Below are 444,867 nucleotides of genomic sequence, written 5' to 3' on the forward strand. Positions count from 1 at the left end.
GGATTCGGGGAGGATCGGATGCAGCGCATGTCAGCGACATCGAAAGGGGCGGCCCGGGTCACGATCAATGACCTGGCGGACGCCTTGGGGCTGGCCAAGGGGACGGTGAGCCGCGCGCTGAACGGCTATCCGGATATTGCCGAGACAACGCGCGCGCGTGTTACCCGCACGGCTGAGCGCATGGGCTATCGCCCGCTGGCGCAGGCGCAGGCGATCCGCACCGGCCGCGCCCGGTCGCTGGGGCTGGTGCTGAACACGGGAAGCCGCGACGCGCACAAACCCTTCTTGCTGGATTTCCTGGACGGGATCAGCCGCGCCGCGTCGGAGGAAAGCTGGACGTTGAGCGTGGCGATTGCCGAGGGCGTGGACGAGGAATTGTCCACCATGGCGCGCCTGATTGAGGAACGGAAGGTCGACGGATTCATCTTGCCGCGTGCGATGTGGGAGGATGCGCGCGCCGATTTGTGCCGGGATCGCGGTGTGCCGTTCATCTTGTTCGGACGCACCCGGAACGAGGCGGGCTGCGCGTGGTTCGATGTGTTGGGGGAGGACGCGATCCATGCCGCCGTGACCCGGCTGGCGGGGTTCGGACATCGGCGGATCGGGTTCATCAACGGCTCGCTCCGGTACACCTACGCCCATCTGCGCCTGGCCGCGTTCCACGGTGCGATGGCGGAGGCGGGACTGGAAGCCGACCCGGCCCTGATGGCGGGCGAGGTGCTGAGCGTAGCGGAGGGCGAGGCTGCCGGTCGCGCGGTCCTGTCCGGTGACGCGCCACCGACGGCGATCGTCTGCGCCACGGATCTGGCGGCCATCGGGCTCTACCGTGCGGCGGAGGCGGTGGGACGGCGGATCGGGCACGATCTGGCGGTGATTTCCTATGACGGGCTGCCCGAGGCGGCCAACATGATGCCGCCATTGACCACCTATTCCGTCGACACCCGCGCGGCGGGCCAACGCCTGGCGCGGATGTTGATCGCGCGCGTTCGCGGAACCGACCCGCAGCATCTGCGCGAGCTGACGCCTGCCCGCCTGATCGAGCGGGCGTCCGACAGATTACCGGAAGACCCGTCCAAGGCGGCGCCGATGCCGCCTGCGGATGGGCGACGAGACTGACAAAACCAAAGGGAGGACTGACATGAACATCATCAGCAAAACGGGGCGCGTGGCGCTTCTGGCGGCTGTGTCCGGGCTGGCGCTGGCCAGTGCGGCGGCGGCGCAGGACAGCATTCGCTTCTGGACCACGGAGGAGCAGCCGGAGCGGCTGGCCCTGCAAGAGGCGATGGCCGCCGATTTCACGGCCGAATCCGGCATCGAGGTCGAGGTGATCCCGGTCACGGAAAGCGATCTTGGAACTCGGGCCACCGCGGCCTTTGCCGCGGGCGACCTGCCCGACGTGATCTATCACCCGCTGCAATACGCGTTGCCTTGGGTGGAGGCAGGCATTCTTGACCCCGACGCCGCGACCGATGTTATCGAGGCGCTTGATCCCGAGACCTTTTCGCAAGGCGCGCTCAGCATGGCGGCTTTCGAGGGGGGGTATGCGAGCGTGCCGGTCGACGGCTGGACCGGGCTTGTGATCTACCGCGCCGATCTGTTCGAAGAGGCCGGGCTTGAGCCGCCGACGACGTTCGCCAATGTCGTTGCCGCGATCGAGGCCCTGCATAACCCGCCGGAACTGTTCGGCTTCGTGCCGCATATCAAGATCGACGAGCCGTCGATGTCACAGATGATCGAGTCGATCATGCTGGCCAATGGCGTATCGCCCGTTGGCGAGGATGGCTTACAGCCCCTAGACGTTGGCCCGACGATAGAGGTGCTGGAATTCTACGCCGCGCTGGCCGAGGCCGCACCGGACGGGGAATTGTTCTGGCAGCAGTCGCGGGAGCTTTACTTTGCGGGTCGTGCGGCAATGATCATGTGGTCACCGTTCATTCTCGATGAGCTGGCTGGTCTGCGCGACAGTGCGCCGCCCATGATAAACGACGATCCGACCAGTCGGGCGCTGGCCGATGCTACCGGCATCGTGACAAACTTCGCAGGGCCCTCGAACCCCGAAGGCGCGGCGTGGGCCGATATCCGCTACTTCGGCATTACCGCCGATGCCGATACCGATGCGGCAATGGAATTCGTCGAGTATTCCATGTCCGACGGATACACCCAGACGCTCGCCATTGCGCCCGAGGGCAAGTTCCCGGTCCGCCGCGGCACCGCCGACAACCCCACGGAGTTCGTGGAGGCCTGGGCGGCGCTCGATGTGGGCGTTGACCGTCGCGCGCCGCTTGGCGACCTCTATGAGCAGAGCATGATCGACGAGATCGTGGCCGGCCTTGATGTCGCGCAGCGCTGGGGTGTGGAGGAAGGCCAACTGGCGCTTGCCTCTCGCATCATTAACAGCCAGATCCTGAACCGTCTGGTGCGCGAGTATATCGACGGTGTCCGCGGCGGAGAGGAAACCGTCGCGCTCATGAACGAGGAACTGGCTCGTATTGAGTGATGCGTCGCGGCCGGGGGCGTCCAGGCGGCGGCCCCGGCCTTTGCACTTCGGTTTTTTGGAGATGCCGAAATGAGCACCGCTGTCCCGCCCAAAGGCACGGGGCCGCTGGCCAAGCGCGAGGCGCGCTTGGCATGGGGCCTGCTTCTACCAACGATCATGGCAGTGACGGTTGTTGTTATGCTGCCGCTTCTGGCCGTCCTCTGGATTAGCGTCAAACCTGTTGAATTGGGCGATTTGCGAGCTGCGGCGCCGGTGGTGAGGGAGGATTTGCGTGACGCGGACGAGGCGACGCCCTTCATTCGTTACCGTATCCGCAATTCCAGCCAGGATAGCGCTGTCACCAATGTTCGACTGAGCGATACGCTGCCGATCGGTGTGACGGTTACGCGACTGCCCGAAATCTGTGCGTTGGAAGCAGCGGCGCTGACCTGCATCATCGGCGATCTGGCCGGTGGCGACAGGCTGACGTTAGAGCTGCCGGTGACGCTAGCGGGCGAGCTGAGCACACTTGAGTATGCGATCGAGGACGACACCCCGGTCTCGATCACCGGATCGAGTCAAAACGTGCTGACCAGCGGGGAGTTCACGCTGGAAAACTACGTTGCCGTTTTCGACGAGCGAGAATTCGGTGCGGTGCTTTGGGCGACGATGTTTTACACGGTGGTGGGCACGATTGGCGCGCTCGTGATCGGACTGTTTGCGGCGCTGTTGCTCAACAAGAGCTTTCGCGGCAAGGGCGTACTGCGCGGTCTCTACCTCTTTCCCTACGTGGCGCCGGTGATCGCGGTGGCATATTCGTGGGTGATCTTGTTCGATCCATTCTCAGGGTCGATCAACGCGCTCTTGATCCAGATGGGCGTGACCGACACGGCGATCAATTTCTTCGGCGAACGCCCCTTGGCGCTCATCATGGTGACGGTGTTCGAAATCTGGCGCTATTTCCCCCTGAGCTTCCTGTTCATCCTCGCGCGGATGCAGTCGATTGATACGGACATGTACGAGGCGGCGGATGTGGATGGGGCGACGCCGTTTCAGAAGTTCCGCTATCTCAGCCTGCCGATGTTGATGGGGATCCTGTCGGTCCTGTTCCTGCTGCGCTTCATTTGGACCTTCAACAAGTTCGACGACATCTTCTTGCTGACGGGCGGCAATGCGGGCACCCGGACCCTGACGGTCAATGTCTACGAGCAGGCCTTTGCGCTGTCCAATATCGGGGCCGGCGCGGCGGTGGCCGTGGTGATTCTGTGCTGCCTGCTGGCGTTTTCCTGGGCGTTCTTCCGGTTCATGAGCAAGGAGGAGGGGCTGTGAGCGGTCCGGCGAAAGCGGCAATCGCTCCGGTAGAGCGGTCGAACGGAGAACGGGCGGAGTCCCGGATCACGTCGTTCCCCAGGTGCGGCCCGTTGGTGGACATCGCCGTCCGAAGCGGGGGCCAGCCCCCGCACCCCCGGGATATTTTCGGCAGATGGAAGACAGGGGAGGTGCGCGCATGATCCGGCGGGGATATGTGACGGGCCCGATCTTGGGCGTGCTCTGGGCCTTCGTGGTGGCGACCACGGTCGCGGTGGTGTTGAGCTTTTCGACGGGGGAGGCGTTTCGCCCCGGCCTGATCGGCGGCGTCATCCTGGGGGCCGGCATGGGCGCGGCGGCGTTCCACGTCCGCTCGGGCCTCCTCCTCTCGGGCGGGGGGGCGGTGCTGGCCCTTCTGCTCAGCTATACCGCGATCAGCCCGGTACACGTCGGCCCGACGCTTGGGATCGGGGCGCATTTGGTGATGGCGGCTTTCTTCGGCCTTGCGATGGGCCTGTCGCTGTCGGTGATCCTGCGCGGCGCACCGGCAGGCGCCATGACGCGGCACGAATGGGAGGAGGCGGTGATCCGGTTCCTGACCGGCTTCGGCTTCGTCTTCTTCACGGCGGCGGTCTTCATCCCGTTCTACGTCATGGTGATGACGTCGATGAAGACCCAGGGCGAACTGATCGCGAACCCGCTGGATTTTTCCATCGATTTGGGCCGGGGCTGGGACCTGTTCCGCAGCTACCGCGAATTGTTCAACGATTTCAACTTCGGCCGCTACATGTGGACGAGTTTCTACGTCTCGGTCATCACGGTCCTCGTGACGCTGTTGTTCAGCGTGCCCGGGGCCTACGCGGTGGCGCGGCTGCGCTTCAAGGGGGCGCGCGCGCTGAGCCGGTCGATCCTTCTGATCTACATGGTGCCGATGATCGTGCTGGCGCTGCCGATCTATATCGCCTTTTCCATGACGGGCCTGCGCAACACGATCATCGGCCTTGTGATGATCTACCCGGTCACGACGATCCCCGTGGCGCTTTACATGTTGCAGGGCTATTTCCGGGGCTTGCCTGCAGAGGTCGAAGAAGCGGGCCTGATGGATGGGCTGAACCGCTTGCAGGTGATCTGGAAGATCACGCTGCCGCTGTCGCTGCCCGCGATGGTGTCGGTCAGCCTCTACGTCTTCATGATCGCGTGGAACGAGTTCCTGCTGGCCTTCATGCTGCTGGATGATCCGTCGATCTTCACGCTGACGCGGGGGATCGCCTCGCTCAACTCCTCGGAAATCCCGCGCCAGCACCTGATGGCGGGGGCGGTGATCGCGACGGTACCGGTGATGGTCCTGTTCCTGGGGCTGGAGAAGTTCATGACCAAGGGCCTGACGGCGGGAAGTGTGAAGGGATGAAAGACATGGCCGACCTCGACACCGGACCGCTTGATGAAGAGGCCCGCCGTATCCTGCGCCTGAACGACAAGGGCGGGTACACGGTGCCGACCGCAGGGCTCTACCCCTACCAGTGGAATTGGGATAGCGCCTTTGCGGCCATCGGGTTCGCCACCTTCGACGTGGACCGCGCCTGGAGCGAGCTGGAGACGCTGTTTGCCGGGCAATGGGACAACGGGATGGTGCCCCATATCCTGTTTCATGTGGTTGACGAGGGGTATTTTCCGGGGCCGGAGGTGTGGGGCACGCAAGATGCGGTGGGGCGCGGGGAGCAGATCGTGCCGTCATCGGGGATCAGCCAGCCGCCCGTGGCCGCGTCACTGGCGTGGGAGGTGTACCGGACGGACCCGATCCAGGGCGAGGCACGGCTGCGCGCGCTGTTCCCTAGATTGCTGGCCTTTCACCGCTGGATCATGGGCGCGCGCGCGGAGAGCGGCGCGGTCTGCATCACCCATCCGTGGGAGGCGGGGCGGGACAATGCACCGGATTGGGACGAGGCGATGGCGGGCATCGATCCGGTGGGCGTGGCACCCTACACAAGGCGCGACACCGGCCATGTGGACGCCAAGATGCGGCCCACCCAGGCCGATTACGACCGCTATATCTGGCTGGTGCAGTTCGGGCGCGCGCGGGGGTGGGACGACGGACAGATCGCGGCGGAAAGCCCGTTTCGCGTGGCGGATCCGACGATGACCTTCACCTGCCTGCGGGCCCTGCGCGATCTGGGCCGCGCGGCGGACGTGCTGGAGGAAGACCGTGCGGAGATCGACGGATGGATCGCAACGCTGGAGGACGGCGCGCGCATCCTGTGGAACCCCGACACGCAAAGCTTCGAGGGGCGAAATCTGCGCACCGGCAATTTCGCGGGGTCGGTCAGCAATGCGGGGTTCCTGTGCTGGTGGGCTGGCATCCGCTCCGATGAGGCGCGCGAGACGCTTGACGCTGTGCTGGACCGCGCGCGTTACGCGCTGCCGAGCTATGACCCGGCGGGGCCGCATTTCGACCATCTGCGCTATTGGCGGGGGCCGGTCTGGGCGATCATGAACTACATGGTGGCGCGTGGCATGGCGGAGGCCGGACTGGCGGCGCAGGCCGAACGTATCCGGCGCGACACCGCGCGGCTGATCGCGGAGCGGGGCTTCGCGGAATACTTCTCCCCGCACGACGGCACGCCTGCGGGCGGGGGAACATTCACGTGGACGGCGGCGGTCTGGCTGGCCTGGGCCAGCCCCTCGGCCGGGGAGGGACGCTGAGATGGGTGAGATCGAGCTGAGGGCGGTCGAGAAATGGTATGGCGATGTCCAGGTCATCAAGGGCATCGACTTGGTCGTGGAGGACGGCGAGTTCGTGATTTTCGTGGGGCCTTCGGGCTGCGGAAAATCCACGCTTCTGCGGATGATCGCGGGGCTGGAGGAGACATCGCGGGGGCAGGTCATCATCGACGGACGCGACGCCACGGCTGAGCCGCCCTCCAAGCGCGGATTGGCGATGGTGTTCCAGAGCTACGCGCTCTACCCGCATATGTCGGTGGCGGAGAATATGGGATTTTCGCTCAAGACGGCCGGGGCATCGAAGGCGGAGCAGGACGAGAAGGTGGCGGAAGCGGCCCGCGCCCTGCGCCTCGAGGACTATCTTGGGCGTCGGCCAAAGGACCTGTCGGGCGGGCAGCGACAGCGGGTGGCCATCGGGCGATCCATCGTGCGCGACCCGACGGCGTTTTTGTTCGACGAGCCGCTCTCAAACCTCGACGCCGCGTTGCGGGTGGAAATGCGCTACGAGATCGCGAAACTGCACCAACAGCTGAAATCGTCGATGGTCTACGTGACCCATGACCAGGTGGAGGCGATGACGCTGGCCGACCGGATCGTGGTTCTGTCCGCGGGATTGATCGAGCAGGTCGGCACGCCGAAGGCGCTTTACGATACGCCCGACAACCTGTTCGTGGCGCAATTCATCGGCTCGCCGAAGATGAACGTGATCGACCTGCCCTGTGCGGATCTGCGTCTGTCGGGCGAGCCGGCGGGCGCGGCCCATCTGGGCATCCGGCCCGAGGCCATTTCAATCGGCGATGCGGGGGCAGGCGACGTGGATGGTGTGGTCGATGTGGCGGAATATCTGGGGGCGGATATCTTCCTGATCGTCGATTGCGGGGCGGCGGGCAAGCTGACCGTGCGGATCGACGGGGAAAGCACGCTGCGCCCGGGGGATAGGGTCGGGCTGCACTTCACCCCGGACAAACGCCACTTTTTCGACGCAAGCGGCCACGCCCTGCGTTAGCGCGCGCCGCATCGCGGCATTTTGCAATCGTATGCAGATTTTCCTTGAAGCCGGTTTCGTGCCGCGTATCCTTGCGCCGACGCAGGTGGAGGGATGATTACATGGCAGAGTATCTGAAACGCGGCAAACCCGCCGACGAACGCGCGGAAGACGACGCCAAGGTGCGCGGCATCGTCGAAGGTATCCTTGGCGATATCGAGGCGCGTGGCGATGCAGCGGTCAAGGAGTTGTCCGCGAAATTCGATGGCTACGAGCCGCAGGCCTTCCGCCTGAGCGCGTCCGAGATCGAGGCGGCGATGCAGAAGGTCACGACGCGCGAGATGGACGATATCCGCTTCGCCCAGACCCAGATCCGCCGATTTGCCGAAGCGCAGCGCGCCTCCATGACCGATATCGAGGTGGAAACGATGCCCGGCGTGATCCTGGGTCACAAGAATATCCCGGTGAATTCCGTGGGCTGCTATGTTCCGGGTGGCAAGTTCCCGATGGTCGCCTCCGCCCATATGTCGGTGCTGACGGCGAAGGTGGCGGGCGTGAAGCGCGTCGTCGCCTCCGCCCCGCCGGTGAAGGGCGCGCCGCATCCCGCGATCGTGGCGGCGATGCATGAGGGCGGCGCGGACGAGATCCTCGTTCTTGGCGGGGTGCAGGCGGTGGGCGCGATGGCGATCGGCACCGAAAGCATCAAGCCGGTCGATATGCTGGTCGGTCCCGGCAATGCCTTTGTCGCGGAGGCCAAGCGGCAATTGTTCGGGCGCGTGGGGATCGACCTTTTCGCAGGGCCGACGGAGACCTGCGTAATCGCCGATGAAACGGTGGATGCGGAAATGTGTGCCACCGACCTGCTGGGGCAGGCGGAACACGGCTATAACTCGCCCGCCGTTCTCATCACCAATTCCCGCAAATTGGCCGAGGCGACGATGGCGGAGATTGACCGCATCCTCGAGATCCTGCCCACGGCAGAGACCGCGCGGGTGTCCTGGGAGGAATACGGCGAGATCATCCTTTGCGAGTCCTACGAGGAGATGCTGGAGGTCAGCGAAGACATCGCGTCGGAGCATATCCAGGTGATGACGGACCGGGACGATTGGTTCCTTGAGAACATGACCAATTACGGCGCGCTGTTCCTGGGGCCGCGCACCAACGTGGCCAATGGCGACAAGGTGATCGGCACGAACCACACGCTGCCCACGAAAAAGGCCGGGCGCTATACCGGCGGGCTGTGGGTCGGCAAGTTCATCAAGACCCATTCCTATCAGCGGGTCGTGACCGATGAGGCGGCGACGCTGGTGGGCGAATACGGCTCTCGCCTGTGCATGTTGGAGGGGTTTGTGGGTCACGCGGAGCAGTGCAATGTCCGCGTCCGGCGGTATGGCGGGATCAATGTGCCCTACGGTGAGGGCGCGCCCTATAGGGACGCGGCGGAGTAGGGTCGGAGGGGGCTTTGCCCCGCCTGTGCGGGACGCCCCGCGACGCAATTGGAAAGCAGCTATGAGCGAAGAGCGTCAAGCCAAGGATCTGGTCGCGCCGTTCCGGGCCAACGGGCGCCTGGACGGGCTGGCGTCCGCCGCCTGCGCGGTGCATCTCGCCCATCCATTCGAGACCCTGGATGTCGCGGGCTATCACGGTGTGTTGGACGATCTGGGAGAGGCGTTTCCGGATCTTGAGCGGCGCGTGACGATCGAGATGGCCGGGCGCGATGACCACGGGCAGCTTTGGGTCGGGCAATGCGGGTATTATTGCGGGCTGTTCGCCGCCCCGTTCCTGGATATTTCGCCGACGCGCCGGATGGCGGTGATGCGGTTCCACGATTTTCTTCGCATCGAAGAGGGCGCGGTGGTGGAGATGCAGGCTTTGTGGGACCTGCCGGAAGTGATGATGCAAGCCGGTGTCTGGCCATTGTCACCGTCCTTGGGGCGGGAGTTTCACGTGCCGGGGCCTGCCACCCAGGACGGGTTGCGGATCGAAGGGGATGGGTCGGCGGCGTTGCGGGTGGTTGGCGATATGCTGGGAGGCCTCGGCAACGACCCGAACGGGACGCCGCGCGATGTGATGGCGCGCTTCTGGCACGAGGGCTGTTCTTGGTACGGCCCGTCGGGGATCGGGACGGCGCGCGGCATTGACGGGTTCCGGATGCATCACCAGGCGCCGTTCCTGGGCGCGATGCCGGACCGGCGCGCCCATGTGGCGGCGGGGCATTTCTTTGGCGAGGGCGATTACGTGGGCTTCACCGCATGGCCCGGCATGGCCTGTACGCTGAGCGGTGGCACCTGGCTGGGTCTGCCCGGCGCGGGCCAGAAGATTGAGATGCGGAGCCTTGATTTCTGGCGCGTGGCCGAAGGGCGCATCGCGGAGAATTGGGTGCTGGTGGACCTGCTGCACGTCTACGCGCAACTGGGTGTCGACGTGTTGGCGCGGATGCAGGAGGTCGCGCGTTGATGACCGGGCGTTACACATTTTCGTTGTGCTCACAGGTCTATCCACAGATTTCGCGCGGATACTTTTCATATTCGCACATCCTCAATCGAGAGGCCCTGACATGACCTTGCCCCGAACGCCGACCTTCTCGCTTAACGGCAAGCGCGCTTTCGTGCCCGGGGGATCGCGCGGGATCGGGCTTGGGTGCGCCATGGCGCTGGCAGAAGCAGGCGCCCATGTCACGGTCGCGGCCCGCTCCGCCGATCAGGTCGAAGAGGCGGCGGAACAGATGCGCGGCACGGGATATGCCGCCGACGGCATCGCGCTCGACGTCACGGATTTGCCCGCAATGGAGGCGGCGATCGACGCGATCGGGCCGCTTGATATCCTGTGCAACTCTGCGGGTCTCGCGCGGCATTCCCCGGCGCTCGACACTACGCCCGAGGATTACGATGCGGTCTTCGCGATCAACGTGCGCGCGGCCTATTTCATGGCCCAATACTCGGCACGGGGAATGGCGCGGGGCGGGTCCATCATCCAGATTTCCAGCCAGATGGGTCATGTGGGTGGCATCGACCGGGCCGTCTATTGCGCCACGAAACACGCGGTGGAGGGGATGACGAAATCCATGGCGATCGAATGGGGCCCGAAGAGGATCCGCGTCAACACGATCTGCCCGACCTTCGTACGCACACCCCTCACCGCGGCCACCTTTGCCAATCCCGACAAGCGGGCGTGGATCGAAAGCAAGATCAAGCTGCCCCGCGTGGCGGAGGTGGAGGATCTGATGGGCGCGGTCCTTTTCCTGGCCTCCGACGCCAGTGCGATGGTGACGGGCACGTCGATCCTGGTCGACGGCGGCTGGACAGCGGGGTAGGGAACGATATGCCCGACCGCAAGATCACATCCATCGACGTGGCGCGCGCCGCCGGGGTCAGTCAATCGGCGGTCAGCCGGGTCTTCACGCCGGGTGCCAGTGTGTCCCAGAAGATGGCGGACCGGGTGCGGAAGGCAGCCGACGACCTTGGCTATCGCCCCAATGTTCTGGCGCGGTCGCTGATTACAGGACGCAGCCGGATCATCGGGCTGGTCGTGGCCTATCTCGACAATCCGTTCTATCCCGACGCGCTCGAAAAGCTGAGCGCCGCCTTGCAGGCGCGGGGCTATCACATCCTCGTCTTTCTGGCGGGCAACAGTGACGAGGACGTTGAAAGCGTCATCGACGATCTGCTGGATTACCAGGTGGACGGGATCATCACCGCCTCGATCAACCTGTCGGGCGAGCTGACGGACAGGTGTCGAGCGGCGAACATTCCGGTGATGTTGTTCAACCGGGGGATCACGGGATCGGGGCTGTCTGCCGTGACCTCGGCCAACCGGGTGGGCGGCGCGAAAGTGGCGGAGTTCCTGATGGCGGGCGACCACGCGCGCATCGCCCATATTTCAGGCTGGATGGGCGCATCGACCGGGCGCGACCGGCGAAACGGCTTTGTCGATGCCCTGCACGTGGCCGGCCGCACGCTCCACGCCGAAGCCGATGCCCGCTTCCGCCGGGAAAAGGCCGCCGACGCCGCGCGGACGATGATGCTGTCCCCCGATCCGCCCGATGCGATCTTTGTCGGCAACGACCATATGGCCTTGGGCGTGATCGACATGCTGCGTTACGAGATGGGCCTGGATGTGCCCGGAGATGTCAGCGTCGTGGGCTACGATGATGTGCCGATGGCGGCATGGAAATCCTATTCCCTGACCACCCTGCGCCAGCCGGTCAATCGCATGGTCGAGGCGACCGTCGACACGCTTCTCAACGAAATCGAGCAGGGCCGACCGCCCGGCACCATCACGGAGATCGAAGGCCACCTGGTCATCCGATCCTCCGCCAAGACACCCGAAGGACAGGTCCCATGAGAGGGTTTTCCAACAAGTTCCGCGACTTCCCCGACTATATCATCGGCATCACGAAAGAAATCTGGGAAGACCGGCGCATCGCGACGCTGCACGAGTATTACGCGCCCGATATCGTGGTGCGCTCTCCGGCGTCCGTTGTTGTCGGGAACGAGACAGTGATCGGTGCGACCATGGCGACGTTGGCGGAATTCCCCGACCGGGTGCTTTTGGGGGAGGACGTGATCTGGTCCGGCACGCCGGAGGAGGGGATGCTGTCGAGCCATCGCATCATCTCTCAGGCGACCCATGCGGGCGACGGGGTTTATGGCGCGGCGACGGGCAAGGCGCTGGAATACCGCATCCTCGCCGATTGCCACGCCAAGGATAACACGATCGACGATGAATGGCTGATCCGCGACCAGGGTGCGATCGTGCGGCAGATGGGCTGGAGCCCGCGTGACTACGCCGCCGACTTGATCGAGCGGGAGGGGGGGCCGAAAGCATGCGTGAAGCCGCTGACCCCCAAGACGGACAAGCCCGGACCCTACAAGGGACACGGCAATGACAACCAATGGGGCGTGATGCTTGCCGACACGCTCAACCGCATCATGGGCGCGGATATGGCGGCGATCCCGGAGGTCTATGACCGCGCCTGCCACCTGGAATATCCGGGCCACGTCACCGCCCACGGGCCGGCAGCGGCGGACAAGTTCTGGATGGGCCTGCGCGCCGCGTTCCCCAATGCGACATTCGAGATCGCCCACCAGATCGGGCGGGACGACGCGAACATGGCGCCGCGTGCCGCCGTGAGGTGGAGCCTTTGGGGCAAGCACGAGGGCTGGGGCGCGTTCGGCAAACCGACCGGCGCGGAGGTCTATGTACTTGGGATCACACATGCCGAATTCGGCCAGCATGGCGGGGCGTCGCCGCAATTGCGCCGGGAATACACGCTGTTCGACGAGACGGCGGTATGGAAACAGATCCTTTTGTCGGGGGGCTGATGGACAGCTACGCCGACCATATGTTCACGCAAGACGTGCGGGCCGAGCAGGACAGGGTCGGCATGGGCGACCGCTACGCGAAGACCTACGCCAATCGCCTGCGCGGCCCGCTTGACGAAGATGCAAGGGCATTCATCGAGACGCGGGACAGCTTCTACATGGCGTCGGTCGGGGCAACGGGCTGGCCCTACGTGCAGCATCGCGGCGGCCCGGCGGGGTTCCTGAAAGTGCTCGGGCCGGAACGGATCGGGTTCGGGGATTACCTCGGCAACAAGCAGTTCATTTCGCGCGGCAATACGCGCGGGGATGACCGCGTGTCGCTGATCTTGATGGATTACCCGCGCAAGGCCCGGCTGAAGCTGATCGGCCATGCGACGTTCACGGATGCCGATGACGACGGGGAACTGGCGGCGCGCCTTGCCACGGAGGGCGCAGTTCCGGCGGAGCGGCTGGTGACGATCGACGTGGTGGCGATGGATTGGAATTGTCCGAAATACATCACGCCCCGCCTGACGGAGGCGGAAATCAACACCGCGCTCGCACCGCGAATGCAGAAACTGACTGACCACATCACGGCCCTTGAGGCGCGGCTGACGGCGCTTGACCCGGATTGGCGTGAGGCATGAGGGCGTCGGGCGCAATACTCGCGCTGGTCCTTGCGGCTGCACCGGCCCACGCGGATCCGATCGACGCGGTGATGGAGACGCTTTGGCAGACCCATGGGGGTGAGCTTGCCGGGCGAAGCTACAGCCCAATGACGACGTCACGGCCCGGCCTATGGCATTGCGATGGATGCCCGAGCTCGGAGCGGGTGCATATCGACACCTACGATTACGCCTACAATTACGACACCACCGACCGGGCGCAGGTGTATCGAATGATTTCAGGGGCTTGCGGGATGACGGGTTGCGAGACGCATATGATCACGCTGGCGGATTTGCCCGCCCTGCGCCAATCTGGCATGGCGCGGCGCGGGGGTGGGCATGACGCGCGGATCTCCCTGATCCTCGACGACCGCTTGATCATATGGGAGGTTGAGGGCCACGCCTCTGCGACAATGGTGGACACTGTGATGAACGAGTTGATTGCCGAGACCCTGCCCCTGTTCCTGGCGGCGCGATGAGACTCCTTGCCGCGATCTTGGCCATTTTTGCCGCCGCCCCTGCGGCGGGGGAGGGGTTTGTCGTCACCGATCTGACAGCTTTGTCGGTTGCGCCCATTGCCCTTGATGGCGGGACCTTCGAGGTTCAGCCGGTCGCCCGCAATCGGATGATCGTGGCGTGTACCGATTGCACCGAGTTGATGGTCATCGACGTGGTTCTGGGCCGACAGGATGACGGAACCGAAGACAGGTTGCGGTCGGGCGAGACCTCCATCGACGATATCCGCGCGCTGTGCCAAGCCAACACGCCGTCCTGCGCCCTAGAGGGGATCACGCTTGGCCGTGCCATCGGTTGGGTCACGGAATACGAAGCCGGGGTGACGGGCAGCACGACGGTGCTCTTTCTGGACGGCGATCTGCTTACGATCCGATCCATTGCCGGGGACATCCCGACCGCCCGCGAAAATGGCGATGCCGTGACTGCCGCCCTTGCCCCCATGATCATAGGCGCGGAGTGACCCGCGCGCCTGCCCAACCTGCCATGCCCAAATACAATCCCGGAGAGAGACCTTGACCATTCGCACCACCCATGTCGGCAGCCTTCCCCGGACCCAGGAGGTCGTGGATTTCATCTTTGCCCGGGAAAAGGAGCAGCCCTTCGATCAGGCCGAATTCGACGCCGCCATGACAAGGGCGGTCGATGAGACCGTGGCCAAGCAGGTCGCGGCCGGCGTGGAGATCGTGAGCGACGGGGAGACCTCCAAAATCTCCTACGCGACCTATGTGAAGGACCGCTATACCGGCTTTTCCGGCGATAGCCCTCGAAATGCGCCCGCGGACCTGAAGCAGTTCCCGTCCTTTCTGAAGCGGCTGGCCGATGATGGCGGCACGCCCACCTATGCGCGCCCGATGTGCACGGGCGAGGTGCGGTCCAAAGGACAGGGCGAATTGCAGAAGGATATCGACAACCTCAAGGCGGCCATGGCCAAGCACGGCGCGGAAGAAGGGTTCATGAACGCGGCCTCGCCCGGCGTTATCTCCCTGTTTTTACAGAACGATTTCTACCCTTCGCGGGAGGCGTATTTGGCGGCCCTTGCCGACGCGATGGCGGAGGAATACCGCACCATCGTCGATGCGGGCCTGCTGCTGCAACTGGATTGTCCCGACCTTGCCCTGTCACGCCACATGCTGTTTGCGGATCTGAGCGACGCTGAGTTCGTCAAGATTGCGGCGTCGCATGTGGAGGCGCTGAACCATGCGCTGTCGGGCATCGACCCGGCGCGGGTGCGGGTCCATATCTGCTGGGGCAATTACGAGGGGCCGCATATCTGCGACGTGCCGATGGATACGGTCTTTTCCACCTTCATGTCGGTGAATGCGAACCAGTTGCTGTTCGAGACGTCGAACCCCCGCCACGCCCATGAATGGACCACCTTCCGCGACCGCGCGGCGGAGATTCCGGACGACAAGATCCTTGTACCCGGCGTGGTCGATACAACGACGAATTTCGTGGAACATCCGGAGCTGGTGGCCGAGCGGATCGCGAAATTCGCGGGCATCGTCGGGTCGGACCGGGTGATTGCAGGCTCCGATTGCGGGTTCGGCACCTTCGCGGGCTTCGGCGCGGTCGATCCGGAAATTGCCTATGCCAAGCTGGGTGCGTTGGTCGAAGGGGCGCGGCTGGCCAATGCACGGGGATGAGCCGCTTGTCCTGATCCCCGGCCTGATGTGTGACGGGCGGCTCTTCGGGCCACAGATCACGGCATTCGGGCGGGGTAGGGCGGTGCATCTGGCCAATATCACGCGCGCCGACACGGTGCCCGATCTGGCCGCGCAGGTACTGGCCGAGGCGCCCGCGCGATTTGCCTTGGCGGGCCTGTCCATGGGCGGCATCGTGGCGATGGAGATCATGGCCCAAGCGCCCGACCGCGTGACACGGCTGGCGCTGTTCGACACAAATCCCAAGGCGGAGGCCCCCGAGATTGCCGCCGCGCGGGAGCCGCAGATCGCTGCCGTGCGGGCCGGGCGCTTGGTGGAGGTGATGCGCGACGAGATGAAGCCGAATTACCTTGCCCCCGGCCCGCGTCGGGCGGAGGTGCTGGACCTCGTCCTCGACATGGCGAAGCGGCTGGGGCCGGAGGTTTTCATCCGCCAATCCCGTGCGCTACAGACACGGCCCGATCAGCAGGATGCCTTGCGCAAGGTCACGGTGCCGAGCCTGATCCTGACGGGAGAGGATGATGCACTCTGCCCGCTGCATCGACACGAATTGATGGCCGATCTGATCCCCGCATCACGCCTGATCGTCGTGCCGAAGGCGGGGCATCTGCCGACGTTGGAGCAGCCGGACGCGGTGATTGATGCGATGGCGGATTGGTTGGCCAGATAAAGCCGGACGTATCGGCGGAGGGAAATTGTGCAAACGTGCACGTGATTTTACCCACAAGAGCCTGTGAGTAGATGGAGATTATGAAAACCTATCCGCGCCCGGCGCCCTTTGGCAGGACCTCTGCCGTCGCGACGGCCTGCCCGCTTTTCACATCGAAGAACGGAGTCTGCTTCCAACGCCCGCTCATCAAGGCCCCGGCGGACCGGCCCAGAAGGGCGAGGACCGCGCGCGGGACGCCGGTGCTTTTCTCACCGCCGCCCGTTTGCGGCACGTTCACCCGCGCGCGGGTCGGGCCCAGACGCTCCGGCTCTGCCACGCGGGCGTCTACGACGGCCACAAACGGAAACTTGGCGGTCTTGCCGGTGATGCCGATCTGACTGTCGCAGCAGCTTGCATACCAACGGTAGGATCCCCGCGGGCTGAGTTGCGCGAGCGCCAGATGCTCCGCGCCCGCGTCGATCGTGAACAGGTCCGGGACCGTCTGGAAGATACCGACGCCCGTCAATCGGGTCGTGTCAGATTGACCGAAATGACGCTGCGCGCGAACACAACTGTCGCAATGGCAGATCACATGGGTGCCGCCTTTCGCGCCGACGGTCAGCCGCCCGTGCATCGCACCGCAGCGGCAGGACCAGGCGATCTCGGCCATTTATTGGGCTGCGACGTCGGACGCCAGATCCACGACCGGCGCCTTGGGCGCATCGCAGTTGGCGTCGATGAAATCGAGGACCAGAGGGCGGATATTGTTGCGCCAACTCTTGCCCGCGAAAATCCCGTAATGGCCGGCTTCCGGCTCCAGATAGGAAGCCTTCTTGTGATCCGGCAGCCCGGTGCACAAGTCGAGCGCGGCCACGCATTGGCCGGGGGCCGAGATGTCGTCCTTCCCGCCTTCGACCGTCTTCACCGCGACCGTGGTGATCTTGCCCAGGTCGACCTGCTTGCCGTCCACCACGAAGACATTGCGCGCGATTTCGCGGTTCTTGAAGATCCGTTCCACCGTCGAGAGGTAGAATTCGGCGGTCATGTCCATCACGGCGAGGTATTCGTCGTAGAACACGTTGTGCTTGTCGTGATCCGCGCTTTCGCCCTTGGACGCGCGCACGATCTGGTCGGCGAAGGCCTTGGCGTGCTTTTCCGCGTTCATCGCCATGAAGGAGCTGAGCTGTTGCAGGCCCGGATAGACCATGCGGCCCGCCCCGGCATATTTGAAGCCGACCCGCTGGATCACGAACTTCTCCAACTGGCCCATCGTCACGCGGCGGCCGAAATCGGTCACGTCCGTGGCGGCGGCATCCGGGTCGATCGGCCCGCCGATCAGGGTCAGCGTGCGGGGCTGTGCCTTCGGGTCCTCCTCCGCCAGGTAGGCGGTGGCGGCGAGCGCGAGCGGCGCGGGCTGACAGACCGCGATCACATGGGTATCGGGCCCCATCTCTCGCATGAAATCAACGAGGTAGTGGGTGTAATCTTCAATGTCGAACTTGCCCATACTGACCGGAATGTCGCGTGCATTGTGCCAATCGGTGATGTAGACGTCGCAATCGGCCAGAAGCGACAGCACCGTCTTGCGCAGAAGCGTCGCGTAGTGGCCGGACATCGGCGCGACCAGCAGAACCTTGCGTCCCGTCGGGGCGCGGCCCTGCACGTTGAAGCGGATCAGGTCGCCGAAGGGGCGGGTCATGACCGGGTCGATGGTGATCAGGTGATCGCGTCCGTCCGCACCGGGGATCGAATTGATGCCCCAGTCGGGCTTCGCGGCCATGCGCGCGAAGCTGCGCTCGGTCACTTCGCCCCATGCGGCGGTCATCTGGATGAGGGGATTCGCGACCAGTCCCAGCGCCGGATACGAGCACATGGCGCGCGCCGAGGCGCCCATCCATTGATTCGTCACACGCATGGATTCCATCAGGTCGTAGGTGAGCATATACCGCATAAACGTCTCCAAGCGCCGAGACCGGGGTGACCCGGATCATTTCGTCGCGTGGACCCCCTCACCTTGGTCCCGCTACTATGCAGATGCAGCATCGCGAACGGGAAATCAAGGTGGCACAGGATAAGTCGACGACAAGTGACGTGGAGGCCGCAGACGCCGCGACCCCGGAATCGCTGGAACGGTTGAACGCGAACCTCGCCAAGGTCGAGGAGCTGTCAAAGCGCCTCGTCGCCGCGATGGGGCAGCGGCATCCCGCGGATGCGGGCCTCGCCGGGCCTGGCCAGGATCTCTACATGAAGGCGAGCGCGGCCTATTGGGCCGATCTGGTCACAAATCCCGGCAAATTGCTGGAACAGCAGGCCCAGTATTGGGGCCAGGCCATGACCCATTTCATGGAGATGCAGGATGCCGTCGCAAAGGGGCATCTGCCGGTGCTCAACGACGATGAATTGCCCGCCGACAAACGGTTTTCCAATCCGCTGTGGAAGACGCATCCCTATTTCAACTTCGTCCGCCACCAATACGCCATGGGGTCGGAGGCGATCCGCAAGGCGGTCGCGGACCTCGAAGGCTTGGAGGAAAAAGATCGCCAGAGGGTCGATTTCTTCGCCAACCAAGTGATCGAGCTGTTTTCGCCCACGAATTACTTCGCCACCAATCCCGACGCGCTGGAACGCGCGGTGGAGACGGAGGGGGCAAGCCTGGTCCAGGGCCTCGAAAACCTTGTCCGCGACATGGAAACCCACGGTGGGGAGATCTTGCCCACCCTCGCCGATCCCGATGCGTTCGAGGTTGGCGGGAATATCGCGACCACGCCGGGAAAGGTCGTCTTCCGCACGCGGCTGATGGAGCTGATCCAATACGCCCCGACGACCGAGACGGTTCACAAGACCCCGCTGATCATTTTTCCGCCGTGGATCAACAAGTTCTACATCCTCGACCTCAAACCGCAGAACAGCCTTATCAAGTGGATCGTCGATCAGGGCTACACGCTGTTCATCGTGTCGTGGAAGAACCCCGACGAGAGCTATGCCGATGTCGGGATCGAGGATTACATCGAGGACGGCTACCTTGCCGCGATCGAAGAGGTGAAGGACATCGCCGGCGAGAAGCAGGTGAACGCGGTCGGCTATTGCATCGCGGGCACGACGCTCAACATGACGCTGGCCTTGTTAAAAAAGCGCGGCGACAAATCGGTGAAATCCGCGACCTTCTTCACGACGCTCACCGATTTCTCCGAGCAAGGTGAATTCACGCCGTTCCTCCAAGATGATTTCGTGGACGCGATCGAACGGCAGGTGGATCAGGACGGCGTGCTGAACTCAAACTTCATGTCGCGCACCTTCTCCTTCCTGCGCTCGAAGGACTTGATTTATGGGCCGGCCGTGAAGTCCTACATGATGGGAGAGGCGCCGCCGGCCTTCGATCTGCTCTACTGGAACGGGGACAGTACGAACCTGCCCGGCAAGATGGCCAAGCAGTATCTGCGCGGCCTGTGCCAGGGCAACGCGCTGGCCGAGTGCGGTTACGAGTTGATGGGGGAGACGCTGTCGCTCAAGGATGTGACCGTGCCGGTCTGCGCCGTGGCGTGCGAGACGGACCATATCGCCGCCTGGAAGGACAGCTTTCGGGGCGTGACCAAGATGGGCGCGCGGTCCAAGACCTTCATCTTGTCGGAATCGGGCCACATCGCGGGGATCGTGAACCCGCCGTCGAAGAAGAAATACGGCCACTACACCAATGATACGGTGAAGGGGGAAGCCGATGATTGGTTGAAGGCCGCCGATTACAACGAGGGATCGTGGTGGCCCCTATGGGAGCGGTGGCTGAAAGCCCGCTCCGGCGCGAATGTTGCAGCGCGGCATCCGGGCGAAAATGGGCGCGGCATTCTGGCAGATGCGCCCGGAACTTACGTGAAGGAAGGCCAAAGCCGCTGATTTTTAACGGTTCTGCAGTCTGGCAAAATTTATGCTGCAGTGCAGAATAATTCTTGACATTCTGCACTGCAGCATGCATATATCTTCCATCAACACACCGCCCCTGACACGGGTAACCTACTGGAGATTACCATGGCCAAAGCCGCACAGACCCCCGACTTCACCAAATACATGACCGAGATGATGGGTTCCTTCCCGATCGACATGTCCTCCTACTCCGACGCCTTCAAATCGCAGGCCGCCGTTGCCGAGAAGATGTCCAAAGTCGCTCTCGATGCCGCCGAGAAATCCACCGAGATCTCCTCGAAGTGGACGAAAGACACCATCGCGAAGATGGGTGATGTCGCAGCCGTCAAGGACGAGCCCGCCGACTACACCAAATCCATGACCGACTTCGCCTCCGCTCAGGCCGAAATGGTTGCCGAGAACATGGCCGCCTTCGCCGAAGTCGCGAAGAAGGTCCAGATGGAAACCGTCGAGCTGATGATGGCCGCGGGCAAGGAAGCTTCCGAAGAAGCAACCGCCGCTGTCAAGAAAGCAACGGCCGAAGTGACGACCGCCGCCAAGAAAGCGACCGCAGCCAAGTAAGGCGCGGTCCCCGGTTTCGGGGATGAACGACCAATGACCGGGGCGGGGCCCTCCCCTCCGTACCCGGTCTGACAAGAAGGCGGACCTGACACGCTCGGGTTCGCCTTTTTTCATTTGGGCGGGCGGGGCTTGTGGTGCGGCGTGTGCCAAGGCCGTGGGCCGATCCTTCTACAAGATCGCACGCAAAACGCCGGTTGCCTTTCTGCGCAAGCAGCGTAGGCTCCGATAAATGCTGCACTGCAACGTGTGACGGCCGGGAGGGCGCCGAGATGACCAAGAACACAGACCCGTCAGAGCCGCTTCTGATCAAACGCTATGCGTCGCGCAGGCTCTATAATACGGAGACCTCCGATTACGTGACGCTCGAGGACATCGCGGGCTTCATCCGGGCGGGGCGCGAGGTGAAGATCGTGGATCTGAAATCCGGCGACGACCTGACGCGGCAATACCTCCTGCAAATCGTGGCCGAACATGAAAGCCGCGGGGAATCGGTTCTGCCGATCGCAGTGCTGACTGATTTGGTGCGCAGCTATACCGGCGCCGCCCAGTCGGTCGTCCCCGATTTCCTCGCCGCCAGTTTCGAGATGTTGCAGGAAGGGCAGTCCAAGATCATGGACAACATGGCCGCGATCAGCCCGATGGCCTCCATGCCCGGCTTCGACGCCATGCGCGCGCAGCAAGAGGCGTTCTTCAAGGCGATGACCGGGGGTATGGGGACCTGGAAAGAGCCCGAGGGGGCCGACGACACCCCGACCGCGGCAGAGGATGCGCCGGAGCAGGATTTGGAGGCGATCAAGCGGCAACTTGCTGAATTGCAAACCAAACTATCCAAGATGTAGCCTGCTGCCATGCGTTTGATCCTGCCTCTGGCTCTTGTCACCTTACTGCCATCGTGTGCCATTCTCGGCCCCCTTTTCGGGATCGGGGAGCGCGCGGAGGATGCCAGCCCATACCAAGCGGCGATGGCCGATTTCTCGCTATGTGAAACCGCGCCGGATCCCGCCGCTCGACAGGCCGCCGCCGCTCGGCTGGCCCAAGCAGCGGCGCTGATGCAGGCTGACACGCAGCCCACGAACCCCGATCACTTCTATGAAATGGATCGCGTCACGGCCGCCGATGCGCGATGCCAGTCGGTTCTGCCCGGAAACTGACTCACATCAAGCGCCTCGGAAACAGTTCGGACCGGACCCGCCGCGCAGAATATCCGTCAGGCGAGATCCGCGAACACCTGGCGCAGGGCCGCGTCCAGCTTCTCGAACATCTCGTCCATCTGGCCATCGGTCAGCGTGAAGGGCGGGCAAAGGACCACCGATTGCCCCAGAGGACGGCAGATCAATCCGTGGTCGGTGCAGGTATTGGCGATCCGCTCACTGACGCTCAACTCCGCCTCGAACGGCACTTTCCCCTCGCGCACGGCTTCAAGCGCCCACATGTAGCCGATGCCGCGCAACTCTCCGATATTCGGGTGCGAGGCGATTTCCGTAAGGCCCGCTTCCATCCGCCCTGTTCCCGCGCGGACCCTGTCCAGAAGCCCCTCCTCTAGAACCACGTCGATGGCCTTGAGCGCCACGGCGCAGCCAACCGGGTGGCCGGACGCGGTAAAGCCGTGGGGGAATTCCTCGATCGGGTCGATGGCGGCCTGCAGGCGGTCCGTCATCTCCGGGCCGAGCATCACCGCACCCATGGGGAAGTAACCCGCCGTCAGGGCCTTGGAGGAGATGATGGCGTCTGGAATGAAGTCATAGGTCTCGCAGCCCCAGACATTGCCGGTGCGTCCGAAGCCGCAAATCACTTCGTCCGAGATCAGGGGGATGTCGTGCCGCTTGAGCACGGCCTGCATGGCCTGGAAATAGCCCGAGGGCGGTGGGATCACCCCGCCCGCGCCAAGAACCGGTTCCGCGAAGAAGCCCGCGATGGTGTCCGCGCCTTCGCGGGCGATCACGTCCTCCAATTCCTGCGCCAGACGAGCGGTAAAGTCCGCGTCGCTCTCGCCATCACGCCCTTCGCGCCAGTAATGGGGGCAGGTGAGATGGATGAACCCGTCCAGCGGAAGGCCAAAGACCTCATTGTAGGGCTTGGCGGTCATCGACGCCGAGATCGCCGTGACCCCGTGATAGGCATTGCCCCGCGTCAGGATCTTGCGCTTTTGCGGCGTGCCCTCGGCCCGACCCATGAACCACAGCATCTTGACCATGGTGTCGTTCGCCTCGGACCCCGAATTGGTGTAAAACACCTTGCCGCGGTTCCAGGGCGAGACGTCGATCAGACGCTCCGACAGGGCGACGGTCTGGTCCGACATACGCCCGAAAAAAGCGTGGTAGCCGGGGAAGCGGTCGTATTGCGCCTTCGCAGCCTCCGCGAGGCCCGGATGATCGAACCCTGCCACCATGTTCCAGAGCCCCGAATTGCTGTCTAGGTACTTCTTGCCGTTGGTGTCGAAGATGTAGGGGCCTTCGCCGTGGGTCACGACGACCGTGCCCCTTTCGCGGACGGACGGCAGGTCGGTGAAACCGTAAAGCGAATATTCCTCGGCCCGGGCTTCCCAGGAATTCGGTGCGTGGGTGTTCATTGGCGCGGCCTCCCTTTGCGGTCACGCTACGCCTGCCTCGCACGCCCCTCAATAGGCGATCGGTGTGCGGTGTTCCGGGCGTGCGATCCAGTCGAAATACCGCGCGCGCAGGTCGTTGGCGACGGGGCCCGCCGCGCCGTTGGAGAAGGTGCGATCATCCACGCGCGCGACCGGGATCACCCCGCCGCCGGAGGAGCTGAGGAACACTTCATCGGCCTCCAGAAATTCAGCGAGCGGCAGGGGCCGCGCCTCAACCTGCAACCCGGTCTCCGCCGCCATCTCCAGCACCGTGCGCCGCGTGATGCCGTGCAGGACGCCGTGATCGGGTGTCACGATCCGGTCGCCGAAGACCGCGAAGGCGTTAAATCCCGGTCCTTCGGTGACATGGCCTTCGTGGTCGAGCAGCAAAACGGTTTCGAAGCCATTATCCTTGGCCTCGAACAAGCCACCGGTGAAGTCACCCCAATGGTAATTCTTGACCGTCGGATCGATGCTGTCGGAGGGGATGCGGCGGATATGCTTGGCGATCCAGACGGAGGTGCCCCGCGCCGCCGCATCGGGCTTCACGATATGCACGTAAGGCACGCACCAGGCGTAGAAATGGTTGGCACAGTCGCGCGGATCGCGGCTTCCGGGGACGGGGTTGCGGCCCCGCGCGGCGACCATGGCGACATAGGCGTCGCGCAATCCGCTGGCGGCGACCATGTCGGCCAGGGCGGTCTTCACGTCCTCCGCGTCCCGGTCGATGTCCATCCGCAAGGCCCTGACGGAGGCCATGAACCGCGCCACGTAATCGTCCAGGCGGAAGAAAGCGCCCTGCCAGACGGGGACGACGTCATAGGCGATGTCGGAATGGGTCACGCCCCAATCGGTGACGGGTATCGCGGCGTCCGACACCGGACCGATATGCCCCGCCATCCAGGCCGCGCCGTGGCTCAAATCTGTCATGGCGATCAGAGTGCCGGGGCCCGCACGCGGACGCAATCGGTGTTTCGCACCCTCACGCCGCCAGCGTACCGCCCTTCACATCTTCTGCCGCCGCCAGAAGCGCGTCGATGATATAGTCGAGGTCGGGTTGCGTCAGGCGCGCGGGCAGGCGCACGTCGCACGCGCGCATCAGCATTGCGCGCGTGCGGGGCAGGTCGGGCAGGTCGCCGGGAATGAATTGCCAGTTCCAAAACGCCCGCGCATTGTCCGTCGACAGCCCGAAGACCTGCACTTTCACGCCGCGCGCCGCGGCTGCGTCAGCAAACGCTCGCGCCTCAGCGTCACTCTCGAACCCTTCAAGGTTGAACTGGATCGAATCCGGCGCCCGATCCTCCGGGCCCAACGGGTCCGGCACGTTTAGCCAAGCCGAGCCGTTCAGGGCGGCGGCGACGTAATCGTGGTTCGCTCGCCCGTCCCGCACCCGGCGGGCTACTTCGGGCAATTGCGGGCGGATCACGGCGGCGCTCAGGTTCTGCATCCGCAGATTGTAAAGCGGCAGCTTGTTCTGCCAGCGCGCCACGGCGGCGTGCAAATCGCCATCGTCGGAATGCTTCTTCCACGTATGTTCATAAGCACCCGACATGATGATCGCGCGGGCTACCAGATCGGCATCGTCGGTCACGAGAATTCCGCCCTCGCCTGCGTTCACCAGCTTGTAGGACTGGAAACTGAAGCAGCCGACGCGCCCGATGGTTCCGATATTCCGCCCGTTCCACGTGGTTCCAAGCGAATGGGCCGCATCCTCGATCACCGGAACACCGGCGGCGTCGCACAGCTCCATGATGACATCCATGTCGGAGGTATGGCCGCGCATATGGCTGATGATGACGGCATCGACGCCTGGCAGCTTGGCGCGGAAATCATCGGTGTCGATGCGGTAATTCTCTCCCACTTCGCACAACACCGGCTGCATGCCCGCATGGACGATGGAGGAGGGGACGGCGGCGAAGGTGAAGGCGGGGATCATCACACGCGCGCCCTTGGGCAGGCCCAGAGCCTCCAGCGACAGGAACAGCGCGGCGGAGCAGCTGGAGACGGCCAGCGCGTATGTCGTGCCCAGAAGGTCCGCGAACTCACGCTCCAGCAAGGCCACCGGCGCATTTTCCGGTGCCGTGTAGCGGAACAGGTCGCCTGACATCAGCAGGCGGTCGATCTCGGCGCGGGCGGCCTCAGGGATCGGTTCGGCGTCATAGACGTTCGGGGCGAGAACTTGATCCAGTGACATACATTCACCTTTTTGAAATATCAGTTTTCGAGATGCTTATATGTGCGTTGTCGCGTGCAAGGGAAGCCGCAAGACCGCGATCCGTCGTTTTGAACGGATTTTTGCTCAGAAACCGATGCGATCGCGCAACGCGAACCACATCATCGCCAACGCCAATATGGGTGCGCGAAGGGCCGTTCCCCCGGGGAAAGCCGGGACATCCAAGGCCTCGAACGTGGCCAAACCCTCGTCCTGTCCCAACACGGCTTCGGCCATGACACGACCCGCTATGCCCGACAGCGCCACGCCCTGCCCGGAAAAACCCGCGCCTGACAGGATATTCGGGCCCACGCGGGCGATATGGGGCAGGCGCGTGGGCGTGATACCAAGCGATCCGCCCCAGACATAGTCGATGCCCACGCCCTTGAGCTGGGGAAACAGACCCTCCATCCGGGCGACAAGTGCGGTCTGGATGTCGGACGGAAAACCGAGCGAATAACTCTCCCGCCCGCCGAAAAGGAACCGTTTTTCAGGGTCGAACCGGTAGTAATTCACCACGAACTTGCTGTCGGCCACCGCAATATCGTCGGCCAGTACCTCGTGCCAGCGATCGGGCAGTGGTTCGGTGGCCGCGATGAAGGAATTGATCGGCATCACCCGGCGGTTCACCTCCGGCACGATATTGGGAAGGTATCCGTTGCCCGCAACGATCACGTGGCCCGCATCGACCTTGCCGCGCGGCGTGCGCAGGGTCACGCGCGGACCTTCGGTAATGTCGGTGACTTCCGTCGTCTCATGGATCACGGCACCCGCGCGTTCCGCCGCGCGGGCAAGGGCCATCGCGTAGGCCAAGGGCTGTACATGCCCGCCACTGGGATCGACGGAGCCGCCGATATAGGAGGGCGATTTCACCAATTCGCCGAACCGGGCTTGGTCCAGCACGTCGATCTCCAAACCGTAATGCCGGTGCATGTGGTCGGCCTCCAGCCGCGCTTCGGCCAGATCGAGCTTGTCGTATTCGCCGTGGGCGATGCCCGGCTTGTAGTGGGTCTCGGGGATTGTCGCGCAAAATGCGCGCAGCTGTGCCTTCGCCGCCTCCGACAGGTCCCAAAGGGCGCGGGCGCGACCCTCTCCCAGATGCTCCTCCAGCCAGCGCTGGCCCTTGTTGAAGCCCGAATGAACCTGCCCGCCATTGCGACCCGACGCGCCGAAGCCCGCGCGATGGGCGTCGAGCACGACCACGTCACGCCCCGTCTCCGCCAGGGTTTTCGCGGCCCAAAGCCCCGTGAAGCCCGCGCCGATCACGGCCACGTCCACCTTCAGGGATCCGGTCAGGCTCGGCCGGTCCGAGGCAGCCACCCCAGCCGCGTAAACGGACGGTGCGTGCTGGCCAGGCCGGTCGTTTCGATAGAGCGCACTCATGGGAAGGGCCGTTGTTCAGGGGGCAGGTCGCGCAGCAGGACAGGACCGACGCAGAGCACACGCGCCGCCCCGTCGCTGCCGTCGGGCAATGTGCGCCCGGACGCGCAGCCGATGGCGGGATTGGCGGATGCGAGGGCGCGCATACCTCGTGTATTGGCATCGGTGTCCCATAGCCAGACGGCCAGCGCCACGCCACCGGCGGCGATCAGGGTGGTTTCGACCCAACAGGTGCGTGTTCCGGGATCGTGCCTAGACATTCAGCAGCAGATGCTCCCGTTCCCAAGGGCTGATGACATGGAGGAAGGCGCTGTATTCCAGTTGTTTGACCGCCGTATAGACGCGGCAAAAGTCCTCTCCCAATACCTGTTGGACGCCGAGATTGGATTCCAGCAATCCCAGCGCATCGCCAAGGCCGCGCGGCACCCCGGATTCGGCGGCATAGGCATCGCCAGTGAATTCGTCGGACGGGTCCTTGCCCTCGATCAAGCCCAGATAACCGCAGGCAAGGCTCGCCGCGATGCCGAGATACGGGTTGCAATCCATACCCGGCAGGCGGTTTTCGACCCGCCGCGCATCGGCCCCCGAGACCGGCACACGCAGCCCCGTGGTGCGGTTGTCACGCCCCCATTCCAGGTTGATGGGTGCGGCGAAATCCGGGACATAGCGGCGATAGGAGTTCACGTAAGGCGCAAGCAGCGCGATGACGGCCGGCAGATTGCGCTGCATCCCGCCGATGAAATGCAGGAATTCGGGCGACTCCGCGCCGTCGGGGGCGGAGAAGATGTTCTGGCCCGTCTGCGTCTCCGTCACGGAATGGTGGATATGCATGGCCGATCCGGGCTCTCCTGCGATGGGCTTGGCCATGAAGGTCGCGTACATGCCGTGTTTCAGCGCCGCCTCGCGGATCATACGTTTGAAAAAGAACATCTCGTCGGCGAGCCGTACAGGATCGCCGTGGCGAAGGTTCAGCTCGATCTGGCCCGCGCCGCCTTCTTGCAGGATGCCGTCGATCTCCAACCCCATGGTTTCCGCGAAATCGTAGATGTCGTCGATGACTTGTCCGTATTCATCCACGGCGGACATGGAATAGGCCTGCCGCGCGGCGGCGCGTCGGCCGGAGCGGCCCATCGGCGGCTCGATCTCGCGGGCCGGGTCGGTATTGGGCGCGACGAGGTAGAACTCCATCTCGGGTGCCACGATGGGCGACCATCCCCGTGCGGCATAAAGGTCGACCACGCGCTTAAGCACGTTGCGCGGTGCAAAGGGCACCGGATCGCCTTGCTGATCGTCGATATTATGGATCACCTGAAGCGTCCAATCGGCGGTCCAGGGCGCGGGAATGGCCGTGTCCCAATCCGGCGTCAGGATCATGTCGGGCTCGGTGAAGCCGTCGCCCACATCATCCGCCCAATCGCCGGTGATGGTCTGGAAGAAGATCGAGTTGGGCAGGTAGAAGTGGCTTTGGCGGGCAAATTTCGTCCCCGGCATCGCCTTGCCGCGCGCCACCCCGGCAAGGTCGGACACGATGCATTCGACCTCGTCCAGCACCCGGCCCTCAAGGTATGTCTGCGCGATCTCGGGCAGCTTTTCCATCATGGTTTCACACGCGGTGCCGTGGCATCCGCCCCTTCCAGCACATCGGCCAGCCAATCGGCGATGAAGCGGTTGTCATTGGGTTGGCCGAGCCCCGTTTTGGCCCGCTCGGTTATCTCGGGCGGCAGCGCCTTGCCGCGCGTCTCGATCAGCGTCTCAACCACGGAATCGCTGAATTCGGGGTGCGGCTGCACCGTCAGGATATGCGGGCCGATGGCCATGATCGCGTTGGCGCAAAAGTCCGAGGAGGCGTGGATCGTGGCCCCGTCGGGCAGCTCCGTCACCTGGTCCTGGTGCCAGGCATTCAGCGCAAGCTCCGTGTCGCCCAATCGGTAGGCCGTATGGCCCGCCGACCAACCGCCGTCGAACTTGACAACCTTGCCGCCAAGCGCTTGGGCGATGATCTGGTGGCCGAAGCACGACCCCACCATGGGTTTGCCACTGTCCCGGATCGCGCGGATCAGGTCCTCCAGCGGCGGGATGAAGGGGTGATCCTCATAGGCGCCGTGCCTGGATCCGGTCACGAGCCACGCATCGGCGGCGTCCGGGCCATCGGGAAACTCCATATCGACCACCGACCACAGCGTCTGGGTAAAACCGCGATGGGCAAAGAGATCATGGAACAGGCGCGCGTAGGGGCCGTCTTTGGCCGCGACCTCGTCGGGAACGTGGCCGCATTGCAGGATGCCGAGATGCATGGGTGGCTCGTGATGATTAGGGCTGCCGGGAAGGTATGGGGTGTGATGGGGGGCGGCAAGAGACGTTCGCCAACTGAAGGGTGATCGCTGGCCCGCGGGTGAGCGATCCGACGTGCATGTGGGGCACTTTATGGTTGCCAGATCAGCGCACAGAACGGGCGAAGCACCTGGATCAGCCAGATCGCTGACCCGGGGGGCGGGCCAGCGATTGCCCGGCGGCCTGCGGCCTTGATTCCGGGCCATCCCGCCGGGTCGGCGATGGACTGGCTTTCACACAGTATCCAGGTAAAGTTCCTGCTGCTCCTCGGCGCTCAATTCGGCCATGTAGCGCATTTCCTGCCGCTTCGTGGCGAGGAAGTTGGCGCGCAATTCTTCGGGGAAGATCCGCGCGATCGCCTCGCTCTTGTCGAAGGCCTCAATCGCATCGGCCCAGGTGATCGGCAGTTGCGGCAGATCCGCCCCGTAGGCGCTGCCCTTAACCGGGGCGGGTGGGGCCTCCGCCCGTTCTATGCCATCAAGCGCGGCCCCCAGAACGGCGGCCAGGAAGAGGTAAGGATTGATGTCGCCGCCTGCCACGCGATGCTCGATCCGCCGCGCCGCGGGGGCGCCTGCGGGCACGCGCAGGGCGGTTGTCCGGTTCTCGTACGCCCAGGCGGCGGCGGTCGGCGCATGGGCGCCGGGGACATAGCGGTCATAGCTGCTGGCATGGGGCGCGAAGACGAGCATGGAGCCGGGCATCGCCGCCAGGCATCCGGCAATCGCATGGTGCAGCGCGTCGGACCCCTCCGCCCCGCCATTGTCGAAGATGTTGCGCCCCTCCGCATCCAGCACGGAGAAATGGGTGTGCAACCCGTTGCCCGCGTAATCAGGGTAGGGCTTGGCCATGAAACTCGCCGCGAAGCCGTACGATCGCGCCAGCCCGCGCGTCAGCAACTTGAAGAGCCACGCATCGTCCGCCGCCTTCATCGCGTCGGGCTGGTGATCCATGTTGATCTCGAACTGGCCGGGGCCCGCCTCGGAAATCATTGTGTCGGCGGGAATGTCCATCGCCTCGCATGCATCGTAAAGCGCGGTCAGGAACCCGTCGAACGCATCAAGCTGCCGCAGCGCGAGGATTTCCGCCTGCTGCCTGCGAATACCGGATCGGGGCGAGGGCGGCACGCGCAACTCCTTTCCCCTATCGTCGATAATGTAGAATTCCAGCTCCGTCGCGACCACGGGCGTCAGCCCGCGCGCCCGGTAGCGGTCGACCACACGGGCCAGCGCGTGACGCGGATCGCCGTCGAACGGGGTGCCGTCTTCGTGGAACATCCAGATCGGCAGGAGCGCCGTCGGTGTTTCCAGCCACGGGACGGGCACGAAGCCCCGCTCGGTCGGTTTCAGGATGCCGTCCGGATCGCCCGCCTCGAACACCAGGGGGCTGTCGTCGATATCCTCCCCCCAGATGTCGAGGTTCAGGACGGAATAGGGAAACCGTGTACCGTCGGTGATCGCTTTGCCTGCGGAGCGGCGGGCAATCCGCTTGCCGCGCGCCTGTCCGTTGAGGTCGGCGGCCACCATGCGGATGGACTTGATCTGCGGGTTTTCGAGAAGAAAGTCACTCATCGGATCAGGTTCGGCCGCAAGCGCAATTTCCGCCGCCGGTCCTTGGGCAAGTGACGGTTCAGGCGGCGGTTGATCGCACCGAACAGCGTGATGATCAGAAGGGTCAGGACCACGAAATAGGCACCCACAATGGGATAAGGGATGAAGGGGTTGAACGTCCGCTCTGCGAAATAGGATGCGTAATAAAGGGCATCCCCGCGTTGCTGGAAGGCCGGGAAGGAGCTGAAGAAAACCAGCGCCGTCGCGTGGAACAGGAAGATCGCCTCGTTCGTATAGGCGGGCCAGGCCAGGCGCATCGTAGTGGGGAAGGTGATCCGCCGGAACTTCTTCCAACCGCTGAGGCCAAAGGCATCCGCCGCCTCCAGATCGCCGCGCGGCACGGCGCGCAATGCGCCATAGAAGATCTCGGCAGCGTAGGCGGACGTGTTGAGGAAGAGCACGATGAGCGCGCCGAGCCAGGCGCGGGCAAACCAGCGCGTCTCCGCCTCGATCGCGATACCGAACAGCTCGAACTCGAAGCCGAGACGCGGGATCATCACGAAGGCCTCGTAAGCCATGAAGAACTGGATGAAGAGCGGTGAGCCCCGGAACAGGAAGATGAACCATTCCGCGGGCTTGCGCGCCCAGGGTGAGGCGGCGGCCTTGGCGCAGGCGAGTGCCACCGCGAAGACAAACCCGAGGGACAGGGCCACCAGCCCGAAATAGACGTTCCAGATCATGCCGGAGCCGATCAGGACCACCTGTTCACAAATCCCGATCTCGCCGCGCGGCAGGAGCCGTTCGCCGATCCCGATGGAGCGCAGGGCATAGGCGTTGATCGCCTCCAGACAGGTCATGGTGCGGCCCCCACGGCGCTGGCCTGTCCGCGCGACAGGCGGCGGGTCAGGCGGCCAAGAACAATCTCCGAGACGCGGGTGAAGCCGAGGTAGAAGATCAGCAGGGCAAGGAAATACCAAAAGCGCCAATCGGGATGCGGGTAAGCGAAGCGCGAATTTCGCGACCCGCCAATTTCGCGGGCCCAATAGACGATGTCCTCGATGCCCAATAGGAACAGAAGCGGCGTGGCCTTGATCAGGATCATCCAGATATTCGAAAGCCCGGGCAGGGCGTAGATCCACATCTGCGGCACCAGCACGCGCCAGAAGGTCTGCCGGCGGGTCATGCCATAGGCCTCGGCCGTTTCCAATTGCCCGCGCGGGACAGCGTTCATCGCGCCGTAAAGGACGTTGCCGCAAAACGCGCCGAATACGATGGCGTAGGTGAAGATCGCGAGCGCGAAATTATAGGTCTCGTGTATCCATTGGGGCGCATTGCCCTGGGGCGTGCGGGCGGCATCGCAGACGAGGAAATTCGCGCCCTGCCGGATCGGCTCATCCCAGTCGGGGCAGGTGATGAGATGGCGGATATATTCGATGCCCTGGTCCAGCACGAGCACGAAGAACAGAAAGAACACGATGTCCGGGATGCCACGCACCATGGATGTGTACCCTTTGCCCAGAAGGCGCAGGGGAAAGAGGCGCGAGCGGGATGCGGTGGCGGCCCCGAAGCCCATCGCCAGCGACAAGGGTGCGGTGATTGCCAGAAGGGCGAAGACCACAAGGAAGCTCTGATAGAACAGCATATGGACGCCGTTCGTCAGGTAGCAGGAGAACCATTGGAAGGTCTCTAGCGTCGAAGGGTCTTCGCAGAAGCTGAACATGCGGGTCCGGGGCAGCGGAGGGTTTGGGTATTTATGGAGGAAAGGGGCGCGGGCGATAGCCCTAAAATGCGGGTGGCGGGTTCTGTCCGTGGTGGAAGACCGCGTGCTGCGTGGGGTCGGTTGCACGCTTGCAACCGGGGGTTAAGCATCGGAAGCTAAACGGAAAAAGAATTCTTGTTAGGGATTTCTTAAGACATTGAACCTGTTGGGGCCTGCGCTTTGCGCCGTAAAGGAGACCAAAGGAGAAGCAGCCCAAGGGCGAGCGCTGCAAGGGGCGGAAGCAGGGCGATCCAGACGACAAGATGAACGCGCGCCGTGGCGGCACGCCAGGGTCGGGTGGCGGTGTGATGTGCCGCAACGGCCTCCGTGTAAGGGCCGGGCTGGCAGAGGAGCGTCTCGGGATGGGGAAAATCGAGGCCGGTATTGAACGCGTGCAGGTGCATCTCCCGCTGCCATGCGGACAAGGCGCGCGCGTAGTCCTCCGCCGTTGCGAATGCCGGGCGCCGGGGGGCTTCGGGGATGACAGGACGCTCCGGCCTATCGCCCAGAACGTTTTGGCGGAAGGTGTCGATGGTTGCGATTTCACAGGTCGCTGTAGGGTTGGCCAGGAAGCCCGAAAGCTGCGGGCGCGGGTCAGAGGCCAGCAGTCTGACATCTTCCAACGTGGGCCGGATCGGGGACGTAGCCCAGACAAGTCCGATCCAGACCAGGCTGGCGAGGCCCCAAACGCTCCAGAGCGTTCCCCGAAACCGACCAACTGACCGGAATAGCCTGGTCCGGCCGAGCCGCCTGAGACCGGGCAGAAGAAGGGGGATCGAAAGGAGTAGCGGCGGGACAAGCGCGATTGAAAGGGTCGTCAGCAGGTCAAAGCGCGCGCGTTCGATCAGGGATCGTTCTTCGACATAGGCGGAGATCACGGCCTGGCGGGTTTCCGGTGCGGCCAACACGATGTCGTTGCCATCTGGCAAAGGCAAAAGCGCAACAGCCAGATTGGGCAGGATCGGCGCCACCGTGCTGGACGCGAGCAGGATGAGCGTCACCCAGATCGCGGCCATAATCGCCCAAATCCAGAAGAAAATCTGAAATGTCATTTGTGCCAACGTCGCCATTGGCGCGGGATACATCGGCCATGCGGTAAAAACTTGGCGCTGCGAGGTGCGGATCGAGACGCGCGGATGCGTCCGAGAGGGGTTGCGCCCTGACGGAGTGACTTCCGGCGCGGCATGCCCGATCCGACATGTGCCGATGCGACCAGATCTCCCATATCGCCGTGGCGCGCGCGCAACCGCAGGCACGCTGTTTGACACATGCACCGATCGGGCATCCAATGGGCGCAAATCGGGGAGGGAAGCTTTGAAAACGGGTCTTTCTGACGTCTTGGGCGTGGAGAAGCCGATCCTGTCCGCCCCCATGGCGGGCGCGGCGGGTCCTGATCTTGTCGCGGCCGTTTGCAATGCCGGCGGCTATGGTGTGATCCCGCTTTGGGGCAGATCGAAAGATTACGTAAGCGACGGTATTGATGAGCTTCGCGCGCGGACGGACCGGAACTTTGCCGTCAATCTGAACCTGTCCTTTCCGTATGAAGACCAGTTGGACATGTGCATCGCCAAAAGCGTGCATGGGGTGTCGCTGTTCTGGGGAATGGAGCCGTCGACCATCGCGCGGGCCAAGGCAGCGGGCCTGATCGTTCTGGTCAGTGTCGGGACAGCGAGTGAGGCTGAAATCGCCGCAGATGCCGGTGCCGACGCGATCGTCGCCCAGGGATGGGAGGCCGGGGGTCATGTCTGGGGCCAAGTATCGACCATGGCGCTTGTCCCGGCGGTCGTGGATGCGGTCGACGTTCCCGTCGTTGCCGCGGGGGGCATTGCCGACGGTCGCGGGATGGCCGCGGCCATGATGCTGGGTGCCTCGGGTGTCTGGATCGGCACGCGCCTGTTGGCCAGTTCGGAGGCGACGATCCACGACACGTATCGCCAAAGCATCCTCAACGCGACCGAGGCCGATACGCAATGGGCCCACGATCTCTATGATGTCGGATGGCCGGACGCACCCCACCGCGCGTTGTCCAATTCGACATCGCGGGCTTGGCTTGACGCAGGGTGTTCCGGGCCTGGCAACAGGCCGGGGGAAGGGGAGCGGATCGGGCAGCGGCCCAACGGCGATCCCGTCCTTCGCTACCAGAGCTACACGCCGATGCCCGGCACAAGTGGCGACGTGGCAGCGATGTCGCTTTGGTCAGGCCAAGGCGTGTCGCTGGTGCGCGAGGTCATGCCGGCGGCGGATATCGTCGATGAGATCTATGAAGGTGCGAAGACCTGCCTGCGGAACGGGGCCACGGCCCTCTGAAATGCTCCGTGCGCCGTGGCGCGCGATCCGGGAGGTGGAACCTTTGCGCGATTGCCCATTCCCGGGCCTAAACGAAAAGCGCGGGCCAGCTGGTGCCGCCCGCGCTTCTGTTTCCGTGACGGATCAGACCCTTACCAGGTCTGGGTGTCCTCGCCGAACCACTCGATCAGGAGCGCATTGAGCGAGCCGTCTTCCTTCATGGAGGTGATCGCCGCGTCGAAGGCTTCGATCAGCTCATCGCCCTCGCGCAGGCCCATGCCGACACCGCCGCCCAAGGGGACCGGGTCGAGGATGATCGACATGTCGGCATCCTCATCGGCGATCTGGGTCAGGAAGTCGTTGTCGGCGAAGACGGCATCGGCCTCACCGTTGCGCACGGCGGCGACGGTCTCATCCGGCGTTGCGAATTCGATCAGCGTCACGCCTTCCTGCTCCGCCAGGTAGCCGGCCTGGATCGTGCCGGTCTGGGCCGCGACGACCGCGCCGTCGAGCGACAGGTCGGGGTCCATGCCCATGAAGAGCGAGGGGGTGGGCGGGATATAGGCTTGGGTGAAGTCGATCACCTCGTCGCGTTCATCGGTGATGCTCATGCCCGCGATGATGGTGTCGTAATTGCCGGAGGTCAGGTTGGGGATGATCGAATCCCACTCGTTCGTGACCCATTCGCAGGTCAGCTCGGCTCGGGCGCACAGCTCATCGCCCAGCGCGCGTTCCAGCCCGTCGACTTCGCCGTCATCGTTGATGAAGTTGTAGGGAGGGTAGGCGCCCTCGGTGCCCATGCGCACCACGGAATGGGCGTCGGCGAAGGCCATGCCGGCCGTGAGGGCCAGCGCGGTTGTGGTCAGGATGATCTTTTTCATCGGGTTCTCCATGTTGACACCCCCCGCTGTTTTGTCGGTGGCGGGGGTGTGGTGATGGCATTGATTGATAGTGGAAATGGAGGGGAGGGCAAGATGCCGTGTCACCGGACGGTGGCGGTGGCGGGGCGGCGCAGCAGGACGAGGCCCGCGCCCACGATCAGCGCGCCACCGATCACGATGGCGGGGCCGGGCAAATCACCGAACCACAGGAAGCCGACGAGGACGCTGCCCAGAAGCTCCACATAGACCAGCGGGGCGAGGGTGGAGGCCTCCGTCAGGCGCGCGGCGAGGATCGTCAGCATGTGGACGATGACAGACAGCGCGCCGATGGCCGCGATCATGGGCCAGAGGGTCGCAGGGACGGGGGTGGCGGTGAACACGGCTTGGGGCGTCAGAAGAAGCGCGCCGAGGGTGCATTGGAAGGCCAACGTCTGGAACGGGTCGGTTCGCGCGGCGGCACGGCGGGTGGCGATCAGGTAGCACGCGAAGAGCGCGCCGGAACCCAGCGCCAGCAGCATGTCGAGCGAAATGTCGCTGCCCGGGCGCAGGATGACCAGGGTGCCTGCCAATCCCAGCACCAGGCTGAGGCCCTTGGCGCGGGTCATCGGCTCCCCGAAAAACGCGACGGACAGGAACACGGCGATGACGGGGCCCACGAGATAGCCGGTGATCGCGGTGGCCAGCGGCAGGCGCGCGATGGCCACGAAGTAGAGCGTCATGGCCGCGACAAGAAACATTGTACGCAGGGTGTGCGCCGCCAGGTCCTCGCGCGGGAAAACGTGGCGCGGCCCGAGGCGCAAAGCGGCAAGCGGCACGACGATGCAGGCCGCGACGGCGTAACGCGCCCAGGAGATGAAGAGCGGTGACAGGCTGTCGGACAGCGCCTTGGCGATGCCATCGGCCAGCGGCACGGTCAGCATGGCCACGACCATCAGGACGATGCCGCGCAGGTGCTGGCCGTCCTGGGCGTCGGTCATGTCAGGCGGTTTCGGAATGGCTGAGGAATTGGCGCAGGCGTTCGGAGGTCGCGTTGTTGCCAAACAGAGCGGCAGGCGGGCCCTGCTCCTCCACCAGACCCTGATGCAGAAACACGACATGGGAGGACAGGTCGCGGGCCATACGCATGTCGTGGGTGACGAGGATCATGGTGCGCCCCTCTTCGGCGAGGGACCGGATCACGCGGATGACCTCCTGCTCCAGCTCAGGGTCGAGGGCAGAGGTCGGCTCATCGAAGAGAAGCGCGCGGGGCTCCATGCAGAGCGCGCGTGCGATCGCGGCGCGTTGCTGTTGCCCGCCGCTGAGCTCTGACGGCCAGGCGTCGCATTTCGCCCCGATCCCCACCTTGTCCAGAAGGGTGCGGGCGCGGTCCTCGACCTCGGCCCGGTCCTTACCCAGAACGGTGACGGGCGCTTCCATGACGTTTTGCAGGATCGTCAGGTGGGACCAGAGGTTGAAGCTCTGAAACACCGTGGAGAGGTTGGTGCGGATGCGGCGAACCTGCGCGGCGTCGGCGGGGCGGCGGGCGTGGCCGGTGCCTTTCCACTTGACCGGCTCCCCTTCGAACAGGATCTCGCCCTGCTGGCTGTCCTCCAGAAGGTTGGCGCAACGCAGAAGCGTGGATTTGCCGGAGCCCGAGGACCCGATGAGGGAGACGACATCACCTGCCCGGGCCGCCAAATCAACCCCCTTGAGCACGTCCAGTGCGCCAAAGCTCTTGTGCAGGCCCCTTATGTCGATGACGGGGGGTTGGTTGCTGTCCACCGCGCGTTTCCCTGATCGTTTCAGACCTTGTGCCCGGAATGGCCTAGGCAGGCAATGGGCAAGCGGGCTGGGGCGGGATCGGCAAGTCGGTATACGCGGCCTCGGGCAGGGGCACGATGGCGCGCAGCATGAGCGTGTCGCGCGCGTCCTCGGGCAGGGCGGAGAGCGCGTCTTGCAGGGCGGCCCGATAGGGGGCGGGGTCCACTTTCCCGGCGGTAATGAAGCTGATGCCCGGGCTGGGATCGGTATCCGCAACGATCCGCAGGCCTGCGGTAAGGGCGGGGTCCCAGCGGTCCATCAGGGCATAGCTTTGCGCGTCGATAGATGCGAAATCCGCCCGATCCTCCGCCACGGCCCGCGCGCTGGCGCGGTGTGCGCCGGTGACGTGGAAGGAAGATGGCGAGAGGTTGAGGCGCTCGAATGACATCCACGGGGAGGCCCATCCCGAATGGCTGTCGAAACCGTTGAGCGCGAAGCGGGCACCGTCGAAATCATCGAGGGTCGGGCGGGGATCGCCCGCACGCGCGACGATGTGGGAGAGATATTGCCCCGGCCCCGCACCGGGCAGCCCGAAATCCGCCGCCCCGATGAGTGTGACCGTGTCGCGGAACCGAGCGCGGTAGGGCAGGTTGCAGATCTGGCCCAGGACAAGGTCGTCCCGGCCCCAGCATTCGACGACGGGTGCGTCGTGGGAAAGCCTGTCCGGGGCCGAAATGCCACGCGCGCGCAGGCCTTGCGCGGTGAGGTTCCAGAAGATGTCCAGCGCGCCCCGCGTCTCCGGGCGCAGGTACATCGGAAGGCTTGCGATCATGCCCGCTCGACCCGCTGCCGGGCGAGGTTGCTGTCGCGGTCATTCACGCCGAGCATCGGGGCCACGAGGCGGAGAAGGGCGTCTTCCTCCTCGTCCCGCGTGCCGTCGGCCAGCACGATGGCCCACATCGCCTCGATCACGCCAACGCGGTCGTCATAGGGGACGGCATCCTTGATGGCGCGCGTGAAGCGGACGGTATCGGGCGCCTCGGCCTCCAACGCCTCGGCTTCCTGGCGCAGGGCGGCCGTTTCGAGATCGGACATCGCGTAGCGGTGCTTGAGGATGTGTTCGATGTTTTCGGCCTCGACCCGGGCATAATCCCCGTCGGAGCGGGCGATGCGCACGAGCAGGGCCGCCAGCGCAAGGCGGGCATCGTCGAAGGGGAGGGCTTCGGGTTCGGGGGCCGTGAGGCGCTTGAGAAGGTCGACAAACATGGGATGGATATATGGCGCGCTTGCCGGGATGGAAAGGCCGGTGGGAGACGCTCGTTCGCGTCTTTTGCCTTGCAAAAGATCGCGGACATCGCCCCTCCCGCCGTCCCGTATGTTTCAGGCCCTAGACAGCACGACCCCGCCCGCGACCATCGCGATGGCCATGATGCGGCTGAGGTCGATGGGCCGCGCCTCCATTCCGAAGGCACCACGGGCGTCGAGGATGATGGCGGCCAGGAGCTGGCCCAGGATCATCGCGCCGAACATCGTCACGACGCCCAGGCGCGGGACCGACCAGATCGCGGCCCAGACCCAGATCGCGCCCAGCACACCGCCCATCAGCGCCCACCACGGCACGTTCGAGAGTGCGGCGATGGAGGAGGCGGCGGTACCCTTGTACCAGGCCAAGGCGGCGAGGACGAGGAAGCCCACGGCGAAGGAAATGGCGGCGGCGGCGGTCGGATCGCCCATTTCGCGGGCAAGGACCGCGTTGATCGGGGCTTGCATGGCGAGTGCGGCACCGACCGCCACGACGAGCGCCACGGCGAAACCGAGCGAAAGGCCCATGGGAAATCTCCTTAATCAATGGGGAGAGTATGGGCCTCGGCCGGTGGCGGCGCGAGTGGGGGAAGCCTTACTTCCTGGGGGCGCTGCCCCCGTCGCCCGAGGGCGACTCCCCCGGGATATTTTCGGCACATGGAAGATCAGGGTCAGGGAATGCGGATCTGGCCTTGGGCGATTTTGACCGCCCGACCCGCGACACGGATCGCGGTCAGCGCGCCATCGCGTGTGTCGATGGTCAGGCGCAGGGCGGAGGGGCGGCCCATTTCGACGCCCTGGTTGAGGTGGATCGTGGTGGTGCCCGCATCCGGTAAGTGACCGGTGGCATTGAGCTGTCCGGCGAAAAGGGCGGTTGCGGAGCCGGTGGCGGGATCTTCCATGATGCCCGCGGGCGGGTCGAACATGCGGGCCTGAATGCTGTCGGAGCCGGTGCGGACATACGCGTAGAGCCCGCCGGTGCCGCCGGCGGCTTCGGACATCCGGGTGAAGGCGGGCTCCCGGGGCCAGGCGCGGGCGAGACGGTCGAGGTCGGCCAGCTCGGCATAGACGAAGGAGGGGCCGCCCTCGAAATGGCCGACGGGCGTGGCGGCGAGGTCGGACGCGGTCAGGCCCATGGCGGCGGCGACCGTGGCGCGGTCAGGGGCCGGGCGCGGTGTCGGCAGCTTGGGGGCGGTGAATTCGGCAAGGCCGTCCGAGATGGTCACGGGGACAAGGCCCGCGACTTCCTCAAGGGTCACATCGGGCGCGCCGTTCGCCAAGTGCAGCGCGCAGCCGATGGTGGGATGGCCCGCGAAGGGGATCTCGGCGGTGGGGAAGAAGATACGGACCTTGGCGGTGTGGGCGGGGTCGCCGGGGGTCTGGACGAATATGGTCTCGGACAGATTGAACTGCCGCGCGATGGTCTGCATCTGCGCGGTCGTGAGGCCGTCCGCGCGTTCGACGATGGCGAGCGGATTGCCAGTGAACGGCGTGTCGGTGAAGACGTCGTAGATGTGGAAATCGAGCATGGGACCCTCCGGTTTGCGTATGAGGGTGCGGCCCTTGGCGCGGGAGCGCAAGGGGGCGGGGCATGACGATGCGTGATAGGTGGCGTCAAGGGGGCTGATGCGCACAGTCGGAAGTATGGGGCGCTTGCAGTTCCGGGGTCGCACGTTCGGGTTGCGACGGAAGTTGGGTTGCAGCCGGTCTACGCGTTTCGCGTCACCGTAAACGCCTCATCATTGAACCACAGGCCGCCGTATTTGTGCAGGATGTCGGCGGTGATGTCGAAATGGCGGGTGGAGCCTTGGACCTCTTCCAGAAGCTGGTCGTCGATTTGGGCCACGTAGGTTGCGGCGTTCCATGCGGCGGAGAGGGTGGAGGTGCCGATGGAGGGTCCGACCTCCTCGGGCAGGGTGTGCATGCGGTAGGAAAGAAGCGCGTCGCCGCCGGAGGGGATGGTGAGGTCGTAGTGTGCGGTTTCGGGGCCGAGTTCGTCCTTCAGCGCGGCGATCAGGTCGTAGCGGTTGACCGGGAAGAGGTCGATGTCGGGCCAGATGGCGTTGACGATCTCCTCCGCCGGGTCGCCGCCCGCGCTCTGTACGGTGAGCATCCGGCCACCGGGGGCCAGCGCGCGGGCGAGGGGGGCGAGGATGGACCTGGCCTTGAGCGGGGCAGGCGTGCGGGCACGCCAGGGTTGGGAGGCGAGGATCAGGTCGTAGTTCGCCGCGGTCGCGCCTTCGCGGGGGATGACATTGTCCAACAGAAACGCATGATCGGCGCGGTAGACGACCAGAACGGTGGGCGTGACGTAAAGTGGGTTGCCGGTTTTTGGGGAGGATTTGACCTGCCAGTTCTTGACAAGGAACGGGTCGAGATCGCGGAGTTGTTCCTGGAACCCGATGGAGGACTGACCGTCGAGGGCCACGAATTTCCACGTCACATCCGCGGGCGTGTTGGGTGTGAGCCAGGGAGCCTCGGCATAGAAAAGGTTTGTCATGGCAACGATCGCGGCGGGGTGTTCGACCAGACGGTCGGGCAGTTTTTCGAGGCTCAGCCGGATATCCTCTAGGCTGATTTCCTTGCCGACCATGTATTGCGGGATCGTGGGAAAGCGCTGATGCAGCGCCCGCATCGTGTTGGCCAGAACGGTGCCGTCGCCCATCCCCGCATCGAACACGCGCAGGGCGGGAGGACGCGGCGTGATCTGCGCGATCTCTTCCATGACACGCTCGGAAATGCGCCATTTTTCGTTCGTGGTGTTCACGAAGGTGAGGTATTTCAGGCGGTTGTCGAAGAAGCGGAACGGTTTGTCAGCCATGCGGGCCATTGAGCCCGCATGGGATGGGCGCGTCAATCGGGGCTGTCGGGATTGTGAACGTCGTAAGAGGCTTCGAGTTCATGGCGCAGGAAGTCGCCGAACTTGAGCGGCTCAAATTTTGGCCGACCGACGAGGGGTGCGATGGTGGTTGAAACATGCGGGTCGAAGAAGAAGGGTACGGAGTAGCGCTCCCGCCCGGACGTGTTGATGACGCGGTGCGGCGTGGAGATCAGGCGCCCGTTTGACAGGCGGTGCAACATGTCGCCGACATTGACGATGAAGGCGTCTTCGCGGGGCGGGGCATCGACCCAATCGCCCGATGGCGTCTGCACTTGAAGCCCGCCCACGTCATCCTGCGCCAAAAGGGTGAGGCAACCGAAATCCTTGTGGGGGGCGGAGCCGAAGAGATCCTCGGGCGCCTGAGGCGATTGCGGCGGGTAGTGCAGCAGGCGAAGCCAAATGGTGGGCGTGTCGAAGGCGGAAAGGAAGGTCTGATCCGCGTCGATGCTTTGAAGGGCAAGCGACATGAGCCGACGGCCTAGACCGGTCATGGCCTGCGCATAGGTCTCGCAGGTTGCACGGAAGCCGTGAAGGTCGGGCCATTTGTTTGGACCGGAGAGGTAGATCGCCGGATCGTGGACGGCGTCTTCGCGCATCATCATGAAGGATGCGGATTGATTGGGCTTGGTGACTTCGGCCAGGTCTGACGTCACATCGGTCGACGTGTTGATCGCGATGTAGCCGCGATGGGTATGGTCGATGGTGAGGGCTTGCTTGGCGGCATCGGGCAGGGCGTGAAATCGCTTTGACGCCTCGAAGATGGCAGCGCGCAAATCGGGGTCGATGCCGTGGCCGATGATGTAGGCGAAGCCGGTCTCGCCATAGGCCTTGGCGAAGGCAGTGGCGAGGGCGGTCGTGTCGTCGCCGTTGATGAGCGGCGCGATGTCGAGAACGGGGATCTCGTTGAAATCCGTCATGGGAGGTCTCCGGGTTTGAATTCTGGGAAGGGCTGGAGCAAAGGCTCCGGCTATCCCGCAAACCGTTTGCGGCGGTGGGCGCTGTGACGCTCCAACACGACGAGGTGGAGAAATTCCTGCGACAAGGCCATGGTGGGAATAGGGATGATCGGATGGCGGCAAGTCAAGCGGGGGCTTTGACTCAGACGCCTTCCGGCGTTAAATGAACAAGTGTTCAATTCTTGACGTGAGGCGTGGCGATGTTTCTGGGTTCGATGAATTTTGATCTGGGCGAGGATGTCGCCGCACTTCGCGACATGGTGCATTCCTGGGCGCAGGAGCGGGTCAAGCCGCTGGCCGCGAAGACGGACCGCGACAATGCATTCCCCAACGAGCTGTGGTCCGAGATGGGGGAGCTGGGGCTTCTGGGCATCACGGTGGACGAGGATTATGGCGGGGCGGGCATGGGGTATCTTGCCCACACGGTCGCGGTCGAGGAAATCTCCCGAGTATCAGCGTCGATCGGCCTTAGCTACGGGGCGCATTCCAACCTCTGCGTGAACCAGATCAAGCTGAACGGGACGCCGGAACAGAAGGCGAAATACCTGCCGAGCCTGGTCTCCGGCAACCATGTGGGCGCGCTTGCAATGAGCGAGGCCGGGGCGGGATCGGACGTGGTGTCCATGTCGCTCCGCGCCGAAAAACGCAACGATCGCTATGTGCTGAACGGGACGAAGTACTGGATCACCAACGGTCCGGATGCGGACACGCTGGTGGTTTATGCAAAGACCGACCCTGCGGCGGGCAGCAAGGGGATCACCGCCTTTCTTATAGAAAAAGAGATGGTGGGTTTTTCGACCTCCCCCCATTTCGACAAGATGGGGATGCGCGGCTCGAACACCGCCGAGCTGATCTTTGAAGATGTGGAAGTGCCGTTCGAGAACGTGTTGGGCGAAGAGGGGCGCGGGGTGGCCGTTTTGATGTCGGGCCTCGATTACGAGCGTGTGGTGCTGAGCGGTGTGAATATCGGGATCATGGCCGGGTGCCTGGACGAGGTGATGCCGTACCTTAAGGAGCGGAAGCAGTTCGGGCGGCCCATCGGAGACTTCCAGCTGATGCAGGGCAAGATCGCGGACATGTATGCCTCGATGAACTCGGCGCGGGCCTATGCCTACGAGGTCGCCAAGGCGTGTGATCGAGGGCAGGTGACGCGGCAGGATGCGGCGGCCTGTGTGCTCTATGCCTCCGAGGAGGGGATGAAGGTGGCGCACCAGGCCGTGCAGGCGATGGGGGGCGCTGGGTTCATGAACGATTCCGCGGTCAGCCGTATGTTCCGGGATGCGAAACTGATGGAGATCGGCGCAGGGACGTCCGAGATCCGGCGCATGCTGGTGGGCCGCGAATTGATGGGGATGATGTGAAGACCGAGATGGCTGGACGCGACGCGGCACTTGCCGCGCGATGCCGACGTCCCGGGCGTTCTTCGGCCAGGGTGAAGAGAGCGGCGGCTGATGTGGCCCACCATCCGCGTGCGGCGTTGCAGCGGTGCTTGATGACGGCCATGCGCGAATGGTCCGGGATTGCAAACGGGTGCAGGGCCTTGGGATGGGAGGCGACCACATGGCTCCACGATACTGCTGCGCCGTGGTGGGTGAGCGCGCGGGGCAGCGCACGACACGCGCAGGCACCTTTGGACGTGGCGGATCGGGAGGGCGCGCGATCCATCGGCACGGGGAAATAGCGAGATGATGCGCCAGATCGCCCTGCCGCTTGCCGGGTTGCTTGCCGTTGCGGGTGCCTTGGGCCTGTTCCTTGGCCTGCGGTCGGCACCACCGAGCGAGACGGAAGTCATCGACGCCCAGGCGGCGGCTTATGTCGCGGAGACCGGCGGCGACCTGACCGATTGCTATGGGGTGCCTGCCGGTGTCGAGAATGTGTGGCTGATCGTGATTTGCGAGCGCGAAGGGTCGGAGGCGTGGTATCAGGCGGTGGACCGGGCAGGTGTTCCGGTCGACGATGAGGTGATCTTCGGGGAGGACGAGACATGAGTGATTTCAGCGATCTGAAAGCGGTCTATTTCAACACATCGCTCAAGCGGCAATCGGCGGAGAGCCACACCCAGTTGCTGCTGAATGCCAGCGCGGGCATCCTTGAAAAGAATGGCGTCACCGTCACCCATATCCACATGCTCGACCACCAGATCCCGCCGGGCGTCTACCCGGACATGAAGGAGCATGGCTGGGCCGCCGATGACTGGCCGCAGATCTGGGAGATCGTGCTGGAGGCCGACATCATCGTCGTGGGCACGCCCCTGTGGCTGGGCGAGGAATCGAGCCTCTGCCGCGTGCTGATCGAGCGGCTTTATGGCATGTCCGGAGAGCTGAACGACAAGGGGCAGAGCATTTACTACGGCAAGGTCGGCGGCTGCGTGGTCACGGGCAATGAAGACGGGGTGAAGCACGCGGCAATGACCATCGGCTACGCGCTGAGCCATCTGGGCGTGACGATCCCGCCCCAGGCCGATTGCGGCTGGATCGGGGAGGCCGGGCCGGGACCGTCCTATGGCGACGATGACGGGGAGGGCGGCAAGATCGGGTTCGGCAACGATTTCACCCAGCGCAACACGACCATCATGTCGTGGAACCTCATGCACATGGCGCGGCTGCTGAAAGAGGCGGGCGGATTGCCGAACGAGGGTAATGACCGGCGCGCCTGGAAGGCGGGGTGCCGGTTCGATTACGAAAATCCGGAGTACCGGGCGTGAGATTGGTCACGTCCCTTGTCATCGGCGTTGCGGCGGCCCCGAGTGGTCACGCGGGCGCGCAAGGGATGGAGACGTGTGTGAACGGAGCGATGGAAGCCTTTGAAGTGCGGCTGAGCGCGGCATTGAACGCCCAGGCGGCGCCGAATTTCGACCTGGTGCGCGGCCGCGAGGTCGGCGATTGCGGCGGCATCGCGCTGCTGCAATGCGGGGCGGAGGAGGCCTGTCGGTCCGAGGCCGCGGACGAGATGCGGGCGCAGGCGGCACGGTTCGCGGCGGTTCCCGTTCCGGCGGATGTGAGCGGGCGCTTCCCGCCATGGTCCGACGGGCTTTATCCCCAGCTCTGGACGCGGGTAACGGAGGGCTGCGATGGGTGCGCGCCCGATGCCATGCTGGAACATCTGGGTGATGCGGCAAGCCTGTGGCAGGTCGCCCGCGTCGTCGGCGTCGTGGAGGCGGGCGCATGGCGGTGAGGCTTCTTGCGCTCGTGCTGACGCTGCTGGCGGGTCCACTCGCGGCGCAGGATTGGGCCGACGGCGCGCCTTCGACGCCACGGTTTGGGCAATGTCTGCCGGAGCAGATGGAGGCTTTCGAGACGCGATTGATGGGCCTGCCGGGCTATGGCGTGACGGTTCCGCTGGATGCGCTCAATGTGCATTGGGTGCAGCATTGCGGATATCTGGCGATGGGGATCTGCCAGGATTCGAACAATTCCCTGATCTGTCAACGCCGGTTGCGCGATGCGTTCGCGGCGCGGGCCGCGGATATGCGCGGCCATCTACCGGACCCGGAAGAGGTCGCTGGGCTGGCGCTGTCGCCGCTTTATGGCCGGGTCTGGGCGTTGGCCCACGGGACGAATGCGGGCGACGATTGCGCGGGCTGGGATTACCGCCGGATGCTGTGGTGCCGGTCGTTCCAGGAGGCGCTGGCGTTCGAGAATGCGGTGTGGGCCTGGCAGGTTGCGCGGCTGATGGGAGTAGCTGGCCCGTTGGATTGGGAGGCGCTGAGTGATCTCGACATCCGTGATGAGGGGTAAGGTGGTGGCCACAAGTTGCGCCGTCGCCCTGGCATTGATGCCGTGGGCCGCATTTGCGCAGGCGCAGGGCGAGGCGTCCGGCGCGGTCGCAGCGGCGGAGGCGTGCCTTGAGCTTGGCGATGCCGCCTTCGAGCAGAGCCTCACCGACACGCTCGACCCGAGCGACGTTGAGGCGCTGGAGCAGGTCTATTCCACCGCAACGTTCGAGTGCTTGGGTCTTGCGATGGCGATCTGCGAGCGCGAGGTCGACGGCGCGGCGTGCCTTGTCGACCTGGCGGATTGGATGCGCGGGGCGCGCGCTGACATCGTGGCACAGGTGCCGGACGCTCTGGAAAACGAAGACGCCGCGCAGGTGGCGGCCTATGGGGAGGCGCAGGCGCGGGCCGCATCCCCCGCCGATGAGGCCGACTGCGCGCATATGGGCGAAGAGGACCGGGCGCGGTATTGCGCCGTCGTGTCTGAAGGTATGGCGCTGGAAGATGCCTATGCAGTGTGGCGCATGGCGCGCCGCGACGGGGCTGTGCCGTTGGAAGGCCACGGGCCGATTGATCTGGAGTTGATCCGATGAGATTGAAATCATCCTTCCTTGCAGGCTCAGACGAGGCCCGCGCCAATCGAGAGGCGCATCTGGAAGCGCTGCGCGTCGTGCGCGAGGCGGCGGAGATGGCGGCGGCGGGGGGCGGCGCGCGCTCCCGGGAGCGCCACGTCAGCCGGGGCAAGATGCTGCCGCGGGAGCGGGTGGCCAATTTGCTCGATCCGGGCTCTCCGTTTCTGGAGGTCGGCGCAACGGCCGGGCACGGGATGTACGAGGGCGCGGCGCCGTGCGGCGGTGTCGTGGCCGGAGTGGGCCGTGTGCATGGGCGCGAGGTGATGGTCGTGTGCAACGACGCGACGGTGAAAGGCGGCACGTACTACCCAATCACCGTGAAGAAGCATTTGCGGGCGCAGGAGATCGCCGAGGAATGTGGACTACCCTGTGTATACCTTGTGGATAGCGGCGGGGCGAACCTGCCCAACCAGGATGAGGTGTTCCCGGATCGCGATCATTTCGGGCGGATCTTCTACAATCAGGCGCGGATGAGCGCGAAGGGAATTGCGCAGATTGCCGTCGTGATGGGCTCGTGCACGGCGGGGGGTGCCTATGTGCCCGCGATGAGCGACGTGACGATCATCGTCAAGGAGCAGGGCACGATTTTCCTGGCCGGCCCGCCGCTGGTGAAGGCGGCGACGGGGGAGGTCGTGACCTCCGAGGATCTGGGCGGCGGGGATGTGCATACGCGGCTCAGCGGCGTGGCGGATTACCTGGCGGAGGACGATGCCCATGCGTTGGCCCTGGCGCGGCGGGCCGTGGGGTCCTTGGACGGGTTCGGGGAAGACTACGGCGTGACGCTTGGCGGGCGGCCCCCGGCCTATGATCCCGAGGAGTTGCTTGGCGTGGTGCCAGCGGCCCTGACCACCCCCTACGACATCCGCGAGGTGATCGCGCGCGTGGTCGATGATAGCTATTTCGACGAGTTCAAGGCGCGGTTTGGCGAGACGATCGTTTGCGGCTTCGCCGAGGTGTTGGGATTGCCCGTGGGGATCGTCGCCAACAACGGCGTGCTGTTTTCCGAGGCCGCACAGAAGGCGGCGCATTTCGTGGAATTATGCTCTCAGCGGAAGATCCCGCTGGTCTTCCTGCAAAACATCACGGGCTTCATGGTCGGGCGGAAATACGAGAATGAGGGCATCGCAAGGCATGGGGCCAAGATGGTCACGGCTGTGGCGACGACCGCCGTTCCCAAGGTGACGATGCTGGTGGGCGGCTCCTTCGGGGCGGGCAATTACGGGATGGCGGGGCGGGCGTATTCCCCGCGCTTCCTGTGGTCCTGGCCGAACAGCCGGATATCGGTGATGGGCGGCGCGCAGGCGGCGGGCGTCCTGGCGACGGTGAAGCGGGCCGCGATGGAGAAGGCGGGGGAGGATTGGTCGGCGGAAGCCGAGGCGGCGTTCAAGCAGCCGACGATTGATATGTTCGAGGAACAATCGCACCCGCTCTACGCGTCCGCGCGGCTTTGGGATGACGGGGTGGTGGACCCGCGAAAATCCCGCGAGGTTCTGGGATTGAGTTTGGCGGCGGCGTTGAACGCACCGATCGAGGAGACGCGCTTTGGCCTGTTCAGGATGTAGCCTCAAGCCCGGGTCCCGGGTGGAGACAGGCGAGGGGCCAGCCCCTCGCGCTCCCCGGGATATTTCCGGCACATGGAAGAGGGGCGTGCGATGATGGAGGATTTGCAGAGCCGGTATCCGGGTGCCGCGACCTATGTGTTCGGGGACAGCGCGCGGTTGTCGGCGGAGTTGCTGGCACTGGTGCGCTCAGGTGCCAAGCGCGCGACCTGCTGCGCGGTGGCGGACGTGACGGCGGGGCGCGAGGCCCTGCCCGGGATCGGGCGTCATGACATCGCCACGACATTCGACGGACGGCCGGCGCTGGTGACGCGGACGGTGGAGCTGCGGTTGGTGCGGTTTTGCGACATGCGCGAGGAGATGGCGTTGGCCGAAGGCGAGGACGAGACATTGGCCGGGTGGCGAGAGGGGCACGAGCGGTACTACCGGCGCGCGGGGATTTTCGACCCGGAAATGGAGCTGATCTGGGAGCGGTTCGACGTGGTCGAGGATCTGGGGGCGGTGGATGATGCCGGGTAGGGTTTCGCTGGCGCTGCGCCTGTATTTCTGTCTTCCGGGTGCGCTCGGCGCCCTGGCGTTGTGGATGGAGCCGGTTGGCGCGCAGGTCGCCGGGGCCACGTCGATCGCGGCAGCCTTGCTGGTTCTGATCGGGCGCGTGGGGAAGTGGGCGGGGTTCTTGGTGATCTGGTTTTTTTGGATTGCCGGCGGCCTCCTCGTCGCGGTGACCTTCCCATTATGGCCGGTCATGATCGGCTGCACGCTTCTGGTCTGGACCGCGTGTTTCGCGGCCACGCGCATCGGGCGGACGTGGGGGGCGGGCCGCGCCGCGCGGCTGGCCGCTAGGGGCCGAGGCATTCGGGAATGCGAATGGGTGTTCACCGGGGCGGATTACGTGGCGGGGCATCCGTTGAACCGCCTGTCCTTCGGGCTTTGGGCCAGCGCTGCGGCTTTTGCACTTGCAACGGCCCTTGTGATCTTCGACCTGGCACTGGGTCTGGCCGCGCCGTGGGAATGGGCGCTTGCTGCCGTCTTTGCGCTGCCGATCTGGCCGATCCTGGCTCGGCAACCCGTGGCCTATCCGATGGTCTTCGGCGCCGGCCTTGCGGCTGTCGTGACCTTGAGCCCGGTCCTGATGGCGCTGATGCTGCCGGTTTGCTTCTATTGGGCGGACGGCGTGCGCCCCAACCTGATCTACCGCCACCGTTTCGAGCGGCTTTTGCCGGGGGGAGCCCGCGATGTTTAAGAAAATCCTGATTGCGAACCGGGGTGAGATCGCGTGTCGCGTCATCGACACGGCCCGCACGATGGGCGTGCGCACGCTGGCCGTCTATTCCGACGCCGACGCGCATGCGCGGCATGTGGCACTGGCAGATGACGCGGTACGGATCGGGGGGCCGAAGCCCGCCGACAGCTACCTGCGCGGCGATGCGATCATCGCGCTGGCGCGCGAGAAGGGCGCGGAGGCGATCCACCCGGGCTATGGCTTCCTGAGCGAGAACCCGGATTTCGTCGAAGCCGTGGAGGCGGCGGGATTGGTCTTCATCGGGCCGGGGGCCGATGCGATCCGCGCCATGGGGCTGAAGGATGCGGCAAAGGCGTTGATGGAGGAGGCGGGCGTACCCGTCGTGCCGGGCTATCACGGTGCGTCCCAGGAGCGGCTGGCCGAACGCGCCGCGGAGATCGGCTATCCGGTGCTGATCAAGGCGGTCGCGGGCGGCGGCGGCAAGGGAATGCGCCGCGTGGACCGGGCGGAGGATTTCGCCGACGCGCTTGACAGCGCGCGGGGGGAGGCGGCGACCGCGTTCGGTAACGACGCGGTTCTGATCGAGAAATTCGTGGCCACACCGCGCCATATCGAGGTGCAGGTGTTCGGTGACGGGGAAAAGGCGGTGCATCTGTTCGAGCGCGATTGCTCGCTTCAGCGGCGTCACCAGAAGGTGATCGAGGAGGCGCCCGCACCCGGCATGACCGAGGAGATGCGGGAGGCGATGGGCAGCGCCGCCGTGCGCGCGGCGGAGGCCATCGGCTACAAGGGCGCGGGCACGGTGGAGTTCATCGTCGACGCCTCCGACGGGCTGCGCGCGGACCGGTTCTATTTCATGGAGATGAACACCCGGTTGCAGGTGGAGCATCCGGTGACGGAGGCCATTACCGGCGTCGATCTGGTGGAATGGCAGTTGCGGGTGGCGGCGGGTGAGCCGTTGCCGATGCGACAGGGCGATCTTGCTATCAACGGCCATGCCTTCGAGGCGCGGCTTTACGCCGAGGATGTGCCGAAAGGGTTTCTGCCCGCGACCGGCAGGCTGGCGCATCTGCAATTTCCCGGCGGCGCACGGGCCGATACCGGTGTGCGGCCCGGAGACGAGATCAGCCCGTGGTACGACCCCATGATCGCCAAGTTGATCGTCCATGGGGCCACGCGGGAGATCGCGTTGGGACGCCTTGAACAGGCTTTGTCGGAGACGCAGGTCGCCGGGACTGTCACGAACCTCGCCTTTCTGCGGGCGCTGGCGCGCCACGATGGGTTCGGGCGAGGTGAGGTCGATACAGGCCTGATCGACCGCGATATCGAGGCGCTGTCAGCGCAGCCCGAGCCGTGTTCCCGGTGCCGGTCCATCGCGGCGATCGGCGCGATGGGTCTGGACGGTGGACCGGTGCAGGGCTTCACGTTGTGGGACCCGATGGTGCAGCAGGTCGCGCTGGCCCGCGGGGAGGATGTGGAGCTTTTGAAGGTTGCCGTGACCGGGCCGGGACGCGCCCTGGTGACACGGAACGACGGCGGCGAACACGAAGTGTCGTTCGGGCCGGATGGCTGGGCCGTGGACGGCGCGCCGGTCCCGGCGGACGTGGTGCGCCACGAAGCGGGTCTCTCGGTCTTCTGGGGCAACAATTACCACTTCACGCTGCCCGACCCGCTGGACGTGGCGGGCAGCGCGGGCGCCGCAGCGGGCCGGATCGAGGCGCCCATGCCGGGGCTGGTGAAGGCGGTCTTCGTGGCGGCGGGCGCGCAGGTGCAAACCGGCGACCGGCTGGCGATCCTGGAGGCGATGAAGATGGAACACGTGCTCAAGGCGGGACGGGACGGCGTGGTCGCGGAGGTGCTGACGCAGGCGGGTGCCCAGGTCGACGCGGGCGCGCCGCTGATCGTGCTGGAGGAGGAGGGATGAGTGACGTCGTTCGGTTGCACCATGTCCCCTGGGGCCGATCGTTCCGGGTGCTGTGGCTGTTGCAGGAGATGGGGATCACCCCGGAATTGGAACTCTACGAGATCGGCACGCGGAAGATGCAGGAGCCCGGGCTCAAAGACCGCTCACCCGCCGGCCGCATTCCGGCGCTGGAGATCGACGGGCGCACGATCTTCGAGAGTTCGGCCATCTTGCAATATCTATGCGAGACGCGACGGGAGTTCGGGTTCGGGCGGGAGCCTGGGCAAACGGACCGCGTGGCTTACCTGGAGGCGCTGGGATTTGCGGAGACCATGGCCTCCCTGATCGAGCAGCTGAACCTCAACCACCTGTTCCTGCGGCCTCCGGCCAAGCCCTCGCCCGCCGTTGTGAAGCTGAACACCCTGCGCCTGAAAGGGACGTTGGCGGGGCTGGAGGGGATGATCGCGGGGGAGTACCTGCTTCCATCAGGTTTCTCGGCGGCAGATACGATGCTGGGCTTCAACCTTTTCGCCGCGCCGTTCTACATGGATATGGAGCCGTTTGCCGAATTGCGGGCCTATTGGGCGCGGTTGCAGGCGCGGCCGGCCTTCCAAGCGGCGGCTGAGATCGAAGGGCCGCAGACCTTCTACGCGAAAGACTTCTACCCTGTGCCAGAGGCAGAGTGAGGATGCCTTCGGCGAGGATATTTGGGGCACATGGAAGGGGGGCCGCGCGCCATGGGTGATCGGGTCGAGATTTTCGAGGTGGGCCCGCGCGACGGCTTGCAGAACGAGGCGCGTCGGATCCCCACGGCGGAGAAGATCGCGCTGGTGGATCTGTTGTCCCAGGCCGGGTTCCGACGGATCGAAGTTGCGTCCTTCGTCAGCCCCAAATGGGTGCCGCAGATGGCCGATGGGGCCGAGGTGTTGGCCGGGATCACGCGGGCGGAGGGCGTGTCCTATGCCGCGCTGACGCCGAATATGCGCGGATACCAGCGGGCTGTGGCCGCGCGCGCCGACGAGATCGCGATCTTCGCAAGCGCCTCGGAAGGGTTTTCCAAGGCCAATCTCAACGCGACGATTGCAGAGAGCCTGGCGCGGTTCGCGGATGTGGCAGCCGCCGCGCAGGCCGACGGGATGCGGATGCGGGGCTATGTTTCCTGCGTGACGAATTGTCCGTTCGATGGACCCACGGCACCGGAGGATGTGGCGCGCGTGGTGGGGGCGTTGCGGGAGATGGGGGCCTATGAGGTCTCGTTGGGCGATACGATTGGGCAGGGGCGGCCCGAGCGGGTCGATGCGATGCTGGAGCGTGTATTGGAGGAGTTGCCGGCGGAGCGGTTGGCCGGACATTTCCACGATACGGCCGGGCGGGCGCTTGCCAATGTCGACGCGGCGCTGGCACGCGGATTGCGGGTGTTCGATGCAGCGGTGGGTGGTCTTGGCGGCTGCCCCTATGCGCCAGGGGCGGCAGGGAATGTTGCGACCGAGGCGCTGGACGCGCATCTGGCCGCACGCGGGTATGTGACCGGGTTGAACCGGGCGGTGGTCGCGAAGGCGGGCCGGATGGCGCAGGACATGCGGGGAGGATGAGCATGGGTGAGACGATCAGGATTACGGTCGACGAACGGGGCGTCGCGACGCTGTGCCTTGATCGGGTCGAGCGGCACAATGCGATGAATGCCCAAATGATCGCGGAACTGACGCAGGCCGCCGAGCGCCTGGGCCGCGACCCGGCGGTGCGGATTGTCGTGCTGACGGGAGAGGGTGCGAGTTTCTGTGCCGGCGGCGACCTTGGCTGGATGAAGGCGCAGATGGAGGCCGACGGCCCGACCCGCGCTAGAGAGGCCCGAGCGCTGGCGGAGATGCTGGGGGCGCTGGACCGTCTGCCCAAGCCGTTGATCGGACGGGTACAAGGGCAAGCCTTTGGCGGTGGCGTCGGCCTGATGAGCGTGTGTGACGTGGCCGTGGGTGTGGACAGCGCGAAATTCGGCCTGACGGAGGTGCGGTTGGGCCTGATCCCGGCGACGATCGGGCCCTATGTGGTGGCGCGGATGGGAGCCGCGCGGGCACGCCGGGTGTTCTTCTCGGGCCGCCGGTTCGATGCGGCGGAGGCGGTTTCGCTTGGCCTTCTGGCGCGCGCGGTTCCCGAGGCCGAGTTGGATGCGGCGATGGAGGCGGAGGTTGCGCCCTACCTGTCTGCCGCGCCCGGTGCGGTGGCCGAGGGCAAGGCGCTTGTCGCGTCGTTAGGCGGCGCGGTGGGCGAGCAGGACGTGGCCATGACCATCGACGCGCTGGTGCGCCGATGGGAAACGCCCGAGGCCGAGGAGGGGATCGCGGCCTTCTTCGACAAGCGCAAGCCGGGGTGGGTGGACGCCTGACCCGGTAATTGTCTGACATTTATCGCTAGACAGACGCCACCTCCTTCCGCAATCCTGCGCCCCGATATCGGCCCAATCCCAGAGGCCGGACTCGGGAGGATCATCATGGCCATATTCCAGAGCCGCCACGGCACCGTGGAAGTGCCCGCGATTTCAGTGACCCAGAAGCTGTTCGAGGGCTTCGAGGGCCGGCTGGATGACGTGGCCATGATCGACGGGCCCACCGGGCGGGAGGTCACGGCGGGCGCGATGATCGAACAGATCAAGCGTCTGGCCGGCGGGCTGACGGAACGCGGCGTCCTGCCGGGCGGAACCGTGGCGCTTCTGGCGCCGAACCTGCCGGAATATCCCGTTGTCTTCCATGGGGTCGCCTTGGGCGGCGGCACCGTGACGACCATCAATCCCACCTACACCGCGCCCGAGATCCAGCATCAATTGAACGATGCGGGGGCCACGATGCTGGTCACCATTTCGATGTTCGAGGAGGTGGCGCGCAAAGCCATGGCTGGCACCGGATGCACGGAACTGGTCGTGCTGGATGGCGGCGGGGACGGGGCCCTATCGCTGTCGGACGTGATGGGGGCGGAGTTGCCTGCGCAAGCCCCGGTCGACGTGGAAAACGACGTTGTTGTCCTGCCCTATTCCAGCGGCACGACGGGGCGTCCCAAGGGGGTGATGCTGACCCATCGCAACCTTGTGGCCAACGTGACGCAATCCGCGGCGGTTGCCGGGATCACGCCGGGCGACAAGGCGATCGCCTTCCTTCCGTTCTTCCACATCTACGGCATGACCGTGCTGATGAACCTGTTTCTGAACCAGCGTGCGCAGATCATCACGATGCCGCGCTTCGATCTGGAAATGTACCTCAAACTGATCCAGGAGCATCGCGCGACGCGGCTTTACATCGTGCCGCCCGTGGCCCTGGCGCTGGCCAAGCATCCGCTGGTGGAGGAGTATGACGTATCCTCCGTGAAGCAGATTTTCTCGGGCGCTGCGCCACTTGGCGCGGAGATCGAGGCGGCTGTGGGCGCACGGTTCGGTGCCTCCTCGGTCCAGGGATACGGGATGACGGAACTCAGCCCGATCAGCCACATGACGGCGGGCGACAATATCCGCCACGGCTCGAGCGGGCAGGCGGTCCCGTCGACCGAATGCCGGATCGTGGATCCCGAGACGCTGGAAGATCTTCCGGCGGGCATGGAAGGGGAATTGTGGATCCGCGGCCCGCAAGTGATGAAGGGTTACCTCGGCAACCCCGATGCCACGGCGGAGACGATGGCCGATGGCGGATGGCTGCGCACCGGCGATCTGGCGGAGATCGACGAGGACGGCTTCATGTTCATCCGGGACCGTCTAAAGGAATTGATAAAATACAAAGGGTTCCAAGTCGCACCGGCGGAGGTGGAAGCCGCACTTTGCGCGCTCGACGGGGTCAGCGACGCCGCCGTGATCGGGCGTAGCAACGCGGAGGCGGGCGAAGTTCCCGTGGCCTTCGTCGTGACCGCCCCGGGCGTGGACGAGGCCGCGCTGCGCGCCCATTGCGAAGGGTGCCTTGCGAGCTACAAACGGCCCGAGGAATACCGGTTCGTGGACAGCGTGCCGAAGAGCGCGAGTGGCAAGATCCTGCGTCGGGAATTGCGGGACGCGCTTTAGCCGTGTGACAGGAAAACTCGGCGCTTTCGTCCACGAAAGCGCCGATTTGGCTAGCGTTGCAGGCTGATGACATCAGAATTCGAGCTTCCCGGACACGGAGAAGCTCATCTGATCGGACTGCGAGTCGTAGCTAATTGACGCCGAGAATTCGCGCCCGTCCGTAGTGCCGTCTTCGACCGCGGTTGCAAGCTCGGCAGAGAACTTGCCCGAAGATGCGAGGTCGAAGCCAAGATCGAACCCACCGAACGTCGCATTACCGCTGAGCGCGATGCCGAATTGATCAGTAAGGACATCGTAGTCGGATTGGACATTAAGATCGCCGAAATCCCCCCAATCGACCGCATAGCTGGCGGAGATCGTGGCATGCGCCTCATCGCCGTCCGAGTAGCTCAGCGTCGTGCGAAATGTTTCAATCTCGAAATCGACCAGGGCCGCGGCGGCCTCTTCGGTTGTGGAGAATTCGTAGGTCAGGCTATCCGCCAAAACCAGTTGAGGGACCACGGCAAGGATGGCTGCGAGTGCTGAAGTGTAAAGTGCTTTTTTCATGACGAGCTCCTATTTTCTAATCATCTTCGCACCGGTTCCGATGCGTCGATGAGGAGTGACCTAGGGGCATCCGATCTGGCATTTCAGTTCCGAAAATTTGCAAAAAAACCAAAAGAAAGTTGGAAATTTCCGATTCCTTCCCGATACTTCCGAAATCTTCTGGAGTGCATGAAGGGGGTGCGGAAGACGTGGGGGAAAACGTGTCACCGGAGGAGCGCAAACGAATAGGCCAGCGCTGCCGAGAACGCCTTTATGACAACGCCGTGCGCAACGCTGAGGCGGCCCGGAACGGAGAGACAGCACGCCAGATCGCCACGGTCGATGAGCTGTGCCATCAATCCGGTCTGTCCAAGAATACGATCTACAAACTGCATTCCGGCGAGTTTTCCGTGCGCACGCTACGCTTGGTCGAAGGGTTGATCGGACCGGTGTCGGGCGAAGCGTCTTCGCAAAACGGCAGTGGAGCTGACGTGGCCAAGGGCGTGACGGCATCCACGCAGGTCCTCTCCGGTGGATACTCGCTATCCGATATTTCAAGGTATTTGGGGGTGTTCCTCACGGTTCGGCAAGGCACGACCGTGCGGGAAAACCTACTAACGACGATCATGCGCGTGCGCTGGGATGCGGATCGAAGCATCGCGCGATTCTATGAAGACATCCGCTACACCTCATCAAACGGGAAAGCGCAGGATTACAGCCAGTCCGGAACGCTGCATATGAGCCAGGGGATCGGAACGATACACTTTTTGACGTCGTTCCAAGGGGCCATAAGGCTGATGACGACCACACCGATGCAACCTATGGCACCTGTGATGTACGGCGCGATCCTAACCCAAGTGCCCATGGCCGGACATCACGTCCCCACGTCGTCCGTCGTCCACCTGCGCCGAATCTTCGAAGACCCGAATTCAACACCCAAGTCCATGACCGGGGTGGTTCGGCCCGGTTCCCCGCGCTTCAAGGAGCTGAGCAGCGATCTTGGGGATGCGCGGGAGGCGATCCTTGCCCGATGACGGGTGGCCCCGTGCCGCGCGCTTCGCCGCACCACCTGCCGTTGACCCCTTCGCGAGTGCGGCGTAAACCGCAGGGCGATACACTCCGCTTGAGGCGACCATGACCGAGCTTCTGACCGAATATGCGCCGATCCTGATCTTTCTGGGCCTTGCCATCGGCCTGGGCCTCGCCCTGATGCTCGCGGCGGTGGTTCTGGCGGTGTCAAACCCGGACCCCGAGAAGGTCAGCGCCTATGAATGCGGGTTCAATGCCTTCGACGACGCGCGGATGAAGTTCGACGTGCGTTTCTACCTCGTGGCGATCCTGTTCATCATTTTCGATCTGGAAATTGCCTTCCTTTTCCCCTGGGCCGTGGCCTTTCCGGGGCTGAGCGATCTGGCGTTCTGGTCGATGATGGTCTTCCTTGGCGTGCTGACCATCGGCTTCGCCTATGAGTGGAAGAAGGGCGCGCTGGAATGGGAGTGAGCCGTGGCGGCAATCGCACGACGTAGGGATCTTGGCCTGGCGAGCGTCTTCGCCCTTGGTCTGATGTCCACGCTGGCGGTCGCCCAGAACGCGAGCCCCCCCGTTGACGACGGCACCCGAACACCCGGCCAGATCGGCCCGGAAAATCGCGTCCAGCTCAGTATGTTCGAACCCGAGGGTGCAGAGAGGTTTCCGGGATGGGAGGATGTGGCCGATGCGGTCGTGCGCGTGTCGTGCAATGGCGGCAGTACCGGCGGCGGTGTCCTGATCGGCGCGGGCGACTTGATGATCACGGCGGGCCATGTCTTCTTCAACGAGGACGGGAGCCAGAGCACCGACCGGACGAATTGCGTGGCGATCCATCCCCGTGGCGACGTGGTGACGATCCGGGACGACACGATCAAGTCCGGCGGTTTTGCTGTGCCCGCGGCCCTCGGCACCCATTTCTCCGTCGGCGTGACGGCGGTGGATTGGGCGATCGTGGAACTCAGCCGCGCGCCCCATCGCGCGGCCCCTTTGCCGCTTGCGGGTCGCGATGAGTTGATCCTTTACCAGGGGCAGCCGGTGCTCAACATCTCCGGCCCCCATGACAATTTCGAGGTTTCGGGCTTCCTGGCGCAGGTTTGTACCTATTTCGGCACGCCGCCCACGGCGTCGGCGCTGGATGAGAACAACCGGATCTACGGGCGCCCCGCCGCACCGGGCGACGAGTTGCGTGTGGCGCGGTACGATTGCGACCTTGGGCTTGGCGGCTCCGGCTCTCCGATCATCGGGTGGTACCAGGGCGAACCCTATGTCTGGGGCATCCTGACCGACAGCCTGCGCGGTCAGGACAGGTGCGAGCGGGTCCAGCGGACCTCGTGCTATTCCGCGGGGCCGTTGGTGACGGCGATGGACATGGTGCCGCGATAGGCCGTGCAACATCGGGGCGACGGGTCGGGGTGCGACAGAACACCCGTCCTCAAAACACGGCCTCACGTTGACCCCGGGCGCTGCCACCCGTATCTCCGATACCGAACGACACAAGGGTGAGCCACGATGGGTGTAGCAACGACCCCCAACCACGCCGGTGCCGACCGAGAGGTCGCCACGCAGACGCTGAATCGGGAGCTTCAGGACAAGGGCTTCCTCGTCACCTCGTCGGAGGACATCATCAACTGGGCGCGCACCGGCTCGCTGCATTGGATGACGTTTGGCCTGGCGTGTTGCGCGGTCGAGATGATGCACACCTCCATGCCCCGCTATGATGCCGAGCGTTTCGGGATCGCACCCCGCGCCTCCCCCCGGCAATCGGACGTCATGATCGTGGCGGGCACGCTGACCAACAAGATGGCGCCGGCGCTGCGCAAGGTCTATGACCAGATGCCCGAGCCGCGCTACGTGATTTCCATGGGGTCGTGTGCCAATGGCGGCGGATACTACCACTACAGTTATTCCGTCGTGCGCGGCTGCGACCGGATCGTGCCTGTTGACATTTACGTGCCCGGCTGCCCGCCCACGGCGGAGGCGCTGCTATACGGTATCTTGCAATTGCAGCGGAAGATCCGCCGCACGGGGACGATCACGCGATAGGGGATGACCATGACCGCAGCCTTGCAAGAACTGGCCGATTACCTGTCCGAAAAGCGGGCCGATGACGTGCTGTCGACCGATATCAACTCGGTCGGGGAGCTGAGCGTCGACGTGGCCCCCGGTGGCATTGGCAGCTTCGTGGAGTTTCTCAAGACCGACAGGACCTGCCGGTTCTCCACACTTATCGACATCACGGCGGTCGATTACCCCACGCGGGACCGGCGCTTTGATGTCGTCTATCATTTCCTGAGCATGTACCAGAACCACCGTGTCCGCGTGAAAGCGGCGATCCGGGAGGATGACACGGTTCCGTCGATCACCGGCGTCCATGCCGCCGCCGGTTGGTACGAGCGCGAAATCTACGACATGTTCGGCATCCTTTTCACCGGCCACAATGATTTGCGCCGCATCCTCACGGATTACGGTTTTCGCGGGCATCCCCTGCGCAAGGATTTCCCGACCACGGGTTATACCGAGGTCCGCTATGACGAGGAACTCAAGCGCGTGGTCTATGAGCCGGTGAAGCTGGTTCAGGAATACCGCCAGTTCGATTTCATGTCGCCGTGGGAGGGCGCGGAATACATCCTGCCGGGTGACGAGAAGGCCGATGGGGACGCCGCAAAATGAGCGACGCCTACGCGCAAGTGATGCAGGTCGTGCACGCCTACGGTGAGGCGGTCTACTATGCGCGGGCGGATGTGTTCGAAGATATGTGCCATGACCGCTTCCAGATGACGCTGGTGGAGCCCGAGGGTAGCACGTTTTGGGATAAGGCCGCGTATTTGGACCGCGTGCGCGGACGTAGCGCGTTTGACGGCGCTGCGTCGTATGGAATTACGAGCGTTGATGTGGCGGGCGACGAGATAGCGCGCGCGCATCTGTGGGTGGATGTGCCGCCCCTGCGCTATGAGGATCACTTGGGGTTCGTGAAAGAAGGTGGGTCGTGGAAACTGCTCACCAAAGTTTTCCGTACCGCGGCCCATTTGGACGTGCAGGAGTAAGAGATCATGATGGACGGTGACATCCGCACGAACACCTATGACGACGGATCGACCGATTTCGAGACGGGCGAACAGCAAATCCGCAACTTCAACCTGAACTTCGGACCCCAGCATCCGGCGGCCCACGGTGTGTTGCGTCTGGTGCTGGAGTTGGACGGCGAGATTTGCGAGCGCTGCGATCCGCATATCGGCCTGCTCCATCGCGGCACCGAAAAGCTGATGGAGAGCCGCACCTATCTCCAGAACCTGCCCTATTTCGACCGCCTGGATTACGTGGGCACGATGAACCAGGAACATGCCTGGTGCCTGGCGATCGAACGGTTGACGAAGACAGAAGTGCCGCGCCGCGCGCAGCTGATCCGCGTGCTTTATTGTGAGATCGGGCGCATCCTGAACCACCTGCTGAACGTGACGACGCAGGCGCTGGACGTGGGTGCGCTGACCCCGCCGCTTTGGGGGTTCGAGGAGCGTGAGAAGCTGATGATCTTCTACGAGCGGGCCTCGGGCGCGCGGCTCCACGCCGCCTATTTCCGGCCCGGCGGTGTGCATCAGGACCTGCCGCCGGAGCTGATCGAGGATATCGACGCCTGGGCCGACAATTTCCCCAAGGCGCTTGATGACATCGACACGCTCTTGACGGAAAACCGCATCTTCAAGCAGCGGAATGCTGACATTGGGATCGTGACCGAAGAAGACATCCAGAATTGGGCGTTCTCGGGCGTGATGGTGCGTGGCTCGGGTTTCGCCTGGGACTTGCGGCGCGCGCAGCCCTATGAATGCTACGACGAATTCGACTTCCAGATCCCTGTGGGCAAGAACGGTGATTGCTACGACCGCTACCTCTGCCGAATGGCGGAGATGCGCGAGAGCCAGAAGATCATCAAGCAGGCCTGCGAGAAGCTGCGCAATGAACCCGGAGAGGTCATGGCGCGGGGCAAGATGACGCCACCCACGCGCGGCGACATGAAGACCTCGATGGAAGCGTTGATCCACCACTTCAAGCTCTACACCGAAGGCTTCCACGTGCCGGAGGGCGAGATTTACGCTGCCGTCGAAGCGCCCAAGGGTGAATTCGGGGTCTACCTGGTGGCGGACGGCACCAACAAACCCTACCGCGCCAAACTGCGCGCGCCGGGTTTCCCGCATCTGCAGGCGATGGATTACCTTTGCAAGGGCCACCAACTGGCGGATGTTTCGGCGATCCTGGGGTCGCTCGATATCGTGTTTGGGGAAGTGGATCGCTGACAGGCGCAAAAGCGTCCGGTCGGGAAAGCCTGCCGTTTGGCAGGCTTTTTCAGTGTGCTAGGGCTGAGGGAACCAAGTTGAAGGAACCGTTCATGCGCCTCACCTCGCTTCTTCCCGCCATCGCGCCGCTTGTCGTCGCGTCCATGGCCCATGCCCAGGCCCCCACACCCGAGGACCATCCCGGCTATCCGCTGGCCCAGGCCATCGCGGCGGAAGGGTGTGTGTTGCACCAGGATGACGTGAACGCGGTGATGGAGGGGATCGGCGTGGACAGCGCGATGTTTCCTCAGATGGCGGTGCCGTTGATGCAGACCGGGTTCTTGCGACCCTCTGGCAACGGCACGCTGACGCTGGTAAATTGGGGTGTCTGCGCCGATTTGCCTGCCGGGAATTCGGGTGCGGAAGACGCGCCCGAGGGTGACGCAGACGACAACGGCACGTCCGATACGGACGGGTAACCTACGGAATCCCTCCGTTGTGAACGGGCGGTGCAGACGTCACGTTGGTCTCACGAACCTGTGAGAAGACTGACACGATTGGACGCCCCGCCTAGCCCCCATGTTCCCCTGACCGACAAGGGCGTAACGCGGCCCGGCTTACCCGATCTCCCCCTGTCACGTCTTTGATCGGGCCGGTATCCAGCCGGCCCGGCGGCCAAGCCCGCCTGCCATTGCGACCCGCGTGCCTCCCCTCGGCGCGGATCGCTCCGCATCAGCCCGGCGGAAGAAGGGGTCCGGCCCGGGCGGGGGCGTCTTTCCTGAGCGATCAGGAAAGGCGCCCTACTTGTTTGCCATGCGTGTGGACTTGCCCCTTCCGGGATGCCACCGTTCCGAGGGTGGAGGTCTGCCCATGCCGAACCCGCCCCGATCTGCACCCGTCCGGATTGCCGCATTGCTGTGCGCACTTGCCCTTTGGCCGGGCGCGGGGCTTTCCCAATCCACCACCCCGCTTCTGGACCGCGTACAGGATCTTTCGGAGGAGGAGATCGCCACCATTACCCAGCGCGCGTTCGAGCGGGTCGGCTGCGCCATTCCGGCAGAGCTCGTCTCCGTCTTCGACATCTTCTTGGTGGATCAGGTCCTGACCGCCCTGGGGGAACCTGTCGGGCCGGACGTGGCGCGACAGGGCTACTTCGCCTTGCGCCTGCGCAGTTCCACGATCCACCATGCGGACGCGCGCGCGGTTCTGGCCGCGGCGCGGGCTGTCGATGGGGACGTGGCCGCCGCAATGCGGGCGGGACGCCTGACGTTGCGCCAGGGCCTGTTCCGGGTGGCGGACTGCGAACCGGCCGGCTCCGTCTTCGTGCTTGCGCCTTACGCGGCGCAATAATCGCGGCCCCGCCCCCTGCGCCATAGCGCGCATGGACATCCCCGCCGGATTGCGCGAAACGAAAGCAACGAAAGATCGACCGCCAGGGACAATTCCATGCTGCGACGCCTGCACCCCGAGCAACCAGACAGCTTTGCCTTCACACCCGCCAACCAGGCATGGGCCGAAGCGCAGATCACCAAGTACCCAGAGGGTCGGCAGGCCAGCGCGATCATCCCGCTGCTGTGGCGCGCGCAGGAGCAGGAGGGTTGGCTGACCCGGCCCGCCATCGAAGGTGTGGCCGACATGCTTGGCTTGGCGCATATTCGCGCGCTGGAAGTGGCGACGTTCTATTTCATGTTCCAGCTTCAGCCCGTGGGCTCGGTCGCCCATATCCAGATCTGCGGCACCACATCGTGCATGATCTGCGGGGCCGAGGACCTTGTGGCCGTGTGCAAGGAGAAGATCGCGGCCAAGCCGCATCAGCTTTCCGAAGACGGCAAATTCAGCTGGGAAGAGGTCGAGTGCCTGGGCGCATGCGCCAACGCCCCGATGGCGCAGATCGGCAAGGATTACTACGAGGACCTGACGACCGAGCGGTTGGGGGAACTGATCGACGCGATGGCGCGCGGCGACGTTCCGGTGCCCGGTCCGCAAAACGGGCGCTACGCGTCCGAGCCTGCATCGGGGCTGACCTCGCTGAAAGACCACGAAGCGGGGCGGGATGACCTGAATATCTCCGCCCGGCTGGCCGTTGATATCGGCGACACGATCAAGCGGATCGACGGAACGGAAGTGCCGTTGCTCGCGCCCTGGGGTCGGCAATCGGGCGATGGCGTCCCGCAAGAGCCCGCGCGCCCGGCGCCCGCCAACCGCGCCAAGGGAAGGCCCGCCGACAAGACCGGAACCACCAAGGAAGAGGCCCCGGCCATGTCGAAGGCCAAGCCGGTCTCCAAACGCGATCCGGAAGTCAGCTCAGCGGTCGAAGCGCCCGAGGCTGCACCAGCGACCGCAGTTGACGAATCCGAGCCCGAGCTTCTGTCCGGGCCCCGCGAAGGCCGGGAAGCCGATGATCTGAAACGCATTTCCGGCGTCGGCCCGAAACTCGAAGGCGTTCTGAACGATCTGGGTTTCTACCATTTCGACCAGATTGCGGAATGGGGCCCGGGGGAGGTCGCGTGGGTCGATGCGCGCCTGAAATTCAAGGGCCGGATCGAACGGGACAATTGGATCGAGCAGGCCAAAACCTTCGCTGCCGAGGGCTGATCCAGCCCATTGATCGGCTAATCTCGCGTCCTCCGGTCGCAACGGCCTGCGTCATTTTGTCAACTCCGTACAAGACACCGGCGTTTTCCTGCGCTAAGACTCTTTGCGAACGGACAGTTACAAGAGACTTGGGGGTCAAATCATGAAAAAATCCGGTGGGCTGGAATGCCTTGCATGGACGTGGGGCATCGCCGCGTTGGCGGGCGTGTTCGTCGCGGCGGCGTTGTGGGTGCTTGGCGGATGGAGCTTCATGCAAGGGGCGTTCATGGGCATCCTTGCGCTGCTGGTCCTTGGCGCGGTGCTGACGATTTCCATGTGCCGGGAACCGGCGCGGCCCGCAAATGCAAGGGACGCATACGGGACCGGCAACGCGGCATCGGCCAGCGGGACATCCGCGCGTGCGACCGCCGCACCGGTGGCGGCAGCGGCCCCAGCGGCGGCGGCGGCACCCGTGCCAGCACCGCCTGCGGACCCGGCGCCTGAGCCCATCGCCGCCGCACCCGATCCTGCCCTGACGGCGGACCCGGCCCCCGAGCCGACGCCCGCACCGGAACCGACGCCAGAACCCGCGGCAGAAGACACTGGTCCCGGCACACGGCCCGAGGCGCTGGATGGCCCCCGCGGTGGACAGGCCGATGACCTGAAGCGGATCAAGGGTGTCGGCCCCAAGATGGAAGTGCTTTGCAACGAATTGGGCTTCTACCATTTCGACCAGATCGCCTCGTGGACCGACGAGGAAGTTGCGTGGGTCGACCAGAACCTCAAGGGGTTCAAGGGCCGCGTGTCCCGCGACAATTGGGTTGAGCAGGCGCGCCTACTGGCCGCAGGCGGCGAGACCGAGTTTTCCAAGAAAGTCGACGACGGGGATGTATATTGATCCCCGGATAGGAATTTCGGAGGTCGAAAGATGCATCTTCTCAACGACATCTGGCTGCGCGGGCAGGCCGCGCAGCAATCCACGCTGCAACTGACAGCCTACGGCACCGCATTTGCCGGAACGACAGCGTTGCAGGCGATGAGCCTTGGATTGCGAGCGCCGCAGGCCTTCTGGTCCGCCATGGGCCGCGCCAGCGGGGCGAAAGCACCCGACGCGGATGCCTGAGGCCGCGTGTCGCGACGTCCGATGAGCGAACGCAAACCCATATCCGACCGAGACCGCCGCCTTGTGCGCCAGATCCGTATCGCCGCGTTGGTGATGGCGGTCACGATGATCGTGTGGATGGGGCTGCAATACCTAGGCGGCGTCTATGAATGGCCGGTGCGGTTCGCGTTCCTCTTCGACCTTGCGGCGTTTGTGGCACTGGTCTGGGCGCTCGTGGTGACGTATTGGGTGTGGAAAGAGCGAAAGCGAAGCTAGGTGCGCCACGGACCGCGCGCCCGAGTGACCAAGGATCAAGAGCCATGTTGCAGGACAAAGACCGGATCTTCACCAATATCTACGGGATGCATGACCGGACGCTGGCCGGTGCAAAAGCGCGGGGCCATTGGGACGGCACCAAGGACCTGATCGGTCTGGGCCGCGACAAGATCATCGAGATCATGAAGGCAAGCGGCTTGCGCGGGCGCGGTGGTGCCGGGTTCCCGACGGGTCTGAAGTGGTCGTTCATGCCCAAGGAAAGCGACGGTCGCCCGGCCTATCTGGTGGTGAATGCCGACGAATCCGAGCCCGGGACCTGCAAGGATCGGGAGATCATGCGCAATGATCCCCACACGCTGATCGAAGGCTGCCTGATCGCGAGCTTCGCGATGAATGCGAACGCCTGTTACATCTATATCCGCGGCGAATACATCCGCGAGCGGGAGGCGTTGCAGGCCGCGATTGACGAGGCCTATGAAGACGGCCTTCTGGGCAAGAACGCCGCGAAATCGGGCTGGGATTTCGACCTCTATCTGGCCCATGGCGCTGGCGCCTACATCTGCGGCGAGGAAACCGCCCTTCTGGAAAGCCTCGAAGGCAAAAAAGGCATGCCGCGCATGAAGCCGCCGTTCCCGGCGGGCGCGGGCCTCTATGGCTGCCCCACCACGGTCAATAACGTCGAATCGATTGCCGTCGTGCCCACGATCTTGCGCCGGGGCGCGGAATGGTTCGCGGGCTTCGGCCGCCAGAACAATGCGGGCACGAAGCTGTTCGCGATCTCGGGCCACGTGAACAATCCGTGCGTCGTGGAAGAAGCGATGAGCATCTCGTTCGAAGAGCTGATCGAGACCCATTGCGGCGGCATCCGGGGCGGGTGGGATAACCTCAAGGCCGTGATCCCGGGCGGCTCCTCCGTGCCGTGTGTGCGAGGCGAGCACATGAAGGACGCGATCATGGATTTCGATTATCTCCGCGGGGAGCTGGGCTCTGGCCTTGGCACCGCGGCAGTGATCGTGATGGATCAGTCGACCGACATCATCAAGGCGATCTGGCGGCTGGCATATTTCTACAAGCACGAAAGCTGCGGCCAGTGCACGCCGTGTCGCGAAGGTACTGGCTGGATGATGCGAGTGATGGAGCGACTGGTGCGTGGAGAGGCACAGGTCGAAGAGATCGACATGCTTTTCGACGTGACCAAGCAGGTGGAGGGTCATACGATCTGCGCTCTCGGCGACGCAGCGGCGTGGCCGATTCAGGGCCTGATCAAGAATTTCCGCGACGAAATCGAGGATCGCATCAAGGTGCGCCGCGACGGAACGGTGCAGGTCGCGGCGGAGTGATGCGCGCGCTGGCCGTTTTCGCCGGGCTGGTGACGCTGACCGGTTGCGTGGCGCAATCCACGGGAGTGCAGGCGCAGTTCGAGGCCTTCGCCGCCGATGCCTCCACTGCCGAGATCATGGACGATATTTGCCCGCAATACCGGATGCGGCAATCACTTGAAGCATTGACCGACGGATTCATTCAGCAGATGCGAGACGCCGGGTATTCCGACACGGAAATCGTGCAGGCCATCGAAGCGACGCCTGAAAGCCGGGTGGTTGACCGCGTGATCGCCCGCATGGGCGCCGAAGGTGTGACACCCGGCGACGCAGCGGCGCTGTGCGCCTACGCGGAGCGGGAAGTCGCGGCCAATAGCGGCATCGGGCGCCTTTTGCGCTAGGTCGTCTTTTGCCACGGGTCGCTTGGCCTGCTAGGCTTCGCGAGAGGAGAAGTTCTGGTATGTGCCATGGTTCCATTGACCCCAAGATCCTGATGCGCGACGCGGAGGCGCGGTTCCGCAAAGGCGTTGTGGCCCGACCCGCGACGGAGCCTTCGGGATCAATGCCGCCCGAATTGATGGGCGGATGGCGGGGCGTCTGGGCCCGGACCGTGACCCGTCTAACTCAGCGTATTGCCACAGCGGACTAGGCCGATCACTTTGGCGTGCTGACTTTCTTGAGGAGTTCCTGCTCCTTCTCCGGCATTCCCTTGGAGACGTCCTCACGGGTTTTCTTCGATTTCTCCTCGCCCACGCCGTCCTTTTCGATGAAATTCTCCGTCACGTCGTCGGCCTTTGTCGTCACACCTTTGGGTTGCGTCTTGTCGTCGGACATTGTCCTCTCCTCCTTGGATTACGTGGGATCAACCGCGCCGATGGCGCTCCGGTTCCCCGTGGCGATGCTGACGGAGGGCGCGAATGCACCTGGCAGAATTGAACGTGGGGCGGCTGATCGCGCCCACCGATGACCCGCGCGTGGCGGAGTTCATGGATAACCTCGACCGCATCAACGGTCTGGGAAAACGGATGCCGGGCTTCGTGTGGATGATGGAAGGCTCGGGCGAGCCGGGGACGGGGAATACCGACGCGAAGATCGGCGGCGACCCACTGCACGTGGCCAACCTGACCGTCTGGGAAGATGCCGAAAGCCTGGAGCGGTTCGTTTGGGGCACAGTGCACAAGCAATTCTATGAACGCCGCACGGATTGGTTCGAAGTGCTGGGGGAGCAGCATTTCGTGATGTGGTGGGTGGAGCCGGGGCACAAACCTTCGCTGGAGGACGCGCTGGCGCGGCTCGACCACCTCAAGGCCCATGGCGACAGCGATCATGCGTTCGGCTGGTCTTGGCTGCGAGAGGCACGGATGTGGAAACGCCACGGCTGCGCACCCGCCGCGGGCTGAGCCTGTGACCTGAGGGACTCACCCCCGCGCCGCCCGTCATCCAGCCATCTTGCTGGATTCGGACGTTTTTCTTATTCTTTGCGCAAAATGACCGCACGGGCGATATGCACCGACGCGGCGTCTTGAGGGCAAAGGGGCAGCGCAATGATCCGCGTTTACTGGTATTCTCTGGCGATAATCTATCTGACTTTCGCCATCGTCGGGGCGATCCTCGGCTATGGGCAATGGGGAGTTGGGGGCGGCATCCTGTGCGCCGTCGTGGGGGGTATGGTGGCCTCCGGCGTGGCGATCATCCTCAACACGCCCGAGCGGATGGAGGCGGCGATCTATATCGTGCTGGCGCTGTTGTTCATGACGCTTCTGGTTTGGCTGATCGTCACCTTCTGGGGCGTGCGGATCTGATGCGGGCCGCGCTGGCGATCCCGCTGGTGCTGGCGGCATGCGTCACGCCGCAGGTCTATGTCACGGAAATCGGCCCGCTTCAGGTGGTGGTCGAGGATGACCTCGTCATCGCCAATACCGCGACCCTGCCGGACGGATCGGTGATCGAGCCCTTCCCGCAATTCGGGGGCCTGGCCGTGCGCACGCTCAACGGTCGCCCCGTCCCGTTCGAGGGGCGCGATGCCGCGTTCGAGGCAATGGCGGCCTATTGCGCCGATTCCATCGTGATGGGCGCACCCCTTTGGTTCGGTTGGCGCGCCGTGGGCGACGAACAGCTTTGGACGGCGGCAGGCTGCGAAGAAGTGCAAGACGACCTGTCCGCGTTCTCCGGGGCGGAATAGTGCCGAAACCGGCGATAACCGTTTCGTGACATTGAATAACCCGGTGGCTTTGCCCCATCTCCAGTCTCGGGAAACGGCAGACCTATCAAGGGATAAGGACAAAAATGATCACCCCCTTCCGTATCGTGGCCGCCGCCGGCGTAATGCTGGTCACTGGCCTTTTCACGACCATCGGCCATGCGCAGGACGCACAGTGGCAACCCCTGCGCGATGATCCGGAAATTCATTCCGGCCTGACCGTCATCTCGGTCGGCCGTCACATCCAGAACCAGTGCGAGGATATCAGCCCGCGCCTGGTGCGGGCCTGGGCCTTTGCCGAAGGTCTGGTGGGCCGTGCGCAGGACCTGGGGTTCACCCGCGCCCAAGTGGACGCCTTCATCGCCGACCGGACGGAGCAGGACCGTTATCGCGCGATCATGCGGCAATGGTTTGCGCAGCAGGGTGCGGATGCCGATGACGCCGCATCGGTGTGCCGTGTGGGGCGCGACGAAATTACCGCAGGCTCTCAGATTGGCAGATTGCTCCGGGCCGGGTAGAAGACGGTCCAGACATGCCGCTGCAACGCAGCGCGGGCAGAGGGAAAAGGACCGGTCCCCATGAGCGATTTGCGCAAGATCATCATCGACGGAAACGAGATCGAGGTTGATCCAGCCATGACCCTGATCCAGGCCTGTGAGCAGGCCGGGATCGAAATTCCCCGGTTCTGTTACCACGAGCGTCTGTCCATCGCTGGCAATTGCCGGATGTGCCTGGTCGAGGTGGTGGGTGGTCCGCCCAAACCCGCCGCGTCCTGCGCGATGCAGGTCAAGGATTTGCGCCCGGGGCCCGAAGGTCAGCCGCCCGTGGTGAAGACCAATTCGCCGATGGTGAAGAAGGCGCGCGAAGGTGTGATGGAGTTCCTCCTGATCAATCACCCGCTCGATTGTCCGATCTGCGACCAGGGCGGCGAATGCGACCTGCAGGATCAGGCGATGGCCTACGGGGTCGATTTCAGTCGCTTCCGCGAACCCAAGCGTGCCGTGGACAACATGGATCTCGGCCCGCTTGTGGGCACCGCGATGACGCGCTGCATCTCCTGCACCCGATGCGTGCGGTTCATCACCGAAGTGGCCGGCATGCCGGAGCTTGGGCAGACCGGGCGCGGCGAGGATGCGGAGATCACGTCCTACCTTGGCCAGACGCTCGATTCGGAGATGCAGGGAAATATCGTGGATCTCTGCCCGGTCGGTGCCCTGACCTCCAAGCCCTACAGCTTTACGGCACGCCCGTGGGAGCTGACCAAGACCGAAAGCATCGACGTGATGGATGCGCTCGGCTCCAACATCCGCGTGGACACCAAGGGCCGCGAAGTGATGCGCATTCTGCCGCGAAACCATGACGGCGTGAACGAGGAATGGTTGAGCGACAAGTCCCGCTACGTCTGGGACGGGCTGCGCCGCCAGCGGCTCGACAAGCCTTATATCCGCGAGAACGGCAAGCTGCGCCCGGCCAGCTGGGGCGAGGCGATGGGCCTGGCCGCCGAGAAGATCAAGGCCGCGACCAAGCTGGCCGGTCTGGTGGGCGATCTGGCCCCGGCCGAGGCGGCCTTTGCGCTGAAGGCTCTGGTCGAGGGGCAGGGCGGTGTCGTGGAATGCCGCACCGATGGCGCGAAACTGCCCGCGGGCAATCGCGCGGCCTATGTCGGCACGGCGGCGATCGAGGATATTGACGACGCGGATTACATCATGCTGATCGGCACCAACCCGCGCGCGGAAGCGCCGGTCCTGAACGCGCGTATCCGCAAGGCTTGGGCGCGCGGGGCCAATGTTGCCCTGATCGGTCAGGCCGTTGATCTGACTTATGAATATGTCCACATGGGTACCGATCGCGCGGCCCTTAAGAAGCTGGTCGAGCACGAGTTCGGCGAGGTGAAAGAGAAGAATTCCATCGTCATCATCGGGCAGGCTGCGTTGCTGGGTGAAGATGGGGAGGCTGCGCTGGCCCATGCACAGGCCGCCGCGGCCGCGATGAATTCGAAGCTTCTGGTGTTGCATACGGCCGCCGGCCGGGTGGGCGCGATGGACGTCGGTGCGACGAACCCCGATGCCATGGCCGCCGTTCAGGACGCCGACGTGATCTACAATCTTGGCGCCGATGAGGTGGAAATCGCAGACGGGGCCTTCGTGATCTACCAAGGCTCGCACGGGGATCGCGGCGCGCACCGGGCCGATGTGATCCTGCCCGCTGCGGCCTACACCGAAGAACAGGGGCTGTTCGTGAACACCGAGGGCCGCCCGCAGCTGGCGATGCGCGCCAGCTTCCCTCCGGGCGACGCGCGGGAGAATTGGGCGATCCTGCGCGCGTTGTCCGCTCAGATGGGGGCGACGTTGCCCTTCGACACGATCGCGGCCTTGCGAAAGCAGATGGTGGACGTGGCCCCGCATCTGGCCATGATCGACGAGGTGGCGGAGAACGAGGGCGATGCCCTTGAGATGGGCACGCTCGGATCAGGCGAGTTCGGGTCCGCGATTGCCGATCACTACCTCACCAACCCGATCACGCGGGCCTCCAGCCTGATGGCGGAACTGTCTGCCGGGGCGAAGGCGCGCGGCGAAGACCGGATTGCGGCGGAATAACGGAGTGAGGGTCGGCCCTTCCCTGGCATGCACGGCCCTTGCGCTGTCCTGCGCCTGCACACCCACGGAAGGCCCAACCTTGGACCAGGCGCCGCCCGCCACCTATGACGGGGTGGAGACGCGGCTTCTGGACGACGATCTGGTGAATTTCAGGGCACAAATGACTGGTGTGGCCACCCGCGCCGACCTTGACGCCTATACCCGATGCGTGGCGGCGCAATACACGCTGATCCGGGGGTATCCATTTGCGCGACATGTGCGCACAAGTATCACCGAAGAGGGTGGCGTTTGGGTCGCAGATGCGGTTTACACCATCTCGCCGGAACTCCCGCGCGGGTTGCAGACGCTCGAAGCCGAGGTGGTTGTGGCAGATTGCGCAGAGCAAGGGATCCCGACGGTCTGATAGACAGGCGCAGACGGCCCCGAGCTAAGGGACAAACGACCGATGGACTTCTTATCCACCACCCCCGGCATGATCCTGATCATCCTGGCGCAGTGCCTGTTGATTGTCGTGCCCCTGCTCGTGGCGCTCGCCTTCCTGATGTACGCGGATCGCAAGATCTGGGCGTCGGTGATGATGCGGCGTGGCCCGAACGTTGTGGGTGTCTTCGGCTTGCTGCAAAGCTTTGCGGATTTCATCAAGTACATCGTCAAGGAAATCGTTATCCCCGCTGGTGCGGACCGGCCGGTCTTCCTGCTGGCCCCGATGGTCAGCCTCGTGATGGCATTGGTCGCGTGGGCGGTCATTCCGTTCAACGAAGGCTGGGTCCTGTCGGACATCAACGTTGCAGTCCTGTTCGTCTTCGCCGTCTCCTCGCTGGAAGTATACGGCGTGATCATGGGGGGGTGGGCCTCCAACTCCAAATATCCGTTTCTCGGATCGCTCCGCTCCGCCGCGCAGATGATTTCCTACGAGGTGTCCATCGGGCTCATCATCATCGGTGTCATCATCACCACAGGGTCGATGAATTTCGGCGCCATCGTTGAGGCGCAGGACGGCGATTACGGCCTGTTCAACTGGTACTGGCTGCCGCATCTGCCGATGCTCTTCTTGTTCTTCGTCTCTGCTTTGGCCGAAACCAACCGTCCGCCCTTCGACTTGCCTGAGGCGGAATCGGAACTCGTGGCCGGCTACCAGGTGGAATATTCCTCCACCCCGTTCCTTTTGTTCATGATCGGAGAGCTTGTCGCCGTCGTCTTGATGTGCGCGCTCATCACGCTGTTGTTCTTCGGCGGCTGGCTGTCGCCGATCCCCGGCCTGCCCGACGGCATCTTCTGGATGATCCTGAAGATGGGCCTCGTGTTCTTCTGCTTCTCGATGGTGAAGGCCATCGTGCCGCGCTACCGCTACGACCAGTTGATGCGTCTGGGGTGGAAAGTGTTCCTGCCGTTCTCGCTCTTCTGGGTGGTGTTCGTGGCCTTCATGGCGAAGTTCGAGCTGTTCGGCGGGGTCTATGCCCGTTGGGCGATTGGAGGATAGCGAATGACCCAGATCGACTATACCCGCGCGGCGAAATACTTCCTGTTCGTCGATTTTTTCAAAGCCTTCGGGCTCGGGCTGAAATACATGTTCTCGCCCAAGGTCACGGTGAACTACCCGCATGAAAAGGGCCCGCTGTCGCCGCGGTTCCGGGGTGAACACGCGCTTCGCCGCTATCCCAATGGGGAAGAACGCTGCATTGCGTGCAAGCTGTGCGAAGCGGTCTGCCCCGCGCAGGCCATCACCATTGATGCCGAGCCGCGCGAAGACGGCTCCCGCCGGACCACGCGCTATGACATCGACATGACGAAGTGCATCTATTGCGGCTTCTGTCAGGAGGCCTGTCCGGTCGACGCCATCGTCGAAGGCCCGAATTTCGAATTCGCCACCGAGACCCGCGAAGAGCTGTTTTACGACAAGGCGAAGCTGCTGGATAACGGCGAACGCTGGGAAGCGGCGATTGCCAAGAACCTTGAACTGGACGCGCCCTACCGATGAGTGACACGCCGCAAAACCCGTTCGAGGCCATGTTCAAGCAGGCCCAGGAAATGTCCCAGGAATGGGTCAAGTCGGTGAACCCGGCCATGGCGTCCTTCGCGCCCGGCATGGCGGCGGACAAGATGTGGCCGACCGTGCCGGCCGAGATGCTCGAAGCCTTCATGGGCAAGCAATTTAATCCCGGCGGCCTCGATGCGAAAACGCGGCTTCTGCTGACGCTTCTGGGCCTGACGATCCAGGGCGCGCTTGCGGAGGCGCAGATTCGCCTGACAGTGCGTCACGCGATGGAAGCGGGCGCGACAAGCCAGGAGGTGGCCGAAACCATCGGTCTTGCCGCCCTGTTCGGCGGTGTGCCTGCCATGACCAAGGCGATGGAACTGGCGCAAGAGGCGATCCAGGGGGACGAGGCATGACGATAGCTGATTTCACCTTCTATCTGTTCGCGCTGTCGGTCATCACCGGCGGACTCTTCACGGTCGTGTCCAAGAACCCGGTCCATTCGGTTTTGTGGCTGATCCTCGCCTTCCTCAGCGCAGCTGGCCTGTTCGTGCTGCTTGGGGCGGAATTCGTGGCGATGCTGCTTATCATCGTCTACGTGGGCGCGGTCGCGGTTCTGTTCTTGTTCGTGGTGATGATGCTGGACGTAGATTTCGCCGAGTTGAAGGCGGAAATGGCGCGATACGTGCCGCTCGGTGGGCTGATCGGGGTCGTGCTGCTGATGCAGTTGTCGCTGGCCTTCGGGGCCTGGACCTTTTCCGAAGGGATTGACGCGCGCCTTGGCAATCCGACGCCCCCCTTGGACGAGGCCCACAACACGCAGGCCCTGGGGCAGATCATCTATGACCAATATTTCCTTGTGTTCCAGCTGTCGGGGCTTGTGCTTCTGGTGGCGATGATCGGGGCCATCGTTTTGACGCTGCGCCACCGCGTGGACGTCAAACGCCAGAGCCCCGTCGCCCAGATGATGCGCGACCCGGCGACCGCGATGGAACTGAAGGACGTGAAACCGGGGCAGGGGCTTTAGGCCGCCGCTTCGCAAGAACGACAAATCGCGGGAAGCCGCGGAGGGACAGACATGACTATAGGTCTCGAACATTACCTGACGGTGGCCGCCGCGCTGTTCGTCATCGGGATTTTCGGCATCTTCCTGAACCGGAAGAATGTGATCATCATCCTGATGTCGCTGGAATTGGTGCTCCTGTCGGTGAACATCAACATGGTCGCGTTCTCGTCCTACCTGGGCGATCTGACGGGGCAGGTCTTCACGCTGTTCATCCTGACGGTCGCCGCGGCCGAGGCCGCGATCGGCCTTGCCATCCTGGTCTGTTTCTTCCGCAATCGCGGCACGGTCGACGTGGAAGCCGTCGACAACCTGAGGGGCTAGGCGCATGGAACAAATCCTTCTTTTCGCCCCCCTTGTCGGCGCACTGATCTGCGGGTTCTCCTGGCGGTTGATCGGGGAGACCGGGGCCTGTGTCGTGGCCACGCTGATGCTGGCGCTGTCATGCCTATTGTCGTGGGTCGTGTTCCTGACCTTCGACCCAAGCGCGCACGATAACGGCTATTATACCGAGAGCCTGTTCACCTGGATCGAAAGCGGCACGCTATTCACCGATTGGGCAATCCGTGTGGACCGCCTGACCGCGATCATGCTGATCGTGATCACGACCGTGTCCGCGCTCGTCCATCTGTATTCGTTCGGCTACATGGCCCATGACGAGAACTTCAAGGAGGGCGAGAGCTATCGCCCCCGGTTCTTCGCCTACCTCAGCTTTTTCACCTTCACGATGTTGATGCTGGTCACGGCGGACAACCTGTTGCAGCTGTTCTTCGGCTGGGAAGGGGTGGGCGTCGCGTCCTATCTGCTGATCGGGTTCTACTTCCGCAAACCGTCCGCGGGTGCTGCGGCGATGAAGGCGTTCATCGTGAACCGGGTCGGCGATTTCGGCTTCCTGCTTGGCATTTTTGCGATTTTCTGGATGACGGACTCGATTCAGTTCGACGTGATCCTCGCGGCCGGGGCGGACCTGGCCGAGATGTCGATCACGTTCCTGGGGATGGAGTTGGATGCGGCGGAAACCATCGCATTCCTGCTGTTCATCGGCGCGATGGGCAAGTCGGCGCAGTTGTTCCTGCACACATGGCTGCCCGACGCGATGGAAGGCCCGACGCCGGTGTCGGCCCTGATCCATGCCGCAACCATGGTCACGGCGGGCGTGTTCCTGGTCTGCCGCATGTCGCCGGTCATCGAATACGCGCCCATGGCGGGCAATTTCATAATCATCGTGGGGGCTGTCACCGCGTTTTTCGCAGCCACGGTCGGCCTTGTGCAGAACGACATCAAGCGCGTGATCGCCTATTCGACCTGCTCGCAGCTTGGCTACATGTTCGTGGCCGCCGGCGTCGGTGCCTATCCCGTCGCGATGTTCCACCTGTTCACCCACGCCTTCTTCAAGGCGATGCTGTTCCTCGGCGCGGGGTCCGTCATCCACGGAATGCACCACGAGCAGGACATGCGGAATTACGGCGGACTGCGGAAGAAGCTGCCCTACACGTTCTGGGCGATGATGATCGGAACATTGGCGATCACCGGCGTGGGCGTTCCCGTGGCGCTGTTCACCCTAGGGGGGATACCGCTTGGCTTTGCCGGGTTCCTGTCCAAGGACGCGGTGATCGAAAGCGCGTTCGCCTTCGGTCCGGGCTTGGGGGAATTTGCCTTCTGGTCGCTGGTGATCGCGGCGTGCTTCACCAGTTTCTATTCCTGGCGGCTGATGTTCCTGACCTTCTTCGGGGAGCCGCGTGGCGACAAACACACCCATGACCACGCCCATGAATCGCCCAAAACGATGCTGGCGCCGCTCGGCGTTCTCGCCCTTGGTGCGGTCCTGTCCGGCATGGTCTGGTACAACTCATTCTTCGGACACACGGACGATGTCGGTCGCTTCTTCGGCGTGCCCTATGCCGAGGCCGCGCATCACGGTGACGAAGCGCATGGGGACGAGACGCACGGGGACGAGGCGCAGGTTGTCGATGACGGCCATGGCGACGATGAAGCCCATGCCGCGGAAAGCGCGGAGGGACATGGCGAGGCGGGCGGTTACGGCGAGGAGCACCATTACAGCCTTGTCGGAGAACCTGGCGAGGGCGCGGTTCACGCAGCCCCTGATAACGATATCCTGAACGAGGCCCACGCGGTGTCTTATTGGGTGAAGACTGCGCCGTTCTTCGCGATGCTGATCGGGCTTGCCATGGCCTATCTGTTCTACATCGTGAACCCGTCCCTTCCGGGGCGTCTGGCCGCGCAGCAACGCCCACTCTACAACTTCCTGCTGAACAAGTGGTATTTCGACGAAGCCTACGAATTCCTCTTCGTTCGGCCCGCGCGGTGGCTGGGACGCTTCCTTTGGAAGGGCGGCGACGGAGCCGTGATCGACGGGGGTATCAACGGGTTGGCCATGGGGATCATCCCGTTCTTCACCCGCCAACTGAACCGGGTGCAATCCGGCTACATCTTCCATTACGCGTTCGCGATGGTGCTGGGGATCGTGATCCTCATCACCTGGGTAACGTTGAGCGCGGGGTAAGGCATCATGGACAACCTGATTTCCATCGTCACCTTCCTGCCCGCCGTGGCCGCGATCACCATGGCCGTGTTCCTGCGCGGCGATGACGAGGCCGCGCAACTGAACGCGAAACGGCTGGCAATGGCCGCAACCGGCTTCACCTTCCTGATCTCGCTGTTCCTGTTGGTGCAGTTCGATGCCGCGAATACCGGTTTCCAGCTGGTCGAGGAATCCGAGTGGCTCTTCGGCCTGCAATACCGTGTGGGCGTTGACGGCATCTCGATCCTGTTCGTGATGCTGACGACCTTCCTGATGCCCATCACGATCGCGTCCTGCTGGGGTGTGACGCACCGCGTGAAGGAATACATGATCGCGATGCTGGTGCTGGAGACGCTGATGATCGGCGTGTTCGTGGCGCTTGATCTGGTCCTGTTCTACCTGTTCTTCGAGGCCGGCCTGATCCCGATGTTCCTGATCATCGGCATCTGGGGCGGCAAGGATCGGATCTACGCGAGCTTCAAGTTCTTCCTCTACACCTTCCTCGGCTCCGTCCTGATGCTGGTGGCGATGGTCGCGATGTACGTGGATGCGGGCACGACATGCATGGGCGGCTGTGGCGAGGGCGTTCGGTCGCTGATGGACCACAACTTTGCCACTGACACAGTGAGCGTTCTGGGTTTCACCATCGTGGGCGGGATGCAGACGCTTTTGTTCCTCGCCTTCTTCGCCAGCTTCGCGGTGAAGATGCCGATGTGGCCGGTCCATACCTGGCTGCCGGACGCCCACGTGCAGGCCCCCACGGCAGGCTCCGTGATCCTGGCGGCGGTTCTGCTGAAGATGGGGGGCTACGGCTTCCTGCGCTTCAGCCTGCCGATGTTCCCGGTCGCCTCCGACCTTTTGGCGCCGCTGGTGTTGTGGATGAGCGTAATTGCCATTGTCTACACGTCCTTCGTGGCCATTGTGCAGGAGGATATGAAGAAGCTGATCGCCTATTCTTCGGTCGCGCATATGGGCTTCGTGACGATGGGCATATTCGCCGCGAACCAGAACGGCGTGGACGGGGCGATTTTCCAGATGATCAGCCACGGCTTCATCTCAGGCGCGCTCTTCCTGTGCGTCGGCGTGATCTATGACCGGATGCATACCCGCGACATCGACGCCTATGGCGGCCTTGTGGTGCGCATGCCCGCCTACGCGCTGATCTTCATGCTGTTCACCATGGCCAATGTGGGCCTGCCGGGAACGTCCGGGTTCGTGGGGGAATTCCTCACGCTCATCGGGGTCTTCCAGGTCAACACCTGGATCGGCGTCTTCGCCGCGACCGGCGTGATCCTGTCGGCCTGCTATGCCCTGTGGCTCTACCGCCGGGTCGTCTTCGGCGACCTGATCAAGGAAAGCCTCAAGACCATCTCCGACATCACCCCGCGCGAGCGCGCGATTTTCGCGCCGCTGGTCCTCATGACGATCCTGTTGGGCGTCTATCCCAGCCTCGTCACCGATGTGATCGGCCCGTCGGTCGCCGATCTTGTTGAAAATTACGACATGGCCGTGGCGGCGTTTGAACCGCACACCCACGTCGCCGAAAACCACTGAAGGACGCCCACGATGATTGGTGCTGATCTGTCCATCATGACCCCGGAAATCGTCCTGGCGCTGTTCGCCATGGCGGGCCTGATGGGGGCGGTCTACACGACCAAGGACGGCCTTGCCCCCGCGCTCACATGGGCGACTGCGATCCTGTTCGTGATCATGGCCTTCTATATCGGCGTCACGGGGAACGGCGCGCGCGAAGCGTTCGGTGGTATGTTCGTTGACGACGCGTTCAGCCGCTTTGCCAAGATCACGATCCTGCTGTCGGCCGCTGCGATTCTGATTATCAGCCAAGATTACATGTCCAAGACGGACCTTCTGCGCTTCGAATTCCCGATGCTGATCGTTCTGGCCGTGGTCGGCATGATGGTGATGGTCTCCGCCGGGGACCTTCTGGCGCTCTATATGGGGTTGGAGCTTCAGTCGCTCGCTCTCTATGTCGTGGCATCCCTGCGGCGCGACAGCGTGCGGTCCACGGAGGCCGGGTTGAAGTACTTCGTGCTCGGCGCCTTGTCCTCCGGCCTTTTGCTCTACGGCACATCGCTGACCTACGGCTTCGCGGGCACCACCCAATTCGCGGGCATCATCGAGGCCGCGGACGGAGAGCTGACGCTTGGCCTTCTGTTCGGCCTTGTCTTCATCCTTGCGGGCATGGCCTTCAAGGTCTCCGCCGCGCCGTTCCACATGTGGACACCGGATGTCTACGAAGGCTCCCCCACACCGGTCACGGCACTGTTCGCGACGGCACCGAAGGTTGCGGCGATGGCGCTGTTCGCGCGCGTGGTCCACGATGCCTTCGGGGGCGTGGTGGGCGATTGGCAGCAGATCGTCGCCTTCCTTGCCGTGTTCTCCATGTTCCTCGGTGCGATTGCCGCCATCGGGCAGACCGACCTGAAGCGCCTGATGGCCTATTCCTCGATTTCTCACATGGGGTTCGCCCTGATGGGTCTTGCCGCCGGCACGGCGCTGGGGGTCGAGGCGATGCTGATCTACATGGCGATCTACGTGGCGATGAATATCGGCACCTTCGCCTTCATCCTGACGATGGAACGGGACGGGCGACATGTAACCGACATCTCCTCGCTCAGCGCATTCGCGTCGAAGGAACCGACGAAAGCTATCGCGATCCTGATCCTGATGTTCAGCCTCGCCGGTGTGCCGCCGCTTCTTGGGTTTTTCGGCAAATACGCCGTCCTTCTGGCAGCGGTGGATGCGGGCCTTGTGTGGCTTGCGGTTGCGGGCGTCATCGCCTCGGTGATCGGTGCGTTCTACTACATCCGGATCGTCTACCTGATGTATTTCGGCGAACCGGGTGAAGGCCTCGATGGCCGCATGGGCGTGGTCCAATATGTCGGGCTTCTGGCGATGGCGGCGATCATCGTCCTGGGCGCGCTGCCGTGGATCAACCTCTTCGGGATCGAGGGATCGGCGGAGATTGCCGCCGCGATGCTGACCCGCTGATATGGCGACCTGGCCCGAAGGCGTGGGCCGCCGCATCCTGGCAGAGACCGATAGCACCATGGCGGAAGCCGCGCGGGTCGCACCCGGCCTTGCAGGCCCCGAATGGATCCTCGCGCTGCATCAGAGTGCCGCGAAGGGCAGGCGGGGCCGGGCCTGGGCCAACCCAAAGGGCAATTTCGCGGCATCGCTTGTGTTCCGCCCCACCGGTCCCGTGGAGCAGGTGGCCCTGCGCTCTTTCGCGGCCGCCACGGCCTTGCGCGCGGCGCTGGTGGAGCTTGGCGTGCCCGGGACGGCCCTGTCCTTGAAATGGCCCAATGACGTTCTCCTGAACGGCTGCAAGCTTGCCGGGATCCTACTCGAAAGCCTCGGCGATGGGCGGGGCGGGGTCAGCCACCTGATTGTCGGGATCGGCGTGAACCTGGCCTCCGCGCCTACGCCCGCGCAGGTGGAGGCTCACGCCGTCCGGCCCGTCGCGCTGGCCGATATCGGCGTGCAGGCTTCACCCGAGGCCCTTCTCGATGCCCTAGCTCCGGCCTTCGCCACGCGCGAGGCGAGCCTTTCCACCTACGGGTTCGGCCCCATCCGCAGGGAATGGCTGTCACACGCCGCGCGTTTGGGGGAGGTGATAACCGCCCGCCTGCCGAATGAGGAGGTTACGGGGACCTTCGCGGAGGTGGACGAGAGCGGAAACCTCATTCTCGACACGCCCAAGGGTCGTCGCGCCATCGCGGCGGCGGAGATATTTTTCTGACGGATGCAGCGTCCGACATGGCGGAATGGGTTGAGTGCGCCCAAAGAAATAGGGGCTACCGTCCGCGCGCGCCATAAAGCAACAATGGCAAAACGACACGACCGGGGGACGACCGAATGCTTCTATGCATTGATTGCGGCAACACCAACACCGTTTTTTCAATCTGGGACGGGGAGGCTTGGCTGTGCACCCTGCGCACGTCCACCCACCATTCCCGTACGGCGGATGCCTATTTCACCTGGTTTTCCACGCTCCTGAACCACTACAAGATCGACCCGCAGATCGACGATGTCATCATCTCCTCCACCGTGCCGCGCGTCGTGTTCAACCTGCGCGTCTTTTGTGACCGGTTCTTCAACCTCCGTCCGCTGGTGGTCGGCAAGCCCGATTGCCTGTTGCCCCACGACCCACGTGTGGATTTCGGCACCGGTGTAGGTCCCGACCGCCTGGCCAATGCGGCGGGTGCCTACGATCGGCACGGTGGCGATTGCGTCGTGGTGGATTTCGGCACGGCCACGAATTTCGACGTGGTGGCCGATGACGGGGCCTATGTCGGCGGCGTCATTGCGCCGGGCGTGAACCTGTCATTGGAAGCCTTGGCACTCGGGGCAGCCGCGCTGCCCCATGTCGACATCACCCAACCCGACAAGGTGATCGGAACCAACACGGTCGCCTGCATCCAATCCGGAGTTTTCTGGGGCTATGTCGGCCTGATCGAGGGGATCACCTCCCGGATCAAGGCGGAATACGGCAAGCCGATGAAGGTAATCGGCACCGGCGGCCTCGCCCCCTTGTTTGCGCAGGGTGAGGTGTTATTTGACACCGTCGAAGATGACCTGACGATGTATGGCCTGACCGTCATTCATAAATATAACAAGGACAACAATCCCCCATGAGTGATCGAAATCGCCTTATCTACCTCCCCGTCGGCGGCGCGGGAGAGATCGGGATGAACTGCTATGTCTACGGCTATGGGCCGGAAGGGCAGGAGCGGTTCATCATTGCCGATATCGGCGTGGCCTTCCCGGATATGGATGGCCAGCCCGGTGTGGACCTGATCCTGCCAGACGTGACCTGGTTGGAGGAGCGTCGCGACCGGATCGACGGGATCTTCATTACCCACGCCCACGAGGATCACGTGGGGGCCGTCGGCCACCTTTGGGGCCGTCTGCGCGCGCCGGTCTATTGCCGTCGCTTCACCGCGATCCACGCGATGCGGAAATTGCAGGAAGCAGGCCACGACAGCGAACAGGTGAATGTCGTCAAGGCTTACCCGGACGTCGTCGAAGTCGGCCCCTTCCGCGTGCAATTCGCACCCGTCAGCCACTCCATCCCTGAAGCCTCCGCCTTGGTGATCGAAACCGATGCGGGACGGGTGATCCATTCCGGCGATTTCAAGATCGACCGCAACCCGATGGTCGGTGAAGCCTTTGATGAGGCGATGTGGGCCGAGATCGGAGAGGCCGGCGTCCTGGCCTATATCTGCGATTCTACGAATGTCTTCAGCCGCAATCCCGGACGGTCGGAAAGCCAGCTGCCCGAGCAGATCACCGAATTGGTGAAAAACGCGCGCGGCATGATGGTGGCGACCACCTTCGCGTCCAATATCGCGCGGGTCAAAACCCTCGCTGATGCGGGCGTGGCGGCGGGCCGGTCCGTCTGCCTTATGGGCCGCGCCATGCAGCGGATGGTGAAGGCGGGCGAAGAAGCCGGCGTGCTGCATGATTTCCCCGCCACGCTCAGCCCCGAAGATGCGCTGGATGTCCCACGCGAGAACCTGATGCTGATCGTAACCGGGTCGCAAGGCGAGCGCCGCGCGGCCTCGGCCAATCTGAGCCGGGGCAAGTTCCTGGGCCACGAACTCAAGGAAGGGGATACGTTCCTTTTCTCCTCCAAGACGATCCCCGGAAACGAAGTGCCCGTCGCCCACATCCAGAACGCGCTGGCCGAGATCGGGGTGGAGATTTTCGACGATGAATCCGGGTTCTACCATGTCTCGGGTCACGCCAACCGGCCGGATCTGGAGGTTATGCACGATGTGCTGGAACCGCAAATCCTGATCCCCTGCCACGGCGAATTCCGCCATCTGCGCGAACATGCACGGCTGGCGATTTCCAAGGGGATGGCGGGCATCGTCGCACCCAACGGCGCGGTGGTGGAGCTGTCGGGCAACGCGCCGGGCGTCGTGGAGCACGTGGAAACGGGGCGCACGTATCTCGACGGCGATGCCTTCGTCGGCCAGTTCGACGGCGTGATCCGCGAGCGGATGAAAATGGCGCTGAACGGGATGGTGGTCGTGGCGCTGATCATCGACGAAAGCGATGAGGTTCTGGAGGATGCGTGGGTCGCCTTGAAAGGTCTCCCCGAAACCGGATCATCCGGCGCGCCCTTGCAGGAGCTGATCGAGGATGATCTGGCAAGCCTGCTGCCCCGGCTCGACGCAAAGGTCGTCGAGGACGATGAAAAGCTGGAAGAGGCCGTGAAGCGGGTCGCGCGCAAAGTCTGCGCGCAAGAGATCGGGAAGAAGCCGGAAGTGACATTGCTCGTTAGCCGCCTGATGGCCGACTGAAGCCTTGATCTGAAACAGAAAACGCCGCGCGGGCTGATCGGCTCGCGCGGCGTTTTCGTGTCGTCGGGGCGATGTTTACTCCGCGTCCGGCGTTTCGGTGGGCGGCTCCGCCTCGGCGGCGGGCACGTCGTCTTCCACCTTCTTCTTGCGGGTCCGACGGCGCTTGGGCTTTTCCTCGGCTTCCGGCTCGGGCGTGGCCTCTGATGCGGCCTCTGATGTTCCGTCGTTTGCCGCTGGAGCCTCATTCACCTTCTTGCGACGGCGGCGTTTCGGCTTTTCCTCTGGTGGAGGCGCGTCACTCTCTACCTGTACGTCATGCGCGGTCGTGTCCGTGGTGTCCGCTTCCGGTTCCACTTTCTTGCGGCTGCGGCGGCGCTTGGGCTTTTCGGGGGCGGCATCGGCCTCGGACGTTTCCGCCGGGAGTTCGTCCGCCGGGGCCTCATCTTCGCTCAGGTCGATCTCGCGTGCGGGCCCGCCGCGGCGTTCGTCAAAGCTCATGGAGATGAAGTCGGGCGTGAACTCGCCCATGCCAACGATCCTTGGCCCGCGATCCCGGTCGCGTCCACGGCCACGTCCGCCGCGTTCGTTCCGGTCGTTGCGCTCACCCCGTTCCCGCCGTTCGCGGCGCTGCTGTTGCTGCGGCTCAGGCTGTTCGTCCGCTTTCTCGGCGGGCGCAGGTGCGGCCTCTGCCTGCGGCGCGGGTGCTTCGTCGGCGTTGCGATTGCGGCGTCCACGGCTGCGGCGTGGCTTATCCTCGTCCGCCGGCTTGTCGTCATCGCGGCGGCGGCGCGTGTCTTGCACTTCGATCGGCGCATCGGCGCGGGGGATCGGTTGCTTGATCAGCGCCTCGATCGCTGAGAGATATTTTTCGTCCGACGGCACGCAAAGCGTGATCGCCACGCCGGTCTTGCCCGCACGCCCGGTGCGCCCGATCCGATGAACGTAGTCCTCCGCGTGGCTTGGCACGTCGTAATTGATTACATGGGACACGTTGGGAATGTCGAGCCCGCGCGCCGCCACGTCGGAGGCAACGAGGAAGGTGATGGACCCGTCGCGGAATCCGTCCAGCGTGCGCATCCGGTGCGACTGATCCAGGTCGCCGTGGATCGGCTCCGCGTTGAGCCCGTGTTTCTTCATGGATTTCGCGACGATATCCACATCGACCTTGCGGTTGCAGAAGATGATCGCGTTTGTGAACGCATCGCCTTCCGCCTCGATCGCGGCGCGGAGCATATCGCGTTTTTGTTTGGCGGCGGCGTCCCGGCGGGTCGGCTTGAACTCGATCAGGCGTTGCTCGATCGTGTCGGACGTCGTCGACTGACGCGCCACCTCGATCTTGGCCGGGTTCGACAGGAAGGTGTTCGTGATCCGCTCGATCTCGGGCGCCATGGTGGCGGAGAAAAAGAGCGTCTGACGGGTGAACGGCACAAGGCCGAAGATTCGCTCGATATCGGGGATGAACCCCATGTCGAGCATCCGGTCGGCCTCATCCACAACCATGACTTTCACGTCGTTCAGGATCAGCTTGCCGCGTTCGAAATGATCCAGCAGGCGTCCCGGCGTCGCGATCAGGACGTCGACGCCCTTGTCGATCAGCGTTTCCTGCTCCTTGAAGGACACACCACCGATCAGCAACGCCTTGGTCAGCTTCACGTATTTGGCGTAGATGTCGAAGTTCTCCGCCACCTGCGCGGCCAGTTCACGGGTCGGGCAGAGTACGAGGCTGCGCGGCATCCGCGCGCGGGCGCGGCCCCGGGCCAGCTGCGTAATCATGGGCAGGGTGAAGCTTGCCGTCTTCCCGGTGCCGGTCTGGGCGATACCCAGCACATCGCGGCCTTCCAGCGCGGGGGGAATCGCCCCTTCCTGAATGGGCGTGGGGCTTTCATAGCCCGCTTCGTCGATGGCCTTCTGGACCTTGGGATTCAGATTGAGTTCGGAAAAAGTCGTCATATGCGTCCAATCGGGCCGGGTCATGATGATCCCGGCAGGTGTGATGGAGCGCAGATGTACCAGCGCGCTCCGCGTGGATGGCATGCGCGGACCGCAGGCCTGCGGCGGACATAGGGCATTCCCGGGATGGCGTCAAACAGGGGCCTTAGTTTGCAGGTGCTTCGCGATATTCCGGCAACGCAAGGAACAGGCTGGCAGGAACGGAGATGTCGATGGGCTCAGCGCTGCCGATCAGGCGCGCGCGCAGCCCGTGTTGGCGGACTTGTGCGAACATCGCATCGCTGAGCAAGATGATGCCCAATGCGCGGTCGCGGCAATGGCCGTGGGTGCAACCATCCAACCTGCGCGACGTGCTGCGGAACGGCAATTCGATGCCGTTCGACCAAGCCTCCCGCATGTGCAGTCGGTGGACCCCGTCAGTGCGCGCGCCGATCACAAGGGCGCGCACACGCGCCCCGTCGCGGGTCGTGTCGATGACGTGGCCCATCAGCACATGGTGGGGGTGATCGGAGATCGGGATCTGCGCCGTGAACGATCCGTTTAGCCCGGTCTGGTCCGCCACAAGCGTTCCGGGTTGCGGCGCACAGGCTACAACGAACGTAAGGAGAAGGAGGGCGAGCCGGATCATACCCCGTCCTACCGCGGATATGGTTAACGGATGCCTAAGGTCGGGCGGTCGGATGCAGCACGGCGCGGTAGCCCGCGCGCAGAACGGCAATGAGGGACGGCGGCGTGAGAAGCGACGCCGTCCCCGAGTGCCGGGGAAGCGGCGGCCCGTAACCACTTGGTGCGAAAGGCAGGATTTGATCCTCCCGCACCAGCATGGGCACGCCGTCCCACAGAATGAACGCACCGTCAGGCAAGTCGTCGAGATGCATGGCATGGAGGCGTTTGTCGCGTCCATCCAGCCGCTCCGCATGGAGGATGCGATCCATCTCCGCCGCTTTCGCACCGCCCGACAGGGCCTTGAACCGATTGTATTCCGCGCGCCTGCAATAGGCACAGGGCCGGTGGCCCGCGGCCATCGCCACGGCCTCATCCAAAAAGAACAGCTCCGTCCATGTGCGCGGTTGCGCGATCGAGCGGCGGCGCCCCCGAAACTCCAGCGCGCACGTGATCCACGCCTTCGCCGCCCATTGCCGGTTCGACATTTGGCCGTCGCGATCAACGAGGATGCCACGGTTGCCGGTAAACGTGCCGCGCGCGGGGTGGGCGACGATGCGCCCGTCGGGCATGACGCGATTTCGGTGCGGCATGGAAACAATCCCGGCTTGGTCCAGAAATTATCCCAATTTCTGACAGGTTTCATCGAACAATCGGCGCGATTGATGGCGATTGTATCCCGATAAACATAACGAGCAGAAGGACGTAACGAGTGACACAGCGATTAAGCGACTTGGGCGGGCACGCCTACAACTTCGCGCAATTCCCGCGCAGCTTCGACGAAATCCCGACCTACCTGGCCAATCTTGATCCGATGACAGCGGGCCTGATCCTGTTGGCCAGCGCCTCGGCCTTCCTGGTCTGGGCCGGTTCGGACCGCGAACGCCGCGCGCGTCGTGCCCGTGCACGCTCCGGCCACAAAGTCACGCTGCCACCCCGGCAGACATGGGGCCAGAAGACGCGCTAGACGACGGGAAGGGCGGCTACAAAGCCGCCCTTCGCCAAGGCGAACGGGCCCCGGATCAGATCATCAATTCCTTGGTCGCCGACAGCGTGATGTCCGGATAATCCCGTTCCACCCTGTCGATGTCCCATTGCAGGCGCGTCAGGTAGACGGGATCGCCGTCGTTGTCGGTTGCGATATGCTGCTTGTTGGCGGCGGCGAACGCCTCCACCGCGTCCTTGGGGCCGTGGACCCAGCGGGCGGAGGTGAACTGCGACGCCTCGAACCGGACCGGCAGGCCGTATTCCAGCTCGATCCGGCTGGCGAGAACCTCGAATTGCAGCGCGCCCACGACGCCCACGATGAAGCCGGAGCCGAAGGTGGGTTTGAAGACCTTGGCCGCCCCTTCTTCGGCGAATTGCATCAGCGCCTTGTCCAGGTGCTTGGCCTTAAGCGGATCACCCGCGCGGCAGGTTTGCAGGAGCTCCGGGGCGAAGGACGGAATGCCGGTAAAGCGCAGCGCCTCGCCTTCCGTCAGGGCGTCACCGATGCGCAATTGCCCGTGGTTCGGGATACCGATGATGTCGCCCGCCCACGCCTCCTCCGCTAATTCGCGGTCGCTTGCCAGGAACATGACGGGGTTGCTGATCGCCATCGGCTTCTTGGACCGCACGTGCGTCAGCTTCATGCCGCGATTGAAATGGCCCGAAACCATGCGCACGAACGCCACGCGGTCGCGGTGTTTCGGGTCCATGTTGGCTTGCACCTTGAAGACGAACCCGGAGACTTTCGCCTCCTCCGGTGCGACTTCGCGGGGTTCGGCGTTCTGCACCTGCGGCTCCGGCCCGTACTGGGCGATGCCGTCCATCAATTCCTTTACCCCGAAGGAGTTGATGGCAGAGCCGAACCAGATCGGCGTCAGCGTGCCTTGAAGGAACGCGGCGCGGTCGAAGGCGGGCAGGAGTTCCCGCGCCATCTCGATCTCTTCGCGGAGTTTTTCCAGCATCTCCGCCGGGATGTGATCGGCCAGCGCCGGGTCGTCCAACCCGTCCAGCTTCACCGATTCCGCGACCTTGTTCCGGTCGGCCCGGTCCATCAGTTCCAAGCGGTCGTGGATCAGATCGTAGCACCCCAGGAATTCGCGCCCGACGCCGATGGGCCACGACGCCGGGGTCACGTCAATCGCCAGGTTTTCCTGGATCTCGTCGATTATCTCGAATGTGTCGCGGCTTTCGCGGTCCATCTTGTTGCAGAATGTCAGGATCGGCAGGTCGCGCAGGCGGCAGACCTCGAAGAGCTTCTGGGTCTGGCTTTCCACGCCCTTCGCGCCGTCGATCACCATGATCGCGGCATCCACGGCGGTCAGTGTCCGATACGTGTCTTCGGAGAAATCCGAGTGGCCTGGCGTGTCGACAAGGTTGAAGCGGTAATTCTCCTCCGGTCGTTGAAAATCGAACGACATGGCGGAGGCGGAGACGGAGATGCCGCGGTCCTTCTCCATCTGCATGAAGTCCGAGCGTGTGCGCCGCGCCTCTCCCTTGGCGCGGACCTGACCCGCCATCTGGATGGCACCGCCGTAAAGCAGGAATTTCTCCGTCAGCGTCGTCTTGCCTGCATCGGGATGCGAGATGATCGCGAAGGTGCGGCGACGGGCGATTTCCGGGGGCAGGGTGGGGCGATTGTCCAACATGTCGCGCGGTATAGAAGGCGCGCGGGTGCGGGACAATCGCCTTTCGTGGCTCAGTTACAGCCAAGCACGTAGCCGTTGGCGCCAAGCGGCGGGCCGGGCTCCGTCGGATCGGTGTTGATCGACCAATGCAGCGAACTGCCGGGCGGGCAGATCGACTGGTTGGCGATCCCATGGGTCACGGGACCCGTGCCGGGGCGGCGAAGATCGGCCTGGGGGCTGGCGACCTCGGCCGCCTGAACGGCGGGCAGAAGCAGCCCGGCGGTCGGTGCCCGCGTCTGGGCGGAGGCGAGAGTGGGAGCAAGCACGGCAAGCGCGCAGAGGGTCAGTTTCATGTAGTGGGTCATCGATTTGGTCCTTTCGGTGTTGCGATGAACCCGTTTCCCGCGCCCATCATCGCAACCGCGTCGGGATCTGCGTATGGTGGAATTCCGGCCTTTTCGGCAAGCATCCGCCGATCCCGCGCCGAGGGCCGTCACGACCACCGCGCTTTGCTATCATCGCCGCGACATTGCTCATGCGCCCATGGAGGATCCGCCATGCCCCGCCTTGCCCTGACCGCCGCCACGGCGCTTGCTCTGCTCTGCCTTCCCGCGACCGCGCAGGACGATGCCTTCGACCCCGATGCGGGCCTTGATGCGTTGGTGGCCGAGGCTGATTACTGGCGTTGCCTGGAATTGGTGAACCCCGGTGGCATCGCGCCGAGCAGGTCCGGCGGACAAGATGCGCGGGACGATGCACCGGTGCTAAGGCGGCTGATCCTCGCACTCGATTCCTCCGGTTCCATGGCGTCCGCGGCGGGAAACCGCACCCGCATGGACGTCGCGCGGGAGGAGGCGCTGGCCGCCCTTTCCCAAGCCCCGGACGGGGTGGAAGTGGGCCTGATCGCCTTCGGCCACCGCGGCAATAACGATGAGGCGGGCCGGCAGGAAAGCTGCGCGGGGGTGGACGTGCTCTACCCGCCCGGCGTGGTCGACCCGCCGGTCCTTGCCGCCGCTGTTGAACAGGCGCGCGCGACCGGGTGGACGCCGCTGGCAAGCGCGATCGAGATGGCAGGCAACCAGTTCCAACCCACGCAGATCGAGGGTGAGCAAGTGGTCTGGATCATTTCCGACGGGGAGGAGACCTGCGGCGGCGATCCCGTCGCGGCGGCCCGCGCCCTCCACGAAAGCGAGCTGCGCGTGGTGATCAACATCATCGGCTACGCGCTTCCCGCCGCCGAACGCGCCGCTCTTGAAGCAGTGGCGGAGGCCGGGGGCGGTATCTTCATCGGGACCGACCCCGGCACAGGTGACGGGTCCGGTGCTCTGTCCGAGATCCTCGCGGAACAGATGGATCGGCTTGGCGAAGTGGTCGACGTCTCCACATCCGCCATATCGGCGCAGATGTCGAACCTCGTGCAGGCAAACAATGCCACCACCGCGATCCGCACCTGTCTGACCAACCGCATCGTGGAGGAGCGCGCGCGGATGAGCGATCTGCTCGTCGAGGCGCGATTGGGGGATGGCGTGCCCGGTTACACCGTCGCGCAGTTGGAGGCGATGCGCACGCGGCTGGAGGCTCGTATCACCGCCGCCCGAACCATGACGGAAAGCGCGATCACACGCTTCCGGCGCGAAACCGACGACGCGAACGCCGTCATCAGCGACGTGCGCGAAACCTTTATCGAGACGCTGGACTGAAGGGCCGCAAGACGCGCACTTGGCACCACCTGTCAGCAGGGGCCAGGGTTTTCGGGTGACAGACCGCAACACCGTCGGCATGATGAGAACATTAGCGGAACACACAAAGGGAGAAGACAAAAATGGATATCAAGGAAATTGCGAAGGCGTTGGCCGATGGTTGCCGCGCCGGTGCCGCCAAGGTCCGGGAAAACCTCGACAAGCTCTACGCCGATGACGCGGTCTCGGTCGAGGCCGCCGATATGGGCGGGCAGGGCCGGGAGACGGTCGGCAAGTCAGGCATCCACGGCAAGCATGATTGGTGGGAAAGCTCGATGGAGGAACATGCGACCGACGTGGTGGGGCCATTCTATCACGGCGAAGACCAGTTCAGCCTGCTGTTCGACGTCGATGTCACGGACAAGGACAGTGGCAAGCGGATGCAGATGAAGGAAATCGGCGTCTACCACGTGAAGGACGGCAAGATCACGCGGGAGGAGTTTCACTACGCGGTCGATTGACCTGCGCGGCGGCGGTGTGCGGCAAGCACTGGTGAGATGACGCCCGCCTATTCCTTGCCCATGCCGCGCGACGCGCGCGACAGCCGTTCCACCATATCGTCGGGGCGGTCATCGTCCACTTCCAGCGCCGCGGCTTGGGCGGCGGCGGCGGATGAGCCCTTTACGGCCAGATCCTCGGGCAGAAGCGCACGGTTCTGGCCGGTGACGAGGAGGGATTCGACTGCAATCCCCTCGGCATAGATGATCTCGTGCCCGTCAAAGACAATCTGGTAGCTGTCCACGTGGCCGCCTTCTTCGCGCAGGACGGTGGTGCCGTTGATCAGGAGTTCCGCCTTGACCATGACCTCCGCCCGTCCCGCCCCCAGCTCGTCCCGGCGCTGCCAGATGAACAGGCGGTGCTGCGGGGACAGGCGCAGGTCACGGGACGTGTTGAGCGTGCCCTCGGTGATGCGCACGGGGGCGGCGGCCCCTGTGGCGCGGCGTGTCTGGAACCCGATCCATCGGATCGGCTGGGGACCGTGATCGCGGGTCAGGACCACGTCTCCGACGCTCAGATGCTCCACCGGACATTGTGCGCCGTTGGCCATCGTCAGGTGTGTTCCGGCCAGGAAACTGACGGATGCGATGTCGGCGAAGCGGTCCGGCGCGCTGGCGGTCTCGGACCCGACAAGCTCGTATTCCGTGTCGTCCTTGAGGGGTGACAGAGGCAGGATGTGCAGATGCGGCCCGTCCGCCGTGTGCCGTGTCAGCAAAAGCAGTTCGACGACCTCACCCGACGGGCCCATCAGCATGTGGCACGCGGAAATCGCCAGATCCTCCCCCGATTTTCCGACGGTGGAGCCATCGGCAACGCAGGGCGTACCATCGTCCCCGGCATCCGAAATCGACAACTTCTCCAGCCCGTGCTTGCCCGAAAGGCGGTAGATGTCGCCGGGCAATGCGTCATCCCCCAACCCGATCCCGTCGCCCGCATTGGCCCCGGCGATCACGCGCAGGGCCTCGGCCGGGTAGGTCTGGAAGCGCAGAAGGGGCGGGTGAGTGCTCATGCAGTGATCCTGTCGCGGGGCGGCGTGGAACGGTTAGACAAGCGCAGGCGCGCCCGGTCAAGGCTGGTGGGGGCGGGGGGCGACTGCTAAGCCTGCGGACAAGACAATGATTTCACGACGGGAGGGTCATCACGATGGATCTTGGGATTAAGGGGCGCACGGCGCTGGTTTGCGCGTCATCCAAGGGGCTCGGGCGCGGATGTGCCGAGCAATTGGCGGCGGCGGGCGTCGATCTGGTGCTCAACGCGCGCGGGGCCGAGGCGTTGGAGGAAACGGCGGAGGCGATCCGTGCAGAGCACGGGGTAAACGTCACGGCCATCGCCGCCGACATCGCGTCCGACGAAGGGCGGTCCAAGGTGCTGGACGCGGCCGGGGATCTGGACATCCTCGTGACCAATGCGGGAGGTCCGCCGCCGGGCATGTGGTCCGATTGGGGGCGGGAGGATTTCATTGCCGCGCTGGATGCCAACATGCTGTCGCCGATTGCCCTGATGACGGCGCTGATGCCCAAGATGATCGACCGCGGCTGGGGCCGGGTGGTCAACATCACTTCTCAGTCGGTCAAGGCACCGATCCCCCAACTGGGGCTGTCGAACGCGGCGCGGACTGGCCTGACGGGATACGTGGCGGGCACCGCACGCCAGGTCGCGCCGTTCGGGGTGAATGTGAACAACCTTCTGCCGGGCATCCACGCGACGGATCGGGCGATCCAGCTGGATGGCGGTGTGTCCCAGAAGGAAGGCATCTCCATCGACGAGGCCAAGGCACGGCGGGAGCAGACGATCCCCGCGCGGCGCTACGGGACGCGCCAGGAATTCGGCGCCATGTGCGCCTTCCTGTGTTCGGAGCATGCGGGCTTCATCGTGGGGCAGAACATCCTGTGCGACGGGGGCGCGACGGTTGCGACCATTTGAGCGTGGTTGCACGGTTGCAACCGGGGGTTAAGTATCTGGCGGGAGATGATTTTCCGATTTTTCTTAACCGAATTTTAACCAGCAGATCCTGCGAAGGACGCCTATGGCAGAGCGCTTCTCGTTGAAAGACCATTTGTTCAATGCGGAGACCATTGAGCAGTTGGCAGGGGAGTACGCGGTCCTGCCCGGCTTCGATGCGGCCGCATTTTCGGCTGCGGTGCTGAACGGTTTTCCCGAGCGTGAGCTGTTGCAGCGACTGGACTGGATCGCAGACTGTCTGGAGCCTTATCTGGCAAGCGACTTCCCGACCATGGCCGACCAGATGGAATTGGCGATGCCCGCGCGGCTGGATCCGGCCCGGCGGGACGACGATTTCGGCCAGTTCATCCATGCGGTTCCGGGCATTCTGGCCGTGCGCCACGGCCTTGAGGATCACCGGGACCGCGCGCTGGACCTGCTGGAACAGGCCACGCAGCGGTTCAGCATGGAATTCTACATCCGTCCCTTCATCAATCGTTGGCCGGAGGAGACGTTGGCGCGCCTGTCGCATTGGGCCGATCACGAAAACTACCACGTGCGTCGGCTGGTCAGCGAGGGCACGCGCCCCCGCCTGCCCTGGGCAAAGAACATCGACATCGCGCCCTTGGTGCCTCTGCCGCTGCTCGACCGGCTCCATGCCGACCCGACGCGGTTCGTCACCCGGTCCGTGGCCAATCACCTCAATGACATCAGCCGCGTGGACCCGGACACGGTGCTGGAGACCCTGGCGGGGTGGCGCAGCGCGGGGCGGCAGGACGCGAAGGAGCTGGATTGGATGACCAACCACGCCCTGCGCACCCTGATAAAGCAGGGGGAACCGCGGGCGATGGCGATGCTTGGCTTCGCCGCGGATGCGGAGGTGCGGGTGGACAGGCTGACGATCATTCCCGGCGCGCCGAAGATCGGGGACAAGGTGGCAGTGGAGATCGTGCTGTCGGCCCCCGACGACACGCCGGTTCTGGTAGATTACGCGATCCGGTTCACTCGCCCGTCGGGGGCCGTCAGCGACAAGGTCTTCAAGGTCAAGCAGGGGACGGTCAGGTCGGACAGGCCGCTGCAGCTGAAGAAAACCCAAGTGTTCAAGGGCGATGCGACGACCTATGCGCTGGTTCCGGGGCCGCATCGCCTGTCGCTGATGGTCAATGGCGTGGTGCGCGCGACGCTCGACTTCGATCTTGGCCCAACGGCGTGAACCTGTTACCTCCCTAATCCGATTGAAACGATCAGGTACGCCCCTTGTCCGCCGCGCCCCCCCGCCTTCAGCTTGACCATGTCTGCTGCCATTTCGATGGGCGGGAGGTGTTGTGCGGTGTCGACCTGACGGTGCGCGCGGGGGAAGTCCTGTGCCTTCTGGGCCCCTCGGGTTGTGGCAAATCCACGACCCTGCGCCTGATTGCGGGGATCGAGCGGCGCAGCCGGGGCGTGATCCGTGCCGATGGCGAGGTTCTGTCGGATGACGGTATCCATGTCGCCCCCGAGGCGCGGGGAATCGGCCTGATTTTCCAGGATTTCGCCTTGTTTCCGCATCTGAGCGTTGCGCAGAACATCGGGTTCGGCCTGCGCGGATCGAAGGCGGAGGTTGCGGCACGGGTGAACGAATTGCTCGACCGGGTGGATTTGAAGGGCTACGGCGACACGCCGCCGCACATGCTGTCGGGTGGGGAGCAACAGCGTGTCGCGCTGGCCCGTGCGCTGGCGCCGCGTCCTCGGATCATGCTGATGGACGAGCCGTTTTCCGGCCTCGACAACCGGCTGCGCGACGGCATCCGCGATGAAACGCTGGCGCTTTTGAAGGAGGAGGGCACCGCGGTCGTCCTTGTCACGCACGAGCCGGAAGAGGCGATGCGCATGGCCGACCAGATCGCCCTGATGCGCGATGGCGGGGTGGTGCAGGTCGGCGCGCCCTACAACATCTACCACGCGCCATGTGACAAGGATGCGGCAGCGTTTTTCAGTGATGTCAATGTGATACGAGGCGAAGTTCACGGCGCGTTGACGGAAACCGCATTCGGCCAGTTCCTTGCGCCCGGCGTGCCGGACGGAACACCGGTCGACATCGTGTTCCGCCCCCAGCACGTCAAGATCGACTTCGACCGGGGCGGGCGCGGCCCGAACCCGACCCCCATCGACGGTGTTCCCGCGCGCGGCGTGGTCAAACGCGCGCGTTTCATGGGCCACGAGAGCCTGGTGGAGTTCCAGATGGATTTTGACGGCGGCACGTTGAAGGCCACGGTGCCTGCCGTGTTTCTGCCCGAACCGGGCACGCCCCTGTGGCTGACGATCCGTCGGGATCGCTGTTTTGTGTTCGCAAACGCCGCCTGAACCGATTGTTTTGCGTTTTTGGGCTTTGATCCGGGCGTCCAAGACCATACCTATGCATCTGGAATGAATGAACGGGGCCGCGCACGTCCAGACGCGCGGCACACCGGAGGGAGAACAACATGCTCAACAATATCGGACCAGCCGGTCTTATCCTGATCGCGGTCGTCGTCCTTGTGCTGTTTGGCCGGGGCAAGATCGCGGGCCTTATGGGGGAAGTCGGCAAAGGCATCACGGCCTTCAAGAATGGCGTCAAGCAGCCCGATGGCGAGATCGAGGATGGCACGGCCGCCGACGTGGCTGATGCGCGCGATGTCACGCCGGAAGAGCGGACCGAGCGCGACAACGCCTGAGCCCACGGATAACGACGGCAAGGGGCGTTCGGCGTATGCCTGATATCGGCTGGATGGAACTGATGGTGATCGGGATCGTGGCGTTGATCGTCGTCGGTCCCAAAGACCTGCCGAAACTGTTCCAGAAGCTGGGGCAGATGACGGGCCGGGTGCGGGCGATGGCCAAGGATTTCTCCAACGCGATGAACGACGCCGCGAACGAGACGGGCATGAGCGATCTGAACCGCGATCTGCGCGCGGCGGGCAAGTTCACCAACCCCAAGGCCATGGCCAAGGATATGATGGGCGATGTGTTGGACGACATCGACCCAACGAAGTTCGAGGAAGGGTCCGAGACCCGCATCATCGCCGAGAAGAAAGCAGTCTCCCAGGCCGAGGCGCGCGCCCGTGCCGCGGAGATGCGCGCCGCGCGGGCTGCCCGAGATGCGGAGGCCGCGGAGATCAGCGGTGAGCCCGAAGAGACCCCGGCATCCGCCGATCCCGGACCCGCCGCCGTGGAAGCGCCCGCGCCGGCCCCGGAGCCCGCATCCGGAGAGCCAGCCCCCGAACGCCAGGCGGAGCGGTCATGACCCAGGCCGACAGCCAGACCGATGCCCTGCCCGAAGAGGATGGGCTGGAGGACAGCGCCGCGCCGCTCGTGGAACACCTCGCGGAATTGCGCACGCGCCTGATCCGGTCGGTCCTGGCCTTCATCATCTGCATGATCGCGATGTTCACGGTGGCCGAGCCGATCCTGAACTTCATTTCGCAACCGCTGGCCAATGTGTTGCGAGACCGGGGCGAGGATGCGCGGCTGATCTTCACCGCCCCGCAGGAGAAGTTTTTCGTCCTGATCCGGATCTCCATCATCATGGGTTTCGCGCTCGCCTTCCCGGTGATCGCGCATCAATTGTGGCGCTTCGTGGCGCCCGGTCTCTACAAGTCCGAGAAGAACGCGATCCTGCCGTTTCTCGTCGCCTCGCCCGTCCTGTTCCTGATCGGCGCATCTTTTGCCCATTACGTGGTGACGCCGCTGGCGATGAACTTCTTCATCGGGTTCTCCGACGCGATCCCGGCCCTGGCCAACCTGATCGCGGGCGATGGCACGTTCGAGAACCCGAATTCTGATGCGGAGTTGCAGACGGTGTTCCTGGGTTCGGTCAAGGAATCCCTCGACCTGGCGTTGAAATTCATCTTCGCCTTTGGCCTGTGCTTCCAGTTGCCCGTCCTTCTGACCCTGATGGGCAAGGCCGGGCTGGTGACGGCGCGGGGGCTGGGGGATGTGCGGAAATGGGCCGTGGTCGGCATCCTGACGCTGGCCGCCCTGGTCACGCCGCCCGATGTCATCACGCAAGTCATCCTTTTCACCGTGGTCTATGGCCTGTACGAGATTTCCATCCAGCTGGTCCGCATGGTGGAGGCGCAGCGCAACCGCCGCCTGCGCGCCGAAGGCATCCTCGACGAAGGTGAGGAGCTGTAGGGCGTGGACAAGCGCGCTGCACAAGACCCCCTGATCCGCATTGCCGAGGCGCTGGAACGCCTGCGCCCGCCGCCTGCGCCCGCACCCGATTGGTCGGCGGCGGAGGCGTTCGTCTGGAACACCGATCCCGACCATCTGGAGCCGATCGCGCAGGTGAACCGCGTGCCGCTCGACCTGCTGCGCGGGATCGACCGGGCGCGGGACACGTTGATGGCCAATACGCTGCAATTCGCCCGGGGCCTGCCCGCGAACAACGCGCTGCTTTGGGGCGCGCGGGGGATGGGGAAATCCTCGCTCGTCAAGGCGGTCCACGGGGCCGTGTCCGACGAGGTGAGCGGCCTGAAACTTGTGGAGATCCAGCGCGAAGACTTGCCGAGCATCGGTCGGCTGCTGGCCCATCTGCGCGCCACCGACACGCGCGTGATCCTGTTCTGCGATGACCTCTCGTTTTCCCACGATGACACCCATTACAAGTCGCTCAAGGCGGTGCTGGATGGGGGCGTTTCGGGCCGACCGGACAACGTGATCCTATATGCCACCTCGAACCGCCGCCACCTGATGCCGCGCGACATGATCGAGAATGAGCGCGGATCGGCGATCAACCCATCGGAGGCCGTGGAAGAAAAGGTCTCCCTCTCGGACCGGTTCGGGCTATGGCTCGGGTTCCACGCCTGTGATCAGGACGCTTACCTGGCGATGATCCGGGGCTATTGCGATGCCTACGGAGTGGAGATCGGCGCCGAAGAATTGCGGGCGGAGGCCGTGGAATGGCAGGCCACACGCGGCTCCCGGTCGGGCCGGGTGGCATGGCAATTCTTCACCGATCTGGCCGGGCGCAGGGGCGTGTCGATCACGTCCTGAGCCGGCGCGTCAACGTGTGGCAGCCCGGATCGCGGCGCGCATCTGCGCTGTTTCTTCATCCTCGTCCAACGGCTCGGACATCGTCGCCACATCTGCGTCCCGTTCCGGCTCCGGGGCGGAGGCTTGCGGCTCCTGCAATGTTGGCTCCGCTTCCGTTGCGGGTTCCTCTGGTGCTTGGTCTGGTTCCGCCTTCTGAGGCGCGGTTTCCGTGCGGGACGGCATCGGCACGACGTCGGCACCTTCGGCGGCGGCCGCCGCAGCGGCGGCAAGAACGGCGGGAACGTCCTCGGGGGCCTGTTGCGGCTGTACCCGGGCGGCGGCACGCACGGCACCGGGGCGGCGGGGGGTCACGTCGGGCGCGGGCGGGCTGTTGCGGCGCATCTCCTCTGCGGCCTCCATCACCTTCAATGCGCGGCGGTCCATCATGCGGTGCCAGGCGGCGGGGATCATCGCGATCATTGCCATCACGGGCATGGAATAGGGCAGAACCGGCACGGTGGCTTGGGAATCCAACCGCTCATAGGGGCGGTCGGGATGCATGTGATGTTCCGAATGGGCGGGCGCGTTCATCATCAGATAGCTCGAAAATCCGCGCGGTGCATTCCAGCTGTGGTGCGGGGCCACCGGTTCCAGACGCCCGTTGGGCAGGATCAGCCGCTGCAACCCGTAATGCTGCACGTAATCCGACATCAGGATTTGCAAGCCCGTCAGCGCACCAAGGGCAATCAGCACCAGCGCGCCGCCAATCCCGGCGACAATGATGCTGAGGATCAGGGACACGACAGCCCCCCCGACCCAGACCCAGTAGGGGTTGGTGATATGGGTGTAGGGGCGATCCTTCCGCTCCAGCTTCTCCATCTCGGCGGCCAGCCCGGCCTCGAACGAGCCGCGCCAGGCGCGGGGCAGGTAATCCCAGAAGCTCTCGCCGGGAAGGGGGGTGTTCGGATCTTCCTCTGTCCCCACATTGCGGTGGTGAACCAGCCGGTGGGCGGAGACGTGATGCCCGAACCCGACGGAGGTATAGACAGCCGCCCCCAGCCAGCGCATCGCGACGGGGCGGCGGTGGATCAGCTCATGGGCGTTGGGATGGCTGACCTGCCCGAAAAACGATGCGGTGGCAAAGAGGTAGGCCACGGCCTGCCAGAAGCTGAGCGCGCCGGAGGTCAGGCCCTTGAGCGCGGCGACCAGCACCAGGACGTGGCCCACGGCGAGTGCGATGGACAGGACGTCGGACCATGGCAGCGTCTCCTCCTCCACCGGGGGGGTCGTGGGCCGGTCGAGCAACCGGTCTGCCACAGCGGCGATCACGGTCAGCCAGGCCAGTGCAATATAGGCAAAGCCACCCCACGCCGTGCCCGCCAGGATCAGCAGGAACATCGGAACGATCGTCACGATGGCATAGCGGGCGATGACGGGTATCGGCATCCGGGTCTGGTCCTTCACTCATGGCGCGGTCGCTGCGCGAATACATGGGCATTCTGGCGAAAGAATGGCGCGCCGCGCCCCTCTTTCCAAGGGCCCGTGCAGGGTTTAGGTGGGGTGAAGGCTAGCTGAGGGAAGATCGCCCATGTCCTTTTTCCGGAAATTGAAGGATCGGATGTTCAAATCGTCGTCCAAGCTGGACGAGGGATTGGATGCGATCATCGAAGAGGGCGCGGTGGAGGAGGCGTCGGACGATCAGGGGCTCTTGACGCCGGAGCTGGAGGCCGAGGCGGTTGCCGAGCCCGAGCGGGAGGTGATGGCGGAACCAGAACCGGTTGCGGTCCGCGCCCCTGCCGAGGAAGTCCTTCCTGAGCCTGAGCCTGAGCCTGAGCCTGAGCCTGAGCCTGAGCCTGAGGTTGTTGCGGCACCGGCGCCTGAACCGGCCCCTGCGCCCGAGCCGACGCCCGCCCCCGAACCGGCCCCCGCCCCGACCCCAGCCAAACCCGGCCTGCTTGGCCGCCTGATGGGCCGCACGGCAGAGCCGCGCCGGGCGCTGGATGATGACATGCTGGAGCAGTTGGAGGAACTTCTGATCACCTCCGACATGGGCGTCGACATCGCGCTGCGCGTCACCGCCAACATGGCCGAGGGGCGCTATGGCAAGCTGATGTCCGCCAGTGAAATCAAGAGCTTGCTGGCAGAAGAAATTACCCGCGTGATGGAACCCGTGGCCCGCCCGCTGCCGATTTACCCCAAGACACCGCAAGTGGTTCTGGTCGTGGGCGTCAACGGGTCGGGCAAGACGACCACCATCGGCAAACTCGCCAGCCAGTTCCGCGCGGCGGGCAAGAAAGTGGTGATCGCGGCGGGCGACACGTTCCGTGCGGCGGCGGTCGAACAGCTTCAGGTCTGGGGCGACCGGGCCGGTGTGCCGGTCCTGACCGCGCCCGAAGGCTCGGACCCCGCCGCGCTCGCCTATGACGCCATGGTCCGGTCCGAGGCCGATGGCGCGGACCTTCTGATGATCGACACGGCGGGCCGCTTGCAGAACCGCGCCGATTTGATGGAGGAGCTGGCCAAGATCGTCCGCGTGATCCGCAAAAAAGACCCCGACGCGCCGCACAACACGCTTCTGGTCCTCGACGCGACCACGGGCCAGAACGCGCTGAGCCAGGTGGAGCTGTTCGGCAAGATGGCCGATGTCTCGGGCCTTGTGATGACCAAGTTGGATGGCACGGCGAAGGGTGGCGTGCTCGTGGCCCTGGCCGACAAGTTCGGCCTGCCCATTCACGCGATCGGCGTCGGAGAGCAGATTGACGATCTGCAACCTTTCGACCCTGAAGATTTTGCCGATGCCCTGGTTGGAGTTGATCGTTCATGACCCCTATCCACAGCCCCTGTGGATAACGACGCGCGATGAGCGAATGGATCCAGAGCATCGAAGGCACGGCCCAGGGCGCGCAGGTGGCCCTTGCGCTCGCCCTGCTGGCGGCCTTCCTCCACGCCGTCTTCGGCGCCTTGCAAAAGGGCCGCCATGACCCGCTTCTGGCGCGCGGTGCCATCGACATCGTCTATTGCGTGATCGCCGCCCCCTTCGCGTTTTTTGTCGTCCCTTGGCCCGAGCCGCATATGTGGCCGATCTTCATCGGGGTCTTCCTGATTCACGTCCCTTACAAATGGGCGGTCCTCAGTGCGTTCCGGCGCGGCGCATATACCGTCGTCTACCCCGTGATGCGTGGCACCGGGCCGCTATTCACCATCTTCGGCGCGTGGCTGTTGTTCGGGGAGACGTTCAACGCCGTGCAGTGGATCGGGGTCGCAGTCCTCCTGGCGGGGCTTTACGGCCTGGCCGCCTACAACATGGCGAAGATCACGGTGGCGCGCGACACGCTGATCCCGGCCCTTGGCTTCGCGGTTCTCACGGGCCTTTTCGTCGCGCTCTATACCACGTTCGACGCCTACGGCATCCGCGCCACCGCCGATCCCTTCACGTTCTTGGCCTGGTTCTTTTTCATCGACGGCCTTCTCTTCCCCCTCCTCGCCCTGCGCTTCTATCTGCGGATGGGGGCAAGGCCGCCCCTTGGACCATTGGCGCTCCGTGGTCTGGCGGGCGGCCTGATCGCGCCGTTTTCCTTCGGATCGGTCATGCTCGCCACGCGCCTCGACCAGGTGGGGGAGGCGGCGGTGCTGCGCGAAACCTCCACCGTCTTCGCCGCGCTGATCGGGTGGCTCTTCCTCAAGGAAAGCGTCGGCCCGGTGCGCACGGCCCTTATGGGCTTGATCGCGGCGGGTGCGGTGATAGTTGAGGCAGGCGGATAGGAGGGCAGATGGCCGACGAACGAGAGATCAATCCCTGGCTGAAAAACGCCCTCGAACTCGGGCCGCCGATCCTGTTCTTCATCGCCTATCTGAGGCTGGAGGATACCAGCATCACCGTGGGCGGCACCGCCTATGACGGGTTCATCATCGCCACCGCCGTCTTCGTCCCGATCCTGCTCGCCTCCACCGCGATCTTGTGGAAGCTGACCGGAAAGATCTCTCGCATCCAGATATTTACCGCGATCCTTGTGGTGTTCTTCGGCGCGCTGACGGTGTGGTTCAACAATGACGCCTTCTTCAAGATGAAGACGACCATCGTCTACGCCTTCTTCGCCGCGATGCTGGGGATCGGACTGATGCGGGGCAAGAGCGGACTGAAATACCTGATGGGGGATCGCCTGCCCATGGCCGACGAGGGCTGGATGATCATGACGAAACGCCTCGCGCTTGCCTTCGTGGCCATGGCGATCGCGAATGAGGTGATCTGGCGCACGCAATCGGACCGCTTCTGGGTCACGTTCGAGACGTTCGTTTTGCCCGCGTTCCTGTTCGTGGTCTTCATGTCGCAAGCGCCCGTGATCGAGCGCTTCAGCCTCGACGAGGGGGACGAGGACGGGCCGGGGGCTTAGCGCCACCGGGCTTGCCGTCCGCCGCTTTTCCACAACCTTTCGTGCCGAACGGGCGCTTCTTGCGCGTGGGCTTGGCCTTCGCCGTTGCGTGGCCCTCCGTCGCGGCCTCCAGCCCCAATTGATCGCGCAGCACGCGCGGGCGAACCTCTTCCACCTCGCCCGCCTTCAACTGGCCAAGCCGGAACGGCCCGTAGGAAATCCGCAAAAGCCGGTTCACGTCGAACCCGATCTCCGCCATGGCGCGCCGGATCTCTCGGTTCTTGCCCTCGCGCAGGCCCACGGTGATCCAGGCATTCGCACCCTGCTGGCGGTCCAGCACCACCTCCATCGGCTGAAACCGCTCCCCCTCGGCCACGATGCCGCGGCGCAGGGGGGCGAAATCCGTGTCCTTGGGGGCGCCCTTGATCCGCACGCGGTACTTGCGCAGCCACCCGGTCGAGGGCAGTTCCAACTTGCGTTTCAACCCGCCATCGTTGGTCAGCAGAAGCAGGCCTTCGGAATTGATGTCGAGCCGCCCGACGCTCATCACCCTTGGCAATTCGGCGGGCAGGGAGGCGAAGACCGTGTCGCGCCCCTTTTCGTCGGACGTGGTCGTCACCAGCCCGCTGGGCTTGTGATACAGCCACAGACGCGGGCGCTGGATTTCGGGGAGGGGGGCATCGTCGACCTCGATCGCGTCCGCGTCGGTCACGTTCAGGGCGGGGCTGTCGATGCGTTTGCCGTTCACCTTGACGCGGCCCGCTTCGATCATGCGCTCCGCCTCCCGGCGCGAGGCGACGCCCGCCCGGCTCAATCGTTTCGCAATGCGTTCACCGTCGACCATGCCCCCTCGCTACAAGTTTGACAGCGCGGGGGAAAGCGGCTTTGACAGGCGCCATGGCCCAATTCACCAGCTTCATGGACATCGCGATGGAGGAGGCGCGTGCGGCTGCCGCGCGCGGAGAAGTGCCGGTGGGCGCGGTGATCACGCGCAATGGCCAAGTTCTGGCGCGGGCGGGCAATCGGATGCGCGAATGCCACGACCCCACCGCCCATGCGGAGATGCTGGCGATCCGCGCCGCCTGCGCCGTCTTGGGCACCGGGCGGCTGATCGGCTGCGATCTGTGGGTGACGCTGGAGCCGTGCCCCGCCTGTGCGGGCGCCATCGCGGCGGCGCGTCTTGATCGCCTCTACTACGCCGCCGCTGATCCAAAATCGGGCGGCGTGGCCCAGGGCCCGCGCGTCTTCGACCACCCCCAAGCCCATCACCGCCCCGAAATATATGCTGGGCTCATGGAAGCCGAGGCCGCCGCCCTTCTCAAGGATTTCTTCGCCGCCCGTCGCGATTGAGCCTGTCTTCCATGTGCCGAAAATATCCTGGGGGAGTCCGCAAGGACGGGGGCAAAGCCCCCCGCGCGCATGGCGCGCCACGAAAGAAATAATTGTGCGCGGAGGGCCTGTAAGCCGGATTTTGTCCCCCGGCGGGTTTCCCCGCCGGATGGATGACCATTCCTCTCGGCGGGCCGTTGCCGGACCGCTCTAGCTGCCAACCCGGACCGCGGGGTGAAGCGCCCCATGATGCGGTCCCTATTCGGCATTGCTCCCCGGTGGGGCTTGCCATGCGAGCCCTGTTGCCAGGGCCCCGGTGGGCTTTACCCCACCGTTTCACCATTACCCAGCGTCCCGCAAGCGGGGCGCGAAGGCTGTCTGTTTTCTGTGGCGCTGTCCGTCGGATCGCTCCGCCCGGGCGTTACCCGGCACCATCACTTCAGGGAGTCCGGACTTTCCTCTGGGGCGATTTTCCCACGTTCGCGGGACAACGCCCCGAACCCGACAATTGGGTTCTGATCGCTGTGCGATCAGGTTCCAATGAAAGGGTCCGGTGATCCCGCGACCCAAGGAAATGCGCCCCAGCGGCCATCCAGCCCTCCGCGCAGATCCGCACCTACGCGCCCTTCGTCGTCCGTTCAACCCCGTACCGCCGCGCCAGATCCGCCATCAACGCGCAATCCTCTCCATCGAGCGGCCCCGTTGCCCAGGGCCGAAACCGCATCCGCACCACCTCCAGCAGCAGGTCGTCGTCCATCGCGCCATAGCCGAAGGCGGTTGCGTCGCGGCGGAACGCGGCCTTGTCCGCCTCCGCCCCCCTGGCATCCGACCACACGGCAAGCCCCTGCCGCGCCAGGCGCTTCCAGTCGAACCGCCGCCCGGGGTCGATCTTGCGGCCCGGGGCCATGTCGGAATGGGCGATCACGCCGTGGGGCGGGATGTGCCAATCCTCCAGAAGTTTGCCCAGAAGCGGCTCCAGCGCCGCCATCAGTGGCTCTGAGAAGGGGGAGCGCCCGTCATTGTCCAACTCGATCCCGATGGAGCGGGAATTGACGTCGCCGCGCCCGCGCCATTGGCCCTTGCCCGCGTGCCAGGCGCGCATCTGGGGGGCGACCAGCTCCAACACGTCTCCGTCCCGACCGATCAGGTAATGTGCCGACACCTCGCGCGCCGGATCGCACAGCGCGCGGGCGGCGGCGGCGCAATCGGCCATGGCGGTGTAGTGCAGGACGACCAATTCGGGGCGCAGGCCATCGCGCCGCTCCCCGAAATTGGGACTCTTCATGGGAATTTACCCGTCGATCGCGGGCAGGGTTTCGAAGCTTTCCGCCGGGGCGGCGGCCTCTGCGCGGAGGGCGCTGGGATCGAAGCCGCACACGAAACCGTCGCCATCGGGGTCCATGCCGTTGGGATCACGTTCGGGCCCGCCATCGGCCAGGAACCGGTCCTGCGCCTGATCCCGGCTGGGGAATTGCGCGCACAGATCCTGCCCGTCGCGGCGGAACGGATTGCGCCGCCATTGCTGCTGCCCGGGCAGATGGGTCGTGCGCAGGGCGAAGGCCGCCACGCGGGGGATCAGAGGCGGCGGCAACACGTCGGAGGCCTGCTGCGGCTGGACATTGTCGAAGACGCCACCGGTCTGTCCGGCGGCCTCGGCCTCCGCAATCGCGCCTTCTGCGATGCCCGCGATATTGTTGGGATCGAGGAAGGTCACGTCGCCCGTGGCCCCCGCCTCCACCGGCAGGCCATTGGCACCGACGGCACCGGGGGCCGCGCCCGCGCCGGGCAGGGTGGTGGACGAAATCTCTCCGTTCAGGGCGATGCGGCGCGAATCGATCCCCAGCCGGTCCAGCTCCTGCTGTTGCGGGTTCACGTCATTGGGGACCGGCCCGCAGGCCGTCACGCCCAGAAGGACGAGTAACAAAATACGCGGGTAAGCCATTACAAAGTCTCGATTTTCCTGCCTGAGGCGCAGATTACCACCATTTACCGGGTTTTTCCACAAATCCCGCCGCCTGTTCCAAGGCGTAGGCGGTGTTCAGCAACTCGCCTTCCTCCCACGGCTTGCCGATCAGTTGTAGACCGAGGGGCAGTCCGTTGCGGTCCAGCCCGGTCGGCACGGCAATTCCGGGCAGGCCGGCGAGGTTCACGGTCACGGTGAAGACGTCGTTGAGGTACATCTCCACCGGATCGCTGACCTCCTTGCCCAACTCGAAGGCCGCAGACGGGGTGGCGGGGGTCAGGATCGCGTCGATGCCATCGTTGAACACCGTCTCGAAATCCCGTGCGATCAGCGCGCGCACGCGGCGGGCGCGGTTGTAATAGGCGTCGTAGAAACCGGCGCTCAGCACGTAGGTGCCGATCATCACGCGGCGCTGCACTTCGGCCCCGAACCCTTCGGCGCGGGTCTTTTCGTACATCTCCGTGATGCCATCGCCGGGCGCCATCTTGGCGCGGTAGCCGAAGCGCACACCGTCGTACCGCGCGAGGTTGGACGAGGCTTCGGCGGGCGCGATGACGTAATAGGCGGGAAGCGCGTATTTCGTGTGGGGCAGGGTGATATCCCGGATCTCCGCGCCCGCATCTTTCAGCATCGCGGTGCCGTCGGCCCACAGCGTCTCAATCTCGGCGGGCATCCCGTCCATGCGGTATTCGCGGGGAATGCCGATGACCTTGCCACGAATGTCGCCAGTCAGCATCGCCTCGAAATCCGGGACGGCGAGATCGGCGGAGGTCGAATCCTTCGCGTCATGGCCCATCATCGCGCGGCCCATGATGGCGGCGTCCCGCACCGTTTTCGTCATCGGTCCGGCTTGATCGAGTGACGAGGCAAAGGCCACGATCCCCCAACGGGAGCAGCGCCCGTAGGTGGGTTTGAGCCCCACGGTGCCGGTGAAGGCGGCGGGCTGGCGGATTGAGCCGCCGGTGTCCGTGCCGGTGGCGGCCATGCACAGATCGGCCGCCACGGCGGTGGCCGAGCCGCCGGAGGAGCCGCCGGGCGTCAGGCCCGCATCGGAGTTGCCCGCGCGCCACGGGTTGACCGCGTTGCCGTAGACGGAGGTCTCGTTCGACGAGCCCATGGCGAATTCGTCCATGTTCAGCTTGCCCAACATCACCGCGCCCGCGTCGCGCAGCTTGCCGGAGACGGTGGATTCGTATTGCGGTGTAAAGCCGTCGAGGATTCTCGAGGCTGCTTGCGAGGCCACACCTTCGGTGCAGAAGAGGTCCTTTATGCCCACCGGGATGCCGCATATATCGGGCGCGTCCCCGCCCTTGATCCGCGCATCGGCGGCGCCGGCGCGTTCGATCGCGATTTCGGGCGTCTTGTGGACGAAGGCCCCCAGCGCGTCGGCACGGTCGATGGCATCGAGGCAGGCCTGCGTCAGCTCGGCCGAGGTCACGTCCCCCTTGCGCAGCGCGTCGCGTGCTTCGGCAATCGTGAGTTTGTTCAATTCGTTCATTTCAAAACACCTCTGGGCTCCGCCCGTTCATTGCTGAAACCGATCCACAGGATCGATTTCCGGGCGCGCCTCACTCCACCACTTTCGGAACTGCGAAGAAGCCTTCGCGCGCGTCGGGCGCATTGGCCAGGACCTTGGCCACCTGGTTGCCGTCCGTCACTACATCCTCGCGCCGGGGCAGGCGCATGGGCGTAACGGAGGTCATCGGCTCCACATTGTCCACGTTCACTTCCTCAAGCTGTTCGATAAACCCGAGGATCGCGTTGAATTCGTGGGCGAGGGCCGGAAGCGCGGTTTCTTCGACCTTGATCCGGGCCAGTTTCGCGACCTTGGCGGCGGTTGCGGTATCGATGGACATGGGTGGTTCATCCTTAAACAGAACGGGCCGGGTTTAGCCGCGTGGGGCAGGGGCTTCAAGCATGGTTGCGCGGCAGGGGCGGGCGGTTAGGCTGGTCGGGTGCGGAAACAGGGAGATGCGCGATGAAATACACCTGGTTGGGCCATGCGAGTGTGCGGTTGGAGATCGGCGGGGAGGTGTTGCTGATCGACCCGTGGTTGCAAGGCAACCCGGCCTTTCCCGACGCGCGGCGGGACGAGGCCCTGGACGGGGCGACGGCGATCGTGCTGACCCACGGGCATTTCGACCATGCCAAGGAGGTGCCCGATCTGGCCAGGGACCTCGGCGTTCCTGTCTACGCGATCGTCGATCTGGCGCAAATGTGGGAAAAGCAGCATGGATTGAATGTCGTGGGCTTCAACAAGGGCGGCACGGTCCGGATCGGCGATGTCGCCGTGACCATGGTGGCCGCCAGCCATTCCTCGGCGATTTTCGGGGAAGATGGCGGGACGATCTATGCGGGCGATCCGGTGGGCTACATGATCGAGGGCGAGGGGCGGACGATCTATGTCTCCGGCGACACGGACGTGATGGCCGATATGGGCGTGTTGCAGGATCTGCACGAGCCGGAGATCGGGATCCTGTGCGCGGGTGGGCATTTCACCATGGATATGAAGCGAGCGGCCTACGCGGCGTCCAGATTGTTCCGGTTCCGGACGGTGATCCCGGTCCATTACAGGACCTTCCCGCTGCTGGAGCAATCGGCGGAGCCCCTAAGGGCGGCGCTGCCGGATGTGCGGGTGCTTGATCCGGAGGTGATGGAGGCGGTGGAGCTGTAGGGCCGGGGCCGGGCGAACGGCCCACCCGCCCGCCCCCGTCCGCCCGGCCCCGCTCACCTGGCCCCGTCGCGCACTTTTGTGGGCTAGGCACCTGTGGCAGGTCTGGGAGCCTTCGGCGGGGATATTTTCGGCACATGGAAGACGGGGCGCCGCGCGGGGGGAGAGGGCCGCGCGGCGCCGGGGGGGCGGCGCAGTGGAGGATCAGAGCGGGCGGATCATCTCCACCGCCGGAAACCCGATACCGGGGCGCAGCATCACCTCGATCTCGCCGCGCCGCTGGAAGCCCATCGCGGCGTAGAACGGCTCTGCCGTGCGGGTGGATTGGCACATCATCCAGCGCACGCCGGAATTGCGCGCGGCGGCAAAGCTGCGTTGCAGGATCTTGCGCGCGAGCCCGCGCCGGGTGGCCCCGGGATGGGTGACGACGTGGCGGATATGGCCCACGTCACGCGGGCCCACGCCCCCCTGCGGCGCGCCGTGGGTCCAGCCGCCGGCGGCCAGGGCCGCACCGTCCCCGTCGAGCGCCACGTAATAGGAGCCGCAACGCAGCAATTCCGCGCGCGCGCGGGTGATCAGCGGCAGGCAGGTGACAAGGACCGACGGCGGGTAATCGGGTTTCAACAGAACCGGGTAGCTTGCGCCCAGAAGCGCGTCGATCGCGGGCAGATCCGCGCTGTTCGTCGTCCGTATCACGATATCTTCCACCATGGCTCTATCCTCCGTCTTCGCCATGTGTCGCCCGCCCGAAGGATGCCGGTTGGGCAAAGAAAAAGGCCGCGTCGATTGCTCGGCGCGGCCCTTCTGTCGGTCTTTGGATCGGCGATCTTACTTGATCTTGCCTTCCTTGTATTCGACATGCTTGCGCGCCACGGGATCGTACTTTCGTACGACCATCTTCTCGGTCATCGTGCGCGCGTTTTTCTTGGTCACGTAGAAATGACCCGTGCCTGCGGACGAGTTGAGGCGGATCTTGATGGTGGTCGGCTTCGCCATGGGTCAGGCTCCTGTTCGGGTCGGGGCGGGCGGCTTGGGCCGCGCTCGCGCAAATTCGGGTAGAGACGCGCCTTTTACCGGGCGAGGGCGGGGAGTCAACACCTCAAATGCCGCCCGGAAGCGTCGCCGCCACCGCGCCAAGCGCCCCCATGATGACGAGCACCCATAACAGGTCCATCCGGCGCCAGATCAGGAGCGCGCCCGCGATCAGCGACAGGGCGATTGCGGGCAGCGAGAGGGTTGCAGGATCGGGCCACCACAGGCCCCAATCCGTCCGCGTCACCACCGCGAACCACACGTGCAGCGCGAACCAGAGCGACAGGTTCGCGATCACGCCGACCACGGCCGCCGTGATCCCCTGCAACGCCCCGGTCAGGCGCGGGCGGGACGCGATCCATTCCACGTAGGGCGCGCCCGCGAAGATCCACAGGAAGCACGGCACGAACGTCACCCATAACGTCACGAGGGCCGCGAGGGCCCCCATGCCCCAGCCACCCGCCTGCGCGCCGGCCATGAAACCCACGAATTGCGTGACGAGGATCAGGGGCCCCGGTGTCGTCTCGGCCAATCCCAGGGCGTCCATCATCTGGCCGGTGGTCAGCCAGCCGAAGCCCACCACGACTTCCTGCACCATGTAGGCCAGCACCGCATAGGCTCCGCCGAAGGTGACCACGGCGAGCGTGGAGAAGAAGGTGGCCACATCGGCCAGCACACCGGGCGCAAAGAAGCGCAGGGCGAGTAGCGGCAGGAGCCAGATCGCGGCCCAGATCGCCACCGTTCGTGCGGTGCGGGATGCCGACACGGCGACGGGCGGGGCGGGCGCGACCTCGCCTTGCAAGAACAGCGCGCCGATGGCGGCGGCAGCGAGCACGATGAGGGGGAAGGGCACCTGGAAGACGAAGATCGCCACGAAAGCCGCGCAAGCCAGCGCAATCGCCAATCCGCCCCGAAGCGCCTTGCGGGACACCTTTATCAACGCCTGGATGACGATGATGATGACGGTCGCCTTGATGCCGAGGAACACGGCCGCCACCAAGGGAAGGGTGCCGTAGGCGGCGTAGAGGCTGGCGAGCAGCAGGATCACCGCAGCGCCGGGAAGCACGAAAAGCAGCCCCGCCAGAAGCCCGCCCGTAATACCCTGCATCCGCCATCCGGCATAGGTGGCCAGCTGCATCGCCTCCGGTCCTGGAAGCAACATGCAGAAGCTGAGCGCGTTGAGGAATTGCCGCTCGCTCAGCCACGGTCGCGCCTCCACCAATTCGCGGTGCATCAGGGCGATCTGCGCCGCGGGCCCGCCGAAGGACAGAAGGCCGATACGCCCGAAGACGCGGAACATCTGGGAGAGGGTCGGTTGCGTCATGATTGCGCCCCGTGCAGCGCGGTCGGGGTGGGAGCGTCGGGCATTGTGCGCAACCGCCCGCGATAGGCGGCGTCGAGGCAGGGGAAGGCCGCGCTTGGCCGATCGCCCGCGCCGACGAGTTGAGCGGCAAACAGGGGATTGGTGCCGACCTCTTCCAGAAAGTCCGCCAGGCCGGGCATGGCGGGCGCATCACGCGCCGTGGCGATGCAGGCGTCGAAGCGCGCGGCGACGCCATCCAGATCGGCCCGCGGAACCTGCAATAGCTCGGCACCCGGCGCGGTGAAGCGGATCGCGGCCCAACACGACGCGACCTCCGCCGCGGTTGCGTCCAGTGGCAGGGCATAGATCGTGGGCGGTGTGCGCGTGGATACGGGCAAGCCCGCCCCGACCCACTCGACCTGTCCGCCCCGCAAGCGCCGGGCCGCGATACCGTGATTGGACAGGCGTGCCGTGACCCCGGCAGAGAGTTTCAGCCCCTTGTGGCAGATCACGATGGCGCCCTTGCCCTGGGCCAGCACCACTTGCGCATGGGCATCGGTGTGGGGGACAGGGATTGCCGTGGGCAGGCGGCCCGCAATCTCCTCCACGTCTTCGGGCAGGCGAACATCCATGAGGATCGGCGCGTCCGGCCGGGTCAGGGCGAGGATCAGGTCAATCGGCGTGCACGTAGGGAAATCAGGGGACATGGCGCAGGTCCTTTCAGGCATCCATAGCTTCGCAAGATCGGAGCTTGGGCATCTGCCTGAAGGGGAGCCGGTTCCCCTGATCCGGACCATGCCGGAGCGTCGGGGGCGACGCAACGAAAAAGGGCCGGGAAGTGTCCCGGCCCTTCGTGGATCGTTTTAGATCACGTCAGCTTATTCGCGGTTGCCCAGGAAGCTGAGGATGATCAGGAACATGTTGATGAACGACATGTAGAGGTTCAGCGCGCCCATGATCGCGGACTTCGCCAGCCACTCCGTATCGCCGTACTGGGCGTGGTCGATGTAGTCCTGCTTGATCGTCTGCGTGTGGTAGGCGGTCAGACCCGCGAAAACCAGCAGAAGCAGGGCCGAAATCGCCAGATCGAAGCCCGGGATCACGATGCCGAAGAAGGCGGACATCACGAGCGAGCCGATCATCAGCACGATGCCACCGATCAAGCCCATAAACAGGAAAGCACCCCAGCCCGAGATGTCTTTCTTCGTGACATAGCCGAACAGGCTAAGTCCCGCGAAGGCGATCGACGTGACCAGGAAGGCCTGCACGATCGACGCGCCGGTGAACACGGCGAAAATATAGCTGATCGACATCCCCATCACGGCGGAGAAGGCGTAGAAGAACAGCTGTGCCGCGGCCGAGGAGGCGCGGGTGATGATCGCGCCGAACGCGAAGATCATGCCCAGCGGCGCGAACATCACGATCCAGCCAAGGATCGTGGGTTGCAGCGTCACGGGGTCGTTGAGCAGCGACAGGAGCGCGGGGTTGGACCCGAACGCCCATGCGGCGGCGAAGGTGATCAACAGGCCGATGGACATCGTGCCGTAGACCTTGTTCATGTGTGCGCGCAGGCCTGCGTCGATCTCCGCCGCGGAGGTCGCGATGCCTTGCGAACGCATCGTCTGATATTCAGCCATAGGTTCCTCCAGAAAAACCAGTTGAGCCCCGACGGGGCGTCTCATGGGTGAATATCGGTGAGGTCGGGGCATATTTCAAGCAATCGGTCCCTAACGTTTCCGCTGGGACCGATAGTTTTTTCCTATTGATCGCCTGCCGGATCGCCCTTGCGACGCGAGGGATCGGATCAGAGGCGCCATGTGTGCGGCACATCCCAGATCGGGCGGCCCACCTCGCGGTGAACCTCCGCGTCGCTCAGGCCGATGTCGCGACGCATGTGCGGGGGCAGGCGGTCCAGGTGTTGACGCTGACGCCACACACGGAAGAGGCGCGCAACGGCGGCGACCGAAACCGTCGGTGCGGTCCGGGCTTTGGGCGGCGCGGCGCGCCGGGTCAGGGGCATATGCGCCATGGCGTTTCCTTTCGATTTTGTGACGAAGTGTCGATTTTGTATTCCGATAGGTGATATGTAGACGCGCGGGTCGCATTTTGATAACGAATGTTATTGAAGTTTCTCATCACGGGATTTGATGCATGCCCCGCAACCTGGACCTCACCGCGCTGCGCGCCTTCGTGACCGTTGTCGATGCCGGTGGCGTGACGAAAGCGTCCGGCTTCCTGAACCTCACGCAATCAGCCGTCTCCATGCAGCTCAAGCGGCTGGAGGAGGCGCTTGATGTCGCGCTGTTCGACCGGGCGACGCGGAAGCTGAACCTCACCGGCGCGGGGGAGCAGATGCTGGGCTATGCGCGCCGGATGCTGGAATTGAACGACGAGGTGCTGGGCCGCCTGACTTCCAAGGAATACGAAGGCGTGATCACCCTCGGCGTGCCCCATGATGTCGTCTACCCGGCGATCCCGGAAGTCCTGCAACGGTTCAACACGGCCTATCCGAGGATGCGGGTGCAGCTTCTGTCGATGGGGACCATCAACCTCAAGGCCGCGTTCGAGCGGGGAGAGGTCGACGTGATCCTGACCACCGAGGAAGACGTGGATCGGGGTGGTGAGACGCTTCTGGAGCGGCCGATGGTCTGGGTCGGCGCACAAGATGGACAGATGTGGAAACAGCGGCCCCTGCGCCTGGCGCTGGAGGATGCCTGCATCTTCCGTGGTCCCGCACTATCGGCCCTCGATGCCGCGGGCATTTCCTGGGAGATCGCCGTGGAGGCGGATTCGATCCGCACGGTGGAGGCGTCGGTCAGCGCCGATCTGGCGGTCCATGCCGTGATCGAAGGCACGGAATCACCCTATACGCAGATGATCGCCCACAATGGCGCGTTGCCGTCCCTGCCGCGCATTCGCATCAACATGTACCGGTCCGACCTGTCCCGGGCGGAGCCGGTGGATGCGCTGACTGACCTTATTCGGCAAGCGTATCGCGCGATGTAGGCCCATCACGCGGTGCCGCGCATCACATCGTCACGACAACCTTGCCCGACACCTTGCGGGCGCGCAGAAGCTCCAACGCCTCCGTCGTCTGGTCCAGCGGACGGGTCGCGCCGATATGGGGTGACAGCTTGCCGTCCGCATACATCGCCATGAGGTCCGACAGGCTGCGCGCCAGTCGTTCCGGCGCCCATTTCATATAGCCACCCCAATAGAAGCCGATCGCGTCGATATTCTTGACGAGCAGGTGATTGGCCGGGATTTGCGGCACGTCCCCGCTGGCGAACCCGATCACGATGATGCGTCCGCCGGGATTGGTGGCGCGCATCGCGGCCTTGAAGCCGTCTCCACCCACGGCATCGTAAACCACATCCGCACCGCCAAGCGCCTTCACCTCCGCCCTTATATCCGCGGTGTCGCTGTCAAGCAGGTGGGTCGCGCCCGCGGCCTTCGCGACGGCCAGTTTCTCGGCCCCGCGGGCCACGGCGATCACCTCCGCCCCCATGGCCGCGCCCAGTTCCACTGCCGTCAGCCCGACACCGCCCGCGGCCCCAAGGACCAGCAGACGTTCGCCCTTGGCCAGCCGCGCCCGGTCCGTCAGCGCCAGATGCGACGTGCCATAGGCCACGATGAAGCCCGCCGCCTCCTCGAACGGCATGGAGGGGGGGATTTCCACGCAGCGGGCCGCGTCGAAGCATCCCGCTTCCGCCAATCCACCCGACCCTTCGAACACGGCGACGCGGGTGCCGATGGCCGGTGACGTGACGCCGTCCCCCAACGCCTCCACCACACCCGCGATTTCCATGCCAAGCGTGAAGGGCAGGGCGGGCGTGTCCTGATAGGTGCCGTTGATGATCAGAAGATCACCGAAATTCAGACCACAGGCCTTGATGCGGATCAGGACCTGACCGGGTCCGGGGCGGGGCTCCGCAATATCTTGCACCTTCGGCTCGGTTCCATGATCGCTCACCACATATGCCCGCATGTTCGGCGCCCTCGAAGCTGTTTCGGTCCGGCGTTGTCCTAGCTTGCCCGCGCCGCCCGCGCCAGAGGATGAAAAAAACTGCACAACCTGCCATTGAACGTCTATGGTAGCGATCTACTCTTCCGATACGCCTGATCCGAGGCGGGACGTCAGACACCCCGCTCAGGCTACCGACCACGAACATACGACCGCCACGCACCGTTTGGGGAGAGCACGCGTGACACATCATGTGGACGTCCATGTCGGAAAGAGAATTCGCCATCGTCGCTGGATGGTGGGCATGACCCAGCAGCAACTGGCCGAGAAGGTCGGGATCAAGTTCCAGCAGATCCAGAAATATGAGACCGGGATGAACCGCGTCTCCGCCTCCCGGCTTTGGGATATCGGCTCGGCCCTGTCGGTGCCGGTCAGCTATTTCTTCGAAGGGGTGGAGCAGACGGAGGAAGCCTCCGACGTCAGTGCCGGGCTGGATACCGCCGATGACGCCGCGCTGCCGGGGGATCTGCTTGCCGATCGGGAGGCGCTGGAGCTTGTGCGGTCCTACTACGCCATTCCGGAAAACCAGCGCCGTCGCCTGTTCGATCTGGCCCGCGTGCTGTCGGACACCGCCGCGGCCTGATCCGGACCTCGACGCCCGCGCCCGCTTGACCGGGGCGCGGCCCCATGCCACGCCAAAGCCGCACGGCTGCGCCCGTGCCGGTGATCCTTTCCAAAGGCGGCTGGCCGATGTCCGACCCGATTTCCCCAGAGCTTCAGCGTGAGTTGATGGATGTGGCCCATGCCATGGCCGACGCAGCCCGCGCAGCGATCTTGCCGCATTTCCGTGGGCGCGGCCTTGGCACGACCTCCAAGGAAACGGACCACTACGATCCGGTGACGATTGCGGACCGCGCGGCGGAGGCCGCGATGCGCGTCGTTCTGGCACGGCGCCGCCCTGACGATGCCATCCTGGGGGAGGAGGAGGGCGCCAGCCCCGGGACATCCGGCCTGACCTGGGTGCTGGACCCGATTGACGGCACGCGGGGCTTCGTCTCCGGCACACCGACCTGGGGCGTGTTGATTTCCCTGAACGGCGCGGATGGGCCGCAATATGGTATCATCGACCAACCCTATATCGGGGAGCGGTTCGAGGGCGGTTTTGGCCGCGCCCGCGTGGTCGGCCCCATGGGGGAGGCACCCTTGGCCGTCGCCCCGTCCGCGAGCCTCGCCGAGGCGACGCTCTTCACCACGTTTCCGGAGGTCGGCACGCCAAACGACCGCGCCGGGTTTGAGGCGGTGCGCGATGCTGTCCAACTGACCCGCTATGGCTGCGATTGCTACGCTTACGCGCTTCTGGCAGCGGGGCAGGTGGATCTGGTGATCGAGGCGGGGCTGAACGCCTATGACATCGCCGCCCCCATCGCGGTGATCGAGGCGGCGGGCGGTATCGTGACCGATTGGGATGGCGGCCCGGTCCATGACGGCGGGCGGGCGATTGCGGCCGCGTCCGAGCCGCTTCACGCCGCCGCCCTGGCGCTGGTGCAGGGGGCGACCCATGGCTGATCTCGTTTTGCGCAATGTCACGCTCTGCCTGAGCATGGACGACGTGATGGCGGAGCATTCGGACGTCGATATCCTGTTGAAGGACGGGCAGATCGCGCAGATCGCGCGGGGGATCGAGACGGAGGCGGAGGCGCTGGATTGCATCGGTTGCCTGGTCACGCCGGGCCTTGTGAATACGCATCATCACCTGTTCCAGACCCTGACACGCGCCGTGCCGGGGGCGCAGGATGCGGCGCTTTTCGGGTGGCTGCAAACGCTCTACCCGATCTGGCAGCGATTCACGCCCGACCACATGCACACATCTGCCGTGGTGGGCCTGGCGGAATTGGCGCTTTCGGGCTGCACGACCTCGTCCGATCACCTCTACCTCTACCCCAACGGCGCGCGGCTGGACGACACGATCGCGGCGGCGGCGGAGGTGGGGTTGCGGTTTCACCCCACGCGCGGGGCGATGTCCATCGGCGTGTCGCAAGGCGGCCTGCCCCCCGACGACCTGGTGGAGGCGGAGGAGGCGATCCTCGACGATTGCATCCGCGTGATCGACGCGTTCCACGATCCTGCCCCCGACTCCATGTGCCGGGTCGGTGTGGCCCCGTGTTCACCCTTTTCCGTCAGCCGGGAGCTGATGCGCGACGCGGCGCTGCTGGCGCGCGACAAGGGCGTGATGCTGCACACGCACCTGGCGGAGAATGATGAGGACATCGCCTATTCCCTTGAACAATTCGGCTGTCGCCCCGGCCAATATGCCGACGATCTGGGCTGGATCGGCGACGATGTCTGGCACGCCCATTGCGTGAAGCTCGACGGGGCGGAGATCGACCTTTTCGCCCGCAGCGGCACGGGCGTGGCCCATTGCCCCTGTTCCAATTGCCGCCTCGCGTCCGGGATCGCGCCGGTCCGTGCGATGCGGGATGCGGGCGTGAAGGTGGGGCTTGGCGTCGACGGTTCCGCCTCCAACGATGCGGGATCGCTGATCGACGAGGCGCGCCATACGCTCTTGTTGCAGCGCGTAGCCTCCGGCCCGTCCGCGATGTCCGCGCGGGAGGCGCTGCGGATCGCTACGCGCGGCGGGGCGGAGGTTCTGGGCCGTGGCGCGGAGATCGGGCAGATCGCGCCGGGCTTCCGTGCCGATCTGGCGATCTGGGACATGTCGGGGGTGGAGGCGGCGGGGTCCTGGGACATGGCGGCCCTGCTTCTAGCCGGGCCGCGCCGCGTGCGGGACCTGTTTGTCGAGGGTCGCCGCGTGGTGCGCGACGGGGCTTTGAAGTCCACCGACCTTGCCCCGCATATCGACCAGCAACGTCGGCTTGCGCAAGAGCTTGCCGCGACGCCCTGATTGTGAATTTCGAACGGGTTTGGCCGCCAAACGTCGCGCACACACGGTTCGCGTTACACATCCGCGCCAACCGTCAGGACTATCCCCAAACTTATCCACAGGCCGCATAGCACGACGTATTGCGTCCTTGCCCAATGAAGCGCCCTCAGGCATCCTTGACGCAATCGAGCTCAAAACAAGGGATCCGTTGCAATGATGATCCGACTGGCGGCGGCCTTTGCCGTCCTACTTCTTGGCCTGTCCGCCTGCACGCCCACCGGGAACAGCGTCACCACGAATGCCACCGGGGCGGGGACATCGCGCCTCAGCTTCGGGACCTCCGTTGATATCGCCAATGTCGGTGCCCGTGTCTCGACCCTCCGGGCACAGAACGGGGTCGTGCGTCCTGTCGGCCATTCCGCGGCGCTTCAGGCGGTGGCCCAGGCCCACGCCGACACGATGGCGCGGACGGGCGAGTTCAGCCATTCGGGCGCGAACGGCTCCACCCTCGCCACGCGGATGCGCGCTTCCGGCTACACGGCCTGCTTCGCGGCGGAAAACATCGCCCACGGCCAGACCAACATCGCGCAGGTCTTTCAGGATTGGATGAGTTCCGACGGCCATCGCCGCAACATCCTGTCGCCGCAGGCCACCCAATTCGGCTTTGCGCGCAACGGGACCTATTCCGTCCTGGTTCTCGGGCGCAGTTGCTGAGCGATCGCGTGTGATTGGCTGATCGCAATGCCCGCCAGGATCAGCGCTAGCGCGTAGAATAGCTGGGGCGGAAGGCGTTCATCCATCAGCGTCACGCCGAAGAACACGGCCCAGATCGGGATCATGTAGCTGGTCAGTGACATGAACAGCGACCCCGCCGTCGTAATCACCCGTATCCGCAGGATCGCCGCTAATCCGGTGGGGAAGATCGCGGTGTAAAGCAGCGCCCACCCCGCCCAGGGGCGCGTCACGGCGGGCGGGCCGTCCAGCACGTAGGCCAAGGGCACCAGGGCCACGCTTGCCGTGAACAGGATGCCGGTCGCAAAGGCCACCGGCGGGATCGTGGGCGCGCGCCGTGTCATCACCGACCCCGCGCCGTAACACAGCGCCATGGCAATACAGGCCAGCCGTCCCAGAAGGGTGCCTTCCCCGAACGCACCCGGACCGACCAGCAATAGAAGGCCGACGAAGCCAAGGCCGACCCCGATCACCTGCCGCCGTCCAATCCCTTCCTCGGGGGAGAAGATCGCGACCATCGGCAACACCAGCAGCGGGATCGCGCCCATCGCCACACCCGCGAAGGCCGACGGCACCTGCGACAGCCCCCATGACAGCAGCACAAGCGGCAGTGCCAGGGAGCCGAGGCCGATCACCGACACGAACGCCCAGGCGCGCAATCCCAGGATCTTGTCCAAACCCTGTCCCATCGCGAAGCTGAGCGGCACGAGGATCAGGGCCGCCAGCGCCACGCGCCCAGCGGCGACCCACCATTGGCCTATTCCCGTCAACGCGGTTGCGGTGCCCATGAAAACGGTGCCCCAGATCAGCCCAAGCAGCGTGATGAGGAACCAGTTCAGAAGGCCAGGTGCAGCGGGGGACGCTTTCATTGAAAGCTCGACGCGATGGCGATGAAACACGCGACGATCACGGCCAGCACGACCCATTTCCACCACGCATCTTCCGTGTGCGGTGGTGCCGCCTCGCGTGGCTCGATCGGGCGCGCGGGGCGGTCCGGCCCGAAACGCCAGATGGTCGAACGGGGCGTGAACCCGGCGCGCGCGAACAGGTCCGCCGATGGCGCGCCGTCCCAGACCTGCGCGGTCAGGTCATGCCAATCCCGCGCCTCGGCCTCCGCCTTGGCCGTCTCCAGAAGTTCCATCGCGATGCCCTTGCCGCGCCAATCCTCGTGGACCCAGATATCGTTGACGGAGCCCTTGTGGTACGCCTCCGCGTCCCGGCGCAGGTGCCAACTGAGCAGGACATAGCCCACGATCTGCCCTTCGGCATCGGCGACAAACAGGTTTTCCGATTGATTCACGGGCTGTCCCTTCGCATCGCGGAAGGCAAGCACGTGGTCACGCGCCATCAACATCTCCCACCCGTTTTCGGGGAAGGCGTGGGGCTGGCGGGCACGATGGGCGTCCCATGTCTTCTGGCTGGCCGCGATGATCGTGGCGCGGTCGCCTTCTTCCGCCGGTCGGATGGTGATCCTCATCGTGCAGACATGGCGCGCGGGATCGCGGCGGTCAACCAAACCCGCATCCCGCGCGCGGGCCGTACACTATTCAATCGCGCAATAGATCTCGGTTCGCAGGTCTTCGGGTGTCGTCTCCGCCGGATCGTCGACATAGATTTCCCAGACCGGCATCGTCCCCTTGATCCCCTCGGCCCCCATGTAATCCCAGAGCGCCCTATGGGTCTGGTTCAGGTTGTCATAGGGCCCGACATGGACCGCGTGCATCGCGTCCCCCGCGGGCAGGGTTTCGGCCTTGATCGCCCCGCTGGCCTTGGCCGCATCCTCGGGTGAGACCATGACCGCGCCGCGGAACCGCAGCAGTTTCGGATCCATCACGGTATAGACCGCCATCGGCATCGACAGGGGCGTCAGGCTCGCCTGTCCGACAAAGCCGAAAACCTCCGCAAAGGCCGATCCCATCGCGTCCGCGATCTCCGGGCCGAAGGGGCATTCCCGGTCCACATAGATGTAGGATTGCTCCGGCAGAATCTTGCGATGGACGTCCATATCACGCACCTCCTCCGGCACCAGGATACAGCAAATCGGGGGCGTTTCACAGATTCGCCGGAACCGGCGGGCGGGGATCGGGGTTGCCCTGTCAGACCCTGATCAATCGGAGATGCACAATGGAAACCTGGTATTTTCTCGCAGGCCTGTTCCTGTTCACCATGTTCGCCTTCCTCGTCTGGGCGGGCATCAGCAAGAAACGGACGGAGGATCGGTTGGATAATCCCAACGCGCCGAAATCGTCCCTTGCCAAGGACGGGCCCGGCCCGAACCCCGTAACGGCACCGCGCCACGATCACGCCTGATCGACCCTTTCGGCGTCCGCAACGTGGCTTTGCGATCGGCCCCATGATGTGACGCGCCCAGCTCTGCACCGGCGCTCCATCCAGCCCCACCCGGCATACACACGACGTGCGTGATGCGAAGCGGAGGATGCATGATCGCCCGGCAAAAGGACCGCGCCGCCGCGTACCCCTACACCAGAACGCAAATCGGCCCGGACGGATCGTCCGGGCCGATTTGACGTTTCTTGGGGCGTTGGGCGCCGCTGGTTAGCGGCGGCAGCCCGACGCTGCCGCATCCAGCCGTTCAGGCCGGCGCGGTACGGATGCAACGCCCCCGATGGCACATCAGTTCTTGGCCTTGTCGACCATCTTGCCTTCGGAGATCCACGGCATCATGGCGCGCAGCTTTTCGCCCACTTCTTCGATCTGGTGGGCATCATTCAGGCGGCGGGTGCCCTTGAAGTAGGGCTGACCGGCGGCGTTTTCCTGCATGAAGTCCCGCACGAATGCGCCGGTCTGGATGTCGCGCAGAACCGCCTTCATCTTCGCCTTGGTCTCATCGTAGGGCAGGATGCGCGGGCCTGAGACATATTCACCGTACTCGGCCGTGTTGGAGATCGAGTAGTTCATGTTCGCGATGCCGCCCTCGTAGATCAGGTCCACGATCAGCTTCACCTCGTGCAGGCACTCGAAATAGGCCATCTCGGGGGCGTAGCCTGCCTCGACCAGCGTCTCGAAGCCCATGCGGATCAGCTCGACAAGGCCACCGCAAAGGACGGCCTGCTCCCCGAACAGGTCGGTCTCGCATTCCTCGCGGAAGTTCGTCTCGATGATGCCGGACCGCCCGCCACCGATCGCGGAGCAGTAAGACAGCCCGATTTCCAGCGCGCGGCCCGAGGCGTCATTGTCGACCGCCACAAGGCACGGCACGCCGCCGCCCTTGGTATATTCGCCGCGCACCGTGTGGCCGGGGCCCTTGGGGGCCATCATGATCACATCGACGCCGGGCTTGGGTTCGATCAGGCCGAAATGGACGTTCAGGCCGTGGGCAAAGGCGATCGCCGCCCCGTCGCGCAGGTTGTCGTGGACGTATTTCTTGTAGGTCTGCGCCTGCAATTCATCGGGCATGGTGAACATGATCAGGTCGGCCCAGGCGGCGGCCTCGGCGATTTCCATGACCTTCAGGCCCTCGCCCTCCGCCTTCGCCTTCGAAGCGGAGCCGTCGCGCAGCGCCACGACGACGTTCTTCGCACCGGAATCGCGCAGGTTCAACGCATGGGCGTGGCCCTGGCTGCCATAGCCCAGAATGGCGACCTTCATGTCCTTGATCAGGTTCACATCGCAATCGCGATCGTAGTAAACGCGCATGTCTCTCTCCTATTGGAATAAGTGCTGGCGCTGCTTTTGCCGGAAGATGCGCGCGATTTCGCCGTTTGCCGTAGCCTGCATTCTGCAATAAAAGAAAAATTCATGCGCTCTATATCCATTTAAGAGAAAACCATGCTTGACGATATCGACCGGCGGCTGCTCCGCCATCTGCAAGCGGACCCGGCGCAGCCCACGGGCCAACTGGCCGAGGCCGCGCGCGTTCCGCTGGCCACCGCCTACAAGCGGCTGGAGAGGCTGCACGCCACCGGCATCCTGCGCGGTCAACACGCGGTGATCGACTGGCAGGCGCTCGGTTATGCGGTGGAGGTGTCGCTGCGCATCACGCTCGACAAGACCAACCCGCGCGCCTTCGATGAATTCCTCGCCGCCGCCCGTGACGTGCCGGACGTGATCGAGATCCAGACCTTTCTGGGCCGCGTCGATGCACGCCTCAAGATCATCGCCCGCGATCTGCCCGCCTATCAGCAAATCTACCGCGACCGGGTGCTGACCCTGCCCCATATCGCCGATATCGAGGCGCTGATGCAGGTGGCCACGATCAAGAATACGCAAAGTCTGCCATTATGATCCCTGATCCGACCGACCTCGCCATCCTGCGCCATCTGTCCCGCGACGCCACGCTCAAGGCGTCCGAGGTTGGCCGCCGCGTCGGGCTCAGCCAACCGGCGGCGTGGCGACGCATCCAGCGCCTGACGGATGCCGGGATCCTCGCCGGGCGCAGGCTCGACCTTGACGCGGCGGCCCTCGGCTTCGGCGTCACGGTCTTTCTCGGCGTGAAATTGTCCACCAAATCGCGGACCAATCTTGAGGATTTCGAACGCGCGATCACCGCCATTCCGGAAGTGCAGACCGTCGAACACGTTCTCGGCCTTTACGATTATCGCCTGCGTGTCACCGCGCGCGATCTGGCCGATTTCGAGCGGGTCCTGCGCCGCCGCATCATGACCCTGCCGAGCGTCGGCAATGTGGAGGCCAACGTGCTTTTGTCCGAGGAACAGCGCCCCGGCCCCCTCTAGCACGGGGTTTACCCCACCGCGCGGCACCCGTATCCAATTCCAAACGGAGGATGCGCCCATGAAAGCCCTACTCGATAATGTCGATCCCGATGGTCTGCTGGAATATTCCGTCGTCTTCACTGACCGCTCGCTGAATTCCATGTCGGTCGCCTTTCAGGGCGTGATGAATGACATCTCCGCCATGCTGAAACAGGTCTACAACGCCGATGCAGTCGCGCTGGTCCCCGGCGGCGGCACCTTCGGGATGGAAGCGGTGGCCCGACAATTCGCCCAGGGCCAAGACGTGCTGGTTGTGCGCAACGGCTGGTTCTCTTTCCGCTGGTCGCAGATCCTCGACGCCGGTGGCTTCGCGGGGGACGTGACGGTGATGAAGGCGCGCCCCGCGGGCAACGCGGCCCAGTCCCCCTACGCGCCCGCACCGATCGAAGAGGTCACGGAGCGCATCCTAAGGGACAAGCCCGGCATCGTCTTCGCCCCCCATGTGGAAACATCTGCCGGCATCATCCTGCCCGACGCCTATATCAAGGCGCTCGCGGACGCGGCCCATGAGGTTGGTGCCCTGATGGTGCTTGATTGCATCGCGTCGGGCTGCGCCTGGGTCGATATGAAGGCCACCGGCGTCGATATCCTGATCTCCGCCCCGCAAAAGGGCTGGTCGGCGCAACCCTGCGCGGGTCTCGTGATGATGTCCGACCGCGCCGTGGCGCGCATGGCGGAGACGGAGTCCAACAGCTTCGCAACCAACCTCAAGACATGGCACAATATCATGCTGGCCTATGAGAATGGCGGCCACGCCTACCACGCGACCATGCCCACCGACGCCCTGCGCGTGTTCCGCGACACGATGGTGGAGACGCGCGATTACGGCTTCGACAGGCTGAAAGAGGCGCAATGGGCGTTGGGGGACGGCGTGCGCGCGATGCTTAAGGAAAAGGGCATCCAATCGGTCGCCGCCGATGGGTTCGGCGCGCCCGGCGTCGTGGTCAGCTACACACAGGATCCCGATATCAAATCCGGCGCAAAATTCGCGGCCCATGGCATGCAGATCGCCGCAGGTGTGCCGCTGCAGGTGGATGAGCCCGCGGATTTCATGACCTTCCGCCTCGGCCTCTTCGGGCTCGACAAGCTCTACGATACCGATGCCGCACTCGCCCGCCTGAAAACCGCGCTGGACCAGGTCTTCCCCGACCGCTGAGTGCTCCCGCGCGCCTGCTGTCTTTGCTTCACAAATACCTCGGGGGGTATGGGGGGCTGGCCCCCCATGGGCCGCGCTCACATCCGAGCGACGCCAGAGGCGGTTCAGCCCCGCGCCCCAAGACCCGCGCGCATCAGCGTTTTGCGCACCGGCGAGACGGTATAGAGTGCGTTGAGCGCGCGCAGGCGCAGATCCCGCAACCCCTGACTTTCGGCCATGGACGCCCGGTTGAGCGCATCGACCCCCGCCACCCGCGCCATGATTTCTGTGTGGCGCGTGCGGTGGTAGCGGGCAAGCCCGTCCGCCGCGCCCGGATCGTCGCGGTTCTGTTCCGCCACATCCAGCAAGGCCGCAATGTCACCCAGGCTCATGTTCAGCCCCTGCGCGCCGATGGGCGGGACCACATGGGCCGCCTCCGCCACCAGGGCCACGCGCTCGCTTTCCATCCGCTCCGCGATCTGGCTGATGATCGGCCAGATCGTCCGGCGGGAGGCGAGCTTCAATGGCCCGTAAAGCCCGGCGGAGCGCTCCGTCATCTCCGCTTCGAACGCGGCCTCTGGCAGATCGGCCAGCCGCGCCGCCTCCGGCCCTCGCTCCATCCATACCACGGCGGAACAGGGGTGGCCGTCCCGGTCGGGAAGGGGGACCAGGGTGAACGGACCGCCGCTGCGGTGAGTCTCGGTGGAGATATTGTCGTGGGGCCGTGCATGAGTCACGGCGAAGGCCAGCGCCTTCTGGCCGTAGCGTGTCGTGCGCGCCCTGATCCCCGCCGCCGCACGGACCGGGGAATTGCGGCCATCGGCCCCCACGACCAGTTTCGCGCGCAGCCTTGTGCCGTCGCTCAACGTCACAAGCGCCTCCCGCTGCCGGGTCAGGAGGTGTGCGGTGCCGGTGCCGGGGCGGAAATCGGCATGGGGCAGGCTCTCCAGATGCGTCACCATTTCCCGGCGCAGCAGCCAGTTGGGCAGGTTCCACCCGAATGGCTGGTCCGAGATGTCGGCGGCGTCGAAATCGTGGATCGCACGCGCCTCCGGCTCCGCCCCACCCGCATCGACGATCCGCATGACCTGAAGCGGCGTGGCGTGGGGCGCGAAGCGGTCCCACAGGCCGATCCGGTCAAGGAAATCGCGGGCCGGTTGCAAGAACGCGGTGGTGCGCAGATCCGCGCCCGCCTCGTCGCGGCCCGTCACCGGCGGCGCCGGATCGGCGCAGACCACCCGGAAGCCCGCCTGCGCAAAGGCGATCGTTGCGGCCAGGCCCGCCACGCCCCCGCCGGAGACGAAGATGTCGATGTCGTCAAACTGCGCCATGGGTCAGACATATGGCGCGGGCGGGGCTTGGGAAAGCGACCTTCTGTCTCAATCCGACAACCGCCCGAGGAAGGCACTCAGATCGCCGGTATGGTGGTGGATATGGTCGGCGGCGACGGGATCGGGGGCCACGTGGATCGTGGTCAGCCCCATCGCGTGGGGGACAGCAAGGTTGCGCGCCTCATCCTCGAACATCGCGGCGCGGGTGGGGGTCAGGCCATCCTGCGCGAACACCGCCTCGAACGCGGCGCGGGCGGGTTTGGGGTGAAAGCGTGCATGTTCCACTCCGTAGATCGCATCGAACAGCCCGCCAAGCCCCCGCGCCTCGGCCACCGCCGCGGCGTAGGGCGCGGTGCCGTTGGTATAGATGATCTTGCGCCCCGGAAGGCCCGCAATGCGGCGCGCTAGGGCGGGGTCCGGCGACAGGACGGAAAAGTCGATGTCGTGGACGTCGAGCAGATAGGGCTCCGGATCCAGATCGTGATGGGTCATCAAGCCGGCCAGCGTGGTCCCGTGTTCGGTGTAGTAATGGTCGCGTAGGTGGTCGGCCTCCGCCTCCGACACGCCAAGGGCCGCCATGACATAAGCCGTCATCCGCGCGTTGACCTGCGGGAAGAGCGCCATCGAGGGCGGATAGAGCGTGTTGTCGAGGTCGAAGACCCAGGTTTCGATGTCTGTCAGTTGCGCCATGTCGCGGGAGTATTGTGCGCGCGGCACAGGTGCAAGTGGACTGGACAGGGCAAGGGGGCTTGCCTAGCGTGCAAAGCCTTGAGCAACGGGACAAAAGCGCGATGACGGATGCCGGCCACAAAGACGCCTACGGGATGATCCTCGAAGCCATCGACGGGGGCATCTACCGGCCCGGATCGCGGCTGGTGGAGAGTGAACTGGCCGACCGGTTCGGGGTCAGCCGCACCCCGATCCGCGAGGCGTTGCAGCGGTTGGAGACCCAAAGCCTGCTGACGCGCGACGGCCGCTCGCTGATCGTGGCCTCGCTGGACCATGCCCAGATGGCGGAGCTTTACGCCGTCCGGCAGGAGCTGGAGGGGCTGGCCGCGCGCCTTGCCGCCAAACATGCCGCGGAGGAGGAGGTCGCCGTCCTGCGTGACATGGTCGAACAGGACCGCGGGCTTCTGGGCGATCCGGAGGCGCTGGCGCGCGCCAATCGCCGCTTCCACCACCAGATCCACCTGGCGTCGCACAACCGCTATCTCGTGCAGCAACTGGACCTCGTCTATCGCTCCATGGCGCTGATGGCGCGCACCTCGCTGGCCGCTGCGGGCCGGGGGGAGGATGCGCTGGCCGAACACGGCGCCATCGTCGACGCGATTGCGGAGCGGGACGGGGACCGGGCGGCGGACGCGCTCAAGGCGCATTTGTCGACGGCGTTCAAGGTGCGCCTGAAGGAAGAGGCTCAGCGCGGCTGAGACGGCGCGCCGACCACGCGCAATCGCGGCATCGGGCGCGGGCGGGCGGTCTCTTCGCTGGACGCGCCGAATTTGCCATGGGCGGTCTTGGCCCAGAAGAACGGCCGCGCGATCAGTTCCACCAGGGCGATCCACGCGGCGACGGAGCCGAAGATATAGTAGGGCTCGACCAGAGGGGCGATGCGGCGCAGGTGACGCAAATGGGCCGCGCGGCAGGCATGGACGGAAATCGCGATCGACACGATCAGCCCCCCCAGCATCAGCGCCGCCAGAAATCCGTAGCCCCCCGGCGGCAGGGCCGCGTCAAGCGGATGCCAGAGGCCGAATGCCTTGACGAGGAAGCTCCACAACAGGGGCGCGGTCAGGAAGCCAAGAACCGCGCCGAAGACCTGCACCTGTAGGCCAAGGAACCGCCACCAGCCCAGATCGCGCAACAGGCGTCGGGGCTGGCGCATCGCGGACCCCCAGGTGATGAGGTATCCCTTCAGCCAGCGCGAGCGTTGCCGGATCCACGGCAGAAGGGCGGCATTCGCCTCCTCATAGGTGGTGGTGTCGACGATCTGCGTCTTGTAGCCGGCCCGCGCCAGCCGCAGGCCCAATTCCGCATCCTCGGTCACGTTATGGGCATCCCACGCGCCCACCTCTTCCAGCACCGGGCGGCGCAGAAAGACGGTGGTGCCGCCCAGGGGCACGACGAGGCCCATCCGCTGCACACCGGGCAGAAGCACGCGGAACCATGCGGCATATTCGATCGTGAACATCCGGCTCAGCCAATTGTGGCGCGCGTTGTAATAATCGAGCCGCCCTTGCAGGCAGGCGACATCGGGGGGGACTTCGGCGAAGCGTTCCACGACGCAGGTGATCTGGTCGGGTTCGGGGCGATCCTCCGCGTCGTATATCCCCACGATTTCACCACGCGCGAAATTCAGCGCGTAGTTCAGGGCGCGTGGCTTCGTCTGCGGACCACCGGGCGGGACGGGGATCGCGCGCATCCACGGCGGCAGATGGCCCACGCGCAGCGCCTCCTGCGTCAAGGGATCGCTCTCCTCAACCGCAAGGATGATGTCGAGCCGTTCGGGCGGGTAGTCGATTTTCCGAAGCCGTTCCACCAGCGCGCCCGCCACTTCCGGCTCCCGGAAAAGCGGGACAAGGATGGAGACGGTGGGCAGATGCAGGTAGCGACTGTCGGCGGCATCGGATTGCGGCGCATCCCCGTGGCGCAGGGATTGGGCGAACGCCGCGCATTTCAACGCGCCGTTTGCGGCGAAGACCGCGATGGCGAGGCCGAAGACGATAACGCTCAAGATAACGGGCGCGACGAGGGCCAGCGCGATGCCGAACAGAAGAAACGCCAGCACCAGCCGACCCATCGCGTCTGCGCGCCAGGACCGGCAGGAATCGCGCACCGGGGCGCGGCCTTCGGCGGCGCGCGCCATGTCGTCACCGTAGACAAGGCGCTGCGCGGCCCGGATCTGCGCTTGGGACGCAAGGACGGTGACGATGCGGACGCCCGCGGGCAGGATCGCGGTCAGGTCCGGCACGCAATCGGGTCGGCTGGTGGCCACCACAAGGGCGCTGCCGGTGCGCCGCCATATGACCGCTTCGGCCGCCAGCGCCGCGCGGGGGGGCAACAGGGCCGCCGCCTCCCGCTCCGGCGGGGCGCTGGACAGATCGGCAATGCCACATCCGTAGATCTCCGTCAGGGCCGAAAGCAACTCCGCCTCCGTCAGGACGGCGCGGGCCATGAGCACCTGGCCGAGCGACAGGGACGTGCCGCGCATGGCCGTGAGCGCGGCGTCCATGTCGGGGTCCGACACGATGCCACGCAGCAGGAGCGCATCGGCAAGGCGCGTCGCCTCCGCCTCCGTCAGGTTTGGTTGAGAGCCGGGCGGCGTATCATCCGCCAGCCCACGCGCTTTGCCCACGGCGCGCTGCAACACGCGCCGTGCCCTCGCCTGTTCCGGTGAGGGGGAGGGGGTGGGGGACGTGTCGCCGTCCAAGCCTGACCGACCTTTGCCTTAGCGGCTTAGGTGAATACGGGCCTAACGTCCGCCAGCAGGGTTAATTTTTCGTAAACGGTTGCGCCATCGCCCGAATGCGGGCCGGGCGGCGTTGATCAGGCCGGGGCCTTGGCGTGGTCCTGCACCGCCGTGGCGAAGCGTTCGAAAAGGTAGAAGCTGTCCTGCGGTCCCGGCGACGCCTCGGGGTGGTATTGGACCGAGAAGATCGGCTTGCCCTCCACCGCGATCCCGCAATTGGACCCGTCGAAAAGGCTCACATGGGTCTCCGCCACGCCGTCGGGCAGGGTCTGGCTGTCGACCGTGAAGCCGTGGTTCATCGACGTGATCTCCACCTTGCCGGTCGTCAGGTCCTTGACGGGGTGGTTCGCGCCGTGGTGGCCGTGGTTCATCTTGACCGTTTTCGCCCCGAGCGCCAGCGCCAGCATCTGGTGGCCCAGGCAAATGCCGAAGGTGGGCAGGCCCGCCTCCAGCACACCCTTGATTGTGGGCACCGCATAGACGCCCGTGGCCGCCGGATCGCCGGGGCCGTTGGACAGGAACACGCCGTCGGGCGAATGCGCCAGGACCTCCTCCGCCGACGCGGTTGCGGGCATCACCGTCACGTCCATGCCGGCGCTGGCCAGACACCGCAGGATGTTGCGCTTGGCGCCGTAATCCAGCGCCACGACCTTGGGCGCGGGGCCTTCGCGTTTCGTATAGCCCTCGGGCCACGCCCACCGCATCTCGTCCCAGCGATAGGACTGCGCGCAGGTGACGTCCTTCGCCAGATCCACGCCCTCCAGCCCGGTAAAGTCTCGGGCGGCGGCGACCAGCGCCTCGATATCGAAATTGCCGTCGGGATCGTGCGCCAAGGCCACATGGGGCGCGCCCTGTTGCCGGATCGCGCGGGTCAGCCGCCGCGTGTCCACGCCGCCGATGCCGATCCGGCCCGTCCGTTCCAGCCAATCGACCAGATGCGATTGCGCGCGCCAATTCGACGGCTCCGTCACGTCCCATTTCACCACCATCGCCTCGGCCACGGGATCGGCGGTCTCGTCATCCTCGGGATTGGTGCCGGTGTTCCCGATATGGGGGAAGGTGAAGGTCACGATCTGGCCCGCATAGGATGGGTCGGTCATGATTTCCTGGTAGCCCGTCATGGCGGTGTTGAAACACAGCTCCGCCACGCGGATGCCCGTGGCCCCGAACCCGCGCCCGTAGAAGAGTGTGCCATCGGCAAGGACAAGGCAGGCGGTCGGGTGATCTGGCATGGGGGACGCTCCGATATGTGGCAGGCGGGCAAACTTTCGGTGGTCTAAGGGCCGGGGCGAGGCGGGTCAAGGCGCATGGGTTGTGCAAAGGGCCGCACGCTCCTATCTAGGCGCCTTCGATACCCCCGACAGAGCGGAGATCCCCCATGGGCTTGAGAGCGAAGATCACCGAAGGCATCAAGACGGCAATGCGCGAAAAGGACACCGTGCGCCTGTCGACGCTGCGCCTGATCAACGCGGCCGTGAAGGACCAGGACATCGCCGCGCGTGCCAAGGGCAACGCCGACGGCGTGGACGATGGCGAAGTGCTGGCCATCCTTGCCAAGATGGTCAAGCAGCGCCAGGAAAGCGCGCGCGCCTATGAAGAAGGCGGACGGCTGGAATTGGCCGAGCAGGAGCAGGCGGAAATCGTCGTGATCGAGGATTACCTGCCGCGCCAATTGTCGGACGAGGAGGTGGGCCGCGCCGTGGATGCCGCCATCGTCAAGACGGGCGCATCGAGCATCCGCGACATGGGCCGCGTGATGGGTGAGCTGAAGTCTCAATATGCGGGCCAGATGGATTTCGGTCGCGTCGGCCCGATGGTGAAGGACCGCCTTGGATAGGCGACGCCGCCATGTGACATCAAAAGGGGCGCAGCCGGGGAAGGGTGCGCCCCTTTTTCATGCCGTACGCCGGGATCAGCGTGTCGGGCCGCGCGTCACCTCGGGCTGGCACAACTGGAACGGGCCGCAAAACGTGCCGGGTTCGGGGAAGGTCGTGCTGGGGAAGCTCACGCTTTGCGCGGCCAGGGGGGCGCTGAGGGCAGTGGCCGCGATGGCGGCGAGGATCAGGGAACGCATCTGCTTGTCCAATCATCATTCGTTGCGGTGATTGGAACGTGGCGATGGAGCCCCCCGGGCGCGCGCCGGATTTGAAAATCAGTGCAGGTTCGCGGGGATCGGCGCGCGATTTTCGGAATCGGCGCGGGCCGCGGGATGGCTCAGCGCGTCGCGCCGGAACTCCGTCGGGCTTTGACCCGTCGCGGCCCGGAACGCGCGGTTGAACGGACCCAGCGAGGCGAAGCCGACGTCATAGGCAATCTCGAGGATCGTGGTGCCTTCGCCTTCGGGATCGGCAAGTTGGGCCTTGGCGGCGGCGATGCGGTGGGAATTGATGAAGCTGGAAAAGTTGCGATGTCCCAGCCCACCATTGATCGCCCGGCGCAGGCGGTGTTCGGGCACGTTGAGCTGGGCGGCGAGCCCGCCGATCGTCAGCCCCTCCTGCCGCCACGCGCCTGCGGCCATGGCGGCCCGGATGCGCGTGATCAACGCCGTGTCGGGGCCGGCGGAAGACGGCTCGGGCGCGGGCGACGTGTCCGATTGGCCCGGCCAACGGTCGATGGCGGGGTTTAGGATCCAGATCGCGAAGGCCAGGGTTACGGCCAGAACGCCGGTCGATTGCATCAGGGCGAAGGCCAATCCCTCGCTGTCCATCAACCCCAGCGCCTGCACCCCGGTCAGCGTCGCGCCAAGCCCCGCAATGGCCGCCGCAAAGCCCGGCCGCGCCCGGCAGCGGCACTCCACCAGGTCGTCGCGGGAGGACCAGAGCGCCAGGCCAAACAGGCCCGCGTAAAGCAGCGCCGCGCTGGCCGCGCAAAGGACCGCCGCTACGCTGTCGGGATTGAGGTGATGCACCAGCAAGAGGCCGGAGACGAGGGAGGAGGCCACAAGCCAGGGCCAGCGGCGGAAGGGCGGATCGACGAAGATCGTCACGATCAGCCATGTGACCGCGTTGGGAACGAGGCTCGACAGCAGGATCAGGTTGGTGGCGATCAGCGGCGGGAACGCCAGGGGCGTCGCGCTTGTCAGCAGCAACATCGCGGATTTGGACAGGGCGACTGCAAGGATCGAAATCCGCCCCTCCCATCCGATAGGCGCGCGCAGCAGGAGGCCCGCCAGCAAGGCAAGCACACCGATCGCCGCGCTACGCAGGGCGAGATCCAGAAGCTCCATCACCACGCTCCTTCGCGCTGTGGGTCCGTTTCGGGACAGACTACAGGAAAGGAGCGGAAGGGGCGCACCGATTTCTCGAAACTGGGCCGATTTGCGAAAATCGGCGGGGATTTGTCCGTTAAGGAAGGCGGCGCCGCCGGAAGCGGACCGGCTCGGGACGGCCCCCCGCGTCAGGGAAGCCATGGACAGAATGCGCATCAGGTGTCCGACCCCAGTCGCACCCTGTAAAGGCGTCGGCGAGGTCCGAACGCTCAAGATCCGGTGTCAGGCCGGGCGTCACCCCGGACCCGTTTGGTCGACCGGGCATATTTGTCCGCTGGCGGAGTGAAGATCGGGTTAACGGATCGCGGAAAACTGGCGCGATTGTCGAAAGGGTGATCCGGCGATGGCGCGCCTATGTCGGGTGGGGTGCCGCGCCGAGGGACCGTTCAAGGATGTCCTTCAGCTCCACCCGTTCCAGCGGCGTCAGGAAGGCGCCAAGCTCCACCTCCCGCGCGCCGCCCTTGAGAGTCAGGTAATTCGGCACCGGACCGCCGCGTGCGTGGAGCGTGGCGCGGACCCAATAGGGGTTTGCCTCCCAATCCAGGGTGGGTTTGCGCGGCGCATGGCGTTCGACCCGGATCAGGTCATCCCAAACCAGCACATCCTCGTAGAGTTCCTTGTCGCGCCAGGATCGTTTCAGGGCCGTCCAGATGCCCCAGACGGCCGCGACGAGGAATGGCAGGAGCGCCCAGAACACGGACGTGCCGAGGATCGAGAACAGCGGAACGGAGATCAGCGCCGCCGTGACGCCGATGAACCACACGAACCCCTCGGGCGTGAGGGATTTATAGGGCGTCAGGCGCAGCGACAGGCGCGGCGCGCCGCGGGATGGCGATGTGTCAGCGGGTGTGGCGGTCGTGATCGGCATGGGATCTATTCTGCTGCGTTCCACACGCGGGGCAAGTGGCAAGCGGTCGCGGTCGGCTATCGGCTGCGCCGCGGCTGGATCAGCGCCCGGACGGTCAGGACAAGCAGGATGAAGAGGGCCGCCGTCGCCAGGGCTGCACCCGTGGCGGAGATGGCGTTCCACCACTCGACCGCGTCCGCGTAATCGCCATAGCGGCGCGGCATGCCGCTGCGGGGTGTGAACACCTGTGGGGCGATCATGAAGGCCGTGCCGAGGCCGAATACGCAGATTGCGACGGCGCCCCAAACGGCCACGCGCCGTGTGGACCGGCGCAGCACCAGGACATAGGCGGCCCCGATCAAAACGACAAGAAGCGTCAGAAGGCCTAGGTAGTGGACGTGGGCCACCACGTAATAGGTGTCGTGGTAGGTGCCATCTGCTCCGGGCTGGCTCAGCGTGATACGCTGCGGGGGCCGGAATCGAAAATAGGCGCCCCCGAGCAGGGCGCCTATCGTTGTCAGAATAAGCCAGTCGTTCCAGCGCATGGCGCGCGTCAGTGACCCGGCTGCTTGTCCCACATCTCCCGCGTCGGAAGCTCCTCGAAGGTGTGCTCCGGCGGTGGGTTGGGCAGGGTCCATTCCAGCGTGTCGGCATGTTCCCCCCAATAGGCGGGCTCGGTCACGCGGCGACCTGCCGCGAGCGTGTAGAACACGATGCCGATGAAGAAGATGAACGAGGCGAAGGAGATGAACGCACCGATCGAGCTGACGTAGTTCCAAAGCGCATAAGCCTCGGGGTAGTCGATATAGCGGCGCGGCATGCCCTGACGGCCCAGGAAGTGCTGCGGGAAGAACGTCAGGTTCGCCCCGATGAAGAACACCCAGAAATGCACCTGACCGGCCCATTCGGGATATTGCCGCCCGGACATCTTGGCCAGCCAGTAGTAGACGGCTGCGAAGATACCGAAGACGGCCCCAAGGCTCATCACATAGTGGAAATGCGCCACGACGTAGTAGGTGTCGTGATAGGCGCGATCCACACCGGCCTGGCTGAGGATGATCCCCGTCGTCCCGCCGAGCGTGAAGAGGAAGATGAAGCCGAGCGCGAACATCATCGGTGTCTTGAAGCTGATCGAGCCCATCCACATCGTCGCGATCCACGAGAAGATCTTGATGCCTGTGGGCACCGCGATCACCATGGTGGCCACCATGAAGTAGGCCTGCTGCGTCAGGGTCATGCCCACCGTGTACATGTGGTGCGCCCAGACGACGAAGCCGAGGCCCCCGATCGCCACCAGCGCGTAGACCATCGGCAGGTAGCCGAAGATGGGCTTCTTGGAGAAGGTGGAGATCACGTGGGAGATCACGCCAAACGCGGGCAGGATCACGATGTAGACCTCGGGGTGGCCGAAGAACCAGAAGATATGCTGGAACAGGATCGGGTCCCCGCCGCCCGCGGGATCGAAGAAGGTCGTCCCGAAGTTCCGGTCGGTCAGAAGCATGGTGATAGCGCCTGCCAGAACCGGCAGGGACAGGAGCAGCAGCCATGCGGTCACGAAGACGGACCAGGCAAACAGCGGCACCTTGTGCAGGGTCATGCCCGGCGCACGCATGTTCAGGAAGGTGGTGATGAAGTTGATCGAGCCGAGGATCGACGACGCACCCGAGACGTGGACGGCGAAGATCGCGAAGTCCACCGCGCGGCTGGTTTCAACACCCTGGGCCGAGATCGGCGGATAGAACGTCCAGCCCGGACCCGCGCCGCCGTCGATGAAGACGGAGCAGAAGGCCAGGCCCGTACCGGCCACATACATCCAGTAGCTGAGGTTGTTGAGCCGCGGGAACGCCATGTCCGGCGCGCCAATCATCAGCGGCATGAAGTAGTTGCCGAAGCCACCGAAAAGGGCGGGGATGACGACGAAGAACATCATCAACACGCCGTGGCCGGTGATGTAGACGTTCCACGTATGGCCGTCCGGATTGCCGTCCAGCTGGTCCATCGTCCCCAACAAAGCCTGGGCTTCGACGGGGTTAGCGGTGGCGATCATCGCCTCGAACTGGGCCACCAGATCGGCGCGCAGGCCGCCTTCGATCACGACGGTCGGCTCACCCTCGATGGTCTGCGCACCCGCAAGAAGCGTACTTTCCAATGATCCAAGCTGGTCGGCGAAGGCGTTCGTGCCCCCGCCCGCGGCGGCCAAAGCCTCCCCCAATCGGGCGAAGACGCCCTGAATGCCATCGGGCGACGCGTCGAAGGGGATGTACATGTATTGCACACCCGGCTCCATCAGCTCCATCCGCATGTAGACGGTGAAGGCCACCGACACGAGGCCCACGAGGCCCGCGGTGAACAGGTACAGAATACCGATGTCTTTGTGGTTGGTGGACATGAACCAGCGGGTGAAGAACCCGCGGTCGTCCTTGTGGTCGTGCCCTGTAAGGGTGGCGTCAGCCATGGCCGTCTCCTGTTCGCGTCTTGGATGCGCGTATTTTGCACGCCCAACCCCGTCCGGGGCCGGATAGTTTTCGAGTCTGAGCTTCGGTTTAGTGCGCGCCGAGGGATGGATCAACGCGACAAGCCGCGCGGCTGCGCGAAATGGGTGGGTAATATTGGCGCAGGGCCGCAGACGCGCCGGGCCGTCGCGCATTATCGTGCAGACCGCGCAAGGTCAGCTGCCGAAAACCTCCGCAAAACTGCGTTTGAGCGCAAGGTCGGCATCATGCATCGTCACCGGCAGGCCCAGATCGACAAGCGACGTGACACCATGGTCCGCGATCCCGCAGGGTACGATGCCGTCGAAATGGCTCAGATCCGGCTCCACGTTGAGGGAGATGCCGTGGAAGCTGACCCATTTGCGGATGCGCACACCGATGGCGGCGATCTTGTCTTCGCGCTGGCTTCCGTCGGGCAGGGGGGGCTTTTCGGGCCGCGTGACCCAGACGCCGACGCGCCCGTCGCGGATTTCGCCTTTGACGTTGAACTCCGCCAGGGCGGCGATCACCCAGGCTTCAAGCTGTTCCACGTAGCGCCGGATGTCACGGCTGCGTGTGTTGAGGTCGAGCATTACGTAGGCCACGCGCTGTCCCGGCCCGTGATAGGTGTATTGCCCACCGCGCCGGGTGTCGTAGACGGGGAACCGATCCGGGTCCTTCAAGTCCTCGCGCTTGGCCGATGTGCCAGCGGTATAGAGGGGGGGATGTTCCAGCAGCCACACGGCCTCCCCCGCGTCGCCGCGCGCGATGGCGTCGGCGCGCGCCTCCATCTCCGCCACCGCGACATCGTAGGGGACGGGCGCGTCCGAGGTGATCCATTCGACCATCCGCTACCGGGGCAATAGCCCCGCCTCCTTCACCGCCTGGATGTGGGAGCGGCTGACCGGAATGTCAGCCCCGTCCTCCATGCGCAGTTGCGCCCCGTCGCCCTTGCGCGCGGCGCTGGCCACCCCACCCAGCGCGATCCAATGGGAGCGGTGGACACGCAGACCGGCCACCGGCGCGGCCTCCCGCATGGCGTCGGAGAGGCGGATCAGAACCAGCTCTTCGCCCTTGGTGGTGCGGATGCGGGTGTAGTGATCCTCCGCTGAAAGGCTCAGCAGCGTACCGCGCTTGTCCAGCGGCAGGCGGTCCAGGATCGGGGGCGCGGCCTCCCCATCATCTTGCTCCTGTCCGCCTTGCGTGTTCAGGACCTGGAAAATGACCGTCACGATCAGCGCGATGGCGAGGAACTGAACCAACAGACCAGGCCAATCGGACAGGTTCGGGACGTAACCGAAACTCACGTAATTGAGCGCCGTGATGACCGGCACGATGCCGATCCCGGTGGCCAGGCCATTCACCGCGACGCGCTGCAGCACGCGCCAGTGCGCGGGCAGGTGCGGGGTCAGCCATTCGTCGATGAGGAGCCCCACCGAAAACGTGCCTGCCACCATCACCAGCCAATAGGCGAAGCGCGGGGCGAGGGTCAGACGCTCGCCTGTGGAAAACGGCCCGAGGATCGCCAGAAGCGCGGCGATTGCCCCGATGATCACGAGGGTCACGGGGTCCGAAAACCGGGTCCGCCATTCACGAAGCGCGGATTGCGATGGGCTGTCGTTCACGAAGCGCACCCTGTGACTGGCGAAACGGGGATGGAGCCTGCGCGGCCCCGCGATCAAGTCCTAGCGCAGGACAAACCACTTGCCAAACCGAGACCGGAGAGATCGCCGATGACCCTTGCAACGCCAACAGATGCGCCCGCCCACGTTAATCCGCATGTGGCGGTGGCGATGCGGGGCATCTTGCTGTGTGTCGGGGTGATCCTTTGCCAGGGCCGTGATCGGATCACCCGGGTCGGTGGCCGTCTATCGGATAGCTCCCTGAGACTGTTGTCGGTCATGCCGGTGCAGCGCAGAGGCGGGGTGCCCACATGATGGACCCGTCCCCGATCCTGACCGCGCCGGTCATCCTTAAGGTGCATCTGGTGGCCGCCGTTGCGGGCATCTTGCTGGGGCCGCTCGCGATCTACCGGACCCGTCGCGATGTCATTCACCGTATCGTGGGCCGCACATGGGTCTGCGCGATGGCCGTTTTGGCGTTGACCGGGCTGCTGATCCCGGCCTCCGTTCTGCCTATCGCGGGACCGTTCGGGCCGATCCACCTCTTCTCTCTCTGGACGCTCCTGACGCTTTGGCGGGGTGTGACGGCCATTCGGCGCGGCGACGTGGTGGCCCATAGTGCGGAGATGCGGTCGCTTTACCTGCAAGGCATCTGCATTGCGGGCCTTCTGACGATCCTGCCGGGGCGGACGCTGAACGCGGTTTTCTTCGCGGACGCACCATGGCTTGGCGCGGGGATCGCGTTGGGGATCGGGATGCTCGCCGCGACGCGTATCTTGCTGCAAACGAAGGGATTTCGCCAAAGGTAGGGGATTCCTGTCTGCGAAATGGGCGAATCATCTGATAGTGTCGCCATTAGAGAGAATTGCCCCTTCTTGTCTGCGGAGACTTTTTTGATGTTTAGCAAGTATTTGACCACCTCATCCCTTCTCGCGGCCATGGCGTTCACGCCGATGTTTGCCGCCCCCTCGCACGCCCAGGATGCCCGCGACGTGATCGGCGGCCTGCTTCTGGGCGGTGCGATCGTCGCCGGTATTGCGGCCGGTAGCCAGACCACGACGACGACGATCATACAGCCCAACGATCCCCGTCACCCGCAATACGATCCGAACTATGGCGCGCGCCCCGCGCCGCCGCCGCAAACCGGACCCGCGCCGTCCACCCCGCCGCGCCAGGTGGTGACGCGTCCCGCCATCCCCGCGACCGAAGCGGGCCGCCAGGTGCAGACCGCGCTGAACTACTTCGGTTTCAATGCTGGGTTCGTCGATGGCCAGGTCGGCCCCGCCACCCGCGCCGCCGTGGAACGGTACCAGGCCGCGCTTGGCTTCCCGGTCAATGGCAATTCCTTCCCCGAGCCCCAGGCCCAGTACCTGATCGGTGCCTACCTCTGGGCGCAGAACGGTGGCGCTGGCCAGACCGGCCTGAACGGTGCGCCGCTTCTGGTGGCCTATCGCGGCGTGCTGGACGGCACGACGCCGCCCACGCAAGGCTATGCCGGTCAACCCGGCGGCGGCAGCAACACCACCGTTATCGTGAATCCCGCCACGACCACCGTCGTGCCCGGCAATGGCGCCCCGGTTCAGACCGTTGCAGCACCCGCCGCCGGTGGCACGGTTCCGAACCTCTTCGCCGGTGCCTCCGCCTCGCCGGTCCTGTCGCAGCGCTGCGATGCGGTCGCGCTTCAGGGTCAGGCCAATGGCGGCATGATGACGCTTGGCAACCTGTCCAACCCCGGCTTTGCCCTGTCCGAGCAGTTCTGCACGGCCCGCGCCAGCGCCGTGAACCAGGGCCATGACCTGACGGAGGCGATCACCTCGCTCTCCTATGCCGAGATCCAGACCCAGTGCGATGGTTTCTCCACCGCCGTGGCGACGCAGACCGCGCTGATCGGGGCGGTGACGCCGGATCAGGCTTTGGCCTCGGCCCAGGGCTTCGCCTATTCGACCGGAATTCCCCAGGCCGAGCTGGCCGGCACCGCCCGCGTCTGCCTTGGTGTCGGCTACGGCGATGACAACATGGACATGGCGATGGGCGCGGCCCTGATCCTCGTCGCCGCCGGGGAGCCCGCTTACGGGGAGCTTCTGGGCCACCACCTGCGCGAAGGCTTCGGCGTCGCGCAGGACGATTACCGCGCCCATGCGTGGTACGAGTTGAGCCTGGCCGCCGTCACCAACGGGGCGCCCGCCGTCTTCTCGCCCTCCGATGCCGGGCGTCTGCCGCTGATCCAGCAGGCCGTGGCCATGACCCTGGGCGGTCAGCCCGTGCCGGTGCCCGCCGCCGCGAATGTGATCCCGGTCTTCCCGCAGGTCGCGCCCGTGCAACAGCGCATCCAGACGCCGCGCCCGGCGCCCGTCTCCGCGTCCGGCGAGGTGGAGATCATGTCCGAGCCCGAGATCGTCGTGGCCCCGACCGCGATCCTGCCGACCTTCGAGGTGACGCAGTAAGCCACCCGGCCAGATCGGCCTGAGACTTTACGCGGCGGGTCCTCCGGGGCCCGCCGTTTTCGTTTGTCGCACCGGCACGCATTTTTTGCGCCCGCCCCCTGTCTTCCCCCTTCACAACGCTGATTTCAACGGCTAGAGACCGCCCCACTACCTGATCACGGCGCTCGTGGCGGAATTGGTAGACGCGCAGCGTTGAGGTCGCTGTGGGGTAACACCCGTGCGAGTTCGAGTCTCGCCGAGCGCACCACTTCTTGTTTGGCCTACCGCCCTTCGGGCTATTTGAGGCCGTGGTGCTGGTTCCAGGTTCGTCTTCTCACCCGTACCAACCTGCCCCTTTCGGCGGAAAGGTCAGGGAACCGATCGGAGCATTGGCAGGCGACAGCGATCTCAAAGAAACCGCGAGCGGTTTGGCATCCATGCCACGCTCAGGGTTCGTTTCCGCCGTCGTCCACCAGTTCGAACGCATCAGGCAAATTGTCCGGCCGCTCCGCCGCTTTCAGGACAGAGACGTGGACATGGGCGCCGTCGGGGATCGTGCGGGGTTCGCAGCGCGGCAGGATCCAGCCGCGCAGGTCGCGTCGGCGGGACAGGCGCGGTTTGCGGCGCGGCAGGTATTCCAACAAGTGCCAGGCCCAGTTCATGGACGGGTTGGGCGCGGCCAACGGGTCCGGTTTCGACCGCGCGCTTTCGGTGCCTTCTCCGAAGACGAGGTTTCGGACCAGCGCTTGATCGAAGTCCAGCCCCAGGGCCCGCGTTTCCCGGATCATCCAGTCCAGGGGGATTTTGGCGAGACCCGATTTCATTTCCTCCGATCCGCCGCCCACATCGGCGTGATAGCCGTTGAACCAGACCTCCTTGGCGTCCTGTGGCGGGGCCGGTTCCTCCGCCGGGCGCTGCTGGCGGAAGGTTTGGCCCGCGGGCCAGAGTTGCGGGACGAACATCGTGCGCCGCTCCACGATGGCAACCGCATGGCGCACGGCCTCGACCGACGGATTGTCTTCCGTGAAGGCATGTTTGCGCAGACGCGGAATTCCCGCGCGCCCGCTTTCGATCACGGACGACACCGTGTCGAACAGCCCGAGGCAGCGGATCGGCGGTTGGTCGGGCTGGATGATCCGGCAATGCAGCCCCAACTCCGCGAAACTGTCGGCGTCGCCGTCCGGATCGACCCGCTTGTAGGCGCGATAGACGTAATCAAGCAGGTTCAGGTTGCGCCGCTCCAGCAGCCCGAAGGCGTGCAGGAAACCCGCAAGCACCCGCGCGGAATAGGCGCCGCGTGAAAACCCGAAGATGAAAATCTGGTCGTGAGTGCCATCGTCATAGGTTTCGTAATTGTCGACGATGAAGCGATAGGCTTCCTTCACATTGGCATCGAGGCCCCAGCCGGTGATCATCCCCCAGATCTCCCGCCCCTTGCGGATGAATTGCGACCAGGCCTGCTCTGCGCCGAATGTGCCGACGCCGGGGTCGTAGTAAACAAGCTGCGTGTCAGATTTCACCAATGTTCCGTAAAGGCGCAGGATGTTGGTCCGGTCAGCCTTGATCTCGTTCGACGTTCCGTCAAGCAGGAGGACGATTTTCTTCGGCACGGGCGCGATCCCTCAAATACGGATCGGGTGCGCGCCGGAAAAAACGGCGGGCGCGGCACCCTGTGACCGTCACGATACGGAATTTCGGGCAGCCGTGCGACGAATTTCCGGCGCGCGTCTGCTTTGCCCGCCCCTTCACCGCAAACGGCTATGGCATGCGGGTGCGATTGGAGTCATTGGTGGGGCGATCCGCCCCGAACGCCGCAGGAAAGACGCCCCATGAGTGATGAAATCAACGCCCGCCACGCCGAGAAGATGAAGAAGATCAAGGCCGCGCGCGACAAGCTGATGCAGACCAAGACCGAGGAAAAGGGCCTTATCATCGTCCATACCGGGCCGGGAAAGGGCAAGTCGTCCTCCGGCTTCGGGATGATCATGCGCTGCATCGCCCACGGGATGCCATGCGCCGTGGTGCAGTTCATCAAGGGCAATTGGGAGACCGGGGAGAAGACGTTCCTGCGCGAGAGATTTGCCGAAGAATGCCGGTTTTTCGTGTCGGGCGAGGGCTTCACTTGGGAGACCCAGGATCGGGAACGCGATATCGCGGCAGCGCAGAACGGCTGGAAGATCGCGAAGGAGCAGATCCTCGACCCCGAGATCCGGTTCGTCCTGCTTGATGAGATCAACATCGCGCTGCGCTACGATTACCTCGATATCGACGAGGTCGTTGATTTCCTTCTGACGCAAAAGCCGGACATGACCCATGTGGTCCTGACGGGCCGAAACGCGAAGCCGGAATTGATCGAAGCCGCGGATCTGGTGACGGAGATGGCGCTGGTCAAGCATCCGTTCCGCGACGGGATCAAGGCGCAATTGGGTGTGGAGTTTTGACCCATGGCGGTCCGGACCTGATCGTCTGGGATTTCGACGGGGTGCTGAACCGCAACCTCGTCGACGGGCGCTTTGTCTGGGCCGACGATCTGGAGGCTGACCTGGGCCTCAGCCGGAGCAGTCTGGACGCCTACATTTTCCGTTCTGGCCGCATCCGCACCGTGATCGTGGGTGAGGAACGGCTTGTCGATGTCGCCGCGGAATGGCTCGCCACACAGGACACCGACATATCCGCCGACGCTTTCCTATCCTATTGGTTCGCGAAAGATGCCCACCCGGATGCGGAGGTCGTGCGGTATCTAAGGTCTCACCCCGCCCGTCACGTCATCGGGACCAACAATCCGGCCTGCCGCGCCCGATTTATCGAAGCCGACATGGGCTTCGCGTCGCTGGTCGAACACGTTTTCGCGTCGGGCCGTATGGGCGTGGCCAAACCCGATGCCGCCTATTTCAAGTCGATCACCGATTGGTCAGGTGTCCCCGCCGCGCGCACGCTTCTTGTCGATGACAGCGCCCTCAATTGCGAGGCCGCCCGCGCCCTCGGGTGGCAGGCATTTCATTTCACCGACGCGACCCGGCACCTCCTGCCTCAGGTGCTGACGTGAGCTGCGCGCTGATGATCCAGGGCACCGGCTCCAACGTGGGCAAGTCGATGCTCGTGGCGGGGCTCTGCCGCGCGGCGGTGAAGCGTGGGCTGTCCGTGGCGCCTTTCAAGCCCCAGAACATGTCCAACAATGCCGCCGTGACCGAGGATGGCGGAGAGATCGGGCGCGCGCAGGCGTTGCAGGCCCGCGCCTGCGGGCTGCGCCCCCACACGGATATGAACCCGGTCCTGCTGAAGCCCGAAACCGATATGGGCGCGCAGGTCGTCGTCCACGGCAAGCGCCTGACCACCGCCAAGGCGCGGGAATACGCCATGTTAAAGCCCACTCTGATGGGCGCGGTGGTGGAAAGTTTCGACCGCCTGCGCGCGGCCCATGACTTGGTGATCGTGGAAGGCGCGGGCAGCCCGGCGGAGGTCAATCTGCGCCAGGGCGACATCGCCAATATGGGCTTTGCGGAGGCGACCGGCGTGCCGGTAATCCTTTGCGGTGACGTCGACCGGGGCGGCGTGATTGCGCAAATCGTGGGCACGCAGGCGGTGCTGCCCAAGGCGGATGCGGACCGGATCGCGGGGTTCCTGATCAACAAGTTCCGGGGTGATCCGACGCTGTTTGATGACGGCTATCGGATGATCGAGGATCACACGGGCTGGCGCGGATACGGCGTGGCGCCCTGGTTCGCCGATGCATGGAAGCTGCCTGCGGAGGATGCCGCAGATCTCGGCTCCGGGTCGCGGGGGGACGGGTTCCACATCGCCTGCCTGCGGCTCAGCCGGATCGCGAATTTCGATGATCTCGACCCACTGGCGCAGGAACCAGGCGTGCGATTGTCGATGGTGGGGGCGGGGCAGGTGATCCCTGCAGATGCAGACCTCGTTATTATCCCCGGCTCCAAATCCACAAGGGGCGATCTGGCGTTCCTGCGGGCGCAGGGCTGGGATGTCGATCTGGTGGCCCATGTCAGACGCGGCGGGCATGTGCTGGGCATTTGCGGCGGGTATCAGATGCTGGGCCGCGTGGTGGCCGACCCCGACGGGATCGAGGGGCCGGAGGGGGAGGCGGAGGGGCTAGGCCTTCTGGATGTGCGCACCGTTATGGGCGGGGACAAGCACCTGACGGAGGTGCAGGGCACCCATCTGCCAAGTGGTGCGCCGCTTGCGGGATATGAGATCCATATCGGGCAGACGGACGGCCCGGACCGCGCGCGCCCCTTCGCGATGGTCGACAATCAGCCCGAAGGCGCAACCTCCGCTGATGGGCGGATCACCGGCAGTTACCTCCACGGGATGTTCACCGATGACGGGTTTCGCAAGGCGTGGCTGGAGCAATTCGGCATCGCGGCCTCGGGCGCATCCTATGACGCGGGGGTGGACGACACGCTCGACGCGCTTGCCACCCATCTCGAGACGCATTTGGACGTGGACGGGCTATTGGCCACCGCGCGCTAGGGCCTTTGTCGCTTGACAAGGTCCGCCCGCTCAGCACACTCCCCCGAACGCTGGTGCCTGCCCGATTGCAGGTGAAAAGGGAATGCATCAACCGGAGAGACCCGGCCAAATGCAGCCGCCCCCGCGACCGTGACCGGAGAGGTTCCTCAATCGCCACTGGCCATCGCGCCGGGAAGGCCGGGGGACCGGGTGGAGCGCCAAGCCCCACACATCCGCAAGCCGGGAGACCTGCCCGCGTGACGTGAATGAAACCGGACGGGGTGTTCCGGTGACGGGACCCAAGTGTGCTTGCCCCGCCCTGCCGCCCCTGCCGAACCGGAACTGGATGTGCCGCGTGGATGCCGCGTTGAAACCTGTCGAATTGCTGGTCTGCACCAAGTGCAACCGCGCCGATGCCGTGGGTGATGTGTCGCTCAGCCATGGCACGCAACTCTACGAAGCGCTGGCCGCCGACCCGCCGGATGGTGTGAAAGTCACGCCCATCGACTGCCTGTCCAATTGCAAGCGCAGCTGTTCCATCGTTTTGCGCGGCGAAGGGCGGTGGACCTATGTCTACGGCAACCTCCACGAGGGCGATCACCCCGACATCATCCGCGACGGTGCCCAGAAATACGCCGCAACGCACGATGGCCTCGTGACATGGCGCGAGCGTCCCGAACATTTCCGCAAAAACTGCATGGCCCGCATTCCGCCAATGGAGATCCCAGAATGACCAACCTCGAAAAGCTGCCCGTCACCGTGATTACCGGCTTCCTCGGCTCCGGCAAGACGACGCTGATCAGCCACCTGATGCAGAACCCCGGCGGCAAGAGGCTGGCCGTGGTGGTCAACGAATTCGGCGATGTGGGCGTGGACGGGGAGATCCTGAAAGGCTGCGCCATCCCCGATTGCCCGGCGGAGAATATCATGGAACTGGCGAATGGCTGCATCTGCTGCACCGTGGCCGACGATTTCATCCCGACGATCGAGGCGTTGATGGCGCTGGAGCCGCGTCCCGATCACATCTTGATCGAGACGTCGGGCCTGGCGCTTCCCAAACCGCTGCTCAAGGCATTCGACTGGCCCGATATCCGCTCCAAGATCACCGTGGACGGTGTGATTGCGCTCGCCGATGCGGAGGCCGTGGCGGCAGGGCGGTTCGCGCCTGACGTGGCGCGCGTCGATGCGCAACGGCTGGCCGATGAGAGCATCGATCACGAGACGCCCCTGTCGGAAGTGTTCGAGGATCAGATCAGCTGCGCCGACATCATTCTGCTGACCAAACCCGACCTTGCGGGCGCCGAGGGTGTGGCGAAGGCGAAAGAGATTATCGCGGCAGAGGCCCCGCGCCCGCTGCCCGTGGTCGAAGTGGCAGAGGGCGTCGTCGATGTGCGCGTGATCCTTGGGCTGGAAGCGGCGGCGGAGGACGATATGGACGCCCGCCCGTCCCACCACGATGGCCATGACGACCACGAACACGACGATTTCGAGAGCATCGTCGTCAACATCCCCGAACTGGACGATCCCGCAGATCTGGTCGCCCGGATCGAGCGGTTGGCCAATGAACGCAACATCCTGCGGGTGAAGGGCTATGCCTCCGTCACCGGAAAGCCGATGCGCCTGTTGGTGCAGGCGGTGGGCGCGCGGGTGCGGCACCAATACGACCAGCCTTGGGGCGACCGCCCACGCCAGGGACGACTGGTGGTGATCGCGGAACATGACGACGTGGACGCGGCGGCGATCCGTGCCGTGCTTGCACCGGAACTTGCCGCGGCGGAGTGACCAGTGGCAGGGCGGGCGTTCATGGCCGATACGGTCGCGTTGGTGAGCTTCTTCACCGTGACCGGTATCCTCAATGAACGGTTCATCGTTGGAATGGATTGGGGGGAGGTTGCGACCTCTCGCCTGATCGGCGCGCCGTTGATGGTACTCACCGCAAGGCCCTACGGCGTGTGGCGGGATCTCGTACTGGGGCGCTTTTCAAACGGGACACCATTGTCAGACACGATCTGGGACACGCTTGCTCTTCTGTCATTCCAGGTGCCGATTTACGTTGCGATCATATTCGCGGGTGGGGCGTGGGGGGCGGAGTTGCTGGCAGGCGCAGCCGGGGCGGCGGTGATTATGCTGGTGCTTGGACGCCCATATGGATTGTGGTTGGGTCAGGTCAGGGTGTGGTTTGGCCTGCCACGATCAGGCGGAATGACACCAATGTCACCGAGGGCCTGATCCATGCACGTCATCTTCCGCGAAAGTCACGGTCTAGACGATACTGAAACGCCGCAGGATCTGGCGCAGACGCCGGCCGATCTTGTGGTGTTGTCGCTGTCGGATTCCGACCTCGGGGCTTTTGCGGCGGGGTGGCACAGGGCGAACGGCGCGCTGCCGTCCTTGCGGTTGGCCAATATCGTGGGCCTCAAACATCCGCTGTCGGTCGATACCTATGTGGAACAGACGCTTCAGGGCGCTAAGGGCATCCTGATCCGCCTGATCGGCGGTGTGCCCTATTGGCCCTATGGCTTGCAGCAGATCGAGGCTCTGGCACGCGCGAAGGGGATCGCGCTGGCCGTGCTGCCCGCCGATGGACGCGAAGATCAGCGGCTCGACGAGATGTCCACACTTCCAGTCTCGACCCTTCGCCGGTTGCAACATCTGTGCGATGCGGGCGGGGCGGTCGCGGCGCAGGCGGCGCTGCAGCAGATGGCGCTCGCCTCGGGCCTCTATGCCGGGCCGGTTGCGGGGGCCAAGGGCCTGCCGCAGGTGGGCGGCTGGACGCCGGAGGACGGGGTATGCTGCCCGGTTCTGGCCGGATCGGGGGAGAAACCACTGATCCTCGTGACCTTCTATCGCTCGTTTCTCGTCGCCGCCGACCTCGCCCCGATTTCCGCCCTGTTCGATGCACTCCGCGCACAGGGGTTCGAGGTAATGGGCCTCTTCGCGCCGTCCCTGAAAGCACCCGGTGCGGCGGAATGGATGACACGGCAGGTCGCGCATCTGGCGCCTGCTTCCATCGTCAACGCCACCTCCTTCTCCGGCAAGGGCAGCGCGGGGGTTTCGCCTTTGGATGCAGGTGACGTGCCGGTGTTCCAGGTGGCTTTGGCCACCTCCACACGCGAGGCTTGGGCAGAGGCGGAGCGGGGCCTGTCGCCCGCCGATCTGGCCATGCATGTGGTCCTGCCGGAGGTCGACGGGCGCATTTTCGCGGGGGTCGCGTCGTTCAAGGAGCCGCAGCCGCGCGACGACGATCTGCAATTCGCGCGCTTCGTGCATAGGGCGGAACGGGACCGGGTGGCGGCCGTCGCCCGCCGGGTCGCCGCGTGGCACAGGCTGGGGACCTCCGCGCCCAAGGAAAAACGGCTGGCCTTGGTTCTATCGACCTATCCGGGGCAGGACTGGAACCTTGCCCACGCGGTGGGTCTGGATGCCATCGCCTCGGCGGATGCGATCTTGAGCGATCTGGCGGAGACCGGGCATGACGCAACGGGTACGGTTACAGGGGAAGATTTGCAGGGCGCGCGGCTGGTCTGGCCGATGGCGGCATACAAATCCGCGCTCAGCCGCTTGCCGCGAGAGATGAAGGACGCGCTTGCCGCCGCGTGGGGCAAGGCGGAGGACGACGCGGACGCGACGGAGGAGGGGATTGCCCTGCCGATCCTGAAGCGCGGATCGACCTGGGTCGCGCTCCAGCCCGAACGGGGCAGTCCCCAACTGCGGGACGACGAGTATCACGATCTGGCCCGCGTCCCGCGCCACGGCTACGTCGCCTTCTACCTCTGGATGCAGGAAAACGCCGACGCCCTGATCCATATCGGCGCGCACGGAACGCTGGAATGGCTGCCGGGCAAAGCGGTGGCCCTGTCGGGAACGTGCTGGCCTGACGTACTGACCGGCGATCTGCCTGTCATTTACCCCTTCATCGTGAACGACCCCGGCGAGGCCGCGCAGGCCAAGCGGCGGATCGGGGCGGTGACGCTTGGCCATGTCCCGCCGCCGATGAAAGCGTCTCACACGCCGCTGCGATTGGTGCGTCTGGAGGCGCTGCTGGACGAGTTTTCCAACGCCGATGGCCTTGACCCCAAACGCCGCGACCGATTGCAGGACGACATTCGGGCGGAGGCGCAGAGCCTTGGGGTGGAGCAGGATCTGGGCCTCGACACTGCCGCATGTTCGGCTGAGGCGATCACCCGCATCGACCGGTTTGTCTGCGACGTGAAGGACAGCCAGTTCGGCGACGGCCTGCATATCTGGGGACGGCCCGAGATCGGGCAGGACGCCTTTGACAGCGTGCCGTCGGCCACCTCCGAACGGCAGGCGCTGCTGGACGCCCTGAATGGCAAGCGTATCGCCGCTGGCCCCTCCGGCTCCCCCTATCGCGGGCGGATGGACGTGTTGCCGACGGGGCGGAACCTTTTCACCACCGACCCGCGCAGCGTGCCGTCGCGGGCCGCTTTCGCGCAAGGTCAAGTATTGGCCGCCGAATTGGTGCGCCGTCATTTGCAGGATGAGGGCGATTATCCCAAGGGCCTGATCGTCGACCTCTGGGGATCGGCCACGATGCGCACGGCGGGCGAAGAATTCGCCATGGCTTTGGCCCTTCTGGGGGTGCGGCCGGTTTGGGACGAAGGCTCCGAACGGGTGTCGGGAACCGAAGTACTGCCGATTGCCGAGCTGGATCACCCGCGCATCGACGTGACCCTGCGGGTTTCGGGCCTGTTCCGGGATGTCTTCCCGACGCTGTCGGCCCTGTTTGGCCAAGCGATCCGCGCGCTGGCGGCAAGGGATGAGGCGCCCGATTGGAACCCCTATGTGGGCCGCGACGACCTGGCCCGCGTCTATGGCCCCGCGCCGGGCAGCTTCGGGCTCGGCATGGGGGCGATGTTGGGCGACTATTCCGACGCCGCGCGCCATGCGGCCGGCGAGGCGTGGCTGAATGCCAGCGCCTGGGCCGTTGACGGGGAGGCGATCACGAAGGACGAGGCCGGCATCCGCGCCCGCGTCGCCGGGGCGGACAGCTTCGTCCACCTTCAGGACCTGCCGGAAACCGATCTGCTTCTGGCATCGGACTACGCGACGCACGAGGCCGGGTTCGCCGCCGCGCAAAAGGTCGTGGGGGGGCGGGCCACGCTCTATCACCTCGACAATACCGACCCCATCAAGCCGCAGGCGCGTGGATTGAGGGAGGAGATCGCCCGCGTCGTGCAGGCCCGCGCCGCCAATCCCGACTGGATCGCCGGGATGCGCCGCCACGGGTTTCGCGGCGGGGCGGAGATTGCGGCGACGCTCGAACACATGGCGGCCTTCGCGCATCTCGCCGGTGTCGTGGCCCCGCATCTGTTCGACGCCTACCACGCGGCGACCTTGGGCGACGCGGACGTGACGGCCTTTCTTGCGGCGGAGAACCCGCAGGCGCTTGACGCGATGCGCGCACGGTTCGCGGCGCTCTATGAGGCGGGCCTCTGGAACACCCGGCGAAATTCCGTGCTGGCGGATTTGCAGGTCGCGGAATGAGCGCGCCCCGCATCAAGGGGTGGTGTCCGGGTGCGTACCGCCCGATGGAATCGGGCGACGGGTTGGTGGTCCGCGTGCGGCCCTTCGCGGGGGAAATGCGTGCCGATCAGGTGCTGGGTCTGTGTGATCTGGCGGAGCGCTATGGCTCCGGCATGATCGACGTGACGCGCCGGGCGAATGTGCAGGTGCGCGGCGTGGCGGAGGCCGACCACCGGGCGCTGCTGGACGGTCTTGCGGGCCTTGACCTGCTGGACGACGATCCGGCGATGGAGATGCGCCGCAACATCCTCGTCACGCCGTTTCGCGCGCCGGGTGATCTGTCTTGCCGGCTTGTCGAGGCATTGACGGAGGCCCTGCCTCGCCTGCCGGAACTGCCCGCGAAGGTGGGATACGGCGTCGATACTGGTGCGGCGCGGGTTCTGGCAGACGATGCGGCGGATATCCGGTTTGAGCGCGGCGCGGAGGGCGGTCTGATCCTGCGCCTCGACGGTAAGGACCGGGGATGGGCCATTGCGGAGGACCGGGCGTCGGAGGCGTTGATCGAGGTCGTCCGTTGGTTCGCGGATCGCATCACGCCGGATGCGCGGCGCATGGCGCGGGTCGTGGCATTGCATACGCCGCCTGCGGACTGGACGGCGACGGAGCCCGCCCCGAAAGCCGCGCCTGCGCAGCCCGGAATGGGCGATCACGGAACGCTGCTTGGCGTCCCGCTCGGGCGATGTCACGCCGTGGATTTGCGGGGGCTGATGGAGGGGAGCGGCGCGACAGGCCTGCGCGTCACGCCGTGGCGGATGCTGCTGCTTGTCACCCGAACAATGCCCGACCATCCCGCTTTCCTCAGCCGCGCCGACGATCCTCTTCTCCGCGTCGATGCCTGCCCCGGCGCGCCCTATTGCCCGTCGGCCAGCGTGGAAACCCGCGCCTTGGCCCGCGCACTTGCGCCGGATGCGCCCGGCACGCTCCACATTTCGGGCTGTTCGAAGGGCTGCGCGCGGCCCGCGCCCGCCGACGTCGCGCTTGTGGGGCGAAACGGCGCGTTCGACCTTGTTCGCAAGGGATGCGCGTGGGATGAACCGCTGATCCGGGGTCTCGCCCCGACTGAGACGAAAGCGCGGCTCCGAACGATATGACCTATACCTACGAGACCGATGGCGCGGCCATCTACAAGCAGAGCTTCGCCACGATAAGGGCAGAGGCCGACTTGGCCCGATTCGACGCCGATGAGGAACAAGTGGCCGTGCGCATGATCCATGCCGCCGGCATGGTCGGGCTGGAGCGGCATGTCCACTTCTCCCCCGGTTTCGTGCCCGCCGCGCGCGGTGCGCTGGAGGCCGGCGCGCCGATCCTGTGCGATGCCCATATGGTCAGCGAGGGCGTGACGCGGTTCCGCCTGCCCGCGCAAAACGAGGTGATCTGCACCTTGCGCGCCGACGGCGTGCCGGAGATGGCGAAGAAGATGGGCACGACGCGGTCCGCGGCGGCGCTGGAATTGTGGCGCCCGCATCTGGATGGCGCGCTGGTGGCCATCGGCAATGCACCCACGGCGCTATTTCATCTGCTCAACATGCTGGAAGATCCGAATTGCCCGCGCCCCGCCGCGATCATCGGCTGCCCCGTGGGGTTCGTCGGGGCCGTGGAATCGAAAGACGCGCTCTGGGCCGACCAACCCGTGCCAAGCGTCATCGTGCAGGGCCGTCTGGGCGGCAGCGCGATCACGGTCGCTGCAATCAACGCCATCGCGAGCCGCGCGGAATGAGCGTCGGCACCGTCTACGGCGTCGGCCTCGGCCCCGGCGATCCGGAGCTGATGAGCGTGAAGGCCGACCGGCTGGTGCGCGGCGCAAGGCACGTCGCCTTCTTTCGCAAGGCCGGGCGCTATGGTCAGGCACGGCGATTGGTGGACGGGATGTTGCACGCGGAGGCGGCGGAAGTGGCGATGGAATATCCCGTCACCACGGAAATCCCGCTCAGCGACCCGCGTTACAACGAAATCCTGTCGGGCTTCTACGAAGACAGCACGGCGCGGGTGTTGGAATGCGCGCGGGCGGGGGAGGACGTGGTAGTGCTCTGCGAGGGCGATCCGTTCTTCTATGGCTCCTTCATGCATCTATACACGCGGCTCAAGGACGTGGTGCCGGTGGAGGTTGTGCCGGGGATCACCGGCATGTCGGCGGCGTGGACGGCCACGGGCGCGCCGATCACTTGGGGCGATGACGTCCTGAGCGTGCTGACCGGCACCCATACCGAAGAAGAGCTGACGCGGCAGATGGGCTGCGCCGACGCGCTGGTGGTGATGAAACTGGGCCGGACGCTGGACAAGGTGCGCCGGGCGCTGAAGGCGGCGGGCAAGTACAAGCAGGCGTGGCTGATCGAGAATGCCGCCATGCCGGAGCAATCGGTGATGCGCTTGGCCGAAGCCGAGGGCCGGGTCGCGCCCTACTTCTCCATCGTCGTGGTCCACGGGCAGGGACGCCGACCATGAGCGGGCGGGTCGTCATCGCGGGTCTGGGGCCGGGGGCGGAGGCGCTTGTCACGCCCGAGGTCACAGCGGCGCTAGCCGAGGCCACGGATATCGTAGGCTACATTCCCTACGTCGCGCGGGTCCCGGACCGGGCGGGGCTGATCAAACATGCCTCCGACAACCGCGTGGAGCTGGACCGCGCGCAGGACGCTTTGCGCATGGCGTCGGATGGCAAGCGCGTCGTCGTCGTCTCCTCCGGCGATCCGGGGGTCTTCGCGATGGCGTCCGCCGTCTTCGAAGCGGTGGAGGGCGGGCTGCGCGAGTGGCGGGATTTGCAGATCGACGTGTTGCCGGGGATCACGGCGATGCTGGCCGCCTCTGCCCGGGTCGGCGCGCCCCTGGGTCACGATTTCTGCGCCATCAACCTCAGCGACAATCTCAAGCCCTGGGTTCTTATAGAAAAACGTCTGCGACTGGCGGCGGAGGCGGATTTCGCCATGGGTTTCTACAATCCCCGCTCCAAGGCGCGGCCCGAAGGCTTCGCGCGGGTGTTGGAGGTCTTGCGGGAGGCGTGCGGCGATGACCGGCCGATGATTTTCGCGCGCGCGGTCTCCACCCCCGACGAGGCGATCCGGGTGGTGCCGCTGACGCAAGCCACGCCCGAGATGGCCGATATGCGCACCATGGTCCTGATCGGGTCGTCGCGCACCCGGATCATCGACCGCGACGGCGCGCCGTTCGTTTACACGCCGCGCTCGGTGCCGGGATGAGAGAGCCAGTCCATCACCTCGGCCACGTCGAAGGCCTCTCGCCGGTCGGGAAGGGCGGGTCGGTCGATCATGACGACCGGAAGGCCAAGCGCGCGGGCGGCGGCGATCTTGGCGTAAGCGCCGGTCCCGCCGGAATTCTTGGACACGACCAGGTCGATCTCGTGCGCCTCCATCAATTCGCGGTCACTGTCTTCGCGGAACGGTCCACGATCCACGATGACGTCGTGGCGGGGGAAGGGCGGCGGCGTTTTCGGCGGATCGACAAGGCGCAGAAGGTAGTGATGCTGCGGATTGGGTGCGAAATCATCCAGATGCATCCGGCCCACGGCAAGCAAGACATTGCAGGCGGGGCGGTCGAGCGCCGCCACGGCAGCGGCGATATCCGGCACATGGCGCCAGTTGTCCCCGTCTTGCGCCGCCCACGGCGCGCGGGTCAACGCGATCAGGGGCGTGTCGGTCAGCAGCGCGGCCTCCACCGCATTCCGGCTCATCTGGCTGGCGAAAGGGTGGGTGGCGTCGATCAGATGCGTGATCTTCTTGGCTTTCAGGTAGTCCGCAAGGCCCTGCACCCCGCCGAAGCCGCCGACCCGCTGGGGCAGGGGCTGCCGCACCGGGCGGTCCACGCGGCCCGCGAAGGATACCGTGCCGGTCAGGCCCGTGTCGGCGAGAGCACGGCAAAGCGCCGTCGCCTCGGTCGTGCCGCCCAGGATCAGGAGGTTCGGTGTGATGGCTGACGCTCCGTGGGTGACGATCATCGGGTTGGGCGAAGATGGACTGGATGGCCTGCCGCCCGCAAGCCGGGAGGCGCTGACGCAGGCGGAGGTCGTGATGGGCCCGCCCCGGCACCTGGTGTTGGTGGGTGAAGTCACGGCGGAGGTGATCGAATGGCCGGTGCCGTTTGCCGACGGGATCGCGACATTGATTGGATTGCGCGGGCGACAGGTTGCGGTCCTGGCCTCCGGCGATCCGTTCTGGTTCGGCGCGGGCCGCGCGATTGCCCGCGCGCTGGAGCCGGGGGAGTGGCGGGCCTTGCCCGGCGCGTCGACGTTTTCGCTGGTGGCGAGCTATCTGGGTTGGCCATTGGAAGACACGATCTGCCTTGGGCTACACGCGGCCCCGCTGTCCCGCTTGCGTCGATACCTCGCCCCCGGCGCGCGCGCGATTGTTTTGCTGCGGGACGGGGCGGCCGCGGCGGCGCTGGCGGATTATCTCAACGAGGTGGGGTTCGGCGACAGCACCCTGCATGTCTGCGCGGCGATGGGCGGGCCGCGAGAGGACGTGACGCGCGTTTCGGTGGCGCAGGCGCGAAGTGGCGCGTTCGATCATCCGGTTTGCGTGGCGCTGGATTGCGCGGGCAACGGACCGGCCTTGCCGCGCGCGTCAGGGCTGCCCGATGATCTGTTCGAGAGTGACGGCGTGATGACCAAACGCGCGGTCCGGGCGCTGACCCTGTCGGCGCTGGCCCCGAGCCCGGGGGAGCATCTGTGGGACCTCGGCGCTGGATCGGGGACTGTCGCGGTGGAATGGAATCTGGCGCATCCGACCTGTCGCGCGACCTGTGTGGAAGTGCGGGCGGACCGCGTGGCCTTGATCCGGGCGAATGCGGCGGCGTTCGGGCTCGATCTGGCGGTGGTTGAGGAGGACTTGGCCGATGCGCTGGATGGGCTCGACCGCCCGGACGCGGTCTTTGTCGGCGGCGGATTGGATAGGGCGTTGCTGGATGACCTGAAGGCGCGGCTTGCTGCGGGCACACGGCTTGTGGCCAATGCGGTCACGTTGGAGAGTGAGGCCCTTCTGGCCGAAGCACAGGCGGAATTGGGCGGGGATCTGGTACGGATCGAGATGGCCAACATGATCCCCATGGGATCGAAACGCGGATGGAAGGCGTCGTATCCGGTGGTGCAATGGAGTGTGGTCCTATGATCGTGGCGGGGTTCGGGTTCAACGGGCAGGCGCGGTTGGACAGCCTGCTGGAGGTGATGGCACTGGCCGGTCCGACGCCCGAACGTGTGGCCACGCTGGAGCCCAAGGCGGAGAGCGCGGTGTTTACGACCTTCGCCGCGGCGATCGGACGACCATCGGTTGCGATCCCGGCTGCCGAAGCTCAGGCGCAAGTGACGCTGACCCAATCCGACGCCGCGCGCTCGGCCCATGGCACGGGATCAGTGGCGGAGGCCTGCGCGCTGGCCGCGGCGGGGCCGGGGGCACGGCTGCTGGGTCCACGCGTGATCTCCGGTGACAGAACCGCCACCTGCGCCTTGGCGGAGGGTGGGACGAGATGAGCGTGCATTTCATCGGGGCGGGGCCGGGTGCGCCGGACCTGTTGACCTTGCGGGGCCGCGACCTGATCGCGTCCTGCCCCGTGTGCCTTTATGCCGGGTCGCTGGTGCCCGAGGCGATCCTGTCCCATTGCCCGGAGGGGGCGGAGATCGTGAACACCGCGCCGCTCGATCTGGACGCGATCATCGACCGGATGGCAGCGGCCCACGCGGGCGGCAAGGACGTGGCGCGGCTGCATTCCGGCGATTTGTCGGTCTGGTCCGCCATGGGGGAGCAGATCCGCCGCCTGCGCGCATTGGGTATCCCCTACACCGTCACCCCCGGTGTGCCGTCCTTCGCCGCCGCCGCCGCGACCCTCGGAGCGGAACTGACTCTGCCCGGCGTGGCGCAGTCGGTTGTGCTGACCCGGACGCCGGGGCGCGCGTCGTCGATGCCGGAACGCGAGACGCTGGCCAATTTCGCTGCCACCGGCGCGACGCTGGCCATCCACCTGTCGATCCAGAACGTGGAGGCCGTCGTGGCGGACCTGCGCCCGGCCTATGGCGGGGATTGTCCGGTCTGCATCGTCTACCGCGCGTCGTGGCCCGACGAGCGGATCTTTCGCGCGACGCTCGACACATTGGCCGAGGCGTTGCCGCCGGAGATTGCGCGGACGGCCCTGATCCTTGTGGGACCGGCCTTGGCGGCGGAGGGCTTCGCGGAAAGCTGCCTTTATTCAACGGATTACGACCGACGCTACCGGCCCCAGACGGCAGAAAGCCCGTGGTCGGAATGGAGGCATGGCGATGATTGAGACCCGTGGGCTGATGATCTCCGCGCCCGCATCGGGGACGGGAAAGACGACGGTGATGCTGGGGCTGCTCCGCGCGCTGTCGGACGAAGGCCTGCGCGTGCAGCCGTTCAAATCGGGGCCGGATTACATCGACCCGGCCTTCCATTTCGCCGCCGCGCGCCGGGCATCCTACAATTTCGACACATGGGCGATGGGGGCGGACATGCTGTCGGGGATCGCGCACAAGGCCGAGGGCGCGGATATCTGCGTGGCCGAAGGTTCCATGGGGCTGTTCGACGGGGTGGCGACGCTGGGACAGGTGGGCTTCGGCAGTTCGGCCGAAACCGCGAAGAAGATGGGTTGGCCGGTGATCCTCGTGATCGACGTGGGCGGGCAGGCGCAATCGGCGGCGGCCACCGCGATGGGGTTCCGCGACTATGACCCGGAGGTGCCGTTTGCGGGCGTGATCTTGAACCGTGTCGCCAGCCCGCGCCACGAACGCCTGACCCGCCTTGGCATGGACCGGGCAGGCATACGCGTTCTGGGGGCTTTGCCCCGGCGTGGTGACCTGACCCTGCCTGAGCGTCATCTGGGCCTGATCCAGGCGGTGGAACATCCCGATTTGGAAGCCGCCGTGGCGGGCTATGCCGCGTTCCTGCGCGATCATGTGGATCTGGATGTGATCCGCGCGGCGGCGGCGGGCGGCGTGATGGAGGGGGCGAAAGGTTTACCCAAGCCACCGGCGCAACGGATCGCGCTGGCCCGGGACGCCGCGTTTTCCTTCACCTATCCGCATCTGCTGGACGGCTGGCGCGCGGCGGGGGCGGAGATCGTGCCGTTTTCTCCCCTGGCCGATGAAGCCCCCGATGCGGCGGCGGACCTGGTGTGGCTGCCGGGCGGCTACCCTGAACTGCACGCGGGGCGCTTGGCCGCTGCTGAGACCTTCCGCAAGGGTCTGCGCAAACACGCACAGACCCGGCCCGTCCATGGCGAATGCGGCGGGTACATGGCGCTGGGGGAGGCGTTGATCGACAAGGAGGGGACGCGGCACGCGATGGCGGGGCTACTGGGCCTTGTGACGAGCTACGAGAAACGGAAATTTCACCTCGGGTATCGTCGGGCCATCTTGCAGGACGCGATGCCGGGCCATGGGGCGGGCGCGGCCCTGCGTGGGCATGAGTTTCACTATTCCACGATCCTCGATGAACCCGACGCGCCCCTGGCGCAGGTCTTTGACGCGGACGGCAATTCGGTGCCCGAGACAGGATCGCGCAAGGGCAATGTCACCGGCACGTTCTTTCACCTGATAACGGCGGAGGCACCATGAGCGGGTTTGTCAGTTTCGTCGGCTCCGGCCCGGGCGATCCGGAGCTTCTGACGCTGAAGGCGGTGGATCGCCTGAAGCGCGCCGATGCGGTTCTGTTCGACGACCTGTCCTCCGGTCCCATCCTGTCCCATGCGCGCAGCGGGGCGGACTTGGTCGGCGTCGGCAAAAGGGCCGGGCGTCCCTCTCCCCAACAGCGCCATGTCAGCCGGTTGCTGGTGGATTACGCGCGCCAGGGTGGCCGCGTGGTGCGCCTGAAATCCGGCGATAGCGGATTGTTCGGACGGCTGGAGGAGGAATTGGTGGCGTTGCGGGAGGCGGGCATCCCCTACGAGATCATTCCCGGCGTTCCAAGCGCCATCGCGGCGGCGGCGGCGGCGGGCATCCCGCTCACCCGGCGGCTGACCGCGCGGCGGGTGCAATTTGTGACCGGACACGATGCCTCGGGTGAATTGCCAAGCGACATTTCGCTGGACGCACTGGCCGATCCCACGGCGTCCACCGTCGTCTTCATGGGCAAGCGCACGTTCCCGAAACTGGCCGCCGCGTTGATGGAGCGGGGCCTTCCGGGCGACACGCCCGCGCTGCTCGCCGAGGGGGTCAGCACGCCGGAACAGGCGCTGCTCCGCACCGATGTGGCGGGGCTTGTCGAACGGCTGGGGGCAGAGATCGGCTCCGCCCCGGCGTTGATCCTTTACGGCCCCTTGGCGGAGTCCGATGGATGAAAGATCTGTGGCTGATCGGGATCGGCACGGGCAGCCCCGGCCACGTGACATTGGAAGCGCAGGCGGCGCTGCGCGACGCGGCCCTCATCCTTTTGCCGCGCAAGGGGTCGGGGAAAGACGACCTTGCGGAGGTCCGGCACCGGATCATTGCGGCGGCTGGATCGACGGCCCGGATCGTGGACTTCGACTATCCCGTGCGCGACCCGGCCCTGCCTTACGTGGAGCGCGTGGAGAAATGGCATGACGAGATCGCCACGCGGTGGAGCGCGGCAATTGACGGTGACGGCCCGGTCGCGCTTCTGGTCTGGGGCGATCCATCGCTCTACGACAGCACGCTGCGCATCGCCGCGCGCCTGTCGCCCAGGCCGCGGATCAAGGTCTTTCCCGGCATCACGGCGTTGCAGGCCCTGACCGCGGCCCACGCGATCCCGTTCAATACCTTGGCGGGTGCGGTTACGGTCACGACCGGGCGGCGCTTGCGGGACCAAGGCTGGCCCGAAGGGGCGGAGAGCGTGGTGGTGATGCTCGACGGGGAATGCAGTTTCCAGACCCTGCGTCGGGACGATCTGCTGATTTGGTGGGGCGCGTTTCTGGGGATGGAGGAGCAGGTGCTTGACCACGGCCCGTTGGCCGAGGCGGGACCACGCATCATCGAGACGCGGCAGGCGGCGCGGGAGGCGCATGGCTGGATCATGGATACTTATCTGTTGCGCCCCGAGGGCCTGACATGAGCGCGGCGATCCTTCGGCTGTGTTCCACTTGCGCGCCGGACGCGGCGGCGGAAACGCGGCGCTCCCTTGCAACCGCGTTGCGGGTGGAGGGGCTGGATGCGGCGGTCGTGGCGCAGGCCTGCATGAATGCCTGTTCGGAACCCGTCAGCTTGTCGATACAGGGGCCGGGCCGGGCGACGTATTTCTTCAGCGGCGTAGACCCGTTGGCGGATCGTCAGGACATCGTCGCCACGGTGCGCGCCTATCTGCACAGCCCCGACGGCTGGATCGAGGATGCGCGGCCCTGCGGGCGGTTGCGCCATTGCCTGAAGGGGCGGGTGCCCGCGCTCAATCCGGGATCGTGACGCTGGCCGACAGGGCGGCGTCGCCCACGGCAAGGGTTCGGTGATCGTTCGCGTTCAGCGTCACCTCCACCACGTCACCCGATGCCAGATCGCCCAGATGCACCCAAGGCCCGTAGAACCGTCCGAGCTTGACGCCATTGACGTAAACGTGGGCGTGGCCTTCGCCGGGGACATGGCCAAGGCTCACGTTTTCCGGGGAAAAGGTGAAATTGTCTGTTGTGATCCGCAGGTTCCACCCGCCGCCTGGATCGGCGACCAATTCCACGGCCAGTGTGGGTGCGTCCGCGGCGTCGTCCAGGACCAGAAGCGTGTCGTGGTCGTGCCCCGACACATCCCCATCAGGCAGGACAGAGGTGCAGACATCCTCGGGGTTGATGCCTTCGGGCAGGGACATGCCGTGGGACACGTGTCCGCCCGCGTGGTGGGCGGGGTCGGAATGATCGTGGCCTTCCAGCGCGATGCCGTTGGCCGCCGCAATCGTGAAGCCGATGCCGCCACCAAAGACCAAGCCGATGACCAAGAGAGGTAATCCGGTTTTCATCTGTATCGCCCCTGAAAGCAAAGGCCGGGCGCGTAAAGCGCCCGGCAGAAGGCGTTCGGGTCAGGCCGATTGCGCCTGCGCGCTGTCTTCGGCCAACCGGGTCCAGAAATACCCCGCAAGACCGCCCAAGATCATCCAGGCCGCCATGCCGACGCCGAAAGCGCGCGCCGCGAACAGGGCCCCGATCTCCGTCGGGACAGGGCCGGTGAAGATCTCAGGCTCCGGCGCGCCGATGACGTGCGGTGCAAGAAGCAGGGCAATGGCCAAGCCATGGAAGAGCCAGCTTTTCCCGAAGGCCAGAAGCCACAGGGCAATCCCGGTTGCGCCCACGGTAGCGAACCACCAGATCTGCCGGGCGCCGACATCGGCAGCGGCCACACCGGGAACTTCCGGCGCGAGCGAGAAGCCGGGCGCGAAGTGGAAGGCGACAAATCCCGCAATTCCCCAGATCAGGCCGGTGCGCGCCGTGATCGATGCGCCCTGTGCCTCGGCCACCGACATCAATGCGACCATGATCAGTGCGTATCCGGTATAGATCAGCATGGAGAAGATGACGCTGAGAATATCGCGGACAGGATCGAAACCGCCCAGGTCCTGAACCGCCGATACGGTCGAGGATGCGCCGAAATGGACCAGCTCTCCGCTTTCATACAATTCGGCATGAAGCAGAACGGGCTGCACGAAATACAGCTGCAACAGGGCGGCAATCAGCCCTGCGGCGGCCCCAGCGAACAACGCGCTGGTCAATAATCTTGTGAACATTGGCTTAGTGGCAGGGGAAGCCGGTGGCGTGACGCACGTCATGGGCGGCGTCATGCAAGGTGGCGGCCTGAACATGGCCGGTCACGACCATCAAGGTCAGGCCCATCAATGCCACGGCAAAGGCGGCCCCGATCCGAACACCGGTCTTGGGGGCTGAATGTGTCGTCGTCGTCATATCACGTCGCTCCGTTTTTTGCCGTCACACCCGACGGCGATTGCACATACATCTGGCAGGTCTCCTGGCTTGCGGGTCGTCTCTCAGGCTTGCCTTCCCAGATCGCTCCAGTGGCGTCGTCAGCCTTGATCACCGCTTACAGTTGCGGGGGCAGCCACAGAATTGGAGCGTCTCGTCTGCTCCGCACTGCATTCCCTGTCTCCTCCGGGGTGCGCGTGTCACCCAAGAACCAAATGTAAGGTATCCATGACAGAGGGACGCGCGGGGTGTCAATGGAATGCGACGGATGCCGCCGTGCATTCAACGGTTTTCCCGGCGAGGTCCCGGGCCGGTGTCGGCGACGGCAAGGCAGGTGTCGCAAATGCCCGGCGGACCGGGCGAGACAGGATGCGCCCGCATCAGACCGGTGGGTTCCCCGGGAATGCGGGCGAGGAGGGGGGATCGGCCTGCATCTCGGCATCGTCGGGGGAGGCTTTGGCCATCCGCCCCGCATACCACTTCGCCCCCGGCAGGGCCGTAACCCCGTGAAGCAAGGCCGAAATCCAGACGGCGTTGATGGCGATATGGAGCACGTCTTCGGCGATGTCGTGGTCCAGTTGATCCACCACGAGCAGCGCGAACAGGGCCGTGGCCAGCCCGCGTGGCCCGAACCAGCCAAAGAAGACGCGCGTGGCGGGCGCCGCGTCGGTGCCGAGAAGCGAGATCCAGATCGCGAGCGGGCGGACCAAAAGGAGGCTTCCCAGGATCAGCGCAAGATTTGCCCAGCTCAGGTGCGCCAGCGCGTCCGGCATCAGCACCGCGCCCAGAAGGAAGAAGGCGGTCCAGGAGAGAAGCTGCCCCTCGCTCTCCGTGAATTCGTAGACGAAGGCGCATTGGCCGCGCACCACCGCGCCGAAGCCAAGGCCCGCAGCGAAAGCGGAAATGAACCCGTTGCCGCCGACCTGAGTCGCGGCAAGGTAGGCGGTCGCGGCCAGTGCAAGCGCGCCGATCCCCTCGAACACGGCGGCAGTTGCGGCGGTGCGCTTGGCCCAGAGCAGGACCTTGCCGCCGACCCACCCCACGGCGAACCCCACCAAGGGGCCAAGAACGATCTGCCCAAGCGCGAAAAGCGCCCACCCGGTGGCGGGCGCATCAGCGGCGGGCGCGGCGACGGCGGCCATCATCAAAACAAGTGGCAGGGCCAACCCGTCATTGAGCCCGCTTTCCACGGTCAGCGCGCGGCGGGGGCGTTCGGGGATGTCGGGATTGGTCACGACGGCCTGACCCAGGGCGGCGTCGGTCGGCACGAGGATGGCGGCCACCAGCGCCACGACGGCAAGGGGCCATCCGGGCAGCAGGATCAGGCCAAGCGCCGTTCCCAGAAGAAAGCCCAGGGGCAATCCGATGGCCAGCATCCGCACCGGCCAGACCCGGCGGCGGAGAAGCGCGCGTTGGTCGATTTGCGCCGCGTCGAGGAACAGGAGCACAATCAGTGCAACCTCCGCCACGATATGAAGTGCGGCCTCCGATCCCGCTTCGGGGACCATGCCGAGTTGCGCCACCAAAAGGCCGAAGCCTAGAAAAACCATGGGCGCGGTCAGGATGGTGCGCGACAGACGGTTCGCGACCATGCAGAACGCCATCAGAAACATCGCGATGATGAGGTAGCCCATGGATGTCCCCTTCCCTTTGCCGGAGACTAGGGCGGTGACGGGCCGGAAGGACAGTCAATTCCGCATGATCGGGGCGTCTGCCGCCCGCTCCCTCGCCCCGGTAGCGCAGATGATTATGGGCAAGGGCCGGGCGCGCTGCGATAGTGGGGCGGATGCGTCGGAAGGCCCGGTATGACACGGTTGAACCTCGAACAGATCAGAACCTTCCTTGCCGTGGTTCGCCAAGGCGGTGTGCGCAAGGCGTCCGTGGCGTTGAACCTGACCCAACCGGCCGTGACCACGCGCATCCGAAATCTGGAGCAGACGCTGGGATGTGACCTGTTCGACCGCGGCCCGGGCGGCATGACGCTGACCAAGCGGGGCGAGATGTTGCTGGAATACGCCGCCCAGTTCGAGCAGCTTTCACAGCTTGTCGCCAAGGATGTCATCGACCCCAGCGGCATCGACGGGCGGCTGCGCCTGGGCGTGTCGGAGACGGTGGCGCAATGCTGGTTGCCCGACCTCATATCGGAGTTGCACAAGCTTTATCCCCGGCTCCAGATCGAGTTCAATGTCGATATCTCCTCCAACCTGCGGGAGGGCCTGATGGGGCGGGAAATCGACCTGGCTGTCCTGTTGGGCCCGATCTCGGACTATTCCATCGACAACGTGGACCTGCCGGGATTCGATCTGGCGTGGTACGTGGCTGCCGATGCGCCGGTGCACAAGGACGGCACCGGGTATTTCGACCAGCCCGTGCTGACCTATGCCCGCAACACGCGGCCCTATCGCGAATTGAAGGAGCAGCTTTTTGCCCGCGTCGGTCCGGGCGTTCAGCTGTTCCCATGCTCCTCCCTCTCGGCCTGTTTCCGGCTGGTGGCGGCGCGCCTTGGGGTGGCGGCCTTGCCGCGGGCACTGGGGGCGGCCCATGTGGCGACGGGAGACATACGGGAATTCGATCCCGGCTGGCGCCCCGCGCCGCTGCGCTTCACCGCGTCCTACCTTGGCGACCCGGGCTCGCATCTGGTTGAAACGGCGGCGCAGACCGCCCGGAAGGTGGCCGAGCAATACATGGGTGATAGAAATGTGTAATCATATGAGGCAGATTTTTTCGATTTGATCTTATAGCCGTGGCGCGCCAGCCTGACGCCGAACCGGGGGATCGGCGTGAGCGACGTATTCGACAGATTGAAACAGGCCGACCTGGCCCATGTCCGCGCGGCGATCCGGACAGGCGGCTACCGCTCCCACACGGCGGGGCTGGGCCGGGGGTTCCTTCAAACCAATATCGTGATCCTGCCGGAGAGCCACGCGCTCGACTTCATGCGGTTTTGCCAGAGGAATCCGAAGCCCTGTCCCCTCGTCGGCGTGTCGGAGACGGGCGATCCGATGCTGCCGACCCTGGGGCGCGACATCGACATCCGAACCGATGTACCGGCCTACAACATTTATCGCGACGGCAGGCTGGAGGGCGCCGCCACGGACCTCAACGACCTCTGGCGCGACGATCTGGTGACGTTTGCCCTGGGGTGTTCGTTCACGTTCGAGCATGCCCTTCAGCGGGCGGGCATTCCGCTGTGGCATGTGGATAATGATACGACCGTGCCGATGTACCGGTCCAACCGGCACTGCGTCGCGGCGGGGGCATTCCGCTCCCCCATGGTGGTGTCGATGCGCGCCATGGATGCGGACAAGGTGGAGACGGCCATCGAGGTCTCGCGCCATTTCCCGCTGGCCCATGGATCGCCCGTCCACGCGGGCGACCCGGCGGAGATCGGGATCACCGACATCACCCGCCCCGATTGGGGCGATCCGGCCCCGGTGGGCGACGGGCAGGTGCCGGTCTTCTGGGCCTGTGGCGTGACCCCGCAAGCGGCGATCGAGGCCGCAGCCCCGCCGATCTGCATTACCCACAAACCCGGTCACATGCTCATCACCGACGTGCCGGAGGATGCGGAGATCCCCATTCTGCGCCACGACAATCCATAAGACTCAACAAGGAGAACACCCATGAAACGCACGATTGCCCTTCTTGCCGCGACCACCGCTTTAGCCGGTCCCGCATTGGCCGAGGATCTTTCGGTCGTCGGAAGCTGGTCCAGCCTGCCGCTGCACAATGAATATGAGGCGCCGTATTGGACCGAGACGCTGCCCGAAGCCTCGGGCGGGGACATCAATGTATCCCTGACCACCCATAACCAGATGAATCTCGGTGTGGGGGATGTGTTCCGCCTGCTGGGTGACGGCGTCTACGATGTGGCGATGACGGTGGCCGATTACGCGGTTGCCGATGCGCCGGAGCTGGAAGGCCTTGACGTGCCCCTGGTGGCCCTGACGGCGGATGAGGCGCTGGCGATGGTCGATGCGGCGCGCCCGATGGTGGCCGATATCTATGCCGACCGCTTCAACTCCCACGTGTTGGCCATCGCGCCCTATCCACCGCAAGTCGTCTTCTGCAATGCCGAGGTCACGAGCCTTGCCGATCTGGAAGGTCTGCAAATCCGCGCCTCTGGCCGGATGACGGCGCAGTTCCTTGAGGCGCTGGGGGCGGAAGGCGTGAACGTGTCCTTCGGCGAGGTGCCGGGCGCGTTGCAGAACGGCGTCGTCGATTGTGCCGTGACGGGCGCAGGTTCCGGCTATTCGGCGGGGTGGTGGGAAGTGTCCACGCACCTGCTGCCGATCCCCTTGGGCGGCTGGGACAGTGTTGTGACGGCAATGAACCTGGATCGGTGGAATTCCCTGTCGGCGGAAACCCAGGAGCTCATCACCTCCACCATCGCGTCGGAATTCGAAGCCAGCGCCTGGGCCAGTGCGCAGGACGCGCTTGTCAACGACATTGCGTGCCTCACCGGCAATGGCGACTGCCCGGCGGGAGAGGCGCGGGACATGGTGCTGGTCGAGGTTTCCGATGCCGATTTCGAGCGGGCCCGCGCGGTTCTGGTCGAGACGGTCCTGCCGGAATGGGCGGAGCGTGCGGGCGATGAATGGGCCGCGCGCTGGAACGACAGTGTCGGTGCCACGGTCGGCGTGACCATCCCGCTCGACTGATCCGCATACCCTCAGGAGGTCCCCATCCATGGCCGAGACGATGTTGAATATGTTGAAACAGGTGAACAAGGCCGTGGCCGGGTTGGTGGGCCTTGGCCTGCTGCTCTGCGCGGCATTTGTCCTGATCGACATCGTGCTGCGGCAGATGGGGGCCTCCTTCGGGGGAACGGATGAAATCAGCGGCTATGCCATGGCCATCGCCACGTCCTGGGGCATGGGATATGCGCTCATGGAACTGGGCCACGTGCGCATCGACCTGATCCGCAACCGCACTGGACAGGTGGGCCGGTCGCTGTTCGATCTCTTCTCCATGGCGGTTCTGTCGGGCACCGTGACGCTGATCGCGGTGAAATGCTGGCCCGTGCTGGAACGGTCGCTGAACAACGCCTCGCGCGCCAACACGCCGTTGGAAACGCCGCTGGCCTGGGTGCAGGTGCCGTGGATGGTGGGCTGGGTCTGGTTCGCGATCGTCGCCTGGCTGACCTTCGTTGCGGCGGCATTGTTGGTTCTCAAGGGCAATCACGGGGCCGTGCAGGACGCGATCGGCATCCGTGCGGAAGCGGAGGCGTTGGAATGATCTCCTCCACCACGATGGGCCTTCTGGTCTTGCTTGCGCTGTCCATCCCCGTCGGCATCGTGCTGTTCCTTCTGGGCTTCGGTATCGACGCCTTCTTCAGCCCCTTTCCCCTGATCCGCGGGCTTGGCAACCTTGTTTGGTCCACGTCGAACAACGCGACGCTGATCGCGATCCCGTTCTTCGTGCTCCTGGGGGAGGTCCTGGTGCGCTCCGGCGTTGCGGCGCGCACCTATGCGGCCCTGGACCGTTGGGTCAGTTGGCTTCCCGGCGGGTTGGTTCACGCCAACGTGGCGACGGCCACTATGTTTTCCGCCACCTCCGGATCCTCAGTGGCCACGGCGGCCACGGTTGCGACGGTCGCCATGCCGCAGGCGGAGCGGCTGGGATATGACCCCAAGCTCTTTTCCGGGGCGATCGCGGCGGGCGGCACGCTGGGTATCATGATCCCGCCGTCGATCAACCTGATCGTCTATGGTTTCCTGACGCAATCCTCGATCCCGAAGCTGTTCCTTGCCGGGTTGCTGCCGGGCCTTGGCCTGGCGCTGGGGTTCATGGTGATCGTCGCCATCATCTGCTTGCTGCGCCCCGATCTGGGCGGTGAGCGGCGGATGTTCCCATTCGTCCAGATGATGCGCGCGCTTCTGGCGCTTGTGCCGATCATCTTGCTTTTCACCGTTATCATCGGGTCCATCTACAAGGGATGGGCCACGCCGACGGAGGCCGCATCGGTCGGCGTCTTCGGCGCGCTTCTGATAGGGGCGGTCTTCGGGACGATGAACCTGAGCGTGCTGCATGAAAGCCTTCTGGGTACGATCAAGATCACGTCGATGATCATGCTTGTCGTCATTGGCGCATCGTTCCTGAATTTCACGCTCGCCTCCGCCAATCTGGGTGGTGCGCTGGAAGGATTGCTGGACAGCATGAACCTGACGCCCTTCGGCCTGATCCTCGTCGTCGTCGGCATCTATATCGTGCTGGGGTTCTTCATCGAGACATTGTCGCTGATGGTGGTGACGATCCCGATCATCGTGCCGTTGGTCGTGGCACAGGGATATGACCCGATCTGGTTCGGCATCCTGATGATCGTCCTGATCGAGATGGCGTTGATTACGCCGCCGGTGGGTCTGAACCTCTACGTCGTGCAGGGCGCGCGCAAAACGGGGCGCATGGGCGACGTGATGCTGGGGGTGATTCCCTTCGTGCTGGTCATGCTTGGCATGGTCGCGCTGCTGATCGCATTCCCGCAGATTGCGCTCTACTTGCCCGAAACGATCGACTAGACCGAAGCCGATGCAAGATGGCCGACATACGTACCCCCGCATCCGCAATGTGGGCGTGGATGGATTGCTGGTGAGCTTCGCGGACGCCCTGTCCGAACCTGCCAACCGCGCGGCACTGGCGTTTCGGCAGGCGCTGGAGCGCGAGGGTTGGGACGGCGTGGAGGAGACCTCGACATCGCTTGTGTCCACCTATGTGCGCTTCGATCCGCTGGCGGTTGATTTCGCCGATCTGCGCGCGCGGGTGGAAGCGGTGTTGGGCGACAGGGATTGGACCGACGCGGAGTTGCCGGAGGGGCGCAAGCTGTGGCGGATTCCGACGGTTTACGAAGGCGATTATGCGCCACAGCTTGAGGAAGCCGCCGCGATGGCGGGCCTCAGCCCCGAGGCCGCATTGGCGGAGATCTCCACCACACGGGTCCGGGTGCAGACCATTGGTTTCGCGCCGGGCCAACCCTATCTCGGCCCGTTGCCCGAGGCCTGGGACATTCCGCGCCAGACCGAGTTGACGAAGCAGGTTCCCGTCGGGGCGGTAACGGTTGCGATCCGGCAAATCGTCCTGTTCTCCGTCTCCGCTCCGACGGGATGGCGGCAGGTGGGCCAGACGGCCTTCCAGCTGTTCCGCAAAGATGACGACGCGCCCTTCGTTCCGCGACCCGGCGATGAGGTTCTGTTCGATCCGGTTGGGGCCGATGCGTTCGACAACCTGCGCGCCAGCGGCCCGGATGGCGGCGCGACATGGACCAGATTGCCATGAGCGCGCTGATCGTCCACAAGGCCGGGCCGGGTGTGACCGTGCAGGATTTGGGCCGCCCCGGTTTCCTTGCATTCGGCCTGTCGCGGGGCGGAGCGGCGGACCGGTTGGCCATGGCGGAGGGCCCGGCGCTTTTGGGCCAGGCGCCCGACCTGGCGGCGATTGAGATGGCGGGCATGGGCGCCACGTTCGAGGCGACGGGGGACATCCGCATCGCCCTGACCGGGGCAAAGATGCGTGCCACGCTGGACGGGGAGGCGTTGGCCTGGAATGCCAGCCACCTTGTCGCTGCCGGAGCGCAGCTTGCCATCGGCGTGGCGACCTCGGGCGTCTACGGCTATCTTCATGTGGGTGGCGGCGTCGCGACGGAGCGTGAATTGGCGAGCCGCGCGGCGCACGCCAATGCGGGCCTTGGCGTGCAGGTTGTGGCGGGGGCGGAGATCCCCTTGGGCGACGATCGTGCGGGCGAAGTCGGGCTGGTCCTGAGCCCGGAGGATCGGTTCCATGGCGGCACGATCCGCGTGGTGCCGTCCCTGCAAACGGATGTGTTCGCGCGTGATCTGGACCGGTTCCAGGCCATGACATTCCGACGCGATGCGCGGGGCAACCGGATGGGCGTGCGCTGTGTCCCCGTCGGGGAGGGGTTTTTCAGCGAGGCGGGCCTGTCGATCCTGTCCGAAGTGATAACGCCGGGGGATATTCAGGTGACGGGCGACGGCACACCGTTCGTGCTGCTGGCCGATTGCCAGACCACCGGGGGCTATCCGCGCATCGGGTCGGTCCTTCCCTGCGACCTGCCGCGTGTGGCGCAGGCCGCGCCGGGGGCGGAGTTGCGGTTCAAGCTCATCACGCTGGACGAAGCCGTCGCGGCCGAGCGCAAAGCGGCGGAGGCGCGCGCGGGGTTGCGCCGGGGATGCCAGCCCTTGGTGCGCGATGTGGCTGCGATCCACGATCTTCTGGGCTATCAGTTGATCAGCGGTGTCACCGCGGGATGGGATGAGGAGGACTAGGATGCAGGCGCAGGTCGATCTGAATGCGGATATGGGCGAGGGGTTCGGCCCGTGGCCGATGGGCGCGGACGCGGCGCTGCTGAACGTCATCTCCTCGGCCAATATCGCTTGCGGTTTTCACGCCAGCGATCCCGACGTCATGGCGACGACGATGGAACGTGCCGTGGCGGGAGAGGTGGGGATCGGGGCGCATCCGGGTCTGCCGGACCTGCAGGGGTTCGGGCGGCGGCGGATGGAGATCAGCCATTCGAGTGCCACGAACCTCGTGCGCTACCAACTGGGCGCGGCGCAGGCCATGGCCGCGGCCGCGGGGGGCGCAGTGCGGCACCTGAAGCTGCACGGGGCGCTTGCCAATATGGCGGCGGAGGATGAGGCGCTCGCGACCGCCTGCTATGAGGGCGCGCTGTCGGTGAACCCGGACATCATCGTGATGGTGCTGGCAGGCACCCGGCAGGAAGCGGCCGCGCGCAAGCTTGGGTGCCGCGTGGCGTCCGAAATCTTCGCCGACCGCGCCTATAATGACGATTGCACGCTGGTGGATCGGCGATTGCCCGGCGCGGTCCTGCACGATGCCGATGTGGTGGCGGCGCGCATCCTTGCGATGCTGGAGGCCGGTGCGATCATCGCGGAAACCGGGGCGCGCATCCCCACGCGGATCGACACGATCTGCTTGCACGGCGACACGCAAGGGGCGGTCGATCTGGCCGTGGCGCTGCGTGCGGGGCTGGAAGATGCGGGCGTGGAGATCGCGCAATTCGAAGGCTCGCCGCTTTAGTCCCTCGCGCCGAAATTCGTGGGCGGCGGGCCGTCTCGCGCCTCAATCCGCGTCGTTGATCTGCAACTGGTAGAGGCGCGCATAGGCACCGGAACGGGCCAAAAGCTCCGCATGGGTGCCTTCTTCCACCGCTCGCCCGGCTTCCATGACGATGATCTTGTCGGCGTTGCGAATGGTCGAAAGCCTGTGGGCGATCACAAGCGTCGTGCGCCCCTGAGCCAGGCGATCCAGGGCCGCCCCGACCAGTTTCTCGGATTTTGCATCCAATGCCGATGTCGGCTCATCCAGCAATAGGATCGGCGCGGATTTCAGCATCGCACGGGCGATGGCGACGCGCTGGCGCTGTCCACCCGAAAGACCGGACCCGCGTGGCCCGACGGCGGTATCAAGGCCCATCGGCAAGGCTTGCGCGAAATCGAGGACGGAGGCGTCGCGCGCCGCCGCCTGCAGCGCATCGTCGTCCGCGCCTTGATCACCCATCCGGATATTGGCAGTGATCGTGTCGTCGAAGAGCGCGGTTTCCTGCCCGACCACGGCGATCGTGTCGCGCAATTGCGCCATGTCGATCTCCTCCACCCGGTGGGGGCCGATGCGGACCGCGCCCGATTGCGCCTCCACCAGCCGGGTCAGGACGGCGAAAACGGTGGTTTTGCCCGCACCCGATGCGCCCACAAGCGCGGTGGTCTTGCCCGCCGCCGCCGTGAAGCTGAGCCCGCGCAAAACCGGCGCGTCACCGTAGGAGAAGGTGACATCGTCAAAGGTGATGTCACCGCCCGCCATCGGTTTGGGCGCGGTGGGTGGCAGGATCGTGGGCCGCGTCTCGAATATCGCGTAGATCCGTTCAAGCGACGCACGCGCGGCCTGCACTTGCCCCGCGATGGAAGACAGGCGGCGCAGCGGCTCGAACAGCAGGCCGAGCGCGGTGAAGAAGGACATGAATTCGCCCAGTGTCTTTTCTTCGTCGATGATGTCCTGCCCGCCCACGTAAAGCACGGCGACAAAGCCGAAGGCCGCGATCAGGTCGATCATCGCGGGGTTGGAGGCGTTGCCGATCTCGGTCTGCATGGACGGCCGGAGGAAGGCCCGAACCTCATCGGCGAAGCGCCGCGTCTCGAATGGCTCCAGCCGGTTCAGTTTGATGGTCTGGATGCCGTGAAACATCTCATCAAGCCGCATGGAGAGGCGCGCGGCAGCTTCCCGCGCGCGGATCGCGACGCGGCGAATGAAACTCTGCACCAAGAGAAGCGGCAGGACGAGGACCGGGATCCCCACAAGCGCCACTAGCGTCCAGCGCCAATCGGTGTAGAGCATCACACCCAGAAGCGAGAGCAATGTGATGGAGTCGCGCCCCAGCGACATCAGAACGCTGGATGCAATGCCCTGAAGAGCGGCCGTGTCGCCCCGCACCCGCTCAATCAGGGCACCGGGCGCATTGTCCTGGAAAAAGGCCAGATCCAGCGACAGAAGGTGTCGGACCATCCGGTTTTGCAGGGCCGTGACAACCCGCAGGCCGACCCCGATCACGAGAACGCGCTGGAAAAAGCCCGCGGAGGCGCGGAGCGCAAACAATCCGCCGACGGCCAGCGCCACCCATGTCACCCCGTCCATGGAGGAGGAGGTGAAGAGCTGATCGAAGAGCGGCTGTACCAGCCACGCAAACGCCCCGATTGCGCCGCCTTCGATCGTCATGAGCACGATTGCCAGTACGAGAACCGGCCAGAACCGCTTGATATGCTCCGACCACAGGCGACGGAACAGGCCGGTGGCGTTGGTGCCGGAGGGAAGCGCGCTCATCCGGGGGGACCCAAATCGGCAGCGGGGCGGTAAGGGTGCACGGGCGGCGTCCTTGGTGGGGGTCATTGACCTGAACGGAAGGGTTACGCGAAGAATTTGGAACGTTCAAGATTTGGGCGGACGGCATCGAATCGTCGCTTTGGGGCGAAATATCGCCGCGAAACACCGGTTCAGACAGGGAATCATGATTTCATTCGGCCCAAACCGGGGCAAATGGTTGAAACCCAACACAATGCGCCTGTAGTCTTTGCGCATATCAGACGCGGGCGGCGCCTATCGGGCGGATGACACCAGCGCAAGACAACAGGGGAGTGAGGTTTGACCTCAGACGCAAGCAGCGCATTCGTTGCCTTCGATCGCGTGCAAAAAAGCTACGACGGGGAAACACTCGTCGTGAAAGACCTCAACCTCCATATCGGACGAGGCGAGTTTCTGACCATGCTGGGGCCTTCGGGGTCCGGCAAGACCACATGCCTGATGATGCTGGCGGGGTTCGAGACGGCGACCCACGGCGACATCACGCTGGACGGCAAGCCGATCAACAACATCCCGCCCCACAAGCGCGGCATCGGGATGGTTTTTCAGAACTACGCGCTGTTTCCGCATATGACGGTGGGCGAGAACCTGTCGTTCCCGCTGGAGGTGCGGGGCATGGCCAAGTCCGAGCGCGAGGGCAAAATCAAGCGCGCGCTGGACATGGTTCAGATGGGTGATTTCATCAACCGACGCCCGGCGCAGCTTTCGGGCGGTCAGCAGCAGCGCATCGCGTTGAGCCGCGCCCTGGTCTTTGAGCCGGAGCTTGTGCTGATGGACGAGCCGCTTGGCGCGTTGGACAAACAGCTGCGCGAGACGTTGCAGTTCGAGATCACGAACCTTGCCCACGAGCTTGGCATCACCACCGTCTACGTGACCCACGACCAGACGGAAGCGTTGACCATGTCCGACCGCGTCGCCGTTTTCGATGACGGCCGCATTCAGCAATTGGCGCCGCCGGACGAGCTGTACGAAGAGCCGCAGAACAGCTTCGTGGCCCAATTCATCGGTGAAAACAACACGTTGCAAGGTACGGTATCGAAGATGAACGGGAATATGTGCGAGGTGACGCTTGCCGACGGGTCGGTCATCGACGCTTTGCCGGTGAATGTCAGCCAGGTCGGTGAGAAGACGCAGGTATCCATCCGCCCCGAACGGGTGGAGATGGACCCGACGCGCCTGACCGAAGGGGCGCACACGCTCAAGGCCGAAGTCCTCGAATTCGTCTATATGGGCGATATCTACCGGACCCGCTTGCGGGTCGCGGGGATCGACGATTTCATCATCAAGACACGGAATGCCCCCGATCAGCGCAGGCTGAAACCGGGGGAGAGCATCGAGATCGGCTGGCGTCCGCAGGATTGCCGCGCGCTCGACGCATAATGCCTTTGTCCCCGGTCGGGGACGGGGGCCAAAAAACACGGGACACTCAAAGTTCAACCAAGGAGAGACCACATGAAACTCAAGAGCCTTATGCTCCTGACCACCGGCGCGGCCTTCGCCGCAACGGGTGCCGTCGCCGACGGCCACATGGCCAATTCCATGACCCTCGTGTCGTGGGGCGGTGCCTACCAGACCAGCCAACAGCGTGCCTATTCCGAGCCCTACGCGGAAATGCATGAAGGTCTGGAAATCATCTGGGACGAAAGCTCCGCCGAAGCGGTGGCGCGCCTGCGTGCCATGAACGAGGCCGGCAACATCACCTGGGATTTGGTCGACGTCGTGGCCGCGGACGCCATCCGCCTGTGCGACGAAGGTCTGGCGATGGAAATCGACCATGACGAGATGCTGGCACCCGCACCCGATGGTACGCCCGCGTCCGAGGATTTCGGCGACCTGATCGTGTCGGACTGCTTCATTCCGCAGATCGTCTATTCCACCACCGTCGGTTATCGCACGGATGTGGAAGCGTGGAACGGCAACACGCCGGAAGATATCTGCGCGATCTTCGATCTGGAAAACTTCCCCGGTCAGCGTTCGCTTGAGCGCCGCCCGATCGGCAACCTGGAATGGGCGCTGATCTGTGACGGTGTGGCCCAGGAAGATGTCTATGACGTGCTGGAAACCGAAGAAGGTATCGCGCAGGCCTTTGCCATGCTCGACACAATCCAGGACCAGACGGTCTGGTGGAATGCCGGTGCGGACACGCCGCAGCTTCTGGCCGATGGCGAGATCGTGATGGGCTCCACCTATAACGGTCGCCTGTTCAGCCTGATCGAGGAGCAGGACCAGCCGGTCGCGATGCTCTGGGACGCGCAGGTCTTCGACCTTGACGGCTGGATCATCCCCGAAGGCCTGCCGGAAGATCGCTTGGCCCGCGTGATGGATTTCGTGCGCTTCGCCACGGACACGCAGCGTCTGGCAGATCAGGCGCTCTACATCTCCTACGGTCCGGCGCGCGCAAGCTCCGCACCGCTGGTGGGTCAGCACGCGGATCTGGGTATCGACATGGCACCGCACATGCCGACCGATCCCGCTAACTCCGAGCGGACGTTCCTGTTCAACTACGAATGGTGGGCGGATTACCGTGACGACATGGATGCACGCTTCCAGGCGTGGCTGGCGCAATAATCCGAGCGTCTGACGAACATGACCGGGGCGGGCCTGTCCTGCCCCGGATCACCCATTTGACGACGGCGAGGTCCCCATGCCCAAAGGCTACATCATCGGCCATATCACGGTGAACGATCTCGAGGCGTACAAGGAGTATGTCGAGAAGGATACGCCGATCCTGCTGTCCCATGGCGCGGTTCCCATCGTGCGCGGCGGCAAGGCCGAAGTGCTGGAGGGGGAGACTTTTCAACGCCACGTCGTGTTCGAATTCGAAAGCTACGAGGCTGCGTTGGCCGCCTACAACGACCCCGAATACCAGGAGGTCGCCGAGATCCGCCGCCGCACCGCGGACAGCGTCATCTTGGTGGTGGAGGGTGTGGAATGAGCACCGCCACCGGCCCCGACCAATTTACCGGCCCGACCCCCGACAACGCGCTGCGCAACGCCGAGCGTGCGAATGGCGGCCCGGTCCTGGCCGCCGACGGCTCCCCCCTCAAGCGCAGCCTTGCCCGCGCGCTGAGGGCACAGAAATTGCGGGCGCTGATGCTGATCGCGCCGCTGTTGCTGTTCATCGTGATCACCTTCATCGCGCCCATCGTGGACATGCTGTTCCGGTCGGTGGAAAACCAGATCGTCAGCGAGACCCTTCCGCGCACGGTCGTGGCGCTGGAGGATTGGGATGCAAGCGACGTCCCGTCCGAGGATGTGTTCGCAGCCTTGGCCTATGATTTCATGGAAGCGGCCGAGCGGCGCAACCACACGCGCCTGGGCAGCCGCCTGAATTACGAGACGACCGGTATCTCCTCCCTGTTCCGCCAATCGGGCCGCGGCGTGGACGATATCGGTGAGGATTACGCCGATCAGTTCCACGACCTGAACCCGGCCTGGGAAGAAGCGTCGACATGGGCCGCCCTGATGGGCGCGCCAGATTGGGTGGAGGTGCAATCGGGCGACGATGTGGACGGCGCAGGCCGCCTGTTCCGCCTGAGCGTTGCCGCTGAGGAATCCTTCCCCGAAGCCTCCGACGCCTACAGGTCCTTCGCGCGCACCGTGCAGCAGGAGGACAACGACAACCCCGTGGCCGAAGAGCCGTGGAATACCGTCTACCTTGCCCTCTATCGCGACCTGAGCACGGGCAATGGCACAAGCTACGACGGCCCCATGGCAGACCTGATCGCGGAGGCCATTCCGGCGGTCGCCGAGTTCGAGGGCATGACCCCGCGCGAAGCCTTCGCAGATATCGACGAAGATTGGGAAAGCCTGGAAATCTGGGGCACGATCGAAGCGTTCTCGGACCCTTACACCGCCGGTTATTTCCTGTCGGCGATCGACATGCAATTGACGCCCGAGGGTGTGGAACAGCAGCCGGAGGAGCAGCGGATCTATCTGCTGCTGTTCATGCGCACGATCCTGATGTCAGGGGCGATCACGCTGATGTGCGTGCTTCTGGGCTACCCGATCTCGTACCTTCTGTCGAACCTGCCGACGCGGACATCGAACCTTCTGCTGATCCTCGTGCTGCTGCCGTTCTGGACGTCGCTTCTGGTGCGGACGAGCGCGTGGAAGGTGCTGCTGCAACAGCAAGGGGTCATCAACGACATCCTCGTTTGGATCGGGATCGTGGCCGACGATGCGCGACTGGCGCTGATCAACAACCAGTTGGGTACGATCATCTCGATGACGCATATCCTGTTGCCGTTCATGATCCTGCCGATGTTCTCCGTCATGAAGACGATCCCGCCAAGCTACGTCCGCGCCGCGAAGAGCCTGGGTGCCACGAATTTTACCGCCTTCCGGCGCGTGTATTTCCCGCAAAGCATTCCGGGGATCGGGGCGGGGTGCATCCTCGTCTTCATCCTCGCCATCGGCTACTACATCACGCCCGAGATCGTGGGCGGCCGGACGGGGACGTTCATCTCCAACAGGATCGCGTACCACATCAGCCAAAGCCTCAACTGGGGTCTGGCAGCCGCGCTCGGCTCCATCCTTCTGGCGCTGGTGATGGTGCTTTACTGGCTCTACGACCGGATCGTGGGCATCGACAACGTTAAGCTGGGATAGACAACATCATGGCGGCAAAGATCGAAACCAAGGAAAACGGCCCTCTGATCGTAAGCGGTGCGCCGGACCTGCGCGCCCATGACGGCAGTGCGATCGAGGGCAAACCGCGCATGGCGCTGTGCCGGTGCGGACAATCTTCGACCAAGCCATTTTGTGACGGGACCCACAACGAGATCGGCTGGTCAGAGACGCCCGACAAGGCGCCGTCGCGCGCCAAGCCGATCAGCTACGAGGCCGAGGTGGAGGAGGTTCCCGTCACCGTGACCTATTCCAAGGCGCTCTGCTCCCACGCGGCCAATTGCGTGAAAATGGGGGAAGGGGCCTTCGATCCGGAGCGGAAGCCTTGGGTGAAGCCCGAAGAGACGACCATTGCCAATCTGCGTGCCATCATCGACGCCTGTCCGTCCGGCGCGCTGCAACTTGCCGTCGGCGCGGGCGCGCCGAGCCATGGCAACCCGAGCGCCGATCAAATGGCAATCACCGTGGCCAAGGACGGACCTTACTACGTGGAGAACGTGGCCTTCGCTGGCGGCGCCTTCGTCGCGGACTCCGATGGCTCGACCCAGAAATACGCACTTTGCCGCTGCGGCCTGTCCTCAACACGGCCCTTTTGCGACGGCTCGCATTACGATGCGGGCTGGACCGACGGCGACTGACAAACAGGAAGACGCGATCCCATGGACACCAAACTGCCCCCCTATGCCACGTTCGGCCAGCGCCTGTGGTTCTACGGCTTCCGGGTGATCTGCGGGCTGATTTTCTTCTTCCTGATCGCGCCGATCATCATCATCATTCCGCTTAGCTTCAATGCGGAGGATTTTTTCACCTTCACGCCCGGCATGCTCGCGCTCGACCCTGAGGCCTATTCCCTGCACCATTACCAGGATTTCTTCGGGGAAGACGGCTATCCCTGGCGCGGCCTTCTGATTGGTCTGGCGGTGGGGGCCGCATTGAGCGTTGTGCTGAAGCTCTGGAAGGGGAACCTGAACCTCTTTCCCGTCCTAATCGGCGCCATTCTGGGCCTCATCATCGGCAAACTGACGGGCTTGGAAGGGGAGGAGTGGATGACGCCGCTTCGCAACTCGCTGATGATCGCGCCAGTCGCCACGCTTCTTTCGGTCGGTTTCGGAACGCTGGCCGCCATCGGGCTCAGCCAGACCCATGTGCCGTTCAAGGGCGCCATCATGGCGATCCTGATCTCCCCGATGATCGTGCCGCTGATCATTTCCGCTGCCGGGATGTATTTCTTCTATAGCCGCATCGGGTTGCAGGGGACGTATTGGGGCGTTGTGCTGGCCCATGCGGCCCTGGGCATCCCGTTTGTCATCATCACCGTCACAGCCACGCTTGTGGGCTTCGACCGCTCCCTGACCCGCGCGGCGGCGAATTTGGGGGCGAACCCGGTCACGACCTTCTTCCGCATCCAGATGCCGCTGATCCTGCCTGGCGTGATCTCGGGCGGATTGTTCGCTTTCATCACGTCGTTCGACGAGGTTGTCGTGGTGATCTTCGTGGGCTCCGCCGGGCAGCAGACATTGCCGTGGCAGATGTTCACCGGCCTGCGCGAACAGATCAGCCCGGTGATCCTGGCGGCGGCCACGATCCTTGTGGCGATTTCCATCGTGCTCTTGACGGTGGTGGAGCTGCTCCGGCGTCGATCGGAGCGGTTGCGGGGCATGACCCCAAGCTGACTGCCAACGCCTGATCGGAGTCAAAGCGCCACAGTTTTGCCATAATCCTTGCCAGATTGCGGCGAAATTGCCGTATAAGCATGGCAAAAATAATCGCAGCTACAGGCCGGCCCGTTGCCCTATTCGATTTTCATGCTGCCCGAAGGGCTGATCACCGTGACCGGCACCAATGGCGGCAACGGCCTGGACGGGCTTTCCCAGGGCAGCGGTGTCCACCTTGCCCCGTCCGGCGGCAATCCCGGCGCGACGATCACGCTCAACGACAATGCGTGGCAAGAAATCGAGATCGACGACAATGACGCCAATTTTCAGGATAGCGACACCAGCCAGCGCCTTGTGAACACCGAGACATTCGGCGGAGAGACATTTCCTGCCAATTCCATCGCAGAGGCGGAATACGGCATCACGGTCGAGGATCCGGACGGCAACGTCTATCAACTGGTTGCCTTCAACATCCGCCAATCGGGCGACACCAATTCCTACGGCGATGTGGAGGGGCTGGCCTTCATCGGGCCGACGGGGGGCTTTCCGCCCATCGGGGTGCCGCTAACCGTCACCTCCGCCCAAGAAGGGCCAAGTTACGACGCCAGCACCTATGCCGACCCGATCTGCTTCGCGGCGGGAACGCGGATCGCCACGCCGTCGGGCGCGGTCGCGATCGAGGACCTGAGCGAGGGCGACCTCGTACTCACCCGGGAGGGCGGGGCGGAACCGGTGCGCTGGATCGGCAAGAAGACCTTTGCCGCGCAGGGCCGGTTTGCGCCGGTGGAATTCGCGCCCGGGGCCATCGGCAATACCAGAACCTTGCGCGTGTCGCGCCAGCACAGATTGCGTCTGAGCGATTGGCGGGCGGAATTGCTGTTCGGTGAACCGGTTGTCTGGGTGCCGGCCACCTATTTCCTTGGACAGGATAATGTGCGGATCGCGGAAGGCGGGACGGTCACGTATTTCCACCTTCTGCTTGATAACCATCGCACGTTGCTGGCCGACGGGGTGGAAGCCGAAAGCCTGCATCCCGGCGATCTCGCCCTGTGCGCGATTCCAAGGGAGGCTACGGCCGAATTGATGGAGATGTTCCCGGAACTGGAGCATCTGCAGGACCGGTCGACGGCTTATCCCGCGCTGCGTTCGGTGGAGGCGCGCGCGATCCTTGCGGCCTGAGGGCGCTACGGCAAGACGAGAAGCCAGAACGACGCGGCCAGCACAGTCAGGGCGGTACCGATCAGCACCGTGGAGGCGACGACGCGCCGTGCGACGCCGTACATGTCCGCGAAGATGTAGGCGTTGATCCCCGGCGCCATCGCGGCGGTCACGACCGCCGATCGCATCTGCCCGGTCGACAGGCCCGCAAAGTTGCCGATGGACCAGGTGATCGCGGGATGCACGATCAGCGACAGCAGGCAGAGCATGGCGATGGTGCCCGCGTCCCCCTCGGGTTTGTATCGGTAAAGCACGCCGCCCAAGCCGAAGAGGGCCGCGGGCAGGGCGGCGCGGATCATCATGTCGAGCGCATCTTGCGCCACGTCGGGGATCGGCAGGCCGGTCAGGTTGACGATGAACCCAAGCCCGATCCCGATCATCAGCGCGTTGCGGAACATCGCGTTGGCGACGGTCTGGACCAGTTGGAGACCCTGCGCCTCGGCCCGGACAATCTCCATCGCGGTGATGCCGATCAGGTAGCAATAGGCGGCATTGAAGGCGATGATCGTATAATTCGGCGCAAGCGCATCCGTCCCGAAGGCCCGCTCGGTCACGGGAAGGCCCAGAAGCACGGAATTGGCGAAGAGCGTGGCAAAGCCGATGGCGATGCAGTCGGGCCAGGGCCGCGCGAACAGAAGCCGTGCGGCGAAAACGGCGATGCCGAAACAGACCGTGGCACCGCCGTAATAGGCCACAAGCAGCCAGATATTCAGCTCCGCCGACAGATCGAGCGTTGCTATGGCGGTGAACAGAAGGCAGGGGATCGCGAATTTCTGGGTGAAGACCATCAACCCATCCACCGCGCTGTCTTTGAACAGCCCGCGCCACACGGCAAGATATCCCGCGCCGACCACCAAGAAGACGGGCAGGACGATGGCCAGAAGATCGACCATTCAGACCTCGATTGTCAGGGTCAGCCCGTCGTAGGCGGGACGGACGTGATCCGGCGTTTCCGCGGCCACGGTCGCGTAGTCCAGATCGTTGTGCATGTTGGTCAGCACGGCGCGGCGGGGTTTGGCCCGTTCGATCCAGGCCAGCGAATTGTCCAGATGCGAGTGGCTGGGATGGGGCGCGCGGCGCAGCGCGTCGAGAATCCAGATGTCGAGCCCCTCGAACATCGGCCATGCCGCCTCCGGAATATCGGAGACGTCGGGCAGGTAGGCCACGTCCCCGATCCGGAACCCCAGCGCGTCGATCGTGCCGTGGGTCACTTCCACGGGGGTGAAGGTGACCGGACCGCCCGCACCGTCGATCGTGACGTCCCCGGTGATGGAGTGGATGTCGAGGATCGGCGGATAGGCGGAACCGGGGGGTTGCACGAAGGCATAACCGAAGCGGTTCAGCAGGTCGTTCGTCGTAGGCCCATCGGCATAGACCGGAAGGCGCTTGCGGATGTTGAAGACCACCATGCGCAAATCGTCGAGCCCGTGGACGTGGTCGGCATGGGCGTGGGTGTAGAGCACCGCATCCAGCTTGCCCACGCCCGCATCCAGCAATTGCGCCCGCAGGTCGGGGGAGGTGTCGATCAGCACAGCGGTTGTGCCATCGGGCCCGTCGCGTTCGACCAGCAGGGAGCAGCGCCGCCGCGTGTTCTTGGGATTGTCCGGGTCGCATGCGCCCCAAAGCCCGCCCAGACGCGGCACGCCACCGGACGACCCGCAGCCAAGGATGGTGAACCGCATCTCAGCCATGTTGCGCCGCCTTCCAGAACAGGCGGTCGAAATTGGCGGAAGTGCGGGCCGCGAACTCCTCGTAACTCAGCCCGTAGATGTCCGCGCCCACCCGCGCGGTATGGGCGGTGAAGGCAGGCTCGTTTCGTTTGCCGCGATGGGGCGGCGGGGCGAGGTAGGGGCTGTCGGTTTCCACAAGCACGCGGTCCACGGGCGCGGCGGCAAAGATGTCGCGCAAGGCTTGCGATTTCGGGAACGCGGCGATGCCCGACATGGATAGGTAGAAGCCCAGGTCAAGCGCCGCCTCCGCCAATGCCGCGCCGGAGCTGAAGCAATGCATCACGCAGGAATAGGCCCCTGCGCGATGTTCCTCGGACAGAATGCGCGCCATGTCGTCATCCGCATCGCGGGCATGGATGATCAAGGGCAGCGAGGTTTGCCGCGCAGCCTCGATATGCACCCGCAGGCTTTCCTGCTGCACATCCTTGCTGTCGGCGGTGTAGTGGTAGTCGAGCCCCGTCTCGCCGATACCGACGAATTTGGGATGCTCGGCCAGTGCGATGAGGTCTTCCACACGGGCCATCGGCTCGTCCGCTGCGGACATCGGGTGTGTCCCGCCGGCCCAGAAGACGGGCGCGTGCGCCTCTGCGATGGCCCGAACATTTGGCGCGTTCCTCAGCTTCGTGCAGATCGTCACCATGCGCGTTACCCCGGCGTCACAGGCGCGGGTCACGACGCCCGGCAAATCCTCGGCCAGGCTGTCGAAATCCAGATGGCAATGGCTGTCGACGATGGGCGCTTGGGTCATGGGCCTCTCAGGCGGAAAGCCGGGCCGCCATGCGGTCCAGGTCGAGGAACATATCAAACACAAGGGCAGCAGGGTCAAGGTTGACCGCCTTGCCCCGCCGGGCCCGCGCGGTGAGGGAGGCGGCCAGGTCCGCCCAGGCCCGCCCGTGGCGTGGAGAAGGGGCAAGCCGCGCGAGGGTTTGCGCCTCTCCGGTTGCGATCTCGGTCGGGGGCGCACCCGTGGCTCCGTTACGCGCCGCCCGCGCAAGCGCCGTGTCCAGTAGCGTGAGGGTCAGATCAAAGCGCCCCTCATTGGCCTTGCCCGCCGTCGCCTCCGCCAGTTTGAGCGCGAGGGGGCGGTCCATCGCGGGCAATGTGCCGAGAAGGCGGATGATGTCGCCGTAAAGCTGTGGCCCGCCCTGTTCCGCGAGCGCAATCGCCGCCCCGACCGAGCCCTGGGCGAGTGTCGCCAGCGCGGCCCCTTCGGGTGGCTCGGCGCCTGCCTGCATCAGGGCGGCGGCGAGGTCGGCATCGCCCAATGGATTGAACCGGAGCGTCCGGCAGCGCGACCGGATCGTGGGTAGCAGGCCCGACGGGCGGTGGGAAATCAGGAAGAGGACGGCGCCTTCGGGTGGCTCTTCCAACTCCTTGAGGAGCGCATTAGCGGCGGACGGATTCATCTCATCCGCGCTGTCCACGATCACGACGCGACGATGGTCGCCCGCGGACATCTGGAAGAAACCTTTTAGCCCACGCACCTCATCGACCGTCAATTGTGTCTTGAGGCGCTTGTTGTCGTGGTCCCAGGGGCGCCGAAGGAGGAACAGGCCGGGTTCGGACAGGGCTGCCATGCGGCGCGCCACGGGATGATCGGGCGCGACATCCATGGAGGTCGGCGCGGGCGGTGCGCCGAACATGTCATCGTCGGAGGGCGGAGGCGTTGCCAGAAGAAACCGCGCCGCGCGCCAGGCGAACGTGGCCTTGCCGATGCCCTTGGGTCCCGTCAGCAGCCAACCGTGGGGCAACCGGCCCGATGTGGCGTTGGCCAGGAACTCGGCCTCCTGCGCGCCATGACCGAACAGCGTCGCCGTATCACGCGGATGCGGGGCGCCGTCCAGCCGGTCGGATTCGGGTAGGGCGTCGTCAGACATGGTCCGGGTCTAGCATGGGTACCGGGCAGGGGGCAGGGGTCAGGACAGACGGGCCCGCACGATATCGACGATCCGGGTTGCCACGGAGTCCGGGTCAGCATTGGCATCAATAAGCACGCAGCGATCCGCGTATTCTTCTGCCAGAGCCTGGAACCCCGCACGCAATTTCTGTTGGAAGGGCAGTCCGAAATCCTCGAACCGATCCTCCCCGCTTTGGCGCGCCAGGCCACGGGCCAGCGCCACGTCCGGGTCCATGTCGAGGATCAGGGTCAGGTCCGGTTCCACCCCGATGGCATCGTCGTGGATCTGATCGACCAGCCCGCGCAGATCTCCCCGTGTCGCGCCCTGATAGACACGGGTGGAATCCGCGAAGCGGTCGGTGATGACATCCTGACCCCGCGCGAGGGCCGGGCGGATGGTCCGTTCCAGATGGTCGCGGCGCGCGGCAGTGAAAAGGAGGATTTCCGTCTCCGGGCTCCAGCGGTCGGGATCGCCTTCGACCAGTAAACGGCGGATGTCCTCGGCCCCCGGTGCGCCGCCGGGCTCCCGCGTCAGAACCGGGTCACGCCCGTCTGCGCGCAAGGCCTCCGCAAGGCGGCGGGCCTGGGTGGATTTGCCCGAACCGTCGATGCCTTCAAGGCTGATGAAAAGGCCCTGTGCCTTGCCCATGGAATGTCGCCGTTTCCGTCATTCGTACTGCGCCGCAGGCTTGGCACGGCCCCACGGGCAAGACAAGCCGAACCGGGCAGGGGTCAGTAGGCCGGTGCATCCTCGGCCACATCGGGGCCGCCGGTCACCATGCCAAGCACTTCGGACCACGCCGTGCCGATGCGCACCATCGGGCCACCGCGATCAATGTCCGTGGTAGCGACGAGGGGGACGCGCGCGTCCCAACCGGTTACACCTTGTACCACGTGCAACTCGCCCACCACGTCCCCAGCGCTGACGGGGGCCGAGAGGGGCGTGGTAAAGGTCAGGCTCGCCTCAATCTCCGGGTCGAGCAGTGCGGGCACGAGCATCTCGATCCCTTCTGCCGGGGCAAGGCCAACGCTGTCCTCCGCGCCAAGGAAAACGGGTGCGCGGGCCAGCTCGACCCCCTCGGCCACCAGATCGCGCATCACGAATTGCCGGAACGCCCATGTCACCAGCCGCTCCGCCTCCGCCGCGCGGGCCTCGGCCGAGGGCAGGCCGGTGATGACGAAGGTCACGCGCCGATCCCCCTGCTGTGCGGAGCCGGTCAAGCCATACCCCGCCTCCTGCGTATGGCCGGTCTTGAGACCATCGGCCCCGATCCCAAGACCCAGAAGCGGGTTGCGGTTGAAGCGGTTGGCGGGCGAGCGATCTTCGTAGTCGAATTCCGTTTCCTGAAAGTACCCGTAATATTCCGGGAATTCCTCGATCAGGCGGACGGCCAGAATACCAAGGTCGCGCATCGACATGCGGTGCCCCTCCGCCGGCCAGCCAGAGGCATTGGCGAAGGTGGAATTCATCATGCCCAATTGCCGGGCGCGTTGGGTCATCAACTCGGCAAAGCCTTCCTCCGTCCCATCGGGGCTGAGCGCCTCCCCAAGGGCCACGGAGGCATCGTTGCCCGACACGATCACGACACCGCGGATCAACTCTTCCACCGTGGGGCGATCTTGGGTGTTGAGGAACATGGTGGAGCCGCCGAAGCTCATCGCGTGGGCCGAAACGGGCACGCGCGTCTCCAATGTCAATCGGCCCTCGCGCAAAGCCTCGAACGCCATCAGAAGCGTCATCAGCTTCGACATGGAGGCGGGCGGCAATGGCTCATCGGCGTTGAGCGCCAACAGAACCTGACCGGACGCATGGTCGTAGACATATGCCGCCGTGGCTTGGGTGTCGTAACCTTGCGCGCGGGCGGTGAGGGGGGCGAAAACGAAAACCGCCGCGATCAGGGTCGCGGCGGTTCTGGTCAGAATGAAATGTATCATGGCGTCCTAGCGACTTACGAAAAAGGCATCATCGAAGCCAAGCTCGCGGACGTTTTCCAGGATCGCCGTGCGGGTCTCCTCGGTATCGGCAGGACCCACAACGACGCGCCAGAACTGGCGACCGTTCGTTGACTGATCATAGATTGTCGGCTCAAGTCCGACGCTGCGCAAGGCCTGCCCAGTATTGGTGGCGTTTTCTTGCACAGAGAAGATGCCGATCTGGACATAAGCCTGGTCGAGGGCGCTTGCAGGCGTACGCGCGGCGGTGGGCTGCGGGGCCGGTTCGGCCGCGTCGATGGCGGCCGCCGCTGCACTTGCGATATCCTCTGCCCCATCCAGCGGTGCGGAGGTGATTTCCCCCGGCAGGGCAGAGGCGGCAATGGCTTCGCCCGGCGCGGTCGCATCGGGGGCGGCATCGGCGTTCTCGGCCACTTCCTCGCGGCGAAGCGCCGTGACGTTCAGCATCGTCGGATCACCTGCCAGCGCACCGAGGGCGGCGGCGGCATCGGACGAGATCTGGAGGTCGGGACCGGGATTCTCCCGCTCTCGTCGGAACAGCGCGCCAATCACGAAGCGACCGTTTTCGTCGTTGCGAATGATGACCCGCTCTGGATCGGTGACATCGGGATGCGCGACCCAGACGCCACCCAGCGACGGACGACCGTCCCACAAGCCCTCGGCCGTCACCTCAAAGATTTCCGGCGCTTCCACGTCACGCTCTACCAGGCGCGTGGCCCCGATGGGGGCCGGGCCATCGGCGTCGGCGTTGCGGGAGCCGAAATTGAATTCGCCTTCCTCCATACAGGCCGCCAAAGCGAGCACGGGCACGAGGATAAGGCCAAGACGGAGTCGGGACTTCAGGAGAAATGGGGTCATCACTGCTCTTCTCTGCACTCTGGTCCCACGCATTTCGCGCGCAGGTTTTTTTTGTGTTCCCGGTCGTTGCCGGATCGCGCCGCGGAAGCTCCGGACGCACCTGTATTGCCCGCACGGTACAACACTGATTCGTTTCTGAAAAGAGACCTGTTGAAAGAAGCGTTTCGGGGCGGGTTTCAGAATCACACTTCAAAGGCTATCGCGAAGCAGCCCCGCGCCCGGAGGAGTGGCAGAGTGGTCGAATGCACCGGTCTTGAAAACCGGCGTGCGTGAAAGCGTACCGTGGGTTCGAATCCCACCTCCTCCGCCATTTTTTTCGCTGTTGTTCCTCTTATATCAGTAGCTTGGGTGTAGATGTCTGTACCGACATCTCCGAAACTGCATAACATTCTGCATAACAAGCGCGATTGCATTTGGGGCGTGTTGGCAATGCGGCCCTGCTCCTCCTTCCAAGACACACGCCACCAAATCGTATTGCATCGGTACCGGTTCGATCGGCACGTGCATTCACGGCTGCGACTGAAGGAGCGAACTCACCAATCCGGAGAATACGCGGATGTTCTACGACTTGGCCCTGACGCCGGAGGCGCAAAAGATCGGGGCGGCGAACAACTCCTTCAAGATCCCCTCGAACGTCAATGCAGCGACCCCGGAGGCCGCGCCACATTTGGCGGATATCACGCTGATCGACTACGATTTCGCGCTCTATCGTTCCTTGGAAGAACGGACGCGCCTTCTGGAACGGTGGGGCGCCGATATCGGATCACTCGAGCCGTAAGGTCGCATGATCACAAAGCTAACATCTGACCGAGCATGGGCTGCCTGGCTCGGTCTGCTTGCGCTCTCACCCGTGGCGTTTCCCTGGAACAAATGCGAGCCGATTTGGGAGGGGCCAGCGGCCTCCGTGCTGTCGGAGGCGGTGGCTAGACGTGGATGGCCTTGGCCACTGATCGTGACGGTTGGTACACTGGCAGCGGCGGCTTCACCCGGAAATGGCAGCGATCCGATAGCGCTTTGTGGCTGACGCTCGGGGCGATGATCGTGATGATCGTGGCGCGGTGATCATCCAGGGCATTGCGTGTGCGCGAAAACTGGGACGACGCAAGGAATTGCGGGGCAGGGGCCAAGTGCCGGAACCGGAGGAATAGGGAACGGCAATGACCGGGACGGCAATCGAATTTGTGGACGTTCTGAAGCGCTGCGGCGAGGCCAGGGCGGTGGACCGGATCAACGTCTCCATCAAGAAGGGAGAGCTGGTGACCTTCCTCGGCTGCTCGGGCTGGAGGCACGCCTGCCGTCTGAGCTATTGGGCGGCCAGCAACAGCGGGTCGCCTTAGCCCGCGCCATCGTGCAGCAACCCGATGGTCTCCTATCCGATGAGCCGCTGTCGAATGACGACGCCAAACCCGCGGCAAGGTGAGGGCGAGTCCCGGGACCTGCAATAGAGCTTCGGCCTCACCGCCATCTACGCTACCCACGATCGGGAGGAAGCGTTGGCCGTGTCCGACCGCATCGTCGTGATGAAGATGGGCCAGATCCCCCAAATCGGTGCGCCGACGGAACTCTACGAAGAACTTTCCTCGGGTTCGTGGCCGACTTCATCGGTGATGCCGGCCTGATCGAGGGGCGCATTGAGGATGGCCACTTCATTGCCGCTCACCTCGACCTGCCGGTGGCCGCACCCGACGGCGCAAGCGCCGCCACGATCCGGCCCGAGCGGATCACGCTGGACCCTGGCGGGGTGGCCACGATTAGCTGAGCCAGCTACCTTTGGTCGCGAACGGAATATGTGGTGCAGGACGGAAACCTCGAATTCCATGTCTCCCGCCCGATCCACGAGGGGCGCCACGGTGCGGGCGATAATGTCACGCTCAAAATCGACCCGGCAGACCTCATTCTTGTGAACAGGAACATGCAATGACCGACCCCATCGACGCGCGCGCGGCGCTTGCCTTGGACCTTGCACGGCGCGCGGGGCAATTGGCGCTCGACTATTTTCGTAACCGCGACACGCTGGAGGTCGAGACTAAGAATGGCGAGCTGGACCTCGTTTCCATCGCCGACCGCGCAGTGGAGGACATGATCCGCGCGGAGATTTCCGATTATTTCCCTGATGACGCCATTTTGGGCGAAGAAGGCGGAGCTGAGGCCGGGGAGTCGGGCCTGACCTGGGTCATCGACCCGATCGACGGCACCGTGCCGTTTCTCATGGGTCTGCCCCATTGGTGCGTCGTCATCACCTTGATCGGCGGCGACGAAACACTTCTTGGCGTCATCGACGTACCCATTCCCGGAGAGCAGTTCGTTGCCCGCGCGGGCCGGGGGTTCACCATTAACGGCACAACCTTTCGGATGGATGCAGACCGCCGGATTGATCAATCTCTCGTGGCCATAGGCGCTTCGGATCGGACGAACCCAGATCCGTCGGCCGCCATCATCCTCGGCCTCATGCAGGCGGGCGGTATGTTCTATCGCAACGGATCGGGTGCCAACATGCTGGCCTGCGTCGCCGCCGGACGGCTGGGAGGATACGTCGAGGACGCGATGAATCCCTGGGACAGCCTGGCCGGATTGCTGATGATCCGGGAGGCGGGCGGCGTGACCCATCCCTATCCGGCCAGCGCCAAGCTCGGCCTTTGCATGGGCGCGTCCCCCGCCGTCTGGGACCCGTTGCGGGAGATTGTTGCCGGGGCGGGCATGCTGTCTTGACCAACAGGTGCAGCGAAGGTTGCGGCGTCCCTCCCTGAAATGCGTTGTATTCAGAGGAGGTTTGGAGACACCGAGATCACGCAGCTGGGGTTTGATTGAACCGCGTCGCTGGCTTGCCGGCCCGACAAGCCCTCAATCCTGTGGCCGGGCGGGTCGACGATTTGGCTTTGAACGATCGGGCGGTCTAATTTCGGCCCTTACGGTTTCATTCCCCGATCCAGCGGAAAGATCGGTCGCGGCACGTTTTGGTAAGGCAGCAGGTCATAACGCGTGGTGCAAAGCGCGCCGGTATCGCAGACGATGATCCGTCCGGCGATGGGCGCGAAGGCGGCGCGGAAATGCTGCATGGATTTCAGCGCGACAACGGATTTCGCGACGGGGTCGATGCCGAAGGCTCGGAATTGCTGGAGGTCGAGCATCTGGTGCGCGATGGAGACGATCAGAACGTCGACCCCCGCCACTCGCAGCACGGCCGTGGGCCCGAAACTGCGTTCCTGTCCGCCGAGGATCGGGCCGTCGCCGACGACACGGCCTTCGCCGCGCCACATTACCCTGCCCGTCACCTGCAATGGCCCGCCACCGAATTCCGGCGCGGTCTTGCCGCCGATGGCGAGGGAAACGCTCTCTCCCACGGGTACGTCTTGCAGCGTTTTCGCAGCGTCCGCGTCGATAAGCGGCCCGAAACACCCCTCAGCGACATGCGCCGCCAACAACGCCTCCAATAGCGCGGGCGCGTCGCCATAGGCGCCCGACCCGGGATTGTCGGCATAATCGGCGATGACGAGTGGGCCGCCGCCGGGGTGCCACGTACGCGCGATTTCGGCGGCCTCGGTCGGGGTCAGATAGTGGTTGAGGACCTCGTTGCGGCGATCCCACATGTCATCGGCCAATTCATCGGCCATGGCCGCCAGTGGCGCATCCTCCCCCTCACCCGTAATCAGGACGGTCGGTCCGACCTCCGCGATATCAGCGCAGGGAAACGCCCCGTTGATGCTGATCGCGTAGACACCTTTGCGGGCCTCGAAGGCACGGGCCATGGCCTGGCGGTCGATCATCGGGCCGATATCGGTGCGCCCGCCGTTTGCCTCCTCCAGCATGGGCCGATGGGCGCGGTGCGTGTGCGGATTGATGTCTCCGGCCATCGTGCGATGTAGCAACTCCGCGGTGCGCCGTCCGGTGGCTCGGACATCCACGTGGGGATAGGTGGTGAAGGAGACGAGGATCTGGGCCAGGTCACACATCGCATCCGTGACATTGGCGTGGGGGTCGAGGGTTGCGGCCACGGGCAGGTCGGGGCCAATGATTGCGCGCAGGCGGCGCAGGATCTCGCCCTCTCCATCGTCATGGTCTTCGGTGACCATCGCGCCGTGGAGGATCAAGAAGACCCCGTCCCAGCCGCCTTGCGCGGCGGCATCCAGCAGTGGGGCCAGCAACGTCTCGAAAGCCTCCCGCGTCACACGTCCACCCGGTCCGGCGGCGGCGCTGATCACATGGGTGACGGCCCAGTCATGGTCGCGGGCCACGTCCAGCAGGCCAGCCAATTCGGTGTTCTTGTCCCCCTTCGCGCCAATCGCCGCAGGGCCGTCCAGCAAATAGCGGTCGCGGAAGGCCTGGAGGTCAGTGGGCCGTATGTTGAACGTGTTGGTTTCGTGGGAGATTTCGGCGGAGAGTATCTTGAACCCCAAGTCCTTGTCCTTCCTGGTCAGATCGGGTGATGACAGGCGACGGCGTGGCCTGTCTCGGTCGACAGGGCGGGCGTCTCGATTCGGCACAGGGCGCTGGCATTGGGGCAGCGATCCGCGAAGGCGCACCCGGGGGGCAGATCGAAGGGGCTTGGCACTTCGCCTTCCAGCGGCGCGATCAGGCGGCGCTTTTTCGGGTCGGGCTCGAACGTACTCTCCATGAGGGTTCTTGTATAAGGATGTCGTGCCGGGGCAGCGGTGTCGGGCAGGGCCTCCACCACGCGACCCAGATACATCACGAGGATTTCGTCGCAGAAATACTTCACGAGGCTCAGGTCGTGGGAAATGAATAGATAGGTCAGTCCAAGATCGGTCCGCAGGTCTTCCAGCAGCCCAATGATCTGCGCTTGGACCGATACGTCGAGGGATGCGGTCGGTTCATCCAGCACCAGCAGCGACGGGCGCAGGGCAAGCGTTCGCGCGATGCCCACACGCTGTTTCTGCCCCCCGGAAATCTGGTGTGGATAGCTGGCGGCCAGGCCGGGGTTGAGGCCAACCATCTCCAGCAGCTCCGCCACTTCGTCGGCCATTTTCCTGTTTGGCTTCACATTCTGGACCTCGAACGGCTCCGACACGGCGCGGGTCAGGGTGTAGCGGGGGTCGATGGCGGAGTAGGGGTCCTGAAACACCATCTGCATCCGCGCGCGAAGCTTGCGCATCTGGGCGGGTGACTTGGCGAGCAGGTCATCGCCGTCGAAATTCACCGCGCCGCCCGAGGGTTCGATCAGACGCAGGATCAAGCGGGCGAGGGTGGACTTGCCGCACCCGCTTTCACCGACGACGCCGATCACCCGACCCTCCGGCAGGTCGAAGGATACGCCGTTGACCGCATGCATCGACCGTGCCTTGCGGAAGGGGCCGCCTGCGGACGTGAATTGCTTGGACAAGTCGCGGACCTCAAGCAGGTTGGGCATCGGCAACCTCCGCGAAATGGCAAGCGGCGGCGCTGTCGCCCTCAACGGAGAAATCCGGCGGGTCGGTGGCGCAAATCGCCTCCGCCTTTGGACATCGCGGATGGAATGGGCAACCGCTGGGGTAATTCACGACCGTGGGCACGGTGCCTTCGATGCCGGTCAGCCGTGTGGCTTCGTCCAACCCGCGCGGGATACAGGCGATCAATGCTTGGGTATAGGGGTGCCGCGGGCGATCGAAAATCGCCTCGACCGGACCATGTTCCACGGCGCGACCGGCATACATCACCACGACCTTGTCACAGGTCTGGGCCACGACGCTCATGTCATGGGTGATGAGGACAAGCGCCAGATCACGCTCCTTCACCAGATCATCGAGCAGGCGGATGATCTGGGCCTGAACGGTCACATCCAGCGCCGTGGTCGGCTCATCGGCGATCAGCACGTCGGGGTCGGCGGCCAGCGCCATGGCGATGACGATCCGTTGCTTCATGCCGCCCGACATCTGGTGCGGGTAGCGTTCGCAGATCAGCGCGGGTTCCGGAATGCGCAGGGTGCCGAGGATTTCTTCGGTGCGGTCCCGCGCGGCCTTATCGGACAGCCCCAGATGCAGCTTGGCCACGTCATCCACCTGCGGGCCGATCTTTTGCAGCGGGTCGAGCGAGGTCATCGGGTTTTGGGTAATCAACCCGATCCGACCGCCCCGCAGCTTGCGATAGGCGCGCTCCGGCAGCTTGGTCAGGTCCTGCCCGTCGAATTCGACCGTCCCGCCGGTGATGCGTCCGCCGCTCAGTGGCAGAAGGCCCATAACGCTCATCGCGGTGAGGGATTTACCCGATCCGCTTTCGCCCACGATCCCGATGGTTTCGCCTTTGCCGACAGTAAAGCTGACGCCCGAAAGGGGCTGAACTGCCCCGAAGGCCACACCTAGATCGCGCACGCTGAGCATGCTCATGCCCCCCTTAGCCGGTCGCGGATATCGAGCGCGCGGATCAACTCATCCCCGAAGAGGTTCACGGCGATCACGGTGACGGCGACGGCGACACCGGGGAAGATGATGACCCAGGGGCTAAGGAAAAGCTGTGCCGTGCCCGAGGACATCATCGCGCCCCAGGAGGGCGTGGGCGGCTGCGCGCCGAGGCCGAAGAAGCCGAGCGTCGCCTCCAACACGATGCCGTCGCCTATAGCCAGCATGCCGACCACGATCACCGGCGCGATGGCGTTGGGCATCAGGTGCTTCAGCAGGATATGGGACGGCTTCGCGCCGAGGTTTATCGTGGCTTCGATGAACGTCTCCCGCTTCAGGCGCACGATCTGGGCGCGGGTCAGGCGGGTGAACTGTGCCAGGTAGGCGATGGCGATGGCGAAGGTGGTCGAGGTCAGGCCGGGGCCGATGATGGCCACGAAGATCAGCGCGATCAGGATATCCGGGAAGGACCAGGTGAGATCGACCACTGTCATCACGGCGCGCTCGAAAAATCCGCCGAAATAGCCCGCCGCCGCGCCAAGGGTCATGCCCGCGGCCATGGAGATGGCGATAGCCGTGGCGCTGACCGAGAGCGACGTACGCGCGCCATGAATCACGCGGCTCAGCACGTCGCGTCCGAATTCGTCGGTCCCCAGAAGATGTGGCCAGCCCGGGGCGGCATTGGCGTTCATCAGGTTCTGCGCCGCGTAATCGAAGGGCGCGATCCAAGGCGCGAAGATCGCAACCAGCACCAGCAGGATCAGGAAGCCGCCGGCCACCATCCCCACGCCCGAGGCAAAGGCGCGCCCCACGCTCATCCGCGCGAAAGCATCGAGTGACCGGACGGCCATTTGGGAAACGTTCATGCTTTTCTCTCACGAATTCGGGGGTCCATGGAAGCTTGGGCCACGTCGCCGATTAGCGTTCCAAGCATGACGGCCAATGCCAGCATCAGCAGGCAGGCCTGCACCACCGGGTAATCGCGCTGGCCCAAGGCGCGGATCAGAAGCGAGCCAAGCCCGGGGCGGCCAAAGACAAATTCCACCGTGACGGCCCCGCCTAGGATCCAGCCGATGCGCAGGGCCAGGATCGTGACGACGGGCAGCAACGCATGGGGCATCAGGTGGCGGAACAGGATCGTGCGGGAAGAGAGGCCCTTGGCATGGAGCAGCGTCACGAAATCCTCCCGCTGCGCGTCCAGAAGCGCGACCCGCGTCACCCGAGCGACAAGCGCCACGCCGCCAAAACCGATGGTCAGCACCGGCAGCACCAGCGATTTCCACCCGCCCGCACCAGAGACCGGGAACCAGCCCAGATTGACGGAAAACAGCAATATCAGCAGAAGCGCGAGCCAGAAGCCCGGTACGGTGGAGCCAAGCAGGATGAAGCCGCGCATGAACCGATCCAGTACCGGATGGCGAACGATGGCGGAAATCGTTCCAAGCGCCATGCCGACCGTGGAGGAGAAGAGGAAGGCCAGCCCGCCGAGCGTCAGGCTGTAGGGCAGGTTCTGCGCCACCAGATCGGCAACCGGGCGGCGCAGCACGATGGCCTGCCCGAACTCACCTTGGAACATGTTCCCGATCCAGACGAAGTATTGAACGATCAGGTTCCGGTCGAGGCCGTAGCGGGCAATCAACTCGGCCCGATCCTCCTCGGATGATCCCACCCGCAGCAGGTTGTCGATGGGATCACCCGGCAGCAGGTAGACGATCATGAAGATCACCACCGAGATCGAGAATGACACCGGGATCAGCATCAGCAAACGTTGGAACGTGTATCTGAGGATCATCCCGGTGCCTCCTTTCCTTGGCGCTCAGGGCCCTATTCGACGATCTGGATGTCCATGAACGATTGCCCGCGGAAGCGGGAGCCGCGCACCGGATCGGGCACGCTGATGGCTTCTGCGTTGAACGCGATGTTCTGGGTCGGCTGGTAGATCGGCACGAAGAGGTGCTGGCTCAGGACATACTCGTGATACGCGGTGAAATTCGCAATCCGCTCTGCCGCCGTGGCGCTTTCGGTCATGGCGACATCGTTCAGGCGCTGGCCTTCTTCGTCCTCCCACATCGACACGTTCGGGTAGCCGAGGCGATTGCCGCTGAAGAACCAGTCGAGGATGTCGGAATTGTTCCAATCATAGGCCCGAACGGCGAGTTGGTGGGCGTTGCGGCGATATTCGTCGCGGATCGTGGAGCTGTCGAAGACGGTGATCGTCGCCTCCATTCCGATCTCGGCCAGTTGCGCCTGCACGACCTGCGTGAGGCGCGTGAACTCCGTGCTGTTGGCGGTGAACAGGTCGACCGACAAGCGCTCACCGTCTTTCACACGCACACCGTCGTCGCCCATCGTCCAACCCGCCTCTTCCAGCAGCTCTCCCGCGCGGGCGGGGTCATACATGACATTCAGGGACGGATCGACATCGGCCTCGGGCAGGGAGGAGATCAGGAAGTTTCGCGCGGGTGCGCCGACACCGCCATAGACAGCGGCCACGATGGAATCCTGGTCGATCGCCATTCCGGTGGCCTGCCGCACGAGAATGTCGTCGAAAGGCGGCGCGGTCACGTTGATCGGCATGTAGCTGATCCCGGTGCCGGGCATCTGAATGACCTGGATATTCGCCTCGGCCTCCAAGATCGCCAGGAAATCCGTCGGCACGCCCAGAAGCAGGTCGATGCCGCCGGTGCGCAATTCCAGAAACGCGGTGGATTGATCCGGTATCTCGCGGAAAGTGAAGGTCTCGATATGGCCGGGGCCGGTGTTTTCCGACAGGTCCGAGCCCCAGGTATAATCCTCATTCCGCACAAGGACGGTTTCCAGCCCGATCTCGAAGCTTTGTAATTCGTAGGGGCCGGTCCCGATGGCAGCGGTCACGCCGAAATCGTCACCCAACTCGGCATAGGCCGTGGGGGAGGGGATGCCCATGAACGCGCTGGCGAGGTTGTAGAGCAGGTTCGGCTCCGGCCGGTCCATGTTGAACCGAACGGTCAGATCGTCGATCACGTCGACTGAGCCGATGGCTTCGACCAGGTATTCGTTTTCCGTGCCGGCATAGCTCGCGATCCAGGTCTGGACGGCCTCGGCGTTGAAGGGCGTGTCATCATGGAACGTGACGCCGTCGAGCAGGGTGAAGGTCCAAGCCATGCCGTCAGGCGTTTCCTCCCACGCGGTGGCAAGGTGGGGATGGTAGGATTGGTCGGCGTCCTGTTCCACCAACCGGTCATAGATCAGCGATGTGGCGGTGTTCAGGTTGCTTGCGGCGACGGGGTTGTAGGCGGTCGCGCCAAGCTCGCTTGCGGAAAACGCGATCGTCACGTTCTGCGCCATGGCGTTGGAGGAGAATAGCAAACCGGCTGCTACGATAGCCGATCCTGTAAGAAGCTGGGTCTTGGTCGAATATCGCATGGCAGATTTCCCTGTTATGTTTTTTGGCAGTCTTAGGTGGTGCGGCGGCCCTCCGCGCGCGAAACGGCCGCGTCGCCGACATGGCCGGTGAAGCGTCCGTAGAGTTGGGCAAATGTGTTCATCCGCGCCTCGACCTCAGGGCCGAGTTCCAGAAACACGCCGTTGACCAGCAGATTGGCGAGGCTCGCCATCTGGGCGGTCGATTCCCAGAACAGGTTGACCGCCGTGGGTACGACGAACATCTCGTCAGATACGGCATGACCCCAATCGCAATAGGGGTCGGTGATGAGTGTGACGGGGATGCCAGCGGCCTTGGCGTCTTCGGCCAGCATCTGGGCGTGGCGGGAATAGCGGCGCGCCTCGAAGATCACGAGTGCGGCGTCATCGCCATCCATCGCCAGAAGCTCAGCGAAGTTGCCGCTTCCCGAATCCATCAGGTGCACGTCGTCGCGCAGGTACTGCAACTGATTGACGAAAATCTGTGCCATGCCGCGTTCGGTCTGGAACCCGGCGGCGAAGACTTTCCTGGCCGTGGCCAGCCGCGCAACGGTGCGTTGAAAGTCAGGGCTATGGGCGGCCTCGTAAACGGCCACGAGCGCAGCCATTTCCAGCTCCAGCCCGCGTGACAGCTGATCTTCGCCCGCCTTCGTCCGTTCCCGCAGGTCGCGCAACCGGTCGCCGATCAGCCACGGCTGATCGCCCATGTCATTCTTGAGGTTCTTCTTGAGGTCCTTGAACCCGTCATAGCCGATGGACCGGCAAAAACGGCCCACGGTCGGTTCGCTGACCGCGACCTTGGTTGCGAGGCTGGCCGCCGTCTCGAACGGGAGGCTGGCCATATCCGACAGCATGTAATTCGCAATCGCGCGGTCCGCCTTGGAGGCGGTTTGCAAAGCCTCATTCAGGCGATCGCGCAAGGGTTTGGACATGAAAGTTTCCCGGTCAGTTGGCACGAGTAGGAAAGAAAACTTTCAGAAAGTCAACAGAATTCATTTTTCTTGCAAATCGGCAGGGATAAGCGCCTTGTAGCGGTCCGGCCGACCCACGGGATGGCATCGCGAGAAAGGGACTCGATCGGCATGATCCATGATTTTCTCGTGATCGGAGGGGGGATTTCCGGGGCGTCGGCGGCCTACGAGCTTGCCGCTGCGGCCTCCGTTCTGGTGTTGGAGGCCGAGTCCTCCCCGGGCTATCACAGCACCGGTCGATCGGCCGCGCTTTTCACGCGGAATTACGGCGGCCCGGTCGTGCGGAAGATCAATGCTGCAAGCGCGCCCTTCTTCGCGTCGCCGCCCGATGGTTTTTGCGAGACCCCGCTCCTGACGCCGCGCGGCGCATTGACCGTCGCAGACGCGGAGAGCCTGGATCACCTACCTGCCATTCTGGCCCTCTCAGAACCGGGCGAAGACGTGATCGAGATCACGCCGGAGGCCGCGCTGGACCTGGCACCCTATCTGCGGCCCGACCGGATCGCCGGCGCGGTTTTTGAGGCAAACGTGGCTGATATCGACGTGGCGGGCCTCCACCAGGGCTATCTCAAGGGCATCCGGCAGCGTGGTGGGACCATCGTGACCGCTGCCGCCGCTCTTGGCCTCGTTCACAATGCCGGCGTTTGGGAGGTCCGAACAAGAGAGCAGACTTTCCGCGCCAGGACGATCGTGAACGCCGCGGGGGCTTGGGCCGACGAAATCGGCACCCTGGCCGGAGCGCAAGGGATCGGCCTGGTGCCGATGCGCCGCACGGGCATCATCATCGACGCGCCCGACGGGCTCGACCTTGCCGCCAGCCCGGCCGTCGATTTCGTGGCGTCTGGCGCCTATATCAAACCCGATGCGGGCAAGTTGATGGCATCGCCCGGAGACGCAACGCCGACGATCGCGCAGGACGTGCGCCCGGAGGAGCTCGACATCGCGCAGCTCGCCCATTGGATCGAAACCGAAACGCTGATCCCGGTGCGCCGGATCTCGCATTCCTGGGCCGGGTTGCGAAGTTTCGTGGCCGACGAAGCCCCGGTCGTGGGGTTCGACAGCCGGGTCCCGGATTTCTTTTGGCTCGCGGCCCAGGGCGGTTACGGGATCATGATGGCGCCCGCGCTTGCCCGGCTTGCCGCCGGGATTTTACTGGGGCGGGGGGGCGATGGCGCCGATTTCGACAGCGACGCGATTTCGCCGGGTCGGTTGCGGGCCTAGCGGAATCCTTTCGCCGTCGATTGGAACATCCATTACCCGTCCCACTTCCGTTTCGCTCTTCGCATCACCCCGTTCCGATGTCGCCGTCCGCGCACTCACAAACTCAGGACGCTGCGGGTGAATGCCGTTCTGTATGCGGCGTGCGATAGCCGTCCGTCAGCGCGTTGATGGATTGAACGATTGAATGCCGATCAAGACGGAAGTGCTCGTAGAGGTCGGTGATCGACCCGGTCTGGCCGAAATGTTCTACCCCATGGGGGATCGTCTTGTGGCCCGCAACGGCCCCGAGCCATGACAGGGTCGCCGGGTGCCCGTCGATGACGGTGACGATACTGCAGGAATTTGGCAGGTTGTCCAAAAGCGTCTCCACGTGGCTTCGGGCTTTCGTGTTGCCCCGGGCGCGCGCCCGCTGCGCCGCGGTCCAACCAGCGTTGAGCCGGTCCGCCGATGTCACCGCCAATACGCCCACGTCGCGGCGATGCTCACCGATCATCCCCGCCGCGGCGATCGCCTCAGGTGCGACGGCACCCTGATAGGCAAGAACGACCGAACAATTCGGCCCCGGCGCGCGCAGCCAATACGCGCCGTCGATGGCCCCTTGGCGGAACGCGTCATCGACCCGCTTTCCGGGCTGCTCGATGGGATTTGTCGTCAACCTCAGATAGACGGAGCCGCCCGTCTCATCGCGCAACCAGGTGCGCTCGTCCGGGTCGCCTTCACCGTCGCGCTGCATGTAGTCGAACGCCCATTCCATGATAACGGCCAACTCGTCCACAAAGGCGGGCTCAAACGCCGCGAGGCCGTCTTGGGACATGCCGATCAAGGGTGACCCGATGGATTGATGCGCGCCACCTTCGGGCGCGAGTGTCACACCGGACGGCGTTCCCACGATCATGAAGCGGGCATCCTGATAGCAGGCATAGTTCATTGCGTCCAAGCCGCGCGCGACGAACGGGTCGTAGACGGTGCCGATGGGGATCAGGCGTTTGCCGAACAATGAATGGGACAGGCCCGCCGCTCCCAGCAGGAGAAACAGGTTCATCTCCGCGATACCGAGTTCGATGTGCTGACCATCGGGGGCGAATTCCCATTTCGCGGTCGACGGTATGTTGTGGTCCCTGAATGTGTCGGCCTGTGCGGTGCGGGCAAACAACTTGCGCCGGTTGACCCACGGGCCGAGGTTCGTGGTTCCCGTCACGTCGGGTGAGGTCGTAACGATGCGGCTGGCCAACTCGCTGTCGCCCTTGGATAGCGCGTCCAGGATTTTGCCGAACCCCATCTGGGTCGAGATTTCGCGATCACCCGCGATCTCGATCGCCGGGACGTCCATGACCTTGTCAGACAGCCTTCGTGTCCCCTTGGCGAAGAACGGCACCCGCTCAAGGAACGCCTCGAATCCATCCACATCCTCGACCGTGGCGAGAGCGTCCCATTCCTGACCTTGCTTCACGCCCATATGGGCCTGCCATTCGGCCATCTGCGCCTTGGTCATCAGGCCGCCGTGATTGTCCTTGTGCCCGGCAATCGGGGTGCCCCATCCCTTGATCGTATATGCTAGAAAGCAGACGGGCCGATCGTGGTCGATGGATGCAAAAATGTCCGCCATCGTGTGAACGCAATTCCCGCCGAGGTTTTCCATCAGGTGTGCAAGTTCGCTGTCCGACCGGCGCTCTAGAAGCGATGTGACATCCCCCTGATCCCCCAAATCGTCCATCAGCCGTGAACGCCAAACGGCCCCTCCCATATAGGTCAGTGCGGAATAAAGCTGGTTGGGGCAGCCGTCGATCCATTCGCGCAGCTTGTCGCCGCCGGGCTCGGAAAAGGCGGCGCGCTGCAACTGGCCGTACTTCACGCGGACCACGTCCCAGCCGAACGCTTCGAAAATCTTCTCCACCCGCGCGAAAAGACCTTCGCGCACGATCCCATCGAGGGATTGGCGATTGTAGTCGATGATCCACCACGTGTTGCGCAGATCGTTCTTCCAGCCCTCCTGAAGGCATTCGTAGATGTTGCCCTCGTCCAGTTCCGCATCGCCGATAAGCGAAACCATCCGACCTAGAGGGATGTCGTTGCCCCAGCTTTTGGCCTGCACGTAATCCTGCGTGATGGACGCAAAAGACGTGATCGCAACGCCAAGCCCGACTGATCCGGTAGAGAAGTCCACATCATCCACGTCCTTGGTGCGCGACGGATAGCTCTGCACGCCGCTGAAGCCGCGGAAATTCTCCATCTTCTCGCGCGTCATGTTGCCCATGAGGTACTGCATTGCGTGAAAGACCGGGGATGCGTGGGGCTTGACCGCAACCCGGTCCTCCGGCCGGAGCACCGAGAAGTAGAGCGCCGTCATGATGGAGACCATGGACGCGGACGACGCCTGGTGTCCGCCGACCTTGATCCCGTCTTGTTTCGGCCGGATGTGATTGGCGTTGTGGATCATCCAGTGGGACAGCCACAGAAGGCGTTGTTCCACGGTCTTGAGGTGATCGGGGGAGCGCGTCATGGAAGTCACTTGCTTTGCATCCTAGGCTGCGGATCGGATCGGGTGGCGCGGCAGGGCCTGGGCCAGATCGTCTAGCACGTCGTCGATCCCTTCAAGACCAATCGACAGCCGCACAAGCCCTTCGCTGATCCCGTGCGCCGCACGCTCTTCCGCCGTGTAGGTCGAGTGGGTCATGCTGGCCGGATGCTGCACGAGGGTTTCCGCATCGCCCAAGGACACCGCCCGCGTGATAAGCTTCAGCCGGTTCATGGTCTCGATCCCGGCCTCCAGGCCACCTTTCAACTCGAACGCGATCATGCCGCCAAACTGCGCCATCTGTCGTTTGGCGAGGTGGTGTTGCGCAAAGCTGCCAAGACCGGGGTAGTGGACATCTGCCACCGCCTCGTTTCGCGCCAGCATTTCCGCGACGCTCATCGCGCTGGCGCAATGTCGGTCCATCCGCAATTCGAGGGTCTTCAGACCGCGCAGGATCAACATGGCATTGAACGGGGCCATGACGGCGCCCGTCATGTCCTTCATGCCGACATGCCGGATTTCGCTGACCAGATCTTCTGACCCGACCAGAAGGCCCGCCACGACATCCCCGTGCCCGCCCAAATACTTGGTTGCCGAATGCACGACGATGTCCGCGCCATGTTCGATCGGCTTGGTCAGGTACGGCGTGGCATAGGTGTTATCCACCACGACCAAAGCGCCATTGGCATGGGCGATGTTCGACACCGCGCGAATGTCGACCAGCCGCATGTTCGGATTGGCTGGCGTCTCGAAATAGACCAGCTTGGTTTTCCGGCTAATGGCGGCTTCAAGGTTTTCGGCGCGCGTCAGGTCGATATGGGTCAATTCGATACCGAATTTTGCCAACCCGTGCTGCATGAAGGAAAACGTGCATCCATATAGCGTCTTGTCGAGGATTACCTCATCGCCGGGCGACAGGAGTGTCCACATCGCAGCGGAAATGGCGCCCATCCCCGACGCAAGCGCAAGGCCAGCCTCGGCCCCTTCCAGCGCCGCGATGCGCCGTTCAAGCAGGGCCGTCGTTGGATTGGAAATGCGCGAATAGATGTGTCCCGCCCGCGCACCCTCGAACATCTCGCCGCCCGCTTCCGCAGTCTCGAATGCGAATGTCGATGTCAGGTGCAAGGGCGGTGTCAGCGCGCCCTCGTGGTCCATCGGATCATAGCCGTGGTGAATTGCGACAGTGGAAAAACTTTCGGGGCGGTTCCGCATATCAAACTCCTTGCTCTGTTGCGGCATGGTATGTCGTGACTGCGCATGAAAGATTGCCAAATGTGGCAAGAGAACATATGAAATTGGCATATTCTGCCAAGGGATGCGGAAATGGACGCAAAAGACCGCCAAATCATCCGTGCCCTTCAGCGCAATGGCCGGATGACGAATCAGGATCTTGCCGCAACGGTCAATTTGTCGCCGTCGCCATGTTTGCGCCGCCTCAAGCTGCTTGAACAAAGCGGGGCGATCGTCGGCTACAGCGCGAGCATCGACGCCGCAGCCTACGGTCTTCCGGTCACGGTCTTTGTCAGCATCACTCTGACCGGACATACGGAGGCCGTGGTCAAACAGTTCGAGCAAGAGATCCGGCGCGTCGATCAGGTTCTGGAATGTTTCGTGATGACCGGCACATCGGATTACCTGTTGCGCGTCGTCGTGAAAGATCTGTCGGACTACGAAACCTTCGTCCGCAAGCGGCTGCACCCGATCGGCGGCATCGGCTCTATCGACAGCAGGTTTGTCTACGGTGTGGTAAAGAAAACGAACGTGTTTCCCGTGGTTGAGTGAGGCCGTCCCCCTGATGAGTGCCGAGCCTTCAACCCTGAATGTCTGGCCTATCCTCCCTTCCGGCGGGCAATCACCCGACGGGCGTCGATCAGATGCCGTCACCTCACGTCTCAGTGTTGGCAATCGCCGGCATTCGTGACCTCGTGTCGCTTGCGCTTTCAATGGTCTAGGAAAGCAGGCCACGAGGCATACACGACTGCGGTTTGCGCGATCCAACTCGGCCCTCCCGTTGCAGGATTGCCGATCTTGAGCGCCTGCGCACGTGTTGTGCTTTGAAAACCGACGCGGATCGTATCTGATTGCCTATTGATGCGATTGGCGCCCGGTGACCGGATGATGACACGATGAAAGATACCCGATCCGTTCCGACCCTTCAGGACGTGGCCGATCTTGCCCGGGTCTCCACGGCGACGGTATCGCGGTGCCTGAATTTTCCGGGCCAGGTGTCCGACAAGACGCGGCAAAGGGTCGACCGGGCGGTGGAGGCCTTGGGTTACACGCCGAATTTCGGGGCGCGCGCGATGGCCGCGCAGCGCACCAAGACAATCGGCGCCATCATCCCCACGATGGAGAATTCCGTCTTCGCGCGCGGCATCCAGGCCGTGCAGGAGGAGCTTGACGCCAACGGCTACACGCTTCTGGTCGCCAGCTCGTCCTATCGGCCGGATCTGGAGGAGCGGCAGATCAGATCGCTGGTTGCGCGCGGCGCGGATGCGCTGCTTCTCATCGGGCATGAACGGGACCCCGCGATCTTCAAATATCTGGAAGCCCGCAATATCCCCACGCTGGTGACGTGGGCGTTCGACCCGTCCCACGCGCGGCCCTCGGTCGGGTTCGACAATCGCCGCGCTATGGAAACGCTCACCCAAGAGGTCTTGCGCCTCGGCCACCGGCGGCTGGCCATGATCTCCGTCGATGCGATGTCCAACGACCGGGTCGCGGCGCGCGAACAGGGCGTGCGCGATGCGATGCGCGCGGCCGGGCTGGACGAGACCGATCTGGTCATCGTCGGCTCCCGCTACAGTATCGAGGAGGGGGGGCACGGATTTTCGGCGCTGATGGGGCGGACGCCACGGCCCACCATCGTCCTTTGTGCCAACGACGTCCTCGCCGTGGGGGCAATGCGGAGGGCACGGGAAATGGGCCTATGCGTCCCGCAAGACGTCTCCATCGTCGGGTTCGATGACATCGACCTGGCGCAGGTGACGTATCCGGAGCTGACCACCGTCCATGTCCCGCATCGGGAGATGGGCCGCCAAGCCGCGCGCGCCCTGATCGACCATCTGGAGCATGGACACGCGATCGTCGGGCGAGAATTGGCGGCGGAGCTTCGTCTGCGCGGCTCCCTCGGCCCGCCACCCCAGGGTCAGAGTTGAAGGCTCAGTCCAACTTGAAGCCTTGCGCGCGGATATAGGCGCCGAAATCCGCACGCTCGGGGCGGCTATATTGCCGGGCCTTGTCCTCGGACCAGCCGTAATTCTGACTCTCTCCGTAAGCGCCCACAAACCTTTGCGTGCCGTAGGGCTGCGTGGCGGCCCGATCCGCATCATACGCGCGGATCGCCCCCGTCACATCGCCTTCGTCGAAGCGATCAACGTGGCAGGTGACGCGAAGCGGCAGGCGTTTGGCGACCTGCGGCGCGTCGGCGGGGTAGCCGATGGCAAGTCCCGCGAAGGGGAAGACGTGGGCGGGCAGGTGCAGCAGGTCCGACACGGCCCGCGCCTCATTGCGCACGGCACTGATTGGGCAACATCCGAGGCCCACCGCCTCCGCCGCCGCGACAAACGCGCCCAGTGCGATCGCCGCGTCCGTTGCCGCGTTCACCAGCGCGTCGAGATGATCGTTCGCAAAGGGAAGGCCATGCATCTCGTGGATGTGGCGCTGCCTGCGATTGTTCCCGCAAAACACCGCAAGCGTCGGCGCGTCCGCGACCCAGGCCTGACCGGACACCAATTCCGCCAATTGCCGCCGGATCGCCTCATCCCGCACCAAGATGATGTCGCGCTGTTGCAGATCACTTTTCGTGGGCGCGCAGAGGGCGGTCACGCAGAGCACCTTAAGCAGATCCATCTCTACCGCACGCGCCTGAAACGACCGGCAGGACCCACGGCTCGCCACCGCCCGCAATGCGTCCGTCCGCGCGGTCCAGTCCCCGACATCCGGGGCGTCGGAAAAGCGTGCGTTCAAGAGGTCTTGCAGGCTGGGTTTCTCGGGCTGGGTCATCGCATCCTGTCCACGGAAATTGTAAGCATTGCTTTCGGTTCGCTTTAGAATTTGTCGTCTGAATGAAGTTCCGCTGTCGATTGAACTGTGGCATGTTCCGTGCAGCCAGGGGAAGACTCGAGCGGACATGACCACAGACACCTTGAAAGTGACCATCGAACGGGGGCCGGGCATCGCGCGGCGCGATTTCGAGGTTCCGGCCTATGACAACCAGACGGTCCTGGACGTGGTCAGCTGGGTGCAGCAGAACTCTGATCCGACGCTGAGTTACCGCTTCGCCTGCCGGGTGGGCATGTGCGGATCATGCGCGATGATGGTCAACGGCGTGCCGCGCTGGACGTGCCGAACGCACATCTCCAAGGTACTGGACGGGGACGAGGTGACGATCGCGCCGCTCAGAAACCTGCCCGTTATCAAGGATCTGGCCGTCGACATGGATCCGTTCTTCGACAAATGGGTCGCGGCGGAAGGGGTGCATCACGGCGGCCTGACGCGCGAGGATCCAATCGCACCCGTGGATGCGGAGAGTGGCGCGCGGGTGGAAGCGAATGCCGGGATCGAATGCATCAATTGCTCGGTCTGCTACGCCGCGTGTGACACGGTGGCGGGCAATGCCGATTACCTTGGCCCTGCGGCATTGCAGCGAGCCTGGACGCTGCTCAACGATGCCAAGGACGAGGGGCGCGTGGCCATTCTGGACGCGGTCAGCGGATCGGGCGGGTGCCACAATTGCCATTCCATGGGATCGTGCACGGCCTATTGCCCGAATGATCTGGACCCGATGTCGGCCATCGCGGGGCTGAAACGCGAGACGGCGCGCAATTTCTTTCGGAGGGGGCGCTGATGCTGGGAATGCGGCTCTACATGGCGCAGCGCATCACGGCGCTCTTGATGGGGCCTTTCGTGCTCGGACACATCGCGGTGATGATTTATGCGATCCAGGGCGGGCTGAGCGCGGCGGAGATCTTGGGGCGCACGCAGGGATCGTTCCTGTGGTTCGCGTTTTACGGCCTTTTCGTGGTGGCGGTGTCCATCCACGGCGCCATCGGGTTACGGGTCATCGCCCATGAATGGGCGGGCGTGAAGGGCGCGGCGCTTGAGGCGCTGATGTGGATCATAGGCGCAGGATTGTTCGCGATGGGAGCACGGGCCGTCTGGGCCGTGACCTTCGCATGAAGGCGGTGGCGCGCGCGCATCCGCTGTGGGTGGCCTATATCGTTCACCGGCTCTCGGGCCTGGCGCTGGCGCTGTTCCTGCCCATGCATTTCTGGGTGCTGGCGATGGCGGTGAGCGACCCGGGGCGGCTTGACGGGTTCTTGGCGTTGACCGAGGCCGGGATCGTCAAGGTGGCGGAGTTCGGGCTGGTGTTCCTTTTGGCGGTTCACATGTTCGGCGGGCTGCGATTGCTGGCGTTGGAATGGTTGCCGTGGCGGCCCGCGCAGAAGACGCTGGCGGCGGGCGCGGCGGCGGTTTCGTTCCTGATCGCGGGCGCGTTTTTGGTACAGGCGGTATGAATGATGGTTGAGATCGAACGCCACGACACGGATATCCTGATCCTTGGTACCGGGGGCGCGGGCCTGTTCGCAGCCCTCCACGCGCAGCAGACGGCCCCCGAAGGCACGAAAATCACCATCGCCGTGAAAGGCTTGATCGGCAAGTGCGGCTGCACGCGGATGGTGCAGGGCGGCTATAATGTCGCTTTGGGCGGCGGCGACACGGTCGAGCGGCATTTCATGGACACGATCAACGGCGGCAAGTGGCTGCCCAATCAGAACATGGCGTGGCGGTTGTGCGAACAGGCCGTGGTGCGCATCCGAGAGCTGGAGAATGAGGTTGGGTGCTTCTTCGACCGCAACCCCGACGGCACGCTGCACCAGAAGGCCTTCGCCGGCCAGACGGCGGACCGGACCGTGCACAAGGGCGACCTGACGGGCATCGAGATCATCAACCGGTTGATGGAAAAGGTGCTGGCGAGCGGGGTTGAGAAGCTGCAGGAACACCGTGCGATCGGCCTGATCCCGACGAAAGATGGCAGCGCGCTTGCCGGTGTTCTGATGATCGACATGCGGACAGGCGGCTTCCGCTTCGTGCGGGCGAAAACGGTGCTGATGGCGACGGGCGGCGGCCCGACCATGTACAAGTACCACACGCCGTCCGGCGACAAGACGATGGACGGCCTCGCCATGGCCCTGCGCGCCGGTCTGAAACTGCGCGATATGGAGATGGTACAGTTTCATCCCACCGGCCTTCTGGCGGGCGATCACACGCGGATGACCGGCACCGTGCTGGAAGAAGGCCTGCGCGGCGCGGGCGGACAGCTTATCAACCACGCGGGCCAGCGGTTCATGTTCGACCATGACGGCAAGGGCGAGCGAGCGACACGCGACGTGGTCAGCCGCGGGATCTACGCCGAGATGCGCAAGAACAACAATCCGGAGCAGGAGGGTGTCTTCATCTCGATGTCCCACCTTGGGCCGGAATGGGTGGCGCAGAAATTCAAAGGCATGGTCAAACGCTGCGCCGATAGCGGCTTCGACCTAGCGGCGGGCAAGGTGGAGGTCGTGCCGACCGCGCATTACTTCATGGGCGGTGTGGTCGTCGACGTGGATACGAGGACCGAGATGGAAGGGCTTTACGTCGCTGGCGAAGATGCCGGCGGCGCCCATGGGTCGAACCGTTTGGGCGGCAACGGCGTGGCAAACTCGACCGTGTATGGCGGCATCGCCGGAGACACGATGGGCCGCGACGTGACAGCGATGTCGCTGCGCGCGCCCGATGAAGAGGTGCTGGCCGCCGAAGTGGCGCGCGCCGTCTATCCGCTCACGAGAAAGCCTGATCTGGTCCTCCCCCTGCGCAAGCAATTGCAGGAGGTGATGTGGGACGAGGTCGGCGTGATGCGCACGGCGGCCGGGATGAAGCGTGGGCTGACGGGGATCGCCACGGTCTCGGACGCGCTGATGGATGTGGGCGTGGAAGGCAGCAATCTGGCATTCAACCTCACATGGCACGATTGGCTGAACTTGCGCTCCCTTTGCGATATCTCCGAAGTGATCACGAAGGCCGGGCTGGCGCGTGAGAATTCACGCGGCGCCCACTTCCGGGAAGATTTCCCCGAGCCGGGCGCGATGGAAGACAGCGAATTCACTGTTGCGCGCATGGACGGTGCCGACGTCACCGTCACGCGACAGCCCGTTCAATTCACAATCGTTCGACCCGGCGAGACGATCTTGCCGGAGGGCGAACCAGAAACATTGGTGGCTGCACAATGATACCGATCCAACTTATTCAAAAAACGGCCGAGACCCTGATGGACAAGGCCGCCATAGAGATCCCGCAGGATTATCTCGATGGTCTCAAAAAGGCCGCAGAGACGGAGGATGGCGATCTGTCCTCCTTCGTGCTCAAGGCGATGCTCGACAATTACGAAGCCGCCAAGGAAGACCGCCGCGCGATGTGCGGCGATACCGGCGTGCCGCGCTGGTTCGTGAAGATGGGCAACGAGGCGCGGGTCGAGGGCGGGATGGTCGCGCTGGAGGCCGCGTTGCGTCGGGCCACTGCGAATGCCACCAACGGTGTCCCGCTGAGGCCCAACCGCGTGCATCCGCTCTGGCGGACAGACCATAACAACAATGTCGGCATTGGTGCGCCCGAGATTGAATATGGCTTTGAGCCGGAGGGGGAGTGGATCGACCTGATCACTGTCCACAAGGGCGGGCTTTTCGGGACCGATTACCGGATGCTCTTCCCCTCTGACGGCGTGCAGGGGATCAAGCGCTTCTACCTCGACAGCCTGATGGCCTTTGGCAAGCGCGGCCTGGCTTGCCAGCCCGCCATCATCGGGATCGGGTTGGGCGGGTCGAAGGACATTTGCATGACCCTTGGCAAGCGCGCCTCGGTCCTGCGCACGGTCGGCAGCCGGAACAGCGATCCCCGCATTGCCGAGATGGAGGATGAGTTCAAGGAATTGGGCAATTCCATCGGTATGGGAGCGATGGGATTTGTCGGCAAAAACATGGTGATAGATTGCAATATCGAGGTCGGGTATTGCCACACTGGCGGCATGCCGATGAGCGTCCACGCTTTCTGCCTGTCCTCCCGCCGGGCGGTTGCGCGCATCCACGCCAATGGGCGGGTGGAGCACCGAACGGACCCCGATTGGTTCACCGATTACCAGCGGCGTGAAACGGTGGAATGGGAACCGGCTTTGGAGGCAGCGGAATGAGCGGGCCGCGCGAAATTATCCTGTCCACGACGCCCACGGACGAGGATATCGCCAAGCTGCGGCTCGGCGATGTCGTCTACCTCAGCGGTCTGATGTATACGGCGCGGGAAGGCGTCTACATGCGCGCGCTGCAGGATCGGGCGAATATCCCGATGGAACTGCCCACGCAATCGGCGGCGAATTTCCACTGTTCTCCCGCCGCGCGGATCAACGCCGACGGCTCCTTCGACATGGGAGCGGTGACGGCCACGGCCTCCTTCCGCTTTGCCAAGTGGTTGCCTGAATGGATGGCCAAGACCGGCGCGAAACTGATCGTCGGCAAGGGCGGCATGACGTCCAAAGATTACAAGGAATACTTCGTGCCCAACGGCGCGGTTTACCTGTCGACGGTGGGTTACGGAACCGGTGCGCTTCTGGGGCGCGGGGTGGAGAATGTGGAAGCCGTCCATTGGAACGAGGAACTGGGCCTCGCCCAGGCCATGTGGGTCATAAAATGCAACAAGATGGGGCCGTTCATCGTCGCCTCCGACCTCAACGGCGACTGCCTGTTCGAGCGAGAGAATGCCAAGATCGCGGAGAACGTCGCGCGGGTCTACGAGGGCACGAAGCCGGCGGTCCTGAAACGCTACGGCGAAAGCGATGACCGCACGGATGAGGTGATCTGAGCGCGAGTGCCGAAACCCTATCCGGCTGACCGTCACATCAATTCGCTCACCCCCACGCCGATCCCCATGGCCAAGGTCAACAGGATCAGGACCCACCGAAACGCGGTGTCGGTCAACCTTCGGAAGACGGCGATGCCGATCTGCGCGGCGATCAGGCCGGTGGGGATGGTGATCAGCAGCGCGGGCCCCGCAGTTGCGAACGCGCCGCGCAGGAACAGCAGCGTCACGGTCGTGGACAGCATGACGATGTTGAACGGTTGCAGGACCGCCCGCGTCTCGAACTTGGTCCAGGGCCGTAGCGACATCCACATCGACGGCACCGCCCCGGACATGCCCGCCGCTCCCCCCAGAACACCGCCAATACCGCCGATCGCGCAATCAATGACCGGAGTTGGCCGGGCAAAGGCAGGCAGGGACCGGCGAACCGCGAAATAACCGCCGTAAAGGATCAGGAACCCAGCGACGCCAAGGCGCAGAACGCTGGCATCCAGCCCGTTGAGAAGCCACACCCCGATGGGCACCCCGACCAGCCCCGGCAGCACGAACCGCATCAGGCGCCGCGGTTGCGCCAATATCGCCCGGCGCACCACCCAGACGCCCTGAAGCCCGGCTATGACCGACATCAGCGCCACGATTGCCACCGCCGTCACCGGATCCAGAACCACCAGGTAGAATCCCAGCGCGAACAACGCCGTACCGGTTCCGGACAGCCCGTTGATGAACCCGCCCGCCGCTGCCCCAAGCAGGAGGAACACGATCATTTCCGCGCTCATTGCATGACATCCCCCGCATCCGAACGGGCCGCATGAATGACATGGCGCAACGCCGCGATGACCTCATCGACAGCGCGGGTTTTGACCTGATCGGCCCGGTGGACCAGCCCCATGATCCGCACCGGCGCGTCCGGGCCAAGCGGCAGGCGCTTGACCGCGATCCGGTCGGTGGGGGGCACGACCAGCCGCGGTACGATAGACACGCCGAGATTGGCGCGCACCATGCTCTCGATCGCTTCCGGACTGTCGAGTTCCATGGTCTCAGCCACGCGCAGGCGCTTTGACAGGATCCAGTTGTCGATCAGGGTGCCGAGGACGGCATTGCGGTTGAACCGGATATAGGGCCGTGTGCGGAGGAGTTCGATCGCGTCCATCTCTCCTTCCTCGATTGCGGCGATCAGCTCCAAAGGCTCTCGGGCCAGTTCATGGAAGGTGAGGCCCACGGGCAATTGATGCGGTTGGGTGATGATCGCGGCGTCCAGATTGCCGCGTTCCAACTCCGCCAACAATGGCCCGGTCAAGCCGGGCTGGATATGCAGGCCGATCTTCGGAAACTTGTCCTTGAGGATCGCCATCGCCTGCGGCGTCAGCCCCGTCAGCGTGGTGCCAAGCGTGCCGAGCCGGATAGTTCCCGAAAGCCCGCCATCCTCCATCACGGACGGCACCAGATTGTCGTAATCGGCAATCAGGTGTCGGGCCTTCGTGACGATCTGTCGGGCCACCGGCGTCAGTTCGGGCGTTCGGCCGCCGCGATCAAACAGGGATACGCCCAGATCAGCCTCCAATGCCTGCATCTGTTGGCTGACAGCGGCGTGGGTCACGTGAACGACATCCGCTGCCGCGCTGAACGTCTTTGTGTCGGCAATGGCGACAAGGGTGCGCAATCGGCGGATGGTCATGGAAGGCGGGCGTCGATGTAAGAGACGATTTCAGAAGCGAGTGCGTCAACTGTCGAGCAATCAAGCGCTGCTTACAATTCAATTGTGCCGGGTAGGTGGGTTAACGATGTTAATGCATTGCCGAGGATGCGCCATTCCAACGTTGCGCGGGCCGGACAGGGCTGGCATCACGGGTCACATGCGCCTGATCGACCCCAAGCACCCCTTCTTCCAACCGGCCTGGCGTCGGTATCTGCTTGTGGCGGCCCCATTTGCCTGGGCCTTCGTCGAACTCAGCTTCGACAACACGATCTGGGCCTACCTGTTTGCCGGGATCGGCGGCTTCCTCGGTTGGACCCTGATCGTCGCCTGGCCGAAGGACGGGGCGGAGTGACCTAATCCTCCAGCGCCACCGGCATTCCGGTCTCACGCGAACGGCTCGCCGCGTCAGCAAGGATTTGCGCGCGCAGCCCGTCTTCGATGCCGGGAACAGCCGTGTCTTTACCGTTAAGCATGTCGATAAACGCTTTCATTTCAGCGGCATAAGCTGCTTCGTAGCGTTCCAGGAAGAAATGCATCGTGGGCGCGCGGCGGAACCCCGCCTCGGTCGCGACTTCAACGGAGGTCTCAAGAATATTCTCCGCCCGCAACATGCCCTTGACGCCGTGGACCTCGATCCGTTGATCGTAGCCATAGGCCGCGCGGCGAGAATTGGTGATCGTGCAGATGCGCCCCGATGCGGTCGTCAACGTCACCGCGGCTGTATCGACATCGCCGGCCTTCCCGATTTCCGGATCGACAAGGCAGGACCCCACGGCGCTGAGATGGCTGAACTCCTCCCCCATCAAGAAGCGCGCCATGTCGAAATCATGGATCATCATGTCCCGGAAAATCCCGCCCGAACTTTCGATGTAGGAGATCGGCGGCGGCGCAGGATCGCGGGAGGTGATCTGGATCAGCTCGATCGCGCCGATCTCTCCGTCCCGCAGCCGGGCCTGCAAAGCGGCGAAATTCGGGTCGAAGCGCCGGTTGAACGCGGTGAAAAAGGCAACGCCCGATTTTCTGATATCCTCGACCAGCGTGCGGATGTTCCCGACGGACATATCCACAGGTTTTTCGCAGAAGATCGCTTTAGAACCCTCTGACGCCAAACGGATTTGATCGAAATGCGTGTCGGTCGGTGTGCCGATGATTACGGCATCGACATCCTTTGCCGACAGGATATCTTCGGTCGATCTGACCTCCGCGCCGGTTGCGGAGGCAAGCGCATGCGCCGCGTCCGCTACTGCGTCCGCGACCGCCACGATCCGCGCGCCGTCCATGGCTCGAAGTGTCCGGGCATGGACCTGCCCGATGCGGCCGCAGCCAAGAAGTCCGATGCGGATCATGTCACCCTCCCCGAAGCGCCAGTGGACCGGATCGCGGCGCGCGCTGCGGCGACCGTCGGATCGTGGGTGTCGCGCAGGATGTGGACGCGGTCGAACCGGTCAGGATCTGCGTTCACCGACATCCGTAGCGCCGCCCCGAACGCCATGCGCAGCTCCGTCCCGATGTTGAACTTGCAGATGCCCGAGGATGTCGCCAGCGACAGGCGTTGCGCCGTCGGCACACCGGACCCGCCGTGGATCACCAACGGCACGTCCGTCACGGCCTCGATCGCGCGGATGCGCGGCTCGTCCAATCCGCCTTCGTGATCCTGCTGCAGGTGCACGTTGCCGACGGATATCGCCATGGCATCCACCCCCGTTTCCCGGGCGAAAAACGCCGCCTCCTCGGGGTCCGTGCCCGCGCTCGCTTCGCCGCCGGAATAGCCGACAAACCCGATCTCTCCCTCGCAGGAGATACCGGCGGAATGGGCCAGGGACACGACGGCCTTCGTCTCTTTCACGTTTTCGTCCAACGGCTTGCGCGACCCGTCGAACATGAGCGACGTGAACCCGGCGGCCAACGCCGCCTCGCAATCCTCGAGCGTATATCCATGGTCGAGATGCGCCACGACAGGAACGGACGCCCCTTCGGCCAGGTACCGGAACATCGCGCCAAGGATCGGCAAGGGCGTGTGGTCCCGGCAAGACGGACCTGCCTGCAAGATCACCGGCGCGCGTTCCAATTCCGCCGCGGCCACGAATGCGCGCATGTCCTCCCAGCCAAGGCAGACAAGGCCCGGCACAGCATAACCGTCGCGCCGCGCGGGCTGCAGGACCTCTGCAAGGGTGGCCAGCGTCATTTGAACTTCGCCACCATGTCCATGATCCCCGGGATCGTGTGCAATTGCTCCGCATGGGTGGGCTGAAAGTATTGTTTAAGGCTCCGTTGGCTCAATCCGCCGAGGATCGTGAAATAGTACATTTCATACCCCGGCAGGACACAGCAGGGATGATAGCCCTTGTCGATCAGGACCGTTGATCCGTTCATGATATGGTATGCGTCCCCCGGCTCGTTATCGGCTCGCTGCAGCATCTGAAGCCCCGACCCGTAGTCCGGCTTGAACCGGAAATTGTAACATTCGTCGTGGCGTGTTTCCTCGGGCAGGCGGTCCGTATCATGCTTGTGGGACGGGAACCCGGACCAGCCACCGGCGCCCACGGTGAACAGCTCCGACACAAGCAAACGACCCACGCGATCATGGTGGCCTGCGCCAAGTATGTGCTTGATCTTCCGATGGGTTTTCGTATCATCACTGCCATATTGCACGAGGTCAAGGTCCGTCGAACGGACCGCGAAAGCCGTCAATGTCTCGGCAAACCGCGCCCCTGCGATGAAGGTCTCGGTATCCGTCAGCGCGGTGATCCTCGCACCGGTGTCGGTGGGCACGTAGACGCCCTCCGGCTCCCCGTCCCAGACATCTGCGCCGCGGTCCCCGATATCGGTGAATGTCTCGCCTCCTGTCTCAACCGTCACGGTGCCGGTGGCGGGAACGACGCAGGTCTCGTACCCTTTCAGACGATATTCAAAATGTTCCCCGGCTTTCAGTTTTACGATATTGAAGTAGGTGAGCGGCACATGCGCGTCGTCGATATCGACGATCGCCTTATTCTTGTTGTCGAAGGGGGGGATATGCATCGAATTCGTCCTCTCAGGCCACGGTCGGGCCGGGATGGCCATCCAGGAAATCGCGTAACTCGGCGCGTGTGGGCATCGCGGGCGCGCAACCGACGCGGGCGACCACCATCGCCGCGGCGGCGGATCCCTGCAGGACCGCGTCGCGTATGTCCAAGCCATCGGCCAGGCCCGAGACGAAGCCGCCCATGAAACTGTCGCCGGCGCCTGTGGGTTTCAGGGCGTCGGTGCGGTAGATGCCGGTGCGAAACTCGCCGTCCGGCGTGATCGTGACGGCCCCGTCCTCCCCCATCTTGTAGACGGCGATCTTTGCCCCCTGGGCCACTAATTCACGTGCCTTATCAAGACCTTGATCGTAGTCGCCCGCCATGAAGCCGAATTCCACGTCATTGCCGACGATGATATCGCACATCGAACCCGCGCGGGAATAGACCTCCGCTGCCTCCTGTGCAGACGGCCAGGTATAGGGCCGGTAGTCGATGTCGAAGATCAGCGGAAGTCCCGCTGCTTTCGCCCATTCGAATCCCGCAAACGCCGCCGTCCGGGACGGCTCCGCCGCGAACACCGTCCCCGTTGTGATGAGCGCGTCGAACGCCCCGTAATCGACGGCGGTGACGTCCTCTTCCGTCATCGCGAAATCCGCTGCACCGTTGCGGTAAATGACGGATTGATGGTCCTCGACTCTTGTCTCCACCAGCGCCAGGGAGTTCCGGGCATCACCGCCCTCCGCATGTACATGGGTCCGGTCGATGCCGTAATGGTCCAGCTGGTTGCAGGCGAAGCGCCCGATCGCATCGTCCGCCACGCGCGTGACGAGGGCGGCGGACCCGCCAAGCTTCGTGATCGCCACGCCGATATTGGCCGATGACCCGCCGAGGCAGGCGAAGAAATTCACCGCTTCCTCCGTACGTGTGCCGGGCGGGTCGGGGTAAAGGTCCATGCCCGCGCGTCCGATGATGACGAAGCGATTTCCGGCAAGTTGCATCACACACCCTGCCTTTGCTTGGTACGGTCCGCTTCAATCTCCGCGTGTTTGGCGCGAACATCGGGATTGTCGGACACTTCGGGCGTCCCGACCTCCCACCAGGTGTGGCCTTGCGTCGTCCAGCCGTCATAGGGATCGACCTTCATGACGATGACGCAGGTCTTGTCCGCCGCCTTCGCGCGCTTGAACGCCTCACCCAGTTCTGCCGGATTGGCGACCGTCACGGCATCCGCGCCCATGGCCCGCGCGTGGGCCTCGAAATCGACGGCGAAGGCATCGGGCACCGTGGGGCAGTCGGCGATGAGGTTGTTGAAACTCTCGTTCCCGGTGTTGTTCTGGAGCTTGTTGATGACCGCGAAGCCGCCATTGTCCAGCACCAGAACGATCATCTTCTTCTGGGTCAGAACACTTGAGTAGATGTCGGAATTCATCAACAGATAGCTTCCGTCACCGCAGAAAACCACGGTATCCGCTGTGGGTTCGCGTTCGGATTGTGCAATGCGCGCACCCCATCCGCCGGCGATCTCATAACCCATGCAGGAAAATCCGAACTCCACATCGACCGTGCCGGTATCCAATGTGCGCCAATTCGCGGTTACTTCCGCCGGAAGCCCGCCCGCTGCGGCCACGACCCGGTCCCGTTTGTCGCAAAGCGCGTTTACCACGCCGATGGCCTGGGCGTAGGAATTCGGTCGATTGCCATGGGCCACGTTGTCCGCGACGTATTCGCGCCACGTTGAGCGTTCCGCCTTTGCCCTGTCGGTCCAGTCCGTCGGGCTCTCGTACCCATCCAAAACCGCGCCAAGCGCCTCAAGCCCCAGGCGCGCATCCCCCACGACCGGAAGGGACAGGTGTTTCGCGGCGTCGTGGCGGCCCACATTCAGGCCGATGAATTTCGCGTCCTTGGCGAAAGCGGTCCAAGACCCGGTGGTGAAATCCTGCAACCGTGTCCCCACCGCGAGGATCACGTCCGCCTCTTCCGCGATCGCGTTGGCGGAATCAGAGCCGGTCACACCAATCGGCCCGATATTGAGAACGTTTTCATCGAGCAGGTTGGCCCGTCCGGCAATCGTTTCGACCACGGGGATCTGGTGCGCCTCCGCGAAATCAGTCAGCGTGGCCACCGCCCCGGAATATTGCACCCCGCCGCCCGCAATGATCATCGGGCGCTTGGCCTGTCGCAACAGGGCCGCAGCGTAGGCGACTTCCGCCGCATCTGGCGGCTGACGGCGAATGCGATGGACACGCCGGTCGAAAAACGACGCGGGATAATCATGTGCGCACCCCTGCACATCCTGTGGCAGGCCAAGAAACGCGGGCCCGCAATCGGCGGGGTCAAGCAGGGTGGCCAAGGCGGCAGGCAATGACTGGATGATCTGTGCGGGATGCGTGATCCGGTCCCAATAGCGCGTGACCGCCCGGAACGCATCATTGACGCCAAGCGTCGGATTTCCGAAGTGCTCCAGTTGTTGCAGCACCGGATCGGGCAGACGGGTCAGAAACGTATCCCCGCACAGCATCAGCATCGGCAGGCGATTGGCATGGGCAAGCGCGGAGGCCGTCAGAAGGTTTGCGGTGCCAGGCCCGGCAGATGCGGTGCAGAACATGAACCGACGCCGCAGGTGATATTTGGCATAGGCCGCCGCGGCAAACCCCATGCTCTGTTCGTTCTGGCCCCGGTAAAGCGGCATCTCATCCTGCACCGGATATAGCGCCTCCCCCAGGCAGGGGACGTTCCCATGGCCGAAAATGCCGAAGCCGCCGCCACAAACCCGTGTCTCGACCCCATCAATCTCGATATATTGATTCATCAGGAACCGGACGATGGCCTGCGCCACGGTCAGCCGGAAGGTTCCGTCCGTTGAGGTCATGGGATCTCTCCGTTGGTGAGCTTCGGGTTGGCCCCGAACGATTGCATATTGCGCGTGTCCGAGTCTCAGGATACGAGTTTTGCAACCGGTTGCAACAGGCATCGTCGGGAGGGGGGATCGCATGGCGCGCATCGGCATTGGCTTGATCGGCGGCGGTTATATGGGCAAGGCCCATGCGGTGGCCATGGCGGCGGTCGGCGCGGTGTTCGACACCGGCCTGCGCCCGCAGCTGGAAATGGTCGCGGCGTCCAATGCAGCCTCCGCGTCGCGGTACCGCGACGCCTACGGATTCGCGCGATCCAGCGGCGATTGGCGCGACGTGGTGGCCGACCCGGGCGTGGACGCGGTCGTCATCGCCTCGCCCCAGGCTACCCACCGTCAGATCGCCGAAGCGGCGTTTGCCGCCGGAAAGCCCGTCTTTTGCGAAAAACCGCTCGGCGCTTCACTGGATGACGCGAAGGCGATGGCGCAGGCGGCGGAGGCGAGCGGCCTGCCCAACATGATCGGTTTCAACTATGTTCGCACGCCCGCCACGCAATTCGTGCGCAAGCTGCTGCAGGACGGCGCGATCGGCGATGTCACGTGGTTCCGGGGGGAGCACACGGAGGATTTCCTCGCCGACCCGGACTTGCCCGCGAACTGGCGCACCAGCGGGCGGGCGAACGGCTGCATGGGGGACCTGTCGCCGCACATGATAAACTGCGCGCTGGCGCTGATGGGGCCGATTGCGGAACTCTCGGCCCGGATCGAGACGATCCATCCAATGCGCGGCGGCGTGGAGGTCGACAACGACGACCACGCCCAGATGATGGTGCGATTTGCGCAAGGTGCCATGGGACACCTCTATTTCAGCCGCGCGGCGACCGGGCGCAAGATGGGCTATGCCTATGAAATCCATGGCACAAAAGGCGCGATCCGGTTCGACCAGGAGGATCAGAACGCCGTGCACATCTACCGGGCCGAGGGGACGGAGGCGACGCGCGGGTTCACGCGAATCCTGACCGGACCGGAGCATCCCGACTACCTCGCCTTCTGCCAGGGACCGGGGCATGGGACCGGTTATCAGGACCAGATCATTATCGAGGCGCGCGATTTCCTGCGCGCCATCGAAACTGGCACCCCCGTCTGGCCCACCTTCCGCGACGGGCTGGAGGTGGCGGCGATCATCGACACGGCCTTCACCTCTGCTGAACGCGGCAGCTGGCTTCCTATCCCTCAGACCTGAAAGGGAAAATAATGACCATTCGTATCGGCAACGCGCCGTGTTCCTGGGGCGTCGAATTCGCGGACGATCCGCGCAATCCGCCGTGGCGCAGCGTCCTGAAGGAATGTGCGGAGGCGGGGTACACGGGGATTGAATTGGGGCCGGTGGGCTTCATGCCGGAAGATCCGGTCGTTCTGGCCGAGGCGCTGTCGGAACATGATCTGGAGCTGATCGGTGGCGTCGTCTTTCGCCCGTTTCACGATCCGGCAGCGTGGGACGATGTGCTGGACGGGGCGGTGCGGACCTGCAAGGCTCTGACGGCACACGGCGCGCAACACCTTGTTTTGATTGACTCAATCTCGCCGCGCCGTGCGCCGACGGCGGGTCGGGCAAGTGCGGCGGAGCAGATGGATGCCGACGAGTGGGCCGCGTATCGCGATCGGATCGCCCGAATTGCACGCCTGGGGTCCGAGGAATACGGCCTCACTGTCGGCATCCATGCGCACGCTGCTGGATTCATGGACTTTGAACCGGAGCTGGACAGACTTCTAAATGAAATCCCTGAAGAAACGCTTAAGATATGTTTCGATACCGGCCATCATTCCTATGCGGGGTTCGATCCGGTCGCGTTCATGGCGCGGAACATCGGCCGAATTTCCTACATGCATTTCAAGGACATCGACCCGATGGTGAAGGCCGACGTCATCGCGAAGGGCACCGGGTTCTATGATGCGTGCGGGCAGGGCATTTTCTGCAACCTGGGGCAGGGCGATGTGCAGTTTCCGGCGGTGCGAAAGGTGCTTCTGGACGCCGGATTCGAGGGCTGGTGCACGGTGGAGCAGGATTGCGATCCGACGCTGGATGTGCGGCCGATGGATGATGCAGTGGCCAACCGCAAATACCTGGAATCCATTGGGTTTTGACGATCCCCGGGCGAAAGCTCGGTCTTTGGGAGGTGCGTGATGGCACGGTTGAATTGGGGCATGATCGGCGGCGGGGAGGGCTCTCAAATCGGGCCTGCGCATCGTTTGGGGGCGCAGGCGGACGGCAATTTTCTGTTATCTGCCGGGGCCTTGGACCATGATGCCGAGAAGGGTCGGGCCTATGCGCAGCGTCTTGGGGTAGCCGAGGATCGGGCTTATGGCGACTGGCGGGAGATGCTGGCGGGGGAGGCGGCCCGCGATGATCGCGTCGACCTGGTGACGGTGGCTACCCCCAACTCCACCCATTTCGAGATCACGAAGGCGTTTTTGGAGAATGGTTTCAACGTCTTGTGCGAGAAACCGATGACGATGAGCGTCGAGGAGGGGGAGGAAATCGTAAAGATCGCGGAGGCGTCCGGGGCGATCTGCGCGGTCAATTATTGCTACTCCGCCTACCCGATGGTGCGGGAGATGAAGCACCTTGTAGCCTCTGATTTCATTGGAAAAATCCGACTTGTCGTAACCTCGTTCTCCCACGGGCACCATGGCGATGCGGCGGATGCGGACAATCCGCGGGTGCGCTGGCGCTATGATCCGGCGATGGCGGGGGTGTCGGGCCAATTTGCCGATTGCGGAATTCACGCGCTGCACATGGCCAGCTTCATCGTGGGCGACGAGGTGCGGGAGCTGTCGGCGGACTTCGCCAGCACCATTCCGAGCCGCACTTTGGAAGACGACGCGATGGTCAATTTCCGCATGGAAAACGGCACGGTCGGGCGGCTTTGGACAAGCTCCGTCGCGGTTGGTCGTCAGCACGGCTTCGACATCCAAGTCTTTGGAGAGACTGGAGGATTCCGGTGGGCGAGCGAGCAGCCGAACCAGGTATTCTACACGCCCGTGGGCGGCAGGACGCAGATCATGGAGAAGGGCGAGGGCGGCCTGTCGGAGGAGGCGCAGCGCCTGTCCCGCGTGGCGATTGCGCACCCGGAAGGCTTCCCCCTGGCAGTGGCGAATATCTATGTCGATTTGGCCGCCGCGATCCGGGGGGAGGCGCACGGGGCCTATCCCACGGCGGAGGATGGGTTGCGGTCGATGGCGGCGGTTTACGGGGCGGTGGCATCGGCGAAACAGCGCGGCGCCTGGGTCGATGCGCGCCCCCCGATGTTGCGAAAATAGGGATATAGGGCCGGTATATCTGCGGTATATTTCCGGTATATACGCGAGAATATCACCCCAAGGGGCGCAGCGTCCCACGCTCGATCACCTTGCAGGGGAAGAGGCGGGTTTCGGGATGGCGAGTCGGATCCTCCACCGTGCCGATGACCAGGTCGATGGAGGCCCCGATGATCTGGGCCACGGGCTGACGTATGGTGGTGAGGTTGATATTCTGCCAGCCCGCCATCTGCATGTCGTTCAACCCGATGATCCCGATGTCGCGGGGGCAGTTCAGCCCGGCCTCCTGCACGGCGGACAGTGCGCCGACCGACAGCACGTCATCCCCGCAGAAATACGCCTGCGCCGGGTCGGCCATCAGGCGCTTGGTCATCTCCACCCGGCCGGCATCGAAGGAATAGGCCGAGGCGTAGCTGACGGAGACCTCGATCTCCGGGTGTTCGTGGAGCGCGCCGAGAAACCCGAGCGCCCGGTCCTGGGTCGAGGTCGCGCCCTCGGGACCGCCAAGGAAGGCCACGCGTCTGTAGCCGCGCGCGATCAGCGTCTCACCCGCCATCCGGCCACAGGCGACGTTGTCGATGCCCACCACATGGACCTGCGGGGCGGTGGTGTAGCGCCCGAAGGAATGGACCACGGGGATGCCCGCATCGCGATACGCCTCCGCGAAGGAGGGCGGCAGGGTGGAGGAGGCGATGATGGCACCGTCCACGGAATATTGCCGCATCATGCGGACGGAATGGACCGGGTCGGTTTCATCGGAGAGGTTGACGAGAAGCGGGCGCAGGCCGCGATCCTGAAGCCCGCGCGTGAAGCGGTCGAAGACTTCGAGGAACAGGGGGTTGTGGAAGTTGTTGGAGATCAGGCCGATCAGCTTGGTGCGGCCCGTGGTGAGCGAGGAGGCGAGTGCGTTGGGCGAGTAGCCGAGCGCATCGGCGGCCTTTTCCACCTTCGCGCGGGTTTTGGCGGAGACCGAGGCGCCATCGGTGAACGTGCGCGACACCGCCGAGGTGGAGACCCCGGCGCGTTCGGCAACATCCTTCAGCGTGACCGCCATCTTTCGCCCTCGATTTCACGTGCCCCGTCGGCGTAACAGCCCGCCCCGGTGACGTAAATCATCCGATTACCCAGAGGGTTTTGCAACCGGTTGCAATGAATCGGAATCACCGCTACGCTTTCTGGCAAGGTGGACCGGCCGCGCCGTGATCCACCAACAGACCTTTTGGGAGGACATCATGAAATCATTCTTGAAAACGGTTGCTGCCGCGGCACTGGTCGCGGCCACGCCGTTCATGGCCGCAGCCGACGGCCATCTGGGTGGCGAACGCTACATCCTTGTCAGCCACGCCCCCGACAGCGACAGCTGGTGGAACACGATCCGCAACGCCCTGACCCTGGCGGGCGAGCAGATGGGCGTGGAAGTGGAATACCGCAATCCGCCCACGGGCGACATCGCCGACATGGCGCGCATCATCGAGCAGGCGGCAGCCTCCGGCCCCGACGGGATCATCACGACGCTGGCCGACCCGACCGTTCTGGGCGACAGCATCCGCGCGGCGGTCGATGCGGGCATCGACGTCATCATCATGAATTCCGGCACGCCGGAGCAGGCCCGCGAAGTGGGTGCGCTGATGTATGTGGGCCAGCCGGAATACGACGCGGGCTTTGCCGCCGGTCAACGCGCGGCAGGGGATGGTGTGACCAGCTTCCTGTGCGTGAACCACGTGATCTCCAACCCCGTCGTGGCAGAGCGGTGCCAGGGCTTCGCGGATGGTCTGGGCGTGGAACTGGGCGAGTCGATGATCGACGCGGGCCAAGACCCGCAGGAGATCCAGAACCGGGTCATGGCCTATCTGAACGCCAACCCCGACACCGACGGTATCCTGACCCTCGGGCCGACCTCCGCCGATCCCACGATCCTCGCGCTTGAAGAGCTTGGGTTGGCCGGGGACATCTATTTCGGCACGTTCGACCTGGGTGAGAACATCGTCGCCGGTATCCGCGACGGCGTGATCGAGTGGGGCATCGACCAGCAGCCCTTCCTGCAGGCCTATCTGCCGGTGGTCGTGCTGACGAATTATCACCGTTACGGCGTTCTGCCGGGCAACAACATCAACTCCGGTCCCGGTTTCATCACCGCTGACGGTCTGGAGCTGGTCGAGGCGCTGGCCGGCGAATACCGCTGAGGCCTGACGGCGTGAACGATCGGGGCAGGCAGCGGTGACGGTGCCTGCCCCTTTTGACGAGAGACAGTGACGGCGGCGCGCGCGCGCAGCCGGACAGGTGGCGGGGGAGACACGCAGATGAGCGACAGTGACACGGGGAATGCGGCCCAAGCGGGCGGGCCGGAGGATGAACGCATCAAGGAGATCGGAGGCCTGCGCCAATGGCTGATCCGGCCGGAGTTGGGCGGGATCGTCGGCACCATTGCGGTCTTCGTCTTCTTCGGCATCCTGGCGGGCGACAGCGGCATGTTCAACGCGCAGGGCATCATGAACTGGTCCCTGATCTCGGCCCAGTTCATGATTATCGCGGTGGGGGCCTGCATGCTGATGGTGGCGGGCGAATTCGACCTCTCGGTCGGTTCCATGATCGGGTTCGCGGGCATTTCCATTGCCATGTTCGGCGTGGTCTGGGGCCTGCCGATGTGGCTTGCCATCCTTGTCACCTTCGCGATCTGCATCGCGATCGGCGCGATCAACGGCTTCATCGTGGTGCGCACGGGCCTGCCCAGTTTCATCGTGACGCTGGCCTTCCTGTTCATCTTGCGCGGCTTCACCATCTTCATCCCCCAGACGGTCGAGAACCGGACTATCATCGGCGGGATCGAGGAGGCGGCGGAGGGCGATTGGCTGGCCGCCCTCTTCGCCTCCGACATCATGGGGTGGCTGTTCGTGTGGCTGGCCGATATCGGACTTGTGGACACGTTCCAGCGCGGCACGCGGGAAGGGCAGCCGGTGGTCGACGGCATCCCGATGCTGATCGTCTGGGCGATCGTGCTGGTCATTGTCGGCCATACGATCCTGACCCGCACGCGGTTCGGCAACTGGATCTTCGCAGCGGGCGGTGACGCGCAGGCCGCGCGTTATGTGGGGGTGCCGGTGGATCGGGTGAAGATCACAATGTTCATGACCACGGCGTTCTGTGCGACGGTCTTTGCCTGTTGCCAAGTCTTCGAATTCGGCTCTGCCGCCGCGGATCGGGGGATCCTGAAGGAGTTCGAGGCGATCATCGCGGTGGTGATCGGTGGCGCGCTTCTGACGGGGGGCTACGGCTCCGTCATGGGGGCGGCGTTGGGGGCGCTTATTTTCGGGGTCGTCCAGCAGGGCTTGTTCTTCGCGGATGTGGAATCGAGCCTGTTCCGCGTGTTCCTTGGCGTGATCCTGCTGCTGGCGGTGATCCTGAACACCTATATCCGCCGCATCATCACGGGGGAGCGTTGATCATGGCCGATCCGATTGTCCATATGGAGAATATCACCAAGCATTTCGGCCCGGTGATCGCGCTGAACGGCGTGTCGTTCGATGTGAAGGCGGGGGAGTGCCATTGCCTTCTGGGCGATAACGGCGCCGGGAAATCGACCTTCATCAAGACCATGTCGGGGGTGCACAAGCCCACCTCCGGCACGATCATGTTCGAGGGGCGGGAGATGAATTTCAACTCCCCCCGCGACGCGATGGAGGCGGGGATCGCGACGGTTTACCAAGACCTTGCCATGATCCCGCTGATGTCGGTGACGCGGAACTTCTGGATGGGGCGAGAGCCGAAGAAGGGGTTCTTCATCGACTTCGACAAGGCCAATTCCACGACCATGGCCGAGATGAAGAAGATGGGGATCAACTTGCGCTCCCCCGATCAGGCGGTGGGTACGCTGTCGGGGGGCGAGCGGCAGACGGTGGCCATTGCGCGGGCGGTCTATTTCGGGGCGAAGGTCCTGATCCTCGATGAGCCGACCAGCGCCCTGGGTGTGCGCCAGACCTCCAACGTGTTGGCCACGGTGGACCGGGTGCGCAAATCGGGCATCGGGGTGGTGTTCATCACCCACAACGTGCGCCATGCCATGGCGGTGGGCGACAGATTCACGGTGCTCAACCGCGGCAAGACGCTGGGCACCGCGGCGCGCGGCGAGATCACGCCGGAGGAGTTGCAGGACCTGATGGCCGGGGGGCAGGAGATGGCGGAGCTTGAAGGCTCCCTCGGCGGGACGGTCTGAACATGGCGATGGCCGGGGGCTGGTTCGGGCAAGACCTGGATGTGGCGGCGTTCCGCACGCTGATCGGCCAGAGCCTCGACCCCGCAAGCGTGCCGATGGCCGCCCGGATCGAGGGGAATGTGCCGGTCTATGATGTCAGCGCGGGGGCCGCCGATGGCGGTATCCTGAACACCTATGACAAATGGGCGTTGATGCGGGAATGGATGTGGGTCCTGCGCTCGGGGCCGGGGGCGCTGAAGATCGAGAATGCCTATCGCGACACCGGCGTGATCGACGCGGCGACGGAGGTGTTCGAGCGGATCATCGCAGAGGAGGCCGAGGCGGGCGCGGGCGGCGGCGATCATTTCGCCAAGGCAGGCACGAATGCCCGGATCTGGAACGCGCTGGAAAAGCTGTGCCGGGCCGATCCCGAAATCTTCGCCCGCTACCACGGCTGCGCCGCGATTGATGCGGTGTCGGAGGCGTGGGTCGGCCCATGGTACCAGATGACGGCGCAGGTCAATGTGGTGCGCCCCGGCGGCCGCGCGCAGGAGGCGCATCGGGATTATCATCTGGGGTTTATGGATCCCGTCCATGCCGGGGAATTTCCGCCCCATATCCACGAATTGTCCCCCATGCTGACCTTGCAGGGCGGCGTGGCCCATTGCGACGTGCCACTGGAGGCGGGGCCCACGAAGCTGCTGCCGTTTTCGCAAGGCTTCGGACCGGGCTACATGGCGTTCCACCGGCCCGACTTCGCGGAGATGTTCGAAGCGGCCCATGTGCAGCTTCCCCTGTCCAAGGGCGATCTGATCTTCTTCAACCCCGCCATGTTCCATGCCGCGGGCGAAAACCGGACGGGCGACGTGCAGCGGATGGTGAACCTGTTCCAGGTATCGTCGTGCATGGGCCGCGCGATGGAGGCGGTGGACCGGGACGCGATGTGCCGGTTGCTGTACCCGGTCGTGCAGCGGATGCTGGTGGACCTGCAATTCGGGCCGGGAGAGATGGAAGCCGCGATCAACGCGGCGGCGGAGGGCTATGCCTTTCCGACGCATCTGGATACCGATCCGCCCATTGGCGGGCGCGCCCCGGAAAGCATGTTGTTCCTGTTCCGCCGCGCGTTGGAACAGGCCATGTCGGCGGAGCAATTCGGGGCAGAGCTGGACAGGTTGAAGGAAAGGCGGGCGGGATGACGTTGCTGGTGAAACCGAGTGGCACGTCCGGCCGCGTCCACGCGATCACGCCCGAGACGGCCGGCTGGGGATTTGTGGGCTTCGACCTTTGGCATCTGGCACCGGGGGAGGTGGCGGATGGCGGCGTGGCGGGGCGCGAGGTGATCCTTGTGCTGGTCGAGGGCCGCGCGGTTGTCGATGGTCTGGGCGAGATGGGGGAGCGGATGAGCGTCTGGGAGAAGACGCCGCCCGCCTGCGCGTATATGCCGGGGGCCTGGCGGGTGGAGGCGGTGACGGATTGCGTGCTGGCCGTGTGTTCCGCGCCCGGCTCCGGCGATCGGCCCGCACAGGAATTGGGGCCGGAGGGGATCGAGATGGTGGACCGGGGCGAGGGGACGAACCTGCGCCACATCCACAACATCGCCATGGAGGATCGGGATGTGGCCGACAGCCTGCTGGTGACGGAGGTGTTCACGCCCGCCGGTCACTGGAGCAGCTACGCGCCGCATCGCCATGACGAGGATGATTTTCCGAACATCACCTATCTGGAAGAGACCTATTATCACCGGCTGAACCCGGCCAAGGGGTTCGGCGTGCAGAGAGTCTTTACCGAGGACGGATCGCTGGACGAAACCATGGCGGTGTCCGATGGCGACGTGGTGCTGGTGCCGCGCGGGCATCATCCCTGCGGCACGCCCTACGGGGTGGAGATGTATTATCTCAACGTCATGGCCGGGCCGCTGCGCAAATGGCGCTTCGCGGCGCACCCCGATTTCGCGCATCTGATGTGAGTCCCTCCAGGCGGGGCTGACGAACGGGCCCCTTTGTCATAGCCTCGGGGCCGGGGGACATGCCATGGCGGATCGGATCACGGGGCGGTGCAAATGCGGGCAGGTGACGTATGAGGGCACGCGGCTCGACGCGGCGAGCTTTCGATGCCATTGCCGCGATTGTCAGCAACTGACTGGCACGGGACATGCGGACATGCTGCCCCTGTCGCTGGAAGGCTTCTCGGTCAGCGATGCGTGCAAGATCTTCGAGATGGAAGGCGGCTCCGGCCAGCCGACCTATAGCGGCTTCTGCCCGGAATGCGGGGCGCAGATCCTGCGGCGGAGCGCGCGGATGTCGGACCGGGTCTATGTGCATGCGGGATCGCTGGATGATCCGAGCGCTTATGCGCCGGACCGCTCGATCTATGACGGCGCGGCGCAGCCCTGGGACACGGGGTCGATCATCGATAGGTCGTAGCGCGCCCGGTTTGGACAGGCCCGGCGATCATGGTATGATCCGCCCATGCCCACGATCGCTCAACCCGTTATCGCCTTGCCCGTGCCGGACGTGCCGGAGGCGCAGGCCTGGTATCGCGACCATCTGGGGTTCGAGATCCGATGGTATCACGAGGGCGGCCGCATCGGTGGCGTCGCCCATGGCGAGGCGGCGATATTCCTGCGGGAAAGCAAGGGCAAGATCCAGCCCAACATCCTGTGGATCTTCTGCGCGGATGTGGACGCGGTGCATGCGGACCTGACGGCGCGCGGCGCGCCGATCACAGGGCCCGTGGGGGACACGCCGTGGGATTTGCGGGAGTTTACCGTAACGGACCCCCAGGGTCACGAGCTGAATTTCTTCCACGATATCTGAGCGATGCGATCGAATGGCGGGCTCGGCAGGGGGGCTGTCTGCCCCCCGCTGCCTGCGGCAGCCCCCCCGAGGATATTTTTGGCACATGGAAGAGGAACGATCGGCTCAGCCGTTCTGAGCCGCCTCCAGGGCGGCGCGCAGGATGTCCCGGTCGCCGACATGGTTGGCGAGGATCAGGATGAGCCGCGCGTTCAGCGCGTCGGATTGATCCTTGGTCAGGCCTTGATGCGTAGCGAGCAACTCATCGTAGAAGCCGTCGGGATCGGGGATGTTGGGATCGGTGTTGAGAATCATGGCTGGCTCGTGGCTTTGGCAAGGGCGGCTTGGATCGCGGCGGCATCGGCGGAGGGCCAGCGCGCCGCGACGTGCTGGTCGGGCCGGATGAGGTAGAGCGCGCGGGGCGCGTCGCCCAGGTAACGCGCGCGGAGGGCATCGGTCAGGTCCGCACCGCTCAGGGTAAGCGTGCCGAAGGGCAGCGCGGTGGCGATGTCGGGCGCATCCATATCGAGCGCGAGAAGCGTGAAGCGCCCCGGCAGGCGGTCGAGCAGGTAGCCTTCCACGAGCGGCGCGTCGGGGCAGGGCGCGCCTGGGCGGGTGCGCGCGGGGCCGTCCGGCAATCCGTCAGGCGTGTTGAGCGGCAGGTCATCATAGGTGCAGGGCACGGAGAGGCGGCCGGAATTGACCATGGGTCGCGCGAAGGGATGGTCGCGCGCGAGCGTCAGCACCGCGTTGCGGAAGATCTTCGACATCTCGGATTTCGGCGTCAGGAAGTCCGTGGCGCGGGTGGAGTTCAGGATGTTTTCGTCCGCCCCGTGGGCGCGCTCGGCGTCGTAGGTGTCGAGCAGGGTGTCGGGGGCGAGGCCTTTGAGGACCAGATCCAGTTTCCACGCGAGGTTGTCGGCGTCCTGAATGCCGGAATTCGCCCCCCGCGCGCCGAAGGGAGAGACCTGGTGCGCGGCGTCGCCGGCGAACATCACGCGGCCATGGCGGAAGTGGTCCATCCGGCGGCATTGGAACGTGTAGATGGAGGTCCAGACCAGCTCGTATTCCGTGCCGTCGGGCAGGAATTCGTCGATGCGGTGACGGATTTTCGCAGGGTCGAGTTCCGCTTCGCGGTCGATGTCCCAGCCAAGCTGGAAGTCGATGCGCCAGACATCGTCGGGCTGCTTGTGCAGGAGCGCCGATTGCGGGGCTTCGGCCAGCGGCGGCTCGAACCAGAACCAGCGTTCGGTGGGGAAATCGGCTGTCATGCGGACATCGGCGATGAGGAAGTTATCCTCGAAGACGCGGCCATCGAAGCTCAACCCCATCATCTGCCGCGTGGGCGAGCGGGCCCCGTCGCACGCGATGACGTAATCGGCGGTCAGTTGATAGGGACCGTCCGGCGTGTCGATGTCGAGCGTGACGTGATTGCCCGACTGGGTCAGGCCGGTCACGACATTGCGGCCCCGGATCTCGATCGGTTGACCGGCCGCCTCCGCCCGGCGGAGCGCGTCGATCAGGAACTTCTCGAAATAGGGTTGCTGGAGGTTGATGAAGGCGGGATTCTTGTGGCCGTCTTCGGGCAGGAGGTTGAAATTGAAGACCTCCTGCGGGCCATGGAACACCCGGCCCACGTTCCACACGACCCCCTTGTCGACCATGTCGCGACCCGCGCCGAGGCGGTCGGCGATTTCCAGCGTGCGTTTGGCGAAGCAGATCGCGCGGGAACCCTGGCCCACGCCGTCGTGGTCATCAAGGATCAGGGCAGGCGTGCCTTTCTGCGCCAGGTCGAGGCCGGTCGCCACGCCAATGGGGCCGCCGCCGATGATTACGACCGGGTGGTGGCCGGCGCGCGCGGTGACGGGGTCATAGGGGTAGAGTTCGTGGGCGAGGGCATAGGTTGCGCCGACCATGTCAGGACCTCCGACAATGTTGCGAATGGGAACCGGGGCCGGGATATGCGCGTTTCCCGGAAGAAGACGCAACCGACCCAACGAGGTATTCGATGTCTGATGCAACCTTTGATGCGCGCTCCGGCGCGCCCGAGCCGGTGGACCCGGTCGTCGCCCGCGCGGAGGCGACGGACGATGACGCGCAAGGATCAGCCGACCGTCCCAACCTGAACTGGAAATGGATGCTGTTCGCCGGGATCGTGTACCTGATCGGCGGCTTCGTGGCCTTCCTGAACCCGTTCGTCGCGTCGCTCGTGGCCAATGGCCTGTTCGCGGCCGCGTTCCTGGTCGGCGGTGCCATCGCGATGTGGCTGGCGTTCAAGAACGAGGACGGGACCACGGGCGGGCGGCTTCTGGGGGGCCTTGGCGGATTGCTTGCCGTGATCTTCGCCGTGGCGTTGTGGGCCAATCCGCTGGCGGGGCTGCTGTCGCTGACGCTGACTGTTGCGGCATTCCTGCTTGTGATGGGCGTCGTGCGGATCTGGATCGGCGTGCGGATGCGGGAGCGTGAAGGCTGGGGCTGGATCGTGGCGTCGGGCGTGCTGACGGCCGTCCTGGGCGTGATGATCTTCGCGACCCTGCCCGCATCCTCCCTCACCATCCTGGGGTTGTTCCTGGGCGTGGAGCTGACATTCGCCGGGGTCGCCCATGTGGCGACGGCCTGGGCTGCGCGCAAGGGCGAAACCGCCTGAGCCGCGCGGCGAACGACCGGATTGTGGGGCGTGGGCCGGAGGGGGCCTGCGCCCTCTTTCCGTTTGGCGGGGTCGCCGGGGCGGTGGGTTGCGGAGGTCGTAGGGGCTGGTGCGTAGATGGGGAGACAGGGGACCGGCCGCGATCTTGCAGGCGACGGCAGCGGGGTGGCCGGATGGTGGCTGTGACACGTCGTTGCGGCGGCGCGAAGGTGGGTTCGCAGGGGGTGGGCGAAGATTGCGAAGATCATGTTTCGGCTCCTTGACCAGGCCCAGCTATTGCTCAGCGGATGGTACCGGTTGACCTCTGCCATCAGAGGAGACGTCGCAGATTGCGTTGTCGCTGCCGTCGCTGATTGGAAAATGGCAAAGGGCCTTGTTTAACTGCATCAATGTGATTGAAACACCTCCGGCCACCAGCATAGCGAACATGCTTTTCGTCCTGCGCAGTCTGAGGATGGACAGGCGCGGTTGTTCAATGGCCCCGCCACCCCCTGCGAAACCCGGCTGTTCGTTGGACCGCCGAATGCGCCAGTCCCAATACAGCCAAGACCCACCCGTCACGAATACCGCGGCGGTGCTGACGTAGAATATCAGGGTCATTGCGGTCACGGGCCCTATCCCTGCAACGCCTCCCACATCTCGATATCGCGTTCCGCTGTCCAGATGCGGGGGTGGTCGAGGCCGCGCGCCTCGTCATAGGCGCGGGCGACGTTGAAGGGCAGGCAATGCTCGTAGATCGCGTAATCGCTGAATTTCGGGTCGCATTCGGCGCGCACGGCGTCCCAGGCCTCCTTCAGCGAGCCGTTTCGGGCCGCGACCCGGGCGGCGGGTGCGTAGGTGCTGTCAACGAAATCGCGGGTGGAGGCGATGGCGCGGGCAACCGCGTCCTCACCGATCAGCGCGGCCCCGCGACCGGGCGCGATGGCGTCGGGCTGGAAGGCCGCGATATTGTCGAGCGTGTCACCCCAATCGGCGAAGTGACCATCGCCGCAATAGCAGGCGGAGTGATCCTCCACGATGTCGCCGGTAAACAGCACATTTGCATCGGGGACGTGGATGACCGCGTCGCCTCCGGTATGGGCGCGGCCCACATGGCCGATGTCGACGCGGCGGTTGCCGAGATAGACGCTCATCGCGTCCGAGAAGGTGGTGGTGGGCCAGGTGAGGCCGGGGATGCTTTCATGCCCCTCGAAGAGGCGCGGGAAACGCTGGAATTCGCTGTCCCAATCCTCTTGGCCCCTCTCCACCACCATGGCGCGCGCGGTGTCGGACATGATGATCTGGTCCGCGCCATAGGCCGACGCACCGAGGACGCGGACGGCGTGGTAATGGGTCAGCACCAGGTGGCTGATCGGCTTGTCGGTGACGGTGCGCACGCAGTCGATCACCTTCTGGGCAAGGCGGGGCGTGGCCTGCGCCTCCACGATCATCACGCTGTCGTCGCCGATGATGACGCCGGAATTGGGATCGCCCTCGGCGGTGAAGGCATAGAGCCCGTCGCCGATTTCATCGAAGGTGATTGTCTTTTCGGTCATGTCGCCTTGGGAGGCGAAGGCTTTGGCCATGTGGTGTCACTTTCGTGGGTTGGCGCGGGCAAGGCGCGCGGGTCTTTGTTGGTATCTCCGGAACCGGGACGCGGTCAGGGGGCAAGTGGATCGTCGGAGGCGGGCAGCACCGTGCCGGTGCAGGGGCCGAAGCCGATCCGGTAGCCGTCGCCTTGCGCCGCACCGTGCAGCGCCAACGTGTCGCCATCCTCGATGAACGAGCGGGGGCCGGAGGCGGTCTCCAGCGGCTCCTTCCCGCCCCATGACAGTTCCAGCAGCGACCCACGCTGGTGTTTTTCGGGGCCGGAGATGGTGCCGGAGCCGAGCAGATCGCCCGCGCGCATCGGGCAACCGGCGCTGGTGTGGTGGGTCAGTTGCTGAGCGGCGGAATAGTAAAGCTCGTTGGCGTTGGTCTCGGCAATCGTCTCTCCGTTCAGGGTGACGCTGAGCGCGATGTCGTGGTTCATGGGCGACGTGTCGGCCAGGTGCGGAAGAAGCGGCGTTTCGCGGGGCGGTGTGGGGATACGGAAGGGCGCGAGTGCCGCGGCGGTGACGATCCAGGGGCTGATGGTCGTGGCGGTGGCCTTGGCCTGGAACGGACCCAGAGGCTGGTATTCCCAAGCCTGGATGTCGCGGGCGGACCAGTCGTTCAGAAGGACGTATCCGAAGATATGCTCGAACGCGCGATCGACGCTCAGCGGGCCGTCGGAGGGCAGGCCCACGATGGCACCCAGTTCCAGTTCGATATCGAAGCGCGCGGACGGGGCCCACCGGGGCGCATCGTCATTGGGGGCCTTCAACTGCCCCCAGGGCCTGCGGATATCGGTGCCGGAGACGACGACGGAGGAGGCGCGGCCATTGTAGCCGATGGGGATGTGCAGCCAGTTGGGCGGCAGCGCATTCTCCGCGCCCCGGAACATGGTGCCGACATTGGTGGCGTGGTGACGGCCCGCGTAGAAATCGGTGTATTCGGCCACACGGAACGGCATGTGCAGGGTGGCTTGCGCCATTGGCACGGAGAAGGTTGTGATGAGGTCCTGCACGTCATCGCTCGCCCCCTCGGCAAGGATCGCGGTGAGTGCCAGGCGATAGGCCTCCCACACGGCGGGGCCCAGTTCCATGAAATCGTTCCAGTAGGGCGCGTCCAGCACGTCGGCGTCGGGGTCCGGGCGCAGGTGGCCTGCTGCCTCCAGCCCCGTGGCGTCCACGATCCGGTCCCCGATGGCCACGCCGCAGCGCAGGTCCCCGTCATCCACCGAGAAGACGCCATAGGGCAGGTTGTTGAGGGGAAACTCCGTCTCGGGCGCGTTGGCGGAGGGGAGCCAGCTTTTGATCAGGTCGGACATGTATGGCTTTCGTGTATTGGCGCGGCGGATCGGCGCGCCGGAGGGCGTTTTGTGGGCAAGGGCGGGGATCAGGGCGGCGGGGCCGCATCGGGTTGGCGTTCGGGCGCGGCGGCGGCGATGGCCGGGTTTGCGAGGCAGGCAGACTCCACCCGGGCGATCTTGGGGAACGGCGCGAGGTCGAGGCCCCAGCGATGCGCATTGTAGGCCTGCGCGGTGATGCAAAGGTCCGGCAGCGTGGGCGCGTCGCCAAAGGAAAACGGCGCGGGCGTGTCGGGCAGAAGCGCCTCCGTCGCGGTGAAGCCTTCGGCCATCCAGTGCTGCATCCACGCCTTCGCGTCGTCGGGGGAGGCGTTGAAACGGGCCTTGAGCTGACCGATCACGCGCAGATTGTTGACCGGATGGATATCGGTGGCCACCGAGAGCGCCACGGCAAGCTGGCCCGCCCGCGTGGTGGTGTCGCCCGACAGCATCGGCGGCTCGGGGAAGGTCGCGTCGAGATAGTCGATGATGGCGAGGCTTTGGGTCAGGATCGTGCCATCGTCGAGACGCAGGGCCGGGACACCGCCGCCGGGATTGAGGGCGAGGTAATCGGGCGTCGTCTGATCGCCCGCCACCAGATCGACCGCGCGCGTCTCGTAAGGGACGCCCTTGAGATTCAGCGCCGCGCGGACGCGGTAGGAGGTGGTGGAGCGCCAGTAGGAATAGAGGATCATCGGACGTCCAGGACCGTTTCGAACCCGCCGAAGATCATGCGTTTTCCGTCGATCAGATCGGTCTGCATCATCGCGTCCATCTCGGGGTCTGACCAGACGGCCTGGTGCGCGGCGTCGCTTGTGGCCTTGTCGGGAAATTCCATCCAGGAGAACACGATCGCCTCGTCCTGCGCCGCTTCGACCGCGCGGGGAAAGGAAGTGCGCGCGCCGTGGTCGATCCCTTCGCCCCACGCCTCCACGCAGCGGGTTGCGCCGTGCTTGCGGTACAGGTCGATCATGCGCTGCGCCATCGCCACATACTCCGCCTTGCGGGCGGATTTCACGGGGATCACGAAGCCGTCGATATGGGGCATTGGCATCCTCCCGAATGCGATCAGTCTTGTGTCGTTCTGCGCCGACCCGCGCGGCGCGCAACGGCGATGATGACGAGCGGCGCGGCACTTGTCACGGCAATCACGCAGGCGATGATGAGCCAGGCGGTTGTCGTCATTTCTTGCCCGGCGTGCCGTCGAACTTCTTCTCCAGCGTGGTCCAGCAGTCAATGTAGTCGTCCTGCAGCGGTGCCTCCCGCGCGGCGAAGGTGGTCAGGTGCTGGGGGAAGCGGGTCTCGAACATGAAGGACATCGTGTTGTCCAGCTTCTCCGCCTTCAGATCGGCGTTCGACGCGCCCTCGAAGGCCTGTTTGTCCGGGCCGTGGGGCAGCATCATGTTGTGCAGGCTCATGCCCCCGGGGACGAAGCCCTTGGGCTTGGCATCGTACTGGCCATAGATGTTGCCCATCAGCTCGGACATGATGTTCTTGTGATACCAGGGCGGGCGGAACGTATCCTCGGCCACCATCCAGCGTTCGCGGAACAGCACGAAGTCGATATTGGCGGTGCCGGGCTGGCCCGAGGGTGCGGTGAGCACGGTGAAGATCGACGGATCGGGATGGTCGAACAGGATTGCGCCGACCGGGCAATAGGTTTTCAAATCATACTTGTAGGGCGCGTAATTGCCGTGCCAGGCCACGACATCGAGCGGGCTTTGGTTGATCTTGGTCTCGTGGAATTGGCCGCACCATTTGATGGTGACGGTGGAGGGCACTTCGCGATCCTCGTAGGCCGCAACGGGGGCCTTGAAGTCGCGCGGATTGGCCATGCAGTTCGCTCCGATGGGACCGCGGCCCGGAAGCTCGAACTTCTGGCCGTAATTCTCGCACACGAAGCCGCGGGCGGGGCCGTCGAGCAGCTCGACCCGGTAAAGCAGGCCGCGCGGCAGGATCGCGATTTCCTGGGGCTCCAGGTCGATGATGCCAAGTTCCGTGCAGAAGCGCAGGCGGCCTTCCTGCGGCACCACCAGAAGCTCGCTGTCGGCGGAGAAAAAGTATTCATCCACCATGCTTTGCGTCACGAGGTAGATGTGTGACGCCATGCCGACCTGGGTGTTCACATCCCCCGCCGTGGTCATCGTGCGCATGCCCGTGAGCCACGTCAGCGGCGTGTCGGAATGGGGCACGGGATCCCAGCGGTATTGCCCAAGCGACGTGACATCCGGGTCCACATCGGGGGCGGAGCGCCAATGGGGCAGGTCGATTCTCGTGTAGCGGTGGGAATGCTTGACCGATGGCCGGATGCGGTAACACCACGTCCGTTCGGGGCGCACATCGGTGAAGGCGGTCCCCGACAGCTGTTCGCCGTAGAGGCCGTAGTTCACCTTCTGGGGCGAATTCATCCCCTGCGGCAGTGCGCCGGGCAGCGCCTCCGTCTCGAAATCATTGCCGAAGCCGGGCATGTAGCCCTCGTGCGGGCCGGGATGGCTGGGGGCCTGGATCATCGGGCGGGGGGTGGCTTGTTCGTTCATCATGGATCTCCCGTGCTTGGTATGGGAGATAACAGTTACCTTTGTAACTAACAAGAAGAGAGATGGGCGATTGAGGCGGTTTCAGGTGCCGCCCGGACGTGCGTGTAACGTGTGCTTCGGTCCGGGCGGGTCATGACCCTCCGGTTACGCATATCCGGTTCGCCTCACCCAAGGCGATCTACTTCCGGTTGGCGTTGTCAGGCGCGTGGGGAAGGCGTTCGCTCCACTTGCGGAGCTGATCGAGAAATCCGAGGGCGGTTCTTCCAAAATCCGTGATGTCGTATGTGACCGAGAGGGGCTTCGTGTCGGCGACCACGCGGCTCAGCAACCCCTCCGCCTCAAGCTGGCGAAGCCTCGCCGTGATCATCTTATTGCTGGCCCCCTCGATCATGCGCGCGAGATCATTGAACCGCACCGGTCCGTCCTTGAGATGCCAAAGGATCGACCCGGTCCATTTGCCACCGATGATCCTCATCCCGCGTTCAATCGCACACGGCGTGGCGCAAGCGTTGTCGACGGTCTTGCGACCGCCTTCATGTTCTTTGATGCGGGCGTCCATGCGGCGTTCGATCTCTGCAAGCTAGGTTACAAAAAGTACACTAGTTGATTTTCTTCCCCGGATAATCAGCTTTGGTCAAGTCCCGTGACACATGCATCCTGATCGGAGAACCTTGATGACCCAAGCTGCCATTCAACTGTTCACTGCCGCGACGATGAACGGCTACAAGCCGGTCATCTTCCTGGAAGAGGCGGGCGTGCCATACGATCTTGTTGCGGTGGATTTCTCTAAGCAGGAACAGAAAACACCCGACTACCTGCGCATGAACCCTAACGGAAAAATCCCGACCATTTTCGACCGAGATGAGGATCGCGCTATCTTCGAAAGTGGCGCCATCCTTTGGCACCTGGCCGAGAAGTACGGGACGTTTCTACCAAAGGACCCCCTGAAGCGGTCGGAGGTCATGCAGTGGATGTTCTTTCAGGTGGGTCATGTCGGCCCGATGATGGGGCAGGCCATGTACTTCCAGCATATCGCGGCGCCGAACGGACACGAGGAGCCCTTTTCAATAAAGCGCTACGTGGACGAATCCCGCAGGTTGCTTGAGGTCCTGGACACACATCTAAATGGTCGCGACTGGCTGGCGGCGGGGGACTACACGATTGCGGACATGATGACCTATCCATGGGCACGGGCCTATGTCTGGGCGCGCACGAGTGTCGAGGGATTGCCGCATCTGCAGGCGTGGTTCGACAGGATTGATGCCCGACCCGCCGTTCAGAGAGCGTTGACCATTCCCAAGGCCAACCCGCAATTCTGGGATGCGACCGCGGATGCGAGTGCCTTTGCGAAGGAGAATGCCGCACGGTTTGCCGGCGATGTGAAATCCTGACGGCCACGGACATCGCCCCGCGCTGCCACTGAGGCATCCCTTGAAGAGGGCTCTACGCGGACGTGACGCAAACTCAGGTTGCGGCACTCACCGCTTGCCGTAGTAAAGCCCCACCACATGCTCGGCCTCGGCGAAGAACAGCCAGCGGGCGATGGCGACGCCGATCAGGTGGCTGAGGATCGCGATGGCGGCGGTGACGTGGTTGACCAGCGCGACCATCAACAGGATCGGGATGATAAAGGCGAACACGAAGGCGAGGATGCGCAGGTTCATGGCGTGTTTGCGGCCCACGACATGGACGAATTCGCGCAAGAGGTAATTGGTGCCCGTGTGCGGCGGCTCGAACGCCTTGACGCGGCCGATGGCGCCGAGGCCCGTGGCGGTTTCCATGTCGGTGCCGGATTTCTCGAACGCGCCGTCGCCGATGATCCAGGTGGCGATCGTGATCGCGGCGGCGATCAGCAGAAGGAAGATCGCGGCGAAGGCCTGACCCGCCAGCAGCGCGCCACCGGCGAGCGACAGGGCGAGGAACTTCACCGGTGTCAGTGGCGTGTGCCAGCGCGGGACGGTCTTCATCTGGGTGTAGATCATCGAGGTGGTGAAGACGGTGGCGAGGCTGAGGAGCGCGCCGAGATAGCCGAGCGGTTGCCAGGCCGCGTTGAAGAAGACGAGGCCCGCGCCGTAAAGTGCCATGGTCAGAAGGGCGGCGACCGCGCAGATGCCTTCGCGGGAGAGCCACGAGGTTTTCCACTGCGTGAAGGCCTTGAGCGCGCGTTCGGGATGGCCGAGGTGGAACGTCGACGAGATCAGGCCGCCCACGGCCAGCACATAGCCGATCAAGAAGAACCAGAAAGCAACCCAGCCGGAGACCTCCGGCAGGCCGAGGCCGAGAAAGGTCAGGAGGCCGAAGCCAAGGCCCGAGAGGGTTGTGAAGATGATGACGGAGGGGGCGGGATGCATCTCAGTTCGCTCCCTTGGCGGGCAATTTGTCGAGCGCGCGGTCGAGCCAGCCGATGAAGCCGCCGGGACTCTCGGCCACCGGCTCCAGGTAGGGGGCGAGGACGTCGAATTCCGGCAGGTCGTCCTTGGGGCGGGGGGGAAGGTATTTGTTGACGGGCTTCGTGCCCTGTTCGGGCATCAGGTCGATGCCGCCGCGTTCTTTGACAAGAATGCTGACGTCGCTGTCCGGATCACCCAGATCGCCGAAATGGCGGGCACCGGCGGGGCAGGTGCGCACGCAGGACGGGGTGCGGTCGATCTCGGGCAGGTTTTCGTTGTAAATGCGGTCGACGCAAAGCGTGCATTTCTTCATCACGCCCTCATCGGCGTCCAGCTCCCGCGCGCCGTAGGGGCAGGCCCAGGCGCAAAGGCCGCAGCCGATGCAGTCGGTCTCGTTCACCAGAACGATGCCGTCTTCGACGCGCTTGTAGGAGGCGCCGGTGGGGCAGACGGTAACGCAGGGCGCGTCCTCGCAATGCAGGCAGGATTTCGGGAAATGGATCGTCTGCGCCGCCGGGTGCGGTTTGGCGGAGGTGGCGAGCGGCTGCACCTCGTAGCTGTGGACGCGATTGAGGAAGGTGCCGGTGGGATTGGCACCGTAGGGGTCCTGATCTGAGAGCGGCGCGCCGTAATTCTCGGTGTTCCAGCCTTTGCACGAGATCACGCAGGCATGGCAGCCGACGCAGGTGTCGAGGTCGATGACGAGGCCAAGTTTCTTCTGGGTGGAGGGGGGAAGCTGGGTCATGGGTCAGGCCTGGCTGAGAGGGCGGGAGCGAGGGGCCAGCCCCTCGCGCTCCCCGAGGTATTTTTGAAGCAAAGAGGGGCGGTGCGGGTCATGACAAGGCCTCCAAACCGGCTGCGCCGAAAATGTAGGCTACGTCGCCCTCGACCTGGAACGATATGAAATCCAGATCGCCGATGAGTGTTGCAGTGTTGGATCGCAGAATACAAATGCCTTGCCGCATGGGCCATTGCGCCATGATTTCCTGTGGCCAATCGTTAGCATCGGCCACCTCGCGCACGGCCAAAGCTGCGGTGCGCGGGACATTTGGCGCGAGGTCCACGTCGAAGGCCCAACTGCAGGTTTCGGATCTGAGATCGTAGATGGCGATCAATTCGACGACAAAGGTGAAGGTGCTTCCATCTAAAGCGAGGTGTGTGACCGTCCCGTCCGTTTCAAACGCCGAAAGATCAAAGCGACCGATGTCATGACGCTCACGGAAGCGCACATATTCGGCGTAACTCTCATCCTGTGCCGCATCAAAAGCGGTTTGGAAGTGGCGGAGTCCGTCTGCATTGGCAGGGACAGTCAACAGAAACGCCAGCGATAGGATTAGGCGCCTCATCCGCCGACCTTCCAGGCGAGGTCTTTGGGGCCTTTGCCCACGGGCGATTTGATGGGCGGGTAGGCGGGTTGGCTTTCCGCCGGTGCCGGGGCCTTCTCAACGCGGACCTTGAGGTCGAACCATGCGGCCTGTCCCGTGATCGGGTCCGAATTCGTCCAGCGGTGGCCGTCGCCTTTGGGCGGCAGAAGCTCGTGGATCAGGTGGTTGAGGAGGAAACCCTTCGTGGCCTCGGGCGCGTTTTCATCGAGCGCCCACGCCCCCTTGCGCTTGCCGATGGCGTTCCACGTCCAGACGGTGGCTTCATTCAGCGCGGCCATCTCCATGACCGGCACGGTGATCGTGCCGTGTGGGGAGGTGACCTTGGCCCAGTCGCCGTCCGCGAGCCCATGTTCGCGCATGAGCTTGGTGGGCATGTAGAGCGGGTTGTGGCCGTGGAGCTGGCGCAGCCAGGCGTTTTGCGTGCCCCAGGAGTGGTACATCGCCATGGGGCGTTGGGTCAGCGCGGTGATGGGGTAATCGTCCACCTTGTTGGCAGGGGCGGGGTCGGACCAGAAGGGCAGCGGGTCCATGTTCACGCGGACCTGTTCGCGCAGGTGTTCGGGCGGCTGGATGTCGCCATGGCCCTCAGCCGCGCGGCGGAATTTCTGCATCGGCTCCACGTAGAGCGTGAAGAGATAGGGTTGCGGCGTGTCGTAGAGGCCCATTTCGACGGCCCAGTCCTGGTAGGCATTGTTCCAGGGCTTCATGTAATTCGCGCCCTCGGGGATGTGGCTGACGAAGAAGCCGCCGTTTTCGATGTAGCGGTCAAGCTGATCGGGGTTCGCCTCGCCGCGCCCGTGCTGGTCGCCGTCCTCCCCACGCCATCCGGCCAGCGGGCCGATGCCGGGTCGGCGGATGTGGTTGGTGATGTAATCGCCGTAATCGGCGTATTTCTGGGAGCCGTCCTCGTTCACGAAACCGGGCAGGCCGAGGCGTGCGCCGAGATCGCAGAGGGCGGATTGGAAGCCCTTCACGTCACGGTCAGGCTCGATCACCGGCCAGCGGATCGCGTCGGCGGCGGCGTCGGCCTCGCAAATCGGGCGGTCGAGCAGCGAGATGCAATCGTGGCGTTCGAGGTAGGTGGTGTCGGGCAGGATCAGGTCGGCATAGGCGACCATCTCGGAGCTATAGGCATCGGAATAGATGATGTGGGGGATGACGTAGTCGCCGTTTTCATCCTTGTCGGTGAGCATCTGCATCACACCGCCGGAATTCATGGACGAATTCCACGACATGTTCGCCATGTACATGAAAAGCGTGTCGATCTTGTAGGGATCGCCCGCGTGCGCGTTGGAGATGACCATGTGCATCAGGCCATGGGCGGACATCGGGTTTTCCCAGGTATAGGCCTTGTCGATGCGGGCGGGGGTGCCGTCTTCTTTCAGGGCCAGATCCTCGGGGTCGTGGACGAAGCCAAGATGAGGGCCGTCGAGCGGTTGGCCGGGTGTGACCTTGCAATGGGGCTTGGGGTGGATTTTGGAGGGTTTGGGGTAGGGCGGCTTGAAGCGGAAGCCGCCGGGGGCCTCCACGGTGCCGAGGATGATCTGCAGGACGTGGAGCGCACGGCAGGTCTGGAAGCCGTTGGCATGGGCCGAGATGCCGCGCATGGCATGCATGGAGACGGGGCGCGCGGTCATCGAATTGTGGGTCTCGCCGCGGAAATCGGTCCACTCGATCGGGAGTTCGAAACTTTCCTCGAACGCCACGCGGGCCAGTTCGGCGGCGATGGCGCGGATCCTGTCGGCGGGGATGCCGCAGCGTTCGGCCACGGCCTCGGGCGCGTAGTCGTCGCTGAGGTAGCGATCGGCCATGTGATGGAGGACAGGCTTGTGGCCGTCCTTGTGAACCGCTGACAGATCGGGCTGCACGCCTTTCTTGTCGAAGGCGGTGGGCTTGCCCGTCTTGCGGTCGATGACCAGTTCCTTGCCGTCCTTGTCGCGCAGCAGCAGGCCGGTGTCCTTGTCGACGAGCACCGGCGCGTTGGTCCAGCGGGCGAGGTAGTCGAGGTCGATCTTGCCGGCCTTCATCAGGCAGTGGACCATCGACAAGATGAACAGGCCGTCGGTGCCGGGCGTGATGCCGACCCATTCGTCGGCCACGGCGTTGTAGCCGGACCGGATCGGGTTGACGCCAATGACCTTTGCGCCCCGCGCCTTTATCTTGCCGAGGCCCATCTTGATCGGGTTGCTGTCGTGATCCTCCGCCACTCCGAACAGCATGAAGAGCTTTGTGTGGTCCCAATCGGGCTGGCCGAATTCCCAGAACGCGCCGCCCATCGTGTAGATGCCGGCGGCGGCCATGTTGACGGAGCAGAAGCCGCCATGGGCCGCGTAATTCGGCGTGCCGAAATTCTGCGCCCAGAAGCTCGTGAAGCTTTGCGATTGGTCGCGGCCGGTGAAGAAGGCGAGTTTGGAGGGGTCTTCCTCCCGGATCGGGCGCAGCCAGCCTTCGGCGATCTGGTAGGCTTCTTCCCAAGAGATCTCTTCGAATTCACCGGAGCCGCGCGGGCCGACCCGCTTCAGGGGCGCGCGCAGGCGGGAGGGCGCGTTGACCTGCATGATCCCCGCGCTGCCCTTGGCGCAGAGCACGCCCTGATTGACGGGATGGTCGCGATTGCCCTCGATATAGGCGACTTTGCCCTCCTTCATATGCACGTTGATCCCGCAGCGGCAGGCGCACATGTAGCAGGTCGTCTTGCGTATCTCGTCCGAGACCTTGGGCGACAGGTCCAGTGTCGGTTGCGCCATGTGCTTGTCCCTCCCGAGATGTGGTACAGGTGGAGTTATTCTCGCACCGCACCACAACGCCATATGACCAAAACGCGCGGGTGTTAGGGCCAAGTTGAGCGCGATTTTGAGACTTCCGGTCTCAAATGGCAAGGGCGGGAGGGCACGCGCCCATGGCCTCGCGTTGACATGGCCGGGTTTTCTGGAAAGCCTGCGGCAACGCAAGGGGAGGGTCCGCCGATGATGAGCCAGGAGATGAACGACCAGATCACGCGGGTCGGGCCGGGGGCGCCTGCGGGCAAGGTCCTGCGCCACTATTGGCAACCCGCCGCGCTGTCCGATGAGTTGATCGGCGCGCGACCCGTGGTGCCGGTCAAGTTGATGGGGGAGGATCTTGTCCTCTTCCGTGACGAGGGCGGCACGCTTGGCCTGATCGGACGGCATTGCCCCCATCGGGGCGCCGACCTTGCCTATGGGCGGCTCGAGGATAACGGGCTGCGCTGCCCGTTCCACGGTTGGCATTTCGATTGCACCGGCCAATGTGTCGAACAACCCGGCGAGCCTGAGGGCAGCCGGATGCACGAGCAGATCAAGGCGGTCAGTTATCCCGTTCAGGAGAAGAACGGGATCATCTGGGCCTATATGGGGGAAGGCAATCCGCCGCCGTTCGCCGATTTCGACTGTTTCCGTGCGCCCGATACCCACGTCTTCGCTTTCAAGGGCCTGTGGGAATGCAACTGGCTGCAAGCGATGGAGGTCGGCATCGACCCGGCCCATGCGAGCTTCCTGCACCGGTTCTTGCAGGATGAGGACCCGGCGGACAGTTACGGCAAACAGTTCCGCGATAAGGCCGGGAACACCGAATTCCCGATGACGAAACTGCTGCGCGAGTACCCGCGTCCCGAGATCAGCGTGGATGAGACGGAGTACGGGCTGAAGCTGACCGCTTTGCGCCATCTCGATGATGGCCGCACCCATGTGCGGGTGACGAACCAGATTTTTCCGCAAGCCATCTGCATCCCGATGAGCCGGGAGATGACGATCACCCAGTGGCACGTGCCGGTCGATGACGAGACCTGTTACTGGTACTCGATGTTCACCAGCTTCAACGCGCCCGTGGACAAGGTGAAGATGCGTGAGCAGCGGTTGGCAGAGCATCGGCTGCCGGATTACGCGCCCCTGAAGAACGCGCGGAACAATTACGGCTATGATGCCGAGGAACAGGGGAAGATGACCTATACCGGCATGGGGCTGGACATCAACGTCCATGACCAATGGGCGGTGGAAAGCATGGGGCGGATACAGGACCGCCGGTTCGAGCATCTGGGCAAGACGGATGTGGGCATCATCAAGTATCGGCGGATGCTGCGCGCCGCAATCGCTGCGGTCGAGGCGGGCGATGCCGCAGGCCTAAAGATGCAGAACGGCGGGACGTCTGGCATTAAGGGGCCGCTTTCGAACGACGCCATCGCGCCCGATGACGATTGGAAGGCGGCCTCCGTTCAGGCGGATCTTGAGCGTCGGGGCCAATGCCCGTGGGATGCAAGCGTTTGACGACAGAAGATATTCTTCGGCAGGTGGAGAAGGACGGGATCGAGACGATCCGCGTGGTCTTCACCGATCCCCATGGGGTGTTGCGGGGCAAGACGGTTACGGCTTCGGCTCTGCCGGGCGTGCTGCGCGATGGGCTGCGGGTGCCGTCGACACTGCTGTTGAAAGACCTGTCGCATCGCACGGCGTTTCCGGTTTGGGCGGGCGAGGGCGCGCCGATGCAGGGGGCGTCGGATGTGATGCTTTGGCCTGATCCGGCGACATTTCGAAGGCTCCCTTGGTCGCCGCATTCGGCTTTGATCCATTGTGATGTGTCCACCATGTTAGGTGTGCCCGTCGCATTCTCGTCGCGCGAAGTTCTGCGCCGCGCTGAAGGGGCGCTCGTAGACGTTGGAGGCATGTCGCCTGAGGCAATGCGATCCGTACCTCGCGACGGCAAGGCGCACCTGAATTGGGGCGCAACGCCGAAGGTGGGCGTAGAAATCGAGTTTCAGGTCTTCCGCGTACTCGACCCGAGCCTCTCGCCCGACCAATCCAAGATGCCCGGCCAACCGCCGCAGGTGGAGAATACGACGCAAGGCTACCAGTATCTGACCGAGACGCGATACGCGGAAGTGGAGCCGATGCTCGACCGCCTGCGCCGCGCTGCGGAGGAGATGGGGATCGACGTGCGGTCGGTCGAGGTGGAGATGGGGCCGTCGCAGTACGAGGTGACGTTTGCGCCAGGGTCGCCGATGGACGTGGCGGAGCAGGCGGTGAATTTCCGCATGCTTGCCAAGGAATTGAGCCATCGACACGGGATGCTGGCCAGCTTCATGCCGAAACCCGCGCTGCCCAATGCAGTGGCGAACGGGTGGCACATCCACCAGAGCATCGGAGGGTTCAAACCCGAATCCGCCCGCGCGATGCATTGGATTGCAGGCCTGCTGGAACACGCACCAGCATGTGCGCTTCTGACCAATCCGACGGTGAACAGCTACAAGCGCTTCACACCTTACCAGCTTGCCCCGACCCGTATCGGATGGGCGCGGGACAATCGCGGGGCGATGGTGCGCGCTTTGCTGGATGACACGCCCGCCAGCCGCGTGGAAAACCGTCTGCCGGACAGCGCGGCGAACCCCTATTTCGCTTTGGCGGCCCAGTTGATCTCGGGGCGCGCGGGCTTGAAGGCGGCACAGGCCCCGCCGCCTGAAATGACCGATCCTTATGGCGGCGATGCGCCTGTCTTGCCGGCGAGCCTGGGGGCGGCGATCGAGGCGTTCGCAGCCTCCGACACGCTGCGCGACGCGCTGACGCCGGAGGTGCACGATTGGCTCGTCACGCTCAAGCGCCACGAATGGAACCGCTACCTTGCCCATATCTCGGATTGGGAACAGGCGGAGTATTTCACCGCGCTTTGATATACTCGTATCCGATATCAGCTTAGAAAATCCGCGCTTGCGGTTATACCAGACGCGGTCATGCTGAGACTGCACAGCAAAAGGGAGACGCCCCATGGGCCGGTTGAGCGCATTCAACTTCAAGGGCTGGATCGACGACCACCGCCATCTTCTCAAACCGCCCGTCGGCAACAAGATGGTGTTCGAGGAGGCCGATTTGATGGTCACGGTCGTGGGCGGGCCGAACAAGCGGACGGATTACCATGACGACCCGGTGGAGGAGTTCTTCTACCAGTTGGAAGGCGACATGGTCCTGAAGCTCTACGATCAGGGCGAGTTCTACGATGTGCCGATCAGGGAAGGAGAGGTGTTCCTTCTGCCGCCCCATGTCCGCCATTCGCCCCAGCGCCCGATGGAAGGGTCCGTCGGCTTGGTGATCGAACCGAAGCGGCCCGAGGGCGCGGTGGATGCGATCGAATGGTATTGCTTCAATTGCGGGTCGCTGGTGCACCGCTCGGAGATGCATCTCAAAAGCATCGTGGACGACCTGCCGCCGGTCTATGCGGCCTTCTACGGCGACGAGGCGGCGCGGACCTGCGGCAAGTGCGGGGAGGTGCATCCCGGCAAGGAGCCGCCCGAAGGTTGGGTGACGCTCTGATCGCAAAGGTTTGCGCGGGCGCGCAAAATCCGGCTAGGCTTTGCCGGAACCAATGAAAACCAGCCCGGGCCATCAAAGAAGCCGCGGGCGGATAGGGAGATCAACATGAAGACTTTCAATACAGTGCTGGCGTCGGCCGCCATGGCCGTGACCGGGATCGCGGGGGCCGCGCAGGCCGAGGAGTTCCGCCTGGGCCTGATTACACCGCCACCCCATGTCTGGACGCTGGCCGCCGAGGAATTCGGCGCGGCGCTGGAGGAGGCATCGGGCGGGGAGCATACCGTCACGGTCTTCCCGGCGCGGCAATTGGGCAACGAGGCCGACATGTTGCAACAGCTTCAGTCCGGCGCGCTCGACATGGCGTTCATGACGGTGGCCGAAGTCTCGAACCGCGCACCCGATTTCGGGACGTTCTACCAGCCGTTCCTGGCCGACGACATGGCGCATGCCGCGCGCATCCTGCGCTCGGAGGAGGCGCGGGCGATGCTGGATCAATTGCCCGGGAGCTTGGGTGTTGTGGGCGTCGGCTATGGCAGCGCAGGCATGCGCCACATCTTGACGAACGGCGATGTCACCGATGCCGCCGGGCTGTCGGGCCAGAAGATCCGTATCACGCCGTTCGAGGCGAACCTTGATTTCTACAACGCCATCGGGGCCGCGCCGACGCCCATGCCACTGCCTGCCGTGTTCGACGCGCTGGCCAACGGGCAGGTCGACGGGATCGACATGGACGCTGAACTGATCGTGCTGCTGCGCTATCACGAACATGCCGACACGATGATCGAGACCAACCACATGATGTTCCCGATGGTGGGCCTTGTCTCCGCCCGGGTCTGGGCGGGGTTGAGCGAGGAAGATCGCGCGATGATCTCGGAACTGATGGCCGCGGCGGTCGATAGCTGCCTTCAGACCTATGTGGAGCGCGATGCCGGTTGGCTGGAGGAGATCCGGGGCACCGACGTGACCTATATCGAGGGCGACCGGGCGTTTTTCGGTGACGCTGTGGAAGCCTGGGAAGCGATCTGGGAAGAGCGTGCGCCCGAGGCGCTGGAGACGATCCGCGGCGTGGCCGAAGCGACGCGTGAGTAAGGCTCAGGCCCGGGTGGCACGCTTGCGACCCGGGCTAACACCCTGATGCTACTCAAAATTTCAAATCTGTGGGCGCGGGTCGAGCTGGCCGCCGCCGCCGTTCTGGCGGTTGGCGTCACGCTGCTGATCTTGCTGAATGTCGTGACGCGCACGGCGGGTGCACCGATCTATTGGGTGGATGAGGCGGCGATCTACACGATGGTCTGGATGACCTTTCTGGGGGCGTCCGCCGCGATCCAGATGCGGCAACAGGTGGCGATCACGATCCTGACCGACGCGTTGCCGGAAGGCGCGCGGCGCGTGGCGGGCAAGCTGGTCGATGTGGCGGTTTTCGTCTTTGCCTGCGCGATGGTCTGGTTCTGCTGGCGCTGGTTCAATCCCTGGGCGCTGGCGAAGGCGGGTTGGGACCTGATGGCGTTCCAGGGGTCCACTTTCAACTTCATTTATGCGGAGCCGACGAGCACATTGGGCGTGCCGAAATGGGTGATCTGGCTGGTGATGCCCCTGTTTTCGGCGGGCGTCTTTCTGCATGCATTGGCGCATCTGGTGAGTTTCTCGCCGCCCGAGACCCGTGGGCCGGAGGTCGCGACGTGAGATACGGTCCCCGGTCACACGGCGCGGAATCAAGGCGAAGCCGCCGCGCATTGCTGGACCGTCCCCCGGTCCGGCGATTTGGCTGGCCTTGGCACTTCGTTTGTTTTGGGGAAAGGCTTGGCAACCATAAAGTGCCTGAGCTCAGTCGTTTGATCGCCGCATCACGGCCCGCCGATGCACGGCTTCCGCTATGACTCCAGCCCTGTTCTTCGCCAAGCTCCTGCTCGCCGTGCCGGTCGCCATCACGCTCGCCCTCACCGCGATGTGGTATATTTGGGAGAGTGACAACACGATCCTCTACGACAGCTTCGCGCAGCGGATGTTTTCGGGGATCGAGGCCTATGGCTTGCTGGCAATTCCGCTTTTCATGCTGACCGGCGAGTTGATGAACGAAGGCGGCATGACCCGCCGACTTATCAACGCGGCGCGCGTTTTCGTGGGCGGATTTCGCGGCGGCCTTGCCTATATCAACCTTCTGGCGAACATGTTCATGGCGGCCATCGTAGGGTCCGCCGCCGCGCAGATCGCGGTAATGTCGCGCGCCATGGTCCCCGCGATGGAGGACGAAGGCTATGACCGGGGCTTCGCCGCCGCCACGACCGCCGCCGGCGGGTTGCTGGCCCCCGTCATCCCGCCCTCGATGCTGTTCGTCATTTACGGCGTTCTCGCGCAGATCCCCATCGGCGACATGTTCCTGGCGGGCATCATTCCGGGGCTGATCCTGTCGGTCTGTTTCGCAATCGTGATCGCGCTGATCGGGTTGAAGCAGCAATTCCCGAAGGGGGAGTGGCTGTCGTCGGAGGCCGCGCGGAAGGCATTGCTGTACGCGCTGCCCGCGATGCTGATCCCGGCGGCGATCATCGGGGGGATCATTGGCGGGGTTGCCACGCCGACGGAGTCCGCCGCCGTCGCGTCCGTTGTCGCGTTCCTGCTGGGATGGCTGCTGTACCGGGAATTGAAGCCCGAAAAGCTGTTCGAGATGTTCAAGCGCACGGCGCTCAACGCCTCTCTCATCATCTTCATGATCGCCGCCGCCAATGTCTTCGGCTGGGTCATCATTTACGAGGCGCTGCCGCAGCGGCTGGCGGAATTCATCACGACAATCACGGCCAATCCGTTCGTGTTCCTGCTGATCGTCAATATCGTGCTGCTGTTCGTGGGCATGTTGATCGACGGGATCGCGGCGATCATCCTCGTGACGCCGATCCTGCTGCCCATCGCGATCGAAAGCTACGGGATCAGCCCCTATCAATTCGGCGTCGTGATCTCGCTCAACCTCGTTCTGGGCCTTCTGACGCCGCCCGTGGGTGTGGGCCTCTATATCGCCAGCGCGATGAGCGAGACGCCGACGGGACGTATCCTGAGGGCGCTGTGGCCGTTCCTGCTGGCGGTGGCGGCGGTGCTGATCCTGCTCAGCTACGTGCCGGAATTGTCGACCGTCCTGATCCGATAGGTGCGCGTCATGCCGCGGCCTCGTCCACCAGCGCCTGAAGAAAAACCTTTGCCGCCGGGGACAGCTGATCCGCGCCACGATGGGTTGCGCCGATGGGGCCGGAGCCGAAGGGCAATTCGAAATCCAGCGGCACCAGCATCGCCGTGCCGATGTCCAGCAAGACGCCCTGACGCGGGGCCAGCCCGATCAGCTTGCCTTGGCCCAGAAGGGCGCGGTTCGTCAGGTAGTTGACGCTCTCGACGATGACGGGGGGCTGGTATTGATCGTGCTCCACAAATGCCTCGTCGATCTGGCGGCGGAGCGTGGTCTCCGAAGGCGGGAGAATCCAGCCGAAGGGTCGCAGGTCATCGAAGCTGAGCCCGGCGCGTTGGGCCAAGGGGTGGGCGCGTCCGACCAGAAGGTGAATTTTCTCCTCCCCCAAGGCGAGTTGGTGCAGGTCGCGGCGGTGTCGATGGGTGGGCAGGCGGCCCACGACCATGTCGATCTCTCCGGTGCGCAGGCGCGGCATGAGGATCTCGTTCGTGCCCTCCACCACCTTGATCGTCACGTTCGGACGCTCCGCCAGGACACGCCCGATGGCGTGGGGGACAAGGCGCGCGGACCCGGCGACAAGCGTGCCGATCACCACACGCCCGGTGGCGCCGTCGGTGAGGTCCTTCATCTCCTGCGCCGCATTGCCCAATTGCGCGAAGATCAGCTGCGCATGGCGGATCAGCGCCCGTCCATGGGCCGTGGGAATCGCCCCGCGATTGGTGCGATCGAAAAGGCGGACATCGAAATCGGCCTCCACATCCTTGATCATCTTGGTGGCGGCGGGTTGCGAGATGTTGAGCTCCTGCGCCGCGTGAAGGATCGCCCGGTGCTTGCCCACCGCGATCAGCAGGCGAAGCTGGGTGAGTTTCAGGCGGTTGACGGCCCGGTCGAGGGATACGGGGCGCGCCATCAGGGCTTGGCCGTTGCGCTCTCAGACATATGCGAACGTTAAGCTCAAAGCCGATTGATATCCAGATCAATTATACCAACGGCGTCTTTTGCTATTTTATCTCACCCCGCCGAAATGGTTGTCTGCACGGCGGAGGGCGAGGGACAGTGACATGATCGGGCAATCCCATCCGGACCGACGCGCGGCGGCGCGCTTGCGTGGTGCGGGGTGTTTCGTGGCGGATGTGGCGCTCGACGCGCCGCTTCACCTCGCGTTCCTGCGCGCGCCGGTCGGTGCCGGTCAATTGGCCACGCTCGACATCGCCGGGGCGCTGGAGGTTCCGGGCGTGGTCGCGATCCATACCGGGGACGATGTGGCCCATCTGGGTAAGCTGAGCGTCAATCCCGTGCTGCCGATCCTGCGTGAGGCGCCCTACCCGATCCTCGCCCGTGGCCGCGTCCTGCATCTGGGGCAGCCGATTGCGGCCGTCCTGGCCGAAACCGCCCATGCCGCCCAGGACGGGGTGGAGGCGTTGTGGCCGGACATCGCCGAGGACGGTGAGGCCGAAGATGCCACGGTGGCGGAGCGGACCTGGCGTACCGGCGATTGCGTGGCGGAATTCGACCGCGCGGACCACGTGGTGGAGGTGCATGTTCAGCATCCCCGCCTCGCACCGTCCCCGATGGAGCCGCGGGCCATCGCGGTTGCGTGGGGGGAGGAGGGGCTGACGATCTGGCACTCCACCCAGACCCCGCATCGCAGCCGGTCGGAACTGGCGCGGATCATCGGGCTCGACCCCGCGCGCTTGCGGGTGATCGCGCCCGATGTGGGCGGTGCGTTCGGGATGAAAGCCTCGCTCTATCCCGAGGAGGTCTTTGCGGTCTGGGCGGCCTTGCACCATCGCCAAGCGGTGCGGTGGTGCGCCAACCGGGGGGAGGATTTACTATCGGCCACCCACGGGCGCGGCATCCGGTCTATCGGTCGGCTGGCGGTCGACAAGAACGGCATGTTCCTGGCGTTGCAGGCCGAAATTCGTGCTCCGGTCGGGCCGTGGTTGCCGAATTCCGCGCTTGTGCCGGGTTGGAACGCGGCGCGTATTCTGCCCGGCGGCTACGACGTCCCGACGCTCGACATAAGCGTTGACGTTCGCCCGGACGGCCACGGCCCGGTCGGCATCTACCGCGGGGCCGGACGCCCGGAGGCTGCGTGCCTGATGGAGCGGTTGGCGGACGCGGCGGCGCGGAAAGTGGGCCTCGACCCGCTGACGATCCGGCGGCGCAACGTCCACGCGTCCGGCGCGCTGCCCTTGCGGAACGCCACGGGGAATTATCTCGATAGCGGCGATTACCCCGCCGCCCTTGAGGCCGCGTCGGAGGCGGCGGATTACCCCGCGTTGCAGGTGCGCCGGGCAGAGGCGCGGGCGGACGGAAAGCTGTCGGGCCTCGGCCTGGCCTTCTACCTGGAGCCGTCGGGCGAGGGGTTCGAGACGGCGCGCGTCACGTGGCGGGCCGACGGTAGCGTGGAGGTGGCCAGTGGTTCGTCCAGCCAGGGCCACGGACGCGAAACCGCGTATGCCCAGATCGCGGCGGAGGTGCTGGACCTGCCATTGGATGGCATCACGGTGCGGCAGGGGGATACCGAAACCTGCCCTGCTGGGATCGGAGCCGTCGCGTCCCGCGGCACGGCCATCGGCGGCAGCGCCGTGTTCACCGCCTGTGAACGACTGCGGGCGCGGCGGCTCAAGGGTGAAACGCTGCCATTGCGCGAGGATGCCCATTACGAGAACGCGGGGCAGGCCTGGGGTTACGGCGTTTATGTCGTCGCGGTCGAGGTCGACCGGGAGACCGGGGCGGTCGAGATCACCCATGCCACCTGCGTCGACGATGCCGGGCGGCTCGTGAACCCGGCCTTTGCCGAGGGGCAGATCCGGGGCGGCTTCGCGCAGGGATTGGGCGAGGCGTTGATGGAAGAGGTCGTGTTCGATGCCGACGGCCAGTTGCTGACCGGTTCCCTCATGGATTACGCCCTGCCGCGCGCGACGGATATGCCGGATGTGGCAATCCACAGCAGCGAACATCCCACGGCGCTGAATGCCCTTGGGGCCAAAGGCGTGGGGGAGGCCGGGACGATCGGCGCGCCCGTGGCGATCCTCAACGCGGTCCTTGATGCGCTGTCGCCCCTGGGCGTGCGGGATCTGGACATGCCGCTGACACCTTGCAAGATCTGGTCCGCCATCGCGGCGGCGGAAAGGGAGACCCCATGAACTACAATCGCCTGGACGCCAAGGATTACGCGCGGGAGCATTTTCGCGGGATCTGGGCCGCCTGCTTGAATCCGTGGCGCACGGACGGCGCCTTCGACGAGGCCGGGTTCCGGTCCAACATCCGGCACTGGATCGACGATCTGTCGATTGCCGGGTTCTTCATCGCGGGCAAGCAGGGGGAATTCTTCTCCATGTCGCTGGAGGAGCGGAAGCGGAATATCGAGGTCGCGGTGGAGGAATGTGACGGGCGTGCGGGCACCATCTTCTCCGCGTCCGATCAGAATTTCGAAACGGTCGTGGAACTGGCGCAACACGCGCAGGATTGCGGGGCGGATTACGTGGTGGTTCACGCGCCGGTTCTGCACTTCGTGACGGATCAGGACGAGGTTCTGTTCAACTATTACAAGGCGATCTGCGAGCGGGTGGATATCGGCATCGCGATGTGGAGCCACCCCGACAGCGGCTACCTGATGTCCCCGCAACTTTGCGCGCGGATCGCGGAATTGCCCAATATCGTGGCGATCAAGTATTCCGTGCCGCGCCCCCTCTACGCCGAACTGACCCGGCTAGCAGGCGACAAGATCCACGTCTCCACCGCGTCCGAGGCTGAATGGCTGGACAATATCGAGGAGTTGGGGTGGATGCTCTACCTCTGCTCTTCCCCGCCGTACCAGATCCAGACCACGGCCGATCAACGGATGAACGATTATACGAAGCTGGCCTTCGAGGGGCGTTTCGACGAGGCGCGGCTGATCCGTGACAGCCTGAATCCGGTGCGCGAGGCGTTCAAACGCACCAAACCCGCGGACAAGCCGCAGGCCCACGGGAAATACTGGCAGGAGTTGCTTGGACAGGTCGGCGGGCCGGTTCGCGCGCCGATGCTGAACCTGACAGATGCGGAGAAGGCCGCGACCCGCGAGGCGTTCGAGGGCTGTGGCCTGAAGGTTTAGGCCATCAACCTGTCGCGGTTTCGGCAGAAGCTTGGCGGTGCGTCCAGCTGCGTCGCCGTCTCTTGCAGCTTCGCGCATCCGTCCGGGTTGCTGCATCCGCGGCACGCCATGACCATGGACCGGAATTGCCGGTAATTGTCCGGTGCCGTCAGGTCGAAGCCGGTCCGCTCGGCCATGCCCGCAACTAGTTCGGCGGCGTTGGTGATGCTGTTCTTGGCCATGGGATCTGCCCCTTTGGGTTCAGTGGATGGGGCGATGTTTGCCGATGGTCGGCGGGGCAACCTTGATCCAGATCAAGGAACGCGGCCTAGATCGGAAGATTTTCCCGCAGGATCAGGCTGAGCCGGGGCGGGAAGGGCGTATGGGGCAGATCGCGGGCCCGGGCGACGAGGATCGCCAGCGCCTCCCGCGCCTCGGCCCGCGCGTCCTGGTCGATCACGGCGTCGAGTGTCCCGCTGAGCAGCAGCGCGCGGTTGCTGTCCGTCACCTCATGGGCGGCGAAGACGATGTTGGCCTGCCGATCGGTCTGTTCCAGCGCCTCGGCGATGCCGGTGGTGCCGCCGCCCGCGTTGTAGATCGCCAGGAGGTCGGGGTGGTCGCGCAGAAGGGCGAGGGTCTGTTCGCGCGCGCGGTCCCGGTCCTCCCGGTTCTCGCGCAGGTCGAGGAGGGTGAGGCCGGGGTAATCCTGTGCGAGGATCTGGCGCAGCCCCATCTCCCGCTCCTGATGGCCGCGATAGGCGAGGGTGCCTGCGAAAAAGGCCACTTTTCCGGTGGGAGCGCCGCCAAGGAACCGTCCGATGACCTGACCCGCAAGGCGCCCGGCACGCTCGTTGTCGACCCCGACATAGGCCAGGCGTTCGGTCCCGGTCAGGTCGGTCGCGAGGGTCACGACGGGGATGCCGCGGTCGGTCAGCCGGGTGATGGCGTCGGCGACGCGCGGATGGTTGAACGCCACGACAATGACCCCGTCCACGTCGCGGATGCGCGTCAGGATACGCGCCTGATCCTGCGGGTCGAGGCCGGGGTGTTCGTGGAGCGTCAGGGTAACGTTCTGCTGCCCCTTGGCCTGGTTTCCGAGCGCGTGGGCGAGGTCGCGGATGAACCGGTTCGTCCCCGCCGGAAGGATCGCCGCAAGGTGAACGGGGCGGGGCGGCGTCGCCTCCTCCTCCTGCGGAAGGTAGCCGATGCGCCGCGCGGCGGCGTGGACGAGGGCACGGGTGCGCGGGGAGACGCCGTCGCGGTTGTTGAGCACGCGGTCGACCGTGGCGGTGGAGACACCGGCGGCTTCGGCGAGGTCGGGGAGGGTGGGGCGCATGGAGTATCCGTGACAGATGATGTGAAATGATGTGTTTCACGGGTGGCCAGTGATGTCAATTTTCTCTAGGTCTTGGCCTCATTCGTTGTTTGGCGGGCGTCGGATACATCATAAATCATCGAAAATGCATTGACTCTCGTCACGCGCCTCGCCACGCTTTCAGTGCGGTATTCTGGAGCGACATGGGGGGAGCATGGACGGCGGAGCGCGCGATTATTCCCTGACCGGGCCGGACGGCGCGCGGGCTGTTGAAATCGGGCTCGCCTCGGCTGAGTGGTATCACACCGATGTGCCGCGCAAGACCATGAAAGGGCTGATGAAACGCACCGACGGGCCGGCGACCCGGGACACGTTGATATGGTTGATGCTTTTGATCCTGTCCGCAGCTGGCGGCATCGCGCTTTGGGGCAGTTGGTGGGCCGTGCCGTTTTTCGCGGTCTACGGCGTGCTTTACGGATCGGCGTGTGACAGCCGGTGGCACGAATGCGGCCACGGGACCGCGTTCAAGACCCAGTGGAAGAATGATTGGGTCTACGTGCTGGCCAGTTTCATGGTGCTGCGCAATCCAACCGCGTGGCGGTGGAGCCATGCGCGTCACCACACCGACACGATCATCGTCGGTCGCGACCCCGAGATCGCGTTCATGCGTCCACCCGATATCGCGCGCAAGGCGCTGGCCTTCATCGGCATTCCGGACGTGTTCGTCCATTTCGGCATCCTGCTCCGGCAGGCCGTGTCCGGCCCCAACGCGGAGGAGGCCGATTACATCCCCACGTCGGAAGTGCCGAAGGTGAAGTTCTGGGCGCGCCTCTTCGTGGCCATCCACCTCGCTGCAGGGTTAACGGCGCTGATGACCTGGTCGATCCTGCCCCTGATGCTGATCGGCGGGCCGCGCATTTACGGGGCGTGGCACATGGTGATGGTCGGTCTGTTGCAGCACGGCGGGCTGGCGGAGGATGTGCTCGATCACCGTTTGAATTCACGCACCGTCCACATGAATCCGGTCAGCCGGTGGCTCTATTGGAACATGAATTACCACGTGGAACACCACATGTTCCCGATGGTCCCGTACCACGCGCTGCCCAAGCTGCATGAGGTCATCAAGGACGATCTGCCACCCGCGAACCCGTCCATCCCCCATGCGTATAAGGAAATGATCGCCGCCGTCCTGCGCCAGCGGACGGAGCCGAATTACTGCGCGCCGCGAAGCCTTCCCGAGGGGGCGAAACCGTTCCGCGCTGGGTTTCACGACCGAACTGCATTGCCGGAGGCAGGATAAGATGAGTGACTGGATTGATGTGTGCGCCGCCGATGAGGTCGAGGAGGAGGATGTGATCCGGTTCGACCATGGCGGGCGCACCTTCGCCGTCTACAGGGACGAGGATGGCGCCGCGTTCTGCACCGATGGGCTATGCACCCACGAACAGGTGCATCTGGCCGAAGGCCTTGTTCTTGAAGATGAAATCGAGTGCCCGAAACATAACGGACGGTTCAATTACAAGACCGGCGCGGCGCTGCGAACCCCGGCCTGCGTGGCGCTTGCGACCTATCCCGCGCGGATCGAAGGCGGTCGCATCCAGGTGCAGATTTGAGCGACCTGACCGGCAAGGTGATCCTCGTCACCGGGGCCGCGCAAGGGATCGGCGCAGCCGCCGCGCTGGCATGCGAACGGGCCGGGGCGCAGGTGATCCGGACCGACAGGACGCCGGGCGCGGACATCGTGGCGGATCTGAGCGACGCCGATGCCCCGGAGGATTTGATCGCGCAAGCTGTGGCGCGGGCCGGGCGGCTGGACGGGTTGGTCAATGCCGCCGGTCTGACCACACGGGCATCTTTCACCGATGCCGATGTGGCGCGGTTCGACGAATTGATCGCGGTGAACCTGCGCGCGCCGTTCTTCCTCATGTCCGGTCTGATCCGCCATTTGTTGGGGCGGGGCGCGGGCGGCGCGATCGTGAACATCCAATCCATGAACGCCCATTGCGGCATCGCGGAGCTTGCGGTTTACGCGGCCACGAAGGGGGGTCTCCAGACCCTGACCAAGAATGCGGCGCAGCATCACATGGCCGACAGGATCAGGGTTAACGGCATTAACCTTGGCTGGGTGGCCACGGAATCCGAACGCGCGCTGCGGGACGCGGAGAACGGCGAAGGCTGGATTGAGGCACAGGCCGCGCAGCAGCCATTGGGCCGCTTAGTCAGCGCCGAGGAATGCGCGGCGCAGGTCGTCTGGATGCTGTCGGATGCATCCGTGCCGATGTCGGGGTGTTGCATGGACCTGGAGCAATGGGTCGCGGGAGCCGCGCCGTGATGGCCCTATCCCGGCGGCGCGGTGGAGCCGCGAATGACAAGCTCCACCGGCAAAAGCTCTTCCCTTGCGGGGGCTTGCGCGCCACGCAGCCGGTCGAGAAGGCGGTTGGCCGCCGTCTGACCCAGGCGCACCCGATCTTGCCGGATCGTGGTCAGCGCGGGCACGTAGCTGCGCGCCATGTCGATGTCATCGAACCCCACGACGGAGATGTCGTCGGGCACGCGCAAACCTCCGGCGGTGAGCCCGGCGATGAGCCCGAAAGCAACCATATCGGCGGCGCAGAACACCGCACTCGGCCGATCCGCCATGGCAAGGATGCGGCTGGCGGCCTCGTGCCCCGATTGCAGGGAGAAGTCGCCGCGAATGATCCAGTCCGACCGCGCGGGAAGGCGAAGGCGCGCGCGTTCTTCGACCATGCCCTGCCTGCGCACGGCGGTCAGCACGTTGCCCTCGGGTCCTGTCACATGGGCGATCTTGCGATGCCCAAGCTCCGCAAGGTGCCGGATCGCGAGGCGCGCGCCTTCCTTGTTGTCGGATTGGATCGAGGGGAAACTTTGCCCCTCAACCCATTCACAGGCAAAGACAATCTTGCTGTCGAGGCCTTGGGCACGGCACTGGTCGAGCGCGCGGGCCGACAGGCCGCCGTCCAGGGAGATCACGCCATCGACGCGCCCTTGCGTGAAGTTGCCCGCAAGCTCCCCCTCCGACAGGGGGCTGTTTTCGGTGTCGGCGATCAGCACGGCATAGTCGCTGCCCGCGAAACCGTCCGAGATGCCGCGCAGGATCGCGGAATAGAACGGTTTTCCAAGGTTCGGGACGAGGACAAGAACCGCGCCCGCCCGCTTCATGCGCAGGTTCCGGGCGGCCTGGTTCACCCTGTATCCGGTCGCCGCGATCGCCTCCATCACCTGCGCGCGGGTGCCGTCGGACAAGAGGCCCGGATTGGACAGGGCCCGGCTGACCGTCGCGGTCGAGACGTTGGCCGCGCGGGCCACGTCCTGAATCGTTGCACTTTTGGGGGGCATGCGGCCTCCACCCTCGACGTGAATTATCGGCTTGACTCGAATCCGATCACGGTTCGAGTATGTAATCGATTTCAGTTTCCGGCCAGCGCAAATTTCCCGCGGCTGAAAACGATTACAGAGGGGGACTTAGGTGGGGCGCTTGAACGGGTCAGGATGCATCGGATGAGCGGCGCGCCACGGTTCAACGGTGCCGACGTACTGGTCGTGGGGGCCAGCCGTGGGGGGATCGGCGCGGCCATCGCGCGGGCATTCCAAGATGCGGGCGCGCGCGTGCGGATCACGGGGTTGGAGGACGCGCCCCTGGCCGACGACGCAGCGCGCTTCGACTACGTGCAGCTGGACGTCACCGACACCGACGCGGTCGCGGCTTTCGCAAAACCGGTTAACCGCCTTGACGTCTTGGTGAATTGCGCCGCCCTGACCCGCCGGGGGGAGGAGATGGATCCCGACTTCTTCGCCCATGTCGTGAACGTGAACCTGATCGGGTCGTTACGCTGCGCCGATGCCCTGAAGGATGCGTTGCGGGGCGGATCGGTGATCAACATCGCGTCGATGTACGCGCGGTTCGGATCGCCGAGAAACCCGGCCTATGGTGCGTCCAAGGCCGGGGTGGAGCAAATGACGAAATCCCTCGCGATTGCCTGGGCCGAGCGCGACATCCGGGTCAACGCCATCGCGCCGGGATTCATCGTGACGGAACAATCGGCCCGCGCGCGCCAGGACCCCGCATTCACCAAAGCCATCGAGGATCGAACGCCCATGGGGCGCTGGGGGCAGCCGGAGGATATCGTGGGCCCGGCCCTGTTCCTTGCCAGCGACGACGCGCGGTTCATCACCGGGGCAACGATCCCGGTCGACGGGGGATATTCTGTTGTTTGAGAGGGGCTTATGAGCGGTTTTTCATCCTTGAATGCCGCTGTGATCGGCACCGGTTTCATCGGCACCGTCCATGTTCAGGCCCTTCGTCGGCTGGGCGTTCAGGTGCGCGGTGTGCTCGGGTCGTCGGCGGAGCGGGGCGCGGCCCGCGCGGCGGAGATCGGCGTGCCGAAAGCCTACCGCGACCTCGATGATCTGCTTGGCGACGGCGATGTCGACGTGGTCCATGTCACGTCCCCGAACCACGCCCATTATGCCCAAGTGAAGGCCATCTTGAAGGCCGGCAAGCACGTGATTTGCGAAAAGCCGCTCGCGATGACCAGCGCCGAGAGTGCCGAGATGGTGGAGATCGCCAAGGCGTCGGGCAAGGTGGCGGCGGTGTGCTACAACATCCGCTTCTATCCGCTCAACCAGCAAGCGCATGGAATGGTTAAGGACGGTCATCTTGGGGACATCCGCTTCGTGACCGGGCACTACCATCAGGATTGGCTTGCCAAGGACGACGATTGGAACTGGCGGCTGGTGGCGGAAGAGGGCGGTGCGCTGCGGTCGGTGGGCGATATCGGCACGCATTGGGTCGATCTGACGAGCTTCGTAGCCGGGCTGAAAGCGGACGCGGTGATGGCGGAACTGGCGACGTTCATCCCCGAACGGAAACGTCCAACCGGACCGGTCGAGACATTCGGGCGCGCGTCGGGCGCAGCGGAAACCGTTGAAATCACCACCGACGACGCGGCGATGATCATGGTCCGTTATCCCGGCGGCGCACGCGGTGTGATGAGCACGAGCCAAGTCAATATGGGCCGGAAAAACTCACTGCAATGGGACATCGCGGGGCAGACGGCCAGCGCGGCCTGGGACAGTGAGACGCCGGATCACCTGTTTGTCGGGCATCGTGACCGACCCAACGAGATCCTGATGCGCGACTTCACCTTGATGAACGAGACCGGAACCCGCGCCGCGACGTTGCCACCGGGCCACGTCGAAGGCTTCGCGGACAGTTTTTTCAACTTTTTCAGGGCAGTATACACGGACGTTCACAGCGGCGCACGGCAGGACGACAGTACGTGGGCAACGTTTGAGGATGGCCATTACGAGATGCTGTTTTGCGACGCCGTGATCCTGTCGGCGCGCGAAGGTCGCTGGGTAAGTTTGGACGAGATCGGGGGATCGGCATGAAACTTGGACTTTTGACGGCGCCGTTCGAGGACAGCGCGCTGATGGATGTGGCGGCATGGGCCGGGTCGAACGGATTTTCGGCATTCGAAGTTGCGTGCTGGCCTGACAGCGGCGGAGAGAAGCGTCGCTACGCGGGGACGTCGCACATCAACGTCGACGGGCTGAGCGCGGGTGCAGGCCAAGATATCATCGGGGGCCTTCGGGAACACGGGATCGAGGTCAGCGGTCTTGGTTATTACCCAAACCCGCTGCACGCCGATGCGAGCCACCGGGAGGAGGTGATCGGCCACCTGATGAAGGTCATCACCGCCGCCAGCACGATGGGGGTTAACGTCGTTAACACATTCGTGGGCGGGGACCGTAGCCTCAACGTCGATGAGAACTGGGCTCGCGCGGTTGAAATCTTCAATCCCATCGTCGCCCATGCACAGGCGTCCGGCGTGCGGTTTTGCTTCGAAAATTGCCCGATGATCTTCAGCTACGACGAATGGCCGGGCGGTCATAATATCGCCTACAGCCCAAAGATCTGGCGGCGCATTTTCGAGCAATGGGGCGACGCGGTCGGCATGAATTTCGACCCCAGCCACCTGATCTGGCAATTCATCGACCAGACGCGGTTCATCAAGGAATTCGGGCCCCACATGGCCCATGTCCACGCCAAGGACGTGATGGTGGACCGCGACGGGCTCTACGAGAACGGGGTCATGTCGACGGGCATGGGCTGGCAGGTGCCGCGCCTGTGCGGATTGGGCGATGTGGATTGGTCGGATTTCTTCAGCGGTCTTTATCGGGCCGGATATGACGGGCCCATCATCATCGAACACGAGGATCGCCTGTTTGAGGGCACCGACGAAAAGATCAAGCGCGGCTTCCTTTTGGCCCGCGATGTCTTGCAACCATACATCAAGTAGAGGGTGCCAAGCCCCTGAAACTAAATACCAAATCCCATGGGAGGAAAGACTATGAAAAGACTTCTGACAAGTGCCGCCGTGATGGCCATGCTGGCCCCCGGCGCCGTGTTCGCGGACGGGCATTCGCCCTATACGATCGGCGTGTCGAACACGGTTCAGGGCAACGGGTGGCGTGAGCAGATGATCTGCGCCATGCGCGCGCAGGCGGCCGCCGAAGAGGACGTGGCCGAATTGATCGTGGCGCACCGCAACACCGATGCCGCCGGTCAGCTGGAAGACCTCAATAACCTGATCGAGGCGGGCGTGGACGCGATCGTACTGAACCCCGCGAACCCCGACGCGCTGAACTCCGCGCTCGACGCGGCTATCGAGGCGGGCATCGTCGTCGTCGCCGTGGATGCCGGTGTGACGGCGGAAGGGGCCTATATTCTGTCCAACAACCAGGAAGAATATGCCTATCTCGGTGCGCGCTGGCTGTTCGAACAGCTCGGCGGTGAAGGTGACGTCGTCTACATGCGCGGGATCGCGGGTGTGTCCGCCGATACGGACCGCGACAACGGGTTCCAGCGCGCCCTGGCGGAGTACCCGAACATTAACGTCGTTCACGAAGTCTTCACCGGCTGGCAGCAGGACCAGGGCAAGCAGCAGATGTTCGATTTCCTTGCCACGGGCATTCCGTTTGACGGTGTCTGGACGAGCGGAATCGACAACGTGATCGTGGATGCTTTCGTGGAATCCGGCGCGCCGCTGGTGCCGATCGTGGGTGCGGACAATGCGGGCTTCGTGCAGTACCTGGCCGAAACCGAAGGCTTGCAGGGCGCCGCCGTGACCAACCCCGGCTCCGTCGGCGGGGCGGGCATCGCGCTGGCCGTGGACATCCTGAACGGCGGAGCGCCGGAGGAGACGACGGTCCTGGTCGATCCGGTCCTTTGGGAGAACACCACCGCAGAGGGGCAAGAGATCATCGCAGGCGCGTTGAACCCGAACCTCGATCCGGAATGGCCCGTCTCCGTCTCCATCCCCGGATGGACGGATTACTCCATGGAGGAAATCATCGCCTGCGAAGGCTGATGTAACCCCTCCGCCCCCTGCGTGCTTGCGGGGGGCGGATACCAACGCTCTCACAAAACACCAGAGGCACAATGGCCGAGAATACGGGGCAGAGCCTCCTTGATGCGAGTGGCATCGCCAAGAGCTTCGGGGCCGTCCGGGCGTTGAGCGATGCGAGCCTGCATGTCGCGCGCGGCGAGGTCGTGGCCCTGATGGGGGCCAACGGGGCGGGCAAGTCGACGTTTGTGAAGATCATCACCGGCGCGCTCAAGCCCGACCAGGGGGAGGTGCTGATCCGCGGGCAGCGCGCCTTTGTGGGCAGTCCCGCGCAGGCCCGGCGCTCGGGCCTTGTCCCGGTCTATCAGGAACCCTCGCTGATCCCTGATCTGGACGTGTCCGACAACCTGCGCCTGGGTGACACGCCGGTGGAGTCATTTCTTAACTGGGTTAACGAATTGGGGATCGAGGGGCTGCGACTGGATCACATGATCGCCGATCTGCCACTTGCGACGCTGCGCATCCTCGATCTGGCGCGTGCGCTGGCCGCGGAACCCAATGTCCTGTTGCTCGATGAGATGACGGCGGCGCTTCCCACCGACCTGGTGGAGCGGGTGCTGAAGGTCGTGCGCGGGCAGGCCGATGAGGGGCGGGGCGTGATCTATATCTCGCACCGTTTCACGGAAATATCCGAGCTTTGCGACAGCGCCACCGTGCTGCGCGACGGGCGAACGGTCGGCGACGTGAGGATCGAGCCGGGCGTGGAGGAGCGTGTGGTGGAAATGATGCTGGGCGCGAAGCTGGACCTCGGGGACCGCGCGGCGACGGTGCAGGCCGCCACCCAAGGTACGCCCCGACTGCGCGTGCGCCAGATGGCGGTCGCACCCAAGGTCACGGACGTCACCTTCGATCTGTACCGGGGCGAGGTCCTTGGCGTCGTGGCGCTGGAGGGGCAGGGGCAGGACGAGGTGTTCGACGTGCTGGCCGGCTTTTGCAAGGCCAGCGGCGGCACGGTCGAGGTTGATGGCAAGCGGATCAACTTCGCCCATCCCGCCGATGCAATTGTCGCGGGCCTGACGCTTGTACCGGGCGACCGGGCCGAGGCGCTTTTGCGCGAACGCTCGGTACGGGAAAACATCGCGTTGCCGTTTTCGGCGCGGGTGCGGGATTGGGGGCCGCTCAAGGGCAAGCGGGAAGCCGCGCGCGTCGATCACGCGATCGAAAAGTTGCAGATCGACACGCGCGCCCAGGGCGAAGTGCAGCGCCTGTCGGGCGGCAACCAGCAGAAGGTCACGATTGGCCGCTGGCTCGCCCACGGGGTCGAAACCCTGCTTCTGTTTGATCCGACCCGCGGCATCGACGTCCGCACCAAGCGGCAGATCTACCCGTTGGTCCGCGAATTGGCGGAGCAGGGGGCGGCGATCCTGTTCTACACCTCGGAACTGGAGGAGGTGCGCTTGGCCTGCGACCGGGCCGTGGTGATCTTCAATGGCCGCGTGGTGGATGTGATCGACGCCGCCGATGCCGATGAACAGACGCTGATGCGCGCGGCCTACGGGCTGACCGAGAAGAAAGTCGCATCATGAACGCGGTGCGCAAGAATGCCTGGGTGCTGGGGTTGCTGGTGCTTTTGGTCGTGCTGCTGGGCGTCACCAAGCTGATCCAGCCGAGTTTCGGCGCGACCGGCCTTGAAAGCCTCGCCCGCGCGGCGCTGCCCTTCGCGTTCGCCACGGCGGGCATGGCGATCGTGGTGATCGTGGGCGGCATCGACCTCAGCATCGCGTCGATCATGGCGGTGTGCGGCGTGACGGCGGCGGTATTGATGCAAAGCATGGGCGCGGTACCGGCGGTAGTGATCACGCTGGCGCTTGGTGGAGTGATGGGGGCGATCAATGGCGGGCTGATCGTGGTGACGAAAGTGCCCGACATCGTGGTGACGCTGGCGATGCTGTTCGTGTGGGAGGGCGTGGCGCTCCTGATCCTCGAAAGTCCAGGCGGAACGGTGGCACCGGGCCTGCGCAGCCTGATCAACGGTTCGCTTGTTCCCTTCGTCCCGAACGCCCTTCTTGTGATCGTGATCGCCATTGCGATCGTCTGGGTGCCCGTGCGCCGCTCGAAACTGGGCCTGTCGATCTATGCCGTCGGCTCGGATGAGCTGGCCGCCTTCCGCTCCGGTGTCTCGGTCGGTTGGACCAAGGTGGCGGCATACGCCTTAGCGGGGGTTCTGGCGGGTATGGGTGGCCTCAGCCTCATCATGCTGACCGGGATCGGAGAGCCGGTGCCGGGCCCCTACCTCTTGGCCTCAGTCGCGGCGGTTGTCCTCGGCGGCGTGGTCCTCGGTGGCGGGCGCGGGGGCCTGCTTGGCCCGATCATCGCGGTCTTCATCCTGCGCATCATCCGCACCATTCTGACGCTCGCTAACGTGGACCCGAATGTAACCACCATCGTGGAGGGCGTCGTGATGGTCGCCGTGGTGATGCTGGGCGCGGTTCTGACCTACAGGGGGACCCGAACATGAGCGAGACGCGCATCCACGCGGAAGCCGCCGAGGAACGCGGCCTCGTCCGCTTTGGCCGGTTCCTGCGCGACAACCCGGTGATCCCGCTGATCTTCTTCCTGATCCTTCTGATCGTGGCACATTTCTACGTCGTCATGCCACTCAGAACCGGCAGGACGGGCGTGTTGTCCGCCTTCTGGGTCAACAACCTGATCAAGTTCGCGATACCGCTCGCGATGCTGGCGGCGTGCCAGGTCCTGACGATGCTGACGGCGGGCATCGACCTGTCGGCGGGGATCGTTGCGACGATTGCGGCCTTCGTCTGCGCAACGCTCGCACCGCTTATCGGCGTTCCGGGGGCGGTGGCCGTCGCGATGCTTTGCGGCCTGGCGGTGGGGTTGCTGAACGGCTTCGGCGTGGGCGTGGTGCGGGTGCACCCGCTGATCATGACGCTTGGCACAGGCCTGATCGCGACGGGTTGCTTGCAGGTCTACCAACGTTTCGTGATCTCGACCGGAACGCTGGTCCCGGATTTCCTTGTCTGGCTTGGCACGGGCCGTACGGCGGGGTTGCCCAACGGCCTGTTCCTGTTCGTGCCGTTCGCCCTTTTCGTGTTGTGGCTGATGCGCTTCACCGGGTTCGGCCGACTTCTCTTCGCGCTCGGCTCGAACGAGAATGCGGCGAAGCTGAGCGGGGTGAAAAGCTGGCAGGTGTTCCTGGCGCTCTATGCCTTGTCTGGGCTGATCGCGTCCCTGGCCGGTCTGCTCTACCTTGGCATGATCCGGACGCCGTCCCTGCAACTGGCCAATCCGCTTCTCCTGCCGTCCGTTGCCGCGGCGGTGATTGGCGGTACGTCGATCTTCGGCGGGCGCGGCAGCTTCGCGGGGGCCATCGTGGGCGCGCTGATCCTACGGGTCATCGATACGATGCTGACGTTGTTGCAGATGCCGGAAGGCGCGCGGATCGCGCTCTTCGGCTTGATAATCTTGCTGGTGACGGCGCTTTATGTGCGGATCACGGGGAGTAGATGACATGACCTATCGCGTTGTCGGGATCAGCTTCGATCACATGCATATGGGCGACCTTCTGCGGATGGTGGACGCGCATCCGGAGGCACAGATCGCGGGCCTGTTCGACCCGGACCGGGCAAAGATGCAAGGTGCCATCGACACCTTCAAGGTGCCCGATGACCGGGTGTTCACCGATTTCGACGCCTGCATGGAGGCGGGTCCCTACGATCTTGCCATCCTGTGCTGTGCCACGGCGGACCACGCGGACATGACCGAACGCCTCGCCCCCCACGGCGTCCATATCCATGTCGAAAAACCTTTTGCCGCAAGCGCCGACGATGCGCGGCGGATGATGCGGGCGATGGAGGGGACGGGGAAGATCATGGCGATCAACTGGCCACTGGCTTGGGTCGAGTCGCACCTGACCGCCAAGCGCCTGATTGATGAGGGGATGATCGGGGAATTGCGCGAGGTGCATTTCTACGACGGCAATCGCGGTCCGCTCTACCACCTCGCCGACAAGGTGGAGGTCAGCCCGGAGGAGGTGGAGCGCCAGAAGCCGGACAGCTGGTGGTACAAGCGAGCCTCGGGCGGGGGCAGCTTGCTTGACTACATGGGCTACGGTGCGACGCTTGGGACGTGGTACATGGGCGGCGAAGCTCCGCTGGAAGTCACCTGCACCGTGGATGAAACGCCGGGGATCGAGGTCGATCAACACGCCATCGCCGTGGTGCGCTACGCCAAGGGCCTGAGCAAGATGGAGACGCGCTGGGGCACCTTCACCGATCCCTGGACGACACAACCACAACCGACCTGCGGGTTCGTCATCGTGGGAAGCGACGGCACCATCGCCAGCCCGGATTACGCGCAATCCGTCACCGTGCAGACCCGCGCCCGGCCGGAGCGGCACGAGATCGCCGTTGATCCCTTGCCCGAGGGGCGCGGAAATCCGATCGAGTATATCCTTGGCTGTATCGCAGACGGGCGCGCGCCGGAAGGCCCGCTGGACCCTGCACTTTGCCTGATCGCGCAGCGGATCGTGGACACCGCAGCCCTATCGGCGCGCGAGAAACGCACGATGGAGCTTCTGCCATGACCGAAGACGCAACCAGGGACGCGGGCGACAGTGACACCTACGCCCTCAAGGCCGCCGATCTGCCCCGGATCGCGGCACCTGACGTGGCCTATCGCCCGCCGATGCCGAAGACGTACCGGCCCCGGATCGGGGTGATCGGGACGGGCGGCATCTCGGGCTCTCACCTCGATGCCTATCGCAAGGCCGGGTGGGAGGTCGGCGCGCTGTGGAATCGCACGCGCGCCAAGGCCGAGCAGAAGGCCGCGGAATACTGCCCCGACGCGCGGGTGGAGGAGGAGTGGCAAGCCATCTTGTCGAACCCGGATATCGACGTGGTCGATGTGACGTTGCACCCCGAACACCGGGTGGAGATCATGGCCGCGGCCATCGACGCCGGAAAGCACGTGCTGAGCCAGAAGCCCTTCGTCACCGACCTTGATGTCGGGATCAAGCTGGTGGAGAAGGCGCAGGACAAGGGGGTGAAACTTGCCGTGAACCAGAACGCACGCTGGGCGCCCTATTTCGCCTATATGCGCGAGGCGGCGAAGGCGGGGCATATCGGCGATATTCTCAGCGTTCATCTGGCGATCCACTGGACCCACGGTTGGACGGCCGGCACCCCTTTCGATGAGATCGAGGATCTGATCCTTTACGATTTCGGGGTGCATTGGTTCGACTTCGTGAATTCCCTGCTCGGCGACCGGGTTGAGGCCGTATTCGCAAACGCAACCCACGCGGCGGGGCAGGCCAACAAGGTGCCGCTGCTGGCGCAGGCCATGGTCCGGGTGGACGGGGGGCAGGCCTCGCTCGTTTTCGACGGCGGCATTCCGCACGGGCCGCGCGACACGACCTTCGTGGGCGGGACGGCGGGCAGCCTGGTCTCCGACGGTCCCGACCTGAGCCAGCAGCGTGTGACCCTGACGACGCCCGAGGGCATCGCGACGCCGGAGCTGGAGGGGCAATGGTTCAATGACGGGTTCGCCGGAACGATGGGTGAATTGCTCTGCGCGATCGAGGAGGATCGGGAGCCGTCCAATGGCGCGGCGGAAAACCTGCGCTCTCTTGCCATGGCCTTCGCGGCCGTCCGCTCCCGCATCCTGGGCCGCGAGGTCGAGATCGGGGAGGCGCGGCGGCTGGAAAGCTGAAGGCACGCCGATGGGGAGGGCGATGCAGTGAAAGTTCTTATCGTGGGTCTGGGCAATATGGGCCGCAGCCATGCACTCGCGCACCATGCCGCGGACGGGGTCGAGATCGTGGGCCTCGTCAACCGATCACCCGTCGACTTGCCGGACGCGCTCGCGGAATATCCCCAGCTTCGGTCCTTTGAGGAGGGGATGGCGCTTGCCCCGGATCTGGTCGTGATCGCCACCTACTCCGACAGCCACGCCGACCTGGCCGTGGCAGCGTTGGAGGCGGGCGCCCATGTCTTTGTCGAGAAACCCCTTGCGACGAACGTGGCTGATGCGACGCGCGTGGTGGATTGTGCCAGGCGCACCGGGCGGAAACTCTGCGTCGGGTATATTCTGCGCCATCACCCAAGCTGGCAGCGCCTGATCGCGGAGGCGCGCGCACTGGGCGGGCCTTATGTCTTCCGCATGAACCTCAACCAGCAATCGACCGGCGCGGAATGGGCCACACACAAGGCGCTGATGGAGACGACGTCCCCCATCGTGGATTGCGGGGTTCATTACGTCGATGTCTGGTGCCAGATCACCGATGCGCGCCCCGTCGCGGTCCACGGGATGGGGGTACGCCTGTCCGAGGAGGTGGCGGAGGACATGTACAATTACGGGCAGTTCCAGGTGATCTTCGACGACGGCTCCGCCGGGTGGTACGAGGCCGGGTGGGGGCCGATGATGAGCGAGACCGCGTTCTTCGTGAAGGACGTGGTGAGCCGGAACGGGTCGGTGTCGATTACCGATGCGGACATAGGCGACCGAGGCGACAGCGCAGATATCGACGGACATACGAAAGTGGGCGGTTTGCTGGTGCATCGACCGGACGGCGACCGGTTGATCGCGCTCGACGATGAGCCGGGGCACCAGGAATTGTGCGACGCAGAGCAGGCTTTCATGCGCCGTGCGATTTTGGAGGATCTGGACCTGACGCGGCACATGGACGATGCCGTGCGGTCCCTGGCGATCTGCCTGGCCGCCGATGAAAGCGTGCGGACCGGGCGGCGCGTGGATTTGTGAGGGGCCGGTGGGCCCGCCCACCCACCCCTTTTGGGGGGCCAGCCCCCCGTCCTTGCGGACTCCCCCCCGAGGTATTTTTGAAGCAAAGAGGGGCGGGGGGGCGTGAGGATCCTGCCCTCACGGCGCGGCGGCGGTCACTTCGATTTCGACCAGGAATTCGGGCCGCGTGAAGCCCGACACGATGACGAGGGTGGAGGCGGGGAGGCGGTCAACCGTCGCAAGCCATGCATCGCGGGCTTCCATGTAGCCTGCCATATGGGCGCGATCGGTGACGAAGGCGTTGATGCGGATCACATCGCCCGGACCCATCCCGGCCTCGGCCAGGATGGCGGCACAATTGGCAAAGCACAGCTGCGCCTGCGCTTTCGCGCCCTCCGGAACCGTTCCGTCCGCTGCCAAGGGCAATTGCCCGGATGTGACCGCCAACCGGTATCCGGCAGGCACTTCGACGCCGTGGGCATAGCGCGCGAAGGGCGCGGCGATGGAGGGGGGAGAGAGAACGCGCATGGGGCAGGCCTTTTCGGGGTCGCGCCATTGAACCCCACACGGGCGGATGGCGCAAATCTTGCCTTGGAATGCGCCTGTAACCTGCTACGGTTTTGAGCAGGGCGCGCGAATGTCGCCTAAGAAACAGGCAGGGACCTGGCTGCACAGGACGGCGCCTGCCATCGGCTTGAAGCCGAAGACGCGGACCCGTTCAGTCGGTTCTGCGATGGCGAAACAGGGGGTTTTGATGACCAAACGACTTTCCACGAGCGCGGGCCTGATGGCCGCGACGATTCTGGCCGCCGGACCGGCGCTGGCCGATGGCCATTTGACATCCGTCTCCTTCGGGACGAACTGGGTGGCGCAGGCCGAACATGGCGGCTTCTACCAATCGGTCGCCGACGGCACCTATGCCGAATGCGGGCTGGACGTGACGATCGTTCCGGGTGGACCGCAGGTGAACAACCAGGCGCTGCTGCTGGCGGGTCGGATCGACTTCTACATGGGCGGGACGCTCGACGTGCTGTTCGGCGTGGCGGAGGGGCTGCCGCTCGTCAACGTCATGGCCTCGTTCCAGAAGGACCCGCAGGTGATCCTGACCCATCCGGGCCGCGTCTCCTCCTTCGCGGAGCTGACGGACCTGACGATGATCGTGCAGGACGGCGCGCCGTATTACGAGTGGATGAAATCGGCCTATGGGTTCACCGATGACCAGCGCCAGACCTACACGTTCAACTCCGCCCCGTTCCTGGTGAACGAGGATGCGGCGCAGCAGGGATATCTGTCCTCCGAGCCCTTCGCGATCGAGCGGGAGACCGGGTGGGCCCCCGACGTCTACCTGATCGCGGATGCCGGGTTCGGAGCCTATTCCACGACGGTCCAGACCCTTGCGGACACGATCGAGGAGCGGCCAGACGTGGTGGAATGCTTCGTCAACGGATCAATCCTCGGTTGGGCCAATTACATGTATGGCGACCGGGCGGCGGCCAATGAGCTGATCATGGCGGACAATCCCGACATGACCCAGGAGGCCATCGACTTCGCCGTGGCCGCGATGCTGGATAACGGCATCGTCGATTCCGGTGATACGACGGAGCTGGGCATCGGTGCGATGACCGATGAGCGGATGGCGGACTTCTACGCCACGATGGTCGAAGCGGGTGTGGTGCCGGAAGGCCTCGATATCTCGGGCGCCTATACGACCCAATTCGTCAATCAGGGCCTCGGCAACGATATTCGTCCCTGAGGACCGTACCTGACCCCGACCGCGCGCGGCATCCATCGCGCGCGGCATCCCCCTGAAACGCCCCCGGACCTTGTCCCCGCCCGTGACCGCGCCAGCCCCCATCGCCGACACACCAGAGACGATCCTGCGCATGACGGAGGTCGACAAGACCTTCACGGGCAATGTCGTGGCGCTGCGCCAGATGTCGATGGAGGTGCACCAGGGGGATTTCATTTCCTTGCTTGGCCCATCGGGCTGCGGGAAATCGACGGCGCTGCGTCTGATCGCCGGCCTGATGCGCCCGACCACGGGGCTGATCAATTGGGTGGGGGACACGGATGGCGAGGATCTCGGCGTCGTCTTCCAGGAACCGACCCTGATGCCCTGGGCGACGGTGGAAAAGAACGTCTGGCTGCCGTTCCGCCTGCGTGGCAAATCCTTCACGTCTTGCCGGGACCAGATTTACGAGGCGTTGGAGCTGGTGGGCCTGAAAGGGTTCGAGAAACGCTACCCGAGGGAGCTGTCGGGCGGTATGAAGATGCGCGTGTCCATCGCCCGGGCACTGGTGACCAATCCACGGCTGATCCTGATGGATGAGCCCTTCGCCGCGTTGGATGAGATCACGCGCCAGAAGTTGAACGACGATCTGCTGTCGCTCAAGGCCAAGACCAACGCGACGGTGATTTTCGTCACCCATTCGGTGTTCGAGAGCGTGTTCCTGTCCAACCGCATCCTTGTCATGGCCGCGCGCCCCGGTCGGGTCGTGACGGAATTGCAGGTCCCCGAAGGCTATCCCCGCGGCGCGGATTGGCGCAATTCGCACGCCTATGTCGACATGGCGCAAAAGACATCCGAGGCGTTGCAGGCGACCCTGCACCCGGAAAGTGAGGCGGTTTGACATGGCAGTGATCGACGGACCCCGCACCGGCCAATCCCCCGCCGCGCCCCTCATCGACCCCGAGGAGGAGCGGATCGCGCGCCGCCAGCGGAACGAGGCGATTGCGCGTTGGGTCATTCCCTTCGTCGTCATGGCGCTTGCGATCTTCATCTGGCACCGGGTGGTGACGGTCAACGAGATCCCCCATTACGTGCTGCCCGGCCCGGGATTGGTGCTGGAGACGCTCTGGACCGACCGAGAGATCCTGTTCTCCGCGCTGCTGGTCACGCTCAAGATCACGGCTTTGGCGCTTCTGGTGGCGGTGATCGGGGGCGTCGGCCTTGCCATCCTCTTCGCGCAATCGAAATTCGCGGAAATGTCGTTTTCGCCGTTCGCGGTGATCTTACAGGTCACGCCCATCGTCTCCATCGCGCCGCTGATCTTCATCTATATCGAGAACCGTCTGGTGGGCCTTCTGCTCTGTGCCTGGATCGTGGCGTTCTTCCCGGTGCTGGCAAACACGACGCTGGGGCTGAAATCGGCGGATCACAATCTGCGGGACCTCTTCAGCATCTATCGCGCAAGCCGGTGGCAAAGGTTGATCCACCTGCAACTGCCCTCCGCGTTGCCGTATTTCCTGGGCGGTCTGAAAATCGCCGGGGGCCTGGCGCTGATCGGGGCGGTGGTGGCGGAATATGTCGCGGGCTCGGGCGGGATGGCCTCGGGCCTTGCCTTCCGCATTCTTGAGGCCGGGTATCGCCTGAACATCCCGCGCATGTTCGCGGCCCTCATCCTGATCGCGGCGACCGGGGTGGTGATCTATGCCGCGACGTCCCTGACGGCCCATCTGGCTTTGCGCAAATGGCACGAATCTGCCTTGAAACGGGAGTAGGATTTGGACTTCAAGGCTCTGCCCACTGGCGATGTGCGACTTGAGAATGTGACGATACCGGGCTGCCTTGTGGGACAGTCGGGGCTGGTGAAAACGGACCTATCCGTGGTGGGCGGCAAGCTCGCGGCATCGGGCGGACAGGCCGTCGATATGGGTGGCGCGATGGTTTTTCCCTGCTTCGTCGACATGCACACCCATCTGGACAAGGGCCATATCTGGCCCCGCTCCCCCAATCCCGATGGCACGTTCGACGGCGCGCTGGAAACGGTGCGCGACGACAAACCCGGCAAATGGGACGCGCGCGATCTGCCGCCCCGGATGACGTTCAGCCTGCGCTGCGCTTATGCCCATGGCACCCGCGCGATCCGCACCCATCTCGATTATTTCGGGGAGACGGATGACGCGCGGATCAGTTGGGATGTCTTCGCGGAATTGCGCGACGCATGGGCGGGACGGATCGCGCTCCAGGCGTCGGTTCTGACCGGCATCGACATGGCGCAGGACGTCGGCGCGGTTGCGGTCTGCGCCGATTTGGTGGCCGCCCATGACGGGGTGCTCGGGGCCGTGACCTATCCCGAACCGGACCTGCGCGATTGGTTGAAGACCTATTTCGCGGCGGCGATGGACCGGGGCATGGACCTTGATTTCCACGTGGATGAGACGATGGACCCGAGCGTCAATACGCTTCGCGACATCGCGGAGATCGCGCTGGAGATGGGGTTTGAGGGCAAGATCACCGTGGGGCATCTCTGTTCGCTATCGGTGATGGAAGACGCCGTCGCGGACGCGACCATGGACCTTGTGGCGCGCGCGGGCCTGCATGTCGTCAGCCTGCCGATGTGCAACCTCTACCTTCAGGATCGCCATGGCGGGTGCACCCCGCGCGGGCGGGGCATCACGCTGGTCCATGAGATGAAGGCGCGTGGTATCAACGTCTCCTTCGCCTCCGACAACACGCGTGATCCGTTCTACGCCTACGGCGACATGGACATGGTGGAGGTGATGCGGGAAGCCACGCGGATCGGCCATCTGGACCATTCTGCCGACGACTGGACCCATGCGTTTCTGGGCAACCCGGCGCAGGCTTGCGGGTTTGAAGCGCCCGCGCTCAGCCCCGGCGCGCCCGCTGATCTGGTGATTTGCCGCGCGCGCGAATGGACGGAGCTTTTCGCGCGCCCGCAATCCGACCGGATCGTGATGCGGGATGGCAAGGCCATCGACCGCTCCTTGCCCGATTACGCCGAACTCGACTTTCTGATGGAGGCTCCATGAATATCCAGGCCGCAATCGACACGCTTGAAGCCAAGGGGATCGAGGTCGATCTCAACCCCGCATCCGTCAAATCCAAGTCGCGCGATTTCTTCTGGTACTCGCCGGTCCTCAAGGACCGGCTGGACCACGTGACCGCCGATTTCGTTGCTACCCCCAAGGATGAGGGGGAGGTCATCACGATCCTCGCCACCTGTTTCGCCCACGATGTCCCTGTCACGACGCGGGGCACCGGCACCGGCAATTACGGGCAGGCCATGCCACTTGCGGGCGGCTGTGTCCTGCACCTGCACAAGATGGATGCGGTCAAGGACATCCAGCCCGGGCGCGTGGTGGTGGAGCCGGGATGCCTGTTGAAGGATTTGGACGCGGCAGCCAATGAGACCGGCCAGGAAATCCGCATGTTTTCCAGCACATGGGCCACGGCGACGATCGGCGGGTTCATCGCCGGCGGCTCCGGTGGCGTCGGGTCGGTCCATTGGGGCGCGCTGCGCGACGTGGGCAACATCATCCGCCTGCGCGTCGTCACGATGGAGGAAAGCCCCCGCGTGATGGAGATCACGGGCGAGGATCTGCACCGCGTCTCCCATGCCTATGGCACCAATGGGATCATAACGGAAATCGAGATCCCGCTGGCCCCGGCCTACGACTGGGTGGGCCTGTTCGTAGCCTTCGACACGTTTGACGAGGCGCTGCACTATTCCTATGACCTTGCGTCCTGTGACGGCCTGCTCCTCAAGCTCGTCACCGCATTCGAGAATCCAATCGCCAAGGCCTATTTCCAGCGCGTCGCCCCCCATGTGGAGGAGAGCGATGCCCTCGTCGCCCTGATGGTCGCCCCCCATTCCATGCCGGGGTGGGAGACGTTTACGAACGCCTACAACGCGCGGGTGATCTATCGCTCCGACGACAACGATTGGCCCAAGACGCCGGGCCATGTGTTCGAATACGGCTGGAACCACACGACCCTCCGGGCGCTCAAGGTCGACCCGTCGATCACCTATCTGCAGATCGCCTATGGCACCGACGATCCGGTGGCCCTCGCGTTGAAGATGCGCGACAAGCTCAGCCCGGAATGCCTGCAACATATCGAGGTGATGCGGATGGGCGGCAAGGTGTCCATGGCTGGTCTGACCCTCGTGAAATTCTCCACCGAAGCGCGCCTGGACGAGATCGTGGCGGCCCACGAGGCGGAAGGCGCGATGAATTTCAACCCCCACCGCTACACGTTGGAGGAAGGCGGGCGGCAGGCAGTCGATGAACGCCAGCTCGAGTTCAAGCGAGAGGCCGACCCCAAGGGCCTTCTCAATCCCGGCAAGATGATCGGATGGCACGACCCCGATTGGGGATACGACAAGATGTACGCCTGGACCGGCCTGCAACCGAAAGCGGCGGCGGAGTGACAGACCTGTACGCGGTCACGGTCCCGGTACTGCGTCACTACCTCGGGCGATTGCGCGCATTGGTGCAGGGGCAGGCCGACGGGGTGCTTGACCGCAAGCTGGCGGCGGGCGGGTTCTCAGGGTCGGAACACTTCCAATGCGCGATCGGATTTTCCCTGCGCGCCACGCTGCCCGTGCTGGGGCAGGAGGTGGTGGATTTGCCCGATGGCGCCCTGACCGGCGCGGCGCTCAGTGAGCAGGCAAAGATGGCGGATGGCGTGCTTGCGGGCATCGACCCCGCCACGTTCAGCGCGCGCAGCAGTGTGACGATCCGGCACGAAGCGGGGCAACATTGGATCACGCAAGACGCGGTCGATTACGTCACGCGCTTCGCCTTGCCGAACTTCTTCTTCCACCTCAGCCTTGGCTACGCGACGTTGCGCATGGCCGGTGCGCCCGTGGGCAAGGCGGATTTCGATGGCCTTCACCGTTACGCGGCGGGGTTTGAATTCTGATGCCGCGCGCCTTGGTCATTTACGCCCACCCGGTGCCGGAAAGCTTCAACGCGGCGATCCATGGCACGGTGACAGCAACCCTGCGTGCGCAGGGATGGGAGGTGGATGATTGCGACCTCTACGCCGAAAAATTCGACCCCGTCCTGTCGATGGAAGAGCGGCGTAATTACCACGACACGTCCATCAACACCGCGCCGGTGCAGGGCTACGTGGACCGGGTCCGCGCCGCCGATGCGCTCGTGTTCTGCTTCCCGGTGTGGAATTTCGGCTTCCCCGCGATCCTCAAGGGCTGGTTCGACCGGGTGCTTCTGCCCGGCGTCCTTTTCACCATTGAGGACGGAAAACTGAACATGTGCCTCGACAACATCCGCAAAGTTGCGGCAGTTACGACATATGGAGCGACGCCGATGCGGGCCTTCCTGGCTGGGGACCCGCCGCGAAAGCTCATCAAACGGGTGGTCCTGGGGTCCATCAGACCGGCAAAAGTCCGGTACATCGCCCAGTATGACATGAACAACATCACGCCTGACGGGCGTGACGTGTTCCTGTCCCGTGTGAGAAAGGAAATGGAGGCATTCTGAAATGCGCGCGCTGGTCGTCTATTGTCACCCCAAGGAAGGCTCCTTCGCATCCGCCGTCCGCGATACCGTCATGGACAGGTTGAACGCGGCGGGGGCGGAAACGCGCCTGCGCGACCTCTACGCCGAAGGCTTCCAGCCGGTGCTGAGCAATGGCGAATGGTCCGATTACCTGGATGCGCCCGCGAACCGCGCGCCGGTGGAAAGCCATGTCAGCGACCTGGAATGGTGTGACACGCTGATCTTCGTCTATCCGACATGGTGGTACGGCCTGCCAGCGATGCTGAAGGGCTGGCTCGACCGCGTGCTGCTGCCCGATGTCGCCTTCCTCATGCCCAAGGCGGAGGGGGAGACGATCCGCCCCGGCCTCCATCATATCGAACGCATGGGGGTGTTCACGACCTGCGGGGCCAGTTGGTGGCTGACCCGGATCGTCGGCGCACCGGGCAAACGGACGCTCCTGCGCGGGGTCGGCTTCCTGATCAAGCCCCGCGCGCGGAAGATCTTCGCCGCCACCTACCTGATGGACAGTGCCACGGACGCGCAGTTGCAGTCGCATTTGCGGAACGTCGCGGCCAAGACCGACAAGCTGATCGGCGGCACGCGGACGGCCCCCGCGATGGCGCAGGCCGCCGCCCAATGAGCCGCTATTGGATCGACTATCCCGCCACGGATCTGCGCATCGACCCGGACCGCACCATCGCGATCCTGCCCACCGCGGCAGTGGAACAGCACGGCCCCCATCTGCCCGTGGGTGTCGACACGATGATCAACCAGGGTCTGTGCGATTTGCTGGTCGAACGATGCCCGCAGGACCTCGACATTCGCCTCCTGCCGATCCAGGCGGTGGGGAAATCCAACGAGCACCTTTGGGCGCCCGGCACCCTGACCCTGACCGCGGACACGGCGCTCCGGGCCTGGGTGGAAATCGGGCTGTCGGTGGCCCGCGCGGGTGTGCGCAAGATGCTGATCGTCAATTCCCATGGCGGCAACATGGACCTCAATTCCATCATCGCGCGCGAATTGCGGGTGCGGGCGGGCATGTTCTGCGTCCGCATGGGATGGGGGGCGACGGGTATGCCCGAGGGCGTCTATTCCGAACAGGAACTGGCGCAGGGCATCCATGGCGGCGACAATGAGACGTCGCTGATGCTGCATTTCCGGCCCGATACTGTCGACATGTCCAAGGCACAGGACTTCCGCTGGACCCACCAGCAGGGAGAAATACCGCCCGTGGGGCCCATAGCGCACGGCTGGATCGCGTCGGACGTGAACCCGGACGGCGTCGCCGGGGAGGCGCACCTGGCCAATGCCGAGAAGGGCCGCATCACGGCGGAACATTACGTGGCGGGTGCCATCGACGTGTTGCAGAAGATCGCGGCGCAAAAGCTCGACCGGTTCGATCCGGTGGATCAGCCTTACTGACGGCCCGCCAGCCAGCTGGTCATGTAGGTCGCCTGCGCGGCCTCCACCCATAGCTCCGCTGTTTCCCCGCGCCGGGTCAACAGGCAGACCAACCCGGCGAAAAGCACGGCAGCGGAGGGGGAGCCTGCCTCCAGATCCGCGCTCGTCCCCTCCGCCAAGGCCGCAGCCACGCCCGGTCCGCTGAGGTCGAAGCGTGCGTAAAGCCCCGTGGCCGGGCTGATCGCGTAGCCGTCCCGCCACTCCGCCCCTGCCTCGCACCCGACCAACATCACGCGGTCGCGGGCGATGCGGATCGCGGCTCGCTCAGGTCGGTCCTGATCGAGCCCTACAAAGGGCGCGCCGGCGCAGAGCGCGGCAATGGCCGCCTCAAGATCCCCGGATACGAGGCAGGCTTGCTCCGGCGCGGCGCGTTCCGCGACAAGGCCCGCCGCTTCGATCCGCTGACCCACCGCCAGCGGGCGGTTCGTCCAGTCCCGTTCCCGCATCACAGGCGCTCCCCTTCCGGATCGAAGGCGCAGGGCGCGGTCACGGTGGCGGTTTGCACGATGCCATCCTGAAACACCCCAACGCTCTGCCCGATCCGCGCCGCGCCGCCCTCCAGAAGCGCCAAGGCGATGGGCCGCCCAAGCGCCGGGCTGTCATGGCTCGACGTCACGAACCCAAGCGACCGTCGCGGCCCTTCCAGCGGCACCAGATGCGCGCCCACCGGCAGGGCCTCACCGTCGACGCGCAAGCCCACCAATTGCCTGCGATCGGGCGCATTCGCGGCCTCCGTCCGCAGCGAGGCGCGGCCAAGGTAATCATCCTCGCGCCGGTCTCTCGGCCCGCCCCAGCCCAGATCCTGGGGCATCGTCAATCCGTCCGTGTCCTTGCCGACAAGGATGTATCCCTTCTCGGCCCGCAGGATCATCACCGCCTCCAACCCGATCCAGTGCCCGTTCAGCTTGGTGCGCGCCGATTCTAGACGGGCATGGAGCGCGGGGCCTTTGGGCAGGGGAACCGACAGCTCAAAGGACCGATCCCCGGTGAAGCTGATCCGCGCGATGCGCAGGGGAAAACCGTCCAGCGTCACCTCCTCCAGGCCCATATGGGGAATGTCGGTCGCGATCCCCGCCGCCCGCAGCAGGTCCTGCGCGCGGGGGCCGGTCACGGTCAAGGTGGTGTAGGCCTGCGTAACGTCATGGATCGCCACTTGCGACGGGTCGAACCGATCCTGTCGCGGGTCTTCGAGGATGAAGCGCACCGCATCCACATGGGCGGAGGAGGCGGAGACGATGAACCGGTCCTCCGCCGGGCGAAGCACGACGCCGTCATCGAACACGATCCCGCTTTCCTGTAGAAGAAAGGCATACCGTGCGCGCCCCGGTTCAAGGGTCGACAGGCGATTGTAGAAGGCGAAATCCAGAAGCGCGGGCGCGCCGGGGCCGATCACCTCCAATTTGCCGAGGGGGGAGGCATCGTAGATCGCCACGTTGTCGCGTGCGGCCTGGGCCTCCGACAGGGCGGCGTCACGCTCCTCTTCCCCGTATGCTGATGGACGCAGCCAGCCGCCATATTCGCGGAACTGCGCGCCCGCCGTGCGGTGCAACTCCTCCAACGCCAGACGTTTGGGCGGGTTGAACAAATCGCCCCGACGACGCCCGCCAAGCACGGTCAGGGCCAGGGGCTGCACGGGTGGTCGGAAGGTCGTGGTCCCGGTCTCGGGGATCGTGCGATCCGTCGCGTCAGCCATCGCCGCAAGCCCCGTGAAATTCGCGGTGCGCCCCTGATCGGTCGCCATGCCGAGTGTTGTGTACCGTTTCAGGTGCTCGACGGAGGTGAACCCTTCCCGCGCGGCCAACTTCACGTCCTTGAGCGTCACGTCGTTTTGCAGATCGATCCAGATGCGACCCCTCTGCTCCGGGTAGGGACGGACGGGGTGCCAATGCCAATCGGTTGTGTCAGCGGAGGTCACACCGGCCTCAACCAAGGCCGCCCCAAGGCCGAACGCGCCATTCGCGGCGCCCACGACCTCCATGTGCGACGTGCCGGCGCGTGGCACCAACGCATCCTTGCCCGCGTCCCAATCCAGTTTCCCGCCGGCCTGGCAATGCAGATGCACGGACGGCGTCCAGCCGCCGGAAACCAAGAGCGTATCGGCGCTGTGGAAGGCGTCGTTCAGGGTAACACCGAACAGCTCCCGCCGCCCCTGCACCGATTGCAGGCGCTGGTTCGTCAAGTGCCGCACCCCCGTTGGGGCATCGGGCGTCTCGGCCCGGCGGTCGGCCAAGGTCACGACCGCGCCCGCTTGCGCCAGTGCGGCGGCGGTGGCGTAGCCCGAGTCCGCGCCTGTCGCCAGCACGATGCGCCGCCCCGCCACGGCCCCGTAGAGTGTCAGGTAATAATGCGCCGCCTCCGCCGACATCACGCCGGGCCGATCATTGCCAGCGGGCCAGAGCGGGCGTTCGACCGCACCGGTGGCCAAGATCGTGCGCCCAGGACGGATTTGCCAATGCAGGTGAGCCTCCGCCTGATGCGCCGCGATCAACCCGTGATCGAACGCCCCCCACGCCGTCGTGCCGGTCAGGATCTTGCCTCCCGATGCAAGAACCCTGGCCCGCGTGTCCTCAACGAAATCCCACCACAGCGCGCCGTCGATCACACCGCCGCGCCACCGTAACGCCCCGCCCAGATGCGCGGATTGCTCGATTAGCCAGACCTCCTCTCCGGCGTCCACGGCCTTGCGCGCCGCCACCAGCCCCGCAACGCCCGCGCCGATGATGAGCGTCCCGCACGTGGCGTGGCGCGTCTGCACCTCTGCGGGCGGCGTCGTGTTCGGATCAAGCCGCCCCAGCCCGGCCATGGCGCGAATGCGCGGCTCATAGAGATGCCAACCACCCGCCATGAAGGTCTTGTAGTAGAAGCCCGCTGGGATCACCTGATGCAACAGGTCCAGCCAACGATGCCGGTCCCGCTCCGCCGTGGGGGTCGCGTTCACGGCGCGGGCCAGCAAACCGTGCTCCAGGGGCGTGAGGGTAGCGCGGGCGTTGGGCTCCGTCACGCCGTCGCGGACCACGTCGAACAGCGCATTCGGCTCCTCCGCCCCGAACCCGTAAAGGCCCCTTGGCCGGTGATACTTGAAACTGCGCGCGATGGTACGCGGGCCGGACGCGAGCAGGGCGGAGGCGAGCGTATCCCCCGCAAACCCGTCGATGGGCGTCCAGTCCACCTTGGCGCGGCGGGGTTCTGAACGGTCGATCTCCGTCCCCAATGTCGGATGCCGCCAGCCGCTCATCCCAGATCCTCCGCGCCCAGGATCTCACGGGTCTGCGTATCGCGGGTCATCAGGAAATAGGTGCCGCAGGTGACGTGCAGCCACATCTCCCGCGCGGGGCCTTTCGGGGCGTCCACATCGTAGAGGTAGGCCGCCCAGTCCGCGTCGGACGGCGCGCCATCGGGGCGGGGATGCCCGGCCTCCACCGCGAAGTGAAACTCCGTCTCCGCGCGCGGACCGCAGAAAGGGCAGGGGAAGCGTTGCATGTCCTCTCCCTCCTAATGCGCGATGCCGGACCCTGCGGCCTCGTCGATCAGGCGGCCGGTGCGAAACCGGTCCAGATCGAAGGGGCGCGAGATCGCGTGGTGATCGCCCGTCGCCAGCATATGGGCCAGAAGCGTGCCGCCCGCCGGGATCGCCTTGAATCCGCCCGTCCCCCAGCCGCAATTCAGGAACACTCCCTCCGGCCCTGCGGGCCCCAGAATGGGAGAGCTGTCGGGGACCACATCCACGACCCCGCCCCATTGCCGCAATAATTTCAGCTGCCCGAAGCTCGGAAACATCTCTAGCACCCCGCTCAGCACCTGTTCCTGCGCCGGAAGATTGCCCTTCTGCCCGTGGGTCGGCACCCGGTCGAGGCCGCCGCCGATCACAAGCTCCCCCTTGTCCGACTGGCTCAGATAGGTGCCGGTTCCAAGGTAAAGCAGAACGGTGTCGAGGATCGGCTTCACCGGCTCCGACACGAAGGCCTGCAGCGCATAGGTGTGGATCGGCAGGCGCACCCCGACCTTGGCCGCCAGACCCGGCGTGGCCCCCGCGGCGGCAAGACCAAGGCGGTTGGTGCGGATGGGCCCGAGATTGGTCTCCACCCCCGTCACGCGGCCCGCCTCCACCACGATGTCTTGCACGTCGCAGCCCTCGATGATGTCGACGCCCATCCGTGATGCCGCGCGCGCGTAGCCCCACGCGACTGCATCGTGACGCGCCACGCCCGCGCGCCCCTGCCATATGCCACCCATCAGCCGATACCGCGCGTCCGCAGCCTGGTTGGCCAGCGGCACCCGCGCCGCCGCCTCCTCCGCATCCATCAGGCGGCCATCGACACCGTTGAGCTGCATGGCATTCGCGATGCGGTTGCAGATCTCCATCTGCGCGGGCGTGTGGGCCGCGATCAACATGCCGCGCTGGCTGAGCATGACGTTGTAATTCAACTCCCGGCTCAGCCCTTCGTAAAGCCGCAGCGCCAGATCGTAGAGCGCGACACTTTCGGGGTAGAAGTAATTCGACCGGATCACGGTCGTGTTCCGCCCCGTATTCCCGCCGCCGATCCAGCCCTTTTCCAGCACCGCGACGCGGGACAGCCCGTGGGTCTTCGCCAGATAATAGGCCGTCGCCAGACCATGCCCGCCGCCGCCCACGATCACCGCGTCATAGGCCGCCTTGGGCCGGGCCTTCGCCCAGGCCTCGGGCCAATGGCGATGGCCGCGCAACGCCTCCCGGGCAAGCGTGACGGCGGAATACTTCACCGTTGCGCGACCTTCAGCGCGAAGGCCGTGAAATCCGCAATCTCGGCCTCCGATGGGGCGCGCCCGGTGAAATGCTCCAGGAACCCCGCAAGCCGCCCCATCCGCGTCTCCATCGCCTCCCGCAATTCCAGCGCGTGATATCCGATCTGCATGAAATACAGGATACGGGCGCGGATATCGGCCTCTTCCGCGTTATAACCATGCGCGCGGAACATCCCCGTCACGGCGGCAAGCCGCGCGGTATCGGCGGCGTCGATGCGGCCGCGCACCCTTGCATCCCGGCGCGACCATTCGCGGATCGCGAAATCCAGATGCGGCTCAAAGATCGTGTCGTCCACGAAGCACATGAAGAAGTTGCACAAACCTTCCGTAATCGTGTCCGAAGGCAGGGTGCATTGATGCAGGATCGGGGCGGTATTGCGCGCCTCCCAATCGTCCAGAAGCGCCTCCAACAGGTCCGCGCGGGAGCCGAAATACCAGTAGAACGAGGACCGGGAGACGCCCAGATGCTGCGCAAGGGTCAGGATCTTCACCTCGCCCGCGCCGTCGCGGATCAGCACGTCGCGGGCCGTGGCGAGCCAATCCTGCTGCGTGACTTTCACATGACCTGTCGGGAGTGGCTTCCCTTCGCGGGTCAGAACGGGCTGGGGGCGTGGCATTCAACTCTCCGGATAGGCGCCACCCCGTCCGGTTCCGCGCGCGATATAGTCTTCTAGCGCAGCCAACCGGTCGGGGTCGATATCGGGCGCGCCGGGATTGGCCAATATCCCCTGCCAGACGTCCCGCGCGCGGGTGGAGGCATCCTTGGCCCCCCGCTCCGTCCAGGTGCCGAAATTGGCGTAATCGTGGACGATGGGCTCATAGAACTCCGTCTGGTACCGCTCCATGGTTTGTGCGGCGGCAAAGAAATGCCCGCTGGGCTGGGTTTCCGCGATGGCGTCAAACCCGATCTCCGCCGCTCCCGCCTGGGCACCCGCGCACAACTCCGCCACCATGTTGAGCACTTCGGCATCCGTCACCAGTTTCTCGTAGGAGACGGACAAGCCCCCCTCCAGCCACCCGGCGGAATGGATCACCACCGTCGCACCCGCCATCAGGCACCCCCAGAGGCCGAACTGGTTCTCGTTGGCGGCCTGCACATCGTTGAGGTTCGCCGCCGATCCCGCCGCCGACCTCCAGGGCAGGCCGATGCGCCGCGCCAATTGTCCGGCGGCCAGCGAGGCCTGGAAGTGCGAAGGTGTGCCAAAGGCGGGCGCGCCGGATTTCATATCCACGTTGGAGGTGAAGGTGCCGTAGCACACGGGCGCGCCGGGCTGTGCCAGTTGCGTGAGCGTCAGCGCCGCCAACGCCTCCGCATGGGACAGCGTGATGGCCCCCGCCACCGTGATCGGTGCCATCGCCCCCATCAGCGTGAAGGGCGTGATGATCGACATCTGCCGCGCGCGGGCGAAATCAATCAGCCCCTGCGCCATGGGAATGTCGAGCGTGCGCGGCGAATTGGTGTTGATGATCGTGTAGCAATGGGGATTGGCGGCGAAGTCTTCGTCACTCAGGCCCCGGAACGCCTGCAACATCTCCAGACTTTCGCGCACTTGCGGGGTGCCGCGCGCGAAGATGAATGGAAACTTGTCGGACTGCGTAAGCTGCGCCTGCAACGTGAAATAATGGCGGATATTGGTGGCCACGTCCTGCGGCTCCACCAGGGGCGGCAGCATCTGGAATACGTCGAAATGGTGGGTGAGCTGCAAAAGCTCCGTGAAATCGCGCGCCGAACCGGGGCGGCGGCCGCGGATTTCGTCGGTCGCATGGGGCGCGCCCGCGCCGGGCTGAAAGACCAGCGATCCAAGCTCCAGCGTCACGTCCCGCTTGCGCGCGCCGGCCCGCGCCTCGATCCGTTTGGGGGCCGTGGCAAGGGCGGCCTCCACCATGTCGCGCCCGATATGGACCATGTCGCCCTTCACGACCGCGCCGCCCTTGTTGAACAGTGCCACCGCCTCGGGCAGCAGGACCCTGACGCCCAAATCTTCCAGCACCCGAAACGCGGCGTCGTGCATCGCCTCGATCCGGTCGGCGGAAAAGACATCCATCGGCGGGAACGGGTTCTTGAGTTGCCCGTACTCCGTCAACCGGGCGGAGGGGCGTGGCCCATCGCGGTTGCGGCGTCTGGCGCGGGGCTCGCTCATCCCCGCATCGCCTTGCCCGCCGGATCGTAGGGGGAGGGGGGGATCACACGTGCCGCACGCTCCACGCCGACGATATGGGTGGTCAGCGCCGTACCCTCCGCCGCGACATCGGCATTGACCATCGCCATGGCCAGCGACGTGCCGATCGTGTGGCCATACCCGCCCGACGTGACAAAGCCGACCTTGTCGCCCTTGTGCCAGACCGGCTCATACCCCGTCGCATCCGCGTCGCCATCCTCGATCTCCAGCGTCACGATCCGCTGCGCCGGGCCATTGCCGTCACGCTCCGCCAATGCCGCCGCCTTGCCCGTGAAATCGCCCTTGTCCCAAGCGATCCAGCGATCCATGCCGGTCATCCCCGCCGTGTAGCCTTGGGTGAATTCCGCCGACCAGATGCCAAAGCTCTTTTCCAGCCGCAGCGACAGAAGCGCGTTGAAGCCGACCTCGCGGATGCCCTCATCCGCGCCCGCATCCAGCAGCATCCGGCGCAAGGTGATGTGGTCGCCGTAGCGGCAATTGATCTCGTATCCCGCCTCCCCCGTCACGGACAGGCGCGCGACACGGGCGCGGATCAGCCCGACATCGAAGGTCGCGCAGCCCATGAACGGCATCGGGGACAGGTCGTTGGTGACAAGCTTCTGCAAGACATCTGCGGATTTCGGGCCGGAGAGCGAGAAGCCGCAATATTCCTCCCCCAGATCGCGGATCGTCACCCCGTCTTCCAGGTGATCGTTGAACCACCGCATGTGCCAGGTGCGCAGGTAATAGCTGCCCATGATCCAATAGGTGCCGTCCCCCCAGTTGAATAGCGTCAGGTCCCCTTGCAACCTTCCCGACGATGCGAGCATCGGTGCCAGGCGCGCCCGGCCCGGTCCCGGCAAGCGGGAGGCCATCATCTTGTCGAGCCACGCTTCCGCCCCCGGCCCCGACACCTCGTAGCGGGAGAAGGCGGAGATATCGAGAAGCCCCACGCCGTCCCGCACCGCGCGGCATTCCTCGGCCACGATATCGAATGCGTTGGAGCGTTTGAGTGTCAGGTTTTCCTCGAACTCAGCCGATGGCGCGAAATAGAGCGGGACTTCCAGATCCCAGCTTTGCCCCCACCGCGCCCCGGCGGCATCCATATCCGAATAGGCGGGCGCGCGTTTCAGGGGCCGCCCGGCGGGCAGCTGCTCATTCGGATAGGACATCACGAAGCGGCGGGAATAGAACTGGCCGGTGGTCTGGCGGATGTATTCCCGGTTCTCTGCGAATGCACCGTAGCGCGCCACGTCCATGCCGTAGACATCGGCCTCCGGCTCCCCCTCGATCATCCATTCGGCCAGGCTCTTGCCCACGCCACCGCCCTGCAAGAACCCCGCCATGACGGCGCAGGCGCTCCAATACCCGCGCTTTCCGGGGACCGGGCCGACCAGCGGATTGCCATCGGGGGAGAAGGTAAAGGCCCCGTTCACCCAGGTCTTCACGCCGACCTCCTGCAACGCGGGATACCGCTCAAAGCCCAGGATCAGCTCCTTCTCGATCCGGTCGGTTTGTTCCTGGAACAGCTCCATCCCGTAATCCCACGGCGCGCCGTCCATCGCCCAATGTTCGTGATCGACCTCGTAGATCCCCAGCAGCAGACCCTTCTGGTCCTGCCGCATATAGGTGAACCCTTCCAGGTCCACGGTCATCGGCACCTCGAAATCCAGCGCCTCCAGCTCCGGGATCGTGTCGGAGATCAGGTAATGGTGCTTGAGCGGTGATACGGGCAATTCGATCCCCGCCATGCGCCCCACCTGCTTGGCCCAAAGCCCCGCGGCATTGACCACGTGCTCGCAGTCGATCACGCCCTTGTTGGTGGTCACGCGCCAGCCATCCGCCGTCTGGTCCAGGCTCTCCACCTTGGTATGCTCGAAGACGGACGCCCCGCGCTTCTTGGCTGCGCCGGCATAGGCGTGGACGGTCCCGGTCGTGTCGATATACCCCTCCCGATCCGCCCAGAGCCCGCCAAGGAAGCCGTCGGTCGTCATGATCGGGCACAAGTCGTGCGCTTCTTTCGGGGTGACGAGCCGGCAATCCTCGATCCCGATGGACTGGAACACCCGATAGGCCGATTGCAGCCATTCCCACCGCTCCGGCGTGCCCGCCATGGTCAGGCCGCCGGTCATGTGCAGGCCGATATCCTGCCCACTCTCCTTCTCGATCTCCGGCAGAAGGTCGATCGTATAGGCCTGAAGCGCCGCGATATTCGGGTCCGCGTTCAGGGCATGGATGCCCCCCGCCGCGTGCCAGCTCGATCCCGCCGTCAGGACGGAGCGTTCCAGCAGGCACACATCCGTCCAGCCCAGCTTGGCAAGGTGATACAGCACCGATGCGCCCACAACGCCGCCCCCAATGACGACAACACGATAATGCGAATTCATGGGGTCCTCCCGCCGCGCGATTCCCTTGGTCGCGTCAGGCTAGGGGCTTATGGACACTTGTGTCCAGACTGTTCGCGACACGCCAACCGCGCTTTCGCGACACGCTATCCGCGCGTTTGAGACGCGGGGGATTGCCTATCCGCCACACAGATCCGCCGGGGCCGGTACACCGGGGGAGAGGAAGAGGCGCAGGGTCACGGGGCTGAAATTGCCGATGTTGATGCCGGAAACCTCCGTCACATCCGCAACGCCCCCCGGCGTGCCCGGCACCAGGGCCGGGTCGATCCACGCGGCGCGACCCGGGCCTTGGGACAGATGGGCAAGCGCTCCTTCTGCGTCGGTCAGCAGGGTCTCGGTGCCAAGGCGGAACACGGCGGACGGCTCCCCGAAACCCGCAATTGCGACCGGGCCGCTCAGGCAGCCATGGGCGGCGGTCGCGGCGGCCAACCGGTCCGAGATCCAGAATTCCGTCGCCGCGGGCAGCGCCGCGCCGGTCAATGTCCAGCCCACCGTGAGACCGGATAATGTCAGGGCGGCAAGGGCCTGGACGACCTCTCTACGCCACAGGAAAACCGCCCCGGCCAGGGCCGACAGGCACAGGATGACGCCCCCGATCGTGGCCCAGATATCTAGCCCGTCCCCGAACCGCACCGGCCCCCAGATCGCCACCACGCTCAGGAACGCAAGCGCGCCGCCCCATGGCACAAGTCCGACAGCCAGCGGCCACCGCCCCAGCCGTTCTGCCCCGTCATGGATGCGCACAAGGGCCGCCGCGACCAGAAGCGCAAGGGCCGGGTAAAGCGGCAACGTATAATGGACGAGCTTCACCGGCACCGCCTCGAACACCAGCCATCCGGGGATCAGCCAGCCAAGCAGAATGGCCGTCTCCGCCGTGGCGCGTGTCCTCCAGGCATGGATCAGGGCGACCGGGATAAACAGCGACCACGGAAAGAAGGTCCACCACATCGTCAGCAGGTACAGGCCCGGCGGGCTGCCGCTATGTTCGCCCTCCGCGGTGATCTTGTCGCTTAGATCGGTGCCAAGGGATGCCGACCAGAACGCCCCTTCGGTCAGGATCGTGATCGCGATAAACCATGGGCTGACGAGCAATGCGAACCACGCCAGACCGGGCAGGGGGGAAAGGCGCCGGGTCCAGCCCAGATCGCGCGTCCTCACCCATAGCCACGCCAAGGCACCAAGGACCGGCACGGCGACCATCGGACCTTTCAGCAAGAACCCCGCCGCCAATGCGGTCCAGAAGATCGCGGCGACCGAGACTTTCCGCGCGCTGGTCAGAAAGGCATGGGCCAGCGCCCCCATCGCAAGGATGACCGACAGCAGAAGGGCCGCATCGGTCTTGGCCGTGCGCGCCTCGGCATGGACCATGTAGATGGTGGCGCAGATGATCCCGGCCAGCACCGCCGCCCGCCGCCCGACAACCGGCGTTCCGGCCCAGATCAGCGCCAGCGCCGAAAGCGCCCCGGCGAGGTAGGAGGGCAGGCGATGCACCCAGATCGGGCTATCCTGTCCGCTTCCCGTCAGGAAGATCGCGGCACTTTGCAGCCAGTAGATCAGCGCCGGCTTGTTGTGGCGCGGCGCGTCCTGAAGCCGAATGTCGATGAAATCGAGCGTCTCGGCCATCTGTCGACTGGCCTGGGCGAACCGCGCCTCGTCCCGGTCCTGCACCGGCAATTCGGCCAGACCGACGAACAGGCTGGCCAGCGCCAGCACGAATACCGCCCAGGGCGCGAACCTGTGGCGCAGGATGTCCATCTCAGGGCTCGTCGCGGGCGCCGTGGACCGCGTCGGCTTCTTTTTTCTTCGCCCGGTGGATCAGCATCAGGTTCCGGGCATAGACGATGACGCCTGTGGACTGACCAAGGATGAAGACCGGGTCCTGCCGATAGAGCGCGTAGGCCAGCATCAAGATCCCGCCGCTGATCGACAGGTACCAGAACGAGATCGGCACGTGGGACCGTCCCGCCCGTTCCGAGGCGATCCATTGCACGATGAACCGCGACGCGAAAATGGCCTGCGCAAGGAAGCCAAGCGCGACCCACCAGAACTCGAACCAATTGTCCAGGTTGAACAGCTCAAACAGCCACTCCTGCATGGTCACGGCCCCTCCGCGCGGGTGATCTCGGCCTCGGAGGGATGGACCTTGCGACGGCGCCGGATCAGCCACGCAACCCCGATCAGGTCGGACAGCCCCACGATTGCGCGCCCCAGATTGGTGTATTTGGACGTGCCGGCCACCCGCGGCCTGTGGGCCACGTCCACATGGGCGATCTGCCAACCATCCCGCTGGAACAGCGCGGGAAGATAGCGGTGCATGTGGTCGAAATAGGGCAGCGCCAGATAGGCGTCGCGGCGGAAGGCTTTCAGGCCGCATCCAGTATCTCGCGTCCCGTCCTTGAGCAGCATTTTCCTCAGCGTATTCGCGGCCTTGGACGCGATGCGCTTGGCGGGCGGGTCGTCTCGCTTGACCCGTTGACCGGCCACGAGGCCCAGGGTCTCCTCGCCTTCGAGCAAGGCCGCGATCAGCTTTGGCAATTCCTCGGGCGGGTTCTGCCCATCCCCGTCAAGCGTGGCGATGATCGGCGCGCGGGCGGCGCGCACGGCGGCGTGGATGGCCGCCGATTGGCCCGCCGGACGCGGATGGTTAATCACGGTAAGGTTTGCGAGCGGATGCGCCCGCCCGAAGGCCAGCAGCGCGTCTTGCGTGGCGTCGGTGGAGCCGTCATTGGTCACGCAGATCTCGAACGGGCCAATGGGCGCCGCCGCCGCGACGCACCCGCCCAACAGGTCGGGCACGGTCTGGGCTTCGTTCAGCATCGGGATCGCGATGGCAAAGCGGGGCGCTGGGTTGGTCATCTCGCCCTCCTTCGGGCCGTTCGCGCCGGTTTAGGCTGAAACCGCGCGGGCCGGAAGGGGGGCTGATCCTAAAGGGCAGAAAGCCGCGCCTCCTGCCGCGCGATCAGCGTCTCGATTTCGGCGATGGCCGCCTCGCTCAGCGCGGGCCCCGGCTTGCGTGCCGTCGGATGGGCGATCGCCCCGCGTTTGGCGAGGATATACTTGCGCACCGCCAAGCCGTAGCCGGGTTGGGATTCGTAACGGATCAGCGGCAGGTAGGCATCGAAAATGTCGCGCGCGCGGTCCGGGTCCGAATGGGCCAGCGCCGTGATATCGCGCATCATCTCGGGATACGCGAACCCGGTCATCGCCCCGTCGGCCCCGCGCCGCACCTCCTCCAGCAGGAATTGCCCGCCATTGCCGCACAGGATGGAGATCTTGCGCGCCCCCGCCGCCTCCTGTTCACGCAAGGCGCTGATCTTTTCCAGCCCCGGCCAATCCTCGTGCTTGAGCATCTTGCAGGTCGGGCAGGCATCGAAAATCCGCCGCAGGACCTTCGGCGTGATCTGCACGCCCGTCACAAGCGGGAAGTCCTGCAAGACCCATGGGACGTCGCCCAGAACATCCGCAACATTCTGAAAATACGACGCAATCTGGTCGTCGGTCCGCAGATTGCCCGGCGGGGCGACCATGACGCCGGCTGCCCCTTTCTCCATCGCCGCAAGGCTCAGGGCGCGGATCGCGGCAAGCCCGGGGGCGGACACGCCGACGATGACCGGCACGTCACTGCGCGCCGTCACCCGCGCGATGACGGCGACGGATTCCTCCGACGACAGCTTGCCCGCTTCGCCCATGATGCCCAGGATCGTAAGCCCCGTCGCACCCCGCTCAACATAGAAATCCACCATCGTGTCGACGCTCTCCAGATCCAGCGCCCCGTCCGGCAGGAACGGGGTGGCGGCGATCGTGAAGACGCCTGCGGCGCGCTCATCCAACATCATGTCTCTCCAACTCTGTGGGTCTGGTTCAGGGCGATGCGCGGCAATGCCATCGCGACGGCGGCCTGGCACGGTTCGACCACCGGAATGTCCAGGGCTTTCTCCAGCGGCAAGCGGAACCGCGCCATTCCGGCACAGCCCATGATAAGGACATCCGCACCGTCCTGATCGCGCAGGCGGCGCCCGACCTCTTCCATCCGCGAAAGCGTCTTTCCGGCATCGTTAAGCTCGTTAACGTGCAGATCGACCGCCCGGTCACCGGCGAGCCGATCCAGCACATTCATCGCCCCGAGGCTGCGCAGATGGCGGGGGATTGAGCCTCGCAATATGGCAATGATCCCAAAGCGTTGACCCAGGGACATGGCCGTCAGGACCGCACTTTCCTGTATGCCGAGCACGGGCTTTCGCGTCCGGTCACGCAAGGCGTGCAGGCCCGGATCGCCAAAACACGCAATCACGAACCCGGCCGCGTCGTCCTCGACCCGGGCGGCGGTTTCCAGGGTCTGGGCAATGGTCAGGTCCGCCTGCGCCTTCGTCTCGATCCCCATCGGCCCGCGGGCATTCGTCATGCAGATGATCCGGCGCCCGAACCCTTTCAGCGGGTCAACGGCGGCTTCGATACCGGCTGTCACGGCCTCGGACGAATTCGGGTTAAGGACGTAAAGGGATCGCTCGTCCGCCATCGGCTCAGGCACCGGGTCGCGTCGCCGATTGGATCTCGATCTGGTAGCCCTCGGGATCGTTGAAGACGAACGCTCGGATCCCGATGGCGTCGTTCACGAACATCTCCGACAGGTTCGCCACGTCCTGCGTCTCGATATAGGCGTACCACGCATCCACGTCCGGAACGCGCACGCAGAACTGGATCGGCTTGACCTCCGCCCATTTGTTCATGCCATGGGCCTCGTCCACCAACCCGATATGGGCGCCCGGACAGACGCGCATGATCTTCGCAAGGCCCTGTTGGTCGATCACCAGCGGAAAGCCCATTACGTCGCGATAAAACGCCTCCGCGCGCGGCAGATCCTTGTAGTAAAGGAAGGTAATGGCCAGTTCGTTCGGCGCGTCTGGGCGGTCCGTCATTGCAGTCTCCGATTCCTGTAAGTGCCCGGTTCGGGCCGATTGATCCATTGGCCATCGCCCGGTTCGGCGGTCAGTGATCCGTCCGCGATTATTCGCGCGCCACGTCGAAAAACGTACACGGGCCAGCCCTTTACGCGGCGTCCTTCATGCGGATTGTACCCGACATTGTCGTGCAGATCATCCGCGCCGTAGGTGTGGCTCCGCGTCGGATCCCAAAGCGTGATGTCCGCATCCGCACCGATTGCCAGGCGTCCCTTGCGCGGTAGGCCGTAGATGTCCGCGGCATTGCGACACGCAAGTGCCGTGAATTGCCCCGGATGCGTGGCATCGAAAATCAGCGGTGCGCGCGTCTCCAGCCCCGGTTGACCATTGGCAATGTCGGGAAACGGCGGCGTCGGCCCCGCGCGCAATTTCCCCGTCTTGTCAGAGCGATAGGGCGCATGGTCCGATGAGATCAGGTCAAGCGTCCCATCGCCGATCGCCGCCCATAGCGCGGCCTGATCGTCGCGCGTGCGTTGCGGGGGCGAGCACATGAATTTCGCGCCCTCCATGCCCGGTTGGTCGAGGATTTCCGCCGTCTGGAACAGGTAATGGGGGCAGGTTTCGGCATGGACCGGCGCGCCATCGGCCTTCGCGGCGCGCACCTCCTGCGCCGCGTCGGCACAGGTGACATGGAAGATCATCACTGGCGCACCCACCTCGTGGGCCGTCGCGCAAATACGGGCAACTGCCAGGCGTTCAGCCTCCTTCGGACGGGCAAGTGCATGGTGCTTGGGGCGCGTTTTCCCCTCGGAAATCAGTTTGTTGCGCGCCTCGATTAAAGTCGCGTCGTCTTCCGCGTGCACGCAAGTAAGCGCCCCCGCGGGCCCGGTGATCTCAAGGATGCGCGTGATTTCCGCGTGGCTCAACGCGATGTCGTAGGTCGTGAAAACCTTGACGGAGCGGTGCCCCTCGGCAATCAGCGCGCGCAGGTCCTCCTCGAAATGCGGAACGCTCGGGTCCGACAGGCTCAGGTGAAACGCATAGTCGATCATTGCCCCGCGCCGGGCGCGCGCCGCGTAATCCGTAACGACATCCATCAGCCGGTCGCCCTTGCCCTGCGCAGCAAAGGAAATAACGGATGTCGTCCCCCCGAACGCGGCAGACCGCGTCGCGGTTTCGAACGTATCGGCGTTCATTAGCCCCATGCCGGAGCGTTGTTCGATATGCGCGTGCGGATCGACACCGCCGGGCGTTACAATCAGGCCACTGGCGTCAAGAACCGTGCCGTCGTCGCCCAGATCCGGCGCGATTTCGTCGATCCGGTCGCCCACGACCCGGATATCCGCGCGCACCAGCCCGGCGTCGGTCACGATCTCCGCGCCGCGGATGGTCAGTATTCTAGTGTCACGCATCCCGCCCATTGCGAGAGCATGGGCCGTGGCTGCTGCAGGAGCAAGCGCGTGCGACGCCCGATGCTGGGGATAAGTCTGTGGATAACGCACCCAAGATACGGGATCGGAGCGCTCAGTTAATTCACTATTGCCACGCAAAACCGACGGAAATTCCCGTCCGAAGCGAAGGAAATATCACATCCTCCACCCCGATCCACACTCAGGACAGGATCGACGCACGAACCTCCGCCAATGCGGCCTGAACCACCTCCGCGTCGTCGCGCGCCTCTATGTTCAGCCGCAATAGCGGTTCGGTGTTCGACGCCCTGAGGTTCATGCGCCACTTGTCGAAGGATAGGCTCAGCCCGTCCGTGTCGTCCCGTGCCACGGCCTTGGGGGCGAACTCCTCCTCGATCCGCGCGATGGTTTTCGCCGCGTCATCGACCACGAAATTCACCTCGCCGGAGGACGGGAACCGCGCGGCCCGGTCCGCCACCAGCGCCTTCAGGCTCTGGCCCGTCCGCCCCAGCAACTCCGCCACCAGAAGCCACGGGATCATCCCACTGTCGCAGAAGAAGAAATCGCGGAAATAGTGATGCGCGGACATCTCTCCGCCATAGGCCGCGTCGGTCTCGCGCAGCACGCGCTTGATCTTCGAGTGGCCGCATTCGGACATGATCGCCTGGCCGCCCGCGCGTTCGATGGCGTCCTGCGTGCTCCAGATAATCCTCGGATCGTGGACGATCTTCGCGCCCGGCTCCTTGGCGAGATAGACCTCCGCCAAAAGGCCCACGACATATTCACCGGGCACGAAATTGCCCTCGTGGTCGAAGAAAAAGCAGCGGTCGAAATCGCCGTCCCACGCAACCGCGATATCCGCGCCTTCCGCCACAACCGCCCGTGCCGTGGCCGGTTGGTTTTCCGGCAAAAGCGGGTTGGGTATGCCATTGGGAAACGTGCCGTCGGGCGCGTGGTGCATCCGCACAAACGTCCACGGCGCGCCCCGTCGCTCCAGCGCCTCAGCGATCGCATCGAAGGTGGGGCCGGCTGCGCCATTTCCCGCATTCACGAGTATTTTCAAAGGCTTGAGGTCGGGGATCGACACGAAGCCAAGGCAGCATTCCACGTAATCCGCCCGGGTGGAGGAGATGTCCGTCACGCGCCCGCCGGATACATCATCGGCGAATGCGCCACTTTCTGCCAGCGCCTTGATCGCGCCCATCCCCTCATCCGCGCCGATCGGGGCGGACCCGGCTTTGACCATCTTCATGCCGTTGTAATCCATCGGGTTGTGGGACGCCGTCACGCAGATCCCGCCGCAGGCCCCGTGGTGCGACACGGCGAAATACGTCTCTTCCGTGCCCGACAGTCCCAGGTCCAGAACCTCGACCCCCGCCGCCATCAACCCGTCCGCGATCGCGCGCGCCAACCCTTCCGACGATGGCCGGACGTCGCGCCCGATCACGACGCGGTCGGCGCCCATCACCTCGGCAAAGGCGCGCCCGATGCGATAGGCGTTGGCCTCCGTCAGGTCTTCGTCCAGCCGACCGCGAATGTCGTAGGCCTTGAAACAGGTTAGCGGTTTTTCCAACCTTTGCATGGCGCGGCTCCCTCAATCCTCGTCCCAGCTATAGGATGCGGTGCCGCCGGGGGCCAGACCGGCATTTGGCGTGGCGCGCATTAACGCTATGGTTCCGGTCAGTGCCGGGATGCCCCGATGACCCACGAAAGGGCCGCATGTTCATTTTGTCGCCAGAGACCTTGCTCAATCCGGGCGTGCTGGAAACGCGCTCCCTGCCCAAGAAGATCTTCGGGCGGGTGCAGATCATTCCGCGCGCCGGGTCGGTCGGTCTCTGGGCGCGGTTGATCTTCGAGATGCAGGTCGTCCGCTACCTCGCCGCCCTGCTGCCGTTCCTGATTGTGCTTTTGTTTTCAAGGGATATGGCCCTTCCCGTCACGCAAGCGCCCCTGGCCATGATCCTCGTGATCGGGGTGGTGGAGCTGAAGGTTCTGCGCCTGTCGGACCGCGCGCGAGAGCGGTTGATGAGCGAGGCGGAGGCGGAAAGGATCCTCGATGCCTTTGCCTTCCGGGCGCGCGCCGCGTTGCGAGAAATCGCGGCCCGACACGGCATCGAAAGCGGTGAGATCATGGTCTTCGCGGAGCAATCGGAACTCGCCCGCGTTCCGCCGTTAACCTTGCTGTCGGTCCAATCCGCCGAACCGGACCCCCGCGTCCTTTCCCTCGACCCCGCCGACCGGGCCGCGCTTGCGGCGATCTTCGACGCGGACCTCACGGAGCAAGACTTCCACCGCGCCAATCTCCGCGCCGGAGAGATGATGCGAGAGGTGCGGATCGAGGCGCGCAGCGTCTCGGCCCATGCCCGGCTCGCGGCGCGCATCACTCCCAGACCGGCGGAGGCATAGGCCATGGCGATCAACGCAACCAAGGTGTCCGCGGGCGAAGCCCTGCGCGTGCTGCGTGCCGGATGGGGCGCCCAATCCGCGGGCGATCTGCGCGTCAGCTGGATGCTGCACGGGCGCCCGGGTGTGGGAAAAACCGAGATCATTCAGACCCTTGCGGATGAGGTTGGGGCGAAACTCTTCGATCTTCGCCTCACCACGATCGAGCCGCAGGATCTGCGCGGCCTGCCATTCTATGACCATGACGCGGGCAAGACGGTCTGGTACCGGCCCGAGGATTTGCCCGACACGGACGCCCCCGCGATCCTGTTTCTCGATGAATTGACCGCCGCGCCGCCCGCCCTGCAACCGACCGTCTACGGGCTTATTCAGGAACGCCGCGTGGGCCGCCACACATTGCCCGATTCCGTTCTGATCGTGGCCGCGGGCAACATGGTGGAAGACGGCGCCGTCGCCTACGAAATGGGCACGGCATTGTCCGACCGATTGGTCCATATCGTGGTGCAGGCCGACGCGACCGATTGGTTAACCCACTACGCGCCGGGGGCGGGCATCCACCCGGCGGTCGCGGCCTTCCTCAAGACCCGCCCGGACCTTCTGGAGACGACCGAAGACGCGCTCCGCCGGGGGGAGGCGGTGGCCTGCACGCCGCGCGCCTGGACCCGCGTGTCTCGGATCATGGACGCGATCCCCGACCGGGCCACGCGGCAGATCATGGTGGCGGGCACGGTGGGGGAAGCTGCCGCCGCCGAATTCGCCCTGATCGCCGACGACATCGCCGCCTCGGTCCGCATCGACGCGATGCTCGCGGCCTCCCGCGCCGAACGGCAGGACATGTATCCAACCACCCTTCACGGGATCACCGCCCTCGTCTACGGGCTCTCGGGCGCGGTGGACCGGTCGCAACTCCCTGAAGCGATTGAGGTTTTGGCCGATCTGCGGGGCGAGGCGATCAACGGTCTCCCGGTGTCGGAAATGGCCACTTTCGGGTTCGAGATGTTGATCGCGCGCGCCCTCACGAACGGCTGGGAAGACGTGTTCGCGGCGTCCGCGGCCTATGCGGATTACGCCAGAGACCGTGCGCAAGCGGGTCTTCCGTGACCCATTCCACCCGGGCTCGCACCGCCCTTGCCCGTTTGGGGGAGGAGGATCCGGCGCTTGCCGTCCTCGCGCTCTGGTGCCGACACCGCGACGCGGAGGGGGGGGTGCGAACCCATGGAAATACAATCCTCTACGGGCCGTCTTTCACCCTGCTCGGCCTGCCGGAACAGGTGGGCCTTGTGGCCCACCACGTCCTCCACGTGGCGTTGCAGCATTCCGATCGCCAGGCCGCGCTAGCGGAACGTCTGGGCGCGCGTTTCGACAAGGGGCTGTTCGCACTGGCCGCTGATTCCATCCTGAACGAGACGTTGCAACTGGCCGGCCACGCGCTGCGTCGTCCGGCGGTTCTGCTGACCGACCTGCTGGAAAGCATCGACCAGCCCGCGAAATCAGCGATTTCCGCGCTGGCGGACTGGGACACGGATCGCCTCGCCATGTACCTTCACAACGACCCACAACGCTCGGAAAAAGCAAGGAAATTCGGACAGTCCCGGGGGTTCCGAACCGATTTGGAAGCAGGCGAGCCCGATGGAAACGCCGACGGCCGGTCCGCGGCCGATTGGCGAAACCAGCTCGTCCGCGCGTTGGAGGCTGGGCGCAAGGCAGGCACTGGCATTGGCAAATTCGGGGCGATCCTGGCCGATCTCGCCCCGCCCGGCATCCCGTGGGAGGTGCAGTTGCGCCGCATCCTCGCCAAGGCGCTGGCGCAGGAGCCGCAGGTGTCCTTCCGCCGCCCGGCCGGGCGCTGGGTCGCGATGACCTCCGACGCCATGGCGCGCCGCGCGCCGGAGCCGGTGTTCGAGCCGGGGCGCAGCCGGGATGCCATGCGTCCGCGCCTCGTCGTGGCGCTTGACACGTCCAGCTCCATAGATCCCGGCACGCTGGCGCTTTTTTCGTCGGAGGCGCAGGGGGTTAGCCGCCGAACCGGGGCCGAGGTGCATCTGCTGGCCTTTGATGAGGACGTCCATGTCGCGCGCCGTCTGGACGCCAAAGGGCCGCGTCTCGTGGATCTGGACATGCGGGTCGGCGGCGGCACCGATTTCGCGCCGGTGCTGGCCCATGCCACGGGTCTGGACCCCTCGCTCCTGATCGTGCTGACCGACCTCGATGGCCCGCTCGGTGCGGCACCGGCCTATCCCGTCCTCTGGGCTGTGCCGGGGCAGGGGTCGGTGGCACCGCCCTTCGGCCGCGTTCTGCGGATCGGCGACTGATCCTATTCTGCCGCCTGGGCCAGCGCGTGGCTTTCGCGCTGCGCATGTCGCCAATCCGGCGCGATCCACGCCTCCAGGTTTTCCGACGGCAGGGACCGCCCCAGGACGTGATCGGCTGCCTTCTCCCCCACCATGATCGACGGGGCGTTCAGATTACCGTTTGGAATCAACGGGAAGATGGAGCTGTCGGCCAGGCGAAGCCCATCCACACCGATCACGCGATTGGCTGGATCAACCACCGACATCGGATCGTCCCGCCGCCCCATTCGCGCCGTCCCGCAGGGGTGATAGGCTGATTCCGCATGCTCCCGGATCACCGCGTCCAAGGCCTCGTCGCTGTCCGCCGCGTCGCCCGGCTGCAATTCGTGGTCCACGAAACCCGCCAGCGGTGCGGTCCGGGCAATCTCCCGGGTCAGGCGGATGGCGCGGCGGAAATCGTGCCAGTCCTTCTCGTGGGCCATGTAATTGAACACGATGCGCGGTGCCTCGGCCGCCTGTGCGCTGCGCAGCGTCACTTCGCCCCGGGAAGGGGAGCGCATTGGCCCGGTATGGATCTGGAACCCATGCCCGCTTGGCGGTCGCGTGCCGTCGTACCGGATCGCGATGGGCAGGAAGTGATACTGGATGTCGGGATATTCGATGCCCTTGTCGGACCGGATAAACCCGCAAGCCTCGAAATTGTTGGAGGCGCCGAGCCCGGTCTTGGTAAACAGCCATTGCGCGCCGACCAGCGCCTTGCCCCAAAGCGACCAATAGGGTGCGATCGACACCGGTTGGGAGGCCGCGAACTGAATGTAAAGCTCCAGGTGATCTTGCAGGTTCTGCCCCACGCCGCTTCGGTCCGCCAGAACCGGAATTCCGTGTTCCGTCAGGTGCTTGCCGGGCCCAATTCCACTAAGCATTAGAATTTTAGGCGAATTGATCGCTCCGGCGCATAGGATCACTTCCGCCCGCGCGCGGATCACCTTGCCGCCCGCAAGGCGCACGCCCGTCGCGCGGCCCTCCTCGATCTCGATCCGTTCCACCAAGCCGCGCACCAAGGCGCAATTCGGGCGACGGAGCGCGGGTTTGAGGTAGGCGGACGCAGCGGACCAGCGTTTGCCGCGGTAGATCGACGTCTCGAATGCGCCGAACCCCTCCTGCCGGTAGCCGTTGTAATCGTCCGTCGCGCCGTATCCCGCCGCGACACCGGCATCTATGAACGCCTGGTAAAGCGGGTTTTTTCGCGGCCCGCGCGTGATATGCACCGGGCCGTCATGGCCGCGATAGGCCGGGTCGCCCGTCCCCCCGTGCCACGTCTCGGCCCGTTTGAAATAGGGCAATACGTCGGCGTAGGACCACCCGTCGGCCCCCATCGCCGCCCAAGTGTCGAAGTCGCGCGCATGGCCGCGCACGTAGATCATCCCGTTGATCGACGACGACCCGCCGATCACCTTGCCGCGTGGCACCGCCATGCGCCGCCCGCCCATATGCGGCTCCGGCTCCGTGGCGTAGCCCCAATCGTAACGTTTCATGCCCATGGGATAGCTCAGCGCGGCGGGCATGTTGATGAACGGCCCCCAGTCCGAGCCGCCATGCTCCACCACCAGCACCGATTTCCCTGCCTCAGTCAGGCGATACGCCATGGCGCAGCCCGCGGACCCCGCGCCGATGACGACATAATCCGCTTCCATCAGAACGCGGCCTCCACCGGGGACATGCCGACATAAACGGTCTTGAGTTGCGAATAATGCTCGATGGCCGCCTTCGAATTCTCCCGCCCGAGGCCCGAGCCTTTCATGCCGCCAAACGGCACCTCCACCGGCGTCAGGTTGTATTGGTTGATCCAGACGGAGCCTGCGTCAATCGCGTGGACCACCCTGTGTCCGCGCGTCAGGTCGGCGGTGAACACGGCGCCCGAAAGCCCCAGATCGGTGGCATTGGCCCGCGCGATCACCTCGTCCTCGGTCTCGAAATCCAGCACGGACATCACGGGGCCGAAAATCTCTTCTTGCGCGATACTCATGTCGTCGGTCACGTCCGCGAAAATCGCGGGTTCTATGAAGCAGCCTGGCCGGTCCAGGCGCGTGCCGCCATGGATAAGCCGCGCGCCTTCGGACAGACCTTTTTCGATGTAGGAACAGGTGATTGCGAGCTGTTCTTCACTCACCATCGGCCCGAAATTCGTGGCCTCGTCCCGGGGATCGCCGATCACCGCCTTGGAGGTTCTGGCCACCAGCCGGTCCAGAAACGCCTCCTTGATCCCCGATTGCACGAAGACCCGCGTGCCGTTGGAACAGACCTGGCCCGAGGCATAGAAATTCGCGTTGATCGCCGCCGAAACGGCGCTTTCCAGATCCGCGTCGTCGAAGATGATCAGGGGCGACTTGCCGCCCAACTCCATCGTCGCATGTTTCATCTGCGCGGCGGCGGCGGCGTAGACGCGTTTGCCCGTGGGGGCGGACCCTGTCAGGGAGACCTTTGCCGTGCGCGCGTCCTCGACCAGCGCCTTGCCGACCGCTCCCGCCCCTTGCAACACGTTGTAGACGCCAGGCGGCGCTCCGGCCTCCGTCAGGATTTCCGCGACTTTCAAGGCACATAGCGGCGTCTGTTCGGACGGTTTGAAGATCATCGAATTGCCGCAAGCCAGCGCAGGCGCGCCCTTCCACGCCGCGATCTGCGTCGGGTAATTCCACGCGCCGATCCCCACGCACACACCCAACGGCACCCGCATCGTATAGGCCCAATCGCCGCCCAGGGGCACGTGCTCGCCCGTCAGCGTCGCGGCCAATCCGCCGAAGTATTCCAACGCATCAGCCGCCGAGGTGGCGTCGGCCACCAGCGTTTCCTGCAACGGCTTGCCGGTATCGAGCGTTTCCAATTCCGACAATTCGCGGTTCCGGTCCCGCATGATATCCGCCGCCCGCCGCAACACGCGGCCCCGCTCCACCGGCATCCACGCGGCCCAGTCCTTCTGCGCCTCGGACGCCGCGGCCAAAGCCGCCTCCACGATGGCTGGCGTGGCCTCATGGACCAACGCGATCTGCTCGCCCGTGGCCGGAAAGATGACAGGCATCTCCGCGCCCGCCTTGTCCTCGACATAGGCGCCGTTGATGTAGTGGGAGGCCGTGGGTTGCATCATTCACCTCGGGGAAAGCGTTGATTTTCCTCAACAACGTTGAGGTCCATGTGATTGCGCATATAGCGGTTGGAGGCGTCGCGGAGGGGCTGGAAATCCCACGGGTAATAGGCCCCGTTGCGCAAACTCTCGTAGATGACCCAGCGGCGGGCCTGGCTTTCGCGGACATCCGCGTCGAAGGCTTCCAGATCCCAGCGCGCGGCGGCCAGAACGCGAAACTGCTCCAGCGTGGCGGCATGGGCGGGGTCTTCGGCAAGGTTCTTCAATTCCGGCGGATCGGCCTGCATGTCGAACAATTGCTCGGGGTCGATGGCGCAATTGGTGTATTTCCAGCGGCCCTCGCGCAGGGCGATCAGGGGCGAATAAGACGCCTCTGCCGCGTATTCCATCGCCACCGGGTTAACGCGGTTAACGCCTTGGCCAAGCGGCACGAGGCTTTCGCCGTCGGTCCACGGCATCACGTCCGCCATGCTGACGCCCGCCAGATCACACAGCGTCGGGCACAGGTCGATGGTCGAAACCGGTGCCTCCACCAGTCCCGCCTCCATCCCCGGCGCGGAAATCATCAATGGCACCCGGGCCGAGCCCTCGAAGAACGTCATCTTGAACCACAGGCCCCGCTCGCCAAGCATGTCGCCGTGGTCCGACACGAAGATCACGATCGCCTCCTGCCGGGTGCGCTCCAGCACGTCCAGCACGCCGCCGATCTTCTCATCGAGGTAGGAGATATTGGCGAAATAGGCCCGCCGCGACCGCCTGATATCCTCATCCGAAATCTCGAAATTTTCCCGGTCATTCGCATCCAGAATCCGCTGAGAATGCGGGTCCTGATCGTCGTAGGGCAGGGCGCCCACCTCCGGCATCAGGTGCTCGCAATCCGCGTAGAGGTCCCAAAACCGCTTGCGCGCGACATAGGGGTCATGGGGATGGGTGAAGCTGACCGTCAGGCACCAGGGCCGGTCGTCGTGCCCACGGCTGAGGTCATAAAGCTTCTGCTCCGCCTCGAACGCGACCGCGTCATCATATTCCATCTGGTTGGTGATCTCGGCCACACCCGCGCCGGTGACGGAGCCCATGTTGTGATACCACCAGTCGATCCGCTCCCCCGGTTTACGGTAATCCGGCGTCCAGCCGAAATCGGCGGGGTAGATATCGGTCGTCAGCCGCTGCTCGAACCCGTGCAACTGATCCGGGCCGACGAAATGCATCTTGCCGGACAGGGCGGTGTAATACCCCGCGCGGCGCAGGTGATGGGCATAGGTCGGGATCGAGGAGGCGAATTCGGCCGCATTGTCATAAACGCCCGTGCGCGACGGCAATTGCCCCGACATGAAACTCGCCCGGCCCGGCGCACACAGGGGCGACGCGGTGTAGCTGTTGGCAAACCGCGTGGACCGCGCCGCCAGGGCTTTGAGGTTTGGCGCGTGCAGCCAATCGGCGGGCCCGTCGGGAAACAGCGTCCCGTTCAACTGGTCCACCATCAGGATCAGGATGTTCGGCTTGCTCATGCGATGGCCCCGTTGAGGTAATCCATGACGCGCGCCACCGCGGCGTTGCCGTCGGGCGGGCCGATCTCCGCCAGGGCATGGCGGATATAGAGCCCGTCGATGAGGGCGGCGGCGGTCTGCGCGATCTGTCCCGGCGTATCGGTTAACGGCGTTAACGCATGGGTCAGGTTGGACACGAGCCGATGCTGGTAGACCCTGAGCAGGCGCGCCGCCTCCGCGTCCCGCTGCGCCATGACGTAGAAGGTCAGCCAGGCCGACACGACCTCCGGGTTGAAGTTCGGCCCCGCGAAACTGGCCCGCGCGATCGCCTCCAGCCGTTCCATCGGCGTGGCCGCGCGGGACAGCTCCGCCCGCGCCGCCGCCCCGAACTCCCGCAAGATCGCGCGCATCGCCGCCAGCAGCAGGTCGTCCTTCGATCCGAAATAGTGATGCGCCAGCGCGCTGCTCACGCCCGCGACCTTGGCGATCTGGCCAACGGTCACGTCAAGGCTGCCCGCGCGCCCGATCTCGCTAATCGTCGCGTTGACAAGCGCGTCCTTCCGTATAGCCATCATACCTGTGCGGGGCATCGCGATCACTCCTAGACTGCGTTGCCCCTGAAATACCATTTTAATTGACTGGTCAATCAACAAAGCGACCAGCCATCAATCGGGAGATGACACACCATGACTTTCTTGCGCAAAACCGCCGTCAGCGCGCTGGCCCTTACCGTCAGCGCGGGCGCCGCGATGGCCGATGCCCATGCCGAATGCGGCACCGTGACCTTCTCGGATGTGGGATGGACGGACATCACCGCGACCACCGCCGCCACGACCGTCGTGCTGGAAGCCCTGGGATACGAGACCGAGATTCTCGTCCTGTCCGTCCCGGTCACCTACACCTCGCTGGCCGAAGGCGACGTCGACATCTTCCTCGGCAACTGGATGCCCACGATGGAGGCTGACATCGCCCCCTACCGTGAGGCCGGCACCGTCGACACCGTGCGCGCGAACCTCGAAGGCGCGAAATACACGCTCGCCACCAACGCCGCGGGCGCCGCGCTGGGTATCACCGATTTCGCCTCCATTGTGGAAGCCATCGACGAACTGGATGCGGAGATCTACGGGATCGAGCCCGGCAATGACGGCAACCGGCTCATCATGGACATGATCGAGGCCGACGCCTTCGGCCTGTCGGGGTTCGAGGTCGTGGAATCCTCCGAACAGGGCATGCTTGCCCAGGTCGCCCGCGCCTCCGACCGGGATGAGCCGATCGTCTTCCTCGGCTGGGAACCCCACCCGATGAACGCCAACTTTGACCTCACTTACCTTGAGGGCGGCGACGAATGGTTCGGCCCGAACCTGGGCGGCGCGACCGTCTACACCAACACCCGCGCGGGTTATGTGGAGGAATGCGCCAACGTGGGCGCGCTCCTGAATAATCTGGAATTCAGCCTCGCCATGGAAAACGAGATCATGGGCGCGATCCTGAATGACGGGGAAGAGCCCGCCGATGCCGCCACCGCTTGGATACAGGCCAACCCCGACGCGGTCATGGCATGGCTCGACGGCGTGACCACGTTCGACGGCGGTGATGCGGCCGAGGCTGTCAGCACGGCGCTGGGGCTGTAAGCCAGGCGAGAAGAGTAGGGGAGGCCCCGCCCGGAAACGGCGGGGCCTTTCTCGTTTTGCCCGACCGGCTCCCCCACCAAGGGGCGTCTCAGCCGCGGCTTACTGGATCAGTCGGAGTGGCCGGTTGTGTGCATCCCGACCAATCTCGACAGCAGCAAGACCGTGTAAAGGGTCCCGGCAATCGCCTGGAACGCGGCCATGGATTGCGCGACGTGGCCCACGGGCAAGACATCCCCGTACCCCAACGTTGTCAGCGTGACATAGCTGTAATAGAGCAATTGCTGCCATCCGACCTCCCCGCCGGTGGCGGAGGTGAAAGCGCCCGGATCGAACCAGAAAATCACCCCGTAAATCGCGGCAAATACCGATCCCAGGATGAGGTAAAGCGACGTGGCCGCCAGGATGACCTCCGTGAACACCTTGCGCCTCGAAAATGTGTAGAGGGTGAGCACGATCAGGATCACCAGGTGATGCGCGATCGACGTCCCATAAACGGCAAGCGCCGCCCCGGGCGACGGGGTGTAGGAATTCACGATGCCCGCTGCAAACGCCGCAAGGGACGTGACGGTCGCGGCGAGGCGCAAGCCCCGATCCGAGGTCAGAACCCATGCCCCGGCCCAGAACATCGCGGCATAGAACGCGTAGAAGATCGCGGGCCAAACACCGCCCCACGTGCTGATCGGGTAGATCAGGTTATGGACGATGACCGCGACCATCAGGCCGCCGGTCTTGGCCACTTCCGACAGCGCAGGCACCGGTCTAACGTCGTGGCTTGCGGTCACGATGCGGCCTCTCCTGCAACCGGCCGATCCGGGTTTGCCAGCGCGACAGGCAGCATCACGACTAGCATCCCCAGGCCCAGCACGATGCCCGACGCATGGGTGCTGTGGACCAGCCACCCGACGATTGGCATCGCCACGAAAGGAACGGCGTAGGTCCACGGAATGCGCCGCCCCAGCGTGCGGCGGAACAGGATATTGCCGACCATGAAGATCATCGGGCCTGCACAGGCGATCAGAATGGACGGCAAATACACGGCATCGGTCGGATGGGCCACGATCACCTCGATAGCGACGGCCACAACGATGGCCCCGCACACCATGATGCCGTGGGCATAGGCCAGGCCCGCACGCGCCAGCTTGGCCTGTTGCTCGGCGGAATGAAACGCCTCCTCCCCCGCCTCGCCGGAATGCACGAAGTAAAGCCACCACATCGACACGATCAGCGCGAATCCGATGGCCGCCGTCAGGAACAGGGGCGCCGTCAGATCGGCCCCGACCATCGTGCCGCCCAGCAAAAGAATGCTCTCCCCAAGCGCGATGATGAAGATCAACTGGTTGCGCTCAAGCAGATGCAGGCCCTTCAATGTCCATGTTTCCATCGGCGTGCGGCCGTGATTTGGGACGAAGAAGCCCGCATAGGGTCCGGCATAGTCGATCAGGACCGCGATGATCCAAAGCGGCAGGCGCAGCGGTTCGATCAACGCCCCGGCGATCCAGAAGACGCCCGACAGGACCGACCACATCCCCAATTGCCAGTAATTCTGCCCCATCTGCGTGTCGCGCATGACGGCGGCCATGTAGAAGGCCCGGATCAGCGCCATTGCCACGTAGGCGATGGCGAACAGCCACGCGCGGTACCCGAACGCGTAGTGGATGGCGACGGCCATCATCAGTGCGCAGGCCATCAGGACAAGCATCAGCACACGACCCTGCAATTTGTCGGGGTCGATCCAGTTCGCCGCCCATGCCGTGTAGTTCCAAGCCCACCAGACACCGGCAAACAGCGTTGCCGCCTCCAGCGCCCCCAACCATGTCTGGTGTTCCAGCAGGTAGTGGGACAATTGGATTATGGTGAAGACGTAAACGAGGTCGAAAAACAGCTCGACGGTCGAAACTTTCAGGTGCGGACCGCTGTCTCTGTTGCGCAGGCAAGAGGTCGGCGCGAGCCGTTCTAGGAAGGCGTGCATGGTTCAATCCCCGTGGTCCAGCGTTACCCTGTTATCGCAAGCGGTAACTGCCTTCATCCCCAAATTTCCAGTTTGCAAGGGACGATTGCGGCGCGGCAGGCGGATCGTCCGGGTGGCATCGCGCAACCATTATGGGCAAAACCCTCCACCCCGCGCTGCCGTGGTATTGGTCTCAACCGGCCTCGAAGCGACGCCGCGTCTCGTCCAGTCATTTGCGCGTCCACGGGTCCCAGCGTCCCGCAAGGACCTTAACAAACCCTTAACGCCCACACTCCTTACCCAACAAAATCAACACCTTAACCCCCCTTATCACGCGTGATAACCCACACCCCACACCTCCCCCCCTTTCCATCCCGACCCACCCGCGCCATGATCCCCTCGAATGACCGAAGGGACATCGAGACATGAGCTGGTGGAGCGATCTGCGCGCCTGGTGGGCGGAGGACGGCATTGCGGAATGCACCTTCCCCAACGACCCCGATGTGACCGGTCCCGTCAGCTTCCTCACCGAATGCAAACTGCGCATCGGCGACGCTGCGGAAACCGCATTCGAATGGATGCAGAGCAGCTTTTCCGGCGTCTTCGATCTGATCGCCGTGGGGCTGGAGGCGATGATCGAAGCCATCCTAGCCCTTCTGCAGGAGCCGCCAAATACGAGCTGGATCTCCGAAATCCGTCTTCGCGATGCCAGTTTCCTCTACCCGCCCGAATACCACCCGTTTCTCATCATCGCGATCTTCGCGGGCCTTGCCTATTGGCTCCACCGCGGCTGGAAAGTGCCGCTGCTGGTCGTGGTGGGGTTCCTCTTCATCGTCAACCAGGGCTATTGGGAGGAGACGACCGAAAGCCTCACCCTCGTCCTCTCGGCCTGCGTCGTCTGCATGGCCGTGGGCGTACCCATCGGCATCCTCGTCGCCCACAAACCGCGCCTTTACGCGGCGATGCGACCGGTGCTCGACCTCATGCAGACGCTGCCAACCTTCGTCTATCTTATCCCCGCCATCGTCTTTTTCGGCATAGGCATGGTGCCCGGCCTGATCGCCACGGTGATCTTCGTCGTCCCCGCCCCGATCCGCCTGACGCATCTGGGCATTTCCTCCACGCCCAAGGCGCTGCTGGAAGCGGCGGAGGCGTTCGGCGCGTCCAACCGGCAAAAGCTCTGGAAGGTGGAGCTTCCCTACGCCCTGCCGCAGATCATGGCGGGGTTGAACCAGACCATCATGCTGTCGCTCTCCATGGTCGTGATCGCAGCGCTCGTGGGGGCAGACGGGCTTGGCGTGCCGGTCGTTCGCGCGCTCAACCAGGTGAATACGGGGCTGGGGTTCGAGGCGGGGCTGATCATCGTCGTCGTCGCGATCGTTCTGGACCGCGCATTGAGGATCAAGACATGAGCGTCAACGCCTCCTGCCATTGCGGTGCCGTGCAGCTGCGCGTGACCCTGTCAGACGGCATCGCCTCCGCCCGGCGTTGCGATTGTTCGATGTGCCGGATGCGCGGGGCCGTGGCCGTCTCCGCCCCACTCGACGGGTTGGAGATCGTGCAGGGCGCCGATCACCTGACGCTTTACCAATTCAACACCCGCGTCGCGGAGCATTACTTCTGCAAGACCTGCGGCATCTACACCCATCACCGGCGACGGTCGAACCCCAACGAATACGGCGTCAACCTGGCGTGTATCGAAGGGATGTCCCCCTTCGATCTGGCTGAGATCATCGTCCATGACGGCCACAGCCACCCGTCGGATGGGGGGCCAAAGGACGGTGTGGCGGGCATCCTGCGGTACGAGGCGAACCGATGAGCACGGCCGTTTCCTTCAAGGATGTTTGCATCATGTTCGGCCCGCGCCCGGCGCGCGCCCTGAAACTGGCCGATGACGGCAAGACCCGGTCGGAGATCCAGCGGGAGACCGAGCACGTGCTTGGCGTCCACGATTGTTCGCTCGACGTGGAGGCGGGGGAAATCCTTGTCCTGATGGGCTTGTCCGGGTCGGGGAAGTCCACGTTGCTGCGCGCGGTTAATGGCCTCAACCCGGTGGCGCGCGGCAAGGTGGAGGTGCGCGACGGCGATTGGTCCTGCACGCTCCCCGGCACCACGAAACAGGATTTGCGCTACCTTCGCCAGAACTGCGTGTCGATGGTGTTCCAGCAATTCGGCTTGCTGCCTTGGCGCAGTGTGCGAGAAAACGTGGGCCTGGGCCTGGAACTTGCAGGTCAGAACGCGGCGTCGCGCAATGAGGCGGTGGAACGTCAGCTGGCGCTGGTGAACCTCAGCGAATGGGCGGACCGCAAGGTGGGTGAGCTTTCGGGCGGCATGCAACAGCGCGTGGGTCTGGCCCGCGCATTCGTCACCGACGCGCCGATCCTGTTGATGGATGAACCGTTCTCCGCGCTTGATCCGCTGATCCGCTCGAAGTTGCAGGACGAACTGCTGGACCTGCAACGGGATCTGAAGCGCACCATCATTTTCGTGAGCCATGATCTGGACGAGGCGTTCAAGATCGGCAACCGCATCGCGATCCTTGAGGGCGGGCGCATCGTGCAGATCGGCACGCCGCGGCAGATCTTTTCGGAACCCGCCACCGAATACGTCGCCGAATTCGTGTCGAACATGAACCCCCTGGGAGTTCTGACCGCGCGCGACGTGATGCAGGACATCCCCAGCACCGCGCCCCGTATCCCCGTCGAGATGCCGGTGAAGGACATTCTGACCCGCTTCGCCGAAAGCCCCGCGCCATTGGCGGTAGAGGAGAATGGGGAGGTCATAGGCACCGTCACCACGGACAGCATCGCCGCCCGCCTCGGCGCCTGAAATAGGGCGTTTTCCCTGTTTAAGAACCCGAAAACGGCGCTTAAGCGTCCGCCAGCCGCGCCATCAACCGTTCCAGGTGCCAATCGGTATCGCCAAGCTGGTGGTCGATCATCACCAGCCGTTTCGCGTAATGGGCCACGGGGTATTCCCACGTGATCCCGATCCCGCCATGCATCTGGATCGCCTCTTCACTCACCTGCCGCGCGATCTTCCCCACCAGGTGTTTCGCCTGGCTGGTGCGGTGGCTCTGGTCCGGCCCGTTCAGGGCGTCGGCGGCCAGAATGACGGAGGATCGCGCCTGTTCGACCTCGATCATCAGGTCGATCGCGCGGTGTTGCAGGGCCTGGAACGCGCCGAGGGGTTGGCCGAATTGCTTGCGGGTGCCGAGGTAGTCGGTCAGCGCGGCCATTGTGGCCTCCATCGCGCCCAGGGCTTCGGCGGAGAGGGCCAGGGCACCGGCCTCCATCGCGTCCTCGACCGCCGCGCGGGCATCGCGCAGCACCAATGTCGCGGGCGTTTCGTCCAGAAAAACCTCCCCCGCCGGGCCGCCGTCGATCATGCCAAACGGCGTCACCTCGGCTTGCGGCGCGTCGACCGCGAAGACGGCCAATGCGTCGCCCATGCGTGCCACGATCAACAGCCGATCCGCCACCGCGCTGCCATAGACGACCGATTTGCGGCCCGTCAGGTGCCAGGTGCCGTCCCGCTCGACAGCCTGGGTCTTGATCCCGTCCAGATCATAGGGCGCGTCCAATTCGCCGATGCCGATTGCGTATTTGGTGCCGGTCAGAAGCGGGTCCAAGTCTTGCCCCGCTGCCGCAAGCAACCGAATGGCCAACAATGCGGGCAGCACCGGTTCGGGGCAGAGCGCGCGGCCAAGCGCCTCGAACACCACGGCGATGTCGAAACCGGACCCGCCCATGCCGCCCGCGCCCTCATCGGCCAAGGCATAAAGCGTGCCAAGCTCGACCAAGCCGTCCCAAGCCGCGGGCGCGTGCCACGGCGCGTCATAGGCCACGTCCACACGACGCTCCACCGGGCAATGCTCTGCCAGGAAACGGGTCAACGTGTCCGACAGCATGCGACGGTCATCCGACATCTCGAAATTCATCGGCCCATCATCCCCTTGGCCAGGATGTTGCGCTGGATTTCGTTCGAGCCGCCGTAGATGGAAATCTTGCGATTGTTGAAATATCCCGCCGCATTGTGCGCGTGGCCCGGTGGCGCGATGGCGAGGTTATCCAGATCCTCGGACGGGAAGGGGGCGGCGGCCGGGCCAAGGGCGCGGCGCGACAGGTCGTTGATCGCCTGCCGGATCACGGTGCCCTTGATCTTGAGCATCGACGGCTCAGCCGTCAGCCGCCCGCCCGCCGCCGCTTTGGACAGCATCCGCATGTTGGTCAGCCGCATCGCGTCCAGCTCCGCCTCCAGGCTCGCCATGCGCGCGGCGAAAAGAGGGTTCTGGATCAACGGCTTGCCGCCGCGCGTCACTTGCCGCGCGAGGGATTTGAGCTGCGCGAAGGCCTGAACGGAAAACCCGGTCCCGGCGATGTTGGTGCGTTCGTGGCCAAGCAGATACTTGGCGATGGTCCAACCCGCATTCTCCTCCCCCACAAGGTTTTCGACGGGCACGCGGACATCGGTAAAAAAGACCTCGTTGACCTCATATCCCCCCTCGATCAGGCGGATCGGGCGCATCTCGATCCCGGCGGTGTCGAGGTCGATCAGCAGGAACGAAATCCCCTCCTGCGGTTTGCCGTCGAACTTGGTCCGCACGAGGCAGAAGATGCGATTGGCGAATTGGCCAAGCGTGGTCCAGGTCTTCTGGCCGTTGACGATGTAATGGTCGCCGTCGCGGTCCGCCCGGGTCTTGAGGCTGGCCAGATCGGACCCCGCGCCGGGTTCGGAATAGCCCTGACACCACCAATCCCGACCATCGAGGATGCGCGGCAGATACTCCGCCTGTTGCTCAGCCGTGCCGAATTTCATCAGCACGGGCCCCAGCATTTTCAGGCCGAACGGCACGATCCGGGGGGCGTTGGCAAGCGCGCATTCCTCCTCGAAGATGTGCAACTCGATCGGGCCCCAGCCTTGGCCACCGAACGCCTCCGGCCAGGTCCCGGCCAGCCAACCCTTGTCGTTCAGGATCGCGTGCCAGCGCTCCATATCGTCGCGTGTGGGCTCTTCACCGCGTCCGACACGCGCAGCAATCTCGGGCGGCAAGGCCTCGGCCAGAAAGGCACGGACCTCGGATTGAAAGGCCTGTTGTTCCGGTGAAAAAGCCAGATCCATCGCGTTCTCCCTTCGCTTGTCGCTTAGGGTAGCACCGGATCGTCAAAGCGCCAGCGCGACGCTGCGGGATTACATGGAAAACGACGTGCCGCAGCCGCAGGACGAGGTGGCGTTGGGGTTCTCGATCGTGAAGCGAGCGCCGATCAGTTCCTCGGTGAAGTCGATCACCGCATCGGTTAGGAACGGCAGGGAGACGCTGTCGACGACCACCTTCTGGCCGTTTCCTTCCAGCACCAGATCGTCATCCGCCGGTGCATCCAGCTTGATCTCGTACTGGAACCCGGAACATCCGCCCCCTTCCACCGCCACGCGCAAGGCCTTGGGCGTATCGGCGTCTTCATTGATCTCGGCCAGGCGCGCGAAGGCGCGGTCGGTCACTTTGGGGGGCAAGCTCAGCATTCGGATCACCTGTCGCATTCAGCGTGTCGTGAATATATGAAGGGCAGGGGGCCGGGACAAGGCATGGCCCCGGCACTGGAGGCACCCATGCGCGCAGTCTATGCCTGCGATCCGATGATGACGCGCGGCCGCCTGGTGGCGGAGGAAGAAAGCGCCCACCGCTCTCCGTTTCAGCGGGACCGCGACCGGATCATCCATTCCAGCGCGTTTCGCAGGTTGAAGCACAAGACCCAGGTGTTCGTGGAGCATGAGGGCGATTATTTCCGGACCCGCCTGACCCATTCGCTAGAGGTTGCGCAGGTGGCCCGCACCATGGCCCGCGCCCTTGGGCTGGACGAGGATCTGACGGAAACGGTCGCGCTGGCCCACGATCTTGGCCACCCGCCATTCGGCCATACCGGGGAGGAGGCGCTGGCGGCGCTGATGGCCCCCTATGGTGGCTATGACCACAACGCGCAGGCCTTGCGGATCGTGACCCATCTGGAACGCCATTATGCCGAATTCGATGGCTTGAACCTCACCTGGGAAACCCTTGAAGGCATTGCGAAACACAACGGCCCGGTGACGCCGCCCTTGCCTTGGGCGCTGGAGGCGAGTTGCGCAGGGCTGGACCTTGAGCTGGACACCCATGCAAGCGCCGAGGCGCAGGTCGCGGCCCTGGCCGATGATATCGCCTATAATCACCACGATTTGCACGACGGGTTGCGGGCGGAGTTGTTTTCGACCGACGAGCTGGCCGAATTGCCGATCCTCGACCGGTGCTTTGCCGCCGTAGATGCCCGCTATCCGGGTCTGAACTACTACCGCCGCCGTCACGAGGCGTTGCGGCGCTTCTTCGGCGTCCTGGTGGAGGATGTGCTGGCCAATGCGCGGGCGGCGCTGAACGTTGTCGATCCATCCTCCGCTCAGGAAATCCGCGAGGCCGGGCGGCCGATCATCCGCTTTTCCAACGGCTTGTTCGACGACCTCAAAGTCATCCGGACATTTTTATTCAAACGCATGTACCGCGCGCCCTCGGTGATCGTGATGCGGGCGGAGGTGACAGAGGTGGTGGAGGATCTGTTTCCCTTCTTCCTGCAAAACCCGTCCGATTTGCCCAAGCAATGGCGCAAGGACGTGGAAGATGTGGCGGGCGATGCCACGGCGCTGGCGCGGATCGTGTCGGACTACATCTCCGGCATGACGGACCGCTTCGCGCTGGAAAGCCACCAAAGGTTGATCGGGGGGCCGGATCGCGGCACAGTGAAGACACCCCTCTAGCTCAATTTCGGAGCGTGCCGATGCCTATTTCCCTCCGCCTCGCCGCAATGGTGGCGGCCCTTTTTGCGTCGCTGAACGTGGCCGCGGCTTTTCCGCAAGACGGCCTTTTTCATCAAGGACTTATCTGCCCGGTCGACGGGTTCGAGCCGGGTACGGAACGCACCGCCTCTTTGTCCTTCCCCACGCTTTGCCTGGTGGATATGTGCTGCGATCTGTCCAACCCGATCAACATCCGCGACATGGATCAGACATTTCTCTACGACGGGGCCTGCACCGACACCGGCGGCGCGTTCGAGGCGCGTCTGCTGGTAGGGGAAGCCGCCATTGATGGCGTGATCGTCGTGTTCAACAATGTCGCCCATACCTATGCGCGGTGTGAACCCTGATTTCAAACGCCGCGCGCCTCTTTTGACGCAAGGAATTTGAACCATGATACCGAGAAAACTGGGCATGTGCGCCCTCTTGATCGTCACGGGCGCCAGCACGGCGTCGGCGCAGGTGGCCAATGGCCGCTACCAGATCGGCACCTGTACGACCCATCCCGAAGAAACCGTTGTGCGGTTGGAAAACAACGTGCTGACATTCTACGAATCCGTCTGCACGCTGGCCAATCCGCAGCCGATCGACGGCACGGACGGCTTCTCCTACGTGGGGAACTGCGCCGGCGAAGGTCAGGAATGGCAGGCCAACATGCTGCTTATCCCGCTTCAGGATGGACAGGTCATGCGGATGATCCGCGACGGCATCGTGCTCGACTATCAGCGCTGCACCCCCTGATTGACGCCGCAGGCCTTCGTGATACACCGCGCGGTGACCCAACAAGGACACCGCCATGACCCTGTTTGCCCAGATCCGCGAAACCGTTTTGCGCGCCATCGACGCGCTGGCCGCCGAAGGGGTCCTGCCCGCCGGGCTGGAGACGCGCGCCATCACGGTGGAGCCGCCGCGCGACGCGGCCCATGGCGATATGGCAACCAACGCCGCGATGGTGCTGGCCAAACCCGCCGGCATGAAACCGCGCGACATCGCGGACGCCTTGGCCCGTGCGCTTTCGGATGACGACAGGATCGACAGCGCGGACGTGGCGGGGCCGGGCTTTCTGAACCTGCGTCTTGCGCCGTCGGTCTGGCAGGGCGTCGTGGCCGAGGTGTTGCAATCCGGCGATGCCTATGGGCGGTCTGCAACAGGTCAGGGTCAGCGCGTAAACGTCGAATATGTCAGCGCAAATCCAACCGGCCCGTTGCATGTGGGCCACACACGCGGCGCGGTCTTCGGCGATGCGTTGGCGAGCCTTCTGGCCGCGGCCGGATACGACGTGACGCGCGAATATTACATCAATGACGGCGGCGCGCAGGTCGATGTCCTGGCCCGCTCCGTCTACCTCCGCTACCTGGAGGCGCACGGGCAGGAGGTCGCGTTCGAGGATGGAACCTATCCCGGCGATTACCTGATTGAGGTGGGTCAGGCGCTTAAGAACAAGGTCGGCGACCAGTTCGTCGGCAAGGGGGAGCAATACTGGCTGGCCGAAACCCGCGAATTTGCGACCGAAAAGATGATGGACCTGATCCGGGAGGATCTGGCGCTTCTGGGCGTGGAGATGGACGTGTTCTACAGCGAGAAATCGCTCTACGGCACCGGACGGATCGAGGCGGCCATCGACGATCTGCGCGACAAGGGTCTGATCTACGAAGGCTACCTTGAACCGCCCAAGGGAAAAAAGCCCGAGGATTGGGAACCGCGCGAACAGACCTTGTTCAAATCCACCGCGCACGACGATGACGTGGACCGTCCGGTGATGAAATCCGACGGCTCCTGGACCTATTTCGCGCCGGACATCGCCTATCATTTCGATAAGGTTTCCAGGGGGTTCGATGCTCTTATTGATGTATTCGGCGCGGATCACGGCGGCTATGTCAAACGGATGAAGGCGGCGGTGTCGGCGCTGTCGGACGGGCGCGTGCCGCTGGATGTGAAGCTCACTCAATTGGTCAAGCTGCGCCGCGGCGAGGAGGAGCTGAAGATGTCCAAGCGCGCGGGCACTTTCGTGACCCTGCGCGACGTGGTGGAGATGGTGGGCGCCGACGTCACCCGCTTCCACATGCTGACCCGCAAGAACGACGCGCCGCTTGATTTCGACGTGGACAAGGTGCGGGAACAGTCCAAGGACAACCCGGTCTGGTACGTCCAATACGCCCATGCGCGCATCCAATCGGTGTTGCGCAAGGCGGCGGAGGCGGGGATCACGCCGGACGTGGCAAACGTTAACGCTGTTGACGATCCCGCCGAACTGGCGCTGGCCGCGAAGGTGGCGGAATACCCGCGCCTGATCGAGATCGCGGCCCAGGCCAATGAGCCGCACCGGATCGCCTTCTACCTCTATGACCTTGCCTCGGAATTTCACGCGCTGTGGAACAAGGGCAATGCCGAGCCGCATCTGCGCTTCTTCCAGGAGGATGATCCATCGGCAACATCCGGGAAATTATGCCTGATTTCCGCCGTGGCGATTGTCATTTCGAACGGTCTTGGTATTTTGGGCGTGACCCCGGTCGACCAGATGTGAGGCATCAAGACCTTCCTCGGCCGGGATAAACAGGCAAACAACCCGGATCAGACCATGAAATTGGCGCTTCGGGTCAGTGAGGCGGGCATGGCAGATATCCAATATTCCGGGGGCAATTCCCCCGAGTACGGCTACGACTATTCCGAATATCCTGATGAAACGGCGGCGGGCCACGGCGCGCCCGGTGACGCATCGCGCGTGACGCAGCTTGTGAACTGGGCGGGTGCGCTGGTGTCGATGGGCCTTGTCATTGGCATGGGCGTCTGGGCGTGGCAATTGATGATGCGCGACGTGGCCGATGTGCCGGTGATCCGTGCGCTGGAAGGTCCGATGCGCATCGCGCCGGAAAACCCCGGCGGCTCGGTCGCCGAAAACCAGGGCCTCGCGGTCAACCGCCTGGCAGAAGGGGAGGAGGCCGCGCCGGTCCCCGACCAACTCACCGTGGCACCCGGCCCGATCGAGCTGATCGAAGTGCCGCAGATCGCCGCGGACGTGCAAGAGCAGGAATTCGACAATGCGTCCGCCGCGACGCCGCAGCCAGAGGTTAACGCCGTTAACGAGCCGGTCGAGGAGGTCGCAGCGGCAGAGCCGGAAGACACCGACGCGCTGATCGAACGCCTGTTGGCCGAAGCGCAGCCTCTTGCGGGGATTGAGGAGAGTGGCTTGCCGAATGCGGCCGACACGCCGGACACCGCGACGCCCGACCTCGTGGCGCGCGCGGATACGATCCCGATTTCCATCCCCGGCGTCCGCCGGTCCCCGCGCCCCGCCACGCGCCCCGCCGATCTTCAGGCCCGCGCCTTGGCCGCCGCCGCCGTTGCGGCCCCGGCCGCGCCCGAGGCAGAGGCCGAGGCGGCCGCCACCGGCGTTACGGAGGACGACGCAGGGTTCGAGATTGCCGCCGCGGAGCTGGAAACCGGCACCCGCCTGGTCCAGCTTGGCGCCTTCGATACGCCCGATCTGGCGCGCGCCGAATGGGCGCGCCTTGCGCAGAACTACCCCGATTTCTTCCTTGGCCGCGCCCGTGTGATCGAGGAGGCGTCTTCGGGCGGGCAGACCTTCTATCGCCTGCGCGCCCATGGCTTCAGCGACCTGTCGGCCTCGCGCCGGTTCTGCGCGGCGCTTGTCGCGCAAGGGGCGGCCTGCATCCCCGTCACGGTCCGGTAAATGGGCGCAGCCACCATCCTTGGCTGCGCGGGCCTGCGCCTGTCCCGGGATGAACGTGATTTCTTCAAGGACGCCGCCCCATGGGGTTTCATCCTGTTTGCGCGCAACGTCGAGGATGCGGGCCAAGTCTCTGCCCTGACATCGGAATTGCGCGATAGTGTCGGCTTTGACGCTCCGATCCTGATCGACCAAGAAGGCGGGCGCGTTCAACGGCTCCGCGGCCCGATCTGGCGGGAATGGCACCCGCCGCTGGACCAGATGGCGCGCGGCGGGGCGGAGGCGATGCGCCTGCGCTACCGTCTGATCGCCCACGAATTGCGGGCGATCGGGATCGACGTGAACTGCGCGCCGCAAGCCGATGTCGCACGCGCCGACACCCACCCATTCCTGCGCAACCGCTGTTATGGCGAGGATGCGGCCACGGTTACCGAAGCGGCCCTGGCGGTCGCCGACGGCCTGATGGAGGGCGGCGTTCTGCCGGTGGTCAAGCACATCCCCGGCCACGGCGCGGGGATCGTCGACAGCCATCACGATCTGCCCCACGTGACGCAGGATCGCGCGACGTTGGAGCAAGTGGATTTCGCCCCGTTCCGCGCGCTGTCGCACCTGCCCCTGGGGATGACAGCGCATATCCTTTATGACGCGCTCGGCCACACCTGGCCCGCGACGATGGATGCGGAGATGATCTCGCTCATCCGCGACGAGATCGGGTTCCAAGGCGCGCTGATGACCGATGATCTGTCCATGAACGCCTTGCCCGGCACGATCGGCGAGCGGGCCGCTCGGGCCAAGGCGGCGGGCGTCGACCTCGTGCTGCATTGCAATGGCGAGCTTGCGGAGATGGAGGATGTCGTCACAGAATCCGGCCCGCTCGACGGCCCCTCCGAATCGCGCGCCGACGCGGCGCTTGCCTGGCGCAAGGCCCCTGATCCGCTTGACATCCCGGCCACGGAGGCGGCACTTTCCGGCCTTCTGGACGGAGAGGTTTATGTCTGAGCCGGGACAGCCTGCGAATACCGACGACTGGGATCAAGTGACCGCGCGGCGCGAGGCCGAGGCGCTGATCATCGACGTGGACGGTTATGAGGGGCCGCTCGACCTTCTCCTGACCCTCAGCCGGACGCAGAAGGTGGATTTGCGGAAAATCTCCATCCTTGCGCTGACCGAACAATACCTCGCCTTCATCGAACAGGCCCGCAAGCTTCGGATCGAACTGGCCGCCGACTATCTGGTCATGGCGGCGTGGCTCGCATTCCTGAAATCCAAGCTTCTCCTGCCGCCTGAACCGGGGGAGGAGGGACCATCGGGCGAAGATCTGGCGGCCCATCTTGCGTTCCAGCTCGAACGCCTTGCCGCGATGCGGGAATGCGCCGCCAAGCTGATGGCGCGCGACCGCCTGGGCCGCGACCGCCTGGTGCGCGGCGCGCCGCAGGCCATGACGACCAACCGCAAGATCACCTACACCGCCGGCCTTCTGGACCTGATGCAGGCCTATGCCCGCATCCGCACCAGGGACGATTTCCGCCCTTACACAATGGACCGTGATGCGGTGCTGACCATGGAGCAGGCGCTGGACCGGCTGCGCGGGCTGGTGGGGTATATGGGCGACTGGGCCGACCTGATGACCTATCTTCCCGACGGCTGGACCACCGATCCCAAGCGCCGCCGCTCCGCCGCTGCCGCCAATTTCGCCGCCGCTTTGGAGTTGACGAAGGCCGGCAAGGTTGAAATCCGTCAATCCGACAGTTTCGAGCCCATCCAGATGCGCCGGAAAGAGCCATGACCGATACACCAGACGCCCCGGAAGAAAGCCTGTTCCGCGCCCCGCCCCTGGCGGAGCAGGAGCGGATGGTGGAGGCGCTTCTCTTTGCCTCGGCCGAACCGGTTTCCATGTCCGAACTGGAGGCGCGGCTGCCCCATGGCTCCGACCCGGCGGAGGCGTTGCACCTGCTGCGCAAACGCTACGAGGGGCGGGGGGTGCAGGTCTCCAAGGTCGGGGAGGCATGGGCCTTCCGCACCGCCGCCGATCTCGGGTTCCTGATGGCGCGTGAGCAGGTGGAACAGCGCAAGCTGAGCCGGGCCGCCGTCGAGACGCTGGCCATCGTCGCCTACCACCAACCCGTCACCCGCGCCGAGATCGAGGAGATCCGGGGCGTCGGCGTCAGCCGCGGCACCGTGGATCAACTGATCGAGTTGAATTGGATCAAATTCGGACGCCGCCGCATGACCCCGGGACGCCCCGTCACCTATGTCGTGACGCAGGATTTCCTGGATCATTTCGGCCTGGAAAGCGCGCGCGATCTGCCGGGGCTCAAGGAATTGCGCGAAGCGGGCCTTCTGGAAAGCCGCCCGCCCGAGATGGAAGACGGGCCGGAGCCGCAACGCGCGGACGACACCGGCGATATGTTCGACGACGATGCCGACGCCGCGCCGGAGGACGACGATCCGATCTTCGAGGATGATGCCTGAGCTTCCCGCGCGCCTCCGCCCGGGGCACGCGCAAGTCGGCGTTCGGCGGCGACCCGCATCCCGTTTGAAGAATCTCTCGGATCGGTCCAATCTCCGCTCGATTTGAACAGAGGATTTATACCGATGATTAAAGGATTAACCCTTTCGACCGGCCTCTTGATCGCGCTGGCCGGCCATGGGCAGGCCAACACGTTTCTTTGCCCCGGTTTTGGTGACGTGGATGTGCGCGTGACGTTTCTGGAAGGCACCAACGCTGCCGTCGCGGAATTCATCGCGGGCGCGGATTCACCGTCCGGCGGGACCGATCCCGTCACCCTGCGCTCGCAACCCGTTGCCAGCGGGTTCCGCTATGCCGGTGGCGACATCGTGCTGGTGGGCGACGGCGGCATCGCGGACCTGACGGCGGGGGACATTACGGTCCGTTGCGCGTTGGAAACGGACCTTCCGACCGATGCGCCCGCAGGCGACGAGGGCGGGGCGGCACAATCCCTCGACACCGGCGAGGCGACCGTCGACGCCTCCGGTTCTGCGGACATCCCGGCCGTATCCCTTGGCGGCAACCTGCGGTCCGGTCCGGGCACGGAGTTCGAAACGGTGGGCAGCCTGGATGAAGGCACGCCAATCACCCTGATCGTCGATACCGGTGTGGTCTTCGACGGCTATACGTGGTGGGAGGTGGAGCCCCAGGGCGGCGGCCCGATTGCGTTCCAATGGGGCGGTGTGATCTGCGTGCCCAGTGGCGGTGTCGCGGGCGTGTTGGAGGATGCGGCCCTTTGCAACGGCGCGGCGCCTGCGGAGGAAGAGGGTGTCGGCGAAGCGACCAGCGACGCGGCAGGCGGGCTGAACATTCCCGCCCTATCACTGGGCGGCAATTTGCGCTCCGGCCCCGGCACGGCGTTCCCGGATATCGGCGGGTTGCAGGAAGGCACGCCCATCGTGCTTCTCTCCGATAGCGGTATCACCTTCGATGGCTACACCTGGTGGGAGATCGCGCAACCCAGCGGGGAGGTCGCCTTCCAGTGGGGTGGCGTGATCTGCGTCCCCGCAGGCGGGGTCGAAGGTGTGCTGGAAAGCTGCGAGTAACCCGTCCTTTGGGGCCGTCCCGCGCGCCGGTCGGTGGCGCGGGGGCCACACTTCGCAAGCCTCCGCCACAATTGGGCCGGGCCTGCCCAGATTTTGCCTTATTTCGCCGACAAGCCTGTCCTCAAGAACGAAAGCAACAAGATATGAGGCAGAGACATGGAGCGGATCGTCAACAATTTCCTGCGCTTCGTCGCGGGCCGCGATGGTGAGCGTGGCACGGATATTCACGTGAACAGGATCGCCCAAGGCGGAAGCCATGATCGCGCGCTTGCGGCATTCAAGGCCGACCAGGCCAAGATCGCCAGCCGCCAGGACGGGGCCACCTTCGCCACGAAACGCGCGGCGAAATAGGCAGGCACCCTGTGCAGGACCTCGAAGACGCCCGATGGGGCGTCTTTTTCGTTTGCTTGGCCGGGCCTTGATGGAGTTACCATGCTCCATTGCAATCAAGGACCCCATTGATGCGCTTCAAAACCCTTCTGGGCGCCGGCGCCGCGTGCCTGATATGGACCGGTGCAGCCGCCGCGAATGTCGAATATGGCTGCGGCCAATTTAACATCGCGACATACACCGTCACTCTTTTCGATGAGGAAGACATCGCCGAGATCCGCGCCGTGGATCTGGCGGGGCAGACGGCCTCGGCGCTGATGCGACCCGCGCCGTCGGGCAGCGGCGCGCGCTACGTGTCCGACACCGGAAACAGCGAATTCATCGAGCATCAGGGGAATGCCTATCTGTTCGTTCTGGGCAACCAGTTGAATTGCGTCGTGACAGCCGTGACCGAGCCGGGTGTCGGCGCGGATGCGGATGCGACCCTGCCGCCCTGGGCGGGGCGGTCGTTCGGCGGGAACCTGCGGGCCGGGCCGGGCACCAATTTTGCTGATGTCGGCTCGACCTATAACGGTCAGCCGATCACGATTCTGCAAAACACCGGTGTCTACATGAACGGCTACACGTGGTTTGTCGTGCAGTTGCAGAACGGCCAGCAAGCCCACCAATGGGGCGGCATCCTCTGCGCGCCGGGGCAGTTCCTGCAAGGCGCGTTCAACGATGGGTGCTGAGGTGGATCGCGGGTTAACATTTGGTTAACAGAGAATCCAAAGAGAGTGAAAATCAGTGGGTTAACTATGGGTTGCAAGCGTGCAACCTCCGCGGTTCCAACGAAAAAGGGCGCCCCGAGGGGCGCCCTTTCGTGTTTCGAGCCGCTGATCAGCAGCTATAGTACATCTTGTATTCCACCGGGTGCGGCGTGTGCTCGTAGGCGTAAACCTCTTCCCACTTGAGCGCGCAGTAACCCTCGATCTGGTCGCGGGTGAACACGTCGCCCTTCAGCAGGAATTCGTGATCGGCTTCCAGCTCGTCCAGCGCCTCGCGCAGGCTTGCGCAGACGGTCGGGATACCGGCCAGCTCTTCCGGCGGCAGGTCGTAAAGATCCTTGTCCGACGGATCGCCCGGATTGATCTTGTTCTGGATGCCGTCCAGACCGGCCATCAGCAGGGCCGCGAAGGCGAGGTAGGGGTTCGCCGCGGGATCGGGGAAGCGTGCCTCCACGCGCTTGGCCTTCGGGCTTTCCGTCCACGGGATACGCACACAGCCGGAGCGGTTGCGGGCGGAGTACGCGCGCAGAACGGGCGCTTCGAAGCCCGGGATCAGACGCTTGTAGCTGTTCGTCGACGGGTTGGTGAAGGCGTTGAGCGCCTTTGCGTGCTTCAGGATGCCACCGATGAACCACAGCGCCTCATCCGACAGATCCGCGTATTTGTCGCCCGCGAAAAGCGGCTTGCCGTCCTTCCAGATCGACATGTTGACGTGCATCCCCGTGCCGTTGTCGCCCGCGATGGGCTTGGGCATGAAGGTGGCCGACTTGCCGTAGGCGTGGGCCACGTTGTGGATGACGTACTTGTATTTCTGAAGTTCGTCGGCCTGTTTCGTCAGGCTGTCGAAGATCAGACCAAGCTCGTGCTGGCACGACGCGACCTCGTGGTGGTGCTTGTCGACCTTCATGCCGATGCGCTTCATCGTGGACAGCATCTCGGAGCGCAGGTCCTGGCCCGCGTCGATCGGGTTGACCGGGAAATAGCCGCCCTTCACGCCGGGGCGGTGGCCCATATTGCCCATCTCGTATTCGGTGTCGCCGTTCCACGATGCGTCTTGGGCGTCGATCTCGTAGGAGACCTTGTTGATGTCCACGGAGACGCGCACATCGTCGAACACGAAGAATTCGGCCTCCGGGCCCATGTAGGCCGCGTCGCCGATGCCGGTGGATTTCAGGTAGGCTTCGGCCTTCTCCGCGGTGCCGCGGGGGTCACGCTCATAGGCTTCGCCGGTGTCCGGCTCCACGATGGAGCAGTGCACGCAGATCGTCTTTTCGGCGTAGAAGGGATCGACATAGGCGCTGTCGGTGTCGGGCATCAGCTTCATGTCGGAGGCTTCGATGCCCTTCCAACCGGCGATGGAGGAGCCGTCGAACATGAACCCTTCTTCAAGGAAGTCCTCGTCGACCTGGTCGGACATGACCGTCACGTGCTGGAGTTTGCCGCGCGGGTCGGTGAAACGGATATCGACATATTCCGCTTCTTCGTCCTTCACCATTTTCAAGAAGTCTGCTGTGCTCATGTGATCTTCCCTTGAGTTCGAACTTTTGGCCCCGTCGTCCGGGGATTTCGTTGCAGGTTAAAGCGCGTCTTCACCGGCCTCACCGGTGCGGATACGGATTGCCTGGCTGATGTCGGAGACGAAAATCTTGCCGTCGCCGATCTTGTCGGTCTTGGCAGCGTTGATGATGGTGTCGATGGCGGCCTCGGCCTGGTCATCGCTCAGGACGACCTCGATCTTCACCTTCGGCAGGAAATCCACGACATATTCGGCACCGCGGTAGAGTTCCGTGTGGCCCTTCTGGCGGCCGAACCCTTTGACTTCGGTGACGCTGAGGCCCTGGATGCCGATGTCCTGAAGGGCCTCTTTGACCTCATCCAGTTTGAACGGCTTGATGATTGCTTCGATTTTCTTCATGGCCGCGACTCCCCTCGCCATCGTCTCGTTGCTCTGACATCATTTTGGCGCGCAGGCGTCCATGCGGGACGCGGGGCAGCACTGGGATGTCCTGCGGAATCCGTAGGCTGCGATGAGGGATTAGGCAATGCGCATATTTTTTGTGCAGAATTGAATCGGAGGCGGCGGATGCGGCTTTTGACGGCGGTCGAGATGCGGGCGATCGAACATCGCGCGATGGATGCAGGCGAGGTCACGGGGCTTGAGTTGATGGAACGGGCGGGCCGCGGCGTGGTGGAGGCGACCTTTGCCAAATGGCCCGAACTGGCGAAAACGCCGCATCGCGCAGTGATCTTGTGCGGGCCGGGAAACAATGGTGGCGACGGTTACGTCATCGCCCGGCTGTTGCGCGATTGGGGCTGGGAGGTGGCCGTCTTCGGCATGGGCGCGCCGCAAGCGATGCCGCCCGACGCCGCGGAGAACCGAGAGCGCTGGCGGCAGATGGGAACGATTGCTCCGCTGGAGGAAGCGGATTTCGAAGGGGCGGACCTGATCGTGGACGCGCTTTTCGGAACTGGACTTTCGCGCGGCTTTGCCCCGCCGGACCGGATCGGGGCGGAATTCCACGCGCTGTTCGCCGACGGGTTCTGGGGCCATGGGCGCGACCTTCCGCCCCGCGTTGTAGCGGTCGACATCCCCTCGGGCCTCGACGCGGATACGGGGCGGGTGCTTGCCGCCGATAGTCCGTGGTGTGGCGATGTCGCCGCGCATCTGACGGTCACGTTCCACCGCGCCAAGCTGGGGCATGTCCTGGCCGACGGGCCGTTCCATTGCGGTGAATTGGCCGTGGTGGATATCGGCCTGAGCGATGACGGTGCGGGCGTCGCACTGGCCCGCGCGCCCGATCCGGTGCGGGCAGAGCCGGCCTTGGGGAAGGGCAGCGGGGCGGACCACAAGTTTTACCACGGGCACGCGCTGATCCTGTCGGGCGGGATCGGGCGGACGGGGGCCGCGCGGCTGGCGGCGCGTGCAGCTTTACGGGTGGGTGCGGGCCTTGTGACACTGGGTGCGCCCGGCTCCGCCATCTTGGAATGCGCCGCCCATTCCACCGCCGTGATGGTGCGCCGCTGCGATGGATCGGAGGGGTTATCGTCCCTGTTGCAGGACAAACGCCTCAACACGCTGTGCCTCGGTCCGGGATTGGGGCAGGGGGCGGAGGTGCGGGACCTGGTTCTCGCGGCCCTTGGTGCGGGTAGGTCGGTCGTGCTGGATGCGGACGGGTTGTCGACCTTCTCCGACGCGCCGGACGCGTTGCTGGCCGCGCTCCATCACAAGGTCGTTCTGACGCCCCATGGAGGTGAATTCGCGCGCATCTTCCCCGATATCGCCGCGCGCCTGAACGAACGGGCGACGGACGGCCCCGCGTATTCACGCCTGACTGCAGCGCGGGACGCGGCGGATCGGGCGGGCTGTGTCGTGCTGTTGAAGGGGCCCGATACCATCGTTGCCGCGCCGGGCGGCCGGGCGGTGATCCACGCCGCCGCCTATGACCGCGCGGCGCCTTGGTTGGCGACGGCGGGATCGGGCGATGTGCTGGCGGGGCTGATCACCGGGCTGATGGCGCGCGGGTTCGATCCGTTCGAGGCCGCGCAAACCGGCGCGTGGCTCCATACCGAGGCCGCTCTGGCCTTCGGCCCCGGCCTTATCGCCGAAGATTTGCCGGAGATGCTTCCAAAAGTGTTTCGCGATATTGGTCTTTGACCAAAGAAAAACGGCACCCCGCTGCCATGGGGCGCCGTTAGGTTCCGAATTGGGGGGCTGTCTGCAAGAGCCGCAAATCGGAAGGGGTCGTTTGGTTGATGGTCCGGGCCAAAAGGCCCCGGACGCCGTTTATTTTGCTTTGGCCACAACCCGTGGCTTGTCGGCGGAGGCCAACTCAAGCCCGTCGGCGTAAAGCACCTCCGGCGCGCCGAAATAGAGCGACAGCATGATCTGGCGGCCTTTGGTTTCGGACCGGATGAACTTTCCATCGACAAGGCGCTGCACCTGCGGGGCGGCAACGTCCTTGCCCCAAAGCGCCTGCGCACGCCAGTCGCGCACTAAGATGCGCTGGCCGGGCATGAGGGTCACGTCAGTGGCGGGCTTGCCGCCGAGCGCATCGGCGGAGATGACGACGCGCGGGGTGCCTTCGGGCAGGTTGTGGCGCATGACGGCCTTCAACTTGCGCACGCCGCGCCGCGTGATGATGCGGTCGCCGGGGTTCAGAAACTCGACGGGGATTTCACCGTCCAGGGTCAGGACGGTGGTTCCGGGGGCAAGGCCAGCCTCACAGGCATGGGTCTTGCCGCCCGCGCGGGCCGTGGGCCGCGGGGAGGATTGGGTCATGGGATCTACTGCTCGCTCTGTCGGGCACTTTTGGCCTCGTGTTTGTGTGAGCGAGTCTACGCGATCCTCGGCCATCGGGCGAGAAATTTCTTCGATGAGTGCAGCGTCGGTCATTTTAACTTCCCCTCAGGATTTTTCCGGTGGCAGCCCGGATTGGAAGCAAACTCGCGGTGAATTGGGGCGCAATGTGGGCGAAACAAAGTTACATCTGGGTTAATGCAGGGGTGATTTTTGGCCTCGCGCAGCCGCCGATCCCCTGCTAAATCCCGCGCAATGCGGGTGTGGCGGAATTGGTAGACGCACCAGATTTAGGTTCTGGCGCCGCAAGGCGTGGGGGTTCAAGTCCCTTCACCCGCACCATTTCTTGTTTGGCCTACCGCCCTTCGGGCTACTTGAGGCCATGGTTTGGGTTCCAGGTTTCTCCTTTAACCCGCACCACTTTTTCCTTGGCCTACCGCCCTTCGGACTACTTGAGGCCGTGTTGGTGGTTCCGGGTTGGTCCTCTCACAGCCCACTCCTTTATTGGCCTGCCGCCCTATGGGCTACTTGAGGCCGTGTTGCTGGCGCCTCTCGCCCGCACCGACGCGCCTTATGGCGGGAAGGGTGGGGAAGGCGTCATTGATCGCCACCGCCGACCCGAAGCCGCCCCGCCAATATCGCCGAGGCGCCGACCATCACTGCCGCCGTTCCCAGCATCAGGGGCAGGCCGCCCATCTGGTAGGTGACACCGGACAACACCGTGCCCAAGAGCCGCCCGGCGGCGTTTGCCATGTAGTAGAAGCCCACATCCATCGTCACCCGCTCCGCCCGCGTAAAGGCGAGGATCAGGTAGGAATGCAGGGCCGAATTCACTGCGAACACTCCGCCGAAGGCCAGAAGCCCCGCCACCAGCACGATCGTCAGGCTGAGTTGCGGGCCGTCCAGGGCCAGCGCCAAGGCGGTCAGCGCCAAGGGGATCGCGGCGAGTGCCCAGGCCCAGATGCGGGCCGCATCGATCAGCTGCGCCTCGCTTCGTGCGTGGGCGCGCAAGATGCGCGGTGCGGTAGCCTGAACGGCGCCATAGAAGATGATCCAGGCCGCCATGAACATCCCGATCATGAAGAACGCCGCCCGGTTGCCCGCCACGGTTCCGTCCGACAGCACGGCGTAGAAATAGATCGGGATGCCGACCACGAACCAGACGTCGCGCGCACCGAACAGGAACACCCGCGCCGCTGACAGCCAGTTCACGTTGGCGGACTTCGAGAACACTTCGGAGAATTTCGCGCCCTTCCGGCCCCGGGGAAGGCCGGGGGGCATCGCGAAGAGGACCGCCACAAGGATTGCCGCCAGGATTGCCGCCATGCCCAGAACGGCGCCCACGAAACCCACACTGGCCAGGAGCGCCGCGCCCAACAGGAAGCCCGCACCCTTCACCGCGTTCTTCGATCCGGTCAGGAACGCGACCCACCTGAAAAGGCCCGCCCCTTCCGCCGGGGCCAGAAGCTTCACCGCGGATTTTGACGACATCTTGGAAAGGTCCTTGGCCACGCCGCTGGCCCCCTGGACGACCATCACGAAGGTGACGGAGGCCGCGATGCCCCATGCCGGGTCCAATTGCGACAGCGCCAGAAGCGCCAGGACCTGGATCGCGAGACCCGCGTAGAGCGTCGTGGTAAGGCCGAACCGCGCCGCGATCCACCCCGCCGCCAGGTTCGTGGCCATCCCCGCGACCTCGTAGAGCACGAAGAGATAGGCCAGCTGCACCGGCGAAAAGCCGAGCGTGTGGAAATGCAGCAAGACCAGCATGCGCAAAGCGCCATCGGTCAGCATGAAGGCCCAATAGGCCGCCGTGACCGCGATATAGGCTGACAGCCCCTCTGGCCGGGGCGGGGCGTCCGTCACAAAGACGCTCCGACCATCGTGGCGACATCGACCAGCCGGTGGGCATAGCCCATCTCGTTGTCGTACCACGCATAAACCTTCACTTGCGTGCCGTTGATGACCATCGTGGAGGGCGCGTCGATGATGCCGGATCGCGTGTCGTTGGTATAATCGGCGGAGACGAGGGGACGGGTCTCGTATCCCAGTATCCCCTTGAGCGGGCCGTCTGCCGCCGCTTTGAACAGGGCGTTGACTGCGTCCGCGTCGGTTGCACGCTCCACCTCGAACACGCAATCGGTCAGCGACGCGTTGAGAAGCGGCACACGGACCGCGTGCCCGTTCAGACGGCCCTGCAATTCCGGGTAAATGAGGGTGATCGCGGTGGCGCTGCCCGTCGTGGTCGGGATCAGCGAATTCAGCGCCGACCGCGCCCGGCGCAAGTCCTTGGCGGGGCGATCCACGATGGTCTGCGTGTTGGTGACATCGTGGATCGTGGTGATGGAGCCGTGGCGGATGCGGAGCGCGTCGTGGATCACCTTCACCACGGGGGCGAGGCAATTGGTTGTGCAGCTTGCGGCGGTGACGATGCGGTGGCGGTCGGGATCAAAGGTATCGTGGTTCACGCCGTAGACGATATTGGCCGCATCGCCGTCCTTGACCGGCGCGGAGACGACGACCTTCTTCACCCCGGCGTCAAAGTAGGGCGCGAGCGCGGCCTCGGTTTTGAGCACGCCCGTGCAGTCGATCACGACATCGACGCCGGCAAGCGGCAGGTCCGCCAGGTCCCTTGTGCCGATAAAGGGGAGCCGGGTGCCGTCGATGGTGATGGATTGCGTGTCGTGGGCGATCTCCGCATCCCACCGCCCGTGGACCGTGTCGAATTCGAGCAGATGCGCGTGCATGGCGGCATCGCCGATTGCGTCGTTGATCCACGCGATGTCCGCGCCCCGGTCCAACAACGGCTTCAGGGCGAGTTTCCCGATACGGCCGAGGCCGTTCAGCGCGTAAGTTGTCATGCAGTCTCTCCGGCGTGAGACTGGCCGATGTCATCGACGGCCCGTTGCAGGGAAATCCGATCCAGCGATGCGAAGGGCAGGGACGTGAATGCCACGATCCGGTTGCGCAACGCACCATAGGTTTGCTGGAAGGCGAGGCTTCGTTCGGCGTCGGAGCCTTCGGCCTGAACCGGGTCGGGCAGACCCCAATGGGCACTGATCGGCTGGCCGTGCCAGGCCGGGCATTCCTCATTCGCGGCCTGATCGCAGACGGTGAAGACGAAATCGAAGTCGGGCGCGTCATTGGCCTGAAACTCGGCGACGTTCTTGGAACGAAGGACGGAGACGTCGTGGCCCTTTTGCTCCAGCACCGCCAAGGCGAAGGGGTTCAATTCCGATCGCGGCTTGGTTCCTGCGGAATAAGCCGTGAAGCGATCTCCGGCCACGTCGCGCAATATGGATTCCGCGAAGATGGATCGGGCCGAATTGCCGGTGCAGATGAACAGAACGTTGTAGTGTGGGTCCGCCATGGAGTGCGCTCCTTCAATGGCATTGGGGGAGGGCGCGTAGCAAAGGTCTGGCCGACCCCGGCAGCAATCGCGCAGAAGATAATCGAACATGCCCTGCGCCGCTTCCATGCTGATCGCGTAGCGCAGGGACGTGCCAAGGCGCTCCCGCGTGACGAGACCTGCCTGCATCAATGCGTTGACGTAGTTCGAAAGCGTGTTGGGCTTGAGATCGAGCGCGCCTGCGAGCTCCGTCGCCGGGACCCGGTCCGGATAGCGCCGCATGAGAAGACGAAACAGCGCAAGACGTTGTGGATGACCGAGGGTCGAGAGTTGGCTAGCGATAAGTGATTCCATAATTCATGAATATATGAATTATGGTAAAGCGCAACGGGTAATCTCTCGCCGGAAGGATATATCGCCCGGCCCGGGCAAACCGACGGATGACGTCCGCGTTTATCCCGCGGCGCGGGCGTCGGCGGCGGTGCCGTATTGCGGCAGGTCGGCCCCGGTCTTGCCATGGGCGGCCATCAGCGTGTCGCGGACATAGGCGATATGGGCCGTCTCCTCGATAATCTCCGCCAGATATTGCGCGGCCATGAGGTCTTTCGCGGCGCCGATGGTGCCATGGTTGGCAAGGACGGCGGCGCGGATGCTGGGGTCGCGGAAGACCGGGCTGATCTCCACTTCGGTCTGCGGTCCGCCATTGGCACTCAGCGGGATGAGGGGCATCCGCCCGATCTTTTCGATGGTCTGAACGGTGAGGCACGGGATCTCGATCCCCGCGCTGGCATAGCCGGTGGCCCAAGGGCTGTGGCAATGGACGATGGCGTTGATGTCCTCGCGAATGCGGTAAAGATCGAGGTGAAAGTCGAGGTCCTTGGACGGCTTCAGCGCGACCTCGGAGGGCAGGATCGTGCCGTCCAGCATGACGACCTGAAGGTTGTCGCGGGTGCATTCCCTGAACCCGACGCCCGAAGGTTTGATGACGATCGCGTCCCGTCGGTCCAGCCGCACCGACAGGTTTCCGCCGGCATTGGTCTGCAAGCGACCGTCGAAACAGCGTCTGGCCGTTGCGATCAGGGCATCCATCTTTTCGTGAAGGTCGGCGAATTCAGGCATGTTCGGTCCTTTGGGTCATGGCGGTTGCAAGGGCGGCAACGGCCTCCGCCGCAATGTCGGGCGTGTTGATGTGGTGGGGCAGGCGCGTGACGGAATAGGCCTTGGCGTGCTGTTCGAGAATGTCGGCGGCGACGTTGCGCAGGCCTGGGTCCTCGATCGCGCCGCCCGGTCGATCCTCGTGACTGAACCCGCCCATGGGAAGCAGAACGTGGCACGGCGCGGTGGACAGGTTGAGCAGATCCGCCAAGACCGTCGCCTGATCCGCCATCTCGTCCTCCGTCAGCTTCACATGGGTGAATTGCGCCGTGTGCCGGTAATGGGGGCGGGCCAGATGCGCATCGCTGACGGTGTCGACGGCGCCCAATCCGATGAAGTTCAGCCCGCCGGGCAAGGTCACGCGGGGCAGATGCGCCGCCGCGGTGAACCGGCCCGGCATCTCCACATGTGCACCGGCAAGGCGCAGCCGTCCCAATTCGTGCACGTTCAGGTCGATCACGCCGCTGACGCGACCCTCTGCCACGAAACGCACGAACGCCGCCCCGCCATATCCGTTGGCGTGGAACAACGTGGCCTCGAACCCCGCCTCCGCCAGTTGACGGGAAATCTCGGCCCCCGCCTTGCCGGTCGCCCCCAACGTTGTGACCGCGATGGCAGGCGCGTCCGGGGTAGGGGCGACCTGCGCGCGATACAGGCCCGCGACCATGGAGGCGGTGTTCTCAAACACTTGCCGCAGGGTGGGGTTCAGCCCCTCGATATCGCATAGCGTGGGAACCAGAGTGATCGCGGTGTCGGCCAATGCCGCGCGCGGATCGAAGGCCATCGTCGTGATAAGGACCTTGGGGTAGACGGCGGGCAGGCCCTTGAGCGCGGCCATCACGATCTCGCCCCCCGTGCCACCGCCGACGCCCAGGGCGACGTAGCATTCGTCGCATCGCGCGGCGATCTGCGCGGCTGCCGCCTCTGCCCGTTCGGCCATGCGCGCGAGCTTTTCCGCCCCCGACCAGATCACCCCGCCCGAGCCGAGAGAGACGTCGACCTCCTCCACCGTCAGGCCATTGCGGGCGAGGGCGTCGGCCAGATATCCAAGCTCCGCCGTCTTGGTCTCGAATGTTCCAATCAACAGAACGCGCGACATGGATCAGCCCTTCACCGCGCCCGCCGTCATGCCGGTGATGATCTGGCGCGATGCGAAAAGTGTGAAGAGGATGGGCGGCACGGCCAGCAACATGCCCGTGGCCATGATCGTCCCCAGCCCATCGAATTCGGAGGCGTTATTCACGATCAGGATCGGCACAGTCATCGTGTCGCGATCCGCCAGTGCGGAGGCCAGAAGATATTCGTTCCACGCGATGCGGAATGTGAAGATGGACGCCGCAGCGAGCCCCGGTTTGATCAGCGGCAGAACGACGAGGAAGAAGACCTGGAATGGCCCCGCCCCATCAACGCGGGCGGCCTCCTCCAGCGATCTGGGGACCTGAACGATGAAGCTTTGCAAAATCCAGATGACGAAGGGCAGGTTCATCGCGACATAGACGATGATGATGCCGGAATGCGTGCCCGCAAGGCAGACATCGCCCCGTCCGCCCACCATGTCGCGGATCCATCCGCCGACCAGACTTTCGTTGTCGATGCAGAACGCGTTGTTCCAAAGGCTGAAGACGGGCACCAGGAGGACGGCGGGCGGGATCATGCGCACCGCCAAGGTGCTGAGAGACAGGCTGTCACGCCCCATGAACTTGAACCGCACCAGCGCGTAGGCCGCCATACAGCCGAACACGAGCGTGAGTGCGGTGGAGATCAGCGCGATGATGAGCGAATTGATGAACGCCCCGCCGAAGCGGATTGTGCAAAAGCGCAAATGCTCCGGCTCGTACCACAGGATGTCGCAAAGGGCGGTCTCGTAGTTGCGGATCGTGGGCATGAACAGAAGCCCACCCGCGCCGGAGGTGATATCCACATCGAGCCGCAGGGAATTGGCCATCAGAAGGATCACCGGACCGATGGACATGAAGATCAGGATACCGATCAGCACGTAATAGGCGGGGTTCTGGCGGTCGTAAGTGGTGTCAGCCATGGCTTACCCCTCCTCCTCGGCGGCGAATTTCAGGCGACGCGCGCGCGCCTCCTGCCAGCGGGTGAAGGCAAACATGCCAAGGGTCAGGATCATCAACAACATCAGCAGGTAATTCGACATCGCCGCTGCTTCGCCCAATTCGCGGAATTCGCGTGCGGTCCGCGCGATGCGCAGGGCAAGGATTTCGGTCGAGAGGCCAGGCCCGCCGCCGGTCAGCACGAGGATCACTTCGAGAACCTTGAAGGCGTCGATCAGGCGCAGAAGCATGGTGACGATCAGAACCGGTGCCATCAGCGGCAGCTTGATGTGGATGATCTGCTGCCAGCCGGTCGCGCCGTCGATGCGCGCGGCCTCCAACGCGGAGCGGGGCAGCGATTGCAGGGCGGCCAGCGACAGGATGAAGATGAAGGGGGTCCATTGCCAGATATCGGCGATCATCACCGACAAAAGCGGGTTCTGGCCCAACCAATCGACCGGGCCGATGCCCAAGAAGCCGCCCCACCACGTGTCACCCACCGCGCCAAGGAAGCGATTGAAGGTGCCATAGGTCTGGTGGAACATGAACCGCCACACCAGGCCGACAACGACCGGGGCGATCATCATCGGCAGGATGAACAGGGTGCGCAGGACCGACATGCCGCGGATATTGCGGTCCAGAAGCAGGGCAAGGCCCACGCCGAGCACCATTTCGACCAGTACGACGGTGAAGGCGAAAATCAGGGTGACGGTGAAGCTTTCCCAGAAATTCGGGTCGAACCACAGCCGAATGTAATTCTGCAACCCGACGAATTCCGTCTCCGAGATCGCCTGGCTCGGGTCCCATTCGCGAAAACTGCCCCAGATCATGTAACCGATCGGGTAGAACAGCGCGAGGATCATGACGAGCGCCGCGGGCGCGATGAACATGTAAGGGGTCAGGCGGCTGACGTTCTGACGGTTCACGGGAAGGACGCCTTGTTCGGAATGCTTCGGGGGTCTGGCAGGGTTTGGCGCGCGCCCCCCTCCGGGAGACTGGGGGAGGGCGCGCGCCGGGTCAGGTCAGGCGCTTATTGCCAGACGTAATAGCCTTCTTCTTCCATCAGGGCGCGGGTGCGGTCCGCGACGCCGTCCAGCGCCTCCTGAATGTCCAGGCCTTCTGTCAGGACCTGGCTCATCGTGGTGCCGATATCGGCATTGATCCGGCCCCAGGGCGGGATGATCGGACGCCAATCGGGATCGGCATTCTCCAGCGCGGCCCCGAAGGTGGCGGACCAGGGATAAAGCTCGTTCAGCTCCTCGTTGGCATAGGTGGAGAAGCGGGACGGGTTGCCGCCGGCCATCGCCACCGCCAGGTCACCCTCGCGGCTGGTCAGCCATTGCATCAGCAAGAAGGCCGCTTCCGGCTCTGCCGCATTGCGCGGAATGGCGAGGCCGAAGCCGCCGGTCTGCGACGCGCAGGCCTCGGCGCAGGGGTGGGGCGCCCATCCGACATTGCCCGCCACGGTGGAGCGGCTTTCATCCTCGAATGTCGGGGCGAAGGCGATGGAGTCGATGAACATCGCCGCCTGTCCCTGGGCAAACGCGTTCGCCGCTTCCGCCGGTCCGAAGGCAGAGGAGCCTTCCGGGCCGCATTCCACGATCGTGCGCAAGGCTTCGGCCGCGGCCACGCCCTCGGGCGAGTTGATCGTCGGCTCCCATCCTTCGCCGAACACGCGGCCGCCAAGCGGCGCCAGGTGCAGAAGGAAGGCGTGGGAGGCCTGGTGGCCCGATGCCGCGCGTGAAGCCACGCCGCCCATACCGGGCATCTGCTCGGGGATCAGGCAGGCCTGTTCCAGCAAGGTGTCGTAATCTTCCGCCGGCTCAAGACCCAGCTCCTCGAAGACATCAGTGCGGTAGTACATGACGGAGGTCTCAGACCCGAAGGGCAGCCCGTAGAGCGACCCGGTGGGACCGGGCAGATACCCACGCTCCCCGCCAGCCACGCCGATATTCTGGACGTAGCCGTCGATCAGGTCTTCGGCATCGTAGTTGGGATCAGCCAGACGCGGGTTCATGAAGAACGGCGCGAGGTTGTAGATCTGGTCGGCATAGACGTAGTCGGCCTTGGAAAAGACGACGTAGGCGATCAGATCATAGGCCCCTTCGTCGAGCGAAAGCTCAAGCGTCTGACGCTCGCGCATGTCGAGATAGGGCAGCATGTCGACTTCGACCTCGATCCCCGTCTCCTCGGTGAATTGCGGCAGAACCTCCAGCACCGCGTTGTAGTGCGGATGCGAGGGGAAATTCACGATGAGCGTCGTGCCTTCATAGGGCGCGTAGGGCCCGCCATGGCCGTCGGCAAGCGCCGCGCCGGTCAGCGCAAGCCCGCCCACGATGGTGGATGTCATTAACGTCTTCAGCATACTTATCCTCCCAGTTGCTGATTGGTTCGGGCGCTAGAGCGCCACGTCCGTTTTCGGATCGAACAGGTGCAGCCCCTCCGGCCGCACCGCAAAGCGCAGGGTTTCGCCCAACGCGATTGGTGTTTCTGACTTGATCTCGACCGTCACCTTCGCGCCGCCGCAATCGCAGATCAGCACCGATTGCGCCCCGATATATTCCGACACGACCACGTTTAGGTCGAGGGACTGGTCCGGATCGGCCCCGGGCGAGAAATCGAGGTCCGAGGGCCGCAGGCCAAGCACGACTTTGCCCGCCACTTGCCCCCGGGCGCGATTGGCCAGCGCCTCTGGCAGCACGATCGAAAAGCCGTCGCCACGCGCCCGCATCGCGCCGTCTTCCTCGACCAGATCGGTATCGAGGAAATTCATCGGAGGAGAGCCGAGAAACCCGGCCACGAACTTGTTGACCGGGTTCTTGAACAGCTCAGCCGGGGTGCCCTGTTGCTGGATATGGCCGCCATGCATGACCACGATGCGGTCGGCCAGCGTCATCGCCTCGATCTGGTCGTGGGTGACGTAAATCATGTTCTTCTTCACGTTCTGGCGCATCAGCGCGAGCTCCGCCCGCATCTGCCCGCGCAGCTTCGCGTCGAGGTTCGACAGGGGCTCATCGAAAAGAAACGTGCTTGCATCGCGGCAAAGCGCGCGGCCCATCGCAACGCGCTGACGCTGGCCACCGGACAATTCGCCGGGTTTGCGCCCGAGGAACGGCGACAGGCCCAACATCTCGGCCACATCCTTGACCTTCTTGTCGATCGTGGCCTGGGGTGTCTTTTGCAGGCGGAGGGAGAACGACATGTTCCGCGCGACGTTCATGTGCGGGTAAAGCGCGTAATCCTGAAAGACCATCGCGATATCACGATCCTTCGGGTCAAGCGCGCTGATCGCCTTGCCATCCATGAAGATCTCGCCCTCCGACACTGTCTCCAGCCCCGCAAGCATGCGCAGGGTCGTGGATTTGCCGCAGCCGGACGGGCCGACAAGCACGGTGAATTCGTGCTCGGCCATATCAAGGTCGATGCCGTGCAACACCTCCACCGCGCCATAGCGCTTCACCAGCTTTTCGAGGCGTATGGTCGGCATCGAATCCCTCTTCCCATCGTTCCTCGGATGATTGTGTATACAAAATTGATTGTAAATATCCAAAATTGCCTTTTTTGGAACGGCGCGGTAACAGTGGGGGGTGATCGATCGCAAGAGAGCTGTGTCCCCTATGGCAAATGACATGTCCACCAAGCGTACCGCCACCCCAAGGGGCAGCACCGTCCGCCATATCGAGACGACACTGATGGACGAGATCGCGGCAGGCGCGCTTGCGCCGGGGGAGCGGTTGGACGAGATGAAGCTGACCGAACGCTTCGGCGTGTCCCGCACGCCGGTGCGCGAGGCGCTGTCGCGATTGGTGGCGCAAGGCATCCTGATCCCCGGCGAGAAACGGGGCGTGCGCGTGGCTCAGTATACGCGAGAGGAATTGGCGCAAATCTTTGAAGCCATGCACGAAATCGAGGCAGCCTGCGCCCGCATCGCGGCCCAACGGCTGACCCTTCTCGCCCGGCTGGAGATCGAGACGGCGCAGGCCGATTGCGTCGCTGCCGCCGAAGCGGGAGAGCGGATGGCCTATATGCGCGCGAACGAGGCCCTGCACGAGGCGATATACCGCGCGACCGGCAATCCCTACATGGCCGAGATCGCCAGCGAATTCCGCCGTAGAACGGGGCCGTTCCGGGCCAAAAAGTTCGCCAGTTCCCAAGATCTGATCGCGTCGGCCAGGAGCCACGAGGAGTTGATCGCCTCCATCTTTTCCGAGGATTCGAACGAGGCGTCCGACGGGATGCGCGCCCATATGGCGGCCAGTTTCAAGCAGACCCTCGCGGCCAACTGACCCTCCGCGAAACTTTTCTGGTTGCGTTCGCACACAAGACCCGACATTTGTATACAAACACGAGTCGCTGCGAATGGAGGGTCCAGATGGGCGTGCAGGAAACCAAGATCTATCCGATCAATACCGGCTGGTTGGAAGCCGATCTGGGCACCTACATTTTCTGGAAAGGGCCCGCTGGAAAGAAGATCTGGAACCCTGTCTATTGCCATTATGTCGACACCGGCACCCATAAGATCCTGATTGATACCGGACTTTGCGACGAGGAACGGGCCACCAAGTACCACCACAAATGCGACAAACGCGGCTGTCTTCAGGTCCACGAGCATCTGGAACAGAAGCTCGGCGTCCATCCCGACGAGATCGACGCGATTGTCTTTACCCACCTGCACTGGGATCATGTGCAGAATATGAAGGAATTCAAGAACGCCCGTTACATCGCGCCCAAGGCCGAGATCGAAATGGCGTTCAATCCGCTGCCCCTCTATTACCGGACCTATGAGAGCGGGTATCTCGGGATCGAGCCCGCCTATTCCGGCTGCGTGTTCGAAGCGGTGGAGGACGAATGCGAGGTGCTGCCCGGCATCACCATGTTCCACACGCCCGGTCATTCCGTGGGCCACATGGCCGTGACGGTCGCCACATCTGCGGGCGATATCGTTGTTGCTGGCGATGCGATCTTCCAGGAACGCAATATGGAGCCGAACCCCGATGAAGGCTGGCGCTATTGGGTGCCGGCACGTTTCGTGAACTCTTTCGAAGGGTGGAAATCGGTGGAGGAGCTGGACAAGCGCGCCGATTACATCCTTGCCTGCCACGACAAGGTCGCCAACGCGCGGTCCGACGTGTTCCCGTATGACGGTATGCCGATCCGCAAGCGGCGGCAGGTGATCCCGGGCTATCAATTTTACTTCGGCGACATGCCGGGGGACGCGACGCAAAAGGCCGCCCCTGCGCTCAGCCGGGAGGAGGTGGAGGCCTATATCGCGGGCCTCGTGCCGCCGACCCCGGATTGACCCATGGCGCGGGCCGAACGCACGCAGGCCATCGAAAGCCTGGCGGAGATCGCCACGCGGTTTGACGCCATGGTGCTCGACCAATGGGGTGTCCTGCATGACGGCACTGCGCCTTATCCCGGCGCGATCGACGCCCTGCGCGCGCTGGATGTCCCGCTGGCGGTTCTGTCCAATTCGGGCAAACGCGCAAAACCCAACGCGGCCCGCATCGCGTCAATGGGCTTCGCGGAGGACTTGTTCGAACATGTGATGACCTCGGGTGAGGCTTTGTGGCGCGACATCGCCGCGGGTCGCGTCTCCGCGCAGCACCTCTATCCGATCGAACGGGCAGGCGGCGATGCCGCGGATTGGGCCTCGGGCCTCGACGTGAGGCTGGTGGATGATTTGGGGCAGGCCGACGCGATCTTGCTGATGGGTCTGCCCGACAACGCGCCGCCCGATGCTTTCGACCGTGATCTGGTCCGGGCGCTTGACCGCGCGATCCCCATTCTTTGCACCAATCCCGACCGGGCGTCCCCGCGCGCGGGTGGCGGCATCGTCACATCACCCGGTGCGCTGGCCCATGCTCACAAGGATCGCGGCGGGGAGGTAAGGTTTTACGGCAAGCCCCACGCCCCGGTCTTCGAGGCGCTTGAGGCGGCGCTTGGCACGTCGAACCTGCTGATGGTGGGCGACAGCCTGGAACATGACATTGCGGGCGGGGACGCGGCCGGATGGGCGACCGCTTTCGTGCGCGGCGGCCTTCATGCGGCGGCGTTCGGGGATGGCGACCCGATCCCGGCACTAAGCGCCCTTGCCCGGGCGGAGGACACGCCGATGCCTACCTACACGCTCCACCAGCTTGGATAGACCATGATCGAACCCGCTGATTTCTCCTCGTTTCGCACGCTCTCGGCCCGCTTAGGGCAGGACCCGTTGCGCGTGCAAGGGCCGGGGGGCAATACGTCGATCAAGCAAGACGGTGTGATGTGGATCAAAGCGTCCGGCACCGAATTGGCCGACGCGGAGCGGGCCGACATCTTCGTTGCCGTGGATCGCGACGCGGCACGGGCGGAGGCGGATGGCGACGGCGACGGAAGCTGCAAGGCCACCGTTCTGGACCCGGAAAACACCCTGCGCCCTTCGATTGAGACGACATTTCACGCCGCGCTCGACTGGACGATTGTTGCCCACACCCATTCCATCGCCGTGCTGACCCACGCGGTCAGTCCACGCGGGCGCGACGTGGCGCGGCGCAAGCTTTCCGGGCTGCCCGTGGCCTTCGTGCCTTACGCCAAGCCCGGCCTTCCGCTGACGCGACAGATCCTGGAACGCATCACGCCGGAGACGCAGGTCATCGTGCTGGAAAACCACGGGCTGATCTGTTGCGGCGCGTCGGTGGCCGAGGTCGCGGCGCTGATGGACGAGGTGGAGGATCGGCTTACCATGCCCGTCCTGCGCGGCGGAGGTGGTGGGCCGGATGCGCCCGCGCCAGACGGATTTGTCTGGGCCGCCGAAAGCTGGCTGGCCAAAGATCCGGCGGCTGCCGCCCTTGCCCGTGCCGGGTCGTACTACCCCGACCACGTCGTATTCCTCGGCCCGGCGCTGCCGCAGGCCGATCACGATGGCGCGCCGCCCGCGATCCTTGTCACGGGGACGGGAGTGGCGCTGAGGGACGGGGCGACCCCGTCGCAAAAGGCGATGTTGCGGTGCCTGTCGGACCTGCTGTCGCGCCTGCCCGAGGATTGGACGCCGGAGCCGATCGGGGCCGATGCGGAGGCGGAATTGCTCAACTGGGATGCCGAGAAATACCGCCAGGCGCTGGCCGGGCGGTCATGAGGGGCCTGTCGCTTGGCCTTGATCTGGGGACGTCCGGCATTCGGTCTGCGGTCATCGACGCCTCGGGCGCGGTCCTCTCCATGGCGCGGGGCGAATACGGGCCGACCGACCCGGACCGGATCGACGCGACCGCGTGGTGGCGGGGCGTGGAGGCGTGCCTGACGGCCCAGATGGTGGCCTTGCGCCGCGAAGGGTTCGACCCCGCCGACATCTCCCGCATCGGCGTGGACGGAACGTCGGGTTCCATGGTGGTGACGGACGCGGATTTACGCCCGGTGACGCGGGCGCTGATGTACAATTCAGGTGGCTTTTTGCCGGAAGCGGAAAGGGTCGCGGCCCTTGCCCCCGATCCCCACATCACGCGAGGACCCAACTCGGCCCTGACGCGCGCGCTGCGCCTGCTTGCGGAGGATAGGGGCGGCAACGCGGCGCATCTACTGCACCAGGCGGATTACATCACCGCCAAGCTGTCGGGGCAGGGCGGGTATTCGGACCACAACAATGCGCTGAAGACGGGCTTTGATCCGGCCACCGGCGCCTGGCCCGATTGGTTCGGGGCGCTGGGTCTGCCGATGGAGGTGCTGCCGAAGGTTCTGCCTGCGGGTGCGCCCGTCGCACCGCTGGCGCCCAATATCGCCGCGCGGTTCGGCTTGTCGCCGCAAGCGACGGTCCATGTCGGCACGACGGACAGCATCGCCGCGTTTCTCGCCGCCGCGCCGATGCAGATCGGGGCCGCGGTCACGTCGCTTGGCACAACGCTGGCCGTGAAGATTCTCAGCCCGCAGCGCATTGATGCCCCGGACATCGGGCTTTACGCGCACCGTTTGGGGGACGGTTGGCTCGTCGGCGGAGCGTCCAATTCCGGGGGCGGTGTGTTGCGGCAATTTTTCAACGACGAAGAGATCGCGGCGCTTTCTGGCCAGATCGACCCGGCGCGGCCAAGCGAATTGGACTATTACCCCCTGCCAGCGCCGGGGGAACGGTTTCCGATCAACGACCCGCATCTCGCGCCGCGTCTGGAGCCCCGGCCCGAAAATGATGCGGCGTTCCTGCACGGTTTGTTGGAAGGCATCGCCCGGATCGAAGCGCGGTGCTACGGCGAGATGACGGCGCGGGGGGCAGGCGTGCCAGAGCCGCTGTTCACGGCCGGGGGCGGGGCGCAGAACCCGGTCTGGACCGCCATCCGTGCCCGCGTTCTGGGCCGCGACATCTTTCAGGCCGAGCATACGGAGGCGGCCATTGGAACGGCACGCTTGATATCCCGCGTGGATGCCGGCTGAGCGATCGGACAAAGCAATCCGCCACCCCTAATGGAGCCTCGCAACGCGCATGCGCCTGGCTTGCTTGCGCCTTTCCCCTTCCAATTTGCCAGTCCCGCCACCGCTCCTTGCGCAAAGGAATGAGAATCGCATGCCTCGGCATCCGGTCTTGGCGCCTATCGACCGGCGCCCAAAACGCTCACAAAGCCTCGCCCTACAACCTCCAGTTGAGCGCGATAGGGTTGAAAGCCACTTCCCCATGTGTCCGATAGTGTAAATCTCACTTTACAGTTGACCTGTAATTTAACTGTGACATCCTGTGAGGTGATGGACCCAATGGGACGAGTCCCTGCAAAGTGACCCGCACCGGACGGGCCGTCGCTCGCCGGTCCAGGACCTTTCTCAGAGGCCTTGGATCAAAACTCGAAGCGAAGAGGAAAGGGATCTCATGTCTGACGATCCGGATAAAGTCTGGCCCACGGGTCTGACCCTCAACGAGGCGGAAGAGGTGCATAGCTACCTCATCGACGGTACGCGTGTGTTCGGGGGGATCGCTCTGGTCGCCCACTTCCTCGTCGCCGTTGCAACGCCTTGGCTAGGCTAAGGGGAGCAAGATCGCATGAATAATTCAAAGATCTGGCTCGTCGTGAAGCCCACCGTCGGTATCCCGCTGTTCTTGTCAGCGGTCGCCGTCGGTTCGTTCGCGGTGCATGTCGCAGTGCTCAGCAAGACCAATTGGTACGATAATTACGTGACCGGCAACGATCTGGACGCCAGTTCAGCCGCGCTGGAAACGGACGCCACGGTTCTGCCTGCCAGCGCAGACGTTACCGCAGATGCCCCAATGTATCTTGACGCCGCTGCCGAGAACGGCATGACGGTGATCCTGCCCGATGGGCGGACTGCAAGGCTTGTCATCGAAGACCCGGTGACGCTTGCCTCGGCAAGGACATTGGTAACACCGAACACGGCGCTCGACTGAGCGGCTTGTTTTCCACGACCGGGGGATAGAAGCGCGCGACGCTTCTTGACCCGGTCCTGTGGCCCCTCCGGCCACCCTCACAATGACGGGGCCAAATGGCTGGCATTCGCGACAATATCCTGCGCCGGATCACACGGATCACGCCGCGCTACCTGCCCTTCGCCGATGTCGCCAGCGAAACCGCCCCCCTGTCCCGTCTGCTGCGCCTTTCCCTTTTCCAGGTCTCCGTCGGCATGGCACTTGTCCTGCTGGTCGGCACGCTGAACCGCGTCATGATTGTGGAGTTGGGCGTGCCCGCCTCCCTCGTGGCGGTCATGCTGGCGCTTCCGCTGATTTTCGCGCCGTTCCGCGCGCTGATCGGATTCAAGTCCGATCAACACCGCTCCGCCCTTGGATGGCGGCGAGTGCCCTACATCTGGAAGGGCTCCATGCTGCAATTCGGCGGGTTTGCCATCATGCCCTTCGCGCTTCTCGTCCTGTCCGGGTTTCAGGAGGCGGCCGATGCCCCGGCCTGGATCGGCTATTCCTCGGCCGCGCTGGCCTTCCTGCTTGTCGGTGCGGGCGTACATACCGTGCAGACGGTGGGCCTCGCACTTGCCACCGACCTCGTCCCGGTGGAGGATCAGCCCAAGGTCGTCGGCCTGATGTACGTGATGCTGCTGGTCGGCATGATCGTCAGTGCGCTCGTCTTCGGCTGGCTGTTGCGGGATTATTCGCCCAGTCGCCTGATCGAGGTGGTGCAAGGCGCGGCTGTCACAACCATTGCCTTGAACCTGATTGCCCTGTGGAAGCAGGAGCCGCGCGACCGTGCACGTGCCGCCAACCCGCCGCCGGTGGAAAGCTTCACGCAAGCCTGGTCCGTGTTCTCGGCCCGGGAAGGCACGATGCGGCTTCTGATCGTGATCGCCCTTGGCACCATGGCCTATGGCATGGCCGAGGTTCTGCTGGAGCCCTATGGCGGGCAGGTGCTGGACATGTCGGTGGCGATGACCACCCGGCTGACTGCCGTTTTGGCCGCCGGTTCCCTTCTGGGGTTCTGGTTTGCAAGCCATGTCCTGCTGCGCGGGGCGGAACCGCTGAACGTCGCCACGTTCGGTGCGGCCATCGGTGTGCCGGGATTTCTCGCAATCTCTGTGGCGGCCCAAATGGGTGGTGTCGCAATTTTCACGCTCGGGGTTTTCGCGTCTGGCGTCGGCGCGGGCCTGTTCGGCCACGGCACGCTGACCGCCACGATGCGCCGCGCGCCACGGGCGCAGATCGGCCTCGCCCTCGGCGCATGGGGCGCGGTGCAGGCCACGGCAGCGGGGATCGCGATTGCCGCGGGCGGCATCATCCGCGACCTGATCCTGGCGCTGCCCGGCGGCGCATCGCTGCGCCCGGCGGCGCAATATGTACCGGTTTTTCTGCTGGAGGCGCTGTTCCTGGTGGCGGCTCTTTGCGTAATTTGGCGGTTGCACGCCATGAGCACTCGAAATTTGGGGGCAGAGCCCTAACATAATCATCTGGCAACAGAACTCTGTTACACGACCGGAGTTGCCGCGCGCATAACCTAGGGAGGCTCTTTCAGAGATGACCACTGTTGTTACACGGCTTTATGACGATGCCGCACATGCCGATGCCGTCGTGGCGGCCCTGAAGGTGGAAGGCTTTCCCGAAAGCGCCCTCGATGTGATCGAGCAACGCTCGCGCACCTCCGCCGAGGATCAGATCACCGATGCGGGCGTGCCCGCGAATGTAGCGCAGCAATATGCGCAACATCTGACATCCAGCCGCGCCCTGCTGGTTGTTCGCGCGCCGTTCGTGCCCTTCGGCGCGGCCAAGCGCGCGATCGAGGAGGCGGACAAATACCCCTCCTACAACGCGGGCGTGGCGAACCAGAACCTCAACGTGCCTGACCAGGTGGATCGGGAGCTGTTCCTGTCGATCCTGCCGAGCCACCGGTTGTTCCTGACCGGGCTGTACGAGTTGCGCAACAACCTAAAGCCGCGCGGGCTGTCCAATGCGTTTCGCATTCCCCTTCTGGCCAAGCGGAAGAAAAAGCGGATGCGCCCCGCCGTGATCCAACGGCAGTTCTTCGCGCCGAAGCGGATGAATCACCGCCGCACGTCGCGCAAGTTGTTGATGGATCGCTTCTTCGGCGGGCCGCTGCCCCAGACCTGGGACCGGCGACCGCCGCGCCAGGACGCGCATTTCAGGGTCACGAACTAACCGGGCGCGATGGCCGACCGCACCACGTCGGCCATGCCCGCCAACCGCTCGGCCAAGGGGCTGCTGCGGCGCCAGACCATGCCGATGGTCCGTTTCGGCCTGACATCCACAAAGCGCGCCACCGAGACAGCGGCGGAGCGTGTTTCCACGCCGACCGCCATGTCCGGTATCAACGTCACCCCGATACCCGCGCCCACCATCTGAACCAGCGTCGACAGGCTCGACCCGTCCAGCCCGTCGCGTGGCAAGGGGGATCGGATGTTGCAGAATTCAAGCGCCTGATCGCGGAAGCAATGCCCCTCCTCCAACAAAAGCAGGCGCATCTGGGCGAGCGCCTCTCCGTCCGGGACAGGCTTTCCGGCGTCCTCCTCTGGCCGGACCAGAACGAATTCCTCCTCGTGCAGCGGCACCTCCGTCAGGGACGGCTCTGACACTGGCAGGGCCAGGATCGCCGTGTCGAGCCGTCCGGCCGTCAAGTCTTCCAACAGGGTCGGGGTCAACGTTTCCCGGATATGCAGGTCGATCTGCGGATAATTCAGGGACAATGCCCCGATGATGCGCGGCAATAGATAGGGCGCGATGGTCGGGATCACGCCAAGGCGCAGCCGTCCGGTCAGCCCATCGCGCGCGGCGCGGGCCAGATCGTCCAGCTCATCGACCGATCGCAGGATCGCGCGGGCGCGGTCCAGCACGGTTTCGCCGAACCCGGTCAGGCGGACCTGGCGGGGCCCACGCTCGAACAGGGCAAGGCCGAACGTCTCCTCCAGCTCCTTGACCTGCATCGACAGCGCCGGTTGGCTGATATTGCACGCCGCCGCCGCGTGGCCGAAATGACCGTGATGGGCCAGGGCCTCGATATATCTGAGCTGTTTGATGGTCAGGTTTGCCATAAGATCATCTTATCATGCTTATCAGAATATCCAACTGTAGCTAATCGGTGCCGCCTGATATGATTAACCCATCAGCGACTCACGGAATGGGTGAGTGCGCCAGCCAAACGCCAACAGTGGAGAGACAACAGATGATGGACGGATCCCCAGCCTCGGGTCGTTGCCCGGTAATGCACGGCCCCGGCAAGCAACCCTCCGGGAGCACGGCCAACCAGCATTGGTGGCCCAACCAGCTGAACCTGCGCCCGCTCAGCGGCAATCACCCGAACCTCGACCCGATGGGCGAAGCGTTTGATTACGCGGAGGAATTCCAGAAGCTCGACCTTGACGCCGTGAAGGCCGACCTGACCGCGCTCATGACCGACAGCCAAGACTGGTGGCCCGCCGATTACGGCCATTACGGCCCGCTTTTCATTCGCATGGCGTGGCATTCCGCCGGGACTTACCGCACGTTCGACGGACGTGGCGGCGCGGGGACGGGGACGCAACGGTTCGCCCCGCTTAATTCGTGGCCCGATAACGGCAATCTCGACAAGGCGCGCCGCCTGCTCTGGCCGATCAAGGAGAAATACGGACGCGCGCTGTCCTGGGCCGACCTGATGATCCTCGCGGGCAACGTCGCGCTGGATTCCATGGGGTTCAAGACCTTCGGCTTCGCGGGTGGCCGCGCTGACGTGTGGGAACCCGACGAAGACATCTATTGGGGGCCGGAGGCGACATGGCTCGGCGATGAACGCTATTCCGGCGATCGCGAGTTGGCCAACCCGCTGGCCGCCGTGCAGATGGGCCTGATCTACGTGAACCCGGAGGGGCCGAACGGCAATCCGGACCCGCTGAAATCGGCCTACGACATCCGCGATACCTTCGCACGCATGGCGATGAACGACGAAGAGACCGTGGCGCTGGTCGCGGGCGGCCACACGTTCGGAAAGGCCCACGGCGCGGGCGATCCGGAACTGGTCGGCGCAGAGCCCGAAGCCGCTGACGTGGCCGATATGGGCCTTGGTTGGAAGAACAGCTACGAGGATGGGGTGGGCGTGAACGCCACGACCTCGGGCATCGAAGGCGCATGGACGCCAACGCCGACGCAATGGGACATGTCCTATTTCGACGTGCTGTTCGGCTATGAGTGGGAGCTGACGAAATCCCCCGCGGGCGCACATCAATGGCAGCCCAAGGACCTGAAGCCCGAGGACCACGCACCGACCGCGGACGGGGAAGGGAAGACCTTCATCATGATGACCACCGCCGATATGGCGATGCGCATGGACCCGACCTACGAGAAGATCAGCCGCGATTTCCACGCCAATCCCGACAAGTTCGCCGATGCCTTCGCGCGGGCGTGGTACAAGCTGACCCACCGGGACATGGGGCCGATCCAGCGCTATCTCGGCCCGGATGTCCCGTCGGAGGAGCTGTTGTGGCAAGATCCGGTGCCGGCTGGCCCGACCCTGTCTGACGCGGATGTCAACACGCTGAAGGCGCAGATCGCCGATAGCGGGCTGAGCGTCCAGGAACTCGTGCGCGTGGCCTGGGGCTCAGCCGCGAGTTACCGGGGCAGCGACAAGCGCGGCGGCGCGAATGGCGCGCGCATCCGCCTGGCCCCGGCCAAGGATTGGGAGGTCAATAACCCCGCCGAACTCTCCAAGGTTCTGGCCGTGCTGGAGGGCATTCAATCGGGTTTCGGCAAGCCGGTCTCCATGGCCGACCTGATCGTGCTGGCCGGTGGCGTCGGTGTAGAGAAGGCGGCCAAGGCGGCGGGTCACGACGTGACCGTGCCGTTCACCCCCGGGCGCGGCGACGCAAGCCAGGAGCAGACGGATGTCGAAAGCTACGCGGTGCTGGAGCCGACCTCGGACGGATTCCGCAACTACCACGCCCCATTGTCGTTCCGGGAACCGGCGGACATGCTGGTCGACAAGGCACAACTTCTGGGGCTAAGCGCGCCGGAGATGACGGTGCTGGTCGGCGGGATGCGTGCCATGGGCGCGACCCACGGCGACAGTGCGCATGGTGTGCTGACCGACACGCCGGGCCAGCTCAACAACGCCTTTTTCCGCAACGTGTTGAGCATGGACACTGTCTGGACCCAGACCGACAGCGGCGTGCTGGAGGGCACGGACCGGGCGAGTGGCGCGAAGAAATGGACGGCGACGGTCGTGGATCTGGTCTTCGGGTCCAACAGCCAGCTGCGTGCCATGTCCGAAGTCTATGCCAGCAGCGATGCGGAGGCCAAGATGGTGGACGATTTCGTCGCGGCCTGGGTGAAGGTGATGGAGAATGACCGCTTCGACCTGCACCGGTAAAGGGTTGATCTGAAACTGAATGATGGCGCGCCGGGGCACCTTGGCGCGCCATTTTTCGTGGGGCTCATGCGCAAGCGTGCAGATTGATGCGAGGACAGCCCCACAGGCCCGCAGATGTGTTCCTGACGCGAAGAAGGCGGATCACGCCCGTTTGGCGCGGTGGTACGTCAGCGCCATCGCGGCGATCTGTTGAAAGGCGGCTTCGGAAAAGCCGGGGCTCAGAAGGACCGCGCGATTGCCGGAATAGGTGAATTCATTGGGGAACTCAGCGCGGTAGCGATCGACAAGCGTGGTGCCGCAATGAACGAACAGAGCCGGGTGATCCGCCTCCACCCCCAGGCGCAGGGTGGTCCCGGCGCGTTTCGCGGGCAGGTAGGCGGGTTGGCCCCATTTCAGCGTTTCTTGCAGGGGCATCGTGTGCGTGGCCTGCGCTGCGGCGAAGATCAGGGCGCGCATGCGCATTGCTTCTGGGGGCAGCGCCGCAAGGGCGGGCGCGACGTCTGGCGGAATCGGGTGTGTCATCCCCGAAGATTAGCCCGAGGCGACGGGTTCGCGCAGGAAATTCGGAATACAGGCCTCCAACCCCGCCGGAAGGACCAGCCAGGCCCCCGCCTCGTAGAGTTGCGCGGTCAGCGTCGCGCTGTCCCCGCGCAGGGTGAGGGAGATCGGGGACCGTCCGGTGATCGCGATGTCGCGGGGCAGGGCATCGACCAGATCGGCGGAGGGAAACGGAACGAACGCTGCCGGTGCGTCACCTCCTGCGGCCATCACTACGGCCAGGGTCCCGATCCAACCCACGAAAAGGATCGGAAGGGCGATCAGGAGCCGCCTAATAGTCATGGATATGCTCCAGGCGCAGGCCGCGCGCGTCCAGGCCACGAAGCGCATCGGCCAGCTCCGCCACGGGAACGAGAAAAAGGTGCCGCGTGTCGCCGTAACCTTGGCGCGGCAGGCTGGCCAATGCACCGTCCTGAGCCTCTGCGCGTGAGATGGCAGTGAACATGATCTGGTCATTGCCCGCCATATCGAGGAAATCCGCCCCCTGCGTCGCCCAATCGGCGAGGATGAGGGTCAGTTCGCGGTAGCGCGGCGTCTCGATCTCCAGCCCGCCGGGCGCTTCCCCCAGAACGCGCACGCCCTCAACGTCTTCCAGCGTCGCTTCGGGCAGGCCGGTGATGACCATTTGAAGGGTCAGGTCGTCGAAACCCGTGGCGGCGACGGCTTGCGCGATAAGCCCCGCATAGGCCGCGCGCGCGCGATGTTCGAGGCCAAGGGCGAAGGCCCGTTCCTGGTCCCGGAATGCATCGGTGGCAACGGCCTCCAACGCAGCGGCGTCGGCCCGGAAATCGTAGCGATACCACGGCACCTGTTGCAGGAAAGCGGCGTATTCGGCGGCCTGCTGCGCCGACATGTTGTCCAGGCGCGCGTGCTGCGGCCCGCGGATAAGTGTTGCGACGCGGCCGATCGTCTCCTCGTAGGCGGCTTTCATCATCATCTCGAAGGTGAACGACACGCCGATCACGTGGACCAATTGCCGGGTTGGGCCGTCGATCTCTCCCAACTCCGCCGAACGCTCCGTCAGGGTGCAGAGCGACGACCAATAACCGAAGACGGCCTCCAGATAGTTGAAATCGTGGGGGTCTTCATCGCGGATTACCTCCGCGTAATCGTCGTAGGCGTGGACGATATGCCATTCCGGATAGGTCAGCAGCGTTCGGATCTCGGGCCGTGTCTCCGCCGAGAGCGGGTTGGCGGGCGCGGGCGCGCCGGAGCCACGGCACATCGTCTCCACGTAGATCACGGGTGTCGCCAGCAGCACGACCAGCAAAAGGCCAAGCTGCAGGATGCGCTTGAGCAGGCGGCCGAGAAACCTCATGACGTGCGCCGCGACAACAGCCCGGCGGCCAGCGCCACGGCGCCAAGCGCGATATGGGGCAGATTGGCGGCGATGCGTTGGAAAGACCAATCCATGCCGAGCGCTTCATTGGTGAAGATGCCAAAATCGAGATAGCCCCAGCCGGTGAAGATGCCGAATATCCCGTCGCCCAGATAGGCGGCGCCGAACAGGATCAGGAAGGTGCGCGCGGAGCGATTGGAGATGAGGCCCGCCAGAAACGCCCAGATGGCCGAGACCAGGTGAAGCGCGTCGTCGAACGGGTCGAGTGCGAAGATGCCAAAGGCCAGCCCGTTTTCGTCCGTCAGGCCAGGGATGTAATTGATCGCCGCCGCCCCCAGAAGGATCACGGCATAGATCAGGCAAAGGCGGCGGATAAAGGACATCAGAGCCCCTCCATATACGTGTCCCAGAGATTATTGCGCAGGGTCAGCTGCGGGTCGATCTGGCGTTTGAGCGCGGCGAATTCGCGGGCGCGGGGATAGGCCGTGGCGAATTGCTCGATGCTCGCATGGGGCCGATAGGGCAGGTAATAGCTGCCGCCGATGTCGATGACGCGCTGGATCAGGGCGCGGGTCATGCGGGCGTGGTCGGCCTCGGCCCGGGCGGTCATTTCTTGCGTGAAGGACATGACCGCGGCGATGCGCGGGCCCGGGGAATGGGGCAGGTAGCTGTCGGTATCGGGGGCCACGTAGCGCAGGGTGACATTCAGGAATTCGACGAAGGCGCCCGGGATTACGTCGCGGCAGGCCTGATGGAACCAATCGAACGCCTCGAACGGCACGAAATATTCGTGGAGGATGTCGACGCGGGCCGGGTCACGGTCGTCCAGTGTTACGACCGGTTCGTTCATCAGCGAATTGCGGGTGCTTTCCCCGGCGAAGCGCGGCCCGAGCGACGTTTCCACCCACCAGCGCCAATCTTTCATGCCCTCGCGGCCCACCTGCCCCCGGTAAAGGTAGGAGGCGGCATGGGACAGCCAGCCGGATTCCGTGGCCGCAGGGATCTCCGACTGGTCGGCCGTGGGCGAATAGGTCACAAGGAGTGCCTCCTCGAAAAGGGTCTCGCGGCTCACATTCAGGCGCCCATAGGCCATGGGTTTAGAGGGATCGTCCACGGCGGCGCGGAACGTGTCGGGGAAGTCCGTGGCGGCGATGGTCTCGAACGATGGGACAAGGCGCAGGTTCGGGACCATGTCGACCTCCATGTCCACGATCAGCCCGGTCAGGCCGTAGCCGCCCATGGCCATCTGGAAGAGTTGGGTATTTTCCGTGCGAGAGGCCGTCACAAGCTCCCCATCGGGCAGGACCATGCGGATCGACCGTACGGTGGCCCCCATCGGGCCATAGGGGACGGGCCAGCCATGGGCGCCGACGCTGAACGTCGCGGCCACGCCGAAATCGTGGTTTGACTGCATGACGGCCGGTGAAAAACCGATCGGGTCAAGCGCCGCGATCACGTCAAGCCAACGTGCGCCCCCATTCACAAGGTAGGTTCCGTTCGCCGTGTCGGGTTCGATCCAGGCATCGTCCACAGTGATGGCATGGCCGTCGCGCGGGATCGACTGGCCGCCCATGGAATGGCGCGCGGCGGAGACGCAGACGGGGCGTCCGTCGGCCTGGGCGTCGCGCAGTTCCGTCCGAAACGCCTCGATCAGGGCATCGCCGTGGGCGGTGGGGCGTTGGTGGATGTGGATCGGGGTGGCCTGAAGCTCCGACGCGTCGTTGAGGAACAACCCCTCCGGTGTGCCGCCGATCCGCGCCACGCCGTCCAATTGCGACAGGCCGGGCGCCCAAGCGCGGCCCGCGAAATAGCCACCAACGGCACCGGCCCCAAGCAAAAGCGCGCGGCGAGAGAGTTTACCGGAACGGGCCATGGGCCTCCCCTTCGTGTCAGATCACGTGTCGTTTGTGAACGACGTTCATTTATCTTCTAAAGACCTAACCACGCTTTGACCATGGCAGAAGGTAAGGAAATCCGGAAGGTGACGTAGGGTTCGGACGGGGGCAGCGGCATCGCAAAGAAAAACCGGCGCGAGGGGGGCCCTTGCGCCGGTTTCCGTGTCCGTCCGATCCGGCGATCACTCCGCCGGGGTCGGGATGTCGTCGTGGGTGCTTGCCACACCGGCCCGGTTGCGGCGTCCATCGTTGATGACGGCCTTGATGAGCGACAATCCCATCAGCACCATCACAAGGCTGAAGGGCAGGGCACCGATTACCATCGCGGTCTGGATCGCGCCCAAGCCGCCCGCCACGATCAGACCACCGACCACAAGCGCCAGCGCGGCGCCCCAGAAGATGATGTGGGGACGCGCCTTGGGCCCCTCGTCACCGGCGGCGTTGATCGTGTTGATGATCAAGACGGCCGAGTCGGCGGACGTGACGAGATAGGTCAGCAGCAAGATCACCACGATCACCGACATGATCCAAGCGAGATTATCGCTCAGCATCACGGCCAGCATCGCGAACAGCTGATCCGATTGGGCAGCCCCGGAAATTGCGCCATTGGCGTCTCCGTTCAGCTCCAGATCGATGGCCGTGCCGCCGACGATGGCGAACCAGGTGAAGCACATGATCGCGGGTACGATCATCGCCCCCAGCACGTATTCCCGGACCGTGCGGCCCTTGGAAATGCGTGCAAGGAACACGCCCACGAACGGCGCAAACGCGATCCACCACGCCCAGTAGAAGATCGTCCATCCGCCCTGCCAACCGGCAAGCTGCGACGCCTCGGACCCTTCGGCCCCATCGGATGCCCAGACCGTGAAGATGTTGCCGGGGATGGAGACGAGGTAATCGAAGATGCCCACAACCAGCGCCTGAAGTCCGAAGAAGGTCGATCCGAAGGCGAGGAAGAAGAGCAGGATGAAGAAGCTGAGCCCCATGTTGATGTTGGACAGCCATTTGATGCCCTTGCCGACACCCGAAAGGGCCGACAGTGTCGAGGCTCCCATGATGACCAGAAGGGCCACGACGATGCCGATGGTCGACGGGCCGATGCTTCCGTCCTCTGCCGTGGCCTGAAGCCAGTCGCCAAAGCCGATCCGAACGAGGCCGGAGATGAACTGTTCCACCCCGAAGCCCAGGGTTTGCGCAACGCCCAGAACCGTTGCAACAACGGCGACCACATCCACGACATGGCCCAGGAACCCTTCCATCGAGCGTCCGAAGAGCGGCACGAGCGCCGAGCGGATGGTCAGCGGCAGGTTCCGGCGATACGCGAAGTATCCCAGCGCAAGGCCCACGATCGCGTACGAGGCCCAGGCCGCAAGCCCCCAATGGGTGAAGGACCAGATATAGGCGTCGCGCACGTTTCCGGCGGTCGACCCTTCGGTCAGGCCCTGGATCGTCGAGGGGTTCGACCCCCAGTGATACATCGGCTCCGCCGTGGCGAATGTCAGCATCCCGATGCCGATACCCGCACCGAACATCATCGAGAACCAGGAGAAGTTGGAGAATTCGGGCTTGTCACCGTCCAGACCCATGCGCAGCCGCCCCGATGCGGGCCAGAGCGCGAGGAGAAGGCACAGGATGACGAAGAACGCCATCACGTAGACGTACCAATAGTTGAAGCTCGCCAGGATGATGGAGTTGATCGCCCCCAGAACCACGCTCGCCGCGGCGGAGTAATTGCCGTCACCGTCGATGAAGAGCGAGGTTGCACCCTCGGGCGCGGGGCCGAAGGTCAGGGATGCGGCGGGCAGGAGCGCCCAGATGATCAGAACCGCGACCAGGAATTTGCCTGATATTGCGACGATCTTGGTGAATCCCTTGTAGAAGCCTTCATCGGCGACGGGAATATCTAGCTCGGTAATCGGTGGTTCTATGGCCATTCGGGGGTCCCTCCCAGTTCCTTGAACGATTGTGCGATGATGGGGCTGCCGCCTTCGATGGCGGTCGGCAAATGCGACCATGGCGGGTCGTTCTGCGCCATGCGTGCCGGTCCTGCCGCCCAATTCACGCGGGTCAATCGCTCTGATCGGCGGTGGAACAGATCCACCGCTGCTCAAGCTTGGGTTGTGCGGGCACGATTCGTCTACAAGATTCCCCCGCGTGGATCGGCAATGTGCCGCGCGTGATGCGATGCGCAGGAGTGCGCGCGGCGGCGGCTTGACGCGTCGTCTGCCCTTCGCCCTAACTGGCCGTGCCCTGGCCAAGGAGTGTGATGCCATGACCCTTCCCGACACGATGCGCGCCATGGTCCTGACCCGCCACGGCGATCTTGACGCCTACGCATGGGTCGAGGATTGGCCAAGGCCGGAACCAGCGGCGGGAGAGGTACTTGTAAAGGTCGGGGCAACCGGCCTGAACAATACCGACATCAACACGCGCACGGGCTGGTATTCCAAGTCCGTCAGCGAAGCCACAACCGGTGCCGCCTACGCCGATGTGGGGGAGGATGATCCTGCATGGGGCGGCGCCCCGATCCGATTTCCGCGCATCCAGGGGGCCGATGTCTGCGGCCGGATCGTCGCGGTGGGCGCGGGCGTGGATGCGGGGCGTATCGGCGAGCGTGTGATCACCGACAATTGGCTGCGCGACGAACACGAGCCCGCCGACCTCGACAAGACGGACTACTTCGGCAGCGAGCGGGATGGCGGATACGCGGAATACTGCACCATGCCCGCCCGCAACGCGTTGGCCGTGACCTCCGACCTGACGGATGCGGAACTTGCAACGTTTTCCTGCTCCTATTCCACGGCGGAGGGGATGCTGGACCGCGCGCGTGTGACCGCGTCCGACACGGTGCTTGTGCCCGGCGCGTCCGGCGGGGTGGGCAGCGCACTGGTGCAACTGGCCAACCGTCGCGGCGCGCGGGTGATCGCCATGGCGTCGGAGCCGAAACACAAGGCGGTCGCGGAACTCGGCCCCGACATAATCTTGCCCCGCGCACCGGACGACCTGCGCGCAGCCCTCGGCGCGGAGACGGTGTCGGTTGTGGCCGACATCACCGGCGGGCCGCAATTCGCGGCATTTCTCGACGTGCTGGAGCGGGGTGGGCGTTACACCTGCTCGGGCGCGATTGCCGGGCCGATGGTGGAGCTGGACCTGCGCACCATGTACCTCAAGGACCTGACGTTCACCGGCTCCACCGTGATCGGACCGGACGTGATGGCGAACCTTGTTCGGTATATCGAGGACGGAAGCGTCAAGCCGGTCCTTGCGGCGACCTATCCCCTGCACCAGTTGCGGGAGGCGCAGACGGCGTTCCTTGAGAAGCGCCATACGGGCAATATCGTCGTGATCCCCTGAGGCATATGGACTCGCCCGCCGGGTCGCGTCCGATGCCTCTTTGGTATGTCAGCGCGTTTCAACCTGCACCGTCCAATCCATGCAGCGCGTGAAGCGAACGGGCGTTCGGCGCGGGGAAATTGGATACCTATTCGGTCGGAAACAGGCGGGCGGACGCGCACCGGACCGCGCAGCTTTGCCGGACGTAAAGGGTGGAGGACCAGATGCAGGTAGGCTTTATCGGGTTGGGATCGGTGGGCGCGAAGCTTGCCGGATCGCTTCTGCGCAATAGCGTGGATTTGTGCGTGCTGGACCTGGATGCCAACGCCGTCGCGGCCTTTGTCGCACGCGGGGCCGTGGCGGGCGGCGATCCGGCTGCGATGATGCGGGATTGTGACGTGGTCATCACCTGCCTGCCGTCGCCCGCGGCGAGTGCGGCGGTGGTCGATGCGATGCTGCCGGAGGTGCGCGCGGGCAAGATCTGGATGGAAATGTCCACGACCGATGCCGCCGAGATTCTGCGGATCGCGCCGCTGATCGAGGCGCAGGGGGGGCAGGTTGCCGAATGCCCGGTCTCGGGCGGATGCCACAGGGCGGATACAGGCAATATCTCCATCTACATGAGCGGCGCGCGGGAGGTCTTCGACCGGGTCTTTCCCCTGCTGACGAAGATGGGGCGGCGGGTGCTGCATACGGGGCCTCTGGGCGCGGCTTCGACGCTGAAGGTGATGACGAATTACCTCGCCACCGGGCATTTGCTGATGCTGTGCGAGGCGCTGACGGTGATGCGTGCGGCGGGGGTGGACATGGCCACGACCTATGAGGCGATCGCGGTGTCATCGGGCAATTCGTTCGTCCATGAGACCGAGAGCCAGTTGATCCTGAGTGGCTCACGGGACGTGAACTTCACGCTCGACCTGATCCAGAAGGATGTGGGGCTGTTCCAGACGATTGCGGACCGGTTCGGCGTGCCGCTGGAGATCAGCCCGAAGATGATCGAGATGCTGAGCGAAGGGCAGCGGGCGCTGGGCCACGCGGCGCAGTCGGATCGGATGATCGAGCTGTTGGAGGCAGCCACGGGGTTGGACGTGCGGGCGGACGGGTTCCCGATGGAGCTGGTGGATGAGGAGCCGGAGGAAGCGGGCTATGAGGTGGTTGTCAGGCGAAGTTATCACGGTTGATAAGGCGTTTTAAAGTATTGAAATACAAATAAAAATTCCGTCGTCTTTACCCTTTCTTAACCTCTGAAGCGCTTCTTTGCCCGATCGACCGTCGCGTCCACGATGGGGAGGCGCAAATCTTTCTTCTCGCACCTTCCAAGGATTTCTTGGTCAACGCCGTCATAGGGAGTGAGCGGCACGGAGCCGTAGTCCTGAGAGGAAAGAAATGATGTTGCGTCAAACCCTGATGATCGGTGCCGCGCTGGTTGCGGCGAATACGGCGGTCGCCGGTGAACTGGCCGGAACCGCCAACAATCGCGAGCGGATCGCATTGCCGCCCGAGGCGACATTCCAGGCAATCCTGTACGATATCTCTGACAACGATCAGGTGGAGATCGGGCGGTTCGAGGCGCCCGGCGACGCGGGCCCGCCCCATGCGTCCGTGATCGACTATCCGGACGAGGCGGTTGTGGCCGACGGGCTGTATGCGATCACGGTTCAGGTGATCCGGCCCGACCGTGCCTATGTCGCGGCGGGTACGATCCTTGACGGGTTTCCGGCGGTGACGCCCGAGATCGACCTTGTCATGGTGCGCCCCGGTATCTCGCCCGCCGACGATGCGGTGACGGAGTGAGGGCGCGTATCCGTTGCGGCGGCACCTTCGCTTTTCCCGCCGCAGGGCATTAGGGTTCGGGCATGAGTGCCTTGTCTACGCGTGAGAGCCTGTCGGGGGCCGCCCGTAAGGGTGCGGCCCTGATCGCACTTGTAGCGGCGATCACCCTGGCCACCCGCCTGTTCCTGCGGGCGCAGCAAAGCGACGGCGTCCTCGACGCGCTGTCCTACATGTCGCAATATTTCACCATCCTGACCAATACGATCACGCTCGCGATGAGGTGCTGATTGCCGTGGGCCGCGATCTGTCGCCAAGGCTCATCAAGGCGATCTGTATCGCCATCGTGCTGGTCGGGCTGATCTATCATACGTTGCTGGCGCATCTTGTGGCCCTCTCGGGCCTCGATCTGTGGGCGGATCACGGCACGCACACCTTCGTGCCGATCCTGTCGGGCCTGTGGTGGCTGTTCCTGGCCCCTAAGCCCGGGTTTCGCTGGGCCGACATCCCGCTATGGGTCGCGTGGCCCGTGATCTATTGCATCTACATCCTGATCCGGGCGAGCTTCACCGGCTTCTATCCCTATCCGTTTCTGAATGTCCCCGAGATCGGGTGGGACGGGCTTGCCGCGCCCGTCGCCGGGTTGCTGGTGGGCTTTGTCCTGGTCGGTCTGGTGATGACCGGTCTTGGAAAGCTGTCCGGGCCGCGCACTGCCACCGGCCAGCGCTGAGCGCGCCTTTATCCCGCCATCCGACCGCGCAGGACCTTTGCCATCCTCCGATAGCCCGCCCGATGACGGTTGCGCAGATGCATGGACGTGAAGACGGGCTGGGCGATGATCGGCGCATCTTGCACGATACGGGCGGTGCCGTCCGCGACCAGCGCATCGGCCATCTCGGCGGGCAGATACGTGGTGCCCTTGAGCGCGATCAGCAGGCCGCGGACGGCGGCGGCCTGACCGCTTGAAACGCTCCCTTCGGACAGGCCCGGCAGCAGGCTTGCGTGGGTCTGGGCGAAGGCGGGGGCGTAATTGGGCAAGATGTAATCGGCGGGTCTGACGCCTGCGAGCGTGTCGGTGGAGAATGAGACCATGCGGTAGGGAATCTCGCCCATCGACTCGAAATAGAGATCGGGGGAGGGGCGGGGGGTGAATACGACGCCGAGATCGAGCGCCCCGGCCTCCAGATCGCGGCACATCTGGCGGGAATAGTCGCCGTCGACGTAGAAGCCGCAATCCGGCAGGGCGGAGCGGAGCGCGGTCAGCCAGTCGGCCACGTGGTTTTCCAGAAGGTCGTGCTGGATGCCGATCCGGAGCATCACCGCAGCGCCGTAGGGTTTGACGTCGGCCTTGGCATCGGCCCAGGCGCGGCGCAGGACGCGGGCGTGGGTCTCAAAACGGAGCGCGGCGGTGGTGGGCTGCGTGCCCGAGCGGGAGCGTTCGAACAGCCGTTCGCCGAGGGCCTTTTCGAGGGCTTTGACGCGACCGGAGATGGTCGATTGGGTGACATCGAGCCTGTCCGCCGTGCGGTTGAAGCTGCGTGTGTCGAGGAGGTCGAGGAAGGTTTCGATCTGGTCGATCTGCATGGGCGTCGGGTCCATTTGGGGGCCAGCCCCCAAACCCCCGGGATATTTCAAGCACATGGAAGAGGGGCGCATCGTCGGGAGGGCTAATCGGATTTACCGATCAAAACAGATGTGCTGCGCGAATTGAACCCCGAATGGTTCGGAAGGATACTTTCGCGCAAGACGATATGGGCCGAGGCCCGGAACGGGAGAGAGACATGGCGGATTTGCCGAGCACCGCGCGGGTTGTTATCATCGGGGGCGGGGTCGTGGGAACCTCGGGCCTCTATCATCTGGCGAAGGCGGGCTGGACCGATTGCGTGCTTTTGGAGAAGAACGAGCTGACGGCGGGCTCCACCTGGCACGCGGCGGGCAATTGCCCGAATTTCTCAACCTCCTGGGCGGTTCTGAACATGCAGCGTTATTCGCTGGAGATGTACCGGACGCTGGCCGAGGACGTCGATTATCCGATGAATTACCACGTCACCGGGTCATTGCGGTTGGGCCATACCAAGGAGCGCGCGCAGGAGTTTCAGCGGGTTCTGGGCATGTCGCAATACCAGGGCATCGACATGCGGATGGTGTCGAACGAGGAGGCGCGGGAGATGTATCCGTTCCTCGAAACCCACGATTTGAGCGGTATTCTGTTCGATCCCTATGACGGCGACATAGACCCGGCGCAGTTGACGCAAGCCATGGCCAAGGGCGCGCGGGATCTTGGCGCCACGATCATGCGGTTCTGCCCGGCAACCGGCGTGCGGCGGGAGAATGGCGAGTGGATCGTGGAGACCGAGAAGGGCGAGATCCGGTGCGAATACGTGGTGAACGCCGCCGGATACTACGCGCAGCGCGTGGGCGAGTGGTTCAAGCCCCATGGCGGGCGGACCGTGCCGATGGTGGTGATGAGCCACCAGTATTTCCTGACGGAGGAAATTCCCGAGGTGAAGGACTGGACGGAGGCCAACGGGCGCAAGCTGCCGCTGATCCGGGATGTGGATAGCTCGTATTACCTGCGTCAGGACAAGCACGGGCTGAACCTTGGGCCCTATGAACGGAACTGCAAGGCCCATTGGGTGACGCCAGACGATCCGATGCCGGAGGATTTTTCGTTCCAGCTCTACCCCGACGATCTGGACCGGTTGGAATGGTATATCGAAGATGCGATGGCTCGGGTGCCGCTGCTGGGTGAGGGCGGCGTGGGGCGCAACATCAACGGGCCCATTCCCTACGCGCCCGATGGCCTGCCGATGATCGGGCCGATGCCAGGTGTGGAGAATGCGTTCGAGGCGCATTCCTTCACCTTCGGGATCGTGCAGGGCGGGGGCGCGGGTAAGGTTCTGGCGGAGTGGATCACGGACGGCATGACCGAGTGGGACATGTGGGCCGTCGATCCGCGCCGCTACACCGACTACACGGATCATTCCTATTGCCTCGACAAGGCGTTGGAGACCTATGGCCACGAATACGGGATGCATTTCCCGTGGAAGGCCTGGCCCGCGGGGCGCGACAAGAAGCTGTCGCCGGTTCACGACAAGGTCGTCGCGGCGGGGGGGCAGATGGGGGCCTATGCGGGCTGGGAGCGGGCCAATTGGTTTGCCAGGGAGGGGGACGACACCTCGCTTGAGGCGACCGAGACATGGGGGCGTGCCGGGCCGTGGGAAGCGCGGGTCCGCGAGGAATGCGAGGCGGTGCGCGACGGGGTCGGGGTTCTGGACCTGCCCGGATTTTCGCGCTTCAACCTGACCGGGGAGGGCGCGGCGGAGTGGCTGCGCGGCCGCATTGCGGGGGCGCTGCCCAAGGTCGGGCGGATGAACCTGGGCTATTTCCCGGACCCGCGTGGGCGCATCCTGACGGAGATGTCGCTGATCCGGCACGACGAGGATCACTTCACCCTGATCACGGCGGCGCCCGCACAATGGCACGATTACGAGGTGCTGTGGCGCGACGGTCTGCCCGACGGGGTGAGCCTGACCGATCACACGACCGAATTCAGCACGCTGATCGTGACCGGGCCGAACGCGCGGGACCTGTTTGAGGCGATCGGAACGGATGCGGACCTGAGCCTTGGCTGGCTGACGCATCAGACGGCGGAGGTGGCGGGGCGGCCCGCTTTCCTGGCACGGGTCTCCTTCGCCGGGGAATTGGGGTGGGAGATCCACGCCGCCAACGCCGAAATGCCCGCGATCTACGATGCCGTCGTGGCGGCGGGGGCCAAACCCTTCGGGATGTGGGCGTTGAACGCGCTCAGAATCGAGAAGGGTTACCGCGCGTGGAAGGGCGATCTGAGCACCGACTATTCGATGCTGGAAGGTGGGCTTGAGCGGTTCATCAAGTTCGACAAGCCGCAGGATTTTCCGGGGAAGGCGGCGCTTTTGTCCGAAAAGCAGAGTGGCGTGAAGAAACGGTTTGTCACCCTGAAGGTGGAGGCGGGCGAGGCGGATGCGCCCTATATGTCCACGATCTCCCGTGACGGAACGGTGGTGGGCGAGACGACGAGCGGGGCCTGGGGCTACCGGGTGGGCCATTCCGTCGCCCTGGCCATGGTGCGCGCCGATCTGGCCGAGCCGGGGACGGAATTGGACGTCAATATCTACGGCGACATCTGCAAGGCCACGGTGCAGGGCGACGGGCCGCTCTGGGATCCGCAGAACGCGCGGATCCGCGCATGATAAACGGCGTGGCGCTTCTGGACGGGGGCATGGGCCAGGAGCTTATTGCGCGGTCCGATGCGCCGCCCACGCCGCTTTGGTCGACGGACGTGATGCGACAGGCCCCGCATCTGGTGCGGGACGTGCACGCGGATTTCTTCGCCGCAGGGGCCGAGATTGCGACGGCCAACACCTATGCAATCCACCGCGACCGGCTGGTGCGCGAGGGTTTGGAAGACCAGTTCGAAGCGCTGCACAATCTGGCGCTCGATCAGGCTCACGGGGCGCGTGACGCACACGGATCGGGCCGCATCGCGGGGGCCATCGGGCCGCTGGGCGCATCCTATAGGCCCGACGCGCATCCCGACCATATCGTTGCGGTGGGCCTTTACTCCGAGATTGCCACACTGCTTGCGCCGCGCTGTGATGTGTTGATCGCAGAGACGGTCGCGTCCGTGGCCCATGCGATTGCGGTGTTGGAGGGCGCGTCGGGCCACGATGTGCCGGTCTGGCTGGCTTTCACGGTGGACGATGAGGACGGCAGCCGCCTGCGGTCGGGTGAGGCCCTGGCGGATGCGGTGGCGGTTTCAAGCGGCGCGGCGGCGTTGCTGGCCAATTGCTCCGCGCCAGAGGCGATGCCTGCAGCGCTGGAGGTGCTGGGAAAGGGCGCCGTTCCGTTCGGGGCCTATGCCAACGGCTTCACGCAGATCACCAAGGCGTTTCTGGGCGAGGCCCCGACGGTCGATGCGCTCAAGGCGCGGCGCGATATGGGTCCGGAGGCCTATGCCGATCATGTGATGGGCTGGGTCGATCGGGGCGCCACGATTGTCGGCGGCTGCTGCGAGGTGGGTCCGGCGCATATCGCGGAAATTGCGCGGAGGCTCGCACGATGAGCGGGCTGAAACGCCCCTTGCGGCCACCCGATTGGTCGGACACGCACCGGGCCGAGGCGCGGCCCGATCTGACAAGCGCCCGCGCCGCCTACGAGGTGGCGCTTGGCACGATGCCGCCCTGGGTGCGGCGGGCGATGGGTCTTCGCAACCGGATCGTGCACCTGTTCGGGTTGGCGACCCCCACGATGGAAAAGGGCATGGCGGACCTGCCGATCGTGGCCGAACGCCCGAAGGTTTATGAAGTGGGCCTCGCGGATCGGCATCTGACCTTCACGCTGGAAACCCGCCTTGAGGACCGAACCGCGTCGCTGACCACGCGGATCTGGTTCAATCACTGGACCGGGCGGCTCTATCTTGCCGTCGTTCTGATCCCCCACAAGATCATCGTGCGATCCGCATTGAGGAGGCTGGCATGACCTTGTCCGAACGACATCAGGTGTTTGCGGAGCTGCACGGGTCGGGGTGTTTCGTGATGCCGAACCCGTGGGATATGGGCAGCGCCCGGATGATGGCCGCGATGGGGGCGGTGGCCTTGGCGACGTCATCGGCTGCCCATGCCTTCACGCTTGGTCAGCCCGATATGGGCGGCGTGACCCGGGACGAGGCGCTGGCCCATGCGCAGGATATCGTGGCCGCGACAGACCTGCCCGTGTCGGGCGATTTCGAGAACGGGTTTGGCGATACGCCCGAGGATGTGGCCGAGACGGTGCGACTGGCGGCAGAGGTCGGCCTGTCGGGCTGCGGCATCGAGGATATGGCGTTCGGAGAGAACGTGACCGCCTATGACTTTGACCTGGCTGTGGAAAAAGTGCGCGCCGGTGTGGGCGCGGCGCGGGCCTTGGGTCGGCCTTTCGTGCTGACCGCGCGGGCCGATGGGGTGATGAACGGAATCTATGACCTGGACGAAGGCATCCGCCGGTTGCAGGCGTTCGAGGCGGCGGGGGCCGATTGCCTCTACCTGCCGGTGCCGCCGGGGCGGGCAGAGTTGGCGCAGGTGCTCGGTGCCGTCTCGGCCCCGGTGAACGCGCTTGCGGTGGGACCATTGCAGGACCTTTCGGTGGCCGAACTGGCGGCGATGGGGGTGCGCCGGATTTCGCTTGGCAGCCAGGTGGCACGGCTGACCCATGCGGCGATCCGGGACGGGATGGCGGGCCTGATGGCGGGTGATCTGACGCCGTTCAAGGGCTCGGCGTCGGGTGATGAGATTGATGCGATGTTGAGGGAGGGCAGCGCGGATGGTTGAGGTTCAGGTGATGAAGGGGCGCCGCGGCGGTGGCCGCGCGGCACGGGTGGCGGCGCGCGCGGCGGCCCTGCCCGAGGAAATACGCCCGATCCGTCCGGGGATGGAGGGCGGAACGCTCAAGGTCCTGAGCGAGGCGCAGGTGGTCGAGATCCACGACAGCGCGCTGGAGGCGCTGGCCACGATCGGCCTGGCCGATGCACCGCAATCGGGGATCGACGCGATGGTCGCGGTGGGCGCCGTGCTGGGCGATGACGGGCGGCTCCGGTTTGCCAGGGACGTGGTGGAGGCGGCCCTGTCGCAGTCGGCGCGCAACATCACGTTGGCGGCACGGGACCCCAAGCACGATCTCGAGCTGTTCGGATCCAAGGTGCATTACGGCACCGCCGGGGCGGCGGTGAATATCGTGGATGTGGCCACCAACAGCTATCGCCATTGCACGGCGCAGGACCTTCACGACGCCGCGCGGATCACGCAGGCGATGGACAATGTCCACTTTTTCCAGCGCCCGATGGTGTGCCGGGACATCGAGAACAACCTGGAGATGGACCTCAACACCATCTACGGCGCGGTGGCGGGGACGACGAAACATATCGGCACGTCGTTCAGCGATCCGTCCCACGTGGCCCCCTGCATGGAGCTGATCCACATGCTGGCGGGCGGGGAGGCGGCGTGGCGCGCGCGGCCGTTCATCAGCAATTCCAATTGCTTCGTGGTGCCGCCGATGAAATTCGCAACGGAAAGCTGCGAGACGATGGAGTTGTGCATACGCGCGGGCATGCCGGTGCTGCTTCTGTCGGCGGGCATGGCGGGGGCGACGGCACCCTCGACCATCGCGGGGGCGATCATGCAGGCGACGGCGGAATGCCTGGCGGGTCTTGTCTATGTCAACGCGATCGCCCCCGGCCATCCGGCCGTCTTCGGGACCTGGCCCTTCGGACTGGATCTGCGCACGGGCGCGATGTCGGTGGGATCGGGCGAACAGGCGCTTCTGTCGGCGGGATGCGCGCAGATGCACCGCTTCTACGGCCTGCCGGGCGGCGCGGCGGGAGGTGCCTCGGACGCGAAGATGCCGGACATGCAGGCGGGATGGGAGCAGATGTGCTCCAACGTCATGGGCGGTCTGTCAGGGCTCAACATGGTCTACGAGGCGGCGGGGATGCATGCGTCGCTTCTGGGGTTCTGTCTGGAGAGCCTGATCCTGTCCGACGACCTGATCGGGCAGGCGATGCGGTGCGTGCGGGGGATCGAGGTGAACGAGGACACGCTGGCGCTCGATCAGATGGCGGAGGTCTGCCTCGGCGGAAGCGGGCACTACCTTGGCACGGACAAGACGCTGGCCTTGATGCAAAGCGATTTCGTCTATCCCGCCCTTGGCAACCGGATGAGCCCGAAGGAGTGGGAGGAGGCGGAGAAGCCCGACCTGCTGGCAAACGCCACGGCCCGGAAGGAGGCGATCCTGGCCGAGGGCGCGTGCCAGGTGGATGCGGCTTTGGACCGGGCGGTGCGAGAACGGTACCGGATCTATTTCGACTGAGCGGTGGGTGGGCCCGCCCACCCACCCCAATGGGGGCTCTGCCCCCTTGCCCCCCGGGATATTTCGGGCACATGGAAGAGGGGTGCTTGACGGTGCCGACGGCCTCAGGAAGGGTTCGGCCCATGCGCATCGACAACCTTCAATATTGCAACTGGTCGCGTCGCATCTTCGAGGAGATGCGCGAGGGCGGGTTGGATGCGGTCCATGTGACCATCGCCTATCACGAGGTGTTTCGCGAAACGGTTCTGCAGATCGAGCGCTGGAACCGGTATTTCGAGGAACACGGCGATCTGATCGTGCGGGCAGGCTCCGCTGCGGATGTGGATGCGGCGAAGGCGGCGGGCAAGACGGCGATCATTTTCGGGGCGCAGAATCCGTCACCAATCGAGGATGATATCGGGCTGGTGGAGGTTCTTCACACGTTGGGCCTGCGCTTCATGCAGTTGACCTACAATAATCAATCCTTGCTGGCGACGGGTTGTTACGAGGACGAGGATCCCGGGCTCACGCGGATGGGCCGGGAGGTGGTGGCGGAGATGAACCGGGTGGGGCTGGTCGTGGATATGAGCCATTCCGCCGACCGCTCCACTATCGAGGCTGCCGCGCATTCGACCCGACCCATCGCCATCACCCATGCCAATCCGCACCAATGGCACCCGGCGCGGCGCAACAAACGCGCGGAGGTGGTCGAGGCCGTGGTGGCGGGCGGCGGCATGATGGGGTTTTCGATCTATCCCCATCACCTGAAAGACGGCAGCGCCTGCACGCTCGACAGTTTCTGCGGGATGATCGCGGATATGGCGGAGCTTTATGGCGTGCAGCATTTCGGGATCGGCAGCGACCTGTGCCAGGATCAGCCCGACAGCGTTGTGGAATGGATGCGCGTGGGGCGCTGGACGAAACGGATCGATTTTGGCGAGGGGTCGAAGGACAATGCGGGCTTCCCGCCGCAGCCCGACTGGTTCCGCAGCAACGCCGATTTCCCGAAGCTGGAGGCCGGCCTGCGCGCCGTGGGGTTCGACGCGGCAGGCGTTGAGGCGGTGATGGGCGGCAATTGGTATCGCTTCTATGCGGAGAATTTCGGAGGTCAGCGATGAAGGAATTGGCGCCCATGCCGGTCGCGATGCGCGATCCGGACGTTGTGATGCGGCTCAAGCGCATGGGGTCGTTCCACCAATCGCGGTTGAGCTTCATGCGCATCCTGCTGCGTCGGATGAAGGCGGAGAATTGGGATTTCACGCGCCCCGAATGGGACTTGGATGCCAAGGGCGTCGGCCATGCGGTCTATAGCGCCCACGGGCCCGAGCGGACCTATTCGCTGGTGGCCTTCGCCCATGATTTGCCGCCCGATCAGCGCAGCGACCGGGTGATCGCCACGGCATGGGACGCGACATTCGCGCTGTTTGACGGGGTGCCGGGGGCCGATGACATCGCGCGCCTGTCGCAAAACGTGCCCTACCAGGAGGCGGGGCGCGTGAGCGGGCGGGAATTGACGCTGAGCCGGGCCAATCGGTCGGTCCGGTTGTGGGACCATGTGGTGTCGGCGTTGGCAAGCGGGCGGCAGCCGGACCGGGACCTGATTGAGCGCGTGGGCTACCTGATGCGGACCACGGCGGTCTACGGGTCCGCCAAATTCGGGGCGGCGGATCGCGCGATGATCGAAGACCGGCAGGAGTTGCACGCGCCGTTCCAGGCGGAAATGTTGAGCGTCTACCTGATCCGGGCCTTCGTGATGGACCTGGTGGAGCATATGGCGCGCATGCGCTCCGCGGATGCCGTGGTGCTGGATGCGGGCCTGCGGCGGCGCTTCGGGATCGGCAATTCCACCGGCCTTGGCATGGCGCCGTTCCTGGTGAACCATCCGCGCCTGATCCACCATTGGATCGAGGCGCGCGAATGGGCGCTGGCGCAGGTGCGCGGCTTGGTGCGCGCGACGGATGAAGAGGCGCGGGTTCTGCGCCACTTCGCCCTGCGCGCCCGCCGCAATGCGATGGAATGGCAATCGGAGCATCCGATCCAGCAGGCGAAGCTGGCCGATCTGCGCGCCGATATGGACCTGCTTCTGGTCAAGCTGGACGGCACCGATCTGACCCAGGCGGGTGCAATGGATGCCCTGTGGCGTTGGGGGGAAGCGGCCTTGAGCGTCGAGGGGCAGGAGCAGCTGGCCGCCCTGATGCTGGAGCCGTTCGGGCAACTGGTTGATGGTGCGGCAGAGCGCATGGCCGCCGACGAGACGCCGCGCCGGATCGACGGGCAGCGCGACGTGGCCGAGATCAGGGCGCTGATCGAGCGCATACACCCGGAGGCGCTTGAAACCGATTGGACCTGCGCCACCCAGAATGCGCGGGTCTGGTACACCTCTGCCGAAAAGCTGGAGCCGCGATTGGGGGAGCGGGCGGAAGAGGATCTGGACGCCTATGCCAACCCGCTTTGCCCTGGATATGAGGCCGCGCGGCTGCATGCGGCTCTGGAAGGGGAAAGCGGACCGATCGCCGCGTTCCTGTTGCGCCATCCGGACCACCGCCACACGGTCCGGCGCCTTCTGATTGCGGAGACGCATCCCTACGCGGAGGTGCGTGACAACACGCTCCACGCCGATATTGCGCCGATCGACCTTCTGCGCGCGAAGCTGAGCTTTTTCGGGGCCACGCGCTTCGACCCGAGGTCCGATCGCTGGGTCCGGATCACGATGTTCCAGAATGCGCCGTTTCCGCAGGAATTGGCCGGGGCTGACCCCGATGGGTGGAGCTACCCCGCGCCGTGAGCTTCGATCTGTCATTGGGGGAATTGCAGGCGCTGGTCAGCAAGGCCGCACGGGGGGCCGGGCGCAGTTTCGGCATGGCGGAGGAGGCCGGGCGCGCGGCCCGCTGGTTGACGGAGCGCGGCGGAAACGGCGCGGGCGCGGTGGCGCGGCTTCTGGAGTTGACCGACGGGGCGGACATGGCACGGCTTTCACCCGAATTGCCGGGGATGACGTGCCGGGGTCGCGCAATGTGCCCGCTGATCCTCGGGGCCTATCTGTCCGACACCGGGCGCTTGCCCGAGGGACCGGTCGGTCCGGTGCTGGAGCCGCTGATCCTTGCCCCGTTCCTTGCTGATTTGACGGGAGTGGACGGCGTGCGGGCGGATTGGGGCGAGGGTGCCTTCGGGATAACGGGCGACGGGGATCTGACGGGAGAGACCGGGAGTGCGGCGGCGCGGGTCCTGACGCTCTCGGCGGGCGCATTGCCCGGTACGGCCCACGGTAGGCGCAGGCGCGCCCGCGTGGTGCCGCCGGCCTACACGATCCTGATGACGCTCGCGGCCCGGACCTATGCGCCCGCAACCGAGGAAAGCCGGGCGCGCGGGGCCGGGGCGGGCCTGATCGACAGCGACTGATCGCTCACACGGGTCCGTGATCCCGAACCGCGCAGGTGCTGAGGTTTTCCACCACTCGCCAAGACTTTCAAATTCCTTCACGTTTGCCGACAGTATGCTACGACTTGTTCCAGTGCGCCCGGTGGCCTTTCCGCGCCGGGCTTTGGACGGACGTTAGACCATCCGCTGGCGGAGCGGGCAGGTGGCTGCCTGCCGGTGACAGAGACGAGAGGTTGCCCATGGCCAAGAAACCCATCCTGACCGATGATGAATTGGACGGGGGCATCCCCGGTACGGGCGATGTGCCGCCGCCCCCCCTACCACCCGCGCGTGCGGGGTCTGGCACGGCCACGCGGCCCCTGGATGCTGCCCCGCCGCCACCGCCCGCGCCGCCTGCCGCGACGCGGCCATTGGATACGCCCGAGCCGCCCGAGGCAGAGCAACCGCCCGCCGTGGCAGAGCCTGCGGGACGCGATGCATCGGGTCACGCACGCCCCAAGACGCGCATCCATGGATACGGTGGAGCCGCGCGCGATGCCGCGGAGCAGGCCGAGGTAGCCGACGCCCCGGACGTGCCGCCGGTCGTGGGCTGGTTGGTCGTCACCGAAGGCCCCGGACGCGGCGCGTCCCTGCCGCTGGTCGCGGGCATGAACAGCATCGGGCGGGGTAAGGAGAACGCCGTGCAGGTGGATTTCGGCGACGCCACGATCAGCCGCGATCCCCACGCTTTCGTCACCTATGACGCAGAGGCGCGGAAATTCCATCTGAGCCATGGGGGCAAGACCAACATCGTCTACCTCAATGATGCACCGGTTCTGGCCTCCGAGACCTTGGAAAATGGCGCGCAGGTGCGGATCGGGGCGACACATCTGCGTTTCGTCGCCTTCTGCGGCCCCGATTTCGATTGGGCGGACGCATGAAGACGGACGGCACGAGGACGGGCGCGGCCCCGGTCGGATACGACGTGGCCACGGCGCTCTGGCAGGGCAAACGGCCTTACCAGGAAGACACGCTGCTTGCCGATTTCCACGGCGGCATGGATCGCGGCTTCGCGGTTCTGGCCGACGGGATGGGCGGACATGCGGCGGGTGATCTGGCCTCTCGGCTTGTGGTGATCGACGCGGTCAGCCACCTGAAATTCCTGATGCACGATGGCGCGGCGCTGGAAAAGAACCTCCAGGCGGAACTGTCCTCGGCCATCGACACCGCGAACGACGTGCTCAAGGATCGGGGGGCGGAGGATCGTCGCCTGCAAGGTATGGGGGCGACGTTCCTGGCCACCGTGATGTTCGAGGATCGGCTCTATTGGGCATCGGTCGGGGACAGTCCGCTTTACCTTTGGCGGGAAGGCGCGCTGAAGCAGCTGAACGAAGATCATTCCATGGCGCCGGTCATCGACCAGATGGCCAAATCCGGCGAGATTTCCAAGGAAGAGGCCGCCAACCACCCAGACCGCAACGCGCTGACCTCCGTCCTGATGGGCCGCGCGGTGAAATCGCGCGACGTGCCGAAGACCGCCATGGTCCTTGACCCCGGTGATGTGCTGATCCAGGCCTCCGACGGGTTGCAGTATCTGGAAGAAGACCAGATCACGGAGGTCCTGCGCGGGATGAAGGACGGCGCGACGAGCCGTCAGATCGCCGATGCGCTGATGGCCGCGCTGCACACGCTCGATGACCCGTCCCAAGACAACACCGCCATTCTGGTCCTGCAACTGACCGAAGGGTTGGACGGCGGCGGTGGCGCGACTGTTGCCGCGGCCTCCGGTGCCGGTGCGGCGTCCTTCGCTGGCGAACGCGCGGTGGATAGTGGCGGTGCGGCTGCGGGCGCGACCGCCCCCCGTGCCGAAGCGCCAGCGGATGTGGAGCAACCACCGGGCGGGCGACGATGGCTGATACCGGCGGCCCTTCTCGGCGGGGCGGCACTGGCACTTGGGCTGATTTTCGGCCTGCCGAGCACGCAAGATGAACCCAACCTCGCCAACGGCACGCCACCGCCGGGGGACGAGACGGGTATCGCATCTGACGATCCCACTTCTGAACCGGTGGCCGTGGCGGGGGACGACACACCCGATTTGCCCGACGATGCCGAAGGCACGGACCTTGCGGATGCTGCGCCCGACCCGGACACGGCGCAAGACAGTGCCACACCCGCGGAGGATGGCGCGGACGCGCCCGACCCGGCCCCGGCGGCCGAAGATGATGCCACACCTGCGCAAGAGGTGCCGGCCGAAGACGACATCGCGGCGGAAGACAAGGATGAGAGCGCGGATGCGGAGATAGAGGCCGCCGACCCGGATACGCCGGATGCGAGCGGTCCCGATGCAACCCCGCCCGGAGAGACCAATCCGGCCGTGGAGGACGAGGCAGCAAGCGAGGCGGCGCGCGATCCCGAGACGGGGCCCGAGGCCGACACGGCCGGGGCGGAGGCGGAGCCCGCGCCGGAGCAGCCCGCGGACGCGCCCGATCCCGCAGAGGCCGCAGCGCAAGCGGAAACGGACGAGGACGGCGCGGACAGCGCAGCGAATGCCGGGGACGGCGCGACCGATCCGGGCGAAGATGCGCCCGCTGACGGCGCAGCACCCGATTTGGCTGAGAATGACGAGGCGGTTCCGCCCGCCGATGTGGACGAAGACGGCGCGGATGTCGCGGCGAATGCGGGCGCCGGTGCCACCGATCCCGGGGAGGGTGCGCCTGACGATGGCGCTGCGGCGGACGAGGCCGACGCTATCGCCGCACAGCCCCAGTCCGAAGCGCCGGAACGCGACGCGGAGCCCGCGGCGGAACCCGATGCCGATCTGGCGGAGGTCGAGACTGAAAGTCCGGTCACGGTATCCCCCGCACGGGACGCCGACGATACCGGACGCGGCGACGGTGCGGACCAAAGCGCGGAGGCAGATCCGATGCCCGTGGCCGACAGCCAGCCCGGCGCGGTGGATGGCGAAGGTGACGCGGCGGCGATCCCGGGGCCGGAGACAGCACCGGACGCGCCGGAGGCGGAGGTGCCGACGGAAGCCGCCGATCTGCCCGCAGCGGAGCCCGACGCATCCGGCGCTTCGCCTGCCCAGACAGAAGTAATCGTGCCGGGTACGGCCACGCCTGCGCCTGCCCCCACTCCCGCACCTGCTCCCGCACCTACGGCACCGCTTAGCCCGGCCCCGCTGCCTGCGCCCGCACCGCAACCCGCCCCCGCCCTGCCGATGCCGCCCGCCGGTGGTACGCCGTCGCCCGGTCAGGTTGTGCCGATCCCCGGCGTCGGTCCGATCCAGCGCGAGGGCCTCGATGCCCCGGCCCAGGGCCAGGGGACCACGGCGCCACAGGATGTCGCGCCGCTCTTGCCGCGACAGCCCGCACGCCCCGCCACCCCGGAGGATGAGGTCAACGTGGTGCCGCGCCAGGGCGGTGATGCCTCGCAAGAGGCGCAATCCTCGACGATCCCCGGCCCCGCGCAGCAGCCGTTCACGGCGCCCGGGCAAGGCGATGCACCGACGGCGTTGATGCCGCCCTTCGTGCCATCGGGCCAGACCATATGTCAGCGCCGCCATTGCTTCGCCATCGTGATTGGACGCGACGGACGGCAAAGGCTTGTTGTCCTTCCACCGCGCCAAAGGACCGAAGTGGACAATCCGGCAGCAAGACCGGTTAAATGAAGAAAACACCGATGACACGCACCAGACACGATAAAGACGAATGCAACGGGGACAGATGACATGAGCGACGATGTGGAGCTTTCGATCCGCGACGCCGGGACCGGGGCCGAGGTGCTGGGGACCCAGACCCTGCGCCTGCCGGTCGAGATCGGGCGGTTCGGGGCCGACAATGTGGGCCGGATCAGCGCAGGTGACGGCCAGGTTGTTCATTTCGGCGACGGGTTCGGGACATTGTCACGCCAGCACCTGACGGTCACGGGCAGCCCGGATGGCGGCCTTGTGGTGACGGATCTGAGCTCGAACGGCGTGACGCAGATCGGGCAGGCGGGGTCTGCCCCCGTGCCATTGGGGCGCGGCGGAACGGTGCGCATGGCCCCCGGCGCGATGCGGGCTTTCGAGACGGTGGGCCTGCAAATCACGCTGTGTTCGCCCAAGGCCGCGCAGGTCGACACGATCGGACAGCCGCTGCATCTGGTCTATGACAGCTCCTCCACCGGGCGGTTGAAGGCGCTGGACCTTGACGGAGTTTCCATCGCGCTGGTGGCCGGTGGCCCCGACGAAGTGCTGATGCGCCGCCGCAAGGGCAGCGCGCAGGCGGCGATGGACGGCTTGACCGCGGAAGGGGCAAACTGCCTTGTGACCATCGGCCCCGACGGTGCGGGCGGGATCGTCGCGATTTGCGGGCAGGGGGACGAGGTGTCCCACAACAGACGCATGATGGATGCCGGTGAGCGGGCCGAGATGGATCACCTTGCCACGGTGGAAATCCGCGGCCAGCTTCTGCGCATCATGTCCGCGGAGGAGGGCAAGGGGTTGAGCTGCACGAACACCGAGTGCCGCCAGTTGAACCCCTATCTGCCGGGGGAGAATTGCCGTTATTGCGGGCAGCGTCTGGGGGATGGCACCTCCTACTGGGTACATTCGTAAGAGGCTGTTATGATTACGTTTCCTGTTCGTTTCCGGGTTCGCCAGATCGGCATAGACGGCAATACGATGGGCCCGTCCCGCATCTTGCTGTGCGAGGAGCCGGGCGCCTTCCTGATCGGCAAGACCGAGGACGCCGACGTACCGCTCACCGGTGACGCGGTCAGCCGCCGCCACATGTCGCTGGTGATGAGCCACGAGGATGTGCGCGTCCGCGACGAGGGCTCCACCAACGGCACCTATGTCAACGGCACCCGCGTCGATGAACAGGTCCTGGAAATCGGCGACCAGATCTCCATCCCCGGCTGGTTGCTGGAACTTCTGGCCGCGGCAGAGACGCCCGCCAGCGCCACGCGCATCGCCGGCGTGGAGGTGGATGCGAGCCTAGTGAGCCGCCTTGTCATTACCGATGACGACGCGCCGCCGCCGTCGCGCCGCAACTTCCCGGACATGGAATTCGACGGCAAGGACGTGGTGGGGATCGAGGCGTTGCGCGCCTCGGGTCATCCGGTGGAAGAGGTGAAATTCTGCGCCGTGGGCGGTGGGCTAGGTAGCTTCGTCTGGGTCGATCACCTGCGGTGCTACGGTGTCCCGGCCTCCGACATCCGCGCCATCGGGACGGAGGAGGTCTGCTACCAGACCTACAAGCGATACTGCAAGAACAGCCAGATCCCGGATCACGAGCGGCTCCGCTCCAATTCCCTCTCGCGGCCTGACAATATCTGGGGTTTCCCGGGTTACGCCTTGCGCGAAGTGGGCAAGGGGATCGGCGTGAAGGGCGTGTTCCAGGTCTTCGGAGAACCGACCCTGTCGGAAAGCTACACGCCGCGCGCAGGGGATGTGTTCGACAGCCTCGACAAGGAGGCCGTTCGGATCGGCTGGGGCGAGATGCTGGTCAAGGCGCAGGTACTGGGCGTCCGCAAAACGTCCGACGGGCGCTACGCGGTGGCCTACAAGCTCTGGGGTGGGGAGGCTTCGGGCCAGGAACGCAACCGGTATCTGATCGCCGACGTGGTGCATCTGTCCACCGGATATCCGGCGACGCGGTTCGTGGACGATTTCCAGACCTTCATCACCAATCACCCCGACAGCCGCGCGCAGGTCGCGAACGCCTATGAACCCCATGACCAGATGTACGTGGAGGCCGAGCGCAGGGGCGGCCCGGTGCAGGTCGTGGTGCGCGGGCGCGGGATCGTGGCCAGCCGGATCATCCAGCGCCTGTTCGAGGCGCGTAAGAAAAATCCCCATATCCGCATCCTGCATTCCATGCGGTCGGCCATCGGTCCGCGCGACGGCGCGGTGTTCCGCAAGGCGCGTCGCTTGGTACGAAATAATGTGGAGATCCAGCCCTTCAACTGGCCCAAGAGCTGTTGGGGTGGGGATCTGCGCGTGGAATACGAACGGGCTTCGGATCAGGATCGCGGCGTGATGCTCAACCAGCTGGGCGGCACGACCACCGCCGAACGCTCCGACTGGATCGCGATCGCGGAGCGCGGTGCGGAGGAGGGGTGGTACAGACCGGTCTACGGCAACATCTCGGACCTGCAACCCATACCGCCCCAGGGGGAGAACCAGCCAGCGGGCGTGCAGGTGGCCATCGACACACAGGAAGGCAATCGGGAGGAGTTGAACGCCGATTATCTGATCGACTGCACCGGCCTGATTGCCGATATCCGACGCTCTCCCTTCCTGGCCGACATGCTCGACACCTATCATCTGCCGCGCAACCACGCCTATCGCGAGAAGGGCGGCGCGGTGGAGCAGGGCGGGGCCACGGGCCTGCGCTGTACCAATGATTTCGAGATCGAGGGTCTGCGCAACGGCAATGGCCGGGTCTACGCGGCCGGGACGATCACGACGGGCGGGCCGTATCTGGCCGTCGACAGTTTTCTGGGCCTGCAATACTCGGCGCTCAGATCCGTGGATCACATGGTGACGGAGCGTATTCACAAGGTCCCGAACCTCGGGCCCCTGCGATCCTTCGCCGGGTGGTCGAAATGGATGGTGGGGGCGCGGCCATGAACCTGCAGACCCCGATCCCCATCGCGTTGAAGGAGCCCGCGACATGATCCCGACACTTGCAGGCCGACTTCAGACGCGCATCTTCCTGTTTTTCTTCATCGGATTGCCGATCACGATCCTCTACGGCCTCTACTGGACCGGGTGGCAATGGGATTGGCGGACGATCCAGATCTTCGTCTGGTTCCTGTGCACGATCACGGCGCTGGGGCTATTCCTCGACCCGCTCTACATCTTCTTGCAATCGACGCGCTGGGACCGCGACTGGCCTTTTGCCTACCAATTCTTCTTTTCGTGGGTGGAATTCGGCATCGTGTTCTTCGTGGCCCGTGCAGGCTTGCTGCCTTACTTGCCGGAATTCGCGTTCCAGGGCGGGCGCGGATTGAGCATCGCGGTGCTGCACTTCGCGCTTGTGTTCATCCCGTCCTTCCTGGCGCTGCTTGGACCGTTGCAGGCGATCTTCATCCGCTGGCGCTTCAAGGGCGGCCAGTTCGGGAAGATGTGAATGGCCCATCCGTCCGCGATGAAGCCCGTCATCAAGGCGTGGATTCCGATCCACCTGCTTTTGCTGGCCGGGGCCTATGCCTGGCTCCTTTGGGAAAGCGCGCTCACGCTGGAGGTCCTGATGGGCCTTTGGTTCTTCTTCCCGGTGGGCATCCTGGGCGCGATCATCGCCAATGCGACGGGCACGGGCGGCGGCGTCGTCTTCGTGCCGGTCTTCACAGCCTTGCAGGACGGGACCATCATGATCCCGCCGGAGCTGGTGCAGATCGCCACGCTGAAGCCCGAGGAATCGGTGGCGGTGTCCTTCACCATCCAATGCTTCGGCATGTCCATCGGGGCGCTGACTTGGGCCTACGCCATTTTCGTCAAGGACAGTCTTGCCTGGGACGAGAAGGTATCGTCGCAGACCCTCGCGATGCTGACCTTCACGCCGCTTGCTACCGGCATCCCGGCCCTGTTGCTGACCCAGGCCTTTGTGGAGGTCGAGGGCGATCAGCTGATCATCTGGTTCAAGTTCTTCTCGCTCGCCCTTGGTGTCACGCTTCTGATCTTCACGTGGCTGCAACGCAGGCAGGCGGCGAAGGATCGCAAGCTGTGGGTATCACCGGGCGAATTGTGGGTGCTTCTGGGCCTTGGCATTCTAGGCGGGGTCGTGACCGCGCTCTTCTCCGTGGGGATCGGGGAGTTTCTGGCGATCTACCTGATCCTGCGCCGCTTCCCCACCAAGGTTGCGATTGCCGTGGCCGTCTGGGTCAGCGTGGTCTGCGTGATCGCGGGGTTCTGGGACGGCTATTTCGGCGGATTGGTGCGGCTGGAGATTGTATTGATCGCTGTGCCGGGCGCGATCGTGGGCGGGTTCCTGGCCAAGGGGATCGCGTCACTTCTGGGCTCGCTGTGGCTCAAGACGCTGGCGTCGATCTGGATCATCGCGTCGAGCCTTTACCTGCTTTTGACCTGAGCTTTACGGCGCAGTGGTCGTGCCGGTCAGGGTGATCAGGGCATCGCAGGTTTCCCCCTCCGGCGCGGCAAGCCAGATGTCGAGCGCGCGCGCCTGGTTGCCGTCATCGGACAGGGCGACGGACGCGGCGGGGCCGGTGCCGCCCGGCAGATGCCATTCGGTTCCGAAGCGCACGATGGGGACGGGGCCACAGGACCCGGTGGCGCGCACATTCAGCTCCACCGGGCGCGACGTGTCCTGAATATCGATGGCGATGTCGGGGTTCCGCGTCACGAACAGCGCATTTGTCGCCGATTGCAGGGCCTGCGCGAGGGCGGGCGCCGTCGCGGCGGCGCAACGCGTCACCTCTTCCCCGCCGCCCGCCTGGACGGAGAAGATGCGTCCGTTTTCCAGCCCGCCCGGCAGGATAGAGATGCCGTTGCCCACACGGTCCAGCACCGCGCATCCGGTCAGGTCGGGGGCGGGTGCGACGGGCGCTACGGGTTGCACCGGGACGGGCAAGGTGGCGATCACCGGCTCGGGCGCGGGCGCGCTGCCCAGACGCCAGATCTCCGCGTCGGGCTCTCCGAGCGTGCCGGTGGCCAGGTGCAGGTTGTCGAAGCTGAAATAGCCTTCCCGCGCGTCGCCGAAGCTCTGAACCTCCTGTCCGGTCTCGACCTCGATGACCTGCGCCGGGACGGTTCCTATGGCCCCGATGAACAGCATCGACGCATCCGACGAGATCGACAGGAACGCCCCAGCGCGGCCCGCGCCCAATTCGCCCGAGCCCCGGATCTCACCGGTCAGAAGATCGATGACCTCCCACATGTTGGAGTTGGCGCGCAGGAAATTCAGCCGATTTCCCGACAGGCGATAGCGGGTGTAGCTGCTGTTGGCGGGAATCTCTGCGGTGGGCGATTGGGTCACTGGATCGTCCAGCAGACGAACGGTGCCATTGCCGCGCAGAACCATCAGCCCCTGATCGCCGCCGATGGGCGACAGGGCCGCAAAGGGACCGATGCGGTTGGAATTGCTGCGCGTCAGCCGCCCGTCGGGTTGGAAAAGCTGCAATTGGGTCGGCGTGACGACAAGGATCTGGTTCGATGTCTCGGCAAAGGTGATGCGCACGGCGTCGCCCTCATCGGCCTCCGTCAGAACCGTGTCGGGCGCGGCGCCGGGATCGGCGGCGGCGCTCAGCGCATCCAGATCGTAGAGCACGACCTCGGTGCGGTTGCCCGCGCCCGTGCGGGTGAAGATGAAGTATCGCTCATCCTCGCTGATGGCGCGATTGGCGGTCGTGACGGTCGTGGGCTCGAACCGCAGGATCTCGCGCCGAGTGGGGATATGATAGAGGCGGTTCGGCGCGCCGTCTTCGGTGGTGGCAATCAGGTAGGTGCCGTCACGGGAAAACCCCAGACGTCGGATCGTGTCGGGTATGCCACGGGCCAGGTGCGCCTCGTATCCGCCGGTCTCGCGATTGTAGAGCGCGATGCCGCCGGTATCGTCGGCGACGGCAATCCGCTGATTGTCCCAGGAAAAGCGCGGCAGAAGCGCAAGCGTGCCATTGGGCGACCGCAATGTCGCGTCCTGCACCCAATGGGCGGTTTCCGCGGCCTCCCCCACGCCGGTCAGCGCCAATGCCTCCTGCGCGCGGGCCAGTGCGGCGCGGAGCGTGTCGTTCTCGGCCTCCAGCTCCTCGATGCGGGTGCGCAGCGTCTCCATCTCGGTGGCGTTGTCGTCGGAATTGGCGGACATTGTGTCGGCCTCAACCCGCAGGCGATCGCGCTCGGCCTCTGTCGCGGCCAGAACGTCTTCCAACGCGCTCAACTGCTCCTGCAACGCCTCTGCATCGGTTTCGCCGGCCAGCGCCTGTTGCAATTGCTCCTCCAGTGACATCGCCCGCGCATTGGCGGACGCAAGGGCGGCCTCCGTCACCGTCAGGTCGGCTTCGATCTCGCGCAATTGGGCGGCTTGGGTCCGCGCCTCTTCCAATGCGCCGGTGGTCTGGGACAGGCGCAGCTCCAGCGCGCGGATCTGTTCGGTGGCCGCGTCGCGGGCAGCTTCCAGCGCGCCGATGCGTTCGTCGTCCGCCACGCCCTCGGCGACCAGTTCCGCCGCGCGCGCCTCTGCCGCGTTGCGTTCGGCCTGCGCGGCTTCCAGCGCGGCTTGGGTTTCGGCAAGGGTGGTCAGGTCCTCCTCCAACCCCGCGATACGGTCGGCGGCGGTATCGCGGGCGGCGCGGGCAGCGTCCAGTTCGGCCATCGTGGCGGCCATGTCGCCGTCCATCTCCTCCAGTCGGGCAAGCTCCGCCTCGGCCGCATTCAGCTCGGCCTGCAAGCCTTCCAGCTCTGCCGTGGCGGCTTCGCGCGCGGCCTCGGCCTCCGCCAGACTGCTTTCCAGAAGGCTCATCCGCTCCATCATCGCGCCCATGTCGGGGGTGAGCCAAGGCGGCTGCGTGGCCCAGATCGCGCCGCCCGCGCCGGCGATCAGTAGTGCGCCGACCAGAAGGCCGGGGACAAAGCGGCTGCGGCCTCGCGCGGTTCCTTCCGCCGGTGCCGCCACGGCGGGTTGCACCAGCGTCGTTGGCGCATCGGCCAACGCGCTCAGCCATGCCGCCGCGTTTTCGGGGCGGTCGTCGGGGGCCATGCGCAGGGCGCGGTCGATCAGGGTCAGAAGGCGCGCATCGTGTTCCTCGTACCGCCCGGCGATGGGGACGTAGGGGTCGGGCTGACCGGTGGCCAGCGCGCTGGCGCGTTCGTCGGCGGCCACGGGCGCGGCACCGGTGATGACATGATGCAAGGTCGCGGCCAGCGCGTAGAGGTCCGAATGGGGACCCTGCGCCGCGCCGGTAACGTAGAATTCGTGGGGCGAATAGCCGTCGGTCACGACCCGGAACGTCCCCGCCATCCTCGACCGCGCCTGGGTTTCCGCCCGGGCCGCCCCGAAATCAATGAGCATCGGCATCCCGAAACGGTCGATGCGGATATTCTGGGGTTTGATATCGCGGTGCAGGACGCCCTGGCCGTGGACGTAGTCGAGTGCGCCTAGAAGATCGCGGGCCAGTTCCAGCACACGGGCGGGGGCAAGACCGGCGTCAGAGCCCACGATCTCCTCGTGCAGGTCGCGGCCATGGATGAAATCCATCGCCATATAGGCGGTGCCGTTCTCCTCGAACAGCGTCTGGACATGGACCACGTTGGGATGGCGCAGGCGGGCCAGCATCCGCGCCTCGCGCAGGAATTGCGCGCGCGCCGTCTCGAAATGCTCGGACGTCCCGGCGGAGGTTGCGCTGACCGTGTGGGTCATCGCGGCGCGTTGGGCAAGGCCGAGGGGGAAGCATTCCTTTACCGCCACGTCGCGGCCCAGAGTATCGCCCGCAAGATAGGTGATCCCGAACCCGCCCGACGCGATCAGGCGTTTGATTTCGTATTGCCCGCCCAGAAGCGTCCAGCCCGCAGGAAGCTCTCCGGCGGGCAATTGGTGGGTCACGGCATCGGGACCACGGGGATTGGGCGTATCATTGGCCATCTGGAGGGCATCCTTGCGCGGGTGCGCGTCCCTGTAAACGTATGTTTTTCCGGCCCCGCGCGAAGGCTTGTAATCGCGGCGCACATGGGACAGGTCAGGGTCCATGAGCCTGAGCATACTCGACAAAGCCAAGGGGATCTGGGCCGTGGCCACGCGGCGCTATGACCAGCGGATCGACACGCCGCTGGGGCGGTTCCAGGGCCGTGTCTTCGCGCTCTTTCCCGACCATGGCTTCGTGCGCGGGCGCTGGCGGAACGAGGGGCAGATCGCCGACGGCCTCTACCGGTCCAACCATCCCCATCCCAGGGCGCTTGCGGCGTACAAGGCGCGGGGCATCGTGCAGGTTATCAGCCTGCGCCCGCCAGAAGGGCCGGTTCACGCCTTCGAGGCGGAGGCCTGCGCCGCGCTGGGGCTGGAATTGCGCAACGCTCCCCTGACCGCCCGGCAGGCCCCTTCGCGCGAGGCGTTGTTGAACGTGTTGGAGGTCTTCGACACGATCCGTCTGCCCGCGTTGATCCACTGCAAGTCGGGCGCGGATCGCACGGGGCTGGTCGCCGCGATGTGGCATATCCATGTGGAAGGGCAATCGCCCCACGAGGCCCGGCGCGAATTGTCGTTCCGGCACCTGCATATCAGCCTGTCGAAGACCGGTATCCTTGATCGACTGCTGGACGCCTATACCGCGCGATGGGACCTTGACCGGATGCCGCTGAGGGATTGGATCGAAACGGAATACGATCCGGAAAAGCTCTAGCCGACTGACGGATCAGTTGAGCCAGGTTTCCACTTCCAGCGACGCGTCGCAGGCTGCGCCGTCGATGGTGCCGATCCATACGTCGATGCGGCCTTGGATCGCGGCCAGACCGGTCAGGTTCAGGAGCGGGAGCACCCCGCCATTCGAATTGTCATCGAAATGCCAGACCGTATCTTGGGTGTTGACCAGAAGCGTGGTGTCGCAGTCGGACACGACCTGCAGCTCAAGGCGCCGGAATTGCTCCATCTCGCTCAATTGCAGCGTGAAGGTGGGCACCTCCTCCGCGAAACCCGATACGTTGAACGGCAGGTCGGGGCAGGCGGACAAGAGGGCGGAGCCGCTGGCCCGCGCGGTGAGCGTCTGAGCGGTGTAAATGTCGGTTCCGGTATAGGACAGCGTCTGCCCCGGCACGGCCCAGGTGGGGCATGCCCCGGCGGAGCCTGCGGCGGGCAAGGTGTTGGGGCCGGGATTGGGCACGGTGGCATTGGCCAGCATCAACTCGATCTCGGCGCGGGCGGCGCGCAGTTCCATGTTCAGCCGATCGGCCTCCTCCTCCGCCTCGCTCAGGTCTGCGGCCATCCGTTGCAGGTCGGCGCGCGCGCGGTCGACGTTGAGAAGCGCGGCATCGCGGGCGGCGACGGCGGCGGCGCGCGCGGCGTCGAGATCGGCGACATCGACACCTTCGCCCGATGCGATCTGTTCTTCCAACGCGGCCAGTTCGGCTTCCAGTTCGTCCGCGCGGGCAAGCGCCGCGTCGCGATCGGCAAGGACCGCGCTCATCTCCGGCGGGGTGTTGGCGCTGGCGGCTTCCTGCGCGGCGGCAAGCTGGTTTTGCAGCTCCGCCACCTGGTCCTCAAGATCGGTCAGGGCGCTGTCCGCCGTCTCTCGGTCGGTGATGGCCTGGTTGAGCTGATTGCGCAGAACGGTGGTTTCCGGGGCGTCGCCCTCTTCCGCGGCTGCCAGCTGCGCCGACAGGTCTGCAACGCGCTGTTCCAGTGACTGCGCCTCAGTCACGGCGGCATCGCGGAGGGTTTCGGCCTCCGACACCGAGGATTCCAGATCCTCGATCATACCCGACATCGTGGCAAGTTCACCTTCAAGGAATGCGCGGGCTTCCTCTGCGGCGTCCAGTTGCCGCTGCATCTCGGGATCGGTCACGCCCGTCCCGCCGCCCGGCAGCAGGTCCAGCGCCACGGCCCCGCCCCCCAGAAGCGCCAGGGCCAGGCCCCCCACGGCAGCCCCTTTCCAGAAGCCGCCGGTTGAGGCCTCGGGCGCGGGGGCGGCGACGGGTGCGGGGGCCACGATCGCGGCGGCGGGCGGTGTTTCCACGATCCGTGTCGTGGCGTCGGGAATGGCGGCGAACCATGCGGCGGCATCGGCCGGGCGATCCTTGAGCGGACGCGCCAGTGCGCGGTCGATCAGCCCCAAAAGGCGCGGATCATGGCCCGGGAAGCGGCCCGCCACCGGCTCATAGGGGTCTTCCTCACCGTTGGAGACCTTTTGCGCCCGTTCGTCTGCGGGTGCGGGCGCGGCCCCGGTGATGCAATGGTAAAGCGTGGCGGCCAGGGAATAGAGGTCGGAGGCCGGGCCCTGTTCGGTGCCGGCCACATAGAATTCGTTGGGCGAATAGCCGTCGGAGACGACGCGGAACGTGCCCGCCGCGCGGGACCGGTTCTTGGTTTCCTGCCGCGCTGCGCCGAAGTCGATGATGACGGGCGTATCAAGCGGGTCGATGCGGATGTTCGCGGGCTTGATGTCCCGGTGCAGCAGGCGTTCCTTGCCGCGCTCGGGCGCATCGCGGTGCAGGTAGTCGAGCGCGCCCAGGCAAGTGCGCGTCAGCTCCATGATATAGGCCGGTGTCAGCTTCTCCGGCTCGTGATCGATGATGTGCTGAAGATCGCGCCCCTCGATATAGTCCATCGCCATGTAGGCGGTGCCGTTCTCCTCGAAGAGCGTCTGGACATGGACGATATTGGGATGGCGCAGCGCGGCGAGCGTGCGCGCCTCGCGCAGGAACAGGTTGCGCGCGGTCTCGAACGGTTCCGCGGTCGAGGCGCTGGCGGCGGAAACGGTGAAGTCGCCGGCGCGCAGGGCAAGGCCCGCGGGGAAGCATTCCTTGATCGCCACCTTGCGGTCTAGGTTGTCGCGCGCCTCATACGTGATGCCGAAGCCGCCTGCCGCGATCCGGCCTGTGACGCGGTACATGCCCGAAGACAGCTCCGCGCCCACCGGCAATTCCCCGGCGGGGCCGTCGGGCAGCATCTTGGTCTTGCTGGGATCGTCGCTCATCAGATCGGGACCATTTGCGGCGAAGGGGCAGGGCAGGTTCCGCCTGAATATGACGAATCCTGCCCAAATTTGTAAACGTCCGGTTTCCCTTACGCAAATGCCCCCTTTCCCTGTCAGCCGCGTGATCTCGGGCGCGGCGGACGCGGGGCGTTTGCGCCTGCATTTCCGGCCCATACCCCCCTTGCGCGCGGGTCATGCCACCCATAGAAGGGCGCTTGATTTTCCATGCCGGACGAACCCGCGCCACTTGGGCGCCGCGAACGAGGTTAATATGCAGATCACCGAGACCCTGGCCGAGGGCCTGAAGCGCGAATACCAGATCACCATCACCGCAGACGCCCTTGAGGCGCGCGTGAACTCCAAGCTGGAAGAGGCGCAGCCCGAGGTGGAGATGAAGGGCTTCCGCAAGGGCAAGGTGCCCATGGCGCTCCTGAAAAAGCAGTTTGGCCCCCGGATCATGGGCGAGGCGATGCAGGAAAGCGTCGATGAGGCGATGCAGGGCCATCTTGATGAATCCGGCGATCGCCCCGCGATGCAGCCCGACGTCAAGATGACGAACGAGGACTGGAAAGAGGGTGACGATATCGTCGTCTCCATGGCCTATGAAAAACTGCCCGAGATCCCGGACGTGGATTACAAGGCCCTGAAGCTGGAGAAGCTGGTCGTGGCCCCCGGCGACGACGAGGTGGACGAGGCGCTGAAGAACCTCGCCGAGAATGCCCAGAACTTCGACACCAAGAAGGGCAAGGCCGCCGATGGCGATCAGGTCGTGTTCGACTTCGTGGGCACCGTGGACGGCGAGGCGTTCGACGGCGGATCGGCTGAGGATTTCCCGCTTGTCCTCGGCTCCGGCCAGTTCATCCCGGGCTTCGAGGAGCAATTGGTCGGCGTGAAGGCCAAGGACGAAAAAGACGTCGAAGTGACCTTCCCCGAGGAATATCAAGCCGAGCATCTGGCCGGTAAGGCCGCCGTCTTCGCGTGCAAGATCAAGGAAGTGAAGAAGCCGGTCCCGGCCGAGGTCGATGACGAATTGGCCAAGAAATTCGGGGCCGAAGACCTGGACGCCCTGAAAGGCCAGATCGTCGAGCGCCTGAAGGCCGAATATGCCGGTGCATCGCGCGCGGTCATGAAGCGCGGCTTGCTGGACCAGCTGGACGAGGCCGTCACGTTCGATCTGCCCCCGTCGCTGGTGGAGGCGGAAGCCAAACAGATCGCCCATCAATTGTGGCACGAGGAAAACCCGGAGGTGGAAGGGCACGACCACCCCGCGATCGAAGCCACTGACGAGCACAAGAAACTCGCGGAGCGCCGGGTGAAGCTCGGCCTTCTGCTGGCCGAGCTGGGTCAGAAGAACGACGTGCAGGTCTCTGACGCGGAGATGACGCAGGCGATCATGACCCAGGCGCGCCAATATCCCGGACAGGAACGCCAGTTCTTCGAGTTCATCCAGCAAAACCGGGACGCCCAACAGCAGGTCCGCGCGCCCTTGTTCGAAGACAAGGTCGTGGATTTCATCGCTGAAATGGCGGAAGTGAAGGAAAAAGAGGTCTCCAAGGACGAGTTGAAGGCCGCCGTGGATGCCCTCGACGAGGAATAGGCGCCGCGTCATCGCCGCGACTGGTTCAAGCGCCGCCCGGGGGATCGGGCGGCGCTTTTCTTTTGCGCCTCGTCGTTGGAGGGTAGGGGATGGTTGCCCGCACGATCATCCTTCGTCCGCTGCGCGACAGCGATGCCGAAATCCACGCGACTCTCCCCCATTCAGAGGAGATTGCGGGATCGTACGGCGCCGCACCGGGCAAGCGCGCGCCGCGGAACCTGACGCGGTCGAGGGCATGGTTGGGCTGGATGCGGTCCCGGCCCTTCGGCCGCATCATAGAGGTGGATGGGCGCCCCGTGGGCGAGGCCCGGCTGCACAGCGTCACGGAAGACGGGGAGGGTGCGCGGCTGGCCATTGGGTTGTTCTGGGAAAGCGACCTTGGCCAGGGGATCGGGAGGGCCGCGATTGCCCTTGTTCTCGATCACGGATTTGGCCCCATGGGCCTGCGCCGGATCGACCTGCGGGTGCTGGACTACAACGTCCGCGCGATCCGCTGTTACACGGCCTGTGGATTCGTTCAGACTGGCGTGGAACCGCGCGCCGTGCTGCGGGACGGACGCTGGTTTGACGACCTGATCATGGAAATCGACGCAGATATGCATCACGCGCGGAAATCCCGATAAGCGATTGATTGCCAAGGGTTTGACCGCTTCCGTTATCCGATAACAGACCCTGGCGGTTGAATAACAGGCGACGGCACGGCCATGCTCTGCCCATCGCCACTTTTCGGCATTCGACCCATTTGACTGATTTTAAAACCCATGACTTTACCCAAAGGCCCAAACCCATGTTCAAACACGCCACATTTGCTGCCATTGGCCTGACAGCGGCGATCTCTGCCGCGCAGGCCGATACCCACGATCATCTTTATCCGTCGCCCCATGACACCCCCGCGTTCGAGCGGCTGGTCGAGATGTGCGCCCATTTCGGGATCACATGCGACCTTCCCGACGTGGCGGCGGAGGATGATCTTCTGCATCCGTTCGATCTGTCCTCGCCCGAGGCGTTGGCCGACCTCGAGAAGCGCCTCGCCCTGATGGAACAGGATTGGGAGGAATATGCCGAAGTCTACGGCATCGCGCCCGATCTGCCGCCTGTCTGGGCGCCCGTGCGTCCCCACAATTACCCTGTGCCGCGCCATCTGTTCGGATGGGGCCCGTCGGACGTGACGCCCCATGTGGTGCCGCACCCCGATGCCTGGCCCCGCGCCCATGTCTGGCCGCGTCCGCGTGTGGAGATCCTGCCCCGCCTCGATCCCGCGCCGGGCTGGCCGCGCCACGGGTATCTCGACCTGACCAACCCGTTCCGCGCGCTCGACAATGCGCCGAACCTGCCGCGTCACCTGTTTCCCCGCGGGACGCTGCGCCACGGTCACGTCTTCCCCTGGCCGTCGCTCTGACGCCCTTGCCGTGCCCCGCCATATCGCGGTGGGGCAGGGTGCCATACCGCCCGCTTATCAAGACCCAAACCCCTTTTATCCACCTTTATTTCGAGTAGTTGATCCCATGAAAAAGTCCCTCTCCCTCCTGGCCCTCATGGCCGCCACGACCTTCGCCGCCCCGCTTGCCGCGCAGGACATGTCCGACTTCCTGAACCCCAGTGCGCTTGCCGCGCAGCTGGGTCTGACCTCCGGCAACCATGGCGCGATTGCCGCCGTACCGCGCAACACCCTGCGCCTGCCCAACGGGTACGCCGTGGGCCAGGCCCCGCGGGTGATCGTGCACGGTGACGTGGAGATCGCGCGTCTTGACCCGGTGATCCCGTCGCTGGCCCCCCGCGTCTCCGTCGTGCCGGTTCCGCGTGCGTTGAGCGCCGTTACACCGCTGAATGCCGTGCCGGAGACAACAGGTGTTGCCCCGCGCATCGCGGCGGAGCTTGCGCCCATGGAAGAGGTGCTGGACGATGTCGCCCGCGCCGCGCCTGCCGGTGCCAATACCGCCATCATCTCCACCGAGGCCGGCACGGTCGTCGCCCACGGCCAGGGCACGACGACCAGCGCGCGCCCGACGCTTTGGCAGCGCATCTTCGGTCTTTGATCCACCGATACGGCCCCGTGGCACCCCCGGTTTCGCGTCGGGGGTGTCTTCCGCTTTTTTGGTCCGCGGCCAAAGAAGTTTTTGCGGATTCGGGGGACTTCGCTATCGTTCCGGTTGCATAACGAAGGTCAGGGTTTCCGTAGTTTGGGCTGTGGACGATCGCCCGTAACGTGACCTCACGCGTCTTATTAAGTGCATTCGGGCTTCCCTTCGCCCGGTGCCAAACAGGAAGGACTATCCAAAAATGCGTCTTTTGACAGCCAGCACACTTGCCTTGTGCGCAATGGGCGGAGCGGCGTACGCTTGCCCGAATTATGCTTTGTCGCAAAGCGGTTTGAATTACGATGGGGCCCAGTTGGCCCAAGGGTTCAACTTCGGCGTGAATGCCGGAGGCGACTTCACCCTCGATCAATGTGGTTTGGGCGTCCTGGGATATGGTCAGTTTCGCGCGGCCCCCGATTTCACCTTCAACCTCAGCAACATGGCCGGACGTGAGCTGGACCTGTCCGTCACCTCGTCCTGCGATCCCGCGATGCTGGTCAACGACGCGTCGGGCCAGTGGTATTTCAATGACGACGATAACGGTCTTCAGCCCGGCCTGCGCCTTGGCGGACCTTCCGTGCAGGGCCGCGTCGATGTGTGGGTCGGCACCTATGCCGGCGGCGGATGCCCGGCCAACCTGAGGGTTCAGGCCCTGGGCGGCACCCCCACACCCGTGCCGACCCCGGTACCGACACCCGTGCCCGCGCCCGCACCGGTGAGTGGCTGCCCGAGCTGGCAACAGCCCGGCCCGGCACTTCAGTTCAACGCCAGCCAGATCCAGCAACCGCTCAGCTACATCGCCCAGGCGACCGGCGGCGTGTCCGTCTGGTCCTGTCCCGATGTGGAGGGCGGGGGAACCGCCAGCCAGGTGCCGCAATTCTCCATCACGCTCGATGGGATGCAGGGCCAGAACCTGCGCCTTCTGGCCAATGCCGAATGCGATTCCACGCTTCTGGTCAACGGTGCCGACACGACGTGGTATTACAACGATGACGGCCAGGGCAATTTGCAGCCCGAGTTGTTGATCACGGATCAGTCCGCCCTGAACGGACGGATTGATGTCTGGGTCGGCACGTTCTCGGGCGGGTCCTGCCCGGGTACGTTCACCTTGCAGGCGGTGCCCGCGGTTCAGCCCGCCCCGGCCCCGGCGCCGGTGCCAGTCCCCGCACCGGCCCCCGCGCCCGTCCCGGTCCCGGCACCCACGCCAGCGCCGGTTCCCGTGCCTGCCCCGGCGCCTGCACCGGCCCCTGCGCCCGTTCCCGTGCCCGCGCCGACACCTGCGCCGGTTCCCGTGCCCGCACCGGCTCCTGCCCCGGTTCCCGTTCCGGCACCCGGACCGACGCCTGCCCCGACGCAAACCGGTGGCTGCCCCACCACGTCGTTGCAAGGTACACCGATCACCACCGACGGTCAGGAGCTCTACAGCCCCGACACCTACACCGTGCAGGCCGGCGGTGTGACCGCGTTGGCCAGCTGCTCGGGTCTGCCCGGCGCGGGCGTGATCAACGCGGCACCGGCCTACACGTTCTACCTGTCGGGTATGGACACCTATGGCCGGTTGGAGATCGAAGTGACGAGCGATTGCGACACCACGCTTCTGGTCAACGACGCCAACGGCAACTGGCATTTCGACGATGATGCCGGTGGCAGCCTTCAGCCGGAGCTGAACCTGACAGACACCGCCGCATTGAATGGCCGTGTGGATATCTGGGTCGGCACGTTCGGCGAATCCGTGTCCTGCTCCGCAGAGCTGGAAATGGAAACCTGGAACTTCTGATCCGGGTATCGGACCCGGGGTAAGGTTTTCCAGCCTTTCGCCCGGGTCCGCAAAAAGCGATTGTGCCCTCACACCGCAGACGCTGCGGGCACGATCAAACACCGAATGAAATCAATTACCTAAGACCCCTTCCAAGAAAAAGTCTTTACGGAGTATCACGATGAAAAAGCTTCTTGCAGCCGCCGCCATTCTGCTGGGCACCGCAGGCCTCGCCGCCGCATGTCCCGCATGGCAGAACGCGGGTGTCCAGACCGGGTACACGACCGGCCAGGATCTCTATTCGCCCAACAGCTATTCGGTTGTCGCCGGCGGCAGTCAGAACCTGCGCAATTGCGGCTGGAACCATCCCGGCTACGTGATCTCGCGCCCCGATTTCGAATTCCAGATCGACGGTCTGCACCAGTACGGTCGCCTTGAAATCCGCGCCGTCGGCAATTGCGACACGGTGCTGCTGGTCAATGATGCGTCCGGCAATTGGTATTTCGACGATGACAGCTATGGCAACCTGAACCCGGCCATCAACCTCTACCGCCCGTCCTCCGGCGTGTATGACATCTGGGTCGGCACCTACGGACCGAACACCTGCGGCGCGACGCTGCAGATGGAAACCTGGTACAACTGATCCCGGTTCATCCGTGGACTCGAACGGCCCGCCAATGCGGCGGGCCGTTTTGCGTTTGGGGTGAACGGCTCGGGCGCGGCGGGGCAGGGGGTCGGCCGCACCGCCGGCTCGTTCATTCCGCCGCAGGGGTCAGGCGGATCAAGGCACCGGGATCGGCGTCGATCAGGATCAGGATCGCGCCGTCGGCGTCGACATCGACATCGCGGACGCGGCCTTGGCCCGTGTGCAGCCGTTCCTCCCCCACGATCAGGTCGCCATCGACGTCCAGGCGCACAAGGGCCTGTCCCGCAAGCGCACCCAGAAGGATGTCACCCTGCCAGTCGGGAAACATCTCCCCCTCGTAGAAGATCAGATCGGACGGCGCGATGGACGGGTCCCAGAAATATCGCGGCTCCACGTAATCCGGCGCGTGGGCCTGTTCGCCCGTCCCGACATCCGAGCCGTTGTAATTCACGCCGTAGCTGACCTCGGGCCAGCCGTAATTGCCGCCGACTTCCATGATGTTCAACTCGTCCCCACCGGCGGGGCCATGTTCCAGAAGCCAGATGTCATCGGTTCCGGGTTGGGTCGCGGCGCCCTGGATGTTGCGGTGGCCATAGCTGAGTATCTCCGGACGCTCTTCGGTGATGAAGGGATTGGTCGGCACGTCACCCTCCAACGTAAGGGCCACGGTCACGCCATAGGCCGCGTTCACCGGGTCTTGCGCGAGCTGCCGGTTTTCCGGCGTGAACCGGTCGCCGGTGGTGACGATGAGCAAGCCATTGGGACCGATCAGGACGCGGCTGCCGAAATGCGCGGGGATGGAGGAGGCAGGGGTCTGTCGCCACATTTCCTCGACCTCCGACAGGGCCGTGTGATCGTCCGACAGGACGCCGCGGCCCAAGGCCGTGGCCGATGCCGTAAGGCCGCTTGGCGCGGCAAAGGTGAAGTAGATGACCCGGTTTTCGGTGAAATCCGGGTGCAGCGCCACGTCCAGCAACCCACCTTGCCGCAGGGACCGGACGGAGGGCACGCCGGAAATCTCGGGCCCCAACGTGCCGTCGCGCGTGACGTGGCGCAGGGTGCCGCCGCGTTCGGTGATGATGTACCCCGCGCCATCGGGCAGAATGGCCAGACCCCACGGATAGGCGAGCGTGCCGACGATCACCTCTTCATCCAGGGTGACGCCGGAGGCGATCTCGGGCGCGTCCGTTTGCTCGGTGAATGCGGGCACCGTGTCGGGCAGGTTCGCGGTGCCGTCATCGACCGGATCCTGCGCGAGGGCGGGCGTGGCAAGCAGGACAAGGGGCAGGGCGATGGGGCGGAGCATGGGGGACCTCTCTAACATGGTCCCCGATAGATAGGCGCGCGGATCACGGCGTCCAAACAAGCGGGCGTGATCCCGCGCAGGTGACTCACGAAAAAGGCCGCCCCGGTGGCGGAGCGGCCTTGATTTCTCGGGGGATGCGACCGGCTTACGCCGTTTCGTCATCGTCCTCGGCCGGGGCTGCGTCCGCGTCATCGGCGGCGTCGCCGTCTGCGGGCGCATCGACCTCGCCTTCCAGCTCATCAAGCTGCGCGGCGCCGATATCGTCGAACAATTCCGCGATCTCGAATTCGGCCTGCGCCTCTTCCTCGGCGGCGAGTTCCTGAATCGACTTGCCCGACGCCTGAAGCTCTGCCTCTTCCGGCGAGCGGGCCACGTTCAATTCGATCTCCACCTCGACTTCGGGGTGCAGGTTCACCATGACCTTGTGCAGACCCAGATCCTTGATCGGAGCCGTCAGGGCGATCTGCTTGCGATCGACGGAGAAGCCTTCCTCCGTGGCGACGTCAGCCGCGTCACGGGTGGTGACGGAACCGTAAAGCGCGCCGGAATCGGAGGCCGAACGGATGATGATGAATTGCTGCCCGGCAAGCTTTTCGCCAAGCGCCTCGGCTTCTTTCTTGGTCTCCAGGTTGCGCGCTTCAAGCTGCGCCTTCTGGTTCTCGAAAGAGGCGAGGTTCACCTCATTCGCGCGAAGCGCCTTTTTCTGCGGCAAGAGGTAGTTGCGCGCGTAGCCTTCCTTGACGGAGACCACTTCGCCCATCTGACCCAGCTTGGCCACACGTTCCAGCAAGATAACGTCCATGATGTCGTCCCCTTACTTAACGGCGTAGGGCAGAAGCGCGAGGAACCGGGCACGCTTGATCGCCTTGGCGAGCTTGCGCTGGTTCTTGGCACCGACTGCGGTGATACGGGAAGGCACGATCTTGCCACGCTCGGAGATGTAGCGCTGCAGCAGACGGGTGTCCTTGTAGTCGATCTTCGGCGCATTCTCGCCCTCGAACGGGTCGGTCTTGCGGCGGCGGAAAAATGGTTTTGCGGCCATTGGAATGTCACTCCTTGAGAATCAGCGGCGCTCGCGGCGGCCTTCGCGCTCATCGCGCTTCTGCATTTGGGCCGAGGGGCCTTCTTCGTGGGCGTCGACCTTGACGGTCAGGACACGCATCACGTCGTCATGCAGGCGCATCAGGCGCTCCATCTCCTGCACCGCCTCGGACGGGGCATCGGTGCGGATATAGGCGTAGTGGCCCTTGCGGTTCTTGTTGATCTTGTAGGCCATCGTCTTGACACCCCAATATTCGGTGTCGACGACCTTGCCGCCATTGTCGGCGAGGACGGTGCCGAAATGCTCGATCAGGCTTTCGGCTTGCGTGTTGGATAGGTCCTGACGCGCAATCATCACATGCTCGTAGAGAGACATGGAAACTCCAGTTCTGGTCACGGGCGCGTTTCAAAGGCCGGGTCGTTTCCTCTTCGTCCCCCGGCCACGAGGGATCACGCCGATAAAGATGCTTCACGAAGAGATGGGTGCGTATAAGCGCGCGCGCCCGGCCTGTCCAGCCCGTGCGCGCGCCTTGCGTCCTGCCACGCTGAATCCTGCCTTTTGCCCCATTTCGAACACAAGTGACCGGCAGATATGGGGATGGACAAATGTCCCTGCACCCCCGTTCCGACGGGGTAACGGGCCATTGAGACGAGTTTGAAGGGCCGGTGTGGCTTGGCCCGAGCGTAAAGAAATGGAGGTCCCGCCGTGGACTACCAAGACTTCATGGATCAAGAGGATGGCGCGGCCACGGTCGACTGGGTCATCGTTATGGCGGTGCTCGTGGGCCTTGGCGCGGCGATTTCCGAGACGACGGGCACGGCACTGACAAGCCATTCCGGCGACATCCAGGGCGAATTGCAGGACGGCATGTTCGAGACCGCCTGGGACGAGAACCTGGCGGTGCAACCCGTCTCGGACGACGATCCGTGCAATATCGTGGGCAACGACGGCACCACGACGACGTACAACGGCAATTGCTATGGCGATACCGGCGGGACGACGGGCGGCACGACGCCGACATCCGGCGGCACCGATCCTGACCCCACGCCTGACCCGGATCCGACTCCCGATCCGACGCCCGACCCCGATCCTGACCCCGATCCCGATCCTGACCCCGATCCGACGCCGGATCCTGACCCTGATCCCGATCCCGACCCGGATCCAACGCCAGACCCAGATCCCGATCCCGCGCCGACACCCGGTGCCGATGGGTGCCCGACATCTGCTCTGAGCGGCCCACCGGCATCCGGCACGGGGTATGGCCTTTGGTCGCCCGACCGCTATTCGGTTCAGGCCGGTGGCACGACCAGCCTCGCGGATTGTGCAAGCCACGGCTTCCCCAGCACGATCGGCTATTTCGAGGCGACGCCGACGTTCACGTTCACATTGTCGAATATGAACGGCTACAACAGGCTGGAGATCGAGACCCGCGACAACCGCAACTGCGATACGGTGCTGCTCGTGCGCGATGCTTTCGGCAACTGGTACCACAACGACGATGGTGGCACGGGCTACCAGTCGAAGGTCAACATCTATGACATGGCGCTGGCAACGGGTCGCGTCGATGTCTGGGTCGGCACTTACGGCACGACTCCATGCAACTCCACCCTCGAAATGGAGACCTGGTGATCCGACGCTGCGCTGCCCGCTGAGACCGGGCCGCACGAGACGCGAAAAACCGCGCCGAAGGCAATCCGCTTTCGGCGCGGTTTGCGTTTGCGGGGTGTGTCCGGGGCGTTGCGCGGTCGGCGGGGTTGCGATAGCTCAGGCAGCAGACGTGTTTGAACGACCCCGAAGGAAGCCCCATGACAAGAGCATTCGTTTTCCCAGGCCAGGGCGCCCAGACGATCGGCATGGGCCACGACCTGGCTGACGCCTATCCGACGGCCCGCGCGGTGTTCGAGGCGGTGGATGATGCATTGGGCGAAAAGCTCTCCACCCTGATCTGGGAGGGCGAGATCGAGGACCTGACCCTGACCCGTAACGCGCAACCGGCCCTGATGGCGACATCCATGGCCGCGATGGCGGCGTTGCAGGCCGAAGGGGTGGAGATCGGCGCGGCATCTTACGTGGCGGGCCATTCCCTGGGCGAGTATTCGGCGCTCTGCGCGGCGGGCGCGTTGAGCCTTGCGGACACCGCGCGACTGCTGCGTTTGCGAGGCGAGGCGATGCAGGACGCGGTCCCGGCAGGGCAGGGCGCGATGGCGGCGATCCTCGGGCTGGATTTCGACACGGTCACGGAGATCGCGGCGGAGGCCGCACGGGGCGAAGTCGTGGAAGCGGCCAATGACAACGACCCGGCGCAGGTCGTCATTTCGGGTCACAAGGCGGCCGTGGAACGCGCCGCCGATCTGGCCAAGGAACGCGGTGCGAAACGCGCGCTGATGCTGCCGGTCTCCGCGCCGTTCCATTGCGCGCTCATGCAACCCGCCGCCGATGCAATGGCCCGCGCGTTGGCGGATGTGGACATGCAATCCCCCGTCGTGCCGCTGGTGGGCAACGTGATCGCGCGGGCCGAAAGCTCCGCCGATACGATCCGGCAGAACCTGGTGGATCAGGTCACGGGCCGGGTGCGCTGGCGCGAAAGCGTGGCGTGGATGTCCGATCAGGGCGTCACGGAAATCTTCGAGATCGGGGCGGGCAAAGCCCTGTCGGGCATGGTCAAACGCATCGACCGGGCGATGGAGACCCAAGCCGTCGGTACGCCCGAGGATGTGGCCAAGGCGGCCACGGCAATCAACGGATAAGGGAGCGGCAAAAAATGTTCGATCTGACAGGGAAAGCGGCGCTTATCACCGGCGCGTCGGGCGGGATCGGGGCGGAGATCGCGCGGCATCTGCACACGGCGGGCGCAATTGTGGGCCTGTCGGGCACGCGGGTCGAGCCGTTGGAGGCGCTGGCCGCCGAATTGGGGGAGCGGGCCCGTGTCCTGCCCTGCAACCTCAGCGATGCCGAGGCGGTGGAGGCGCTGCCCAAGCAGGCGATCGCGGCGATGGGATCGCTCGACATTCTGGTCAACAACGCGGGCATCACGCGCGACAACCTCTTCATGCGGATGTCCGACGAGGAATGGGCCAGCGTGCTGGACGTGAACCTGACCTCCACGATGCGGCTCTGCCGGGGCAGTCTGCGCGGCATGATGAAGGCACGCTGGGGCCGGATCGTGAATATCTCGTCGGTGGTGGGCGCCACGGGTAATCCGGGGCAGGGAAACTACGCCGCCTCCAAGGCCGGAATGGTCGGCATGTCCAAGAGCCTCGCCTACGAGGTCGCCAGCCGTGGCATCACCGTGAATTGCGTGGCGCCGGGCTTCATCGAGACGGCGATGACCGACAAGCTGACCGATGACCAGAAGGGCAAGATCCTTGCCCAGATCCCCGCCGGGCGCATGGGTACACCCGCTGAAATCGCGGCAGCGACCCTGTTTCTGGCCAGCGATCAGGCCGGGTATCTGACCGGCACGGTGATGCATGTGAACGGCGGCATGGCGATGCTGTGACACCCGGCAAGTGATGCTTTACCCTGCGTCAGATTGGCGTTCGGGGGGCATTGCTATAGGCGCAACTTATGCTATAGGCGGCGCCATATGGACGGGGGGCTTGTTCCCCGGCCCGGTCTTCCCCACCTGTTCAGTCAGGACGGGTGAGGCACCCAAGTGGCCGGAACGGCACGAAGTGAAACCGGGGGGAGGCCAGCACGGCGCAGCCCTCGAGCAAGATAAGGATGAGATCATGAGCGACGTCGCAGAGCGCGTAAAAAAGATCGTTGTGGAGCACCTCAGCGTGGAAGAGGACAAGGTCACGGAGCAGGCCTCGTTCATTGACGATCTGGGCGCGGATTCGCTCGACACCGTTGAGCTGGTCATGGCCTTTGAAGAGGAATTCGGCATCGAAATCCCCGATGACGCGGCCGAGACGATCCAGACCTTCGGCGACGCGGTGAAGTTCATCAAAGAAGCGCAGTAAGCCGCTTCTTGCACAGGTTTGACGGCGCTCGGAGAAGTCCGGGCGCCGTTTTCCGTTTGCGCCGGGGCGGCACGCGAAGCCTTGCCGGTCGCGCGGTCACGGGGATTGCGCCCAGGTGGGCGTTTCCGGTAATTGAACGCGCAAAGACGTTTGAGGCGTTTGAAAGGGGCACGACATGCGGCGAGTGGTGATTACGGGTCTGGGGCTGGTGACGCCCCTGGCATCGGGTGTCGAAGAGACATGGCGCCGCCTTCTGGCCGGGCAATCCGGTGCGGGTCCGATCACGCGCTTCGATGCCACGGGCTTCGGCACCACCTATGCGTGCGAGCTGCCGCGCGGCGACGGCACGGACGGGACCTTCAATCCCGATCAGTGGATGGAGCCCAAGGAGCAGCGCAAGGTCGACGATTTCATTCTCTACGGCATGGCCGCGGCGGTGCAGGCGGTGGAAGATGCCGGTTGGACGCCCACTGACACCGAAAGCCTGGAGCGGACCGGGTGCCTGATCGGGGCGGGGATCGGTGGCTTGTCGTCCATCGCCGATACGTCGATCACTCTCAATGAACGCGGCCCCCGCCGGGTCTCACCCTTCTTCGTGCCCGGTGCGCTGATCAACCTGATCTCCGGCCAGGTCTCCATCCGGTACGGGTTCAAAGGGCCGAACCACTCGGTCGTGACGGCGTGCTCCACCGGCGCCCACGCCATCGGCGACGCGGCGCGGCTGATTATGCTGGACGATGCCGACGTGATGATCGCGGGCGGGGCGGAAAGCCCGATCTGTGCCATCGGGATTGCCGGGTTCAACGCCTGCAAGGCGCTCAGTACCAAACGGGCGGAGGAGCCTCAGAAGGCCAGCCGTCCCTGGGACAGCGACAGCGACGGCTTCGTCATGGGCGAAGGCGCAGGCATGGTCGTGCTGGAAGAATACGAGCACGCCAAGGCGCGCGGTGCCACGATCTATGCGGAAGTGCTTGGGTATGGCCTGTCCGGCGACGCCCACCATATCACCGCCCCGCCGCCCGATCACGAAGGGGCGGAACGCGCCATGCGCGCGGCGCTCAAGCGCGCGGGGTTGGAGCCGTCGGCGGTGGATTACGTCAACGCCCACGGCACCTCGACCATGGCCGACACGATCGAGCTGGGCGCGGTGGAGCGGCTGATGGGCGATCACGCGGGCAATCTGCGCATGTCGTCCACCAAGTCGATGACCGGCCATTTGCTGGGGGCCGCCGGCGCGATCGAGGCGATTTTCAGCATCCTTGCGATCCGCGACAACGTGGCCCCGCCCACGATCAACCTCGACAATCCCGCGGCGGAAACCGCGATCAACCTGTGCGCCAATGCCAAGCAGGAAGGGGAGATCAACGTGGTCCAGTCCAATTCCTTCGGGTTCGGCGGCACCAATGCCTGCCTGATCATGGGTCGGGTGTAAGCGCCCATGTGGAAGCATATCGCGGCCAACGGCATGTCGTTCCTGATCGTGGCGCTGATCGCGGCCGCGGCGGCCTTGGGCTGGGGGCAGCGGCAATGGAATGCCGAGGGCCCGCTGGAGACGGCGGCGTTTTTCGAGGTGGAGCAGGGCGATACGCTGGCCCGTGTTTCGGAACGCCTTGAGGAAGCGGGCGTGATCCAGTCGGCGGCCGTGTTCCGCGTGGGCACCCGCACCGCCGACCGGGCGGGCGATCTGCGCTTCGGCAATTACGAGATCCCCGCGGGCGCGTCGATGGAACAGGTCCTCGACATCGTCACCGCCGGTGGCCCATCGTCCTTCCGCTACCGCGCCACATACGTCTTGCGTAATTCCGGCACCGGAGAGCTGCGCCTGGCCGAACGCAACCCCACCAGCGGCGAGGTGGAGGAGCTTGCGCGCTTCGCCTACGAGGATGGCGTGGCACCGGAATATGCGGCCCTCGTGGAAAGCGGCGCGCCGATGCAATACCGGCTGGTGATCCCCGAAGGGTTGACGAGCTGGCAGGTTGTCCAAGGGCTTCTCGCCGCCGACTTCCTGGAGGGCGAGGTGCCCGACATTCCGCCCGAAGGCACCCTTGCGCCCGCGACGATAGAAGTCGCCCGCGGGGAGGACCGCCTTGAATTGCTGGCGGAGATGAGCGCGGCGCAGGAGCGCATCCTTGCCGAGGCCTGGGACAACCGCGCCGCCGATCTGCCGATTTCGACCCCGGAGGAGGCGCTGATCCTTGCCTCCATCATCGAAAAGGAAACCTCCGTTCCCGAGGAGCGGGGCCGCGTCGCCAGCGTCTTCACCAACCGCCTGAACCAGGGAATGCGCCTGCAAACCGACCCCACGGTGATCTATGGCGTCACCAATGGGCGCGGTATCCTTGGCCGGGGCCTGCGCCGGTCCGAGCTGCGGGAGGAGACGCCGTGGAACACCTACGTGATCGACGGCCTGCCGCCCACGCCCATCGCCAATCCCGGCCAGGCGGCCATTGAGGCCGCGCTGAACCCCGACAGCACCGATTTCATCTTCTTCGTGGCGGATGGCACCGGGGGTCACGCCTTTGCAGTGACGCTGGAAGAGCATAACCGGAACGTCGCGCGCTGGCGCGAGATCGAGGCGGAACGGGCAAATTCGGAATAGTCCGGAGGCGGTTGGGAGACCGATCCAGAGAGAATTTGCGTGTCTCGCCCTTTGCCGGTCGGCTCGGCGACGCGGATTAAGCAACGATATCCGCGCGGCGCGCGGTGGCTGGCGGGCGATCCAACCGGGCTCAACACGTTGAAAACCCGGCGTTAAAGGCGGTCTGGTTAATATCCGGTTAGCGCGCGGTGCCCACGTTAACCAATTGAAAACGCAAAACTTCTTGACCCATCGAACGGTCCATGGCACCTCTTTAGGCACGCTGGAAGATGTGGGTCAACGGCCTGGGGATCACGCCCCTCGGGTCGTTTTTTTGTGCCTGAATGCCAGATCCGGGTGGCAGCCCGGACCGTGGCGGCACGGAAAAGTCGGAACGCCACATGCTGCTCGTGCCTGAGAGTGATTTCATGGACGCGAGGTAGACCGAGATGAGCAAGACGATTGAGAACGACGATCTGCAAGCAGATCGCGCCGAGGTTCTGGTGACCGAGGCGCGGGATGCATTTGATCGTGCGGTTCGGGTGTTGAATGACAGCTGCTCGCAGCTGGAAACCATGCCCGATGCCGGCGAAGGCGACGTGATGAAATGCGTGCGGCAGATGAATGCCGCGTTCATTCACACGATGGAAATGAGGGAGAAGGCCCGTGTCGCAGGATGCAAACGGTTTGGGGAAACCGGCGCAGGACAGCTTGACCTTGCCGCCGCACGCACTGAAATCGGGCTCCGCCTGGCTTGCCTGCGCGGACACGAAGACGGAAGCGGCGTTCCTGGAGAGCCTGAGTGACGCGGCCCTTGCGGCCCTGCCATGGCTCTTTGAATTCTGGGCGCTCCCGCATCAATTGCCGCCCGAAGGCGATTGGCGGACCTGGGTGGTTCTGGGGGGACGGGGCGCGGGCAAGACGCGTGCCGGGGCCGAATGGGTGCGGTCGATGGTGGAGGGACCCTCGCCGGACGCACCCGGTCGGGCCAAGCGGGTGGCCCTGGTCGGCGAAACCTATGACCAGGCGCTGGCCGTGATGGTGAAAGGGGAGAGCGGGCTGATCGCCTGCTCTCCGCCCGACCGCGTACCGCGCTGGGTGGCAGGCGAGCGCATGCTGGTTTGGCCCAACGGGGCGGAAGCGCGGCTGTATTCGGCCAATGACCCGGAGGCTTTGCGCGGCCCGCAATTCGATTTGGCCTGGTCGGATGAATTCGGCTGCGCGGCGATCGACAAGGGCTCCAACGAGCCCAACAAGTTCCTTGATCCGAAATCCTCCGAAAGCGATGTGCCGCATTTCTCCAACGGGCGGCGCGACGACCTGATCCAGGCGCAATATCTGCGCGCGACGCTGGATTACTGGGCGGAGGAGGGGCGAAATCCCCAATCCGATCAATATGATGGCCCGATGCTGGACCTCGGTCGCGCCCATGCCTGGGCGTGGGATGCGCGGCCCTGGCCCGCCTTTCCAAATGACCGCAGCCGCTGGTCGGATGGTGGCAATTGGCACAAGGGCCACTGGATGACCGGTCGGCTGGAAGCGCAGCCGCTCGACCTTGTCGTGGCCGAGATTTGCGAAGAAGCGGGCATCACCGACTACGACGTCTCCGCCCTTTACGGATTGGTGCGCGGCCACGTCTCCGCCCAGACGCAAAGTGCGCGGGCGCGACTGCAACCGCTGATGCTCGCCTATGGGTTCAACGCGGTGGAGCGGGACGGCAAGATCATCTTCCTGCCCATCCCCGACCTGCCCGAGACGGTGATCGAAGCGCCGCTCACGGCGCGCGATGACGATGGTGAAGGCGGCCTCACGCGCATCCGCGCGCCCGAGGCGGAAACCGTGGGCCGCCTGCGCATCGGATATACCGAGGCGGAGGGGCTCTATGACGACAAGGTGGCCGAAGCGATCCATCCCGGCGACGGGGCCGATCAGGTCAACGATGTGGACCTGCCGTTGGCCCTGACGCGGGCCGAGGGGCAGGGGATGGCGGAACGCTGGCTCGCCGATGGGCGGGTGGCGCAGGACACGTTGCGCTTCGCCCTGCCGCCGTCGCGCCGCGCCATCGGGGCCGGTGCCATGGTCGCCACCGAGGATGGCCATACCTGGCGCATCGACCGGGTGGAAGATCGCGGCTTCCGACAGGTGGAGGCGGTGCGCGTGGAACCCTCGACCTCCATCCCCTCCGACGAGGTGGAGGAGGTCGTGGCCGTGGAGGCGTTCGTGCCACCCCTGCCGGTCACGCCCGTCTTCATGGACCTGCCGCTTCTGACCGGGGACGAGGTGGAACACGCCCCGCATCTGGCCGTGGCCGCCGATCCCTGGCCCGGCTCCGCCGCCGTCTATTCCGCGCCCGGCGCCGATGGCTTCACGCTCAACAAGCTGGTGGATCAGCCTGCGATCATCGGTACGCTGGAGGAGCCCTTGGTGGCACAGCCCTCTGGCCTGTGGGACCGGGCCGGGGTGCTGAAAATACGCTTGGAGACCGGCGCGCTGTCGTCGGCCGAGATGTCCGCCGTTCTGGCAGGCGCCAATGCCGCGGCCATCGGATCGGGGCAGGACGACATATGGGAGGTGATCCAGTTCACTGAGGCCACCCTCGTCGCCGCGGAGACGTGGGAGATCGGGATGCGCCTGCGGGGCCAGCAAGGCACGGACGCGGTGATGCCCGATGTCTGGCCGGAAGGCACGCTTTTCGTGTTGCTGGATGCGGCGGTGGGGCAGGTCGATCTGCCAAGCTCCGCCCGCGGGCTGGTGCGCCATTGGCGCGTCGGGCCATCGCGGCGCTCGGTCGACGATGCAAGCTACGTCGAAAATGTGTTGGCGTTCCAAGGTATTGGCCTGCGCCCATATTCTCCGGTCCACCTGCGCGCGCCCCGCGACGGCGCGGCGCGGGACGTCAGCTGGATCAGGCGGTCCCGCGTGGATGCCGACAATTGGGACGGCGTGGACGTGCCCCTGGGAGAGGCATCGGAGCAATATGTCCTGCGCATCTCCGACACCGGCGCGATCCGGCGGGAGGAGATCCTGACATCCCCCGCCTTCACCTACACCGACGCCATGCGCGCCAGCGACGGCACGCAGACCGACTACGCGATCGAGGTTGCCCAAGTCTCCGAACGGTTCGGGGCGGGGCCATTTGCAAGGATAGAGATCAATGACTGAGACACCCGAGCTCACCCTTCCGCTTCTGGCCCCGGCACAGGCGCAGAAGCATGTGACCGTGAACGAGGCGTTGATGCGTCTGGACGGTCTGGCGCAACTGCGCCTGCAATCGGTCACGGAGACCACGCCGCCCGCCGCACTTGCGGGCCGCGCCTATGGTGTGCCCAACGGCGCGGTAAACGCCTGGGCTGCGCAGGACGGGAACGTGGCCATCGCGTCGGGCGGGGGCTGGATTTTCGTCGCCCCCCATCGCGGCTGGCGCGCGATGGTGCTGGATCAGGGGATGGAGGCGACGTTCGACGGGGCCGGTTGGCGGCTTGGTGCCACCACGCTCAGCCCCGGCAATGCCTCGCTCAACATGAAATCGGTGGAATTCGACGTGACCCTGACCGCCGGGGCGTCCGTCACCACGCCGATCCTCTTCCCCGCCCGTGCGATTGCATTCGGCGTGACGGGCCGTGTCACTGCCGCGATAACAGGGGCGGCGACGACGTGGGATCTGGGCGTGGCGGGCGATCTGCAACGCTATGGCTCCGGCCTCGGCGTCGGGTTGAATTCCTGGGTCAACGGCCCCGGCGCGCCGCAGGTCTACTGGTCGCCCACGGCATTGGAGATCACGGCGCAGGGCGGCAATTTCGCGGGCGGGACGATCCGCCTCGTCGCCCATTACGCCGAATTGAGCCTGCCCGATCCGGTCTGATCCCCGGTTCGGCATCTGTCAGCTGAGCTGACATCCCTCACGTTCGATTGCATGGACCTTTGCCTGACGCTGCCGTATCTTCTCGGCGACGGCAGGCAGAGGAGGCGATGCAGATGGCACGCACCCAGGAAAATGTGAGTGAACTGGATCCGGTCTGGCGCCGGATCACCGACGAGGCACAGGATGCCGTCCGCGACGAACCGTTGCTGGGCGGGCTGGTCCATGCCTGCATCCTCCACCATCCCTCCCTCGAAAAGGCATTGGCGTATCGCGTGGCGCAAAAGCTCGCATCGTCCGAGATGTCGGAGCAGCTTCTGCGCGAGATCGCGGATGAGGCTTTCGCGTCGGACCCGATGCTCGGTGCACAGGCGCGCGCGGACATCGTGGCCGTCTATGACCGCGACCCGGCCTGCCATCGCTTCCTGCAACCCTTGTTGTTTTTCAAGGGCTTCCAGGCCGTGACCGCCTATCGGGTCGGCCATTGGCTGTGGCGGCAGGGGCGCAAGGATCTGTCCTACTTCATTCAGATGCGCGTGTCGGAGGTGTTCGGCGTCGACATCCATCCAGCGGCGCGGGTGGGTCAGGGCATCATGATCGACCACGCCCATTCCATCGTCATCGGTGAGACGGCGGTGGTGGGTGACAACGTCTCCATGCTGCATTCCGTTACGTTGGGCGGCACCGGTAAGGAGGAGGAAGACCGCCACCCGAAAATCGGCGACGGTGTGCTGATCGGGGCGGGTGCAAAAGTGCTCGGAAATATCGAGATCGGCCATTGTTCCCGCATCGCGGCGGGGTCGGTCGTTCTGGCCGAGGTGCCGCCGTGCAAGACCGTGGCCGGCGTGCCGGCCAAAATCGTGGGGGAGGCCGGGTGCGACCAGCCATCGCTCACCATGGATCACCTGTTCGGCGGCCCCTCTCAGGCGTGACGCAATAGGCGGCTCAGGCCGCCGTTTGCACCCAGCGTTCCTTGGGCATCTTGGGCAGGGCGGGGCCGGGTTCGGCTGCTGTGAAGCCCTGCTCGATCTCCGCTTCCGTCAGGTCGCAGATTGCGTATCCGTCGCCGCGCACGAAGGTGCGGATCGCCGTGACGGGGAGCACGTATTTCTCCGCCCCCATGGCGAATTCCACTTCGGTCAGGCGCATCGTCTCGGCATCCACGAACAGATCGACGATGCGCGCGATGGGGCCTTCCCCGTTGAACACGACGGAGCCGAGCCAATCGCTCATCCTGTCCAGCTGATCGACGGCGTCCCGCGTTGGGCGATCCTTCGTCACCGGGTAGCCAAGGAATTGCGCGGCCATCAGGATCGGCGAATAGGTCATGCCGAACGGGCCCACGATCACGGGCGGCAGCGCGCTGAGATCAACCACGTTATCCGAGCCGAGGCGCGGCGCGTTGGCCAGATCACCTTCGCTGACATCGGCGGTCCAGGTGCGCGTTCCTTCGTCGAAAGCCCGCAGGCGCTTGGCATGGACGAGCACGTCGGTGTTCGTGACCCAACCGCCCCCTTCGAGCACGGCATATTCGACCGCCAGGCTGTCGGGATCGAACATCAGATCGTTGATACCGAATGTGCCGGCCTTGGCCTGCAACGTGGAATTCTTGACACTCGTGAATGGGGCAATCATGGGCCACCTCCTTACACGCATAACGCGAAGGTGGCCCGATGGTTCCCTTACGCGCTGGCGCGGGACTGGCGCTTGCGCTCGTGCGGGTCGAGGTATCGCTTACGCAGGCGGATGGCATTGGGCGTGACTTCGACCAGCTCATCATCGTCGATATAGGCGATGGCCTGTTCCAGCGACATGGTGACGGGCGTGGTCAGCTTCACCGCCTCATCCGTGCCGCTGGCGCGCACGTTTGTCAGCTTCTTGCCCTTGAGCGGGTTCACTTCCAGGTCATTGTCGCGGGAATGCTCGCCGATGATCATGCCGGTATAGACGGGGGCCTGGGCGCCGATGAACATCTTGCCGCGATCTTCCAGGTTCCACAGGGCGAAGGCCACCGAGGTGCCGTTTTCCATGGAGATCAGGACACCCTGACGGCGGCCCGGGATCGCACCCTTATAGGGGGCCCATTCGTGGAAAACGCGGTTCAGGACGCCCGTGCCACGCGTATCGGTCAGGAATTCGCCGTGATAGCCGATCAGACCGCGCGACGGCACACGGGCGATGATCCGGGTTTTGCCCGCGCCGGCCGGCTTCATTTCCACCAGGTCCCCCTTGCGGGAGCCGGTCAGCTTCTCGATCACCGCGCCGGAATAATCGTCATCCACGTCGATGGTGACTTCCTCCACCGGCTCCAGCGTCGTGTCGCCGTCTTCACGCATGATGACCTGCGGGCGGGAGATGGAGAGTTCGAACCCTTCCCTCCGCATGTTCTCGATCAGGACACCCATCTGCAATTCGCCCCGGCCCGAGACTTCGAATGCCTCTCCGCCGGGCGTGTCGGCGATCTTGATGGCGACGTTCGATTCCGCTTCCTTCATCAGGCGCTCGCGGATGACGCGGGATTGCACCTTCTTGCCGTCGCGGCCCGCAAGCGGGCTGTCGTTGATGCCGAAGGTGACGGTGATGGTCGGCGGGTCAATGGGTTGCGCTTCCAGCGGTTCATCCACGGCGAGCGCGCAGATCGTGTCGGCAACGGTGGATTTCGCCATGCCCGCAAGCGATACGATGTCGCCTGCCAGCGCCTCCTCAATGTCCTGCTGCGCGAGGCCGCGGAAGGCCTGGATGCGGGTGACGCGGAATTGTTCGATCTTCTCCCCCAGGCGGCTGATCGACTGCACTGTCTGCCCGACCTTGAGGCGACCGGATTCGACGCGCCCCGTCAGAAGCCGCCCCACGAACGGGTCCGCCCCCAGCGTCGTGGCGAGCATGCGGAAATCATCGTCCTGACGCTTGATCTGCTTGGGCTCCGGCACGTGGCGCACGATGAGGTTGAAGAGCGCGCTGAGGTCCTTGCGCGGGCCGTCCAGATCGTGATCCGCCCAACCGGACCGGCCAGAGGCGTACATATGCGGGAAATCAAGCTGATCTTCGGTCGCGTCGAGGTTGGCGAAGAGGTCGAACACCTCGTCCAACGCGCGGTCGGGTTCCGCATCTGGCTTATCGACCTTGTTCAGCACCACGATGGGGCGCAGGCCAAGGGCCAAGGCCTTCGACGTCACGAATTTCGTTTGCGGCATCGGGCCTTCGGCGGCATCCACCAGCAGGACAACACCATCGACCATGGACAGGATGCGCTCCACCTCTCCACCGAAATCGGCGTGGCCGGGTGTGTCCACGATGTTGATCCGCGTGCCCTTCCATTCCAGCGAGGTGGGCTTGGCGAAAATCGTGATCCCGCGTTCGCGTTCCAGGTCGTTGCTGTCCATGGCCCGCTCAGCCACGGCCTGGTTCTCGCGGAACGCGCCGGATTGCTTCAGAAGCTCGTCCACCAGCGTGGTCTTGCCGTGGTCAACGTGCGCGATGATCGCGATATTGCGGAGGTCCATGGGAGATGGCCTTTGGTGAGGTACGGATTTGATGCGGCGCTTAGGGGGTTTTGGCCCCGATGGCTAGGGCGAAACGCCAATGCCCGGAATTTGGGCGCGACCCTTGCTCTAACCCGCGATCCGTCGCGCCCGGAAAAACCGCCAAAGCGCGAAGATCGCCAGCAGCGCGCAGAGGATCGCCATGGGCGCCCAGACAAAGGCGGACGTGGTGTAAACGCCGTCCTCGGCGGAGACAAAGCAGCGCCCCAGATCGTTGAAGCAATCGCGGTGACGCCAGTAGCGATCAAAGAAGGCGACGGCGAAGAAAACGGCGCAGATCGTGTAAATCGCAGCGAACAGGCCAATTCTTGCGCGGCGCATCAGTCCTTTTTGCGCAGCCGGATCACTACATCGACCTTTGCGATCTCGTAGCCTTCGGGGACCGATGGCAGGGCCTTGATCTGAAGCTCGGACGCCGGTGCGTCACACAGCGCGCTGCTTTCTTCCATGTAGAAATGCGGGTGATCATCGACATTGGTGTCGAAATAGCTGCGCGAGCCATCGACCGTGACCTCCTGCATCAGCCCGGCATCGCAAAACGCGCGCAAGGTGTTGTAGACGGTGGCCAGGGACACCTTGTCCCCGGTGCCAAGCACGGCTTCGTGCAGGCCTTCGGCTGTCACATGCCGGTCCTGCCCGTCGCCCACCAGCAAAGCGGCCAATGCAAGGCGCTGACGCGTGGGGCGCAGTTCGGCCTGGCCAAGCCAGGATTGGGAACGTTCGAGGGCTTCGGGGGTCATTTTCCCGGGCTTTCTACAAGGTCTTTCCCATATATGGCCTATTGCGTGTGCATTGCAATTGCCCATGTGTCACGGGGGTCCGGGGCCCACATGGCCCATGCCTTGCGCCGCAAAAGCACGCAATGGTAGACCCAAGGCAAGCCGAAGACGGCACAAAGGCAACGAGCGGGGACAGATTTCCATGGCCGACTACCCAACCAGTTTCGATCGCGACGATCTGCTGAAATGCGCGCGGGGCGAGCTTTTCGGTCCCGGAAACGCACAATTGCCCGAGCCACCGATGCTGATGATGGACCGGATAACCGACATTTCCGGTGACGGCGGCGCCCATGGCAAGGGACATGTGCTGGCCGAATTCGACATCACGCCCGACTTGTGGTTCTTCGAGTGCCACTTCCCCGGCAACCCGATCATGCCCGGATGCCTCGGCCTCGATGGCCTGTGGCAATTGACAGGCTTCAACCTTGGCTGGCGCGGCTGGACGGGCCGTGGCTATGCACTGGGCGTGGGTGAGGTGAAGCTCAAGGGCATGGTGCGCCCCGACCGCAAGATGCTGACCTACAAGATCGACTTCACCAAGGCGATCCAGACCCGGCGGCTGACGATGGGTGTGGCCGACGGCATCGTGGAGGCCGACGGCGAGGTGATCTACGAGGTCAAGGACATGAAGGTGGCCCTGAGCGAGAGCTGAGCGCCGGCTGCGTCAGACTCTGCCATGCACGACTGGGTAAAATCGAACAGGCGGGCCCACAGTTTCTTCTGCCGCGGCCGCATAGCCTAATTGGTTGCGCGGTGGGGGGCGGAGCGCCTAGATACCGTGAAAGGTTAAGGGAGTGCGTATATGCGCCGAGTTGTCGTCACGGGCCTGGGGATCGTGTCCCCCATCGGAAACACCGCCGACGAGGTGACGGAAAGCCTGAAGGCCGGTCGCTCCGGGATCGAGGCGTCGCCCGAGATGGCCGAGCACGGGTTTCGTAGCCAGATCGCGGGGACGCTCAAGATCGACGTGGCCGAGCATGTGGACAAGCGCGCGCTTCGGTTCATGGGGCCGGGCGCGGCCTATGCCCATATCGCGATGGGGCAAGCGATTGCCGATGCGGGATTGGGCGAGGACGACGTGGTCAATGAACGCACGGGGCTGGTCGCCGGGTCCGGCGGGCCGTCGACATCCGCCATGTTCGCAGCACATCAGACGGTGCTGAAAACGGGCGCGACCAAGCGGATCGGGCCCTTCGCGGTGCCGAAATGCATGTCGTCCACGATCTCCGCCAATCTGGCGACCGCCTACAAGATCAAAGGCATCAATTATTCCATCACCTCGGCCTGCTCGACGTCGCTGCATTGCATCGGCAACGCGGCGGAACAGATCATGATGGGCAAGCAGGACGTGATGTTCGCGGGCGGAGCGGAGGAGCTGGATTGGACGCTGTCGTGCCTCTTCGACGCGATGGGGGCAATGTCGTCGAAGTATAACGACACGCCCGAGAAAGCCTCCCGCGCGTTCGATGCGGATCGCGACGGGTTCGTGATCGGCGGCGGCGGGGCCATTTTGGTGCTGGAGGAGATGGAGCGCGCGGTGGCGCGGGGTGCGAAGATCTACGCTGAGGTGACGGGCTTTGCGGCCACGTCCGACGGCCACGACATGGTCGCGCCTTCCGGCGAGGGTGGGGAACGCGCGATGCGGCTGGCCCTGCAAACCCTGCCAGAGGGCCGAAAGGTCAGCTACATCAACGCCCACGGCACCTCGACCCCGGTGGGCGATGTGGGCGAGGTCGAGGCCGTGCGCCGGGTCTTTGGCCAGGGCACCACGCCCCCGATTTCCTCGACGAAGAGCATGACCGGCCACGCACAGGGCGCGGCGGGTGCCCTGGAGGCGGCGTTTTGCCTGCTGATGCTGGAGGGCGATTTCATCACCCCGTCGATCAATGTCGAAACCCTCGACCCCGCGCTCGACGCGGGCGAGATCGCGACCGACTTCCGGGCCGATGCGGGCCTCGACAGCGTCATGACGAATTCCTTTGGCTTTGGCGGGACCAACGGGTCCATGATCCTGAGCCGATTTCAGAAGTGAGTTTTCAAAATGGCTGATTTGATGAAGGGCAAACGCGGCCTCGTGATGGGGGTCGCCAATGACCGTTCGATTGCCTGGGGGATTGCCAAGGCGTTGGCTGGCGAAGGGGCGGAGCTTGCCTTTTCCCACCAAGGCGAGGCATTCGGCAAGCGGGTTGAGCCTTTGGCAGCCTCGCTCGGCTCCGACCTTCTGGTGGACGTGGACGTCAACGACGATGCCTCGATGGATGCGTGTTTCGCGAGGTTGAAGGAGGCGTGGGGGTCGCTTGATTTCGTGGTCCACGCGATCGCCTATTCCGACAAGACCGAGCTGACGGGTCGCTTCACCAACACGACGCGGGCCAATTTCCAGAATTCGCTGACGATCTCGTGCTATTCCTTCATCGACGTGGCGCGCCGCGCGGCGGAGTTGATGCCCGATGGCGGCACGCTGCTGACCCTGACCTACCAGGGCTCGAACCGGGTGACGCCGTTCTACAACGTCATGGGCGTGGCCAAGGCGGCGCTGGAATCCTCCGTTCGCTACCTGGCGAACGATCTGGGCCCCCAGGGGATCCGCGTGAATGCGATCTCGCCTGGTCCGATGAAGACCCTGGCAGGCGCGGCCATCGGGGGCGCGCGCAAGACCTTCAAGACGACGGAGGCCAATGCCCCGATGCGCGCCAATGCGACGCTGGAGGCGGTGGGCGGCACGGCGGTCTACCTCGCCTCCGATTACGGGGCCTGCACGACCGGAGAGATCGTGACGGTGGATGGCGGGTTCCACGTGCTCAGCATGCCGCAGCCGGAAAACCTCTGATCCGGCGGCGCCGCTGACGCGGCATTCCCTTTTTGTATGTGGGGGGGCGCTGCCCCCCGTCCTTGCGGACTCCCCCCCGGGATATTTCCGGCACATGGAAGGAGAGAGGCGTTGCGCGGGGCGGGGGCGCGTGAAAATGTCCAGGCCAGGGAGGGGTTGCGATGTCCGGGATCAAGGTCTGCGTGTTCGACGCCTATGGCACGTTGTTCGATGTGGCGGCAGCGGCGCGCGCGCTGGCCGCCGAGCCGGGGCGGGAGGCGTTTGCGTCGGTCTGGCAGCAGGTGGCGGCCGATTGGCGGGTCAAGCAATTGAGCTATTCCTGGCTGCGCGCCGTGGCGGGCGACCATTGTGATTTCTGGCAGGTGACATGTGACGCGCTGGACTGGGCGCTGGACCGAGCCGCCATGGCGGAGCCGGATTTGCGCGAGGCGTTGTTGGGGCTTTATTGGACGTTGGACGCCTACCCAGAAGTGCCCGAGATGTTGGCGGCGCTAAAGGGGGCGGGGTTGCAGACGGCGATCCTGTCCAATGGCTCGCCCGAAATGCTGAAAGGCGCCGTGGAAAGCGCCGGGATTTCCCCGCTGCTCGACGCGGTGCTGAGCGTGGAGGATGTCGGTGTCTTCAAACCCGATGCCCGGGTCTACGACATGGTGGGCGCGCGGTTCGGTTGCACACGGGAAGAGGTCCTCTTCGTATCCTCCAACGGGTGGGACGCGGCCTTCGGGGCAGCCTACGGCTTCGACACGTTATGGGTGAACCGGGCGGGGGAACCGATGGACCGGTTGAGCGGACGGCCCGGGCGGGTGGCGGATGATCTGACCGGGGTGCCGGTCTTGGCAGGAGTGGTGTGATGGACTTCGTGACGGCGGAAGACAATGTCCGGCTGGCCTATGACGATGCGGGGCAGGGCACGCCGCTCCTCTGCCTGCCCGGCCTGACCCGGAACATGGAAGATTTCGAGCCGGTGCTGGAGCATTACGGGGGGCACGTGCGGGTCATCCGGATGGATTTTCGCGGGCGTGGCGCGTCGGATTTCGCCGATCCCGCCACCTATACGCCGATGCAGGAGGCGCGCGATGTGATCGCGCTCCTGGACCATCTGGGACTGGAGCGTGTGGTGATCCTCGGCACCTCGCGCGGCGGGTTGGTGGCGCTGATGCTGGCGGCCATGGGACGCGCGCGGCTGGCGGGCGTGATTTTCAACGATATCGGGCCGGAGGTCATGGGGGCGGGCCTGTCCAACATCATGGATTACCTCGGCAAGCCGCCCCAGTTCTCCTCCCTCGCGGAGGCCGCCGCCGCGATGCCGGTGCTCTACGACGGTGTCTTCCGCAACGTGGCCCCGCGCCAATGGGCGGACCTCGTGCGCCGGATCTGGCGGGAGGAGGGCGGCAAGCTGCACCTGCGCTACGACCCGAAATTGCGCGACGCCGTGGCCCCGGCCTTTGCGCCCGACGCCGTCGCGCCGGACCTCTGGCCGCTTTTCGATGCGCTGGACGGGCTGCCGCTTGGCCTGATCCGGGGCGCGCAATCCAACATCCTGTCCGCAGAAACGGCGGCCGAGATGCGCCGCCGCAGGCCGGACATGGCGTTCGTGGAACTGGGCGACCGGGGCCATGTGCCGTTCCTGGACGAGCCGGGGGCGCGCGCGGTCATCGACGCGGTGCTGGAGCGCGTGGCATGATCGGGATCGACGATATCCGGGCCTCCGCTGCGCGGGCGGAAGGCGTGGTGCGGCGCACGCCGCTTCTGTCCTCACCCTTCCTGGACGAGATCGCGGGGCGGCCCGTGTTCCTGAAGGCGGAAGTGTTGCAGCACACGGGATCGTTCAAGTTCCGGGGCGGCTGGTCGGCGCTATCGGCCCTCGACCCCGCCACGCGCGCCGAAGGTGTGATCGCCTATTCCTCGGGCAACCACGCCCAAGGCGTGGCGCGCGCGGCGGAGCTCTTCGGGGTGCCTGCCGTGATCTTGATGCCGTCCGACGCGCCCGCGCTGAAGATCGCCAATACAAGCGCTATGGGGGCCGAAGTGGTGCTCTATGACCGGGCGGGCGGCGAAAGCCGGGAGGAGATCGGGCAGGACATCCAGCGGCAACGGGGCCTGACCCTGATCCGCCCCTTCGACGAGCCGATGGTGATCGCGGGGCAGGGGACCTGCGGGCTGGAGATTGCGGAGCAGGCGGCGGAGGCGGGTGTGGAGCGCGCGACGGTCCTGACCTGCTGCGGTGGCGGCGGCCTGACATCGGGCATCGCGACGGCGCTGGCGGCCCTTGCGCCCGACATGCAGGTGCGTCCGGTGGAGCCGGAGGGGTTTGACGACGTCGCCCGCTCCCTCGCCTCGGGCGGGATCGTGACGAATAACGGCCCCGAGGTCGGGCTATGCGACGCGGTCCTGACCCGCGCCCCGGGCGAGATCACGTTCCCGATGATGCAGACCCATTGCGGCCCGGGCCTCGTCGTGACGGACGCGGAGGTCAAGGCGGCGATGCGCCATGCCTTCGCACGCCTGAAACTGGTGGTGGAACCCGGCGGCGCGGTGGCGCTCGCGGCGGCGCTATTCCACGGAGACGCGCTGGAAGAGGGACCGGTGATCGCCACGCTCTCCGGCGGCAATGTCGACGCGCGCCTGTTCGCACAGATCCTGGCCGAGGGCGACTGACAGCGCGCCGGGTCTTATTCCGCCGGCTGCGCCTTGGGCCGGGCCGCGCCGACGAAGATCGCAAGCGCGGCGGCCATCAAGACGGCGGCCAGTAGGAACGGCGCACCCGGCAGCCAAAGCCCGGTCTCCTCCCGTGTGAACCAGAAGAACGCCTGGGTCATCACCAGCGGGCTGAGGATCATCGACAGCGACGAGATGGAGGCGAGCACGCCCTGCAACTCGCCCTGCTGATCGGCCCCGGCGGCCCGGCTCATCACCGCTTGCATCGCGGGCGCGACCACAGCCCCCACGGCAGAGATCGGGATCAGGACCCAGACCATCCACGCATCGGTCGCCAGCCCGTAGGCTATGAGGCATGTGGTGTTCAGGATCAGGCCCCAGAACACGGCGCGCGTCTCTCCCAGGCGGGGCAGGATCACGCGGATCAGGCCGCCCTGTACCACCGCCATCGCCACGCCGTAGACGGTGAGGGACACGCCGACCATCCGCGCCTCCCACCCGAACGCGGCCTGGGTGTAATAGGCCCAGATCGCGGGATAGACGAAATTGGCGATCTGGTAGGCCAGCATTACCGCCAGCAACACGCGTACGCCCGGCAGCGCCCCGATTTGCATCAGGCCACCGAGGGGATTGGCGCGCGCCCAATCCAGCACCCGGCGGCGCGCGGCGGGCAGGCTTTCGGGCAGGACGAAATAGCCAAATGCGAAATTGGCGGCGGCCAGACAGGCGGCGGCCATGAAGGGCGCGCGCGGGTCCAGATCGCCCAGGAAGCCACCGATGATCGGCCCGAGGGTGAAGCCCATCCCGAACCCGGCGGAGATCAGGCCGAAACTCTGCCCCCGTTTCTCCGCGCTGGATATGTCAGCCATATAGGCCAGTGCCGTGGCATGGGTGCCCGCCGCGATACCCGCCACGATCCGGCCCAGAAGCAACAGCCAGATCGTGTGTGCAAAGCTCATCAGCACGTAATCCGCCGCGAGAACCGCCATGGAAATCAGCAAGATAGGCCGCCTGCCATAGCGGTCCGACAGGTTGCCGAGCGTGGGGGCGCACAGGAATTGCATCACGGCGTAGGAGGCCGAAAGAATGCCCCCCCAAAGTGCTGCATTCGACAGGTCGCTGCCCCGGACCTCTCCGATCAAATCCGGCATCACCGGCAGGATCAGGCCAATGCCCATCGCGTCGATGGTCACGGTGATCAGGATGAACAGGACGGGAAGGCGCATCGGACCTCGGCAGCCGCTAGATGTGTCAACCTAGATTTACACCGCGCGATTGACAAGGCTGCGGGCCGCCGCCTGCTAGTCTTTCATCATGGTCCGTGCCGCTTGGGCGAAATTGCGGGCCTCCGTCGGGGCTTGGCCAAGGCTTGCGGGGGGTGTCAGGTCTGGCAGGGCGGCCTTGGGATGGGCGTCTGCCACAAGCTCCGGTAAGGGGCGGCCCGTTTCGCGCGCGGCAATGGCCAGGCGCTTGATCGCGTCCTGTGCTTCGGGGCGGGGCATAGCGGCGGCCAGGGCGAAACTCAGCGCCTCGGCATGGATCAGGCCAAGCGGATCGTCCAGATGGCGGGCCATCGCCTCGGGGCGTGGCTCAAGGCCCGCGGCCAGCGCACCACCCAACGCGCTGGCGCGGGCGGCGGCGGCGGCGAGCGGCGGCAGGGTCAGCCACTCGGTGAACCACGCCGCCCCGTCGCGCGCCTCACCATGGGGCACCGACAGCGCGGCCACCTGCGCGGGCGCGAAACGGGCGAGTGCCAGCAGGATCGACGGCCCCACCGGGTTCTGCTTCTGCGGCATGGTGGAGGACGCCCCGCTGCCGCCCAATCGCACCTCTCCGATCTCCGACCTAGTCAGGCGCGAAAGATCCTCGCCGATCTTGCCCATCGCCGTCGTAACGGCGGCAAACCATTGACCAAGCTCCACAATCCAGTCCCTTTGCGCGTGCCATGATTGGCCCGGATCGGGCAGATCAAGCGCCTCCGCCAGGCCCGCCCGGATCGCGGCGGGGTCCGCCCCGATCTGGCTTGCCGTACCCGCCGCGCCGGAGAGGGAGATGGCGAGGCTATGGGCCCGCACCGCCTCCGACCGCTCCAGAAGCCGCAGAAGCGGCCAACCCCAGCTCGCCACTTGCGCCCCGAAACTCGATGGCACCGCCACCTGACCGTAGGTCCGCGCGGCCTGCGGCAGCTCCGCGTGGGCCTCCGCCAGATCGGCCAAGGCGCCCAGGGCGGCGCGCAACCGCGCCTCGATCAGCGCCACGATCTGCCGCATCCGCAGCGCCTGACCGGTATCCTGGATATCCTGCGACGTGGCCCCCCAATGCAGGTATTGCCCGTGTTCCGGCGCGTCGAGCGCCTTGCGAAACGCCGCCACCAGGCCCGGCACGCTGACGCCATTGGCCCCCACGGATCCGGCCAGCCCGCCGGGGTCGATCTGCACCTCCATCGCGGCGCGGTGCAGGAACGCGCCCGACACTTCCGGAATCACGCCCGCTTGTCCCTGCACCTTCGCCAAGGTGCCGAGCACCAGCATCATCGCGCGGATCCGCGCGCTGTCCGACAGAAGCCGCGCAACCTCCGCATCGCCGAACATCTCCCGGTGGAGCGCGCTGTCGAAGAGTGAGGCGCTCATGGCAGATGTCCGATCGCGCCCAAGAAATCGCTTAGATGGGCGGCGAAGGTCTCCGGGTCTTCCACGCAAGGCAGATGCCCCGTGCCACGGATCAGCTCGAACCGGCTGCCGGGGATCAGGTCCGCCAGTTCCCGCACCAGGTCCGGCGGCGTCGCCCCGTCCCGGTCGCCTGCGATGACCAGCGTGGGACAGCGCAGGGCGGCGGTGGTGGTGTAGAAATCGCTGCCCGCAATCGCCGCGCAACATCCCACGTATCCCTCGGGCGGACAGGTCTCCACCATCCGCCGCCACGGGGCGACGGCGTCGGAGGTGCGGAAATCCGGGGCGAACCACCGCTCCAGGATCGCATCGGTCATCGCGGGCAGGCCGTCCGCACGGATCGCCGCGACCCGCTCCTCCCACATCGCGCGGGTGCCGATCTTGGCCGCCGTATTGGACAGGACCAGAGCCCGGATCAGGTCGAGCCGCTTGGCCGCCAGCCCCTGCGCGATCAGCCCGCCGATGGACAGGCCCACGAAGACCGCATCGCGCACGCCCAAAGCCTCCATCACCGCCTCGGCCTCCCCCACCAGCGCGCCCATGGAATAGGGCGGGGCGGGGCAATCCGACAGGCCATGGCCCCGCTTGTCATAGCGGATCAGCCGCAGACCCCCGGGAAGGCGCGCCACGACCCCGTCCCACAGCCGCAGATCCGTGCCGAGCGAATTGGCGAAGACGACGGGCGGGCCATCCTCGGGCCCCGTCACGTCGACATGCAGGGCCACGCCCTTGTGCATCACGATGTCCATGTCCCGTATCTCGGTCAAATCCGGGGGCTTGTGCAAGCGCCATACGCGCCGCAAGGTCGCGCCCTGTCCCTCGCGTGCCGCCTTTCGGCCCGCAATCCCGGCCCGCCCGCGACAAGCTGGCGGAAAACGAACGGAGTGTCCGATGCCGAAACAGATCCGCGCCGCCCTGTGCCACGCTTTCGGGGAACCGCTTGTGGTGGAGGACATCAATCTGCGCGATCCCGGCCCGGGGGAGGTCGGTGTGAAGCTGGAGGCGGTGGCGATCTGCCATTCCGACATCTCCTACATGGACGGGGCTTGGGGCGGCGCGCTTCCGGCTGTCTACGGGCACGAGGCGGCGGGGATCGTCACGGAGGTGGGCGACGGCGTGACCGGCATTTCCCAAGGCGATCGGGTGATCGTGACGCTCGCCAAATCCTGTGGCCAATGTCCGTCCTGCGCGTCGGCACAACCGATGTATTGCGGCGGCAATGCCGTGGAGGATCCGGTCCTGACCACGCCGGGCGGCGACGCCGTCACCAAGGCGATGAATTGCGGGGCGTTTGCGGAGGCTGTGGTGGTCCATGCCAGCCAGACCGCGCCCATCGGCGATGCGATCCCGGCGGATGTGGCATGCCTTCTGGCCTGCGGCGTGCCCACGGGCATGGGCGCCGTCATCAACACCGCGCAGGTCCGTCCCGGCGACAAGGTCGTCGTGATCGGCGCCGGCGGCGTGGGCCTTAACGCGATCCAGGGCGCGCGGATTTCCGGCGCGGCCCGGATCGTCGCCATGGATCTGGAGGACAAGAAGCTCGCCGATGCGCTGGAATTCGGCGCGACCGACACCCTTTCCGCCACAACAGAAAAGCCGTGGAAAGCGCTCTACAAGCTTCTTGGCGGCGCGCTGGCCGATCATGTCTTCGTCTCCGTCGGCGCGATCCCGGCCTACGAGACGGCCCTGCGCCTGCTTGCCCCGCGCGGCACCGCCTATGCCGTCGGCATGACCCATAACGGCCAGTCCACCGGGTACGAGCCGGTGATCTTCGCGGCCACCGGGCAAGGCATCCGCGGCTCCTATCTGGGCGAGATCGTTCTGAAACGCGATATTCCCTGGATGGTCGACCTCTACGCCCAGGGCCGCCTGAAACTGGATGAGCTGGTCTCCAACCGCTGGTCCTTCGATCAGATCAACGAGGCGATTGCAGACACCCGGACGGGACAAGCCCGCCGCAATGTGATTACGTTTTGATTCAAATCCGTGCCCGCGCTCTTTGCTTCCGAAATACCTCGGGGGGCTTGGGGGGCTGGCCCCCTAACTGACCGGTCTGCCCCATGCGCCTCGATTTCCTTGAACTCTTCACCGTCGCCCCGCCGCCACCGGGCTGGGGTGGGCGCTATTGGCTGATCGTCCGCGTCACGACCGATACCGGCCTGACCGGACTGGGAGAAATCTATGCCGCAGGCGTCGGGCCGGACGCGATGTCGGCTGTCCTCCACGACGTCTTCACCCGCCACATGCGGGGCCGCGCGCCCCATGATGTGGAGGTGATGTTCCGCCGCACCTATTCCAGCGGCTTCACCCAACGCCCCGACCCGACGGTCATCGGTGCCTTTTCGGGGCTGGAAATGGCGTGCTGGGACATAGTGGGCAAGGCGCGGGATTGTCCCGTCTGGGCAATGCTGGGTGGGCGGATGAACGACCGCGTCCGGGCCTATACCTACCTCTACCCAGAACCCCACCACGATCCCGCGCGCTTCTGGGTCGATCCCGACATGGCGGCGGAGGCTGCCCTGGCCCGTGTGGCCGAAGGCTATACGGCGATCAAATTCGACCCCGCCGGACCCTATACGATGCGCGGCGGTCACATGCCCGCGTTGAGCGATATCGACCTCTCCGCCCGGTTCTGCGCGGCGATCCGCGACGCCGTGGGCACTCGCGCGGACCTGCTCTTCGGCACCCACGGGCAATTCGCGCCCGCAGGCGCGATCCGCCTCTCCCGCGCGTTGGAGCCCTTTGACCCCCTCTGGTTTGAGGAGCCGATCCCGCCCGACAATTTCCAGGGGCTGGCCGAGGTCGCAGTCAAGACCTCCATCCCCGTGGCGACCGGCGAACGCCTGACCACCAAGGCGGAATTCGCCCAGGCGCTCACCCACGGCGCGCGTATCCTGCAACCGGCGCTGGGGCGTGCGGGCGGGATCTGGGAAGGCAAGAAGATCGCGACCCTCGCCGAAGCCACGGGCGCACAGATCGCCCCGCATCTCTATGCCGGGCCGGTGGAATGGGCCGCGAATGTCCATCTGGCTGTCAGCTGCGCCAGTACATTGATGGTGGAGGCGATCGAGACCCCGTTTCACGAGGCGCTCGTCACTGGGCGGCCGAAGGTGGAGGACGGCTTCGTCACCGCGCCCGACGCGCCCGGCCTCGGGATCACGCTCAACGACGATGTGGCGGCGGCCCATCCCTACGAGGGCAACCGCCTGCACCTGGAGATGCAGGATGCGCCGTGTGACTGGCAGAACGGCAACGCCTTTGGCGGCGGGGCGGCGGATTAGGGGCAGCGGGGGCTGATCGGCGGCGGGCCTAGCGGTCCTGCTCGTGGGCGTAGCGCAATTGCGCGATCTCCTCGTTCTTCTCGGACCGTTTCAGCTCGCTCATCTCCTGCTTCACGTAATCCAGATGCGCGATCACCGCAGCTTTGGCGGCCATCGGGTCACGGGCCTGCAGGCCGGCATTGATGTCCCGGTGCTGGTCCAGCAGCATGTCGCGCGTCGTGCGGTTCTTGAACATCTGCTGGCGATTGAAGAACACGCCCTGGCGCAGCAGGTTGAAACTGGCGCGCATCATGTGCAGCAGGATCACGTTGTGGCTCGCCTCGATGATCGCCAAATGGAATTCCGCGTCCAGCTCCGCCTCGTCGGACGGATTGCGCTTGCGGTGGGCGCCTTCCATCTTGTGAAAGATCGTGTCGATCACCTTCAGGTCAGTGTCGGAGCCCTGGATCGCCGCCCGCTCCGCCGCGATCCCCTCAAGGTCTTGGCGGAAGGCGATGTAGTCGAAAACCGCTTCGTCATGGGCGGCCATCAATTCGATCAGGGCAGGGGAAAACGCTGATCCAAGGACATCCGCCACGTAGATCCCGGCACTGGCGCGGGTCGCCAGAAGACCACGCTCCTGCAAATCGGCGACTGCTTCTCGGAGGGAGGGGCGCGACACACCCAGACGCTCGGACAATTCCCGCTCCGACGGCAAGCGTTCACCGGGGCGCAGGATACCGCGCAGGATCAACTGTTCGATCTGCTTGACCACGGATTGCGAGAGCTTCTCGGCCTCGATGCGTTGAAACGGCATGTACTGCCCCCTTGAATTGGTCAAACGATATGACCAATGGAGTGGGCTGTCCAGCCTGCCTGCCGCCGCTTGCCGGGTCGCGCCGGGCAGATGTCGGATGCCTCCGGCGGGGATATTTTTGGCACATGGAAGACAGGGGGCGCGAGAAAAACGGCCCGCCGCGCCGGAGGGCAGGGCGGGCCGATTTCAAGTGCGGAGCGCGTGTTCAGCGCGGGCGGATGATGATCTCCACCCGGCGGTTCTGCTGGCGACCTTCGGGGGTGAGGTTGGTGGCCACGGGATCATCCTCCCCCCGCCCGATGGAGCGGACGCGCGAGGGCGCCACGGCGGCTTCCAGAAGCACACCGGCCACGGCCTGCGCCCGGCGGGTGGAGAGGTCCTGGTTGTAGCCGGCCGAGCCGGTATTGTCGGTGTGGCCTTCCACGATCACGTCGGTATTGGGATATTGGTTCAGGTTCGCGGCCAGGCGGCGCAGTTCGGCCTGGAGCCCGGCCCGGATCGAGGCGCTGTCGACATCGAAGAGGATGCCCTCGGGCATCGTCACGATCAGCTCCGCCCCGGTATTCTCGATCAGGATCTGGTCGTTGTTGAGTGCGCCGCGCAGATCGCGGGCCTGCGCGTCGAGCGCGTTGCCGATGGCCCCGCCCGCGGCCGCGCCGATCGCCGCACCCAGAACCGCGTTGCGGCCCTGGTTGTCGTCATCCGCCGTGGCGCCGAGGAACCCGCCCAGGATGCCGCCGATCACCGCGCCGTCGCGGGTGCGGTTCTGTTCGCCGCTGCCCCCCGGGGCGACGCCGTTGGTCACGCATCCCGCCAGTGCAAGGCTGGCGGCGCTCGCCAGGAGGACGGGTTTGAGAAGATAAGCCATGATATGCCCTTTATTGCCTGAATACCCCGTTTCCCGCGGGTTGTTCGGCCCAGTATAGCAAAGCGCGGCGGGCCGGATAGGGGGAAAGCGCGGCGGCGTGCGCCATGGGCAGGCGCGCGCTCAGGCCGCGCCGTCCTCGGTGCTGGCGGCTTCCCACGCGAGCATGGCGCGTTTGACCGGCAGGCCCCAATGGTAGCCACCCAGCCCGCCGGATTTGCGCAACGCGCGGTGGCAGGGGATCAGCCAGGAAATCGGGTTGCGCCCCACGGCGGTGCCCACGGCGCGCACGGCGCGGGGCTTGCCGATGGCGCCCGCGATCTCGGAATAGGTGGTGACATGGCCAGTGGGGATGTTGAGCAGCGCCTCCCACACCTTGATCTGGAACGGTGCGCCGATCAGGGCGAGGTGCACATCGCCCGCCGCGCCGAACGCCGCCTCCGCCATCGGGCGCAAGGATTGGGGATCCTCCACGTAATCGGCATTGGGCCAGCGGGAGCGGAGGTCGGCCATCGCGGGCTCCGGCCCCGTCTCGGACGCGAACCCGATGCCGCAGATGCCCTTGTCGGTCGCCATCACCAGCGCCGGGCCGAAGGGGCTGTCGAACCAGCCCCACCGGATCGTGAGGTCGCGCCCGCCGGACGCGTAGGCGCCGGGGCTCATCGCCTCCCACCGCAGGAACAGATCGTGCAGCCGTCCGCCGGAGGTCAGGCCCGTCTCCCCCACCGTATCGAGCACGGTGAATCGTTCCGCCAGAAGGCGGCGGGCGTGGTCGAGGGTCAGGTATTGCTGGTAACGTTTGGGGCTGACCCCGACCCAGCCGGAGAAGGTGCGCTGGAAATGCGCGGGGCTCATGTCGAGCGCGCGGGCCAGGTCGTCGAGGCTCTGATGCGGGTCCGCGTCGATCAGGTCGAGCGCCCGGCGCATCACGTTGAAATGGTAGCTTCCCGATGGGTCGAGCGGGGTGTGGTCGTTCATCTCTGCGCCTCCTTGCCCCCCAATCTAGGCAAGCGCGCGGGCCGGCGCGACCCGGTTCTTGCGGCAAAGATGGCGGGCTGGCCGGGATGGTTGAACGCGTGGTCGGGAAATCCTTAGGGGAGGATAGATACATTCGTGGCTACTGCATCTACATTCGGCACGGATGCGCGCGATCTTCCTTCAATCGGTCACGCACCATCCGAGCGGACTATTCAGGCGGCCCTGTGTGCGCGGCGCCGGGCGGCGGGAACGGGTCGGTCGGCAAGGGCGGGCGCCGCGAACCGTCCCGGACGCAGGGCCCTGGCCTCCCGCGCGGTCAGGCACAGGCGCGCGGTCTGGCGGTGCCCGTCGGCCAGCGCGCGGCGGAGCGTCTCGGGCGGGCCGGGGCGCAACAGCGGGGTCCGGTCGCCGAGATAGAGGCTTTCCGTGGCGACACCGTCGCAAAAAAGCACCTCGTGCCGTTCGAACAATAGATGGTGATAGGCGTCTCCGCCCCCGGGGCGGACCTCCGACACGCCGGGCCAGCCAAGCAGGTGACGCGCCGCCACGAAGACTTCAGCCGCGCCGAACAGAAGCGTGCAGGCCGGGTGGGCCAGGAGGATCCGATGCTGGGGAGAGACTCGCAGCCTACGCGCCGGCGATCCGGGGCCGAGCGCGCCGGGACGTATCTCGATCGGGGCGGGAAACCCGGCATGATCCTCGAACGGGCGCAAACCGCGCCAGCGCACCTTCTGCCAGCCGCGATCAAGCGTCCACAACGCATCGCCCACACCGATCCGCTCGACCGGCTGCATGCCGTCCTGCGTCATCAGCCTCGTGCCGGAGACGAAACACGGCACGTCCTGGAAATCCTCGTAGGCCGTCCGCGTGTCGGGGCGCGCTTCGTTCTCGGACGTGTTGGGATCATCGCTTCGGGGCGCGCCGACGTTGTAGCTGTAGCTGAACGTATAGACGACACCGGGTTCGAGCGGCGTATTGACCAGGTCGCCCACATGTACGCCGTTGATTTCAACGCGGGTGACTTCGATCTCGGTGCCGTCGGGCGCGACGTAGACATCCACGGATTCCGCGTAGACCTGACCGGAATGAAGCAGGTTGCCATCCATGTCGAAGACATTGGCGTCCTGATTGCTGTCGTCCCCGATCTCGTTGTTGTCGTAATCCCCGTCGAGGTACCGGCCGGTCCCGCCTTCGATGATTTCGAACCGCACGCGATCTTCGTTGGCGTTGAAATCCGACGGAAGGGAAATCGTGGACGTATTGTAATCGTGGACGATGGCGTCGGTCGTGTAACCGATGATGGTATAATTCGGCATGGTCGGGCTTCGCGATCTAGGTGGACGGACAGGGCGCGACCCTTGCAGACAGACCTAAACGGAGCCTGAACACCCCACCGCGCGATAGATCGCATTGTCCATTTTCCCGCGCCGCCACTTGCGCCTTGCCGCGCCGGGCCCAAGTGGCCAAAAAGGGCCATGGCAAAAGTCGCGAAACCCCTCGATTACCAGACGATCCACGAGATTTTCACCCGGTTCCGCGCGGCGGAGGCGGAGCCGAAGGGCGAGTTGCACCACACCAACGCCTACACGCTCGTCGTCGCCGTTGCGCTCTCGGCGCAGGCCACCGATGCCGGTGTGAACAAGGCCACGGCGGACCTGTTCAAGGTCGCCGACACCCCGCAGAAGATGCTTGATCTGGGGGAGGAGGGGCTGACGCGCCACATCAAGACCATCGGGTTGTTCCGGCAGAAGGCCAAGAATGTCATCAAGCTCAGCCAGATCCTCGTCGATGAATATGGCGGCGAGGTTCCGTCCTCCCGCGCGGCCCTGCAATCGCTTCCGGGCGTCGGGCGCAAGACCGCGAACGTGGTGCTGAACATGTGGTGGGGGCAACCGGCGCAGGCCGTGGACACCCATATCTTCCGGGTGGGCAACCGAACGCGGATCGCGCCGGGCAAGGATGTCGACGTGGTGGAACGCGCGGTGGAAGATAACGTGCCCGCCGAATTCCAGCTTCACGCCCATCACTGGCTGATCCTGCACGGTCGCTATGTTTGCGTGGCGCGCAAACCCAAATGCCCCGCCTGCCTGATCCGCGACCTGTGTCCGTTCGAGGACAAGACGCCGGAGCCCGCGTTGAAATGAGCCGCCGAAACGTCTCCTCCGGGTCCTATCTGGAACCGCAGATCGGGTTTTCGCGGGCCGTCCGGATCGGCAACGTCGTCGCCGTGGGTGGTACGGCCCCGATTGCGGCGAGCGGCGGGATCGATTGCATCGGGGATGTCTACGGCCAGACCAGGCGCTGCCTTGAGATTGCGCTGACGGCCCTGGTGGAGGCCGGGGGCGACTCCGCCGATGTGATCCGGACCCGCATCTTGCTGACCGACATCGCCACATGGGACGAAGCCGCCCGCGCGCATTCCGAGATTTTCACCGATATCCGCCCCGTCACCACGGTGATGGAGGTCTCCCGTTTCGTCGATCCCGACTGGCTGGTCGAGATCGAGCTGGACGCCATTGTGAAGGACTAGACCATGACCCAGACCTACGACCTCGTGGGCATCGGCAACGCCGTTGTCGATGTCATCTCCCACGCCGATGACAGCTTTCTCGACAATATGGGCATCCAAAAGGGCATCATGCAGTTGGTCGAGCGGGAACGGGCCGAGATCCTCTATGGCGCAATGACCGACCGGGTGCAGGCGCCGGGCGGGTCGGTTGGCAACACGGTCGCGGGCGTGGGCGCGCTGGGTCTGAAGACGGCGTTCCTGGGCAAGGTGAAGGACGACGCGCTGGGGCTGTTCTATCAGAACGGCATGGCGGCGGACGGAATCGACTTTCCGAACCCGCCGGTGTCGGGCGCCGATATCGCGCCCACGACACGCTCGATGATCTTCGTCTCGCCGGATGGGGAGCGGTCGATGAACACCTATCTGGGCGCGGGCGCCGATTTTGATGAGGGCGACGTGGACCCGGACGTGGCGGGCAACACACGCTATCTGTTCCTGGAGGGCTACCTCTATGACAAGGACGAGGGCAAACGCGCCTTTACCGCCGCGGCGCGGGCCTGCCACGACGGCGGCGGCAAGGCCGGTATCTCGCTTTCGGACCCGTTCTGCGTGGACCGGCACCGGGACGATTTCCGCCGCCTGATCGCGGAGGAGATGGATATCACCCTCGGCAACGAGGAGGAATGGCTGTCACTTTACCAGACCGACGATCTGGAGGACGCGCTGGCCCAAGCGGCGCGGGTGTGTGACATCGTGGTCTGCACACGCTCCGGCGATCCGGTGATCCTGATAAAGGGCGACACCCGCGCGGATGTGCCTGTCACCAAGGTGACGCCGGTGGATGCGACCGGCGCGGGCGATCAATTCGCCGCCGGGTTCCTCTATGGCATCGCGACCGGCCAAACCCTTGAAAATGCGGGCAAGATGGGTGTCGCCGCAGCGGCGGAGGTCATTGCCCATGTCGGCCCCCGGCCCAAGCGCCCGTTGCGAGAGGTCTTCTCCGAACAGGGCCTGATCTGAGGCGCGTGGAACGGTGTCGGACCTGATCACACAGCTCAACATGGGGACCGGGTCCATCGTGATCCTGCTCATGGGGCTGATCTTCAAGCTGACGGGCTTTGCGGTTCGCGATGAATTGCTGCTCCGGGTGCTCGTGGTCTGCGGTTTCATCTGTGACGCCGCCTACTACTATTTCCGCGCCGACCCGATCCTGCCATCGGTCCTATCCAACGTGGCGCTTCTGGCGATCAACGTGGTCCTGATCGCGGCCATCGCGTCGGAACGTACGACCTGGCGGATGTCGGATGCCGACCGCCGAACCTTCGCCCATTTTCCGACGCTCACACCGGGGCAGTTCCGGCGGCTTCGCAAGATGATGACAGCCGCGACCGAACAACCCGGCGCGGTCCTGACCCGCGAGGGGCGCGCGGTGGACGACCTGATGCTGATCTTTGCCCCGACCATCACGATCACCAAGGGCGGCGAGAGCTTCCCCATCGTCGGGCCCGCATTCGTGGGGGAGGTGGCGTTCCTGACCGGCGATGCCTCCAGCGCCGATGTCTCCCTGCCCGACGGCGGGACGGTCCTGCGCATCGATGCCGCGGCTTTGCGCAGGCGAATGGCGCGAACGCCCGCGTTCAACAATGCGATGGTGGCCCTGTTCGGTGCGGAACTGGCGCGCAAGGTCGCCTATTCCGTGCCGATGGAGGGCGCGGGCAAACAAGGCCCCCGCCCGGCCTAAAGCGGCGCCACGCCCGCCCGTTCCCGGTTCGCCTTGTCCAGCTTGCGCTGGGATTCCAGTTGCAGCGCACGGCTGACGGCCAGCGCGAAATCGTGGTCCATCTCCAATTCGCGGATCAGCCCTTCCCGGGGGAGGGCGAAGATCCGCGCGCTTTGGGTGATTTCCACGTCCGCCGTCGCGTCCGAGCCGTGGATCACCGACATCTCCCCGATCAGCGCGCCGGCCTCCAGCATCGCGACCTCCGCGCCGTGCGCCCGGACCGATGCGTGTCCCGACGCGATGAAGACCAGCTCCTGCACCGGCGCGCCCTGGCGGGCGAGGATTGTGCCCTCCGACACCGTCTGCCACCGCCCGAGGCTCAGGAATTGCCGCGCCAGTTGCGGCGGCAGGCCGGGGAAATGCGCGCTCAAAAATGCCAGCTCGTCCTTCGTGAAATTCGTCTGGCTGCGCGCGCGGATCAAGCGGTAGAGGCCGATCAGTGACAGAAGCACCCAGAACGAACTGGTCAGCAGGGTGGAGATGTTGAAGGCATCGCCAAGCGAGACAAGCGCGAAGGCCGCCGCGACAAGGTTCATCAACGTGTAGGTGAAGGACCGGCCCCGGATGAAGCCAAGTTGCAGCATCCCGTATGACACGACATATATCGCCGCGGCGGCGATGCCGAACGCCGCCCAGATCGAAAACTCCATGCCGCCATCCCTTTGCAGCGTTCCGTGGCACCCGTGTCCGGCCCACGTTGGCGCGGCGCGGCGGGGTGTGTCAAATCCCGATGCGACGCCGGAAGGGTTTGCTACGACACGGAAAATCCGCCAGTGTCGCGGCCAGGACGGGGCCCGGGATCGGCCGGATTGGGCGGGAGCGATGGCCAGAGAGATGTTTGCAGACCACGGACCGGGACATGCAAGGGGGCAGGGGCCATGCAACGGCTGACCTTCGCGCTCGGCCTTGTGGTCACGGTCTTGCTGGTGGCGCTGACCGCGTTTCCCCCGCCGATCCTCGACCGGGCGCGTGACGCCGTCTTCGATGGCTACCAACGCACCGCACCGCGCCCCTTCGATGCGAATGCCCCGGTCCATATCATCGACATCGACGAGGCATCGTTGGACGAATACGGCCAATGGCCGTGGCCGCGCAGCTACTTGGCAGAATTGACCGATCGCCTGTTCGACCACGGCGCGGCGGCGGTGGGCTTCGACGTGCTCTTCCCCGAACCGGACCGCACCTCACCCGACCTGATCGTGGACTCCTGGGCGCGGTTCAGCGACGGCATTCCGCCGGTCCTGCCCGATCTGGGGTTGGAGCCCCACGACGCCCGGTTCGCGCGCGCCATTTCGGGCCGCTCCGTCGTCCTGTCCGTCGCGGGCGGGGTAGAGGGGGTGGTGCCGACCCCCATGGCGGGCTTTGCCGTGACCGGGGACATTCCCAATACGCTCACCCGCTACCCCACTGCCATCGGGAACCTGCCCGAACTGACCGAAGCGGCGGCGGGTCTGGGCACGATCAGCCTGGGCCGGAACGAGGATGGCATCACCCGCTCGGTCCCCATGGTCTCCGACATCGGCGGGGTGCTTGTGCCATCCCTGTCGGCGGAACTTCTGCGCGTGGCCCAGGATGCGGGGGGCTACGTGCTCAAGACCTCCCAGGGGTCGGGAGAGGTGTCGGGCGGCACGGTCGCGGCCACCGCGATGCAGGTCGGCGCGTTCGACTTCCCGCTCGAAGGCAATGGCCGCTTCCGCCTGCATTACGCGGGATTTCAGGAGGCGCGGATCACCCCGGTCGGCCGTGTTCTGGAGGCCGACGGCATCGACCCTGCCCTGCAACAGGTCCTGTCGGGGCGGATCGTTCTGGTCGGCTCATCGGCCCAGGGCCTCTTCGACATCCGCACCACGCCGCTCGATGGCCAGATCGCGGGCGTCACGCTCCATGCCGAGATCATCGAGCAGATCATCGCGGGCAGTTACCTGACGCGGCCCGACTGGATGCGGGGGCTGGAGATCCTGATCGTGGCGCTGGCGGGCCTTCTGCTGTCGATCTGCAACCGTCTGGAACGTCCGCTTCTGGGCCTCGGGGCGGCGGTGACCTTCGGTGGCGGGTCAGTCGCGGGCGGGCTTCTCGCCTTCACGCAGATGGGGCTGCTTTACAGCCCCGTCATGGCGGTGCTGACGGCGGTCATCGTCTATATCCCCGGCACCACGCTTGGCTACCTGTCCAAGGAACGCGCGCGGCGCTCGATCCGGGAACGCTTCGCCCGCTTCCTGCCGCCCCCCCTGATCGCGGAGATCGAGCGCAATCCCGCCGCCGCCCTGACGCCCGAAGGGGCGGAGCGGGACCTGACGGTCATGTTCGTGGACATGCGCGGCTTTTCCACCGTCACCGAAGGCATGCCGCCCGACCGCGTGGTGACGCTGGTCAACACGTTCCTGAGCGCCGTGGCGGAGACGCTGGTGGATCACGGGGCGACAATCGACAAGTTCATGGGCGACGCGGTCATGGCCTTCTGGAACGCCCCGATCGAACGGCCCGACCACGCCGCCGCCGCCCTTGCCGCGCTCCCCGCGATCAACGATGCGGCGGAGCAGGCGAATTTCGCGCTCACCTCCCAAGGCCTGCCGCGTATCGGGCTGGGGGTGGGGCTCAATACCGGCCCGGCCTCGGTCGGGCTGATGGGGTCACGCGACCGGCTCAGCTATACCTGCATCGGCGACAGCGTGACGCTTGCGGCGCGGCTTGAGGGGCTGACGCGCATCTACGGCACCCGCAATTGCGTGGGTCCGATGACGGTGGCGGCTTGCCCGGACCATCTGCTGGCCGTGACGCTGGACCTGATCGCGGTCAAGGGTTTCGCGCGCGCGGTGGAGGTGTCGACCGTTCTGCCGCGTATGACGCCGGGGGTGGAGGAGTTTTCCGCCGCCGTCGCCCGCGCCCGCGCCACCTATATCGCGCGGGATTGGGAGGCCGCGAAGACCGCCTTCATGGATGTCTCCAAGGTCAAGATCCCGTTTTGCAACACCGGGCTCTTCGCGCAGCTCTACCTGGACCGGATCGCGGGCCACCAGCGCGTGCCGCCGCCTGCGGATTGGGCGGGCGAATTCGTGGCCCTGTCGAAACGCTAGGGGCCGGGGCGTCCTAACAGCCGGTGCAGGGAACCGTCACGTTCGGGTTGCGCGGCAGCCACTCGATCAGGTCATCCCAGGTGAAATCGTCGTCGAAAAGGTCGGGATCGAACTCCTCCCCCGTGGTGGAGACGGGGCCGCGATCGGACGGGTTCGGGTCGCCCACGCCGGTGCCAAGGGGCGCGCCGCCGCCGCCGCGCGGAATACCGTCGATCAGCGACAGGACCTGCGCAAGGAAGGCGGGGTTCACACGCCCGATATAGCCATCCTCGGTCAACACACCGCCGGCGCGGCTGGTGCAGGCCCGCTGGCCGCTGGATGCGGTCAGGCACAGCCGTTCGCCCGCCAGAAAGACGGTGATCGTCTCGCCGCCCGCATGGATGATAAGCGCGGAGGAGCCGCGGATGCCGATGGTTGCCGTCGGCGTCGATACCGTCGCCTCCTGCCCCTGGCTGAGGGTGCCGCCGATGAAGCGCAGCGCGCCTTCGGTCATTTGCAGGCCGATCTGGCCGGTGCCGTCGGGGTTGAACACGAACCGGTCCAGCACGATGGAGGTGTTGGGCGCAATCGACAATGTCGTCTGGTCCACGAACAGGATCTGCCCGCGCCCGTTGCCCGATGTCGCGATGCGCTCGTCCTGTACCACGCCGGTTCCCAGCGCCAGCGCGCGGGGTGCGGCGCCCGGCGGCGTGCCGCGCATTGTCGGCTCGCTGGAGGCAACGGTGCCGATGCTTTGGGCGGCCAGCGGCGCGGCAAGGGCCAGGGACGCGGTCGCGGTCGCGGCGAGAAGAAAGGTCTTTACCGACATCATCTAAAACTCCCACCCGATTTGCAGCGTGAAGATCATCTCTTCCGACGGTGTGGTCACACCGCCCGAAATGCTGTCTTCCATGACCTGCGCCACGGTGCTTTCCACGTAGATATCCTCGTAGACGAACGCGCGCAGGAAGGCGGCGTAGCGTTGTTGCTCCAGCCGCGTGGCGGTGCCCGCGACCACCTGGTCCACCTGACCCGCCTCGATGAAGCCGCCCGCGACCCAGCGGTTGGGCAACAGCTGAAAGGACGGATCGAAGGCGTATTGCCCGCTCAACCGGACCGATGCGCCCTCGAACGTGTCGGGGGTCGGATCATCGGCTTGCGTCCGCTCGAACAGGGTCGTGGACAGGCGAAAGCGCAGATCGCGCGAGGGGCGATAGGTCACGCCCAGATCGAATTCGTGGAAATCGAATTCATCGCCCGATGTGTCCAGCGCATAGATCCGCCCGATGTCGAAATCGGCATAGATCGTGACGCGTTCATTGATCGGGTTGATGTAATTCGCCCCCACCGACCAGCTCCGGAAATCGCCGTTCAGCGTCTCGTCGTCACGGAACCAGGCCAATTCGACATAGGGCTGCACGCGCGGGCCATAGGCATCGGCGGCGATGCGGAATTCCGGGCCGGTGCGCAGGCGCAGGTTCTGGCGGTCATTGATGCTGCTGTCGCCGGGCTGGAAGCTCGAATAGCCGAATTCCGTCACCCATTGGGTGGCATTCGCGTCGCCAAGGTCGATGCGCCAATCGAGCGTCGCGTTCAGGAACGCGCCCGCATCGCTTGCGGTATCGGTCCAGGCATAGCCCGCCTCGACCCGGCCCGAAAACTCCGACCCGTCGGCGCGGTCCTGCGTTTCCTCGCGGTAGCGGGCGACCTGCGCCGTCTGCTCGGGCGTCAACGCGCCCGCGGCCTGCGCCGCGGCCAGGTGATATTCCGCCACCTCGTAGGAGCCGAGCGCGAAATAGGCGATCGCCAGTTCCACCCGCGCCGCACTGTTGGTGGGCTCCAGATCGACAAGGCGTTCCAGAGTTGCGGCGGCGGCCTCGAAATCGCGCATCTGCACCGACAGCCGCGCATAGTCCCGCATCAAGGTGCGGTTTGCGGGGTCCGACAACATCTGCTGGAACACCGCCGCGCGCTGCGCCGCAAGGGCGGCGTCTTGTGCAAGTGCGGGGGCGCCGAGAAACGACAGGGCAGCGATTCCGGCCAGAAGGGGGGCTCGAAACATGGTAAATGCCTCTTGAAATAGGGCGTTAGAATTGGCCGGAACGGTACTCCGACCCCTCAATTCAATCAATGAACACCGGCAAAAGCCCGCCGGCGACGTCTGGAAATGCGGCTTTGTAGCAACGCAAGGGCGCCGGTGCAAACCGTCCATGCGCCTGCCATGCTCAAATCTTCGGCAGATGGGTGGGCGCGGTTGCGCGCCGCATCGCGCCCTCAGTCGCCAAGCTTGGCATGCACCTCGTCAAGGTCGATCTCGCCGATGGGCATCTTGTTTCCGGGGTTCTGGAAATCGTATTTGAACAACTCGAAGTCGCGCTTGTAGATTTCATAGACCAGATGCATCGACAGATCGTCGAAGTAATCCTCCACCGGATGGGCGCGCTTGGGGCCGTGGCCTTCGCTTTCGTTGAACCGCGGCACGTCCTTGAGCTTGATCGGATGGGCCCCATCGGTGGCGTCCAGCACGTCCTGCATCCCGTCGTTGAAATTCTCGGTCCAGAAGATCTTGTCGTAACGCCCGCCATTCACGATGAAGGTCGACACGTGGCCCGACATGGCGGACCAGTGGATGTCGGGGTCCATCGGCTTGCGCCAGCGGATCGTGTCGCGCGCGAACAAAAGGAAACGGCGGAAACTGGCGATCTGGTCGAATTCGCCCTTGCCGTCGGCCCCGCCCACCTCGATCCCGTATTTCTGGATCAGGAGCGGGACGAGGTTGCCGCGATACCGCTTGCCGTTGCGCTGGATGCCGCAGATCTTGTCGAAAAACGAGCTCAGGATGCGGGTATAGGGATTGCGCACGCAGGTGAAGGCAAAGCTCTCATGGCCCTTCACGTTCTTCTCGATCAGCGCCTGGCTGCCATCGAATGCCCATTTGTGCATCCTGTCCTTGGCGTCGTGAATGTCGCCGTCGAAGTATTCTCCGTTGTCGGAGTAATACATGATCTGGCCGATCGTCGAGCAGGCGCATTTGGGCACCACACGGTACACCATGCTCTCGCTCGTCGTCATCCAGGTTCCCGGAAAACCCATTGCTCGTTACCTCAGCTGCTGCCCGGTTGGGAAAATTCACCGGGTCTTAGGACATAAATTGCAAAGAAATGGTGTCGCATCAACCGATCTGCGATATTATTGACGGCAACAATAAGCAGAACCTACGGGCAATCGTTTCGAGCATGGCAAAAATCGCCTTCATTCTCCTGTGTCACAAGGATGCGCCAAGCATCATCCAGCAGGCCGAGCGCCTGACGGCGACAGGCGATTATGTCTCGATTCACTTCGATGCCCGTGCCAAGCCCGCCGATTTCGCCGCCATCACCGAGGCATTGAAGGACAATGCGGGCGTGACCTTCGCCAAGAAACGCATCAAGTGCGGCTGGGGGGAATGGTCGCTCGTGCAGGCCTCGCTCCACGCGGTCGAAGCGGCGGTGGAGGCGTTTCCGAAAGCCTCGCATTTCTACATGCTGTCGGGCGATTGCGCGTCGGTGAAATCGGCGACCTACGCCCACCGGTTCCTCGATGCGCGTGACGTCGACTACGTGGAAGCCTTCGATTTCTTCAATTCCGACTGGATCAAGACCGGGTTCAAGGGCGAACGGCTGTTCTACCGCCATTGGTTCAACGAACGCCAGAACAAGCGGCTTTTCTACGCCTCGTTCAACCTGCAACGGCGCCTGCGGATGGAGCGTAAGATCCCCGACGACGTCCAGGTGATGATCGGGTCGCAATGGTGGTGCCTCAGGCGCAAGACGATCGAGGCGATCCTTGAATTCTGCAAGGCTCGGGCGGACGTGATCCGCTTTTTCAAGACCACCTGGATCCCGGACGAGACGTTCTTCCAGACCCTCGTGCGCCACCTGGTGCCCGCGCGAGAGATCGAAAGCCGCACCCTGACCTTCAAGATGTTCAGCGATTACGGGATGCCCGTGACGTTCTACAACGACCAATACGATCTGCTGATCAGCCAGGATTACCTGTTCGCCCGCAAGATCTCGCCGGAGGCGGATCTGCTCAAACGCCGCCTTGGCGCGCTGTGGAATTCCGACCGCAAGGATTTCGCGACCTCGATGGAGGGGCCGAAGCTCCATGCCTTCCTGACCGGGCGGGGGCGGGTCGGCAAACGGTTCGGCACGCGGTTCTGGGAACGCGAAAGCACCCTTGGGCCCGACCGCGACCTCTACATGCTGGTGTGCAAGAAATGGCACGTCGCCAAGCGCCTGCTGAAGGCGTCGTCGGAGAAGCTCGACGTGAAGGGGATCGAATACCTCTTTGACGAAGCGGGGTGCCGGGTGCCGCATCTGGGCGGGATCGAGCGGACGATGGAGAAACGCAACCGCCACCGCCGGGCGCTGATGCGGATGCTGTTCGACTATTACGGGACCGAGCGGCTGATGATCTGCCTCGACCCCGCGAACCTCGACCTGATGCGCGATTTCATGTCCGACCGGGCCAATGCGCGCATTCTCGAGCTGCAATGCAATTTCGACGATCAATACCTGGTGGGCCACGCGCACCGGGTGGGCCTGGCCACGGAAGACACGCCCGGCGAGGTGATCCAGCGCATGTTGCCGACGCTGCGCCACGAATTCCTCGACGAAAGCGGTGCCATCCGGGAGGAGGAATTCCCCCGCCATTTCCGCCTGCGCGAGGACCGCTCCACCGAGGAGAACGCCATCGTGCTGTCCGACTTCTTCGGGATCGAGCCGGAGCTTGGCCGCGAACTGGCCGAAACCCAACACCTGTTTGCCGATTGAGGAGGGCGGGCAATGCCTTATGCCTATGACGATCAGAACATCTTCGCGAAAATCCTGCGTGGAGAGATCCCCAACAAGACCGTGGCCGAAAGCGATCACACGCTGGCATTCGCCGATATCAATCCCGCCGCACCGGTCCACGTGCTGGTGATCCCCAAGGGCGCCTATGTCTGCTTCGATCACTTCGCGGCGGAGGCATCCGATGCCGAGATCGCGGATTTCCACCGCGTCGCCGCGCGCATCTGCGTGGAGTTGGGCGTGTCCCCGGGCGACGGCAAGGCAGGATACCGCACGATTTCCAACGCCGGCGCGGATGCGGTGCAGGAGGTGCCCCATTACCACATGCATATCGTCGGTGGCCGCCCCCTCGGCCAGATGCTGCAAAAGCCTGCCTGAGGGCCTTAACCAAATTGAGCGCGTGACCGCGCATTCGATTTGTAAGAAGGGGGGCGCTGCCCCCGGCCTGCGGCCTCCCCCGAGGTATTTTCGAAGCAAAGAAGGCCATTGCGAGGTCTTGATGGGCCGGGGGCGAGGTGCGATAGACAAGGCGTGAGTGCAGCAAGGATCAAAGCGATGAGCATCGAGGCACCGGAGACCGAAATCGTCACGACGACCCGCGTGGCCTGTGACGGCGGGGAGGGCGCGTTGGGCCATCCGCGCGTCTGGCTGATGATCGACCCCGACACCGGCTTCGTCGAATGCGGCTATTGCGACAAGAAATACATCCACGCCGATTTTGCCGGAGATGCGGGCGTGGCGTGATGGGGCGCGTGATGCGTGTGACAGGCCGCCTCTTCGGGGCGGCCTTTGTCGTTCTGGCGCTCTATCTTGGGGCGGCGGCCCTGGGCGGGCTGGTGCCGGGGCGCACGGCAGATTTGCCTGCGGGCGACGATGTGGAGATCGGCCTGCTCTACGGTTCCATCCACGTTGATTTCCTTCTGCCTGCAACGGAGGGGGCGCGCGCCGCGCTCGGCTTTGCCCGCGCGGCCGGCGTGCCGGTGGACGATCCGGGCGTCGGCCATATCGTGGTCGGCTGGGGCGCGCGGGATTTCTACACCACGACACCGGAATGGGCCGACCTGAGCGCGCGGGCGACGTGGCGCGCGATCTCCGGCGACGCTTCGGTCCTGCGGGTGGACGTGTTCGGCCACGGGGTCGACATGGCGCAAGTCCCCTCTTTCCACCTGTCGCAGGCGCAATACACGGCCCTGCTGGAGGAGATCGCGGCCAGCGCGACCACGGTGCCGGTGGCGGTGCAAGGCCATCGCCCGACCTCCGGTTTCGTTGAAGCCGACGGGCGGTTTCACATTTTCCGCACCTGCAACACCTGGGTCGGGCGCATGTTGCGCGCAGCCGGGGTGGAGGCGGGCATCTGGACCCCCGCGCCCTACGCCCTCCGCCTGTCGCTGTGGCGCGCCGGGCTCAGTTGAGCCGCACATCCTCCGCCCCGCATCGCAGGGTGGCGCGACCCGTCTCCCGTTCAAGGAAGGCGGCGATGTTTTGGCCTGACCACGCCTCGACCGAGCGGCTCGCGATGGTACGGCCCGACCCGATGGTGGTGCCGGTGGCATCGTCGCGACGGGTGTAGGTCATGATCCCGGTCTGCCCGTCCTCGCAGGTGAAATTGGCCAGTTGCCGCCCATTGTCCCAGATGCCGGTGCAGACCGCCCCGGTGGACAGCGACCCGGTCAGAATGCCCTGGTCCCACCCGACCGCACCGCCCACGAACGGCGTGTCGCCCCCGATGCACGCCACGACATGGGTGCAGGACGATTGCGACCCCTCCACGTAGACACAGGGCGGGTCCAGCGCCATCTCGGCCATGGCGGCGCTTGCGAAAATCGCGGTCGCGGCGGCGAGCGTGGCGCGGTAGAAGTGGGCAACGGAATGGAGGGCGCGCATATGGCATTCGGAAAAGGGCATCATCTTCACCTCGTGGATGGATCGGCCTTCATCTTTCGCGCCTACCATGCGCTGCCGCCACTGACCCGTAAATCCGATGGCCTGCCCATCGGCGCGGTGAGCGGATTTTGCAACATGCTTCACAAGATGATTGTGGATAATGCCGGGTCTGACGGGCCGACCCATGCGGCCGTCATCTTCGACAAGGGCTCCCACACGTTTCGCAACGACCTCTACGATCAATACAAGGCCAATCGGGACGCGATGCCGGAGGATTTGCGCCCCCAGATCCCCCTGACCCGTGACGCCACACGCGCCTTCAACCTCGCCTGTATCGAGCTGGAGGGGTTCGAGGCCGATGACATCATCGCCACCTATGCCCGCATGGCGCGGGAAGCGGGCGGGCGCTGTACCATCATCTCGTCGGACAAGGACCTGATGCAATTGGTCGGCGGCGGGGTGGAGATGTTCGATGCCATGAAGAACACCCGCATCGACACCGAAGGGGTGGAGGCGAAGTTCGGCGTCGGCCCGGACCGCGTGGTCGATGTACAGGCGCTGGCCGGCGACAGCGTCGACAACGTGCCGGGCGCGCCGGGGATCGGCGTGAAAACGGCGGCGCTTCTCATCAACGAATACGGGGATCTGGACACGCTTCTGGCCCGCGCGGAGGAGATCAAGCAACCCAAACGGCGCGAGACCCTGATCGACCACGCCGACCAGATCCGCCTGAGCCGCCAATTGGTGCTGCTCGATGATCGCGTGGAATTGGCCGAGACGCTCGATGACCTCGAAGTGCGCGAACCCGATGCCGACGCGCTTCTGGGCTTCCTCGCGGAAATGGAATTCCGCACCCTCACCAAACGCATCGCGGAGCAGATGGGCGCCGAGCCCCCCGTGATCGCCGAGCCGGAGCCTGAGGCCGCCCCTGACGCGCCGGAAATGCCGCCGATCGATCACAGCGCCTATGAGGTTGTGGGCGACCTGGATACGCTCAAGGCCTGGGTGGCCGCCGCCGTGGCACAAGGCGCCGTCGCCTTCGACACGGAAACCACATCGCTGAACGAGATGACGGCGGAACTGGTCGGCGTGTCGCTCTGCGTGGAACCGGGGCGCGCCTGTTACATCCCCTTGCTGCATCGGGGCGGCGGCGATGACCTGTTCGCGGACAACACTTTGGCAGACGGCCAGGTGCCGTTTGACGATGCGCTGGCCGTGCTCAAGCCGATGCTGGAGGATGACAGCGTTCTCAAGATCGCCCAGAACGCCAAATACGACGTGAAAGTGCTGGCCAATTACGGGGTGGAGGTCGCGCCCATCGACGACACGATGCTGCTCAGCTACGCGCTCCATGGCGGTTTGCACAATCACGGCATGGACGGGTTGAGCGAACGCTATCTTTCTCACAATCCCCTGCCGATCAAGTCCCTGATCGGAAGCGGAAAATCCCAGATCACCTTCGACCGCGTGCCGATTGCCGATGCCGCGCCCTATGCTGCCGAAGACGCCGATATCACGCTGCGCTTCCACAAGCTGTTCAAGCCGAAACTGCACCAGACCGGCGTTACGCGGGTCTACGAGCGGCTGGAACGCCCGCTGGTCCCGGTGCTGGCGCGCATGGAACGCTCCGGCATCAAGGTCGACCGGGAGGTGCTGAGCCGCATGTCCAACGCCTTCGCTCAGAAAATGGCAGGGCTGGAGGCGGAAATCCACGAGCTTGCGGGGGAGAGCTTCAACGTCGGCTCCCCCGCGCAGCTTGGCGAAATCCTGTTCGACAAGATGGGGCTCGAAGGCGGCAAGAAGGGCAAGAATGGTAAATACTCGACCGGCGCGGATGTTCTGGAAGACCTCGCCACCGAACATGAATTGCCCGCCCGAGTGCTGGATTGGCGGCAGCTTTCCAAGCTGAAATCCACCTATACCGATGCGCTTCAGGAACATATCAATCCCGACACGGGCCGCGTGCACACGTCCTATTCCATCGCGGGCGCGAATACCGGGCGTCTCGCCTCTACCGATCCGAACCTGCAAAACATCCCCGTCCGCACCGAGGAAGGCCGCCGCATTCGGGAGGCCTTTGTCGCCGAACCCGGCAAGGTTCTGGTATCGCTGGATTATTCCCAGATCGAGCTGCGTATCCTCGCCCATATCGCGGAGATCGACGCGCTCAAGGAGGCGTTCCGCGAGGGGCAGGACATCCACGCCGCCACCGCGTCCGAGATGTTCAACGTGCCGCTGGAGGACATGACCCCCGACGTCCGCCGCCAGGCCAAGGCGATCAATTTCGGCGTCATCTACGGCATTTCCGGCTTCGGCCTCGCCCGCAACCTGCGGATCCCGCGGGCCGAGGCACAGGGCTTCATCGACCGCTATTTCGAACGGTTCCCCGGCATCCGCGACTACATGGACGACACCAAGAAATTCGCCAAGGAACACCTGTTCGTGGAAACGCTGTTCGGCCGCAAAATCCACACGCCCGAGATCAACGCCAAAGGCCCCGGCGCGGGCTTCGCGGGCCGCGCGGCCATCAACGCGCCGATCCAGGGCACCGCCGCCGACATCATCCGCCGCGCGATGGTGCGGATGGATGACGCCATCGCCGACCTGCCCGCCAAGATGCTGCTGCAGGTCCATGACGAGTTGATCTTCGAGGTCGACGAAGACGCCACCGACCGCCTGATCGACCGCGCCCGCGATGTGATGCAGTCGGCCTGCGACCCGGCGGTGCGCCTCGACGTGCCGCTGGTCGTGGATGCGGGGCAGGGGGCCAATTGGGCCGAGGCGCATTAAGTGAATTGATCTACCATTGATCTACCTGGTGGGAGGGCAAACATGGTTAACGAAAGCGGCGGCGATCCGATCGTAACCTGGCCCGAACTCCGCGCCTTCGCCCTCTCCCTCGACCTGCCGAAGGTCGAGGACGCCGTCTCCTGGGGAAACCCAAACCTCAAGGCCCACGGCAAGCTCTGGTGCTGGTGGTCGCCTTACGTCGATGCCGCGATCTTCAAGGGTTCCATAGAAGAACGTGAGATGCTGATGCAGACCGACCCGGAGACTTTCCTGCTTCACGACCATTACGCCAAACACGGCCTGATCCTCGTGGCCGCGGGCAGGATCGACCGCGACTGGGCCGAGGCGCGCCTACGCCGGACCTGGGCCGCGATGGCGCCCCGCAAGTGGCTTGCGGCCTATGAAGCGGGACAGGCGTAAGATGTTGATTGCATTCAATAAACCGATGAATGTGCTGAGCCAATTCACCTCCGAAGGGGGATGGCCCGCCCTTGATCGCTTCGGCCTTCCGAAGGGGGTCTACGCCGCTGGGCGTCTTGACCGCGACAGCGAGGGATTGCTGCTTCTGACCGACGATGGCGGGCTTCAGGCCCGGATTTCGTCACCGAAATTCAAAAAACCCAAGGTCTATTTCGCGCTGGTCGAAGGGGTGCCCGATACCCAGGCTCTTAAAAAACTTGCACAAGGGGTGCGCCTCAAGGATGGGCAAACCGCGCCGTGCGGGGCGGAAGCGGTTCCCGCGCCCGACTGGATCTGGGCGCGTAATCCGCCGGTGCGCATTCGCAAATCCATCACCGATACCTGGCTCAAACTGACCCTCAGCGAGGGCAAGAACCGCCAGGTCCGCCGCATGTGCGCCGCGGTGGGTTGCCCGGTGATCCGGCTCGTGCGCTGGTCCATCGGGCCGCATGATCTGGCGGGCCTTGCCCCCGGACAATGGCGGGAGGTCGTGGGTGTCTGAGGATGAAATCGTGACGGTGCGTACGCGTGCACAATTACGTAAATGGTTGAAAGACAACCACAATTCGAGAACCGGGAACGTTTGGCTCGCCACGTTCAAGAAGCACCACCCCGACTATCTCCCTTGGGGGCAGGCGGTTGAAGAATTGCTCTGCTGGGGCTGGGTCGATGCCCAGGTTGCGGCCCTCGACGACGACCGGATGAAGCATCGCATCGCGCCCCGCCGGGAAAGCTCCGCCTGGTCCGCCGTCAACAAGGAGATCGTGGCGCGGATGCGCGCGGAGGGACGCATGACGCCCGCGGGTGAGGCCAAGATCGCGGCGGCGGAGGCGAACGGAATGTGGTCCTTCCTTGACGACGTGGAGCGGCTGGAAATCCCAGAGGACCTCGCACAAGCCCTTGGTGATGCACAGAAAATTTGGGACGCCTATCCCCGCTCGGTCAAGCGCGGCACGCTGGAATGGATCAAGACGGCGAAAACAGCATCCACGCGTGCGCGCCGGATCGAAGACGTGGCGCAATCCGCTGGCGCGGGCCTGCGCCCGTCGATCTTCCGGCGCTGATCCCCGGCATACCGAAAACCGCGCGCCCCCTTCCATGTGCCCGAAATATCCCGGGGGGTGCGGGGGGCTGGCCCCCCGCGTGCCGCGTCAGGCCAGCATAACCATCGGATTTTCAAGGTTTTCCTTGATCGCGGCCAGAAGCTCGGCCCCGAGCGCCCCGTCAATCACGCGGTGGTCGACCGACAGCGTGACCGACATCACGGTCGCCACCGCCAATTCGCCATCCTCGCCCACGACCGGCTTCTTGACGCCCGCGCCGACCGCAAGGATCGCGCCATGGGGCGGATTGATGACGGCGTCGAAATTCTCGATCCCGAACATTCCAAGATTGGAGATCGCGAAGGACCCACCGACATATTCATGGGGCGCAAGCTTTCCGTCCCGCGCGCGACCCGCCAAGTCTTTCATTTCGCTCGACAAAGCGGACAAGCTCTTCGTGTCGCTGTCTTTCAGCACCGGTGTGAACAACCCGCCTTCAACCGCCACGGCCACGGCCACGTCCGACGGTTTCAGCTTGATCATCCGATCGCCCGCCCAGACGGCATTGGCATCCGGCACCGCCTGCAATGCCAGCGCACAGGCCTTGATGACGAAATCGTTCACCGAAAGCTTCACGCCCCGACCGTCCAACTGCTTGTTGAGCTGGGAGCGGAATTTCAGGAGCGCATCGAGGTGGATATCCCGGCGCAGGTAGAAATGCGGGATCGTCTGCTTCGCCTCGGTCAGGCGGGCAGCAACCGTCTTGCGCATGCCGTTCAGCTTGACCTCTTCGAATTCGCGGCCCTCGTACATCTTGAGGACCTGCTCGGCGCTTGGACCTGTGGGCATCACGCCGCCGCCGGACGCCGCGGCCTTCGGTGCGTCCGCCTTGGCGGTGGGCGCGTCGGCCTTGGCCGCGCCGGGCTGCGCGTTCTCCACGTCCGATTTCACGATGCGTCCATGGGGGCCGGAGCCTTTGATCTGGCCCAGGTCGAGGCCCTTGTCCTTCGCAATGCGCCGCGCCAGGGGAGAGGCGAAAATGCGTTTACCGTCAGAGCCTTGCGTTGCGGCGGGGGCGGCGCTCGCCTCCGTCTCACCACGGCCATATCCCTTGGCCGGCGCGGTCTGATCCGACGCATCCGCGGGGGCCGCGTCGGAGGAGGTGTCTTCCTTGGGTGCCTCGCTGGCAGGGGCGGAGAAATCCTCTCCCTCTTCCCCGATCAGGGCGATGGCGGTGTTGACCTTCACGCCTTCGGTACCTTCCGCGACGAGGATCTTGCCGATCACGCCTTCATCGACCGCCTCGAATTCCATCGTGGCCTTGTCGGTTTCGATCTCGGCCAGAAGATCGCCGGATTGAACGGTATCGCCTTCCTTGACCAGCCATTTGGCCAGCGTGCCTTCCTCCATCGTGGGCGACAGGGCGGGCATGAGGATTTCGGTGGGCATGGGGGTCTCTCCCGATCTTCGCTCAGCTTTCGAGCGTGACGTTCGTGAACGGCGCGCGGGGCGTGGCGCCTTTTTTGAGGGCTTTGATCGCGTCGCTCAAGTCATGTTGCTGCGCGGCGATCCATTCATAGGCCTGTTCGTGGCTGACCTTTTCGGACGTACCGTACTGGTCGGACAAAAGCGCGTCAGGCACCAGCGCCACCACCTCGTCCCCGCCCAGATCGACGGAGACGCGGTAGGCGTCGGCTGTCCCGTTTTTGCCCAGGATCCGCATCAGCGATACGTGACCTGCTTGCAGGCATCGACCACTTCATCGGTGGTGATGAGCGCGTGGCGTTCCAGGTTGGCCGCATAGGGCATGGGCACGTCCTTGCCGGTGCAATTGATGACCGGCGCATCGAGGTAGTCGAAGGCGTTTTGCATCAGGTAGGCCGACAAGTGGTTGCCGATGGAGCAGACGGGGAAGCCTTCCTCCACCGTCACGCAGCGGTTGGTCTTCATGACCGAGGCCAGAAGCGTGTCGTAATCCAGCGGGCGCAGGGTGCGCAGGTCGATCACCTCGGCATTGATGCCGTCCTCGGCCAGCTTCTCGGCGGCTTCCAGCGCGTAAGTCATGCCGATCCCGAAGGAGACGATGGTGACATCGTCGCCTTCGCGGTGGATCTTCGCCTTGCCGAACGGGATGGTGAAATCGTCCATGTCCGGCACCTCGAAAGAGCGGCCATAGAGGATCTCGTTCTCAAGGAAGATGATCGGGTTGGGGTCACGGATCGCGGTTTTCAGCAGGCCCTTGGCGTCGGCTGCCGTGTAGGGCATCACCACTTTCAGGCCGGGGATCTGGCTGTACCACGCGGCGTAGTCCTGGGAATGCTGCGCGCCCACACGGGCGGCTGCGCCATTGGGACCACGGAACACCATCGGCGCCCCCATCTGGCCGCCGGACATATAGAGCGTCTTGGCCGCCGAATTGATAATGTGGTCAATGGCTTGCATGGCGAAGTTGAACGTCATGAACTCCACGATGGGCTTCAGGCCACCAAAGGCCGCGCCCACACCGATCCCGGCGAAGCCGTGTTCGGTGATCGGCGTGTCGATGACGCGCTTGGAGCCGAATTCGTCCAACATGCCCTGGGTAACCTTGTAGGCGCCATTATATTCGGCGACCTCTTCCCCCATCACGAACACGCCTTCGTCGCGGCGCATCTCCTCGGCCATGGCGTCGCGCAGGGCTTCGCGGACGGTCTGGGTCTTCATCGCGGTGCCGTCGGGCCAGTCGGGCGTCGTGTCGGCCTTGGGGGCGGCGGGTGCGGAGGTGGCGGCGGTCTCAGGCTCGGGATCGGCCTTGCCCTCGCTGCCTTCCAGCGCGGCAGGGGCCGGGGCGCTTTCGGAGGATGCGGAGGCGGCGGACATATCCTCCCCCTCTTCGCCGATGATGGCGATGGGTGTGTTGACCTTCACCCCTTCGGTGCCTTCCTCGACGAGGATCTTGCCAATCACGCCTTCGTCGACGGCCTCGAATTCCATCGTGGCCTTGTCGGTTTCGATCTCGGCCAGGATGTCGCCGGATTGGACAGTGTCGCCTTCCTTGACCAGCCATTTGGCCAGGGTGCCTTCTTCCATCGTGGGGGAGAGGGCGGGCATGAGAATTTCTACAGCCATTTACACAGCCTCCCCTTGCGGAACTTCGTCGGCATAGATGTCGGTCCACAATTCTTCGAGCGCCGGTTCCGGGCTTTCCTTGGCGAATTCGGCGCTTTCGTTGACGATTTCCTTGATCTCCTTGTCGATGGCCTTGAGGTCATCCTCAGTCGCGTGGCCACCGGTCAGCAGCATCTGGCGCACATGTTCGATGGCATCGCGCTTTTCGCGCATTTCCTGCACCTCTTCGCGGGTGCGGTACTTGGCCGGGTCCGACATGGAATGGCCGCGATAGCGGTAGGTCTTGATTTCAAGGATGTAGGGCCCGTCACCCGCGCGGCAGACGGCGACGGCCTTTTCACCGGCGGCTTTCACGGCCAGCACGTCCATGCCGTCGACTTCCTCACCCTTGATGCCGTAGGCGGCACCGCGTTCCCAATAGGAGGGCGAGTGGGTGGAGCGTTTGGTGGAGGTGCCCATGGCGTATTGGTTGTTCTCGATCACGAAGATGCAGGGCAGGTTCCACAGCTCGGCCATGTTGTAGGCCTCGTAAACCTGTCCCTGGTTCGCGGCTCCGTCCCCGAAATAGGTGAAGGTCACGCGGTCGTTGCCAAGGTACTTGTCGGCAAACGCCAGGCCCGCGCCAATCGGCACCTGGGCGGCGACGATGCCGTGGCCACCGTAGAAATGCTTCTCCTTGGAGAACATGTGCATGGAGCCGCCCTTGCCCTTGGAATAGCCGCCCTCGCGGCCCGTCAGCTCCGCCATCACGCCCTTGGGGTCCATGCCGCAGGCCAGCATATGGCCGTGGTCGCGGTAGGAGGTGATGCGTTTGTCGCCCTCTTCCGCCGCGGCTTCCAGACCGACCACGACCGCTTCCTGTCCGATATAAAGGTGGCAGAAGCCGCCGATCAGGCCCATGCCATAGAGTTGGCCGGCTTTCTCCTCGAACCGCCGGATCAACAGCATCTCGCGGTAATACTTCTTCAGATCCTCAGCCGATACGTTCGACTTGGTGTCTGCTTTGGCGGTCGATTTGCGTGCAGCCATTCTTCGCCACTCCCCTCCCGTTTCGGGAATAGTTTAACGTTGAACGACTTCATAACAGAGGTTTTGCGCCGAGTCCCCCTGAAAAGCTGACGCAGGGGCACAGACCCGCTATGCGCGGGCTGAAACGATGCAAAAATATCGGAAAGACAAGGGCTTGTGGGTCAGGGAAGGATGATCTCATCCGGGCGGGCATAGCCCAGGACATTGCGCACCCGTTCGTCCAGCAGGTCGAGGTCGAGGTAATCGTCCGATAGGCGGCGGGTCAGAATCTCCATGCGCGCGACCTGGATTTCCAGCCGCTCCAGCTCATCCTCGAGCCGGTCCCGCTCCGACTCCACTTGGATGCGCTGGAACAGCCCATTGTTGCCCTGCACCGCGGTGAAGGTAAAATAGAAACCCACAACGAACAGGATGCCCGGCACGATGGCCCGGGTCAGGGAAAGGGTACGCCACATGTTCTGCCTCACACGGGTTCGATGCGAACCCAGTCTTCAACTCACCTCTGACGGGTGATGTGGGGGCAGATTCGCACATTCCGCACGCTTTGTGAATCCCTAATGGAATCACCGCGATAGAAGGGGCCTTGCCGCCGGTCGCTCAAGTGATGGAGGCTGCGTGGATTTCGTCAATCGCTTGCCCAAGCGCCCCGTTGAATTCAGCATCGGATTGCTGCGCGGCCAGCCCTTCGGTCAGCGCGCGGGAGAAGCTGGCGATCATGCCGGAATTGGCGGCAAGGCGGGCATTGGCCTCCGCCCGCGAATAGCCGCCCGACAGCGCCACAACCCGCATCACGCGGGGATGCGCCACAAGGGGCGCGTAGTGACCGGGGCTTTCGGGCAGGGTCAGCTTCAGCATCACCTGCCGGTCAGCGGGGACGTTTTCCAATTCCGAAAGGATCGTGTCGAGCAGGATCGCCTCCGCCTCCGCCTTGTCGGCGATGGAGATCGTGACCTCGGGCTCGATGATCGGAACCATGTCGTTGTCCAGCACCTCGTCGCCAATGCGGAACTGTTGCGCCACATTCGCGGCGATGCCCTGCGCGTCGGCGGCGTCGATGACCGACCGGGCCTTGGTGCCGAAAATCCCATTGTCGGAGGCGCGTTTCAGCGTGTCGGACAGGTCGGGGATGGCCTTCATCACGCGCACGCCCTGGGCCGGATCTTCCAGCCCCTTGTCAATCTTGAGGAAGGGGACCACGCGGCGTTCTTCCCACAAGTAGTGCGCGGCGGGGCGTCCGGCGATGTCGCGATCCATCGTCATCTCGAACAGGATCGCGCCGATGACCTTCTGGCCGGTGAAGGCAGGCGCGGTCGCGATCCGGGTCCGCATCTGGTGGATGAGGTCGTACATCTGATCCTCGGAGCCGTAGGTCTCCTCCGGGACGCCGTAGAGCCGCAGGGCCTTGGGGGTGGAGCCGCCCGATTGGTCCAGCGCCGCAACGAAGCCCGCGCCCCGCTGCATCTGTGCGATCTGCTCTGCCTTGGCCATGCGCGTGCCCCCCTGGTCGCCTTTGCACCGGGTGTAGGCAAAGCCGATCGGGGGGACAACGCTGGTTGCGCTATCAGGCGGCGTGGTTTTCCATGAGGACCGCAACGCCGGGCAGGGTCTTGCCCTCCATCCATTCCAGGAACGCGCCGCCCGCGGTGGAGATATAGGTGAAATCGTCCGCCACGCCCGCGTGGTTGAGCGCCGCGACGGTGTCGCCGCCACCGGCCACGGAGATCAGGTTGCCGGCCCGCGTCGCCTCCGCCGCGGCGCGCGCCGCTGCGACTGTGGCCGTGTCGAAGGGTTCGATCTCGAACGCGCCAAGCGGGCCGTTCCAGACCAGCGTTTTGGCGCGCGCCAGCGCCTGCGCGATATGGGCGGTGCTGTCGGGCCCGGCATCGAGGATCATCGCGTCACCGGGCACATCCTCGGCCATCACGACCTCCGACGCGGCACCGGCCTTGAACTCTCGCGCGATGACCACGTCGCGGGGCAGCAGGATCTCGCAACCCTGCGCGGCCGCCTTCTTTGCAATCTCGCGCGCGGTGTCTGCCAGGTCATGCTCGCAGAGCGACTTGCCCACATCCACACCCTGCGCGGCGAGGAAGGTGTTCGCCATGCCGCCCCCGATCACCAGGATATCGACCTTTTCGACGAGATTGCGCAGGAGATCGAGCTTGGTGGAGACCTTCGCCCCGCCGACCAGGGCCATGACGGGCCGGTCCGGCGATCCAAGCGCCTGTTCCAGCGCACCCAGTTCCTCGGCCATCAGGCGCCCGGCGCAATTCGGCAGAAGCTTCGCCACCCCTTCGGTCGAGGCATGGGCGCGGTGCGCGGCGGAAAAAGCGTCGTTGCAATAGACATCCCCAAGGGAGGCGAGGAACTGCGCCATCTTCGGCTCGTTGGCCTCTTCCATCGCGGAGAACCGGGTGTTTTCGATCAGGATCACCGAGCCGCGCGCGGCCTCCAGCGCCGCGCGGTCGGGGCGTTCGATGAAGGTGACGGGTTGCCCAAGGGCCGCCTCCAACGCGGGCAGGGTCACGCGCAGGCTCATCTCCGGCACGTATTGCCCCTTGGGCCGTCCGAAATGGGCCAGCATGACCGGGGTGCCGCCCTTGGTGAGGATGTCCTTGATCGTGGGCACGATGCGCTCGATCCGGGTCGCGTCCGTGACCTTGCCGTCTTCGACCGGCACGTTGATGTCCACGCGGGTCAGGACAAGTTTGCCCGCGAGGTCCATATCATCGAGTGTGTTGAAGGGCATGGTGTGATCTCCGACTATGCTCGGCCCCGTGGTGCCATGGTCTTGGGGGGCACCAAAAGAGATTTATGCCTCCGGCGGGGATATTTTCGGCACATGGAAGACAGGGCGTGCGGGCCCTGGCCGCGGGGCAGGTGGGGGCGGGGCAGGCGCAATTTTATGCAAATGCGCCCGATCTGCGCGTCAGATCAGCTTGCCCATTGCGACGGCCGTGTCGCTCATCCGGTTGGAGAAGCCCCATTCGTTGTCGTACCAGGTCAGGATACGGACCATGTTGCCGTCGAGCACCTTGGTCTGGTCGAGGTGGAAGACCGAGGAATGGGGGTCGTGGTTGAAATCCGAGCTGACCAGCGGCTCATCGGTGTAGCCGAGGATGCCTTTGAGCGGGCCATCGGCGGCGGCGACGATGGCGGCGTTCACTTCTTCGATGCTGGTGGCCTTGCCGGCCTCGAATGTCAGGTCGACGACGGAGACGTTGGGCGTGGGCACACGGATCGCCACACCGTCCAGCTTGCCCGCCAGGTCCGGCAGGACGAGGCCCACGGCTTTCGCGGCCCCGGTGGAGGTGGGGATCATGCTCAGCGCCGCAGCGCGGGCGCGGTAGAGGTCCTTGTGCATCGTGTCGAGCGTCGGCTGGTCGCCGGTATAGGAATGGATCGTGGTCATAAAGCCTTTCACGATCCCGATCTCGTTATGCAGCACATGGGCCACCGGCGAGAGGCAGTTGGTGGTGCACGACGCGTTGGAGACAACGATGTCGTCGGACGTCAGGGTGTCGTGGTTGACGCCGAAAACAATGGTCTTGTCGGCATCCTTGCCCGGTGCGGAGATCAGGACGCGGGAGGAGCCGTTTTCCAGATGGGCCTGACACGCCTCTTTCGAGGTGAAGATGCCGGTGCATTCCAACACGATGTCCACGTGGCCCCAGGGCAGGTCGGCGGGGTTGCGGATTGCCGTGACCTCCATCGGGCCGCGGCCCACGTCGATGGTGGTCTCGGTCGTCGTCACCGTGGCGGGAAAGCGGCCATGGACGCTGTCGTAGCGCAGGAGGTGGGCGTTGGTTTCCACCGGGCCCAGATCGTTGATGGCGACGACCTCGATATCGGTGCGGCCGGATTCGATGATGGCGCGCAGAACGTTGCGACCGATGCGACCAAATCCGTTGATGGCGACTTTGACGGCCATGGAGACCTCCTCAATGAGCGGCTTGCGGGCAAGGCGGGCCGTATCGGCCCGGCTGTTAGCGGTAACGCGGGTTGCATACCGCGACTGGTCCGGCATGGGAAGGGGGCGGCGCGGGAAAGCGTACTGGCCCGCGCGCCTATCGCCAGAACGCCATCCACCACAGGAGATCGGCAAACTTGCGGGCGAGAAACAGCGAATTGGCCCAGTCGAAGAAAACCGCATCTATGGCGAGGCAGGCGGCGATCACGATACCGAACCATATGGCGAGCGTGTTGGTCATGGGCGCGGACCCTGCCACGGCTCGCGGCGGGGCGGAAGGCTATTTCTTGGCTCCCAGGACCGGGTTCGAGATGGCGTCGTGGTCGACGAGGTCATAGGCCAGCCCCTTGTTGCGGAAGATGCGCTTTCGCTGTCGGGAATAATCGGCGACATCGTGGTCGAGCCGTTGGCCCATCACGAGAATGCGCAGCGTATCGGGCCCGGTATTGACGATGGTATGGCCAAGCCCGCCGGCGCGGTAGCCGATGAAATCGCCGGGGCCGATGGCGTGATCCTCCTCCCCGATGGTCGCCGTGCCGGTGCCCGACAGGATATAGACGGCCTCATCTTCATGATAATGGACATGGTATTCCGTCGTCTCGTCCCCCGGTGCGATTTCGATGACGTGGATGCCAAGACCGGTCAGGCCAGTGGCGTCCCCAAGCGACTTGTTGATCCGTTTCGCGGCGGGATTGCGGAAATGGACCTTGTCCACACCGCCCATCGCGGCGATCTCCTGGGCTGTGATCAGGTAGGTGTCCGACATCGGGCGCATCTCCACTTTCGGGACAGGGGCGTTCGGCCTGAATTCTGGTGTGCGGCGCAGGGTTGGTAAAGGGTGAACCGGGGCGCGGCCTGTGGATTTGGGGTTCAGTTCGCGCGCGCCCCGGTCAAGAGTATCGCCGGCAGAAGGAGGCGTGTTGCCATGGCTTTGAACGATATCGTCGATCTGGCGCGCCACCCGGTGGACGATCCGGCATTCGGCGCGGCGTGCAGGGAGCGGCTGGATCGCGACGGGGTCCTGGTCCTGTCCGACTTCATCACGCCGGATGCCTTGCAAGAGATGCGGCGCGAGGGGGAGGCGGGGCGCGCGCGGACCTATTTCTGCGCGCAGAGCCATTCCGTCTACCTCACCCCGGAAGATCCGCGCTTTCCCCCGGACCACCCCGCGAACCGGCAGGTCGTATCGTCCAAGGGATGCATTTGCGATGATGTTAT

The 444,867-nt window shown here is 64.8% G+C and carries 459 protein-coding genes, 3 tRNA genes, 1 other RNA gene and 2 riboswitches (2 of these 465 cut by a window edge); of the genes, 278 read left to right on the forward strand and 185 right to left on the reverse strand.

The window, feature by feature from the left end; translation table 11 throughout:
- From KUW62_RS02690 to KUW62_RS02765, 16 genes are all read left to right on the forward strand, one after another.
- Positions 1–1,116, forward strand: the 3' portion of a protein-coding gene (locus tag KUW62_RS02690) for a LacI family DNA-binding transcriptional regulator (protein WP_224813977.1). 30 nt of this gene lie to the left of the window's left edge; 1,116 of the gene's 1,146 nt are visible here — the last part of the coding sequence; its start codon lies beyond the left edge, outside the window; its stop codon occupies positions 1,114–1,116.
- Between the two features lie 22 nt (positions 1,117–1,138).
- Positions 1,139–2,497: an ABC transporter substrate-binding protein gene (locus KUW62_RS02695; protein ID WP_224813978.1), complete on the forward strand. Its 1,359-nt coding sequence runs from the start codon at positions 1,139–1,141 to the stop codon at positions 2,495–2,497.
- Between the two features lie 69 nt (positions 2,498–2,566).
- On the forward strand, positions 2,567–3,805 hold the full coding sequence (locus KUW62_RS02700; protein ID WP_224813979.1) for a sugar ABC transporter permease: 1,239 nt from the start codon (positions 2,567–2,569) through the stop codon (positions 3,803–3,805).
- A gap of 178 nt (positions 3,806–3,983) precedes the next feature.
- Positions 3,984–5,192 carry a carbohydrate ABC transporter permease gene (locus KUW62_RS02705; RefSeq protein WP_224813980.1) on the forward strand — a complete coding sequence of 403 codons (1,209 nt, stop codon included), beginning with the start codon at positions 3,984–3,986 and terminating at the stop codon, positions 5,190–5,192.
- A gap of 5 nt (positions 5,193–5,197) precedes the next feature.
- A complete protein-coding gene (locus KUW62_RS02710; RefSeq protein ID WP_370632831.1) occupies positions 5,198–6,484 on the forward strand; it encodes a hypothetical protein in 1,287 nt (428 codons plus the stop codon).
- A 1-nt stretch (position 6,485) separates the two neighbouring features.
- Positions 6,486–7,508 (forward strand): ABC transporter ATP-binding protein, encoded by a 1,023-nt coding sequence (locus tag KUW62_RS02715; RefSeq protein WP_224813982.1) that lies wholly within the window; start codon positions 6,486–6,488, stop codon positions 7,506–7,508.
- A gap of 101 nt (positions 7,509–7,609) precedes the next feature.
- Positions 7,610–8,935: a histidinol dehydrogenase gene (gene hisD / locus KUW62_RS02720; protein ID WP_224813983.1), complete on the forward strand. Its 1,326-nt coding sequence runs from the start codon at positions 7,610–7,612 to the stop codon at positions 8,933–8,935.
- Between the two features lie 61 nt (positions 8,936–8,996).
- Positions 8,997–9,944 (forward strand): ester cyclase, encoded by a 948-nt coding sequence (locus KUW62_RS02725; protein WP_224813984.1) that lies wholly within the window; start codon positions 8,997–8,999, stop codon positions 9,942–9,944.
- A 100-nt stretch (positions 9,945–10,044) separates the two neighbouring features.
- Positions 10,045–10,800, forward strand: coding sequence for an SDR family NAD(P)-dependent oxidoreductase (locus tag KUW62_RS02730; RefSeq protein ID WP_224813985.1), 756 nt, complete (start codon positions 10,045–10,047; stop codon positions 10,798–10,800).
- 8 nt (positions 10,801–10,808) lie between these two features.
- The gene (locus KUW62_RS02735; protein WP_224813986.1) at positions 10,809–11,831 is read left to right on the forward strand and encodes a LacI family DNA-binding transcriptional regulator; all 1,023 of its coding nucleotides are present in this window, start codon (positions 10,809–10,811) and stop codon (positions 11,829–11,831) included.
- Entirely contained in the window at positions 11,828–12,811 is a 984-nt protein-coding gene (locus tag KUW62_RS02740) for a nuclear transport factor 2 family protein (RefSeq protein ID WP_224813987.1), read from the forward strand. The genes KUW62_RS02735 and KUW62_RS02740 overlap by 4 nt, the downstream gene beginning before the upstream one ends.
- Entirely contained in the window at positions 12,811–13,437 is a 627-nt protein-coding gene (locus tag KUW62_RS02745) for a pyridoxamine 5'-phosphate oxidase family protein (protein WP_224813988.1), read from the forward strand. The genes KUW62_RS02740 and KUW62_RS02745 overlap by 1 nt, the downstream gene beginning before the upstream one ends.
- Entirely contained in the window at positions 13,434–13,934 is a 501-nt protein-coding gene (locus KUW62_RS02750; RefSeq protein WP_224813989.1) for a hypothetical protein, read from the forward strand. Before KUW62_RS02745 ends, KUW62_RS02750 begins: the two co-directional genes overlap by 4 nt.
- A complete protein-coding gene (locus KUW62_RS02755; protein WP_224813990.1) occupies positions 13,931–14,431 on the forward strand; it encodes a hypothetical protein in 501 nt (166 codons plus the stop codon). Before KUW62_RS02750 ends, KUW62_RS02755 begins: the two co-directional genes overlap by 4 nt.
- 52 nt (positions 14,432–14,483) lie before the next feature.
- A complete protein-coding gene (locus KUW62_RS02760) occupies positions 14,484–15,614 on the forward strand; it encodes a cobalamin-independent methionine synthase II family protein (RefSeq protein ID WP_224813991.1) in 1,131 nt (376 codons plus the stop codon).
- Positions 15,601–16,302: an alpha/beta fold hydrolase gene (locus tag KUW62_RS02765; RefSeq protein ID WP_224813992.1), complete on the forward strand. Its 702-nt coding sequence runs from the start codon at positions 15,601–15,603 to the stop codon at positions 16,300–16,302. The genes KUW62_RS02760 and KUW62_RS02765 overlap by 14 nt, the downstream gene beginning before the upstream one ends.
- A gap of 88 nt (positions 16,303–16,390) precedes the next feature.
- Here KUW62_RS02765 and KUW62_RS02770 read toward each other — a convergent pair whose 3' ends face one another.
- Positions 16,391–16,951, reverse strand: coding sequence for a DUF6151 family protein (locus KUW62_RS02770; RefSeq protein WP_224813993.1), 561 nt, complete (start codon positions 16,949–16,951; stop codon positions 16,391–16,393).
- Positions 16,952–18,232 (reverse strand): polyhydroxyalkanoate depolymerase, encoded by a 1,281-nt coding sequence (gene phaZ, locus KUW62_RS02775; protein ID WP_224813994.1) that lies wholly within the window; start codon positions 18,230–18,232, stop codon positions 16,952–16,954.
- A gap of 83 nt (positions 18,233–18,315) precedes the next feature.
- Here phaZ and KUW62_RS02780 point away from each other — a divergent pair, with 83 nt between their 5' ends.
- The 4 genes from KUW62_RS02780 (at position 18,316) to KUW62_RS02795 (ending at position 21,908) form a co-directional block, all read left to right on the forward strand.
- Positions 18,316–20,169, forward strand: coding sequence for an alpha/beta hydrolase (locus tag KUW62_RS02780; protein ID WP_224813995.1), 1,854 nt, complete (start codon positions 18,316–18,318; stop codon positions 20,167–20,169).
- Positions 20,170–20,301: 132 nt separating this feature from the next.
- Positions 20,302–20,757 carry a phasin family protein gene (locus KUW62_RS02785; RefSeq protein WP_224813996.1) on the forward strand — a complete coding sequence of 152 codons (456 nt, stop codon included), beginning with the start codon at positions 20,302–20,304 and terminating at the stop codon, positions 20,755–20,757.
- A 269-nt stretch (positions 20,758–21,026) separates the two neighbouring features.
- Positions 21,027–21,596, forward strand: coding sequence for a polyhydroxyalkanoate synthesis repressor PhaR (gene phaR / locus KUW62_RS02790; RefSeq protein WP_224813997.1), 570 nt, complete (start codon positions 21,027–21,029; stop codon positions 21,594–21,596).
- 9 nt (positions 21,597–21,605) lie between these two features.
- Complete coding sequence (locus tag KUW62_RS02795; protein ID WP_224813998.1) at positions 21,606–21,908, forward strand: hypothetical protein; 303 nt, start codon at positions 21,606–21,608, stop codon at positions 21,906–21,908.
- A gap of 56 nt (positions 21,909–21,964) precedes the next feature.
- On the opposite strand, the gene KUW62_RS02800 is transcribed toward KUW62_RS02795, so the two are convergent.
- The 11 genes from KUW62_RS02800 to KUW62_RS02850 all read right to left on the reverse strand — a co-directional run bounded on the left by KUW62_RS02800 (position 21,965) and on the right by KUW62_RS02850 (position 33,625).
- Positions 21,965–23,326, reverse strand: a complete 1,362-nt coding sequence (locus KUW62_RS02800) for an aminotransferase (RefSeq protein WP_224813999.1) — start codon at positions 23,324–23,326, stop codon at positions 21,965–21,967.
- 48 nt (positions 23,327–23,374) lie between these two features.
- Positions 23,375–24,274, reverse strand: coding sequence for an aminotransferase class IV (locus KUW62_RS02805; protein WP_224814000.1), 900 nt, complete (start codon positions 24,272–24,274; stop codon positions 23,375–23,377).
- 52 nt (positions 24,275–24,326) lie between these two features.
- The gene (locus KUW62_RS02810; protein WP_224814001.1) at positions 24,327–25,538 is read right to left on the reverse strand and encodes a DegT/DnrJ/EryC1/StrS aminotransferase family protein; all 1,212 of its coding nucleotides are present in this window, start codon (positions 25,536–25,538) and stop codon (positions 24,327–24,329) included.
- A gap of 105 nt (positions 25,539–25,643) precedes the next feature.
- The gene (locus KUW62_RS02815; protein WP_224814002.1) at positions 25,644–26,939 is read right to left on the reverse strand and encodes an FAD-binding oxidoreductase; all 1,296 of its coding nucleotides are present in this window, start codon (positions 26,937–26,939) and stop codon (positions 25,644–25,646) included.
- Entirely contained in the window at positions 26,936–27,196 is a 261-nt protein-coding gene (locus KUW62_RS02820; protein WP_224814003.1) for a hypothetical protein, read from the reverse strand. The genes KUW62_RS02815 and KUW62_RS02820 overlap by 4 nt, the downstream gene beginning before the upstream one ends.
- A complete protein-coding gene (locus KUW62_RS02825; RefSeq protein WP_224814004.1) occupies positions 27,189–28,535 on the reverse strand; it encodes a glutamine synthetase family protein in 1,347 nt (448 codons plus the stop codon). Before KUW62_RS02825 ends, KUW62_RS02820 begins: the two co-directional genes overlap by 8 nt.
- Positions 28,532–29,230 carry a type 1 glutamine amidotransferase gene (locus KUW62_RS02830; protein ID WP_224814005.1) on the reverse strand — a complete coding sequence of 233 codons (699 nt, stop codon included), beginning with the start codon at positions 29,228–29,230 and terminating at the stop codon, positions 28,532–28,534. Before KUW62_RS02830 ends, KUW62_RS02825 begins: the two co-directional genes overlap by 4 nt.
- Before the next feature lie 270 nt (positions 29,231–29,500).
- Positions 29,501–30,835 carry a glutamine synthetase family protein gene (locus KUW62_RS02835; protein ID WP_224814006.1) on the reverse strand — a complete coding sequence of 445 codons (1,335 nt, stop codon included), beginning with the start codon at positions 30,833–30,835 and terminating at the stop codon, positions 29,501–29,503.
- On the reverse strand, positions 30,832–31,671 hold the full coding sequence (locus KUW62_RS02840; RefSeq protein ID WP_224814007.1) for an ABC transporter permease: 840 nt from the start codon (positions 31,669–31,671) through the stop codon (positions 30,832–30,834). Before KUW62_RS02840 ends, KUW62_RS02835 begins: the two co-directional genes overlap by 4 nt.
- Complete coding sequence (locus KUW62_RS02845) at positions 31,668–32,534, reverse strand: ABC transporter permease (RefSeq protein ID WP_224814008.1); 867 nt, start codon at positions 32,532–32,534, stop codon at positions 31,668–31,670. Before KUW62_RS02845 ends, KUW62_RS02840 begins: the two co-directional genes overlap by 4 nt.
- Before the next feature lie 188 nt (positions 32,535–32,722).
- Positions 32,723–33,625, reverse strand: coding sequence for a hypothetical protein (locus tag KUW62_RS02850; protein WP_224814009.1), 903 nt, complete (start codon positions 33,623–33,625; stop codon positions 32,723–32,725).
- A 262-nt stretch (positions 33,626–33,887) separates the two neighbouring features.
- Here KUW62_RS02850 and KUW62_RS02855 point away from each other — a divergent pair, with 262 nt between their 5' ends.
- A complete protein-coding gene (locus KUW62_RS02855) occupies positions 33,888–34,880 on the forward strand; it encodes a nitronate monooxygenase family protein (RefSeq protein ID WP_224814010.1) in 993 nt (330 codons plus the stop codon).
- Positions 34,881–35,011: 131 nt separating this feature from the next.
- Here the strand turns inward: KUW62_RS02855 and KUW62_RS02860 are convergent, their stop codons facing one another.
- The 9 genes from KUW62_RS02860 to KUW62_RS02900 form a co-directional block, all read right to left on the reverse strand.
- Positions 35,012–35,740, reverse strand: coding sequence for a transporter substrate-binding domain-containing protein (locus KUW62_RS02860; RefSeq protein WP_224814011.1), 729 nt, complete (start codon positions 35,738–35,740; stop codon positions 35,012–35,014).
- Positions 35,741–35,841: 101 nt separating this feature from the next.
- On the reverse strand, positions 35,842–36,717 hold the full coding sequence (locus KUW62_RS02865) for a DMT family transporter (protein ID WP_224814012.1): 876 nt from the start codon (positions 36,715–36,717) through the stop codon (positions 35,842–35,844).
- Between the two features lies 1 nt (position 36,718).
- Positions 36,719–37,501, reverse strand: a complete 783-nt coding sequence (locus KUW62_RS02870; RefSeq protein WP_224814013.1) for an ATP-binding cassette domain-containing protein — start codon at positions 37,499–37,501, stop codon at positions 36,719–36,721.
- 43 nt (positions 37,502–37,544) lie between these two features.
- Positions 37,545–38,312 (reverse strand): phosphate/phosphite/phosphonate ABC transporter substrate-binding protein, encoded by a 768-nt coding sequence (locus tag KUW62_RS02875; protein WP_224814014.1) that lies wholly within the window; start codon positions 38,310–38,312, stop codon positions 37,545–37,547.
- Positions 38,309–38,746: a TerB family tellurite resistance protein gene (locus KUW62_RS02880; RefSeq protein WP_224814015.1), complete on the reverse strand. Its 438-nt coding sequence runs from the start codon at positions 38,744–38,746 to the stop codon at positions 38,309–38,311. Before KUW62_RS02880 ends, KUW62_RS02875 begins: the two co-directional genes overlap by 4 nt.
- Positions 38,747–38,860: 114 nt before the next feature.
- Complete coding sequence (locus tag KUW62_RS02885) at positions 38,861–39,310, reverse strand: DMT family transporter (protein WP_224814016.1); 450 nt, start codon at positions 39,308–39,310, stop codon at positions 38,861–38,863.
- Positions 39,311–39,453: 143 nt separating this feature from the next.
- Positions 39,454–40,311, reverse strand: coding sequence for a PhzF family phenazine biosynthesis protein (locus KUW62_RS02890; protein ID WP_224814017.1), 858 nt, complete (start codon positions 40,309–40,311; stop codon positions 39,454–39,456).
- A gap of 179 nt (positions 40,312–40,490) precedes the next feature.
- Positions 40,491–41,603 (reverse strand): hypothetical protein, encoded by a 1,113-nt coding sequence (locus tag KUW62_RS02895; RefSeq protein ID WP_224814018.1) that lies wholly within the window; start codon positions 41,601–41,603, stop codon positions 40,491–40,493.
- Between the two features lie 32 nt (positions 41,604–41,635).
- Complete coding sequence (locus KUW62_RS02900; protein WP_224814019.1) at positions 41,636–42,580, reverse strand: isopenicillin N synthase family oxygenase; 945 nt, start codon at positions 42,578–42,580, stop codon at positions 41,636–41,638.
- A 239-nt stretch (positions 42,581–42,819) separates the two neighbouring features.
- Here KUW62_RS02900 and KUW62_RS02905 point away from each other — a divergent pair, with 239 nt between their 5' ends.
- The 14 genes from KUW62_RS02905 to KUW62_RS02970 all read left to right on the forward strand — a co-directional run bounded on the left by KUW62_RS02905 (position 42,820) and on the right by KUW62_RS02970 (position 55,701).
- On the forward strand, positions 42,820–43,980 hold the full coding sequence (locus tag KUW62_RS02905; RefSeq protein ID WP_224814020.1) for an isovaleryl-CoA dehydrogenase: 1,161 nt from the start codon (positions 42,820–42,822) through the stop codon (positions 43,978–43,980).
- A gap of 324 nt (positions 43,981–44,304) precedes the next feature.
- Entirely contained in the window at positions 44,305–44,607 is a 303-nt protein-coding gene (locus tag KUW62_RS02910) for a hypothetical protein (protein ID WP_224814021.1), read from the forward strand.
- Positions 44,604–45,323: a flavodoxin family protein gene (locus tag KUW62_RS02915; RefSeq protein WP_305038459.1), complete on the forward strand. Its 720-nt coding sequence runs from the start codon at positions 44,604–44,606 to the stop codon at positions 45,321–45,323. The genes KUW62_RS02910 and KUW62_RS02915 overlap by 4 nt, the downstream gene beginning before the upstream one ends.
- Positions 45,320–45,793 (forward strand): hypothetical protein, encoded by a 474-nt coding sequence (locus tag KUW62_RS02920; RefSeq protein WP_224814022.1) that lies wholly within the window; start codon positions 45,320–45,322, stop codon positions 45,791–45,793. The genes KUW62_RS02915 and KUW62_RS02920 overlap by 4 nt, the downstream gene beginning before the upstream one ends.
- Positions 45,784–46,356 carry a hypothetical protein gene (locus KUW62_RS02925; protein WP_224814023.1) on the forward strand — a complete coding sequence of 191 codons (573 nt, stop codon included), beginning with the start codon at positions 45,784–45,786 and terminating at the stop codon, positions 46,354–46,356. Before KUW62_RS02920 ends, KUW62_RS02925 begins: the two co-directional genes overlap by 10 nt.
- A 4-nt stretch (positions 46,357–46,360) precedes the next feature.
- Positions 46,361–46,924 (forward strand): hypothetical protein, encoded by a 564-nt coding sequence (locus KUW62_RS02930; protein ID WP_224814024.1) that lies wholly within the window; start codon positions 46,361–46,363, stop codon positions 46,922–46,924.
- Entirely contained in the window at positions 46,921–48,525 is a 1,605-nt protein-coding gene (locus KUW62_RS02935) for a carboxyl transferase domain-containing protein (protein ID WP_305038460.1), read from the forward strand. The genes KUW62_RS02930 and KUW62_RS02935 overlap by 4 nt, the downstream gene beginning before the upstream one ends.
- 72 nt (positions 48,526–48,597) lie before the next feature.
- A complete protein-coding gene (locus KUW62_RS02940) occupies positions 48,598–49,041 on the forward strand; it encodes an ASCH domain-containing protein (RefSeq protein WP_224814025.1) in 444 nt (147 codons plus the stop codon).
- Entirely contained in the window at positions 49,031–49,765 is a 735-nt protein-coding gene (locus tag KUW62_RS02945) for a hypothetical protein (protein ID WP_224814026.1), read from the forward strand. Before KUW62_RS02940 ends, KUW62_RS02945 begins: the two co-directional genes overlap by 11 nt.
- Entirely contained in the window at positions 49,758–51,689 is a 1,932-nt protein-coding gene (locus KUW62_RS02950; RefSeq protein WP_224814027.1) for an acetyl/propionyl/methylcrotonyl-CoA carboxylase subunit alpha, read from the forward strand. The genes KUW62_RS02945 and KUW62_RS02950 overlap by 8 nt, the downstream gene beginning before the upstream one ends.
- Positions 51,686–52,354: a glutathione S-transferase family protein gene (locus KUW62_RS02955; RefSeq protein ID WP_224814028.1), complete on the forward strand. Its 669-nt coding sequence runs from the start codon at positions 51,686–51,688 to the stop codon at positions 52,352–52,354. The genes KUW62_RS02950 and KUW62_RS02955 overlap by 4 nt, the downstream gene beginning before the upstream one ends.
- 51 nt (positions 52,355–52,405) lie before the next feature.
- The gene (locus KUW62_RS02960) at positions 52,406–53,260 is read left to right on the forward strand and encodes a hydroxymethylglutaryl-CoA lyase (protein ID WP_224814029.1); all 855 of its coding nucleotides are present in this window, start codon (positions 52,406–52,408) and stop codon (positions 53,258–53,260) included.
- Positions 53,261–53,262: 2 nt separating this feature from the next.
- Positions 53,263–54,048, forward strand: coding sequence for a crotonase/enoyl-CoA hydratase family protein (locus KUW62_RS02965; protein WP_224814030.1), 786 nt, complete (start codon positions 53,263–53,265; stop codon positions 54,046–54,048).
- Between the two features lie 105 nt (positions 54,049–54,153).
- Positions 54,154–55,701 carry an AMP-binding protein gene (locus KUW62_RS02970; RefSeq protein ID WP_224814031.1) on the forward strand — a complete coding sequence of 516 codons (1,548 nt, stop codon included), beginning with the start codon at positions 54,154–54,156 and terminating at the stop codon, positions 55,699–55,701.
- Positions 55,702–55,773: 72 nt separating this feature from the next.
- Here KUW62_RS02970 and KUW62_RS02975 read toward each other — a convergent pair whose 3' ends face one another.
- Positions 55,774–56,247, reverse strand: a complete 474-nt coding sequence (locus KUW62_RS02975; RefSeq protein ID WP_224814032.1) for a hypothetical protein — start codon at positions 56,245–56,247, stop codon at positions 55,774–55,776.
- A 119-nt stretch (positions 56,248–56,366) separates the two neighbouring features.
- On the opposite strand from KUW62_RS02975, the gene KUW62_RS02980 reads away from it, so the two are divergent.
- The 15 genes from KUW62_RS02980 (at position 56,367) to KUW62_RS03050 (ending at position 67,195) form a co-directional block, all read left to right on the forward strand.
- Positions 56,367–57,260 (forward strand): hypothetical protein, encoded by an 894-nt coding sequence (locus KUW62_RS02980; protein WP_224814033.1) that lies wholly within the window; start codon positions 56,367–56,369, stop codon positions 57,258–57,260.
- A 100-nt stretch (positions 57,261–57,360) separates the two neighbouring features.
- A complete protein-coding gene (locus KUW62_RS02985; protein WP_224814034.1) occupies positions 57,361–57,726 on the forward strand; it encodes an NADH-quinone oxidoreductase subunit A in 366 nt (121 codons plus the stop codon).
- A gap of 3 nt (positions 57,727–57,729) precedes the next feature.
- Positions 57,730–58,638, forward strand: coding sequence for a trypsin-like peptidase domain-containing protein (locus KUW62_RS02990; protein WP_224814035.1), 909 nt, complete (start codon positions 57,730–57,732; stop codon positions 58,636–58,638).
- 126 nt (positions 58,639–58,764) lie between these two features.
- The gene (locus KUW62_RS02995) at positions 58,765–59,298 is read left to right on the forward strand and encodes an NADH-quinone oxidoreductase subunit B family protein (protein WP_224814036.1); all 534 of its coding nucleotides are present in this window, start codon (positions 58,765–58,767) and stop codon (positions 59,296–59,298) included.
- 9 nt (positions 59,299–59,307) lie between these two features.
- Positions 59,308–59,925: an NADH-quinone oxidoreductase subunit C gene (locus KUW62_RS03000; protein ID WP_224814037.1), complete on the forward strand. Its 618-nt coding sequence runs from the start codon at positions 59,308–59,310 to the stop codon at positions 59,923–59,925.
- The gene (locus KUW62_RS03005; RefSeq protein WP_224814038.1) at positions 59,922–60,299 is read left to right on the forward strand and encodes a nuclear transport factor 2 family protein; all 378 of its coding nucleotides are present in this window, start codon (positions 59,922–59,924) and stop codon (positions 60,297–60,299) included. The genes KUW62_RS03000 and KUW62_RS03005 overlap by 4 nt, the downstream gene beginning before the upstream one ends.
- A 6-nt stretch (positions 60,300–60,305) precedes the next feature.
- Complete coding sequence (locus KUW62_RS03010; protein WP_224814039.1) at positions 60,306–61,544, forward strand: NADH-quinone oxidoreductase subunit D; 1,239 nt, start codon at positions 60,306–60,308, stop codon at positions 61,542–61,544.
- Between the two features lie 92 nt (positions 61,545–61,636).
- Positions 61,637–62,002 carry a hypothetical protein gene (locus KUW62_RS03015; RefSeq protein ID WP_224814040.1) on the forward strand — a complete coding sequence of 122 codons (366 nt, stop codon included), beginning with the start codon at positions 61,637–61,639 and terminating at the stop codon, positions 62,000–62,002.
- Positions 62,003–62,393: 391 nt separating this feature from the next.
- Positions 62,394–62,873 carry a hypothetical protein gene (locus KUW62_RS03020; RefSeq protein ID WP_224814041.1) on the forward strand — a complete coding sequence of 160 codons (480 nt, stop codon included), beginning with the start codon at positions 62,394–62,396 and terminating at the stop codon, positions 62,871–62,873.
- A 96-nt stretch (positions 62,874–62,969) separates the two neighbouring features.
- Positions 62,970–64,118, forward strand: a complete 1,149-nt coding sequence (locus tag KUW62_RS03025) for an NADH-quinone oxidoreductase subunit E (RefSeq protein WP_224814042.1) — start codon at positions 62,970–62,972, stop codon at positions 64,116–64,118.
- Positions 64,119–64,260: 142 nt separating this feature from the next.
- Complete coding sequence (locus KUW62_RS03030; RefSeq protein WP_224814043.1) at positions 64,261–64,995, forward strand: hypothetical protein; 735 nt, start codon at positions 64,261–64,263, stop codon at positions 64,993–64,995.
- A 30-nt stretch (positions 64,996–65,025) separates the two neighbouring features.
- The gene (locus KUW62_RS03035; RefSeq protein WP_224814044.1) at positions 65,026–65,220 is read left to right on the forward strand and encodes a hypothetical protein; all 195 of its coding nucleotides are present in this window, start codon (positions 65,026–65,028) and stop codon (positions 65,218–65,220) included.
- Positions 65,221–65,241: 21 nt separating this feature from the next.
- Positions 65,242–65,475: a DUF5337 domain-containing protein gene (locus KUW62_RS03040; RefSeq protein ID WP_224814045.1), complete on the forward strand. Its 234-nt coding sequence runs from the start codon at positions 65,242–65,244 to the stop codon at positions 65,473–65,475.
- 44 nt (positions 65,476–65,519) lie between these two features.
- The gene (gene nuoF / locus KUW62_RS03045) at positions 65,520–66,815 is read left to right on the forward strand and encodes an NADH-quinone oxidoreductase subunit NuoF (protein WP_224814046.1); all 1,296 of its coding nucleotides are present in this window, start codon (positions 65,520–65,522) and stop codon (positions 66,813–66,815) included.
- On the forward strand, positions 66,815–67,195 hold the full coding sequence (locus tag KUW62_RS03050; RefSeq protein WP_224814047.1) for a DUF5333 family protein: 381 nt from the start codon (positions 66,815–66,817) through the stop codon (positions 67,193–67,195). The genes nuoF and KUW62_RS03050 overlap by 1 nt, the downstream gene beginning before the upstream one ends.
- Before the next feature lie 253 nt (positions 67,196–67,448).
- Here KUW62_RS03050 and KUW62_RS03055 read toward each other — a convergent pair whose 3' ends face one another.
- The gene (locus tag KUW62_RS03055; RefSeq protein WP_224814048.1) at positions 67,449–67,628 is read right to left on the reverse strand and encodes a hypothetical protein; all 180 of its coding nucleotides are present in this window, start codon (positions 67,626–67,628) and stop codon (positions 67,449–67,451) included.
- Positions 67,629–67,711: 83 nt separating this feature from the next.
- Here KUW62_RS03055 and KUW62_RS03060 point away from each other — a divergent pair, with 83 nt between their 5' ends.
- The 17 genes from KUW62_RS03060 to KUW62_RS03140 all read left to right on the forward strand — a co-directional run bounded on the left by KUW62_RS03060 (position 67,712) and on the right by KUW62_RS03140 (position 83,503).
- Entirely contained in the window at positions 67,712–68,194 is a 483-nt protein-coding gene (locus KUW62_RS03060) for a DUF3291 domain-containing protein (protein ID WP_224814049.1), read from the forward strand.
- A gap of 144 nt (positions 68,195–68,338) precedes the next feature.
- Positions 68,339–68,596 (forward strand): hypothetical protein, encoded by a 258-nt coding sequence (locus KUW62_RS03065; protein WP_224814050.1) that lies wholly within the window; start codon positions 68,339–68,341, stop codon positions 68,594–68,596.
- Positions 68,560–68,976 carry a hypothetical protein gene (locus KUW62_RS03070; protein WP_224814051.1) on the forward strand — a complete coding sequence of 139 codons (417 nt, stop codon included), beginning with the start codon at positions 68,560–68,562 and terminating at the stop codon, positions 68,974–68,976. Before KUW62_RS03065 ends, KUW62_RS03070 begins: the two co-directional genes overlap by 37 nt.
- A 104-nt stretch (positions 68,977–69,080) precedes the next feature.
- Entirely contained in the window at positions 69,081–69,512 is a 432-nt protein-coding gene (locus KUW62_RS03075) for a DUF5333 domain-containing protein (protein WP_224814052.1), read from the forward strand.
- A 60-nt stretch (positions 69,513–69,572) separates the two neighbouring features.
- A complete protein-coding gene (gene nuoG / locus KUW62_RS03080; RefSeq protein ID WP_224814053.1) occupies positions 69,573–71,591 on the forward strand; it encodes an NADH-quinone oxidoreductase subunit NuoG in 2,019 nt (672 codons plus the stop codon).
- A gap of 79 nt (positions 71,592–71,670) precedes the next feature.
- Positions 71,671–71,994 carry a hypothetical protein gene (locus tag KUW62_RS03085; RefSeq protein ID WP_370632837.1) on the forward strand — a complete coding sequence of 108 codons (324 nt, stop codon included), beginning with the start codon at positions 71,671–71,673 and terminating at the stop codon, positions 71,992–71,994.
- A gap of 42 nt (positions 71,995–72,036) precedes the next feature.
- A complete protein-coding gene (gene nuoH, locus KUW62_RS03090) occupies positions 72,037–73,071 on the forward strand; it encodes an NADH-quinone oxidoreductase subunit NuoH (protein WP_224814054.1) in 1,035 nt (344 codons plus the stop codon).
- Between the two features lie 3 nt (positions 73,072–73,074).
- Positions 73,075–73,569 (forward strand): NADH-quinone oxidoreductase subunit NuoI, encoded by a 495-nt coding sequence (nuoI, locus tag KUW62_RS03095; RefSeq protein ID WP_224814055.1) that lies wholly within the window; start codon positions 73,075–73,077, stop codon positions 73,567–73,569.
- Complete coding sequence (locus KUW62_RS03100; RefSeq protein WP_224814056.1) at positions 73,566–73,982, forward strand: carboxymuconolactone decarboxylase family protein; 417 nt, start codon at positions 73,566–73,568, stop codon at positions 73,980–73,982. Before nuoI ends, KUW62_RS03100 begins: the two co-directional genes overlap by 4 nt.
- Entirely contained in the window at positions 73,979–74,593 is a 615-nt protein-coding gene (locus KUW62_RS03105; protein ID WP_224814057.1) for an NADH-quinone oxidoreductase subunit J, read from the forward strand. Before KUW62_RS03100 ends, KUW62_RS03105 begins: the two co-directional genes overlap by 4 nt.
- A 51-nt stretch (positions 74,594–74,644) precedes the next feature.
- A complete protein-coding gene (nuoK, locus tag KUW62_RS03110) occupies positions 74,645–74,953 on the forward strand; it encodes an NADH-quinone oxidoreductase subunit NuoK (protein WP_224814058.1) in 309 nt (102 codons plus the stop codon).
- 4 nt (positions 74,954–74,957) lie between these two features.
- Positions 74,958–77,153 (forward strand): NADH-quinone oxidoreductase subunit L, encoded by a 2,196-nt coding sequence (gene nuoL, locus KUW62_RS03115; protein ID WP_224814059.1) that lies wholly within the window; start codon positions 74,958–74,960, stop codon positions 77,151–77,153.
- Positions 77,154–77,159: 6 nt separating this feature from the next.
- Positions 77,160–78,725, forward strand: a complete 1,566-nt coding sequence (locus KUW62_RS03120; RefSeq protein WP_224814060.1) for an NADH-quinone oxidoreductase subunit M — start codon at positions 77,160–77,162, stop codon at positions 78,723–78,725.
- Positions 78,726–78,737: 12 nt separating this feature from the next.
- Positions 78,738–80,183, forward strand: a complete 1,446-nt coding sequence (nuoN, locus tag KUW62_RS03125) for an NADH-quinone oxidoreductase subunit NuoN (protein ID WP_224814061.1) — start codon at positions 78,738–78,740, stop codon at positions 80,181–80,183.
- Position 80,184: 1 nt separating this feature from the next.
- Positions 80,185–80,934, forward strand: coding sequence for a biotin--[acetyl-CoA-carboxylase] ligase (locus tag KUW62_RS03130; protein WP_224814062.1), 750 nt, complete (start codon positions 80,185–80,187; stop codon positions 80,932–80,934).
- Positions 80,935–81,050: 116 nt separating this feature from the next.
- Positions 81,051–81,830 carry a type III pantothenate kinase gene (locus KUW62_RS03135; RefSeq protein WP_224814063.1) on the forward strand — a complete coding sequence of 260 codons (780 nt, stop codon included), beginning with the start codon at positions 81,051–81,053 and terminating at the stop codon, positions 81,828–81,830.
- The gene (locus KUW62_RS03140; RefSeq protein ID WP_224814064.1) at positions 81,827–83,503 is read left to right on the forward strand and encodes a ribonuclease J; all 1,677 of its coding nucleotides are present in this window, start codon (positions 81,827–81,829) and stop codon (positions 83,501–83,503) included. The genes KUW62_RS03135 and KUW62_RS03140 overlap by 4 nt, the downstream gene beginning before the upstream one ends.
- A gap of 75 nt (positions 83,504–83,578) precedes the next feature.
- Here KUW62_RS03140 and KUW62_RS03145 read toward each other — a convergent pair whose 3' ends face one another.
- From KUW62_RS03145 to KUW62_RS03155, 3 genes are all read right to left on the reverse strand, one after another.
- Entirely contained in the window at positions 83,579–85,453 is a 1,875-nt protein-coding gene (locus tag KUW62_RS03145; RefSeq protein WP_224817025.1) for a DEAD/DEAH box helicase, read from the reverse strand.
- A 145-nt stretch (positions 85,454–85,598) separates the two neighbouring features.
- The gene (locus KUW62_RS03150) at positions 85,599–86,081 is read right to left on the reverse strand and encodes a hypothetical protein (RefSeq protein WP_224814065.1); all 483 of its coding nucleotides are present in this window, start codon (positions 86,079–86,081) and stop codon (positions 85,599–85,601) included.
- Between the two features lie 34 nt (positions 86,082–86,115).
- Positions 86,116–86,709, reverse strand: a complete 594-nt coding sequence (locus tag KUW62_RS03155) for a hypothetical protein (RefSeq protein WP_224814066.1) — start codon at positions 86,707–86,709, stop codon at positions 86,116–86,118.
- Positions 86,710–86,828: 119 nt separating this feature from the next.
- Here KUW62_RS03155 and KUW62_RS03160 point away from each other — a divergent pair, with 119 nt between their 5' ends.
- On the forward strand, positions 86,829–87,083 hold the full coding sequence (locus KUW62_RS03160; protein ID WP_224814067.1) for a hypothetical protein: 255 nt from the start codon (positions 86,829–86,831) through the stop codon (positions 87,081–87,083).
- Between the two features lie 55 nt (positions 87,084–87,138).
- On the opposite strand, the gene KUW62_RS03165 is transcribed toward KUW62_RS03160, so the two are convergent.
- Positions 87,139–88,749 carry a peptide chain release factor 3 gene (locus KUW62_RS03165; RefSeq protein WP_224814068.1) on the reverse strand — a complete coding sequence of 537 codons (1,611 nt, stop codon included), beginning with the start codon at positions 88,747–88,749 and terminating at the stop codon, positions 87,139–87,141.
- A 50-nt stretch (positions 88,750–88,799) separates the two neighbouring features.
- On the reverse strand, positions 88,800–89,093 hold the full coding sequence (locus KUW62_RS03170) for a hypothetical protein (RefSeq protein ID WP_224814069.1): 294 nt from the start codon (positions 89,091–89,093) through the stop codon (positions 88,800–88,802).
- A 192-nt stretch (positions 89,094–89,285) separates the two neighbouring features.
- On the opposite strand from KUW62_RS03170, the gene KUW62_RS03175 reads away from it, so the two are divergent.
- Together KUW62_RS03175 and KUW62_RS03180 are read left to right on the forward strand one after the other, a co-directional pair.
- A complete protein-coding gene (locus KUW62_RS03175) occupies positions 89,286–90,428 on the forward strand; it encodes a VWA domain-containing protein (protein ID WP_224814070.1) in 1,143 nt (380 codons plus the stop codon).
- A gap of 122 nt (positions 90,429–90,550) precedes the next feature.
- A complete protein-coding gene (locus tag KUW62_RS03180) occupies positions 90,551–90,928 on the forward strand; it encodes a SnoaL-like domain-containing protein (protein ID WP_224814071.1) in 378 nt (125 codons plus the stop codon).
- A gap of 47 nt (positions 90,929–90,975) precedes the next feature.
- Here KUW62_RS03180 and KUW62_RS03185 read toward each other — a convergent pair whose 3' ends face one another.
- On the reverse strand, positions 90,976–91,974 hold the full coding sequence (locus KUW62_RS03185; RefSeq protein WP_224814072.1) for a Hint domain-containing protein: 999 nt from the start codon (positions 91,972–91,974) through the stop codon (positions 90,976–90,978).
- 134 nt (positions 91,975–92,108) lie between these two features.
- Here KUW62_RS03185 and KUW62_RS03190 point away from each other — a divergent pair, with 134 nt between their 5' ends.
- The 7 genes from KUW62_RS03190 (at position 92,109) to KUW62_RS03220 (ending at position 97,919) form a co-directional block, all read left to right on the forward strand.
- The gene (locus tag KUW62_RS03190; protein WP_224814073.1) at positions 92,109–92,888 is read left to right on the forward strand and encodes an SDR family oxidoreductase; all 780 of its coding nucleotides are present in this window, start codon (positions 92,109–92,111) and stop codon (positions 92,886–92,888) included.
- Between the two features lie 103 nt (positions 92,889–92,991).
- Positions 92,992–94,119: a hypothetical protein gene (locus KUW62_RS03195; protein WP_224814074.1), complete on the forward strand. Its 1,128-nt coding sequence runs from the start codon at positions 92,992–92,994 to the stop codon at positions 94,117–94,119.
- Positions 94,120–94,163: 44 nt separating this feature from the next.
- Entirely contained in the window at positions 94,164–95,249 is a 1,086-nt protein-coding gene (locus tag KUW62_RS03200; protein ID WP_224814075.1) for an ABC transporter ATP-binding protein, read from the forward strand.
- Positions 95,250–95,368: 119 nt separating this feature from the next.
- The gene (locus KUW62_RS03205) at positions 95,369–95,599 is read left to right on the forward strand and encodes a twin-arginine translocase TatA/TatE family subunit (RefSeq protein WP_224814076.1); all 231 of its coding nucleotides are present in this window, start codon (positions 95,369–95,371) and stop codon (positions 95,597–95,599) included.
- 35 nt (positions 95,600–95,634) lie between these two features.
- Positions 95,635–96,168: a Sec-independent protein translocase protein TatB gene (tatB, locus tag KUW62_RS03210; protein WP_224814077.1), complete on the forward strand. Its 534-nt coding sequence runs from the start codon at positions 95,635–95,637 to the stop codon at positions 96,166–96,168.
- A complete protein-coding gene (gene tatC / locus KUW62_RS03215; RefSeq protein WP_224814078.1) occupies positions 96,165–97,058 on the forward strand; it encodes a twin-arginine translocase subunit TatC in 894 nt (297 codons plus the stop codon). The genes tatB and tatC overlap by 4 nt, the downstream gene beginning before the upstream one ends.
- A gap of 3 nt (positions 97,059–97,061) precedes the next feature.
- Positions 97,062–97,919 (forward strand): ATP-binding protein, encoded by an 858-nt coding sequence (locus KUW62_RS03220; RefSeq protein WP_224814079.1) that lies wholly within the window; start codon positions 97,062–97,064, stop codon positions 97,917–97,919.
- Between the two features lie 9 nt (positions 97,920–97,928).
- On the opposite strand, the gene KUW62_RS03225 is transcribed toward KUW62_RS03220, so the two are convergent.
- Positions 97,929–99,344, reverse strand: coding sequence for an alkane 1-monooxygenase (locus KUW62_RS03225; RefSeq protein ID WP_224814080.1), 1,416 nt, complete (start codon positions 99,342–99,344; stop codon positions 97,929–97,931).
- Between the two features lie 142 nt (positions 99,345–99,486).
- Here KUW62_RS03225 and ftsY point away from each other — a divergent pair, with 142 nt between their 5' ends.
- From ftsY to KUW62_RS03240, 3 genes are read left to right on the forward strand one after another with little or no spacing between them, the layout of a single operon-like run.
- The gene (ftsY, locus tag KUW62_RS03230; RefSeq protein ID WP_224814081.1) at positions 99,487–100,722 is read left to right on the forward strand and encodes a signal recognition particle-docking protein FtsY; all 1,236 of its coding nucleotides are present in this window, start codon (positions 99,487–99,489) and stop codon (positions 100,720–100,722) included.
- Positions 100,723–100,757: 35 nt separating this feature from the next.
- Positions 100,758–101,660: an EamA family transporter gene (locus KUW62_RS03235; RefSeq protein WP_224814082.1), complete on the forward strand. Its 903-nt coding sequence runs from the start codon at positions 100,758–100,760 to the stop codon at positions 101,658–101,660.
- A gap of 8 nt (positions 101,661–101,668) precedes the next feature.
- A complete protein-coding gene (locus tag KUW62_RS03240) occupies positions 101,669–102,289 on the forward strand; it encodes an inner membrane-spanning protein YciB (protein WP_224814083.1) in 621 nt (206 codons plus the stop codon).
- On the opposite strand, the gene KUW62_RS03245 is transcribed toward KUW62_RS03240, so the two are convergent.
- Entirely contained in the window at positions 102,249–103,112 is an 864-nt protein-coding gene (locus tag KUW62_RS03245) for a pseudouridine synthase (RefSeq protein WP_224814084.1), read from the reverse strand. The two genes, KUW62_RS03240 and KUW62_RS03245, sit on opposite strands and share 41 nt — an antisense overlap.
- Before the next feature lie 53 nt (positions 103,113–103,165).
- Here KUW62_RS03245 and KUW62_RS03250 point away from each other — a divergent pair, with 53 nt between their 5' ends.
- Complete coding sequence (locus KUW62_RS03250) at positions 103,166–103,618, forward strand: nucleoside deaminase (protein WP_224814085.1); 453 nt, start codon at positions 103,166–103,168, stop codon at positions 103,616–103,618.
- A gap of 94 nt (positions 103,619–103,712) precedes the next feature.
- On the opposite strand, the gene rnpB is transcribed toward KUW62_RS03250, so the two are convergent.
- From rnpB to gatC, 5 genes are all read right to left on the reverse strand, one after another.
- Positions 103,713–104,201, reverse strand: an RNA gene (gene rnpB, locus KUW62_RS03255) — RNase P RNA component class A.
- A gap of 12 nt (positions 104,202–104,213) precedes the next feature.
- Positions 104,214–104,882, reverse strand: a complete 669-nt coding sequence (locus KUW62_RS03260) for an N-acetylmuramoyl-L-alanine amidase (protein WP_224814086.1) — start codon at positions 104,880–104,882, stop codon at positions 104,214–104,216.
- 6 nt (positions 104,883–104,888) lie between these two features.
- A complete protein-coding gene (locus KUW62_RS03265) occupies positions 104,889–105,539 on the reverse strand; it encodes a hypothetical protein (RefSeq protein ID WP_224814087.1) in 651 nt (216 codons plus the stop codon).
- A 34-nt stretch (positions 105,540–105,573) separates the two neighbouring features.
- Positions 105,574–107,058, reverse strand: coding sequence for an Asp-tRNA(Asn)/Glu-tRNA(Gln) amidotransferase subunit GatA (gene gatA / locus KUW62_RS03270; RefSeq protein WP_224814088.1), 1,485 nt, complete (start codon positions 107,056–107,058; stop codon positions 105,574–105,576).
- A 70-nt stretch (positions 107,059–107,128) separates the two neighbouring features.
- Positions 107,129–107,416 carry an Asp-tRNA(Asn)/Glu-tRNA(Gln) amidotransferase subunit GatC gene (gene gatC / locus KUW62_RS03275; RefSeq protein WP_224814089.1) on the reverse strand — a complete coding sequence of 96 codons (288 nt, stop codon included), beginning with the start codon at positions 107,414–107,416 and terminating at the stop codon, positions 107,129–107,131.
- 122 nt (positions 107,417–107,538) lie between these two features.
- On the opposite strand from gatC, the gene KUW62_RS03280 reads away from it, so the two are divergent.
- The gene (locus KUW62_RS03280; protein WP_224814090.1) at positions 107,539–108,234 is read left to right on the forward strand and encodes a metal-dependent hydrolase; all 696 of its coding nucleotides are present in this window, start codon (positions 107,539–107,541) and stop codon (positions 108,232–108,234) included.
- A gap of 201 nt (positions 108,235–108,435) precedes the next feature.
- Here the strand turns inward: KUW62_RS03280 and KUW62_RS03285 are convergent, their stop codons facing one another.
- The 6 genes from KUW62_RS03285 to KUW62_RS03310 all read right to left on the reverse strand — a co-directional run bounded on the left by KUW62_RS03285 (position 108,436) and on the right by KUW62_RS03310 (position 112,595).
- Positions 108,436–108,966, reverse strand: a complete 531-nt coding sequence (locus KUW62_RS03285) for a GNAT family N-acetyltransferase (RefSeq protein ID WP_224814091.1) — start codon at positions 108,964–108,966, stop codon at positions 108,436–108,438.
- 93 nt (positions 108,967–109,059) lie between these two features.
- A complete protein-coding gene (gene rpmG / locus KUW62_RS03290) occupies positions 109,060–109,227 on the reverse strand; it encodes a 50S ribosomal protein L33 (protein ID WP_011454349.1) in 168 nt (55 codons plus the stop codon).
- A 103-nt stretch (positions 109,228–109,330) separates the two neighbouring features.
- Entirely contained in the window at positions 109,331–110,587 is a 1,257-nt protein-coding gene (gene chrA, locus KUW62_RS03295; RefSeq protein ID WP_224814092.1) for a chromate efflux transporter, read from the reverse strand.
- Complete coding sequence (locus KUW62_RS03300) at positions 110,584–111,273, reverse strand: rhodanese-like domain-containing protein (protein WP_224814093.1); 690 nt, start codon at positions 111,271–111,273, stop codon at positions 110,584–110,586. The genes chrA and KUW62_RS03300 overlap by 4 nt, the downstream gene beginning before the upstream one ends.
- A gap of 171 nt (positions 111,274–111,444) precedes the next feature.
- Positions 111,445–112,203, reverse strand: coding sequence for a Bax inhibitor-1/YccA family protein (locus KUW62_RS03305; protein ID WP_224814094.1), 759 nt, complete (start codon positions 112,201–112,203; stop codon positions 111,445–111,447).
- Positions 112,204–112,370: 167 nt separating this feature from the next.
- Positions 112,371–112,595, reverse strand: a complete 225-nt coding sequence (locus KUW62_RS03310; RefSeq protein ID WP_224814095.1) for a DUF1127 domain-containing protein — start codon at positions 112,593–112,595, stop codon at positions 112,371–112,373.
- A gap of 122 nt (positions 112,596–112,717) precedes the next feature.
- On the opposite strand from KUW62_RS03310, the gene KUW62_RS03315 reads away from it, so the two are divergent.
- Positions 112,718–113,572, forward strand: a complete 855-nt coding sequence (locus KUW62_RS03315) for a LysR family transcriptional regulator (RefSeq protein ID WP_224814096.1) — start codon at positions 112,718–112,720, stop codon at positions 113,570–113,572.
- 22 nt (positions 113,573–113,594) lie between these two features.
- Here KUW62_RS03315 and KUW62_RS03320 read toward each other — a convergent pair whose 3' ends face one another.
- Positions 113,595–114,554: an NADPH:quinone oxidoreductase family protein gene (locus tag KUW62_RS03320; protein ID WP_224814097.1), complete on the reverse strand. Its 960-nt coding sequence runs from the start codon at positions 114,552–114,554 to the stop codon at positions 113,595–113,597.
- A gap of 217 nt (positions 114,555–114,771) precedes the next feature.
- Here KUW62_RS03320 and KUW62_RS03325 point away from each other — a divergent pair, with 217 nt between their 5' ends.
- The 4 genes from KUW62_RS03325 (at position 114,772) to KUW62_RS03340 (ending at position 118,125) form a co-directional block, all read left to right on the forward strand.
- Complete coding sequence (locus KUW62_RS03325; RefSeq protein WP_224814098.1) at positions 114,772–115,173, forward strand: helix-turn-helix transcriptional regulator; 402 nt, start codon at positions 114,772–114,774, stop codon at positions 115,171–115,173.
- A gap of 107 nt (positions 115,174–115,280) precedes the next feature.
- A complete protein-coding gene (hisN, locus tag KUW62_RS03330) occupies positions 115,281–116,096 on the forward strand; it encodes a histidinol-phosphatase (protein WP_224817026.1) in 816 nt (271 codons plus the stop codon).
- The gene (locus KUW62_RS03335) at positions 116,089–117,432 is read left to right on the forward strand and encodes an 8-oxoguanine deaminase (protein ID WP_224814099.1); all 1,344 of its coding nucleotides are present in this window, start codon (positions 116,089–116,091) and stop codon (positions 117,430–117,432) included. The genes hisN and KUW62_RS03335 overlap by 8 nt, the downstream gene beginning before the upstream one ends.
- A gap of 192 nt (positions 117,433–117,624) precedes the next feature.
- Positions 117,625–118,125 (forward strand): CAP domain-containing protein, encoded by a 501-nt coding sequence (locus KUW62_RS03340; RefSeq protein WP_224814100.1) that lies wholly within the window; start codon positions 117,625–117,627, stop codon positions 118,123–118,125.
- Here KUW62_RS03340 and KUW62_RS03345 read toward each other — a convergent pair.
- The 3 genes from KUW62_RS03345 to KUW62_RS03355 form a co-directional block, all read right to left on the reverse strand.
- Complete coding sequence (locus KUW62_RS03345; RefSeq protein WP_224814101.1) at positions 118,092–119,012, reverse strand: DMT family transporter; 921 nt, start codon at positions 119,010–119,012, stop codon at positions 118,092–118,094. The genes KUW62_RS03340 and KUW62_RS03345 overlap by 34 nt on opposite strands.
- Positions 119,009–119,620 (reverse strand): GNAT family N-acetyltransferase, encoded by a 612-nt coding sequence (locus KUW62_RS03350; RefSeq protein ID WP_224814102.1) that lies wholly within the window; start codon positions 119,618–119,620, stop codon positions 119,009–119,011. The genes KUW62_RS03345 and KUW62_RS03350 overlap by 4 nt, the downstream gene beginning before the upstream one ends.
- Before the next feature lie 66 nt (positions 119,621–119,686).
- Complete coding sequence (locus KUW62_RS03355; RefSeq protein WP_224814103.1) at positions 119,687–120,148, reverse strand: GyrI-like domain-containing protein; 462 nt, start codon at positions 120,146–120,148, stop codon at positions 119,687–119,689.
- 119 nt (positions 120,149–120,267) lie between these two features.
- On the opposite strand from KUW62_RS03355, the gene KUW62_RS03360 reads away from it, so the two are divergent.
- Positions 120,268–120,453 carry a hypothetical protein gene (locus tag KUW62_RS03360; protein ID WP_224814104.1) on the forward strand — a complete coding sequence of 62 codons (186 nt, stop codon included), beginning with the start codon at positions 120,268–120,270 and terminating at the stop codon, positions 120,451–120,453.
- 324 nt (positions 120,454–120,777) lie between these two features.
- Here the strand turns inward: KUW62_RS03360 and ilvC are convergent, their stop codons facing one another.
- Positions 120,778–121,800, reverse strand: a complete 1,023-nt coding sequence (ilvC, locus tag KUW62_RS03365) for a ketol-acid reductoisomerase (protein WP_224814105.1) — start codon at positions 121,798–121,800, stop codon at positions 120,778–120,780.
- A 132-nt stretch (positions 121,801–121,932) separates the two neighbouring features.
- Here ilvC and KUW62_RS03370 point away from each other — a divergent pair, with 132 nt between their 5' ends.
- The 3 genes from KUW62_RS03370 to KUW62_RS03380 are packed head-to-tail and all read left to right on the forward strand — an operon-like array spanning position 121,933 to position 124,032.
- Positions 121,933–122,388 (forward strand): Lrp/AsnC family transcriptional regulator, encoded by a 456-nt coding sequence (locus KUW62_RS03370; protein ID WP_224814106.1) that lies wholly within the window; start codon positions 121,933–121,935, stop codon positions 122,386–122,388.
- Positions 122,385–122,837 carry an Lrp/AsnC family transcriptional regulator gene (locus tag KUW62_RS03375; RefSeq protein ID WP_224814107.1) on the forward strand — a complete coding sequence of 151 codons (453 nt, stop codon included), beginning with the start codon at positions 122,385–122,387 and terminating at the stop codon, positions 122,835–122,837. The genes KUW62_RS03370 and KUW62_RS03375 overlap by 4 nt, the downstream gene beginning before the upstream one ends.
- Before the next feature lie 58 nt (positions 122,838–122,895).
- Positions 122,896–124,032: an aminotransferase class V-fold PLP-dependent enzyme gene (locus tag KUW62_RS03380; RefSeq protein ID WP_224814108.1), complete on the forward strand. Its 1,137-nt coding sequence runs from the start codon at positions 122,896–122,898 to the stop codon at positions 124,030–124,032.
- A gap of 104 nt (positions 124,033–124,136) precedes the next feature.
- Here the strand turns inward: KUW62_RS03380 and KUW62_RS03385 are convergent, their stop codons facing one another.
- Both KUW62_RS03385 and KUW62_RS03390 read right to left on the reverse strand, forming a co-directional pair.
- Positions 124,137–125,342 (reverse strand): UbiH/UbiF family hydroxylase, encoded by a 1,206-nt coding sequence (locus tag KUW62_RS03385; protein ID WP_224814109.1) that lies wholly within the window; start codon positions 125,340–125,342, stop codon positions 124,137–124,139.
- Between the two features lie 48 nt (positions 125,343–125,390).
- Entirely contained in the window at positions 125,391–126,032 is a 642-nt protein-coding gene (locus KUW62_RS03390; protein ID WP_224814110.1) for a pyrimidine 5'-nucleotidase, read from the reverse strand.
- Between the two features lie 101 nt (positions 126,033–126,133).
- Here KUW62_RS03390 and KUW62_RS03395 point away from each other — a divergent pair, with 101 nt between their 5' ends.
- Positions 126,134–126,769 carry a GntR family transcriptional regulator gene (locus KUW62_RS03395; RefSeq protein ID WP_224814111.1) on the forward strand — a complete coding sequence of 212 codons (636 nt, stop codon included), beginning with the start codon at positions 126,134–126,136 and terminating at the stop codon, positions 126,767–126,769.
- On the opposite strand, the gene KUW62_RS03400 is transcribed toward KUW62_RS03395, so the two are convergent.
- Together KUW62_RS03400 and carA are read right to left on the reverse strand one after the other, a co-directional pair.
- Entirely contained in the window at positions 126,757–128,769 is a 2,013-nt protein-coding gene (locus KUW62_RS03400) for a glycosyltransferase family 2 protein (protein ID WP_224814112.1), read from the reverse strand. The two genes, KUW62_RS03395 and KUW62_RS03400, sit on opposite strands and share 13 nt — an antisense overlap.
- A 116-nt stretch (positions 128,770–128,885) precedes the next feature.
- A complete protein-coding gene (gene carA, locus KUW62_RS03405) occupies positions 128,886–130,040 on the reverse strand; it encodes a glutamine-hydrolyzing carbamoyl-phosphate synthase small subunit (RefSeq protein ID WP_224814113.1) in 1,155 nt (384 codons plus the stop codon).
- A 146-nt stretch (positions 130,041–130,186) separates the two neighbouring features.
- Between carA and KUW62_RS03410 the strand changes: the two genes are divergently transcribed.
- Positions 130,187–130,645: a GatB/YqeY domain-containing protein gene (locus tag KUW62_RS03410; RefSeq protein ID WP_224814114.1), complete on the forward strand. Its 459-nt coding sequence runs from the start codon at positions 130,187–130,189 to the stop codon at positions 130,643–130,645.
- 75 nt (positions 130,646–130,720) lie between these two features.
- Here KUW62_RS03410 and KUW62_RS03415 read toward each other — a convergent pair whose 3' ends face one another.
- The 7 genes from KUW62_RS03415 to KUW62_RS03445 form a co-directional block, all read right to left on the reverse strand.
- Positions 130,721–130,882 carry a hypothetical protein gene (locus tag KUW62_RS03415; RefSeq protein WP_224814115.1) on the reverse strand — a complete coding sequence of 54 codons (162 nt, stop codon included), beginning with the start codon at positions 130,880–130,882 and terminating at the stop codon, positions 130,721–130,723.
- Between the two features lie 78 nt (positions 130,883–130,960).
- A complete protein-coding gene (locus KUW62_RS03420) occupies positions 130,961–132,034 on the reverse strand; it encodes a helix-turn-helix domain-containing protein (protein ID WP_224814116.1) in 1,074 nt (357 codons plus the stop codon).
- Positions 132,035–132,428: 394 nt separating this feature from the next.
- Positions 132,429–132,944 (reverse strand): DUF2244 domain-containing protein, encoded by a 516-nt coding sequence (locus KUW62_RS03425; RefSeq protein WP_224814117.1) that lies wholly within the window; start codon positions 132,942–132,944, stop codon positions 132,429–132,431.
- A gap of 56 nt (positions 132,945–133,000) precedes the next feature.
- On the reverse strand, positions 133,001–133,468 hold the full coding sequence (locus KUW62_RS03430) for a cbb3-type cytochrome c oxidase subunit I (protein WP_224814118.1): 468 nt from the start codon (positions 133,466–133,468) through the stop codon (positions 133,001–133,003).
- Positions 133,469–133,476: 8 nt separating this feature from the next.
- Positions 133,477–135,378 carry a cytochrome c oxidase subunit 1 gene (locus KUW62_RS03435; protein ID WP_224814119.1) on the reverse strand — a complete coding sequence of 634 codons (1,902 nt, stop codon included), beginning with the start codon at positions 135,376–135,378 and terminating at the stop codon, positions 133,477–133,479.
- A gap of 213 nt (positions 135,379–135,591) precedes the next feature.
- Positions 135,592–136,242, reverse strand: coding sequence for a lipoyl(octanoyl) transferase LipB (lipB, locus tag KUW62_RS03440; RefSeq protein ID WP_224814120.1), 651 nt, complete (start codon positions 136,240–136,242; stop codon positions 135,592–135,594).
- Positions 136,243–136,245: 3 nt separating this feature from the next.
- Positions 136,246–137,019: a LytTR family DNA-binding domain-containing protein gene (locus KUW62_RS03445; protein WP_224814121.1), complete on the reverse strand. Its 774-nt coding sequence runs from the start codon at positions 137,017–137,019 to the stop codon at positions 136,246–136,248.
- Positions 137,020–137,327: 308 nt separating this feature from the next.
- Here KUW62_RS03445 and KUW62_RS03450 point away from each other — a divergent pair, with 308 nt between their 5' ends.
- The 3 genes from KUW62_RS03450 (at position 137,328) to KUW62_RS03460 (ending at position 139,707) form a co-directional block, all read left to right on the forward strand.
- Positions 137,328–137,825, forward strand: a complete 498-nt coding sequence (locus KUW62_RS03450) for a DUF2306 domain-containing protein (protein WP_224814122.1) — start codon at positions 137,328–137,330, stop codon at positions 137,823–137,825.
- A gap of 87 nt (positions 137,826–137,912) precedes the next feature.
- On the forward strand, positions 137,913–139,460 hold the full coding sequence (locus KUW62_RS03455) for a peptidoglycan-binding protein (protein WP_224814123.1): 1,548 nt from the start codon (positions 137,913–137,915) through the stop codon (positions 139,458–139,460).
- A 160-nt stretch (positions 139,461–139,620) separates the two neighbouring features.
- A tRNA-Leu gene (locus KUW62_RS03460) sits at positions 139,621–139,707 on the forward strand.
- 178 nt (positions 139,708–139,885) lie between these two features.
- On the opposite strand, the gene KUW62_RS03465 is transcribed toward KUW62_RS03460, so the two are convergent.
- On the reverse strand, positions 139,886–141,049 hold the full coding sequence (locus KUW62_RS03465; RefSeq protein WP_224814124.1) for a DUF2235 domain-containing protein: 1,164 nt from the start codon (positions 141,047–141,049) through the stop codon (positions 139,886–139,888).
- 219 nt (positions 141,050–141,268) lie between these two features.
- On the opposite strand from KUW62_RS03465, the gene cobO reads away from it, so the two are divergent.
- The 11 genes from cobO to cobJ all read left to right on the forward strand — a co-directional run bounded on the left by cobO (position 141,269) and on the right by cobJ (position 152,647).
- Positions 141,269–141,880 (forward strand): cob(I)yrinic acid a,c-diamide adenosyltransferase, encoded by a 612-nt coding sequence (gene cobO / locus KUW62_RS03470; RefSeq protein ID WP_224814125.1) that lies wholly within the window; start codon positions 141,269–141,271, stop codon positions 141,878–141,880.
- A complete protein-coding gene (locus KUW62_RS03475) occupies positions 141,877–142,485 on the forward strand; it encodes an HAD family hydrolase (protein WP_224814126.1) in 609 nt (202 codons plus the stop codon). Before cobO ends, KUW62_RS03475 begins: the two co-directional genes overlap by 4 nt.
- 11 nt (positions 142,486–142,496) lie before the next feature.
- The gene (locus KUW62_RS03480; protein WP_255599306.1) at positions 142,497–143,930 is read left to right on the forward strand and encodes a cobyric acid synthase; all 1,434 of its coding nucleotides are present in this window, start codon (positions 142,497–142,499) and stop codon (positions 143,928–143,930) included.
- Between the two features lie 34 nt (positions 143,931–143,964).
- A riboswitch (cobalamin riboswitch) is annotated at positions 143,965–144,181 on the forward strand.
- 17 nt (positions 144,182–144,198) lie between these two features.
- Positions 144,199–144,642 (forward strand): DUF1636 domain-containing protein, encoded by a 444-nt coding sequence (locus KUW62_RS03485; RefSeq protein WP_224814128.1) that lies wholly within the window; start codon positions 144,199–144,201, stop codon positions 144,640–144,642.
- Positions 144,639–145,691 (forward strand): cobalamin biosynthesis protein CobW, encoded by a 1,053-nt coding sequence (gene cobW / locus KUW62_RS03490; RefSeq protein ID WP_224814129.1) that lies wholly within the window; start codon positions 144,639–144,641, stop codon positions 145,689–145,691. Before KUW62_RS03485 ends, cobW begins: the two co-directional genes overlap by 4 nt.
- 21 nt (positions 145,692–145,712) lie before the next feature.
- On the forward strand, positions 145,713–146,138 hold the full coding sequence (gene alaE / locus KUW62_RS03495; RefSeq protein WP_224814130.1) for an L-alanine exporter AlaE: 426 nt from the start codon (positions 145,713–145,715) through the stop codon (positions 146,136–146,138).
- A 3-nt stretch (positions 146,139–146,141) separates the two neighbouring features.
- Entirely contained in the window at positions 146,142–149,417 is a 3,276-nt protein-coding gene (cobN, locus tag KUW62_RS03500) for a cobaltochelatase subunit CobN (RefSeq protein WP_224814131.1), read from the forward strand.
- The gene (gene cobG, locus KUW62_RS03505) at positions 149,414–150,547 is read left to right on the forward strand and encodes a precorrin-3B synthase (RefSeq protein ID WP_224814132.1); all 1,134 of its coding nucleotides are present in this window, start codon (positions 149,414–149,416) and stop codon (positions 150,545–150,547) included. Before cobN ends, cobG begins: the two co-directional genes overlap by 4 nt.
- Entirely contained in the window at positions 150,544–151,173 is a 630-nt protein-coding gene (locus KUW62_RS03510) for a precorrin-8X methylmutase (protein ID WP_224814133.1), read from the forward strand. The genes cobG and KUW62_RS03510 overlap by 4 nt, the downstream gene beginning before the upstream one ends.
- Positions 151,170–151,898 (forward strand): precorrin-2 C(20)-methyltransferase, encoded by a 729-nt coding sequence (locus KUW62_RS03515; RefSeq protein ID WP_224814134.1) that lies wholly within the window; start codon positions 151,170–151,172, stop codon positions 151,896–151,898. The genes KUW62_RS03510 and KUW62_RS03515 overlap by 4 nt, the downstream gene beginning before the upstream one ends.
- On the forward strand, positions 151,895–152,647 hold the full coding sequence (gene cobJ, locus KUW62_RS03520; RefSeq protein ID WP_224814135.1) for a precorrin-3B C(17)-methyltransferase: 753 nt from the start codon (positions 151,895–151,897) through the stop codon (positions 152,645–152,647). Before KUW62_RS03515 ends, cobJ begins: the two co-directional genes overlap by 4 nt.
- On the opposite strand, the gene KUW62_RS03525 is transcribed toward cobJ, so the two are convergent.
- Positions 152,620–153,402, reverse strand: a complete 783-nt coding sequence (locus KUW62_RS03525; RefSeq protein WP_224814136.1) for a cobalt-precorrin-6A reductase — start codon at positions 153,400–153,402, stop codon at positions 152,620–152,622. The genes cobJ and KUW62_RS03525 overlap by 28 nt on opposite strands.
- On the opposite strand from KUW62_RS03525, the gene cbiE reads away from it, so the two are divergent.
- From cbiE to KUW62_RS03560, 7 genes are read left to right on the forward strand one after another with little or no spacing between them, the layout of a single operon-like run.
- The gene (gene cbiE, locus KUW62_RS03530) at positions 153,374–154,570 is read left to right on the forward strand and encodes a precorrin-6y C5,15-methyltransferase (decarboxylating) subunit CbiE (RefSeq protein WP_224814137.1); all 1,197 of its coding nucleotides are present in this window, start codon (positions 153,374–153,376) and stop codon (positions 154,568–154,570) included. The two genes, KUW62_RS03525 and cbiE, sit on opposite strands and share 29 nt — an antisense overlap.
- Positions 154,567–154,929: a cobalamin biosynthesis protein gene (locus KUW62_RS03535; RefSeq protein WP_224814138.1), complete on the forward strand. Its 363-nt coding sequence runs from the start codon at positions 154,567–154,569 to the stop codon at positions 154,927–154,929. Before cbiE ends, KUW62_RS03535 begins: the two co-directional genes overlap by 4 nt.
- Positions 154,926–155,720 (forward strand): precorrin-4 C(11)-methyltransferase, encoded by a 795-nt coding sequence (gene cobM / locus KUW62_RS03540; RefSeq protein WP_224814139.1) that lies wholly within the window; start codon positions 154,926–154,928, stop codon positions 155,718–155,720. Before KUW62_RS03535 ends, cobM begins: the two co-directional genes overlap by 4 nt.
- Positions 155,713–157,026 (forward strand): cobyrinate a,c-diamide synthase, encoded by a 1,314-nt coding sequence (locus KUW62_RS03545; RefSeq protein ID WP_224814140.1) that lies wholly within the window; start codon positions 155,713–155,715, stop codon positions 157,024–157,026. The genes cobM and KUW62_RS03545 overlap by 8 nt, the downstream gene beginning before the upstream one ends.
- On the forward strand, positions 157,023–157,748 hold the full coding sequence (cobA, locus tag KUW62_RS03550; protein WP_224814141.1) for a uroporphyrinogen-III C-methyltransferase: 726 nt from the start codon (positions 157,023–157,025) through the stop codon (positions 157,746–157,748). Before KUW62_RS03545 ends, cobA begins: the two co-directional genes overlap by 4 nt.
- Entirely contained in the window at positions 157,745–158,479 is a 735-nt protein-coding gene (gene cobF, locus KUW62_RS03555) for a precorrin-6A synthase (deacetylating) (protein WP_224814142.1), read from the forward strand. The genes cobA and cobF overlap by 4 nt, the downstream gene beginning before the upstream one ends.
- A complete protein-coding gene (locus KUW62_RS03560; protein WP_224814143.1) occupies positions 158,476–158,823 on the forward strand; it encodes a DUF1636 family protein in 348 nt (115 codons plus the stop codon). Before cobF ends, KUW62_RS03560 begins: the two co-directional genes overlap by 4 nt.
- Here the strand turns inward: KUW62_RS03560 and KUW62_RS03565 are convergent.
- From KUW62_RS03565 to KUW62_RS03580, 4 genes are all read right to left on the reverse strand, one after another.
- Positions 158,807–159,364 carry a hypothetical protein gene (locus tag KUW62_RS03565; RefSeq protein WP_224814144.1) on the reverse strand — a complete coding sequence of 186 codons (558 nt, stop codon included), beginning with the start codon at positions 159,362–159,364 and terminating at the stop codon, positions 158,807–158,809. The genes KUW62_RS03560 and KUW62_RS03565 overlap by 17 nt on opposite strands.
- Positions 159,365–159,424: 60 nt before the next feature.
- Positions 159,425–160,126 carry a CbtA family protein gene (locus KUW62_RS03570; protein ID WP_224814145.1) on the reverse strand — a complete coding sequence of 234 codons (702 nt, stop codon included), beginning with the start codon at positions 160,124–160,126 and terminating at the stop codon, positions 159,425–159,427.
- 4 nt (positions 160,127–160,130) lie between these two features.
- The gene (locus KUW62_RS03575) at positions 160,131–160,301 is read right to left on the reverse strand and encodes a CbtB domain-containing protein (protein ID WP_224814146.1); all 171 of its coding nucleotides are present in this window, start codon (positions 160,299–160,301) and stop codon (positions 160,131–160,133) included.
- A 36-nt stretch (positions 160,302–160,337) separates the two neighbouring features.
- Positions 160,338–160,550, reverse strand: a riboswitch (cobalamin riboswitch).
- A gap of 149 nt (positions 160,551–160,699) precedes the next feature.
- Positions 160,700–161,953 carry a sodium:proton antiporter gene (locus tag KUW62_RS03580; RefSeq protein ID WP_224814147.1) on the reverse strand — a complete coding sequence of 418 codons (1,254 nt, stop codon included), beginning with the start codon at positions 161,951–161,953 and terminating at the stop codon, positions 160,700–160,702.
- Between KUW62_RS03580 and KUW62_RS03585 the strand changes: the two genes are divergently transcribed.
- From KUW62_RS03585 to KUW62_RS03625, 9 genes are all read left to right on the forward strand, one after another.
- Positions 161,952–162,128, forward strand: coding sequence for a hypothetical protein (locus tag KUW62_RS03585; RefSeq protein ID WP_224814148.1), 177 nt, complete (start codon positions 161,952–161,954; stop codon positions 162,126–162,128). The two genes, KUW62_RS03580 and KUW62_RS03585, sit on opposite strands and share 2 nt — an antisense overlap.
- Positions 162,125–163,024 (forward strand): LysR family transcriptional regulator, encoded by a 900-nt coding sequence (locus KUW62_RS03590; RefSeq protein ID WP_224814149.1) that lies wholly within the window; start codon positions 162,125–162,127, stop codon positions 163,022–163,024. The genes KUW62_RS03585 and KUW62_RS03590 overlap by 4 nt, the downstream gene beginning before the upstream one ends.
- 75 nt (positions 163,025–163,099) lie before the next feature.
- Positions 163,100–163,921 carry a putative hydro-lyase gene (locus KUW62_RS03595; RefSeq protein ID WP_224814150.1) on the forward strand — a complete coding sequence of 274 codons (822 nt, stop codon included), beginning with the start codon at positions 163,100–163,102 and terminating at the stop codon, positions 163,919–163,921.
- Positions 163,922–163,942: 21 nt separating this feature from the next.
- Complete coding sequence (locus tag KUW62_RS03600) at positions 163,943–164,980, forward strand: TRAP transporter substrate-binding protein (RefSeq protein ID WP_224814151.1); 1,038 nt, start codon at positions 163,943–163,945, stop codon at positions 164,978–164,980.
- Between the two features lie 28 nt (positions 164,981–165,008).
- On the forward strand, positions 165,009–165,557 hold the full coding sequence (locus tag KUW62_RS03605) for a TRAP transporter small permease subunit (protein ID WP_224814152.1): 549 nt from the start codon (positions 165,009–165,011) through the stop codon (positions 165,555–165,557).
- On the forward strand, positions 165,554–166,837 hold the full coding sequence (locus KUW62_RS03610) for a TRAP transporter large permease (RefSeq protein WP_224814153.1): 1,284 nt from the start codon (positions 165,554–165,556) through the stop codon (positions 166,835–166,837). Before KUW62_RS03605 ends, KUW62_RS03610 begins: the two co-directional genes overlap by 4 nt.
- Before the next feature lie 10 nt (positions 166,838–166,847).
- Positions 166,848–167,591 carry an allophanate hydrolase subunit 1 gene (locus KUW62_RS03615; protein WP_224814154.1) on the forward strand — a complete coding sequence of 248 codons (744 nt, stop codon included), beginning with the start codon at positions 166,848–166,850 and terminating at the stop codon, positions 167,589–167,591.
- Positions 167,573–168,598, forward strand: a complete 1,026-nt coding sequence (locus tag KUW62_RS03620) for a biotin-dependent carboxyltransferase family protein (RefSeq protein WP_370632839.1) — start codon at positions 167,573–167,575, stop codon at positions 168,596–168,598. Before KUW62_RS03615 ends, KUW62_RS03620 begins: the two co-directional genes overlap by 19 nt.
- Before the next feature lies 1 nt (position 168,599).
- Complete coding sequence (locus KUW62_RS03625) at positions 168,600–169,373, forward strand: LamB/YcsF family protein (RefSeq protein WP_224814155.1); 774 nt, start codon at positions 168,600–168,602, stop codon at positions 169,371–169,373.
- A 42-nt stretch (positions 169,374–169,415) separates the two neighbouring features.
- Here KUW62_RS03625 and KUW62_RS03630 read toward each other — a convergent pair whose 3' ends face one another.
- A complete protein-coding gene (locus KUW62_RS03630) occupies positions 169,416–171,167 on the reverse strand; it encodes an ABC transporter ATP-binding protein (RefSeq protein WP_224814156.1) in 1,752 nt (583 codons plus the stop codon).
- 318 nt (positions 171,168–171,485) lie between these two features.
- Here KUW62_RS03630 and KUW62_RS03635 point away from each other — a divergent pair, with 318 nt between their 5' ends.
- The 7 genes from KUW62_RS03635 to KUW62_RS03665 all read left to right on the forward strand — a co-directional run bounded on the left by KUW62_RS03635 (position 171,486) and on the right by KUW62_RS03665 (position 178,666).
- Positions 171,486–172,583: an ABC transporter ATP-binding protein gene (locus tag KUW62_RS03635; protein ID WP_224814157.1), complete on the forward strand. Its 1,098-nt coding sequence runs from the start codon at positions 171,486–171,488 to the stop codon at positions 172,581–172,583.
- Between the two features lie 72 nt (positions 172,584–172,655).
- Entirely contained in the window at positions 172,656–173,771 is a 1,116-nt protein-coding gene (locus KUW62_RS03640) for an extracellular solute-binding protein (RefSeq protein WP_224814158.1), read from the forward strand.
- A gap of 76 nt (positions 173,772–173,847) precedes the next feature.
- Complete coding sequence (locus KUW62_RS03645) at positions 173,848–174,138, forward strand: DUF1330 domain-containing protein (protein WP_224814159.1); 291 nt, start codon at positions 173,848–173,850, stop codon at positions 174,136–174,138.
- A complete protein-coding gene (locus KUW62_RS03650) occupies positions 174,135–175,814 on the forward strand; it encodes an ABC transporter permease (protein ID WP_224814160.1) in 1,680 nt (559 codons plus the stop codon). Before KUW62_RS03645 ends, KUW62_RS03650 begins: the two co-directional genes overlap by 4 nt.
- 8 nt (positions 175,815–175,822) lie before the next feature.
- Positions 175,823–176,470, forward strand: a complete 648-nt coding sequence (locus tag KUW62_RS03655) for a CDGSH iron-sulfur domain-containing protein (RefSeq protein ID WP_224814161.1) — start codon at positions 175,823–175,825, stop codon at positions 176,468–176,470.
- A 21-nt stretch (positions 176,471–176,491) separates the two neighbouring features.
- The gene (locus KUW62_RS03660) at positions 176,492–177,505 is read left to right on the forward strand and encodes an ABC transporter permease (protein ID WP_224814162.1); all 1,014 of its coding nucleotides are present in this window, start codon (positions 176,492–176,494) and stop codon (positions 177,503–177,505) included.
- A 114-nt stretch (positions 177,506–177,619) separates the two neighbouring features.
- Entirely contained in the window at positions 177,620–178,666 is a 1,047-nt protein-coding gene (locus KUW62_RS03665; protein WP_224814163.1) for a Hint domain-containing protein, read from the forward strand.
- A gap of 5 nt (positions 178,667–178,671) precedes the next feature.
- On the opposite strand, the gene KUW62_RS03670 is transcribed toward KUW62_RS03665, so the two are convergent.
- From KUW62_RS03670 to KUW62_RS03700, 7 genes are all read right to left on the reverse strand, one after another.
- Positions 178,672–179,598, reverse strand: coding sequence for an AEC family transporter (locus KUW62_RS03670; RefSeq protein WP_224814164.1), 927 nt, complete (start codon positions 179,596–179,598; stop codon positions 178,672–178,674).
- The gene (locus KUW62_RS03675) at positions 179,599–180,396 is read right to left on the reverse strand and encodes an MBL fold metallo-hydrolase (RefSeq protein ID WP_224814165.1); all 798 of its coding nucleotides are present in this window, start codon (positions 180,394–180,396) and stop codon (positions 179,599–179,601) included.
- On the reverse strand, positions 180,389–181,183 hold the full coding sequence (locus KUW62_RS03680; protein WP_224814166.1) for a TatD family hydrolase: 795 nt from the start codon (positions 181,181–181,183) through the stop codon (positions 180,389–180,391). The genes KUW62_RS03675 and KUW62_RS03680 overlap by 8 nt, the downstream gene beginning before the upstream one ends.
- Positions 181,184–181,190: 7 nt before the next feature.
- Positions 181,191–182,312: a DNA polymerase III subunit delta' gene (locus KUW62_RS03685; protein ID WP_224814167.1), complete on the reverse strand. Its 1,122-nt coding sequence runs from the start codon at positions 182,310–182,312 to the stop codon at positions 181,191–181,193.
- 39 nt (positions 182,313–182,351) lie between these two features.
- Positions 182,352–182,981 carry a dTMP kinase gene (tmk, locus tag KUW62_RS03690; RefSeq protein WP_224814168.1) on the reverse strand — a complete coding sequence of 210 codons (630 nt, stop codon included), beginning with the start codon at positions 182,979–182,981 and terminating at the stop codon, positions 182,352–182,354.
- An 83-nt stretch (positions 182,982–183,064) separates the two neighbouring features.
- Positions 183,065–184,267, reverse strand: coding sequence for a D-alanyl-D-alanine carboxypeptidase family protein (locus KUW62_RS03695; RefSeq protein ID WP_224814169.1), 1,203 nt, complete (start codon positions 184,265–184,267; stop codon positions 183,065–183,067).
- Positions 184,268–184,273: 6 nt separating this feature from the next.
- A complete protein-coding gene (locus KUW62_RS03700; RefSeq protein WP_224814170.1) occupies positions 184,274–185,143 on the reverse strand; it encodes an SPOR domain-containing protein in 870 nt (289 codons plus the stop codon).
- Positions 185,144–185,363: 220 nt separating this feature from the next.
- On the opposite strand from KUW62_RS03700, the gene KUW62_RS03705 reads away from it, so the two are divergent.
- From KUW62_RS03705 to KUW62_RS03730, 8 genes are all read left to right on the forward strand, one after another.
- Positions 185,364–185,453, forward strand: a tRNA-Ser gene (locus tag KUW62_RS03705).
- 246 nt (positions 185,454–185,699) lie between these two features.
- Positions 185,700–185,921, forward strand: coding sequence for a hypothetical protein (locus tag KUW62_RS03710; RefSeq protein WP_224814171.1), 222 nt, complete (start codon positions 185,700–185,702; stop codon positions 185,919–185,921).
- 155 nt (positions 185,922–186,076) lie between these two features.
- Complete coding sequence (locus tag KUW62_RS19020) at positions 186,077–186,205, forward strand: hypothetical protein (protein WP_255598406.1); 129 nt, start codon at positions 186,077–186,079, stop codon at positions 186,203–186,205.
- A 95-nt stretch (positions 186,206–186,300) separates the two neighbouring features.
- Positions 186,301–186,480, forward strand: a complete 180-nt coding sequence (locus KUW62_RS03715) for a hypothetical protein (RefSeq protein ID WP_224817158.1) — start codon at positions 186,301–186,303, stop codon at positions 186,478–186,480.
- Entirely contained in the window at positions 186,450–186,563 is a 114-nt protein-coding gene (locus tag KUW62_RS03720; protein WP_305038463.1) for an ATP-binding cassette domain-containing protein, read from the forward strand. Before KUW62_RS03715 ends, KUW62_RS03720 begins: the two co-directional genes overlap by 31 nt.
- 168 nt (positions 186,564–186,731) lie before the next feature.
- Positions 186,732–186,902, forward strand: a complete 171-nt coding sequence (locus tag KUW62_RS03725) for a hypothetical protein (protein WP_224814172.1) — start codon at positions 186,732–186,734, stop codon at positions 186,900–186,902.
- Between the two features lie 33 nt (positions 186,903–186,935).
- Positions 186,936–187,064 (forward strand): hypothetical protein, encoded by a 129-nt coding sequence (locus KUW62_RS19025; RefSeq protein WP_255598408.1) that lies wholly within the window; start codon positions 186,936–186,938, stop codon positions 187,062–187,064.
- A complete protein-coding gene (locus KUW62_RS03730; RefSeq protein ID WP_224814173.1) occupies positions 187,061–187,852 on the forward strand; it encodes an inositol monophosphatase family protein in 792 nt (263 codons plus the stop codon). The genes KUW62_RS19025 and KUW62_RS03730 overlap by 4 nt, the downstream gene beginning before the upstream one ends.
- A 197-nt stretch (positions 187,853–188,049) precedes the next feature.
- Here KUW62_RS03730 and KUW62_RS03735 read toward each other — a convergent pair whose 3' ends face one another.
- Genes KUW62_RS03735 through KUW62_RS03765 form a run of 7 tightly spaced genes read right to left on the reverse strand, consistent with a single transcriptional unit; the run spans position 188,050 to position 195,806 of the window.
- A complete protein-coding gene (locus KUW62_RS03735; protein WP_224814174.1) occupies positions 188,050–189,537 on the reverse strand; it encodes a M81 family metallopeptidase in 1,488 nt (495 codons plus the stop codon).
- A 17-nt stretch (positions 189,538–189,554) separates the two neighbouring features.
- A complete protein-coding gene (locus KUW62_RS03740; protein WP_224814175.1) occupies positions 189,555–190,508 on the reverse strand; it encodes an ABC transporter ATP-binding protein in 954 nt (317 codons plus the stop codon).
- Complete coding sequence (locus KUW62_RS03745; RefSeq protein WP_224814176.1) at positions 190,492–191,460, reverse strand: ABC transporter ATP-binding protein; 969 nt, start codon at positions 191,458–191,460, stop codon at positions 190,492–190,494. Before KUW62_RS03745 ends, KUW62_RS03740 begins: the two co-directional genes overlap by 17 nt.
- Complete coding sequence (locus KUW62_RS03750; protein ID WP_224814177.1) at positions 191,457–192,338, reverse strand: ABC transporter permease; 882 nt, start codon at positions 192,336–192,338, stop codon at positions 191,457–191,459. The genes KUW62_RS03745 and KUW62_RS03750 overlap by 4 nt, the downstream gene beginning before the upstream one ends.
- Entirely contained in the window at positions 192,335–193,264 is a 930-nt protein-coding gene (locus KUW62_RS03755) for an ABC transporter permease (RefSeq protein WP_224814178.1), read from the reverse strand. Before KUW62_RS03755 ends, KUW62_RS03750 begins: the two co-directional genes overlap by 4 nt.
- 32 nt (positions 193,265–193,296) lie before the next feature.
- Positions 193,297–194,877: an ABC transporter substrate-binding protein gene (locus KUW62_RS03760; RefSeq protein ID WP_224814179.1), complete on the reverse strand. Its 1,581-nt coding sequence runs from the start codon at positions 194,875–194,877 to the stop codon at positions 193,297–193,299.
- Positions 194,878–194,909: 32 nt separating this feature from the next.
- Positions 194,910–195,806 carry a MurR/RpiR family transcriptional regulator gene (locus KUW62_RS03765; protein ID WP_224814180.1) on the reverse strand — a complete coding sequence of 299 codons (897 nt, stop codon included), beginning with the start codon at positions 195,804–195,806 and terminating at the stop codon, positions 194,910–194,912.
- A 150-nt stretch (positions 195,807–195,956) separates the two neighbouring features.
- Here KUW62_RS03765 and KUW62_RS03770 point away from each other — a divergent pair, with 150 nt between their 5' ends.
- On the forward strand, positions 195,957–197,066 hold the full coding sequence (locus KUW62_RS03770; protein WP_224814181.1) for an FAD-binding oxidoreductase: 1,110 nt from the start codon (positions 195,957–195,959) through the stop codon (positions 197,064–197,066).
- Between the two features lie 103 nt (positions 197,067–197,169).
- Here the strand turns inward: KUW62_RS03770 and KUW62_RS03775 are convergent, their stop codons facing one another.
- Together KUW62_RS03775 and KUW62_RS03780 are read right to left on the reverse strand one after the other, a co-directional pair.
- The gene (locus KUW62_RS03775; protein WP_224814182.1) at positions 197,170–199,566 is read right to left on the reverse strand and encodes a transketolase; all 2,397 of its coding nucleotides are present in this window, start codon (positions 199,564–199,566) and stop codon (positions 197,170–197,172) included.
- Positions 199,567–199,587: 21 nt separating this feature from the next.
- A complete protein-coding gene (locus tag KUW62_RS03780) occupies positions 199,588–200,793 on the reverse strand; it encodes a methionine gamma-lyase (protein WP_224814183.1) in 1,206 nt (401 codons plus the stop codon).
- Between the two features lie 111 nt (positions 200,794–200,904).
- On the opposite strand from KUW62_RS03780, the gene KUW62_RS03785 reads away from it, so the two are divergent.
- Positions 200,905–201,363, forward strand: coding sequence for an Lrp/AsnC family transcriptional regulator (locus KUW62_RS03785; protein WP_224814184.1), 459 nt, complete (start codon positions 200,905–200,907; stop codon positions 201,361–201,363).
- Positions 201,364–201,707: 344 nt separating this feature from the next.
- Positions 201,708–202,739 carry a LacI family DNA-binding transcriptional regulator gene (locus KUW62_RS03790; RefSeq protein WP_224814185.1) on the forward strand — a complete coding sequence of 344 codons (1,032 nt, stop codon included), beginning with the start codon at positions 201,708–201,710 and terminating at the stop codon, positions 202,737–202,739.
- A gap of 4 nt (positions 202,740–202,743) precedes the next feature.
- On the opposite strand, the gene KUW62_RS03795 is transcribed toward KUW62_RS03790, so the two are convergent.
- Entirely contained in the window at positions 202,744–203,586 is an 843-nt protein-coding gene (locus tag KUW62_RS03795) for a nitroreductase family protein (RefSeq protein WP_224814186.1), read from the reverse strand.
- Positions 203,587–203,713: 127 nt separating this feature from the next.
- On the opposite strand from KUW62_RS03795, the gene KUW62_RS03800 reads away from it, so the two are divergent.
- Genes KUW62_RS03800 through KUW62_RS03825 form a run of 6 tightly spaced genes read left to right on the forward strand, consistent with a single transcriptional unit; the run spans position 203,714 to position 208,473 of the window.
- Positions 203,714–204,430 carry a succinate dehydrogenase/fumarate reductase iron-sulfur subunit gene (locus KUW62_RS03800; protein ID WP_224814187.1) on the forward strand — a complete coding sequence of 239 codons (717 nt, stop codon included), beginning with the start codon at positions 203,714–203,716 and terminating at the stop codon, positions 204,428–204,430.
- A complete protein-coding gene (locus KUW62_RS03805; protein ID WP_255598415.1) occupies positions 204,430–204,762 on the forward strand; it encodes a succinate dehydrogenase in 333 nt (110 codons plus the stop codon). Before KUW62_RS03800 ends, KUW62_RS03805 begins: the two co-directional genes overlap by 1 nt.
- Positions 204,759–205,100 carry a succinate dehydrogenase gene (locus tag KUW62_RS03810; protein WP_224814188.1) on the forward strand — a complete coding sequence of 114 codons (342 nt, stop codon included), beginning with the start codon at positions 204,759–204,761 and terminating at the stop codon, positions 205,098–205,100. Before KUW62_RS03805 ends, KUW62_RS03810 begins: the two co-directional genes overlap by 4 nt.
- Before the next feature lie 3 nt (positions 205,101–205,103).
- Positions 205,104–206,855: an L-aspartate oxidase gene (locus tag KUW62_RS03815; protein ID WP_224817029.1), complete on the forward strand. Its 1,752-nt coding sequence runs from the start codon at positions 205,104–205,106 to the stop codon at positions 206,853–206,855.
- Positions 206,852–207,808 carry a fumarate hydratase gene (locus tag KUW62_RS03820; RefSeq protein WP_224814189.1) on the forward strand — a complete coding sequence of 319 codons (957 nt, stop codon included), beginning with the start codon at positions 206,852–206,854 and terminating at the stop codon, positions 207,806–207,808. The genes KUW62_RS03815 and KUW62_RS03820 overlap by 4 nt, the downstream gene beginning before the upstream one ends.
- On the forward strand, positions 207,805–208,473 hold the full coding sequence (locus KUW62_RS03825) for a fumarate hydratase C-terminal domain-containing protein (protein WP_224814190.1): 669 nt from the start codon (positions 207,805–207,807) through the stop codon (positions 208,471–208,473). Before KUW62_RS03820 ends, KUW62_RS03825 begins: the two co-directional genes overlap by 4 nt.
- Positions 208,474–208,505: 32 nt before the next feature.
- Here KUW62_RS03825 and KUW62_RS03830 read toward each other — a convergent pair whose 3' ends face one another.
- Both KUW62_RS03830 and KUW62_RS03835 read right to left on the reverse strand, forming a co-directional pair.
- The gene (locus KUW62_RS03830; RefSeq protein WP_224814191.1) at positions 208,506–209,246 is read right to left on the reverse strand and encodes a sulfite exporter TauE/SafE family protein; all 741 of its coding nucleotides are present in this window, start codon (positions 209,244–209,246) and stop codon (positions 208,506–208,508) included.
- Positions 209,243–210,145: a LysR family transcriptional regulator gene (locus tag KUW62_RS03835; protein WP_224814192.1), complete on the reverse strand. Its 903-nt coding sequence runs from the start codon at positions 210,143–210,145 to the stop codon at positions 209,243–209,245. The genes KUW62_RS03830 and KUW62_RS03835 overlap by 4 nt, the downstream gene beginning before the upstream one ends.
- A 178-nt stretch (positions 210,146–210,323) precedes the next feature.
- On the opposite strand from KUW62_RS03835, the gene KUW62_RS03840 reads away from it, so the two are divergent.
- A complete protein-coding gene (locus KUW62_RS03840; protein WP_224814193.1) occupies positions 210,324–210,518 on the forward strand; it encodes a hypothetical protein in 195 nt (64 codons plus the stop codon).
- A 1-nt stretch (position 210,519) separates the two neighbouring features.
- Here KUW62_RS03840 and iolG read toward each other — a convergent pair whose 3' ends face one another.
- Genes iolG through iolD form a run of 5 tightly spaced genes read right to left on the reverse strand, consistent with a single transcriptional unit; the run spans position 210,520 to position 216,040 of the window.
- Positions 210,520–211,512, reverse strand: a complete 993-nt coding sequence (gene iolG, locus KUW62_RS03845) for an inositol 2-dehydrogenase (protein ID WP_224814194.1) — start codon at positions 211,510–211,512, stop codon at positions 210,520–210,522.
- Positions 211,509–212,351 (reverse strand): class II fructose-bisphosphate aldolase, encoded by an 843-nt coding sequence (locus KUW62_RS03850; protein ID WP_224814195.1) that lies wholly within the window; start codon positions 212,349–212,351, stop codon positions 211,509–211,511. Before KUW62_RS03850 ends, iolG begins: the two co-directional genes overlap by 4 nt.
- On the reverse strand, positions 212,348–213,187 hold the full coding sequence (locus KUW62_RS03855) for a 5-deoxy-glucuronate isomerase (protein ID WP_224814196.1): 840 nt from the start codon (positions 213,185–213,187) through the stop codon (positions 212,348–212,350). The genes KUW62_RS03850 and KUW62_RS03855 overlap by 4 nt, the downstream gene beginning before the upstream one ends.
- A gap of 13 nt (positions 213,188–213,200) precedes the next feature.
- A complete protein-coding gene (gene iolC / locus KUW62_RS03860; RefSeq protein WP_224814197.1) occupies positions 213,201–214,169 on the reverse strand; it encodes a 5-dehydro-2-deoxygluconokinase in 969 nt (322 codons plus the stop codon).
- A complete protein-coding gene (gene iolD, locus KUW62_RS03865; protein WP_224814198.1) occupies positions 214,169–216,040 on the reverse strand; it encodes a 3D-(3,5/4)-trihydroxycyclohexane-1,2-dione acylhydrolase (decyclizing) in 1,872 nt (623 codons plus the stop codon). The genes iolC and iolD overlap by 1 nt, the downstream gene beginning before the upstream one ends.
- 121 nt (positions 216,041–216,161) lie before the next feature.
- On the opposite strand from iolD, the gene KUW62_RS03870 reads away from it, so the two are divergent.
- From KUW62_RS03870 to KUW62_RS03880, 3 genes are read left to right on the forward strand one after another with little or no spacing between them, the layout of a single operon-like run.
- Positions 216,162–217,265, forward strand: coding sequence for a Gfo/Idh/MocA family protein (locus KUW62_RS03870; RefSeq protein WP_224814199.1), 1,104 nt, complete (start codon positions 216,162–216,164; stop codon positions 217,263–217,265).
- Positions 217,266–217,276: 11 nt separating this feature from the next.
- Positions 217,277–218,167 carry a sugar phosphate isomerase/epimerase gene (locus KUW62_RS03875; RefSeq protein WP_224814200.1) on the forward strand — a complete coding sequence of 297 codons (891 nt, stop codon included), beginning with the start codon at positions 217,277–217,279 and terminating at the stop codon, positions 218,165–218,167.
- 39 nt (positions 218,168–218,206) lie between these two features.
- On the forward strand, positions 218,207–219,343 hold the full coding sequence (locus tag KUW62_RS03880) for a Gfo/Idh/MocA family protein (RefSeq protein ID WP_224814201.1): 1,137 nt from the start codon (positions 218,207–218,209) through the stop codon (positions 219,341–219,343).
- A 52-nt stretch (positions 219,344–219,395) separates the two neighbouring features.
- On the opposite strand, the gene KUW62_RS03885 is transcribed toward KUW62_RS03880, so the two are convergent.
- On the reverse strand, positions 219,396–220,394 hold the full coding sequence (locus tag KUW62_RS03885) for a LacI family DNA-binding transcriptional regulator (protein ID WP_224814202.1): 999 nt from the start codon (positions 220,392–220,394) through the stop codon (positions 219,396–219,398).
- A gap of 178 nt (positions 220,395–220,572) precedes the next feature.
- On the opposite strand from KUW62_RS03885, the gene KUW62_RS03890 reads away from it, so the two are divergent.
- The 7 genes from KUW62_RS03890 (at position 220,573) to KUW62_RS03920 (ending at position 226,345) form a co-directional block, all read left to right on the forward strand.
- On the forward strand, positions 220,573–221,523 hold the full coding sequence (locus tag KUW62_RS03890; RefSeq protein WP_224814203.1) for a sugar ABC transporter substrate-binding protein: 951 nt from the start codon (positions 220,573–220,575) through the stop codon (positions 221,521–221,523).
- A gap of 117 nt (positions 221,524–221,640) precedes the next feature.
- Entirely contained in the window at positions 221,641–222,780 is a 1,140-nt protein-coding gene (locus KUW62_RS03895) for an ABC transporter permease (RefSeq protein WP_224814204.1), read from the forward strand.
- Between the two features lie 2 nt (positions 222,781–222,782).
- Positions 222,783–223,550, forward strand: a complete 768-nt coding sequence (locus tag KUW62_RS03900) for an ATP-binding cassette domain-containing protein (protein ID WP_224814205.1) — start codon at positions 222,783–222,785, stop codon at positions 223,548–223,550.
- Between the two features lie 2 nt (positions 223,551–223,552).
- Positions 223,553–224,725: a phytanoyl-CoA dioxygenase family protein gene (locus KUW62_RS03905; RefSeq protein ID WP_370632840.1), complete on the forward strand. Its 1,173-nt coding sequence runs from the start codon at positions 223,553–223,555 to the stop codon at positions 224,723–224,725.
- The gene (gene iolB, locus KUW62_RS03910; RefSeq protein WP_224814206.1) at positions 224,722–225,495 is read left to right on the forward strand and encodes a 5-deoxy-glucuronate isomerase; all 774 of its coding nucleotides are present in this window, start codon (positions 224,722–224,724) and stop codon (positions 225,493–225,495) included. The genes KUW62_RS03905 and iolB overlap by 4 nt, the downstream gene beginning before the upstream one ends.
- Positions 225,496–225,559: 64 nt before the next feature.
- Positions 225,560–225,952, forward strand: coding sequence for a GFA family protein (locus tag KUW62_RS03915; RefSeq protein WP_224814207.1), 393 nt, complete (start codon positions 225,560–225,562; stop codon positions 225,950–225,952).
- A gap of 45 nt (positions 225,953–225,997) precedes the next feature.
- Entirely contained in the window at positions 225,998–226,345 is a 348-nt protein-coding gene (locus KUW62_RS03920) for a VOC family protein (protein WP_224814208.1), read from the forward strand.
- A gap of 105 nt (positions 226,346–226,450) precedes the next feature.
- Here KUW62_RS03920 and KUW62_RS03925 read toward each other — a convergent pair whose 3' ends face one another.
- Complete coding sequence (locus KUW62_RS03925; protein WP_224814209.1) at positions 226,451–226,639, reverse strand: DUF2783 domain-containing protein; 189 nt, start codon at positions 226,637–226,639, stop codon at positions 226,451–226,453.
- Positions 226,636–228,240 (reverse strand): FAD-dependent oxidoreductase, encoded by a 1,605-nt coding sequence (locus KUW62_RS03930; RefSeq protein WP_224814210.1) that lies wholly within the window; start codon positions 228,238–228,240, stop codon positions 226,636–226,638. The genes KUW62_RS03925 and KUW62_RS03930 overlap by 4 nt, the downstream gene beginning before the upstream one ends.
- A gap of 92 nt (positions 228,241–228,332) precedes the next feature.
- On the opposite strand from KUW62_RS03930, the gene KUW62_RS03935 reads away from it, so the two are divergent.
- Positions 228,333–228,971 carry an HdeD family acid-resistance protein gene (locus KUW62_RS03935; RefSeq protein ID WP_224814211.1) on the forward strand — a complete coding sequence of 213 codons (639 nt, stop codon included), beginning with the start codon at positions 228,333–228,335 and terminating at the stop codon, positions 228,969–228,971.
- A gap of 273 nt (positions 228,972–229,244) precedes the next feature.
- On the opposite strand, the gene KUW62_RS03940 is transcribed toward KUW62_RS03935, so the two are convergent.
- The 7 genes from KUW62_RS03940 to KUW62_RS03970 all read right to left on the reverse strand — a co-directional run bounded on the left by KUW62_RS03940 (position 229,245) and on the right by KUW62_RS03970 (position 234,891).
- Positions 229,245–229,580 carry a hypothetical protein gene (locus KUW62_RS03940; RefSeq protein WP_224814212.1) on the reverse strand — a complete coding sequence of 112 codons (336 nt, stop codon included), beginning with the start codon at positions 229,578–229,580 and terminating at the stop codon, positions 229,245–229,247.
- Between the two features lie 5 nt (positions 229,581–229,585).
- On the reverse strand, positions 229,586–230,536 hold the full coding sequence (locus KUW62_RS03945; RefSeq protein WP_224814213.1) for an MBL fold metallo-hydrolase: 951 nt from the start codon (positions 230,534–230,536) through the stop codon (positions 229,586–229,588).
- Positions 230,537–230,610: 74 nt separating this feature from the next.
- Positions 230,611–231,861, reverse strand: a complete 1,251-nt coding sequence (gene fahA, locus KUW62_RS03950) for a fumarylacetoacetase (RefSeq protein WP_224814214.1) — start codon at positions 231,859–231,861, stop codon at positions 230,611–230,613.
- A 68-nt stretch (positions 231,862–231,929) separates the two neighbouring features.
- Complete coding sequence (maiA, locus tag KUW62_RS03955; protein WP_224814215.1) at positions 231,930–232,574, reverse strand: maleylacetoacetate isomerase; 645 nt, start codon at positions 232,572–232,574, stop codon at positions 231,930–231,932.
- A complete protein-coding gene (locus KUW62_RS03960) occupies positions 232,571–232,927 on the reverse strand; it encodes a DUF1428 domain-containing protein (protein ID WP_224814216.1) in 357 nt (118 codons plus the stop codon). Before KUW62_RS03960 ends, maiA begins: the two co-directional genes overlap by 4 nt.
- 133 nt (positions 232,928–233,060) lie before the next feature.
- Positions 233,061–234,416 (reverse strand): homogentisate 1,2-dioxygenase, encoded by a 1,356-nt coding sequence (gene hmgA, locus KUW62_RS03965; RefSeq protein WP_370632841.1) that lies wholly within the window; start codon positions 234,414–234,416, stop codon positions 233,061–233,063.
- Positions 234,417–234,594: 178 nt separating this feature from the next.
- On the reverse strand, positions 234,595–234,891 hold the full coding sequence (locus KUW62_RS03970; RefSeq protein ID WP_224814217.1) for a helix-turn-helix domain-containing protein: 297 nt from the start codon (positions 234,889–234,891) through the stop codon (positions 234,595–234,597).
- Between the two features lie 199 nt (positions 234,892–235,090).
- Here KUW62_RS03970 and KUW62_RS03975 point away from each other — a divergent pair, with 199 nt between their 5' ends.
- Positions 235,091–235,807 (forward strand): glutathione S-transferase family protein, encoded by a 717-nt coding sequence (locus tag KUW62_RS03975; protein WP_224814218.1) that lies wholly within the window; start codon positions 235,091–235,093, stop codon positions 235,805–235,807.
- 87 nt (positions 235,808–235,894) lie between these two features.
- On the opposite strand, the gene KUW62_RS03980 is transcribed toward KUW62_RS03975, so the two are convergent.
- From KUW62_RS03980 to KUW62_RS03995, 4 genes are all read right to left on the reverse strand, one after another.
- Positions 235,895–236,767 carry a DmsC/YnfH family molybdoenzyme membrane anchor subunit gene (locus KUW62_RS03980; RefSeq protein WP_224814219.1) on the reverse strand — a complete coding sequence of 291 codons (873 nt, stop codon included), beginning with the start codon at positions 236,765–236,767 and terminating at the stop codon, positions 235,895–235,897.
- Between the two features lies 1 nt (position 236,768).
- On the reverse strand, positions 236,769–237,551 hold the full coding sequence (locus KUW62_RS03985) for a 4Fe-4S dicluster domain-containing protein (protein ID WP_224814220.1): 783 nt from the start codon (positions 237,549–237,551) through the stop codon (positions 236,769–236,771).
- 88 nt (positions 237,552–237,639) lie between these two features.
- Positions 237,640–238,152 (reverse strand): DUF6882 domain-containing protein, encoded by a 513-nt coding sequence (locus KUW62_RS03990; RefSeq protein WP_224814221.1) that lies wholly within the window; start codon positions 238,150–238,152, stop codon positions 237,640–237,642.
- Entirely contained in the window at positions 238,149–240,938 is a 2,790-nt protein-coding gene (locus KUW62_RS03995; RefSeq protein ID WP_224814222.1) for a molybdopterin oxidoreductase family protein, read from the reverse strand. The genes KUW62_RS03990 and KUW62_RS03995 overlap by 4 nt, the downstream gene beginning before the upstream one ends.
- 219 nt (positions 240,939–241,157) lie before the next feature.
- On the opposite strand from KUW62_RS03995, the gene KUW62_RS04000 reads away from it, so the two are divergent.
- The 6 genes from KUW62_RS04000 to KUW62_RS04025 all read left to right on the forward strand — a co-directional run bounded on the left by KUW62_RS04000 (position 241,158) and on the right by KUW62_RS04025 (position 247,641).
- Entirely contained in the window at positions 241,158–242,471 is a 1,314-nt protein-coding gene (locus KUW62_RS04000) for an aromatic ring-hydroxylating dioxygenase subunit alpha (protein WP_224814223.1), read from the forward strand.
- The gene (locus KUW62_RS04005) at positions 242,468–243,868 is read left to right on the forward strand and encodes a glutamine synthetase family protein (protein WP_224814224.1); all 1,401 of its coding nucleotides are present in this window, start codon (positions 242,468–242,470) and stop codon (positions 243,866–243,868) included. Before KUW62_RS04000 ends, KUW62_RS04005 begins: the two co-directional genes overlap by 4 nt.
- Positions 243,869–243,962: 94 nt before the next feature.
- The gene (locus tag KUW62_RS04010; protein ID WP_224814225.1) at positions 243,963–244,505 is read left to right on the forward strand and encodes a 3-hydroxyanthranilate 3,4-dioxygenase; all 543 of its coding nucleotides are present in this window, start codon (positions 243,963–243,965) and stop codon (positions 244,503–244,505) included.
- A gap of 105 nt (positions 244,506–244,610) precedes the next feature.
- On the forward strand, positions 244,611–245,594 hold the full coding sequence (locus tag KUW62_RS04015) for a TRAP transporter substrate-binding protein (protein ID WP_224814226.1): 984 nt from the start codon (positions 244,611–244,613) through the stop codon (positions 245,592–245,594).
- Positions 245,595–245,639: 45 nt separating this feature from the next.
- Positions 245,640–246,188, forward strand: a complete 549-nt coding sequence (locus KUW62_RS04020) for a TRAP transporter small permease (RefSeq protein ID WP_224814227.1) — start codon at positions 245,640–245,642, stop codon at positions 246,186–246,188.
- A 190-nt stretch (positions 246,189–246,378) separates the two neighbouring features.
- Entirely contained in the window at positions 246,379–247,641 is a 1,263-nt protein-coding gene (locus KUW62_RS04025; protein ID WP_224814228.1) for a TRAP transporter large permease, read from the forward strand.
- Positions 247,642–247,648: 7 nt separating this feature from the next.
- Here KUW62_RS04025 and KUW62_RS04030 read toward each other — a convergent pair whose 3' ends face one another.
- Positions 247,649–248,584, reverse strand: coding sequence for a LysR family transcriptional regulator (locus KUW62_RS04030; RefSeq protein WP_224814229.1), 936 nt, complete (start codon positions 248,582–248,584; stop codon positions 247,649–247,651).
- Between the two features lie 151 nt (positions 248,585–248,735).
- Here KUW62_RS04030 and KUW62_RS04035 point away from each other — a divergent pair, with 151 nt between their 5' ends.
- A complete protein-coding gene (locus KUW62_RS04035; protein WP_224814230.1) occupies positions 248,736–250,826 on the forward strand; it encodes a xanthine dehydrogenase family protein molybdopterin-binding subunit in 2,091 nt (696 codons plus the stop codon).
- Positions 250,823–251,776 (forward strand): dihydrodipicolinate synthase family protein, encoded by a 954-nt coding sequence (locus KUW62_RS04040; protein ID WP_224814231.1) that lies wholly within the window; start codon positions 250,823–250,825, stop codon positions 251,774–251,776. Before KUW62_RS04035 ends, KUW62_RS04040 begins: the two co-directional genes overlap by 4 nt.
- On the opposite strand, the gene KUW62_RS04045 is transcribed toward KUW62_RS04040, so the two are convergent.
- Both KUW62_RS04045 and KUW62_RS04050 read right to left on the reverse strand, forming a co-directional pair.
- Complete coding sequence (locus KUW62_RS04045) at positions 251,773–251,997, reverse strand: DUF6455 family protein (RefSeq protein ID WP_224814232.1); 225 nt, start codon at positions 251,995–251,997, stop codon at positions 251,773–251,775. The two genes, KUW62_RS04040 and KUW62_RS04045, sit on opposite strands and share 4 nt — an antisense overlap.
- An 86-nt stretch (positions 251,998–252,083) precedes the next feature.
- Positions 252,084–253,091, reverse strand: coding sequence for a LacI family DNA-binding transcriptional regulator (locus KUW62_RS04050; RefSeq protein ID WP_224814233.1), 1,008 nt, complete (start codon positions 253,089–253,091; stop codon positions 252,084–252,086).
- A gap of 193 nt (positions 253,092–253,284) precedes the next feature.
- On the opposite strand from KUW62_RS04050, the gene KUW62_RS04055 reads away from it, so the two are divergent.
- From KUW62_RS04055 to KUW62_RS04065, 3 genes are read left to right on the forward strand one after another with little or no spacing between them, the layout of a single operon-like run.
- Entirely contained in the window at positions 253,285–254,370 is a 1,086-nt protein-coding gene (locus tag KUW62_RS04055; protein WP_224814234.1) for a fatty acid desaturase family protein, read from the forward strand.
- 1 nt (position 254,371) lies between these two features.
- Positions 254,372–254,683, forward strand: a complete 312-nt coding sequence (locus KUW62_RS04060; RefSeq protein WP_224814235.1) for a MocE family 2Fe-2S type ferredoxin — start codon at positions 254,372–254,374, stop codon at positions 254,681–254,683.
- Positions 254,680–255,402: an oxidoreductase gene (locus KUW62_RS04065; protein WP_224814236.1), complete on the forward strand. Its 723-nt coding sequence runs from the start codon at positions 254,680–254,682 to the stop codon at positions 255,400–255,402. Before KUW62_RS04060 ends, KUW62_RS04065 begins: the two co-directional genes overlap by 4 nt.
- 5 nt (positions 255,403–255,407) lie before the next feature.
- Here KUW62_RS04065 and KUW62_RS04070 read toward each other — a convergent pair whose 3' ends face one another.
- The gene (locus KUW62_RS04070) at positions 255,408–256,427 is read right to left on the reverse strand and encodes a LacI family DNA-binding transcriptional regulator (protein WP_224814237.1); all 1,020 of its coding nucleotides are present in this window, start codon (positions 256,425–256,427) and stop codon (positions 255,408–255,410) included.
- Between the two features lie 162 nt (positions 256,428–256,589).
- Here KUW62_RS04070 and KUW62_RS04075 point away from each other — a divergent pair, with 162 nt between their 5' ends.
- The 10 genes from KUW62_RS04075 (at position 256,590) to KUW62_RS04120 (ending at position 267,217) form a co-directional block, all read left to right on the forward strand.
- Entirely contained in the window at positions 256,590–257,306 is a 717-nt protein-coding gene (locus tag KUW62_RS04075; RefSeq protein ID WP_224814238.1) for an SDR family NAD(P)-dependent oxidoreductase, read from the forward strand.
- A gap of 27 nt (positions 257,307–257,333) precedes the next feature.
- Positions 257,334–258,482 (forward strand): Gfo/Idh/MocA family protein, encoded by a 1,149-nt coding sequence (locus KUW62_RS04080; RefSeq protein ID WP_224814239.1) that lies wholly within the window; start codon positions 257,334–257,336, stop codon positions 258,480–258,482.
- Positions 258,479–259,393, forward strand: a complete 915-nt coding sequence (locus KUW62_RS04085) for a sugar phosphate isomerase/epimerase (RefSeq protein ID WP_224814240.1) — start codon at positions 258,479–258,481, stop codon at positions 259,391–259,393. The genes KUW62_RS04080 and KUW62_RS04085 overlap by 4 nt, the downstream gene beginning before the upstream one ends.
- 51 nt (positions 259,394–259,444) lie before the next feature.
- Positions 259,445–260,464, forward strand: coding sequence for an ABC transporter substrate-binding protein (locus tag KUW62_RS04090; RefSeq protein WP_224814241.1), 1,020 nt, complete (start codon positions 259,445–259,447; stop codon positions 260,462–260,464).
- A 71-nt stretch (positions 260,465–260,535) separates the two neighbouring features.
- Entirely contained in the window at positions 260,536–262,026 is a 1,491-nt protein-coding gene (locus tag KUW62_RS04095) for a sugar ABC transporter ATP-binding protein (protein ID WP_224814242.1), read from the forward strand.
- Complete coding sequence (locus tag KUW62_RS04100) at positions 262,023–262,958, forward strand: ABC transporter permease (RefSeq protein WP_224814243.1); 936 nt, start codon at positions 262,023–262,025, stop codon at positions 262,956–262,958. Before KUW62_RS04095 ends, KUW62_RS04100 begins: the two co-directional genes overlap by 4 nt.
- Positions 262,955–263,968: an ABC transporter permease gene (locus KUW62_RS04105; RefSeq protein ID WP_224814244.1), complete on the forward strand. Its 1,014-nt coding sequence runs from the start codon at positions 262,955–262,957 to the stop codon at positions 263,966–263,968. Before KUW62_RS04100 ends, KUW62_RS04105 begins: the two co-directional genes overlap by 4 nt.
- Before the next feature lies 1 nt (position 263,969).
- Positions 263,970–265,043, forward strand: coding sequence for a Gfo/Idh/MocA family protein (locus KUW62_RS04110; RefSeq protein ID WP_224814245.1), 1,074 nt, complete (start codon positions 263,970–263,972; stop codon positions 265,041–265,043).
- Positions 265,040–266,167, forward strand: coding sequence for a Gfo/Idh/MocA family protein (locus KUW62_RS04115; RefSeq protein WP_224814246.1), 1,128 nt, complete (start codon positions 265,040–265,042; stop codon positions 266,165–266,167). Before KUW62_RS04110 ends, KUW62_RS04115 begins: the two co-directional genes overlap by 4 nt.
- A gap of 27 nt (positions 266,168–266,194) precedes the next feature.
- A complete protein-coding gene (locus KUW62_RS04120) occupies positions 266,195–267,217 on the forward strand; it encodes a Gfo/Idh/MocA family protein (RefSeq protein ID WP_224814247.1) in 1,023 nt (340 codons plus the stop codon).
- Between the two features lie 117 nt (positions 267,218–267,334).
- On the opposite strand, the gene KUW62_RS04125 is transcribed toward KUW62_RS04120, so the two are convergent.
- Positions 267,335–267,724, reverse strand: a complete 390-nt coding sequence (locus KUW62_RS04125) for a RidA family protein (RefSeq protein ID WP_224814248.1) — start codon at positions 267,722–267,724, stop codon at positions 267,335–267,337.
- Positions 267,725–267,950: 226 nt separating this feature from the next.
- Between KUW62_RS04125 and KUW62_RS04130 the strand changes: the two genes are divergently transcribed.
- The 9 genes from KUW62_RS04130 (at position 267,951) to KUW62_RS04170 (ending at position 275,866) form a co-directional block, all read left to right on the forward strand.
- Positions 267,951–268,949: an ABC transporter substrate-binding protein gene (locus KUW62_RS04130; protein ID WP_224814249.1), complete on the forward strand. Its 999-nt coding sequence runs from the start codon at positions 267,951–267,953 to the stop codon at positions 268,947–268,949.
- 82 nt (positions 268,950–269,031) lie between these two features.
- Positions 269,032–269,826, forward strand: coding sequence for an ABC transporter ATP-binding protein (locus KUW62_RS04135; protein WP_224814250.1), 795 nt, complete (start codon positions 269,032–269,034; stop codon positions 269,824–269,826).
- 1 nt (position 269,827) lies between these two features.
- A complete protein-coding gene (locus KUW62_RS04140; protein WP_224814251.1) occupies positions 269,828–270,697 on the forward strand; it encodes an ABC transporter permease in 870 nt (289 codons plus the stop codon).
- 3 nt (positions 270,698–270,700) lie between these two features.
- A complete protein-coding gene (locus KUW62_RS04145; protein WP_224814252.1) occupies positions 270,701–271,969 on the forward strand; it encodes a cytosine deaminase in 1,269 nt (422 codons plus the stop codon).
- Complete coding sequence (locus KUW62_RS04150; RefSeq protein WP_224814253.1) at positions 271,966–273,369, forward strand: FAD-binding oxidoreductase; 1,404 nt, start codon at positions 271,966–271,968, stop codon at positions 273,367–273,369. The genes KUW62_RS04145 and KUW62_RS04150 overlap by 4 nt, the downstream gene beginning before the upstream one ends.
- Positions 273,366–273,863 carry a DUF1993 family protein gene (locus KUW62_RS04155; protein WP_224814254.1) on the forward strand — a complete coding sequence of 166 codons (498 nt, stop codon included), beginning with the start codon at positions 273,366–273,368 and terminating at the stop codon, positions 273,861–273,863. The genes KUW62_RS04150 and KUW62_RS04155 overlap by 4 nt, the downstream gene beginning before the upstream one ends.
- Complete coding sequence (locus KUW62_RS04160) at positions 273,863–274,444, forward strand: NAD(P)H-dependent oxidoreductase (protein WP_224814255.1); 582 nt, start codon at positions 273,863–273,865, stop codon at positions 274,442–274,444. Before KUW62_RS04155 ends, KUW62_RS04160 begins: the two co-directional genes overlap by 1 nt.
- Position 274,445: 1 nt before the next feature.
- Complete coding sequence (locus KUW62_RS04165) at positions 274,446–275,084, forward strand: NAD(P)H-dependent oxidoreductase (protein ID WP_224814256.1); 639 nt, start codon at positions 274,446–274,448, stop codon at positions 275,082–275,084.
- The gene (locus tag KUW62_RS04170) at positions 275,081–275,866 is read left to right on the forward strand and encodes a creatininase family protein (RefSeq protein ID WP_224814257.1); all 786 of its coding nucleotides are present in this window, start codon (positions 275,081–275,083) and stop codon (positions 275,864–275,866) included. Before KUW62_RS04165 ends, KUW62_RS04170 begins: the two co-directional genes overlap by 4 nt.
- Here the strand turns inward: KUW62_RS04170 and KUW62_RS04175 are convergent.
- From KUW62_RS04175 to KUW62_RS04245, 15 genes are all read right to left on the reverse strand, one after another.
- Positions 275,860–276,351 (reverse strand): hypothetical protein, encoded by a 492-nt coding sequence (locus KUW62_RS04175; protein ID WP_224814258.1) that lies wholly within the window; start codon positions 276,349–276,351, stop codon positions 275,860–275,862. The genes KUW62_RS04170 and KUW62_RS04175 overlap by 7 nt on opposite strands.
- Positions 276,351–279,140, reverse strand: a complete 2,790-nt coding sequence (locus KUW62_RS04180; RefSeq protein ID WP_224814259.1) for a 2Fe-2S iron-sulfur cluster-binding protein — start codon at positions 279,138–279,140, stop codon at positions 276,351–276,353. The genes KUW62_RS04175 and KUW62_RS04180 overlap by 1 nt, the downstream gene beginning before the upstream one ends.
- On the reverse strand, positions 279,137–279,385 hold the full coding sequence (locus KUW62_RS04185; protein ID WP_224814260.1) for a sarcosine oxidase subunit delta: 249 nt from the start codon (positions 279,383–279,385) through the stop codon (positions 279,137–279,139). Before KUW62_RS04185 ends, KUW62_RS04180 begins: the two co-directional genes overlap by 4 nt.
- Positions 279,386–279,397: 12 nt before the next feature.
- Positions 279,398–280,645 (reverse strand): sarcosine oxidase subunit beta family protein, encoded by a 1,248-nt coding sequence (locus KUW62_RS04190; protein ID WP_224814261.1) that lies wholly within the window; start codon positions 280,643–280,645, stop codon positions 279,398–279,400.
- Positions 280,642–281,304: a TetR/AcrR family transcriptional regulator gene (locus tag KUW62_RS04195; RefSeq protein ID WP_224814262.1), complete on the reverse strand. Its 663-nt coding sequence runs from the start codon at positions 281,302–281,304 to the stop codon at positions 280,642–280,644. Before KUW62_RS04195 ends, KUW62_RS04190 begins: the two co-directional genes overlap by 4 nt.
- A complete protein-coding gene (locus KUW62_RS04200; protein ID WP_224814263.1) occupies positions 281,305–282,828 on the reverse strand; it encodes a trimethylamine methyltransferase family protein in 1,524 nt (507 codons plus the stop codon).
- Entirely contained in the window at positions 282,825–285,233 is a 2,409-nt protein-coding gene (locus KUW62_RS04205) for an FAD-dependent oxidoreductase (protein ID WP_224814264.1), read from the reverse strand. Before KUW62_RS04205 ends, KUW62_RS04200 begins: the two co-directional genes overlap by 4 nt.
- Before the next feature lie 135 nt (positions 285,234–285,368).
- Positions 285,369–287,006 carry a glycosyltransferase family 39 protein gene (locus KUW62_RS04210; RefSeq protein WP_224814265.1) on the reverse strand — a complete coding sequence of 546 codons (1,638 nt, stop codon included), beginning with the start codon at positions 287,004–287,006 and terminating at the stop codon, positions 285,369–285,371.
- Between the two features lies 1 nt (position 287,007).
- Positions 287,008–287,346: a lipid-A-disaccharide synthase N-terminal domain-containing protein gene (locus KUW62_RS04215; RefSeq protein ID WP_224814266.1), complete on the reverse strand. Its 339-nt coding sequence runs from the start codon at positions 287,344–287,346 to the stop codon at positions 287,008–287,010.
- Positions 287,347–287,348: 2 nt separating this feature from the next.
- On the reverse strand, positions 287,349–288,107 hold the full coding sequence (locus tag KUW62_RS04220) for a glycosyltransferase family 2 protein (RefSeq protein WP_224814267.1): 759 nt from the start codon (positions 288,105–288,107) through the stop codon (positions 287,349–287,351).
- A 68-nt stretch (positions 288,108–288,175) separates the two neighbouring features.
- Positions 288,176–289,084 carry a dihydrodipicolinate synthase family protein gene (locus KUW62_RS04225; RefSeq protein ID WP_224814268.1) on the reverse strand — a complete coding sequence of 303 codons (909 nt, stop codon included), beginning with the start codon at positions 289,082–289,084 and terminating at the stop codon, positions 288,176–288,178.
- On the reverse strand, positions 289,084–289,767 hold the full coding sequence (locus KUW62_RS04230; RefSeq protein WP_224814269.1) for an aspartate/glutamate racemase family protein: 684 nt from the start codon (positions 289,765–289,767) through the stop codon (positions 289,084–289,086). The genes KUW62_RS04225 and KUW62_RS04230 overlap by 1 nt, the downstream gene beginning before the upstream one ends.
- A gap of 4 nt (positions 289,768–289,771) precedes the next feature.
- Positions 289,772–290,167 (reverse strand): VOC family protein, encoded by a 396-nt coding sequence (locus KUW62_RS04235; RefSeq protein WP_224814270.1) that lies wholly within the window; start codon positions 290,165–290,167, stop codon positions 289,772–289,774.
- On the reverse strand, positions 290,164–291,570 hold the full coding sequence (gene hydA / locus KUW62_RS04240; RefSeq protein WP_224814271.1) for a dihydropyrimidinase: 1,407 nt from the start codon (positions 291,568–291,570) through the stop codon (positions 290,164–290,166). The genes KUW62_RS04235 and hydA overlap by 4 nt, the downstream gene beginning before the upstream one ends.
- A 190-nt stretch (positions 291,571–291,760) precedes the next feature.
- On the reverse strand, positions 291,761–293,140 hold the full coding sequence (locus KUW62_RS04245; RefSeq protein WP_224814272.1) for a phosphomannomutase: 1,380 nt from the start codon (positions 293,138–293,140) through the stop codon (positions 291,761–291,763).
- Positions 293,141–293,277: 137 nt separating this feature from the next.
- Between KUW62_RS04245 and KUW62_RS04250 the strand changes: the two genes are divergently transcribed.
- The 3 genes from KUW62_RS04250 to KUW62_RS04260 are packed head-to-tail and all read left to right on the forward strand — an operon-like array spanning position 293,278 to position 296,273.
- Positions 293,278–293,964: a hypothetical protein gene (locus KUW62_RS04250; RefSeq protein WP_224814273.1), complete on the forward strand. Its 687-nt coding sequence runs from the start codon at positions 293,278–293,280 to the stop codon at positions 293,962–293,964.
- Positions 293,965–293,967: 3 nt separating this feature from the next.
- Positions 293,968–295,062 carry an AAA family ATPase gene (locus tag KUW62_RS04255; RefSeq protein WP_224814274.1) on the forward strand — a complete coding sequence of 365 codons (1,095 nt, stop codon included), beginning with the start codon at positions 293,968–293,970 and terminating at the stop codon, positions 295,060–295,062.
- Positions 295,059–296,273, forward strand: coding sequence for a VWA-like domain-containing protein (locus KUW62_RS04260; RefSeq protein ID WP_224814275.1), 1,215 nt, complete (start codon positions 295,059–295,061; stop codon positions 296,271–296,273). The genes KUW62_RS04255 and KUW62_RS04260 overlap by 4 nt, the downstream gene beginning before the upstream one ends.
- A gap of 2 nt (positions 296,274–296,275) precedes the next feature.
- On the opposite strand, the gene betA is transcribed toward KUW62_RS04260, so the two are convergent.
- From betA to betI, 4 genes are read right to left on the reverse strand one after another with little or no spacing between them, the layout of a single operon-like run.
- A complete protein-coding gene (betA, locus tag KUW62_RS04265) occupies positions 296,276–297,946 on the reverse strand; it encodes a choline dehydrogenase (RefSeq protein WP_224814276.1) in 1,671 nt (556 codons plus the stop codon).
- Positions 297,946–299,391 carry a betaine-aldehyde dehydrogenase gene (betB, locus tag KUW62_RS04270; RefSeq protein WP_370632916.1) on the reverse strand — a complete coding sequence of 482 codons (1,446 nt, stop codon included), beginning with the start codon at positions 299,389–299,391 and terminating at the stop codon, positions 297,946–297,948. The genes betA and betB overlap by 1 nt, the downstream gene beginning before the upstream one ends.
- Positions 299,391–300,899, reverse strand: coding sequence for a choline-sulfatase (gene betC / locus KUW62_RS04275; RefSeq protein ID WP_224814278.1), 1,509 nt, complete (start codon positions 300,897–300,899; stop codon positions 299,391–299,393). Before betC ends, betB begins: the two co-directional genes overlap by 1 nt.
- A complete protein-coding gene (gene betI / locus KUW62_RS04280) occupies positions 300,896–301,468 on the reverse strand; it encodes a transcriptional regulator BetI (RefSeq protein WP_224814279.1) in 573 nt (190 codons plus the stop codon). Before betI ends, betC begins: the two co-directional genes overlap by 4 nt.
- Positions 301,469–301,564: 96 nt before the next feature.
- Between betI and choX the strand changes: the two genes are divergently transcribed.
- Positions 301,565–302,509 (forward strand): choline ABC transporter substrate-binding protein, encoded by a 945-nt coding sequence (gene choX / locus KUW62_RS04285; protein WP_224814280.1) that lies wholly within the window; start codon positions 301,565–301,567, stop codon positions 302,507–302,509.
- A gap of 107 nt (positions 302,510–302,616) precedes the next feature.
- Here choX and KUW62_RS04290 read toward each other — a convergent pair whose 3' ends face one another.
- Together KUW62_RS04290 and KUW62_RS04295 are read right to left on the reverse strand one after the other, a co-directional pair.
- On the reverse strand, positions 302,617–303,291 hold the full coding sequence (locus KUW62_RS04290; protein WP_224814281.1) for an ion channel: 675 nt from the start codon (positions 303,289–303,291) through the stop codon (positions 302,617–302,619).
- Positions 303,288–304,478 carry a low temperature requirement protein A gene (locus KUW62_RS04295; RefSeq protein WP_224814282.1) on the reverse strand — a complete coding sequence of 397 codons (1,191 nt, stop codon included), beginning with the start codon at positions 304,476–304,478 and terminating at the stop codon, positions 303,288–303,290. The genes KUW62_RS04290 and KUW62_RS04295 overlap by 4 nt, the downstream gene beginning before the upstream one ends.
- A gap of 404 nt (positions 304,479–304,882) precedes the next feature.
- Between KUW62_RS04295 and choW the strand changes: the two genes are divergently transcribed.
- The 3 genes from choW to choV are packed head-to-tail and all read left to right on the forward strand — an operon-like array spanning position 304,883 to position 307,286.
- Positions 304,883–305,869, forward strand: coding sequence for a choline ABC transporter permease subunit (choW, locus tag KUW62_RS04300; protein ID WP_224814283.1), 987 nt, complete (start codon positions 304,883–304,885; stop codon positions 305,867–305,869).
- Positions 305,866–306,276 carry a GFA family protein gene (locus tag KUW62_RS04305; RefSeq protein ID WP_224814284.1) on the forward strand — a complete coding sequence of 137 codons (411 nt, stop codon included), beginning with the start codon at positions 305,866–305,868 and terminating at the stop codon, positions 306,274–306,276. The genes choW and KUW62_RS04305 overlap by 4 nt, the downstream gene beginning before the upstream one ends.
- The gene (gene choV / locus KUW62_RS04310) at positions 306,273–307,286 is read left to right on the forward strand and encodes a choline ABC transporter ATP-binding protein (protein ID WP_224814285.1); all 1,014 of its coding nucleotides are present in this window, start codon (positions 306,273–306,275) and stop codon (positions 307,284–307,286) included. Before KUW62_RS04305 ends, choV begins: the two co-directional genes overlap by 4 nt.
- 40 nt (positions 307,287–307,326) lie before the next feature.
- Here choV and KUW62_RS04315 read toward each other — a convergent pair whose 3' ends face one another.
- The 3 genes from KUW62_RS04315 to KUW62_RS04325 all read right to left on the reverse strand — a co-directional run bounded on the left by KUW62_RS04315 (position 307,327) and on the right by KUW62_RS04325 (position 309,974).
- Entirely contained in the window at positions 307,327–308,397 is a 1,071-nt protein-coding gene (locus KUW62_RS04315) for an acyl-CoA dehydrogenase family protein (protein ID WP_224814286.1), read from the reverse strand.
- Positions 308,394–309,578: an acyl-CoA dehydrogenase family protein gene (locus tag KUW62_RS04320; protein WP_224814287.1), complete on the reverse strand. Its 1,185-nt coding sequence runs from the start codon at positions 309,576–309,578 to the stop codon at positions 308,394–308,396. The genes KUW62_RS04315 and KUW62_RS04320 overlap by 4 nt, the downstream gene beginning before the upstream one ends.
- A gap of 69 nt (positions 309,579–309,647) precedes the next feature.
- Positions 309,648–309,974 (reverse strand): iron-sulfur cluster assembly accessory protein, encoded by a 327-nt coding sequence (locus KUW62_RS04325; RefSeq protein WP_224817032.1) that lies wholly within the window; start codon positions 309,972–309,974, stop codon positions 309,648–309,650.
- A 90-nt stretch (positions 309,975–310,064) separates the two neighbouring features.
- Between KUW62_RS04325 and KUW62_RS04330 the strand changes: the two genes are divergently transcribed.
- From KUW62_RS04330 to KUW62_RS04380, 11 genes are all read left to right on the forward strand, one after another.
- The gene (locus KUW62_RS04330) at positions 310,065–311,237 is read left to right on the forward strand and encodes a deoxyguanosinetriphosphate triphosphohydrolase (RefSeq protein WP_224814288.1); all 1,173 of its coding nucleotides are present in this window, start codon (positions 310,065–310,067) and stop codon (positions 311,235–311,237) included.
- Between the two features lie 20 nt (positions 311,238–311,257).
- Positions 311,258–311,623 carry a hypothetical protein gene (locus tag KUW62_RS04335; protein WP_224814289.1) on the forward strand — a complete coding sequence of 122 codons (366 nt, stop codon included), beginning with the start codon at positions 311,258–311,260 and terminating at the stop codon, positions 311,621–311,623.
- 43 nt (positions 311,624–311,666) lie between these two features.
- On the forward strand, positions 311,667–312,014 hold the full coding sequence (locus KUW62_RS04340) for a hypothetical protein (RefSeq protein ID WP_224814290.1): 348 nt from the start codon (positions 311,667–311,669) through the stop codon (positions 312,012–312,014).
- 55 nt (positions 312,015–312,069) lie between these two features.
- On the forward strand, positions 312,070–313,797 hold the full coding sequence (gene argS, locus KUW62_RS04345) for an arginine--tRNA ligase (RefSeq protein ID WP_224814291.1): 1,728 nt from the start codon (positions 312,070–312,072) through the stop codon (positions 313,795–313,797).
- 54 nt (positions 313,798–313,851) lie between these two features.
- Positions 313,852–314,964 carry an SPOR domain-containing protein gene (locus KUW62_RS04350; RefSeq protein WP_224814292.1) on the forward strand — a complete coding sequence of 371 codons (1,113 nt, stop codon included), beginning with the start codon at positions 313,852–313,854 and terminating at the stop codon, positions 314,962–314,964.
- Positions 314,965–315,960, forward strand: a complete 996-nt coding sequence (locus KUW62_RS04355; protein WP_224814293.1) for a glycoside hydrolase family 3 N-terminal domain-containing protein — start codon at positions 314,965–314,967, stop codon at positions 315,958–315,960.
- Positions 315,953–316,747: a ScpA family protein gene (locus KUW62_RS04360; protein ID WP_224814294.1), complete on the forward strand. Its 795-nt coding sequence runs from the start codon at positions 315,953–315,955 to the stop codon at positions 316,745–316,747. The genes KUW62_RS04355 and KUW62_RS04360 overlap by 8 nt, the downstream gene beginning before the upstream one ends.
- A complete protein-coding gene (scpB, locus tag KUW62_RS04365) occupies positions 316,744–317,433 on the forward strand; it encodes an SMC-Scp complex subunit ScpB (protein WP_224814295.1) in 690 nt (229 codons plus the stop codon). Before KUW62_RS04360 ends, scpB begins: the two co-directional genes overlap by 4 nt.
- 123 nt (positions 317,434–317,556) lie before the next feature.
- On the forward strand, positions 317,557–318,516 hold the full coding sequence (locus tag KUW62_RS04370; protein WP_224814296.1) for a hypothetical protein: 960 nt from the start codon (positions 317,557–317,559) through the stop codon (positions 318,514–318,516).
- 156 nt (positions 318,517–318,672) lie between these two features.
- Complete coding sequence (locus KUW62_RS04375) at positions 318,673–318,867, forward strand: hypothetical protein (protein ID WP_224814297.1); 195 nt, start codon at positions 318,673–318,675, stop codon at positions 318,865–318,867.
- A 110-nt stretch (positions 318,868–318,977) separates the two neighbouring features.
- Entirely contained in the window at positions 318,978–319,577 is a 600-nt protein-coding gene (locus KUW62_RS04380; protein ID WP_224814298.1) for an SH3 domain-containing protein, read from the forward strand.
- A gap of 148 nt (positions 319,578–319,725) precedes the next feature.
- Here the strand turns inward: KUW62_RS04380 and glnA are convergent, their stop codons facing one another.
- Together glnA and KUW62_RS04390 are read right to left on the reverse strand one after the other, a co-directional pair.
- Positions 319,726–321,132 (reverse strand): type I glutamate--ammonia ligase, encoded by a 1,407-nt coding sequence (gene glnA, locus KUW62_RS04385; RefSeq protein ID WP_224814299.1) that lies wholly within the window; start codon positions 321,130–321,132, stop codon positions 319,726–319,728.
- A 57-nt stretch (positions 321,133–321,189) separates the two neighbouring features.
- Positions 321,190–321,528 carry a P-II family nitrogen regulator gene (locus tag KUW62_RS04390; RefSeq protein WP_224814300.1) on the reverse strand — a complete coding sequence of 113 codons (339 nt, stop codon included), beginning with the start codon at positions 321,526–321,528 and terminating at the stop codon, positions 321,190–321,192.
- A gap of 168 nt (positions 321,529–321,696) precedes the next feature.
- Here KUW62_RS04390 and KUW62_RS04395 point away from each other — a divergent pair, with 168 nt between their 5' ends.
- Positions 321,697–323,268, forward strand: coding sequence for an NAD(P)H-hydrate dehydratase (locus KUW62_RS04395; RefSeq protein ID WP_224814301.1), 1,572 nt, complete (start codon positions 321,697–321,699; stop codon positions 323,266–323,268).
- A gap of 129 nt (positions 323,269–323,397) precedes the next feature.
- On the opposite strand, the gene KUW62_RS04400 is transcribed toward KUW62_RS04395, so the two are convergent.
- Positions 323,398–323,892: a Hint domain-containing protein gene (locus KUW62_RS04400; RefSeq protein ID WP_224814302.1), complete on the reverse strand. Its 495-nt coding sequence runs from the start codon at positions 323,890–323,892 to the stop codon at positions 323,398–323,400.
- 275 nt (positions 323,893–324,167) lie between these two features.
- Between KUW62_RS04400 and KUW62_RS04405 the strand changes: the two genes are divergently transcribed.
- Positions 324,168–324,252 (forward strand) — tRNA-Leu (locus KUW62_RS04405).
- Positions 324,253–324,507: 255 nt separating this feature from the next.
- Here KUW62_RS04405 and arsJ read toward each other — a convergent pair.
- From arsJ to KUW62_RS04450, 9 genes are all read right to left on the reverse strand, one after another.
- The gene (arsJ, locus tag KUW62_RS04410) at positions 324,508–325,776 is read right to left on the reverse strand and encodes an organoarsenical effux MFS transporter ArsJ (RefSeq protein WP_224814303.1); all 1,269 of its coding nucleotides are present in this window, start codon (positions 325,774–325,776) and stop codon (positions 324,508–324,510) included.
- Entirely contained in the window at positions 325,773–326,771 is a 999-nt protein-coding gene (locus KUW62_RS04415) for an ArsJ-associated glyceraldehyde-3-phosphate dehydrogenase (RefSeq protein WP_224814304.1), read from the reverse strand. The genes arsJ and KUW62_RS04415 overlap by 4 nt, the downstream gene beginning before the upstream one ends.
- Positions 326,768–327,613, reverse strand: a complete 846-nt coding sequence (locus KUW62_RS04420; protein ID WP_224814305.1) for a helix-turn-helix domain-containing protein — start codon at positions 327,611–327,613, stop codon at positions 326,768–326,770. Before KUW62_RS04420 ends, KUW62_RS04415 begins: the two co-directional genes overlap by 4 nt.
- A gap of 99 nt (positions 327,614–327,712) precedes the next feature.
- A complete protein-coding gene (locus KUW62_RS04425; protein WP_224814306.1) occupies positions 327,713–328,378 on the reverse strand; it encodes a class II aldolase/adducin family protein in 666 nt (221 codons plus the stop codon).
- Positions 328,371–329,513, reverse strand: coding sequence for a Tm-1-like ATP-binding domain-containing protein (locus KUW62_RS04430; RefSeq protein WP_224814307.1), 1,143 nt, complete (start codon positions 329,511–329,513; stop codon positions 328,371–328,373). Before KUW62_RS04430 ends, KUW62_RS04425 begins: the two co-directional genes overlap by 8 nt.
- 3 nt (positions 329,514–329,516) lie before the next feature.
- The gene (locus tag KUW62_RS04435) at positions 329,517–330,452 is read right to left on the reverse strand and encodes a carbohydrate ABC transporter permease (protein WP_224814308.1); all 936 of its coding nucleotides are present in this window, start codon (positions 330,450–330,452) and stop codon (positions 329,517–329,519) included.
- 3 nt (positions 330,453–330,455) lie between these two features.
- On the reverse strand, positions 330,456–331,394 hold the full coding sequence (locus tag KUW62_RS04440) for a carbohydrate ABC transporter permease (protein ID WP_224814309.1): 939 nt from the start codon (positions 331,392–331,394) through the stop codon (positions 330,456–330,458).
- A gap of 104 nt (positions 331,395–331,498) precedes the next feature.
- Entirely contained in the window at positions 331,499–332,833 is a 1,335-nt protein-coding gene (locus KUW62_RS04445; protein ID WP_224814310.1) for an extracellular solute-binding protein, read from the reverse strand.
- Between the two features lie 33 nt (positions 332,834–332,866).
- Positions 332,867–333,955, reverse strand: coding sequence for an ABC transporter ATP-binding protein (locus tag KUW62_RS04450; RefSeq protein ID WP_224814311.1), 1,089 nt, complete (start codon positions 333,953–333,955; stop codon positions 332,867–332,869).
- A gap of 142 nt (positions 333,956–334,097) precedes the next feature.
- Between KUW62_RS04450 and KUW62_RS04455 the strand changes: the two genes are divergently transcribed.
- The 9 genes from KUW62_RS04455 to KUW62_RS04495 all read left to right on the forward strand — a co-directional run bounded on the left by KUW62_RS04455 (position 334,098) and on the right by KUW62_RS04495 (position 342,034).
- On the forward strand, positions 334,098–334,754 hold the full coding sequence (locus KUW62_RS04455; RefSeq protein WP_224814312.1) for a GntR family transcriptional regulator: 657 nt from the start codon (positions 334,098–334,100) through the stop codon (positions 334,752–334,754).
- 86 nt (positions 334,755–334,840) lie between these two features.
- Positions 334,841–335,767, forward strand: a complete 927-nt coding sequence (locus tag KUW62_RS04460; RefSeq protein ID WP_224814313.1) for an N-acyl homoserine lactonase family protein — start codon at positions 334,841–334,843, stop codon at positions 335,765–335,767.
- Between the two features lie 3 nt (positions 335,768–335,770).
- On the forward strand, positions 335,771–336,616 hold the full coding sequence (locus KUW62_RS04465) for a TIGR01459 family HAD-type hydrolase (protein WP_224814314.1): 846 nt from the start codon (positions 335,771–335,773) through the stop codon (positions 336,614–336,616).
- Positions 336,617–336,619: 3 nt separating this feature from the next.
- Positions 336,620–337,585: a class II aldolase/adducin family protein gene (locus tag KUW62_RS04470; RefSeq protein ID WP_224814315.1), complete on the forward strand. Its 966-nt coding sequence runs from the start codon at positions 336,620–336,622 to the stop codon at positions 337,583–337,585.
- Positions 337,582–338,865, forward strand: coding sequence for an FGGY-family carbohydrate kinase (locus KUW62_RS04475; RefSeq protein ID WP_224814316.1), 1,284 nt, complete (start codon positions 337,582–337,584; stop codon positions 338,863–338,865). Before KUW62_RS04470 ends, KUW62_RS04475 begins: the two co-directional genes overlap by 4 nt.
- Positions 338,866–339,292: 427 nt before the next feature.
- Positions 339,293–339,448 carry a light-harvesting antenna LH1, beta subunit gene (pufB, locus tag KUW62_RS04480; RefSeq protein WP_224814317.1) on the forward strand — a complete coding sequence of 52 codons (156 nt, stop codon included), beginning with the start codon at positions 339,293–339,295 and terminating at the stop codon, positions 339,446–339,448.
- Between the two features lie 15 nt (positions 339,449–339,463).
- Positions 339,464–339,826: a light-harvesting protein gene (locus KUW62_RS04485; RefSeq protein ID WP_224814318.1), complete on the forward strand. Its 363-nt coding sequence runs from the start codon at positions 339,464–339,466 to the stop codon at positions 339,824–339,826.
- A 95-nt stretch (positions 339,827–339,921) separates the two neighbouring features.
- Positions 339,922–341,319, forward strand: a complete 1,398-nt coding sequence (locus tag KUW62_RS04490) for a PucC family protein (protein ID WP_224814319.1) — start codon at positions 339,922–339,924, stop codon at positions 341,317–341,319.
- Positions 341,320–341,395: 76 nt separating this feature from the next.
- Positions 341,396–342,034 carry a hypothetical protein gene (locus KUW62_RS04495; RefSeq protein WP_224814320.1) on the forward strand — a complete coding sequence of 213 codons (639 nt, stop codon included), beginning with the start codon at positions 341,396–341,398 and terminating at the stop codon, positions 342,032–342,034.
- On the opposite strand, the gene KUW62_RS04500 is transcribed toward KUW62_RS04495, so the two are convergent.
- On the reverse strand, positions 342,031–342,924 hold the full coding sequence (locus KUW62_RS04500; protein ID WP_224814321.1) for a hydrogen peroxide-inducible genes activator: 894 nt from the start codon (positions 342,922–342,924) through the stop codon (positions 342,031–342,033). The two genes, KUW62_RS04495 and KUW62_RS04500, sit on opposite strands and share 4 nt — an antisense overlap.
- 134 nt (positions 342,925–343,058) lie before the next feature.
- Between KUW62_RS04500 and katG the strand changes: the two genes are divergently transcribed.
- Positions 343,059–345,230, forward strand: a complete 2,172-nt coding sequence (gene katG, locus KUW62_RS04505) for a catalase/peroxidase HPI (protein ID WP_224817033.1) — start codon at positions 343,059–343,061, stop codon at positions 345,228–345,230.
- A 141-nt stretch (positions 345,231–345,371) separates the two neighbouring features.
- Here the strand turns inward: katG and KUW62_RS04510 are convergent, their stop codons facing one another.
- The 6 genes from KUW62_RS04510 to KUW62_RS04535 all read right to left on the reverse strand — a co-directional run bounded on the left by KUW62_RS04510 (position 345,372) and on the right by KUW62_RS04535 (position 350,956).
- Positions 345,372–345,686 carry a DUF1801 domain-containing protein gene (locus tag KUW62_RS04510; RefSeq protein WP_224814322.1) on the reverse strand — a complete coding sequence of 105 codons (315 nt, stop codon included), beginning with the start codon at positions 345,684–345,686 and terminating at the stop codon, positions 345,372–345,374.
- A 75-nt stretch (positions 345,687–345,761) separates the two neighbouring features.
- On the reverse strand, positions 345,762–346,070 hold the full coding sequence (locus KUW62_RS04515) for a hypothetical protein (protein WP_224814323.1): 309 nt from the start codon (positions 346,068–346,070) through the stop codon (positions 345,762–345,764).
- On the reverse strand, positions 346,060–347,106 hold the full coding sequence (locus tag KUW62_RS04520; protein ID WP_224814324.1) for a hypothetical protein: 1,047 nt from the start codon (positions 347,104–347,106) through the stop codon (positions 346,060–346,062). The genes KUW62_RS04515 and KUW62_RS04520 overlap by 11 nt, the downstream gene beginning before the upstream one ends.
- Positions 347,103–347,510, reverse strand: a complete 408-nt coding sequence (locus KUW62_RS04525; RefSeq protein WP_224814325.1) for a DUF4383 domain-containing protein — start codon at positions 347,508–347,510, stop codon at positions 347,103–347,105. The genes KUW62_RS04520 and KUW62_RS04525 overlap by 4 nt, the downstream gene beginning before the upstream one ends.
- Positions 347,510–349,000, reverse strand: a complete 1,491-nt coding sequence (locus KUW62_RS04530; protein ID WP_224814326.1) for an FAD-binding oxidoreductase — start codon at positions 348,998–349,000, stop codon at positions 347,510–347,512. The genes KUW62_RS04525 and KUW62_RS04530 overlap by 1 nt, the downstream gene beginning before the upstream one ends.
- Before the next feature lie 204 nt (positions 349,001–349,204).
- The gene (locus tag KUW62_RS04535; RefSeq protein WP_224814327.1) at positions 349,205–350,956 is read right to left on the reverse strand and encodes a BCCT family transporter; all 1,752 of its coding nucleotides are present in this window, start codon (positions 350,954–350,956) and stop codon (positions 349,205–349,207) included.
- Between the two features lie 337 nt (positions 350,957–351,293).
- On the opposite strand from KUW62_RS04535, the gene KUW62_RS04540 reads away from it, so the two are divergent.
- From KUW62_RS04540 to KUW62_RS04560, 5 genes are all read left to right on the forward strand, one after another.
- The gene (locus KUW62_RS04540) at positions 351,294–352,376 is read left to right on the forward strand and encodes an alcohol dehydrogenase family protein (protein ID WP_224814328.1); all 1,083 of its coding nucleotides are present in this window, start codon (positions 351,294–351,296) and stop codon (positions 352,374–352,376) included.
- A 203-nt stretch (positions 352,377–352,579) separates the two neighbouring features.
- Entirely contained in the window at positions 352,580–353,536 is a 957-nt protein-coding gene (locus KUW62_RS04545) for an NAD(P)-dependent oxidoreductase (protein WP_224814329.1), read from the forward strand.
- Between the two features lie 208 nt (positions 353,537–353,744).
- A complete protein-coding gene (locus KUW62_RS04550; protein WP_224814330.1) occupies positions 353,745–354,149 on the forward strand; it encodes a hypothetical protein in 405 nt (134 codons plus the stop codon).
- A 62-nt stretch (positions 354,150–354,211) separates the two neighbouring features.
- Positions 354,212–354,415 carry a hypothetical protein gene (locus KUW62_RS04555; protein WP_224814331.1) on the forward strand — a complete coding sequence of 68 codons (204 nt, stop codon included), beginning with the start codon at positions 354,212–354,214 and terminating at the stop codon, positions 354,413–354,415.
- Positions 354,409–354,855, forward strand: a complete 447-nt coding sequence (locus tag KUW62_RS04560) for a Pr6Pr family membrane protein (protein WP_224814332.1) — start codon at positions 354,409–354,411, stop codon at positions 354,853–354,855. Before KUW62_RS04555 ends, KUW62_RS04560 begins: the two co-directional genes overlap by 7 nt.
- A gap of 8 nt (positions 354,856–354,863) precedes the next feature.
- Here the strand turns inward: KUW62_RS04560 and KUW62_RS04565 are convergent, their stop codons facing one another.
- Positions 354,864–355,724 (reverse strand): LysR family transcriptional regulator, encoded by an 861-nt coding sequence (locus KUW62_RS04565; RefSeq protein ID WP_224814333.1) that lies wholly within the window; start codon positions 355,722–355,724, stop codon positions 354,864–354,866.
- Positions 355,725–355,906: 182 nt separating this feature from the next.
- On the opposite strand from KUW62_RS04565, the gene KUW62_RS04570 reads away from it, so the two are divergent.
- The 14 genes from KUW62_RS04570 (at position 355,907) to KUW62_RS04635 (ending at position 373,417) form a co-directional block, all read left to right on the forward strand.
- On the forward strand, positions 355,907–358,357 hold the full coding sequence (locus KUW62_RS04570) for an FAD-dependent oxidoreductase (RefSeq protein ID WP_224814334.1): 2,451 nt from the start codon (positions 355,907–355,909) through the stop codon (positions 358,355–358,357).
- Positions 358,357–359,229 carry a homocysteine S-methyltransferase family protein gene (locus KUW62_RS04575; RefSeq protein WP_224817034.1) on the forward strand — a complete coding sequence of 291 codons (873 nt, stop codon included), beginning with the start codon at positions 358,357–358,359 and terminating at the stop codon, positions 359,227–359,229. The genes KUW62_RS04570 and KUW62_RS04575 overlap by 1 nt, the downstream gene beginning before the upstream one ends.
- Positions 359,226–359,645 carry a DUF2867 domain-containing protein gene (locus KUW62_RS04580; RefSeq protein WP_224814335.1) on the forward strand — a complete coding sequence of 140 codons (420 nt, stop codon included), beginning with the start codon at positions 359,226–359,228 and terminating at the stop codon, positions 359,643–359,645. The genes KUW62_RS04575 and KUW62_RS04580 overlap by 4 nt, the downstream gene beginning before the upstream one ends.
- A complete protein-coding gene (locus KUW62_RS04585) occupies positions 359,642–360,472 on the forward strand; it encodes an oxaloacetate decarboxylase (RefSeq protein ID WP_224814336.1) in 831 nt (276 codons plus the stop codon). The genes KUW62_RS04580 and KUW62_RS04585 overlap by 4 nt, the downstream gene beginning before the upstream one ends.
- Complete coding sequence (locus KUW62_RS04590; protein ID WP_224814337.1) at positions 360,465–362,006, forward strand: trimethylamine methyltransferase family protein; 1,542 nt, start codon at positions 360,465–360,467, stop codon at positions 362,004–362,006. The genes KUW62_RS04585 and KUW62_RS04590 overlap by 8 nt, the downstream gene beginning before the upstream one ends.
- Before the next feature lie 122 nt (positions 362,007–362,128).
- Positions 362,129–363,103 (forward strand): membrane dipeptidase, encoded by a 975-nt coding sequence (locus tag KUW62_RS04595; protein WP_224814338.1) that lies wholly within the window; start codon positions 362,129–362,131, stop codon positions 363,101–363,103.
- A complete protein-coding gene (locus KUW62_RS04600) occupies positions 363,100–364,770 on the forward strand; it encodes a hypothetical protein (RefSeq protein WP_224814339.1) in 1,671 nt (556 codons plus the stop codon). The genes KUW62_RS04595 and KUW62_RS04600 overlap by 4 nt, the downstream gene beginning before the upstream one ends.
- Positions 364,749–365,384, forward strand: a complete 636-nt coding sequence (locus tag KUW62_RS04605; protein WP_224814340.1) for a DUF3726 domain-containing protein — start codon at positions 364,749–364,751, stop codon at positions 365,382–365,384. Before KUW62_RS04600 ends, KUW62_RS04605 begins: the two co-directional genes overlap by 22 nt.
- A gap of 218 nt (positions 365,385–365,602) precedes the next feature.
- Positions 365,603–366,283: an FHA domain-containing protein gene (locus KUW62_RS04610; protein WP_224814341.1), complete on the forward strand. Its 681-nt coding sequence runs from the start codon at positions 365,603–365,605 to the stop codon at positions 366,281–366,283.
- Entirely contained in the window at positions 366,280–369,012 is a 2,733-nt protein-coding gene (locus KUW62_RS04615; protein ID WP_224814342.1) for a protein phosphatase 2C domain-containing protein, read from the forward strand. The genes KUW62_RS04610 and KUW62_RS04615 overlap by 4 nt, the downstream gene beginning before the upstream one ends.
- A gap of 60 nt (positions 369,013–369,072) precedes the next feature.
- Positions 369,073–369,939 (forward strand): hypothetical protein, encoded by an 867-nt coding sequence (locus tag KUW62_RS04620; protein ID WP_224814343.1) that lies wholly within the window; start codon positions 369,073–369,075, stop codon positions 369,937–369,939.
- A 9-nt stretch (positions 369,940–369,948) separates the two neighbouring features.
- Complete coding sequence (locus KUW62_RS04625; RefSeq protein WP_224814344.1) at positions 369,949–371,958, forward strand: FHA domain-containing protein; 2,010 nt, start codon at positions 369,949–369,951, stop codon at positions 371,956–371,958.
- A gap of 43 nt (positions 371,959–372,001) precedes the next feature.
- Positions 372,002–372,460, forward strand: a complete 459-nt coding sequence (locus KUW62_RS04630) for a hypothetical protein (RefSeq protein ID WP_224814345.1) — start codon at positions 372,002–372,004, stop codon at positions 372,458–372,460.
- Positions 372,461–373,417: a sulfite exporter TauE/SafE family protein gene (locus tag KUW62_RS04635; RefSeq protein WP_224814346.1), complete on the forward strand. Its 957-nt coding sequence runs from the start codon at positions 372,461–372,463 to the stop codon at positions 373,415–373,417.
- 3 nt (positions 373,418–373,420) lie between these two features.
- Here the strand turns inward: KUW62_RS04635 and KUW62_RS04640 are convergent, their stop codons facing one another.
- A complete protein-coding gene (locus KUW62_RS04640; protein WP_224814347.1) occupies positions 373,421–376,924 on the reverse strand; it encodes a serine/threonine-protein kinase in 3,504 nt (1,167 codons plus the stop codon).
- 103 nt (positions 376,925–377,027) lie between these two features.
- Between KUW62_RS04640 and KUW62_RS04645 the strand changes: the two genes are divergently transcribed.
- Positions 377,028–377,678, forward strand: coding sequence for a tyrosine-protein phosphatase (locus tag KUW62_RS04645; protein ID WP_224814348.1), 651 nt, complete (start codon positions 377,028–377,030; stop codon positions 377,676–377,678).
- A gap of 12 nt (positions 377,679–377,690) precedes the next feature.
- Here the strand turns inward: KUW62_RS04645 and KUW62_RS04650 are convergent, their stop codons facing one another.
- On the reverse strand, positions 377,691–379,967 hold the full coding sequence (locus KUW62_RS04650) for a serine/threonine-protein kinase (protein WP_224814349.1): 2,277 nt from the start codon (positions 379,965–379,967) through the stop codon (positions 377,691–377,693).
- A 271-nt stretch (positions 379,968–380,238) separates the two neighbouring features.
- Between KUW62_RS04650 and tig the strand changes: the two genes are divergently transcribed.
- The 6 genes from tig (at position 380,239) to KUW62_RS04680 (ending at position 386,041) form a co-directional block, all read left to right on the forward strand.
- Positions 380,239–381,564, forward strand: coding sequence for a trigger factor (gene tig, locus KUW62_RS04655; RefSeq protein WP_224814350.1), 1,326 nt, complete (start codon positions 380,239–380,241; stop codon positions 381,562–381,564).
- A gap of 89 nt (positions 381,565–381,653) precedes the next feature.
- Entirely contained in the window at positions 381,654–382,187 is a 534-nt protein-coding gene (locus KUW62_RS04660) for a GNAT family N-acetyltransferase (protein ID WP_224814351.1), read from the forward strand.
- A 164-nt stretch (positions 382,188–382,351) separates the two neighbouring features.
- On the forward strand, positions 382,352–382,963 hold the full coding sequence (locus tag KUW62_RS04665; RefSeq protein WP_224814352.1) for a hypothetical protein: 612 nt from the start codon (positions 382,352–382,354) through the stop codon (positions 382,961–382,963).
- Positions 382,964–383,069: 106 nt separating this feature from the next.
- Positions 383,070–383,600, forward strand: coding sequence for a hypothetical protein (locus KUW62_RS04670; RefSeq protein WP_224814353.1), 531 nt, complete (start codon positions 383,070–383,072; stop codon positions 383,598–383,600).
- A gap of 355 nt (positions 383,601–383,955) precedes the next feature.
- The gene (locus KUW62_RS04675) at positions 383,956–385,419 is read left to right on the forward strand and encodes a hypothetical protein (RefSeq protein ID WP_224814354.1); all 1,464 of its coding nucleotides are present in this window, start codon (positions 383,956–383,958) and stop codon (positions 385,417–385,419) included.
- Between the two features lie 160 nt (positions 385,420–385,579).
- The gene (locus KUW62_RS04680; protein WP_224814355.1) at positions 385,580–386,041 is read left to right on the forward strand and encodes a hypothetical protein; all 462 of its coding nucleotides are present in this window, start codon (positions 385,580–385,582) and stop codon (positions 386,039–386,041) included.
- A 112-nt stretch (positions 386,042–386,153) separates the two neighbouring features.
- Here the strand turns inward: KUW62_RS04680 and KUW62_RS04685 are convergent, their stop codons facing one another.
- The 4 genes from KUW62_RS04685 to rpsF form a co-directional block, all read right to left on the reverse strand.
- Positions 386,154–387,350: a PQQ-dependent sugar dehydrogenase gene (locus tag KUW62_RS04685; RefSeq protein ID WP_224814356.1), complete on the reverse strand. Its 1,197-nt coding sequence runs from the start codon at positions 387,348–387,350 to the stop codon at positions 386,154–386,156.
- A gap of 145 nt (positions 387,351–387,495) precedes the next feature.
- Positions 387,496–388,152: a 50S ribosomal protein L9 gene (rplI, locus tag KUW62_RS04690; RefSeq protein ID WP_224814357.1), complete on the reverse strand. Its 657-nt coding sequence runs from the start codon at positions 388,150–388,152 to the stop codon at positions 387,496–387,498.
- Between the two features lie 12 nt (positions 388,153–388,164).
- Complete coding sequence (gene rpsR / locus KUW62_RS04695) at positions 388,165–388,392, reverse strand: 30S ribosomal protein S18 (RefSeq protein ID WP_224814358.1); 228 nt, start codon at positions 388,390–388,392, stop codon at positions 388,165–388,167.
- Between the two features lie 21 nt (positions 388,393–388,413).
- Positions 388,414–388,767, reverse strand: a complete 354-nt coding sequence (gene rpsF, locus KUW62_RS04700; protein ID WP_224814359.1) for a 30S ribosomal protein S6 — start codon at positions 388,765–388,767, stop codon at positions 388,414–388,416.
- Positions 388,768–389,097: 330 nt separating this feature from the next.
- Between rpsF and KUW62_RS04705 the strand changes: the two genes are divergently transcribed.
- The 10 genes from KUW62_RS04705 to cysE all read left to right on the forward strand — a co-directional run bounded on the left by KUW62_RS04705 (position 389,098) and on the right by cysE (position 399,726).
- A complete protein-coding gene (locus tag KUW62_RS04705; protein ID WP_224814360.1) occupies positions 389,098–390,021 on the forward strand; it encodes a hypothetical protein in 924 nt (307 codons plus the stop codon).
- Between the two features lie 176 nt (positions 390,022–390,197).
- On the forward strand, positions 390,198–391,139 hold the full coding sequence (fabD, locus tag KUW62_RS04710; RefSeq protein ID WP_224814361.1) for an ACP S-malonyltransferase: 942 nt from the start codon (positions 390,198–390,200) through the stop codon (positions 391,137–391,139).
- A gap of 14 nt (positions 391,140–391,153) precedes the next feature.
- On the forward strand, positions 391,154–391,891 hold the full coding sequence (gene fabG / locus KUW62_RS04715) for a 3-oxoacyl-[acyl-carrier-protein] reductase (RefSeq protein ID WP_224814362.1): 738 nt from the start codon (positions 391,154–391,156) through the stop codon (positions 391,889–391,891).
- A 232-nt stretch (positions 391,892–392,123) separates the two neighbouring features.
- Positions 392,124–392,357, forward strand: coding sequence for an acyl carrier protein (locus KUW62_RS04720; RefSeq protein ID WP_224814363.1), 234 nt, complete (start codon positions 392,124–392,126; stop codon positions 392,355–392,357).
- 175 nt (positions 392,358–392,532) lie between these two features.
- The gene (gene fabF / locus KUW62_RS04725) at positions 392,533–393,789 is read left to right on the forward strand and encodes a beta-ketoacyl-ACP synthase II (RefSeq protein WP_224814364.1); all 1,257 of its coding nucleotides are present in this window, start codon (positions 392,533–392,535) and stop codon (positions 393,787–393,789) included.
- 6 nt (positions 393,790–393,795) lie between these two features.
- Positions 393,796–394,956 carry an endolytic transglycosylase MltG gene (gene mltG / locus KUW62_RS04730; RefSeq protein WP_224814365.1) on the forward strand — a complete coding sequence of 387 codons (1,161 nt, stop codon included), beginning with the start codon at positions 393,796–393,798 and terminating at the stop codon, positions 394,954–394,956.
- A gap of 428 nt (positions 394,957–395,384) precedes the next feature.
- Positions 395,385–395,741 (forward strand): hypothetical protein, encoded by a 357-nt coding sequence (locus tag KUW62_RS04735; protein ID WP_224814366.1) that lies wholly within the window; start codon positions 395,385–395,387, stop codon positions 395,739–395,741.
- The gene (locus KUW62_RS04740) at positions 395,653–398,097 is read left to right on the forward strand and encodes a glycoside hydrolase TIM-barrel-like domain-containing protein (RefSeq protein ID WP_224814367.1); all 2,445 of its coding nucleotides are present in this window, start codon (positions 395,653–395,655) and stop codon (positions 398,095–398,097) included. The genes KUW62_RS04735 and KUW62_RS04740 overlap by 89 nt, the downstream gene beginning before the upstream one ends.
- Complete coding sequence (locus KUW62_RS04745; RefSeq protein WP_224814368.1) at positions 398,090–398,797, forward strand: DUF2793 domain-containing protein; 708 nt, start codon at positions 398,090–398,092, stop codon at positions 398,795–398,797. Before KUW62_RS04740 ends, KUW62_RS04745 begins: the two co-directional genes overlap by 8 nt.
- Positions 398,798–398,910: 113 nt before the next feature.
- A complete protein-coding gene (cysE, locus tag KUW62_RS04750) occupies positions 398,911–399,726 on the forward strand; it encodes a serine O-acetyltransferase (RefSeq protein WP_224814369.1) in 816 nt (271 codons plus the stop codon).
- Positions 399,727–399,739: 13 nt separating this feature from the next.
- Here the strand turns inward: cysE and KUW62_RS04755 are convergent, their stop codons facing one another.
- The 4 genes from KUW62_RS04755 to irrA all read right to left on the reverse strand — a co-directional run bounded on the left by KUW62_RS04755 (position 399,740) and on the right by irrA (position 403,076).
- Positions 399,740–400,429, reverse strand: a complete 690-nt coding sequence (locus KUW62_RS04755) for a hypothetical protein (RefSeq protein ID WP_224814370.1) — start codon at positions 400,427–400,429, stop codon at positions 399,740–399,742.
- A gap of 47 nt (positions 400,430–400,476) precedes the next feature.
- Positions 400,477–402,297: a translational GTPase TypA gene (typA, locus tag KUW62_RS04760; RefSeq protein ID WP_224814371.1), complete on the reverse strand. Its 1,821-nt coding sequence runs from the start codon at positions 402,295–402,297 to the stop codon at positions 400,477–400,479.
- A gap of 108 nt (positions 402,298–402,405) precedes the next feature.
- Entirely contained in the window at positions 402,406–402,657 is a 252-nt protein-coding gene (locus KUW62_RS04765) for a hypothetical protein (protein ID WP_224814372.1), read from the reverse strand.
- The gene (gene irrA / locus KUW62_RS04770) at positions 402,657–403,076 is read right to left on the reverse strand and encodes an iron response transcriptional regulator IrrA (RefSeq protein WP_224814373.1); all 420 of its coding nucleotides are present in this window, start codon (positions 403,074–403,076) and stop codon (positions 402,657–402,659) included. Before irrA ends, KUW62_RS04765 begins: the two co-directional genes overlap by 1 nt.
- Positions 403,077–403,257: 181 nt before the next feature.
- Here irrA and fabA point away from each other — a divergent pair, with 181 nt between their 5' ends.
- The 6 genes from fabA to KUW62_RS04800 all read left to right on the forward strand — a co-directional run bounded on the left by fabA (position 403,258) and on the right by KUW62_RS04800 (position 408,603).
- A complete protein-coding gene (fabA, locus tag KUW62_RS04775; RefSeq protein ID WP_224814374.1) occupies positions 403,258–403,767 on the forward strand; it encodes a bifunctional 3-hydroxydecanoyl-ACP dehydratase/trans-2-decenoyl-ACP isomerase in 510 nt (169 codons plus the stop codon).
- 150 nt (positions 403,768–403,917) lie between these two features.
- A complete protein-coding gene (locus tag KUW62_RS04780) occupies positions 403,918–405,147 on the forward strand; it encodes a beta-ketoacyl-ACP synthase II (protein WP_224814375.1) in 1,230 nt (409 codons plus the stop codon).
- 9 nt (positions 405,148–405,156) lie between these two features.
- Positions 405,157–405,945, forward strand: coding sequence for an enoyl-ACP reductase (locus KUW62_RS04785; protein WP_224814376.1), 789 nt, complete (start codon positions 405,157–405,159; stop codon positions 405,943–405,945).
- A gap of 161 nt (positions 405,946–406,106) precedes the next feature.
- Positions 406,107–406,796 carry a haloacid dehalogenase type II gene (locus KUW62_RS04790; RefSeq protein ID WP_224814377.1) on the forward strand — a complete coding sequence of 230 codons (690 nt, stop codon included), beginning with the start codon at positions 406,107–406,109 and terminating at the stop codon, positions 406,794–406,796.
- Positions 406,796–407,629: an alpha/beta fold hydrolase gene (locus KUW62_RS04795; protein WP_224814378.1), complete on the forward strand. Its 834-nt coding sequence runs from the start codon at positions 406,796–406,798 to the stop codon at positions 407,627–407,629. Before KUW62_RS04790 ends, KUW62_RS04795 begins: the two co-directional genes overlap by 1 nt.
- Complete coding sequence (locus KUW62_RS04800) at positions 407,626–408,603, forward strand: threonine/serine dehydratase (RefSeq protein WP_224814379.1); 978 nt, start codon at positions 407,626–407,628, stop codon at positions 408,601–408,603. The genes KUW62_RS04795 and KUW62_RS04800 overlap by 4 nt, the downstream gene beginning before the upstream one ends.
- Positions 408,604–408,617: 14 nt before the next feature.
- Here KUW62_RS04800 and KUW62_RS04805 read toward each other — a convergent pair whose 3' ends face one another.
- From KUW62_RS04805 to pcaD, 3 genes are all read right to left on the reverse strand, one after another.
- Positions 408,618–409,829: a TCR/Tet family MFS transporter gene (locus tag KUW62_RS04805; RefSeq protein WP_224814380.1), complete on the reverse strand. Its 1,212-nt coding sequence runs from the start codon at positions 409,827–409,829 to the stop codon at positions 408,618–408,620.
- A 75-nt stretch (positions 409,830–409,904) separates the two neighbouring features.
- The gene (locus tag KUW62_RS04810) at positions 409,905–411,233 is read right to left on the reverse strand and encodes a lyase family protein (RefSeq protein WP_224814381.1); all 1,329 of its coding nucleotides are present in this window, start codon (positions 411,231–411,233) and stop codon (positions 409,905–409,907) included.
- Complete coding sequence (pcaD, locus tag KUW62_RS04815; protein ID WP_224814382.1) at positions 411,230–412,021, reverse strand: 3-oxoadipate enol-lactonase; 792 nt, start codon at positions 412,019–412,021, stop codon at positions 411,230–411,232. Before pcaD ends, KUW62_RS04810 begins: the two co-directional genes overlap by 4 nt.
- 142 nt (positions 412,022–412,163) lie before the next feature.
- Here pcaD and KUW62_RS04820 point away from each other — a divergent pair, with 142 nt between their 5' ends.
- Positions 412,164–413,249: a Zn-dependent alcohol dehydrogenase gene (locus KUW62_RS04820; protein ID WP_224814383.1), complete on the forward strand. Its 1,086-nt coding sequence runs from the start codon at positions 412,164–412,166 to the stop codon at positions 413,247–413,249.
- Positions 413,250–413,332: 83 nt separating this feature from the next.
- Positions 413,333–414,553 (forward strand): mandelate racemase/muconate lactonizing enzyme family protein, encoded by a 1,221-nt coding sequence (locus tag KUW62_RS04825; protein WP_224814384.1) that lies wholly within the window; start codon positions 413,333–413,335, stop codon positions 414,551–414,553.
- Positions 414,554–414,581: 28 nt separating this feature from the next.
- Here the strand turns inward: KUW62_RS04825 and KUW62_RS04830 are convergent, their stop codons facing one another.
- From KUW62_RS04830 to KUW62_RS04845, 4 genes are all read right to left on the reverse strand, one after another.
- The gene (locus KUW62_RS04830; RefSeq protein WP_224814385.1) at positions 414,582–415,349 is read right to left on the reverse strand and encodes a FadR/GntR family transcriptional regulator; all 768 of its coding nucleotides are present in this window, start codon (positions 415,347–415,349) and stop codon (positions 414,582–414,584) included.
- Between the two features lie 205 nt (positions 415,350–415,554).
- Entirely contained in the window at positions 415,555–416,217 is a 663-nt protein-coding gene (locus KUW62_RS04835) for an OmpA family protein (protein ID WP_224814386.1), read from the reverse strand.
- Between the two features lie 120 nt (positions 416,218–416,337).
- Positions 416,338–417,192, reverse strand: coding sequence for a bifunctional helix-turn-helix domain-containing protein/methylated-DNA--[protein]-cysteine S-methyltransferase (locus KUW62_RS04840; protein ID WP_224814387.1), 855 nt, complete (start codon positions 417,190–417,192; stop codon positions 416,338–416,340).
- A gap of 212 nt (positions 417,193–417,404) precedes the next feature.
- A complete protein-coding gene (locus tag KUW62_RS04845) occupies positions 417,405–418,508 on the reverse strand; it encodes a Hint domain-containing protein (RefSeq protein WP_224814388.1) in 1,104 nt (367 codons plus the stop codon).
- Positions 418,509–418,667: 159 nt separating this feature from the next.
- Here KUW62_RS04845 and nth point away from each other — a divergent pair, with 159 nt between their 5' ends.
- Genes nth through KUW62_RS04865 form a run of 4 tightly spaced genes read left to right on the forward strand, consistent with a single transcriptional unit; the run spans position 418,668 to position 421,442 of the window.
- Positions 418,668–419,336, forward strand: coding sequence for an endonuclease III (gene nth, locus KUW62_RS04850; RefSeq protein WP_224814389.1), 669 nt, complete (start codon positions 418,668–418,670; stop codon positions 419,334–419,336).
- A complete protein-coding gene (locus KUW62_RS04855) occupies positions 419,333–419,722 on the forward strand; it encodes a RidA family protein (RefSeq protein WP_224814390.1) in 390 nt (129 codons plus the stop codon). The genes nth and KUW62_RS04855 overlap by 4 nt, the downstream gene beginning before the upstream one ends.
- 3 nt (positions 419,723–419,725) lie before the next feature.
- Positions 419,726–420,721, forward strand: coding sequence for an adenosine kinase (locus KUW62_RS04860; protein WP_224814391.1), 996 nt, complete (start codon positions 419,726–419,728; stop codon positions 420,719–420,721).
- A 13-nt stretch (positions 420,722–420,734) separates the two neighbouring features.
- Positions 420,735–421,442 (forward strand): hypothetical protein, encoded by a 708-nt coding sequence (locus tag KUW62_RS04865; RefSeq protein ID WP_224814392.1) that lies wholly within the window; start codon positions 420,735–420,737, stop codon positions 421,440–421,442.
- Here the strand turns inward: KUW62_RS04865 and KUW62_RS04870 are convergent.
- Positions 421,439–422,131: a Crp/Fnr family transcriptional regulator gene (locus KUW62_RS04870; protein WP_224814393.1), complete on the reverse strand. Its 693-nt coding sequence runs from the start codon at positions 422,129–422,131 to the stop codon at positions 421,439–421,441. The genes KUW62_RS04865 and KUW62_RS04870 overlap by 4 nt on opposite strands.
- Positions 422,132–422,359: 228 nt before the next feature.
- Here KUW62_RS04870 and KUW62_RS04875 point away from each other — a divergent pair, with 228 nt between their 5' ends.
- Complete coding sequence (locus KUW62_RS04875) at positions 422,360–424,555, forward strand: CHASE2 domain-containing protein (protein WP_224814394.1); 2,196 nt, start codon at positions 422,360–422,362, stop codon at positions 424,553–424,555.
- Between the two features lie 13 nt (positions 424,556–424,568).
- On the opposite strand, the gene KUW62_RS04880 is transcribed toward KUW62_RS04875, so the two are convergent.
- From KUW62_RS04880 to KUW62_RS04890, 3 genes are all read right to left on the reverse strand, one after another.
- Positions 424,569–425,363, reverse strand: coding sequence for a FecR domain-containing protein (locus KUW62_RS04880; protein ID WP_224814395.1), 795 nt, complete (start codon positions 425,361–425,363; stop codon positions 424,569–424,571).
- Positions 425,364–425,366: 3 nt separating this feature from the next.
- Positions 425,367–426,596 (reverse strand): tetratricopeptide repeat protein, encoded by a 1,230-nt coding sequence (locus KUW62_RS04885; RefSeq protein ID WP_224814396.1) that lies wholly within the window; start codon positions 426,594–426,596, stop codon positions 425,367–425,369.
- A gap of 212 nt (positions 426,597–426,808) precedes the next feature.
- A complete protein-coding gene (locus tag KUW62_RS04890) occupies positions 426,809–427,627 on the reverse strand; it encodes a sulfotransferase family protein (protein WP_224814397.1) in 819 nt (272 codons plus the stop codon).
- A 143-nt stretch (positions 427,628–427,770) separates the two neighbouring features.
- Here KUW62_RS04890 and KUW62_RS04895 point away from each other — a divergent pair, with 143 nt between their 5' ends.
- From KUW62_RS04895 to KUW62_RS04910, 4 genes are all read left to right on the forward strand, one after another.
- Positions 427,771–429,348 carry a DUF5928 domain-containing protein gene (locus tag KUW62_RS04895; RefSeq protein ID WP_224814398.1) on the forward strand — a complete coding sequence of 526 codons (1,578 nt, stop codon included), beginning with the start codon at positions 427,771–427,773 and terminating at the stop codon, positions 429,346–429,348.
- Between the two features lie 12 nt (positions 429,349–429,360).
- On the forward strand, positions 429,361–429,744 hold the full coding sequence (locus KUW62_RS04900; protein ID WP_224814399.1) for an HIT domain-containing protein: 384 nt from the start codon (positions 429,361–429,363) through the stop codon (positions 429,742–429,744).
- A gap of 177 nt (positions 429,745–429,921) precedes the next feature.
- The gene (locus KUW62_RS04905; protein ID WP_224814400.1) at positions 429,922–430,110 is read left to right on the forward strand and encodes a zinc-finger domain-containing protein; all 189 of its coding nucleotides are present in this window, start codon (positions 429,922–429,924) and stop codon (positions 430,108–430,110) included.
- A gap of 11 nt (positions 430,111–430,121) precedes the next feature.
- Positions 430,122–430,778 (forward strand): DUF2459 domain-containing protein, encoded by a 657-nt coding sequence (locus KUW62_RS04910; RefSeq protein ID WP_224814401.1) that lies wholly within the window; start codon positions 430,122–430,124, stop codon positions 430,776–430,778.
- Here the strand turns inward: KUW62_RS04910 and KUW62_RS04915 are convergent.
- On the reverse strand, positions 430,771–431,271 hold the full coding sequence (locus KUW62_RS04915; protein WP_224814402.1) for a hypothetical protein: 501 nt from the start codon (positions 431,269–431,271) through the stop codon (positions 430,771–430,773). The genes KUW62_RS04910 and KUW62_RS04915 overlap by 8 nt on opposite strands.
- On the opposite strand from KUW62_RS04915, the gene polA reads away from it, so the two are divergent.
- From polA to KUW62_RS04935, 4 genes are read left to right on the forward strand one after another with little or no spacing between them, the layout of a single operon-like run.
- Positions 431,251–434,040 carry a DNA polymerase I gene (gene polA / locus KUW62_RS04920; protein ID WP_224814403.1) on the forward strand — a complete coding sequence of 930 codons (2,790 nt, stop codon included), beginning with the start codon at positions 431,251–431,253 and terminating at the stop codon, positions 434,038–434,040. The two genes, KUW62_RS04915 and polA, sit on opposite strands and share 21 nt — an antisense overlap.
- Before the next feature lie 42 nt (positions 434,041–434,082).
- On the forward strand, positions 434,083–434,460 hold the full coding sequence (locus KUW62_RS04925) for an MmcQ/YjbR family DNA-binding protein (protein WP_224814404.1): 378 nt from the start codon (positions 434,083–434,085) through the stop codon (positions 434,458–434,460).
- 1 nt (position 434,461) lies between these two features.
- On the forward strand, positions 434,462–435,001 hold the full coding sequence (locus KUW62_RS04930; protein WP_224814405.1) for a pseudouridine synthase: 540 nt from the start codon (positions 434,462–434,464) through the stop codon (positions 434,999–435,001).
- A complete protein-coding gene (locus tag KUW62_RS04935) occupies positions 434,994–435,563 on the forward strand; it encodes a YdeI/OmpD-associated family protein (protein WP_224814406.1) in 570 nt (189 codons plus the stop codon). Before KUW62_RS04930 ends, KUW62_RS04935 begins: the two co-directional genes overlap by 8 nt.
- An 87-nt stretch (positions 435,564–435,650) precedes the next feature.
- Here KUW62_RS04935 and KUW62_RS04940 read toward each other — a convergent pair whose 3' ends face one another.
- The 10 genes from KUW62_RS04940 to KUW62_RS04985 all read right to left on the reverse strand — a co-directional run bounded on the left by KUW62_RS04940 (position 435,651) and on the right by KUW62_RS04985 (position 444,415).
- Positions 435,651–436,991 carry a pyruvate dehydrogenase complex dihydrolipoamide acetyltransferase gene (locus KUW62_RS04940; RefSeq protein ID WP_224814407.1) on the reverse strand — a complete coding sequence of 447 codons (1,341 nt, stop codon included), beginning with the start codon at positions 436,989–436,991 and terminating at the stop codon, positions 435,651–435,653.
- A 22-nt stretch (positions 436,992–437,013) separates the two neighbouring features.
- Positions 437,014–437,265, reverse strand: coding sequence for a hypothetical protein (locus KUW62_RS04945; RefSeq protein WP_224814408.1), 252 nt, complete (start codon positions 437,263–437,265; stop codon positions 437,014–437,016).
- Positions 437,265–438,650 (reverse strand): pyruvate dehydrogenase complex E1 component subunit beta, encoded by a 1,386-nt coding sequence (locus KUW62_RS04950; RefSeq protein WP_224814409.1) that lies wholly within the window; start codon positions 438,648–438,650, stop codon positions 437,265–437,267. The genes KUW62_RS04945 and KUW62_RS04950 overlap by 1 nt, the downstream gene beginning before the upstream one ends.
- The gene (gene pdhA / locus KUW62_RS04955; RefSeq protein ID WP_224814410.1) at positions 438,651–439,679 is read right to left on the reverse strand and encodes a pyruvate dehydrogenase (acetyl-transferring) E1 component subunit alpha; all 1,029 of its coding nucleotides are present in this window, start codon (positions 439,677–439,679) and stop codon (positions 438,651–438,653) included.
- Between the two features lie 161 nt (positions 439,680–439,840).
- Positions 439,841–440,134: a septum formation initiator family protein gene (locus KUW62_RS04960; RefSeq protein ID WP_224814411.1), complete on the reverse strand. Its 294-nt coding sequence runs from the start codon at positions 440,132–440,134 to the stop codon at positions 439,841–439,843.
- A 142-nt stretch (positions 440,135–440,276) separates the two neighbouring features.
- Positions 440,277–441,167 carry a fructose bisphosphate aldolase gene (locus KUW62_RS04965; protein WP_224814412.1) on the reverse strand — a complete coding sequence of 297 codons (891 nt, stop codon included), beginning with the start codon at positions 441,165–441,167 and terminating at the stop codon, positions 440,277–440,279.
- Positions 441,168–441,240: 73 nt separating this feature from the next.
- The gene (gene pgk / locus KUW62_RS04970; protein ID WP_224814413.1) at positions 441,241–442,428 is read right to left on the reverse strand and encodes a phosphoglycerate kinase; all 1,188 of its coding nucleotides are present in this window, start codon (positions 442,426–442,428) and stop codon (positions 441,241–441,243) included.
- Between the two features lie 180 nt (positions 442,429–442,608).
- Entirely contained in the window at positions 442,609–443,610 is a 1,002-nt protein-coding gene (gene gap / locus KUW62_RS04975) for a type I glyceraldehyde-3-phosphate dehydrogenase (RefSeq protein WP_224817035.1), read from the reverse strand.
- A 136-nt stretch (positions 443,611–443,746) separates the two neighbouring features.
- Entirely contained in the window at positions 443,747–443,890 is a 144-nt protein-coding gene (locus KUW62_RS04980; RefSeq protein WP_224814414.1) for a hypothetical protein, read from the reverse strand.
- Positions 443,891–443,929: 39 nt separating this feature from the next.
- On the reverse strand, positions 443,930–444,415 hold the full coding sequence (locus KUW62_RS04985) for a cupin domain-containing protein (protein ID WP_224814415.1): 486 nt from the start codon (positions 444,413–444,415) through the stop codon (positions 443,930–443,932).
- Positions 444,416–444,574: 159 nt separating this feature from the next.
- Here KUW62_RS04985 and KUW62_RS04990 point away from each other — a divergent pair, with 159 nt between their 5' ends.
- On the forward strand, positions 444,575–444,867 hold the 5' portion of the coding sequence (locus KUW62_RS04990; protein WP_224814416.1) for a 2OG-Fe(II) oxygenase. 487 nt of this gene lie beyond the right edge of the window; only the first 293 of its 780 coding nucleotides appear in the window; its start codon is at positions 444,575–444,577; its stop codon lies off the right edge, out of view.

Source organism: Hasllibacter sp. MH4015, assembly GCF_020177575.1.
GTDB lineage: Bacteria > Pseudomonadota > Alphaproteobacteria > Rhodobacterales > Rhodobacteraceae > Gymnodinialimonas.

Excerpts from the sequence above, each read along its gene's own strand:
- KUW62_RS04855 (WP_224814390.1), top strand. The coding sequence starts at position 419,333 with ATGAGCCGCCGAAACGTCTCCTCCGGGTCCTATCTGGAACCGCAGATC.
- KUW62_RS04020 (WP_224814227.1), top strand. The coding sequence starts at position 245,640 with ATGCTACTCAAAATTTCAAATCTGTGGGCGCGGGTCGAGCTGGCCGCC.
- KUW62_RS03355 (WP_224814103.1), bottom strand. The coding sequence starts at position 120,148 with ATGGACGTCCATCGCAAGATTCTGCCGGAGCAATCCTACATCTATGTG.
- KUW62_RS04545 (WP_224814329.1), top strand. The coding sequence starts at position 352,580 with ATGCAGGTAGGCTTTATCGGGTTGGGATCGGTGGGCGCGAAGCTTGCC.
- KUW62_RS03020 (WP_224814041.1), top strand. The coding sequence starts at position 62,394 with ATGCCGAACCCGCCCCGATCTGCACCCGTCCGGATTGCCGCATTGCTG.
- KUW62_RS03000 (WP_224814037.1), top strand. The coding sequence starts at position 59,308 with ATGACCGCAGCCTTGCAAGAACTGGCCGATTACCTGTCCGAAAAGCGG.
- KUW62_RS02830 (WP_224814005.1), bottom strand. The coding sequence starts at position 29,230 with ATGCATCTCGGCATCCTGCAATGCGGCCACGTTCCCGACGAGGTCGCG.
- KUW62_RS02695 (WP_224813978.1), top strand. The coding sequence starts at position 1,139 with ATGAACATCATCAGCAAAACGGGGCGCGTGGCGCTTCTGGCGGCTGTG.
- fahA (WP_224814214.1), bottom strand. The coding sequence starts at position 231,861 with ATGTCCGACCTGATCAAAAGCTGGCTCCCCTCCGCCAACGCGCCCGAG.
- KUW62_RS03235 (WP_224814082.1), top strand. The coding sequence starts at position 100,758 with ATGAGCGAATGGATCCAGAGCATCGAAGGCACGGCCCAGGGCGCGCAG.
- KUW62_RS03415 (WP_224814115.1), bottom strand. The coding sequence starts at position 130,882 with ATGCGTTCCCTGATCCTCGCCGCCATCGCGGCCACTGCCCTCAGCGCC.
- KUW62_RS02740 (WP_224813987.1), top strand. The coding sequence starts at position 11,828 with ATGAGAGGGTTTTCCAACAAGTTCCGCGACTTCCCCGACTATATCATC.
- KUW62_RS03855 (WP_224814196.1), bottom strand. The coding sequence starts at position 213,187 with ATGCATATCCCCCCCTTCGACAACAAGAATAAGGCGATCGTCGATATC.
- nuoI (WP_224814055.1), top strand. The coding sequence starts at position 73,075 with ATGACCCAGATCGACTATACCCGCGCGGCGAAATACTTCCTGTTCGTC.
- KUW62_RS03250 (WP_224814085.1), top strand. The coding sequence starts at position 103,166 with ATGGCCCAATTCACCAGCTTCATGGACATCGCGATGGAGGAGGCGCGT.
- KUW62_RS02865 (WP_224814012.1), bottom strand. The coding sequence starts at position 36,717 with ATGACCGACGCCCAGGACGGCCAGCACCTGCGCGGCATCGTCCTGATG.
- KUW62_RS04235 (WP_224814270.1), bottom strand. The coding sequence starts at position 290,167 with ATGACGGACCGCCCAGACGCGCCGAACGAACTGGCCATTACCTTCCTT.
- KUW62_RS03030 (WP_224814043.1), top strand. The coding sequence starts at position 64,261 with ATGAAAAAATCCGGTGGGCTGGAATGCCTTGCATGGACGTGGGGCATC.
- KUW62_RS03395 (WP_224814111.1), top strand. The coding sequence starts at position 126,134 with ATGACGGATGCCGGCCACAAAGACGCCTACGGGATGATCCTCGAAGCC.
- KUW62_RS03585 (WP_224814148.1), top strand. The coding sequence starts at position 161,952 with ATGGATGTCCCCTTCCCTTTGCCGGAGACTAGGGCGGTGACGGGCCGG.
- hisD (WP_224813983.1), top strand. The coding sequence starts at position 7,610 with ATGGCAGAGTATCTGAAACGCGGCAAACCCGCCGACGAACGCGCGGAA.
- KUW62_RS04350 (WP_224814292.1), top strand. The coding sequence starts at position 313,852 with ATGAAATTGGCGCTTCGGGTCAGTGAGGCGGGCATGGCAGATATCCAA.
- rpsR (WP_224814358.1), bottom strand. The coding sequence starts at position 388,392 with ATGGCCGCAAAACCATTTTTCCGCCGCCGCAAGACCGACCCGTTCGAG.
- KUW62_RS04000 (WP_224814223.1), top strand. The coding sequence starts at position 241,158 with ATGATGAGCCAGGAGATGAACGACCAGATCACGCGGGTCGGGCCGGGG.
- KUW62_RS02945 (WP_224814026.1), top strand. The coding sequence starts at position 49,031 with ATGCCGGGTAGGGTTTCGCTGGCGCTGCGCCTGTATTTCTGTCTTCCG.
- KUW62_RS02935 (WP_305038460.1), top strand. The coding sequence starts at position 46,921 with ATGAGATTGAAATCATCCTTCCTTGCAGGCTCAGACGAGGCCCGCGCC.
- KUW62_RS04180 (WP_224814259.1), bottom strand. The coding sequence starts at position 279,140 with ATGAGCGGCTGGCGGCATCCGACATTGGGGACGGAGATCGACCGTTCA.
- tig (WP_224814350.1), top strand. The coding sequence starts at position 380,239 with ATGCAGATCACCGAGACCCTGGCCGAGGGCCTGAAGCGCGAATACCAG.
- KUW62_RS04395 (WP_224814301.1), top strand. The coding sequence starts at position 321,697 with ATGCGGCTTTTGACGGCGGTCGAGATGCGGGCGATCGAACATCGCGCG.
- KUW62_RS03680 (WP_224814166.1), bottom strand. The coding sequence starts at position 181,183 with ATGACCCAAGCGCCCATCGTCGACAGCCATTGCCATCTGGATTTCGAC.
- KUW62_RS03410 (WP_224814114.1), top strand. The coding sequence starts at position 130,187 with ATGGGCTTGAGAGCGAAGATCACCGAAGGCATCAAGACGGCAATGCGC.
- KUW62_RS04835 (WP_224814386.1), bottom strand. The coding sequence starts at position 416,217 with ATGGCTTATCTTCTCAAACCCGTCCTCCTGGCGAGCGCCGCCAGCCTT.
- KUW62_RS02805 (WP_224814000.1), bottom strand. The coding sequence starts at position 24,274 with ATGACAGATTTGAGCCACGGCGCGGCCTGGATGGCGGGGCATATCGGT.
- KUW62_RS04170 (WP_224814257.1), top strand. The coding sequence starts at position 275,081 with ATGAGCCGCTATTGGATCGACTATCCCGCCACGGATCTGCGCATCGAC.
- KUW62_RS03915 (WP_224814207.1), top strand. The coding sequence starts at position 225,560 with ATGGCGGATCGGATCACGGGGCGGTGCAAATGCGGGCAGGTGACGTAT.
- KUW62_RS03510 (WP_224814133.1), top strand. The coding sequence starts at position 150,544 with ATGACCTATACCTACGAGACCGATGGCGCGGCCATCTACAAGCAGAGC.
- KUW62_RS03905 (WP_370632840.1), top strand. The coding sequence starts at position 223,553 with ATGGCGATGGCCGGGGGCTGGTTCGGGCAAGACCTGGATGTGGCGGCG.
- KUW62_RS04890 (WP_224814397.1), bottom strand. The coding sequence starts at position 427,627 with ATGGGTTTTCCGGGAACCTGGATGACGACGAGCGAGAGCATGGTGTAC.
- KUW62_RS04030 (WP_224814229.1), bottom strand. The coding sequence starts at position 248,584 with ATGGCGCGCCCCGTATCCCTCGACCGGGCCGTCAACCGCCTGAAACTC.
- KUW62_RS03190 (WP_224814073.1), top strand. The coding sequence starts at position 92,109 with ATGGATCTTGGGATTAAGGGGCGCACGGCGCTGGTTTGCGCGTCATCC.
- KUW62_RS04520 (WP_224814324.1), bottom strand. The coding sequence starts at position 347,106 with ATGAGGTTTCTCGGCCGCCTGCTCAAGCGCATCCTGCAGCTTGGCCTT.
- KUW62_RS03340 (WP_224814100.1), top strand. The coding sequence starts at position 117,625 with ATGATGATCCGACTGGCGGCGGCCTTTGCCGTCCTACTTCTTGGCCTG.
- KUW62_RS04555 (WP_224814331.1), top strand. The coding sequence starts at position 354,212 with ATGAGTGCCTTGTCTACGCGTGAGAGCCTGTCGGGGGCCGCCCGTAAG.
- fabF (WP_224814364.1), top strand. The coding sequence starts at position 392,533 with ATGCGGCGAGTGGTGATTACGGGTCTGGGGCTGGTGACGCCCCTGGCA.
- KUW62_RS03065 (WP_224814050.1), top strand. The coding sequence starts at position 68,339 with ATGATCCGCGTTTACTGGTATTCTCTGGCGATAATCTATCTGACTTTC.
- KUW62_RS03825 (WP_224814190.1), top strand. The coding sequence starts at position 207,805 with ATGAGCGGGCCGCGCGAAATTATCCTGTCCACGACGCCCACGGACGAG.
- KUW62_RS03175 (WP_224814070.1), top strand. The coding sequence starts at position 89,286 with ATGCCCCGCCTTGCCCTGACCGCCGCCACGGCGCTTGCTCTGCTCTGC.
- KUW62_RS04335 (WP_224814289.1), top strand. The coding sequence starts at position 311,258 with ATGCCTATTTCCCTCCGCCTCGCCGCAATGGTGGCGGCCCTTTTTGCG.
- KUW62_RS03815 (WP_224817029.1), top strand. The coding sequence starts at position 205,104 with ATGGTTGAGATCGAACGCCACGACACGGATATCCTGATCCTTGGTACC.
- phaZ (WP_224813994.1), bottom strand. The coding sequence starts at position 18,232 with ATGCGGTATATGCTCACCTACGACCTGATGGAATCCATGCGTGTGACG.
- KUW62_RS03800 (WP_224814187.1), top strand. The coding sequence starts at position 203,714 with ATGACCACAGACACCTTGAAAGTGACCATCGAACGGGGGCCGGGCATC.
- pdhA (WP_224814410.1), bottom strand. The coding sequence starts at position 439,679 with ATGGCTGCACGCAAATCGACCGCCAAAGCAGACACCAAGTCGAACGTA.
- KUW62_RS04665 (WP_224814352.1), top strand. The coding sequence starts at position 382,352 with ATGTTCAAACACGCCACATTTGCTGCCATTGGCCTGACAGCGGCGATC.
- glnA (WP_224814299.1), bottom strand. The coding sequence starts at position 321,132 with ATGAGCACAGCAGACTTCTTGAAAATGGTGAAGGACGAAGAAGCGGAA.
- fabG (WP_224814362.1), top strand. The coding sequence starts at position 391,154 with ATGTTCGATCTGACAGGGAAAGCGGCGCTTATCACCGGCGCGTCGGGC.
- KUW62_RS04820 (WP_224814383.1), top strand. The coding sequence starts at position 412,164 with ATGCCGAAACAGATCCGCGCCGCCCTGTGCCACGCTTTCGGGGAACCG.
- KUW62_RS03305 (WP_224814094.1), bottom strand. The coding sequence starts at position 112,203 with ATGGCTGAATATCAGACGATGCGTTCGCAAGGCATCGCGACCTCCGCG.
- fabA (WP_224814374.1), top strand. The coding sequence starts at position 403,258 with ATGGCCGACTACCCAACCAGTTTCGATCGCGACGATCTGCTGAAATGC.
- KUW62_RS04140 (WP_224814251.1), top strand. The coding sequence starts at position 269,828 with ATGGCAGTGATCGACGGACCCCGCACCGGCCAATCCCCCGCCGCGCCC.
- cobA (WP_224814141.1), top strand. The coding sequence starts at position 157,023 with ATGAGCGGGTTTGTCAGTTTCGTCGGCTCCGGCCCGGGCGATCCGGAG.
- KUW62_RS03810 (WP_224814188.1), top strand. The coding sequence starts at position 204,759 with ATGAAGGCGGTGGCGCGCGCGCATCCGCTGTGGGTGGCCTATATCGTT.
- KUW62_RS04735 (WP_224814366.1), top strand. The coding sequence starts at position 395,385 with ATGAGCAAGACGATTGAGAACGACGATCTGCAAGCAGATCGCGCCGAG.
- KUW62_RS04125 (WP_224814248.1), bottom strand. The coding sequence starts at position 267,724 with ATGCGCGTTCTCTCTCCCCCCTCCATCGCCGCGCCCTTCGCGCGCTAT.
- KUW62_RS03710 (WP_224814171.1), top strand. The coding sequence starts at position 185,700 with ATGTTCTACGACTTGGCCCTGACGCCGGAGGCGCAAAAGATCGGGGCG.
- ftsY (WP_224814081.1), top strand. The coding sequence starts at position 99,487 with ATGTCCTTTTTCCGGAAATTGAAGGATCGGATGTTCAAATCGTCGTCC.
- KUW62_RS04110 (WP_224814245.1), top strand. The coding sequence starts at position 263,970 with ATGACCTATCGCGTTGTCGGGATCAGCTTCGATCACATGCATATGGGC.
- KUW62_RS03050 (WP_224814047.1), top strand. The coding sequence starts at position 66,815 with ATGCGCGCGCTGGCCGTTTTCGCCGGGCTGGTGACGCTGACCGGTTGC.
- KUW62_RS03830 (WP_224814191.1), bottom strand. The coding sequence starts at position 209,246 with ATGAGCGCGGAAATGATCGTGTTCCTCCTGCTTGGGGCAGCGGCGGGC.
- KUW62_RS04340 (WP_224814290.1), top strand. The coding sequence starts at position 311,667 with ATGATACCGAGAAAACTGGGCATGTGCGCCCTCTTGATCGTCACGGGC.
- KUW62_RS03880 (WP_224814201.1), top strand. The coding sequence starts at position 218,207 with ATGGCACGGTTGAATTGGGGCATGATCGGCGGCGGGGAGGGCTCTCAA.
- KUW62_RS02895 (WP_224814018.1), bottom strand. The coding sequence starts at position 41,603 with ATGGCTGACAAACCGTTCCGCTTCTTCGACAACCGCCTGAAATACCTC.
- KUW62_RS04485 (WP_224814318.1), top strand. The coding sequence starts at position 339,464 with ATGAATAATTCAAAGATCTGGCTCGTCGTGAAGCCCACCGTCGGTATC.
- KUW62_RS04255 (WP_224814274.1), top strand. The coding sequence starts at position 293,968 with ATGGCGATCAACGCAACCAAGGTGTCCGCGGGCGAAGCCCTGCGCGTG.
- KUW62_RS03645 (WP_224814159.1), top strand. The coding sequence starts at position 173,848 with ATGCCCAAAGGCTACATCATCGGCCATATCACGGTGAACGATCTCGAG.
- KUW62_RS04100 (WP_224814243.1), top strand. The coding sequence starts at position 262,023 with ATGAACGCGGTGCGCAAGAATGCCTGGGTGCTGGGGTTGCTGGTGCTT.
- KUW62_RS04495 (WP_224814320.1), top strand. The coding sequence starts at position 341,396 with ATGACCACTGTTGTTACACGGCTTTATGACGATGCCGCACATGCCGAT.
- KUW62_RS03675 (WP_224814165.1), bottom strand. The coding sequence starts at position 180,396 with ATGGCTGAGATGCGGTTCACCATCCTTGGCTGCGGGTCGTCCGGTGGC.
- KUW62_RS04765 (WP_224814372.1), bottom strand. The coding sequence starts at position 402,657 with ATGCGCCGCGCAAGAATTGGCCTGTTCGCTGCGATTTACACGATCTGC.
- KUW62_RS04380 (WP_224814298.1), top strand. The coding sequence starts at position 318,978 with ATGCGCTTCAAAACCCTTCTGGGCGCCGGCGCCGCGTGCCTGATATGG.
- KUW62_RS03425 (WP_224814117.1), bottom strand. The coding sequence starts at position 132,944 with ATGCCGATCACGACCGCCACACCCGCTGACACATCGCCATCCCGCGGC.
- KUW62_RS03775 (WP_224814182.1), bottom strand. The coding sequence starts at position 199,566 with ATGACGCGCTCCCCCGATCACCTCAAGACCGTGGAACAACGCCTTCTG.
- KUW62_RS02770 (WP_224813993.1), bottom strand. The coding sequence starts at position 16,951 with ATGGCCGAGATCGCCTGGTCCTGCCGCTGCGGTGCGATGCACGGGCGG.
- KUW62_RS03670 (WP_224814164.1), bottom strand. The coding sequence starts at position 179,598 with ATGGTCGATCTTCTGGCCATCGTCCTGCCCGTCTTCTTGGTGGTCGGC.
- KUW62_RS03180 (WP_224814071.1), top strand. The coding sequence starts at position 90,551 with ATGGATATCAAGGAAATTGCGAAGGCGTTGGCCGATGGTTGCCGCGCC.
- KUW62_RS02840 (WP_224814007.1), bottom strand. The coding sequence starts at position 31,671 with ATGACCTGTCTGGAGGCGATCAACGCCTATGCCCTGCGCTCCATCGGG.
- iolB (WP_224814206.1), top strand. The coding sequence starts at position 224,722 with ATGACGTTGCTGGTGAAACCGAGTGGCACGTCCGGCCGCGTCCACGCG.
- choX (WP_224814280.1), top strand. The coding sequence starts at position 301,565 with ATGACTTTCTTGCGCAAAACCGCCGTCAGCGCGCTGGCCCTTACCGTC.
- KUW62_RS04070 (WP_224814237.1), bottom strand. The coding sequence starts at position 256,427 with ATGCCCCCCAAAAGTGCAACGATTCAGGACGTGGCCCGCGCGGCCAAC.
- KUW62_RS04930 (WP_224814405.1), top strand. The coding sequence starts at position 434,462 with ATGTTGATTGCATTCAATAAACCGATGAATGTGCTGAGCCAATTCACC.
- KUW62_RS04860 (WP_224814391.1), top strand. The coding sequence starts at position 419,726 with ATGACCCAGACCTACGACCTCGTGGGCATCGGCAACGCCGTTGTCGAT.
- fabD (WP_224814361.1), top strand. The coding sequence starts at position 390,198 with ATGACAAGAGCATTCGTTTTCCCAGGCCAGGGCGCCCAGACGATCGGC.
- KUW62_RS02765 (WP_224813992.1), top strand. The coding sequence starts at position 15,601 with ATGCACGGGGATGAGCCGCTTGTCCTGATCCCCGGCCTGATGTGTGAC.
- KUW62_RS02875 (WP_224814014.1), bottom strand. The coding sequence starts at position 38,312 with ATGATCGCAAGCCTTCCGATGTACCTGCGCCCGGAGACGCGGGGCGCG.
- KUW62_RS03285 (WP_224814091.1), bottom strand. The coding sequence starts at position 108,966 with ATGGCGAAGACGGAGGATAGAGCCATGGTGGAAGATATCGTGATACGG.
- KUW62_RS04035 (WP_224814230.1), top strand. The coding sequence starts at position 248,736 with ATGATCGGGCAATCCCATCCGGACCGACGCGCGGCGGCGCGCTTGCGT.
- KUW62_RS03165 (WP_224814068.1), bottom strand. The coding sequence starts at position 88,749 with ATGTTGGACAATCGCCCCACCCTGCCCCCGGAAATCGCCCGTCGCCGC.
- KUW62_RS04375 (WP_224814297.1), top strand. The coding sequence starts at position 318,673 with ATGGAGCGGATCGTCAACAATTTCCTGCGCTTCGTCGCGGGCCGCGAT.
- KUW62_RS03695 (WP_224814169.1), bottom strand. The coding sequence starts at position 184,267 with ATGATACATTTCATTCTGACCAGAACCGCCGCGACCCTGATCGCGGCG.
- KUW62_RS04590 (WP_224814337.1), top strand. The coding sequence starts at position 360,465 with ATGGTTGAGGTTCAGGTGATGAAGGGGCGCCGCGGCGGTGGCCGCGCG.
- cobN (WP_224814131.1), top strand. The coding sequence starts at position 146,142 with ATGCACGTCATCTTCCGCGAAAGTCACGGTCTAGACGATACTGAAACG.
- mltG (WP_224814365.1), top strand. The coding sequence starts at position 393,796 with ATGTGGAAGCATATCGCGGCCAACGGCATGTCGTTCCTGATCGTGGCG.
- KUW62_RS03345 (WP_224814101.1), bottom strand. The coding sequence starts at position 119,012 with ATGAAAGCGTCCCCCGCTGCACCTGGCCTTCTGAACTGGTTCCTCATC.
- chrA (WP_224814092.1), bottom strand. The coding sequence starts at position 110,587 with ATGACGCAACCGACCCTCTCCCAGATGTTCCGCGTCTTCGGGCGTATC.
- KUW62_RS03610 (WP_224814153.1), top strand. The coding sequence starts at position 165,554 with ATGATCTCCTCCACCACGATGGGCCTTCTGGTCTTGCTTGCGCTGTCC.
- KUW62_RS04780 (WP_224814375.1), top strand. The coding sequence starts at position 403,918 with ATGCGCCGAGTTGTCGTCACGGGCCTGGGGATCGTGTCCCCCATCGGA.
- KUW62_RS03840 (WP_224814193.1), top strand. The coding sequence starts at position 210,324 with ATGCGCCTGATCGACCCCAAGCACCCCTTCTTCCAACCGGCCTGGCGT.
- KUW62_RS04055 (WP_224814234.1), top strand. The coding sequence starts at position 253,285 with ATGGACGGCGGAGCGCGCGATTATTCCCTGACCGGGCCGGACGGCGCG.
- KUW62_RS03135 (WP_224814063.1), top strand. The coding sequence starts at position 81,051 with ATGCTTCTATGCATTGATTGCGGCAACACCAACACCGTTTTTTCAATC.
- KUW62_RS04595 (WP_224814338.1), top strand. The coding sequence starts at position 362,129 with ATGCGCATCGACAACCTTCAATATTGCAACTGGTCGCGTCGCATCTTC.
- KUW62_RS03370 (WP_224814106.1), top strand. The coding sequence starts at position 121,933 with ATGCTTGACGATATCGACCGGCGGCTGCTCCGCCATCTGCAAGCGGAC.
- hydA (WP_224814271.1), bottom strand. The coding sequence starts at position 291,570 with ATGGGCGGGATGCGTGACACTAGAATACTGACCATCCGCGGCGCGGAG.
- KUW62_RS03105 (WP_224814057.1), top strand. The coding sequence starts at position 73,979 with ATGACGATAGCTGATTTCACCTTCTATCTGTTCGCGCTGTCGGTCATC.
- KUW62_RS02880 (WP_224814015.1), bottom strand. The coding sequence starts at position 38,746 with ATGTTTGTCGACCTTCTCAAGCGCCTCACGGCCCCCGAACCCGAAGCC.
- KUW62_RS03055 (WP_224814048.1), bottom strand. The coding sequence starts at position 67,628 with ATGTCCGACGACAAGACGCAACCCAAAGGTGTGACGACAAAGGCCGAC.
- KUW62_RS02780 (WP_224813995.1), top strand. The coding sequence starts at position 18,316 with ATGCAGCATCGCGAACGGGAAATCAAGGTGGCACAGGATAAGTCGACG.
- KUW62_RS04950 (WP_224814409.1), bottom strand. The coding sequence starts at position 438,650 with ATGGCTGTAGAAATTCTCATGCCCGCCCTCTCCCCCACGATGGAAGAA.
- KUW62_RS03655 (WP_224814161.1), top strand. The coding sequence starts at position 175,823 with ATGGCGGCAAAGATCGAAACCAAGGAAAACGGCCCTCTGATCGTAAGC.
- KUW62_RS04015 (WP_224814226.1), top strand. The coding sequence starts at position 244,611 with ATGAAGACTTTCAATACAGTGCTGGCGTCGGCCGCCATGGCCGTGACC.
- KUW62_RS04150 (WP_224814253.1), top strand. The coding sequence starts at position 271,966 with ATGAATATCCAGGCCGCAATCGACACGCTTGAAGCCAAGGGGATCGAG.
- KUW62_RS04870 (WP_224814393.1), bottom strand. The coding sequence starts at position 422,131 with ATGGAGTTTTCGATCTGGGCGGCGTTCGGCATCGCCGCCGCGGCGATA.
- KUW62_RS03310 (WP_224814095.1), bottom strand. The coding sequence starts at position 112,595 with ATGGCGCATATGCCCCTGACCCGGCGCGCCGCGCCGCCCAAAGCCCGG.
- KUW62_RS02850 (WP_224814009.1), bottom strand. The coding sequence starts at position 33,625 with ATGACATTTCAGATTTTCTTCTGGATTTGGGCGATTATGGCCGCGATC.
- KUW62_RS03225 (WP_224814080.1), bottom strand. The coding sequence starts at position 99,344 with ATGCCGATACCCGTCATCGCCCGCTATGCCATCGTGACGATCGTTCCG.
- cobO (WP_224814125.1), top strand. The coding sequence starts at position 141,269 with ATGAGTGATGAAATCAACGCCCGCCACGCCGAGAAGATGAAGAAGATC.
- KUW62_RS03785 (WP_224814184.1), top strand. The coding sequence starts at position 200,905 with ATGGACGCAAAAGACCGCCAAATCATCCGTGCCCTTCAGCGCAATGGC.
- KUW62_RS02710 (WP_370632831.1), top strand. The coding sequence starts at position 5,198 with ATGGCCGACCTCGACACCGGACCGCTTGATGAAGAGGCCCGCCGTATC.
- KUW62_RS03525 (WP_224814136.1), bottom strand. The coding sequence starts at position 153,402 with ATGATCGTCACCCACGGAGCGTCAGCCATCACACCGAACCTCCTGATC.
- gatC (WP_224814089.1), bottom strand. The coding sequence starts at position 107,416 with ATGTCCATCGATACCGCAACCGCCGCCAAGGTCGCGAAACTGGCCCGG.
- KUW62_RS03265 (WP_224814087.1), bottom strand. The coding sequence starts at position 105,539 with ATGGCTTACCCGCGTATTTTGTTACTCGTCCTTCTGGGCGTGACGGCC.
- KUW62_RS03545 (WP_224814140.1), top strand. The coding sequence starts at position 155,713 with ATGATTGAGACCCGTGGGCTGATGATCTCCGCGCCCGCATCGGGGACG.
- cbiE (WP_224814137.1), top strand. The coding sequence starts at position 153,374 with ATGGCTGACGCTCCGTGGGTGACGATCATCGGGTTGGGCGAAGATGGA.
- KUW62_RS03260 (WP_224814086.1), bottom strand. The coding sequence starts at position 104,882 with ATGAAGAGTCCCAATTTCGGGGAGCGGCGCGATGGCCTGCGCCCCGAA.
- gatA (WP_224814088.1), bottom strand. The coding sequence starts at position 107,058 with ATGAACGAATTGAACAAACTCACGATTGCCGAAGCACGCGACGCGCTG.
- hmgA (WP_370632841.1), bottom strand. The coding sequence starts at position 234,416 with ATGAACGAACAAGCCACCCCCCGCCCGATGATCCAGGCCCCCAGCCAT.
- KUW62_RS03120 (WP_224814060.1), top strand. The coding sequence starts at position 77,160 with ATGGACAACCTGATTTCCATCGTCACCTTCCTGCCCGCCGTGGCCGCG.
- rpmG (WP_011454349.1), bottom strand. The coding sequence starts at position 109,227 with ATGGCGAAGCCGACCACCATCAAGATCCGCCTCAACTCGTCCGCAGGC.
- KUW62_RS02815 (WP_224814002.1), bottom strand. The coding sequence starts at position 26,939 with ATGAGTGCGCTCTATCGAAACGACCGGCCTGGCCAGCACGCACCGTCC.
- KUW62_RS04680 (WP_224814355.1), top strand. The coding sequence starts at position 385,580 with ATGAAAAAGCTTCTTGCAGCCGCCGCCATTCTGCTGGGCACCGCAGGC.
- iolG (WP_224814194.1), bottom strand. The coding sequence starts at position 211,512 with ATGATCCGCATCGGACTTCTTGGCTGCGGCCGCATCGGGCAGGTCCAT.
- KUW62_RS03455 (WP_224814123.1), top strand. The coding sequence starts at position 137,913 with ATGTTTAGCAAGTATTTGACCACCTCATCCCTTCTCGCGGCCATGGCG.
- KUW62_RS03945 (WP_224814213.1), bottom strand. The coding sequence starts at position 230,536 with ATGGCCAAAGCCTTCGCCTCCCAAGGCGACATGACCGAAAAGACAATC.
- KUW62_RS04075 (WP_224814238.1), top strand. The coding sequence starts at position 256,590 with ATGAGCGGCGCGCCACGGTTCAACGGTGCCGACGTACTGGTCGTGGGG.
- KUW62_RS04090 (WP_224814241.1), top strand. The coding sequence starts at position 259,445 with ATGAAAAGACTTCTGACAAGTGCCGCCGTGATGGCCATGCTGGCCCCC.
- KUW62_RS03745 (WP_224814176.1), bottom strand. The coding sequence starts at position 191,460 with ATGAGCATGCTCAGCGTGCGCGATCTAGGTGTGGCCTTCGGGGCAGTT.
- typA (WP_224814371.1), bottom strand. The coding sequence starts at position 402,297 with ATGGACCTCCGCAATATCGCGATCATCGCGCACGTTGACCACGGCAAG.
- KUW62_RS04845 (WP_224814388.1), bottom strand. The coding sequence starts at position 418,508 with ATGCCGAATTATACCATCATCGGTTACACGACCGACGCCATCGTCCAC.
- KUW62_RS04490 (WP_224814319.1), top strand. The coding sequence starts at position 339,922 with ATGGCTGGCATTCGCGACAATATCCTGCGCCGGATCACACGGATCACG.
- KUW62_RS03385 (WP_224814109.1), bottom strand. The coding sequence starts at position 125,342 with ATGGCGCAGTTTGACGACATCGACATCTTCGTCTCCGGCGGGGGCGTG.
- KUW62_RS03535 (WP_224814138.1), top strand. The coding sequence starts at position 154,567 with ATGATCGTGGCGGGGTTCGGGTTCAACGGGCAGGCGCGGTTGGACAGC.
- KUW62_RS03650 (WP_224814160.1), top strand. The coding sequence starts at position 174,135 with ATGAGCACCGCCACCGGCCCCGACCAATTTACCGGCCCGACCCCCGAC.
- KUW62_RS04805 (WP_224814380.1), bottom strand. The coding sequence starts at position 409,829 with ATGCGCCTTCCCGTCCTGTTCATCCTGATCACCGTGACCATCGACGCG.
- maiA (WP_224814215.1), bottom strand. The coding sequence starts at position 232,574 with ATGATCCTCTATTCCTACTGGCGCTCCACCACCTCCTACCGCGTCCGC.
- KUW62_RS04790 (WP_224814377.1), top strand. The coding sequence starts at position 406,107 with ATGTCCGGGATCAAGGTCTGCGTGTTCGACGCCTATGGCACGTTGTTC.
- KUW62_RS04745 (WP_224814368.1), top strand. The coding sequence starts at position 398,090 with ATGACTGAGACACCCGAGCTCACCCTTCCGCTTCTGGCCCCGGCACAG.
- KUW62_RS02810 (WP_224814001.1), bottom strand. The coding sequence starts at position 25,538 with ATGTCACTGGATCAAGTTCTCGCCCCGAACGTCTATGACGCCGAACCG.
- KUW62_RS03820 (WP_224814189.1), top strand. The coding sequence starts at position 206,852 with ATGATACCGATCCAACTTATTCAAAAAACGGCCGAGACCCTGATGGAC.
- carA (WP_224814113.1), bottom strand. The coding sequence starts at position 130,040 with ATGCCAGATCACCCGACCGCCTGCCTTGTCCTTGCCGATGGCACACTC.
- KUW62_RS02825 (WP_224814004.1), bottom strand. The coding sequence starts at position 28,535 with ATGATGGAAAAGCTGCCCGAGATCGCGCAGACATACCTTGAGGGCCGG.
- KUW62_RS03870 (WP_224814199.1), top strand. The coding sequence starts at position 216,162 with ATGGCGCGCATCGGCATTGGCTTGATCGGCGGCGGTTATATGGGCAAG.
- nuoG (WP_224814053.1), top strand. The coding sequence starts at position 69,573 with ATGAGCGATTTGCGCAAGATCATCATCGACGGAAACGAGATCGAGGTT.
- KUW62_RS03970 (WP_224814217.1), bottom strand. The coding sequence starts at position 234,891 with ATGAGGATCATCGGTGGCAAATGGACCGGGTCGATCCTTTGGCATCTC.
- KUW62_RS03980 (WP_224814219.1), bottom strand. The coding sequence starts at position 236,767 with ATGCATCCCGCCCCCTCCGTCATCATCTTCACAACCCTCTCGGGCCTT.
- KUW62_RS03435 (WP_224814119.1), bottom strand. The coding sequence starts at position 135,378 with ATGGCTGACGCCACCCTTACAGGGCACGACCACAAGGACGACCGCGGG.
- KUW62_RS03875 (WP_224814200.1), top strand. The coding sequence starts at position 217,277 with ATGACCATTCGTATCGGCAACGCGCCGTGTTCCTGGGGCGTCGAATTC.
- KUW62_RS02900 (WP_224814019.1), bottom strand. The coding sequence starts at position 42,580 with ATGACGGATTTCAACGAGATCCCCGTTCTCGACATCGCGCCGCTCATC.
- KUW62_RS02700 (WP_224813979.1), top strand. The coding sequence starts at position 2,567 with ATGAGCACCGCTGTCCCGCCCAAAGGCACGGGGCCGCTGGCCAAGCGC.
- KUW62_RS03360 (WP_224814104.1), top strand. The coding sequence starts at position 120,268 with ATGGAAACCTGGTATTTTCTCGCAGGCCTGTTCCTGTTCACCATGTTC.
- KUW62_RS03770 (WP_224814181.1), top strand. The coding sequence starts at position 195,957 with ATGATCCATGATTTTCTCGTGATCGGAGGGGGGATTTCCGGGGCGTCG.
- KUW62_RS03450 (WP_224814122.1), top strand. The coding sequence starts at position 137,328 with ATGATGGACCCGTCCCCGATCCTGACCGCGCCGGTCATCCTTAAGGTG.
- KUW62_RS02755 (WP_224813990.1), top strand. The coding sequence starts at position 13,931 with ATGAGACTCCTTGCCGCGATCTTGGCCATTTTTGCCGCCGCCCCTGCG.
- KUW62_RS02885 (WP_224814016.1), bottom strand. The coding sequence starts at position 39,310 with ATGGGCCTTTCGCTCGGTTTCGCCGTGGCGCTCGTCGTGGCGGTCGGT.
- KUW62_RS04500 (WP_224814321.1), bottom strand. The coding sequence starts at position 342,924 with ATGGCAAACCTGACCATCAAACAGCTCAGATATATCGAGGCCCTGGCC.
- KUW62_RS03005 (WP_224814038.1), top strand. The coding sequence starts at position 59,922 with ATGAGCGACGCCTACGCGCAAGTGATGCAGGTCGTGCACGCCTACGGT.
- KUW62_RS04510 (WP_224814322.1), bottom strand. The coding sequence starts at position 345,686 with ATGCGCGCCCTGATCTTCGCCGCAGCGCAGGCCACGCACACGATGCCC.
- KUW62_RS04645 (WP_224814348.1), top strand. The coding sequence starts at position 377,028 with ATGAGCCTGAGCATACTCGACAAAGCCAAGGGGATCTGGGCCGTGGCC.
- ilvC (WP_224814105.1), bottom strand. The coding sequence starts at position 121,800 with ATGCGCGTTTACTACGATCGCGATTGCGATGTGAACCTGATCAAGGAC.
- KUW62_RS03375 (WP_224814107.1), top strand. The coding sequence starts at position 122,385 with ATGATCCCTGATCCGACCGACCTCGCCATCCTGCGCCATCTGTCCCGC.
- KUW62_RS03100 (WP_224814056.1), top strand. The coding sequence starts at position 73,566 with ATGAGTGACACGCCGCAAAACCCGTTCGAGGCCATGTTCAAGCAGGCC.
- KUW62_RS02820 (WP_224814003.1), bottom strand. The coding sequence starts at position 27,196 with ATGTCTAGGCACGATCCCGGAACACGCACCTGTTGGGTCGAAACCACC.
- rpsF (WP_224814359.1), bottom strand. The coding sequence starts at position 388,767 with ATGTCTCTCTACGAGCATGTGATGATTGCGCGTCAGGACCTATCCAAC.
- nth (WP_224814389.1), top strand. The coding sequence starts at position 418,668 with ATGGCAAAAGTCGCGAAACCCCTCGATTACCAGACGATCCACGAGATT.
- KUW62_RS04470 (WP_224814315.1), top strand. The coding sequence starts at position 336,620 with ATGATCGAACCCGCTGATTTCTCCTCGTTTCGCACGCTCTCGGCCCGC.
- KUW62_RS03025 (WP_224814042.1), top strand. The coding sequence starts at position 62,970 with ATGCTGCGACGCCTGCACCCCGAGCAACCAGACAGCTTTGCCTTCACA.
- KUW62_RS04985 (WP_224814415.1), bottom strand. The coding sequence starts at position 444,415 with ATGTCGGACACCTACCTGATCACAGCCCAGGAGATCGCCGCGATGGGC.
- KUW62_RS03390 (WP_224814110.1), bottom strand. The coding sequence starts at position 126,032 with ATGGCGCAACTGACAGACATCGAAACCTGGGTCTTCGACCTCGACAAC.
- KUW62_RS02705 (WP_224813980.1), top strand. The coding sequence starts at position 3,984 with ATGATCCGGCGGGGATATGTGACGGGCCCGATCTTGGGCGTGCTCTGG.
- KUW62_RS03245 (WP_224814084.1), bottom strand. The coding sequence starts at position 103,112 with ATGGTCGACGGTGAACGCATTGCGAAACGATTGAGCCGGGCGGGCGTC.
- KUW62_RS03740 (WP_224814175.1), bottom strand. The coding sequence starts at position 190,508 with ATGCCCAACCTGCTTGAGGTCCGCGACTTGTCCAAGCAATTCACGTCC.
- KUW62_RS03805 (WP_255598415.1), top strand. The coding sequence starts at position 204,430 with ATGCTGGGAATGCGGCTCTACATGGCGCAGCGCATCACGGCGCTCTTG.
- KUW62_RS04430 (WP_224814307.1), bottom strand. The coding sequence starts at position 329,513 with ATGTCGCGCGTTCTGTTGATTGGAACATTCGAGACCAAGACGGCGGAG.
- KUW62_RS02950 (WP_224814027.1), top strand. The coding sequence starts at position 49,758 with ATGTTTAAGAAAATCCTGATTGCGAACCGGGGTGAGATCGCGTGTCGC.
- cobM (WP_224814139.1), top strand. The coding sequence starts at position 154,926 with ATGAGCGTGCATTTCATCGGGGCGGGGCCGGGTGCGCCGGACCTGTTG.
- KUW62_RS03010 (WP_224814039.1), top strand. The coding sequence starts at position 60,306 with ATGATGGACGGTGACATCCGCACGAACACCTATGACGACGGATCGACC.
- KUW62_RS03885 (WP_224814202.1), bottom strand. The coding sequence starts at position 220,394 with ATGGCGGTCACGCTGAAGGATGTTGCCGAACGCGCCGGGGTCTCCACC.
- KUW62_RS04215 (WP_224814266.1), bottom strand. The coding sequence starts at position 287,346 with ATGCAGGAGTGGCTGTTTGAGCTGTTCAACCTGGACAATTGGTTCGAG.
- KUW62_RS04475 (WP_224814316.1), top strand. The coding sequence starts at position 337,582 with ATGAGGGGCCTGTCGCTTGGCCTTGATCTGGGGACGTCCGGCATTCGG.
- KUW62_RS03140 (WP_224814064.1), top strand. The coding sequence starts at position 81,827 with ATGAGTGATCGAAATCGCCTTATCTACCTCCCCGTCGGCGGCGCGGGA.
- KUW62_RS03700 (WP_224814170.1), bottom strand. The coding sequence starts at position 185,143 with ATGACCCCATTTCTCCTGAAGTCCCGACTCCGTCTTGGCCTTATCCTC.
- KUW62_RS03990 (WP_224814221.1), bottom strand. The coding sequence starts at position 238,152 with ATGAGGCGCCTAATCCTATCGCTGGCGTTTCTGTTGACTGTCCCTGCC.
- KUW62_RS04910 (WP_224814401.1), top strand. The coding sequence starts at position 430,122 with ATGCGTGTGACAGGCCGCCTCTTCGGGGCGGCCTTTGTCGTTCTGGCG.
- alaE (WP_224814130.1), top strand. The coding sequence starts at position 145,713 with ATGGCCGATACGGTCGCGTTGGTGAGCTTCTTCACCGTGACCGGTATC.
- KUW62_RS04050 (WP_224814233.1), bottom strand. The coding sequence starts at position 253,091 with ATGCGCCCCACCCTCCCCGACCTCGCCGAAGCCGCCGGTGTCTCCACC.
- KUW62_RS04905 (WP_224814400.1), top strand. The coding sequence starts at position 429,922 with ATGAGCATCGAGGCACCGGAGACCGAAATCGTCACGACGACCCGCGTG.
- argS (WP_224814291.1), top strand. The coding sequence starts at position 312,070 with ATGACCCTGTTTGCCCAGATCCGCGAAACCGTTTTGCGCGCCATCGAC.
- phaR (WP_224813997.1), top strand. The coding sequence starts at position 21,027 with ATGACCAAGAACACAGACCCGTCAGAGCCGCTTCTGATCAAACGCTAT.
- KUW62_RS04060 (WP_224814235.1), top strand. The coding sequence starts at position 254,372 with ATGAGTGACTGGATTGATGTGTGCGCCGCCGATGAGGTCGAGGAGGAG.
- KUW62_RS04195 (WP_224814262.1), bottom strand. The coding sequence starts at position 281,304 with ATGCCACGCCCCCAGCCCGTTCTGACCCGCGAAGGGAAGCCACTCCCG.
- KUW62_RS03755 (WP_224814178.1), bottom strand. The coding sequence starts at position 193,264 with ATGATCCTCAGATACACGTTCCAACGTTTGCTGATGCTGATCCCGGTG.
- KUW62_RS02725 (WP_224813984.1), top strand. The coding sequence starts at position 8,997 with ATGAGCGAAGAGCGTCAAGCCAAGGATCTGGTCGCGCCGTTCCGGGCC.
- pcaD (WP_224814382.1), bottom strand. The coding sequence starts at position 412,021 with ATGGACATCGTGATGCACAAGGGCGTGGCCCTGCATGTCGACGTGACG.
- KUW62_RS04580 (WP_224814335.1), top strand. The coding sequence starts at position 359,226 with ATGAGCGGGCTGAAACGCCCCTTGCGGCCACCCGATTGGTCGGACACG.
- KUW62_RS03615 (WP_224814154.1), top strand. The coding sequence starts at position 166,848 with ATGCAAGATGGCCGACATACGTACCCCCGCATCCGCAATGTGGGCGTG.
- KUW62_RS03145 (WP_224817025.1), bottom strand. The coding sequence starts at position 85,453 with ATGACGACTTTTTCCGAACTCAATCTGAATCCCAAGGTCCAGAAGGCC.
- KUW62_RS03060 (WP_224814049.1), top strand. The coding sequence starts at position 67,712 with ATGCACCTGGCAGAATTGAACGTGGGGCGGCTGATCGCGCCCACCGAT.
- KUW62_RS04530 (WP_224814326.1), bottom strand. The coding sequence starts at position 349,000 with ATGGCCCGTTCCGGTAAACTCTCTCGCCGCGCGCTTTTGCTTGGGGCC.
- KUW62_RS04600 (WP_224814339.1), top strand. The coding sequence starts at position 363,100 with ATGAAGGAATTGGCGCCCATGCCGGTCGCGATGCGCGATCCGGACGTT.
- KUW62_RS04840 (WP_224814387.1), bottom strand. The coding sequence starts at position 417,192 with ATGAACGACCACACCCCGCTCGACCCATCGGGAAGCTACCATTTCAAC.
- KUW62_RS03930 (WP_224814210.1), bottom strand. The coding sequence starts at position 228,240 with ATGGTCGGCGCAACCTATGCCCTCGCCCACGAACTCTACCCCTATGAC.
- KUW62_RS04925 (WP_224814404.1), top strand. The coding sequence starts at position 434,083 with ATGGTTAACGAAAGCGGCGGCGATCCGATCGTAACCTGGCCCGAACTC.
- KUW62_RS03185 (WP_224814072.1), bottom strand. The coding sequence starts at position 91,974 with ATGAGCACTCACCCGCCCCTTCTGCGCTTCCAGACCTACCCGGCCGAG.
- KUW62_RS04650 (WP_224814349.1), bottom strand. The coding sequence starts at position 379,967 with ATGAGCGACGATCCCAGCAAGACCAAGATGCTGCCCGACGGCCCCGCC.
- KUW62_RS03515 (WP_224814134.1), top strand. The coding sequence starts at position 151,170 with ATGAGCGTCGGCACCGTCTACGGCGTCGGCCTCGGCCCCGGCGATCCG.
- KUW62_RS03560 (WP_224814143.1), top strand. The coding sequence starts at position 158,476 with ATGAGCGCGGCGATCCTTCGGCTGTGTTCCACTTGCGCGCCGGACGCG.
- KUW62_RS04610 (WP_224814341.1), top strand. The coding sequence starts at position 365,603 with ATGGCCAAGAAACCCATCCTGACCGATGATGAATTGGACGGGGGCATC.
- irrA (WP_224814373.1), bottom strand. The coding sequence starts at position 403,076 with ATGACCCCCGAAGCCCTCGAACGTTCCCAATCCTGGCTTGGCCAGGCC.
- KUW62_RS03925 (WP_224814209.1), bottom strand. The coding sequence starts at position 226,639 with ATGATTCTCAACACCGATCCCAACATCCCCGATCCCGACGGCTTCTAC.
- KUW62_RS03015 (WP_224814040.1), top strand. The coding sequence starts at position 61,637 with ATGCGCCTCACCTCGCTTCTTCCCGCCATCGCGCCGCTTGTCGTCGCG.
- KUW62_RS03750 (WP_224814177.1), bottom strand. The coding sequence starts at position 192,338 with ATGAACGTTTCCCAAATGGCCGTCCGGTCACTCGATGCTTTCGCGCGG.
- KUW62_RS03935 (WP_224814211.1), top strand. The coding sequence starts at position 228,333 with ATGTCTGATGCAACCTTTGATGCGCGCTCCGGCGCGCCCGAGCCGGTG.
- KUW62_RS02745 (WP_224813988.1), top strand. The coding sequence starts at position 12,811 with ATGGACAGCTACGCCGACCATATGTTCACGCAAGACGTGCGGGCCGAG.
- KUW62_RS04980 (WP_224814414.1), bottom strand. The coding sequence starts at position 443,890 with ATGACCAACACGCTCGCCATATGGTTCGGTATCGTGATCGCCGCCTGC.
- KUW62_RS02970 (WP_224814031.1), top strand. The coding sequence starts at position 54,154 with ATGGCCATATTCCAGAGCCGCCACGGCACCGTGGAAGTGCCCGCGATT.
- KUW62_RS03890 (WP_224814203.1), top strand. The coding sequence starts at position 220,573 with ATGAAATCATTCTTGAAAACGGTTGCTGCCGCGGCACTGGTCGCGGCC.
- KUW62_RS04880 (WP_224814395.1), bottom strand. The coding sequence starts at position 425,363 with ATGTCGGTAAAGACCTTTCTTCTCGCCGCGACCGCGACCGCGTCCCTG.
- KUW62_RS04400 (WP_224814302.1), bottom strand. The coding sequence starts at position 323,892 with ATGACCCAATCCTCCCCGCGGCCCACGGCCCGCGCGGGCGGCAAGACC.
- KUW62_RS02960 (WP_224814029.1), top strand. The coding sequence starts at position 52,406 with ATGGGTGATCGGGTCGAGATTTTCGAGGTGGGCCCGCGCGACGGCTTG.
- KUW62_RS02975 (WP_224814032.1), bottom strand. The coding sequence starts at position 56,247 with ATGAAAAAAGCACTTTACACTTCAGCACTCGCAGCCATCCTTGCCGTG.
- KUW62_RS04085 (WP_224814240.1), top strand. The coding sequence starts at position 258,479 with ATGAAACTTGGACTTTTGACGGCGCCGTTCGAGGACAGCGCGCTGATG.
- KUW62_RS03625 (WP_224814155.1), top strand. The coding sequence starts at position 168,600 with ATGCAGGCGCAGGTCGATCTGAATGCGGATATGGGCGAGGGGTTCGGC.
- scpB (WP_224814295.1), top strand. The coding sequence starts at position 316,744 with ATGACCGATACACCAGACGCCCCGGAAGAAAGCCTGTTCCGCGCCCCG.
- KUW62_RS02800 (WP_224813999.1), bottom strand. The coding sequence starts at position 23,326 with ATGAACACCCACGCACCGAATTCCTGGGAAGCCCGGGCCGAGGAATAT.
- KUW62_RS03035 (WP_224814044.1), top strand. The coding sequence starts at position 65,026 with ATGCATCTTCTCAACGACATCTGGCTGCGCGGGCAGGCCGCGCAGCAA.
- KUW62_RS04660 (WP_224814351.1), top strand. The coding sequence starts at position 381,654 with ATGGTTGCCCGCACGATCATCCTTCGTCCGCTGCGCGACAGCGATGCC.
- KUW62_RS04305 (WP_224814284.1), top strand. The coding sequence starts at position 305,866 with ATGAGCGTCAACGCCTCCTGCCATTGCGGTGCCGTGCAGCTGCGCGTG.
- KUW62_RS03995 (WP_224814222.1), bottom strand. The coding sequence starts at position 240,938 with ATGGCGCAACCGACACTGGACCTGTCGCCCAAGGTCTCGGACGAGATA.
- KUW62_RS04025 (WP_224814228.1), top strand. The coding sequence starts at position 246,379 with ATGACTCCAGCCCTGTTCTTCGCCAAGCTCCTGCTCGCCGTGCCGGTC.
- KUW62_RS04630 (WP_224814345.1), top strand. The coding sequence starts at position 372,002 with ATGATCCCGACACTTGCAGGCCGACTTCAGACGCGCATCTTCCTGTTT.
- KUW62_RS02890 (WP_224814017.1), bottom strand. The coding sequence starts at position 40,311 with ATGCTCGATTTCCACATCTACGACGTCTTCACCGACACGCCGTTCACT.
- KUW62_RS04315 (WP_224814286.1), bottom strand. The coding sequence starts at position 308,397 with ATGAATTTCGAGATGTCGGATGACCGTCGCATGCTGTCGGACACGTTG.
- KUW62_RS04900 (WP_224814399.1), top strand. The coding sequence starts at position 429,361 with ATGCCTTATGCCTATGACGATCAGAACATCTTCGCGAAAATCCTGCGT.
- KUW62_RS03900 (WP_224814205.1), top strand. The coding sequence starts at position 222,783 with ATGGCCGATCCGATTGTCCATATGGAGAATATCACCAAGCATTTCGGC.
- KUW62_RS04525 (WP_224814325.1), bottom strand. The coding sequence starts at position 347,510 with ATGTCCTTTATCCGCCGCCTTTGCCTGATCTATGCCGTGATCCTTCTG.
- KUW62_RS03765 (WP_224814180.1), bottom strand. The coding sequence starts at position 195,806 with ATGTCCAAACCCTTGCGCGATCGCCTGAATGAGGCTTTGCAAACCGCC.
- KUW62_RS04185 (WP_224814260.1), bottom strand. The coding sequence starts at position 279,385 with ATGCAACGCTTCCCCTGCCCTTTCTGCGGTCCGCGCGCGGAGACGGAG.
- KUW62_RS03240 (WP_224814083.1), top strand. The coding sequence starts at position 101,669 with ATGGCCGACGAACGAGAGATCAATCCCTGGCTGAAAAACGCCCTCGAA.
- KUW62_RS03640 (WP_224814158.1), top strand. The coding sequence starts at position 172,656 with ATGAAACTCAAGAGCCTTATGCTCCTGACCACCGGCGCGGCCTTCGCC.
- KUW62_RS03660 (WP_224814162.1), top strand. The coding sequence starts at position 176,492 with ATGGACACCAAACTGCCCCCCTATGCCACGTTCGGCCAGCGCCTGTGG.
- rplI (WP_224814357.1), bottom strand. The coding sequence starts at position 388,152 with ATGGACGTTATCTTGCTGGAACGTGTGGCCAAGCTGGGTCAGATGGGC.
- KUW62_RS03920 (WP_224814208.1), top strand. The coding sequence starts at position 225,998 with ATGCCCACGATCGCTCAACCCGTTATCGCCTTGCCCGTGCCGGACGTG.
- KUW62_RS02750 (WP_224813989.1), top strand. The coding sequence starts at position 13,434 with ATGAGGGCGTCGGGCGCAATACTCGCGCTGGTCCTTGCGGCTGCACCG.
- KUW62_RS03155 (WP_224814066.1), bottom strand. The coding sequence starts at position 86,709 with ATGCCGCACCGAAATCGCGTCATGCCCGACGGGCGCATCGTCGCCCAC.
- KUW62_RS04045 (WP_224814232.1), bottom strand. The coding sequence starts at position 251,997 with ATGGCCAAGAACAGCATCACCAACGCCGCCGAACTAGTTGCGGGCATG.
- KUW62_RS04220 (WP_224814267.1), bottom strand. The coding sequence starts at position 288,107 with ATGACCAACCCAGCGCCCCGCTTTGCCATCGCGATCCCGATGCTGAAC.
- KUW62_RS04960 (WP_224814411.1), bottom strand. The coding sequence starts at position 440,134 with ATGTGGCGTACCCTTTCCCTGACCCGGGCCATCGTGCCGGGCATCCTG.
- KUW62_RS03480 (WP_255599306.1), top strand. The coding sequence starts at position 142,497 with ATGATCCAGGGCACCGGCTCCAACGTGGGCAAGTCGATGCTCGTGGCG.
- KUW62_RS03575 (WP_224814146.1), bottom strand. The coding sequence starts at position 160,301 with ATGACGACGACGACACATTCAGCCCCCAAGACCGGTGTTCGGATCGGG.
- KUW62_RS04755 (WP_224814370.1), bottom strand. The coding sequence starts at position 400,429 with ATGATTGCCCCATTCACGAGTGTCAAGAATTCCACGTTGCAGGCCAAG.
- KUW62_RS02795 (WP_224813998.1), top strand. The coding sequence starts at position 21,606 with ATGCGTTTGATCCTGCCTCTGGCTCTTGTCACCTTACTGCCATCGTGT.
- KUW62_RS03600 (WP_224814151.1), top strand. The coding sequence starts at position 163,943 with ATGAAACGCACGATTGCCCTTCTTGCCGCGACCACCGCTTTAGCCGGT.
- KUW62_RS03170 (WP_224814069.1), bottom strand. The coding sequence starts at position 89,093 with ATGACCCACTACATGAAACTGACCCTCTGCGCGCTTGCCGTGCTTGCT.
- KUW62_RS04160 (WP_224814255.1), top strand. The coding sequence starts at position 273,863 with ATGCCGCGCGCCTTGGTCATTTACGCCCACCCGGTGCCGGAAAGCTTC.
- gap (WP_224817035.1), bottom strand. The coding sequence starts at position 443,610 with ATGGCCGTCAAAGTCGCCATCAACGGATTTGGTCGCATCGGTCGCAAC.
- KUW62_RS03320 (WP_224814097.1), bottom strand. The coding sequence starts at position 114,554 with ATGCGGGCATATGTGGTGAGCGATCATGGAACCGAGCCGAAGGTGCAA.
- KUW62_RS03420 (WP_224814116.1), bottom strand. The coding sequence starts at position 132,034 with ATGGAGCTTCTGGATCTCGCCCTGCGTAGCGCGGCGATCGGTGTGCTT.
- KUW62_RS04885 (WP_224814396.1), bottom strand. The coding sequence starts at position 426,596 with ATGTTTCGAGCCCCCCTTCTGGCCGGAATCGCTGCCCTGTCGTTTCTC.
- KUW62_RS02835 (WP_224814006.1), bottom strand. The coding sequence starts at position 30,835 with ATGAGTGACTTTCTTCTCGAAAACCCGCAGATCAAGTCCATCCGCATG.
- KUW62_RS03630 (WP_224814156.1), bottom strand. The coding sequence starts at position 171,167 with ATGAGCGCGCTTCCCTCCGGCACCAACGCCACCGGCCTGTTCCGTCGC.
- KUW62_RS02905 (WP_224814020.1), top strand. The coding sequence starts at position 42,820 with ATGTTTCTGGGTTCGATGAATTTTGATCTGGGCGAGGATGTCGCCGCA.
- KUW62_RS03850 (WP_224814195.1), bottom strand. The coding sequence starts at position 212,351 with ATGACGCTGGCCACCCTTGCAGAGGTCCTGCAGCCCGCGCGGCGCGAC.
- KUW62_RS02735 (WP_224813986.1), top strand. The coding sequence starts at position 10,809 with ATGCCCGACCGCAAGATCACATCCATCGACGTGGCGCGCGCCGCCGGG.
- KUW62_RS02915 (WP_305038459.1), top strand. The coding sequence starts at position 44,604 with ATGAGTGATTTCAGCGATCTGAAAGCGGTCTATTTCAACACATCGCTC.
- nuoF (WP_224814046.1), top strand. The coding sequence starts at position 65,520 with ATGTTGCAGGACAAAGACCGGATCTTCACCAATATCTACGGGATGCAT.
- betA (WP_224814276.1), bottom strand. The coding sequence starts at position 297,946 with ATGGAAGCGGATTATGTCGTCATCGGCGCGGGGTCCGCGGGCTGCGCC.
- KUW62_RS04425 (WP_224814306.1), bottom strand. The coding sequence starts at position 328,378 with ATGCCTGAATTCGCCGACCTTCACGAAAAGATGGATGCCCTGATCGCA.
- KUW62_RS04295 (WP_224814282.1), bottom strand. The coding sequence starts at position 304,478 with ATGCACGCCTTCCTAGAACGGCTCGCGCCGACCTCTTGCCTGCGCAAC.
- KUW62_RS19020 (WP_255598406.1), top strand. The coding sequence starts at position 186,077 with ATGGCCTTGGCCACTGATCGTGACGGTTGGTACACTGGCAGCGGCGGC.
- KUW62_RS03075 (WP_224814052.1), top strand. The coding sequence starts at position 69,081 with ATGATCACCCCCTTCCGTATCGTGGCCGCCGCCGGCGTAATGCTGGTC.
- KUW62_RS03715 (WP_224817158.1), top strand. The coding sequence starts at position 186,301 with ATGACCGGGACGGCAATCGAATTTGTGGACGTTCTGAAGCGCTGCGGC.
- betI (WP_224814279.1), bottom strand. The coding sequence starts at position 301,468 with ATGCCCCGCACAGGTATGATGGCTATACGGAAGGACGCGCTTGTCAAC.
- KUW62_RS03300 (WP_224814093.1), bottom strand. The coding sequence starts at position 111,273 with ATGTCCCCTGATTTCCCTACGTGCACGCCGATTGACCTGATCCTCGCC.
- KUW62_RS02910 (WP_224814021.1), top strand. The coding sequence starts at position 44,305 with ATGATGCGCCAGATCGCCCTGCCGCTTGCCGGGTTGCTTGCCGTTGCG.
- KUW62_RS04620 (WP_224814343.1), top strand. The coding sequence starts at position 369,073 with ATGAGCGACGATGTGGAGCTTTCGATCCGCGACGCCGGGACCGGGGCC.
- KUW62_RS04130 (WP_224814249.1), top strand. The coding sequence starts at position 267,951 with ATGACCAAACGACTTTCCACGAGCGCGGGCCTGATGGCCGCGACGATT.
- KUW62_RS04585 (WP_224814336.1), top strand. The coding sequence starts at position 359,642 with ATGACCTTGTCCGAACGACATCAGGTGTTTGCGGAGCTGCACGGGTCG.
- KUW62_RS04615 (WP_224814342.1), top strand. The coding sequence starts at position 366,280 with ATGAAGACGGACGGCACGAGGACGGGCGCGGCCCCGGTCGGATACGAC.
- KUW62_RS04550 (WP_224814330.1), top strand. The coding sequence starts at position 353,745 with ATGTTGCGTCAAACCCTGATGATCGGTGCCGCGCTGGTTGCGGCGAAT.
- KUW62_RS04565 (WP_224814333.1), bottom strand. The coding sequence starts at position 355,724 with ATGGACCCGACGCCCATGCAGATCGACCAGATCGAAACCTTCCTCGAC.
- KUW62_RS04465 (WP_224814314.1), top strand. The coding sequence starts at position 335,771 with ATGGCGCGGGCCGAACGCACGCAGGCCATCGAAAGCCTGGCGGAGATC.
- KUW62_RS04540 (WP_224814328.1), top strand. The coding sequence starts at position 351,294 with ATGACCCTTCCCGACACGATGCGCGCCATGGTCCTGACCCGCCACGGC.
- lipB (WP_224814120.1), bottom strand. The coding sequence starts at position 136,242 with ATGGTCGAATGGATCACCTCGGACGCGCCCGTCCCCTACGATGTCGCG.
- KUW62_RS04115 (WP_224814246.1), top strand. The coding sequence starts at position 265,040 with ATGACCGAAGACGCAACCAGGGACGCGGGCGACAGTGACACCTACGCC.
- KUW62_RS04245 (WP_224814272.1), bottom strand. The coding sequence starts at position 293,140 with ATGCAAAGGTTGGAAAAACCGCTAACCTGTTTCAAGGCCTACGACATT.
- KUW62_RS04625 (WP_224814344.1), top strand. The coding sequence starts at position 369,949 with ATGATTACGTTTCCTGTTCGTTTCCGGGTTCGCCAGATCGGCATAGAC.
- KUW62_RS04640 (WP_224814347.1), bottom strand. The coding sequence starts at position 376,924 with ATGGCCAATGATACGCCCAATCCCCGTGGTCCCGATGCCGTGACCCAC.
- KUW62_RS03790 (WP_224814185.1), top strand. The coding sequence starts at position 201,708 with ATGAAAGATACCCGATCCGTTCCGACCCTTCAGGACGTGGCCGATCTT.
- KUW62_RS03590 (WP_224814149.1), top strand. The coding sequence starts at position 162,125 with ATGACACGGTTGAACCTCGAACAGATCAGAACCTTCCTTGCCGTGGTT.
- KUW62_RS04415 (WP_224814304.1), bottom strand. The coding sequence starts at position 326,771 with ATGACAACTTACGCGCTGAACGGCCTCGGCCGTATCGGGAAACTCGCC.
- KUW62_RS04785 (WP_224814376.1), top strand. The coding sequence starts at position 405,157 with ATGGCTGATTTGATGAAGGGCAAACGCGGCCTCGTGATGGGGGTCGCC.
- KUW62_RS02965 (WP_224814030.1), top strand. The coding sequence starts at position 53,263 with ATGGGTGAGACGATCAGGATTACGGTCGACGAACGGGGCGTCGCGACG.
- KUW62_RS03350 (WP_224814102.1), bottom strand. The coding sequence starts at position 119,620 with ATGAGGATCACCATCCGACCGGCGGAAGAAGGCGACCGCGCCACGATC.
- KUW62_RS03960 (WP_224814216.1), bottom strand. The coding sequence starts at position 232,927 with ATGCCCCATATCGACGGCTTCGTGATCCCCGTGAAATCCGCCCGCAAG.
- tmk (WP_224814168.1), bottom strand. The coding sequence starts at position 182,981 with ATGGGCAAGGCACAGGGCCTTTTCATCAGCCTTGAAGGCATCGACGGT.
- KUW62_RS04945 (WP_224814408.1), bottom strand. The coding sequence starts at position 437,265 with ATGCGGATCCTGGGCAAAAACGGGACAGCCGACGCCTACCGCGTCTCC.
- KUW62_RS04795 (WP_224814378.1), top strand. The coding sequence starts at position 406,796 with ATGGACTTCGTGACGGCGGAAGACAATGTCCGGCTGGCCTATGACGAT.
- KUW62_RS03430 (WP_224814118.1), bottom strand. The coding sequence starts at position 133,468 with ATGCGCTGGAACGACTGGCTTATTCTGACAACGATAGGCGCCCTGCTC.
- KUW62_RS04390 (WP_224814300.1), bottom strand. The coding sequence starts at position 321,528 with ATGAAGAAAATCGAAGCAATCATCAAGCCGTTCAAACTGGATGAGGTC.
- KUW62_RS03280 (WP_224814090.1), top strand. The coding sequence starts at position 107,539 with ATGAAATACACCTGGTTGGGCCATGCGAGTGTGCGGTTGGAGATCGGC.
- KUW62_RS02925 (WP_224814023.1), top strand. The coding sequence starts at position 45,784 with ATGGCGGTGAGGCTTCTTGCGCTCGTGCTGACGCTGCTGGCGGGTCCA.
- polA (WP_224814403.1), top strand. The coding sequence starts at position 431,251 with ATGGCATTCGGAAAAGGGCATCATCTTCACCTCGTGGATGGATCGGCC.
- choW (WP_224814283.1), top strand. The coding sequence starts at position 304,883 with ATGAGCTGGTGGAGCGATCTGCGCGCCTGGTGGGCGGAGGACGGCATT.
- KUW62_RS04175 (WP_224814258.1), bottom strand. The coding sequence starts at position 276,351 with ATGCGGGAACGGGACTGGACGAACCGCCCGCTGGCGGTGGGTCAGCGG.
- KUW62_RS04720 (WP_224814363.1), top strand. The coding sequence starts at position 392,124 with ATGAGCGACGTCGCAGAGCGCGTAAAAAAGATCGTTGTGGAGCACCTC.
- KUW62_RS02940 (WP_224814025.1), top strand. The coding sequence starts at position 48,598 with ATGGAAGAGGGGCGTGCGATGATGGAGGATTTGCAGAGCCGGTATCCG.
- iolC (WP_224814197.1), bottom strand. The coding sequence starts at position 214,169 with ATGCAACTTGCCGGAAATCGCTTCGTCATCATCGGACGCGCGGGCATG.
- pgk (WP_224814413.1), bottom strand. The coding sequence starts at position 442,428 with ATGCCCTTCAACACACTCGATGATATGGACCTCGCGGGCAAACTTGTC.
- cysE (WP_224814369.1), top strand. The coding sequence starts at position 398,911 with ATGGCACGCACCCAGGAAAATGTGAGTGAACTGGATCCGGTCTGGCGC.
- KUW62_RS02985 (WP_224814034.1), top strand. The coding sequence starts at position 57,361 with ATGACCGAGCTTCTGACCGAATATGCGCCGATCCTGATCTTTCTGGGC.
- choV (WP_224814285.1), top strand. The coding sequence starts at position 306,273 with ATGAGCACGGCCGTTTCCTTCAAGGATGTTTGCATCATGTTCGGCCCG.
- KUW62_RS04570 (WP_224814334.1), top strand. The coding sequence starts at position 355,907 with ATGGCGGATTTGCCGAGCACCGCGCGGGTTGTTATCATCGGGGGCGGG.
- KUW62_RS03315 (WP_224814096.1), top strand. The coding sequence starts at position 112,718 with ATGCCCCGCAACCTGGACCTCACCGCGCTGCGCGCCTTCGTGACCGTT.
- KUW62_RS04895 (WP_224814398.1), top strand. The coding sequence starts at position 427,771 with ATGGCAAAAATCGCCTTCATTCTCCTGTGTCACAAGGATGCGCCAAGC.
- KUW62_RS04810 (WP_224814381.1), bottom strand. The coding sequence starts at position 411,233 with ATGAGCGCCTCACTCTTCGACAGCGCGCTCCACCGGGAGATGTTCGGC.
- pufB (WP_224814317.1), top strand. The coding sequence starts at position 339,293 with ATGTCTGACGATCCGGATAAAGTCTGGCCCACGGGTCTGACCCTCAAC.
- KUW62_RS04435 (WP_224814308.1), bottom strand. The coding sequence starts at position 330,452 with ATGGCTGACACCACTTACGACCGCCAGAACCCCGCCTATTACGTGCTG.
- KUW62_RS04450 (WP_224814311.1), bottom strand. The coding sequence starts at position 333,955 with ATGCCGACCATACGCCTCGAAAAGCTGGTGAAGCGCTATGGCGCGGTG.
- KUW62_RS03580 (WP_224814147.1), bottom strand. The coding sequence starts at position 161,953 with ATGGGCTACCTCATCATCGCGATGTTTCTGATGGCGTTCTGCATGGTC.
- KUW62_RS02845 (WP_224814008.1), bottom strand. The coding sequence starts at position 32,534 with ATGTTCAGCTTCTGCGAAGACCCTTCGACGCTAGAGACCTTCCAATGG.
- KUW62_RS02955 (WP_224814028.1), top strand. The coding sequence starts at position 51,686 with ATGAGTGACGTCGTTCGGTTGCACCATGTCCCCTGGGGCCGATCGTTC.
- KUW62_RS04915 (WP_224814402.1), bottom strand. The coding sequence starts at position 431,271 with ATGCCCTTTTCCGAATGCCATATGCGCGCCCTCCATTCCGTTGCCCAC.
- hisN (WP_224817026.1), top strand. The coding sequence starts at position 115,281 with ATGTCCGACCCGATTTCCCCAGAGCTTCAGCGTGAGTTGATGGATGTG.
- KUW62_RS03760 (WP_224814179.1), bottom strand. The coding sequence starts at position 194,877 with ATGCGATATTCGACCAAGACCCAGCTTCTTACAGGATCGGCTATCGTA.
- KUW62_RS04445 (WP_224814310.1), bottom strand. The coding sequence starts at position 332,833 with ATGCTGAAGACGTTAATGACATCCACCATCGTGGGCGGGCTTGCGCTG.
- KUW62_RS04515 (WP_224814323.1), bottom strand. The coding sequence starts at position 346,070 with ATGACTATTAGGCGGCTCCTGATCGCCCTTCCGATCCTTTTCGTGGGT.
- KUW62_RS04355 (WP_224814293.1), top strand. The coding sequence starts at position 314,965 with ATGGGCGCAGCCACCATCCTTGGCTGCGCGGGCCTGCGCCTGTCCCGG.
- KUW62_RS04370 (WP_224814296.1), top strand. The coding sequence starts at position 317,557 with ATGATTAAAGGATTAACCCTTTCGACCGGCCTCTTGATCGCGCTGGCC.
- KUW62_RS04200 (WP_224814263.1), bottom strand. The coding sequence starts at position 282,828 with ATGAGCGAGCCCCGCGCCAGACGCCGCAACCGCGATGGGCCACGCCCC.
- nuoK (WP_224814058.1), top strand. The coding sequence starts at position 74,645 with ATGACTATAGGTCTCGAACATTACCTGACGGTGGCCGCCGCGCTGTTC.
- KUW62_RS03130 (WP_224814062.1), top strand. The coding sequence starts at position 80,185 with ATGGCGACCTGGCCCGAAGGCGTGGGCCGCCGCATCCTGGCAGAGACC.
- nuoL (WP_224814059.1), top strand. The coding sequence starts at position 74,958 with ATGGAACAAATCCTTCTTTTCGCCCCCCTTGTCGGCGCACTGATCTGC.
- KUW62_RS04210 (WP_224814265.1), bottom strand. The coding sequence starts at position 287,006 with ATGGACATCCTGCGCCACAGGTTCGCGCCCTGGGCGGTATTCGTGCTG.
- KUW62_RS04010 (WP_224814225.1), top strand. The coding sequence starts at position 243,963 with ATGGGCCGGTTGAGCGCATTCAACTTCAAGGGCTGGATCGACGACCAC.
- KUW62_RS02730 (WP_224813985.1), top strand. The coding sequence starts at position 10,045 with ATGACCTTGCCCCGAACGCCGACCTTCTCGCTTAACGGCAAGCGCGCT.
- KUW62_RS04040 (WP_224814231.1), top strand. The coding sequence starts at position 250,823 with ATGAACTACAATCGCCTGGACGCCAAGGATTACGCGCGGGAGCATTTT.
- KUW62_RS04535 (WP_224814327.1), bottom strand. The coding sequence starts at position 350,956 with ATGGCCATAGAACCACCGATTACCGAGCTAGATATTCCCGTCGCCGAT.
- KUW62_RS04825 (WP_224814384.1), top strand. The coding sequence starts at position 413,333 with ATGCGCCTCGATTTCCTTGAACTCTTCACCGTCGCCCCGCCGCCACCG.
- KUW62_RS03380 (WP_224814108.1), top strand. The coding sequence starts at position 122,896 with ATGAAAGCCCTACTCGATAATGTCGATCCCGATGGTCTGCTGGAATAT.
- KUW62_RS02785 (WP_224813996.1), top strand. The coding sequence starts at position 20,302 with ATGGCCAAAGCCGCACAGACCCCCGACTTCACCAAATACATGACCGAG.
- KUW62_RS04165 (WP_224814256.1), top strand. The coding sequence starts at position 274,446 with ATGCGCGCGCTGGTCGTCTATTGTCACCCCAAGGAAGGCTCCTTCGCA.
- KUW62_RS04875 (WP_224814394.1), top strand. The coding sequence starts at position 422,360 with ATGCAACGGCTGACCTTCGCGCTCGGCCTTGTGGTCACGGTCTTGCTG.
- KUW62_RS04635 (WP_224814346.1), top strand. The coding sequence starts at position 372,461 with ATGGCCCATCCGTCCGCGATGAAGCCCGTCATCAAGGCGTGGATTCCG.
- KUW62_RS04455 (WP_224814312.1), top strand. The coding sequence starts at position 334,098 with ATGTCCACCAAGCGTACCGCCACCCCAAGGGGCAGCACCGTCCGCCAT.
- KUW62_RS03605 (WP_224814152.1), top strand. The coding sequence starts at position 165,009 with ATGGCCGAGACGATGTTGAATATGTTGAAACAGGTGAACAAGGCCGTG.
- KUW62_RS03835 (WP_224814192.1), bottom strand. The coding sequence starts at position 210,145 with ATGACCATCCGCCGATTGCGCACCCTTGTCGCCATTGCCGACACAAAG.
- KUW62_RS04420 (WP_224814305.1), bottom strand. The coding sequence starts at position 327,613 with ATGGAATCACTTATCGCTAGCCAACTCTCGACCCTCGGTCATCCACAA.
- KUW62_RS03685 (WP_224814167.1), bottom strand. The coding sequence starts at position 182,312 with ATGTCTGACGACGCCCTACCCGAATCCGACCGGCTGGACGGCGCCCCG.
- nuoH (WP_224814054.1), top strand. The coding sequence starts at position 72,037 with ATGGACTTCTTATCCACCACCCCCGGCATGATCCTGATCATCCTGGCG.
- tatC (WP_224814078.1), top strand. The coding sequence starts at position 96,165 with ATGACCCAGGCCGACAGCCAGACCGATGCCCTGCCCGAAGAGGATGGG.
- KUW62_RS03795 (WP_224814186.1), bottom strand. The coding sequence starts at position 203,586 with ATGACCCAGCCCGAGAAACCCAGCCTGCAAGACCTCTTGAACGCACGC.
- KUW62_RS04685 (WP_224814356.1), bottom strand. The coding sequence starts at position 387,350 with ATGCTCCGCCCCATCGCCCTGCCCCTTGTCCTGCTTGCCACGCCCGCC.
- KUW62_RS04230 (WP_224814269.1), bottom strand. The coding sequence starts at position 289,767 with ATGGCGGACGAGCGATCCCTTTACGTCCTTAACCCGAATTCGTCCGAG.
- KUW62_RS04670 (WP_224814353.1), top strand. The coding sequence starts at position 383,070 with ATGAAAAAGTCCCTCTCCCTCCTGGCCCTCATGGCCGCCACGACCTTC.
- KUW62_RS04940 (WP_224814407.1), bottom strand. The coding sequence starts at position 436,991 with ATGCCCACCGAAATCCTCATGCCCGCCCTGTCGCCCACGATGGAGGAA.
- KUW62_RS02995 (WP_224814036.1), top strand. The coding sequence starts at position 58,765 with ATGGGTGTAGCAACGACCCCCAACCACGCCGGTGCCGACCGAGAGGTC.
- KUW62_RS04250 (WP_224814273.1), top strand. The coding sequence starts at position 293,278 with ATGTTCATTTTGTCGCCAGAGACCTTGCTCAATCCGGGCGTGCTGGAA.
- KUW62_RS04320 (WP_224814287.1), bottom strand. The coding sequence starts at position 309,578 with ATGGATCTGGCTTTTTCACCGGAACAACAGGCCTTTCAATCCGAGGTC.
- cobJ (WP_224814135.1), top strand. The coding sequence starts at position 151,895 with ATGAGCGGGCGGGTCGTCATCGCGGGTCTGGGGCCGGGGGCGGAGGCG.
- betC (WP_224814278.1), bottom strand. The coding sequence starts at position 300,899 with ATGAGCAAGCCGAACATCCTGATCCTGATGGTGGACCAGTTGAACGGG.
- cobG (WP_224814132.1), top strand. The coding sequence starts at position 149,414 with ATGAGCGCGCCCCGCATCAAGGGGTGGTGTCCGGGTGCGTACCGCCCG.
- KUW62_RS03335 (WP_224814099.1), top strand. The coding sequence starts at position 116,089 with ATGGCTGATCTCGTTTTGCGCAATGTCACGCTCTGCCTGAGCATGGAC.
- KUW62_RS04830 (WP_224814385.1), bottom strand. The coding sequence starts at position 415,349 with ATGCCGTTTCAACGCATCGAGGCCGAGAAGCTCTCGCAATCCGTGGTC.
- KUW62_RS04360 (WP_224814294.1), top strand. The coding sequence starts at position 315,953 with ATGTCTGAGCCGGGACAGCCTGCGAATACCGACGACTGGGATCAAGTG.
- betB (WP_370632916.1), bottom strand. The coding sequence starts at position 299,391 with ATGCAACCCACGGCCTCCCACTACATCAACGGCGCCTATGTCGAGGAC.
- KUW62_RS02860 (WP_224814011.1), bottom strand. The coding sequence starts at position 35,740 with ATGAAAAAGATCATCCTGACCACAACCGCGCTGGCCCTCACGGCCGGC.
- cobF (WP_224814142.1), top strand. The coding sequence starts at position 157,745 with ATGAAAGATCTGTGGCTGATCGGGATCGGCACGGGCAGCCCCGGCCAC.
- KUW62_RS03565 (WP_224814144.1), bottom strand. The coding sequence starts at position 159,364 with ATGAAAACCGGATTACCTCTCTTGGTCATCGGCTTGGTCTTTGGTGGC.
- KUW62_RS04800 (WP_224814379.1), top strand. The coding sequence starts at position 407,626 with ATGATCGGGATCGACGATATCCGGGCCTCCGCTGCGCGGGCGGAAGGC.
- KUW62_RS03150 (WP_224814065.1), bottom strand. The coding sequence starts at position 86,081 with ATGATCCGGCTCGCCCTCCTTCTCCTTACGTTCGTTGTAGCCTGTGCG.
- nuoN (WP_224814061.1), top strand. The coding sequence starts at position 78,738 with ATGATTGGTGCTGATCTGTCCATCATGACCCCGGAAATCGTCCTGGCG.
- KUW62_RS03985 (WP_224814220.1), bottom strand. The coding sequence starts at position 237,551 with ATGACCCAGCTTCCCCCCTCCACCCAGAAGAAACTTGGCCTCGTCATC.
- KUW62_RS04460 (WP_224814313.1), top strand. The coding sequence starts at position 334,841 with ATGGGCGTGCAGGAAACCAAGATCTATCCGATCAATACCGGCTGGTTG.
- KUW62_RS04330 (WP_224814288.1), top strand. The coding sequence starts at position 310,065 with ATGCGCGCAGTCTATGCCTGCGATCCGATGATGACGCGCGGCCGCCTG.
- KUW62_RS04105 (WP_224814244.1), top strand. The coding sequence starts at position 262,955 with ATGAGCGAGACGCGCATCCACGCGGAAGCCGCCGAGGAACGCGGCCTC.
- tatB (WP_224814077.1), top strand. The coding sequence starts at position 95,635 with ATGCCTGATATCGGCTGGATGGAACTGATGGTGATCGGGATCGTGGCG.
- KUW62_RS03195 (WP_224814074.1), top strand. The coding sequence starts at position 92,992 with ATGGCAGAGCGCTTCTCGTTGAAAGACCATTTGTTCAATGCGGAGACC.
- KUW62_RS03780 (WP_224814183.1), bottom strand. The coding sequence starts at position 200,793 with ATGCGGAACCGCCCCGAAAGTTTTTCCACTGTCGCAATTCACCACGGC.
- katG (WP_224817033.1), top strand. The coding sequence starts at position 343,059 with ATGGACGGATCCCCAGCCTCGGGTCGTTGCCCGGTAATGCACGGCCCC.
- KUW62_RS04965 (WP_224814412.1), bottom strand. The coding sequence starts at position 441,167 with ATGGCCAAGGCAGAGCAGATCGCACAGATGCAGCGGGGCGCGGGCTTC.
- KUW62_RS03205 (WP_224814076.1), top strand. The coding sequence starts at position 95,369 with ATGCTCAACAATATCGGACCAGCCGGTCTTATCCTGATCGCGGTCGTC.
- KUW62_RS03895 (WP_224814204.1), top strand. The coding sequence starts at position 221,641 with ATGAGCGACAGTGACACGGGGAATGCGGCCCAAGCGGGCGGGCCGGAG.
- iolD (WP_224814198.1), bottom strand. The coding sequence starts at position 216,040 with ATGACCTCAACGGACGGAACCTTCCGGCTGACCGTGGCGCAGGCCATC.
- KUW62_RS02715 (WP_224813982.1), top strand. The coding sequence starts at position 6,486 with ATGGGTGAGATCGAGCTGAGGGCGGTCGAGAAATGGTATGGCGATGTC.
- KUW62_RS04095 (WP_224814242.1), top strand. The coding sequence starts at position 260,536 with ATGGCCGAGAATACGGGGCAGAGCCTCCTTGATGCGAGTGGCATCGCC.
- KUW62_RS03570 (WP_224814145.1), bottom strand. The coding sequence starts at position 160,126 with ATGTTCACAAGATTATTGACCAGCGCGTTGTTCGCTGGGGCCGCCGCA.
- KUW62_RS04205 (WP_224814264.1), bottom strand. The coding sequence starts at position 285,233 with ATGAATTCGCATTATCGTGTTGTCGTCATTGGGGGCGGCGTTGTGGGC.
- KUW62_RS03975 (WP_224814218.1), top strand. The coding sequence starts at position 235,091 with ATGACCCAAGCTGCCATTCAACTGTTCACTGCCGCGACGATGAACGGC.
- KUW62_RS03730 (WP_224814173.1), top strand. The coding sequence starts at position 187,061 with ATGACCGACCCCATCGACGCGCGCGCGGCGCTTGCCTTGGACCTTGCA.
- KUW62_RS03040 (WP_224814045.1), top strand. The coding sequence starts at position 65,242 with ATGAGCGAACGCAAACCCATATCCGACCGAGACCGCCGCCTTGTGCGC.
- KUW62_RS03620 (WP_370632839.1), top strand. The coding sequence starts at position 167,573 with ATGGACCAGATTGCCATGAGCGCGCTGATCGTCCACAAGGCCGGGCCG.
- cobW (WP_224814129.1), top strand. The coding sequence starts at position 144,639 with ATGACCAACCTCGAAAAGCTGCCCGTCACCGTGATTACCGGCTTCCTC.
- KUW62_RS04225 (WP_224814268.1), bottom strand. The coding sequence starts at position 289,084 with ATGTTGGATGAGCGCGCCGCAGGCGTCTTCACGATCGCCGCCACCCCG.